The organism is Granulicella aggregans, assembly GCF_025685565.1.
Taxonomy (GTDB): domain Bacteria; phylum Acidobacteriota; class Terriglobia; order Terriglobales; family Acidobacteriaceae; genus Edaphobacter; species Edaphobacter aggregans_B.
Window position 1 is genome coordinate 692059 of record NZ_JAGSYE010000002.1, and the last position, 461373, is coordinate 1153431.

Sequence of the window (461373 nt, forward strand, 5' to 3'; positions counted from 1 at the left end):
GCGTCTTGGAGCGGTGATCGACGCTTCCGCGTCCGACCTGGAGACGATGGACGCCGCTCACACGGAAGGCGTCAGCACCGGCTACACGCTGGACGCGCAGATTCGCGAAGCGAACACGACCGCGAACCAGTCCGCCGTCGAGCTCGAACGCATCACCGCGCGTACCGCTTCGAACACCGACCGCATCGCCGAACTCACAAATCGCCTTGAGAATGGCAGTGCGGAGCTTGAGGCCGCGCGGCTTCAGCTTGCGCAGCTCGCCGGGGAGCAGGAGCAGCACCGCAGCTTCCTCGAGACCGCGACCGAAGAGTCCGCCGGATCGCGCGAGGCCGCACAGGCCCAGCAGGCGGCCGCGCAGAACGCCATCCGCGCGCTGGCGCAGGCCGAGCAGCAGGTCGAGAACAATCGCCGCAACGGCATGTCGCTCTTGCAGCGTGCCAGCCAGACGCGCAACGAAGAAGCCCAGGCCGCAGCCGCTCTTGCCAGCCTTGATCGCGAAGGCGAGCGGCTGAGGTCTGAGTCCGACGTCGCCCGCCAGGAGCTCACCCAGCTTGGCCTCGAACGCGGCCAGGTAAAGATGTCGTTCGAGTCCGTCACCGAGCGCCTGAAGCGACTGGAGGCCGAGATTGCGGCACTTCGGCTTGAGCTCGAACAAGCCCGCAACGCCGAGAACCAGTCCAAGCGGCGAGGCGACCAGCTGCGCGGCGAGCGGGCTACGCTGGAAGGGCGCCGCAACTCGCTTGAGTCGCTGATCCGCGAGCACAGCTACTCCACAGACACCGTGAAGAATCTCTTCCGTGCCAAGCCCTCCGCTGGCGCAGGTGAGCTGGCACCGATGGGAACGCTCGCCGACTTCCTCGACGTCGAAGGCAAGTACGAGGGCATCGTCGATGAGTTCTTGCGAGACGAGCTGAACTACGTCGTCGTCAAGAGCTGGGACTCAGCTGGCGAAGGCCTGCGTCTGCTGCAGAAGGACGTTGCCGGGCGCGCTACGTTCCTCGTCCACACTGAAAACCCCGACGGCTTCGCCCACGGCGTGAGTGCAGCGAACCCACCGCAGGGCGAAGGCATCGTTGCGCTGAAGGACTGCATCAAGGTCCGCAATGGCTTTGGCCGCTCGCTCGAAGTGGTCCTGCCTCGTCTGCGTGATGGCTACGTCGCACCCGACTCCGAGACCGCGCGCAACTTGGCGCTCGAGTACCCTCAGGCGTTCTTCCTTGCACCTTCGGGCGACACCTTCCACAACGTCACCGTGACCGGTGGCCGCACCCGCGCTCAGGGTCCACTTGCTCTCAAGCGCGAACTCAACGAGGTTCAGCAGAAGGTCGACGCCGCAGCCGCAGAGCTAGCTGCCACCGATACGAAGACGGCGGAACTACAGCACACGATCTCCGAGCTGAACCGCACCCTCGAGGGCAAGGGACACGAGCGCCGCGACGCCGAGCGCGAGGTTGCCAACTCCGGCGCTGCCCTTCGGCAGATGGACTCTGAGGCCCAGAGGATCGAGCGGCGCCTGCAGGACTGGCAGATCAACAGCGAGCGCAACCGCGACGCGCGCACGCAGAAGGCAGACCTCATCGCCCGTCTGCAAGACACCGCGGAGAAGCTGGACGCGGAACGCGCCGCGCTTGAGGCTGGCCTTGCCGACCTGCAACAGCAGCTTGGCAATCTTCGCGAACAGCGCGAGCTTTTGCAGCAGTCGGCGGCTGAAGCGTCCGCCGCCCTGGCGGGCTTGGAAGAGCGCCGTCGCAATGCTGCCGCGAACCTCGAACAGACGACACGCCTCTTCAACACGCAGAACGCCCGCATCCAGCAGCTTGAGCAGCAGCTTGCCCAGGCGAGCGCGGAGAAGCAGCGGCGTGAAGAGGAGACCTCGTCGCTGGCGATCCAGCATGAGCAGTTGAGCGAGGCCCGCGCCACGGCGGTCGCCAACGGTGCTCGCCTCACAGCTGAAGCCGCAGAGCTTCGCGCCCGCATGGCGGAGCTCGACCAGAAGCTGCGCACCCTGCGCCATGAGACCGAGGCTCTTCGTGAGCAGCGTGCTGGCCTGACGGCTCGTGCCGCCAAGCTGGCCTCGGACATCGAGCACATCGAGGCGACCTGCCTCAACGATCTCGGCGTCGTCGCTACGGTACTCCGCGAAGATGCCAGCATCGTCCGCATCGAAGGCGAGGCGCTCGTCAGCGAAGAGGAAGAGTCGCGCTCGCTTAAGCAGCGCCTCGAAGCCATGGGCCCGGTCAACATGATGGCGCTCGAAGAGTACACCGAGACCGCCGAGCGACACACCTTCATGGAGGGCCAGCGCAAGGACCTGCTCGAATCGATCGAGAACACGCAGGCGTCGATCAAGGAGATCGACGATGTCTCGCGGCTCAAGTTCGACGAGGCCTTCAAGGTCATCAACGACAACTTCTCGGTCACCTTCACCAAGCTCTTCGGCGGCGGCCAGGCCTTTATGAAGCTGACCGACGCGGAGAACTCGAACGAGTCCGGCATCGACATCGTCGCCTCGCCTCCGGGCAAGAAGCTGCAGAACATCCTTCTGCTCTCGGGTGGAGAGAAGGCGCTCACCGCTCTCTCGCTGCTGGTTGGCATCTTCCAGTTCCAGCCCGCGCCGTTCTGCGTGCTTGACGAAGTCGACGCCCCGCTCGACGAGACCAACGTGGGCCGCTTCGCCAAGCTCATCTCCGACATGAGCGCAACGACACAGTTCGTCGTCATCACCCACTCCAAGCGAACGATGTCGCAGGCGGACGTGATCTACGGCGTGACCATGCAGGAGCCGGGTGTCTCGAAGATCGTCTCGGTTGCGCTGGGCAAGGGCAATCGCAATGAGCAAGACCGTCGCGCCGTCGCGTAGCTCGGGCGAAGACAAGTTTGCGCAGCCGGGAGCGTAGTCACTACGCCCCGGCTTTTTTCTGCTTCCCAACGATCACGAATCAACTGCTATCTTTAGCGCAACAAGTATCCTTCCGACATTGGAGCAAATACCTGAGCATGCGACTGCAGTCTAGGTTGTTCGCAATAACTGCACTATGGCTAGCCGTCAATGCCACGTCTCTTGCGCAAGGGCCTGTCAAGAATCCCCGCACTGTTTGTGTGTCCTCTTACAAGGTCGATGAGGCAAAGATCAACGACTTCACCTTCAAGTCTTATGAAAAGGTGGACTCTGCTGAAGCTTGCCTTCAAGTCGTTCGCGATGGGCGAGTCCTCTATCAGCGAACCGCTCAAACTATCGCCGGATACACACTTGGACAACCCGCAAACAACAACGACGGTATTCATTCGATTGCAAATGGATCGGACCTCACGGGACGAGGCAATCCCGACATGATTGTGTCGCTTGATACCGGCGGTGCACACTGCTGCCATCTAACATATGTCTTCGAACTGCAGCCGAAGCTCAAGCTTTTAGCGACGATTGATGCAGAAGACAGCGATACTTCGCACTTCGAAGACCTCGATCGCGACCAGCACTTTTACTATTTGGCCGACGATTGGACCTTCGCTTATTGGCCATCCGACTTCGCCGAGTCGCCCGTCGCTCCAATCGTGTTGCGCTATGATGACGGCGCTAAGCAACACAACTATCGCTTAGCCTTGGACAAGATGCAAAGGCCCGTACCTACTCCAGTTGAGTGGCAAGAAGCTCTGGATCGGACTCGGGCAAACTTCAAAGAAGACACTTGGCAGCTGTCCTTCGGTGCGACGCTCTGGACCACCATTATCCGGCTGATTTACACCGGACACTCCGACCTCGCATGGAAGTTTCTCGACGAGGCGTGGCCGCCATCCATCACTGAAAAAGATAAGTGGACCGGCGAATTCTGCGGAATCCTGAAAACCAGCAGATATTGGCCAGATCTCAAGGACTCGATGCCGGGTGCGCCTCCTGATTGCATCAGGGCGGAGCCACGCCGACACTTCCCGTATAAGTAGTAAAAAGCTACTCCACTTGCCGCATCACCAGATCCCCAGCTTGCTCGACAGTTTCGTTTGGGGATTGCAGTTCGAACTTCGTCCGCTCATCATCCTCTTCCAAAGACACGCTCTTGAAGAGCAATGCACTCCCCACCAGGTGAACATGCAGCGCCGTAAGCTGCCATAGCGAGGGCGCGGTCTGCGATTGTTCGAGCGCGAACGAGCTTCCCTCCTTCAGCCTCCCGAGCAGGCCGCCGCCGAAGGTCACCTCGTGGACGAGATGGCCAGCCATGCTGCGGACGCGTAGCTGCTGGTTGTCGATGACGACGTCGCCCACCATGCCGCTGAAGACCTTGGCCTCGCGCGTTGGCGGATGGAACTTTGGATCAGGCTCGAAGTGCAACGTAGTGTTGACCGCGTCCGCACCAGTCTCCGTCCAGAGAAACGCGACCGGCAGCAACGTCAGAAAGTCGTCGATCTGCTTCGCGTCGTGGGCGTCTTCCTCCACCGACTTCTTCTGCGCGCGTGCGTCGTGCAGAAAATTCTGCACCTCGTCGCGCTGCTTCGCCTCCGGAACACGCTGCCCGTCGCGCTGATATACGCGATGCACATCGCCATGCTGCGTCGCGGCCACCCACTGCACCACGCCGCCCTTCGGCTTCTTTACCACTTCATGGTAAAGCCAGTTTGAATGATCGTTCTGGTTCGCCGCTCGCTCCGAGTTCACCGCCCGTTGAATCAACGACTGCGGAGTTTCCGCTCCAGCCGCTCCTACCGCAAACAACACGCCCGCCGCGAAGACCGCGACGCATCGCAAGCCCATCCCCGCCCCCTTGTGCCCTTTACACCTTCGGCGAAAAGTCAGTCATGGTCATAAAGGTTGAATCCACCTTTTCGACGATCTTTCCGCTGGCCTCGCTCTCCGTCTTCACCTTGATCCATTCAGGATCGTCCTGGAACGCCTTCCAGTTCTTCGTCGCCTCATCGCGGCTGGGATGCTTCAGGACGTAGATGAGCGTCTTGTCCTTCAGAGGGTCATCGGTCGGCACCCAGTAGGCCACGCTGACGATACCGTGCTTCGTGAAGAGGCTGACGGTATGGTCGCGAAAGCGTGCCAGCAGCGCGGGCAGCCGTCCTTCGACCGTGTGATAGACCCGTAGCTCGAAGACCGTCGAGCCGTCCTTTGATCCGTCCTGGGCCTCTGCCGAGAGACCGCCCATGGCAAACATCATCGCTCCCGCTCCCATCGCCTTCAGCACCGTGCGTCTTTGTTCTTGCATACCGCGAATTGTAGCGCGAGACTGTGAGTGAAGATCAAGTCCATTTGCCGCATGCACAGGGAGCGTTCCGATGAAGCTGTTCCGCGCAGGGATGTACGTGGTTCCCGCAGTCTTCCTGGCGGGCCTCAGCCTTTGGCGCACCGCGCCGGTGCAAGGATTTGCAGGACCTGCAGCACCCGGCGCGGGAGCATGGGACAAGGCTGCGGCGGCGAAGTATCTCGATGACCGCGAGGTCTGGTGGCAGGGATGGCCCAAGGCGCAGAAGGACCACGGCACGATCTGCATCTCCTGCCACACGACAGTGCCTTATGCGATGGCGCGCCCGGCGTTGCAGGCGGCGCTCCATGAGGCCTCTGCGGCTGCACCGGAGAGCGCATTAATTGCGAGCGTCGAGAAGCGCGTCGGCCAGTGGTCCGAGGTGGTTCCCTTCTACTCCGACGCGAACGACGGCCCGGGCAAGACGGCCGAATCGCACGCAACCGAAGCCGTGATGAACGCGGTCATTCTGCTCAGCTACGATGCCAGCCATGGCCATCCGCGTGCGATCACGCGCACCGCGCTCGACGAAGCCTGGGCGCTGCAGCTTCATGCAGGAGACGATGCAGGCGGATGGATCTGGCAGAACTTCCACCTCTCGCCATGGGAGTCTAACGAGTCGAGCTACCAGGGCGCGGCCATGCTGATGCTGGAGCTCGGCACCGCCCCGGCACGCGCAGGGCGCACTGCGGAAGATGCCCATCACGAAGCTCTGCTGCAAGGCTATCTACGCAAACACTACGCCGGACAGCCGCTGCTGAACCGGCTTTACGTCTACTGGGCGTCGGCAACGAGTCCGGGGTTGCTGAACGCGGCTCAACGTGTCGAGTTGCTCTCGCAGGTAAAGTCGCTCCAGCAGCCTGACGGGGGCTGGAAGCTTGCCTCGCTCGACTCCATCGATCGAGTGGACAAGACAGCACAGCCGACAGAGAGTGACGGCTACGCGACGGCGCTAGTCGCTCTCGCGCTCGAGGTGAATGTGCCCGATCGCAAAGACGCATCGCTGCGAAGCGCGCTGGCGTGGCTCAACACGCACCAGGGCAAGGACGGCCGCTGGCAGGCTGCTTCGCTGAACAAGCAGCGCGATCCCGAGAGCAACATTGGCAAGTTCATGAGCGATACCGCAACCGCGTACGCTGTGCTCGCTCTAGAACAGGCGCCCGCGAAGTCGACTCCGTAGGGCGCTAGCGGAGGAACAAGATCATGTGCTCTTCATCGACATACTCATCGCCTGCTCGCAGAGCGCGCGGCTCTATGCCGAAGGTCACAAATCCCAGGGCGGTGTAGACCTTCCGCGCTCCCGTGTTGAAGAGGCCGACCGCCAGCATCAACTGTTCGAGGCTCGGGTCCTGTCTTACCTCATCGATCAGCGAGTTGATCATCGCCTTTGCTGCGCCACGCCCACGGTGCGAGGCCGCGACATACACGCCACGAACATGGCCTTTGTGGCGCTCTTTCGCGTTCGGCTCGCGCTCGAATCGGGCGAACCCGATCATCGCTTCACCATCGAAGGCACCCATCACAAAGGAGTTCTTACCGCACAGAAACGTGGCGATCTCGTCGATTGTGACTTGCCGGTGCTCTTCGGGTGTCGGGCCAAAGGATCGCGGTTCGCGCTCTACCGCTTCGAGCCGCAGCGCCCAGTAGGCGGGCGCGTCCTCTTTCATCAACTTCCTATAGATCAAATGCGTTTCCTCGATTCAGCGCATAGTGTCTCACCCCGAGAAAAGCAGATTCCCTCCGGGAATGACAAACAAAGTTGGTTCTGCGAGATACTGGAAGTCCATGAACCCCGCATTGCTTACCACCTCTCTCGGCGACATCCCCCTCACCGCTCGCGGCAAGGTCCGCGACCTTTACGCGATGGGGGATGAGCTTTTATTTATTGCTACTGACCGCATCTCCGCCTTCGACCATGTCCTCGGCTCCGGCATTCCAGACAAGGGAAAGATCCTTACCCAGCTTTCGCACTTCTGGTTCGATTTTCTTGCGGACACGGTCCCAAACCACCTGCTTGCAGCGCCGTCGGCCGAGCTGCTCGCGAAGATCGCGCCCTACAAGTCCCAGACCGAGGGCCGGTCCATGCTCGTCCGCCGAGCAGAGATGTTCCCGGTCGAATGCGTCGTCCGCGGCTACCTCTCCGGCTCAGGCTGGAAGGACTATCTGGCCACCGGCTCGGTCTGCGGCATCGAACTGCCGAGCGGCCTGCGCGAGTCCGACAGGCTTCCCTGCCCCATCTTCACGCCCGCCGCGAAGATCAAGACCGGCGGCCACGACGAGAACATCTCCTTCGCGACCATGGTGGACACGGTTGGCGAACACTACGCGAACGAGCTGCGCCGCCTGACTTTCGCCATCTACGAAAAGGCTTCGGCTCACGCGGCGTCGAAGGGCCTGATCCTCGCCGATACGAAGTTTGAGTTCGGGCTGGTCGATGGAAAGATCGTCCTCGCTGACGAGGTCCTCACACCTGACTCGTCCCGTTACTGGCCGGCCGAAAGCTATTCTCCGGGCGGCGCGCAGCCGAGTTTCGACAAACAATACGTGCGCGATTACCTGGAATCGATCCACTGGAACAAGCAGGCGCCCGCGCCGTCGCTGCCGGTTGAGGTGATCTCGAAGACCCGTGAAAAGTATCTCGAGGCCTTCCGACTCATCACAGGCCAGTCCGACCTCGAAATGGTGAGATAGACATTACCCGCGAAGGTACCTGCACGCCATCTCTTGACCTCCATCCGTTTTACCGGCGTGAGAATAGGAGGAAGGTCCATGAACGTGCCGGATATAAGATCCTTCAACCTTTTCGATTGGTTTCTGATCGCGATCGTCGCTTATTCGACCATTGCGGCGATCCTGCGCGGCTTCTTCCGGGAGGTCTTTTCGCTCGTGGGGCTTATAGCCGGAATTCTCCTCGCCAGCTGGAACTACTCCCTCTTCAGCGTTTACCTCGAGCGTCTCCTGCCCTGGACGGTCGCCCAGATCGTGGCGTTTCTGTTGATCGTGATTACCACTATGGTGCTCTGCGGGTTGGCGGGAACGCTGCTGCAGAAGACTGCGAAGACCGTCGGTCTGGGCTTTATCGACCGGTTGCTGGGCGGGGCCTTTGGGCTCGTCCGCGGCTGCCTGATGGGCGTCGCTCTTTTGATGGTGGGTGCCGCTTTTCTTCCCCAATCCTTCTATCTGAGAAATTCTGCTCTCTCCGGGTATTTCCTTCAGGGAGCGCATGCGGTATCCTTCGTGGTGCCAACCAACCTTCAGCAACATATCCGCGAGGGCATCCAGCAACTCCATCACAAGAGTTGAACCACAGGACCTTCGATTGGATCAAGCGATCGATGTAGAGGCACAATGTAAAAGCTGGTTCCGCATAAAAAGGCGGGGCCACGGTGAGGGAACCCTTTGAAACGCGAGCTCGATATCCTGGTCACCCAGATGCACGCCAACGGTGTGGATTACACAGAGGCCGTGCGCCAGTTCAAGAAGCGTTACATCTTCGAAGTCCTCGCGCACCATAAGGGCAACCAGTGCAAGGCGGCTGAAGAGCTTGGCATGCATCGCAACACGCTCAGCCGGACTCTCGCCGAGCTTGATATGGATACTTCCAAGATCCGCAGCGGCATGCGCCGGCCACCCAGCAGTGACAGAATGGGAGACCGTTCCAGAATTACAAGCATCGCCAGCGCCAGATAGGCTCCGCCTCCGTCTAAACTGAAGTCGGATGAGACTTCCCGCGGACCTTTCGCCTAGACACGATGGCTTCAGCAAGCGGCGCTGCCGCCGATGCGTCCTCGCTGCGTTTGAGCTTGGCGCTTGTCTCTGCCTGGCCTGCGCATCCTCGTTCGCACAAGCTTCCGGTCAGAGCACCGATCCTGGCATTACGACATCCGTCACCGGTGCCGTCTCCCAGCAGCGCAATCCAAAGAACAACACCCACGCGAAGGAAAACGCCAAGGCCGAAGAGGCCTACATCGAGGGCGCAAGGCTGCTCGAGCGCAACGACCGCGAAGCAGCCGAACGCCAGTTCCAGCTTGCTTCCAGCCTGGCCCCCGACAACCGCGACTACGCCCTCGCCGTGACTTCCATCCGCGAAGGCCGGATTGTGGAACTGATTCACCGCGCGGGCAAGGCGCGCATCGAAGGCCATGCGATCGAAGCCGAAGCCCTTCTGGCGCAGGCCCGCAAGATCGATCCTGACAATCCGCTGCTGGCCCAGCACCCCAATCCCAACGAGCCCGTAAAGAGTTCAAAGGTCGACTCGTGGATACTCGATGGCCCGCGGCTCGCCGGTCCCATCGAGTTGAAGCCCGCGCAAGGTCTGAAGAGCTTCCATATTCACTCCTCCCTGCCCGAGGCCCTTCGCCAGCTGGCCGCTGCATACGGTCTGAAGGTTGTGGTCGACAGCACCGTGCCACAACAGCAGGTGAAGTTCGACCTCGAAGACGTCACCTACACGCAAGCCATACGCGTTCTGAGCCAGATGGGCACCGTCTTTACGGTTGCGCTTACTCCGGACAGCTTCTTCGTCGCCGTCGACAATCAGGAAAGCCGAAACAAGTACCAACACCAGGTGCAGGAGACGATCTACGCGGCGGGCATGACCAACGAGCAACTGGCAGAGCTTGGCAACATGATCCGGAGCGTCTTCGAGGTCAAGCAGGTCACGGTGCAGAACAGCTTTGGCACACTGGTCGTCCGTGCGCCGGCGGACACGCTGGAAGCTCTAAACCTGACGCTGCGCGACCTGTTGGAAGGCAACGCCGAGGTGATGATCGACCTAAAGCTTTACAGCGTCGACAAGACCTCCACGCGGAACATCGGAGTTTCGCTTCCCTCACAGGCGGGAGCCTTCAGCCTTGCCGGCGAGGCGCAGAGCCTCGTAGCATCCAATCAGTCCCTCATCAACCAGGCCATCGCGCAGGGTCTCGTTCCCGCAGGCACCAGCAATATCGAGATCGTCCTCGCCCTGATCAAGGCGGGCCTCATCACCAGCCCTCTGATCTCCGGGCTCCTTGCGACCGTTGGCGGAGGTATCACCACGGCGGGCATCTACTCGACAACGACGTCCTCGCTGAACTTCGCCTTGAACTCCAGCGACACCCGTGCGCTCGATGAGATTCAACTCCGGGTCGGAGACCGGCAGAGCGCGACCTTCCGCGCTGGCTCAAAGTATCCCATTACGCAGTCCACTTATTCGACAACCAGCGCCGCCACCACCTCGTCGCTCGCCGGGGCCACAGTCAATGGGGTCAGCGTGGCCAGCCTCCTGAATGCCGCGACCACTGCCACCACGCCCCAGATTCAGTACGAAGACCTCGGTCTCACGTTGAAAGCCACACCCACGATTCAGAAGTCGGGCCTGGTCAGCCTTCATCTCGACCTCAAGATCGAGTCTCTGGCTGGCGGCACCAACGACAACATCCCCATCCTGACAAACAGCTCCCTGACTTCGGACATCACGGTTGCTGATGGAACGACGGCGTTCCTCGTCAGCAATATGAACAAGAGCCAATCGGCAGCAGTGACGGGAGTTCCAGGGCTGAGCGATCTTCCCGGTTTTCAAAGCACCCCAGACCTGCTACGCACGACCGATGTAGGCGAACTGTTGATGGTGATCACACCGCACCTCGTCCGCAAGCGTTCCAACGACACCGCTGGCCCGATCATCCCGATCAATGTGCCCGCCTCTTCGACATCCGAATAAAGAGTCGCGAGGTTTCTAGACGAGGTCCGCCTCAACCTCGTTGTGTATCACCAGGTGTCCACTCGTAGCAGCTCCCGCATCCGCCGACAGCCCGAGGCTGTCGAAGACCGGAGCCAGCGTCAAAAGCGACATGCAGAGGATCGCCACATGAAAGTCGTTGAGATGCGGCGCGGCAGCTTCATGGCCGTGCGCGTGTGCGACCAGCCGTATCGTCACTGCGCCGACAGCGACACCCACGCCCATAGACAACTGCATCACCGCCGAAAGAAAACCGTTCGCCTGCCCCATTCGCTCCGACGGAATCTCCGTATAAGCAAGGGTGGTCATGCAGGTGAACTCCAGTGACCGGGCGGCCCCATGAAAGTACAGGATGGCAACGATCAACAAAGGTGGTGTGCCCGGAGAGATGACAGCACACAGCGCCACAGATCCCGCAGTAATCACTCCGTTCACAATCAATATTCGCCGGAAACCGAACCGCCGCAGCACCTGGATGACGAACCCTTTCATGCTGAGATCGCCGGCAAACAGCGCCAGTAGATACAGCCCCGACTGGAAGGCAGTCATGCCAAAGCTGATCTGGAACATCAGGGGCAGGAGAAACGGCAGAACCGCGACAGCAACCCGGAAGCCGCTGGCTCCATAGATGGAAAGCGCATACGATTTCAGCTTCATCGACTCCAGATCGATGAAGGGATAGCTTGATCGTCGCGCCATGAAGACCGCCAGCACTCCGCTTACGACGCTCAGCGCGAGAATCAACAGCGCGGACGAGGTAGCCATCGCCGCCCCGCCCAGACTCTCAAGCGCATAGACCAACCCTGTAGAAGCCAAACCGGCAAACAGGAACGTAAGCCAATCGAACGGATGACGCTCTTCCGAGCGCAGGTTCTCCACCCATAAAAGCGTCAGTGTCAGCGCCACCGCACCCAGCGGCAGGTTCAAGAAAAAGATCCAGTGCCAACTAAAGTAGGTCGTGATAAATCCGCCCAGCGGAGGTCCAACGACCAAGGCGGTGAGCGCCGGCCACGTCATATAGGCGATCGTTTCGGTGAGGTCTTCCTTCGGCGTATCGCGCAAGACGATCAACCGCCCAACGGGAAACATCATCGCCCCGCCAAGCCCCTGAACGACTCGCATGAGCGTGAACTCGGTCAGCGTATGCGCCAGACCGCAGAACAAAGACGCCACTGTGAAGACACCAATCGCAGCAGCAAAGACACTACGCGAACCGAACCTGTCTGCCACCCATCCGCTAATGGGGATGAACACCGCGAGCGCCAGCATGTACGCCGTCATCCCGATATTCAGATGGACAGCACCGACGTTGAAGCTCTTCGCCATCTGCGGCAACGCCGTCGCGATGATCGTGCCGTCCAGCATCTCCATGAAAAGAGCAGCAGCCACCAGCGTCGTAATGTAATACCGCGAACGGACCTTCGACATACTCCATCTATTTTACGAGCAACGAGCTACTTCTTTGTCCCCGACCACTCCAGGTACGACTTAAACACCGTAGCCCCCGGCGGCTCAATCTGGAACTTCCCAGTCATCACCGCCCCCTCAAGGTGATACATGAGCCGAAACTTTGGCCCCGGCGCGCTCGTGAGGAACACCACCGTCTTTGCGTCCGGAAAGCTGATGTCGTAGTGGAGAACGTGGCCTTCGTTGTCTGCATACAGAGCGTGCGGCGTCGCATCGCCCATGTCCTGATAGATCGTCAGGAGGTCATGATGCTGGCAGTCAAAGCTGGCCGGCCCCTTGCACGTGTCCGCGGAGCCCGTCCGCGTGATGACGGTGCCATTAAGATCGGCCTGAAACGTGTACGTCCCAAGCGAGGTAGCTCCCGCGCTTCCCTGCACATTCGTGGCAGCCGTCCACGTTCCGAGAAGGAAACCGAAGCCAGCGAACGAAGGCGGTGCCTGGGCGACCATGCGAACCGACATGAAGGCGAACAAAAAGAGAAGACGACGCATGGCCATTTATAGCACCACGCGCCGCCAGTGGAAAACTTCATTTCAATAATTCTGAAACTACGCCTTCACAACCGCTCCATCGACAACCTTGACCGGATCGAGGAACGGCATCGACTTGCGCAGCTCCGCGCCGACCTGCTCGATCTGGTGGGCTGCCTCAGCCTTGCGAATCCGCGCGAACTCATGCCGCCCAGTCTCGTTCTCTTCGATGAACTTCTTCGCGAACGTGCCGTCCTGAATGTCGTTCAGCAGGCCCTTCATCGCCTTCTTCACATCAGCCGTCACGATGCGCGGCCCGGCGACATAGTCGCCCCACTCCGCAGTGTCCGAGATCGAGTGCCGCATGTACTCCAGGCCACCGCGGTACATCAGGTCGACGATCAGCTTCAGCTCGTGCAGCACCTCGAAGTACGCCAGTTCCGGCTGATATCCGGCCTCGACCAGCGTCTCGAAGCCAGCCTTCACCAGCGCCGAAGTTCCGCCGCACAGCACCGCCTGCTCGCCGAAGAGGTCCGTCTCGGTCTCTTCCGTGAACGTCGTCTCGAGCACGCCAGCGCGCGTGCATCCGATCGCCTTCGCGTAGCTCAGTGCCAGTGCCAGAGCGTTGCCGCTCGCATCCTGCTCGACCGCGACGAGCGCCGGAACACCACCGCCCTCGGTATAAACCTCACGCACGCGATGGCCCGGCGACTTCGGCGCAACCAGCGAAACATCGACGCTTGCCGGCGGTTCGATCGTGCGGAAGCGGATGTTGAAGCCGTGCGCAAACATAAGGGTCGCATCGGACTTCATGTTCGGCGCGATCTCCGCGTGGTAGACCTTCGCAGCCGTCTGGTCGGGCGTCAGGTTCATGATGACGTCGGCCCACTTAGAGACCTCGGCGACGGTGTCGACAACCAGCCCTGCCTTCTCCGCGCGAGCCGCGTTGGCCGAGCCAGCACGAAGCCCAACCCGGACATCGACGCCCGAGTCCTTCAAGTTCAATGCATGGGCGTGGCCCTGCGATCCGTAACCGATAATTGCGACCTTCTTCGCCTGGATAAGAGAGAGGTCCGCGTCTGCGTCGTGATATGCCTTTGCCATGTCTGTCCGTTTCTTCCTTTTCTTCAGTTAGTAAATCTTTCTCGATAGCAACAATAGCGTCTTGTACATCAAATCCAGCCCGACGCCACGACTCCGTTCTTGTCGAACTTGTCTTGCTTGAGGGCACGCTTCAGCCCTGCCACAAAATTCCTCGCTTGCCACACGGCTTTAGCCGCTGAGGTACTTGTTTACTCCTCTTCCTCATGCACATCGTCAAACTCATTCGGAAGAATCTCCTGGGGCGAGAGCTTTACGCCGCCGGTGAACGAAGAACCATTCGCGCCACCGAGCGCCTTCACCACCTTGCTCGTATGATGCCCGCGCCGCATCGCCATACGTCCAGTCCGCGAGACCTCGAGAATGTTGTAGCCGCTCTCGGTAATCACCTGGATGAGCCCTTCAATCTTCGATGCAGCTCCAGTCATCTCCAGCATGATCGACTCTGGCGCAAGGTCGACGACCCTTGCGCGAAAGACGTTCGCCAACTCGAAGATCTGCGACCGTGAGTGCTGTCCCAGCGGATGCGACGGTCCAGCCTCGACCTTAATCAGGCAGAGTTCGCGAATCACCGCCTCGCTTCGCCCGACCTCATCCACATCGACCGTAATCTCAAGCTTGTACAGCGACGCCTTGATGCGGTGCGCCGCATGCTCCGGCGCTTCGCAGACGATCGTCATCCGCGAGACATCCGCGCGTTCCGACTCACCCACCGTCAGCGACACGATATTAATATTCAGCCGCCGAAACAGCGAGGCCACCCGAGTAAGAACTCCCGGCTTGTCACTTACCAAAGCTACAAACGTATGCAGCATATTCCCTTTCAGTTACACCAACCACTACCTAACCCTTGTCGTCCTTCGCAATTTCCGATCACAGCCTCATCGTGATCGAAAATCGCGGAGGATCTGCTTCTCGAGCTTGCCACGAACGCTCTTCTAACTCCCCTTCACATAAACCTTTTCCGAATCCCACAACTCCGTCTCTTTATCCCCATCGCGAATCACTCCTCGATCCAGCTCCTTATTCGCGTATCCGCCGTAGGTATAGTCCCCAGCTCCGTTATAGTGATTCCCGCACGGTAACGCCCCATCTGCATACTTCTCCGCCGCACACTTCGTCCCGCGATAGATATGAAACCAGACTAGCGGCTTGCGATCATCTACCAGCTTCTGACTCACCTTCAGGCTATCCAGCGTCCTTGCATGCGCCGCATCCCGCAACTGCCACAGAATCGCCTCGATCTCATCATCCGTGGCATCGGGCTTCGTCACCAGCGTGATGATGCTGTCATGCGTATGAAACACCTTGAACGCTGGGGGCTTCACGCTGGGCCGCGCGGGATATACAACCGCAGGCTCTGCGGCCTTCGACTGCGTGACCGGGGCAGCAGGGTGCGAACTCTTGCATCCGGCGGCAAGCATTGCCAGCACGCCCGAAGCAGCAAGGTTCGCGATCCATGGAGATCGAAGGTTCATGCGCGCTCCTTACTCATCCTCACTCGTCTCAAGCAAGGGATCCTTCGTCGGCCGCCTCACCATCTCATGCAGAGCCGCACCCGGAGCGATCATCGGATACACACCATCTTCTTTTTCTACCTGAAAGTTAATCAGAAACGCCTTTCCGCTCGTCCGTGCTTTTGTAACCGTGGGAGTTACATCCTTCCGTTTGCTCACGGTCGCGCCGTCGATGCCATGAGCTGCCGCCAGCATCACAAAGTCCGGTGAAAGAATGGGCGAAGCCGAGTAGTTCTTGTCATAGAACGCCTCCTGCCACTGCCGCACCATGCCCAGAAATCCATTGTTGATCACGGCGATATTGATCGCGTAGCCCTCCTGCACAATCGTCGAAAGCTCCGACGCCGTCATCTGGAATCCGCCATCGCCCGCGATCACCCAGACGTCCTTCTCCGGGCAAGCAGCTTTCGCTCCGATCGCCGCCGGTAACGCAAACCCCATCGTGCCGAGACCGCCGGATGTGATGAGACTCCGCGGCGCGTCGTGCTTGTAGTACTGCGCCTCCCACATCTGGTGCTGGCCTACATCGGTCACAATCACCGTCTGCGCCAGCCTTCCCGCAGTGAGCGCCTCGCGCCAAATGTCGTTGATCACGTGCGCCGCATACAGGTGTCCGTTGTCTGGCAGGTTGATGATGTCCCGCACCGACGCCGTCCCCTTCATCGCGTCGATCTCGCGCAGCCATTCCGTCGGCGGCTCGCCGTACGACTTTTCGCTCGCCCTGTCCCACGTCTCAGCCGCAACCGGAGAATCACCCAGCATCGGTAGCAGCGCATCGAGCACCTTCCGCAGGTCGCCGATCAGCGCCACATCCACCTTCACGTTCTTGTTTACTTCTGATGGGTCAATGTCGATATGGATCTTCTTCGCGTTCGGAGCGTAGTGCGCGAGGTTGCCGGTCACGCGGTCGTCGAAGCGCATGCCAAAGGCCAGCAGCAGATCACTCTGCTGGATCGCCTCGTTCACCCAGCTCTCGCCGTGCATGCCCATCATGCCGAGCGAGAGGGGATGATACGTCGGGAATGCCCCAAGGCCGAGCAACGTGCTGGCCACCGGAATCTGACGGCGCTCAGCGAAGTCGATCACCTGCTCGCGCGCGCCCGACTCCACGATGCCGTGGCCGGCAAGGATGAGCGGCCGCTTTGCCGCCTTGATCAACTCAATCGCGTCCGCGAAGGAGTTCGTCTCCGCCTTCAGCATCGGATGCGGTCGCGCCGGCTCGGGCGCTGCAGCCTCAAAGCTGAACGCCGCCATGGCCTGCTGCGCGTCTTTCGTAATGTCGACGAGCACCGGGCCCGGGCGACCCGACCGAGCCACCTGGAAGGCCTTGCGGACCGTACCAGCGATGTCTTCGGCACGCGTGACAAGGTAGTTGTGCTTCGTAATTGGCAGCGTGATGCCGGTGATGTCCACCTCTTGAAACGCGTCGCTGCCCAGCACCTTCGACGACACCTGCCCGGTGATGCAGACGATCGGAATCGAATCGAGCATCGCCGTCGCAATGCCGGTCACAAGGTTGGTCGCACCCGGCCCGGAGGTCGCCATGCACACGCCCACCTGCCCCGATGCCCGCGCATAACCATCGGCCATATGCGAAGCTCCCTGCTCATGCCGCACCAAGACGTGGTGGATAGGAAACTTGCGCAGCGCATCGTAAATAGGCAGAATCGCACCGCCGGGATAGCCGAAAACAGTAGTAACTCCCTCGCCGACAAGCGTGGCCCAGAGAATTTCGGCTCCTGTTAGTTGCGGGTATGTATTGCTGCTTTCCTGCGTCATAGAATCACCGTCCAAAGTTGTTGTAAGCAGCTCTAACACCGCCCTGAAGCACTTCGTGTGTCACAAAGAGCATGAAGATCAGAAGGACTGCGCCAAGGACACGAGCACCAACCTCTCGTTCGAACTTCGATTGCTGCGAGCGTCCCTGCCACATAATTGCCATCGATGTTTCTTTAGACCCAAACAGGGCCATCACGCCAACGTAGGTCATGGTCAACCATGTGAAGCTCGCAGCAATTAGAAGCAGTTCCTTACTCTTCCATAGAAAGAGAGGAAGAAAAGAAACGAAGCTTAACATAGCCAGGTAGCCAGCAATTGAAGCTGTCTTGATTCGTCTCGTCATCCCACCCTCCTGTCGTTATTGATTCATGAGACTTGAATGACTAGGTCGTTACCGCTCCCTCACTAGCACTACTCACACTCTTCGCATACTTCGCGAAGACTCCCCGCTTATACCTGGCCTCCGGAGCCTTCCACTCCTTCAGCCGTAAAGCAATCTCATCCGCCGAAACCTCCAGCCGCAGCTCGCGCTTGGGAATGTCGAAGGTAATCGTGTCGCCCTCGCGCACCGCGGCAATCGGGCCGCCAAGTTGCGCCTCAGGAGCGACGTGGCCCGCCATCAGCCCGCGCGTGGCTCCCGAGAAGCGCCCGTCGGTAAGAAGAGCGACCGTCTCAGATAGTTCAGGAATACCCTTGATCGCCGCCGTCACGGCCAGCATCTCGCGCATGCCCGGTCCCCCCTTGGGCCCTTCGTAGCGAATCACAAGCACGTCCGACGGATTGATCTTGCCTGCCTCAACCGCGGCATGGCAGTCGTCCTCGCAGTTGAAGATCCGCGCCGGGCCCTGGTGGAACAGGCGCTCGTGCCCGGCCACTTTGATCACGCAACCCTCCGGCGCGAGGTTGCCCTTCAGGATCACAAGTCCACCCGTAGCCTTCAGCGGCTTGTCGAGCGTATGGATCACGGGCTGCCCCGGCGTCTCGACCGCAAGCGCTGCCTCTTCTGAAATTGTTCGGCCAGAGACCGTCGGCTGCGATCCATCCATCAGACCCGCGTCGATCAGGCGCTTGGCTAGCACGCGCGATCCGCCCGCCTCCTGGTAGTCCGTGGCAGCATACTTGCCGCCGGGCGAAAGATCGCAGATAAACGGCGTCTTCTCGCTGATGCGGTCGAAGTCGTCCATGCTGAGCGGAATGCCAAGCTCGCTCGCAATCGCGATCAGGTGCAGCACCGCATTGGTCGAGCCGCCGCTGGCGCAGACCGCGACGATCGCGTTGTCGATCGCCTTGCGCGTAAGGATCTTGCTCGGCCGAACGTCATGCCGGCAGAGGTCCATGATCATGCGTCCCGCCTCGCGGCTCGCGCTCGCCTTCTCGGCCGACATCGCGGGAACGCCCGTCAGATTGAACGGCGAGATGCCAAGAAACTCGCCTGCCATCGCCATCGTGTTCGCCGTAAACTGGCCCCCACAGGCTCCCGGGCCGGGGCAGGCCGCTGCCTCGAGCGCCTCAAGCTGGTCGTCATTGATCTTGCCCGCGGCGTGCGAGCCCATGCCCTCGAAGACGTTCAGGATGGTGATGTCCTTATGCGTACCATCGGGCTGAGCAAGCTTACCCGGCGCAATGCTGCCGCCATAGAGCATAATTCCCGGAATATCCAGCCGCGCCATCGCCATAATGGTTCCGGGCATATTTTTATCGCAGCCGGCGATGCAGACAATTCCGTCAAATAAATTGCCGCGGGCTACCAACTCGATAGAGTCGGCGATCACCTCACGTGAGATCAAGCTGGCCTTCATGCCCTCGGTGCCCATGGTGATGCCGTCGGAGATAGTGACAGTATTGAACTCCATCGGCGTCCCGCCCGCATCGCGAATTCCCTGCTTCACCGCGGCGGCGACTTCGCGCAGGTGGAAGTTACAGGGGCCAATCTCCGTCCAGGTATTTGCCACGCCAATGATCGGCTTATGCAGGTCTTCCTTCGAGAAGCCTACGCCGCGCAGATAGCTCCGCGCCGCCGCGCGCGATGGGCCTTCAGTCAACGCCACCGAATTTCGTTTTCCTTCGATTCTGCTGCTCAACCCTTTGCCCTCTCGTTCTTTCGGTATTCCCGAATAATCCCGCCTATTTAGGCGCTGTAATAATCTTCAGATAGTCCATCAGCTTGTCGATGACATCAGGCTCGTTCTTGTGTACATGTGCGAACGAAAGCCCCTTCGGAGTACCTTCTCCGCTGACCGACCAAAGTACAACATGCGACTTAGGATCAACTACATTGAGAAACACCAAGCCTGGGCCAGTAAAGGCGTTTCCAAACCTAAATTCCAGAATGAGATCGCAGGAGGAAGGGTCTGTGACTATTGAAAAGCGGTTCATGTGCTGCACGGCTGAATAGACCTCGTCGTACATCCTGTCGCTATCCGCATAAGTCGCGCCAAAGTTGTTCGAGATAAAGACCGATTTAGCAGCCGCAAGTTGCGGCGGCTTCGGAGTACTCGGAATATACTGTGCCCGAGCAATTTCCATGGTCTCCATAAAACCTCCGCCAAGAAGCACCAAGAACAGCAAAACTCTTGCCGTCCGTGCGCCTCGCAGAGACTTATGTTGAACAATCGCCGAATTTTCTTCCCCAACCTGTTGACCGGTCAAACCGTCCTCCTGTTCTGTACCGCCGGCTTACAATTATCCGCGTCAAGCAGTTGCGCTTCGCGGCATCGTCCAGAACGCAGTGTCATGCTGCTTCTCAAACACATCCAACTCAGCCTCATGGCGCAGCGTCAGCCCAATATCGTCCAGCCCATTCAGCAGGCAATACTTCCGAAACGGATCGATCTCGAACTTCGCGGAGAAGCCTTCGTCATCCGTCACCGTCTGCTCTTCCAGGTTGATGGTGATTGAATGCCCCGGTCGAGCCGCGCTGCGATGCGTCAGCAGGTTTACGTCTTCCTCGGAGAGCCGGACGAGAATCATTCCGTTTTTGCCTGCATTTGAGAAGAAGATGTCCGCGAAGCTAGGCGCAATCACCGCAAGAAAGCCAAAGTCGGTGAGTGCCCATGCCGCGTGCTCGCGTGAACTTCCGCAGCCGAAGTTCTTGCCCGCAATCAGAATCTTCGCGCCAGCGTAGTCCGGATTGTTCAACACGAAAGAGGCGTCAGCCTCACCAGCGCTGGGCCCATCCTGAACTCGACGCCAATCGAAAAAAAGAAACTCTCCGTAACCAGTCCGCTCGATTTTCTTAAGAAATTGCTTTGGAATAATCTGGTCGGTATCGATATTCGAGATATCGAGCGGTGCCGCTGTAGAAGTAAGAATATTGATTGCCAGCATCAGTTCGCCTCCTTAAACTTCCAGTTGCGAATGTCGGTAAAATGCCCAGCAATTGCCGCAGCCGCAGCCATCGCCGGACTTACGAGGTGCGTTCTTCCACCGCGTCCCTGGCGGCCTTCGAAGTTGCGATTGCTGGTTGAAGCGCAGCGCTCGCCCGGCGAAAGAATATCGGGGTTCATACCCAGGCACATGCTGCATCCCGGTTCGCGCCAGTCGAAGCCTGCCTCGGTGAATACTTTGTCAAGACCTTCCTTCTCCGCCTGAGCCTTGACCGACTGTGATCCCGGAACGACCATCGCCCGCACCGTCGTCGCAACGTGATAGCCCCTCACCACGGAAGCGGCAGCCCGAAGGTCTTCGATCCTCGCATTCGTGCAGGAGCCGAGAAACACCGCGTCAATCCTGATCTCTTCGATCGGCGTGCCGGGCTTCAGGTCCATATACTCAAGCGCGCGCTCGAAGTTCTTCTGGTCGGCTTCGCTTGCGTTCTCGTCCAGGACAGGCACTGTTGAGGCAACGCCCGTGACCATGCCCGGCGAAGTTCCCCAGCTTACGGTCGGCGTAATCGAAGCCGCGTCGATCGTCAGTTCGCGGTCGAAGATTGCTCCTTCGTCGGTTACAAGCTTCGACCAATGCGCGACCGCCTCATCCCATGCTGCGTCTTTCGGCGAAAACCGGCGGCCCTTAAGATACGCGAAGGTCGTCGCATCGGGAGCGATCATGCCAGCGCGTGCACCGGCCTCGATGCTCATGTTGCAGACGGTCATGCGGCCTTCCATGCTCAAGGCGCGAATCGCTGAGCCGGCGTACTCAACCACATATCCGGTCGCGCCAGCCGTGCCAATCTCGCCGATGATGTGCAGCACAATGTCCTTCGCCGTCACGCCATAAGGCAGCTCGCCTTCGATGGAGATGCGGAAGGTCTTTGGTTTGTCCTGCGGCAGCGTCTGCGTCGCCATCACATGCTCGACCTCGCTGGTGCCAATGCCGAAGGCCAGCGCTCCAAACGCCCCGTGCGTGCTGGTATGCGAGTCGCCGCAGACGATGGTCATGCCCGGCTTGGTGAGGCCTAGCTCTGGCCCGATGATATGGACGATCCCCTGCTCCGGCGACTGCACGTCGTATAGCTCAACACCGAACTCCGCGCAGTTCTTGCGGAGCGCCTCGACTTGTTTCGATGCAATCTGGTCGATGATGTGCAGCCGGTCCTGCACTGAAGAAGTAGGCACATTGTGGTCGACGGTAGCGACGGTACGATCCGGTCTACGCAGCTTGCGGCCAGCGAGACGAAGCCCATCAAATGCCTGTGGACTGGTCACTTCATGTACGAGGTGAAGGTCGATGTAGACGATCGAAGGCTCGCCGGCGGGCGCGGCCACAACATGTTGCTGCCAGACTTTTTCGAACAGGGTGCGTGGTGTGCTCATTGTGCGTCCGTTTCGGGTTTGGGCTGCGGCAGCGTGATGCCAAGCGCTGCGATGGGTAACTGGTGCGGCGTTCCGTCGGGGTCGACGAGGATCACGTGCGTGATCTTTTCGACTATGCCGGTGCCGGGCATCGGTTCCTTCGTCCAACGCGAGATGCTCTGAACTAACGCAGCGGGAATGTGTTTTGTGGCGTCAGATGTCAATCCAAATGTCTGGTTCGAAAAGAGCCACAGCGTGTATTCGGCGTCCGGCTCACTTGTCGTCTTGCTGTCGCGAATCCAATCAACTGCCGCAAACGCGACCAGATTTGCGGCCTTGGGTGCAGCGTTCAAATCGACCCACAACATGCCTCGCGAAGGGCAGAAGTGGAAGACACAACCAGTGATCGTCAAGTAGCGATCTTCATCCGCGATTACCTTGCCCGGTACGGAGAGAAAGTCCATCGCCGTATCGGCAAGCGGCTTATACTTCGTGCCCTGCACACCCCAGAAGGATTGGGGAGCGGTCAGATTCTGCTTCAGAAATGGGTAGAACCGCGCGTCCTGGATCAACTGGTTCTCCCTTCCTTCGGCTGGTGGCGGGCTGTACTGCCACATCCACTCCGCGTCTGAATACTGCTTCTTGTCTTTCTTGTGCTTCGCGCCGTCAACCTGTGGCGAATGAAACTGCGCACACGCACTGCCAGCCGCCAGCGCAAACAGCGCTGTGCAGAGAGCCAGCTTCGGCGATTTACACCGCATGCATCGCCTGCCGTTGGTCGATGGACTGCGCCAGGGCTTCATGCACAAGCCTGCCCATCTCGTGCGTAGTCACCGGAGTCTGCCCCGCAGTTTGTCCGCGTGCAATGTCGCTCGTGCGGTAGCCAGCGTCAAGCACCTTCACCACTGCCGTTTCGACTGCTGCAGCGTCCTGCTCCAGGCCAGCGGAGTGGCGAAGTATCATCGCGGCCGTAAGAATTGCGCCCAGCGGATTTGCCTTGCCTTGCCCGGCGATATCGGGAGCCGAGCCATGCACAGGCTCATAAAGATTGACTGCTCCGCCAATCGTCGCCGAGGGCAACATGCCGAGCGAGCCGGTGATGACGCCAGCCTCATCCGAGAGGATGTCGCCGAAGAGATTCTCCGTCAGCACCACATCGAAGTTCCGCGGCGTATTCATGATGTGCATCGCCATCGAATCGACCAGTTGATGCTCGAGCGTGACTTCGGGATAGTCAGCGGCAACTTCGGTGACGGCGGCGCGCCAGAGCTGCGAGACCTCGAGCACATTGGCCTTATCAACACTTGTGACTTTCTTGCGACGCTTGGCTGCGAGCTCGAACGCAACCCGAGCCACACGCACTACTTCTGCCTTGGTGTAGCGCATTGTGTTGATCGCAACTTCTTTTTCGCGGTTCCACTCGCGAGGCGCTCCGAAGTACAGACCGCCCAGCAGTTCGCGCACGAAGAGCATGTCGACGCCTTCGGTCACCTCGGGCCGCAGCGGAGAACTCGCTGCCAGCGCCTTGTAGGCTACGGATGGCCGAAGATTCGCAAAGCCGCCCAGCGCCTGGCGAATCTGCAGCAGCCCAGCCTCGGGGCGCTTGTCCGGAGTGAGCGAGTTGAACTTGTTATCGCCTACCGCGCCCAGCAACACGGCATCACACTCGAGCGCCGCATCAAGCGTCGCCGTCGGCAGTGGCGAACCGGCTTCGGTGATCGCAACGCCGCCGATCAGCAGCGGCACAAAGCTGAAGTCGTGGCCGCCAAACTCCGCCACTGCGCGCAGAATGCTGGTCGCTTCGTTCGTCACCTCAGGGCCGATGCCGTCGCCGGCCAGTACTGCAATCTTCAGCTTCATATCTTTCCTCGACCTAATTAGTTGGCGGTTGTTACTTCGGCATGCGGTGCGCGCAGCAGACCGATCAGGTCCTCGTCGTAGATCGCCTTCTTCTTGTCCGCAAGCTCCGTGAACCGCATGTACACCCGCTCCAATTCGTTCTTGGTAAGCGTATGCCCCAGCTCGGCGAAGCGATGTTCAAGCGCTTTGCGTCCGGAGTGCTTGCCCAGCACGATCGTCGTTCCCGTCACGCCGACCGACGCAGGAGTCATGATCTCGTAGGTCAGTGGATTCGAGAGAACGCCATGCTGATGGATGCCGCTCTCGTGCGAGAAGGCATTCTTGCCCACAATCGCCTTATTTGGCGCGACCGGCAGATTCAGAATCTCCGAGAGCATTGCGCTCGTCGGATAGAGCTTTGTGTGCACGATGTTCGAGGTGTAAGGCAGCACGTCGCGCCGCACCATAAGAGCAGAGGCCACTTCTTCCAACGCCGCGTTGCCCGCGCGCTCTCCGATGCCGTTTACGGCCACTTCGACCTGCCGCGCGCCACCCTCGATTCCTGCAAGCGTGTTGGCGGTCGCAAGCCCAAGGTCATCGTGGCAGTGTGTCGAAAAGATCACCTTCTCCGCGCCAGGAAGTTGGCGCAACATGCGAAAGATCGCGGCGTATTCCGCCGGAGTGATGAAGCCAACCGTGTCGGGGATGTTGATGGTTGTGGCACCTGCCTCGATCGCCACCGCAACCATCGCGCCAAGGAAGGCGTGATCTGTGCGCGTCGCATCCATCGGCGAGAACTCGACGTCATCAACGAAGCTCCGCGCCTGCCGCACGGACTCGCCTGCCAGATCCAGCGCCTGGTTCCGTGACATCTTCATCTGGTGTTCGAGATGGATATCGGAAGACGAAAGAAAAGTGTGAATACGAGCGAGCTCCGCCGGAGCCACGGCTCGTGCTGCAATCTCGATATCGGCTGGCTTTGCGCGCGCGAGAGCAGCGATCTTCGCGCCTTCAACCTGTGACGCGATAGTGCGCACCGAGTCAAAGTCCCCTGAAGAGGCGATCGGGAAACCGGCCTCGATGATGTCGACGCCAAGCTCCGCAAGCTGATGGGCGAAGCGCAGCTTCTCCGCAGGATGCATGGTGCAGCCGGGCGACTGCTCGCCATCGCGCAGGGTGGTGTCGAAGAAGACGATCTGGTTCGATTCAGCCATAGTTCTAGGTTCCTTCTGTCTGGACTTGATCATAACGCAGGCTTATGATCGTCTGCACACACATCATAATTTCTAATTCAACTATTCATTCAGAATGATAACGAAAGCATAGTCCCTCCAGAGGAACCCGATGGACCTGTTTCAACTCGAAACCTTTCTCGCGGTCGCGGAGGAGCGCAGCTTCTCCCGCGCCGCCACCCGTCTCCACCGGACGCAACCAGCCGTCAGCCAGGCGATCTCCAAGCTCGAAGGCGAGCTGGGCGAGATTCTCTTTGAGCGCTCGTCGCGCGATGGCACGCTGACCGACGCCGGGGGCGTACTGCGCGAGTACGCCCTGAAGTTACTCAACCTCAGGACAGAAGCCTCCAGCGCGCTGGCCGAGTTGAGAGAGCTCCACAGCGGTAAGCTGCTTCTCGCAGCGAATGAGTACACCTGTCTCTACCTCCTGCCTCTGCTCGACGAGTTCCGCCGCCAGCACCCGCGCATCAAAGTTGCCGTCCAGCGATCTCTTGCCAGCCGGATTACCGATGAAGTCCTGATGCACTCAGTGGAGATTGGAATCCTGTCCTTCCGCCCCGACGACGTACAGGTCAAATCTACCGTCGTCTATCGGGACGAGCTGATGCTGGTCGTCAACCCGAAGCACCCCTTCGCCCGCGCTGGCGAAGTAGCAATCCGCCAACTCGGCACGCAAAACTTCGTCGCCCATAATATCGCGTCGCCGCAACGCCAGAAGGTGATCCAGACGTTCCGTAAGTACAAGACACCCCTGCAGATGGGCGTCGAACTGCCCACCATGGAGGCCATCAAGCGGTTCGTCGAGATGGGCAACGGCGTCGCTCTCATCCCCGGCCTCTCCGTCCGCAAAGAACTCACCAACGGCGAGCTGGTCCGCATCCGGGTCAAGGAGCTCCAAACCGAGCGCAAACTTCGCCTCGTCTACCGCCGCCAGGCCAGCCTCTCGCACGCGGCACTGGCATTCCTGCGGATCGTCGAGAAGTTTTCCGCCAGCCACGGCGATCCTTACAGCTTTCTTCCCGAGCGCGGCTAATCTATCGAACAAATTTCCACGCAGCGGAAACTTTTCTCTTCGGCCAGCGTTTGTACAGCCAGAACGACCAGCCCGGAGAACGCGTCCGGAATCGACGTTTCAAGAGGATGAACCGATGAAGATTATGATCTCCGCAACAAACGGGATGCGCTCCGCCGCACTCGCACTATGCGCCTTCGCCGTAGTCTCCGCTCCTGTCTGGGCCCAGGCCACGCAGGACGCTCCCCCGCCCCAATCCGATGGAAGCGCTCCGCCACCGCACGCGCGGGGCGAACACATGCAGGAACGTCATCTTGAGATGATGACGAAGCACCTCAATCTCACGGCGGACCAGGTCGCGCAGGTCAAGGCGATCGACCAGGACGGCAGAACGCAGATGATGGCGCTTCACAATGACACCACCACCGCTCCTGCCGACAAGCACGCCAAGATGAAGGCGATCCACGATGCGCAGACCGCCAAGATCCGCGCCATCCTTACCGATGAGCAGAAGCCTAAGTTCGACCAGATGCTTGCCCGTGAACAGGAACACCGGGGGCATGATCGTGGTCCCGGTGGCGACGGCAACCAGCCGCCTCCGCCGCCCGCAGCATAACCAGTAGCAGCTTGTATCATCCGGAGCTGGCCTAGTATCAAGCCGGCACGGTAACTTCAACCCCACTCTCCCAGAGACACCTTAGAGAGGAAGCGGGCTGGCGGTCACCTCGATCGCCAGCCCGCTTCTTCGGGTGCAGTCACCCCCAATCGCGCGGCTACGGGTACAATTGGGTGAGCGACTTTGCCGGCAGTCTATTCCGCGGCAAGAGCCATGCCGTGTTGCGCAAATGCTAAGGGGTTTGAAGAAGAATGAAGAAGACGATGTTGTTGTGTGCTCTGCTTTTGTCGGCGTTTGCCGCCCACGCCCAGGAGAGCCGTCAGGATGTAAGCATCAGCGCCACAGGCACCTTTACTCCCACCATTCACGGCGCCACCGGCACCTATACCACTACCGACACATCGCTGGGCGCCCTGGTCAGCTACCGCTATCTGCTTACGCCCCGCAGTGGTCTTGAAGCGAACTACAGCTTCACGCAGAACACCCCGAGGTACGTCGTTCCCGGAACCTCGGACAACAACGTTCACCTTCGCCAGCAGGAGTTCAGCGGAGCGTACGTCTACACCTTGACGTTCAAGCGCTACAACCCCTTCGCGGAAGCTGGTGTCGGGGCCATGTTCTTCTCTCCGATCAAGGACTTTCAAACCACCCAGCTGGACGTGAAGCGGACGACTGTTCTTGGTGGACTCTTCGGTGCCGGCGTCGCCTACGAGCTCAGCCCGAGCTTCGACATCCGTGCCGAGTATCGCGGCTTCCTCGGCAAGACACCCAACCTTGGCTACCAGCCCTTCACTACCAACCGTTACAGGGTGCTCTCCATGCCGACCCTCGGCATTGCTTACCACTTCTAAGACGTTCTCACAGATCACCAACGGCCCCGAAGCTTTCCGGGGCCGTTTTTGCGTTTGGCGAAACTCGCTTATCCTGAATGCATGACGCCAACGCTTGAAGGTCAAAACATCCGTCTGGAGCCGCTTACGCTTGCCCACCTGCCGGCGCTTGAGAAGATCGCTCTCGACCCCGTTGCGAAGCCGGTCATCTGGCGTTACATGGTGCATTGGCCACAGAGCGCAGAAGACCTTCGCGTCTGGGTACAGGTAGCCCTCGACGCCGAAGCCCAGGGCACCACGATGCCCTGGGTCACGGTTGTGAAGTCGACCGGACCCGGCGTGCCCGACCAGGTCATCGGCAGCACACGTTTCTTTACGCTGGACCGTGAGCATAAGACGGTAGAGCTGGGACATACCTGGATCGCTCCAGCCTTCCACGGAACCCGCGCGAATACTGAAGCGAAGTACCTTCAACTTTCGTACGCGTTTGAGGAACTTGGGCTGAACCGCGTCGGCCTTAAGACCCACCACGAAAACCGCCGTTCGCAAGCCGCCATCAAAGCTATCGGCGGAGTCTACGAAGGTACCTTCCGCAATCACCTCATCATGCCCGACGGCAGCCAACGCGACAGCTGCTGGTACAGTTTCATCAAGCAGGACTGGCCCGAGGTGAAAGACCTGCTCCGCCGCCGGCTCCAGGCTCCCATCTAGCGGGTAACACGATAGGCCGCTACTCCATCCGCTAAACTGGAGCAAGATATGGCCTTCTCAATCTTCGGCAAGCGCAATACCGATGCAGAACCGGAAAAACCCGCAGCCCCAGTATCAGCAGCCCAAGAACCGGCGGTAGAGCCAAAACGCGGCTTCTTCGACCGGATGAAGCAGGCGGTCACCCGCACCCGCGACAGCTTTACCGAGTCCATCAGCTCTGTCATCGCGCTCACTCGCGAGATTGACTTTGCCTCGCTGGACAAGCTCGAATCTGTTCTGCTTTCGGCAGATATCGGTTCAGCGACTGCGTCGCTCGTCATCGAAAACCTGAAGCAGCGCGCGCTCCGCCAGGGTATCGAAGGCGGTGCCGAACTCCGCCGACTCCTCAAGATCGAGCTGAAGGCGGTCCTCGACGGCGTCGCTGTCCCGGTCACCCATCCGTCGACCCCACCCGAGGTCATCATGATGGTCGGCGTTAACGGAACCGGCAAGACGACCACCTCCGGCAAGCTCGCTGCCCTTTTTTCCGCGCAGGGAAACTCCGTCCTGCTCTGCGCCGCCGACACCTTCCGCGCCGCGGCTATCGAGCAACTTGAAGTCTGGGCCAGCCGTTCCAACGTCCCCATCATCAAGACCAAGCAGGGTGGCGACCCCTCGGCCGCGCTCTACGACGCCTGCACCGCTGCAAAATCCCGGGGCACGCAGGTCCTGATCGTCGACACCGCCGGACGCCTGCACACCAAGACTGATCTGATGAAGGAGCTGGACAAGATGCGCCGGACGGCCGAGAAACTCGTTCCCGGAGCGCCCCACCAAACTTTGCTCGTCATGGACGCGACGACCGGCCAAAACGGTCTCCAGCAGGCACGCCTCTTCACCGAAGCCGCCCGGGTCACCGGTATCGTTCTCACCAAGCTCGACGGGACGGCTAAAGGCGGAATTGTCCTCGCCATTGCAACTGAATTGAGGCTTCCTGTCGTCTACGCAGGTGTCGGAGAAAAAATGGAAGACATCCTTCCCTTCGACAGTGATAGCTTTATTGATTCCCTTCTGGAGTAACCGGGCCAACCAGAATTCAAAGATTGCTATCCGTAGAGCGTGACAAGATGCCCGACGATCTCCACTTTATGCAGCGGGCCCTTGAGCTTGCCGCCAGCACTACCGCCTTGGCATCCCCCAATCCCCAGGTCGGCTGCGTCCTGGTGCAGAATGGCAGAATCATCGGCGAGGGCGTTCACCTCTATGAGGCCCACGATCACGCCGAGATCGCGGCTCTTAAGAACGCCGCAGCGCTGGGACATGCTGTAAAAGGCGCAACCGCCTACGTCATCCTCGAACCCTGCAGCCACACCGGTCGCACCGGTCCCTGTGCCGATGCCCTCATCGCCGCCGGCATCGGGCGTTGTGTCGTTGCGACAGGCGATCCCAACCCCTTCGTGCATGGCTCCGGGCTCCAACGTCTGCGTGATGCTGGAGTTGAAGTTACGCTCGGAGTTCTCGAACAGCCCGCCCGTGAGCTCAACGACGCCTTCGCCCACTTCATCCAGACCCGGACGCCTTTCGTCACGCTTAAGGCCGCGATCTCTGTCGATGGCAAACTGGCTCCGCCACCTACGGATCGCGCCCCCGGCAAGCCGCACTGGATTACGGGCCCTGAGGCCCGGGCCGAAGTTCAACGTCTTCGCCACGCCTCCGACGCCGTTCTGACAGGCATCAACACCGTCCTAGCGGACGACCCCGCCTACACCGACCGCACCGGTCTGCCCCGCCGCCGCCCCTTGCTTCGCGTCATCCTCGACACCCATCTCCGAATCCCGCTCGACTCGCAGCTCGTCCGCTCCGCCAGCACCGGCGGCACACCGAACGAAGACCTACTCATCTTTTGCGGCATCTCCGCCTCAGCATCAAAGATCGCCGCTCTTGAAGACGCCGGTGCTGAGGTCGAACCTATCGTCTCCCACAACGGCCGCCTCAGCCTGCCCGCCGTTCTCACCGACCTTCACGACCGGGCTATCGTCTCTCTCCTTCTCGAATGCGGATCGCATCTCAATGGCAGCTTCCTCGCCCAGCGACTGGTCGATAAGGTCGTCCTCTTCTGCTCCGAGACCGAGCTTGGCGAGGCCGCACTCCCCTTCGCATCCGGCTTTCCATCCCCATTCCTGCTTGAGCAAAGCCTCCGCCGCACCACCCACACGCTCTTCGGCCCGCCCGATCGTCCGGACAGTTGCCTGACCGGCTACCTCACCGATCCCTGGCCGCCCTCCGTTCTCTAGCCCTTCCCCCTTGAGTTGCTCCGTTGGCCCTTACACCCTATCCCCTAAACCCTGTACCCTGTTTTTATGTTCACCGGACTGATCGAATCCACCGGCACCATCCTCGCGCTCACCGAATCCGGTGGCGCGACACGCATCACCGTCGCCGCACCGGGACTGACATCTCGCCTGCATACCGGCGACAGCATCGCCGTGAGTGGCGTATGTCTCACCGCATTGCACATTGAGCCCAACGCCTTCCCCCCGCGTTTCTCTGCCGATCTCGCCGCCGAGACCATCTCCCGCACCACGCTCGCGCATCTCCGCGAAGGCTCCGTCGTGAACCTCGAACTTCCTACTCCCGCCGGATCGCCACTCGGTGGTCATGTCGTGCAGGGACACGTCGACGGCACGGCAACCCTAATCGGCCTTGATGCGATCACCCCGGACGCTCCCGAGACCGACTGGCGTCTCCGTCTCCGCATTCCAGAGGCGCTCACCCGCTACGTCGTTCCGCAGGGTTCGATCACCATCGAAGGCATCAGCCTGACGGTCGCCGCGCTGCATGGGCAGGATATAGAAATCGCGATCATCCCTCACACCTACGCAGCTACCAGCCTGTACACGCTCGCTCCCGGCAGCCTGCTGAATATCGAGGTCGATGTCCTCGGCAAATACGCCGAACGCCAAATGCAAACACCGACCAAGCACCTGCTTACTGAGGAGTATCTGCTGGCGAACGGCTACTGAATCTCCCGTCGGCTTTCTTCAACTCTCTGTGAACCGCTCGCGGCGATCTCTTCGAACGCTGAGTCCAGCCGCTCAAAGATGTCCCAACGCGATAATCCCAATCGCGCAGCCGTCTCATCGATGACGAGAAGTTCCAAGTCCGCCTCACGCTTGCCCTTCCAGAGCTTATCGGCCAAAGCGACGATTCGCTCTTCCAGTGTCACCTCCGCCAGATTCCACGCTGCGTGCGACCGGCAGCAGCGAGCAATCTCAGGCTGAACATGATGCGCAAGAAGCAGAGCCTCACCCGCTCCTTCATGGCACGAGCCTGGCTCGCCGAGTTCATGGGGATGTGCGATCTTACCTGCGTCGTGAAGCACAGCCCCCAACTGAACGGTAAGAACATCCACCGGAACGTCCAACATGCGGAAATCCAGGAGCAGCGAATCTGCCGCATCAGAGACAAAGTGTGCGTGCCGGATTAATCGATTCGAAGCGCCCAGCTGTTCGAGCAGCCCATATGCTTCGGTACGTGAGATCAACATCTTCTTCCCTAAACTCCAAAGGATGGATGCTACCGCTTAGCGCAATAGTATCCATCCTGAGTTGAGTGCTCGAGTGAAACTTGACTTTGAAGCTCGAACTAAATCGAGCTCATATTATGCAGGAACTCCTGGTTGTTCCTGGTCTTTGCCAGCTTGTCGGTCAGTAGCTCCATCGCCTCAACGGGCGACAGCGGATTCAGCACCTTGCGCAGAATCCAGGTCCGCTGCAGGTCTTCCTTCGGGATGAGCAGCTCTTCCTTACGCGTGCCCGAGCGCTGGATGTCGATCGCCGGGAAGACGCGCTTGTCGACCAGCTTGCGGTCGAGGATCACTTCCATGTTGCCCGTTCCCTTGAACTCTTCGAAGATGACTTCGTCCATGCGCGAGCCGGTATCGACAAGAGCCGTAGCGATGATGGTCAGCGAACCGCCTTCTTCGATATTGCGGGCAGCTCCGAAGAAACGCTTCGGCCTCTGCAGTGCGTTCGAGTCCACACCGCCCGAGAGCACCTTGCCCGAAGGCGGCACAATCGTGTTGTAAGCGCGCGCCAGACGCGTGATCGAATCGAGAAGGATGACGACGTCGCGCTTGTGCTCGACCAGACGCTTCGCCTTTTCGATCACCATCTCGGCAACCTGTACGTGGCGAGCTGCCGGCTCGTCGAAGGTTGAGGAGATGACCTCGCCCTTGACCGAACGCTGCATGTCGGTGACTTCTTCCGGGCGCTCATCGATGAGCAGAACGATGAGCACGACTTCGGGGTGGTTGGCAGTGATGCTGTTCGCGATGGACTGCAGTAGCATCGTCTTGCCGGTGCGCGGCGGAGCGACGATCAGACCACGCTGGCCCTTTCCTACGGGAGTGAGAAGGTCCATGACTCGGCCGCTGATGTGGTCGCGGACCGTCTCCATCTTGATGCGCTCCTGCGCGTAGAGAGGAGTGAGGTTGTCGAACAGAATCTTGTTGCGGGTCTCTTCGGGAGACTCGAAGTTGATCGCCTCGATCTTGACCAGAGCGAAGTATTTTTCGCCTTCATGTGGGGGACGGACGTTGCCGCTGATGGTGTCGCCGGTCTTCAGGTCGAACTTGCGGATCTGCGAGGGCGAGACGTAGATGTCGTCCGGGCCGGGCAGGTAGTTGTAGTCGGGCGAGCGCAGGAAGCCGTAGCCGTCAGGGAGGATCTCAAGCACTCCCTCGGCGAAGATATGCCCTTCCTTCTCGCTTTGAGCCTGGAGGATCTTGAAGATCAAGTCTTGTTTGCGGAGTCCGCTGGTGCCGGCGATATCGAGGCCGCGGGCAAGCTTGCCCAATTCGGCAATGTTGTGTTCTTTCAGTTCGGAAATTGTCATTTTTTACCTGGGTTCTTGCGTGGGGGATGTCTAAGAGTTCAGATGGAAGGAGGTTGATGCGGAGGCGGGATCTGCGAGACAGGGGCCGTCGGGCCGAGGGGGAAAAAACCGGTCGGTCAGACAGGGGGTCGTGCGGAAAGCCAAGTGCAGTAGTTTGAGTATAGCTCAGGAGTTCAGGATCAGGAGGCGATACAGGAAGGGTGAAATGGTTTTTGATTCAGTTGTCGTTTTACATCAGGAAAGAACTGCCGCGCGTTAAGCTGCGCGGCGTTCTTCGAGCGATACCTTCTCGACTACCGGTTCGACGGCTTCATCCATCGGGACGGTGTCTTTGAAGCGATCCAGCACCTCGTTGGTCGTGTCCTGAAGGCGGGTGTTGGGCTTATGCAGCTTCCGTGTCGCCTTGGAGGCGAGCTGGCAGAGCTGGTAACGGTTCGTGACGTGCGTGAGTGCTCCAAAGATCAGATCTGAGCGCATAGGTTCTTTCTCCTTCGGACCGCACAGGGGCGACAGGGACCCGGTGCAATCTTGGTTCTGGCAGTTAGAGGCGCCAATATTTGCCGCGCTCTGTCGTTCTTTTAGACGCTTGATTGCAGGACGGCGGTTCGAAAATTCACACTGCTGGAAGAATCTATATCGTTCCGGTCGTCGGCAAGGCGCATTGTGGTGTGGCGGTGTCTCTTTACTCTCTCGGCGTAACGGGTGTTTAGCCTACGGCGCAGCCGCATTCCATGCCCGATGATCCTATATGCATGACCGCCCAACTCCATCGCCAGACTCGGATGTATACGAGATAACGATTGGCAGGCCTGTAACCGATCAACTCATCGGCCCAAATGAAAAGTAACGCTTCGTCACGAGAAGGTCAATACTTTTTTTAGAAAGTTCGAGAATCCGTTATTCCATAAACAGGATTACCGCTCAGATTGTTCCTCGAGTTCTTCCCGGACGTGAAATTATCCTCCTAAAGAACAGATTCTATTGGAAATCGCAATTCCGCTGTCCCACGTTGTCCCATTTTGACAGCACCGCTAAGGCTCTGCAAAATCTGACTCGGTGATAGATCTCGCCTCCCCTTGCGCTCAGCCGAGTCGCCTTCGTGACGGAGGTCTCAATCCGGCCGCTAGCTCCAATAGCTTCTGTCGAGCGTCCTGTATTGGATCGCCTCGGCGATATGTTTGACTGCGATCTCATTCGACTCCTCCAGGTCCGCAATCGTCCGCGCTACCTTCAGAATCCGGTCATGGGCCCGGGCGCTCAACCCCTGCTGCTGCATCGCCCGCTCCAGCAGCCGCTCGGCGTCGGAGTTCAACTCGCAGTGCATCCGGATCTGCTGCGTCCCCATCTGGGAGTTCGCATAGACCTGCCGCGAGGCCCCAGTTGCCGTCCCGCGGGTCCGATCGCCAGCCTGTGCAAATCTATCCCGTTGCCGCTCCCTCGCCTTCAACACCCTGGCTCGAATCTCGGATGAACCTTCCGAGGCGCTCCCTCCGCGAAGCTCCTTATACTGCACTGCGGGAACCTCGATATGGATGTCGATCCGGTCAAGCAAAGGCCCCGACACCTTCGAGACGTACCTCTGGATCATCGGTGGCGTACACATGCACTCCCGGGACTTGTCGTTGAAGTAGCCGCACGGGCACGGATTCATCGCCGCCGCCAGCATGAACCGGGCCGGGAAGCTGAGACTCATCGCCGCCCGCGCAATCGTCACCATCCCGTCCTCCAGAGGCTGGCGCAAAACCTCCAGCACATTCCGGGGAAACTCCGGCAGCTCATCCAGAAACAGCAGGCCATTGTGTGCCAGCGAGACCTCGCCCGGCCGCGGCATCATCCCGCCGCCAATCAACCCTGCATCCGAGATCGTGTGATGTGGCGACCGGAACGGCCGGTGAGTCACCAGCCCCTGCTCCGCATCCAGAACCCCGGCGACGGAATGAATCTTCGTCGTCTCCAGAGCCTCCTCGAAGCTCAGTGGCGCGAGGATCGAAGGCAGCCGCTTGGCCAGCATCGTCTTACCCGACCCCGGCGGCCCAATCATCAGGATGTTGTGTCCTCCGGCCGCCGCGACCTCCAGCGCCCGCTTCGCTACATGCTGCCCGCGAACGTCTTTGAAATCGAACGGAAAGTGCTGCAGCTCATCCAACAGATCGCTCGTCGCAACCTTCAACGGAGCCGCCTGGATTACTCCCAGCGTTGCCCCGTTCAGCAACGCCCTCACCTCCAGCAGAGAGAGCACGGGGTAGACATTCACACCCTCTACCACCGCCGCCTCACGAGCATTGCTCGCCGGAATCAGCAAGTTGCGAATTCCCTTCTCCCGAGCCGCTATCGCAATCGGCAGCATACCCTGAACCGCTCGCAGGCTGCCATCGAGGCCCAGCTCCCCGACCAGCAGATAGTCCGAGAGGTCCTTTGACTGCAGCGCTCCGTACGCTCCCAGTATCCCGATCGCAATCGGCAGGTCGAACCCTGAGCCTTCCTTCTTCAGGTCAGCCGGGGCCAGATTGATTGTGATGCGTGTAGGAGGTATATCGAAGCCGGAGTTCTTGATCGCAGACCGCACCCGGTCCCGGCTCTCGCGGACTGCCGCGTCCGGCAGACCGACTGTGGCGAAGATCTCTTTGTCCAGCTTCGCGCCGGAGAAATCGACCTCAACGTCGATGATGTTCGCGTCAATGCCGTACACCGCAGCGCTACGTGCTTTGAAGAGCATATCTATTTGCCTGATAAATCCCTGAGGCCGAAAGTCTGGCGAGTATAGCATTTACAATCGCGATCATCCCCGCGACATCTAACCGGTAAACCCTACACGCATCGCCGGAGCCAACAAGTGAAATACTCGCTCGACAGATTCCATCCGAACCGCACAACCCGTAGCACTGTCTTCCTCTGCCTCCTCGCCGCGCTCACCTTCTCGCCGCAACTTCTCGTCGCACAGAACAACCCGCAGGCGGTCGCGGGCGATACCGACACGCCCCCGCCCTCCAACCGTCCCGCACAAGACTCACCTACTGTAGATATCGACACCGCCTGGTCCATGCTCACCTCGGCGGTGCTCGACACAAAACACACGGCGCTGCAGACGCAAGCGCTTGCCGCGCTTGGCACCATCGGCTCCAGCCCGCGCGCCGCGAAGATGATTATCGAGGCGATGCACGCGCCCGACCTCGATATCCGCACCGCCGCCGTCCTGGCTGCGGGTCAGTCTCCCGCGCAGACGGCCAAGCGCAACTTCTCGATGGAGCTTCGCACCCTGCTGGACGATAAGGAGCCGCAGGTCGCAGTGGCCGCCGCCTCGACGCTCTGGAAGATGGGCGACCACTCGGGCGAAGACATCCTCGTGGCTGTCGCCGCAGGCGAGCGCAAGGCCAGCGCGGGTCTGGTGGACTCCACGCGCCACACGATCACGACGGACCTCCATAATCCGTCCACCATCGCTCGTATCGGCGCGCTCCAGGGAGCATCCATGCTGCTGGGGCCCTTTGGCTTCGGTATCACCGCCTACGAGTACATCCACAAGAACGGCGCGGACACTTCACGCACGCTTGCCATTGAACTCCTCGCCCAATCGAAGACCAAGCCCATCCATGACGAGTTGATCAACGCTCTTACGGACAAGGATGTAGGCGTCCGCGCCGCCGCCGCCAAGGCCCTCGGCGAATATCACGACAAGGAGACGGCGGCCGCCATCGCCAACCTCTTCTACGACTCCAAGCCGCCGGTCCGCCTGACCGCCGCAGCCGCCTATCTCCGCGCCTCCGGAGCTGTAGTCACCCCCACCTCTCCACGCGCTGCAAAGAAATTAAGGTAAGAGACGCATGCCCGTTGCCCCGTCGATGCAGTTTTGATCGCATGTATGGGGGCAACGGTGTGACGACGCGCACCCGTCCTTGCCGTCGCCTGTGTCGAGGGTTAACCTGATCGCATGACCGCAGTCAGATTGGCGAGCCCACAGGATGCCAGCGCAATCGCGCACGTCCACGTCGCGAGCTGGCGAACGACCTATGCAGGCATCGTCCCTGACGAATACCTGAAAACCCTGAACGAAGCGGACCGCCTGCCCATGTGGCAGGACTGGCTGACTCGCGACCTTGAGATTTACGTTGCCGATCTGGACGGAGAGGTTGTGGGCTTTGCGACTGCCGGGCCGGTTCGCGAGCCTCTCGACAGGTGCGATGCCGAACTGTATGCCATTTACCTGCTGAAAGGCGCGCAACGCCGTGGCCTTGGAAAACCCTGCTACGTAAGCTCGCAACCTCACTCCATGCCAAGGGCTTCAAGGCAATGATGGTCTGGGTGCTCGAACAAAATCCCGCAAGGCACTTCTACGAGAACTCCGGGGCCGTTCTTACGAAGACGAAGCATATCGAGATCGGCGGCGCGCTTCTCGAAGAGGTTGCCCTCACCTGGGCCAATCTCGCAATGCTTGCTTCGCCCACCTAGCCGGGCTTCCAGACTGCCAGCTGTAGATGGACAACTATCCATAGCTCCCATCAGGAGACATCCATGGGCACTGCCAACGACTTTCGCAAACTCGCTCTCAGCCTCCCCAGCGTCATCGAGAGCTCGCACATGAACCATCCTGACTTCCGCGTGCGCTGCGCAGACAATAAGCTCCGCATCTTCGCCACGCTCTCCGGCGAGGCTATCGGTCGCGGAGTCGTCAATCTCACCCTCGATCAACAAGCCGCGTTCTGCGAAGAACTTCCCGACGTCTTCTCCCCCGTCCAGGGAGGATGGGGGAGAATGGGCATGACTTACGTTCATCTCGAAGCCGCGACAGAAGACACGCTGCTCGGCGCTCTCACCACCGCGCACCGCAACGTCGTGGCGAAGTCGATGGAGAAGAAGGCCGCCAAATCCACCGCAAGGAAAACCACGCGCACTCCAGCTAAGATCAAGAGGTGAACACCAGCCTCTTCGAGCTCTTCAAGATCGGGATCGGCCCCTCGAGCTCGCATACCGTCGGCCCCATGCGCGCCGCGCTCCGCTTCGTCCGCGACCTTGAAGCCAGCGGTGCCCTGGACCGCACGGCAAGCGTCGTCGTCCATCTCTACGGTTCGCTCGCGCTGACTGGCATCGGCCACGGCACCGACCGCGCCATTCTCCTCGGCTTGCTTGGCGAAGCTCCTGATACGCTCGAACCCACCACGGTCGAAACGAAGCTCGCGGAGATCCGCGACAGCTCCTCTCTCCCTCTGCTCGGTCGTCATCGCGTTCCCTTCTCCGAGCCCGCCAGCCTTCCCTTCCACCGCGACCAGATGTACCCCACAGCCAGCGTGACCACGCACCCCAATGGCATGCGTTTCACCGCATCCGACGCCTCTGGCGCGCTCATCGCAGAGGCGGTCTTCTACTCCGTTGGTGGCGGCTTCATCGTCACCGAAGCGGAGCTTGCTTCGCCACAGCAAACCTCATCTCGCACTGTCCCTTATCCCTTCCGCAGCGCAGCCGAACTCCTCGGGCTTGCCTCGCACCACGACCTCTCCATCGCGGACTTGTTACTCGCCAACGAGGTCGCTCTCCTCGGCGACATCTCCGTAAACATCACCCGTCCGGGCTCGCCTTCATCGCCTTCATCACCAGAAGAGACGATCAAAGGCAGCATTCTCGCCCTATGGCATGTCATGCAGGAGTGCACCACGCGCGGCATCGCCACCGAAGGCATTCTCCCCGGCGGGCTCAACGTCCGCCGCCGCGCCCATCGGCTCGCGGAACGCCTCAACACGCAAGGCTCACACGATCCGCTCGCGCCGATCGACTGGGTCACCGTTTGGGCCATGGCTGTGAACGAAGAGAACGCCGCCGGAGGCCGCGTCGTGACCGCGCCCACCAACGGAGCCGCAGGCATCATCCCGGCCATCGCGCATTACTACGTCCACTGCGTCGCTGGCCTGCCCGACGTCGCGCTTTCGCAGCAGGAGACCGAGGCTGGCCTCATTCGCTACTTCCTCACCGCCGCCGCCATCGGCATTCTCTACAAAGAGAACGCCAGCATCTCCGGTGCAGAGGTCGGCTGCCAGGGCGAGGTCGGCGTCGCCTGCAGCATGGCCGCCGGAGGTCTCGTCGCCGCGCTCGGAGGCACCAATGCGCAGATCGAACACGCCGCTGAGATCGCGATGGAACACAACCTCGGCATGACCTGCGACCCCATCGGCGGCCTCGTCCAGATCCCCTGCATCGAGCGCAATGGGATGGGCGCGGTCAAGGCGATCAATGCCAGCCGCATGGCCATGCACGAGACCGAAGGCCACAAGCTGTCGCTCGATCAGGTCATCGCGACCATGTATCAAACTGGTTTGGATATGCAGTCGCGGTATAAGGAGACATCGCTGGCCGGGTTAGCCTTGAACATTATCGAGTGCTGATTGCACCGTATCCGTCATTGGCTCCGAGTCGATTGGGAAGGCGGAGTCTACGAACTAAACACTCTTCACGCAATCGGCGCCCCGGCCGCTTTATAAATCCCTTCCATCGCTACCAGATCCTTCAGCCCTTCATCCCCGCTCGTCCACGGCTCCGTCTTGTTCCGAATGCAGTCCGCAAGATGGTCGGCCTCCAGCGTGAACTGGTATGGCATAACTCCTTTGCTCGTCTCGTCGATCGGGCCTGTCTTCGTCTCGCCGGTGAACCTCACGCCCTGATATCCATACGCCGGGCTAACGCGAAGGTGGCCCTCCGAGCCGTAGATGGTCAGATAGTTGTCGCCATCCACGCCATACGACGAGCCAGCCGAAGCCAGCACTCCCGACGGCATCTTCATACTCCACTCCACCGACTCCTCCACCGAGGCGAACCTCGGCCCGGAGATCTTCGTCGCAACCTGCGCCGCAAAGCTTGCCGGCTCCTCTTCCGCGATCCAACGAATTGCATTCAGCGGATAGATGCCCAGGTCCATCAAGGACCCACCACCCGAAAACTTCCGGTCCAGTCGCCACTGCCCTGCCTTGAAGTTGGCGCGGAAGCCGCCCTGGAACTCCTGGATCTCGCCGATCGCTCCCGACCGTGCGAGTTCCTTCACCTTCAGCCAGATCGGATCGTAGTGAACGCGGTACGCGATCATCAGCTTTACGTTCGCTTTCTTGCAGGCATCGATCATCGAGCGGCACTCCTCCGAGGAGATCGCCATCGGCTTCTCACACAGCACATGCTTGCCCGCCTTCGCCGCTCGGATCGTGTACTCGGCGTGCATGCTGTTCGGCAGCCCGATGTACACCGCATCGATGTTCGGGTCGTGCGCGATCTCATCGAAGGTCTCGTAGTTGTAGATGGACTTGTCCTGAACGCCATAGAGCGACTTGTACTTCGGCGCCTTCTCCGCAACGTGACCGCTCACCAGCCCCGTGACCTTGCACTTCGTCGATTGCGAGACGGACTTCATGAAGATGTCGGATATCTGCCCCAGTCCAACTACAGCGAAGCGCAACGGCTGCTGCGCCAGCGCGAACGAAGGCATCGCCGATAACGCGGCAGTCGATGCAGCGACCCTAACAAAGCTGCGGCGGTTCATGGACATGATCGGACTCCTGAAGGGATGTGGGTTGCGGCTCGCCTTGAGGCTTTCAAAATCGATTCAATACGAGCGATAGCCAGCATAGCAAAGCGATCCGTGATGGCGCTGATCGAGAGGCAATCTCGCTGCGCAGATCACGCACTCTTGTCGCAGTTCCACGGCAGCAACTTGACGACAAAAAAAGTGCGTCATCGCATCGATTTCTCTTGACACTCTTTTTCGCGAAATCTATACCTTCGTTAGCTGCAATGCACGTCGTGCAGCGCACACGCTTGATCACAGGGAGAACAGGCAAAATGGCAACGAAGAAGGCAGCCAAGAAGGTCGCAAAGAAGGCAGCGAAGAAGAAGTAAATCCAACAGGCAAACGCAACAAGGGGGACGCTCATCGCGTCCCCCTTGTTAGGTTAAGGCGCTTCGTTCGGCTGGGGCCATGCGCGAAAACCCGCATGAACAATGCCTCCGAAGCGCTCCCTCGTCTACTGCGGAGCGTCCGCTCCCTTGGGCGCGTTCTTCGGCGTCGACAGATAGCCCGATACCTTGTTCTTGTCCAACTGGTTCACCACCAATTCGTACAGCACCGGATTCTTGCCCGTGTAGAACTGCACCGGCTCGTCGAGCCCCTTGTCCTTCTTCTCGATGTTGCGGTCGTCCGCGCTCACGTTCATGGTGTAGCGCGAGTGCTTCTCGTCCACCTTCTTCAACTGAAGCTTGATCGTCGCCAGCAGCGTTGGCTTGGCACCCTTCTGCAGGGAGAACTCATAGTAGTTCCGGTCGCCCTTGTGCTTCAGTACTTCGAGCTCGTCGTGGTTCGTCGCGATCAAGCCGCTCATCACGCCCGCATCGCCGACCACGCGGTTCAATTGCGTCTTCGTCGCCTCAAGATCGCTCTTCGTCGTCGCGACTTCGGTCTTCACGCCGCCCACGTCCGTCTTCACGCTGGCCACGTCGTTCGATACCGCGCCAACCTGCTTCTCGGTCGCAGCCTGCTGCGCCTGCAGCTTTGCCGCGATATCGCGCTGCGTCGCCTGCGCCGCGAGAAGAGCTTGCGTCTTCAACTCGATCTGCTTCTGGGTCATGCCAACACTCTGGCCAAGCGTCTCAGTGGTCGCGCGCAGCCGCGCATTGGTCGTGTCCAGCTTCGCCGATAGCTCAGTGTTCTGCTGCTGTGCCTCGGCCAGCTTCTGCTGGTTCAGGTTCACGTTCTTCTGGAGAAAGTAGCACCAACCCAGCGCGCCAACCGCGCTCAGCAGCGCCACCGCTACGACCGCAAGGAACGCCCCGGAGACCGTCCGTTCCACTTCCACTTCCTTCACGTATTCCATCGCTTCACCTCGTGCCTTCGACTTGTACCTTCGAACTGATGGACGCGCACCTGCCATCCTGCAACTGAATCAAACGCTCTCTCATCCTACAGGCGGAGACCAGAGCTCTGAGGCGGTAAATTTTTCCGTGCCGCTCCGTGATGCGTTTTCGCCTTACTGCCTTAGACGCAACACTCCCATCTTTCGACGAATGCTTTTGACCGATCCCCGCGACCGCTGCCGCCTTAGACTTGAACGTATGACTCAAACGGACATCTGCATCGCCGGCGCTGGAATCATCGGCCTCTCGCTCGCGCTCGAGCTTCACGCCCGCGGACTCAGCGTCATCGTCCTCGACTCCGGCGCACCGATGCAGCAGGCCTCGACCGCCGCCGCTGGAATGCTCGCCGCAGATGATCCACACAATCCGCCCGAGATCTCTGACCTCTCGCACCTCAGCCTAACGCTCTATCCTGCGTTCCTCGACCGCGTTCACTCTCTTAGCGGCGTCGCGGTTCCCTTCCAGACGCAGCGCACCCTCCAGTCCCTCTCAGACAACCGCGCACCTACGCTACCACAGGAACTGCGAGCCAAACTGATGATTGAAGAGGACAGCACGGCGCTCGATCCGGACTCTGGCTTCATCTTCCTCGCCGAGCGTTCCATTGACCCACGCCAACTCGCGCCAGCACTGATAGCCGCCGTTGCCAACACACTGATCCAAGCGATCTACGATTCGCCTGTCATCTCAACCAGCTACGGCGCGGGCTCAGTCACCGTACAGACTCCCGCCGCGACGATCCAGGCCAGCCACTTCATCGACTGCACGGGAGCATGGGCTGGTTCTAGCGATAACGACGCCAACTTCCGCGCCATCCCAGTGAAGGGTCAGATGCTCTCCCTCGCTCTGCCCGCCGATCTGCCGCTCAGGACGACGCTCCGCACGGAAGACATCTACATCGTTCCGCGCACACTCGGGCCCGCCGCAGGCCGCGCCATCGTCGGGGCGACGGTTGAAGAAGCTGGGTTCGACAGGACAGTTGAACCGGCAGCCATCGAATCGCTGCGTCAGCGCGCCATCTCTCTCATCCCCGGTCTCGCTCACGCGACGATCGTCGATTCGTGGGCCGGTCTTCGCCCCGCGACCCCAGATCGACTTCCCATCCTGGGTCGGCATCCCACCCGACCCCATCACTGGCTCGCCGCGGGCCACTATCGCAATGGCATCCTGCTTGCGCCAGCTACGGCGAAGGTAATGTCGGACCTCATTCTGGATCGCACGCCAGCTATCTCCCTTGAAGCCTTCTCTGCGTCGCGACACACACTTTCCTTAGCGATCGGCGTCCTATAGAGAAGAGGACCGAAATCGCACAGCCGCGCCGATATTCGCGCACCTCTTAGACAACGCTTTCATCGCTGCGCTACCCTGAATTACTTTCATCTTCCGATTGGAGAGAGATCGAATGTCCACCACGCTTGCACCAAAGGGTCTCGAAGGCATCGTAGCCACGACCTCCTCGATCTGCTACATCGACGGCGACGCCGGCGTCCTCTCCTATCGCGGAATCGACATCCACGAACTCGCGAGCCATTCCACCTTCGAAGAGACCACCTATCTTCTCTGGTTCGGCAAGCTCCCCACAGCGGATGAACTTGCTTCTTTCTCCGCTGAGCTCGCCGCTGCCCGTGTGCTTCCCGAAAAGGTCATCGAGCTTCTCCATACCGTCCCGGCAGATGCCACCCCGATGCAGGTCCTCCGCACGGCTGTGTCTCTGCTCAGCATCTACGACGCCGACGAACCCAGCAGCACGCACGAGGCCAACGTTCGCAAGGCCTATCGCCTTACCTCGCAGATCGCCATGCTGGTCGCCACCTTCGACCGCGTTCGCAAAGGCAAGGCCATCGTCGAGGCTGATCCAACGTTCTCGCACGCCGCCAACTTCCTTTGGATGCTCAATGGCGAAAAGCCTTCCGAGACCGCGACGCGTGCCTTCGACATCGCCCTCATCCTGCACGCCGACCACGAGCTGAATGCCAGCACCTTCGCCGCCCGCGTCATCGCGGCAACCCTCGCGGACATTCACTCTGCCATTACGGGAGCCATCGGCGCGCTCAGCGGCCCGCTGCACGGCGGCGCGAACGAAGCCACCATGCGTCTGCTCTACGCCATTGAGAAGGCTGGAGCCGATCCTGTCGAATACGTCCGCGACATGCTTGCGGCGAAGAAGAAGATCTCCGGGTTCGGGCACCGCGTTTATCACACGGAGGATCCACGCGCGACCCACCTCCGCCGTATGTCCGAGGAGCTCGGCAAGGCCGCCGGCAACACCAAGTGGTTCGATATGTCCCGCAAGATCGAGGGCTATATCAAGTCAGAGAAGAAGTTGAACGCCAACGTTGACTTCTACTCGGCCTCCACCTACACGACCCTCGGCATCGATATCGACCTATTCACTCCGATCTTCGCTGTCAGCCGCATCTCCGGATGGGCCGCTCATGTGATCGAGCAGCACGACGACAACCGCCTCATCCGCCCCCGCGCCGACTACCAGGGTCCCGCCTACCCTGCGCCTTACATCGCGATTGCAGACAGGCCTTAAGCAGCATCCGGAAAAGCTTGTCATCCTTCCGCGCAGCGGGAGGATCTGCTGTACCCAGCCGCAGATCCCCTCGCGGGAAGAGTCTTACTTCGCGCTAGCCGGCGGCACAATTCCATTCATCCGCAGATACTCGCAAAGCTGCCCATAATGGTCGAAGCCATGCGCGATCACGCCGCCCGCCAGGCTGGCGCGCGTGCCGGTACCGCGAACACTCTCAAACGCATTTGCCGGCGTCAGAGTCCCAATCGCCTTATGCGCAAACGCGAAAGAGGCCTCCAGCGCCGCCACGATCTTCTCCTTACCCTTCAGGGTCTCGAGCGCCTTCGTATCGACGTCTGGCTTGGTTCCGCTGAGCGCGCTGCCGTAGTAATAGTTGGCCTCGGCAATATGCAGCACCATCGCGCCAAACGTCCGCACGCCGTCGTACTGGGTCTTTTCTGCTGGCACAAAGATCGCCGCGCTCGGGGCGAAGTCGTACTTCTCCGCGGGCATCGCATTCACTACGCCCATCAACTGCTTCTCGAAGCTGCTCAGCCCATCACCGAAGCTCTTTGACGGCTCAATAATCGTCCCAGCAGCCACCTTTGGTGCGGACGCCATCTGAGCATTCATCGCCATCACTGAACCGCTACAAGCCAATACCGCAACCATCATCTTCAACGCAATCCGCTGCTTCATCACTATCTCCTGGCGCATCTGAGAAACGAGACCAGCCTACCAGATACTTCCCTTCACACTTGTCATCCTTCTCGCTCGAGCAACTGAATCCAATGCGCCCCGCGGCGTATCCTAAGTACATGCGCCGGATCTACATGGACGCGAACGCCACCACGCCTCTGCTCCCCGAGGTCTTCGAGGCGATGCGCCCGTTCTGGATCGAGCACTTTGGCAATGCCAGCTCGATCCATCAACAGGGCCAACACGCCCGCGCAGCCGTCGACCACGCCCGCGACTCGGTTGCTCGCCTCCTTCACTGCCGCGCGTCGGAGGTCGTCTTCACCTCTGGTGGCACTGAGAGTGACAACCTCGCCCTCTTTGGGGTCATGCAGCCTTACCTGATCTCCCAAGAACCCGCTCACCTCATTACGACATCGATCGAGCACCACGCCGTTCTCCACGCCGCCGAGGCACTTCGCGATCGCGGCATCGAGGTGACCTTCCTCGAATGCACCCCGCAGGGTCTGATTACGCCTGAAGCGCTTCGCGCCGCGTTGCGGCCACACACGAAGCTTGTCAGCATCATGCTCGCGAACAACGAGACCGGCGTGATCCAGCCCATCGCGGAGCTAGCCGCCATCGCGCATGCGCACGGCGCGCTCTTCCATACTGATGCCGTCCAGGCGGCTGGCAAGATCCCTCTTGATCTGTCGAAGACCGGGCAGTTGAAGGACGTCGATCTCCTCTCCATCTCGGGCCACAAGATGTACGCGCCACAAGGCACCGGCATCCTCTTCACGCGGCGGAACGTTCGCCTCTCGCCCATGTTCTTCGGCGGCACGCACGAGCGCCAGCGCCGGCCCGGCACGGAAAATGTCGCTGGCATCGTAGCGCTCGGCAAAGCCGCAGAACTGGCTCAATTCTGGATGGCTGATGGCGGACCCGATCGTCTCGCGGAGCTGCGAGACCGCCTCGAGCGGGGCATCCTGTCGGCCATCGAAGAGTGCGGGGTCAACGGCGATGGTCTTCCTCGGGTCGCGAACACCTCGAACCTCTACTTCGACCATGTCGAAGCTGAAGCCCTGGTCATTGCGCTGGACCTGAAGGGATTGTCAGTCAGCGGAGGCTCCGCCTGCCAGTCCGGCGCGACCGAGCCCTCTCACGTCCTCACCGCCATGGGCCTCACGTCGGCCCGCGCCCGTGCCAGCGTTCGATTTTCCCTAAGCCGCCTCACCACGGCCGAAGAAGTCGACTACGCACTGGAGATTATCCCCGCCGCCGTAGACCGGCTGCGCAGCTTGTCGCCAACCTGGAAGAAACGTGTAGCGGCAGTTGCCTAAGTCTGTCTCCAGAACGAAAGATGAACCCGGGCGACCAGCGCGGATATCTTTCCCTCATCGATCCAATCAGGAAGCGCACTCGTAGCGGCGGCAACTTCAGCGTCGCCCCTCGCCTGTTCCGCCTCGGCAAGAAAGCGATCCAGCGTCCAACTCCCGCCTCGAAGATCGATCAATAATTCTCTCTCCGGACGGGGCAGAGTGATTGTTCCCTCCCGCATCAACTCGGTGCATTCAAATAGCAGCCGCAGAGTGTGCATCGCCGCCTTCGTGTCATAGCCGAACGCGCCTTCATACTCTGGCCGGGTACCCTTGGCTCCCTTTCCCTTTTCTCCCGTAATTCGCTTGAGCTGGTTCTCCGCGAACCCAAGAAACTGCACGGCAGATCGCTTCGAAAGAAAAAGCTCCTTCTGATCCTGGATCAGCGACCATACCGGCGCACTCGCGGCTGTCGCATCCGCGAATAGAAAATGGAGTGCAGTTGCATTTCCCTTGGCCGCCATCGCCGCCCACTTGCTCAACGAATAGAGCGTCAAGTCAACATCGTCCGGTCCGTTCCGTCGATCGTCGCTCGCGGTCGACCAGACAAAATGCTCCTGCGGATTTAAGCCCAGTACATCTTCGGGCGCTCCGATGAACACACCATAGAGGTCGAGATCGTCGGTCGCGCCAACCTTGGCACCATGCAACTCCGACCCACCCACGAAGAGGTGAACAACAGAAGTTACAGGAGAGAATCCCGAGCGCTCAACCTGCGAAAGATGAGGAGAGAACAGCATCCGGTCCTCACAGATACCAGGGGATGTTCACCACGACGACCCGCTGCTTCGCCTTCAGCAGCAGCAGCAGCTTCAGCAACTGCACTCTCTGCCCGTGCAGCGCGTTCTCCCACCAGTGCCGAACCACGAGTTCGGGCAGCAGCACAGCGATCTTGCGATCCGGATTGTCCTGTTCGAGCTTCAGGATGTACTCCATCAGCGGCGCAATGATGAACCTATAGGACGAAGCAATCCGCACCAACTCCGGCTCCTGCATATTGTGTGCCTTCAAGGGACCAAGCACCATCTCGTCCCAGCAGTCCGCAAGTTCGTCGGGATCGTCTTCGGAGTGCACATGCACCACCTTGATCTCCTTCGACAGCAGCAGCGCAAAGCGGAGCGCCTTCTCCGTAATCCGGTCCCAGTGCGCCATCGGAATGACGACGATGGGCTGAGTCAGGTTCTCCAGGTTGATGGGCGAACGGTCGATCATCTCGGCGTGGACACGGGTGTAGTGCTTCTTCACGCTGTACATGATGAGGATCAGCGTCGGTACCAGCAGTGCCGTCACCCAGGCTCCGGCCATGAACTTCGACGCCAGCACGACCAGCGTGGTCAGTCCCGTCGCCAATGCCCCGAGGCCGTTGACGAACATATGCCAGATTCGGCCGCCCTTGTGTTCGCCATGCTGGTTCTTCCAGTGGATGACCATGCCGGCCTGCGAGAGCGTAAACGCAAGAAACGCTCCAATCGCATACAGCGGGATCAGCCTGTCGGTTACACCGTCGAAGAGGATCAGGATGACCGCCGTAAAGCCCGTCAACGCATAGATGCCGTGCGAGAACAGCAGCCGCCGACCGCGCAGGATGAAGACATGGGGCAGATAGTCGTGAATCGCAATTGCCCGGGTCAGCCGCGGAAAGTCTGCGAAGGCGGTATTCGCGCTCAGCGCCAGTGCGAGGAAGACGCTGCCCATCGTGGAGTAGTAGAACCATCCCCGTCCGAAGACCGCCGCTACCAGCAGGCTGAGCAGGCTCTGAAACTGCGGATCGGTCGGCTCCATCGCCATGATGCCGTACATCTTCGCCAGCCACGCCGTACCGAACAGCAGCACGATCAGAATCATGATGATGACGGTCAGCGTGATCTGGGCCTTCTTGGCTCGCGGCTCGCCGAACGCCATCACGCCGTTCGACACAGCCTCGACGCCCGTCATCGCCGCGCAGCCGCTGGAGAAGGCCTTCATCAGCAGCCAGATCATTGCCAGCCCGACGATATGGCCGACAGCAGCCGTGGGTGGAGGCAATGCCCCCTTCGCCACTGGATGGAAGTCGCTTGTGACTGTCTTGAAGACACCCACGCCAATCGTTATCAGCAGCGTCGAGATGAACAGCAGGGTCGGCAACATAAACGCCGTGCCTGTATCCTTCACGCCGCGCATGTTCACCAGCGCCAGGACCGCGAGAATGAACAGGCAGAGCAGCAGCGTATGCGGGGCGAGCGCGGGAATTGCCGAAGTCACCGCGGTCACACCGGCAGAGATACCCACCGCAGCCGTCAGGATGTAGTCGATCATCAGCGCCGCTGCGGCAAGCAGCCCGGCTTTCTCGCCCAGGTTCTCGCTCGCTACCGTATAGCTGCCGCCGCCGTTCGGGTACGCCGCAATCGTCTGCCGGTAGCTGAAGAAGACGATCACCAGCAAGGTCAGGATGGCCGAGATGATCGGAACAATGAAATGTACACCCGCAAGCCCAAGCGGAATCAGCAGCGCCATCGCCGCTTCGGGACCGTATGCCGCGCTGGTCAGGGCATCTAGACCAAAGATTGGGATGCCGGCCGCGACGCCAATGTGTTCACCGCGCTCTTCGCTTGTTGCCAGGGGTTTGCCAAAAACTACGTCACTAATTGCCATATCGATTGTTATGGTATCCGGTCTGTCAACGATCTCAACCCGCCAGCCGCCGGAAACTTACGCAATCTTTACGACTTCTTTCATCCGGCGATATCTCGGCTGGGGTAGACGTTCACCGCGACACCTTCCCCCAACGCAGGTAATAATTGAAATATGGCAAATCTCTATGACATCCCAGTCAACCGGATCACCGGCGAAGGCACCTCGCTCGCCGAATATCGTGGCAAGGCACTCCTGATCGTCAATACCGCCTCGAAGTGCGGCCTCACCCCGCAATACGACGCCTTGGAAAAGCTGTACGCCCGCTACAAAGCCGACGGCCTCGAGATTCTCGGCTTCCCCGCCAACGACTTCGGAGCCCAGGAACCCGGCTCCAATGAAGAGATCGCCACCTTCTGCAAAGGTAGCTTCGGTGTCTCTTTCCCCATGTTCCAGAAGATCGTCGTCACGGGCCCCGAAACCCATCCCCTCTACCAGGACCTGATCGCGGAGAGACCCGAAGCGGCGGCGAAGGAGCCAGGGGCCTTCCGCACAAAGCTGGCAAACTACGCTCCGCCAAACCCCGCTCCCGGCATCCTCTGGAACTTCGAGAAGTTTGTCATCGACCGCCACGGCCGCGTCGTCGAACGCTTCTCGCCGGAGACTCTGCCGGATGATCCGATGGTGCTGGCCGCCATCGAGACGGCGCTGAAGAGCTAACTCTCCACCGATGTCAATTGGTCGAGTCCTATAGAAGCAGTCCCCTCTCGATGCCCATTCATCGCGTTCTTGCATTGGCGATGAATGGGCATCGTTTGAGACAGCAACCGACCTCTCATCAAAGGCGGTGATTTGCGTTGCGTCTTCCCGTCCTCCGATTCGTCCTACAATCAAGCGCAAAATCCAAGTATCGCCCGAGAGGATCTACTCTACCCTGATGCACGCCATCTTTAAGACCTCCGCATTACTGCTCGCCGCAGCCACCGCAACCTCCGCCCAGACCGCTCCCATTCGCATTACCGCCGATCTCTCAGAAGCACCTCGCAAGGTCTACCACGCCGAGATCGACATCCCGGTCAAGCCGGGCCCCATCACGCTTACCACCCCAAAGTGGATTCCCGGCACGCACCGTCCCACACCGCTGGTCGACTCCATCACCGGCGTCGTCTTCACGGCTTCCGGTCAGACCCTGACCTGGCGCCGCGACGATGTGAACATGTACGAGTACCATGTAACCGTGCCGAAGGGTGTCACCAGCTTGCACGCCCACCTCGACCTCATCAACCCCGGCCGCCAGACCACGCACCTCGCCTCCCTCGAGTGGGATGGCCTGCTCCTCTACCCCGCTGGCATCCCAGTCGCGAAGATCGCAGTCGAGCCCACCGTCATCGTTCCCAGGGGCTGGGGCGTCGGCACGGCCCTTACGCCCACAAGCCAGACGGACGACATGATCCATCACTTCGCCGTCACCACCGTCGAGCAGCTAGAAGACTCCCCCGTAGACACCGGCCTCTACTATCGCCAGTATGCCCTTGCTCCCGAAATCTCCCCGAAGCACTTCCTCGATGTAGTCGCCGACGAGCCCGACGACGTCAACATCCGCCCCTCCACAATCGCGGAAATCAACAACCTCATTCGCGAAGCCGACGCGATGTATAAGTCCCACCACTACAACGAGTACCACCTGCTGCTCACGCTCAGCGATGCCACTGGCGGCATGGGCCTTGAGCACGGGCAGTCCTCCGACAACGGCATCAACGAAAAAGGCTTCTCTTCCGACGAGCAGCAACTCGGGAACTCCGATCTGCTCGCGCACGAGTTCACCCACTCCTGGAACGGCAAGTACCGCCGCCCCGCGCGCCTCTATCAGCCTGACTTCGCCACCGCCCAGCAGGGTGATCTTCTCTGGGTCTACGAGGGCATGACGCAGTACCTCGGCAACGTCCTCGCTGCCCGTTCCGGCCTCAAGAGCCAGCAGCAGTATCGCGAGATGCTCGCGCTCTCCGCCGCCAACCTCGACTACAAGTCCGGTCGCCAGTGGCGCTCCACCGAAGACACCGCAATCGCCTCCAGCATCCTGCGCGGCGGCACCGCAAGCTGGTCCAACTGGAAGCGCGGGCAGGACTACTACCAGGAGGGCGAGCTCCTCTGGCTCGATGCAGACACGCTCATCCGCAAGCTCACTGACAACAAAAAATCCCTCAACGACTTTGAGGCGATCTTCCTCGCCAAGGGCGGTAACACCGGCCCGCTCATCGTCCCCTACGAGCGCCCCGAACTCATCGCCGACCTCAACCAGGTCGTCGCCTACGACTGGGCCACTTTCCTTCACGAGCGCATCGACAACATCAACCCCCACGCCGACCTCGCCGGCATCGAGCGGGGCGGCTATAAGCTCGTCTATAGCGACAAACCTTCCGACGCCCAGAAGACCATGGCCGCCGCACGCAGCAGGCGCGCCAGTGGAGTGAATGCCTGGTACTCACTCGGCATCACCGCCTCCGAGGACGGCACCCTCACCGATGTCCGCTGGGGCGGCCCCGCCGACCAGGCCAAGCTTGCACCCGGCCAGAAGATCTACGCCATCGATGGTCGCACTTTCTCAGCGGACAACCTCAAGGCAGCTTTGAAGAGAGCCAAAGGCATCAGCGAACCTATCCACCTCATCCTCGAACAGGACGGTTTCGTCACCCTGGCTGACATCAACTACCACGAAGGCGAACGCTACCCAACCATGATCCGCGTGGAAGGCACTCCCGCCTATCTCGACGACATCACCAAACCGCTCACCACGCCACCCGCAGCAAAATAAACGCGTCAACGTAATCCTTACCTATCCTTACCCTTGTCGTCCTTCGCATGGTCGAAATACAGTTTCATCGTATTTCGACCATGCGGAGGATCTGCTTTTCTAGCCATCCACCGATGCTCGCTTATCTCTTTGCGAACCATAGCCTGAAGTGAGTCAATCGCCACCAGCGCCACTTAAGTCTCTGTAACGCAACGAAAAACGGGCCGCCCTCATACAACAGCCTCCCAGGATTCTCCCTCTGCGCCTCATGCGAAAACCGCCGCATCAAGCGCAACGTGTAACCCGCCCTCTTCAGCCGTCGAATCGAACCATCCTTCGTTCGCAGCGCCCCTCGCACCAGATGATCGCTCCCAATCGTCCAGCGGTTATCGCGCTCAGCTTCTTCTATCGCATAGGCCAGCGCCAGCTTTCCCGCGCTTGATAGCGGGATATCTCGATCAGGCGCCGCTATGCCGGTCGCGCCTGGAAACTGTAGCAGCCTACGAATTCTCTCTGCATCGTCGTGCAGCTTCTGGAATGGGCATCCTGGTTGATGCGCATCGCAAGTCGCCCCCAAAATCAGGTCGCTGGGCCCTATCTCGCTCGCCCCACGAAGACTGGCTTGATGGCGAGCATGGAACACCAAGCGTCTGGCTCTTTCCGAATAGCGTTCAAACACGATGCTCTTCTCCACCTCGAAGAATGCCTGCCCTTCGAGCTTGATCTATCTCCGTCCCCAAACCCGTTCCATCACTAGCTCAAACCCCGCCACGCCCCCAGTCCCCTGAACAGACGAAGGGTCTTCCAACACCTCTGCCTCCTGTCCCGGTCGATACACCGTCACCCGCCGCGTCTTCGGCTCAATCAGCCACGCTAACTCAGACCCGTTCGCGATCCACTCGTCCACCATCTTTTTCTTCACGTCCTTAATCCGGTCGCTCAGCGAAGGAAGCTCGATCACAAACTCGGGACACAGCGGCGCATAGCCCTCCTGTTCGGCCTCCGTTAGCGCAGTCCATTTACGTTCGCTGACCCACGACGCGTCGGGAGAACGAACGGCACCGCTCGGCAGTTTGAATCCCGTGCTTGAATCGAATGCCAGTCCACGCTCGTCCTCGTTCGCCCAAACCAAGAGAGCTCCGAAGATCCGGCCATTGATCAATCCAGTCTTGCTACCCGCCGGCGTCATGATGAGTATCTCCCCACTCGGTTCCCGCTCCATGCGAAAGGGATCGTTCTCTCCGCTGAACCGCATAAACTCCAAGTCGCTCATCGGAGTCTCGGGCCTCAGGCGAATCGGCAGCTCCAGCGATGACAGATCCAGGTTCATGCCCGTAGTGTACCCCGGCCAACTCACGAACCCGCTATCATGAAAAGAGATGTCTATGCCGTCCCAAAACGAGACCATCGCCGTCGCCATGTCCGGAGGAGTCGACTCCTCTGCCGTCGCCGCGCTGCTCCGCGCCCAGGGCCATACCCTGATTGGCCTTACGTTGCAGCTCTGGAACCAGCGCCGCCTCGCCGGCCACGAGGGCATGCCTGAAGCCGTTCAAGGCCGCTGCTGCTCCATCGACGACGTCTACGATGCCCGCCGCGTCTCCGAACAGCTCGACATCCCTTACTACCTCGTCAATCAGCAGGACCGCTTCGAAGCTGAAGTCGTAAAGCCCTTCGTCAGCGAATACCTCGCCGGCCGCACGCCCATTCCCTGCACCCTCTGCAACAACCACCTCAAGTTCGACCAGCTCCTCATCACCGCCCGCCAGATCGGCGCCGACCGCATCGCCACCGGGCATTACGCGCGCAATCACTTCGACGCGTCGCGTGGCCGCTGGATTCTCTCCCGCCCCGAAGACAAGTCGAAGGACCAAACCTACTTTCTCTTCGGTCTGACGCAGGAGCAGCTCTCCCGCACACTCTTCCCTCTCGGCGAAATGCAGAAGCCCGCCGTCCGCGTGATGGCGTCAGAGGCCGGTCTCAACGTCGCCACGAAGCCCGACTCGCAGGAGATCTGCTTCATTCCCGGCGGCGATTATTCCACTTTCCTCAAAGCATATCTGGACGAGCAGGGCGAAAAACTGCCCGACAGCTCCGGAGAACTCGTCACTACAACCGGAGAAGTGATCGGTCGTCACAACGGCATCCACAGCTTCACCGTCGGCCAGCGCAAGGGCCTTGGCCTTACCTCGGCCAATCCGCTCTATGTCCTGAACATCCACCCGGACTCGAATCAGGTCACAGTCGGAGCCGACGAAGACCTCATGTCGCGCGACCTCCGCGCCGACCGTGTCAACTGGATCTCTGTCTCCGGTCTTGCCCCCGGCGAGACTCTGCGGGTCCAGATCAAAATCCGCCACCGCCACGAGCCAGCCTGGGCCACGCTCTCAAGCGACGGCGGCGATCAAGCCAGCGCCACCTTTGACACTCCACAGCGCGCCATCACTCCAGGCCAATCCGCTGTCTTTTATCAAGGCGACGAGGTAGTTGGCGGCGGCTGGATTTATTAAACAGCCATCAGAAGCATAAGAGACCGAGAGCCCCGGCCCTCGGTCCGTTAGTGCGCAGCAAACCCACTACTCTTCGTACTTCGTAATTGCCACAGACTTCGGCTTAGACTTGCTGAACAGGACATCGATCCCGGCCTTCAGTCCATTCACCAATCCCGATACCTCCACCAGAGGCGTCCGAATCCCCTTGTGAACCATCTCCGCAAGTGCGCCCGTGGCGGTGAGAGCCGAGGAAACCATCCCATCGACCCGCGCCACTTGCGCCCGAGTCTTCAGGTTCACATCAGTCAGCGTGACATCGAACTCTTTGGCCTTCGCCTTCACGATCTCGCTCGTCTCGACGAGGTTGTTGGAGATCGTCTGGATCTTGGGCAGAGTCACCTCAACTAGCGTCTCCGCCTTGTCGATGATCGGAATTGCCTTATCGATGAGCGGAGTCGCCCGCGCGCGCAACTCTTCCGCGATCAAGAGAACACGCTTCTGCGTCTTGGTTGCGCCAATCGCGGCAACAATAACCACAACTGCCTGCACAAACATCGAGAGCGCAACGATCCCGACGAAGATCATCAACAACCGCGTGTTCCCGGCGGAGATCGAGTCGTTCTGTAGTCCCTGCCACGCCGCCATCATCCACATGGTTCAAACTCCGTCTCTGCGCACGGCGCAGGTCTTCGAATGGAAAGAATAAGTCAACCACACGCCAAGCGGGGGTGGACTGCATCGCAGCCACCCCCGGCACGGCGGCCTAAAGGTCGGAACTTTGTTCGCACTACGTGAAATCAGCCGTGGGTAGTCGTGTTGACGTACGCGTCCTTGCCTGCTTCAACCGCAGCGGCAACCTTCTCCTGCTGCTCGTTGACCAGGCTCTTGCCCTTTTCAACATACTCAGTCCACTGCGAGCGACCCTTGTCATAGTACTCGCGGCCCTTGTCAACGTACTCGCCAGCAACCTGCTTGCCCTGCTCGACATACTGACCGACGGCCTGCTTACTCTGGTCGACATACTGGCCAACCACTTGCTTGCCCTGGTCTACGTATTGGCTGGCAGCTTCTGCTCCGCGTTGTGCCAGAACGGCAGCCCGCTCCTTCGCGTCCAGGGCTCCGGAGACGAGGTCCTCGCGTGTCTCCTTGCCAGACTTCGGCGCATACAGCACACCCACCAGAGCACCTAATCCCAGCCCTGCAAGAAACCAGCCGAATCCACTCGCTCCGCTATCGTTGTCTGCCATGATTGCCTCCGTTATCTCGTATCTTTCGTGTCTGATTTAGTGAATCTATGTGGCGATGAATCGAATACTTCGTAATCGGCGCCTGATCGAAAGTCTATATCGGATTACCTGCTTCTCACTCGCTCACATAAAATTCCACCTTCTGGCGAGCTTTGCGCTCTTTTGGAAGATGCCCTTAGCCAGCCTTTGGTTGCGCCTGACAACAGACTGCTGCGACGTTCTGGCCTCCACTTGAGTCTGATACAAGTATGCCGTGTCAAAACTGGCTAAGATCGGCTAGACGAAGCACAACGCATCGCAAATGCACCGGTTAGAACAAGAAGGAACGCACATGCACGCAAACGAGACTGTCCGTCCGGAAGCAAAGACTCCGACCGCCGCCAGTGAACGAAGCTACGGGTACATCACAGGCGTCGCCCTCGTCACCCTGCTAGCTTCGACCCTGTCCATCTCCGGATGCAAGCATATCGCGCAACCGGACGACGCGTCACTCACACAGGCCGTCCAGACTAAGATTGCGGGTGAGACCTCACTCGCCTCCGAGCCCATCCAGGCCTCCGTGCAACAGGGCGTCGCCACCCTTAACGGCACGACCAGTAACGACGCCGCACGCTCCCTCGCCGCCAACGACGCGGCCCAGATCCCGGGGATCAAGACGGTGGTGAATAATCTCACCGTGGTGAGCAGCCAACCTGCTCCAACGCCACAGACCGCCTCGGTCGCTCCGTTGCCCCCAGCTCCCGCTCATAAAGAACCGCGCCCCGAGCGCAAGCCGAGGCCCGTGCTGCCTGTGCAGCCGCCGCCGGCCCCCATGTCCGCGCTCCCTGAGCAGGCACAGGTTACCCCTCCACCACCTCCAGCTCCTATCGAGCGCTCCGCCCCATCCCAGCCCCCGGCTCCGCCGCGCGCCCGTTCGATCACCCTGCCTGCTGACACCATCATCCCGGTCCGTCTCAACCAGACCCTCGACAGCGCGACCACTCAGGAAGGCGATAGCTTTTCGGGCGTTCTCGCCTCCGACGTCCTCGTAGAAGGCAACATCGTCCTTCCCCAGGGCACCGCGGTCAGCGGACGCGTCGACACCGTTCAGGAGGCCGCGCACTTCAAGGGCAATTCCCTGCTCGTCATCCAGCTCACCAGCATCCATCCGCGCGGCGCGAATCTTCCCGTCTCCACCGACGCCTACAGCAAGGCCGGTGAGGGCCGCGGAAAGAACAGCACGGAGAAGATCGGTGGCGGAGCCGCCATCGGTGCTGTACTTGGCGGCATCTTCGGCGGAGGCAAGGGCGCGGCTATTGGAGCAGCCGCAGGCGGCGGAGCCGGTGCAGGAGCTCAGGCCATCACCCGGGGTCAGCAGGTCCAGATTCCGGCTGAATCACTCGTCCGCTTCCGGCTAACCAGCCCTCTGACGGTCAAGCTGTCCGGCCCAACAGAGCCCGCAAGCGACGCCGAACTGCAGCGGCATAACTAACGTCCACTGCTTCCCTCTTGGACCAGCTACCGTCACAACCCCCCTTCAACAGTCGTTCGGACGGGGGCGTGCGGACGTTGGTTTCTTCTCGCGCCATCAACACCAGATGCGCATCTATCGCCAACTCTCGCAGGTCAGCATCCATGACGGCGATAAAATTAGTCATCGTGGCGAATTCCACCCCACTTCACCCCGTCGAAGCGCTTCCCGCCGCAGGCATTCGGCCCAGACGCTCGCAAAACCTCGTCATCTACTGGCACCTCCTTTCGCTAGACGCTCCGTCCGTGGCCATGCTCTGGACCTGGTTCATCGCCAGGAGCAACGGGGTGAAGCTGCCTCATACCTCGATCATCGCCATGGGAGTCGCGGTCTGGCTGCTCTACGCGGCGGATCGTCTGCTAGACGCGAGATCGAACGAAGCCTCACACCTCGAACCCCGTCATCGCTTCCATCGCCGCCACCGGAGCGCCTTCCACGCAGGAATCGCGTTAGCCTCACTGGCGCTCGTCTTCCTGGTCTACCGCATTACGCCCGCGGCACTGCAGCTTTACGCAATCCTGGCAGCTCCCCTCATCGCATACTTCGTCCTAATTCATCTCCGGCGCAAGAGCGCAACTGCCCGGTCGACGCCGCGCCTGCCCAAGGAGATCGCCGTCGGTCTCTTCTTCTCCGCCGCAACCTTCATTCCCACCGTCGCGCGCAATCCTTCCCTCCGGGAATCTCTTCTCCCGGCGGCCTTGCTCTTCGGCCTCGTCTGCAGCTTGAACTGCCTCTTCATCTACGCCTGGGAGCATCCCGTCGTCGCCTCCGCCGGGTATCCCGAGGCGCACTCCGCCACGCAACTCGCGCTGCGATTCCTTCCCTGGCTGACAATTTCTGCTATCGCGGGCAGTCTGGGACTCGCGATCTACGGCAGCCTGCCAGACTCTTCCGGCCGTGCCCCGTGGCAACTCGCTCTGGCAATCTCCCTGGCCGGAGCGCTCCTGCTGCAATTGCACACACGACGGCATAGCCTGGATCCCACCGCCCTGCGTGCAGCCGCCGATCTCTGCCTCCTCACCCCGCTCCTGCTAATTCTCACCCTCCACTCTTGAGAACCGGGCCGCCACACTTCGACTTCATCGCCCGACCCTACCGCTGGTTGGAGTACCTCACCGTCGGCCTCGCTCTCGAGCGCTCCCGCCTTCACTTCCTTCCAGTCCTGCGTGGTCGCACCAGCGCCCTCGTACTCGGAGACGGCGACGGCCGATTCCTCGCCCGCCTCTTCGCGCTGAACCCCGCTCTTCAAGCCGACGCCGTCGACATAAGTCCTGTGATGTTGCGCCTCGTTCGACACCGCTGCCCCCCGGACGCCGCATTGCGCACCCACCCAGCCGACGCTCTGATATTTCTCGCTGAAGGACCGAGGGTTGAATACGATCTCGTCATCACCCACTTCTTCCTGGACTGCTTGACTCAAGCCCAAGTCGCGCGGCTGGCGAAGGCGATCGCGCCGCGCCTCGTCCCTGGAGCTCTCTGGGTCGTGACCGACTTCACCATCCCGTCCGGCGCCATGCGCCTTCCCGCAACGCTGCTGGTTCGCTTCCTCTACCTTGCATTTCGCATCCTGACCGGACTTCGCATCTCCCGTCTTCCCGACCACCATGCCGCGCTGCAGGCCGCCGGTTTCTGCCGCATCTCCGAGCATTCATCGCTGTTCGGTATCCTCGCGTCCGAGGTCTGGCAGTGGAACTGATCGCTTCTGAGCGCCGCCCGGCGAAATGAATTCCTCATTAGCCTCATCTATAATGTGAATAGACTATGAATTTGTTTATTCTTCGCCACGCCAGCGCCGGAACCAGCCGTCTCAACCCACTCGTCGACCGCAAGCGTCCTCTCGACAAGGAAGGGAAGAAGCACTGCCTGCAACTTGCCGCAATCCTGAACAACCAGAAGACCCAATTCGACCTGATCTTCTCCAGTCCGCTCAAGCGCAGCCTCCAGACCGCCCAGTTCATCGCCACCGAGACCGGCTATGAAGCCGAGATCATCCACTCCGACGCCCTGGCCCCGACCGCGGCCTTCAAGGACTTCCAGAAGCTCCTCCAGACTGTCTCCGTAGATTTCCCCGAAAAAGAGAACATTCTCGTCGTCGGTCACAATCCCAATCTGGCAGTCTTCCTGTCGGCGCTGCTCCTGCCTGCCCCCTCAGCGCAGGCGATCAAGATTCGCCTCCGCAAAGGATCGCTTGCGCACTTGACCTACACTCGGGGCCCTGCGGTATTGCAGAACCTAATCGACCCCCGCGTGGTTCGCGCCAGCTTCGCCACTTCCACCAGGCGGCCGAGACGCAAGCCCACATCGGGCAAGAAAATTTCGAAGAAGTAACCCGCGCACACGAAGGGCAGGCACGCCGCCGTGTGGCCAACAGCCACATACCGGAGCTAAATTCAAGCATCCTAATGCTTGCCGGCGTCGTCTGAATAGAATCGGAGGGACGGTTTCTCGCTTCTCTGATCGGCAAATAAGAGCGATGACGACCCAAACTGATTCAGTATCCGAATTTGCCATCCTCGAACCTGCCGCAAGGTCTCAGCCTGGCAGCTCGACCCCTTCTTCTCCCAGCCGTTCCACCGCAATCTTCGTATTGGCCGCCCTCTGGGCCATCGTCTTCTTCGCGTCGCTCTTCGCTCCCCCTCTGCTCGATGACGCCGACGCCACCCACTCCAACGCCGCCCGCCACATTCTCTCCAGCGGCGACTGGGTCACTCTTTACGTAAACGGCATCCGCTATCTTGAAAAAGCGCCGCTGCCCTACTGGCTCGACGCGATCAGCTTCAAACTCTTCGGCTTCAACGCCTTTGCCGCGCACCTGCCGCAGGCCACCGCGGTCTTTTTGCTGGCACTGCTCGGGTACATCTGGGCATCAAAGGCCTACAGTGCGCGAGCCGGACTCTATGCTGGAATCGCCGTCCTCACCTCGGCCGGAGTCTTCCTCTTCACTCGCATATTTATCCCTGAGATCTGGCTCTCGCTCTTCCTCGCCACCGCCCTTTATTGCTTCCTCCAGAGCCTTTCAGCACCTCCCGTAGAAGACGTCATCGCGACCGGAGCGAAGCAGAGTGGAGAGCCCCCCGCATTTGTAGTTCGGCCCACTTCGAATCTTTACCCCTACGGCCTCTGGGTATCCCTCGCCCTCGCCGTCCTCACCAAGGGCCTCGTAGCGCCGGTCTTCATCATTGGCACTGCAATCATTTACCTGGCCCTCACCGGCGAGTACCGCCAATGGCACCGCCTGAAGCCCTTCACCGGCATCCTGCTCTTCCTTGCTATCGCCGCTCCGTGGCACATCCTTGCCGGTCTCCGCAACACCGATGGAGCGCTCAACGGCCATCCCCACGGCTTCTTCTGGTTCTACTTTGTCAACGAGCACTTCCTCCGCTTCCTCGGCAAGCGCTACCCGGTCGATTACAACAAGCTCCCTGGCTACCTCTTCTGGAGCCTCCATCTCGTCTGGCTGTTCCCTTGGGCACTGTTCACGCCACTCCTCTTGACGGGAGTTCGCCGCAGGGTCTCCGCGATTCTCGCTCCCACCTACGCAGCGCGCACGACTCTCCTTCTGACTTTGTACTCCGCCCTGGTGCTGCTCTTCTTCTCGTTCTCGACCAACCAGGAGTACTACACGTTCCCGGCGTACCTTCCGCTGCTGATGCTCCTCGCCGCCGCCCTTACGCGCGCCGAAAGCACTTACACGTCCGACAGATCCTCGCGCCGTCGGGTCGTCTTCGCCCACGCTGCACTCACCGTCATCGGAGCGGCAGTTTCCATCGCGCTCTTCATCGGCCTCTGGCGCTCGCGCCATCTCCCCTTCGTGCCCGACATAGGAGAACTCCTCGCCCACCGCGGCGTTGGCGACTATACCCTCTCCATGTCGCACCTCTTCGACCTCACCGACTCGAGCTTCGCTGCTCTCCGGCTCCCAGCCACGATCGCCGCCATGGCCTTCGCCTTCGGGCCTGCCTTGGCGTGGTTTCTCCGGTCACAGCGCCGGCATCTCGCGGCTACCTCCGCCATCGCGGTTACCTCCGCCACGTTTCTCGTCGCCGCCCACATCGCGCTGATCCGCTTCGGCCCCATGCTGTCCTCACAGCCCCTCGCGGCCCGTATCGCTGACCTCCGCTCCACCCACGCGATCGCTCCCGATACGAGAGTCATGCTCTATGGCGACCAATCCTACGGTTCGTCGATCGCCTTCTACCTCGGCGAACAGTTACCCCTCGTCGAAGGCCGCAGTAGCTCCATGATCTTCGGCAGCAGCTTCCCCGACGCCCCACACATTTTCCTCACCAACGCAGACCTGATCGGCGGCTGGGGCACTGGCCCCCGCAAGCTCCTCTTCGTGCCTCTCGAGCGCCGCGACGCTCTCGATCGCGTTCTTCCCGTCTCCCTCCAGATCGTTCTCGCCGAGACATCCGGCAAGGCCCTGATCACCGATCGTCCGCTCGACGAAACTTCGTCATTCGTCATCCGGTAGAATCACGAGATAGAGAAACGCATCTGAACCGATCGCTTCACCCAGGTCTCGGCTAAGTGCGCAGCGTGATCCTCCGATGCCCAGCCTTGCTACCGTACAGCCAAAGACCGTCGCCCAGCGAACAATACTCCGAAGCTGGAGTCTCCGCTCGATCTCAATCATCGTTCTGGCGTGGCTCATCCTCCAGCTTGGCGGTATCTTCTCTCCCGGTCTGCTCGACGACGTAGACTCCATCTACATCCAGGTCGCGCGCGAGATGCTCCATCGCCATGACTTCGTCACGCCAACCATCGACGGCATCCGCTTCTTCGACAAGCCCCCGCTGATGTACTGGATGGCTGCCGCATCGATGAAGCTTTTCGGAGTTTCAGACTGGGCCGCGCGACTCCCGCTTGCCGTTGCCGTGCTGGCTCTTCTTCTCAGCACCTACGCGCTCGGCAACCGGCTCTTCGCCTCCGTCTCGCCCGAAGGCGCTCGAGATCGCGGCGGCTTCTACTCCGCGTTGGCCCTCGCGACGGCGATTGGCCCCTACCTCTACACGCGCTTCTTCATCCCCGACATCCTCATCGCCCTCTGGATGACCCTCGGCGTCCACCTCTTCCTCATCGCCCTGGAAAGAATCACCACAATTGCGGGTGCCCCACATCTCGCATCTGAGATGTGGGAAGTATCGCCACAACTATCCCCGCTCCTTCCCTGCCTCGCGTTCGCCGCCGTTATGGCACTCAACGTCCTTACCAAGGGACTCATCGGTGCCGTCTTCCCCATCGGCTTTGTCCTGCTCTACCTGTTCCTCACGCGGCGACTCAATCTCCTTCCGCGATTCCATCTCCTCTCGGGAACCGCCGTATTCCTTGCGATCGCCGCGCCCTGGCACATCCTTGCCGCGCTACGGAACCCTGCCATAGCGCTTCCCGCTGGCCTTGGCCTTCCCGCTCATGGTGGCTGGGCCTGGTTCTATCTCTACAACGAGCACATCGCCCGCTTCCTCTCGAAGCGTATCCCCCACGACTACGGCCAGACGCCCGTCTGGCTCTTCTGGGTCTACCTCGCCATCTGGGCCATGCCCTGGACGACATTTTTACCCACGGCAATCGCCCGCCACATGCGCACGCTTAGAGACCGCACCACGACCCGCGAATATGAGGCCGCCCTCGCTTTGCTCCTATGGTCGCTCCTGGTTCTCGGCTTCTTTACCCTCTCGGCCCGGCAGGAGTATTACTCGCTTCCCGCTATCCCCGCGCTTGCCCTCATGGCCGGCGGCGCCCTGACCCGCTCCGAACGCGACAAGACCGAACTACGATCCAGCGAAGTCTCGAGCAGCCTGCGCCGCTGGTCCACCTTCTTCCTTCTTCCCCTGACCACCGCCATATCCGTTCTCTGCGCGTACTTCGCCATCGCCGCTCCGCGCCCGGCTCCAGGGGCCACTCTCTCCACCCTGCTTGCGACCAACCCCGAGCTCTACAACCTCTCCCTCGGCCACCTCTTCGATCTCACCGGCCCTGCTCTCGGGCTCTTCCGTGGACCTCTCGCCGCCGTCGCCATCGGTCTGGCCGTCGTGGGCATCTTCAGCGCGATTCTGCGGCACAAAGGCCACCTCTACGCCGCGAACCTCGCTATTGCGGCCGGCATGACCATCACCCTGCTCGCCGCCCACACCGGTCTCAGCCGTTTCAACCCCACTCTCGGCTCAAAGGACCTGGCCCGGTCCATCAGCGCTGTCCTCCAGCCCGGGGACCTCATCGTCCTTGACGGCGAACTGACCACCGGCTCGACCATCCTCTTCTACACCGGCCACCAGGTCCACCTTGTCAACGGCCGCGTGAACGGGCTCTGGTACGGCAGCTTCTGGCCCGACGCTCCTCACGTCTTCGAGACCGAAGCTTCTCTCAAAACTTTGTGGCAGAGTTCACGGCACGTCTTCCTGCTTACCTCGAACGTAGCTTCCCGTCAGCAGTATCTAGCCCACGCCAACGTCCTTGGTGCATCCGGCGGCAAGGCCGTTCTCACCAACTTCATTCCACCCATTCAGTGAGAATCTGTCATCCCTTGCGCAGCGGAGAATTGACTTTTGCACTCTCTGCCGCCAGCCGCATCCGCCCCTCGGCGAGCAACTCATAGACCTCGCCACGCCAGATAATCCGGTTGCTCCCATAACTGGCTGCCCAGAAAAAGATCCCCATCAAATCTCTCACCGGAAACAACAGCGCCGCCCGCCACACCTTCCGCTCCTTCACCACATACTTCGCCACCACAAAGCCCTGCAGCACCCGTCCCAGAATGCTGTACGCAAGACAGCACCAGGCCAACCCCGGCATCCCCACCCAAAAAGCCCCGCCCAGCGCCAAAATCCCAAACGGCACCCCAAAGGTAAGGCTCGTCCCGAAGTGTCCTTTTGGACGTGAAAACCGCGTGCTCTTCATCCAACGAACCTGGTGCCGGATCGAGGCCATGAAGCTGACGTTCAGCACCACATGGTCGATCGCATGCCCGATCAGCTCGACCCGGTGCCCCTTCGCCGCAATCCAGTTCCCCAGGACAAAGTCATCCGCGCAGTAGTCGACCATGGCCTCAAACCCGCCAATCTCTGCAACACAATCGCGCCGAGCCACCATCGTCGGCCCCAGAGCGAACTGCATCGGCTCCATGAGGTTCGCCGCCATCACACCCGAGCTCATCTCGACGGTCATGCCAACCGCCTCGAGCTGCGTCCATATCCCGCCCACCGCCACGCCGCGATAGAGGCAAGTCGCACACCCCACCTTCTTCTCGCGAAACGGCAAGACCGCGTTCCGCAGATACTTCCGATCCACCTTTACATCGCTGTCGCTGATCACCCAGAGATCATGCGTGGCCGCCTGCGCCATCACCGTCATCGAGCACGCCTTCGCGTTCGCCGCCCACGGCTCCCCGCTCGCCAAAAACACACTGGTCACGCCGGGATACTCCGCCGCGACGCGTTGCGCGATCTGAATGCCCGCGTCCTCCAGCGTTCGCGCGCAGAATAGAACTTCCACCGGAGCCGCATAGTCCTGCTCAAAGAAGCTCCGCAGGTTCCCGTCAAGCCCCGGCTCCGCCCCGTGCAGCGGCTTGAACAGCGTCACCGATGGTAGAAACTCCGGCTCGTCTACAAGCGCCCGCTCCTGTCGCCGGACATCCCGAAGGAACGCCCGCACCCCAACCAGAACCATCCCGAGAAACACACTCGAAGTGAGCAGCCCGAACAGGCCGACTGCCAGAGGTACATATTTCAAAAACATGGAACCCAATCTCCGCAAGCGCCCAGCGACGTTGGCCATCTCCGGCCGCCGTTTACTCTTTCTTGTCGCCGCTTACTTTTTCTTGACGCCCTTCAGCGTAACCTTCGCCGCTGGCTTCACCGGCACAATCACCGCACGCCGCAGAGGCACCAAACCCGCGCCCGGATCCTGTTGCTGCTGCATCCGCGACAGCATCTCTGTCCGCACGTAGTCAACAAAACCCTGCATCTGACGGTTCATCTCCTCCATCCGCTCACGCATCTGCAGGACAATCGCTATCCCCGCGATATTCACGCCCAAGTCCCGCGCCAGATTAAGGATGAACTCCAGCCGCTCTAAATCTTCATCGGTGTAGAGCCGAGTGTTCCCGTCACTCCGCGACGGCCGCAATAGCCCCTCGCGCTCATACAGCCTCAACGTCTGCGGATGGATCTCGTACATCTCCGCCACCGCCGAGATCATGTACGCACCCTTGGTCTTCCTCTTCGTCGCCACGAAACCATCTCCGCCCGCGACGGCATCTCTTGTCTGATCAAGGTGCTTGTCCGGTCTTTCCGATCATACTCGATAGCAATTTCGCTGGAAACGGCCTCTTTACCCCGCCGCCGCGATCCTCCCCTTAAGCCGCAGTATCGGGTCTTCAAACCATCTCCGCGACGCCATCGCTGCTACCACCGCGACTCCATTCGCCACCAAAAACCGCACGATCAACAGTCCCCGGTCGTGCTCAAACCCCTTGCCGAAATTCCGGTCATAGATCTGCAGCAACAGCAGATGAATCAGGTACAGCCCATAGCTGATCTTCCCCAGGAAGACCATTCCCCGCAGCCATCCGGGCACTGCCCGCTTGCGAAACAGGCACAGCATCCCTACGACCGCGCTACTGCAGATCAGCAGAAAACAGCTCAGGCCCACGCTGTTTCGCAGCACGTCCTCAGCTCCCATCCTGCCCGCGCCAAACAAACAGACGAGACCCACAACGCCCACCGCAAGCTGCGTCCAACCCAGGGCGGCCACCTTCGCCACTGTGATCCCCGGCCACCGTAGAAAAATGGCCAGGAAGGCCCCGATCGCTAGATTGTCCCCAATCATCCAGGTCTTGCTCAGCGCATCCCCGGTGTGCAGCAAATGCCCAAACGACAGCGCACGCAGCACCGGGCAGATCACCAACTGCGCCAGGCTTGCCGCCAGCATCCCTCGCCGCCGCAGCTTGCGGTACATCATGGGCCACAGCAGATAGAACTGCTCCTCCACCGCCAGCGACCAGAACGGGCCATAGAACAGGTACCCGTGGCGCAGAAAAAGCCCTGGCATATTCGCCAGGAAGAGCATGCAGACCACCATGTAATTCGGCGTCACGAACCCCGTCGCCCACGCCAGCAGCAGCACCGCGACATATGCGGGAAGAATCCTGAGGGCCCGCCGCAGATAGAACCGCTCATAGAAGTTTTGTCTTCGCAGGGTGTCGTCCAGAATCCCGGTAATCAGAAAACCCGAGATCACAAAGAAGAGGTTGACCCCTAACCATCCCCATGCCGTCAGGCCATACAGAAAGTTCGGTAGCGCACCACCCCACTCCACAACTGGAGCCTTGTACGCCATGCCGTGAAATACCACCACCGCCAGCACAGCGGCACCCCGCAGCACGTCGATCCCGTCCATATGCGCCGAAAGCAAATCCGACGCCAGTACCGTCTCGTGCGGCGCAACCAAAGCAGTTCGCGGCTGCGGAAGGACCGCAGTCAGCTCAAGAACTTCAGTGTCCACATACACCCCTTGCTCTGTGTACTTCGGGGGTTAGGACTTGGGGAATTGAACCTATCGCGCGGGATGCCTCAGCTCCGTATCACTATGCTTCCTCGCGCCGGGAAATCTCCGGGTTGCACCCCAAAGTATTCCCATTCCAGGAAAAGTCAAGCGAATTAGGTGCTTCCCTTCCGCGAGCAGAGCTATTGGTGAAGGGACACAGCAACATTGCTTACCGAACTAGCGCCATGGTTCGCAGCCGAGATCACCCCGCTCAGCCGTCCCGCCGCCACCACCTCATACTGCCCATAGTCCACGGCCAGCGTAATCTCCCCACCGATTCGCAGATGGCTCACCGTATGATTCTTTGCCGGCAGCCAGAACTCCCCATTCCTCGAGTACGTGTAGTCGAAGTTCGAGCTGCCCATCAGCCAAGTAGGGTTCTTTGCCGGCGCGCCCACAATTCGCATGATCGCGAAGTCCGACTCACTCACCCAAACCTTGCCCTTGTAGCTGAAGCGGTTCTCGTCCTTCGGCGTAACCTGTAGGACCCAAGCCTTCTCGCCCGAGTAGCTCTCCTCGCCCAATAGCTCCAGCTTGTCATTCTCCGGCGACAGCATCGACCGCAGCCGATTCGCCTCCAGCGCTCCCTCGCGCTCGCCTTCCATCAGCCGCGAGATCACCTGGTGGCAGAAGACCGTCGATCCCGTCTCCGAAAGCACCGTGAACTTCTTGCTCTCCGGAGCCGAGTAGTCCATCCGCACCTGCATTCGCGCATGGCGCACCCCGATCGGCCCCTTGTAGTCCATCTCATAAGTCCGTTCGGACCCGTATCGGATCAGGGCCTGTCGCCGCGCCGCGTCGCGCTGAATGACCTGTCGAACAATCTCATCCGCACTGTTCGTCTGTGCCGACCCCACCCCGGAACCCAACCCCGCAGCCCCAAGCAATAGCACCACCCATGCCATTCGCTTCATCATCCACCCCCGACATAGACATCTCACCACGCCGCACAAATATCTGTGCAAACATCGCGTGTAAATTTCGAGATTTCTGTGGGAACGCGAACCTGTTTGGGAACACGATTTTTTACAGCGATGATAAAAGGGTGCCCCACATCTCGATTCTGAGATGTGGGACTTCGCCCACTACACCTGCCCGAAGATTCCGCTCCGGGGATCTTCAGGATTCAGCGCCGCCAACTCGCGCAGAATCTCCTTCGACCGCTCATCCTGCACCTTCGGCACCACGATCTTTACCTCGACGATCTGGTCGCCGCGCACGCCATCCCGCGTCGCGCTGGGAACGCCCTTCTCCCGCAGCCGCAGCTTCTGCCCGGTCTGCGTCCCCGGCGGAATCTTTAGCTGCGTCTTCGGTCCGCCATCATGCGAGTCGACCGTTGGCACCTCAATCTTCGCGCCCAGCGCCGCCTCGGTCACCGAAACCGGCACCGTCACGTAAATGTCGTCTCCCTGCCGCGTAAAGACGGGGTTCGAACCGCCCTTGATGATCAGGAACAAATCTCCCGCAGCGCCGCCGTCCGTCCCGGCATTTCCCTTGCCTGCCAGCCGAATTCTCTGGCCATCTCTCGTTCCAGGCTTGATGCGGAACTCCAGTGGCTCGCGCTTGGTGATGACACCGGCGCCGTTGCAGGTCGAGCACGCATTCTGCACCCTGCCCGACCCGCCGCAACGGGGGCACTGGATGTTGAACTTCATCCGGCCGCCCATCTGCGTGACCTGACCCGTGCCTTCGCACTCGGGACACTCCATGCTCCCGCCCGACGTCGACTTGCCCTTGCACGTCGGACACGTCTCCTGCCGTGTGATCTCCAGCTTCGTCACCCCGCCGCGAATCAGCGTCCAGAAGTCCACATTCACCTGGTACTCCAGGTCCGTGCCCGGCTGCGGCCCGCGCGAAGACCTCTGCCCACCGCTGAACATGCCGCTGAAGATGTCCTTGAAGCTGCCGCCAAACCCTCCGCCGCTGTCTGAGCTGCGCGGCTCGCGCCCGCCCTGGAAGCCCGAAAAATCAAATCCCCCAAAGTCGAACGGGACTTCTTGATGAGATCGTCCGCCCCCTGCGCCCGGAAACCCGCCACCTGCACCATATCCACCACGAGCAGCCGCCTCCGCCGCAGCGGGATCGATGTTGTCCGAGTAGAAACCGAACTGGTCGAAGACCTTCCGCTTCTTCTCGTCGCTCAGAACATCGTTCGCCTCCGAGATCTCCTTGAACTTCTCCTCGGCCTTCTTGTCGTTCGGGTTCACGTCCGGGTGATACTTCCGCGCCATCTTGCGGAACGCCTTGCGAATCTCATCCTGGGTCGCGGTCGGCTTTACACCGAGCGCGCCGTAATAGTCCTTCTTCTGTGTTGGAGCCATAGTCTTCTATCTTCTCTCAGCATCTCGCCGTCAGATGCTCATCCACTGATCTTGTCATCCTGTGCAAAGAACCTTGTCATCCTTCGCGAAGCGGAGGACCTGCTTTTGCCTTTGCTCGTTCTTCATCCACACCCACCAGCATAAATAATGGCGCCGACAAACTGCATCGGCGCCATCACTTCAGTTCGTTACGGAGACTCAATTCCAGATCTTGTACGCCTCTACCGCTTCAATCGAAAACTGCTGGTCCGGCTCCATCGGCTTCATCCGCTGCACAAACTGCTCTGCTTCAGCCTTCGTGTCGAACATCATCCGGTTGTACAGCTGACCGAACCGTAACTGGTCGCATATCCAAAGCGTCTCTGACATGGTCATCACCCTCGCGACTAGATTTGAGTTCCAGACTTGCAGTGCCTACCGCGTCTCATCTTCTGCCTGTTCAAACCCCGGTCCCGGGAATTTGTCTTGCTCTATGCCTGAACAGTTCCAACGCTCAAACATCCATCCGCAACCCGCGCCTAACCCTGCTCTTCTGCAGCGCGCCCTGCTTCTGGTCCACCGCAATAGCCTTACTCATCTTGGCTTGCAATTAGTTTGATTCACTTCACTACACATTGGACGCAGAAGCACGCCGATCGATACACCCGTACCAAAGCGATCAACTCTTCTTTCCTTCTTCGGCCTGGCACGTCGGACACCAGAAGAGATTCCGCGCCGCCATCTCCCGTTTCAACACGGTAGTCCCGCACACAAAGCAAGGCTTTCCGTTGCGCCGGTAGACGTAGTGCGCCTCTTCCTTATCCGGTCGAGCCGCTTTCTTCTTTCCCTTCGACGAAGGCCGATCCTCCGGCTTCGTCGTCACAATGCGCCGATCCACCATCCCCGCCCGCATCAGCGGCAGAGCCTCATCCCAGATCGCCTTAAGCGTCTTCTCCGGAACGTCCTTCCCTGGCAGAAACGGACTCAACCTCGCCCGAAACAGCAGCTCCGCCCGATAGATGTTCCCAATGCCCGCGATGACCGACTGGTCCATCAACAGCTCCCCAATCGACTTCCGGCTCTTCAGAATTTTCGCGAACGCCTTCGCAGGATCGTCGCCGCCCTTGCCATCGACGCCCAGCGGATCCGGCCCCAGCCGCTCCCGCAGCTTGTCCCACTTCGCATTGGTGTACACCGAGCAGTCCATCGGCCCGCGCAGCTCCACCCAAGCCACCCGCTTCGCATCGAAGTCGTTCGACCCGTCATCGTCGGCGTACCACGCATGACGCTTGCTCTCGCCCGGCGCAACCGGCTTCTTGACCGCCGCCTCATTCCACATCCGCAGCCGCAGCGCCCCACGCACCTCCGGCAGCGGCCCCGAGCCCTCGGTAAAGTCGCCCTGCAGCCCCAGGTGGATATGCAGAATCCGGTCCTTCCCAAACACATACCCCAGATGCTTGCCCACCGCCATCACCCGCAGCAGCTTCCGCCCATCGATCGCATCGACATCGGTAAACCGCCCCTGCGGCCCATCCGCGCGAACCACCTTGCCACCAAACGCGGCAAAATGCCGCTCCGCCCACCGATGGATCTCATTGCCTTCAGGCACACCTACCCCCAGACTTGAAAGCCACTTACCTTACCCCTTGTCATCCTTCGACGAAGTCGGAGGATCTGCTGTTGCTCTTGCTGTTGCCTGTTTCTGCCGTCATTCTGAGCGTAGCGAAGAATCCCGATGAAGCTCTCGCCACCCATACCATCCGAAGCTTTCTGCCAGGAACGCTAAGAGCCTCTTTTCATGCCTCCGCCAGCGTTCAAGCCACCGAAACTTCCCTCGGCATCACTTCCTTCTCAATCACACTCCGAGCATGCTTGTAAGCCACCGCCAACTCATAGTTGCTCTGCAGATTCATCCAAAACTGAGCTGGCATTCCAAAGTACCTCGCCAGCCGATAAGCCGTATCCGCGCTGATACTCCGCCGTTCGGCCACAATCTCACTAATCCGTGTCGAAGGAACCCGCAGCGCTATTGCCAGCGCATTCGCCGAGAGATTCAGCGGCACCAGAAACTCCTCCCGCAGCATCTCGCCCGGATGAACCGGAGCGCCCGGGTGATTCGGATTACGTGAAATCGCCATAGATCACCTCTCCCACTTTACTTGTCATCCTTCGACGAAGTCGGAGGGTCTGCTGTTGCATTTGCCGTTGCCTGTTCCTGGCGTCATTCTGAGCGGAGCGAAGAATCCCCGCCCACGCCCAGCTCGCACACCACCGAGCCATCCGGCGCATCATGACGAAACAAAGCCTCCGCCCCAAACGCAGCCTTATAAAACTCGATCGCCGCTGCACCATCTCTCACAGAGAGAAACGGCGCAACGGCGATCTTTCGAACTCGAGCTTCACTCATCCCTCACCTCGCTGCATTACTTCGCGAGGCGATTCTACCGCTAGGCCAATCTCTTAATTCCAGACATGCTGGATCGGCATCGGCTCAATCTTCAGCGTCAGATCCGGCGCAACCCCAGCCAACTTCTTCGCAAACGCCCGCGCCTGCTCCTCGCTCAGAAACATCTGCGTCTCCTGCATCTGCCCACCGAACCACTGCTCACACTTCCAGATCATGTTTGTCATCGCAGCCCCCTTTGGTCTATTCCCTATCGACCGATGTTCATCCTTTGTACAGAAGGGCGCCCCTCAAAGTTCCGGGGCGCCCTTCCTTTCTCAACCGGCAGTGATCGCCTGAAGGTTACTTCTCAGCGTCCACGTACTCGGCGTCGATTACGCCTTCGTCCTTCTTTGCCTCTTCGTGCGTGGTGCCCTCGGCTGCCGCAGCGCCATCAGTCGGAGCAGAAGCCGCGCCCGCCTTGTACACCGCCTCAGCCAGCTTGTGGCTCGCCGTCTGCAGCTTGTCCTTGACGGAGTTCAGTTCGCTTGCGGAAGACGTGCCCGCCAGCTTCTCCTTCGCCTCGGCAAGAGCCGACTCGACCTCGGACTTATCGCTCGCCTGCACCTTGTCTCCGCTCTCCTTCAACATCTTCTCGATGTTGTAGACCAGCGAATCCAGCTGATTGCGTGCCTCGATCTCGTCCTTCTTCTCCTTGTCCTCGGCCGCGTGAGCTTCGGCATCCTTCGCCATACGCTCCACTTCGTCCTTGCTGAGACCCGAAGAAGACGTGATGGTGATCTTCTGGTCCTTGCCAGTTCCACGATCTTTAGCGGTTACGTTGAGAATACCGTTCGCGTCGATATCGAAGGTAACCTCGATCTGCGGTACGCCGCGCTGCGCCGGAACAATGCCGCTGAGCTTGAACTTGCCCAGAGTACGGTTACCGTTCGCCAGCGGACGCTCGCCCTGCATCACGTGAACTTCAACCTCGGTCTGGTTATCCGCGAAGGTCGAGAACGTCTCCGACTTCTTCGTCGGGATCGTCGTGTTGCGCGTGATCATCGGTGTCGCCACGCCGCCAGCCGTCTCAATCGAGAGCGTCAGCGGAGTCACGTCGAGCAGCAGCAGGTCCTTCACTTCGCCGGCAAGTACGCCAGCCTGGACCGCTGCACCAATCGCGACGACCTCATCCGGGTTCACACCCTTATGCGGCTCCTTACCGAAGAGCTCCTTCACCAACTGCTGGATCTTCGGCATACGCGTCTGGCCACCAACGAGAACGACTTCGTCAATCTTGCTGGCATCGACGCCGGCATCCTTCATCGCCTGCTTCGAAGGCCCAATCGAGCGCTGCAACAGGTCGTCGACCAGCGACTCGAGCTTCGCACGAGTCAGGTTGCGCACCAGGTGCTTCGGTCCGCTCGCATCGGCCGTAATAAAGGGGAGATTGATCTCCGACTCCTGCGCCGTCGAAAGCTCAATCTTCGCCTTCTCCGCCGCGTCCTTCAGACGCTGAAGCGCCATCTCGTTGCCCTTCGCATGCAGGTCGAGACCGGTGTCGGACTTGAACTCCGAGATCAGCCAATCCACAATGCGCTGGTCGAGATTGTCGCCGCCAAGGTGGGTATCACCATTGGTCGACTTCACTTCGATGACGCCCTCGCCAACCTCAAGAATCGAGATATCGAAGGTACCGCCGCCGAAGTCGTAGACCGCGATCGTCTCGTCCTTCTTTTTGTCGAGGCCATAAGCGAGCGCAGCCGCCGTCGGCTCGTTCACAATGCGCTTCACATCGAGACCGGCAATCTTCCCGGCATCCTTGGTCGCCTGACGCTGAGCGTCATTGAAGTAAGCAGGAACCGTGATGACAGCTTCCGTCACCGACTGGCCAAGATAGTCCTCGGCGGCCTTCTTCAGCTTCTGCAGGATCATCGCCGAGACTTCAGGAGCGGTAAACTCCTTGCCCTGCGCCAGAACGCCGACGTTGTCGCCCTTGGCTACAACCTTGTACGGCACCATCTTCATCTCGTCGCCAACTTCGTTCAGCCGGCGGCCCATAAACCGCTTGATCGAGTAAACCGTGTTCTCCGGGTTCGTGATCGCCTGACGCTTCGCCACCTGACCCACCAGGCGCTCTCCGCTCTTCGTAAACGCAACGATCGACGGGGTCGTACGCCCGCCTTCTTCATTGGCGATCACCTTCGGCTCGCCGCCTTCCATCACGGCTACGCAGGAGTTCGTCGTCCCCAAATCGATACCAATAATCTTGCCCATCTGTATTGCCCCCTATTTTGTCTCTAAACTTCCGACTCACTCATCATCACATGTGAGTGACTTACTGTCAATGTATCTGATGCGGATTCTATGCAGCAAGATTCGTCGATCAAGCGGGCCATCTGAAACAATGGCACACCGTCATGCGCAACCTGCCAGACATCCTCTTTCTAGCCCAATTCGCCGCGACGCTCTTCATGACCGGCCTCATCTGGTTCGTCCAGATCGTCCACTACCCTCTCTTCGCTAGTGTCCACGCCCACACCTCGTCCGATGCCTTTCGCACCTACGAAAACAGCCACGCCAACCGCACCAGCTTCGTCGTCTTCCCACCCATGGCGGTTGAACTCCTCACCGCCCTCGCAGCCTTGTTCCCACGTCTCCGACCAGCGTTCCTCTCGCAGACAGCCGCCATCACCTCCGCTGTTCTCGTGCTGGCCATCTGGGCCAGCACCGGACTCCTCCAGGTTCCTCTCCACAACCGTCTCGCCGCAAATCCCACCGCAGCCACCATCCGCAGCCTCGTCCTCTCCAACTGGCTCCGAACCGCCCTTTGGACCGCCCGCGCCATCCTGCTCACCAACGTGTTCTTCCACGCCATCCACTAGCACGTATGCGCTATCCTCCACCCATGCGCCTCGTCACCCTTCTGCTCCTGATCGCCGCCACCACTGCCCACTCCAAGGCCCAGTGGGAGATCGAAGACTCCCACACCACCGCCAGCCTGCGCGGCATCCATAACGTCGGCGGCGGCATCGCCTGGGCTAGCGGCACGAACGGCACAGTCCTCCGCACCACGGACGACGGCAAGACATGGCAGACCTGCCCTGTCCCGCTCGCCGGAACCAAAGACACCGCCGAAAAGCTCGACTTCCGCGGTATCCAGGCTTTCGACGCCCAGACCGCCATCGTCATGTCCTCCGGCCCCGGCGACCTGTCCCGCCTCTACAAAACAACCGACGGCTGCCAGACCTGGAAGCTCCTCTTCACCAACCCGGACAAAGACGGTTTCTTCGATTCAATTCAAGTCACAATGAACCCACCAGAATGGAGAACTGACGGCAAAAAGGCGTACACCGGCAAAGTCATTGGCGACCCTGTGGATGGTAAATTCGCGGAGTTCGACTCAAGCGACGGCGAGCACTGGTCGAAAAATAGCGGCGGTGAGGCCGGGGCGCCAACGGCAATGCATGGCGAAGGCCTTTTCGCAGCAAGTAATTCCAACTTGCTCCTCTCGCCCGGGGGATCAATCTTCGTGACAGGCGGGACATCTGGAAGCAGAAGCAGGACGCTCTCTGAATTCGTCAAACACGATCCACACGTCTCTTGGAAATACATCGGAGGCGATATTCCTATGGCTCGCGGAGAATCAGCAGGGACATTCTCCATCGCAACATCTACCGATTTCAACCAACTTTCAGAGGTACCGGCAGAACAAGGTTTCACTGTTTATTACTTCCGTAGAGATGCGATCTGTGTAGCAGTCGGCGGCGACTATAAGAAGCCAGATGAAACGAAGGGAACAGCTGCCCTCACCCTAGATGGCGGCCAGCACTGGCTTCCCGCCCAAACCCCACCCCACGGCTACCGCTCCGCCGTAGCCTACGACCCCAATAAAAAAACTTGGATCACCGTAGGCCCCAACGGCACCGACGTCTCCACCGACGACGGCCGCAACTGGCGCGCGCTCACGCCCACCTCGCTCGACGAGAAAGACGCCGACAAAAACTGGAACGCCCTTTCGCTTCCCTTCGTGGTCGGCCCCAAAGGCCGCATCGGCAAACTCCGCCCCACTGCCATTCTTCCGATTGTTCTCCCAGCCACAACTGGCAGCAAAGTAGCGAAGCCTTGATGAAGCTCCTGCCCTTGCTTCTAGGTAAGCCAAGGCTTCAGCCTTGGCACTTTCCGATTCCACGAACGCGGGCTTCAGCCCCTGGGGTATGCCATCATCATCCGGTCAAACGGTGTCAATCAGTTGCGAAAACCTCATACAAAACCAACCGAAACTGCGTTCCCGGAACCGAAAGTTCAGGTTCCCGCACCCGCCACATCCCATTCAAGTCCACGCGATACGCGGTCGCTACCGCCGGCTCGAACGCCCAGACGTGTTCCACTCCCATCGCAAGCCAATCCTTAAAGACCGTCCGCAGACGATGCCAGGTGTCATGCGGCGAAATCACCTCGACAACCAACAGAGGCGGCCTACGCACAATCCTGTCGATCTTCGGGAATCGCGACACAACCTGCACGTCCGGGCACCGGTAGCGCCCGGGAGCGACCTCTGTCCGGCAAGCCGGAAGCACATACCACTCCCGTTCGTTTTCACACGCGGCGAGCAAACACATCACCGTGGTCATCACCCTGCTATGGTTCCACTCGCCGATATTGCGATCCGTCAGTCGGCCATCGACATAGTCGCACTCAGGCCTGTAGACGGTTCCGAGATACTCCTCTTCGGAGACAAAGACCGAGATGGGTCCTTCCTCTTGCGAGATCATTCCCTCCGGAACCCAATCGATCGGCATAAAACCTCACTCTACTGCGGATTCTGCACAGGAGCCGGATTCGGCGTGGGCGTCGGGTTATTCGGGTTATTCGGGTTATTCGGATCGCTCGGCGTAGTTGGACTCGTCGGCGTCGTCGGAGTTCCGATTCCACCACCCGTCGTGCTGCTCAGCCCGCTCGCCGATCCCAACCCTCCGCTCGACGTAGCGATCCCGCCCCCGAAGAGGCTCGACTTCGCATAAAGCTGCTCAATCCGTGGGTCGTAGATAAACTCCCACGTCGAGTAGTTCGTCTGCTCGTTCAACGTAATGATGGAGTTGCCGTCCTTCGACAGCCCTACGCCCATAAACGGCCCCACCGAGCCGCCATCGAGCGGCGAGTCCGATCCTGTCCCTGTCGATCCGGTCGAGCCAGTCTGTCCACTCTGTCCAAAGCTGCTCGACCCAAAGCTGCTGCTGCCGGAACTCGAACTACCCTGAGTTCCAGAATCGCCCGGCGCTCCTGCCGAATTCCCCGGCCCGAAAGCACTTCCACCGGTTGTGCCGCCTGTCGTCGCGCCACCGCCAACACCGCTCGACAGCCCCGCCGCCGACCCCAGCCCGGTCGTCGCCAGCCCTGCCAGCGGCTGCCCGAAGAACCCTTTTACCGTCGTCTTCGCCTGCCCCACGCCGATCAGCCGCCAGTCGTCCTTGCCCGTAAACGGATCGAGATAGTGCTGGCGCAGGTAGCGCTCGTTGTTGGTCTTCTCAAGTTGCTTCACCGATGCTGGATAAGCATTCGTCTTCAGATGGAAGAGCCGGATTGCATGGACGTATTGCTGCCCCCGGTGGACCGCCTCTAGTTCTTTCTCCCGCTGAAGGTCCTTGGCTACGATCGGGGCAGCGACGCTCAAAAAGATCAGCAACAGCGCGACCATCACGATTACGCCAAGCAGGAGAAATCCCTGTTCGTCGTCGCGAGCGTCACGCGGAGCCGGGTTCTCTCGAGGCATCGTCACGTTAGTTCTTCTGCAGGGGCAGATTCTGCTTGTTGTTGTTGGTTAGGTCTTCCACCTCGACCGAGTTGGCAGAGATCGTCCCGACCTTATACCGCCGCTGTACGATCGTTCCAGTCGCCGCAAGGAAGACATCGTCGCCATGAAGCAGGAACGCCTGACGGCTGCCATCCGCCTTGGTCGCCGTGCCGAAGAACTTCAGGTCGATGGGCGGCGGGGGAGGTGGACCCGGAGGCGGCGTATACATGGATGCCGCCGGAGCGGAGTTTCGCACACTCGCAATCGGCTTAATGATTGGAGCCAGCGCAGCCACGGGAGAGTCGGAGAAGATGTTCCTTCCCGAGCCCGAGTACTTCAACGACTCGGCGACCAGCATCGCTCCCATGTGGAGCGAAGGATCGTATTGCGAGGCCGTTGTTCCCACCTTGGTCGCATCCTTCACCCCTTTGGTGACCACACCCGACGGTGTCGCGGTCGCGGTCGCTCGATCCGAGCCCGTCGGGGTCGTCTTTACCGGCGGAAGGCTAATCGATGGCGAAACAACGGGCGGCGGTGCGTCCGGAGTTCGCAGTTGCAGATATCCGTAGACGACGACCACCAGCAGGGCTCCGCCAATGACGCCATAGCGGATGATCTTGTCTTTATCGCTCGCTCCCAGGCTCATTGTGCCGTACCTCCCGCAGGAGCGCCCGCATCTTCGTCGTCCGTCGACTCTTCCGGCAACGGGCCGGGCTTTTCATCGCCGCGTGGCGGCCTTACGTAGGTCGTCAACTTCATCCGCAGGCTTACGGTACCGCTCTGCTGGCCTGTCAGCGTCACGCCGGTGATCAGGAAGAACATGCGGTCGCGCTCCAGGTCATTCACCAGTTGGACGAGCGAGCGATACTCCCCGGTAAAGCTGGCGTCCATCCTGACCTCGGTCACCGAAGGCACGACATCGGGGCCAGGAGCGGTGCCGTCAAGATAGAGCGGAGAGTAGCCGTACTGCACCCTGGTCATCTTCGCATTCTGTTTCTTCGCGAGCGTGCCTGTCTCCATCACTACCTGCGAGACCGCATACGGCAGCCGGGACTGGTAGAACTCATTCGCGTCCGCGGTGGAGGTCTGCAGCTTTCCGTCAAGTCCATCTAGCGGAGCGGCCGCGATCTTCGCCGTCTGCAAACGCACCTTCTCCTGCGCCACCGCGTTCGCGTCCTGGCTGCTGGCCGTCTGCCAGAGAAACGCCATGTGAATCAGGAGATAGACGTTCAGCAGCACCAGCAAGGCTACGCCGGCAAAGTGAAGATTCAATGCCGTCAGCGCGCCGCGTGTCTTCTCGACGGCGACACCAAGGCCGGCGCGACGGCTGAACCCCGCTCCAAACCTCGGCCGCTTCACCACCACTCCCTCAGCGCGCGCGCTCATCGACGGCCTCCCGGAGATCCACGGTGCGGAGCGGTCGGCGTTCCCAACACTGCCGGCTTCTTAGCGCTCTTATGCCTCGCGACCTCGCCATCGCTCACCGATGACTTCTTCGCCTCCGAGGAGAGCGCTGCCGCCTCTTCGGTTGAGATAGGGTTGTAGCCGCTCAAGATATCGAATTGCACCCCGGCCGGATCCACTGTCTGCGCCCCAGAGGGTAATCGGCCGTATGATCCACCTGCGCCTGCCTGGCTTGCCTGCAGCGACTCATTGGATAGCCTCGGCGAGAGGAACCGTCTCGACTTCTCCAGGTTCCGTACCAGTTGGACGGCCTTTTCGCGATCGCCGTTCACCCTTAGCCGGATATTGACGTCGCCTTCTTTGCTGATCGACGGATCGATACTCATGACCTGCACTCCAGGAGGGAGTACGCGTTCGAGATCCATCATCACCGCCGTCCAACTGAAGCTTTTCTTCTCGAACAACTCGTTCAGGAAGTGCGCCCGCTCCAGCACCGCTCGATTCTGCGGCTGCTTCATGCGGGCCTCGTTCTTCAGCATCAGCTCCTGGTAGTCGGCCGTCTGCGCTTTCAGCGCATCCATCTGGGCGGTCGCCGCATCGGCACGCGCCTTCAACGCTCGCAGCCCGATGATCAGCCCGATCGCCAGCAGCGCCAGCGCGATCATCGCCAGCCGCAGCTTTGCGAGCAGCGGCCTTAGTTCGACGAATGGCCGGGTGGCCAGATTGATTGAGACAAGCATTAGCTTCTCAGCGCCCCCCGAACTCCCGACAACCACCCCTTGGGCACGACCGACGTCACCGCTTGGCCCACTAGAGAGTCTTCCCCGACGACCTCGCGAACCCGAATCCGACTCCCGGTCTCCATCATCTCTCCAAATCCCGCATCGGCCAGCATCGTTCCCAGAGATTGTGCGCTGACACTTCCAGCCGACAGCACTACACCCGGTGAGGTCTCCAGCGTGTCTTCGAAGTACGCCGCAGCCACGCTGACGGCCTGAGTCACCTCGCGGAGATATCCTTGCTCGGCGACCTGCGCCTGCGTCAGCCTCGGTGTTGCTGCCGCCGCTTCCTGGGCAGCGGCATAAGCCGCAGCCTCCAAAGTCGCCTCGGCCAGAGCCTGCGCCTCGATCTCAGCGACCAGCGCATCCTCGGACAGCCCCCCGGCGTAGAGCGAGCGGCGAGTTCCCTGCTGTATTGCTTCGTCGCGGCCGAACGGGTCCACGGCCTCCTGCATCGCCCACTCCTGTTGTGAGGCCTCGACGTCGATCAACGGCAACAATGGCACCGTGACCGTCTCCTGCTGAGCGTCCGTCATGCTTACCGTCGCCTCTGCCAAGATGCCGACCTGCAGATTGCCGGACATGTCGACCGAGCGATGGAGCAGGAGCATGCCCCCACTCACGATCGCGGTCGTGACCGCCTGTGGCCCAGCGTTCACCACAAGCGCGGCCTCGGCACCGCCCGTAGCGTCCTCGCCCAGCCCAGATAGAGCAGCCATGGTGCTCGGCAGCACAGCCCCAGGTTCGAAACCCGCCTCACGGACGACCGCTTCGTACTCCGCCAGGACTTCGCGTGGGATCGCTACCGCGACCACCCGCAGACCGCCCTTCGCGGTAGCGGACTTGCCTCCCATAATCTGATAGCTCACCGCCGCGTCATCCGCTTCGAACGGAAGCAGCTTCTTCAATCGGAATCGGACGACAGGAAGTGCTTCGACTGGCTTGCTCGGCAGCGAATCGAAGTCCAGCAACAACACCCGCACGGCGGAGTCGGGCACCACGAGCGTAACCTCCCGCCCAATTCCTTTCTCGGTCACCGCCTCCAGCGTCCTGCGAACAGCCGACACCACATCTGAGGGAACACGGAAGTTCCCAGCCCGCAGCCCTGGTTCGACCGCATCGATTGGAAGGTCGGCCTTCGCTACCGCCGTCAGCACGCCCGTCGATGCGTCGTCCGCCCGCGCCGCGACGACGCCGCCCCAGCGAATCTCTACCGCCAGCCGTGGCCGGGTCCCTAAAGCCTTTGGCAAAATCTCCATCGAGTCCTAGCTTACCCTTTCAGAAGGCAGGGTTTAGGGGGTAGGGGGTAGGGTTTAGCAAAAACTATGGTGTTATTCCCTAAAAGGCAGGGCTCAGGGAACAGGGAGTAGGGAAAAACTGTCCCTGCGCCCTCGGCCCTATCCGTTACCTTCCCGCCTCAATAAACGTAACCTTATTGATCTCTTTCAAGGTCGTCACGCCCTCCCGTACCCGGTCGATCGCCGAGTCGCGGAGGAACGCCATCCCCTTATCTTTCGCTTTTTTCCGGATCTCACTACCGGGCTTCTTTGCCAGCAGCATCTCGCGGATCTCGTCGTCCAACTCCAGCAGTTCGTGGATCGCCGAGCGGCCCCGGAAACCGGTTCCGCCGCACTCAATACACCCCGTACCCTCACGGAAGGTGAACCCCTGCCACTCAGCCGGGTCAAGCCCGTTCAGATCAAGCTCCGCATCGGTGTATTTAACCGCGCGAGCGCAGAAGTCGCAGACCGTCCGAACCAGCCGCTGTGCCAGAATGCAGTTCAGCGCCGAGACAAAGTTGTAAGGCTCTACGCCCATGTTCAGGAAGCGTCCCAGCACGTCGACCACGTTGTTTGCGTGGACGGTCGTGAAGACGAGGTGGCCGGTAAGCGCCGAGTTGATGGCGATCTGAGCCGTCTCGGCATCGCGGATTTCGCCTACGAGAATCTTGTCGGGATCATGGCGCAGAATAGAGCGGAGACCCCGGGCGAAGGTCAGCCCCTTCTTCTCGTTCACCGGAATCTGTGTGATGCCGCGGATCTGGTACTCGACGGGGTCTTCGATGGTGATGATCTTGTCTTCTTCCGACTTGATCTCGTTCAGCGCGGCGTAGAGCGTCGTCGTCTTGCCGGAACCGGTAGGCCCGGTGACCAGCACCATCCCGTAAGGTTCCTTAATGTAGCGCCGGAAGCGGGTCAGATCTTTCTCCGCGAAGCCGACGACGTCAAGCGAAAGTTTTTTGAACTTTTCACTCATCGACTCCTTGTCGAGCACGCGGAGCACGGCATTTTCGCCATGAACCGTCGGCATGATGCTCACGCGGAAGTCGATCAACCGTCCCTTGTAGCGCACGCGGAATCTTCCGTCCTGCGGAACACGCCGCTCGGCGATGTCGAGTTCGCTCATGACCTTGATACGGGAGAGGATGGTCTGATGGTGCTCGCGCGCAATTGGGGCCATCGCCTGCTGCAGCACGCCGTCGATGCGGTACTTCACCAGCAGGCAGTCGTCGAAGGTCTCGAGATGGATATCCGATGCGCGGCGTTCAAGGGCCGTGAAGATCGTTGTATCCACAAGCCGGATGATCGGCGAGATGTCGTCTTCACTGGTCAGCCGCTCGATGGAGATGTTTGAGTCGGAGTTCTCGTCGTTCGTCAGGACATCGAACGCCAACCCTTCGCTCGCTTCGTCCAGAACCCGCTGCGACTGCTCGGTCTTCTTCAGGAGGTCGGTGATCTGCGATAACGTCGCCACCCGCGTCACCAGCCGCTGACCCAGCAGTCCTGAGATCTCATCGAGAACCATCAGCTTCGACGGATCCGAGACGGCGATCGCCAGCCGCCCCTCGTGCTGCTCTAGAGGGACGAAGTTGTAGCGGAACATCATGTCCACCGGCACGCTTTTGAAAAGTTCGTGCTGGATCTTGAAGTTCTTCAGATCGACGAACTCCGCATGATAGCGGCGCGCGAGCACCTGCGCCCGGGCGGTCTCGTCGACCCCAGCCTCAGCCAGCGGAATTGCCATCGGTACGTTTCCCATAGCCTGTGAGACTCCTTTGAAGCTCTTCAGTTAGTCGGCAATCGAACTTGTAACGTGACGGAAGATATCCACAGGATTCCCCCGATGCGCTCCCGACGCCATCCTCCAACCGGGTCAGAGATCGTTTAAGTAAGCGACCTCCTGCCCTCCTGTAATGTACCCAATCATTGCCTCGCCTGCTCGGAAACGATACGATTTACGAATTGCCTGCAACTTTGCTTCCCATTCTGTGTTTTTGCCTGGAGCTTTTCCGTCCTACCGTTCGTCTCTAGCCTGTTGCAAAAAAATATTTTGCGGACATCAGGATCGACTCAACCGGGACAAACCCATCCACGCATGATCTGAATGGAAGGAAACGAGTTGCGGATTTTGCATATCATTGCGACGCTTGCCCCGCAGGCTGGTGGCCCTTCAAATAGCGTAAGCAGGATTGTCACCGCTTATCCGGCTATCGGCAGCGAAGGCGAGGTCGTTACTCTCGACGATCCTGACGACAAATTCCTTCGCAGCGTCAGCTTCCGTGTTCATGCGCTTGGCCCCGTTTCGACCCGTTTCGGATTCAGCACCCGCCTTATTCCCTGGCTTGCCGCTAATCGCGACCGCTTTGACGGTGTCGTTGTTCACGGCCTTTGGCAGTATCTGGGCTATGCTGTCCGCCGCGCCATCGATGGACGCAAGCCGTACCTTGTCTTTACCCACGGCATGCTCGATCCCTACTTCAAGCGCGCCCACCCACTCAAACACATCAAGAAGACGCCCTACTGGCTCCTGAACGAGTATTGGGTGCTTCGCAATGCTCAACGCGTCCTCTTTACCTCGGAGGCCGAAGCCAAGAACGCCGCGAAGAGCTTCTGGCCGCACCAGTGGCGCGCCTCCGTGGTTCCCTATGGCGCGACCGCTCCCTCGGGAGATCCCGCCGCCCTCGTCGAAAGCTTCCTGTCTCAGCATCGCGCTCTCCGGAAGCCGAATGGCCAGCCCCGGCCGTATCTTCTCTTCCTTGGCCGCATTCATGCCAAGAAAGGTTGCGATCAGCTATTGGAAGCCTTCGCAAAGATTGCTTCTCGTGTCCCCGATCTCCAGCTCGTCTTCGCCGGTCCGGACGGCGCGGCGGCCTCCGGGCTAAGCAAGGCCAGCGTATCGAACCTGGGTACGGCCGGCCTCAAGTCCGCTCTCGTCGCCGAAGCCAGACGCATGGGACTCGCGCATCGCGTCCATTGGACCGGGATGCTCGAAGGCGACCAGAAGTGGGGAGCCTTTTACGGCTGCGAGGCCTTTTGCCTGCCCTCGCACCAGGAGAACTTTGGCATCGCTGTGGCCGAGGCGCTGGCCTGTGGAAGACCCGTTCTTATCTCCGACAAGGTCGACATCTGGAAAGAGATTCTGCAAGACGGCGCGGCCTTCGTGGGTCACGATAACGTCCCAGGAGCCATCTCGGCACTGGAACGCTGGATTGCGCTCTCGACTTCTGAGAAAGCTGCCATGGGCGATCGCGCCCTGCGGTGCTTCCGCAGCCGCTACGATATGCAGGCGAACGCCAGCGGCATCGTCGAGGTCTTCAACCAGGCCATCGCAGTCAAATCCGGCAACCGCGCAGTTCATGCTGAGGCCAAGCTTCCGGCCACCCGGTGATCCTGGAAGATCGAAGTTAGCGAACTGCGGCTTATTGCCCGCTGCCCGCGCTCAAGCTGAAGATCGGTAGATACAGCGCGATCAGAATGGTCACCACCACCAATCCCATGAAGATGAGGATCAACGGCTCGATCAGGCTCATCGCCGCGGTGAGGTTCGTCTGCACGTCTTCTTCGAAGAACTCCGCTACCGAGTTCAGCATCTGCGGCAGAGCTCCGGTCGACTCGCCCACCTCGATCATCTCGATCGCCAACTCAGGAAAAACCTTCGTTGCCATCAGACTCTCCGAGAGACCCTTGCCCTCCTGCACCGTAGCAACGGAGCGCGTCACGGCGATCGCGATCTGCTTCGAGTCGATGGACCGAGCAGCCGTCTCGAGCGAAGGCACCAGCGGCAGCCCTCCGGTGAGCAGCGTCGACAGCGTCCGCGAGAAGAGGCCCACCTGGTACTTGAGCCACACGTTCCCGATCACTGGCAGCCCAATACGAATCTTGTCGACGGTCGTCGCCCCGGCTTCCGTCTGAATCCAGCGGTAGCCCAGAAAACCGACCGTCACCACCACGATTGCAATGTAGATTCCGTAGCTCTGGGCGTACCGTCCCATGTCGAGCAGTAAGACCGTCAACGCCGGCAGCTTCGTCCCTAACTGGTCATACAGCTGCGCAAAACGGGGAACGACAAAGGTGATCAAAAAGATAAACAGCCCGATCACCATGAAGACCAGCAGCGCCGGATAGATGAGACTTGCCTTCAACTTCTTGCGAAACGTCAGCGAGACACGCTGGAAGTCGAGATACCGCTGCAAAACCTCTTCCAGGTTTCCCGACCGCTCACCCGCCAGTAGGGTCGTCGTGTACACCAGCGAAAAGCCGCCCTGCGCGTCAAACGCCTCGGAGATCGACTGCCCGGTCTTCACCCTGGCGCCGACGTCCTCCAACTGAGCGCGGAATGAAGGAATCTTTTGCCTCCGGGCAAGAAGCTCCAACGACCCCAGAATGGGCAGACCCGCCTTGATCAACGTAAGAAACTGCTGGTTGAAGACGAGGAACGTGTCGAGATTGACCTTCTTCTTCGAGCTGCCGCCCAGCACGTTGCGCGACTTCACCGAGTAGACGTAGTAGCCAGCCTGGGTGAATCGCGACCGCAGCTCATCCGCCGTCGCAGCCGAGTGCGTCTGCTCCTGAATCTTCCCTCGTTCATCCGCGAGCCTGATTACAAATTCAGTCAAACTGGTCCCCGATCTCCAACATCCGGCTTCGTCTCCATATTAGACGGGACGATGTCGATCGCGGGCATCCGATCGCGAAGCCATTTGCTTGGAGTTCGAAATCGGAGATTTGGCGAAGGAGATTTGGCGGTGTCTCGACAATTGCCATCGCCCGCACCCATCTCATATTCTCTGTAGGTCCCTGATCATCACTCCCTATGAATCCGTTTCAGTTTCTAGCCCGCGTCTTTATCGATGTCTTTGGCATCACCCACCCAAGCGAACGGGAGGAGCGGCGCGCAGCGTGGTTTATCTGCTCGCTGCTGGGCCTCGTCGTTTTGGGCATCGCCCTGATTTTTTTGTTCGTCTTTACCTACGCGCACCACTAAAGCAGCATGTCGCCTGCGTACATCCGCCGGTTACACTCTCGTCGGAGGCCATCTGCGTCGCCTGGGCCCGAACAGTTAGCTGATTTTTGCGGAGAAGTTCATGCCTACCGGCACGCCGGCTGCATCACAACCCGACCACAGGCACTCAGCGAGACCTGTGGATGCGAATCGACTGCGATCCGCAGTGGCGGCAAGGTCGGCGGCAGGGACTTTATCCATCCTGTTGGTGCAGGCGCTCAGCGCACGTACCGCCCTGGCAGCTTCCCTCGCGACAAATAAGCTCTACGGAGTGCGGCATGAGTTAGTCTGGCCGACTCTCTGCGGAACGGCGGGCATCGCGGTGTTTCTTATTCTCCACGCAGGGGTTCGCCTAACCCGCGCAGCTTTTGCCCGCAACTCGAATCGCAAAGGAAATGGCGCTGCCTCCGCCCCGTCCGTAGAACAGTTCGTGGAGGACGCACGGAAGCTCCACATCGATCCAGAGATAGCCCGCGAGACGTTTCAAAAGCTCGCCAGCCTGCTTACCCCGGAGACCTCGTTCGGCGTCCATGATGAGCTGCGTGGAGCTCTGCGCCTGTCGGAGCAGCAGATCGATTCCCTGCTTTCGGCGCTCGGTAATCGCTCCAGGCTGCCGGTGAGCTCTGCCTCAGCTCTCAGCGTCTACGATCTACTGCAATACGTTCAGACTTCGCCGAAATCGACATCAGGGCAGTTCTACCTGCGAAGCGGCGCAGCCGTTCAACCATCGATAACGTCGCCGGCATCTCCGCTGTCCGACCTGCAAAATGCCTCACCCCGGGACTCGCGCTTTCGTACCCGCGCCCACTTCTCGGGGGTCAAGCGCCGCGCCAGCGACTACAGCGGGCCCTACCGGCGCGCCACCGACAGGCTCCCCGAAGGCACCTATTCCGGGCCCCTGCGCCGTGCGTCGGATCGTCAGGATGCTGGTACGGGTCACGACTCGAGGCAGGATTCCAGAGTGGGCGATCGCAGGAGCTCGGAACGCCGAGCGGTCGTCTTGGAGGGAAACTCGGAGCCGGCAAAGCAGCATAGGGCGGTATCGGCAGATACCAGCCTGCTAAACCAGTGCCTCAACGTACCTAACGCGCAAACCCGAAGCGAGACGGAACTCGCCATTGCGCCGGCTTCTTCCAGGAATCGCGAAGGCAGGGTGCAACCCATTGCCACCCTGCAACGAGGCTGAGTCAGGTCAGATCGTCCGGATCGAACCCCGGCACCTTCCGTCCTAGTGCTGTCATATCGTGGCGGCTGCCGATCAGGCTTTCCACCACGCCGTCGATCTCCGCGTCCGATTCCGCCTCAGCCGTCATCCGCTCAAGGCCGTCCGACACGACGATGCTCTCGAGCAACACGGTTGCGTGTGCCACCGCGACGTGGTCCTGATTCAATCCTTCAGGAGTCTTCGCCTTGATGCCTACTTCGCTCGGCTTCAGGTGCAACAACTCAGCGACACGTTCGCGCAGTTCGCCAGCGATCGGGCCAATCTTCGGAGCGGCGAGTACCAACACGGTATCGATGTTCACGATGCGATAGCCCGCCATGGCGATCTCTTCCAATGCCGTCTCGAGGAAGATCGCCGAGTCGGCGTTCTTCCAGCGCGGATCGCTGGGCGGGAAGAAGCTTCCGATGTCTCCCGCCGAAACTGCACCCAGCAGGGCGTCGGTGATGGCGTGCAGCAGCACATCACCATCCGAGTGCCCGGCGAGTCCTTCGTGATGCTTAATCTTCAACCCGCCGATCACCAGCGGAACTCCCGCCTTGAAGGCGTGCGAGTCGAATCCGTAACCGATTCTCATGCTCATTCGTGCCTCGTTCCTGAACCAGTTCCCAGATAAAACTCCGCAAGTTCCAGGTCGCCGGGTTGCGTTACTTTGAAGTTCCGCGCCGATCCGGCGACGACCACCACCGGCACTCCGGCGCGTTCGAGCAGACTTGCCTCGTCGGTCCCCTGAAACTCGTCCGCAGAGGCCTCATCAAACGCCCGCTGCATGGTTGCAAAGCGCGCGCCTTGAGGTGTCTGCGCGTAGACGACGCGCTCGCGCGGGATCGTTGAACTTACCAGAGCGCCGTCTGCGGTGCGCTCCACCTGCTTGATCGTGTCCACCGCCGGGAGGCCTACGATCGCCGCGCCGTGCTTCAAGACAGCATCAATGGTGCGGTCGATCGTCGCCGGCTCGATCAGCGGCCTTACCGCGTCATGCACTAGGACCACGTCGTCCGCCGCAGCCTTATATTTGCCGCCAACTTCGGCCAGCGCCTTCGCCACAGAGTCCTGACGGCTGTCGCCTCCTTCCACTACGAAAATCCGGTCGGACTTCGGCATCTCTGCGTTATGGATCTGTTGCCGAACCCGATCCATCTCCTGCGCCTTCACCGCCACGTAGATCGCGTCGACACGTCCGACCGCGAGAAAAGCCTCAAGCGTGTGGATCAGGATCGGCTTGCCACCGATCGAAAGAAACTGTTTCGGCGCGGGAGAGGGCATCACGGCCACAGATGCCGAAGCCGCTATCGCCGGCACCACGTTCAGGGCGTCAGAACCGCTCGAAGTACCCGCAGCGACATGGCCGCCATGGCCCGAAGCCATCCGCGTGCCGAGGCCCGCCGCTGGAAGAATTACATGGACTCGCATAACCACCTAACTATAACAAGTTGCGGTGTCGTAAACCGGACTAGCTCGCCGTCTTGTCTGAGGCGCTCACGGTCTTGTCGCCCTTGCGCGGGTTGAAGAGCAGCATCATCTCGTTCGTCTGCTTGAATCCATACTTCTCATAGATCGGCTTGCCGAACTTCGAGGCATGCAGCGTCACCACTTCACATCCGCGCACCCGGGCCTCCTCGACACATCTTGCCAGTAGCGTCTTCGCCAGACCGCGACCACGAAACTCCGCCGCCGTATAGAAGTTCAGCAGGTACGCACGCACCGGCGCGGGGTCGAGAAAGTGCGGCGGAAACTCCATCAGCCACAGCCCCGCCCCGCCGACGACCACGCCGTCCTCGCTGGCGAGCCAGCCGATGTAGCGGTCCTCGGCGATCTTGGTCCGCACCCAGGGCACGAACGCCTGCTCCATCGCCGCCATCACTTCGTCGTCGGGCTGCCCGGCATCCAGGAACATCTGCCGGCGCTGCTGCCCGATCAACTGCGCATCCCCCGGGGTTGCCAACCGTATCTCGAACATCGCTGGAGTATAGCTGTCGGTTCCCAGCTCGAACACCCCCACCGCGGCGTACAGATGCGTATAGTTACAGTTAGCACTGGATGCTGAACGGTGATAGGCGTGCGCCCGAAGGCCTCTTTGCGTTCGCAGATTGGCATGGCATTCAGCTTGTCCAGTGCGAATTCTCCGTAAGATTGGACGCCACAGGCCTCCCGCAGGGTCGAGACATCTGGACTCTGACTCCCCCACGTAAACTCGTACCAATGCTTCCCTTCTCCCGCGAACACCTCCGTCCCGGCGACCGCCTCTGCGCCGCTGTCTCCGGCGGAGCGGACTCCGTTGCCCTCCTGCTTGCTCTGCACGCCGCAAATCGTCAGCACAAAGACGCTCTCGGGGCCGTGCTCTCCGCCGTCCACGTCCACCACAACCTTCGTGGCGATGAAGCCGACGCCGACGCAACCTTCGTCGCCGATCTCTGCGCCCGCCTCGAAGTCCCGCTGCACCGCATCGAAGTCGACGTACCCGAGCATATCGCTAGCACTGGCGAGACGCTCGAAGAGGCCGCCCGAAACCTCCGCTACGCCGCCTTCCACGAGCTCCTGTCCACCGGGCAGGCTGACGCGATCCTCACCGCCCACACCCTCGACGATCAGGCCGAGACCGTTCTGATGAAGCTACTCCGCGGCGCGTGGACCGACGGCCTGAGCGCCATCCATCCTGTTCTTGTCCCAGATAAGCCCAAAACGGGACAGATTATCCGTCCCCTCCTCGCTACCCGCCGTTCGCAAATCGAAACCTATCTCCACGAGCACAACCAGCCCTGGCGTGAGGACTCCTCGAACGCCGACACCCACCACACCCGCAACCGCGTTCGCCACGAGTTAATGCCGCTCCTCCGCACCTTCAACCCTAATCTCGACCAGGCTCTTGCGAACATCGCCGAGCTAGCCCGCGAAGAGGAGTCGCGCTGGCAGACGGAACTCGCACGGCTGCTCCCGCAGCTTCTTCTTCCCGGCAAGCCCGTTCGCGGCGGAGGCCGCGCCGTCAGCACAAATCCTGCGGATTCTGCGCTTTCCATCGAGATCGAGCGCCTCCGCGCCTTCGATCCGGCCTTACGCCGCCGCGTTCTGCGCGCCGCCGCACGGCAGCTTGGCGTAAGGCTCTCCTTTGAGGAGACCGCCCGACTTCTGGCCCTATGCGGACTCCAGCCGCACCCAACGGTAACGTCACGAAGCGGTGCAGTGCTGCAACTTTCGAACCAGCTTAGGGCCGAGCGGTCGATCCGCGAAATTCGCCTCTCCCGCTACTTTGCCTAGTCTGGCAAGGGAAATCTCACGGAATGGCTCGAAACGTGTCAACTCTTCCTCGCAGCGCCGGAGTTCACCCCGAGGCCGCCCGGCAACTTCCGCAAAACCAGCCGCGCGAAACTAGCGTTCTCAAGAGTAGAATTGTGAGCAATTGGGATGCACGGCCTTGGTGGGACGAAACTCATCTCACCTGTTCCCTGAACCGTTGTGCATAAAGTGTCGTCTAATGGATAGCTGTCCAGACTTCCGCAACTCTATCGGCCTCCCCTGCAGGATAAGACACCGATAGACTTCGGCTACTGGGCTCCTAAAGAAGCCGGACATAATTCTTCCGGCCGGGATCAGCCGAAGCAGGAAAACGAGGAAATGCGCTTGAACTCAACCGTTAAACAAATTCTCATCTGGGTCTTCATGATCGCCTGCCTGATCTGCCTGTGGCAGTTCGTGGTCAAAGGCACGGGCATGGGACAGGATCACTCGATCAGCCTGTCGCAATTCTTGAATGATGCCAGCACCGGCAAGGTCAAGGACGTGGTCGTGAACGGCGCTGAGGTCACGGGCCATTATCAGGACGACCCCAAGAACCAGTTCCGCACCACCATCCCGGGCAACTATCCGGACATGTACAAGACCCTGCAGGAGCATGGCGTCTCGGTCACGATCAAGGACCAGAACTCCAATCAGTGGATCAGTCTGCTGATCTCGATTGCGCCGTTCGCGCTGCTGCTCGGCCTATGGTTCTTCCTGCTGCGCCAGATGCAGTCCGGCGGCAACAAGGCAATGAGCTTTGGCAAGAGCCGCGCCCGTCTGCTCTCCATGCAGCAGAAGAAGATCACCTTCAAGGATGTCGCTGGGGTTGATGAGGCCAAGGAAGAGCTGAAGGAGATCATCGAGTTCCTTCGCGAGGCCCAGAAGTTCCAGCGCCTCGGCGGCCGTATCCCCAAGGGCGTGCTGCTCGTCGGACCTCCCGGCACCGGGAAGACTTTGCTCGCACGCGCTGTCGCTGGCGAGGCCAATGTTCCCTTCTTCTCCATCTCCGGTTCGGACTTCGTAGAGATGTTTGTCGGCGTCGGCGCAAGCCGCGTTCGCGACCTCTTTGAACAGGGCAAGAAGAACGCTCCCTGCATCATCTTCATCGATGAGATCGACGCTGTTGGCCGTCATCGTGGCGCAGGCCTCGGCGGCGGACACGACGAGCGTGAGCAGACCCTGAACCAGCTTCTGGTCGAGATGGACGGCTTCGAAGCGAACGATGGTGTCATCCTCATCGCCGCGACCAACCGCCCTGACGTGCTCGATCCGGCGCTTCTCCGCCCCGGCCGTTTCGACCGACGCGTCGTCGTCGATCGCCCCGACATCCGTGGCCGCGAAGAGGTCCTTCGCGTTCATTCAAAGAAAGTCCCGATGGCCGAGGACGTCAACCTCAATCAGCTCGCTCGTGGGACACCGGGATTCTCCGGCGCCGACCTTGCGAACATGGTGAACGAGGCTGCCCTCACCGCCGCCCGCTTCAACCGCAAGGCTGTACACATGTACGACTTTGAAGTGGCCAAGGACAAGGTGCTGATGGGCGCGGAGCGCAAGTCCATGCTGCGCAGCCCTGAAGAGCTGAAGACCACCGCGTACCACGAGGCCGGTCACACCCTCGTCGCCGCGCTGCGCGATCACTCCGATCCTCTGCACAAGGTCACAATCATCCCTCGCGGAATGGCGTTGGGCGTCACCGTCTATCTGCCCGATGGCGACAATCACACCGTCTCCAAGGACTATCTCGAGACTCGCCTCGCCATGATGATGGGCGGACGCGTTGCGGAAGAGATCTTCCTGAAGCAGATGACCACCGGAGCTGGCAGCGATATCGAGCGCGCTACGTCGCTCGCTCGCGCCATGGTCTGCGAGTACGGCATGTCGGCTCTTGGGCCGATGACCTTCGGCAAGAAGGAACAGGAGGTCTTCCTGGGTCGCGAGATCGGCCAGTCCCGCGACTTCTCCGACGACACCGCCAAGCAGATCGACGTCGAGGTTCGCCGCTTCGTCGACGAGGCTTACGCGTCGGCCTACAGCATCCTCGACAACAACCACGACATCATGCACCGTATGTCGGCTGCCCTGCTCGAGCGCGAGACGCTCGACGCGGCGGAGATCAAGCTAATCATCGAAGGCAAGGAACTTCCCGAGGCGCGGTCCCCGCTCTCTCAGGTTGGCCCTGGCCCCGGTGGCGACGTCCAGAAGATCCTCAAGCCCGAAGGCGGTCGCAAGCCTGGCTTTGGCGACAGCCAGCCCAGCCCGGCGTAAACCGAGCACGCTTTCTAAGACGCACGCGAAAGAGGCAGCCACACGGGCTGCCTCTTTCGTTTGCACCGACATCATGTTGCTAACGTGTAACCAACTCTTCCACGCTCTCCTTATGATGAACCTTGCCATTGGAACCCTTCAGCTTTGAACTCAGTTTGCTAGGGCCTACTGACGTCGTTGCCTTTTGCGCATCATCCTGCTTGCCGCGCTCTTCGCCATCAATCTTTCCGTTTACGTCGCCTACAGAGAGCCCCTTGCCGCCAGCGATTTGCGACTCCACGACGTGAAGTCCATGCGCGGTCGTCCACGGCCCACGCATGTCCGTGTCACCTTCGCTACCGTCGCCCGTCGAGCCGTTGAAATACTCGTCCACAAGTCCTGGCGTCGGCTTCAGCATTCCGATTGAGAATGGGCTCTTCTCCAAGCTCTCAAGCGCCGCGGAGAACGCCTTCATATGCGTGATCTCGCGGGTCATCAGGAACTGCAGTGTGTCGATCGAACCCGGATCGTCAGTATGGTCGATCAACCGTTCATAGACGATTTTGGCGCGGGCCTCGGCTGCGATATTGCTTCGCAGGTCGACATCCAGCTCGCCGGTGATCTGTAGATAGTCAGAGGTCCACGCATTGCCCATCGAGTCGAAGATGCCGACTCCACCGCCGCCAGCAATCGTCACCAGCGGATCGGCCTCGGCCGCCTCGCGATCGGTCTTGAGAGGCGCAAGGTGCATCCGGATCAGAGCGCCAACTACTTCCAGGTGGCTCAGCTCCTCCGTACCGATGTCGAGCAGGAGGTCGCGCCGGCCGAGATCGTCGACGCAGTTCCAACCCTGCACGGTGTATTGCATCGCTGCGGCGAGTTCACCGTTCGCTCCGCCAAACTGCTCCAGCAGCATCTTGCCGAACCTCGGGTCCGGCGTTCCAATATTTACGGTGTACATGAGTTTCTTAATGTGGTGATACATAGGGAGGGCTCCATCGACTCTGGCAGAAGATCTTGCTGTTCAGGGATCGCAAGCATAGCGGGCGCACTCCCAGGGTTGGGGGCATCTTCACGCTATCCTCGCCGCTGACGCTTGCTGCGTACGCGCACACTCCCTAAGGATGCAGACAGCGCACATAGTGCCGCCTCTGTATCCCACGAATAAAGCAAGCTATTTTGTTCTTTCCCTGGCGTCGAAGGGGTGCGACTAATCTGCCTCGCTCAGCGACAGCTTGTGTCGCACATCCGACCCACGCACCCAGAAGATTACATCTTCCGCAATATTGGTCGCATGGTCTGCGGCCCGCTCCAGGTTCCGTGAAATCAGGATCGCGTTCAACGCTTGCTCGCTCACCAGCGCATGCTGCTGCATCACGCCGATCAGCTCCGTCTGCACCGAGCGGTTCATCTCGTCAACCTCATCATCCATGGCGAGCACAGACTCCGCCAGCTTCGCATCCGCTTCAAGCAGAGCCTGAATGGCAGTGCGGATCATGACGCCCACCTTCCCACCCATCTCCTGGATGTCTACCGGCAGAGAGATTTGCGGCGCGTCTCGCAACGACTTCGCACGCTGGGCTATATTCGCCGACTGATCGCCGATGCGCTCGAGATCGCTGTTGATCTTGATGACGGACAGGATGAAGCGAAGATCGATCGCCATCGGCTGTTCCTTCGCGAGCAGGTCGTAGGCCATGTCGTCCACCGACGTCTCAGCGGCGTTAATCGCCGCTTCGATCTCCAGCACATGATCGCAGAGAGCCATATCGCCGGCCAGGTAGGCCTCCACCGAGAACTCCAATGCCTGCTGAGACAACGCTGCCATAGCGAGCAGCTTGTCCTTCAGAGCAACCAACTGCTGTTGAAAATTGATCCGCGGCAAGCCAGCCTCCTCACTTCTTCGATTCAATGCAATTGCTTATTGTCACCTAAAATCCGAGAACTGCATATGAATCGGGGCGAAACAGGCGCTGCGTTACTTATAGATGAGGTACTTCTCGCGCTTCGCCTTGAACTCCGCGAGCCCCGCCGCCCATCCTGCCGCGATCTTGCGCGGATCAACTCCCTTTTCCAGGCCATCCATCGTCGCGTCATTCACAATCAATGCCGAGGTCTTCGCCATCTTGAACTGCTCTGGATAGAGCTTGTGTAGCGCCGCGATCAGCTCAACTCCAAGCTCCACCGCATCCAGCGCCTTGCGGTCCTCCGCCACCATCGCGACGCCTTCGATCTCCTGCCCGTGGAACGGGTAATGGTTCTCATCATCGGCCACCGCAAACTTCGTCGCCGTAAACCGCACCCCGGGAATCTTCCTCGCAGTCAGATACGCCGCCAGCTCGGGACCCTTGATCCACGCGGCCCCAATGTGCTCAAACGGAGCATCCGTCCCGCGGCCCACAGACACATTCGTCAAATCGAACAATCCCACTCCGGGATACAGAGCCGCTGCAGCAACCGACCGCAGATTCGGGCTCGGATTCACCCATTTCAGCATCGTCTCATCGAAGTACTCGCTGCGACGCCATCCCTCTATGGGAACCACCGTCACCTTCGCTCCAAGGTGGTCTTCTCCATTGAACATCTGCGCCAGTTCGCCCAGTGTCATCCCCAGTCGCACGGGCTCCGGCCGGTAGTTGATGTACGCCTCCTTGCCCGCATCGGAGACCGGCCCCTGCACCAGATCGCCACCCACGATGTCCGGCCGGTCGAGCACGAAGACCGGCGTCCCAGCCTTGCCTGCAGCCTCCAGGAAGTACCCCATGACAGATTCATACGTATAGAAGCGAACCCCGGCATCCTGCAGATCGATCACCACGGCATCCAGCTTGGCGAGGTCTTCAACTTTTGGCCGCTTGTCGGAGCTCTTCGGCCCATAGAGGCTGATGACCGGAACGCCGCTCGCTGCATCCACGCCGCTCTTGAGATCGAAAGAATCCTTTGCGCCAGCGATGCCATGCTCGGGCGAGAAGAGCATCGTCAACTCCACTCCAGGTGTGGCCTTCAATACATCGATGGTTCGCCGCCCGGCTGCATCGAGCCCCGTCTGATTCGTCAGCAAACCGAGCCGCAGATGCCCGTCCTTCGTTGCAGCCTTCAGTGCCGCGAAGTTTGTCTTCTCCAGTACATCGATGCCAGTGAGAACTTTCGCAGCACTACCCTTGCCGTCGTTCGCCGCAGACGGAGGAGCCGCTGGTGTCACCACCCCGAGTGCCCGCGCAGCCGCAGTGGCCACCTGGCCACGCAGCCCTGAGATCGGCGCTCCTCCGCGCGGATGAATCGCATTCGCCAGCAGAATCACATAGCTATCGCTCGCTGGATCCATCCAAAGGCTCGTCCCGGTAAAGCCCGTATGTCCGAAGCTGCCAATGGGGTAGATCTCACCCCGAGGTCGCGAGAACGCCGTGTTGATGTCCCATCCGAAACCGCGCACCGCGATGCCCTTGGTTGGCTTGCCGTCCGCAGTGAACACCGTCGCTCCAGACTCCGCAGTCGAAGGCTGCTCCGGCGAAGTCATCAGCTTCAACGTCGACTGTTTGAGCGGAAACGGCCCATGGTTGTGGAGCAATTTTTCGAGTAACGCCTGTGCAAAGAGACTCATATCCGCTGCGTCAGAAAATACCCCAGCCTGCCCCGCAACCCCGCCCATGCGTCGCGTCGTTGGATCATGCACAACGGATCGCAACAACTCGTCAAAGTCGGGATTCGTCTTTGCGTCGCCCTCATTGTCGTGCGCCGTTGGCGCAATCTCCGGCATCCATCCTGCGGGCGGCAAAAACCTTGTATGCGTCATCCCCAACGGCTGGAAGATATGCCTCGACGCATACCCATCCAGCGTTTCGCCGCTCAACTTCTCCACCAGCGCACCCAGCACGATGAAGTTGATATCCGAGTACTCAAAGTGCGTTCCCGGCAGAGCTACCAGCGGCGAAGCGAACGCGCGCTTATATCCTTCCGCCTTATCGGGAACAGCTAAGCCCCAGGCATCCTTCAAATCCACATCCGGCGGCAGCCCGGAGTAGTGCGTCAGCAACTCGCGAATCGTGACATGCTCTTTCCCATTCACCGCGAACTCCGGGAGGTACTTCGCGACCGAATCGTCGAACTCAAATTTGTGGTCCTCGTAGAGTTGCATCATCGCCGTAGCCGTCGCAAGACACTTCGTCAGCGATGCCATATCGAAGATGGTGTCTTCGGTCATGGGCTCCGCCGGCGAAGCCTTGCCGTCGAGCCCCGGTTCGCCCGCCAGTTTGCGATCGCCGTATGCCTGCTCGAAGACGACCTTGCCGTTCTGCCCAACGAGGACGACTGCTCCCGGCAGTTTCTTCGCGGCGATGGCATCGTCGATCAGGTTGCTGATTGGGGTGAAGTCGGGCGTAGTAGTGGAAAGGGCGTGAGCCGATGTGGCAGGGCGTTGAGCGTCGGGGTCCTTCGACTGCGCGCCGCAGGAGCGCGACGCTCCGCTCAGGATGACGGCAAGTACGAAGAGAGCGGCGACCGCTTTTTGATGGCGTGTCTGCTTGCGGAAGATGAGGCTTGCCAATGATCCGACGACAAACGTCACTACCGATCCAATGAGCACGTACCAGGTAAAGGCAATGTGAGGGACAACAATCGGAGGCACGATGTAGGTATCAAAATACGTTCCATCAGGTCTAGCACCGCGGGTACCAAGCGCACCCCGATAGAGAACACTCCCTGGAAACTGCCACAGCGCCACATTGAGCGCGAACCCAACCACCATGCCCACAATCGCTCCCCTTTGCGTCGCATACTCGGTCACCGTGCCCAGTAGAAAGACCCCCAGCAGCGCCCCATACGCGACCGAGGCAATCGACAGCCCCACCTCCACCACATGTCCCTTGCCACCCACCTGCACGCTGTAGACCGCAATCGCAAACAGCACCAGCGCCCACATCACTGTCGACGCGCGCGAGACCATCACGCGTTCGCCGTCTGCTGCATCGGGCCGCCAGCGCATATAAAAGTCGACGACAGTCGTTGAGGAAAGCGAGTTCAGCGCCGCGCTGAGATTCGACATCGCCGCCGCCAGGATCGCCGCCACCATCAGGCCTGCAAAGCCAATCGGCATCTCGCGGACGATGTACGTAGGGAAGATGCGATCCGCGCTTGCGAACGCAGCAGGATGCAAGCCGTAGAAGACGTACAACCCGGTCCCGATAAGCAGGAAGAGCGTGAACTGCATGAAGATCACGACACCCGAGCCGAGCAGAGCCAACCGCGACTCACGCAGGTTCTTCGCCGCAAGCATGCGCTGCACCATCAGCTGGTCGGTCCCATGCGAGGCCATCGTCAGGAAGGTCCCTCCGACCACGCCAGCCCAGAAGGTATACGCCGTCGTCAGATTGAACGCGAAGTTGAAGAGGTGGAATTTGCCAGCCGCCCCGGCCACGCGATGAATCTCCGTCCAGCCTCCGGGCACGTGCTGGCCGAGCGTCAGGATCGCGACGATCGTCCCACCGACGTAGATGCCCATCTGGACGACGTCGGTCCAGATCACGGCGGCCATGCCGCCCTCAAACGTATACAGCAGTGTCAGCGCGGAGATGATGGCGATGGAGAGGACATCCTTCGTCCCAATCGCGATCCCTACCACAATCGACACAGCGAAGACGCGGACGCCTTCGGCTGCCGCACGCGTCAGCAGAAAGAGCAGCGCTGTCACCTTGTGCAGGGTGTGGCCAAAGCGATTGTCGATCAGCTGATAGGCGGTCATCATCTGGCCCTGAAAGTACTTCGGCAGAAAGATCAACGCCACGACGATGCGCCCGATCATGTAGCCGAACACCACTTGCAGGAAGCCGAAGTTCCCCGCGAAGGCGACGCCCGGTATCGAGATGATCGTCAGTGTACTTGTCTCGGCAGAGACGATGGAAAGCCCTATTGCCCACCAGGGAATTGTGTTGCCCGCGAGGAAGTAGTTTTTCAGCGAGCGATCTTTACCGCCGCGGAAGCGCAGGCCAAAGATCGTGATACCCACCAGATACAGTGCGACCAGAGTCAGATCGAGATTCGAAAGCCTCGCCCTGAGGGTCGTGGCACCTAGAGCATTCGGCAGCAAGAGAGCGGTGAAGGCCAATCGAATCAATACATAGTCTCCAGAGGTCGATCGTGCGACCGGATCCGAGATCGCGAGCCGGCTTCGAAGCAAACCGAGAAAAACCGTTCTTTTCAGCGACAGGAACGCATTCCTTGTGCGATGATCGGTCTCTCCCCGGATTTCAAACCAGAGGTTTGCTCTATGACTTGCTCACAGTGCTTCGGCAATGAGCTGCGTAGCTCCCGTCCGCGTTGGTACGAGTATATTCTGCGCCCACTGCAAATCCGCCCCTTCCGTTGCACGAGCTGCCTGCACCGTGCGCTTCACTTCTCTCGCGGCAGAAATCTGCCTTCGCCTACTGGAAGCGTGCGATAACACCAGTCCCAACCATCTGCCAACCCCTGTATCAGCTCAGTTCCATGCACTGTATGGGCTTGACGCATCTTTGCTTCGCCGTTAACCTTAAGAGGATGGCTCCTTTCCTTGTCATGCGCGCGACGACTTGTAGCAACTGTTGTTGCTGCCTCGCGCGCTGCACGCTCTGTACCGTCTCGTAGACACCTTCCCCCTTCAGTCCGAGCCAGAACAAAGCCCCAGCAGCCCACAGACCCTGTGGGCTTTTCTATTTTCCGCATATCGATAGATGTTCAAAGGATCCGCATGTCCGATACAACCCCTGAAGCAATCGTGTCCTCTCACAAGCCGGTCAAAGAGACCAAGGCCCAGAAGTCTGAACGGCTGAAACTCGCCAAGAATCCCTGGGACGCGTGGGACGAAGTGCGCCAGTTCGCGAAGGAGGGCCGCGACTCTGTGTTGCCGGAGTGGACCGGCCTTTACTTCAAGTGGTGGGGCGTTTACACGCAGGGCGACGGTCTTGGCGTGACCGGAGGCACCGCGGGCGAGGGCAAAGCGAGCGAGTACTTCATGATGCGGATTGGCATGCCCAACGGCATGCTGACCAGCAATCAACTCCGCGTCATCGCAGAACTGACGAAGAAGTACGCACGAAACCTGGCTGACATCACCACGCGGCAGAACATTCAGCTCCACTGGCTCACCATCGAGGCGCTGCCGGAGGTCGTCGATGCTCTGACCGCCGTCGGCCTCTCGCCCAAGGGTGCATGCGGCGATGTGGTCCGCAACGTGACGGGATGCCCGCTCGCGGGTCTGCACCACCATGAGCTGGTGGACGCCAGCCCGCTTGCGCTGGAAATAGCTCATAAGCTCACCGCGAATCCGGAGTTTTACAACCTTCCGCGCAAGTTCAAGATCTCCGTCACTGGCTGCCCGGAGTGGTGCTCTTACCCTGAGATCAACGACGTTGCCCTGACCGCGATCCAGCGCGGCGATGAGATTGGCTACACCTTGCGCGTGGGCGGTGGGCTTTCGACGGAGCCCCACATGGCCGTCCGCATCCCCGCCTTCATCAAGCAGGCAGAGGCGTATAACGTCGTCGAGGCGGTGGTCCGCATCTTCCGCGAGCAGCAGGACCTGCGCGAGAACCGCACCCGCGCGCGCATCAAGTACCTCTTCATGCGGCATGGCTGGACGGCGGAGTCGATGCTTGAGGCGATTGAGGAGAAGCTTGGCTACAAGCTCGACGCCGCACCTGCGACCGATGAGCACCTGCTCGACGATATCTATCGCGACCACATCGGCATCACGTCGCAGCGCCAGCCTGGACTCAGCTCCGTCGGCGCAAGCGTCCTCAACGGCCGCCTTAGCGGCGACCAGCTTGCGAAGCTGGCGGAGCTGTCCGACAAGTACGGCAACGGGCAACTCCGCGCGACGATCATGCAGAACATCCTCCTGGTGAACGTGCCCGACCGTGAGACGGCGGCACTGGTCATCGAGCTCAACTCGCTCGGGCTGCACGTCGATGTCTCGGCTTTCTGGCGGGGCGCTATCGCCTGCACCGGAACCGAGTTCTGCAAGCTGGCCATCGCGGAGACAAAGGGCTTCAGCAAGTGGCTGGTGTCGGAGATGGAAGACCGCTTGCCGGGATTTGACCAGCAGATCAAGCTCCACGTGACGGGATGCACGAACTCCTGCGGCCAGCACTGGATCGCCGATATTGGACTCGAGGGCAAGAAGATCAAGAAGGACGGCCAGACTGTCGATGCCTTCTACTTTTGCGTGGGTGGAGCGGTGGGCAAGTATGCCCGGCCAGCTCGCGCACTGGGCTACCGCGCCGCAGCGGATGAGGTTCCGGCAGCGATCGAACGGATGCTGCGCGCATACCTGCTAGCACGCACTGAAGGCGAGGACCTACGCGCTTACTTCGCACGCACCGATGACGACAGCCTTCGCGCTCAGCTTGCAGGGACGGTGATCGATCCCGTCGAGCGCGACGCTCCGCCGGTCGGTGCGGGACGGCACGCTCCGGGGGAGTAACGAGTTCGCGATATCCTTATTCCGTGGCTGACCTCACCTTCGCGCAAGCTCCCCGCCGTAACTATGCTGTCCCTGTCCTGATCGCGGTCTTGATTCTGAGTGCGGTTGCGGCGATGGGGTATAACCACTTCTCCGGCCGCACGGTGAAGACCTCGATCGCTCACACCGAAGTGTTTCCGATCCGCGTGGTGATGAAGGAGCAGCAGCCACAAGGCTTCAAGGTGCTCTCGGATAAGCCGGTCTCGCATGACGAGGGCATCTACGTCTTAGCGACGGTCCATATTGAGAACCATCTGGCCGACCCACTGTTCCTTAAGGATTTTCACGCTGTTCTTGATACGGACAATGGACAGCTCAGCACCAGCGCGATCGAGCAAGCTGATCTTCCTGCCGTGACCGACGCATTCCCGGAGCTGAAGCCGAAGCTCGCGACTCCGCTGCTGCGCGAGAGCTCAGTTCCGGTGGGTAAGACGTCGGACGGTGTGGTGGTGCTGCAGTTCCCTATCACGCAGGCTATGTGGGACGCGCGCAAGTCTGCGGTACTGACCATCGATCTTTACCACCAGGATTCGATCACCGTGACGATCCCCAAGCCATAAACGTATGAGACGCCGATTTATCGCCGATACCTGGACCGACACAACCGCTGCGCTCACCGGCGACCAGGCGGTGCATCTTGCGCGCGTGCTGCGGGCCGAGCCGGGGCAGATCTACGACATTGTTGCGAACGGATTTCTCCATCGGGCCGAGATTGCCCGGGTTTCCCCTGACGAGGTCCTATTTACGCTGCACGAGGAGTTAGAGGCGAATGCGGCGCTCCCACTGCATCTGCTGCTGGCTATCTTCAAGTTCGACCACTTTGAGTGGGCGGTCGAAAAGGCGACAGAGTTGGGGGTAGGCAGCATTACGCCCGTGCTGGCCCGACGGACGGAGAAGCACCTTGCCCAGGCCGCCGCGAAGCGCGTGGAGCGGTGGCGGCGGATTGCGCTGGAGGCGGCGAAGCAGTCGCGGCGGACAGACATCCCTGCGATTGCCGATCCGATCCCGTTGAAGCTGGCGCTGGAGCAGGAGCCTGCGGCGACGCGGATTCTGCTGAGTGAGACGGAGCAGGAGGTGCCCCTGAGTGCCGCACTGCAGTCCTCTTCTGCGGGCGAACTGGCGCTGGCGATTGGCCCCGAAGGTGGCTGGACTCCGGAGGAGATGGCGCTTTTTACGACGCACGCGTGGCAGCATGTGACGCTTGGGCCGAGGATTCTTCGCGCCGAGACGGCGGCAATCGCGGCCATTGCAATTTCTTCGACGCACTTCTTGTAGTCGCGGTGAGCTAGCTTGCGACGTTCGGCCACGCGACTCGTTGGATAAGCGGCGAGAGGTCCGATCTCATAAAGCCTCCACCGCCACCCAAAGCTGTATTTCGCGCACGACGATCGTCAACACTTCAACGTCTTTATCTCGCCTGCACAAGCTCCGCAACAACCGCAGCGACTTTATCGAGTATCTGGATCCAGCCCTCCATTTGACCGCTATTCTTGGCGCTCTCCATGGGTTCATTTCCGATGAAGGTGAGCTTCGTCTGACCGTTCCCTAGATCCTCAAAAAGGGTCACGTCGTAGGCGCCGTCTACGGCCTCATGCTCGATTCCCAATTGCGCAGGGTCAATCTTGTTTCCCTTCGAGTCTGAGAAGTACATGGAGGAGACGATCTTCTCGTAGGGAACAATCTCGTGGTACTCCGCCGCATTCCAGAACTCCTGCCCGTCCGGCGCCCTCATGCAGCAGAGAAATTTTCCTCCAACACGAAAATCCATCTCGCAAACGGGCGCGGTAAAGCCCTTCGGCCCCCACCACTGCATCACGTACTTCGGGTCTGTCCACGCCTTCCAAACCAGCTCGCGTGGGGCATCAAAAATTCTTGTAACGACCATCCGCTCAACTTCGCTAACCGTGTTTTCCATCATTTCGAACCTCCTCTTTCTTCATTTGATTTACAACTACTTCCAGCTTGTCGAAGCTCTCTTCCCAGAACCGGCGATAGCTCATCGCCCAGTCGCTGACTGTCTTGATCGCCTCTGGCCTAAGCGTGCATACGCTCTCCCGTCCACGCTTCGTCTTGATCACAATCCGCGCCCGCACCAGATAGGCGATATGTTTTGAAATCATCTGCTGAGAAAGTGCAAACGGTTCCGTCAATCCATGAACAGAGGCAGGCCCATGCGAGAGTCGCTGAACCATCGCCCGCCGGGTTGGATCAGACAAAGCAGCAAATGTTGTACCCAAGTTATCCACAACCATATGGTTGTGGATTGTCGAATAGATGTCAAGTGCGAGATTTGCGATTCGTGATTTCTGTCCGAGCGTCTTACCCAAAACCTACGCGGTGAGTGGCAAATCGCCAATGCACCCAGCGAGCCTGCATAACGACTTTCACTTCCCGCGAAGTCAGAGTGATCGTAGGCAGTGCATCCTTGATGCGATCCGGAGCCCGAATTCTGGGACTATCTGGATACAGGAAACAAGAGCGAACTCATCCCACTCGCTGGCGAGTGGGAGCACAACGGAGCTGAAACTCGCTCGTCAATCAGGCCGAAGGGTTCGTACCATCGCGAGCGCTGTCACGTCCGCCCGCACCAGGTTCCCCCGAAACGGCAACCAGTTCCACCGGCGTTTCCGAAACGGATCAGCAGCCGTCAACACCGCGCTGCATATGCCACTGGCCGACTCAGCCTTCGCACGCTGTAGCACTTCCATGACTTTCTCTGGCCCAAACGGATTTCTACCTCCCATGCTCTCGGTGACCCCCTTCGTCACCACGAGGAGCGTCGCTCCCGGCTCGAATGCCTGAATCGAAGCGTCGTACGGCAGGTGAGTGAACAGTCCCAGCGGCACGGACACATTCGGCAGCGCGCGTGTGCCCTCTGAATCCTGAAAGACGGCCGTTTGGCCGCCGGCGTTGATGTAGGCCAGCACACCCAGCTGCACATCGTAGCAACCAACCATCGTCGGGGCGAAACGTACCCCCTTCGCCACCCCGATCAAGGCCTGGTTGATGGCAAGGATCAACGCCTCAGTGGCTTCCATCAAATTTACGTCTCGGCCGTTTAGCAGTCCCTCAGAACTCGTCCGAAAGACCCTTTGCATCTCTGCCAAGATGGGATCAACTTCGGGCCTTCTGCCCGCAATGTCGGTCAAAAGGAACGCCACCCGCGGCCCGACCTGCACCATGTCGAAGAGGTCGCCACCGGTCGGTTCGGAGGAATACTGACCATGAAGATCGATCCCGGTCACCCGGCCGAGGTCCGCACGAATCGGTAAAGGCGACCCTAACTCTGCCAACCCCATCGCAGCTCTCCCATAACACTTTGCGAGATTGTAGCGTGTGAAGGGTGCTGGCGCGGCCAAAGGCTGAAATCCCCTCTCGCGCAATAAAAAAGGCTGAAGGCACGCGCAGTAAACCGGCGAACCTCCAGCCCTTATCGAAGACATCCAAACTTTAGCTGAAGATGTCTTTCACTTTGCTGAAGACGCTTCGTGAGGCCGGAGTGTTTTCGACCGTCATGGTCTCCTCCAGTTGCTTCAGGAGTTCGCGTTGCGACTTCGACAGCTTTGTTGGCGTGGAGACACGGATCTCCACGATCAGATCGCCCTTGCCATGCTCGTTGAGGTGCGGGACGCCCTGGCCGCGCAGCTTGATCTCCTTGCCGCTCTGGGTGCCTTCGGGAACCTTGATCGTAGCGGGGCCTTCGAGGGTTTGGATCTCGAGTTCGGTCCCGAGAGCCGCCTGCGGGAACGAGATCGGCACCATGCAGTGGAGGTCGTCGCCATCGCGCTCGAAGAACTTGTGCGGCTTGACGTTGAGGACCACGTAGAGGTCGCCGGTGGGACCTCCGAACATGCCGGCTTCGCCCTCGCCCTGGTAGCGGATGCGGGTGTCCTGCTCGACACCGGCGGGAACCTTGACCAGGATGGTGTGCTCCTTCTGAACGCGGGTCTCGCCACGGCAGGACTGGCAGGGGTCGCTGATGATGGAGCCGGTTCCGCTGCACTTGGGGCAGGTGCGGGCGACCGAGAAGAAGCCCTGCTGGAAGCGCATCTGTCCCGCGCCCTTGCACTGCGGGCAGGTAACGGGAGCTTTGCCCTTGGCAGCTCCGGAGCCACGGCAGTCGAGGCAGGTCTCCATCCGCTTGATGGTGATCTCTTTTTCCTTGCCGAACACAGCCTCTTCGAACTCAAGGGTCATGTCGAAGCGGAGATCGCGGCCGCGTTGGACGCGGGAGGCCTTACGCTGGCCGCCCATATTGAACATCTCGCCGAAGAGGTCGCTGAAGACGTCGCCGACATCCTGTCCGCCAAAGGGACTGCCACCCTGGAAGGGATTGCCGCCACCCCCGCCGCCATTGAAGGCCGCGTGACCATAGCGATCGTAGGCCGCGCGCTTGTCCGGGTCACTGAGGACCTGATAGGCCTCGCTACAGGCCTTGAACTGCTCCTCGGCCTCCGGGTTGTCCGGATTGCGATCAGGATGATATTGCATCGCGAGCTTGCGGTACGCCGTCTTCAACTCCTGGTCGGAGGCGTCTCGGGATACGCTCAGCACTTCATAAAAGTCAGTCTTCGTCACGTTTGCCGTCGCACTCATCTCTTGGGGACTCTCGTACTTATCTCGTTCTATTCCAGGTTATCTGAAGCTAGGCCGTAACCTGCGCGGAGTTCGACGCAATGCGAACCAGCGCCGGGCGCAGAAGCTTCTCGCGGATCTTGTAGCCGCGCCGGATCTCCTCCAACACCTGGTGGTCGGGGAATTCACTGGTTTCGATGCTTCCGAGGGCCTCGTGGACTCGCGGGTCGAACTGCGCTCCGACGGTCTCGACGGGCAGGACCTGCAGCCCCTTCAAAGCATCTTCCATTTGCTTGAGGATGAGCTCAACGCCACCGCGAAGCTGCTCTGCCGATCCCTCGGCCTTCAGCGCCAACTGGAAGTTGTCCATCACGCCAAGGAAGGGCTCGACCGTGCTGCCGATGGTGTACTCGCGGGCATCGGCGCGTTCCTTCTGCTCGCGCTTGCGGGCGTTGTCGAACTCAGCCTGCAGACGGGCGAGGCGGTCGAGCAGCTGCTCCTTATCGCCGCGAAGCTGTTCGATCTCGACCTGGGCGGCGTTGGCGGTGGCGGTCTCCGAGCCGCTCTCTTCACCGGCCTGTTGCACCGTCCGCTTGCCTGCCTGGGTGTCGTTCATCTGCTGGTCGCTTGCTTCTTCAAAGACTTCATTCTGTGTGGTCATCTCTTCCCCAATTTCCTTGTTCTTATCAATTCCGGCCCATCTTGCGACCCGATCCCAACTTTTTTCCCGTTTCTCGGCCACAAATATCTCCTATCCCGAAGGATGCAGCATACGGTCGAAGACCTGAGAGATGTAGCTCACCGCATTCATAGTGTTCTCATAGTGCATCCGTTTCGGGCCAATTACCCCAACGGTACCGCGACTTTCGCCGCCCATTCTCGCCGGGGCGGCAATCAGCACCAGCCCGGCCATCTCCGGCGCGTGCTCTTCGAGGTCGAAGACCACGCGGACCGACTCCTGCCTCGCATCGATGTAGGCATTCAATAGATCGACCAGGCGCTGCTTCTCTTCAAGCGCCGCGAGGACTTCGCGCAGCCGGGAGGCGTCCTGCTGGCCTGAGATGAGATTGGCTACGCCCTCGACATAGACGGTCTGATGCGCCTGCGCGCTGGCTGGAACGGTGTGCGACCAAAGCTGCTGCACCTGCGTAATCAGTTTCTGATATTCGCTGCGCTCGTGTTCGACCATGCGGGCGATCTCTTCGCGGACGCGCTCGACGCTCCAGCCACGGAAGTGCTCGTTGAGGAAGTTGGCAGCGATTTCGAGCTCGCGCAGGGAGAGGTCGCGATCGAGGGCAAGGACGCGGTCGCGGACCATGCCGGACTTGGTGACGACGACGGCGAGGACGCGGGCTTCTGCGAGGCGCGAGAAGTGGACGTGCTCGAGCATATCGCCGTCAGAGGCGGCGGCGATGGCGACGCCGACTCCACTAGAAAGCGTGGCGAGAACATGCGAGGTGCGCTGAAGGACGGCCTGGGTCCCGGCGAGACCGACGAAGTTCGAATCGATCTGCGAGCGCGAACTGGCTGAGAGGCGGGCCGGCGCTACGCCGCTAAGTTGTTCTACGTAAAGGCGAAACGCGCGGGCGGTGGGTATTCGGCCGGCGGAGGTGTGCGGCTGTTCGAGCAAGCCGGAGTCAGCTAGCTCCGCCATCTCGTTGCGGATGGTGGCGGCCGACATGCCGATGGCCTGGCCGGAGCGGTCGATGACCTGCAGACGAGCTACGGTGGCCGAGCCGACGGGCTCGCCGGTGGCGATGTAGCTTTCGACGATGGCCGTAAGAATCGCCCGCTGACGCGGGGTGCAGTTCAAGCTATGGTTTGCCTCTGCCATCTCTCCTGGCCACCTTTCCTAAAATTTGCGGATCGCACGGCGTCCCACTCACATTTAAGAATACGCCAAGTGTCAAGAGGCGGGGTGAAGCAAAGGTTTAGGGGATAGGGTTCAGGGTGTAGGAGGCCGCTTGCTACACCCCATCCCCTTACACCCTGGTCTTTAGGTTATTTCGAGGACGTCATCCGTTCGGCTGGCGATCTCTACCGCCGCGCTCGCCACTTTCCGGGCAATCGCATAGAAATCCTTTGCAATCTCCGAATCAGGACCAGCTACAGCCACCGGCATTCCCGAATCTCCACCTTTGCGGATGGAGGGATCAAGCTCCAGCGAGCCGAGGAATTCTAGGCCGAACTGGGCCGCTGTGCGCTCGGCTCCGCCGGAGGAGAAGATGTCGATGACCTGCTGGCAGTGCGGGCAGGTGAAGTGGCTCATGTTTTCGACGATGCCAATGACTTCAACCTTGACCTGGTGGAACATCTCGAGGGCCTTGCGGGCGTCCTGGAGGCTGACGTCGCTGGGTGTCGAGACAACGACTGCACCGGTCAACGGGACGGTCTGGACGAGGGAGATGACGACATCGCCGGTGCCGGGGGGTAGGTCGACGATGAGGAAGTCGAGGGTGCCCCACTGCACCTGCTGCAGGAACTGGCGGATGATCTGGTGAAGCATGGGGCCGCGCATGACCATCGGCTTGTCGCCGGGGGAGATGAGGCCGACGGAGATGAACTTGACGCCGTGCGAGACGATGGGCTCGATCATGTTCTCGCCAACGATGTTGGGCTGGCGGGTGACGCCGAGCATCATGGGGACGTTGGGGCCGTAGATGTCGGCGTCGATGAGGCCGACCTTGTAGCCGAGCTTGCTTAGGGCTACGGCTAGGTTGACTGCTACCGTGGTCTTGCCGACTCCACCCTTACCGCTGCCGACGGCAATGACATGCGCTACGCCGGGAAGAGGTTGCGGTGCCTGCTGCGGTGCTCCCATGTGTCCCATAAAACTCCTTCAAGGCCTGATTCTAGTTTGCGCCCTCGTGTGGCGTGCAGAAAGCTGCCCTATCGGGGTAGCCCGGCTTTCCAGAAATCATCGCGAAAGTTCACGATGGATCTGGCTGCACTGTTAATCTCGTCGTCCGTGTACTCTTTGATCGTCGCCTCATAGTCGCCGTAGCGCGTGAACCGGACGCCAAGCGACATAAAACGCTGCTGCAACTCCGTCGATAACGCGCCGAATGCCGGCTGCTCTCGGATGTTGCACATGAGAGAGGACGATGAGACAAGCCGCTCGCGAATGGGGAGATCACTCGCGACCAAGACCATGAATGCCGCTTCTACCGCCTCTCCCATATCGAGGTAACTCCGTTGCTCGATACTCAGCATCGCGATCTCCTGATAAGCATTTTCTAACTCCTATACCTGCCAGCCTGGTGCTGTCTTCTCTCTCATCTCTTTCTTCCTGGCCACCTCACCTGAGCGCATCTCGCGGCGTCGACCGGCATCTTCGTAGCGGCGCTTCTGGTGTTCGGTCTCGGGGATGATCTGCGGGACTTCGAGCTTGTTGCCTGCCTGGTCGACGGCTACGAACGTCAAGTAGGCGGAGGAGACGTGGCGGAGCTTCTGCTGGCGAACGTCTTCGACCATGACGCGGACTCCCACCTCCATCGAGGTCCGGTAGGCGCGGTTGACACTTGCCTTGAGGATGAGCAGTTCGCCGATCTTGACGGGAGCGACGAAGTCGAGGTGGTCCATGCTGGCGGTGATGCAGATGGCGCGGGCGTGGCGCGAGGCGGCCATGGCGGCGACGAGGTCGATGTACTGCATGAGGCGACCGCCAAAGAGGTTGCCGATTCCGTTCGAGTCGTTCGGGAAGACGATCTCACTGCGCTCGGATTGGGACTCGGCGACGGTGCGGGCTGTCTGGGTTGGCTCAGGCATTCCTCTCCATCATACTTCGCCGCCTTCGCAACCTTTCCGCAGTAGGCACGCTAGAATTCAACTTGACTATGGATAGACTCGCCGCCTTCGCTGAAATTCTTGCCGCCGACCCCGCCAATTCCTTTGCCCGCTACGGCCTGGCGATGGAGCATCTGAGCCAGTCGGAGCCTGATGCGGCACTGGCGGAGTTTGCCCGGACGATTGAGCACAACCCGGACTACGTGCCGGCGTACCAGATGTCGGCGCAGACGCTGGTGAAGATGAACCGGTCGGAAGAGGCGGTGACGCTGCTGCAGCAGGGGCTTGCTGCCGCGGCACGGACGGGGAATGCTCATGCCGCGAGCGAGATGCAGGGGCTGCTGGACGAACTCGCCTGATTTCTCCACCTCACGCACACAGGCGAGCTGGGTGCATCTCTCCGCCGTTGTCGACATCTATACTTAGACATGGCGACTTCCCTACCCTCGACCTTAGGCGCTCTTCGCGCCAGTGAATACACCCCGGCCCGTCTTGCACGCTCTGTAAAGGATGAGCTTCGCGACAACCTGATCGCCCGGCTTCGAGCGCGTGCGGGCGCTGAGAGTGCGGTGCCCCTGTTTCCCGGCATCGTTGGGTACGAAGATACGGTGGTACCGCAGATTGTGAACGCGGTGCTGTCGAAGCACAACTTCATCCTGCTGGGGCTGCGCGGGCAGGCTAAGTCGCGCATTTTGCGCTCGCTGACGACGCTGCTCGATGCGCAGAGCCCGTATGTTGCGGGGTCGGAGCTGCGCGACAATCCGTATGCTCCGCTATCGAAGTTCTCGAAAGACCTGATTGCGAAGATGGGCGATGAGACGCCGATCGCGTGGATGACGCCGAACGATCGCTACGTGGAGAAGCTGGCGACGCCGGACGTGACAGTGGCCGATCTTGTCGGCGACATCGATCCGATCAAGGCGGCGCGGTCGAATCAGGACCTTGGCTCCGAGCTGACGATGCACTATGGGCTGCTGCCGCGGGCGAACCGCGGCATCTTCTGCATCAACGAGGTGCCAGACCTTGCGGGCAAGATCCAGGTGGCGCTCTTCAACATCATGCAGGAAGGCGACGTGCAGATTAAGGGCTACCCTGTGCGGCTGGCGCTGGATGTCGCGATCGTCTTCTCGGCCAACCCGGAGGACTACACGGCGCGCGGCAAGATTGTGACTCCGCTGAAAGACCGCATTGGGTCGGAGATTCGCACGCACTATCCGGATAGCATCAACGAAGGCATCGCGATCACGCAGCAGGAGGCGTGGACGAAGCGTGGCGGCGAGTTGAAGGTCGAGATTCCGACGTACATCCGGCAGGTGGTGGAGCAGATTGCCTTCTCCGCGCGTGAAGACAAGAAGGTCGATAAGCGGTCAGGCGTGTCGCAGCGGCTGCCGATCTCGACGATGGAGCTGGTGGTTTCGAATGCGGAACGGCGGGCCCTGATTCATGGTGAGAGCGTTGCCGTGCCTCGGATCGGCGATATCTACGCGGCGCTGCCGGGCATCTCGGGCAAGATCGAGCTGGAGTATGAGGGCGAGATGCGCGGGGCGGATGTCGTCATTCGCGAGATCATTCGCGGTGCTGTCGCTACTATCTTCGATGAGTACTTCACCGGGACGAACACACAGCAGATTGAGCAGTGGTTCAACCTGGGAGGGACGGTCGCGTTGACGGACGAGTTCTCTTCCGTCACCTCGCAGGACGAGTTGAAGCAGATTCAGGGGCTCTTCGAGAAGTTGTCGCCACTGCAGATCAATTCGAAGTCGAAGCCGGAGATTGCGGTGAGTGCGGCGGAGTTTCTGCTGGAAGGAATGTATGCGCACAAGCGTATCAGCCGCAGCGAGGAGCGGACGTTCACGGCCGCAGAGAAGAAGCAACGGAACAACGATGCGGCGAACTACGCGGAGAAGATGCGCGAGCGTGAGATCGAGCGGGACGACTATAAGAACCGGACGCGTAGAGGGTTCAACTAGGGGAGCGGCCAATATCCATGTGGGATAGGGAAGATCATCTCGCGCGGGGTATCCATGCCGTCTGCGCAATTCCGCTTCTTGCGTATATCGCTTTCGTTATCTACTCCCTTGTGAATGGCTATCCCTTCATGAGGTTTGGGCGAACGATGCTTTGGGAGTCATCAACCGGGACTGGTGCAGTGTACCTTGCTTATCGACTTCTTTGGTACGCAGCAACCGGTAGGAATTGCATCAACCGAGATGACCTTTAGGTTTCCAGGGACTGTATTGGCATAGGGGACGGGCTGCTATGAAACGCACACGATACACCAAGTTCACCGGCGATCTATCTTCCTCCTTCGGTCTTGAAGACCTTATGCAGGCGCTCTCCGAATTCCTTCTGGACTCGGGATTTCAGGACCCGTTCTCGCCTTATCAGGACTTCGACGGCGAGCAGACCATGGAGAACCTACGCGAGGCCATTCGGCAGGCACTTGAGTCTGGCGAGCTGTTCGATGAGGATTCGCAGGAGAAGTTCGATCAGCTTGACGCTAGCCAAGTCGAAGAGCTGATCGACCAGATCATCCAGAAGATGCAGGAGCAGAACTTCATCAACGCCGAGCAGCCTCAGCAAGGGCAGGGCGAGAACGGTGAAGGCGAGGCCAATGCGAAGTTCGAGGTGACCGATAAGGGCATGGACTTCCTCGGCTACAAGGCTCTGCGCGAGTTGCTGGGGCCGCTGGGACGGTCGAACCTGGGGCGACATGACACGCGGCATGAGGCTTCCGGCGTGGAGACGAATGGGAGCAGCAAGCTGTATGAGTTTGGCGACACGCTGAACCTCGACATCACGGCGACACTATCGAGTGTGTTTGCGCGTGAGGGGCTGGCGACGGCGATTGATGGCGAAGAGCGCAGCCCGCTGATGATTGAGTACTCGGACATTCATGTGCATCAGTCGGACTATCAGTCGTCGTGCGCAACGGTGGTGCTGCTGGATTGTTCGCACTCGATGATTCTGTATGGCGAAGACAGGTTTACTCCGGCGAAGCGGGTTGCGATGGCGCTGTCGCATTTGATTCGCACGCAGTTCCCTGGCGATACGCTGAACCTTGTGCTCTTCCATGACTATGCGGAAGAGGTGCCGATCTCGCAGCTATCGCGGGTGAAAGTGGGGCCGCACTATACGAATACGCGTGATGGACTGCGGCTGGCACAGCGCATCCTCGCGAAGCAGAACAAGGACATGAAGCAGATCGTGATGATCACGGACGGCAAACCTTCGGCGCTGACGCTGCCCGATGGGCGCATCTACAAGAATGCGTTTGGCCTCGATCCGCTGGTGATCGCGGAGACACTTGAAGAAGTGTCTCGGTGCAAGCGATCGAACATCATGATCAACACGTTCATGCTGGCGCAGGACTATGCACTGGTGCAGTTTGTGCAGAAGGTGAGCGCGATGTGCCGAGGCAAGGCTTACTTCACCAGCCCGGAGAAACTGGGAAGTTATCTGTTGATGGACTTCATGTCGCGGCGGATGAAGACCGTTCACTAGGACCTTGTGAAAGAGCTCGAATAGAACGAAAACCGTGCCTCAGCGGCTAAAGCCGCATAGTAGATGAGGCACTTACGGCACGGCTGAAGCCGTGCCCTTAAGCAGGACCGCAGATTTCGACAAGTTCCGAAAATGAAGAGGCCCGGCGAGATTCGCCGGGCCTCTTCGTTTGGGACAGGGGACTACCACTTATCGTCATGGTCCTTGCAGGCCTTGCCATCGGTGACTGAAGTCAGCTTCTGGTTTGCAGCAGTCAGCGAACGGCTGTAGCAAGCGCCATCGCTGTCCTTGCTGGTGTAGCTGGCCGATGAGTTGCCGACACCCGCCGCAGTCAAGCTGAATGACGAGCTGAACTGCAGAACGTCCGTCGAGTTCACTTCTTCGTCCGACTTCTTCTTGAAGAACTCGAAGCCGTTGATCGCCTTCGATTCGCGGACAATGTCCTTCTGGCTAGAGGTGACCGTCTGGGTATAGCTTCCGTCGGGGTTATAGACGAAGACATAGTTCAGATTCAGCGGATAGGAGAAGTGCTTGGTGGTCTGCTCCGTGAGGTAACCGCTGCGGGTTGTGGTCACAGAGTCGACCGTGGTGGTCTGTACAACATCCTGATCGTCTGGGCCGATGTTCGGGTTTACATCGACGGTCTGGGTGTTGAGGAAGTCGACCGCCTGCTCGACCGTGGTTTCAACTCGTCCGTGCGAGGTGTCGACGTAGCCCTTGATCTCGAACTTGCGCTTTGATCCAACCGCAACGGTTCCGGTGGTGGTGCCGTTGGCGTCGGTGACGAGGTTCTCGGTGACGACGGGCGTGGGGTTCAGCGTGAGCGTGTTGCTGATGAGGCCGCCGGAGGTGTGCTTGCGGCCCTTGTCCGTGTAGGCGAGCACGTTGCCGGTGACGAGAAAGTAGCTGTCCGCGTTGTAGACGCCGATGCCAACCGTGTGGGGCTCGCCGTCGGCGAGGATGCCCGCGAAGGGTGTCAGGTCGACGCGATAGGGCTTGAAGTTGAGGGTCTGGACGCCGGTGATGGGCTCCCACAGGTAGGGATCGATGCCGCCGGTGTAGATCCACGGATAGACCGGAGCGACGCCGGCGGGATTGCCGTCGATGGTGATCTCGGTCTCGCGGAAGGCGGTGCTGCCGCAGCTTTCGAGGTTGCCGGTCTGGTCGTTGGGGACGCAGAGGTACCAGAACTCGTCGTTGGACTGGCTCTGGGAGATGACGTCCAGGAAGACCTTTTCAGTGTTGGCGGGCAGGTTGAGGACCTGAGTGATCTGCTGGCCGGAGTTGACGGTGCCGGCATCACCGCCGGTGCCGTTCACGGGCACGACGACATCAGGAACGACGGGCGCGGGCGACTTCCAGGAGGCGGGGTAGAACTCGAGCGCGGCGTTCGCATAGATGATGCCGGTGTAGGTGGAGTCGACCTCGTTGCCGATGTTGGCCTCGCCGGTCTGGGCCGCCTTGAGGATGGCGGAGAGATCGGTGACGTCGCGCTCGACGTGCCAGGAGGGGCTGAGCGCGCTGCGGGGCTCGGCGGTGGTGCCGTAGTAGATGCTGGCGTGTCCGAGGTAGAAGGCGGCGGTGCGGTCGAACTGGCGGCCGGCGGTGACGGTGAAGTCGGCGGTAAAGACGACCTTCGCCCAGGGACCGGCGCACTTGGCCGGGGGAGCGTAGCTCATGACGACCGGGGTGAAGCCTTCGAACTGCTGTTCCTTGAGCAGAGGGACGACGCAGGGCTTGGTCTCGGGGCGGCTGACGAGGGGCTCCGCGCTGACCGGGTTCGACGATCCAACCTGAGGGGTAGATGGCGGAATGACCACCTGCGCGCCAAGCGACGCGGCAAAGAGGAGCGGAAGAAGGGTTGTTCCAGCGATAAGACGGGGACGGCGCAAGGAGGGATTGGGAGTTTTCGGGAAACGCACAGGAGATCCTTTCAGGCCTAGCAGGATGCTGCTCAAACTAACACAAAAGTTGCAGATTTGTGGAGAGCAAACGTTCAAGCTTCGATGAGGCGGCAAAGATCGTGCAGCGCTCTCCTTGACAGACTAGGAGAGCGTTGATACTTTCTCTCCTAGACGATCAAGGAGAGACGCGTGGGCAAACAGGTTGATCTGCTGCAAGGAACTTTGGATCTGCTGATCCTGAAGGCGGTGTCGCTCGGGCCGCTGCACGGATACGGCGTGTTGCTGCGGATTCAGCAGATATCTGGCCAGCAACTGGAGATTCAACAGGGATCGCTGTATCCCGCGCTCTACCGGCTGGAGCACCAGGGGTGGATCGCGAGTGCGTGGGGCGAGTCGGAGAACAATCGCAAGGCAAAGTTCTACTCGCTTACCGCGACAGGCGAAAAGCAGTTGCGTACCGAAGAAGACCGCTGGAATCGTATGGCAGCGGTGATGGCAACGATCCTAAAGACCACGAGCGAGGAGATATAGCCATGAGCCTGTCTGCGCGGTTGCGTTCGTTTGCAAGATCGTTGGTTCACCGCTCCACTCTTGAGAGCGAGATGCAGTTCGAAGTCCGGTTCCACGTGGAGAGTCGCGCCGCTGATCTTGAGGCCACAGGTCTCACGCCTTCGCAGGCGCTGCGACAGGCGAAGATGGAGTTCGGGCCGGTCGCGACACATACGGACGGAATGCGGCGGGCGCTCGGTTTGAGGTGGGTTGATGAACTGCGTGGAGACATCGTCTATGCGGCTCGCATGTTGCGCCGAAGTCCAGGCTTCGTCCTCGTCGCAGTCGGCTCACTTGCCCTCGGCATAGGAGCCAACACCGTCATCTTCTCCCTGACCAAGAGCGTCCTCCTCGACCGCCTCGCCGTTGCCAGACCGCAGGAGCTCCGCCTCTTCTCCTACATCACAAGCAGATCGGGCAACAGCCCCATCCATAGTCGCTGGGGCAGCAACGATGCCACCGACGATGGCGGCATCATCTCGCCCAACTTCAGCTACCCCATCTATCAACTTCTTCGCGATCAGAACCACGCCAATCCTGTCGTCGAGGAACTCTTCGCATTCAAAGATCTCGGCGAATATAGCCGCCTGACGGCAACCGTGGACGGGCACTCAGATGTCGTCACAGGCCAACTCGTCTCCGGAAATCTGTACGAACAACTCGACGTCCACGCCCAGCTTGGCCGGACCATCCAACCGTCCGACGACGCTACTCCGGGCGCTGGCGCGGTCGCAATGATCAGCGATGCCCTGTGGAGTCGCATGTTCGGCCGTTCGGCCAATGTAATCGGCAAAGTCATCGAGCTGAACCTCATCCCGGTCACTGTCATCGGCGTCAATCCGCCAAGCTTCACTGGAGCAGCCAGCGTTCAGCACTCGCCGGACGTTTTCTTTCCGCTCTCAATGCAGCCCATCCTAATCCCCTGGGATCGTGGCTCACTTCTCGCCAACAAAGGACTCTGGTGGGTCGACATTATGGCTCGCACCAAACCTGGTGTCTCGGATGCGCAAGCGAAAGCGGCTCTCAACGTCTGGTTGCAGCAAGACATTCGCGCGACCATGAAGGTTGCTAAGGACGACGTTATGCCGACCCTCGCGTTCCCGGATGGTAGCCAGGGAGAAGCCGATGTAAGAAGCACCTACGCCAAACCTGTCTACGTTCTGACCGCCCTCAGCGGCCTCGTCCTTTTGCTCGCTTGTATCAATCTTGCAAATCTTCTGCTCGCGCGCTCCGCATCGCGTCAGCGAGAACTAGCCGTCCGCATGGCTATGGGAGCCACGCGTCTCCGCATCATGCGGCAGGTCCTTACAGAGAGCCTGCTGCTCTCATCCCTTGGTGGCGTTGCCGGCTTCGCCATCGGCTATGCAGGCCGCGACATCATCCCGCACCTTCTTTCGGCCTCATGGCAACCGAACCATTTCAGTTCGCGCTTCGACGCCCGCATCTTCGCTTTTTCCGCAGCGATCTCCATACTCACCGCCGTTCTCTTCGGCTTTGCCCCCGCATGGCAGGCCACACGCATAGAGGTCAACACCAGCCTTAAGAAGTCTTCCAACTCTGCCACACGCCGCCGTGAAGGCTTCGCCGGTCGAGGCCTCGTGGCCTTCCAGATCTCGCTTTCCATGCTACTTGTCGTTGGTGCCGGCCTCTTCACCCGCACCCTGTCAAACCTCAGCCACACCCCACTTGGCTTCGACCCAAGCAACATCCTTCTCTTCTCCATCCAGGCACCCCAATCCCGCTATCCCGCGCCCAAGGACATCGCACTCCACGCAGAGATCGAATCGCGCATTGCCGCAATCCCCGGTGTCCGCTCCGTCACTCTCACCGAGGAACCCCTCGTCGCTGGCGCCATCTCCGACACCAGCTTCAATCCCGTCGGTCAAAAGCCCAGCGGACAAAAGAGCGTGAGCGTAGACGTAAACCAAGTGGGGCGCGATTTCTTCAATACCTATCGCATTCCTATTCGCCTCGGTCGCTCCTTCCTCTCCAGCGATACTGCAACCTCTTTCCCGGTTGCTATCGTCAACGAGGCGCTCGTGAAACGCATCTACGAATCAGAAGATCCTGTCGGCAAGACGTTCAAGAGTGACGACCGGACGTACCAGATCATCGGCGTCTCAACCGATGCAAAGTACGACTCTCTTCGCAACGAAGTTCAACCCACCTTCTACAGGCTCTACAACCAATCCAAAGACGACTCCGTTCTGAACTACGCAGTCAAGACCAGCGCTCCCATTGCCGACATACTGCCTCGCCTGCGTGAGACCCTCCGCGGCATCGATAAAGATCTGCCGCTTCGGGATATTCGCACGCAGCAGGAGCAGATTGACGCCACCTTCATGCAGGAGCGTCTCTTCGCGACCCTCACGGGTTCATTCGGTGTGCTTGCCCTCACATTGGCTTGTATCGGCATCTACGGCATCATGGCCTACAGCGTGGCGCGGCGGACGAACGAGATTGGCGTGCGGATGGCGCTCGGAGCGCGCGCTGGAATGGTGCTGCGCATGATTCTGCGCGAGAGCGTCTGGATGGCGGCGGTAGGGATCGCGCTGGGTGTGGCGGGGGCGTTTGGGCTGACGCGGTTTGTGACTACGATGCTGTATGGCTTGAAGGCGATGGACTCAGAGACGATGATCGGCGCGGGGGTTGTCTTGTTTGTCGTGGCGATTGCGGCTGGATATGGGCCTGCGCGGAGAGCTTCGCGGATCGATCCGATCGTGGCATTGCGGCACGAGTGATAGCCGAGGATGGTTGCTGAAGCGGCTTCAACACCGAGGCAAAAGGTTCCGAGAGCATGGGAAGGATCAGCGTCCTCGGGGTCTTTCGACTCAGGCTGGCGCAAGTTCGCGCCAAGCTGCGCTCAGGATGACGGAGTTTAGGAGAGGGTTGATTGCCGCGTGATGCTAGGGCTAGCCGACCAGGTGGCCCATCTTTTCGCGCTTGACCTGGAGGTACTTCTCGAAGGTGGGTTCGCTGGGGACGTCAGCGGTGATGCGTTCAACGACCTCTATCCCCGCTTCGACCAGGGCTTCGACCTTTTCGGGATTGTTGGTCATCAGGCGAACGGCTTTTACGCCTAGGAGTTTGAGCATCTCGGCAGGAAGTTCGAAGTGGCGGCAGTCGGCCTTGAAGCCGAGCTCGAGGTTGGCCTCGATGGTGTCGCGGCCGTGGTCCTGGAGCTCGTAGGCGCGAAGTTTGGCCATGAGGCCGATTCCCCGCCCTTCCTGCTGTTCGTAGAGGAGGATGCCTGCGCCTTTGTCGGCGATAGTGGCGAGGGCAAGCTCTAGCTGCTGGCGGCAGTCGCAGCGCAGGGAGTGGAAGACGTCTCCGGTGAGGCACTGGGAGTGGATGCGGACGATCGGTGGCTCGGAGAAGACATCGCCCATGACGAGAGCGACGGCGGATTCAACACGCTTCAGCGGCGCGGCGATCTCGGAGTTGCAGCTCTCGGGGTGATCGATGATGCCTTCGAAACCGTAGATCCGGAAGTGTCCCCAGCGGGTAGGAAAGTCGGCGTTGGCAACCTGGCGGACGGACTCAAACGGCATTCTGCGATTATACGTTTCTGTAGGCACACCCTTTGGATGGCCGGCACTGCCGGTTCGATGCAGCAACCGTTTCGGCACGGCAGGCGGGTTGGTTAGAGCGGCTTCACGTAGACAAACGCGTCGGTCGCAGCTTCACGATAGAAGTTCTTTTCGGTGCCGATCTGCTCATATCCCTGGCGCTGGTAGAAGGCGATGGCGGCGGCGTTGTCCACGGCTACGTGGAGGCCGATGCTGTGAAGGCCGGACGCTGCGGCCTGCTCTTCTGCTTGCTGCAGGAGCCTGGTTCCGATGCCCTGGTGGCGGAACGATGGGGCAACGTCGATGGTGACGATGTAGGCGTAGCGGTTGCGGCCCTGGCCCTGCATGTGGGCGATGACGAAGCCGAGCAAAGCATCGTCTTCATCAATCACAACGACGATGGCGTTAGTGGCCTCAGCGACCTCTTGCATCATCTCGCGATAAAACTGATAAGGCGCAGTGAAGCAGGCGATGTCGAGGAGATACATGGCCTCGACATCGCCTTTACGGTATCCACGAATCCGAATGGCGGGCCTGGACTAGACCGCGATCGTGAAGGAGTCTTCGCTGCGGGTGACGGCGCGGTAGAGGGTATCGCGCTCGAACGGGACACGACCGGCTTCGATGATGAGCCGCATGAGATCGGAGCGGCGCATGCCTTGCGGCGTGGTGGCACCGGCGTCATGGTAGATTCTTTCTTCGATGACGGTACCGTCGACGTCGTCTGCGCCAAAACGCAGGGCGAGTTGCGCGATCTGCGGAGTCATCATCTGCCAGTAAGCCTTGATGTGGCTGAAGTTGTCGAGCATTAGACGACCGACGGCGATCTGGCGGATGTCGAGCATGCCGGTGGTGCGGGGGATGTGGCCGAGGACGGTGTTGTCCGGGTGGAAGGCGAGTGGAATGAAGGTCTGGAAGCCGCCGGTGTCGTCCTGTACTTCGCGAAGGCGGATCATGTGGTCGACGCGGTCCTCGTCGTTTTCGACGTGGCCGTAGAGCATGGTCGCGTTCGAGCGGAGGCCCATCTTGTGAGCGGTGCGGGCAGTCTCGAGCCACTCACCGCCATCGATCTTGTGGTCACAGATGATGTGGCGGACGCGGTCGGCGAAGATCTCCGCGCCGCCGCCGGGCATGGAGTCGACGCCGGCGTCCTTCATCTGCTGGATAGCTTCGGGGATGGTCATCTTGCCGCGCTTGGCGAGGAAGGCGATCTCGACCATGGTGAAGGCCTTCACGTGGACCTGCGGGAAGCGGACCTTGAGGCCGCGGACGAGGTCCATGAAGTATTCGAAAGGGAGATCGGGATGCAGGCCGCCGACGATGTGGAACTCGGTGACAGCTTCAGTGAGGCCGGTGCCGGCTGTCTCCCAGGCCTCTTCGAGGGCCATGGTGTAGGTTCCGGCGTCACCCTTCTTCTTGCCAAAGGCGCAGAGGCGGCAGGAGGCGACGCAGACATTGGTCGGGTTGATGTGGCGATTGACGTTAAAGTAAGCGAGATCGCCGTGGAGCTTCTCGCGGACGGAGTTCGCCAGCCAACCCACGGCGAGGATGTCGCCGCTGCGATAGAGAGCGACGCCATCGTCGAAGTTCAGCCGTTCGCCTGCCTGTACCTTCTCCGCAATGGGCCAGAGGGCCTTGTCGGCGGTCTGAAAGGAGTGCCTCGCCTGCGATCTCGTTCCTGCGTAAGCCATACTTCTATTCTAGCGCCGCTGGCTTACTTCGACTGCACCATGACGGGCTGAAGTACCATGCCATCGAACATCGTTGCGCCGATGAGGTTCTCGCCGACGGGGCGGAGGAAGCGCATATTCCATCCTGTCTCCCAGTGTTTGACGGTTTTCTCGGGGAGGTGGATAGAGTATGCGATGGTCGAGGCTCCGTTACCGGTCAGGACGATTCGCGAGCCGCGGCTGTCGAAGAAGAGACTGTTCACATCGCTGGTGTGGATGCGATCGAAGGGGGCGAAGCTCGCTCCGTTGTCAGTGGAGAGGAAGAGACCTTCGCGACCGCCGACCCAGATCTCGCCCGTATCGTCGACGGCGATTGAGCCGATCTGGCTCAGGCCAGCGGGAGGCGCGATCGACTTCCAAGTGCGACCGGAGTCGATGGAGATGGCCATGGACTTGAGGCTCGAGAGGACGGCGATGGATTGGGCACTGGCAAGGTAGCGCCACGGTTCAGGCTGAACTCCTGCCATGCGCTGCCAGCCCTTGACGGGATCTGTCGTGGCGTAAATGCCATCGGGCGTGATGGCGCAAAGCTCATCTCCGATTCGCATCAGTGCCAGCACCGCGCCTTCGATGCGCTGACCAGTCGGACGAGGAGCAGTGGCCGGCCGCGCGGGAGCAGCCCGCTTTCCCGGCTTGCGAGGTGCCCCAGGTTCCTTTGCCGGCGCAGGGAGGGCTGCGCCGGTGACGATGCTGCCGACAGGCTGCCAGGCGAATTGCTTCGGGTCATAGGCGTAGAGGCCGCGCTCCGTCCCGGCGATAAAGGTGCCGTTGGCGGCTTCACCAAGGCTGAGGACGTCGTGGCCGTCAAGGCCTTCGGCGCGCTGCTGCCAGGTGAGGCCACCATTGGAGCTGTAGAAGGCTCCGCCCCAGACCTTGTCATTCACGACGCCGATGAAGATTTCGGCGGGGCGATGGATGTCGGAGATCATGGCCGTAACTTGACGCGAGGAGAAGCCTGCATTGGAGGGTGCGAAGCTGAGGCCGCCGTCATTGCTGGCGAGCACGCCCCCGCGGTCGATCGCCATCATGACGCGTTTGGAGTTGGTGGGGTCGACGTAGACATCGTTGACGATGTTGTCGGAGCTAGTCGCCTGCACCCAGTAGCTGCCTGCGTCGTCGGTGCGATAGAGGCCTTCGGTCGTCCCGGCAAAGACAGTAGCGAGGTTCTGCGGATCCTGCATCAGCACGCGGGTGCGGCGGGCGGTCGAGGGAATGCCTTGAATCTTGGCAAACTTTTCGCCGCCGTTCTCGCTCTTGTAGATACCTGAGCAGGCGCTGGCGTAGACGGTCTGTGGCTGTTTGGGGTCGACGATGATCGAGAAGACGTCCGAGTCTTCGATGATTCCCTGCTTGATGTTGTGCCAGTTCGCGCCAGCGTCGGTGGTCTTCCAGGGAAGATGCCAGGTTCCAGCGTAGATGATCTCAGGGTTGGTCGGATCGATGGCGATGGACTCAACCTCGTGAATCTCGGTGCTTCCGCGCGGGCTGATGAGGCTCCAGTGCTGGCCGCCGTCGATGGAGCGGAAGACGCCTTTGAGGGTTCCGGCGACGAAAATTTTGGGATCGGAGGGGGCGATGGCGAGCGCGAGGATGGACTGATGGTCCATGTCCTTATTTGTGACCCAGGTTGCGCCAGCGTCATAGCTAACAAAGAGGCCGCCATCCGTACTGCCGACCACCCATGTTCCCACGATGATGTGCTTTGGGTCGGAGGGGTCGACGGTGATGCTATCGAGAACGAGGTCATCGCGCTTACCGACGCGTGCCAGACGCTGCCAGCTTTGGCCTCCGTTGTGGGTATCGTAGATCCAGCCGTTCGCCGTGCCGAGGTAAAGATGATTGTGATCTCGGGGATCGGCACCGAAGGCGCGGGCGTCGCCGCCATCAGGGCCGAAGGGGAACCAGTTGATGGCGTAGCCCTTGAGGGGAAGAAGAATGAGGCAGAGAAGCAGAGAGAAGCGGAGGCGTTGAAGGATCAATTGGGAACCCATCTTTGAGTTTAGATTCTCGAAGTGCTGGAATCTACGCCGCAGGTGCAGCGTTCGTGCGCTCCGCGAGGATTGGAGCTTTCATGGTTAAAGGTGGAGCGAACCGTCTTCAGCACAAAGGCTGACTGGAGGTTCCCAGTCAGCCTTTGTACCGCGATGCGTTACGAAGTTACTTCTTGTGGACGATGTGCTTGACCTTCTTCTCAACCTTCTTGAAGAGGCTCTCGTCAACCGGCGTAGCGCCGGCCGAGTCGTAGGTCGCTCCAGCAGGGATGAGGGTGGTGGTTGCGGTCTTGGAGTCGGTGGTTCCCGTGTAGAGAGTTACACGCGATCCGTCGATGCCCTTCTCGGTGACAAGGTAGGCCTTCGCGTTGATGGCACGCTCAGCAGCACTCTTGTCGAGCTTCTTCGACTTCATCTCCTTGGCGTCTTCGTTACCAACGATCGCAACCTTCGCGTCGGTGGAACGCTGCAGGCTGAGAGCGATGGTATCCAAGCAGGCCTTGGCTTCGTTGTCGACACGGACCGGGCGGGCCTTGTCACGTTCGAAGCTGATCGAGCAGAGAGCTGAGGTGGTGGGAGCCGGCGGCGGCGCAGGAGCGGAGACCGACACCGAGGTGGTTGCCGATGCAGTCTGTCCCTTGTCGTCTACGACGTTGCAGGTGACGGTGATGGTCCCAGGAGCCGCGCCGGAGGTCGACAGGGTTGCCGTAGAGCTGCTGCCGCTGATCGAACCAGCCGTGGAGCTGTAGCTGTAGGTCAGGGGGCGGTTCTGCGGGCTCATGCCACTGGCGGTGATGGTCGAGGAGTCGCCGGGTGCGAGGGTGGTCGGGCTAGCCGAGCAGGAGATGGTCGGCGGCTCGAATGCCTTCACGGTGAAGCTGGCGGTGCAATCCGCGAACTCGCCGGGCTTCTTGCCTTCGGATACGTGACCCTTGACGTTGTAGGTTCCGGGCGCGAGCGACTTGGTGTCGATGTTACCTGTGCTCGAAGTGCCGGAGACCGTCACACCGGAGTCACCCGACCAGCTGTACTCGGCCGTCTTCTTCGGGGCGATGTTGGTGGCCGTTCCAGTGACCGTCACCGGGTCGCCGGGGAATACCGTTGCAGGCGAGACCGCGCAGGCGTAGGTGACGGGCGGAGGAGGAATCACGTGACCGAAGTGAGCCACAATACCGGTGTTCAGGTCAACCGCGTTGATGTTCGCACGGCCACCGCCAACACCCGGGGTAGGAGCTGCGTTGTAAGGACCGAAGTCTGCGTGAACGTAGCGGTAGTCAGCCTCAAAGAGACGCAGCGAGAAGCGGTTGTTGAAGTACGGAATGTCGTAGTCCATACCACCGCCAGCCGTCAGGCCAACGCCCCACTGGTAGGGGTTGTGCGAGAAGCCAGCCGCTGAATCGTCGTTCGGTCCGAGCAGGTCTGCGCCGCCGGCGAGGCCGTGAGCGAAGACGGTAAAGTTCTGCAAGGGAGCGCGGAAGATCGGACCGGCCGAGATGGTGTAGAGGCTGTCGTTGTTGCCGTCCGGATGGGCTACGAAGACCACTTCGCCGCCGACATACTTGTTGAAGTAGTAGGCAACGCTGCCGATGGCACCGTAGTTATCGGAGCTGTACTGCACTCCCGAGGGATTGAGCGGGCTGTGCGTGCCGAAGTACGAATACCCCGCGAACACATCCACACGCGAGGGATTGGGCCCCATCGGGGCTGCAGTCTGTGCATTGAGGCTTACAGCCCCGATGCTGACTGCGCAGGCAGCCAGTGCGAACCGACCGATATTACGAAACGAGCGATGAACCATTCGACTATCCTCCGCGGAATTCTTACCAGATTGCAGGCTCTGCTTATTGAAGCCTGTGCAATGTCATTGAAAATAAAGTGTACCGCAGGGAACCATCCTTTCGGATGGAATCTGCCGCAAGTTAACCATCTGTACTCTAACAACGATTCTCCGGACTACACCTCCAGAAAAATCGCCTCGTGCCTTTGCAGTAATCGCGTTACGCCTGGGAGCCAGAATTTGTTTCAGTAAAGCAAGCTTGCAATCCAGCAGCATTCCCTGCCATGAGCGCCCCAGCAACTCAGGCAAGATTCAAAGTCTTCTTCACGGTGCCCTTCTCGTGCTGTATCTTCTCCTGCAATAGAGTGATGGCGTAGAGCAGCTGTTCGGGCCGCGGCGGGCACCCTGGAACGTAAATATCGACCGGTATTACCTGGTTGACGCCCTGTAGCAGAGCGTAATTATTGAAGACACCACCCGATGTAGCGCAGGCGCCCATCGAGATCACCCACTTGGGCTCGGGCATCTGCTCATAAAGGCGGCGGATGACCGGTGCCATCTTCTGCGAGACGCGGCCAGCAATGATCATCAGGTCGCTTTGCCGGGGCGAAGGACGGAAGACTTCCGCGCCGAACCTCGCGATGTCGTAACGCGAGCCGCCCATGGACATCATCTCAATGGCGCAGCAGGCGAGTCCGAAGGTCATAGGCCAAATAGAGTTCTTGCGAACCCAGTTGATGGCCGCGTCCATTGACGCCAGGACGATGCCCTCGGGTTGGTCGTATCCCCAGCTCACCTCCTGCAGCTTCTGCTGGTTCTTGCCGAAACTGTCCAACGTGCCGAAAAGGTACCGGTCGTTCTTCTGAGAGGCTGCGGTAGACGGGCCGCCGGACGCGATCTGATCTGCTGGGTTGCTCATGCTTTTGAGTATAAAACCAGTGTCACCACAACGTTAGTTGAATCTTGGACTAATCGTATGGATGTCGTGAATGGTTGGAAAGTTGGCCCAAGGAAAATCTTTCCGTTGGGCCGCATTAACGGCTATCTGGAAGTCGTTCGCGCGGCGAGGGCATCCGCGTCACCACGCAGAGGCTACCGTCCACGATCTTCGATAGCACCGAAAAGGGCCTGGCGAAGCTGGTCCTGTTCCGTGGGCCCCAGTTTCGCCTGGTTCCGCGTGATGTAAAAGACGTCGATCGCGGTCTCTCCCTCGGTATCGACCAGCGCGACGTCGACATTACATTCGTGTGCCGCCAAGGTGAGGCTTAGAGCGCGCAAGAGACCGGGCGTGTCCTGTGCCACGACCTGGAGCAGCGTGCTGTGCGAAGAGGCATGGTCGTCGAAGTCAATTCGCGGGGCGACGACCATCATGGGCGGCTTGCGCTTGCCCCGGCGGCGACCGTGGAGCAGCGTCTCTACCGGCACCGCACCGGTCACGACGTCGTGAACACTCTGGACGAACCGTTCGCGCTCCGAGACGTTCATCTCAAGCGTGCGGAAGGCGTCGGTGAAGCGGAAGCTGTCGACGACAACGCCCTGCCTGTTTGAGAAGGCATCTGCGGTGATGATGTTCATGCCCCATGCGGCCAAAGCCCCGGCCATATTGGCGAAGAGCAGCGGCCGGTCGGGGGTGACCAGCGTGATCTCGTTGACGCTGGGCGAATAAGTGAAATCGAGCTGAACGGGATCCTCAGCGAAGCGGGCGGAGAGTTCAAAGTGGGCGCGGACCTGCTCCGGCGTTCTGGTGCTGAGATAGCGGGCGGGCAGACCCTCCAGAAACTGTTCCACCTCGTGTCTGCGTTTGGGGATCATCGCGGTGACGCGAAGGATCTGTTCCCGTTCGCGGCCGGTGCCTACCCGCTCTTCATCGAGATTGCGCTCGAGATAGTTGGAGGTGGCCAGGTAAAGCCGCCACAGATTTTCTGCCTTCCACGGCGTGAGGGCATCGGGATGGACCGCCTGGATGTCGGCGTAAGTGAAGAGAGTGAGCATGCGCAGCGCCTCGGGGGTCTGCACTTTGGCTGCAAATCCACGGACGGTGTCGGTGTCGAAGATGTCGCGGCGCAGGGCGGCAGACATCTCCAGATGTCCGCCGATCAGCCTCAGGACGAGGTTGCTCTCGTACCCATCGAGTTCGAGGCGAGAGAGGACGTTCTGCGCCATGCGGACGCTCTCCTGGGCGTGGTCGCCGTTACTGCGCCCCTTTCCCGTGTCGTGCAGCAAGGCCACGAGATAAAGCAGGCCGGGCTGCTGCAGGTCGCGAAGAAGCTGGCCGAAGCGGCTGGACCACTCCGACATCGGGTGATGGGCCGCGGAGGTGGGAGGAGACGGTTGCGTAGGAGCAGGCTGCGTCTCCAGTTCATGGAGCGAGTCAATGAGGACAAAGGTGTGCTCGTCGACGGTATAGCGGTGGTAGGCATCCCGGATCACGAGAGCATCGATGCCGTGGAACTCCGGAATGAGGAGTTCGAGAATGCCCAGAGCGTGCATGGAGCGCAGCGCGCCTCCAGCAAAGTGGCCGGTGAGGATGGTCTCCATGTGCCGCCACAGCGCGGGGCCCTCTTCGAGGTCGGCCGAGAGTAGAGGAAGCGCAAGCGAAAGCCGCTGCTCAGCTTCGATGCCAAGCCGGAAGCCAGACTCCGCCATGGCACCGAACATGCGAAGAACCGTGTCGGGATCGTTTGCGGGATCCGATCGGCCGGGCGTGGAATTGGCATCGGAGGCAGGTTCGTCGGCTTCAAAGATCAAAGAACCGCGCACCACGCGGAAACCCTCGCGGCCAGTCTTTTTGCGCTTGCCCGAGGAGACCTTGTTCTTCATCTCGACCAGCTTCAGGAGTCGGGAAGGTGGCTTCGGCGAAGGTGCCGCGTCGAGCATCTGGACTGTATTGCGTTCCACGACGCGAGCATTGCGGAAGTAGAGCCTCATCCAGTAAGCGGCGTCGGGGCTGGGCAGGCCTCTGCGATTCAGTCCGACCGCCGCAGCTGCCGCGGCATCCTGCGCCTGCCAGTCCAGGGTATTGTCGTCCCGTTCATGCCTCAAGTGAAGGAAGCAGCGCAGTAACTGAAGAAAAGCCACCGCCTCTTGAAACTCCTGACCATTGGTACCCGCTTCGAAGATCGACTCGGAGCTTGCGGCGATGCCGATGCCACCCTCCCGTGAACCCGAGAGCAGCCGGGCGATCCAGCCGCAAACATGTACGTCGCGCAGGCCGCCAGGACACTCCTTTACGTTGGGCTCGAGATGAAACAGCGTGTCGCCATACTTCGCGTGGCGCGCCAGAGTGAGTTCGACAAGACGTCGCAAAATCGCATCGCGGTCGCGGTCGAACATCTTCGCCAGGGCCTGGCTATGTAGCCTTTCGTGAAGTGCGGCATCGCCGCCGAGAGGACGTTGATCGAGCAGGGCAAGTGCAAACTCCGTATTCTCCGGGTCAAAACGCTCACACTCCGTAAGCTTCCGGGTCTGCGGCGACAACCTTAGTCCACAGTCCCAGAGAGACTGGCTCATGCGCCGGATAGCGGGCTTTACTGAAGCTTCGAAGACTTTGGCGGGGAGCTTCGGCTCGACAAGAAACATGAGATCTACGTCGGAGTAGGGAAAGAGCTCGCGGCGACCATATCCACCGATACCTACAAGCGCGATGTTGCAGACAAGCTGCGGCTCGGCGGCGCATGCCTCCGTCCAGAGCGAAGCGACCAGCGCATCGACTGCATCCGACCGCGCGCGGACGGTCGCAGCGCCCGAGGCTCCTGCCTCGAAGGCAGACGCAATCTCCAGCATCCTTCGCTGGTATGCTGCGCGCCTGTCGCCATCCTCTGAAACAGTACGGTCATTGGCCATAGGAGTCGTGGATGCCGGCTCGATCTCTTCGTTAAACGTTCACTTCTCGCCAGCGCCGAGCCGGATCCCGGGCGAGTAGGACGGTTGCAGATACACTACACCGGAGATCCGGTACCGCGAGTGTCTTTTGTGAATGCCTTCGCCTACAGCGCGATATCGCCGCGCTCATCGTTACGGATGCGGATGGCCTCGTCGATCTTCGAGACGAAGATCTTGCCGTCGCCGATCGTGCCGGTGCGCGCGGCCGTGATAATGGCCTGAATCGCGAGCTCAGCACGTTCGTCGCTGGTGACCAGCTCGAGCTTGACCTTCGGCAGCAGGTCGACCGAGTACTCGCGGCCGCGATAGAACTCGGTGTGGCCCTTTTGGCGACCGTGACCGCGGGCCTCGAAGATCGTCATCCCTTCGATCCCCATCTCTACCAGGGCGTCTTTCACAGCGTCCAGCTTCGATGGCTGGATGATTGCCTCAATCTTTGTCATTTGCTCTCCATCCTTAAAGTAGACGAAACATACGCCACGCGCCGAGCGCAGACAAGGTTTAACTCTGCTTCAGGGTAAATCTGGCCGGGACAACACTACTCTACGACAAACCGGCGGGTGAAGGTTAGCGAGGCGCTGTCGTCGTCGCTACCGGATTTACAGGAGCATCATTCGCCGAGGCGTATCCGCGCTCTCGCATCCACTTGATCAACAGCTCCGGCCAGACGCTGAGTTGCGGATTGCCTTCTGCCAGTCCTGAGCCGTGGTTTCCATGCTGAAACAGGTGCATCTCGGCTGGCACGCCCGCTTTCACCAGCGCGGTGTAGAAGGCAACGCTGTTCATGACGGGCACAATTCCATCGTCGGTGGTGGCGAAGAGGAAGGTCGGCGGCGTGTCTTTGTTGACCTGGGTCTCATCGGACAGGTTGGCGAGCAACGTCTGCGGGGCGTCATCGCCCAGCAAAAATTTGCGCGAGACGCCATGAGTATTGGGGATGAGCATCGTGATAACGGGATACGCGAGGATTAGAAAGTCGGGGCGGCAGGATGTCTTCTCGATCGCGTCCTGCGACTGCGGATTTCCTGCGTCGTAATGCGTTCCCGCCGTCGCGGCAAGATGTCCTCCGGCAGAGAACCCCCACATGCCGATGTGATCAGGCGTGATGCTGTAGTCCGCAGCGTTTTTTCGCACCAAGCGCAACGCCCGCTGGGCGTCGTTGAGCTCGATCGGATGGTGATAGACCGGACCAAGCCGGTACTTTAAGACGAACGCCGCAACACCGCGGGCGTTCAGCCAGTGCGCGACGTCCTCTCCTTCATGGTGCATGGAGAGGTAGGAATAGCCACCGCCAGGTGCGATGAGAACACCGGTCTTCGTCGTGTTGTGGGCGGGAAGATAGATAGTCAAAGTGGGGACATCGGCGGGCGTCTTGCCAACTGCCTTGGGAGCTCCCTGGGGCCATAACAAGACGGTCTTGCCCGTCAGCCCGGCATCGACTTTCGCCTGCACCGGCGTAGGTTTGGAGGCGGCGGGAACAGGTGGCTTCTCCGCAGCCTGGCCGGCAGCAAAGGTACTGCCGAGAGCGAGGTGGAACAGCATCGCAGATGTCGCCCGACTAAAAATCCGCCATGAGAGATGGCGATGGCAACCCGAGTTCAAACCCTTCATACCACCAATTCTATGTAAAACTTCAATCTGCGGGTGCGAGCATCTTGAGTCGCTGCCTGTGTTCGCAGGACGGAGATGGGAATGAAGTCGGTAGTACAGAGACAGATTGCGCAGTCTATCGCGACGCTCGAAGCGGTGCTGGCAGATGAACGGATCGCCGAGACGCTGGTACAACTAAGCGAGATGACCGCTGCGGCGATGAAGGCGGGCGGCAAGCTGCTGGTCGCTGGCAATGGAGGCTCAGCAGCCGATGCGCAGCACCTCGTTGCGGAGTTCGTGGGGCGATTGACCATCTCAAGGCCGGCTTTGCGGGCCATCGCGTTGACTGTGGATACGTCGATTCTGACCGCGGTCGGTAATGACTTTTCTTTCGACTACGTCTTCGAGCGGCAGGTAGAGGCTCTGGGCACACCCGGTGACATCTTCCTGGGGATCTCCACCTCCGGCAACTCGAAGAACATCGTAAAGGCCGTGAAGCTCGCGAACCAGATGGGGCTGACGACCGTCGGCTTCAGCGGCAACGGCGGTGGGGTCATGGCGGAGGTTTGTCAACTGAACATCGTCATTCCGTCCTCGACCACCATGAACATCCAGGAGTCTCATCTCGTGTTGGAGCACATCTATTGCATGCTGGTCGAACTCTGCTACTTCGGTCCGGAGTTCGGCAGCCGGCCTCAAGCGCTCGCCGAGTAACACTTCCGCCGAGCTTTCGCCGCCCGGGGAAGGTCACGTATCCTGAGTCGAGATGCCCGAGAGCCAACTTCACTTCGTAGAACTTGTTCTCGTCACCCTGGTCGCGTTCGTTGCGATTCTCGCCGCGCTGGCGCAGAGGCTGAAAGTCCCTTACCCGATCCTGATGGTGCTGGGCGGGCTTGTCCTCAGCTTCGTTCCCATCTTTCCGAACATCTCGCTCCGACCAGACTTCGTCTTCCTGGTCATCCTTCCGCCGCTGCTCTTCGCGGCAGCGCTACAGACGTCGTGGCGCGAGTTCAAGTACAACCTGGTAAGCATCTCGATGCTTGCCTTCGGGCTTGTTGCTTTCACCGTCGCTGGAGTCGCGGTGGCGGCCCACCTTTTCTTTCCGGGGTTCGACTGGCGGACAGGAGCCGTTCTCGGTGCTGTGGTGTGCACTACCGACGCCATCGCTGTGGGTGCCATCGCCAAGCGTATCGGCATGCCCCAATATCTCCTGGATATCGTCGAGGGCGAGAGCCTGCTGAACGATGCTACGGGTCTGCTCGCGCTGGAGTTCAGCGTTGCGCTTGTCGTGTCAGGGACGATTCCGTCGATCGGGCATGGTGTGCTTCAGCTTCTCTGGATGGTGCTGGGCGGCTGCGTGGCGGGGCTCTTCGTGGGATGGGTCGTGCGCACGATGCAGCGGCCCCTTCAGGGCTCTGCTCTGCAGACGATGATCTCGCTCGCAACTCCTTATTGCGCCTACCTGCTTGGCGAGGGCATCCATGCCTCGGGCGTTCTCGCGACTGTAGCTTGCGGGCTCTATCTCGGACGTCAGGCCTCGACGACTTATACCTCTGAGGCGCGACTCGACTCGCACGCCGTCTGGAATACGATCGACTTCATCCTGAACGGCCTTGTCTTCATTCTGATCGGCTTGCAGCTTCCAGCCGTTCTGCCGGGGATGCGGCCACTCGACTGGCCCCGCTTGCTGACGGCGGCGCTCTCGCTTTCGCTGCTGCTGATCGGCCTCCGGATGATGTGGATGCTGCCCGGCTCACGCTTTTCAGCGCTGATCCGACGGCGTGTGTTGGGTCAGAACATGGTCCCGCTGAGCGCCCGCCAGGCGATCGTAGTGGGTTGGAGCGGGCTGCGTGGAGTGTTGACCCTGGCCGCCGCCCTTTCGTTGCCGGAGACGACGGCAACGGGCGCGCCCTTCCCTCACCGGGACATGATCCTCTTCCTTGCCTTCTCCGTCATCCTGGTGACGCTGGTTGGTCAGGGCCTTACGCTGCCTTGGATCACACGCCGGCTAGGCGTCTGTGCCGCCACCAACACCGGGGCCGAGGAGCGGGATGCGCGACGCGCCATGACGCTTGCCGCACTTGCGGAAGTCGAAGCGCTGCGCGCCGCCAAACCCGAGCCGTCCTTCCAGAGAGCGCTTGAGCTGCTAGACCAGTCCTATAAGCGCCGCCTCGAGCTGATTCAACGCGAGGACGACCAGACGAAGGAGTCTACGCCTTCAAGGTCAGAGATGGAGACCTTCTCCGGGATCGCAACGCAGGTCCGGGAGGCCGAACGAAAGGAGCTATCGAGGCTGGAGGCCTCAGCGGAGATCGGCGATATGACCCTTCGCAAGCTGGAGCGGGAGCTGGATCTCATGGATGTCCGATCGCTGCATGGCTGAATCACTGCGCCGACTCGACGCGATGGACTCAACTTCCTAAGGCCTTCACGCATCCATCTATAAGACATCTACTTGAGGAGCGGTATGCCTTACACACTCTTGCCCGGCAAACCTTACCCGCTTGGGGCAAATGTGACTGCGAAGGGAACAAACTTCGCAATCTACTCCGAGCATGCCACATCGGTGCAACTGTGCCTGTTTGACGAGAACGGCAACCAGACCGAGTGTATCAACCTGCGCGAGCGTACGGCCTTTGTCTGGCACGGGCTCGTCCGCGGCATTACAGCGGGTCAGATGTACGGCTATCGCATCGATGGGCCATGGGAGCCTGAGCAGGGATATCGGTTCAACCCTTCGAAGCTGCTCGTCGACCCGTATGCGAAGGCCATCTCCGGACAGGTCGACTGGAAGGCGCCGATCTTCGCGCACCGGGTGGAAGACAATAACGACCTTGTCCGCTGCGACCGCGACGACGCCTATGGCATCCCCAAGTCGGTCGTCATCGACTCCGCGTTCAACTGGGGCAAAGACTGTGCGCCGCAAACTCCTCTCTCAGAGTCTGTCATCTACGAGATGCACGTAAAGGGTTTTTCCATCCGAAATCCCGAGGTGCCGAAGAGGCTGCGCGGAACGTACGCTGGCGTCAGTCATCCAGCCAGCATCAAGTATCTGAAGAAGCTCGGCGTCACGGCTGTAGAGTTGCTACCCATCCATCACTTCATCGATGATGGACGGCTGCTGGATCAGGGTCTGAGCAACTATTGGGGCTACAACACGCTCGGCTTCTTCGCGCCAATGCCGCGCTACTGTGCCTGCGGTGACACCGGGGGCCAGGTCGACGAGTTCAAGCAGATGGTGAAGAACCTGCACGCCGCGGGTATCGAGGTGATTCTGGACGTGGTGTACAACCATACCTGCGAAGGCAACCGGTTCGGCCCGATGCTCTCGTTCAAGGGAGTCTGCAATACGACTTACTACCGGGCCGTACAGGAACAACCGCGCTATTACATGGACTACACCGGCACGGGCAACACGCTGAACGTAAGGAATCCTCAGGTGTTGAAGCTGATCATGGACTCCCTGCGCTACTGGGTCACGGAGATGCACGTCGACGGCTTCCGCTTCGATCTTGCCTCGACGCTGGCCCGCGAGTTGCACGCAGTGAGCAAGCTTTCGAGTTTCTTCGATACGATCCACCAGGACCCGACACTCGCCGATGTGAAGCTGATCGCGGAGCCGTGGGACGTGGGCGAAGGCGGCTACCAGGTCGGCAACTTTCCTGTCCTTTGGGCGGAGTGGAACGGCAAGTATCGCGACACGGTGCGCCGGTTCTGGAAGGGCGATGCGGGCCAGCTATCGGATCTCGCGTTTCGCCTGACGGGATCGAGTGACCTCTATCAGTTCGATGGCCGCAAACCATACGCCAGCATCAACTTCGTCACAGCGCACGATGGATTTACGCTCTGCGATCTGGTGAGCTACAACGAGAAGCACAACGAAGCCAACGGCGAGAACAACCAGGATGGAGCGAACGACAACGATAGCTGGAACATGGGCGCGGAGGGCGTCACCGACGATCCCGCGATCAACATCCTGCGCGAACGGCAGATGCGCAACATGCTTACCACACTTCTCCTGAGCCAGGGAGTCCCGATGATCTCCGGCGGCGATGAGGTAGGGCGCTCGCAGCGCGGCAACAACAACGCGTACTGCCAGGACAACGAAGTCTCCTGGTACGACTGGAAGCTGGATGAACCGCGCAAGCGCCTGCTTGCCTTCACAACGAAGCTGATCCAATTGCGCCGCGATCATCCCAACCTGCATCGGCGCAAGTTCTTTCAGGACCGCGAGATTCGCAACACCGAAGGCACCAGCGCTGTGCATGATCTCGTATGGCTTGGCACCGATGGCAACTTCCTCTCCAACAAGGCATGGAACACAGAGTGGAACCGGTCACTGGCCTTCCTGTTGAATGGCAATACCCTGCAGGTCACCGACGATGATGGTGTCCCGGTAGTCGACGATAGCTTTCTCATCATGGTGAACGCTGCCCACGAAGGCGTAGAGTTCACTCTTCCAGCAACGCCCTTCGGAGGGCATTGGCACTGTCTCATCTCGACCGAAAACATCGAAGACCCATTTGCGACGACTGAGGTGGGCGAGAAGGTAATCCTCGGAGGCCGGTCGATGACGGTGCTCTGCGCGCCTCGCAGCAACACGCAGATCTTCTAGCGGGACAGGTTAGTCGAACTCGCCTTCGGGCTCGGGAAGAACGTCGTTCGGGCCCGCGATCCATACATAGAGCGTGGGCAACAGGAACAGGCTGATGATGAGGTCGGAGATGAGACCGCCGACGATCACCACAGCGAAGGGTCGCTGGGAGTCTGAACCGATACCATGCGAGGTCGCTGCCGGAAGCAGGCCGAGAGTGGCGACCAGCATGGTCATCATGATGGGACGCAGGCGAAGCACTGCGCCATCGACAGCGGAGTCTTCGATGGAGTGGCCGCGCACGCGCATCTGGTTAATGTACTCAAGCATGATGACACCGGTTTGCACGGACACGCCGAAGAGTGCAAGGAAGCCGACACCAGACGAAACACTGAAGTTGGTGTGCGTAACCAGGAGGGCAAGGGTGCCACCGATAGGGGCAATAACTACGTTTGCCATGATCAGCATCGACCACTTCAGCGAACCGAACATCATGTACAGGATGAAGAAGATCAGTCCGATGGTAATGGGGACGACGATGGCAAGGCGCTTGGCGGAGCGCTTCTGGCTAGCGTACTCTCCGGCCCAGTCGAGCGAGTAGCCGGGAGGCAGTTTGACCTCTTTAGTGACCTTGTCGATGGCCTCTTCGACCGCACCGCCAAGATCGCGGCCACGGACGCTGTACTTGATGGCAACGTAGCGCGAGTTGCTTTCGCGATAGATCTCGGAGGCCCCGTCGGCGAGAACAGGCTTGGTGAGCTGCGCCAGCGAGACGCGCTCGCCGCTGGGAGAGACCAGCCTTACATTTTCGATAGCCTCCGCGCTGTCACGATACTTCTGGGCGTAACGGGGCACGACGTCGTAGCGTGCCTCGCCGTCGAGGACCTGAGTGACGGCGTTACCGCCGACGGCGGTCTGGATCGCATCCTGCACGTCGGAGACGTTGATGCCGAAGCGAGCGGCCGCTGCGCGGTCCACGGTGAAGTTCAGGTTCGGCTGGCCGATGACTCGGAAGAGACCAAGGTCTTGAATGCCCTTGATCTTGCTCATCACGCCGACGATCTCGTCGCCCTTCTTTTCGAGCGTCTTCAGGTCGTCGCCATAGACCTTGACGGCGAGTTCGCCCTTGACGCCGCTGACCGCCTCTTCCATGTTGTCGGAGATGGGCTGCGAGAAGTTCCAGATGATGCCGGGCATCTTCTCGAGTTCTCGGTCCATCGCGGAGATCAGCTCTTCCTTGTTCTCGTGAAAGACCGGGCGCCAATCTTTCTTCTGCTTCAGGTCGACGAAGTATTCGGTGTCGAAGAAGCCGGTGGTATCCGTGCCGTCGTCCGGACGGCCGACCTGGCTGACAACGTCCTTCGCCTCGGGAAAGTTTGCCAGGACCTGCCGCGCCTGGGTCATCACTCGAATACCCTCGGTCGGGCCAGTGCTGGGGGCGAGAGTGCCGCGAACCCAGACTGCGCCTTCGTCGAGGTGCGGCAGAAACTCGGAACCGATGACGCCGCCTTCGGCGAGAAAGAGCGCGAGGCAGAGGCCTGCGAGCGTGGCTCCAACGACGATCCAGCGTGACTCGACCGCCCAGAGAGCCGCGCTGCGATAGTGCTTGGTCAGAAACTCCATGACCGGGTTGTGCCACTCCTTCGCTCCGTTCTTGAAAAGGAAAGTGGAGAGCACGGGGGCGAGAAACATGGAGAAGATGAGAGCGCCGAGCAGAGCGAAGGCGACCGTCCAGGCCATGGGGCGGAAGAGGCGGCCTTCCACCTGCTGCAGGGTGAAGATGGGAAGGTAGGCAGTGATGATGATGCCGATGGCGTAGAAGACGGGTCGCTGGACCTCATGCGCGGCCTCGCGCACGACGTCCATGGTGGAGCGCGGTTCGTCATGCTTGCGGTTCATGTGGCGGACGATGTTTTCGACCATTACGACCGCGCCATCGACGACCATACCGAAGTCCAGCGCACCAAGCGAGAGCAGGTTTGCGGGAATGTGATTCAGGTTGAGACAGATCGATGCGAAGAGCAGCGAGAACGGAATGGTGAGCGCGACGATAAGCGCGCCGCGAGCGTTGCCAAGGAAGAGAAAGAGGATGATCATCACGAGGATGATTCCCTCTGTCAGGTTGTGCAGCACGGTGTGGGTCGTGAGATGGACGAGATCATCTCGGTCGAGGAACGGGACGACCTTCACGCCGGGCGGCAATAACCCCTGCTTCGCGGCGACAGCGGGTTCTGACGAATGAAAGAAAGGAAACTCCCCGTCGAAGTGGGCGGGAACCGCGGGCTTCGCGTCGATGCCGTTCAACTCGGTCACCTTAGCGTGGATGTTATCCAGTACCTCGTCGGAATTGGCCCCCTTCTGTAGGAGCACAATGCCTTCGACCACATCGGGGTCGTCCACCACGACGCCATCGTTGCGGCGAATCGCTTTGCCGATCTGGCCTAGGCGGATCTTGGCTCCCTGCTCTACGGTAGCGATGTCGCGGATACGAAGCGCGGTGCCGCTCTGCGTCTTGATGACGGTGTTGGCGATGTCGTTGACGTTGGTGAACAGGCCCACCGCCTGGACGTTGATGGCCTGTTCGCCCTCTTCAATGAAGCTACCGCCAGCGTTGACGTTGTTGTTCGTCAACTGCTGCTCGACCTGACCGATAGTGAGGCCGTAGGAGATGAGCTTGTCGGGATCGATGCGAACCTGGTACTCGCGCGTGATGCCGCCAAAGCTGGAGACATCGACGACGCCCGGGACCGACTTGAACTGCTTCTCGAGCGTCCAGTCTTCGAGCGACTTCAACGCCATGTTGTCGTAGCTAGGGTTCTTACTGGTCAGGGTGTACCAGTAGATCTGTCCGACGGGGCTCCAGTCGGTTCCAATCTGGGGAGTCAGGCCCGTTGGTAGAGTGACCTGTGAGATGCGCTCCAGAACCTTCTCGCGGTTCCAGTCGTTGGTGGACTCATCGTCGAAGATCAGCATCACGCTCGAGAGGCCTGCGAGCGTGGTGGAACGGAGATGCGTCAGATGCGGGATGCCGTTCATCTGGATCTCGACCGGAACAGTGATCTGCTTTTCTACGTCTTCCGCCGAGCGACCGGGCCACTGCGTGATGATCTGGACGTAGTTGTTCGCGACGTCGGGATACGCCTCAACGGGAAGCGCGCGGAACGAGATGATGCCCCAGACGAAGAGAAGAATCGCCAAGATGAGGACAAGAAATCGGTTCTTGAGCGCGAAATCTACGAGCGATCCCATTATTGCGTCACCGTGCTCTGAAGTTCGAGGGCGTTGGTTGCGACCATCTTGCCTGCCGGCAGGCCTTGAACGACCTGGAGGTTACCTGGGAGAATCGCTCCAGCAGTCACCTTGGTCAGGGCGAACTGGGCCTGGCCGGTCGCAACGTAGACGAAGTCTTGATCGTGCAGGTGCGCGATGGCCGAGGCCGGAACAACGACATGGGGCTCCTGCTTCTGCGCCTGGAACGATGCGGTCACGAACATCCCGATCTTCATGAAGCCGGGGTTCTTGACCTGCACGCGGACCTTGGCGGTGCGGATGTTCGGATCGAGGATCGGGTCGATCTCACTAATGCGGCCGGTGACGACCTTGTCCGTGTAAGCGTTGAAGTGAATCGTGGCTTCCTGTCCGACGGCGAGGTTGGGGAGCTGATTCTCATAGACATCGCAAACGATCCATACGTCGTCAATGTTCGCGATGGTGAAGAGATTGGGGGCGTTGTCGAGTGTCTTGACGCCGGCGGACTGGACGATGTTTTGCTCGATGATGACACCGGTCGCGGGCGCGAAGACGTCAACGGCGCCAGTCGGCTGCTTGAGGTCCTTGGCTCCAAGAAGCCTAAGGTGCTCCGCCGAGGTCTCGACGTCGACGACTGCCTTGTCCTCGGTGTCCTGGGCGATTTCGAGGGCGCTCTGCGAGATCGCCCCCTTGCTGTAGAGGAGCTTGGAGCGATCGAACTGCACCTTGGCGAGCGCCTCATCGGCGACGGCCTTGCGGTAGTCCGAGTACGCCCCTTCGATATCGCTGCTCTGCACCGTGAATAGCTTCTGTCCCTTGTGGACGAAGTCGCCGATGTGAGCGTAGATTGCGACAACGCGGCCTGAGGCGAGCGAGATGACCGGGATGACATGGGTCACATCGGGCTGCACCTGCCCGGTAACGCTCATCGACGAAGCCATCATCTGTGTTGCCGCCGTGGCCAGCGGAAACTGCTCAGGATGGTCGACGTGGACAGTGTTAATGTCCTGCGCCTGCTCGACCTTCAGCGGCCCGGGTGCCTCATCCTTTATGTCGGCTTTTTTCTCGCAGCCGGCCGCTGAAAGAAGCATCAGGACCACGCCCGCGCTTGCGGCAGCCGAAGCAAACTTGTTTCTCATCACGGAAGCACCTCTTGTCCTACGGCTTCATTCATCTGTGCAGCGGCGGTGAGGTACGCTCCCAACAGGTTCACATATCCCAACTGGATGTTGCGATAGTCGGCCTGCGCCTGCAGGAAGTCCAGCAGAGACGCCCCGCCATGCTGGTAAGAGAACGAGATGGTATCGCGCACACTCAATGCCTGCTTCAAATACTTGTCTTTATAGGGGCGCAGCAGCTTCAATTGACTGTCGACCGTGGCATAAGCCGAGTCGACATCCGCGAAGACCTGCGCACGGGCGGCTTCAGCCTGCTGCTGCTGCAGGTCGATATCCAGCAGCGTGCGCTGCTTCTCGCCCTGATTGCGATCGAAGATTCGCAGCGGCACGTTGACGCTGAAGCCGATGTAACTGTTCAGCGGATTGGGTTGGTGCGCGGCATCGACGCCAAAAGTGGGATCGGTCGAGCCGTTCGCGATCGCGAGCCGGTGATCGATCTTCGCCTTCTCCACAGTCTGCAACGCGGCGAGCAGGTCCGGACGTTCCGAGATCGCCTGTTGGTGATATTGATCGAGCGGCTGCAGTGCGTCGGCAAACTCATAAGGGCCGGTCACATCGAACTGGTCGACCGGAGTGCGGTCGTTGATCAACTGGAGCAGTTGAATCTTGGCCGTGCGGACGTTGACGTCGGCGGTCTCGTTGTCCTGTTCGTATTGAACGCGGCCGAGCTCCAACCGGTCGAGATCCACCTGTGCGATATCGCCTGCGTGGAAGCGGTCCCGGCTGACATCGAGAACATGGTCGTAGTACGAAAGGTTTTCGCTCGTCAACGCGAGCACAGCCTTCGCCTGCAGCGTCTGCACAAAGGCCTGGCGCAGAGAGTACGTCAATGTCCGCTGAAGGTCGGTCTGGTTCGAGATGGCGATCTTCGTTCCCTGCTTGGCGCTGTCGGTGCGCAGTTCGCGCTTGTGGTCGCGCTCATGCAGGTAGTTGAAGGTGATGTTCGGATAGGCCTGCGAGAGCGGCTGGTAGGGATTGCTGTGAAAGAGGGTGAGTTGGTCGACCTGCGCGCCGAAGGTCGGGTTGGGCCGAAGGTGTGCGGTGATCTCCTGAGCTCGCGACTCATCGATGGCGATAGCGCCAGCGCGTAAAGTCGGGTTGGCGGCGCGGAAGCGATCCTGCACCTGCTGCCAGCTCAAGGCGAGAGGAGATGCAGGTGGCTGAAGCTGGGCTGGCGCTTGGGACGGCTGCTGCGCTGTCGCTACAGCGCCAACGAGCCAAAGGCAACCCGACACCGCGCCAATGCGGACGCTCGAACTAAACAATCTCTTTTCTCCGCAAGTACACGTATCGCCGTGAGTGTTGAATCTTCATAGGTTAGCCAAGATCAGGATTGCATAAAAACCGTCAATTTTTCGTAAAGCCGGTACTATCTTTCGGTCAGTCGGAGCTATCAATCTCTACCGACGCAATCGTCTGTCTGGAAGTCTCGGGCTGATACTCTGAAGCCGTGCGGGCATCCTTTCAATCCGCCGTTCGCTGGTTGCTTCTCAGCAGTAGCCGCCGTGCGTTGCTGGTGCGCGGGGCTGCGCTGATCGTTGCTATCTCGCTGGTCGATTGGAAGATCGCTGCGGAAGTTCCTCTGGGATTTCTTTACCTTTTCCCCATTCTACTGGTAAGCCGCGTGCTGAAACGTCGCGAGATTCTGCTCGTGGCCCTGCTCTGCATGGGTCTGACGGAGCTGTTCGATGACATTCAGTGGACGCTCTTGTCGGGCCTTCCCCGCGATATGCTGTACTTCGCGGCGTTCGCTGGCATCGGGTCGTATGTTTATGAGGTACATCAGAACCGACTCACGGCTGCTGCCCATACAGACCGGCTCGAGGCAGAAGTGCTGGTGCGCCGCGGACTCGAGGAACAGCTCGAACACCTGATCGAGACGAGTCCGGTGGCCATTGTGAGCGCGGACGGTGGCGGCTGCATTCTTCTGGCGAACGAGGCAGCGCATCGCCTCTTCACCATGACGGAAGATTGCCGGGGCACTCCTATCGCCAAGCTGTTGCCGGCCTTTAACGTCATTCCTGGTCGACGGGACGCGGCCCAGGGATTTCGGACCCTTATGCAGTGCAAGGGCCACCGCGGGGACGGAAGCATCTTCATTGCGGACGTGTGGTTTTCGACCTATACGACAAGCCTTGGTCCAAGAATCTCAGCGATGATCGTCGACTCCTCGGAAGACTTTCGCGACCGCGAAGAAGAAGGGTTGCACCAGCTGCTGTCGGGCTCGCGTATCGTCGCGGCTGCTCTTTCGCATGAGGTCCGCAACGTCTGCGGCGCGATTGCGATGGTCCACCAGAACCTCGTACGCTGCGACGATATGCAGCACAACCGCGACTTTGAAGCTCTGGGCACACTGGTGCTGGCACTTGAAAAGATTGCGTCGATCGAGTTGGGTGAGGCGCCGGAGGTCGCGGTAAGTGTCCGGCTCGACTCGTTCATCGAAGAGTTGCGGATCGTCGTGGAGCCAACGCTCAAGGAGGCCGAGATCGAACTGTGCTGGGAGATTCCGGAGTCGTTGCCCACGGTCTGGGCCGATCGCCACAGCCTCATGCAGGTCTTTCTGAACCTCGTTCGGAATAGCGTGAGAGCGTTAGCATCGAACGCCGACCCGAAGCTTGTCCTTCGCGTGAGCGAGACGCCGCAGTCGGTCAGGGTCGCGATCATCGACAACGGAGAAGGCGTGTCGCATCCGGAACTTCTATTTCGACCATTCCAACCCCATTCGAAAGGGACCGGTCTCGGACTTTGCGTTTCGCGCGCGCTGATGCGTACACTTCACGGCGATCTGACTTATCAACCTTGCGAAGCGGGAGCGACATTTGTGGTGACTCTCGCACGCTCCGCCACGGCCTAGGAAATTATGCAGAACCACGATAAGATTCGGCTGCTTCTGCTCGACGATCACTCTCTGTTCCGCGAGAGCCTTGGCCGCCTGCTCCGTTCCGAACCGGATCTCGAGGTGATCGCCGACTTCCACTCTGCCGACGAGGCAGTTGCCGCGCTCGAGAAGATCAAGGTCGATGTCATCCTGCTGGACCATGATCTTGGCGAGAAGGATGGTCTTGCCGTCCTTGACGCCATAAAGACATCGCGATTTACGGGAAGGATTCTCTTCGTTACCGCTGGGATGAGCGATGATGAGACACGGAGCGCGGCCCGCCGCGGCGCATCGGGAGTCTTTCTGAAACATAGTTCGCCTGCCGATCTGCTGAACGCTATTCGCCGGGTTGCGGCGGGCGAGCGGTGGTTCGACCGGAAGGCGCTTCAGGCGCTCTCGTTCGGAGATCGTGAAGCCGATCTTCAGCACGGCAAAACTGATGGAGTTCCGCCGTTCAACCCCCGAGAGCAGAGCGTGCTTGATGAGATATACAGCGGCCTTACGAACAAGGAGATTGCGGCGAAGCTCAATATCTCCGAAGGATACGTAAAGGCGGTGCTGCAACAGCTCTTTGCGAAGACGGGCGTGCGCACTCGCAGCCAACTGGTCCGTATCGCGCTCGAGGCGCAGTTCGCACGGCGAACTGCTTCGTAGCGGCTACTCTTCGCGCAACACTTCGAGAGGCTTCTGCCCCAGGATGCGGTGGCTTGCCGCCCATCCCGTAATCACGGTCAGGCCAGCGGTGCCGGCGAGGGCAGCAAACGTCCATAGCCATTGAACGTGATAGACGATGTCGAGACGATGAAGCAGTACGCGAGCAATGAGATTCGCGAAGAACACGCCAACCAACCCAGCGACCAGTCCAAGGACCGCGAACTCGATGGAGAAGACCGTGGCGATACGACTACGCGTCGCGCCAAGGGTCTTCATCACGACGACCTCGCGGATGCGGCGATAGCGTGTTCCAGCGATGGAACTGGCAAGGATGACAATGCCGGCGAAGATGGAGAACGCGGAGAGGAACTGGATCACGTAGGTGATTTGGATGACCACGTTGCGAACGGTTTCGAGGGCGGCAGCGACGTTGATGACGGTGACAGTGGGATAGGCCTTGTAGAGTGCTCTTTGCAGTAGCTCTACCTTTGTTGGATCGACGTGGACGCCGCCGTACCAGACGACCGGCAGGCCGGCGAGCACAGGTTGCGGGAGAACAAACTCCGCGCGGGAGAAGGCGTGCTGGCCGTCGGACTCGGTCAAGGCAGCGACGGTGGCGACGATCTGCTGGTCCTGCGCGGCGAAGGTGATGGTCGAGCCGACCTTCACGCCGAGGCGGTCGGCCTGGCGCTTCGCGACGGCAACTTGGGGAGCGATCGACTCGGGTGCCCACCACTTCCCTGCCGCCAGCTTGGTGCCCGGAGGCGGCGTGGCCGACCAGGTCAGGTTGATCGATTGCAGCATGCGGCGCGGAAAGTTGGTCAGCTTCACCTCGCTGGCAGGAACTCCGTTGATCGCGATGATGCGCGAGGTGACGACGGGAAGGAGTTCGGGGGCGAGGGTCACTCCGGGCTGAGCGATGAGTAGCTTGCGCACGCCATCGATCTCGTCGGTGGTGATGTCGATCAGGAAGACGTTGGGCAGGTCGGGCGCGGAGGCGAGATGGAGCTCCGAGACGACTGCCTGCTGGACAAGATAGACGGTCATGATCTGCATGACGCCCATGCCAACGGCAGCCAATAAAGCGGCGCTCGGATTGCCGGGGCGATAGAGATTCGCGAGACCGTGACGCAGGGAGGAAGGCAAGTGCAGGCGCGTGCGGGAGAGAAAAAAGCGAAGGCTAGCCAGGACTGCTGCGGAGGCTGCCAGAAGGACGGCGAGGACGGCGACGAGGCCAAGCGAAAAGACTTTGCCCACGGTGGCGGAGTCGCTGAGCGTCGTGGCAATAGCGGCTAGACCGATGAGGATGAGGGCACCGGCTGCAATCTGAGCTTGGCTCTTGATCCGCTTCCAAGGTATTACGGCGATCAATGCTGTGAATACCAAAACTCCGATCTCTTCGAGTACCTCTGCGAGCCCCATTTTCCTGAGCACTGCCGTCACCAACGCTATGCAAACTATCGCGATAGTGGCTTTCAGAAGGTTCTTGCGAAGTGAACGAAAATATTCGGACAAGAAAGAGTTATCTTCCTCGTCGACGGCGCGGCGAAAGATCAGGATGGGGCGCACGCCGCGGATATCGAGCAGCGGAGGCAGCGTGAAGAGCAGCGTCGTGAGCACGCCCGCGCCAAGGCCAGTGAGAATGGTTCGAAGTTGGAGATGGACCTCGGTGGGCACGTTGATGAACTTCGCCAGCAGATAGGGGAAGGCGAGCTGCACGCCGGTGCCAAGGGCGACGCCGAGCAGACCTCCGGCGACACCGAGCAAAAGCGTCTGCAGGACGTAGATCTTGATGATCTGGCCGGAGCGTGCGCCGAGCGACTTCATGATGGCGATGGTGTCGAGGCGCTGCTGCAGGTGGGCGCGCATGGCCATCGCTACTCCAATGGCACCAAGGACAAGTGCGACGAGGCTCATCAACGAGAGCAGGCTGGTAGCGCGGTCGAGACCCTGGGTGAGCGCGGGATTGGTCTCGCGATAGTCGGTTACCTGCGCCTCTGGCAGGAGCTTTTCAAGCCGCAGCTTTAGATCGGCAACCGCCTTCTCTGAGATGGGCGCACCGTTGCGCGGGGCCGGGACTTTGAAGAGGTATCGCTGGCCGGAGTGACTGCCGGGTGCGAGCAAACCGCTATCGGCAAGGCCCTTGCGCGAGATGAGAACGCGTGGGCCAGCCGCGAAGTTGCCGGAGAGCCGGTCGGGTTCGTTGGTCACAACCGAGGCGATGCGGAAGATCTTACTGCCCACCGTAAGCTGATCGCCGACCTTCAGATGCAGGCGGATGAGCAGATCATCCGCAACGACCACTGAATCATCTCCGAGCTGCGATTGAAGCCTATCGGCAGGTTCGAGATCGACCTTGCCGTAGAAGGGATACTTGTTGGGATCGACGGCCTTGAGCGAGACGAGCAGCGGGTCAAGCGTCTTTGGCGAACTGGCCATGGAGAGCAGTTCGGTGACGGGCGTGATCTCAACACCCTCGGCGGCGATCTGATCGAGGCCCTTCTGTTGCTCAGGCGTGACCTGCTGGAACATGCGAGCTGCAAGGTCGCCCGCCATGATGCTTCGCGCGCGAGTTAACAGCGCTCCGCGAAAGGAGGAGCTGAACCCGCGCACGCCGGTAAGCGCGGCGACGCCGATGGCGACCGACAGGATGACGAAGAAGAACTTGCCGCGCGAGGAGCGCATCTCGCGGGCAGCGATCTTGATTGCTGAAGCGTAAGAGAGGCTTGCCATCAGCTTGCCACGGTTGCCGTTTCGGCAAGTCCGGCCGGATTGGGATTCACTTCGTCAGCGACGACGAGGCCGTCGCGCAAAATGATCCTGCGATTGGCGTAGGTGGCGAGAACAGGATCGTGCGTGACCAGCACGAGCGTGGTGCCTTCGGTGCGATTGAGGTGCAGCAGAAGTTCGAGGACATGCGCACCGTTGGTGCTGTCGAGATTTCCGGTTGGCTCGTCAGCGAGCACTATGGGAGGACGCAGCACAAAGGCGCGGGCGAGCGCAACGCGCTGTTGTTCGCCACCGGAGAGCTGCACGGGGTAGTGGTCGAGGCGGTCGCCGAGGCCGACGCTGGTGAGGAGATCGCGGGAGCGCGCCATGCCGGCGGCTGCGTCCTTCGAGTCGCTGTTCAACTCATGTGGGAGCAGAACGTTCTCAAGCGCGGTTAGCGTCGGAATGAGTTGGTAGGACTGGAAGACGAATCCGATGGTCTTGCCGCGAACCTGCGCGAGCTTGTCTTCGGCGAGGTAGCTGATGGCAACGCCGTTCAGATGTACATTGCCTGCGGATGGCGTGTCGAGGCCAGCGAGGAGTCCAAGCAGCGTGGACTTGCCGGAGCCAGATGCACCCATGATGGCAACGAACTCGCCCTTCGGCACCGAGAAGTCGATGCCCTTCAGGATGTCCACCGTGCGTGGGCCGTTGCGGATGGACTTGCGAAGTCCTTCGACGACGATCATGGAGGGTGCTTCCTGAATCAAGGAGGATGCTTCGCTCAACTTTGCTGCTCCAGTGGTTCGCAAACTCGATGTCGGTTCGTTTGTGATGGGATGAGACTTTGATAGATTCGACGTATGCGCCGATCCTTATGTCTCATTATTCTAGCGTGTACCGCGCTGGCCGCAGCTGGTTGCAAATCAGAGTCGGCAACGAAACCGGCGGATCAAGCTGAACCGAACGCGAGTGGATCGACGGAGCAAAAAGCGGCTTCGGTGCCCGCCGCGCAGGATCCGCGCCCGCTACTGGTCTGTTTCGGGGATAGCCTGACGGCTGGCTACGGAGCCGACCCCGGCCAGAGCTATCCGGACTATCTGCAGGCCGACCTCGACGCGCGGGGCTACAAGTACCGCGTAGTGAACGAAGGCGTAAGCGGGAATACGACGAAGGATGGCATCGATCGATTGGCCGGCATCGTTGCCATGAAGCCTGCGGTGGTGATCGTAGAGTTTGGCGGCAACGATGGCCTGCGCGGCCTGCCGATTGAAGATTCGCGCTCGCACCTGGATACGATCGTTGGAACGTTGAAGGCCAGCGAAGCGAAGGTATTGATCGCAGGAATCACGCTGCCCCCCAACTATGGCCCTGCGTATATCAAGCAGTTCGACGCGACGTATCCGTTGCTCGCAAAGAAGTACGACGTTCCACTGATGCCCTTCCTGCTGAAGGACGTCTACGGCGTGCCAGGAATGATGCAGGCAGACGACACGCACGCGACGGCGGCGGGCAACAAAATCGTGGCGGGCGAGCTAGTTCCCTTCCTTACGCCGCTGCTGAAGAAGTAGCTTGCTGCTATTTCCTGCTCCCTGGTGGAAAAGCCCTACTCCGCCGCGCAGGCCGTCATTCTGAACGGAGTGAAGAATCCTCGTATTTTCTGCATGGGCCACAGGAGCTGCTTCGCAGCAAAGGCGAAATGCGGAGATTCTTCGGCTTCGCCTCAGAATGACGGTTTTGGGAATCTGTCGTACAGCGCTTAGCTCAGCACCACAATCGGCTGGGTCAACGTCCCGGCGATGCGCTTCGCGATTCCAAGAAGCTCTGTGGGACTGGTGAAGACCTTAATCAGCGGAGCGCTTGAAAACTCCGGCAGATTCACCTGCATCCCGTTGCGCAGCCTTCCAGCGGCCTGATCGTCGACCGTGACAGAAGGCATCTCGGTCAGCATGGCCCGGGGATGCGGCAGCAGAGCGAGGACTGCGGCCTCGTCTCCAGCGACCGCTTTCAATTGATCGACAGTGATGGAATCCGCAAGCGAGAACGCTCCGGCGCGGTTGCGGCGAAGAGACGAGAGATGAGCTCCGCAGCCCGCAAGCTGGCCAAGTTCATGCGCGACGGAGCGAACGTATCCACCGGCAGAGATCGTCATCTCGAAAGTGGCTGAGTCGCCTTCGAGTCCTGTAAGCGCGAAGTTGTGGATGAAGATAGTCGCCGGTTTTACGGGGACTTCGGCACCGGCGCGCGCCAGCTTGTGCGCGGGCACGCCGTTGATCTTCTTCGCGGAGAAGATCGGAGGAACCTGCTGCATGGCTCCACTGAAGTGCCGCGCGAGATCACGAAGCTCTTCGAGAGACTTCGTCAGCGGCTGTGCTTCGGAGGCGGGCTCGCCATCTGCGTCGAAGCTGTCCGTCGCAAAGCCGAAGCGAATGGTGCCGGTATAGCTCTTCTCCGCATGCCCGAAGAACTGTGCCAGCCGAGTGTACTTGCCCAGGAGCAGCGGCAAAACTCCGGTGGCCATGGGGTCCAGCGTGCCCAGGTGTCCGATGGAGCGTTCGCCGGTGGCACGGCGAACGATTGCGACAACATCATGCGAGGTCAGCCCCGCGGGTTTATCCAGTACAAGAAGACCGTTCATCTTCTTCTAGGATACGTGGTTCCAGTCAGCTGTTGCGGCGGACGAGCGAGAGAAACTCGTTGCGCGTGCTCTGCTGCTCTTTGAAGACGCCGCGCATGGCGGAGGTCGTGGTCTCCGAGCGCTGCTTCTCCACGCCACGCATCATCATGCACAGATGCTGCGCCTCAAGGATGACGGCGACTCCCTGCGGATTGATCGCCTGTTCGATCGCCTCCGCGATCTCTCGCGTCAGCCGCTCCTGCACCTGTAGACGGCGGGCGAACATATCGACGAGTCGAGGAATTTTGCTGAGGCCGATGACCTTGCCATTAGGCACATAAGCGACGTGTGCCCTGCCGAAGAACGGCAGCAGGTGGTGCTCGCACATGGAGTAGAACTCGATGTCCTTGACGATGACCATCTCGTCGTACTCGACGTCGAAGAGCGCGTTGTGAAGAACTTCGTTCGCGTCCATGGTGTAGCCGCGGGTCAGGAACGCCATCGACTTTGCCATGCGCTTAGGTGTATCAAGCAAGCCGTCGCGAGTGGGGTCTTCGCCGATCCGCGAGAGCAGTTCGCGGTAGAGGTTCTCGGTGGAGAGAGATGCGAGCGTTACTTCTTCAAGGGAATCAGGTGTGGTTGCCAATGGAGTTGACCTCTGTAGACTTCTATCGCCCAGCTTCAGGCGGCGTGCTTCCCTCGCCCGCGTAGTCGAAGGAGTTGTTGCTTGTCTCTTCCACGTGAACGTTCTCGAGCCGCGCGAAGGGGAAGCTATCGAAGATTTTGTGACATTCGATTGCTAGATTCTCTGTTGTAGATACCTTCTCCGCAAAGCACTTGAGCGTGTTCAGATTCGTGTGGTCAAAGCGATCTAGCAGATTCGTGCGTGCGAACGCATCGAGGTCGCCGAGGTTGCAGACCATGCCCGTTGTCGCATCCACAGGGCCTTTGAAGGTCACCTGCACGACGTAGTTATGGCCGTGGCCGTAAGGGTTGTTGCACTTGCCGAAGACCTCGCGATTTCGCTGCTCGTCATAAGTGTTGCTGTGTAAGCGATGGGACGCGCTGAAGTGATACCGCCGCGAGAGGCTGGCAACGGGCGTCTTCTTCACGATGGCGGACGATTCAGCCGGCATCTTGCTCTCCGTAGCAATCGGCGAAGAGGTCAGGCATCTCGTAGACACGGACGCGATGCAGCTTCGCATTGGGAATCTTGCCGTCCAGCCGGTGCCAGATAGAGATTGCGATGTTCTCCGTCGTCGGGATAAGCGTCTTGAACTCTGGAACCTCGAGGTTGAGGTGACGATGGTCGTAGACACTGACTACCTCGCGCTCCAGGATGTCTTTCAACTCTTTCAGGTCGACGACAAATCCGCTGACAGGATCGACCTGGCCCCCGACCGTAACCTCCAGCGTGTAATTGTGCCCGTGGCCGTTACGATTGGCGCACTTGCCGAAGACGCGCTCGTTCTCTTCCTGCGACCAGGCATCGTTCCAGTAAAAATGTGCCGAGGAGAACTCGGCCTTGCGGGTAAGAAAGATCATAGTTTTCCGTTTCGCTGCAACTTAGACGAATCTGCGGTGGAGCGCGATTCAACCCTGGCGGGCCGTAGGAATGCTGCGGCCCTTCCACTGCACGTTCTTTTTGATGCGGTGATGAATGTCGCTGCGAACCAACAAGTACACGAACAAAGGAATTCCGGCGATGGCCAGAGCGCAGTCGAGCGCGGGAAAGTTGGAGCGTGCGACGCGAGCGTAGAAGCGCCAAAGCGTACGCAGCCAGATCAGGAGAAGAAGTCCACGCTGCAGGCTGGTCATGAAGGGCCAACTGAGCGCGATAGCGGGAATGCCGAAGAAGAGCAGCACGTCGAGGATGCGCCAGAGCGCAAGGTAGATTGGGCTGGGAAAGAGGAGCGCGAGGTTCTTCGTCCAGCCTTCGATCATCTCCGGCAGCGTCCGATACATGCGCGCCGACAGCGCATCCGGAGCATAGCGGAAGCGGATCTTTCGGTTGCTGCGCTTGATCCTTCGTGCGATGGCCACGTCCTCAAGCACTTCGGGGCCGACACCGCGGTGGCCTCCGATCGCAAAGTAGGATTCGCTTTCGACCATAAGAAACTGCCCGTTGGCCGCGGCGATTCGTTTCGAGGGATCGTTGACCTGTTTGGGCGGATAGACGCTGGCGAGCTCCGAGAAGACCAGCGGCATGACCGCGCGCTGCCAGAAACCTGTGACGATCTGGTGCGGCGAGTAGGAGAGCAGATCAACCTGATTCCTGCGGGCCTCGTGCAGTGCACGCGAAAGATCGCCGGACTCGTGGATCGTATCGGCGTCGGTGAAGAGCAGCCACTTCCCTTTTGCCTGTTGCGCCGCCGCCCAGCAGGCGTTATTTTTGCCCGTAAATCCACCGCGGTCAGAGAGATCGAGCGGCGGTGCGGCGATCACATGGACACCGGGATTCCCTGCCGCCGCTGCGGCAACTATCTCGGCTGTGCGATCGGTCGATTCATCGTCGACAAGCAATATCTCCCAATGCTCGCCCAGGAGAAATCCGCGTTCGCTCTGCGCCAGCAAAGAGGCCAGGCACTCCGGCAGAGAGATCTGCTCGTTTCGGGCCGGAATGACCACGCTCAATTCAAACGGAGGAGCCTCGTCTTCGACAACATCTGTACTATTCGCCACTCGTTCGCCGGTTTCACTCACAGCTTCGTATTATAGGAAGAGGGAGCAAAACGTGCCGCGAAGCAGAATTTCAGCAACCATGATGGGGTTTGTCGTCTCCGCCGTTCTGTTTACCGGCTGCGAACGTGGCGACCATCCGGGCAACATCGGGAAACCAGCGCCGCAGTTCTCCGTCTCGGATGGCGTGCAATCCGCCGACCTGAGCAAACTGCGCGGCAAAGTCGTCGTGCTGAATCTGTGGGCCACGTGGTGCGCCCCTTGCGTGGAGGAGCTTCCCAGCTTGCTCGCCATGCAGAAGGAGCTTCCTGACGTTGCAGTCGTCGCCATCAGCATCGACCAGGACGACGCAACGTATCGCAACTTCCTGGTGCGCCACCATGTCGATCTAGTCACCATTCGCGACGAAAGCGCGCGCATCAACACACTCTACGGCACCGCTCAAATCCCAGAAACCTACGTAATCGACCGCGACGGCATTCTGCGGCGGAAGTTCGTCTCCGCCCAGAACTGGACCAGCCCGGAGATCATGGATTACCTGAAAAGACTTTAGCAATCGAAGTCGAACCCGCTGATAACATAAGCCTATGACGCAACTGGACGTTCTTTACCGCTACGGAGTTCCGCCCACCGAGCCGGCAGTCGCCGCCATCGCACGCCTGCGTGAGGTCTACGGCGTTCGCAAGCTCGAGTTCAACGAAGCTGAAAAGACGGTTCGCATCGAATACGACGCCACCCGGCTGACCGAGCCGGTCGTCCACCAGCTCCTTCGCCGCGCCGGACTGGACGTAGTCGAGACCATGCCGATGTTCGAGCCGCCTGCTCCTCCGCCACCCGCCAAAGTTCCTGCAAGCTAACTGTCGGATTTCCCACACGGGATGGTTGCCCTGAAAGGCCATCTCCGGTATGCTTAGAGAGTTGCAACCCTGCAATGTGCGCCCGTAGCTCAGTTGGATAGAGCAACTGGCTACGAACCAGTAGGTCGGAGGTTCGACTCCTTCCGGGCGCACCATCCAAGCCATCTCCCAGGCAAGCGGACCCAAAGTAAAACAGACCGGCAAGCCAGGAACGGGCGCATAACTCAGCGGTAGAGTGCCACCTTCACACGGTGGAAGTCGTAGGTTCGAATCCTGCTGTGCCCACCAACTACAAGTCGTTGAAAATGAAAGACTTGCAATCCAGGAGCGCTCGCAAAATATGTCGAAGACAAGGGCACTAAAAAGGCACTGAAGTTATAGTAGCGTCGACCGTGCTCATAGTCGATAAAAAAAGCCCACCGTTCTCCGGTGGGCTTTGTGGTTTAAGCGAGAGAGAGCTAACTTGCCTTTGGCACAACAAACAGACTGCCTACATGGGCCTGGGCCTGCCGCTTCGCATCTGCGCCCGCCTGCTGATACAGGTCCATCGTGATCGACGAATTCGCATGGCGCAGCAGTTCCTGAACTACCTTGACGTTCTCTCCCTTGTCCGCAAGTATGGAGGCCAGGCTCCGGCGGAAGGTGTGCCAGCCAATACACTTCATGACGCCCGCTTTCTTTGCGGCTGGCTTGATGTAGTTCTGCATAACGACATCGAGCCATACCGGGGACTTCCCTTCCTTCGCGGGCGAGGCGAACACCCAATCTTCATCGGTTGGGTAAGGAGTCAGCCGTCTCCATTCCAGAAGCGCGTCGGCTAAATCCTGGGTCACCGGCACCCCCTTCCTGCTTCCCTCGGTCTTTAGTCTCGTCTCCAACTGACGGACTATCCCGCGTTTGAGGGAGAGCCAGAGACGGTCGAAATCTACGTCGGACCAACGAAGCCCTCGAATCTCGGATCTGCGGATGCCGGTGACCGCCGCCACGAGGATCAGCGTGCGATGCATCGGTTCGGTCAGGCCAGCGAGGATAGCCTGCATCTCCGCAAGGGTCAGGATGTCAGGGATATGAACTCGCGCCGAACCTTGTCGCACACCTGCACCCTTGACGAGGCCTTTGATCGGATCTGTGTGGGCCAATTTGTGTCTAAGACCATGCGAGTATACGCAGGACATCTGATTCCTCAGTTTTGCCTTAGTCGCCGGGGCGAGATTACGCTTGTCACCCTCTCGCGTAGACTTCAAGGATCGGAGCCACTTCTCTACATCGATGGTCTCAATCTCATCCACGTATTTATCGCCCCACTTTGGCAGGATGTGGAGCTTGAAGTTGTCGAGGTAGCACTGGATGGTCGTGGGCGATCGTTTCGTCTCTCCGTCCTCGGGCTCTCCGTCCTTGAGGATGCTCAACTCTTCAGCCTGAAAATGCCCGATCAATTCCCTCATCGTTACTTTGCCCAGATGTTCCTGCTGAGCGTTGATCTCCGCACGCAGGTTCTCCACAGCGCGTTTGACGTCGTCCTTCGTCTTCAACCGCCTGACGTCGCCGATCGTCTTCTTCCGCTGGACGCGGGTTCCGTCCGCCTGAAGCTCGCGCCATCTATAGACCCACACATCTGGGCCTTTGGCGCGTTTGACGCGCTCAATCGTTCCTTCTTGGTATCTGTTGCTTCGAGTGTTGGTCATTGAAAGCTCCAATCACTCGCCGAGCTGGCATGACGACTTTACCCTAGACTCGGCCCAGGCGACAAGATCAGCGCGACGGAACCTCCAGTGCTTCCCCAGGCGGAGGGCTGGAAGCTGACCGAGGCGGGCCATCTTGACCACAGTTTTCGGGTGGACACCGAGGTAGATCCCTGCGTCGGCTGGAGTCCAGAGCGGTTCAAAGGTTGATTGCGAGGTAGTGCGCAGCGTGTCCATGAGGGCTAATACCCATGGGGGAGGGGTTTAACCGATTATGTCCGCAAAAAAATCCGACCGCCGTGGTGGGCGGTCGGGTCGGGGCCTCGAAGAGGCGGGGTCGGATCTTCACCTATGACATAGGGTGCGTCTTGTCGGACACTCGTTCGCAGTGTGTGGAGACTACTCATGCATGTAAGCTGCTGCGTCTCACCCGGTCCAATCGTATTAGCAGGCCGGAAGCTGTGAATTCAGAACGGGTAAACTTTCGAATCAGAGTGAGTTCCGGGACTCAGGTTCGATCATTCTTCCGGAAGCCAAAGTGGATCGGCGGCACTCTGTACCAATCGAGCATCCGGATGCGAACCATGGTTGGCTGTATCGGGCAGGAAGCCGCCCACTAGCGAAACCCGTTGAATCTCCTCAGTGAGTAGATTCAGCAGTATTCCGTGAGCTCCGGGATAGATATGCGAGTCTTGAACGCATCGCAGCCGTCTTTAGGAAGGGCGGGGGGGACAGATTGAAGACAAGACAGACAGCCAGGGAACGCAGGGCGGTATTGGATCGCGCCGCGTGGGCGATCATCGATTCGAGCCTCCCCGCCCTTTCGCGCGATGAGTGTCGCTTCCGCCGCCCTTCAAACTACGAGGAGATGTGGGAGGCAGTGGAAGCCTACGTTCCGCACTCGGACGACGCTCTACCCTTGCCTGGCACATGGCCAGCGTTCGAACACGCCTCTAGCGAATTCTTGCATGAATTCTACGGTTCGCGTCGCGCGTCTCATTTTCGGTTGCGCCACCCGACGGATTCGGGACCGAACGATGCGCGTTGTTGGCGGGCGTCGCCGACTACCTGTGTAGGCGATACGATCTGGATCTTCCTGGCTGGATCGGAGACCCAAGATACTGTCTGCAGGCACTCTGGGACCCCTTGGAAGACATCTGCCCTGATCTGCGCCCGACCAGATACCGGCGCTGCCAGATGACGGAGCCCGAGTTCCTTCGACGCAACGTCGTCTTCGAGACCCGCAACCTCATCACACTCTGAGAGCGCCCTCGCGGCAACTCCCGTTACTCGAACAGCGCAACATCTGAAGCGGCTTACCTGCTCGGGAGCGGCGTTCGTTCACGTTGGCGCTCCACACGAGCGGAGTGCCAACGTCAGCCGAACCTATCATTGGCGGCTCTGTACGTTCGGCACTGACCCAACAAAAGGCTTACGCTCTCTGCCGGGCAGCCTGATGCTCGTATCGGCGAACCGGTTCTAAAGCCATACCTCCGTTAGGTCACAACCCAGTAAGGGACGAAGTCTATTCGCTGCCACAGACTGGCGGTCGACAGATTTCGGATCACATACCTCCCAAAAAAATCTCTCTCCACTCCACAAATGGGCGCGGTCCGGTGAGGTTTCAGGTGTGAGGCAGCCGTGGTCTCCACGGAGCCTCAACACCAGGAGGTACGCACATGAAACCAATCCTTGTTGCAAAGTGGCGCATCGACGAAGATCCGATGGCCGATCAGCCGAGCAGTGTGAAGTGGAGCAATGGTGCTCCCGCCGAATACGAGGATTACCTCGAAAACGTGAATGGCACCCATTCGTGGCTCCCGGACGAGGATGGGATCGAGCTCATTATGTTTCCCGATGTAGTCGCGGACGTTAGCTTTGACTCGGACGCCCGGACCTGGGTCATTCGCGGAGTAGGTCCGCGCACGTTCGCACTGGATGTCACAGATCCGGTGGCCTCCGACGATCAGATCATTGCAGCCCTCCACTTACGCAGGATCGTCTACAAGGCCCGCATCCACCGTTGAGTAATTGGACCCTCCCGGCTTGCTCTTCGCGTGCGAAGCGAAGGGCCCACTAATCCGCTACAGAAGAACTGATTCGGCCAGCGCGGTGGCCACGCCACCGCCGCGCTGAGCCTCGCCTTCAAGAAAGCTGACCATGACAATTGAAGACTCGAAGCGCCACGAACGACTTCTCTATATAGATACAGAATCCACGTTCTGGGCCGGACCGCCGCCCCGAGGCCTCTCCCACGAGATCATCGAGATCGGCGTCGTGGAGATGGACACCGCAACTCTGAAGATCACAAGAGAGCGGTCCTACTTCGTGAGGCCGAAGCGATGGGAGATCAGCCCACGCTGCGCCAAGCTCACGGGGATCACTGCGGATGACATTCGCACCGCACGGACGTTCCCCGAAGTGATCGCGAAGGTGGTGAAGGAGTTCTCCCCCTCTACGGCGTTGTCCTGCACCTGGGGCGATGACGCCGCACTCATCGCGGCGGCCTGCCACCGGCATGGCCTGCCCATGCCGATCCGCAACGTGCTTGACCTCGCGCCATTGTTTCAAGGCCTGTTCCTCTTGAAGCAAATGGCTAGCCTTCACAATGCGGTCTTGATGCTGGGCCTCAACTTTGACGGTGTGCCTCATGGAGCTCTGCCTGACGCCCGCAACACGGCGCTTCTCCACGCGGAGGTTCTTCGACGGATGCGGCGTGAGCCCGATCCCGAAGCGTCGGTTCCAATGACTGATCTGCCTCCTGCGATGACAGCGTTCGGGGAGAAACTCCTCGCCGCCCTTGAGCGGCGTTGAACGATGGTTGCCCTCGACATGACGGCCTGCGCTTGTAGCACTTTTGTGTTATCCGGGCCGCTCCATTCTCGACGGTCACATGCCCGCAGCATCGTTTTATCAACCCATCACCCTCGTGGAGGACGCACGACATGGAGCAAGCGATGAAGCAACTATCCAAGGTCAAGCCCCGGAAAGGTTCATGCCGGATTGTGATGCCGACCGGGAAACCCGATGCCGAAGCTCTAAGGTCTTTCATGCTCGACTGCGTGGTCCCGCTCCTGGCCGATGAGTTCTTGAAGCACCGGTCTGCGATGTCCCCGGCGGCAATTCAAGTAAACGGAGACAATCCGACTTCCCAACTGCTGGGTAAGGAGGGCGGCCTATGAGGCCGTCGTACACCATGCTCAACGAAGTTCAGATCAATTCCGTTATCTCGGCAGCCAATGGACGCATCCGATGCGCCATCTATGCCCGCTACTCATCAGACAAACAGAAGGGAGCGTCCATCGACGTTCAAATCCGGAACTGTCGCGCAGCCGCTGCGCGGAAAGGTTGGGAAATCGTGGAAGAAGCCATCTTCTCTGACGAGGAGAAGTCGGGGACCACGCTCTTCCACCGTCCCGGCTTCGAACAACTCATGATCTGCGCCAAATCGAAGCCGAAGCTCTTTGAATATATCCTGTTCGACGACCCCTCACGAATGAGCCGAAACACTGCAGATGCTCTCAAGACAATCGAGATACTTAACCATCACAGGGTCTACGCACTCTTTGTGGAGGACGACCTTGACTCGAAGTCGCCTTGGTTTGACGAGGTTTTTCCCGCCATCGCCCAGCGCCATGCAAAGTTCTCAAAGACTCTTGGGTACAAAATCAAGGGTGCGAGAGTAGACCTCTTCGAAAAAGGATACAACCCCGGGGGCGATTGCTATGGCTATGAGAACGTCCGTGAGGAAGATCCGTCTCGACGAGGGTTATATGGCCACCCGGCCATTCTTGGCATGAGGCAGGTGGTACTTGCCGAGGAAGCCGCCATTGTCGTTCGCGTCTTCGAGATGTACGCGTCTGGCCGTTCCCTGCTACAGATCGCAACCATTCTTAACGATGAAAGAGTGCCGACTTCTCAGAACCCGCGTACTCGTCGCAATGCCGCCTGGTGCAAGACCGCGATCAGGGAGATCCTCCGCAATGAGCGTTACTGTGGACGGACGTATTGGGGACGTACAGTGGAGGATCGGGACCCGGAGACCGGAAATAAGACGAGGTCCGACGTTTCAGAAGACAAGTGGAAGCGCAAAGAGCTTCCCCACCTGAGAATCGTCTCAGACGAACTCTTTGCACAGGTGCAGGAGCAGTTTGTTCGAGCGACGCGCGGCTTCGGCGTCAAGCGACTGGGCGGGATGACTCGCACTGAAGCTTGCCGTAAGTACCTATTCAGCGGCCTCCTGAAGTGCGGTCTCTGCGGGGCAAACATGACGATCACCACAACGAATCCGGCCCGCTACGGATGCCGCAATCACCGAGAAAGTAAAACGTGTAGTAACAAAGCTACGATACTGCTGAAGATTCTTGAAGACACCTTCATTGCGGCTCTGAGCGACAATTTGAAACCAGGCTTACTTCAAGAAGATGTTGTTCAAGGCGTGATGCGCTGTCTGAAGGAGGCCATGGGCAGAAGTCGTCAACAGCGTTTGGACGCGGAACTACAACAAGATCAAATGGAGGCTACGCGACGGAAGCTCAGTAGCCAGATGGAAAACGTGGTCTCTGCCGTCCGTGAGTGTGGTCATTCTCGGAGCCTGTTAGCGGAGCTCAAGGAGATTGAAACCAAGATCGACCGCATCGACGAGACGCTAGCAAGCACATTGAAGCCACCAACAGCCGATATCACTGAACTAGAGGTGCGGTCGTTCATTGCAAACTCGGCGTCTTCGCTTGCGGAGATCCTTGCCGGATCGCCCGAGACCGTTCGCCACGAACTCCAAAAGCGAATGACCTCTATAACGCTGACACCGTCACAGGACGAACGCGGCCTTGTCTATCAGGTGAGCGGTGATGTCTCCCTTTTTTCTTCGCCAGAAGGTGTACTGCAGAGCAATCAAGTCCTGCTGTGCCCACCATATAATTCAATAACTTAGAGCAAGCGCCGGTGAGCTTCAGTGGGCCAGCTTACTGCGTCGTCACCTGGACCGAGTCGCCGACTGAATTGACCAGTGTCACTGTCACGTTCTGAATGGACGATGCATCATCGTTCAAAGTGAAGTCCTGCGTGTACACGAACGTGGATCCATAAGGTGCCGAGACAGACGAAGTAAAGTAGTCCGCAAAGATAGTAGTCGCGGGGAGCGTGATATCCGGGGTTGAGACGCTGTTTCCGGGAGCAGCCGTGAAATGGAACCTGGCAGTCGAAACCTCGCGCGTATTTGAGAATCCGTGCACCGCCACCACCAGCGTCGTGCCCGACCGCGTCAGAGCTGCGGTTGTGATCATTGGAACGGCTGGCGGAATCGTAATCTCTACGGGCACCACGTTCGCGGGCGTCACGTTGACTCCGTTCGATGTCACCACCAGAGTCACCGTTGCGACTCCGGCTACGGTGCCGCTCTGAATCTGCACGGTCGGCGTGACTTGCGATAGAGCTGGAATGGTGTAGAGCTGGGTCCGCCCCCCGGTCGAGAACTGTACCGCCGGATCATCGACTGCGTTGGTGACAGACGGTGTGAAGGCGAGATTCAGCGAGCCGGCGATCGGGAAGGGATATGGGTTGACCAGTTGGAAGGTCAAGGACGGCTGTGACGCGGGAGCCGCAGTGGGAGGCCCGGAGAAGTTAATATCCGGCGCAGCGAAGACAGAGAAACTCTGCGCAGCCGTGGTGGACTTGGTTACAGAATCGAATACCGTGATCTGCCCCGTTCCCGTCGCGGCCAGGAAGCTGGCAGGAACGATCGCCGTCAGCGTCGTGGAGCTGGCAAAATTTGTGGCTATTGCCGCGCCGTTGAGTTGTACCGTGTCTGTGGAGACGAAGTTAGCCCCGGTGAGCGTGATCGTTGTTGCCCCGCTGCCGATCACCCCACCCGCCGGAGTAATGCTGGCCAGTGTTGGAGCCGGCGGCGATACGGTGAAGGTCTGTGTCACCGAGGTCGCCGCGGCGTAAGTGGTATTCCCTGCCTGCGCCGCCTGGATAACCACCGTGCCCGCGCCCGTCAACGTCACCGTGCTGGCCGAGACGGTCGCCGGGCCTGAGATCACGGAGTATGTCACGGCCAAACCGGAAGAGGCCGTCGCAGATAGAGTGAACGGAGCGTCGCCCAGCGTGTGGTTCGGGATTGACGGAAAGGTGATGGTCTGCGACTGTAGCGATACCGTGAAACTCTGGTTGACCGGTGTCGCTGCCGCAAAGTTCGTGTTCCCGGCCTGCGTCGCCTGGATCTGCACCGTGCCCGCACCCGTCAGGGTGACCAAGTTGCCCGCAATCGTCGCCGGGCCGGAGTTGACAGCGTACGAGATCGCTAGCCCGGAGGAAGCCGTGGCGTTGAGTTGGAACGCCGGATCACCTGCTGTGTGGTTCGGGATTGGCGCGAAGCTAATCGTCTGCGTCGCCTTTGCGACTGTGAAGCTCTGCGTCACCGGCGTTGCCGCAGCAAAGGTGGTTGCATTTCCTGCCTGGGTCGCCTGAATCCCCACCGTACCAGCGCCGGTAATCGTCACGACGTTGCCCGACACCGTAGCCGGACCGCTGGTCACTGCATAACTGACAGGCAAGCCTGAACTCGCCGTAGCGTTCAACGTGAAGGGCGGGTCTCCGAACTGATGGTCCGGAATGGGGGCAAACGTGATCGTCTGCGCCTTGGTTGTTACTACCACGGTTTGGTTAGGCGACGTGCTGGCCTGGTAGTTGGCATCGCCACTGTAGCGCGCGTTTAGAACGTGCGTTCCCACGGTTAGATTGCTCACTGCCAGCACGGCAGAGCCTCCGGTGCTGGTCGACGTCACAGCTACAGTGCTCAAACTGGTGCTAGCGGTAGTGTCGAAGAAGTTCACTGTGCCGGTCATCGCGGGGCTGCCTGTTCCTCCGGCGATCGTCCCCGTCAACATCTCCGTCTGGCCCACCGCGAGAGTCGCAGCCGAAAGCGCCAGCGTCGAAGTCGTTGGATCCAGACTCACAGTGACCATCTGCGCTGGACTTGTGCTCGCGTCAACGTTTCCATCGCCGCCATAGCTCGCCGTGATGCTGTGCGTCCCCACTGTCAGCACCGTCGTCTGAAACTGCGCAGTCGCCGTCCCGCTCTGCTGCGACGCACTCAAAACCTGCGTCCCGACCAGGTTTGTCCCGTCAAAGAAGCTCACGTTACCGGTCGGCGTCGGTCCGCCCGTCGCGGCGGTGACGACGGCCTGGAAGGTCTCTGCCTGTCCCGCATTGAGCTGGGTTGGCGAAACGCTCAGCGCAGTCGTACTGGACGCCTTGGTAACCTGCCCGCCCGGAATGTAGACGGTTCCCATAGCGCCTGCGTTGCCGCCATCCGAGCTGCCGCCGGTGGCGGTGGCCAGCGTCAGATTGAAGTTGTTGGCAGAGGTGAAATAAAGGGCGACTCTGCCGCCACCGCCGCCCGCCTCGCCGCCTGAGCCGCCGTTGGCCGCAATGCTTCCCGAGCCCGCAAGGGTGGTTGTATGGATGTTTACCGATCCCCCCGAGCCGCCCCCGACCTGGAGACCGGTCCCGTCTCCGCCGTTCGCGGAGATCACCCCGTCATCGGTGAGCACTCCCGAGACGGTGAGGAGAAGGTCTCCGCCGCCCGCGCCGGGAATCGTTCCGCAACAGCGCGAGCCGCCCCCAGAGCCGAGATCGACGGGTAGCATCTTTGAGCCGTAGGTCGGGGATGGAGAAGCTCCATCGCCCACTCCACCGAGCCCACCGTAAGAGCCACCCGCGCTTGTACCAGCCGGAGAGCCGCCCGGTCCCGCGCCCGCGACATACCCCTGCGTATCGGCGTTCAGCGAACCGGCGCTATTGACGGTGATCGAGCCGGCGGTGATCGCCACGCCCGATCCCGCCCACACACCGTTGACCTGAGCCGTATTGTTTGCAGATTGCGCGACCACAGTGCCGCTCACCGCCAGTGCGTTGGTCACCGTCAAAGTTGTGCCACCGCCAATCGTCAGCAAGGCACCGGGCTGCAAATTCACGGTGTTGTACGTGGGAGAGCCCCCAGCTGGAATCGTGAAGTTCTGGTAGATCGCAAGATTGTTGTTCGTCGCCGAAGTATCGAAGAACGCCGACGTACCATTGCTGCCTGGAGAAGCTGTGGCGCTGGTGCATTGGGTGCCGCAACCGCCGCCCGAGGCCGTCGATGCGGAGAAGCCGGTGAAGTTGCTGGAGGGTGCGTCGTAGTAGACGGCCACACGACCACCACCACCGCCGGCCTCGCCGCCCAGACCACCATTGGCGGTAAAGGCCCCCGCCCCCGACAGCCCTGCGGTCTTAACGTAGACGGTTCCGCCGGAGCCGCCCCCAGCCTGGTACCCGACGATGGCCGCGCCATTGGCAGAGATCGTTCCGTTATTGGTGAGAGTTCCCGATACGTTGAAGAAGAGCGCACCGCCGCCCGCGCCCGCGGAGGTTGAGCAACAACGCAGACCGCCGCCCGAACCGAGGTCGACGGGAAGAGTCGCCGAACCATATGTGGCGGCCGAGGGACTTCCATCGCCTGCTCCTCCTGCTCCTCCGTAGGAGCCACCCGCGCTGGTACCGGGCGATGCACCGCCGGGACCGGCACTTGGGACATATCCCTGGCCATCGGCGTTGATCGAACCATTCGCGTTGACGACCACCTCTGCGGCGTTAAGGGTCACACCTGCGCCTTGCCACTTCCCGTTTACCAGGGCCGTATTGTTGATCGATTGCGCGACCACCGTACCGCTCACCGTCAAGGAACCGGCAACCGTAACCGTCGAGCCGCCGCCGATCGTCAGAACTGCATTCGGCTGCACCGTAATCGAGTTGTAGCTGACGGTTGTACCTGCCGGGATCGTGAGGTCCTGATCCACCATCAGATTGCTGTTGGTTGCCGAGGTGTCGAAAAACGCCGCAGTCCCCACTCCGCCCGCGGACGAAGTGCCGTTCGAGCACTGTGTCTGGCAGCTGCCTCCGTTGGACGTGGATGTGGAGAAGCCGGTAAAGGTGCTGGTCGGCGCGTTGTAGTAAACGGCGATCCGTCCGCCGCCGCCAGCTGCCTCGCCTCCTGTTCCGCCGTTGGCCGTAAAGACGCCCGAACCCGCCAAGCCTGCTGTCGTGACCCACACCGATCCGCCGGAACCACCGCCGCCCTGATAGCCAACTAAGTTCGCTCCGTTCGCGGAGATGACTCCATTGTCCGTGAGAGTTCCACTTATGATCAGGCGAACCAAGCCGCCGCCAGTTCCGGCAATCGCCCCACAGCAACGAGAGCCGCCGCCCGAGCCAAGATCGTCAGGCGTCGTGTTGGAACCATAGATCGGAGCCGGCGGAGTACCATCGCCCACTCCGCCCAGACCTCCATAGGAACCGCCGGCGCTCGAACCGGCCAGACCTCCGCCCGGGCCCGAACTAGCCAGATACCCCTGACCGTCCGCATTGATCGAACTGCCTGCATCCACCTGGACTGAGCCTGCGTCCACCGTCACGCCCGAGCCCTGCCAACTGCCACTCACCTGAGACGCATTGTTGATCGACTGCAACACCATCTGCGAATTGCCCGTGACCAGGATCGCGCCGCTGATGTTCAGCGTCGAGCCGCCCCCGATAGTGAAGTTGCCACCGCCGGTCACCGTGACACTGTTGGAAGCCAGGGTCGTGCCGCTGCCCACCGTGAGCTTCGCCCCATTGTTGACCGTGACACTGTTGAAGCTAAGGTTCGCATTCGGCGGGAGTGTCGTGTCGTTCGAGACGGTCAAGTTCGACCCGGAACCGAGTGTAAAGACCGTTCCGACCGCACCGGGATTGCCGTTGCTCGATGTGCCGCCGTTCGAAGTGACCAGCGCAATGTTGAAACCGCTGTTTGTGTTGTAGTAGATGGCAACCCTTCCGCCACCGCCGCCGGCCTCGCCGCCCAGGCCGCCGTCAACCGCAACGCTGCCTGAACCGGTCAGGGTCCCAATCTGCATGGATACGGTTCCGCCGGAACCCCCACCCACCTGCAGCCCGGTCCCATTTCCACCGTTCGCCGAGATGATTCCGTTATCGGTCAAAGTTCCCGAGACGGTGATCGTAAGCTCTCCACCACCCGCACCCGGAATCGTTCCGCAGCAGCGCGTGTTGCCTCCCGAACCGAGGTCGGTCGGCGCTGTCGTCGAGCCATAAATACCGCCCGGAGAGACGCCGTCGCCTACACCCCCAAGCCCGCCATAGGATCCACCCGCGCTTGAGCCGCCCGGTGCACCTCCTGGACCCGCGCCCGCAACGTATCCCTGGCCATCTGCGTTGATCGAGCCGCCGGTATTGACCACCATCGACGTCGCATGGAGAGTAACGCCACTTCCCTGCCACTTTCCGTTCATCAGAGCCGTGTTGTTGATCGACTGCGCAACCAGGGTGCCGCTGACAGTCAAAGTATTGGTCACTGTAACCGTTGAGCCACCGCCGATTGTCAGGATCGCGCCCGGCTGCACCGTAATTGAGTTGTACGTAACTGTAGTACCTGCGGGGATCGTAAGGTCCTGATCCACCATCAGATTGCCATTGGTTGCCGAGGTATCAAAAAACGCCACAGTGCCGGTGCTGCCTGCCGAAGCCGTGCCGTTCGAGCATTGCGTGCCGCAGCTCGCACCGTTGGACGTGGACGTTGAGAACCCTGTGAAGGTGCTTGTCGGCGCGTTGTAGTAAACAGCGATCCGTCCGCCGCCGCCGGCTGCCTCACCGCCCGTGCCGCCATTGGCTGTGAAGACGCCCGAGCCCACAAGTCCCGCCGTCGTGACCCACACCGACCCGCCGGAGCCACCCCCGCCCTGGTATCCGACCAGATTCGCTCCGTTCGCGGAGATAACCCCGTTGTCGGTTAGCGTTCCACTTACGATCAGACGGACCGCGCCGCCGCCAGTTCCGGCAATGGCTCCGCAACAGCGAGAACCGCCGCCCGAGCCAAGGTCGCTGGGCGTCGTGTTGGAACCATAAATCGGACCTGCGGAAGTAGCATTTTCCCCCAGTCCGCCCATCCCGCCGTAGGAGCCTCCGGCGCTCGAGCCGGCCGGAGCTCCGCCCGGACCTGCACTCGCCAGATACCCTTGGCCGTCTGCATTGATCGAGCTACCAGCATCTACCTGGACAGAGCCTGCGTTCACCGTAACGCCCACACCCTGCCAACTGCCGTTCACCTGCGCGGCATTGTTGATCGACTGCAGCACTACGTTGGAGTTCGCCGTCACAAGGACCGCGCCGCTGGCCGTTACAGTAGAGCCGCCACCAATCGTCAGCGTTGCGCCATTCTCAACCGTGAGGCTCGTCAGGCTATAAGTTCCAGTGGCCCAGGTTGCGTTGGTGGAAATTATCACGTTGCCCGTCTGCGCAACGAGAGTGGGCACGAGAGCCGAAATCGATGCGAACAAAAAGCAGAGGTTGAAAAGAACTGATTTCCAGGAGTTCCGAGTCTTGTTGTCGGTCGCCGGCTTCGCGAAGGTGGGGCGATTCATGAGTTGATCCCAGGCAAGCTGAATGTTCGAGTTGGGACTCGCTTGCGCGCTCGTGTCAACCTGCATTTGGGCCTCCACGATTCGATTCGGTGTACGGCGTGCAACCGTGACACGAGGACCAATCGCGGCGATGCGGTGTGCCGGACGCAGAACGCCGGAACACCGGAATCTTGACCGGGACAAATCACCAGTGGAGCATGGGGGCCGACGCGGGAATCTTACCACGGCGAATCCCGAACGAGCTGTTTTTTGCCAGAAATTGCAAAGCTCGTGAAATCGCTGACAAGGAGGCGTCATCCACACCATGGCTCTCCGGAGGAAAGCTCATGGTGCTACGACGCATCTGATTCGACAAATATGCGATGACCTAGAACGTGTAGTGGGCCGCAAGTTGCAAAGTTCGAGAGGCGACTCCGCCTGGCTGGAGTGTGCTCACCTTCCCGAATGTTGCGCTTCCAAACTGTGTGTTTGGATTCCCGAGACTCGCGTGGTTGAAGACGTTAGATGCCTCAAGACGAAACTCTATGGCATGGTTCTCGCGGATGTTCACCTTCTTCAGCAGCGAAGCATCCGACGTCACCAGCCGCGGTCCACGCCCAAAGGTGCGAGGAGCATTGCCAAAGGTAAACGCAGCGTTCTGAGTGAACGCACCCGTATTGAACCACTGCGCGATCTTTGCAGACCGCGCCCTTGAACTTGAGAGACTATTCGGATTGCCGTCGAGATTCGGGCGAACTCCATCCGAGTAGGTGCCGGTGTTGTTCGTCGCGTCGATCACGCTGAGCGCTGTGCCGGAGTGGATCTCTGTCAGCGCACCCACTGTCCACCCGCCCACCAGGCTATCCAGCCACCGAGACTGCAAGTTCACCAGCTTGCCGCGTCCGAAAGGAAGCTCATACAACGCATTGCCCATGAGGCGCTGGCGAACATCGTTGCCTGACAAACCATACCGTGTCTGCGGATGGTAGTAGTCGGTGTAAGTATCCGTGCCTGGATATCCGGCAAGCTCGTTGCGCGCCACTTCATTGTCGACGAACTTCGAGAAGGTATAGTTCACCTGATATTGAAGTCCGCGCGAGTAGCGCTTCTGCACACCGATGTTCACGCCGTTGTACTTGGACTGGCCGATGTCCGGATAGAGCACCTGGACGTTGCTGAACTGCGGGAAGGGCCGAAGCGTCTGCGTGTTGAAGCCGGCGGGCAAGGTAGACAGAGTCGCTTGGGCCGTCGGAGTGATCTGATTGATGCTCTCGGCGCTTACGCTGGCGAGATGATGGCCGTAAGTTCCGAGATAACCGACATCCAGCAGAAGACTTCCCTTGAACTCATGCTGCACGTCGAGATTCGCCTGGTACAGGTATCCGGTATGCCGCTTGGGCTGAATGAATTGTGGCGCGACGGTGGGCTTCTGCCCAACGGCAACTGCGCCAAAGCCCGGGGTCAGTTGATCGAGCGTCGGGAACACCGCCTTGCCCGTGCCATCTGTCGCGTTATTCTTCAACAGAAACGCGGGTGTTCCAACGCCAGGGTTCGCCGACTGTAGCGTGATCGCGTTCGAAAAGCCGGTGTAATCGACGATGGGAGTTGCCTGGTCGTACTCGCCGGGGAACAGGATCGCTCCACCACCACGCACTACAGAGTGTTCGACAGGTGTGTAAGCAAAGCCGACGCGCGGGCCGAAGTTGGTATAGTCGAAGTTGTTCGCGTACTTGCTCTGACCGTTGATGCCGGAGAAGGTGATGATGCCCGGCGTGTTGGAAATGGGGTTGATCGCGTTTACGTCGAAGGAGTTCTGCCGGTTGTTGGTGAGATAACGAGGCGAGTCGATGTCCCAACGAAGCCCATAGTTCAGGGTCAGCTTGGAGTTCACGTGCCAGTTGTCCTGCGCGTAGAGTCCCCAGCTCCAACCAACCGAGTAGAGCAGTTCCGTCTCCTGCCGCGTGGCGGAGGCGACGCGACCCAACACCAGGTTTGCCAGGCTTCCAGCCGCTGCGTTCGTGCTGATGCCCGTGTTGTTGAAGGTGAAGAAGCCGCCGGCTGACGGAGAGTAGAGGTCCCCATCGGCGGAGGTGCGATAGTCGACGCCGAACTTAAATTGATGATTGCCGCGCTGCCAGGAAAGATTATCGGTGTACTCGTTGCTGATGATGGGAGTCTGCAAACGCTGTTGCTGGGAGTTGTTTCCGATTGCAGCCAGGCCGCTCAATGAGACGCCAGGGAAGAATTGGGAATTGATTCCAGGCAACGCCAGCTGAGAGTTTACTGCTGCATCCACGCTGTGCGAGATGCTGAGCGACTGCCTGCGCGAGTAAGTGAATCTCGCTTCGTTGATCAGGCTTGGCGTGAAGATGTGGTTCCAGGTAGCGGACGGGTTGTAGTAGTAGTTGTGCGATAGCGCGCCGTAGACGTCTGTACCGGGAGTTGGAAACACATCGGAGGTGACAGTGTGATCCGGCTGGGCGAGGAAGCGGCCATAGACTGTGTCCTTCTCGCGGAAGACGTGATCGATGCGAACAACGTAGTCGTTGATGATTGCGGTCGCTGGATCGTTCGCGGTGAAGTTATTGCTGTTGATGGGAGCGCCGGCGATGTTCGGCAGCGGATAGTAGGAAGCCAGCTTGAGGCCGTAGGGATCAAGCTCCGCGCTGGGCAGCTTGTTGAGAGTCCCATCATCTCCAATAGCCTGCTTGCCGGTGCTGGGATCGATAACCGGGGTTGCGATGGCCGAAAAATCTCCCAGGCGCTCTGCAGCAGACGGAACGCTCAGCGTGAGAACGCTCGTCGTAGTCGCGCGCTTACCTTCATAAGTGAAGAAGAAGTGCGTCTTGTCCTTGATGATCGGGCCACCGATGCTTCCTCCAAACAGCTTGTACTGTAGCGGCGGGTTAACGGTGGCGAACAGTGGCTTGGCCTGCAGATTATTGCTGCGATAGTAGATGTATCCGCTGCCGTGGAACTGGTTTGTGCCGGATTTCGTGGTCATCTGGATAACGCCACCGCCAGAACGTCCAAGGTCCGCGGTGTAGTCACTGACCGTGAGATTAAACTCCTGCAACGCGTCGATGGGAAGATCGAACATCTGGGTCGGAACACCTTGCAGCAGGTTCTGCGTGGTTCCACCGTCGACTGTGTAATTCGCATTGTTGCCGCGGCCACCCGCGATGGCGAAAGTCGATCCCGATCCTGTGCCGGTGCCGATGACAAAACCGTTGAGGCGCTGTAGCTGCGTGGCCCTGCGATCCAGTAGCGGCAGATTCACGATCGTCTCGTTTTCGACGACATTCGAGATCGTGGAGGTCGTCGTTTGCAGCAATGGAATATCAGATTCGACATCGATGCTCTGCTGCACCTGGCCCGTCTGCAGAACGAGATCGACTGTCGATGTCTGACCGGTAAGCACCTGCACGCCGGTCTTCGTCTCGGAACCGAATCCATCTTTTTCGACGGTGAGGTCATAGTGTCCAGGGATAAGCACTGGGAAGATGAAGAAGCCATCGTCGTTGGATCTAGCTTCGCGATGTTCGCCGGACTCGGTTCGTGTGATGCTGATCTTCGCTCCGGAGATCTGGGCCTTCTGAGCGTCCTGAACGGAGCCTGAGATACTCGTCGTCTGGGCGAATGCTCGGGTTGAGGCGAAGCCAAAAGCGATGATCGCCAAGGCAAAGACAGATCGCAGTGCGTATGCTGCGGCTCGAAGATTTGAGAGTTTCATGACGGCCTCATAAGGGATGATGGAACGGAAGAATCTGAACGCTGCGCACGTGAAGAGGTTGCGGAGCTGAAGCTGTCGATAGCGGTGCGATCGCGCAACAACAGCGCATGGGCTTGTGCATCGATGGGGTGTAGATCGTCATGTCGATTCCTTTTCGTACTGGGTTATGTTGCGCAAGCTCTAGGCAAAGACCTGGTTATTGACGACCCCGGCAACGTTCGTCAACCGGAAGTCGCGGCCCTCGTAGCGATACGTCAGTTGCTCATGGTCGATGCCCATCAACGCAAGCAACGTCGCGTGCAAATCGTTGATGTGCATGCGGCCGTCGACTGCGGTCATGCCAAGCTCGTCGGTTGCCCCATAGCTGAAGCCCTTCTTCACGCCCGCGCCCGCAAGGAACATGGAGTAGCCCGTGATGTTGTGGTCGCGGCCATCGGCACCCTGTGACGTAGGCAGACGGCCAAATTCGGAACCGAAGAGCACGAGCGTGTCCTCGAGAAGTCCGCGCTGTTTAAGGTCGGTGAGCAATGCCGCAGTCGGCTGATCGACGCGGCGCGACTGCTCGATCAATCCCTGGTGCAGGTTGGTGTGATGGTCCCATCCAGCCTGGCGGATCTCGACGAATCGCACGCCAGCTTCACTCAGTCGACGCGCCATGAGGCACTGTCGCGCGAACGACCCCTCCGGCCCGGGCTTCACGCCGTAAGCATCCTGCACATGCTGCGGCTCGCCGGAGATATCTAGAAGTTGCGGAACTGTGTCCTGCATGCGGAAGCCAAGCTCGTAGGATTTGATCACACCATCGACGGCATCCGGTGCGCCCGGTCGTAGAGCCACGTCATGGTTGAACGATTGGATGAGGTCAATCTGTTCACGCTCTAGTCTCCTCTCAGTAGCGGCCTTGATGTTCGGCATGAAGCCCTGGTCGGTGATCGCCGTGCCCTGATAGTAAGCGGGCAGGAACGCGCTGCCGTAGTTCGCCGCGCCACCAAAGGCAATTGGTGGATTGATGGTGATGTAACCGGGGAGGTTCTGGTTCTCCGTACCTAGCCCATAGAGAAGCCATGATCCCCAACTCGGTCTCGTGAGTGCAGCATTCGCGCTGCCTGTATGCAGTTGCACGACTGCCTGCGGATGCGCTGGAGTATCGGTGTAGAGTCCACGCAAAAAGCTGAACTCGTCTGCATGCTCCGCGATGTTCGGAAGTAGTTCAGAGAAGTACGCTCCGGACTTGCCGTACTGCTTGAACTTAAATCGCGAGGGGGTGATGGTGCCGCCTCCGGGGCCGGACTTGCCGCCGCGCTTCTCCAGCTCTGGCTTGTACTCGAAGGTGTCCACGCTCGACATCGCGCCTTCCATGAAGAGGAAGATGACGCGCTTGGCCTTCACCGGTAGCGGAGGCTTCTTCGGAGCAAGAGGGTTGTTGACGTTCAACTCCTGCGCAGCGGCCTTCTTCGCGACCGAGCCGAGCAGTCCAGCGAGAGCGAGGTGCCCGAAGCCTGCACCAGCAGACCTCAACAGATTTCGACGAGAGACTTGAAAAGGATTGTTCGACATCTTCGTGATCTCCAATATTCCGTTGTTGGTTAGCGTGCGAATTGAAACTCGGCCGAGCCATAAAGCGACTGCACAAACGCTGCCCAGGCAGCCTGCTGTGAGGAGTCGGGAATGACGAGCGGTGGTGTCTCGTCCGCGAATTGTTTGCTCGTATCGTCGGGATCATCCTGGCCCAGGCTGTCGGAGCGAACGATGCCGGCCGTGACATCTTTCGAAGATTCCGAGGCAGTTGCAGAACCGATCGCTAGACTAGCTTCAATCAGTTGCGCCTTGGGAGGATGGCCACTCGCCCACGTCTGTGCGTACTTCGCGAGAAAGACTCTCACCCGTTCGGCCTCCCCCTTAGTCGGCTCGCGTCCCAGCACTCTTTCGAACGCTACGCGGATGCGTTGTGTATCGTTTCCACGCCTGTCGGCGAGAAGCCTTTGTGCGAGCAACAACGACTGCTCTCTTACAAATGGGGAGTTTAGAAGGAAAAGCGCCTGTGTTGGCACGGTCGTCTCTTCCCGTTGACCACTCACTAATGTCTGCGTCACGGGATCGAAGGCTGCCAACGCTCGAGGAGTCTCGCCGCGCAACTGCGGCAGGTAGATGCTGCGATAGGGACTGCGGTCGGCGGCTTTCAGGATCGAATGCACCACAGGGCCGTCGTCACGCATCTCGATCACTCGCAGCGCCATCGTCGGGGAGCCATGGGGAGGGCTCAAGTTCAGAGTGCCCGCCGACTGCAGAATCGTGTCGCGGATCTCTTCCGCTTCAAGCCGCCGCGGGGCATGTCGCCAGATCAGATGGTCCGCCGGATCGATGTCGCGATATCCCTCAGGCGTCTCTGAACCGAGCTGATACGCGCGCGTCAAAACGATCTCGCGCACCAGATGTTTCGTCGACCAGCCGTTGTGAATCAGGTCCTGCGCAAGATAGTCCAGCAGCGCTGCGTTCGCAGGAGTGTCGCCCGTCGAGCCAAAGTTGTCCACTGTACTGACTAACCCGGTACCGAACAAATGTTGCCAGACACGGTTTGCATAGACTCTCGCCGTCAGCGGATTCTCTGGATCTGTGATCCATTGAGCAAGCTCAAGACGTCCACTGTGATTCGCGGGAATCTTCGGTGTATTGCTCAGACTTACGAGCGAGAGAAATCCGCGCGGCGCGATCGGGCCGTGGCGTTCTTCCACCCCGCGAATCCGGACGGCTGTGTCAATGATCTCGCCATCGCGAGCGCCCTCGATGCCGTAACCAAGTTCACCGAGATCGTTGGTCAGCTTCAGCTCTTCGCTCAGGTGAACGAAGTTCCGTTGCAGGTCTGTGTGGGTCTTCTTGTACGCATCTGACTGAGCCGGGCGGTTGGGATTCGCTTTGAACTCAGCTGCATCCTTTTCGTTGAAGGCATCGAGCGCAAACTTGGCTGCGGCTACCTCTGCCTTCAGCTTGTCTACATCGGCTTGCGAAGCCTTCGGCGCCTGCGAGGACGAACTGAGGTAGTTCAGCAGCTTCGGTTCGTAGTACTGCAGGCTCGCTCCACCCATTCGGCTACCGAGTCCCGCAGCATCGACGGTGCTGGTAAAGATGCTCGCCAGAGCGTAGTAGTCGGTCGCGGGTATCGGGTCGAACTTGTGGTCGTGGCAGCGCGCGCAGGAGACAGTCAGCGCCATGGTCGAACGCGTCACCGTGTCGATCTGATCGTCTACGTTGTCCATCTTGAACCGCGCTTTGAAACGCTGGTTCACATCCTTCGGCCCGAGCGCGAGGAACCCAGTCGCGATCAGTAGACGATCATGCTCCGCCGGTGTGGCCGCCGGCAGAAGATCGCCGGCAATCTGCTCCTGCAGAAAGCGGTTATACGGAACATCGCGGTTGAACGCGTCGATGACATAGTCGCGATAGCGCCACGCGAAGGGATAGGGCATGTTGCGGGACGGTCCCGAAGACTCGGCATAGCGCGCCACATCGAGCCAGTGCCGTCCCCAGCGCTCGCCATAGCGCGGTGATGCAAGCAGGTGATCGACCAGCTTTGCGTAAGCCTGCGATGAATGGTCTTTCTCAAATGCCTTGACCTCTGCGGGTGTTGGCGGAAGTCCCGTCAGATCGTAGCTCAGGCGGCGAATCAACGTGCCGGCATCCGCGTCCTTCACGGGTGCAAGCTTCTTCGCTTCAAGGCCAGCCAACACAAACCTGTCGATGGGCTGGCTCGACCATGCCGCGTCCCTGACTTCAGGCACAACCGGGATCGTCATAGGCTGCCAGGCCCACCAATTCTTCTTCAACTTCGCGTAGTTCGCAGCGATGCGCGCTGGCGTCTGCGGCAGCTTCTCTGTCTCGTCAGGCCACGCCGCTCCATCTTTGATCCAGTGTTCGAGAATGGCGACCTGGTCAGCGGGCAACGCCTCCTTGCTCTCCTGCGGCATGCGCTTCTTATCGTCGCTGGACTTTACCCGCTCAATCAGCAAGCTTTTTTCGGGATGTCCCGGAATAATTGCCGGTCCGGAGTTGCCGCCGTTGAAGATCGCAATGCCGACATCGACCCGCAGCCCACCCGCTTCCTTGAAGGCTTCGGAGTGGCAGTTGTAGCAGTTATTCACCAGAATTGGACGGACGTTCTTCTCGAAGTATGCAAGCTGCTCTGCTGTTGCTGGTCGGGGATAGGCCACCTTCTGAACCTTCGCACCACCCTTGGCATTGGTCTGTGCGACAGCTTCGGTCGCGGGCTGATTCTCGGCGGCGACCGCTGCGACTACGGGCCAGAATGCCCCTTCTGCAATCCACTTCCTTACGTTAGCGACAGTCGCCGCAGGCAGCGGATCGTCCTCGCCCTTAGGCATCCGCTTCTTCGTATCCGTTGAAAGAATCCGCTGAAGGATCAGGCTCTCATCCGGCTTCTCCAGGTTGATCGCGGCACCGGACTTTCCGCCCGTCAATAACGCATCGCGATCATCGACGCGCAGACCTCCGGCAGAACGTGTGGAAGTTGAATGGCAGTCATAGCAGTGTTCCGTGAGCACAGGACGGACCTGCTTCTCAAAGAACTCAGCCTTTGCGGAATCGCCGCCGTTGCCGGACTGCGCCGGGCCCGATGCTGCGTTTACGACTGGAGAGTTCCAGCTCCAGATGACTGCCAGTGCCAACGCAATGACCGGTAGGGATGCAAATGCTACGCGCAGACGCGCGATCCTGAGCTTTACGATGGTGCTCATGAGGCGGAATTCCTATCGTGGGCACGCGAAGATGCACACTGCTGGGCCCATCAGACAGAGTCAAACGCAATCTGGCCGATACGAGCCAGATGACGCGACGACTCACGCGAGGGCAAGCGAAAGAGGACTACTGGAATTTAGGGGATTTTGTTACGCAGGAATCATCAACACGAGCAACAACAAAGTGTCAGCTCGAAAGCGGGAAAGAGGGTCACCGAAATGGATTCGCGCTTAGACATCTTGATGTATGAAACCATGACTCGGAACGAGCGTCAACCCTTAGCAACAATAAATCCGCCTTTGTGCTGAGCCAGGCACGTCGCCTCAAGGCCTCAGATCCAGAGCTCTCCACCTGCGGTTGGAGATCAGAATCACTACATGGATTGGCGACATTCGCAGAGAGCCTCTCTAGAGTTCCGATGTCTCGAAAAACCGAATTCCAGAGGTCGCAATGCAAGTCTCCTGGCGACATAAGTTGGCCACGCACGTCATCCTTCTCTTGTCCACATGTCTGGGGCTGTCGCAATTCATAAGCGCCCAGGCACCCACAGGCACCATCGAAGGCACGGTGTCGGACGCGCACGGTCTCATCATCACCAGTGCCCATATCACGCTTGAGGGGAAGACCTCCGGCATCCACCGCGAGTTACATGGAGAACAGGACGGGCGCTTTCAGTTCTCTGCCCTTCCAATCGACGCCTATTCGCTAACGATTCAAGCAGAAGGCTTTGCCAGGTTTATCGAAGACCCCATTCGCCTCTCCATTGGCGATGCCTATCGACTTGACGCCAAACTATCTCTCGCTAGCTTGCAGGAGACCGTCCTTGTTGAAGCTGGTGCAGCCAACATCGACCTTGCCACAAACAATCTCGGCAAGACAGTTACCCAGAGAGAGATCGTCGACCTTCCACTCAATGGAAGAAACTTCGCTCAGCTTGGCCTGCTCCAGACAGGCGTTGCGCCGCTTACTGCAGGCTTATTGACGGAGGGAGGATCGCTTCGCGCGGGCCAGTCCTTCGTGGTCAACGGACAAAGACCAGAGGCCAACAACTTCATCCTGGACGGAGCGCAGAACGTCGACCGGATGGATGGAGGCTTTGCGCTGCGAATCCCTATCGACGCGTTGCAGGAGTTCCGCATCCTCACGGCCACGGCTTCGCCGGAGTACGGCGGCAACATCGGCTCCGTGACCACTATCGTTACGCGAAGCGGCGGCCCTCACTTCCACGGCGGCGTCTACGACTTCTTTCGCAACGACATCTTCGACACACGTAACTACTTTTCGCAGCATGTCGAGCCGCTCAAGCAGGACCAGTTCGGCGTAACTATCGGTGGCCCGGTAGCTGCAGGGTCCCTCGCGGGGAAGCTCTTCTTCTTCAGCTACTACGAAGGTCTTCGCAATCGCGCTGGCATCACGACTTCCGCGACCGTCCCGACGGCGGCGCAACAAGCGGGCGACTTCTCCGGCGACAGCACACCGCTGCTCAACCTCGCTGCGGGAGGCGTGCCCTTCCCCGGCGGCAAACTGCCCACGGCAGCCATCAGTCCCGTTGGCTTGAACGTCGCCAAACTCTACTACATCGGGAACACTTCGCCATCGGTGTACACAAGCACCCTGGTGGGCACGAACAACTACGACCAGACCGGGCTACGCCTCGACCTGCATCGGACAGACGCCGACTCCTACTTCCTTCGCTACTCCTACTTCACCGGCCTGAACCTGAATCCGATCTCGGTCCGCGGCTCTGACCTTCCCGGCTTTCCCACGCGCGACGACTACACCGTTCACTCGGCCGTCATCGGCAACAGCCACCTCTTCGGAGCGCACGTCAGCAACAATATCCAGACCTCCTTCTTCCGCTATGGCTTCCTCTTCGATCAGCGTTTGAATCGCAATGGCCCGCGCACGCTAGGCTTCGACTACGATTCTGCTTCAGCAATAGGTGAGGGCCCACCGTTCTTCAACCTAAGCGGATACTCGCCGGTCGGCGGCGCGATCACCGGCCCGCGGACCTCGGTGCAAAATACGTATGAAGTATCGGATACCGTCTCGGTCTCGCGTGGAGCACACCTCTTCCGCTTCGGCGGCGACTTCGTGCGCAACCAGTTCAACCTCTTTCAATCGATCGCCCCCAACGGCTTCTTCGTCTTCGCCTCTTCGTTCCCGACGAACGATGCCTTTGCCAACCTGCTGCTCGGCACTCCTGTGCTGTTCTACCAGGGGCTAGGCTCATTCGATCGCGGAGTCCGCCACTGGGGAATGTCTTCGTTCTTCACCGACGAGTGGCGTTTGACCCGCCGCTTCACCTTGAACGCGGGCATTCGCTACGAGATCATCAACCCGAACACCGAGATCCACGACCGGCTGAACGCCTTCGTTCCAGGGCAGCAATCCACAGTGCGCCCGGATGCGCCCGCAGGGCTGCTCTATCCCGGTGACGCAGGGATTGGCAAAGGGATCGCGCACAGCTACTACAAGGGCTTTGGGCCGCGCGTTGGCTTCGCCTGGGACCCGTATGGGAACAATAAGACGTCTATCCGCGCCGCCTACGGCATCTTCTATGACCCGTTCTCCAATGGGTCGAACGTCACCGCGCAGACCCCCGTCTCGTCTCTACCCTATGCGCAGTTCGTAGAGATCTCCGGCAAGGTCAACTTTCAGGCTCCCTACACGGGTCGAACCGTTCCCACGCCGAACACCTTCACGCAGCCGGCCACAGCCTTCACGATGGACCCGAACTCCAAGCCATCGAACGCACAGGATTGGGACCTCGGAATACAACAGGAGCTGGGGAACGCCTTCGTGCTCGAAGCCCGCTACGTTGGGACCAAGGGTACTCACCTGCCGCGCAACATCGAGGCGAATCCCGCGGTCTTCGGCCCGGGAGCGACGTCTTCCAATGCGGATCGACGCCGCGAGTATGCGAACTGCCAGCCCAATAACGGGCCATGCGACTTCGCCACGGTGGGCGAGTTGACCTACGGGCAGAACTCAACCTATCACGCAGCGCAGTTCTCGGTCTCTCGCAACTTCCAGCATGGCTTCGGCGTGAACGTCTCGTACTGGTGGTCGAAGACGATGGACTATCTCTCGTCGATGAATCTTCAGGGCGCTTCGGCCAAGCCACTCAGCGGAGAGAACGACCTCGCGCAAAACCCCTTCGATCTCAAGGCGGAGCACGGCCCATCGCTCTTCGACGCACGCAACCGTTTCGTGGCCAGCGCGATATGGCAGGTCCCGTTTGCTGCGCACATGAGTGGCACATCGAAGCTGCTGCTCGACGGATGGCAGTTGAACACCATCGCCATTGCGAACGCGGCGACACCCTTCACCGTCTACGACAGCACCAACGTGTCGCTCCAGGCGAGCTCTCCGCCCATCTCCGGCTACTTCGCCAGCCGGCCTAACCTCTTGCACAATCCGAACCATGGCCCGCACACCGTGAACCAGTGGATCAGCCCGTCGGACTTCCAGCGTCTGAACCCCGTGACCCAGGCAGGACAGTTCGGCAACTCGGGCCGCAACGTCGCACGAGCACCGGCCTTCACCAACGTGGATGCATCGGCAGTGAAGAACTTCCCGCTGCGCGAAGCGACCTACGCTCAGTTTCGCGCGGAGATGTTCAATATCGCGAACCACGCGAACTTCGGTGTTCCTATCGCCGACCTCGCCTCGCCCAACTTCGGCCGCGTGCTTCAATCAGGCTCCCCTCGTCTGGTTCAGTTCGCCGTAAAGATCGTGTTCTAAGGAGCCTTATGTCATCGACCGTAATGCCCACTCTTGAACCAATGTTCCTGCCGGGAGTTGAAGCGAACCCCCAGCCCAGCAGCTATCTCAATCTCATCGAACGCGCCCGCGCCAACGGCCAGGAGAACTGGCAGATCTGGAATCTATTTGCCTTCGCGCCGGAGATGACGATCCACATGGGCCGCTTCACCCATGCCGTCATGCATGAGCCCGGGCCTATCTCGCCCGCTCTGCGCGAGCTCATCGCGACCTATACCTCTTCACTCAACCACTGCGAGTTCTGCATGCGCTCGCACGCCGCAGTCACCTCGCATCTGACGGATGAAGCGACCGTCGCGGCGGTCGTTCGCGATCTCGACACCGCACCGATCACTGACGCTGAAAAGTCGCTCCTCCGGTTTACGCGCAAGGTCACGATGGACTCCGCCAACATCACTGGCGAGGATACCGCGTCGCTCCGCGCACAAGGTTGGGACGATGCCGCGATCTACTACGCCATCACTGTCACGGCTCTCTTTAACTTCTACAATCGTTGGGTCTCGTCGAGCGGCGTGCACGCGGTCTCGCACGAGGGACACAAGATACACGGTGCCATGATTGCCGAACGAGGATATGTCCGTGTCTGAGACCATCGCCGAAGAGAACTCTCTTTCGTACGCCGGGTGGCGAGTGACGCTTGCCGCATTTGTCGGAGTCATGGTCAGCTTCGCGGCCATGGTTCCCTACACCTTCAGCCTCTTCCTTGGGCCATTGCACGATGCCTTCGGCTGGAAACGCGAGGCCATCTCGAACGCGTTCGCCATCACCGCACTTACCGTCGCGGCATGTTCGCCGACCATCGGCTCGCTGCTCGATCGTCTGCCACCGCGACGAATCATCCTGCCCTGCATCGTCGTCTTCGCGTGCGGCATGGCCTCGCTCTCTCTGCTTCGCGGGCATATCGCGCAGTTCTACGCGAGCTACCTGCTGCTCGGAATCGTAGGCAACGGCACCGCGCAGCTCGCCTATTCACGGGCTGTGCTCACATGGTTCGAGCAACGTCGCGGACTTGCCCTCGCCATCGTTCTTACAGGCAGCGGCACCGGTTCCATCCTGCTGCCAATCATCGCGCAACACGTCATCACCACGAATGGCTGGAGAGCTTCGTACCTTACCCTCGGCTCAATCGCTCTCGTCGGCTTCCCTCTTACTGCATTGCTCGTCCGCAATCGCAAGATCGTCGAGACTGAGTCCACGCATAGTGCGGTCGCAACGAAGATCGGAGCCGTCCTGAAGACGCGTATCTTCTGGCTGATCGCCCTTCCGGTCACACTCTCTGCCTTCAGCCTCAACGCGGCCATCGCACACCTCGCGGCTCTGCTCACCGGCCGCTCCATCACGCCGGCCAGCGCGGCCCTCGCACTCTCGATGCTCGGAGTCTCCGGCATCCTCGGACGTCTCATCACCGGGCACCTTCTCGACCGGCTCTTTGCACCCTTCGTATCGGTGGGAGTCTTGTTGATCGCTGGCCTCGGCGTCCTCACCATCGCCTACGCCACGACCGCGTCTCTCGGTATCGCGGGAGCGTTCCTCATGGGCTTTGGCGCTGGCAGCGAGGCGGATGTCGTGCCTTACCTCATCGCGAAGTACTTCGGCCGCTCGCGCTTTTCAACGCTCTACGGCCTTAGCTGGACCGCCTACGCGGTCGGCGGCGCGATCGGTCCCGTCCTCATGGGTCACGCGTTCGACAAGGCCGGCACCTATCTTCCCTCAACCGTGCTCTCATTCGCGTTGCCGCTCTTCATCGCGGCGGTCCTGCAATTCTTTCTACCGAAGTATCCACGCACTTCCTCCTCAAACTTCATCTCATCGGCCAACCTTCAGGCTGCGGTCGACACGGCCCTCTAACCCGTCACTTCATCTCAAGGAGATCACCATGCCCCACATCGCACTTCCAAACCTGCCCGGAATCCGCGGCCCTATGGCCTTTCGTCCCGAGACCTCAAAGCCGCTCAACGAACTTGTCGAGGTCCTGCTTCGTCATCCCAACTCTCTCACGCAAGGCGAGCGCGAACTGATCGCCACCTACGTCTCCTCGCAGAACAACTGCCACTACTGCCAATCGATACATGGTGCTATCGCGGCCGCACATCTCGACGGCAACGAAGATCTGGTTCAGTGCGTCAAGCGTGACTTTCACTCGGCCGATGTATCGCCAAAGCTGAAGGCGTTACTGAACATCGCAGGCAAAGTTCAGCAGGATGGCAAGAAGGTCACCTCCGAGGATGTCGAACTTGCTCGCAACGAGGGTGCGACCGACATCGAGATCCACGATACGGTCCTCATCGCCGCGGCGTTTTGCATGTACAACCGCTACGTCGATGGCCTGGCCACAGTCCAGCCGCAGGATCCCGATCTTTATCGTCAGCGCGGTAAGATGGTCGCACGCGACGGCTATGTCGCCGCCAACCTGACGAACGTAGCGACCCCGATCGTTTCAACAACTGAACCAGAACTGATCGCGAGGTAACATGCCACACATCCATCTTCCCGCAGATATTCCCGGAATAGGCGCAGCTTTCGCCTTCCGCCCGGAGACCGCGAAGCCCATGCGAGAGCTGGCGCATATTCTCCTCTTCGAGCCCGGCAGCGAGGCCAGCCTCAGCTCACGCGATCGCGAGTTGATCGCAAGCTTCGTCTCTTCGCGCAACACCTGCTACTTCTGCCAGACCAGCCACGGAGCTGCTGCCGCAAACCACGTCGGCGGCAGTCCGGAACTGGTCGCTGCCGTATGCAGCGACCCCTCTACTGCAGAAATATCTGAGAAACTCAAGGCGCTCCTGGTGATCGCAGCCCATGTTCAAGGAGACGCAAAGTCCGTCACCCCCGGCATGGTTGAAGCCGCGCGAGAACATGGCGCTTCAGACGTTGAGATACATGACACCGTTCTCATCGCCGCAGCCTTTTGCATGTACAACCGCTATGTTGATGGGCTCGCAACATGGCAGCCGCGCAATGAGGAGATGTATCAGACAATGGGAGCGCGGCTCGCGGAAAGTGGCTATGCACAGCCCAGAAGCTGAAATGGCCGAGCCGACACTTGGCCCAATCTTTCCGGAGCATGTGAAGGACTTTAGGGCTGAGAGTCCCTGGACCCTCGGCCCGCACGGCCTTGCGCAAACTCCCCATCACAATGCGGTTGGATTTTTAGGACCCAGGTAGTCGACTTTGACGTAGAGGCGCGCGGGTAGGGCGGCTGCGTTCGTGAGCTTCGCGGTCAGGATGTGACGGCCCTCGAGGCCAACCTCGAAACTGGCCACGAGTGGATGGTCCGGCCCGGCGGTGCCAGTGAAGCCAGGTATTGCTGCTGCTCCCTTTGGAGGCAGGATCAGCAACTCTACCTGCTGGGGCGCGTCGGCATAGACGAAGAGGTTGACCTTTGAACCGGTGGCCGGCCAGACGGCTCCCGCGGTGCGGTGGACGGCGGGGATAGCGAAGCCCCCGTATCGCGGGCTGTTCGGATTGCTGTCACCAAGGTCGTCGGCCATCTCAAACTGCTGGAGGGTACGGCGTGGAGTGGGTGCAAAGCCGCCAGTGATGCCTGCGGGCCCCCAGACGGAGTAGGAACAGGGCGGGACGGCGATGTGCGCCCAGCCGTCCTGGTTGGTCCAGATGTCGTCCTTCATGGAGCCGCTGTAGTCGTGGAGTTGGGTGTTGGGGAAGAACGCGGTCGAGATCCACTGCGACTGCCAGTTAGCGCCGTCGTTATTGATGGCGACGATGGCCCGGGCGCCGCGCTCGAGGATGAGGAGTTGCTCCGAGCCTTGATAGCGGACGAAGTACTCTCCCGATTTGAAGGCGAGCTTCTGATGACACCAGAGCAGGTTGACCAGCCACGGGCGCGTAGTATGCCGGTCGGCGGGGAGATTGAAGAGCGTGTTGAAGAGATCGAGTATGAAGAGCTGGGGGCTGCCGTCGACGGTCATGGCGACAGCGTAAGCGAGTTGCGCGCGCCGGTCGTCAGGATTGATATACGGCCCGAGGGTACCATCCTGGGTATCGTGATTGTTGAGGAACGGTACGGTCTTGAAGCGATTCTGCTGCTGGAGAGAGGGGAGATTCCCGACGTTATAGAAGCCCTGGCTACTAGCAAGGTCGCTGAGAGCGTAGCGGAAGCTGTAGTCGAAGGTTCCGGAGCGGTTAAGGGTTGCGTTGCACCAGTTGTCCAGATCCGCAGAGGAATAGTCCGGAAGGTACTCGCCTACGCAGAAGTATTCGAGGCCTGGACCCATGGCGTTGTAGAGGACGTCTTCGACGACCTCCGGCGGAAAGCCTTTGACGTCGTCGAAGCGGAAGCCGTCGACCCCGGACTGCCTGACGAACCAGACAAACCAGGCGCGGGCGTTAGCGCGGACGGGGCAGTTGGACGGAGCGTCGCCGGTGTCGCTGCATCGTCCCTGGTAGCAGAAATCAAAGCCGAAGTCATTCTCTGGGTTGGGCGGCGGCGTCCAGTCGCTCGGGTTGTGCCAGTGCTGCGGGTTGTAATGGAAGTCGAGCCAGTTGCGCGGCCAGCGTCCGGTGCCAGGACCGGCAAAGCCTACGCCGTGAAAGCTGCTGTAGTTGTGTTCCGGGTCTTTGAAGGGCGAGTCCGGGTCGGCATCTGCGGGGGAGCAATGGTCGAGTACGATGTCGGGATAGACTTCGAGCCCATTGGCATGGCAGACGGCGACCATGCGCAGGAATTCATCCTGAGAGCCGAACCAGGTAGCGACGCCGCCCTGTTGATTCTTTTGGCCCAGATCGTAGTAATCGTAAGGCTCGTAGGCCATATTCTGAGCAATGCCATTGCCCTTACAAGGAGGCGGCGTCCAGATCCCATCGAACCCCATGTTTGCGAGGGTAGGAGCCAGTCCGGCCAGGTAGTTATAAAAACTGGAATAAGCAGTGTTGGAGCAGTTCCACCAGAAGACCTGGAGAACAGCTTTTCCGTTCCATGGATTCGTCATAGGCTCCTGTCACAAAGTGGATGGGCCCGAGTGCAAACAGTATGCCGCCTGAGTTGTGAGGACGCAAGAAAGATTTACAGGAGCGATAAGATAAGAAATCCACCGTCCAGATCGAGTCCGGATAGTGTCGGCGACACTTATCGCATCAGACGAGAGATCCATTGCGCAAGAGATTTCGCAGATGATGACTGTAGGTTCGGCTCACGCGGAGTAAGTTGCCGTTCGCCAGGGTTACAACGCAATCGCGGTTTGGACGCGACTCCACGCGCACGATGCGATTGACCCGAACGATCGCCGAACGGTGGATGCGGAGAAAGCTCCCTGTATCTAGGCGGCTCTCCAGATAAGTAAGTGACTCCCTAAGAAGATACTCTTTGCTTCCAACGTGCAGTTGAGCGTAGTCGCCCTGTGCCTCGATCCAATCGATATCTTCGACGGAGACGAACGTGACGCGCCTGCCCGTGCGGACGGAGAACTCTCTTAGCGGCGCAGGCACCGGGATGTTCGCGTCCTGCGTGAGTAACTCGCGCAATCGCTCCTGGTAGGTAGCGGCCTGCGTGCCACCGAGCACTCTGCGAGCATGTTGCAGTGCCGCGTTGAAGCGCGAGTCGTCGATGGGCTTTAGCAGATAGTCGATCGCATGGACCTCGAACGCCTGCATGACATATTCGTCGAAAGCGGTGAGAAAGATGGTGTACGGGGTCTGATCGGGAGGAAGTGTACGCATCACTTCAATGCCGCTGAGCAGCGGCATCTGGATATCGAGAAAGACCAGATCAGGCTTGCGCTCAAGGATTGCGTCCCGGGCCTCCTGGCCGTTTGAGCATTCGCCAATTACGGCCATGTCTTCATGAGGCTGCAGGCGCAGCGATACTCCCTGCCGCGCGAGCGGTTCGTCATCAACGATAAGGACGCTAAATTTCATAGACTTCGATAGGGCTCGAGGTGCTATCCGAGCTGTCCGCCTCGATGCCCGGCAGCAGCAACGACACCTCATAGTTCCCGCGCGCGTTGGCGGAGGCGTGCATGCTTCCAGCCTCACCATACATCTCCTTCAGGCGAAGTCTTACATTCTCGAGCCCAAGACCGCCGGGACGCACGACCCGATCGAGCAATACGGAAGCCTTCTCTTCCGGAAGCTGGTTTTCGATATGGACCGCGAGACTCGTCCCGACACGGCGCGCCGAGATAAGAATGAAACCGCCATAGGGCCTTCTTGCCACGCCATGCCGCACCGCGTTTTCCACCAGCGGCTGAAGCAGGAGGCGCGGAACCAGAACATTGCGAACGACGGGGTCGACGTCCCAGCGGACCTCAAGACGGTCGCCGAAACGCACCCGTTCAATGTCGAGATACTCCTCGGTGACGGCGAGTTCATCGGAAAAAGGAAGCCGGTGCAGGTCGGGCGAATCGAGCGTGCTGCGCAGCATGTGTGCGAGCTTGCCGATCATCTCGGTAGCAGGTTTGATCTGCTCGCTCAGCACCAGGGTCGAGATCGCGTTCAACGTGTTGAAGAGGAAGTGCGGCTGCAACTGGTATCGCAGCGCCCGAATCTGCGCCTCGCGAGCCAAACGCTCGATGGCCAGCAACTGCCGGTGCTTTTCCTTCAGCTCCAGATAATGCTTGATGCCGAAGTAAAAAGACGACCACGCGATAAGCGCAAACCAACCGCTTGGCGCTGCGGTAATGACGTCAGCCCACGTAAAGGGCGGACGGTGAGTGCTGAAGACGATCCCTGCCTCGAAGGCTGCCGCGGCACAAAGAAGGCCCAGTGGATAAGACGCAATGATGCAGAAAGCCGCGATAACGCGTATCCGCGGACGCTGCTTCCATAGGGCGTGGCAGAGCCAATACATCGGGAAGCTGGCAAGGAAGCTACTGGCAAGGAATGCACCGCGAAACGCAATATAGTCTGCCCTGTGTCGATAAGGAATCGACGAAAGGACATTCATCAACAAGTAAGTGCCCCACCCCGCAACCTGTAGTGGCCAGAAGGCAAGGTATTGCGGATTTTGCTTAATGCGTTCCAATAACTTCATTTTAGGTGCAACCGTATCTCGAAGCCATGTACAGCTGAACTTCAGTGCGACCTCTTTCCGGCAAAGCGGGAACAGGTGCTGTTCCCGCTTTGCCGGATGGACTCTTAGACCTACTGCACTGTGACATTGACGGTTGTAGTCTGTGCTGTGCCAGCGCTACCGGTAGGCGTCGCCGTTACAGTAATGGTGAAGGACGTCTTGCCAACAGATGCGACGGTCGGTCCGCCCCCGCTGCAGCTTGATGCTCCCATAACCGCTACTGCGAGCAACGCCGCGAACAGCACGCCCCTCAGCCTCTTCCGCGGCCTGATGAAGCACATCAGGATCAGCGACGCGACGCTCACCACCGACGCCTTACCCTGCCACGGCGCAGAGGGCGGCATCTGCATGGAGGTCTTGGTTCCGGTAGTTCCGATCACCAGAGCCGCAGTGGCCGAGCTTCCAGCCGTAAGGACGACACTATTGCTACTGAAGCCGCAGGATGCGTTGTTCGGCGCGCCGGTGCAGGTTAGATTGACGGGCCCACTGAACGTAGCGTTGGCGGTCAGCGTCAACGGCACAATTCCATTAGCACCCTGTGCGAGCGTAAGCGCACTGGAACCGCTCGACAGCGCGAACGCAGGCGCAAGCGATGTGACCGCAACCGCCACAGTGCCGCTGGTGTTGCGGTTGAAGTTCGAATCGCCAGAGTAAACTGCGGAGACGGTATGCGTCCCCAGAGCCAGCGCAGCCGTGCTGAAGCTCGCGCTGCCCCCGCTCACAGGAGCACTCCCCAGAAGGGTAGTGCCGTCGTAGAACGAGACCGTACCCGTCAAGGCGGGACGACCGGACATGGATGCGGCGACCTTCGCTGTAAACGTCTCCGAGCTTCCGTAGACCACGGACGGCACCGATGTTCCGAGCGTGAGAGTCGTGCCTCCCTGCCCCAGGAAGAGATCGACGCCATAGAAAGTTGTCGTAACGACGTCCGGAGCGTTGTCATCGTAGAAGTTCCCTACCAGTGGCAAGACGCCATTCAACGGGATGAGTTGATTGAACGGTGCGCTGAAGCCCCCATCACCAAGCCCCAGCAGAGTCGAGAACCCGTAGTAGGTATTTGGTTGCGCCCCATTGGTATAGAGCGACACTTCGATATCCGGAATTGAGTCGCCGTTCATGTCCGCGACCTGTGTCTGGAGGAAGACATTCCCGCCCGCGATCAGGCTGTGGTTACCGAACGTCCCATCGCCATTGCCGTTGATTAGAACCAGTCCCGCTGTAGTGACGTCGCTGCCATAGACCTCTTCGGCCGCGAGCAGCACGTCCGGATTGCCGTCCAGGTTCATATCCGCAACCTTCACGTCGGTGACCACGTAGTTCGTAAGCAGCGTCGACTCCGCGCCGAACGTACCGTCTCCGTTGCCCGGCTGTAGCGTCAACAGGAAAGTACCCGAGGTTGCGGTAGGAACATCATCGAGAATCAGGTCGAGGTTTCCGTCGAGGTTCATATCCGCAAGCGTCGCCGAGTAGAGCTGCGTGCCGCTGGGAAAGAAAACCGGTGTCTGAAAGGTGCCGTCACCCTTGCCTGCGATGACAAAGTACCCGGACACAGTTGTTGTTCCCCCACAGACAGAATCGCCACCATAGGCCACCACGATGTCCTGCTTGCCATCGCCGTTCAGATCGCCAGCCGCGCCGTAGGACAAGGGGCAAGTCAGCGTCGGCAGATTGATTGCAAGCGGTGTCGCGAAGGTGCCGTCGCCGTTGGACAGCGATACCCAGAGTTCGCCCGCCGCCCCCGCCATCAGAAGGTCCTGTTGCCCATCTCCATTGAAGTCTGCCTGCACCGGCTCGACGAAGTCGAAGTCAACAGGCAGTCCCGCCGTAAGCGAAGGCACGTAGCTGAAGTTCCCTTTGCCATCGCTCAGGCCCGTCTGCAGCGAAGGCGCAGTGCCACCGAGGTTAAGCACAACCAGGTCGCTGTAGGGCCTGGCCGTCGCCTTCAGTACATTCTCCAGCTCGGTATCGAAGCTTGCACTATCGGTCGGCAGGCTGAGTTGTAACGCCCCATGCAGCGTGCCGTCTCCGTTGCCGAAGAACATCGAAACTTCTTTATAGTCCGAGCCGAGTTCCGCGATGTCCAGCATGCCATCGCCGTCGAAGTCGGCGGCGACAACGCCCTGAGGCGTTGCAATGTCGATCGCATACTGCCCATTGATCGCTGGTGCAGCAAAGGTCCCGTCGCCCTTACCGAGATAGACCTGGAGACCAGCAGAGCCGCAGACTGCATCAGGATAACCGTCGCCGTTGAGATCGGCGAAGGCCACCGCATATCCGCCCTGAAAGTCCGAGCTTACCTGCGCGCTGAACGAGTTGTCTCCCTGTCCCAGAGCAACATACAACAACCCGTTCATGTCGACCTCGAGATCCAGCTTGCCGTCTTTGTTCAAATCAAGAATCTGTACACCCGCGCTATTGAACGACAGGTCGAAGACTCCTGACACGTTCGCCGAGATCGGGCTGTTCACATTCAGCGCCGCGAACGTTCCATCGCCAGTGCCCAGCGCAGTCGTTACCACGAATACGCCTGCTGAACGCGAGTTCTGCTCCTGCAGCAGTGCGGCGATATCGAGCTTGCCATCACCGTTCAGGTCTCCCAAAGCCACCGGAGCCAGGCCCGACAGCGTGAGTGACGTCGGCACAGAGATGGTCGCCGCGGTCATCGCGGTGAAGGTCCCATCCCCCTTGCCGATGAGCGACTGGATCGACATCTGCGAGCTGGTCCGCGACAGCACGTTATAGTAGGCGACCACCACGTCGGCCCTGCCATCGCCGTTCACATCGCCCACCGTGATGCCGGCGGGGTTGCCGTAGTCTGTGCTCAGGGTGATCGTCTGTGCCGTGCTGAAGGTGCCGTTACCGTCATTCAAGAATGTCAACAGAACGAGATTCGCCGCATCGAAGGCGACGATATCCGGATACCCATCACCGTTCAGGTCCGCCGCAAAGGACTGCGCCACATTCTCCGATCCAACATTGGGGTTTGGATTGATATAGCCAGCAGGCGCTGCAAGCACCCCGCCACCGGTATTGCGCAGGATGTTGAGTGTGCCATCGAATTGGATCACCGCGACATCCGTAAGCCCGTCCTTATCGAAGTCCGCCGCAATCGCCGTCTGCACGCCGTTATTCAGTGGATCGTAAGCGATGGAGTTCGACGCGCGCGCCGGATACGCTGGAGCGGAAAGGTAGCCACCAAAGTTAGGCAAGGTCACGCCAGACGCATTCGGCGAGGCGCCGCGAGTGTTCTCAGCACGGCTCGAAGCCGGAAATTTGAGCTTGCCGAGAAGCGGGCTCATCGTTCGCTCAAACGGTGTCGCTGGCGTGGTCCTGGTAATCGTTCGCGGCTTCACCGTGCTCTGCGCACTTGCGGCGCCAAGAATAGAAGAGAGGATAACTATGGCCGCGATCCATGTACGTGTTGATGTCAATACCATGCTGATCTACCTCACGTGAATTTAGGAGATACGTGATCCGGATGACACCGCGCGCTGACGACCAATTCTGCCGGCGCGCGGTGAAGAAGTGCTGGAGTGACAGATCAGTTCACGGTGACGCTCACTGTCGTTGTCGCAGGAGGTACGCTCGACGCCGTGCCGAAGATCGTCACCACGTACGCTCCCGCAGTGGTGCCCGGGTTGGCCGTTGTAGTCGTTCCGCTGGAGGAAGCGCTGCAGCCCGTCATCATGCCCAGCCCCGCGAGTAGGGCCATGCAGAACAGCGGGGCGAACCCGCGTCGCCGCAGCGGCAGAATAATAAGCATCAAACCCAGCGCGATACCACCTCCGCCAAATCGCTTCTCCAACGAGGCCGTGGTTGCCGCGGTAGAACCGATCGTTACCGTAGCGGTTGCAGCCGCGGTTCCCGTGATCGTCACCGTCGGATTCGAGAGTGAGCAGGTCAATGGCTCGACTGCTCCAGCGGGAGACGAGGTCACCGCGCAAGAGAGCGCCACCGCTCCGGTAAATCCGCCAGCAGGGCTTATCGAGATCACCGACGTGTTGCCTGTCGAAGCCCCGGGTGCGATCGTGATGCCTCCAGCGCTGCTCAAGGTGAAGGCCGGTGTCAGGGTCGCACCCGTCACCGTCACGCTGGATGTAGCCGTAGCCGAGAGCTTGCCCGTCAGCGCATCCACCCCGGTGATCGTCACCACGTAGCTGCCGCCGGTTGTCTCGGAGGTCGTATTGACCGTAAGTGTTCCTGCCACCGCACCCAGACCCGAAACATCCACCGTGGCGGGGACGGCACAGGTCACAGGGCTGGTTGCTCCCGCTGGAGCGCTGGTTACGGCGCACGTCAGATTGATGACGCCGGTAAAGTCATTGAGCGGCGTCACCCGCACGGTTGTGGTGTCGCCGGTCGTGCTTCCAGCCGTCAGGCTGATGGGGCTCGCCGAGAGTGAGAAGGTGGCCTTGCTGTTTGTGAGCACTACGCTCGCCGTGCCGCTGACGTAGTTGCCGTCGCCCGTGTACGTCGCCGTCAGTGTGTTTGCGCCCTGCTGCAGCTGACTACCCGCGATGGTGATGGTGGCGAATCCAAGAACCAGTCCATTGCTCTGTGACCCTTGCACAATCGTGCTCGTCGATCCCAGCGTCACACCATTCGCCTGCAGCGTCACCGTTCCGGTTGGGAGAGCTCCCAGGCCCGTCGTGGCGAGGTTCACCGTGATGATGTCGTTCGTCACGGTGTTGGTGGCAAGCGACGCCGGTACCACCGACATCTGTGTAACTCCCTTCAGTACGGTAAAGCTGACCGGGGCACTCACGTTCGCCTGGTAACTCGCGTCACCCGCGTAACTCGCGGTCAAGACATGTGTGCCAGCGGTAAACGGATAGACTCCCTTCGAAAGTCCGGGAAAGGACGCATTGTCCAGGCTCGTGATGTCCGACGTTCCGATTGCGCTCCCATTGTCGAGGAAGGTCACCGTGCCGGTTGCCTGCCCCTGGGTGGCCGTCTGCCCTTCCGCAGTGCCGAAGATAATGGCATCTGAGAAGATGTACGACCCATACGGGATGGCGTTGTTCGTCGTGATTGTGGATGCGGTAAGCGCGGTGTAGGCGTTCACCGTGAGGTTTGTGGTGCTTGGCTCGGACGCGATGTTGAGGCTGATCGGCGTGGAAGAGCTCGCCGCATCGGTGGCATCCCCGGTGTATCGCGCATACAACGTATAAGTTCCGCCCGGCAGGCCGTTGTAGTGGGTTTCGCCAGCGCCGTTCGTCAAGGGGATTGCAAGCTGCCCCCCGATAAGACTCGTGTTGGCTACCAGCCCCGCGCTGCCGCTTGCCGTCGTAGGCGACACCGCCACGCTGATATCGAGAGACGTGCCATGCGCCACGCTCACAGGAGTGGTTGCTCCGTTGATTGTCAGCGTGGTCCCGGTAGAATTGCCGGGTGCCGAGCCCCAGTTCGACACCAGCGCCGCAACATCCACGCTGCCAAGGCCGCTTGCCAGGTCATAGCCGGGCACCGCGTCATAGCCGGTCGTGAAGCCGTTGCTGCCGCAACCCGAACTCCCAGCCTGGCAGACAACCGCATTGTCGCCGGTCACAACATCGTGAAATACAGTCGAGTACTTGTTAGCGGCAAGCCGATACAGCACGTCATTCGCCTGCCCCAACCGCGATCCCGTCGACTGCTCCACCAGCGCCAGCATTCCCGCAAACGCCGGGGTCGAAGCCGATGTCCCACCCGCACCACTGAAAGTCGATGCGTCCGTGAACTGCCCATTCGTCTGCAGGCAGTCATACCCGAGGATGCCGCCCTCGCAGAGCACCCAGGTCGCTCCATAAAGACCGTTGGCCGCGAGAAACGAGACATCGGGCATATCGCGCGCGCCATCGGGCGGGGTCAACGCAGTCTGAAAGTCGGGCTTGGCGTAGACCGAACTCACACCGCTTCCCGCTGCGATGATATTTGTCGAGCCATTGATGAGAAGCGGCACATTCGCGGCAGTGGATGTGTTCACACGAGTCGAGTCATTCCATGGCCGCTCCGGAATGTACTGAAGCGCTGTACGGAAGTAAGGAGAAACCCCGCTTGTGGTCGTGTCGACGTAAGTGCTGAAGTCCGAAGCGAGCACATCGAAGTCCGTGCCTCCCACCGAGATGTTGTAAGGAGTCGAGCCCAGCGCATTGACCACCAGGCCGTTCGCAGCCACATGTTCGGCATTCGGAGAGTCGCAGTTCGCCGGACCGCTGTCTCCACTCGAGACCGTGATCGTAATTCCCTGCGCGTCCGCCTGTTGATAGAGCTCTGCGAAGAAAGCATTGCCCGCTGCTCCCTGGTTCGCCTCGCAACTGCTGTAGCTGATGCTCAGGATGCTGACGACATTGTCTTCAATCGCGCGCCCAATCGCATTCACCAGTCCGGAGCTCAGATCGCTGCTGTCGGATGTGTAGTAGTACAGCTTCGCCTTCGGCGCGATCCCACCCAGCACCTCAAGGTCGAGAAAGCTCTCGACCTCATCGCCGTTGATGCCAGGATCGCTGCCGTCGATGACGATCGTCGGAAGATTGACGTTGTTCGCAGTCTCGTTCAGGAAGGCCTGGCGATAGTTGCTGACCGAGGTGAGATCGACGTTCGAATCCCCCACGATGCCCACATTCACGCCGGTGCCATCGTAGGTAGTGCCAGAGAAGTTCGCGTTCAATAAGGCGTTCGGGGTGTCGTAAACGGTCGCAGCATCGGCCGGATCCATATACAGAATCGGATCTGTCCCACTACTGTTGAATAGCGTAAGGTCCGGCTTGATCCTGTGGGTCGTCGAGTCGTAAGTAGCGCGCGCCGCCTGTGTCACCGAAGCGTGAGGCTTGGCGCTATCGAGATTCACCAACCCTTTGATGACCGGAGCAAGAGCGCGCGGCACCTGCACTGGCGTCACACTCGTCATCGTCGATGTGCCATCTGCGGACAGACGATGGATCTGCGTGTTGAAGGCCTGCTGCACCTGCCCCAGGTTGCCTGAGAACTCGATCACGTTCCGGGCCTTCGCGACCTTGGTCACCGTGAAGCCCTGCGACTGCAGCCAGCTCGTCACGCTCTGCACATCGTCGGCATTTACACCAAAGGCCTCGCCAAACTGCGCGGGCGTAAGCCAGTGGTGATACCGGGGCGATGCCGGGTTTTGCAGATCGCTCAACATCTCCGAGAGAGCCTGCTGCTGTGCGGAGCTGCGACTCAAGAGCAACAGCATCTTCGGCGCAGCCGTCGATGCCGGCGCCGCACCGAGGTCCTTGGCATGGGCGACCCACGGTCTCACCGGTGCGTTCAGCGACACACGGTCACTGGCATCGACCGCCTGGAGCACACGCCGTGGGGATACCCCGGAGACAGCGCTCTGGGCCATCGCCGCTGCCGATAACAGCACTGTTGCAACCACGCCAAGAGCCGGACGAAACATCTTTCGAGTTCTTTTCAACTTCATAGTCATTCCTGGTGAGACCTGGGATTTCTCCGCAGCCGCCGAAGCCTGCTCGTGTCGTTGCGATCTCACCGAACGACCCTCGTGTAGGAGATCGCAGGCCGCCGGGGCGACATGAAAGACCGCAAAGTTCTCGGCCTTAGCTGGATATGGAGTGCGTTGAACCAAAGCGTAACCCGACGTTCATCAACTTTTCTTGATGACAGCCGCATTTGCGCCAGACCGTGCACTTCCTGCGACGGACGGGTGGATCGGCACTCGGAGATTGATCCCTTTGACCAAAAGAAGATGCAGGGCATGCCTCGGAATCCGAAGCCTCGACTGCCTCGAGCGTGGACGCGCCTCATCAATTGCCGCTTAGGACACGGCCAGCAAGATGGGACCCTCATTGTGGATGGGCTAACAGGACCTAACAGTCGACGCTGGATTTGAGAATGACCCGAGCTTGTCCACTGTAGGCTTGAGGCATCTTCGCTTGGATCTTGATATCTGACGCAACAGCAGTCGAAGCCCATTCCGTCTATCGACTCAATCTAAAGCCCGTTTACGAGGCGCACTACCTCATCGATCTCAGCGGCGTGATGAACCGTGCGGATGCGCTCGACTCTCGGGAGTTGGAAGATCGATATGCCTTCGTCTCCGCGCCGCCGACCAGAGAGTTGAGACTAGCCACAACGCTGCGGATCGATTCAGACTGGGCTGCAAGTTCTTCTGAGGAGGCGGCACACTCTTCCGCGCTGGCTGCGCTCTCCTGCGTGATCTTCTCGATCTGTTGGATGGAACTGGCAACCTGGTCTATACCGCGTAGTTGCTCTTGACTGCCGTGATAGATGTCGTCAACAAGGTGTTTGATCTTGCCGGAGTCACCTGTAATGGTTCTGATCACAGTTGCGACTTGCTCCACCTTCTCTTTTCCAGCCGCCGACTTGACGATGGAGTCCTCGATAAACATGGCTGTGTCCTTGGCGGCCTGTGCGCTGCGCTGCGCGAGACTGCGAACTTCGTCCGCGACCACCGCAAATCCTGCGCCTGCCTCTCCCGCACGCGCCGCTTCGACTGCCGCATTGAGCGCAAGAATGTTGGTCTGGAATGCAATCTGCTCGATCACCTTGATGATCCGCGAGATCTGCTCGGTGGAGGCATTGATGCCGTTCATCGCAGTCTCCATCTCAACCAGGCACCGGTCAGCCTCGTTGAAGCGAATCTGCGAAGCGGCGAACATGGATGCGGTCGACTGCGAGGCGTCCGTACTGCGTCTGCTCATGGAGCTGATCTCAACCGTTGCAGCAGAGGTCTCTTCGATGAAGGCCGCTTGCTCGTTCGCGCCTTGCGCGAGATTAGTGCTGAGAGCTGCAACCTGCCCCGAGGCTGATGCAATCTCTTCCGCGCCTTCATTCAACGAAGTGGCTGCATATCGCAGTTCCTGATTTACCTGTCGCACAATGAACAGAACGAGACCGCCGATTGAAAGCGAGATGCAGCCTGCGACGAGCGAATACCACCCTGCCCTGACCATTGCCGCACCTGACTCAGCCGCGGCCGCCTCAAGTGAGCGATGCTGCTCTTCGACAATCTCTGTGGCACCGGCGTGCATCGCAGCCGAAATCAGCTTGTTTTGACTGCGCAACGCGTAAGCACTCGTGATGTCGCCAGACTCGCAGGTCCGAACCAGGTTGGCGAATCGCGGCTTCCAGCTCTCTCGATTCGTGCTTACGGTTTCAAGAGCGTTGCGTTCTGCTTCACTCGTGGCAAGAGTCTCCATCTCATGGAGAAGACTGTCGATCTTCTTGCCTGATTCCTCATAAAGGCTCACGTACTGGGGTGCAGAGGCCGCATCTTTCGCCTCGTACGAGAGCATCAGTCCTCGCTGCGCTCCCTGCATCTCCGTCGTCGCGAGTTCGATCGAAGAGCCTATCGCCAGCTTTCTGTTGTAGACCTCAATAATCTTCTTCAGTTGCTTGTTGCTCTGCTGGGTCTGGTAGACAAAGAGCATCAACAGCGCGACGATCAGTCCAAAGGTTACTGCGAAAGCACCCAATACCCGCTTACTTACGGTCCATCCGCTCATGGCATCTCCCGCGAGTCTTCACCGTGATCCTGCTCCGGCATCTGCCGAAGGGTGAAGCGATCGTTTCTGATAACTCTTCTGGCTCTCATCGTTTCCTGTTTTATCTTTCCGGCGCGGCACAAAGCCAACTCGTTAGAAGCGCTTATCAAGACCCGCTGAAACCCCTTTTAGATGGCCACCCGCCCAGCAATGAGGATCGGAGGACTCACCTCCAGTCGCATCGCTTGCATCGTGGCAATCCGTTGTGACGCCGCGACCACCAGCGCCCAGATCGTAGTGCGCGTAGGGCCCGTTGAAGGTAGCGGCCCAATCGACATAAGCGGTCAATCCCCCGGCGAGACGGTGGCGATACGCGACCGTATACATGTTTGCGGAGTTGTCCTGGGCTCGTCCGCCTGTCGCGTCTCCTGGGGAGCCTAACGGCGGCAGTTCAAGCGAAGTGTTGTGCTGTCCCGGATCGCCCGGCGTCCTGTAAGCGCGGCCCCAACCCATTGAGATGCTGTCGTCGGCGGAGATTACCTGGGTCAAGGCCAGCCAGCTTCCAGACCGTTGACGTTCATTTTGAAACTCAAGGAAGTCTGGAACGTAGCGGTGCAGCATCTCATAGATCGCACTCACCGTTGTCTTCCCTGCGAAGGTGTACTGCGCTCCTAGCTTGGCGGCATCTTCATCCGCGACGTCGGCGTTGTAATACGCCGTAGGGACGTTCGCATAGAGGCCCGTAAGATCGCTCTGACGGTTGACCTTCATGTGCCGTTCATAGGCCGCCACCAAGTAAAGTGGCTCCTTCGTATAAGAGACGCTCGCGCTGACCGCATCGCTGAACGCTCCGTCATTGCAGGCATAAGGTAGGCTTCCACCGCTACCCGGAATGTCTATGCCGGTGCAATCGGACTCCCCTGCAGCGAGGTTATCGCTCGTGCTGGAACGGTTCTGCCCAGGAGAGAAGAGCACATTCGCCTCAAAGCCGTTGAGCCTCTTAGACGTGTACCAGATGGAGTGATCGAGCCTCGTGCCGAACTCGACACGATTGTCTCCGCCGCTGTTTCCCATAATTACCTGGTAGTCGCCGATCATTGCGAAGAAAGGGTTCAGCCTCGCCGTCGACTGCTTGTAGGGAGCGTCTGTCTTGCCAAAGACAAGGGCACCGAACTTGGTCGAACCCAGACCGATGTAGCTGTTCCTCGACGTCAGTCCACCCTTTACCTGGTTGCTCTCGGAGCTGTTGCTTTCAGACGTGCCCGAGGTCGATGAGATATCGATCTGTGTCTCGAGCTGATACACGAAGTCCAGGCCCTTCAGGCCGGTGGCCTGCGTACCCCGTATGCCGACGTAGGAAAGATTGGTGGAAAGATCAGGCAGCCAGCCGTTGTTGCCTACCGGAGGAAGTCCGTTTGCATCTCTCAGGTCACGGATGCCCTTTGTCATCACATCAAAGGAGACGTCGAGGTTGCCATAGGTCGTGAGTTCGCCGGCATGCGTGTAGAAGGTAAGGTCCTTGCCCGGCTTCCGCTCGAAGAAGCGGTGAGTTTTATTGATATCGGTGGGCAGAGTCTCACCTCTGGTCAGATTGGCGACGGCCTCCGGATCGACTGCCTTCACTGAAGGGGTAGTCAGACCGGGAGCACTCCCGGGTGCAGCATGTTGAGGTGCCGCACTCGCGGCCGTCTGCTGTCCTGGAGCAGGGTTAGCAGGTGCGCCGAGTGAACTCTTGATCGCGTCGAGTTGAGCCTGCACTGCGGCAAGCGTCTCTTCAAGTTGCCGGACCCGCGCAGCAAGGGCAACCTTATCAGAATCAATGGTTGAAGTCTGCGCCGAAATGGGCAGGGCCATTCCTATCAGTAGAGCCACAACCGCAGAGATCGCCCATCGCGACATCACCGCCGTCGCTTCTTTGCCTCTAGCTGCCAAAACTTTCTTACCCATCGAATCAACTGCCTCTCAACCACAGAATGAGCCACCGCCTCGCTATCGCCATCTTTGGTTGACTTGATCAGGTCTACAAAGGCAATCTGTCTCCGAAGTTGTACGTCTCCAGTGCGTAAACGCACGCAGAGGTTGGAGATGTACTGGCGGGCAAGACAGTCCGAACGTGACCGCTCCAGGCATCACGTTCACCTCGCCGTCCAGCACTAAGCAGACCGCTTGATTGCCTGCGCGCCCTTCGAGACCAGCTTCACGATAGCCGCTGGAATTCCCGGCAACGGCAGCACCTGTTCCACCGCCTTGAGCCTCTCGGCCTCTCTCGGCATTCCGTAGACGACACAAGTCTGCTCGTTCTGCGAGATCGTTCTTGCGCCGGCATTCCGCATACTTAGCAGACCCTGCGCTCCATCAGCACCCATCCCTGTAAGCAACACGCCGACCGCGCGTGACTTCGCCGTATTGGCGACCGATGCGAACATAACGTCGACTGCAGGCCGCTGATAACAGATCTTGGGGCCGTCTTGAACCTGGACGAAATAACCTCCGGCCCTTGCGCGCAACACCATGTGGAAGTCGCCGGGAGCCACGAGCGCGCGTCCCGGACGAACTTCGTCTCCGTCCTCGGCCTCCTTGACTTCAAACGGGCATGAAGCGTCCAACCGTCGGGCGAACGAGGTCGAGAACTGTTTGGGAATATGTTGGGTGATGACAATCCCCGGTATGTTCGCGGGCAACTGCATCAGAACATCGCGAATGGCCTCGGTGCCTCCGGTCGACGCACCGATAGCGATGACCATGTCATTCTGCATCAGGCTCGGCGCTTGGGGCGGTGGCGGCGGTACCACAAATTGCTTCGATGCGGGCGCTGAAACCCTGGCACCAGCGGCCGCGCGTAGCTTCTGCGCCAGTCCTTCCCTCAACTCCCCAATGGAGTAGGGGCCGCCGGGCTTTTCCATCACTTCAACCGCGCCACTTGCTAGCGCCTCAAGAGAGATCTCGCAGGAAGCCTTCGTCAGCGAACTTATAATAATCACGGGTAGAGGATGAAACTTCATCAGCTTCTTCAGGAAGGTCAAACCGTCCATGCGCGGCATCTCGATGTCGAGCGTGATAACGTCCGGCTTCAGCGCCAGGATCTTGTCACGTGCGACATAGGGATCCGGAGCCGTAGCGACAACTTCCATGTCCGACTCCATGGCGATCGTGTCCGAAAGTATCTTGCGGACGATCGCCGAGTCATCCACCACCATTACCTTGATCTTGCCGTTCGGTGCGCTCATGCGGTGGCCTGAAGTTCCAGCCACGTGTAGATGAGGCCTTCGTCGGTTGCGTACGTACCTTCAATTCGACCGTTCTTCACGGGCGATTCCGTGCCGGGCAGAACATGCCTCGGAGTGGACAGCGTGAACGCCTGCCTGGAATCAATCTGCGCCAGCAGGGTGCCGCACACCATATTCGTGAGCTCACAGACAACCTCGACCGTCTGCTTATCGTTGAGGTCTATCTCGTCTTCTCCAAGGAAGTTGGCAGCCATCACAGCAGCTGTTGAAGGGGGGACCGCTATGCCAAAGGTGCCTCCCGGGAGACCGACAAATCCTAGCTCGCCGCGGATCCAGTCCGAGCGATCGCTGTCGCTCGCATCCGCCGCCTCGCCCTCGGAGGAGATGAAGCACATCGATTCGAGGACCTCAGCAACCGCACTTTCCATGAACGGCTTCAATTCAATCGCTTGCATCTTAAGCACACCTCGCCGTCATCTTTGTTAGTGCATACCCAAGCGTCCTCGGTACAAACGGCTTGGTCACATAACCCTTCGCTCCCAGGGCCATCATCCTTTGCATTCTTTCCTCGCTGCGATCGGTCGAGACAACAAGCACGAGAAGATGCTGGTAGTCCGGAGTGACTGAAATCCGCTCCATCAGCTCCTCACCATTCATGTTGGGCATATTGATGTCCGTGAATACGATATCCACGCGCTCCTTCTCAAGGACCGTCAGAGCCTCCAATCCATCGCCGGCTTCCAGGCACTGTTCCGTGACGAAGCCAGACTGCCCCAGCATCTTCTTAATAACCTTCCGCATCCCCGGTGAGTCATCGACGATCAGTACGTTATAGGCCATATACTTCTCTCCGCTCCGTGTGTCCCTGATGAATCTCGTGCTGCCCTCGACCGAATGAGACGACAATCTTTCCGGTCGCGATCTCGAGGCGGGCCGTCCTCGGGGCCGTCCCGCCTACCTCTTCGTGATGAAGCATGACTCCAGCCTTCCATAAGATCTTTCGCATCGACGTCAGGTTTCGCTTGCCAATGCTAAAGGAGTCATTCGTCCCTAAAATCTGTGCTCCGCCCAACGCGGTTACTTGGATACGTTCTTTCTTAGCGCCCGCCCTATAGGCGGTGTGAAAGAGAAGCGGAATTCCCGTGTCTGCGAACATAAATGGCTTTTGCTGGGCTCGCTCCTTGTCCATGGTGGAGTCCGGCAACATGTAATGCAGCAACCCTCCAACGTGCGATACAGGATCATAAATAATCAATCCAACACAGGAACCAAGAGCGTGTGTCGCGATCACAGCGTTAGGATCTCCGGATACGGCACAGTCGCTGATGCCTACAGTAAGAACATTGCTCATCGCGTTCCTGTCGATACTCTGCGTGGAACACCCGCCTTCCCGATTCTCGATCCACCTGGCTTGCGGTACGTCGCCGTGCAGACGTACTCCAGTGAATGGGTAATTCCGTTCAAGCTCTCAGCATGCCCAATGAACAAATACCCTCCTGGGAGTAGCCGCGATACAAGATTGTCGACAACGAGCTGCTGCGTCTGTTGGTCGAAATAGATCATTACGTTTCGGCAAAAGATCACCTGAAAGGGTCCAATCGATGGACATTGCTCCAACAGGTTCCACTGACGGAACGTGATGAGCTTCTTCGTCTCCGCCTTCACCATGCACTGGCTGGCATATTGGCCGGTGCCTTTCATAAGGCACTCGCGGCGCATCTCGGGGGACACTGCTTCCACTGACGTGAGGGGATACAACCCCTTCTTGGCCTTCTCAAGAACGCGGGTCGAAATATCGGTAGCGGTTATCGCGAGTCTGGAGTAAGCCTTTTGCCCCAGAGCTTCGATCACCGTGAAGGCGATCGTGTAAGGCTCCTCGCCCGTAGAACATGCCGCGCTCCAGATAGCGACCTCGCCCTGCTCAGGCAACTCCGGAAGAACAACCTCGCGGATGAAGTCGAAGTGGCGGGACTCACGATAGAAGCTTGTATGGTTCGTCGTCAGGGCGTCGATCATCTCGGTGAACATGGCTCCCGAGGAATCTGCCTCCACCTGATCGCAGTATTGCGTGAAAGAGGACAGTTGCAACAACCGGATCTTCTTCCCAAGACGCGAAGAGACAAGAATGTGCTTGCCCTTAAGGTCGACGCCACAAAACTCGTAGGCCATCCGCCTTATCCGCTCAAACTCGTTGGGGCGCATCTCGACAGCGCTTGAAGGTACGGGAGAGGCTTCAGCAATCATCGTCTTCTCCCCCTGTAGATTCCGTCTGTATCGAGGATGAGTCCCACTCTCCCGTCACCAAGGACGGCACAGCCTGAGAATCCTGACGCATCCTGGAACGTCTCGCCGAGGCTCTTGATGACGACCTCCTGCTTACCCAACAGATCGTCGACGAGCATGCAGTAAAGCTTGCTTTCAGACTCAACGACCACCAGCAAACCTTCGCTTGGAGTGTCGATCTTTGACTTCACCCCTAGCCTCTGATTAAGCCTGACAATGGGGAGAAGCTGTTCGCGCACGAGGACCATCTCTTCCTTACCCTCAACGCTGAACAGCGTGCTGGCCAGGGGCTGGAAGATCTCGCGTACAACCGAAAGCGGAACAATATAGTGATTGTTGCCGACCGCGACCACGAGGCCGTCGATGATGGCCAGCGTCAGCGGAAGCTTCAACAGGAAGGTTGTGCCTTTACCAAGCTCGGACTGGGTCTCGATACGTCCACGCAACTTTTCGACGTTCCGGCGCACGACATCCATGCCAACGCCTCGTCCCGAGACGTCGGTGATCTTCTCGGCCGTCGAGAAGCCCGGCGCGAAGATGAGTTGGTAGACCTCGAGCTCGGTCAGTTGGGCGTTGGCCGAGATGATCTCTTTTTCTTCAGCCTTTGCGCGGATCTTTCCTGCGTTGAGTCCGCGTCCGTCATCAGATATCTCGATGACAATCTGTCCACCCTGGTGATAGGCAGCCAGCTTGATAATTGCCACCGGAGCCTTCCCGGCGGCGACGCGCTCTTCGGGCGACTCGATGCCGTGGTCGACCGAGTTACGAACCATGTGCAAAAGCGGGTCGGAGAGCTCTTCCGCAACCGTCTTGTCGACTTCTGTGTCGGTTCCCGAGGTCTGCAGCACAACCTGCTTCCCAGCCTTGCGCGATAGGTCACGAATAACCCGCTCAATCTTCTGGAACAGATTCGCGACAGGCACCATCCGCATGCTCATCGTCGCGCGCTGTACCTCAGCGGTGACACGGGCCAGATGCGACAGGTCGCCGATCAGACGGGAGTCTGTGGAACTCAACAGAACGTGGCTATGGCGGATCAGCGACTGAGCAATCACCATCTCGCCGACCATGTCCATCAGGTAGTCGAGCTTGGCCGTCTCGACACGCACAGATCCGGAGTCAGGGGTCTTCGTGGGTTCGGGCGGCCGAGCGGCCTCGACTGGCTTCGCAGGAACGACAGCGCGAGACTCTACGGGGGCTGGCTGGGTTGGTTTCGCCGGGGCAACTGCGACTACTTCTACCGGTGCGACCTTCGGAGCCGACGCAGGAGGCGCAGGGGTAACGGCAACTGGCTCACGCTTTGGGGCCTCAGGCGCTGCAACAACAGAAGGTGCCGCTGGGAAGAAGTCGTCTTCCTCCTCGTCAGCCTGTTGAACTGGCTCAGGAATAGCTGCCGCTGGTTGCGCTGACTGCGTGCTCGCTGAGCCTGTTGCCTTCTTCGTTGTCTTCCCTTTGGCTGCAGCTTTCTTTGTCTCTTTGACCGCGGCTTTGGCGACGGAAGCTGCGGGTTCTACTGGTGCTACGGCTGCAGCTGGTTCGACCGGAGCGGCCTTTGCGACGGGCTGAGCCGGCTCCGGAGGAGCAGTTTCCTGTTGAAGCCCTTGGCTTGTCAAGGCAACCAACCGGATCCTCGCGACCAGGTCGCTGCTATCCGCCGGGTCAGCAGATTCCGCTCCGCCCAGTACGCGATCGATCGATGCCATCTCGACCAGAAGAAAGTCCGCGCTTGCCAGGACAACATCGACAATGGGTGTATCGATTCGGATCTTTTCATTACGCGCCAGATCGAGCAAAGTCTCCACTTCATGCGCTACCGACTGCATGACGGAGAAGCCGAGAAAGCCGGCTAGCCCTTTGATCGTGTGGAAGGCGCGAAAGACCGCATGGATAATCTCCATCGCCCCTGGATCGCGCTCCAGCGTAAGAAGCTGTCCCTCGATCAGCGAAAGGTGCTCGCGCGCTTCGACCAGGAAGTCCGCGATCAGCTCTGCATCGTCACCAAGAGAGGCGTAAGGAGGTGCCGCGTTAGCTGGAAGGCCTGCTTTTTCATTGCTGATCATAAGGCGTAGCTCATCGATCCCAGTCTTAAGAATTCCTTCGATATCTTTCCCGGTTCCGTTGGTAAGAGAATCCACCAAATCAACCGTCCGGTCTGCGAGCTTGTCGCAATCTCCCTGTCGCGCTTGTTCACCGAGCTGCCGAAGATCTGCAAGAACTGTGGCACCGATTCCCTCCACCATGATGCGGACCGACACCTGATTGAGGGACTCCTCCAACGCCGCAGCGGCGGTAGCCCTCGATTGATCCTTTGCAGACGCCGGCATATTCTTCTCTCTCGATACCGCTTGGTGACGCTCGCAACTACGACACTGACCGCCTCATCTATCTCTTTGAGGTCAGATGGCCCGGCTAAAACGACTGGAAGCTCTCTTCCATCGGAAACGGATCTGCTTCAGTGGCCGCCGACGTTGCCGGCGAAGGGGACTTGATGCTCGGACTCGTCGTTCGCAGACGATCGCTGGCAAAGCTCTTCGTAGAGGTCTTGACGGGAGGACGGTAGAGTTTCACAGCAGGTTTCGGACGACGTGTGCTGCGAAGGGAGACGCTCGGCGCATTCGCATTGCCACCCACCATTTCGTGGAGGCGGGCGATGACGTCCTTCAACGTCTCGGACTGCGCGCTGAGCTCCTCGGCTGCCGCCGCGCTCTCTTCCGCGCTTGCCGCATTGGTCTGCGTGACCTGCTCCATCTGAACGATGGCCCGGCCGATCTGGTCGATTCCGCGAGACTGTTCTTCGCTGCCGAGGCTGACCTCATCGACCATCACCTTGACTTTGGCAGAGTCCTCGGTCACTGCGCGAATCGCGAGTGCCACCTGGTCGACCTTTACCTTGCCTTCGCCCGAGCGCGTGATGGAGTCTTCAATCAGGGAGGCTGTGTCTTTGGCCGCCTGCGCGCTGCGTTGTGCCAGACTACGAACCTCATCGGCTACGACTGCAAAGCCCATGCCAGCCTCACCCGCCCGTGCCGCTTCAACTGCAGCGTTCAGCGCAAGGATGTTGGTCTGGAAGGCAATCTCGTCGATCACCTTGATGATCTTCGATATCTTGCCGCTCGAATCTGTGATCAAGTCCATTGAGATGACCATATCCTCCAGATACCGGTTCGCCTGGTTGACCTTTTCCTGAGAGCGAGCGAGCAGCTCTGCTGTAGAACGCGAGTTGTCTGTGTTCTTGCGGGCCATGGAGTTGATCTCCTCGGAGGACGCGGAGGTCTCTTCGAGAGATGCAGCCTGCTGTGACGCGCCCTGGGCAAGCGACTGGCTGGACGACGAGACCTGGCCAGCGGCTGTCGCCACTTGCTCCGCACCGTCGTTCAGTTCCGCAATGCTGCCCTGAAGGACAGTATTGATGCTCCGAACGACCCAGATCACCCCGCAGCCGACTGCAATGGCAAGCAGCATCATGGTGATGTTCAGGTAGCGTGCTGGCGAAATGCCGCTTACGGCTTCAGTGCCGTACGCAGCAACTACCTTATTCTCTTCCTGCGCTATCTCATCGCCCGCGTCGCTGATCGGTGTCGCTACTGGTGAAACCTTGTCCCGGAATAGAGCATCTGCCGCTGGGAGATTGCCCTTTTCAATTGAATCGTAGTCTTCAGATATTCCCTGAGAGAGCGTTGGTATCTTATCTACGATATTCGACTGCAGCTTCTGGCGGAGATCAGCGCTGGATGTCAGTGTCTCGAACTCTTCGGCTTCCCTTTTCATCCGGTCTAGCTCGGTCACGGCAACCTGATGAAGCCGGTTGACCTCCGCAGTCTGGTTCGTGTGCGCATTCAGGTTCATCCCTCGCGCGGAACCAAGGATATCGGAGCTCAGATTATTGATGTCTCCCGAAAGGTAGAGGCAGCGCGCACTCACCACGGAAAGGTGCGTTACGTTTTCTCCCAGATTTCCCAGATTGCGGAGAGAGACGACACCCATCAGCAGGCTAATAAAGAGTGCAGCTCCAAATCCAGTGTAGAGTTTCTTGGCGATTGTCATCTCTTTCCTCACGCTCCTATGACTATTTCGAATCTATTTCTAAGTACCTGCCTAGTTGCGCATCCCGAGACGTTCGAGTTGATTGCCATGGAGCACCTGGTCAATATCGAGCACGATCTTGACGCGGCCCTTGACCTTCGCCATGCCGCTCACATAAGGCATTACGCCATCGAGCCCAAAGTCCGGGCTATCTTCGATATCTTCAGGGTTGAAGGTGAGCACCTCCACTACGCCGTCGACCACGATGCCTACCGGCTGCTCGCCTCCGTCCACCTGCATGCGAACCACAACGATGCACGTGAGCTCCGTATCTTCGCGGTCCTCGATCCCAAACTTGCGACGCAGATTGATCACCGGAATGATCTTTCCGCGAAGATTGATGACGCCCTGGACGAAGGATGGAGTCTGCGGCACGGTGGTGATTGCCTGCATCTTCATAATCTCCTTCACGTTCATCACGTTGATGGCGAATTCCTCGTTGCCGAGCTGAAAGATGAGGTGCTTTCCGCCAATCTGCTTGACGGGTAGCGGAGCGATCTTGATGGATGGGGTGTTGATTGCGGTTGCCATAGTGTCCTCGGGCCTTATCTATCGGTAATTTTCTGCTGTTCCCTCAGCGCTGGTAATGGTACTTCCGGGTGATTTCGCGGGCCAAAAGGGTGTAGCTTATCGAGACTTGACGCTTTTTGTGAGTGCGCAGCGCCCTGCTAGCGTCGACTGACATGGGCCAACCGGGGGAAGAATCCGTCATGGCGGATCGAGTAACCGACGGTGATGAGCGTGTGATAGCCGTCCGAGTCTTTGAGATATCCGGTGCGAAGATCGAACTGCATGAGGTTCTTGTGGATGAGCGCAAAGCCGCCATCGACAACATACTCCAGGCTTCCGTTCTGCAATACCGTGGGAGCATACTCGGCGAACGCTGTAACAGTGCTAGTCAAGCTGCGTCCCCCCGCCACGCTGGGGGCCCAGCTCGGTCGACGCGCACCGGCGAGACTGGTCAGCGTGGCCCCGGCGACTTCATTGACGAAGTATTTCTTGCCGATGGTCTGCGTCCATATCGCGGTCGCAGCGGGATCATAGCTGCCGGATGTCCATTTCGGGCCTCCAAAGGGGAGGCTCAGTGCAACGATCGCGGACCTTGGAACCACCTGGTTTGCCTTGCCCAGGCCCAGTTTCACGCTGAAGGCGGGGTCCATGATTTGAAAAGATGCGCTATGCGGCGTGGGCGACTTCTGATACATTTCATCGCTCCACATATAGCGGATCTCGAAACGTTCGGACAATCCAAGACGCACAAGGGTTTCGGGTAGGTCACCAGTAAATTGCGTTCTCTGGAAGCTGACACCGGCACCGTTCTCGAACTGGAGGCTCCCAGGGGGAATCAGGTCGGGGGAATCTCCGACGGTTGGCCGTTCGGTAGAGATTGCGGGCGATTCGATCTCTTGCGCATTTCCCGCGAGGGTGGAGATAAGGATCAGACCTAAGAGGCAAATTGCGCTGACGTTCGCGCTGAATAGGTTCATAGAGGGCATCTTGAGCTCGATTCAGGTGTTGAGCTTTATAAAATCTTTACAAGTTAGAGCCCCTCCCTATCGGCACCTGCGATTGCTGATTCATATCACTATCGTGTTATGGGAACCGCCTTTCCACCCCCGATCAGCAATCCTCGCCTGAAATTTCTAAATGCAGATGCCGATAGAAGTCATGCTTACGGCGCCGTCGATTTTCGAAGACGTTGGCAAATCAAGGAGTAATTGGATGGACATTCTACTGGTGGACGACAGCAAGACGATGCGTATGCTTGTGCAGCGGGCCATTCGTCAGGCAGGTTACAGGGGCCTCTCATTTGGCGAGGCGGAGAACGGCGTCCAAGCGCTTGAATCGATGCATCAGGAGAAACCGAAGCTCGTCCTTTCAGACTGGAATATGCCTGAGATGTCAGGCATCGAGCTCTTACAGTCACTGCGCAAAGAGGGAAACAAGACTCCCTTTGGATTCATCACGTCGGAGAGCTCCGCTGAGATCAGGGATATGGCCATCAGCAACGGAGCAAGCTTCCTGTTAACCAAGCCCTTCAATCCGGACGATGTGCAGGCTGCCCTCGATCCCTTTCTGGAAGGCTGCTGATCATGGCCGAACCGAAGCCGTTCACTATCGCGAAGCTGTTCACTGATCTCACTGGACAGAACGTCAATTTCACGCAGATATTGAAAGCCCCCTTGACAAAGGCCGCTCAAGCCTACGGGGTGTACCTGATCAAGCCCATGGATTCGATCCGGGTGGTTCAAGTTGACCTTCCCTTGCTCGGCTCGTTCGGCGGCGCTCTGTTAGGTCTTCCCTCACAGACGGTGAAGGAAAGTCTGGCAGCTCCCTCGCTCGATGAGCCATTACGTGATGCAATCCACGAAGTGCTCAACGTGGCTTCTACGATTGTCTCCATCGACGACAGGGCGGTATTCCAGACGATGCACTTTGGTGCCGATTCACTCCCAACGGGCGTCGCAGATTCCTTGAAGAACCCGGCATTCCGCTCCTACTTCACCGTGACGATGAACGGCTATGAAGGTGGCGCGTTTTCGATCTTTGCTCCAATCTAGATGTTCGCGTACGAGAGAGCTCCGATCAATCGCCTTAAACCGATCGGAGCCAACCTATTAAGGCGGTTAGGTGAAAGATGCTGACAGTCTATGACGTCGAGGTGTTTCTAAGCGCAACCGCAAACATAGCCGATGTGAACAAGCTGAAGGATCACTTCAAAGCCTTGTCGATCAACTCAATCGGCCTGGATTGCGATGGCTCCCGATCCAGGTCCGAGAACTTGTCCTTCTCGATTTATGGGGATATTGGTCCCTTCATGATGAAGAGAATGGCGTTGGAGTGTACGGAAAACGTCTTTCCCGGCTGCATCGTCGATCTATCGGAGCGCCGATAGCTGTCGGTCGCGTCCCAGCGAGTTCATCCGGATTTCGATGCAGGCCTGCGGAGCAGGGTTTGCATAACCTTCCTTCTTGGGCCGTGGGGCACCAAGAGCTTCCCTTCACAAGCTGCTTCTGTCGGCGTTCCTGGTATCGCGCAAACCAGCGCGCAGCTACGTCAGCGGTCGTCCGACTCTCCGCCTCAATCTCCCACGGCCATGGCTGCGCTCTCGCGGCGCAGACGTTGCCTTAATTTCATCGGCCACTGATGATCCATGCACGGCTTCTCCACCAGCAGGAAGAAGATCGTGCAGCAGACCGAGATCAGTCCCAGGCTCACCGCCCATATCATTGCGGCGCTGTGCAGCTTCATCGCCACGACGCCAATGATCTGCTGGTGGATCAGATAGATCGAGTAGCACATCCCGCCGATTGTCGCGGTAAACCTCGACCGGAACAGAACGTTGATCAGCTTCCCGGCAAACGCCGACCAGTACACGGCGACCAGCCCCAATGGCATCATCAGATTCCACCACCGCTTGTCCGTCGCCAGCACCAGATACCAGCCCACCACTGCTGCAACGTCCCAAAGATACGTGCGCCGCTTAGGCGCATCGAGCAGATAGAGATCCGCCAGCAGGAACCCCGCGACAAAGAACTGTAGCGTCCCCACGATGCTGTGGTCCGATCGATAGTGCCCGTTCAGAGACAGCCCAAACGCAGACAACGCCAGTGTAGCCACCACCAGCACAGTCCTCCGCACCCGGGTATTGCGAATCGCGAAGACATAGACCAGCAGCGGCACCAGCAGATAAAACTGAATCTCCACCTCAAGCGACCACGCCACCGGATTGATTGTGCTCAGCGCCGCGTAGATCAAGGAGTGCATATAAAACAGCGTCGCCAGGAAGTGCGGCAGCAGCAAACCCACCGGTTGATGCTTCACCACAATCAGCACCGCCAGGCATAACAGCACGCTGACCAGATAAGGTGGCTCAATGCGCGTCAATCGCCGCAAAAAGTAGGTCTTCAGCTCGACCTTCTTGCCCTGCAGCAGCCAGAACTTCGCGAACGGCAGCGCCAGCACGAATCCGCTTACAGTAAAAAAGAGTTGAACCCCACGGTTTAGCCGGCTCGTCAGAAACGAGGGGTCTTCCAGCAGATAGAGGTGCGTCTTTTGGAGCATGTGATAGAGAATAACGAAGATGATCGCAACGAACCGGAAGGAGTCAATCTCCGGTATATACGCTCTGCCCCCGGTATCGCGCCGCAACAGGCCCAACAACTTTCGCATGCTACCCCATTCGCAGCGCTCTCAGTCGGCCACGCGTTTATCCACACATAAAGTATAGCGGGGCGAAATCGAGCTGACCTCAACTTATGCAACTGGAGTCCTGCAACTATAGTCCAACGTACATTAGAGCCAAGGTAATCTCCGAGGGACTTCATGTGGATCGTAAGACTGGCGCTGCGGCGCCCTTACACGTTTGTCGTTGTGTCGATGCTCATCCTCGCCCTGGGCATCGGTTCCGCCATTGAAGCACCCAAGGACATCTTCCCCTACATCGACATTCCCGTCGTCACCATCGTCTGGGCGTATCCAGGCCTGACGCCCACCGAGATGGAAGGCCGCATCGTCACCGTCTGTGAGCGCGCCCTCACCACCACGGTCAACGACATCGAGCACTCCGAGTCCGAGTCCTACCAGGGCGTCTCGGTCATCAAGGTCTTCTTCCAGCCCACGGTAAAGGTCGACCTCGCCGTCGCGCAGGTCACCGCCATCGTCCAGACCATCCTCCGCGGCCTTCCCCCCGGCAGCTTCCCGCCGAACGTCATCAAGTATGACGCCTCCAGCGTTCCCATCGTGCAATTAGGCCTCTCCGGCGATGGCCTCTCCGAAACCGATCTCTACGACCTCGGCCTCAGCTTCATCCGTCCCCGCCTTGCCACCGTCCAGGGAGCCGCCGTCCCCCTCCCGTACGGCGGCAAGGCCCGCCAGGTCATGGTCGACGCCGACCCCGACCTGATGTACGCCAAACATATCTCCGCCGCCGATGTCTCTACCGCCATCGGCCAACAGAATCTCATTCTCCCCGCCGGCACGGCCCGTCTCGGCGGCCGCGAGTACGTCGTCAAGGTCAACAGCAGCCCCACCATCGTCTCCGCTCTCAATGACCTCCCGGTTCGCGCCGCCAACGGTGCTGTCGTCTACATCAAAGACGTAGCTCAAGTGGAACTCGGCTTCGCCGTCCAGACCAACGTCGTTCGCGAAAACGGCAAGCGAGCTGCCCTGCTCACCGTCCTCAAAAACGGCAAGACCTCCACGATTGACATCGTCAATGGCGTCAAGAACACCATCCCCCGCATCACCGCCGACCTGCCCAAGACCCTCAAGGTCACGCCGCTCTTCGACCAATCGGTCTTCGTCAAAAGCTCCATCAGCGAGGTCGTACGCGAGGCCACCATCGCCGCCGTGCTCACCGGCTTGATGATCCTCCTGTTTCTGGGAAGCTGGCGGAGCACCATCATCGTCTGCGTCTCCATCCCGCTCTCCATCGCGACATCGCTCATCATCCTGACCGCACTTGGAGAGACCATCAACGTGATGACCCTCGGCGGTCTCGCACTCGCGGTCGGGATCCTCGTCGACGACGCCACCGTCGAGATCGAGAACACTCACCGCAACATGGGCGAACAAAAATCTCTCGTCCGCGCCATCCTCGACTCGGCAGAACAGGTCGCCGCCCCGGCCTTCGTCTCCACGCTCTCCATCTGCATCGTCTTCATCCCAGTCGTCTTGCTCACCGGCGCTGCCAAGTTCCTCTTCACGCCATTGGCCGAGGCCGTCGCCTTCGCCATGATGGCCTCTTACTTCCTCTCGCGAACACTCGTGCCAACGATGATGCACTTCCTCCTTCCCGCCGAGCTCGTCCTTTACCAGGACGAGGCCGCCGCCATCGAGGAAGAAAAGCACAACTGGATCTGGCGCTGGCACAAGAAGTTCGATCACCAGTTCGAGAAGCTCCGCCACAAATACAAAGGCGTCCTCGCCTGGTGCCTCGACAACCCCGCCATTACGCTGACTATGTTTGCCACGTTCATCCTGCTCTCGCTGCCGCTCGTCTTCGTCATTGGGCGCGACTTCTTCCCCTACGTCGACTCCGGCCAGATGCGCCTCCACGTCACCCCGCCCGAAGGCATGCGTATCGAAGACTCCGAGCAGTACTTCGCCGCAGTCGAAAAGGAGATTCGCAAAGTCATCCCGCCCGACGAGATCAAGCTCATCCTCGACAACATCGGCCTCCCCAACGGAGGCATCAACCTCGCCTTTGGCAGCACCGGCACCATCAGCAACTCCGATGGCGAAGTCCTCATCGCCCTGAACCCTGGCAAGCGCGACACTGAGCGCTATATGCGTGAACTTCGAGCCGACCTTGCCCAGAAGTTCCCCGATGGGGACTTCTTCTTCGCCCCCGCTAACATCACCAACCAGATCCTCGACTTCGGCCTGCCAGCTCCGATCGATCTCCAGATCGTGGGCCGCGCCAAGAATAACTACCAGATCGCCCAGGACCTCCAGAAGAAGATCGCCGCCATTCCTGGCGCCGTCGACGTCCACATCCACCAGCAAGTCTCCTACCCCACCATGCAGGTCAACGTCGACCGCAGCCGCGCCCGTCAGCTTGGCCTCACCCAGCAGGACGTTGCCCAGGGGATGCTGATCTCGCTGACCGGTACCGCGCAAACCGCGCCCAACCAATGGCTGAACCCTCTGAACGGAGTTAACTACCAGGTCGTCGTGCAGACGCCCATCTATCGCAACAGCAACTTGCAAGAGCTGGCCCGTACCCCCATCAGTTCGCCCAATGGAGACTCCAGCCAACTCCTCGGCAACCTGGCCACCTTCCGCCGTGACGCCTCGCCCATCGTCATTGACCACTACAACATCCAGCCCACCTTCGACATCTACGCCGACGTAGACCAGCGTGACCTGGGCGGCGTCGCCAGCGAGATACAGAAGATCATGGACGACACCAAGAAGACGCTCCCGGCCGGCACTGTTCTCACCCTGCGCGGAGAGGTCAAGACCATGCAGGACTCCTTCATCCGCCTCGGCATCGGCATCGTCTTCGCCATTGCCCTCGTTTACCTGCTGATGGCCGTCAACTTCCAGAGCTGGCTCGACCCGCTCATCATCCTCATGGCCATCCCCGGGGCCTTCTGCGGAATCCTCTGGATGCTCTTCGCTACTCAAACTACCTTTAGCGTCCCTTCGCTCATGGGCGCGATCATGACCATCGGCGTTGCCACCGCCAATTCGATCCTGATGGTCGTCTTCGCGAATGACGAACGCGTCGCCGGTAAAGACCGCTACGAAGCCGCGCTCAACGCGGGCTTCACTCGCCTTCGTCCCGTCTGCATGACTGCCCTCGCCATGATTATCGGAATGTTGCCGATGGCGTTGGCCTTCGGTGAAGGCGGCGAACAGAACGCTCCGCTTGGCCGCGCCGTTATCGGAGGTCTACTCCTCGCTACGGTTGGCACGCTATTCATCGTCCCTGTCATCTACTCTCTGCTCAAGAAAAACCCGCCCATTGACTTCTCGAAAGAGATCGACGAAGAGTACGCCGAAGGCGACCCCAACGAGACACCTATGAAGGAGCAGCACGCCTGATGCCCCCCTATCCTTCCAATCAAGACAATCAGAAAATAGGCGACTCCTTCGCCGACCCCAACTCGCTCGACGATCAGAAGCTTGGCAACGCCTTCGTCGAAACGAACTCCAGCAAGAAGAAGAAACACCACGACGCCCCACAGCCCAACAAGAAGCCGGTCAATGGCCGCATCCTCTTCTTCTTTATCCTCGCCGTGGTGGTCGTCTTCCTGCTCATCTTCCTGCTCGGCTTCCTGCCTCGCCACTCGCGCAACAAAGAGATCGAAGCTCGCGCGAAAGACCAGAAAGACTCGGTGCCCGTCGTCCAGGTGCAAAAGATCAAACGCGCGCAGGACACCGCAGGCCTCACCGTTCCCGGCACCACAACGCCGCTCATCGAGGCCTACGTCTACGCCCGCTCCAACGGCTATATCTCCCGCCGCCTCGTAGACATTGGCGACCATGTCCGCAAGGGCCAGTTACTCGCCGTCATCGACTCGCCCGACCTCGACCAGCAGGTTGACCAGGCGCGTGAGCAGGTCTCGCAGGCGGAGTCGCAAGTAGCCCAGCAGAAGGCCCAGCTCGATCTCGCCACGGTAACCGTGAAGCGTTACAGAGTCCTCGTCGCCAAGGGTGTCTTCTCGAAACAGGATGGCGACCAGCGCGAGACCGACTACCAGGGACAGATCGCCAACGTCGCCGCCGCCGAGCGCAACGTTGAAGCCTTCAAGGCCAACCTTCGCCGCACCATTGCACTGCAATCCTACGAACGAGTGACGGCTCCTTTTGACGGTGTCATCACCGCGCGCAACGTCGATGTCGGCGCTCTCGTCTCCGCCTCAGGCTCGGCCAACGGCTCCGGCGCGGGCGCACCGCAAGGCCAGCAGACCGGGTCAGCCGCCGGAGCCTCGAACAGCTCCGGCACCTCTGGCTCCTCATCTACCGCCGCGAGCCCAAGCACCGGCGGCGGCCAGGGCGGAGCGCTCTTCTCCATCGCCCAGGTCCAGCGCCTCCGCATCCTCGTCTCCGTACCTGAGGGCTACGCTCCCCAGGTCTTCGTCGGCCAACACGCAACCGTCAACTTGCAGGGCGCGCCCGACACCAGCTTCTATGGCGACGTCACCCGCACCGCCGCCGCCATCGACCAGAACACCCGCACCCTCCTCACCGAAATCCAGATCGACAACAAGTCGGGCAAGCTCCTCTCAGGCATGTATGCCGTCGTCACCTTTGACGCCATCAAGGGCACCGGCTCCATCCTCGTCCCCAGTGACGCCATCGCCATCCGCAAGGACAAGTCCGTCATCGCCATCCTGACCAGCGACAACAAAGTCCACATGCAGCCCGTGCAGATCGGCCGCGACTACGGTCCATCCACCGAGATCACCTCCGGCCTGAAGGACGGCGACACCATCATCACCGAGATCACTGACGACATCACCGAAGGGGCGACCGTCAAGCCGAAAACCGTCGGCGGCCCGGGCGAAAACCCCGATGCCCAAAACAGCGCCAAGCCCAACATCAACCAGCCAGCCCCTCCCGGCGGCCCCAGCCAGTATGGCAATCAGTCGATCACCGACCAGAATATGCAGGGCGCGAACGCGAAATCCCAGCAACAGGGCAGCGGCAGTAAGCAGAAAGACAAGTCCTCCAATGGGAGCAAGCCCTAATGCGCCTATTGCTCTCATCCCCAGCCCCAAAGATGCGTCATCCCGACCGTCCCCTGAGCTTGTCGGAGGGGAAGTGGAGAAACACCTGCATTTCGCTCCTGCCCTTAGCCCTGCTCGCCACCGGCCTCGCACCCGCGCAGACGACGATCGCTCCGGCGTCCGGCGCCGTAACCTCGCCGGTCACAAATCAGCAGACGGCCCCCGACGCCCCACGCATAAACCTGCCCCCCATCACTCCATTTACCGTCCCTCCAGCAGCGCCCGCTCCGCAACTTACCCGCGACGAAGCGGTAGACGCCTCACCGACGCGTTCCGTCCCTAAGGGTCTGCGCCCGGACCTCCTCGGATTCCTCGGCCCCTACCGCCGTCCCACTGTCCCACCGCTCTTCCCCGGTGCCGGCACCCGCCTCACCAGCCTCGTAAGAGACGGCAAGCTCTACCTCACTCTCCACGACGCCCTCGCCCTGGCCATCGAGAACAATCTCGATGTCGAAGTCGAGCGCTACAACATCGTCCTCGCCGACACCGACCTCGTCCGCGCCAAGGGCGGCGGCAGCACCCGCGGCATCGACTTTACCATCCAGGAGCCCGAGAACGGCGTCGGTGGGCCGGGCAGTCCCCTGCTCAACACCGCCGCCGTCAGCACCAATCCTGTAACTCCCACGGTTACAGATCTCACCTCGCTCAACTCGATGGTGCAGGCCCAGCAGAACCTGTCCGAAGCCGGTACCGGCTCGGCCTACTCTCAGGGCCCCAACATCCCGCTCTACGATCCCAGCCTCTTCGCCGAATCCGGCTATCTCCAGCGCTCGAACACCACCACGCTGACCTCGACGACCGGCTCGGACGCAGGGACCACCACCACCCAGACCGGGAGCCTGAAATATGTAACCGCCAACGTTGCGTATCTGCAAGGTTTCAGCACTGGCGCTCAAATTGAAGCCACCGTCAACAACGACTCATCCGTCGTCTACGGCTCCGCTTCACAGTACGATCCCTTCGCCACCATCAGCACCTCCAGCACCCTCACCCAGCCGCTGCTCCGCGGTCGAGGCCGCGACGTCAACCTTCGCTATCTCCACATCGCAAACAACAATCGCAAGGCCTCCCGCCTCCTCTTCGAGCAACAGGTCCTCGAAACCGTCTACGGCACCTCGCGCCTCTACTTCGACCTCGTATCGCTAGGAGAGAATGTGGTCGTCAAGCAGGAGTCCCTACGCGCCTCGCAAAAGCTGGTCGAAGACGACGAATCCCAGGTTGATCAAGGCACCCTCGCCCCCATTGAACTCACTCGCGCCCGCGCCCTGCTCGGCAGCAGCCAATTCGATCTGATCCAGGCCCAGGGCCTCTATCGCCAGCAGGAGGTCATCCTCCGCGATGAACTCATCCGCACCGGATCGCCTGTCTTCGCCGCACAGTTTACAGAGATTGTCCCCACGGACCGCATCCTCGTCCCCGACCAGCCCGATCCCATGAACGTCCCGGACCTTATCCAGCAGGGTCTCGCCCGTCGTCCCGACCTCGCCCAGGCCGCTCTCCAGATCAAGAACGGCGAGATCAGCGTCAAAGCGTCACGCAACCAGGCCCTGCCGCAGCTCAACCTTTACGGCAACGTCGAAACCCGCGGCAGCTCCGAACAGGCCTACGAGCAGCTAGGCAGCACCGGCACTGGCCTGCCTACCATCCCGCAGAACTTCGCTCTCGGCGGGCTCCGCACCTCCACCATCTACCAGGGCGGAATCCAACTGACTCTTCCCCTGCGCAATCGCGTCGCACAGTCCGACGCTGCGCGAGACGCCGTTCAACTCCGCCAGGCACAGGCCCGCACTGAAAAGCTCGCCAACCAGATCCGAGAGTCCATCGAAAACGCCACCATCGCCGTGGACACCGCTTACGCCGCCTATCGTGCCGCCACCACCAGTCGCGACTACCAAGAGCAACTCCTGCAGTCCGAGCGCGACAAGCTCTCCGTCGGTGAGTCCACGAACCTTCTCGTCGTCCAAAACGAGACGTATCTCGCCCAGGCACGCTCCACCGAGATCGCAGCGCGGAGCAACTGGAAGAAGGCCCAGATCGACCTCGACCACGCCATCGGCAATCTCCTCGACCGCAACAACATCAAGCTCGATGATGCTATCTCCGGCACCATCGACGACACACGCCGCTGACGAACCCGTTTCGCCCGCGCTCACAGATTCATTCGGCATTTACAGTATTAGAGATGGCAAAAACTGCAAAGGTCGATCTCGTCGGCGTCGGGCTCAATGCCACGGACACGGTAATCCCCCTCTCGAAGTACCCCACCCGAGGCTCCAAGGTCGAATACAGCCAGGCCTCAGTTCTGCCCGGTGGCCAGGTCGCCTCCACGGTCGTCGCCTGCCAGCGCTGGGGCATGAAGACCCGCTATGTTGGCAAGCTCGGCGACGATGTAGCCGCCACGCTCCACCGCGAGGCCTTCGCCCACGCCGGCGTCGAGACGCGCCTACTCACCGTCAACGGCGGCGCAAGCTCGCAGTCGCTCATCCTCGTCGACGACGGGGGAGAGCGCACCGTCCTCTGCCGTCGCGATGAGCGCATGAACCTGCGGCCGGAAGAGTTGCATCGCGATTGGATCGTCAACGCCCGCGCCCTCCACGTCGATGGCTACGACACCGCCGCCGCGACCCTCGCCGCGCAGTGGGCCCGTGAGGCCGGAGTTCCGGTTATTGCCGATCTCGATGAGATCTACACCGGGATCGAAGGCCTGCTCGAAAACACCGACTTCATCGTTGCCAGCCGAGACTTTCCCTGCCGTCTTATGCGCGAACCCAACCTCGAGTTCGCCCTCAAGATGATGCAACACCGCTTCGGCTGCCGCATCGCCGCTGCCACGCTTGGCGAAGACGGTGTCCTCGCCTGGGACGGCGAACAGTTCCATCACGCCCCCGCATTCCGTGTCCCCGTCGTCGACACCACCGGTGCCGGCGACATCTTCCACGCTGGCTTCATCTACGGCATGCTGCAGGGCTGGCCGCTGCAACACCAGCTAGACTTCGCCTGCGCCGCCGCCGCCCTCAACTGCACCCAGGTCGGCGCGCGCGGGGGCATCATGCCCGTGGACATCATCGAGGAACTGATGGCAACCGGTCCCCGCTACGATAGTGCGTTCTGCATTCAGCTCGCCGACTAGAATTTGCGCGAATTCGTGCAAATCAAGATCAGAGATTGCGCAAATTGCTGCGATATGATCATCTCAATCTCGATCCAGCACTGAATGCAGTTCCGTAAGAAGGAGACTCCTCTGTTGATCGCCTCTTCCCTGCCTTTACGCCTCTCCGCTGTCGCCGCGCTCTCCGCCTCTCTCTTCTGCATCTCACTTCACGCCCAGACTCCACTCCAGATCATGCCGCTTCCCGCCCACGCCACCGTCGCGTCCGGCAGCTTTGCCATCAACGGGACGCTGCGCATCGTCTTCACTGGCTATCAGGAACCCCGCCTCGAACGCGCCCGCCAGCGCTTCCTCGCCAACGTCGCAAGCCGCACCGGCATCCCACAATGGGCCTCTGCGCCGGCCACCGCCCCTGGCATCACCATCCACACCGGCGGTCCCAGCGCCACCGTCCAGCAGGTGGCCGACGACGAATCCTACAAGCTCCAGGTAGCACCCGCCGACATCTCCATCGACGCCCCCACGCCCCTCGGCGCGATGCACGCCCTCCAGACTCTTCTTCAGCTGATCGAGCTAACCCCCAGCGGCTTCACTATCCCAGCCGTCACCATCGACGACGCCCCCCGCTTCCCCTGGCGCGGTCTCATGGTCGACTCTGGCCGCCACTTCATCTCGCTCGACGTGCTCTATCGCACCCTCGACGGCATGGAAGCCACCAAGCTCAACGTCTTCCACTGGCACCTCTCGGAAGACCAGGGCTTCCGCCTCGAGAGCAAGACCTTCCCGCTCCTGCAGGAGAAGGGCTCCGACGGCCTTTTCTACACGCAGCAGCAGGCCAAAGAAGTGATCGCCTACGCCCGCGATCGCGGCATCCGCGTTATCCCCGAGTTCGACATGCCGGGCCACGCAACAGCTATGTTCGTCGGCTATCCCGATCTAGCCAGCGGCCCCGGCCCTTACCAGATCGAGCGCCAGTGGGGGATCTTCGATCCCGCCATGGACCCCACCCGTGAGTCCACCTATAAGTTCCTCGACAAGTTCTTCGCTGAGATGACCGCTCTCTTCCCCGATGCCTACTTCCACATCGGCGGCGACGAGTGCAACGGCAAGGAGTGGGACCGCAACCCTCGCATCCAGGAGTACATGCGCGCCCACAACCTCAAGAACAACGAGGCCCTGCAGGCCTACTTCACCACCCGCGTGCAGGAGCTCGTGACTAAACACGGCAAGATCCCCATCGGATGGGATGAAGTCCTCCAGCCCAACACCCCCAAGCAGGTCATGATCCAGTCCTGGCGCGGCCAGGAGTCTGTAGCGGCTGCGGCCAAGAATGGCCACAACGTCATCCTCTCGAATGGCTATTACATCGACCTGAGCGAACCCGCGTCGCAGCACTACGCTGTCGACCCGCTCGGCAAGGCCGCGGATCTCACCCCCCAAGAGAAGAGCCACATCCTCGGCGGTGAAGCCACCATGTGGAGCGAGATGGTCACCTCCGAGACCATCGAGGGTCGCATCTGGCCCCGCACCGCGGCCATAGCGGAGCGCCTCTGGTCGCCGCAGGACATCACCGACCAGGCCTCCATGTACAAGCGCCTCGCGATCGCCGCGCAGACCCTCACTTGGCAGGGCATCCCTTACCTCGCCACAAGTAGCAACATGATTGACCGCATCGCCGGCGGCAACGACTCTGCCTCGCTGCGCGTCGTGGCCAGCGTCGTCGAGCCACCCAAGGAGTACGCACGCCCGGATCTGAAGCCCTACGACAGTGGGTCGCCCATGAACCTGCTCGTCGACGCCGTCTCGCCTGAGAGCGACACCGCCCGCAACTTCCGCGATCTCGCTGCCCGCATCGCCAGCGGCACCGCGACCTCGGCCGATCGCGCCCAGGCCCGCCAATGGCTCACTCTCTGGCGCGACAACGACGCGGCACTCCAACCCACCATCTCTTCCTCGGCGTTGGCCGCGGAGCTCGCGCCTATCTCGCGTAACCTGCGCGACAGCTCCGCCATTGGTCTCATTGCGCTCGACGCCATCGAGCAGAAGAAGCCTCTTGCGGCTGCCGATCAATCGCAGCAACTGGCGACGCTCAAGACCCTGGAAGCACCACAAGCCGTGCTGCTCAACATGACCGTCCCTGGTGTCGAAGCTCTCGTCACCGCAGCCAGCCGCTAATCCTACCCGAAGCGTCATCCAAAGTCCGTCATCGCCAGTAAAGCCGGTTGCCCCTTCTTCGCGACAGTCTCATCGTCGCTAAGGTGGGACAGTCGCGCTACGCGCGAACCAGCCTCCCTCCACCAAAGCTCCAGCCATGGACTTGCAAGCCCGTGGCATACCCACCCACACCCATCCGGAAACCCACGCCGTCGCGATTTCAATTGACATCGCAGCTTCTTTACTTCTACTAATATTCACATATTCAAACGTTGCAATAACCGGATACGCGATCTCCATCGTAGCGAAATCCTTCTGCAACGCTCTACCTCTCAATCTCCATAGGACGGTTCGCAGATGATGCTCCCGCGCAAAGCTCCCGTTTCCAGCATGGCCCTCTCGCGGCTCTGCGTTCTCGCACTCGCCGCTGTAACGCCCGCTCTTCATGCAGCCACCGCCACGCCACTTAAGCTCGGCTGGACCGTGCAGTCTGATTGCAAGATCCACGGCGACGGTGCGACCCTCTCGCGCCCGGGGGCCTCGACGCAAGGCTGGTACAGCGCGACCATCCCCTCCACCGTGCTCGCCGTACAGGTAGCCGCAGGCGAGTTCAAAGATCCCTACGTGGGCACCAATCTCCGTTCGATCCCCGGCACGTCCTACCCCATCGGCCAGAACTTCTCGAACCTCGACATGCCTCCCGACAGCCCATACCGCTGCGGCTGGTGGTATCGCAAGTCCTTCGAGGTTCCCGCCAGCGACGCTGGTAAGACCTCCTGGCTCCACTTCAACGGAATCAACTACCGCGCCGACGTCTGGCTCAACGGCATCAAGATCGCCAGCTCCAGCGACGTCCAGGGAGCCTACCGCACCTACGACTTCAACGTCAGCAAAGCTCTCAAGCCCGGCCACGAAAACGTCCTCGCCGTCGAAACCTTCGCTCCCACGCCCACCGATCTTGGCATCAACTGGGTCGACTGGAACCCCTGCCCTCCGGACAAGGACATGGGCCTGTGGGGCGCGGTCAGCCTGCGATCAAGCGGCCCTGTCGTCGTCCGTTCCCCCATGGTGACGACCCACTTCACCGACGCCTCTCTAAAGACCGCCGAACTCACCGTCCGCGCTGCGGTCGATAACGCAACCGACCATCCCATCGAAGGTCGACTCGAAGGCAGCGTCGCTGGAGTCGTCATCTCCCAACCCGTAACACTTGCGGCAAACGAGTCAAAGTCCATCGCCTTCACTCCCTCTGACTATCCTCAGCTCACCATCTCGAATCCCCACGTCTGGTGGCCCGCTGATGTAGGCGCTCACCCGCTCGAAACCGCCTCTCTCAAGTTCGTCATCGCTGGCGCGGTGTCAGACGAAAAGTCCATCCGCTTCGGCATTCGCGAGGTCGTCTCCGAGTTCACTCCCAAGGGGGCTCGTCTCTTCAAGGTCAACCAGCGGCCTATCCTTATCCGCGGCGCCGGCTGGTCGCCCGACATGATGCTGCGCGAGCAGCCGGAAAAGCTCGCCGCCGAGTTCGCCCTCGTCCACGACATGCACCTCAACACCATCCGCCTCGAAGGCAAGCTCGAGACCGAGGAGTTCTTCCGGCTCGCCGACGAGCAGGGCGTCATGGTCATCGCCGGCTGGTGCTGCTGCGATCACTGGGAGCACTGGGACAAGTGGGACGCCAACACCCTAAAGGTTGCCACCGCATCGCTCGACGCGCAGGTCATGCGCATCCGCAGCCATCCCAGCCTCATCGCCTGGCTCAACGGCAGCGACAACCCGCCGCCAGCAAACGTCGAGACCGCTTACCTCAACGTCCTCAAGCAGGACTTCTGGCCCAACGCCATCGCCTCCTCTGCCACCGGCCAGCCGACCACGGTCACCGGCGAGAGCGGCGTCAAGATGACCGGCCCGTACGATTACGTCGCCCCCTCTTACTGGCTCACCGACACCAATAAATACGGCGGAGCCTATGGCTTCAACACCGAAACCGGCCCCGGCCCTGCAATCCCATCGCTCACCAGCCTCAAGAAGATGCTCGGCCCAGGCCACGACTGGCCGCGGGATGATGTCTGGTCCTACCACGCCGGCGGCGGAGGCTTCAAGGACATCCACGTCTTCAACGACGCCATGAAAGCCACCTATGGCATGCCCGACTCCGCAGCCCGCTATAACCTTATCGCGCAATCGATGGCCTTCGACGGCGAGCGCGCCATGTTCGAGGCCTACGGCCGCAACAAGTACACGTCCACCGGAGTCATCCAGTGGATGCTCACCAATGCTTGGCCCTCCAGCATCTGGCACCTCTACGACTACTACCTCGACGCGGGCGGCGGGTTCTACGGCGCGAAGAAGGCCTGCGAGCTCCTCCACGTCCAGTACAGCTACGACGACCACAGCGTCTACGTCGTCAACAGCGTCTACGAAGCCACACCCGGCCTCACCGCTTCAGCCCGCGTTTACGACCTCAACCTCAAGGAACTTTTCTCTAAGTCAGCGCCGCTCGACTCCGCCTCCGACAGCTCCACCAAAGCCATCGACATCCCGCAGGATGTCTTCTCCAACACCTCCGCCACCTACATCGTCCACCTCGAACTCAAGGACGTGAAGGGCCGCATCGTCAGCACCAACTCCTACTGGGTGCCCGGCAAACTGACCGAGTTCGACTGGGCGAAGACCAACTATACCCACACGCCCGCCAAGACTCCCGAAGACATGACCGCCCTCGCATCTCTTCCCTCCGCAAAGGTGAAAGTAACCGCGCAGAACGCAGGCGATCGAATCCACGTCCATCTCTCGAATCCTTCGGACAAGCTTGCCTTTCAACTCGCCGTAGAGCTCGAAGACGAGCACGGCGCAAAGCTCCCACGCATCACGTGGAGCGACAACTACCTCGAGTTGCTTCCCGGCGGACAGCGGGAACTCACAGCCCTGCTCCCCGCCGAGACACTCACCGCCCTCGGCATCAAAGACGCGTCCACTCTCAAGGTCAAGCTCGAAGGCTGGAACGTAGCCCCCGTCACCATCAACCCCATCCACAACACAAAATGAGAACAGGTAAGTAAGAACGGGTGCACCATCCATCGCGTCTTTGCGATGGGTGGGATGTACGAATCTCACCCAGCAGCTCTTCGTTATACCCTGAACCAATCACTCCGTTACACAAGGACCCCCATGCCAGAAGTTCAGTCCGCCGCAGTCACCCTCAAACGGAGCCTGCGCTACCGCGACCTGATCCTCTACGGCATCATCCTGATTCAGCCCACGGCCCCCATGCCGGTCTTCGGCGTCATCTACCAGGAGTCGCGCGGGCACGTCGTCCTCGCCATCCTGCTCGCGCTCGTCGCCATGCTCTTCACCGCCTACAGCTACGGCCGGATGGCGCGCGCCTATCCGACCGGCGGCTCCGCCTTCACCTACGTCGGCCAGGAGCTCCACCCCGGCCTCGGCTACATCACCGGTTGGTGCATGGCGATGGACTACATCCTGAACCCGCTCATCTGCACCATCTGGTGCAGCAAAGCCGCGATGAACTTCGTCCCCGGCATCCCCTACGTCGCGTGGGTTCTCCTCTTCGCTCTCCTCTTCACCGGCCTCAACCTTCGCGGCGTCGAAACCTCCGCCCGCATCAACGCCGCCGTAGCCGCTGGCCTTGGCGTCGTCATCGTCCTCTTTGTCGCCGCCGCCGTCCGCTATCTCATCCACAACGCCATCGGTTCGCCCGCCTTCTTCCTCGACCCCCTCTACAACAAGGCCACCTTCTCCGCTCCCGCCGTCTATCGCGGAACCTCGATCGCGGTGCTCACCTATATCGGTTTCGACGGCATCTCTACCCTCAGTGACGAAGCGCACGATCCGAAGCGCACCATCCCACGCGCCATCATCCTCACCTGCCTCATCACCGGCGTCCTGGCCAGCATCGAGGTCTATCTCGCCCAGCTGGTCTGGCCCCGTGGCATGGCCTTCCCCGACCTCGACACCGCGTACGTCGCTGTCGCCCGCCGCGTCGGCGGTGTCGTTCTTTTCGCCATCATGAACGGGGCCCTATTAATCGCCACCGTCGGATCGGGTATGGCCTCGCAGCTTGGTGCCGCGCGACTGCTCTTTGCCATGGGACAGGATGGCGCTCTGCCTCGCAGTTTCTTCGGCACGCTCAACCCAGTCCGACGCATCCCTCAGAACAATGTCCTCCTCATCGGAGCGATTGTATTGGTCGGATCACTCGCCATGAGTTATCAATTGGGGACGGAGCTTCTCAACTACGGAGCGCTGCTTGCTTTCATGGGAGTCAACCTCTCATCTGCTGTCCTTGCATGGCGCTCCCGGGAGTCTGGCTTCTGGGTAGCAATCGTTTTCTCGCTCGCTGGATTCATCGTCTGCCTCTTTCTCTGGCGCAACCTCGGCCATACTGCGCTCAAGGCAGGAACCATCTGGGCAGCGCTTGGGATCCTGTTGTGGCTCGTCCGCCGCAAGCAGATGAACTCGCCGTTAGAGAAGGAATTGCAGTAACGGGGATGCGGCAGATCGCCTGATCAATCGATACGAAAACCTCTGATACTTAGACCAAACGAACAAGTAGCTCTGGTTTATCTTCCACAATAAATTCCGGCCTCGCTTCCCTCCAAATTCTCCCTCCTCAAGTAATCGTTTTCCGAATCTTTTCAAAATACGTTTTTATTAGCGAATATTGTTTCGGAGCACAGAAGATCTCTATCTTCCGTCGTTCGTAAACACATTCTGGAGCCCCTTGCCCAAAAGTGGTCCGTCCGCATGTTCTCCAAAAAAATCTCTTCAAACAACCCATTGACACGTTTGTGCAAATGCGTATAGATTTTGCAGCCGAATCAACTGAATCGTTTTTGTAGCGGCCAAACCAAGACCCGCGTGTCGGAGGAAACCTCTTCGGCACGGCACAGGCACCACGGCAGACCGGGGCTGAAGATCGGGCAGAAGAATAAGCCTCGGCACCCGCAAGACGCAAGACCCTTTAGGAGGAGTGAACCGTGAATCGAAAGATAAGGCGTTACCTTTCCTTGCCAGTAGTTCTTTTGCTGGCCTTTGTAGTTTCCCTAACATGTTCCGCTCAACAGAACTCCGAGATCAACGGAACCGTATCGGATAAGCAAGGCGCAGTCGTTCCCAACGCGCATCTCGTTCTCACCCAACCCAGCACCGGTCTCACCAGAGAGACCGATAGCACCGCCGCCGGATACTTCAGCTTCGCCGGTCTCAACATAGGCACCTACACGCTGAAGATCACCGCTCCTGGCTTCCAGACAGCGGTGCAATCCGGGCTCGAAGTCAACGTCTCACAGACCCTGCGCACCGACGTCTCGATGACCGTAGGCTCTGTCGACACCACGGTGTCCGTCGAAGCCAGCGCCCTCCAGGTCCAGGCAGACTCGAACGTGGTCAGCACGCTCATCAACGCCGACCAGATCACCGAACTCGCCACCGAAAACCGCAACTTCGTCGCCCTGGTCGCCCTCGGTCTCGGTGTAAGCTCTACTGTTCCCGACAGCAACACTCCAACATCCGTCGCTTCGAACTTCAACATCAGCGTCAACGGACTTCGCGAAAGCCACAACATCTGGCTCATCGACGGTGGTGAAGCCGACGATCGCGGCGGCGGAGGTGGAGCAAGCATCATGCCCTCACAGGACGCGATCGCTCAGTTCGAGACGCTCGCCAGCAACTATCCCCCCGACTACGGTATCTCTTCGGGCGCAACTATCTCGATGGGTCTTAAGAGCGGCACGCGCAAGTTTCACGGCTCTCTATGGGAGTTCAACCGCAACGCCGACTACAACGCCAACACCTACTTCAACAATCAGGGTGGACAGCCGCGCTCCAAATTGGACTACAACATCTACGGCTTCAACGTGGGCGGCCCCATCTTCGTCCCGAAGGTCTACAACAACAATCGCGAGAGGACGTTCTTCTTCTGGAACGAAGAATGGCGCAAGATCGTTCAGGGTAGCAGCCCGACCAACGTGAATACTCTTCCAACGGCAGACTTTCCTGTTGCCGGGCAAAATCTCACGTACGTCGCTCCAGCGTTCGCACCCACAACCACAATCAAGGTTCCCACCGTCGGCGATCCGGCCTACAACACGAAGCTCGCTGCGCTAGGTCTTACTCCCGGCAGCCCCTTTCCCGGCAACGTGATCCCCGCGGCCTTGCTTGACCCCAACGCCATTCTTTACCTCGGCAGCGGCGTTGTTCCCAAGGCCAACCTATCCAACGGTCAGAATGTGTCTTCCGCCAATCAACCCATCAATGTCCGCGATGATGTGGTCCGTATCGACCACAAGATCAACGACAAGCTGCAACTGCTCGGCCACTACCTCGCCGATCAGGTGACCCAGGTGTATTCCTCGCCCATGCTTGGCTGGTCCGGAGCAAGCTATCCCACCATCACCAGCACGCTCGCGAATCCTTCCAACAGCGCTGTCGTCAAACTGACCGACACCATTAGCCCAAATCTGCTTCTCGAAGCAAGCTTCAACTACGACGGAAACGTCATCCACATCACAAACAGCGCCAATTCACAGACCCCCGCTGGCTGGAGCGTCAATCCCTTCTTTGCAAACGGATCCAAGAATCTTCCGAATATAAGCTGGGCGGCTCCCTACGGCACCGACGAAAACCCTGGATCGGCGCCATGGCACAACGCTGCTCGCGACTACTCACCGAACGGCAGCATTTACTATGCGATAGGCGCGCACCAGATGAAATTCGGCGGCGGTTACAACCGATACACCAAGAACCAACAGCTCTTCGGAGATCCAGGCGGTCAGTTCAAATTCGGTGATCTTAGCGGCGACTCTTTCGTCGACATGATCCTCGGTTTGGCTCAGACCTACGACCAGGCACAACTGCTCCCAACCAACCACTACGTAAACCAGACCACATCGGCCTACGTGATGGATAACTGGCACGCCACCCCTCGCATCAGCCTGCAGTTGGGGCTTCGCTACGACGCCCTGCCGCATGCCTATGAACGCGCGGACCGGATTGCCAACTTCGATCCTAACCTGTATCTATCGAGCTCCGCTGCCGTCTTCAACGCTGACGGTACGCTTGATACCACCGGCCCCGGCTTCCAGACAATCGGAGGAACTCCCTTCTATCAGAATGGAATCTACAACGCCGGCACGAATGGATACCCCAAGGGCGTCGTCACCAATGATTACTCAACGCTCCAGCCGAGGGTCGGCTTCTCGGCTGATCTCTTCGGCCACGGAAAGACGATTCTCCGCGGCGGCATTGGATCTTTCTATGAGAGAGTCCAGGGTAACGATATCTACAACACAGCTGCCAACGAGCCCTACTACAACGACCCGCAAGCCAGCAGTGTCTACCTATCCAATCCCCACACCACCTTCACTACCGGCAACACCGCCAGCCTGCCGAACTTTGCTCAAGGGCTGACGACTCTCGCAAGAACGTATAAGGCTCCCGGCGTCGTTCAATACAGCCTTGGTATCCAACACGAGCTTGAGCCTTCGCTTATCTGGGTTGTGCAGTATGTCGGCAACCTTGCGTGGCACCAGCAGATCGAACGCAACATCAACAACTACTCCTTGAACACTCCTCTAACTGCAACGCAGGCTGCGCTCGGTTCCGTCCACACCCCGGGCAAGGCCGATAACTCCCTCTACAACCGCGCCAATGCTGGAGACCCCAGCAACAACTCGGGGACCAACCCTAGCGCAGCCTCTATTCCTGTTCCCGACCAGCTTCGTACCTACGTCGGCTACACCGGCATCGTGCAGCAGGAGGACACCACCAACGGAAACTACAACGGCTTCCAGACAGGCCTGCGAGCGCAGAACAAGCATGGCCTTACCGGTGAGATCGACTACACGTGGTCTCACGAGATCGACCTCACCAGCTTCGATGAAGACACCGTCAGCAACCCCTACAACCTCAAGTACGACAAGGGCTCGGGAGCGATTGATCGGCGCAACATCCTCAGCATCAACTACATCTACAAACTGCCTATCTTCACTCAGTCAACCGGCCTGGTCCACAGCCTCGCCGGAGGTTGGGAGCTGGCTGGAACCTTTATCGGGGAATCTGGAACCATCATCGCGAACCAGGGCGTAGGACTCTCGGTTGGCTATGACCCGGTCGGTCTGGGCGGCGGTTACACCAATCGTCCCGACATCAACGGCAAAGTCCACTACACGAAAGTTCACGGAGGTCAGTGGTTTGACCCAGCTGTCTTCTCGGCTCCAATTCCGGCCTGGGCTGGTGGTATCAACCAGGGCTTTGGGAGCGCTCGAAAGGATGCTGTCATCGGTCCCGGTCGTGCCAACTTTACAACCTCGCTCTATAAGAGCTTCGTAATCCGGGAGGGAATTGACTTCAAGTTCCGCCTGGAAACCTTCAACACCTTCAACCACACGCAGTTCAATGGAGTTAACTCCACCTACGGCGCTGGCGGCTTCGGTTCCGTCTCCAGTGTCTACGATCCTCGTGTCATTCAACTCGGCGGGCAGCTCCGGTTCTAAACAATCCTGCTAACCTAAACGGACGCGCCGGACTTCAGTCCGGCGCGTCTCATTAATGTCACTCCTGATCTTGCCGCCTGAAGAATCTTCTCCATGACTCGAGCTTCTAAAATCTCCTTGCAACTGATCCAGAGATGCAAGAGAAATCTTCCAACCTCATTCCTGCTTGTCGCTCTCCTGGCGTTGACCATCTCGTCGCCAACCATCCTCGCCCAAGCGGGCGACCGCGCCACAGCCATCGCCCTCGAGCAACAGGGCCGCACCACAGAAGCAGAACAAGCATGGCACTCTATCGCCATCTCCGATCCTTCCAACGCCGAAGCCTTCGCTCACCTCGGGCTGCTCGCCTCGCGTCAGCAACACTTCGACGAAGCCATTGCAAGCTACAACAAGGCTCTCAACCTTGCTCCCGGCATGCCCGGCCTGCAGATGAATCTTGGTCTCGTTCTCTTCAAGGCCGCCCAGTTCCCCGCCGCGATCAAGAACTTCTCCGCGCTGCTAAAGCTTCATCCCGACGCCGCCACCGCCAACCATTTGACCGTGCTTCTCGGCATGGCCCACTACGGCATGGGCGACTACCTCGTCGCCATCCCGTACCTTGAGCGCGCCACCGCGAATGATCCGCAAAGCCTCACTCTCCGCCTGACTCTCGCTCATAGTTGCCTCTGGAGCAAGCAATACGACTGCGTCCTCAGCGTGTACAAGCAGATCCTCGCCCTCAACGCGGACTCTGCTGAAGCCGACATGATCGCCGGCGAAGCCCTCGACGAGAAGGGCGATGACGCCGGTGCCATCGAACAGTTCCGCGCCGCCATCCGCGTCAATGCAGACGAGCCCAACGCCCACTTCGGTCTCGGCTACCTGCTCTGGAAGCAGCAGCACTTCGACGAGGCTGCCAAAGAGTTTCAGGCCGAACTCAACATCAATCCCACCCAGAGCCAGGCCCGCGCCTACCTCGCCGACTCGCTGGTAGAGATAAGCCAGTTCGAGAAGGCCCGCCCTGATCTCGAACAACTTGCGGCCAGCCCCAACGCAGCCGCAATGGTCCACCGCGACCTCGGTATCGTCTACGGCGAGACCGGCCACCCCGAAGATGCGACGAAGCAGTTACAGCAAGCGATCCTGCTCGACCCCAGCTACGTCTCGGCGCACTGGCGGCTGGCGAAGATCTACCAGGCCACCGGCAACAAAGCGCTTGCGAAGTCGGAGTTCGCAATCGTCAGCGCCATAAAGCAGCAGAGCAGCCGCCCTCTCTCCCAGCAGCTCGATGCCAGCCCATCCCCGCACCAACCTTGATTAGGGCAGCTTGCTCATCTCCGCCTTTACCGTCGCAGCCAGCTTCTGAAGCTCCTCGACCTTCTTCACCGTCGCCAGCGACAGCGTATCCGGCCCGCTCTTCGCCATCGCCGCCTGCACCTCGCGGCTCAGCGCCAGCATCCTCTGCGTGTCTGCGATCAGCTTCGCCCGCCTCGGGTCACGAATCTCCGCCTTCGCAACCACATCAGCCTTTGCAGTATCGCCCGATGGCTTCGCCGGTGCACTCTGAGCCCGCGCAGCCAATCCTCCAAACATGACACACAGCGCCACAAATCCAGAGTAGGCTTTCATTCGCCATTTCAACGCGGTCATCATCACTGGGCCTTCATCGCCACGGCCAGATTCTTGGCCAGTGCTTCAATCTTGTTGACGTTCGCCGCAAGCTCCGCCTTCGAAGTATCACCAGCGGGCCCCGACGCCGCTTTCTCCGCACGCTCCGACAGCACCACCAGCTCATTCGTCGCCCACAGAATCAATTGGCGACGCTTCTCATTCTGCGCGGCAACCGCCTTCCGCATCGCGGCAGCCGTCGCCGGGTCCACGTCGCGATAACGAAGATCCGGATCGATTTCGCGCGGCGTCGGATCAGGCAGTTTCAGCGTCTGCGGGGTTTGCGCCCGCGCGCTACACATCAGCACAAGACTCACTCCCGCGCCGAGCAGCACACCCTTCAACCTGCGCTCGCTTCGCATGGCCACCTCCAGCGTCGCGGACCCAGCGGAGGATACCTACAGTCGCACACCAACCGTCGGGCCGTCACTGCCGAAATTATAGTCCCGCGGATGCTCCCTTATTCGCCATCGGATAGACCTTTATCCAGTGGTTTCGCATCCGGGCGCGCACCGTCTGCCCCGCCGTCTCGGAGGCGATCACTCTGGTCTCTTCAACCGGCATATGGCACTCAATGCACCTCGTCTTAATGGACGGTCCTATCCTCTTGGACTCGCCGCAGCTCTGCCACTGATGACACGTCAAGCACCTGTCCGAGTAGCTTGCCGCTACCTTCTCCGGCTCATGCACGTTATGGCACGTCGAGCACGACATCGTCGCCGATCCCTGATAACACTTGCTCCGCTGCAGCAGCCCCACCTGGTTCCCGTGAACATCCGGGTGCTCCGCCGCCTCACCCGGCATCGCTTCAAAGTAATCCTTCAGCGGTCTCCCCGGCACAAACGAGTACGCCGGCAACAAAGCCCTCCGCTGTATCCCACTATGACAAACCGCGCAGGCATCGACCTGGAGATCGCGCGTGAACTTCGCCGGATTCAGAATCGCTGTATCGCTAGAGTGTTCCGGGCCCGCAGCGTACTTCGCGACATGCGCTGCCCCACCGCCATGGCAGCTCTCACAGGTAATTCCCGCCACCAGGCTGCCTTTTACATACGTGTTCGTCATCGTGTCACTAGAGGTCGCCGCGATGTAGCTCGCATGGCACTCCATGCACCCCGGGTTCACAGGCCGCGTAAAGTCGGCCGTGCCATCCGTGTACCCGGGGCTGTTGACCCACCGCTTGCCATCGGCCCAGTAGCTCACCGGAAGCTCGAACAGCTTGTCGCCCTGCCAATAGAGATAAGTCTGACCGCGTGTACCGGAACCCGTCACCACATCGATGCTCTCGCGCCGCTTGTGCGTCTCCCTCCCCCAACCCGTCACCGCGGTCTCGAAGAACCCCGAGTCGCTCTTCTCCATCATGAAAAAAAGAGACGGGAACTCCGGATTCTTTGCCTCGTCGGAGATCGTCAAAACATTCCCGCCGCTGCCAAATCTCCCCAGCACACTCCGCTCATTCGGTAGGGCGGACGCCGCTCGATGCGCAGTGTGAGCATAGGAATTGCTCTCCTTCACGTGACAGCGCACGCATGCCGCATCGCCAACGTATCCCGGTCTCGGATCATGTTCAACGCGCTGCCCAGCCAGAAGCGCGCACCCCAACCACATGCACAGCAGCGCAACGACAACGGCCCGCACGGCAACCAGCTTACGCAACGGCTTCCGCTCTCTGCTGCCGCGCTCCCCGCAGACGGCGACTAGATTCTCTCTGCTTGGCAATCCCAGTTCTGGCTCCCGCTCGACCGAGATGACTATACCTCTCGAAAACTCGCCGAACAAGCCCGCGCCGCGCGGACCACCTTATCGTATGGCACAGTGGAGATAACCTCGCTTCGCCTTTGTTCTTGCTTCTATAGCGCTCCCACGCATCAATCCCCGGCATCACTGCGCCGCCCAGGCCAACCCGTCAGGACCACCGCCCACATCCACATGCCCGGTCACCTCAAGCGTCTTCAGATCCACGACGGCCACGTAGTTATCCGGCCCGCACGACACAAAGACGCGGTTCCCCACCGGGTCCATCAGTATCCCCGACGCTCCGTGTCCAATCTTCACCCGCTTGAATTCTTTCCGCGACGCAACGTCGTAGACCACCAGATCGGCGCCTCCGAGGTTCGAGATTATCGCCAACTTCCCGTCCGGCGTAAACTTCAACCGGTTCGCTCCCATCACCTTTGCATCGATCGTCGCAACTACCTTCTTTCCCGCCAGGTCGATCACGGACAGCGTCCCGTCCTGTGCGTTCGCTGTCCAAAGCTCCCTCCCATCCGGAGTCACGTCGAACCCCTCATCGCCCCTGCCCACCGGAATCACTGTCTCCTTCCAGTCCATCCGCAGCGCACCACCTCCCGGCGGCGGCCCGCCTTGTGGCATGCCGGGCGGCGGCTTCATCCCCGGCGGAGGGCCCATGGGCGGCAGAGATACCAGTTCCAGCACCGTCACCGTCGCCGAACTCACGTTCGTCGTGTAGATGTGCTTCTCATCCTTCGCGACGTAGATCATGTGGGTCCGGTCCTGCCCTGTCCCCATGATCCAGTCCACCTTCACTGCGAGCGGATCGTAGGTCGCAATCGCCTTCGCCCCCTCCGCCGTGAACCAAACCTTACCGCCAACGAACGTCAGCCCATGCGGGCCATTCAAAGCACCCGTATCGATATCCGGAAGCGCCTTCTGCCCCACCAGATCTATGACTGAAAGCGAGTGATACCGGCCTCCGCCATAGATCGACACATACGCCGTCTTGCCATCGTCCGATGCGATGACCTCATGCGGATCGGGCCCGACCGGTGCCTTCGCAATCACCTGCAAAATATCCGGATCCACGATCGACAGCGTATGGTCCCGCTTCGAGAGCGCCAGCAGCGACCGCTTCGGCGTGTCCTGCGCGAATGCCCCAAGCGCTGCGGCAAACAACGTCACTAAGGCCGCAGCGGCCAGAAGTACGCGGTTGTCCTCAAGCCGCATCAATCCCTCCAGAGAATAAGGAAACCAGAATACAGATTCCAGGTACAGATTTCTTAGACTGGCACGGCCCCGCAACGCTACCTTCGCCGCCCGAGCCTCACTCCACCACGCTAAAGCTGTCGTGCAGCGTCGCCGCCGAGCTATCGCCGACCCACACGTCGAACTCCGATGGCTCGACCACCCATCCATTCTTCGCCGCGCTCCAGTAGTTCCGCTCATCATGCCCAATCGTGAACGTCACCTCGCGCTTCTCTCCCGGCTTCAGCGTCACCCGCTCAAAACCCTTCAGCTCCCGCACCGGTCGCGACGCCGCCCCGTACTTCTGGTGGATATAGAGCTGCACCACCTCGTCCGCCGCTACCGCCCCCGTATTTGTAACCGTAGCGGTTGCTTTTATCGCACCGTTCAGCGGCGAGCTCTTCGCGCTCAGCTTCAGATCGGCGATCGCAAACGTCGAATAACTCAGCCCATACCCGAACGGATATAACGGCGTCGTCTCCACATCCCAGTAACGCGAAGTGAACTCCTTCGAGTCATAAGGCTTATGCGACGCCGTATGGGCGTAGTACACCGGAATCTGCCCCGTCGTCCTCGGCCACGTCACAGGCAGCTTCCCGCCCGGAACCGCATCGCCCACCAGCAGGTCCGCAACCGCATTGCCCGTCTCCGTCCCGCCAAAGTAGCAATCCATGATCGCGGGGACATGCTCTGAAGCCCACCGGAGATCGAGCGGTCGCGTGCTGAACAGCAGCAGCACCACAGGCTTACCCAGCGCCTGAATCTTCTCGAGCAGCTCCTGCTGCTTGCCCGGAAGCGTGAGCGACGATCGCGAAGAATACTCGAAGTCCATCCCCGCCAGCTCGCCGAGTGTCATCACCACAACATCCGAGCTCCCCGCCAGATCGAGCGCCTTCTTCATCTCGGTCGCAGCCTCGTCCGCGCTCCAGGGCGTCTCCAGCTTCGCCCCGAACAGTCCATCGAAAGACGACGGAAACGCCTTCGCGATCTGCACGCCCTCGGCAAACTCCACCTCCGCGCCCGGAAGCTTCGCCTTGATCCCCGCATACACCGAGACCGAGTCTTCGCCCTTCGCCGTCAAACTCCACGGTCCATTCATGTCGGCACCGGAGTTCCCAAGAGGCCCAATCACCGCAACCTTCTTCACCGACTTCGACAGCGGCAGCACCCCGCCCTCGTTCCGCAGCAGAACAGCTGTCCGTGCCGCCGCCACCCGTTCCGCAGCACGATGCTTCGCCAGCATCTCGGCATGGGTGCCGTCTGTCGCGTCCGCATAGGGATGCTCGAACAATCCAAGGTGATACTTCGCCGCGAGAATCGGGCGCACCAGGTCATCCAGTTGCGCGCCTGACACCTTTCCCGCATCCACCAGCTTCTTCAGGTTCTCGAGATACGTCGCAGAGCCCATATCCATGTTCACGCCCGCCGCCGCACCCCGCCCCGCAGCATCCAGCCGATCCTTTGCGAACCCCTGCGTCACCAGGCTGCCCACGGCGAACGCATCGCTCACCACGAACCCCTTGAACCCCATCTGCTCGCGCAACACGTCCCGCAGCAGATGAACGTTACCCGCCGCCGGCACATCGTTCAAATCCATGTACGCGCTCATCACGGTCCCCGCGCCTGCCTCCACGCCCGCGCGAAACGGAGGCAGATACACATTCTGCAGTTGCTCTTCGGAGATGTACGCCGCGTCATAGTCGCGTCCACCATCCGCCGCCCCGTAGCCGGCGAAGTGCTTCACCGTCGCCATAAACGGCCGCGGGCTTCCCGGCCGTCCCTGGAATCCATACACCTGAGCCCGTGCCATCGCAGCGCCCAAATAAGGATCCTCTCCCGCACCTTCAGAGATCCGTCCCCACCGCGGATCGCGCGCAATGTCCAGCATCGGCGCAAAGCTCCACCGCAGCCCCGCGTGTCCAGCCTCTTCCGCCGCCATCGCCTGCCCTGCCTCGGCCTGCGCGGGATCCCAGGAGGCAGCCGTCGCGATCGGCACCGGCCACTCCGTATCGAAGCCATGGATCACATCGAACCCAAACAAGATCGGGATATGTAGCCGCGTCTCCGTAAGCGCAATCTTCTGCAGCCGATTGATCTCCTTCGGATCAGTCAGAAACAGAAACGATCCGATCTCGCTCCGCCGCACGTGGTCCTCAAAAGAAACCGAATCGCTCTTCACCCCCGGAACAGGCACCTTGAAGTAAAACGGTTGGTTCAACTGTCCGATCTTCTCCTCGGTCGTCATCTGCTTCAACAGCGCGTTCGCGCGCTCATTGTCGCGGGCGGTCGTAGGAGCCTCGGCCTGGACCGCTCCCCCAAGCAGAACTCCCGTCATCGTGGCAACCAAACAGATGAACAACCTGCGCATAAAAATCCTCTCGTACTTCCTTCAAATGTGTCGGCTAGACGACGCTCGCCGCAAGAAGGCTAATATAGACCTTTCGCACGTCCACGGTCTCTCCCTTTCCGCTAATCCTGCGCCTCTGACCTTAGAAACTCCTGAAAGTCCCCTCTTCCAGCCCCCATCCAAACGCAAAAGGCCCGCATCCATCTCCGGATGCGGGCCTCTTCAATTTGTATCGATAAGGGTTACAGTTCTACAGGAGCGCTGCTTCCGCGCTTCGGACGCCGATTCGCCTGCAGCACCTTCTTACGCATGCGCAGCGACTTCGGAGTCACCTCCACCAGCTCATCGTCCGCAATGAACTCGATACACTGCTCGAGCGTCAGCGCCTTGAACGGCACCAGGCGGACAGCGTCATCCGAGCCCGAAGCGCGCATGTTCGAAAGCTTCTTCTCGCGAACGCAGTTCACGTCGAGATCGTTGTCGCGCGAGTGCTCGCCAACGATCATGCCCTCATAGACCTCGACGCCATCGGCCACAAAAAGAATGCCGCGGTCCTGAAGCCCATCGAGCGCATAAGCCGTTGTCGTTCCCTGGCGGTCCGAGATCAGAGCGCCCGAAAGCCGCTGCGGAATCTCGCCCTGGTAAGCAATATATCCGTCGAGAATCGAGTTCATGATGATCGTTCCGCGCGTCTCGGTCAGCATCTCCGAGCGCAATCCGATCAGACCGCGCGAGGGAATGCGGAACTCCATGCGGACGCGGCCCGAACCGTGGTTCGTCATCTTCGTCATCTCGCCCTTTCTCGGCCCAAGACGCTCGATGACGGTTCCCACAAAGCTCTCCGGCACGTCGATCGAAAGATGCTCAACCGGCTCCATCAGAGCGCCATCGATCCGCTTGGTCACGATCTCGGGACGGCTCGCCATCAGCTCGAAGCCTTCGCGGCGCATCATTTCAATCAGAATTCCGAGCTGCAACTCACCGCGTCCCAGAACCTTGAAGGCGTCGGGCGATCCGGTGTCCTGCATCTTGATCGACACGTTCGTCAGCAGTTCCTTCTCAAGACGGTCCTTCAAATTGCGCGACGTCACAAACTTGCCTTCGCGTCCCGCGAATGGCCCGTTGTTTACGTTGAACTGGATTGCGATCGTCGGCTCATCGATGATGATCGGAGGCAGCGGCTTCGGGTTCTCGATGTCGCAGAAGCTCTCGCCAATGAAGATCCCCGGAATACCCGCGATCGCGACGATGTCCCCGATCTGCGTCTCTTCGATGTCCGTGCGCTTAAGCCCGGAGAAACTGAACAGCTTGGTCACCTTGTGCTTGGTGAACGTGCCATCGATCTTGGCAACGCTGTACTCCTGGCCCGTCCGCATCGTTCCGTTGAAGACACGTCCGATCGCGAGACGTCCGAGATAGTCGGAGTAATCAAGATTCGTCACCAGGATCTGCAGCGAACCTTCGGGATCGCCCTTCGAGACCGGAATCGTCTTGATGATCTGCTCGAAGAGCGGCTGCAGGTCGACGCCCGGGACGTTCAGGTCGTGCGTCGCCGTTCCCGCCTTGCCGTTCGTGTACATCACCGGGAAGTCGAGCACGGACTCATCCGCATCGAGGTCGATGAACAGGTCATACACCTCATTCAGCACCTCCTGCGGACGCGCGTCCGGACGGTCGATCTTGTTCACGACCACCATCGGCGTCAGTCCCGCCTCAAGCGCCTTCGACAGAACGTACCGAGTCTGCGGCAGCGGGCCTTCCGAAGCATCGACCAGCAGAACAACGCCATCGACCATCTTCAATGCGCGTTCCACCTCGCCACCAAAGTCCGCGTGGCCCGGGGTGTCTACGATGTTGATCTTGTTGTCGTGGTAGTAAAGAGCGGTGTTCTTCGCCAGAATCGTAATTCCGCGCTCTTTTTCAAGGTCGTTCGAGTCCATCACGCGGTCGGTCAGCGCTTCGTTCGAGCGGAAGGTTCCGCTCTGACGCAACATCGCGTCCACAAGGGTGGTCTTGCCATGGTCGACGTGCGCGATGATGGCAATATTGAAGATCGGTTTAAGGGCGACTGCGGTCGGGCTGCTCACTGCGAAGGTATCCTGTCTTGTTTGCGATTTGGGCGCTTTTCGGGCGGTTCGAGTTACTGCTTAATATGAAAATGCGCGGCCCTATTAGTTTACCGCAGTTGGTGCGACAGACGACGTCGAATCCACAGCCGTAATCTCACTCCCCGTCCCACCCGCATCGAACACCTTCAGATCCGCCTGTAGCTTCTGCCAATCCTTCGGCTTTTTCGTGTACCACTCCGGCTCAGTCCGCGCGCTGTAAAAGTCGACGAAACTCTGGCGAACGTCGGCCTTCATGGGCGTCTTCGGATCATGTAGCAGCATATCCAACAGACCGCCGTAAGACTCATCAGCAAGCTGATACTCCCCAAACCGCGCTGGCTGCCCGGTATCAAGATCAATCTCCTTCAGATCCGGCACCGTCACCACTGTCGTCACCGATGCCGTCTGCAACCGCATTGTGGCCAGATACTGCTCATACTGGTCAACGGTGTGGTTGACGCTCTTAAGATAGAGGTCCTGCTGCGCTGCGTCCGGCATCTTCACCTGCAACGACCTCAGCGGCCCCACCTTCGGCAGAATCGCAATGAAAAACGCCAGCACCCGCGTCCCAAACCCTGGCCTCTGATAGCCCTTGCCGTAGATCTGCTCAAACTCCGTCCGCTTGAACCGGTAAACAAACTTCTTATGGTCAAACCCCGGGTTTTCTTTCTCGATCTGGCCGCTGTAACTCACCAGCGCGACCTTCGTCATCTTCGGAATAAGGCTGCTCACCGCCCAGCGATACGACCCAATCGCCAGATCTTCATTCTTCATAATCGAGTCGACCGGAATCCCGTATGTCTCTAAAAATGCCCGCTCCAGCAGCGGCTTTGCCACCTGGAAACCGATAAAGTCTCTGTAATTCTCCTGGGCATAGCGGCCGTGCGCCACCTCGACAACATCGAACCCGAACTCTGTCCGCACATGGGCAACGGGGTTCTCGTCATAGGTCACAATCTGCCCAAACTTCTTCCTCAGCTTAGGATTCTGCTGCGAGACCACCAGATTGACTGTCGGATGCCCCTCCACATCCCCGCAATAGTGCGCAAGCGCTCCCAGCGCAAACGCAAATTCATTGGCGTCGCTCGATTCCCGGATCATAGTCGCCACAAAATCCCCGCTCCGCACGTAGTGCACGATGTCGGAGAACTGCTGGCTGCCAAACGGGTAATACCCCATGTCCTGAATGATTGACCCGCCATACGCATAGGCATGAGCCATGCGAAGCTGCTCGTCCGTAAGGTTCGGGTTTCGCGCCTTCAACAGCGGCACAATCTGTGGCAGCCACGCCAGATCCACAACCTCTTCATGAGACAGCACCGAATAGGCGTCGGCTTGCCGCGCCGTGAGCAAAAGCAGTGCCACAATTGCTACCAGTCGTGCGACGGCGCAATGCCCCATCGACCTTCGAGATGCTTGCATTCGCTTTGAAACCTCTTCCGGGATCGACCCGGTATCCGCCCGATTCTACTGATTCGGATGCCGTTTCTCATGCCACTTCAAGCGCGTTGATTAAAGATTGGTGATAATCGATGCAGGAGACTCCGCCATGCCCCTGATGCCAGCCAACCAGACCCCGGCCCAGACCCACCCCCTCCACACCTCCATCGGGGACCAGGCCTCAAGGAGCTAGAGCGAGACCTCATCACCAAGGACCGCATCGCCCAGTACATGGCAGCCATGCCGCTGCGCGCCGAAGCGCTCAAGAACTACGTCTGGTGGCGCGATAGCTTCTACACTCGCAACCTCATCTACCGCGACGACCTCTTCGAAGTCATGACCATCTGCTGGTCGCCCGGCCAGAAGACCGCCATCCACACCCACAACGGCCAACTCGGCTGGATGACCGTCCCCAGGGCGAGGTCGTCACCCACGAGTACAAGCACGGAAGTTGCAACGCCCCAGAGAACCAGAACGTCGTCAACATCGACTGCCTCGGCGGCGCCACCGAGCTCCAGCTCGACCGCATCGCCTCTCTCTCCTGCGCCGAAGGCACCGGCATGGTCACCGTCGACAAGCTCCAGACCATCCACCAGATCGAAAACGCGGGCTCAACCGGCTGCGTCAGCCTCCACGTCTACTCAAAGCCCTTCGACTCCTGCATCGCCTTCGACCTCGACAAGCAGCGCTGCTACCGCCGCAATTTGAGCTACTTCAGCAAGGACGGCCAGCAGATACAGTCTTGATTATGAATCGGCGCCATGCGGCATCCCCAAGAGGTTTGCTCGCATGGGCTGGTTTTTGGGGTTAATTCTGAAGTCGCCGTAGCAAAGCATTCGAAGAATCGACAATGGACGCAGATACCAACTGGCCCAACTGAGTGGAGTATCCCCATTAGCATCCGCAGCGTCGATCTTCGCTCCTGCGTCTAGTAACAGCTTGATCGTCGACTCGTCGCCGAACGCAGCCGCACGGTGAAGAGGCGCTTCGCCCCTGGTTCTGCAGTCGCGCATAAAACCGCCTGTCCCAGCTCCACTCTTCGTGACAAGGTTCGGGTTAGCTCCGTGAAACAAGAGCACCTTGAGCACCCGGTCGTAGGCGATACGGTCTGTCCCGCATAAGGCGCTGTGGAGAGGCGTTTCCCCACTGTCCGCATCTTGTTCGTTCACGTCTGCCCCTAGTTCAAGCAGGAACTTGCATAGCCGCCAGTGTCCGTGGAAGGACGCCGCAAGGAGTCCAAGATTCTGACCAAGAGAGTCCAAAGTCGCTCCTTGAGACAGCAGAAACTTCAAAGCGCTCACGTCACCGTAGTAGGCGCACCAACGCAACAGCGACACTCCGTTTGCATCTGCGGCGTCCGCGGAGCAGCCATTCGCGAGAAGTTGAAAGACAAGGTCGGTGCGACCGTCCACGAATTCGCCCATCAGTGAATCACCACTTTGCTGCGACATGCGCCAAACCCTCCACGATCGGACTATCTTCTCAAATCATAGGAAAACCTTGGTGAACAGAAGGACTCTGTGCCCCACTCATCGCAGCCTCATCGCGATGAGTGGGACAGCCACAGCATTCACTCCCCAACCATTCCAATCGTTTTTAACCAGGTATCCACCAAATCCGGCCACCCCGTCGCCGGATACTTCGTCCTTCGCAGACCGAACGCATGCCCACCCTCCGCATACGAGTGAAACTCCACTTTCACCCCAGCCCTCTGCAGCGCCGCGTAGTACGTCAACGAGTCCCATACGGTATCCACATGGTCGTCTTCGTTCTGCAATAAGAAGGTCGGCGGCGTCTGCTTCGTAATGTGGCTCGCAATATCCGGGTTCAGCCCCAGCGTCCCTTCCCTCACCGATAGATGTCCCGGATACAGAGCTACGGCAAAGTCCGGGCGGCAGCTCTCCTTGTCTGCCGCATCCACCGCCAGATAGAGGCGCCTCCCAAAGTGAACGCTGGTAGCCGCTACAAGATGTCCACCCGCCGAAAACCCGAGCACCCCAATCTTGTGCGGATCGATATGCCACTCGGCCGCGCGGAACCGAACCAGCGATATCGTCCGTTGCGCATCGTCGAGCGCGATCTTCGACTGCGGATACGCTCCCCAATAGGGCGCGGACCTCGGCGCAGGCACATGGTACTTCAGCAGCACGCAGGTAATGCCCTTTGACACCAGCCAGTCGCACGCCTCCGTCCCTTCCAGATCGATCGCGAGAATCTCGTACCCGCCGCCCGGAAAAACGATCACGGCAGCCCCCGTATTCTTCCCTACTGGCGAATACACCGTCATCGTAGGCCGCGCGACGTTACTGATATAGAGCCACGGCCGCCCTGCAACCAGCTCCTTAGTCTCCGTCTTCGTCGTCTCCGGGCCCTTAGCAGGCCGAGCATCGGGTGCCGCACCCGGCCAGATCGGCATCTGGACATGCCCCGCTGAAGGCTGCCAATCAGCCTCCTGCGCATTCGCCGTCCCCAACCCCAGAACAGCAAGCAGCACAAAGACACCAGCAACGCGCAACCCGCGCGGCACCGTCGTCCTCAGCTTCAACTGGTAATCGATTAACTCCCGGCGTTCTGCCATTGGCATCGCGCGGAGTCGCACAGGGCATCTCCAGAATGCACGCAATCCAGCTCGCTCCAAGTTAATGAGATTGATTCCGGTCTTCCGCCTCCACTCCGCCGCAGCCAGCTCCCAAAAACTCGCTCGTCCCCGCCCGATTCATGCTCTATACTCAAAACTTCCATGACCCCATCCGAAACGAACCAGTTCGCGCATCCTGCACTGAAGAATTACCTGCTGGACCACGCCTACGACGAGATGTTCGCGGGTGAAAACGAACTCCACCCTCACTACGAGCCTCTGCTCGAACTCTTCAACACGCTCTCAAAGGACGATCTCCGCCGGCGCAAGCAGTCCGCCGACGTCAGCTTCCTCAACCAGGGCATCACCTTCACCGTCTACGGCCGCGATGAAGGCACCGAGCGCATCTTCCCCTACGACCTGCTCCCCCGCATCATCACCAGCGCCGAATGGGCGACAGTCGAGCGCGGCCTCACCCAGCGCATCACCGCACTTAATCTCTTCCTCAAAGACATCTACAACGAGGGCCGCATCCTCGAAGACGGCATCGTCCCCCGCGACGTTGTCTACAGCTGCAAGCACTTCCGTCGCCAGATGATCGGCCTACAGGTCCCGCGCAACGTCTACGTCGCCATCTGCGGCACGGACCTCATCCGCATGCAGAATGGCGACTTTGTCGTCCTCGAAGACAATCTTCGGGTGCCTTCCGGCGTCAGCTACATGCTGACCAACCGCCGCGTTATGAAGAGGATCTTCCCCCAGCTCTTCCGCAGCTACAACGTCAGACCGATCGAGCAGTACACGCAGCTTCTGCTGGGAACGCTACGTTCTCTGGCTCCCGAAGGCCGACCAGAGCCCAACATCGTTCTGCTCTCACCCGGCGTCTTCAACTCCGCTTACTTCGAGCACGCCTACCTCGCCCGCCAGATGGGCATCGAGCTCGTCGAAGGCCGCGACCTCGTCACCCACGACAACATCATCTACATGCGCACCACCAGCGGCCTCCGCCGCGTCGATGTCATCTACCGCCGCGTTGACGACGATTTCATTGACCCCCTCGCCTTCCGCGGCGACTCCATCCTCGGCGTCGCTGGCCTCTTCAACGCCTACCGCGCCGGAAACGTCACCCTCGCCAACGCCTTTGGCACCGGCGTCGCCGACGACAAGGCCCTCTACGCATACGTCCCCGACATCATCAAGTACTACCTCTCCGAAGAGCCTGTACTGCAGAACGTCAAAACCTACCTGCTTACCGACAAGAAGTCCCGCCAGCACGTCCTGCAAAATCTCGACAAACTCGTCGTCAAGGCCGTCGGCGAGAGCGGCGGCTACGGCATGCTCATCGGCCCGCAATCTACCAAGGCCGAACAAGCGGAGTTTGCCGCCAAAATCGAGGCCGACCCGCGCAACTACATTGCGCAACCGACCATCTCTTTCTCCCGCGCCCCGTGCCTCATCGGCGACGAGCTTCAGCCCCGCCACGTCGACCTCCGACCCTACGTCCTCTATGGCGACAAGGTCACCATCGTCCCCGGCGGACTGACCCGCGTAGCTCTCAAGCAAGGCTCTCTGGTAGTCAACTCCTCGCAGGGCGGAGGCAGCAAAGACACCTGGGTTCTAAGTCAATAGTCTTTGGCGCGAAGCGCGTCCAGCGTACGCAGTACCGCCCGCCCGGCGTTAGGGCGCACTTGTTCTTGTATCGGAGGGTTGCACATTGCTTTCACGCGTCGCCGATTCCCTCTACTGGATGTCCCGCTACCTCGAGCGCGCCGAGCACACCACGCGCCTTATAGAGGTAAACCTCAACCTCATGCTCGATGAGTCCGCCGACTCCGCCGACCGCCGCTGGCAGCGCGTTCTCCTCGCCCTCGGCAACCCCAAAGACATCGAGTGGACCGGCGACCCCTACGCTCTCACCTACGAGCTTACCTTCGACACCGCGCACAAGGGCTCCATCCTCTCCTGCATCATCAACGCGCGCGAAAACTCCCGCCACGTCCGCGAACAGATCTCGACCGAGATGTGGCACCGTCTCAACAGCCTCTATCTCGAAGTCACCCGCCCCGGCATGCAGAACGAGATGCTCGCCGACGCCAAGATCTCCAACACCGAGCGCCAGACCGAGTTCCTCCAGCGCGTCATGGAGGCAGTCCACCAGTTCCAGGGCGTCACCGACTCCACCATGAGCCACGGCGAAGGGTGGCAGTTCATCCAGGTCGGCCGCTACATCGAACGCGCCTCCGCCACCGCCAAACTCCTTGAGGCCTATCACGAAGATCTCTGGAGGCTCCCCGAACAGCTTCCGGGCGGCAACGAGTACCTCGACTGGATGGGGCTTTTGCGTTCCGCGACGGCGTTCGAGGCCTACTGCAAGGTCTACACCGCCGACCTCACCCCCGATCGCATCCTCGAGTTCCTCCTTCTCGACGAAGAGTTCCCGCACTCCCTGCGCTTCGCCATCGACAGTCTCCAGCACGCTCTTGAAGCCATCCACGCCGAAAGCGGAAAACAACGCACGCTTCAGCTCAGCCGCCTCGCCGGCCGTCTGCAGGCAGGTCTCAGCTTTAGCCGCGTCGAAGACATTCTCGAACAGGACGTGATCGCCTATCTTCGCACCATCCAGGCCCAGTGCAGCGAGATCCACGAGACCATCTTCGAAATCTACGTCGACTACTCGATCCAGGCAGCTCTGGCCGGCTAGAACTAGTCGGCTGGAACCGGCTGGATAACCTTCAAACTCGTTGGCTTCTTCTTCCCGTGACGCAAGAGATTCCAACCAAGCAGCCAGTTCATGGCAGACGGCCGAAAAATGAACTCTGGACTCCTCTTCTCGCTCGACGAAGTGAGGCTACCCATGTACTACTCGATCCGCCATCTCACCAAGTTCCTCTATAGCAACTCGGTCAGCGAGAGCATGATGGAGACCCGCATGCACCCGCGCAGCGATCACAACCAGCGCTGCCTCACCTTTCACCTCTCGGTCAGCCCCCGCTGCCGCGTCTTCAGCTACCGCGACCACCTCGCCAACCACGTCCACCACTTCGACATTCCCGGCCAGCATGGCCAGCTCGTCATCGTCGCCGAGAGCCTCGTCGAGGTCCAGCCGTGCTCGCCGGTGCCCAGCTTCCTCGCGCCCGGCGCCTGGGAGGAACTCGACGAGATCGTCCAGAACGGTGACTACTGGGAGATGCTCCTCCCCAGCGAGTTCTGCGAACCCACTCCCCTGCTCGACAAACTCGCCACCGACCTCAACGTCTGCCGCCGCGACGATCCGCTCATGGTCCTCCACGAGCTTAATGAGCGCCTCTTTCGCTACTTCGACTACGTGCCCAAATCGACAAAAGTCGACTCCCCCATCGACGTCGCCCTCACCTCGCGCAAAGGCGTCTGCCAGGACTTCGCCCACATCATGATCGCTCTGGTCCGGTCGAAGCTCCGCATCCCCTGCCGCTACGTCAGCGGCTACCTCTACCACGGCCAGCTCGACACCGACCGCTCCGCCACCTCTGCCACCCACGCCTGGATCGAGGCCCTCATCCCGCAGCTTGGCTGGGTCGGCTTCGATCCCACCAACCTGCTCGTCGCCGGCGACCGCCACATCCGCACCGCCATCGGCCGCGACTACGCCGACGTCCCCCCGACCCACGGCATGTTCCGTGGTCGCGCCGGCAGCGAGCTCACCGTAGCCGTCCGCGTCACGCCCAGCGAAGGCACGCCATCGCTCGACCAGGAGCTCCCCGTCCCCGAAGACTGGTCCACGCTAGTCGAAAAGGCCACCGCCCTTCCCGACCAACCCCCACCTCTAACCCGCCACCAGCAGATGGCCCAGCAACAGCAATAACCAGCTAAGCCCGGCCTGATCTCCCCAGTCAAAATCTGAAAACTTGTACATCGGCCACGCGATATCATGGTTCTCAGCTTCCACGGGATAGGGCAAGATGCTCAAACAGGTGCTGATCTTCGGACTCGTGGGCGGCGTTCTCGTCACACTACTCCAGTGGACCGAGTTCCACTTCCTTGTGCTCGAGCACTCCGTGGCGATCTACGGCGTCCTGATCGCCATCCTCTTTGCCGGTGCCGGCATCTGGCTCGGCACCCGTCTGCTCGCTCCCCGCGAACGGATCGTAGACCGCATCGTGGAGATTGAAGTTCCTTCTCCATCCCCTGCGCCCGACGAGAGCGTCCGCGAGCGCCTGGGCATCACCCGTCGCGAGCTCGAAATCCTTGAGCTCGTCGCCCGCGGCCTGAGCAACCGCGAGATCGGCGAGGCCCTCTTCGTCAGCGAGAACACGGTGAAGACGCATTGCAGCCGGGCCTTTGACAAACTCGGCGCCCGCCGCCGGACCCAGGCCGTCCAACGCAGCAAGGAACTCGGCCTCCTCGCATAAATACCTCATCCTTCGGCATGAACTCCACGAATTTCGGCAGAATCATGCGAAAGGATGACGCGCGGCCACCGGAAGATCGTGCAGTGTGGGTACATCCACGGCGCTCCAGAGCGCCCGGAACACAGGAGAAAGAAGATGAAGAAGAATGTCTGGAAGTTCGGTCTGCTCAGCGGTCTCGCCCTCGCAATTCCCATGGGGTTCGCAGTTCCCCTCGAGCATCACATCGGCGCCCGCTGGAGCATGGTCTTCGGCTACACCATCATGGTTCTCAGCTTCCTGATCATCTTTGTCGGCGTCAAACACTACCGCGACACCGAGTGCGGCGGTTCCATCACCTTCGGCCGCGCGCTCGCTACCGGAACGCTCATGATGCTGATCTCCTGCGCCTGCTACGTCGCCATGTGGGAGGTGCTGGTAGCCACAGTGGAGAAGAACTTCGCCCACGACTACGCAATCGGCATGGTGAGACACGCACAGAAATCTGGTCTACAGGGCGCAGCCTTGGACGCCAAGATCTCGGAAGCCCACAACTTCGAAGTCATGTACTCGAACCCGCTCTACCGCATGTCGATGACCCTGCTGGAACCATTGCCCGTCGATATCGTGATGGCCCTGGTCACCGCAGGCATCCTCCGCCGCAAGCCCACAACCGGCCTGCAAAGCACCGCGAGTCCCGAACCTCTAACAAACTAAACAACTTCGATAGTCTCGTTTTAAGGGCACGGCTTCAGCCGCGCCATGAGCCACTCGCTCAAGCAATTGGCTTTAGCCTCTGAGGTACGTTTCTTTCGAATTCCCCTCGCCGCACTTATTCCACTTTGCCCAAAATCAAAACGGCGGTGGGCCAGACGGGAACCCGCCAACTCACCGCCATTCTCACTCACTAAAAACAGAATCCTACGTATTCGTCTTCTTGAAAATCTTCTCCGGAATATGCGTCAGCACGAACATAATCAGGGCCCACTTCGAAGGTACATACAGCGTATCCTTCTTCGCATCGACCGCGGCCACGATGCTCTTCGCCACCGCGTTCACATCCGCGAACTTCTCGCTTCCAGGCATAGCCGAAGTCATCGCCGTCTTCGTCGGCCCAGGCTTGATCGTCAGCACGGTTACGCCCTCGCGGTCCACGCGATTCCGCAGACCACCCAGGAACGCCGAAAGCCCCGCCTTAGAAGATCCATAAACGTAGTTCGACTTCCGCCCGCGATCGCCCGCCACGGACGAGATGACCGCTAGCACGCCCGCATGCCGCTGCACGCAGAAGTTCGCCAGCCACGTCAGCAGCGACACCGGTGCCGTAAAGTTCGTGTGCAGAATCTGCTCCGCCGTTGCAAAGTCAGCCTCCGCCTGCGCCTGGTCCCCCAACACGCCGTGCGCGAGATAAGCCACATCGAGACCCGTCAGCGAGTTCACCGCGTGGGCCAACAGTTCCGGGTGCCTAGACGTGTCATCAAGGTCCGCGACCGCCGTGTCGACATAGTGGGCCCCACGCGACTTCAAATCGGCGGCCACAGCAGCCAGCTTGTCCGCGTTCCGAGCGATCAGAAATAAGCTCGCGCCCTTCGCCGCCCATATCCGGCAGGTGGCCTCAGCAATGCCGGAGGTAGCCCCCAGCACCAGAATCTTCTTCGAAGCGTAGATCGTCTTTGCAGGCACCGCATGCAAAGCAAGTTCAGGAGTTGTCGTCTGTGTGCTCATAGTGTGGTTCGGTCTCCGGTAACGCGCTCCCAGAAGCTGGAGGTAAGCAAAGGATCGCGGAAGCGTTCGAGCTTCTCCCACTGAGGATAAAAGGCCTGGAACTGCGGAGCGGTCATCGCGGCATCCTTCGCCGGATAAAGCCGTCCGCCGTAATCGCGCGTCATGTCGGCCAACCGCTCAAACAGCGGAAAGCTCAGATTCGGCTTGATCGGGAAGTCCAGCGCCAGCGTGATTCCCGGCTGCGGAAAGCTCATCAATCCCGGCGAAGGCACATCGCCAAACGCTTTCAGCACCGCCAGAAACGAAGCCAGTCCCGACTTTGCCACTGCGCCAAGGATCGCAATCGTCCCCTCGCGCGCGTTCTCCCACGGAATCGCATACTGGAACTGCAGCAGACCACTCTTTCCATACAGCCGGTTCCAGTGCAGCACCTTGTCCAGCGGATAGAAGAACGGTTCGTAATCCTGCAGCGCCGTAACGCGCGGCTTCAGTTGCTTGTGGAAGAACACTGTGTTGAACGCCGCCACCGTGTACTGGTTCAGCGCAAATCCCGGAGCGTCCAATGGAAACACCAGCTTCGGCTCTGGCGAAGGCTTCAGTTCGTCCGGCACCTTCGAGTGGTCGCCCAGCATGAACACGCCCCGCGCAAAGTTCTTTCCCGTCGAGACGCAATCGACCCAGCTCACGGTGTACTCGATATGCTTGTACTGCTCGGTCAGCGCAAGAAACTCGTCGATCCCGTGGAACTGAATCCCCTCGTAATCGATCGCCCGCGACACAATCGGCTTCATCTTGAGCGTCGCCCACGGAATTACGCCCGTCAGCCCCAACCCGCCAATGGTCGCCGAGTACCAGTCGGGATTCTCCGTCGGCGAGCAGAGCTTGTAGCTCCCGTCCGACCGCATCAGCCCAAACCGCGTCACATGCGATCCGAACGTTCCCGCCACGTGGTGGTTCTTGCCATGAATATCGTTCGCAATCGCCCCGCCCAGGGTCACGTACTTCGTCCCCGGCGTTACCGGCAGAAAGAATCCCCGCGGCACCGCGAAGTCCAGAATCTGTGCCAGCGTCATCCCTGCCTCGGCCGTCAACAGGCCTGTCGTCGGATCGAAGTCCAGTATCCGGTCCATGCCCGTCGTCACCAGCAGGTTGCCGTCCTTGAGAAGGCAGCTATCGCCGTAGCTACGGCCCATGCCTACGGCCAGCGCCCCGCCGTGCAGGCCCTTCATGGCTCCCGGTATATCGCCCTGCCAGTTCAGCGGGACGATCTTTGCGTCATAAACCGGATACCGTCCCCACGGCTCAAAGGGTGGCTTGAAACCAGGCTGGGGTGGTGCCTGGTACGGCGGCCTCGCCGACGTTCCCGTTTCCTGTGCAGGTTCCTGGACGATCGCAGATTGTGCCATGTCCCCAGAATAGCTGATCCCGATCGATTTCCAATGAAAAACCTGCCCGTCCCGTGATCCTCACGTGACTCTTTCGCAGCACTGCAATCCCGCTATTTACCCTGAACCTAATTCTCCACTTGGGTAAGCAGCACAAACAGCTCCGACCGCAGCTTCCACCCCGCTGCCGTCCGTCGCCACATCGCCGAATAGGTCCCGCTGAATAAAGTCCGCCCATCCTGCAGCCGCCCCGTCCAGTGTCCGTGCTCCGCCGCCAGCGGGAGCGCGCTTGAAAGCTGGATTGCATCCACAATCCGCTCGTAGCTCAAAGGCGAAGGCTGCTCAAACCCCTGCGCAAAAGCCGCAACATACTCCTTACGGCTAAGAAAAGTGCCGTCCCCAATGACCACAACAAAGTCGTCCGCAAGACTGGCCGAAACACCCGCAACATCCTGCGCGGCGATTGCCCGGTTCGACTCCGCACGAATCGCCCGGATCTCTGTCTCCTCTGAAGATCTTTGCGAATCGCCCGCAAGCGAAGACGACTTGAACAGGACCGCAGCCCTTCTGACTCTTTTCATGTCACCAGCATAGCGCGACGCTGCTCAGAACCTTATGCTTACCATGTTTCCAGCGGGCGGCCTGCATATCGGCCATTCCATCGATATGGAGAACGCGATGCCCGTATTTGAGGCAGGAGCCAGCGGGGCGATCGGCGAGCCATTGATCGGCGATTTGCTAAAGCAAGGACGCCAAGGCAAGGCTATTTGTGGTGAGAATGAGGACCAGTGAGGCGCGGGCCGGCACCCAAGAAAAAGGCCATGGCCTTAGCTATGCCCTATCCGAAGAGTGCCGCTTCGGCTGACCTATCCCTGCGCCCGCTGCCCCGCAAACTCCTCAAGCATCGTGACCAGTCTCTTCCGTTCCTTTCGTGCGCGATCAACATCATCGACAATCTGCAGGCCAACCGAGACCTTGTTCTTCTTCTTTTTGCCCGGCGCTTCCAATCGCGATCGGATCTCGTCGGACGTTGCGAAGTCCTGAAAGATGTGGTCCTGGATCTTTGCGGCGATCGGGTAGATCTCTGTAGGACGACCTTCCCGCAAGGGGCCAGTGTCGGGAAACAGTTCCACGGCTTCCTCGGGCCGGCTTTCATGGATGCGTATCGCCCGCTCCTTCCCTTCATCGATGATGATGGCAACCGGCACGGCATTGAGCAAAGCCCGCATCTTCAACTCTGTCTTGCGTGCCGCCGCGTCGGCGCACTTCTTTTCGTGGATGTCTTCAACGCTTCCGTACCACCGTTTGATCTCGCCGTTCGGGCCCAGCCGGGGTAGACCGCGCGACCGCATCCATCTCCACTCGCCCTCGGTGTCTTGCACCCGGTACTCCATATCGATTCGTTCGCCGGTGCGAAGGGCCTTCTTCATCTTGCGGATCGTAGGCTTCAGGTCGTCGATATGCAGCGCTTCCAGCCAGCCGAGGTTGCGGGTCTGTTCCTTGATGGCGGAGTCCGTCCTCACCCACTTCGAACTCATCTGCAGGTTGTTGCCTTCAGGGTCCATCACCCACGGAACCTGCCGGTTCAACTCGATCAGGTGGCGTTGTACAAACTCGCTCTCCTGCAACTCGTCCTTGGCCCTCTTTTGTTCCGAGATGTCCATCACCGAGACGGATACGCCAATCACCTCGTCTGCCTCATCAAAGGCTGGCTGGTACGAAACCATGATCCATCCCATCTCCTCGGAGCCTTTCTTCGGCCTGGGAATCTCGACCCCTGAGATTGCTTCGCCCTCCAGGCTGCGCACTAGATACTGCTCAATATACGGATAAAGCTCTGGCACCATCTCCTGAATCGTCCGTCCAAGATGAGCGGCCACGCCGGCACCGTTCATCTCCGCTAGCCGCTGATTCATGCTGACGTAGCGCAGACTGCAATCGACAAAGCACAGACCTACCGGAGCGCCATCATAGATCGCCTGGAGTTGGGCGAGTCGCTGTGTCGGCAAAGCCTCCAGGCTGGACGCCGCCCAATCTTCTCCCGGGCACGGCAGTCCAGCCGCCGCTGGCCGAAACGGCTCCGCCACCATCTCGCGGATGGAGTCGAACGACGATGCTCTGCCATAGTGCCACCCTTGTCCAAGTTCACTCCCAAGCCACAGAAGCATGTCCGCCTGTTCCTGGGTCTCGATTCCTTCGGCGACCGTGCTCAAACTCAGGCTGTGACCCAGTCCAATGATCGCCGCGACAATCTTGCGGCTCTCCCGCTTCTTCGTCATCTGGCTGACGAAGGCGCGGTCGATCTTCAGTTCGTCGAACGGAAGCGCGTGCAGGTGCGCGAGGCTTGAGTAGCCAGTCCCGAAGTCGTCCAGCGAAAGGCGGCAGCCGAGCTCCTTGAGCTCATGGGCGAGCCCTTGTGATCGGGCGAGATCACTGAGAAGCGCGCTCTCCGTAATCTCGATCGTCAGACGATCCAGACGAAAACCGGCGGAGGAGGCCATACTCTCGATCTGCCGAGCCAGATCGGGGTAGGCAAGCTGTATGGGGGAGAGATTGACCGAGAGCTTCAGCGGCTCTGCCACCGCGGCGATAAGCGAAAAAGCCTTCGTGAACACTTGGTGCGTGAGCTCACCGATCAATCCGCTCGACTCCGCCAGCTCAATCAGATTCGAGGGGAGATAAGCACCACGGACCGGGTGCTCCCACCGCGTGAGCACTTCAAAACCGGAGAGCTGCCCGGTACGCAACTCCACGATCGGTTGAAAGTGGGGAACAAGTTCATCGTCCGCGATTGCTCTATTTAGTTCAGGGAGGCTGATGAGCATGGCGTAACAGTAGCCCCCTGAATGGAGCCCGTCTGTAGTCTTGAACACATAGGCAGCAGACAGACGTTGTAAATCAAAATCTTAAGGGCCAGCAACTGGAAAGAGATGGTGACCTATTTGGCCTTTCGCAACCGAAAGTGCAACGTCAGAAGAACCGCAGACAAGACTTGCCGTGCCTCGCCCTTATCGCCAAACCAAACCCACAAAGCAAGAGGGCACCGCCGAAGCGATGCCCTCTTGGATACTTAAATCTTGGGAACGAGTCAAACTAAGCAGCAGCCTTCTCGCGTGCCGACTTGGCTTCTGCGAGCGCAGCCTTAGCCTGCACCGCAAGCGCGGCGAAACCAGCAGCGTCATTCGCTCCGATGTCCGCAAGAATCTTGCGATCGAGAGGATTGCCAGCCAGCTTCAGGCCATTGATGAAGGTCGAGTAGCTCATACCGTTCAGGCGGCAAGCTGCGTTGATACGCGCGATCCACAGAGAGCGATACTGCCGCTTCTTCTGCTTACGGCCGGTATAGGCGAACATGAGTCCGCGCTCGACGGCCTCCTGCGCTGCCTGGTAGAGCTTGGATTTGGTGAGGAAGTAGCCACTCGCGCGCTTGAGAATCTTTTTGCGGCGGTCGCTACGTTTTGTACTCCGTTTTACACGGGGCATGGTGCATCTCCTTTGGCGTACTGCGGTTAAGCGGCTGGAGGGAGGTGGCCCTCTTCACGCGCTATGCAACTTCAGATCTCGGTGGAACTGCCATAGGCAATTCCAGGGGCCGATAACGCATTTCCTGGCCCTTTTCCCTTGCAGGAGGCTCGATCTGAAAAACTCGCTTACCTTATGCCTGAAAGATCAGGCGTAAGGAAGCATGCGGGCGACGTTGTACTGATCCGCCTCGGAGATAAGCGCCGACCCGCCCAGCTTGCGCTTGGTCTTGGTGGCCTTCGAGGTCAGAATGTGGCGCATCTTGGAGTGCCCGCGCTTGAACTTGCCGCTGGCAGTCTTGGTGAAGCGCTTCGACGCGCCCGAGTGTGTCTTCAACTTTGGCATGGGTTTCCTGGTGACTCTGGATGAAACTGGACAACCCTCTTAGTCTATACGAGAACTCGGCAAAACGGTGGCGTTTTATCCGCGTCTTGCCGCACGCGCAAACTTTTTTAGACACAGCGGTGCCGGAATTTGCTTTAAAGTTAGACGTTACGTATAAATTTTCCATGGTCTCCGATACGGATTTCAAAAACACTCTCGAAAAAGCTAAGAGTGAACTGATAAGCAATCAAGAGCGTCTTGGCAAAATTCTTCAAGAGCAGGAAAGCATCGAAACTCGCAACGCCAAGCTGCGCGAAATCGTCGCGGTCCTTTCGCGAGCCGTTGGAGAGCAGTTCGTCGAAGAGGATGCAATTGGACTGACCGACGCTATCAGAGGTGCGTTTCGAGGTGCCGGTGGCCCATTGCAGCCTACAGAAGTTAGAGACAGGCTCAAGTCCACCGGTGTTGACATCACCAAATATGGCAATGTGATGGCCTCTGTTCACAGCGTTATTAGCCGCCTGCACGCACGAGGCGATATCCAGCCCGTAACCGTCGGAGGGAAACCAGCGTTTACGTGGAATCACTCGCGGGGCATTGGCGCACCTCCAAGCAAGGGCACAAAGACCCTCTAATTTTGGATCCAAATAGAAACCGCTCTCACGTTTCACGGACGCAAGAGCGGTTAGAGAAAGGATGAATCCCGACATGCGATTGACTCTTGTAATCCGACGCATCCGTTTCGGTCTGATGGTGAGTCTCACCATCGAGCCCCCGTAGGGGAATCCCTCCCCATTATATTCAACCATCTCGTCCCATTCATCGCGAAACACTGCGATGAATGGGACGAGCCCTACAAACGTCACCCAAAGAAAACTGCCGGCGACACCCCAAACCTCCGGCTCAACCTCGCAATGTGATCCCGGTTCAACTGCCGCTTCCCTGCCAGAACCAGAGAAACGATGCTCTCCCCACCCATCTCTTCTGCAACGTCCCGCTGCGAAAGCCCATTCTGATCGAGCAGAAACCGCAAAACCTCCGCCGGTTTCGCCTCCGGCATCGGATACCGCTCCGACTCGTACCGGTCGATCAGCGCAGTCAAAAGCTCGATCGCCTCTTCATCCCCCAGCGACCGCTCCGCCTTCCCTGTCAGCGAAAACAGCGCCTCGGTGTACTCCGCAAGTTCCTCGTCCGTATGAATCAGCCGCGGAGCGCCTGCCCGGATCATCTCTGCCGGATTTGCCAGTTTCGTCGTCATCGCTTGCGCCCTTATCGCGGTTCGCCAACATGGGGCGTTAAGCCATTCTATCGGCCCCAAGGGAGGCATCGGGGACGGTGCTTTGCACCACCAAAAACCATCCTCCCCCGTGCTACACTATAGATACAGAATTTACCCGTTCAATCAGCCCTAAACCACTGAATTGACGCGGGAATCATCGCAATTTCGAGCGGCCCCCGACGGCCCCTCCTTCCGCACCAAAAATACGGTCTCACGGAGCTCCTTTGGCATCGACAGCAACCCCCACCGGCACCGCCCTTCTCGACCTCGAAACCCCGGCCACCCCAGCCGTAAAAGAAGGCGGCGGCTACTCCGCTGAAAACATCACCGTACTCGAAGGCCTCGCCGCCGTCCGCCTGCGCCCCGCCATGTACATCGGCAGCACCGGCGAGCAGGGCCTGCACCACCTCGTCTACGAAGTCGTCGACAACTCCGTCGACGAGGCCCTCGGCGGCCACGCCACCCGCATCGACGTCACCATCCACGTCGACAACTCCATCACCGTCGTCGACGACGGCCGCGGCATCCCGGTTGACGACAAGGTCATCAACGGCGAAAAGATGCCCGCCGTCCAGGTCGTCCTCACCATGCTCCACGCCGGCGGAAAGTTCGACGCCTCCAACTATAAGGTCTCCGGCGGCCTCCACGGCGTCGGCGTAAGCTGCGTCAACGCCCTATCCGAAGAGTTCGACGTCGAGATCTGGCGCGACGGCCACGCCTGGGAGCAGGACTACTCCAAGGGCGCGCCCATCAGCACCCTCCGCAAGATGGGCCCCAGCAAGCGCAAGGGCACCAAGGTCCACTTCCTCCCTGACAAGTCCATCTTCACCGTCCACGAGTTCTCCTACGACACCCTCGCCCAGCGCCTCCGCGAGCTCGCCTTCCTCAACAAGGGCCTCGAGATCCACCTCACCGACGAGCGCACCACCGACGCGAAGACCGGCGAGAGCAAGCACCAGGAGTTCAAGTACATCGGCGGCATCGCGGAGTTCATCAAGCACCTCAACAAGGGCAAGCAAGTCCTCCACGAGAAGCCGATCTACATGGAGGCCGAGCGCGACAACGTCGCGATGGAGATCGCCCTCCAGTACAACGATGCCTACTCCGAGACCGTCTTCACCTTCGCCAATAACATCAACACCATCGACGGCGGAACCCACCTCTCGGGATTCAAGACGGCCCTTACGCGGACGATCAACGCCGCCGGTCAGTCCCTCGGCCTCTTCAAGGACGTCAAGGAGAACCTCTCCGGCGATGACGTCCGCGAAGGCCTCGTCGTCGTCATCTCGGTCAAGCTCTCGCAGCCGCAGTTCGAAGGCCAGACCAAGGGCAAGCTCAACTCCGACATCGCCGGCACCGTCCAGGCCTTCGTCAACGAGCGCCTCGGCGCCTTCCTCGAGCAGAACCCCCAGGTTGCCAAGAAGATCATCAACAAGGCCATCGATGCAGCCCGCGCCCGCGAAGCCGCGCGCAAGGCCCGCGACCTCACCCGCCGCAAGGGCGCTCTCGACGGCGGCGGCCTTCCCGGCAAGCTGGCCGACTGTTCCGAACGCCAGCCCGACCGCTGCGAGCTCTATTTGGTCGAGGGTGAATCGGCCGGCGGGACCGCCAAGCAGGGGCGCGATCGCCGCTTCCAGGCAATCCTTCCGCTCAAGGGTAAGATCCTCAACGTCGAGAAGGCCCGCTACGACAAGATGCTCGGCCACGAGGAAATCCGCGCCATGATCACCGCCCTCGGCTGTGGCATCGGGAAGGACGACTTCGACGCCTCCAAGCTCCGCTACGGCAAGCTCATCCTGATGACCGATGCCGACGTCGACGGCTCCCACATCCGCACCCTCCTGCTCACCTTCTTCTTCCGCCACATGACGGAGCTGATCAAACGCGGCCACGTCTATATCGCCCAGCCGCCGCTGTTCAAGATCAAGAAGGGCAAGTTCGAGCAGTACATCAAGGACGAGCGCGAGTACGTTGCCGTCATGCTCAAGCGCGCGTCTGACGGAATGCTTTTGACCTACGGCGAGAAGAAGCTGCAGCTCCAGGGCGATGACTTCACCGCCTTCATGGGTCAGCTCTCGGAGTACCTCGGCCTCTGGGACAAGTTCCAGAAGCGTCTCCGCAACGAGACCGTCTCGCTCGACTTCATCAAGCTCTTCTCGCACGAAGGAGCGACGCCTGCAAAGAAGGAAGACTTCCAGGCCGATCCCGCAAACCCAGGCGTGGCACCCGCCAAGCTCGTCGAGATGCAGGCGAAGGTCCAGGCCGCTGTCAAGGAGTTCCAGTTCCGCGCCGTCGGCGAGCCCACCCTCGACGAAGAGCACCAGACCTGGTCGGTCAGCTTCACCGACTCCCAGGGCGCAGTCCGCACCATCGACTGGGCCCTCGCCAACGCCGCCGAGAGCCGCCAGCTCCTCGCCAAGTACGCGATCCTCAAAGACCGCCTCGAAGGCCCCTTCCACATCTCCTACGCTCCCAAGACCGCAGCCGCAGTCATCCAGGAAGCCGCCGATGAAGCCGAAGAGATCGCCTCGGAAGAAGGTGTAGCCGCCGACGCTCAGGCCCCTGGCACGATAGCCGAGACCAAGCCCGCAGCCAAGCGCTCCAGCAAGGTTAACCAGGACCCCGTCGAGAAGAAGACACCTCGCGAGGTCTTCGAGTACGTCATCGAGCAGGGCCGCAAGGAATACCAAGTCCAGCGCTACAAGGGTCTCGGCGAGATGACCGCCCCCCAGCTCTGGGAGACAACCATGGATCCCGAACGCCGCACTCTCATGCAGGTCAAGCTCGAAGACATCGCCGCCTGCGAGGAGATCTTCACCACCCTGATGGGCGAAGACGTCGAGAGCCGCCGCAAGTTCATCGAAGAGAATGCCCTCGACGTCAAGAACCTCGACATCTAACTCCACTTCAGTTCAAACAAAAGGGCACGATCCAACGCCGGATCGTGCCCCTTCGCCACTACCCTCCATCCTTGTCATCCTTCGCCGAAGGCGGAGGATCTGTTTTGCTTTCGTACATCGACTCCCACCGATCACATCCCCGATTGGCACTGTCCATCGATTCGGCCAGAATCGACCCACATTACCCAGAGTCACGGAGCCAATCCCTCAATGAAGTCCTCTATCGCTGTTCTCTTTGGCCTTGCCCTCGCCATCCCTACATCACTCTCCGCCGAAAAGAAACCCGAGAACCTGGACCCGGTCGTCTGGGGGACGATGTCCCACAACTCCGGCTGCATCATCTTCGCCGAAGGCAAGCACACCAGTGGACGCTTCTACGGGGTCGCCGTCACGACCAAGACTGTCGGCAAACTTACCCTTATCGAAACGCAGGACTACACGTTTGATCAGAAGGTCACCGACGAGACTCAGGAGAACATGGACAACCTGATGCGCCTCGCCCAGAAAGACCACGTCAAGTTCGTCAAGATCCCCGAGAAGTACTCGCCCGACTTGCTTGAAAAAGCCCGAGCCTCCTGCAAATAGGAGGCTCAGTTACTTGTGTCGTGCGCCGTTCGATCGGCTTGCTCTCCCGGAAGAACGATAAAGCGCACTGGCTATGACCCAAACGTCGCATGGCCCAGGCTCATAGACCGTTTTACCGTTAGACTCCCGGTGATCCGCTTGAACCTTTTAGCAACCCACGAGCCAAAGCAAAACACGCCCGCACGGATCGTACTCCAACGGAGCGCCACCCGCTTTAACGCCGCAATGACGCTGCTCGTAGCGGCCCTGTTTTTCTTTGATCTTCTGCTCACCCGCAAAGTCCAGCTTGACGGGCTCTCCCAGCTCTCCAGCGGCTGGCCCACCTTCCTGTTCGTCGTGGCAGGGCTCTGCCTCTGCCACTGGCGTCCCCTTCCGCGTCTCATCCACTCCTGCGAAAATGCGATCTGGGCGGTTCTGCTCACCCACCTGCTCTCAGTCGTCATTCAGATCGCCGCACGGAGCCCCTTCCCGCTCGTCGATGCACAACTCACCTACATCGATCGATGCCTTCACCTGAACACCGCCCGCATAGCGGGCCTCTCGGCCCACATCCCGATGCTGCGCTCCATCTTCGCCGCAACCTACAACCTCGTCTCGCTGCTGATTATGTTGGCGCTGATCCTGCCACCCTTCACCGGTCGCCCTGAAGCATCGCAGCGTTACATCGTCGCTCTCGTCATTGGCACCCTGATCACAGCGACGCTCTTCGCCCTATGGCCCGCAGCCGGCCCGTGGATGACCGAAGGTTTCGCGCCCAGCCCTATCCAGCTACAGGTGACAAAGTACCTCCTCCTGCTGAAGTCGCCCGCAAGAGTCACGCTCAACTTCAACTCCGCCGCCATCGTCTCCTTCCCGTCGTTCCACGTCGTGCTCGCGCTCCTATCAGCGATGTCCCTCGGCGCAATCCCCCGCGTCCGTCCACTCGTCTGGTCCTTCGCCGGCATAACCTGCCTGTCGACCCTCACCACCGGCTGGCACTACGGCATCGATCTCCTCGGCGGTCTTGCGGTCGCGGTCACCGCGCAGCTCGGCGCGGCATGGGTCTGCCCTTACCTCGAAGAATCCGGCAAGGATTCCCTCTCTGCCCGCGAATCGAAGATCCTCGCCAACACACCAAAGCGATTCAAACGCGCCGCCTGATCCCTCCCATACACCGCGTTCAAAGCGGAACCAGTTACGGCTCAATCTTCCCCCCAAACGTAGCGCAGCTTTCGATCGTGCCCCCAATCAGCCCGGTCTTGAACCACTTCGTGCGCGAGGCGCTCGATCCGTGAGTCCACTTCTCCGGACTCACCGCCTTGCCAGCCATCTGCTGTAGATGATCATCCCCCACCGCCGCTGCCGACTTCAGCGCCCCCGCCACATCGTCCTCATGCACGATGTTCCGTTGTTCGGTCGAGTGCGCCCACACCCCCGCAAAACAATCCGCCTGCAACTCCAGATCCACCGATAACGGATTCTTCTCGCCGGGCTCCTGCTGAACCAGCCGCTGCATCCGGTTCTCGATCCCTAGCAAGTTCTGCACATGATGCCCCAGCTCATGCGTAATCACGTACGCCTGCGCAAAGTCCGCTGTGCTGCCACCAAGCTGCTTCAGTTCGTCCCAGAACCCCAGGTCGATGTAGATCTTCTCATCCTCAGGGCAATAGAATGGCCCCGTCGTCGCCTGCGCCGTCCCGCATCCCGAGTACGTCTGGTCCCGATACAGCACCAGCTTCGCATGATGATATTTCTTGCCCTCATCCGCAAAGATCTGCGTCCACGTCTTCTGCGCATCATCCAGCACAAAGCTGATCAACTGCACATCACGATCCTCGCCCGCCGGATGCGCCTTCGCCTCGCCCGCTACTCGAGGCCCACTCTGCACCGCGCCCTGCCCACCTCCACCACCAAAAAACCCGCCCAGGAAGTTGTGCCCAAACACCAGGCTCAGCAGCAGCAGAATCACGAATCCACCAATCCCCAGCCCACCTCCGCCCATCCCGCCGAAGCCACCAAATCCTCCACCGCCGTCGTCAAAACCACCGCCCGAATCATCCCGACGATCCTCAATATCGTTACTCTCACCACCCGGCGTCCAATCCATATCACTTTCCTCTCAGCTCTCAGGCCCGTCTAGTTTCATAGATACGTCATCTCGACCGAAGTCCGCGCTTTTGCGGACTTAGCGGAGAGACCGCCGCATTTCGCTCTTGTCGTGTAGGTCTCCCAACAGATCTTGAGATGCACTCTTGGACTTCGCTCCAGAGAAAAATCCCATGCAGGGAAACTTCGTCGCGCCAAACTATCACCCGTGCGCACCACTACACTCAAATCATTATGAGCACCACCCCACACATCGGCAAAGCCAACGGCCTCTACCCTCCTGGCCCGAAGTTCCTCCCCCGCCTGCTCACCGGTCGCGTCTTCCGCGGCAACGCCGTCACCTACATGCAGGAGTGCGCCCAGACCTACGGCGACCTCGTCCACTACACCGCCGTGGGCCGCCACATCTACCAGATCACCCACCCTTCCCTCATCGAAGACTTCTTCCTCAAAGACGCCGCCAAACATCACCGCGGCATCGTCATGCAGCGCGCGAAAGCTGTACTCGGCGAAGGCCTCCTCACCAGCGAAGAGCCGCTTCACATGCGCCAGCGCCGCCTCGCCCAGCCCGCCTTCCACCGCAACCGCATCGCGTCCTATGCCGAGACCATCGGCCAACAAGCGATCGCCATGACCTCCCGCTGGCAGCCCAACTCCACCCTTGACCTCCGTGAAGAGATGCTCGCCATCGCCCTCCGCATCGTCGGCAAGTGCCTCTTCGACCTCAACGTGCAATCGGACGCCGAAGTAAAGAAGATCTCTGAGGCAGTCGATGCCTTCATGGGCTTCCTTCCGCTCGCCTTCCTTCCCTTCTCCGACCAGATCATGAAGCTGCCCATCCCCACCATGCAGCGCATCCGCAAGGGCAGCGCCGAACTCGACGCCATCATCTACGGCATGATCGAAGACCGCCGCCGCGATCCCCCCTCCGGCCTTTCAGGCCGCGGCGATCTCTTGTCTATGTTGATGGACGCGGTCGACCCGGAAGCCACCGGCAACGAGTCGGCGACCATGTCCGATCAGCAGCTCCACGACGAGTGCCTCACCATCATGCTCGCGGGCCACGAGACCACCGCTAACGCCCTCAGCTTCGCTCTAGCGCTGCTCGCCCGACATCCCGAGATCCAGGCCGCCGTCTCCACCGAAGCCCGCGAAGTCCTCGGCACCGGCGACTCCGCCCGCGCCCCCGCGGCCGAAGACTACTCGAAGTTGAAATACACCACGCAGGTCTTCGCCGAGGCCCTCCGTCTCTACCCTCCCGTCTGGGTCACCGCCCGCACTTGCCACGAACCCTACGAGATCGCCGGCTACAAGATCGCCCCCGGCTCCATCCTCGTCGCCCCGCAGTTCGTCGTCCACCGCGACCCACGCTTCTTCCCCGACCCTCTTCGTTTCGACCCCACCCGCTTTTCCGACGAAAGCAAATCCTCCCGCCCCCGCTACGCTTTTTATCCCTTCGCAGGCGGGAGCCGCCAGTGCATCGGCGAGGGCCTCGCCTGGATGGAGGGCGTCTTCGTCCTCGCCGTCATAGCCCGCGACTGGAAGCTCACCCTCCCGCCCAACCCTCCCGCAGAGATTGCTTACAACCCCGCCATCAGCCTCCGCCCCAAACATTCCGTCGATCTGACTCTCACCCGCCGCTAGTGACCCCACGCCAACCCTCCGCTCTGTGCCCCATTCATCGCGGCTTTATCGCGATGAATGGGTCGGCCACCAACTCACGCTTGTCATCCTTCGCCGTGGGCGGAGGATCTGCTGTCCAATCGGTCACCCAACCCCCAATGCAATAATCCCAACATGCCCGAATCCTCCCGTCGCCACTTTCTGTCCATCTGCTCTGCTCTCGGCCTCGGTAACACCCTCCTTCCCGGCACCCTTTTCACCCTCGCCGCTCAGGCCCAATCAAGCGCCCCAGCGCAAGACCAGAAGGCCGCCGACTTCCCCAAGATCACCCCGGAGATGATCGACGCCGCAGCCGCCATCGCCGGCATCACCCTGACCGCTGATCAGAAGAAGATGATGCTCACCGGCCTCACTGAGCACCGCGACTCCCTCACCGCCATCCGTGACCTGCACCTCCCCAACTCGGTCGCTCCTGCATTCGTCTTCGATCCTGTCCCGGGCGGAACCGTCCTCGAAACCGTTCGCAAGCCCGCGATCCTCGGTCCGGCCCCCGACGTCTCCATCAACCCCAGCAATTCGGAAGCCCTCGCCTTCGCCACAGTCCGCGAACTCGGCGAACTCCTCCGCACCCGCAAGATCACCTCCCTCGCCCTTACGAAGCTTTACTTAGCACGCCTGCGCAATTACGATCCCACCCTCCACTTCGTCATCACCTACACCGAAGACCGCGCTCTCAAACAAGCCGCCACCGCGGACGCCGAGATCGCCGCTGGCAAATATCGAGGCCCGCTCCACGGCATCCCCTGGGGCGCAAAAGACCTTCTCGCCGTCAAAGGCTACCCCACTACCTGGGGAGCTGCGGGCTTCGAGACGCAATCCTTCGACTACGACGCCACCGTCGTCCAACGCCTCGATGCCGCCGGTGCCGTCCTCATCGCCAAAACCACCCTCGGCGCTCTAGCCCAGGGAGACCTCTGGTTCGGCGCACGCACCCGCAACCCGTGGAACCCAAAGCAAGGCTCTAGCGGCTCTTCTGCCGGAAGCGCCAGCGCAACCGCCGCCGGCTGCCTCGGCTTCTCCATCGGCACCGAGACCCTCGGCTCCATCGCCTCGCCCTCCACACGCTGCGGAACCTCCGGCCTTCGCCCCAGCTTCGGCCTCGTCCCCCGCACCGGGGCCATGGCGCTCAGTTGGACGATGGATAAGATTGGCCCCATCTGCCGCTCCGTCGAAGACTGCGCTCTCGTGCTCTCCGCCATCTACGGCCCCGACCAGCATGATCTCGCGACCCAGAACGCCGCTTTCAACTGGGACGCCACCTTCGAGTGGAAGTCCCTCCGCGTCGGCTACATCAAGGCCGCCTTCGAGATCACCCCTCCCAAACCCGACGCCAAAGACAGCGAAAAGCAGTCCTACGCCCGCCGCCTCTACGACGCCAAATTCGCCAACGCAGCTCTGGACGTCCTCCGCAGCATGGATATCACCCTCACACCCGTCGAGGTGCCCAAGTTCCCCTTTGACGAGATCGTCCCCGTCCTGGAGGCCGAGGGCGCAGCCGCGTTCGACGATCTCACCCGCTCCGGTCGCGACACGCTCCTCACCGGTCAGAAGGATTATGACTGGCCAAATACCTTCCGCGTCGCTCGCTTCTACTCCGCCGTCGACTACATCCAGGCCATGCGCGCCCGCACTCTTGCCATCGCGAAGATGAACGAGTTCTTCGCCAACTTCGACGTCATCGTCACCACCTCCGGAGGTACCCAGCTCGCTGCCACAAACCTCACCGGCCAGCCCGCCATTATCGTCCCGAACGGCATCCGTGGCAACGACGCCCCACCCGCAACCCACAACGTCGAAGATGACGACGACAACGCCGGCGGCCCCGGCACTCCAACCTCCATTACCTTCTTAGGCCCGCTCTACTCTGAAGCCCGTCTAGCCGCCTTCGCCCGCGCCTATCAGGAAAAAACCGGCTTCCATAAACTCCACCCCAAGCTCAGTTGACCACGTTGCCTCTGTTTGTTCTTGCCGTCATCCTGAGCGCAGCGAAGGACCCCTACGAAGCCAAACTGACCCAAGCCGCCCAAACCTTTCCGCCACGATTCCTCAACTCCGTGCCCCATTCATCGCGCCTTTGTCTCTCGATATGAGTGGGTCCGCCACCACCCCACCCTTGTCATCCTTCGACGCAGTCGGAGGACCTGCTCCTACCACCTCCCCACAAATTCCGCATCTCCCCGTATCCCTCCGCCTAAACTTCGTATCTCATAGAGACATGATCGCTGAAATCATCGCCGCCGGCTCCGAGATGCTCACCCCGTTCCGGCAGGACACCAACTCCCTCTATCTCACCTCCGAACTCAACGACCTCGGCGTCGCCGTCGCCTTCAAAACCATCGTCGGCGACAACCTCCAGCACCTCACTGCCGCAGCGTCCGTCGCGCTGATGCGCGCTAACATCGTCATCTTTTCCGGCGGCCTTGGCCCCACCGAAGACGACCTCACCCGTGAGGCCGTCGCCGCCGCTCTCGACATCTCCCTCGTTCGCGACGAAAAACTCCTCGCCGACCTCGCAGAGCGCTTCGCCAAGCGCGGTTTCGTCATGACCGCCAACAACTCCAAGCAGGCCGACGTCCTTGAAGGTGCCGAGATCCTCCCCAACATCAACGGCAGCGCGGTCGGCCAGTTCCTCGTCACAAACGTCACCGATCCGCTCGGCGAATCTCACCGCCGCATCGTCATCCTTCTCCCTGGCCCACCCCGCGAGCTCAAGCCCCTCTTCGCCGCCGAGGTCAAGCACCGCCTCATCTTCCTCGTCCCCGAGCGGCACATTGCCAAGCGCGTCCTCCGCATGGCCCTCCTTCCCGAGTCCCAGGTCGACGCCCGCACCGCACCCATCTATAAACAATTCCCCGACGTTGAAACCACCATCCTTGCCCACGCTGGAGAGATCCAGCTTCACTTCCAGGCATCTGCGAAGACCGTCTCCGAAGCCCAATCTCAGGTCGACAACCTCGCCACCCTCATCAAGCTCGAGATGGGTGAGGCTATCTTCTCCGACGACAACAGCTCCCTCGAAGAGGTCGCCCTCGATCTCCTGGCCGCAAAGAACTACACCCTCGCCACCGCCGAGTCCTGCACCGGCGGCCTTCTCGCCCAACGCATCACCGCCATCCCCGGCAGCTCAAAGCAGTTCCTGGGCGGGGCAGTCGTCTACAGCAACGACCTCAAGACCGCCTTCGCCGACGTCCCCGCCGACATCATCGCCGCCCACGGTGCAGTCAGCGAACCGGTAGCCCGCGCCCTCGCTCAGGGCATTCGCAAGCGCACAAATGCCTCAGTCGGCATAGGCATCACCGGCATCGCCGGCCCAGGTGGAGGCGATGCCAACAAACCCGTAGGACTCGTCTACATCAGCCTCGCTACTCCCACCGCCACCACCGTCACCCAGCTCAACCTGATGGGCGACCGCGACCGCATCCGCTGGTGGTCCAGTCAACACGCCCTTGAACTTCTCCGCCAGGCGTTGCTCTAGCCGCGCAAAACTCAGGCTGCACTAAAGCACCTGGCGCCCGGCGACGACCGGCTTCGTTACCTGGACGACGATCCATAGGAAGACCAGGCACCCCAGCAAAGGGAAAGCATAGAAGCTCAGACTCGTAACCACGTCGAGTCTCGCTACAGCATTACGCCCAGCAGGCCGTAGGGCAACGACAGCCTGCCCAATGACGTTGATGCCCAGGAACCATAAATACAGAATGAAGCTAACCCCAAACAGATAAACCTTGCGATTCCGGGAAGCCACCTTCCGAGCCGTCCGCTCCTCGCGGGCTGTGACGATCTTCCGCGCATCCGCCATCATCGTTTCACCTCACAAGGGTCGACTGAGACAAGCCTACCGCCCGCACCCCACCGAATTCGCCTTTCCTCGACTGCCCTCAAAACTGAAGTACTATGTTTCCCTGTAACGATTGTGGCAACCTCGCTCACCATAGATCGGCTGGCCCGGTAGCCTCCGAGGCCCCATCTTCCGTCGCGGGCCGAGTTTCAGAAAATCGCCAACGGCTATGCGTGATTCGCTTTGGCAATCCCCTTTCTTAGGAGGAATTCAATGGCACTCGATCGCACTCTGCCAGGAATTCAAAATCTCAAACATGTCGTCGTCCTCATGATGGAGAACCGCTCCTTCGACCACATGCTCGGGGCACTGAAAGCCACCCACCCCAACATCGACGGCCTCACCGGCACCGAGTCCAATCCCGACATCACCGGCGCAACCGTCACCGTCCAGCCGCTCGCTGAGTATCAAAGCCAGCTCGACCCCGACCCCAACCATCACTTCGCCGCCGTCAATCTACAGATTTTCAACAGCACCCAGCATGGGCCGCCGCTCGCGACCGCCAACATGCAGGGCTTCGTCACCAGCTACTTCAATCAGCAGCAGAACACCCAGCAATCCCACAAGATCCTCTACTACTTCACGCCGGATAAACTCCCCGTCCTGACCACGCTTGCGACCCAGTACGCCGTCTTCAATCGCTGGTTCGCATCGATCCCCGGCCCCACCATCTGCAATCGCGCCTTCGCCCACTACGGCACCTCCTTCGGCCAGGTCAGCATGGACATCTTCTACGAGGGCAAAGATATCCCCGCCATCTACACCCGCCTGCTCGCTTCCAACCACACCACCAAGCTCTTTTACTTCGACGAAGCCAGCTCCACCATGGAGGTCGTCAACCTCCTCCAGAACGAGCCCGCCATCTTCGGCACCTTCACCGACTTCCTTAGCGCCTGCCAGCAGAATGCTCTGCCCGACTACTGCTTTCTCGAGCCCAACTACACCGACCACCCCGCTCCCGACGGCAGCGGCGAAGCCATCGCCTGCGACCAGCACCCCGACCACGACGTCCGCGCCGGCGAGCAGTTCATCGCCCAGGTCTACAACGCCATCCGCGGCAATTCCGATCTCTGGCCGCACACCGCACTCCTAGTCGTCTACGACGAACACGGCGGCATCTACGATCACGTCCCCCCGCCATCCTGTCCTGCGGACGCGCCCTATATCGCCCAGCCCGCTGACACCGGCACCCTCGACCCCTTCGTCTTCGACCGCCTCGGCGTCCGCGTCCCTGCCATCCTCATCTCGCCCTGGGTCGCCGCCGGCACCGTCATCCCCGACACCTTTGACCACGCCAGCATCCCCGCTACGGTCAGCGACTTCCTTCAACTCCCACCCGGCAAGACCTCAATCCGCGAGCAGACCGCCAACACCTTCCTAGGCAATCTCAAGCTCGCTACCATGCGCACCGACGACGAGTGCCCCACCTTCGTCCTTCAACCCCCAAACTAGCAAGGAGGCCATCCGTGGAACCGATCAAAGTCCCCGCGCCACCGCGGTCCGCCTACAACCACAATCGCCGCATCTCCGACCTGCTCCTTCACCAACTCAAGCACTTTCAGCATGTCGAGATGAAGAGCGGCGATCTCGGCATCGATCCCGAGATCGCGCGCAACATCTACACCGAAGCCGGAGCGGCGAAGTACATCGCCGCTATCACCACAACACTCCGCGCGAAAGGCCTTGCCGGGACCGCAACAAAGCCGGTACTCAGCATGCCGCCAGCGAAAAAATCGGCGAAGAAGTCTCCGAAAGCCGCTCCTCTCGCCATCGCCGCAGCCGCAACAAATACATCAGCGCCAAAGAAAAGCTCCTCGAAGAAACTCGCGGAGAGGAAGAAATGAAGCCGCGACTTTCACTCTTCGCCGCCGCCCTTCTCAGCGCCCAGCTCTCGATGACGCACGCCACGGCCGCAGCCCAGGGCGGCAACGAGAGCCGCATCCACTCCGACTTCCGCCGCGAGTGGCTCGAGCTCCACCCTTGCCAGGAGCAACTCGTCAAGCCCTGTTCCACATTCACCTTCGGCCATCTCGTCGACATCGGCCAGACCCTCGTCACCGGTCAGCCCTTACACATCGCGGTCGGCAGTCTCGCCCCGCAGAACGGCTTCGCCCCCGGCCTCGCCTTCGTCGAGCACAAAGACTTCTCCAGCGAACGCCGCCTCACCTTCAACGTAGACGCCGTCGCCAGCACCAACCTCTCCTGGCGAGCAGGCACCTACCTTACCACCTACAAACTCCCGCAATCCAACCAGACTATCGGCGTAGTCATGGGCACGCCCACGGCGAAGCAGAAGGCTCCCTCCGTACTTGTCTCCCCCGTCTACAACCTATACGCCGAGACAACCTCCCTCAATCGCCTCTACTTCTACGGCCTCGGCCCCAACACGCTCCCCTCCGGCAAATCCTCCTTCGGCCTCACCCAGACCATCGCCGGAGCCAGCGCCATCATCCCGCTCAATCGCGCCGGCATCTCCTTCACAGGAGAGTTCAACGGCCGCGTCCCCCAACTCCGACCCGGCAACGACCCCACCATCCCCACCGTCGCCGCGCTCTACACCGAAGCCTCCGCCCCGGGCCTCGCGCAGTCCGCAACCTTCCTCCAACCCGGAGTCGGCATACAAGTCCAGCCCAGCCTCTTCAACAATCGCCTGCGCCTGCACTACCTCGCCAACTTCCAGTACTTCGGCGCTGTCGACGCCCCCTACACCTTCCGCCGTTGGACCGCCGACATCGGCCACGAGTTCGCCCTCAACCGCAAAGTCACGCTCATCGCCGCCAATCCCCACAACGGCCCGGACTCCTGCGCCTCCGTAGGCTCGGCCTGCCCGCACATCTCCACCACCACCAACAACGAGGGCTCCATCAGCCTCCGTCTGCTGCTCAGCGGCTCAGCCGCCAACGCCAAAAACGCAGTGCCCTTCTACTTCGACCCCACCACTGGCGGCTCCAACATCGACGGCGACCCCATCCTCGCCAGCTATCCCGACTACCGCTTCCGTTCTCCCAACATCGTCCTCCTTCGCGGCACCGCCGAGCACTCTCTGCCCAAGGTTCCCCTCGGCGTCTACTTCTCCGCCGACGCCGCCAAGTCGCCCTTCACGCGCAGTGATCTTGACTTCACGAATCTCCGCACCAGCTACTCCGTGGGCCTCACAGTCCACGCCGGCGGCCTTCCGCTGGTCTATCTCCTCTATGCCTGGGGCGGCAACGAAGGCACCCACACCACCTTCTCCATCAGCAACACACTGCTAGGCGGATCACCCCGCCCTTCGCTCTTCTAACATCCAATGCCATTGTATTGGCCGTCATCCTGAGCGAAGCGAAGGACCTGCCACACCGCGCACATCACCCCCACATCTCGAACCTTTCGCCCACAGACTTTTAGGATCATCGAATCATCCACTCAGTGATATATCTTTCCCGTATCCACTCGCGAGACTTCGCTCATGCTCTACAACCGCTCCGTCCCACCCTGCCCCGTCATCCCAGTCCTCTACTACCCATCTCCACAAGAAGCAGCAACATGGCTACAAAACGCATTCGGCTTCACCGTGCGCTTAATCATCGCCAACCACCGCATCCAGATGCGTGCCGGGGAAGGATGCTTCACCATCGCCGAGGGCGACGCCACTCCCAACCACTCCTGCACCGTCCAGGTCCGCATCACCGAAGCCATCGCGCACTGCGAACGAGCCCGCGCCACTGGAGCCATCATTCTCAGCGAACTCCGCGACGAAGTCTACGGCGAGCGCCAATACACCGCGCAGGACTTCCACGGCCACCGATGGAACTTCACCGAGACCTGCGCCGACATCGAACCAGAAAGCTGGGGCGGCACCTCGGTCAATCTTTGATGGTCACTTACTGTTTATAAATCCGCGACTCCCAGGGCCCAAGGTTCAGCGTCGAAACACCCGCCTCATGCGACGAAGGAATATCCGACAGCAACAGCGTCCCAGCCTTCAATCCATCCGGCAACGTATACGTCTGAGCGCTCGAGCCGAAGTTCTCGACCACCAGATACCGCTCTCCACCCAGCGTCCGCGTATACGCATAGACCTTCTCATTCTTGGGATCGAGGTCCTTGTAGTCCCCATAGACGAAAGCAAGCGTGCCGGCCCGTAGCTTGAGCAGCGCGCGCACATAGTTGAGCACCGAAGCTGGATCGGCCTCTTCGGCAGCTGCATTGATCTCCGTGTAGTTCGGATTCACCGCAAGCCAGGGATGATCCCCGGTCGTGAAGCCAGCCTCAGGAGAACTGTCCCACTGCATCGGCGTACGCGCGTTATCGCGAGTTACCTTGGCCTGCCCCGCAAGGAAAGCCTCAGCCGATACTTTTCCTGATTCCACCTGGTCCTTGTACGCATTCTTGATGGCAATGTCGTTGTAGTCCGAAAGCTTCTTGAACGGATAGTCTGTCATGCCAAGCTCGTCGCCCTGGTAAAGAAACGGCGTCCCGCGCAAGGTCAGGATCATCGTCTCAAAGAGCTTCGCCGACGGCACACGCATGGCAGGCGAATCATCTCCGAAAGTCGACACAATCCGCGGATTGTCGTGGTTCGAAAGAAAGACTGTATCCCAATCGTGCTTCGTCAGAACGGTAGCATGGGCATCGTAAATCGACTTAAGCTGTGATAGCGACCACGGTCCAAGCACGCTCGGTCCAAAGTCAGGTCGTCCCAGCTTGATCGCGTCGAAGTTGAAGATCATATTCAACTCATGCCGACGATCGTCAACCAGCGAGTTCGTCTGCGCCAACGTCGTGCCGGTCGCTTCACCCACCGTCATCACGTCGTACTTCGACAGCACCTCTCGATTCATCTCGTGGAGATACTCGGGCAGCCGTGGCCCATTGGCATAGGCGTTCGGAGGATTCTGCAACTGTTCCGGCGTAAGGTCCGGCATCCCGGCAGGCTTTGAGATCAACGGAATGACATCCATGCGAAATCCATCCACGCCCTTGTCCAGCCAGAACCGCATCAGGCTGTAGACCTCCTGGCGAACCTTCGGCTCATCCCAGTTCAGATCAGGCTGCTTCACCGCAAAGTAATGGAGATAGTACTCATTCGTTCTAGGGTCCAACGTCCACGCAGATCCAGAAAAATAAGACGGGTAGTTATTCGGCGGCGTGCGAGTCCCGTCCGCCGCCGTGTGACCCGGACGCCAGATATAGAAGTCGCGATACGGATTCGTCTTGCTGCTCCGCGATTCAACGAACCACTTGTTCTCGTCCGATGTGTGATTGACGACCAGGTCAATGATGAGCCGCATATGCCGCTGTTTGATCCCGGCGAGGAGACTGTCGAAGTCTCCCATGTTGCCGAAATCTTTCATCACCTTGCGGTAGTCGCGGATGTCGTAACCGCCATCGACATTGGGCGAGTCATAGTGCGGACTCAACCAGATCACATTCACCCCAAGCTTCTGCAGGTAATCCAGCTTCGAGATAATGCCGGGGATGTCGCCGATCCCGTCGCCATTCGAATCCTTGAAGGATCGAGGATAAATCTGATAGACGACGGCTTCCTTCCACCACTTCGGCTCATAGCCGTTGACAAGCTGTTGGGCGGGGATCGCGATCGCAAACGATAAGAGAGCAGCGGCTACGAAGGCGCGCAAAATACGAGTCCGGAACATGCGAGGAATTGTACCGCCAGACTGCAAAGACTGGCGCAGTTCAACATGGCCTTTCCATTCAACCTGAAAACCCAGCCAAAACAGAACGCGAGAGCCTGAGCTCTCGCGTTCTGTAATTCCACTCTAACGACCTACATAGTGGGTGGAGGCGTTGGATTCGGGTTCGAAGGCGTCACCGGAGGCTGGCCCGTTGGAGCGCCCCCCGGAGCGGGCGCCGTTACCGGCGGTAGTTGATCCGTAGCCGGAGCCTTCGTAGCCGGAGTCGCGGTCGCCGGATGATATGGCGTCGGATACACCCCGTTCTCATCTGGCTTCGGCGCGTTCGGGTCCTTCGGCTTCGGCGTCAAACGCTCCTTCGCCTCGCCCTTCTTGCGCTTCTGCTTCTTCTTGGTCGCCGTGTCGCCGTTCAACCCCAGCGGAGCCGCCTGCGTCTGCTTCGTCGCCTTCTCGTCGGTCGTCATGGCCACCGGAGTCGCAATCGCCTTCTCCTTCGCCTTGGTCGTCTTCACCTTCTCCTTGCGCAGCTTCACCTCAGGGGCCTTCGCGCTGAAGCGCGTCTTCTTCTCCGGTCCCAGCTTCGGAGCCAACGGATCGGCGTCGGAATCGCTCAGCGTCGAAGTGCTCGCACCCTCAAGCGGAGCCACGGGTGCAATCGCTGTTCCCGGCGCGGGCAACGTCGAGCTGCCCCCCGGTCCGGAGTTGTCCGCCCGCCCGATTCCCGTATCCACCAGGGCTCCATTTCCCTTGGTCACCGGTCCTGCTGGGAGAGCCTGTTCCGGAGACTGACCATACCGGATCTTCTCGCGCTTCACCTTCTTCGGCTTGCCATGCTTGTCGAGCTTGATCACCGCAGGCTTCGCGACCGCTGCCGGCGCATTGGCCGCGACATTCGTCGCTCCGCCGCCACGATCGAACCGTTTCTTGCTCGCCTTCTTCTGCTTCTTCGAGACCGGCGCCGCATAGGCACTGAAGACCGGCTTAGTCTGCCTGGTGCTTGCACCCGCATCGACAAAGCCGCTCTTGATGTCGATGAACGCGTTCTCGCGCAGCTTCGTCAGGTAGGCACGCAGCGCTGGCTGCATCTGCTCGGAGTACATCGCCTCCTGAACCTGCTGCTCCACGTCCTTCAGAGGAGGCGTGCCCTCAGCCTGGTGCGCCGTCACCTTCAGGATCACAAACCCCTGCCGCGTCCGGATCGGATCCGTGTTCTGCCCGGCCTGCAAGGAGAACGTCTGGTCCTCCAGCACCTTCGCCAGAGCCCCGCGCTTGAACAAACCGAGATCGCCGCCCTGCGCCGCCGTCTGCCCGCCCGAAACCAGCTTCGCGATGCTCTCAAAGGAATCGCCGGCCTTGATCTGCTTGGCAATTCCGTCCGCCTTGGCCTTCGCCTGGTCGATCTGCTCCTGCGTTGCGTTCTCCGGTGTCGGCACCAGGATCTCGCTTAGCCGCACCTGCTCCGGCTGCGAAAACTCCGCCTTGTGCTTCTCGTAGTAAGCCTCTTCCGCCGCCTGCGTCAGTTGCAGTCTGCGCCCCACTTCATCGCGCACCACCTGCTGCGAGATGATGCTGTTCTTGATGTTCGCCTTGAAGTCCTCGAAGCTGACACCCTGCTGACGTGCCGCCTTCTCCAGGTCCTCCATCGAGTCCAGCTTGTTCTGCTTGCGGATGTCGTCCAGCCGGCGAATCACTTCGGCATCGGCGTTGATACCAAGCTCCTTCCCCCGCGACAGCAACAACTGCTGGTCGATCAGGTCGCGCAGCAGGGTCTTCTGCCGGTCCGCAATCTCCTCAGGAGTGGCATGGGCCGTCTGAGCATCCTGCTCTAACTGCTGCTCCGCGCGCTCAAGATCGCTGCGGTTGATGATCTGATCGTTCACCTGGACGATCACGTCCTCGACCACCGTTCCGTTGGGTGTAATCGGCGCCGGAAGCGGCAGCGATATTTGGGGCACCGGCGCGTTCACCTGCCCCTGTGAAACCGGGCTCTGATAGTGAGGTGTCTGCGCCACTCCGCCCGGCGCGAAGGCCATCTGTGCTGCCAGCACCGCGATCCCGCCCCATGCCAGACCGCTACGCCGTCCGCTGCTCACTCCGCCCAATACCGTCACCTGCACATCGCTAAGAATCATCTTTACCCGCAAACTCTTCCCGGCCGGAACTTGAAACTCCGCCACTGCCTCTGCGCCCGCCTGTATCTCTATAAGACCGGCAGCGCGCACCGATTGGACGCAGTCTCTCTCGCGCCTGTCATCGGTGCCTCCCATTCTAAATGCCGCCACCCCAACACGCGAATCTCCTCCCTCACGCCCAGCGAAAAACCGGGTGCCCCGGCCATCGCGCCTTGTCTTTCGCGATCGGCGGGACATTCGTGCGGAGCACCAAGCCGCTCTCCTTTCCCCGTCCACAAGCCTCCCGGCTCACCCCCAGGTGTATACTTCGTCCAACGCAAGGTCTGCGCTTTTAACCTGTTCCCGGCCACGCGCCGCCTTTTTTCGAGGTACACCAAGCATGGCCCCACGCACCCGCCGCGCCCTCTTCTCCGTCACGCTATTTCTCGCGACCTGCGCCGTTCTCGGCTCCGCCATCAGCCGTAAAGTCGCCGCCCAATCGGCATCCGACGAGTCCACCCTCCGCGACTCTCTGCACTCGTTCACCGACGTCTACGCCAAGGTCGAGCAAAACTACGCCGAAAAACTCGACACCGACAAGATCGACAAGGCGATCTACGACGGCGCGATCCCGGGCATGCTCCACACCCTCGATCCCCACTCCAACTTCTTCGATCCCAAGGCCTTCGCTCAGATGCGCGAAGACCAGCACGGCAAGTACTACGGCGTCGGCATGTCCATCCAGCCGCAACCCGACAAGACGAACAACGGCATCAAGATCGTCGTCCTCGCTCCCTTCGAAGGCACACCCTCCTATAAAGCCGGCATCCGCCCCGGCGACGTCATCCGCACCATCGACGGCAAGCCCACCACCGGTATGGACTCCGCCGCCGTCGCCTCCCAGCTCAAAGGACCCAAGGGCACCCACGTCGCCGTGGGCATGGAGCGCGAAGGTGCTGCCAAGCTCCTCACCTTCGATCTCGTCCGCGACGACATCACCCGTCCGTCGGTAGATCTCGCCTTCAACGTCCGCCCCGGCATCGGCTACATCCGCGTGACCAGCTTCATCGAGACGACCAGCCGCGAAGTCGGCGACGCCATCGATACCCTGAACAAAGACAACGATATGAAGGGCCTGATCCTCGACCTCCGCGGCAACCCCGGCGGTCTGATGATCGAAGCCGTCAATATGTCAGATAAGTTCCTGTCGAAAGGGCAGATCGTCGTCTCGCAACGCGGTCGCGCGTTCCCCGACCAGGTCTACCGCGCATCCCACGGCGAACAGGGCACGAAGTACCCCATCGTCGTCCTGGTAAACCGCGGAACGGCTTCAGCGGCGGAGATTGTCTCCGGCGCATTACAGGATCACGACCGCGCCCTCATCGCCGGCGAAACCACCTTCGGCAAGGGCCTCGTCCAGACCGTCTTCCAGATCTCCGAGAACACTGGTCTCGCCCTGACGACCTACCACTACTACACCCCGTCCGGCCGCCTCATCCAGCGCAACTACGACAATGTCTCTCTCTACGACTACTACTACGTCCGCGATCAGGGCAACACGCCCAAGGACAAGTCGAACTTAGAGGTCAAACTCACCGACTCCGGCCGCACCGTCTACGGTGGCGGTGGCATCACCCCCGACGAAAAGATCGAGCCCACCAAGGCCAACCACTTCCAGAACACCCTCTACCAGCACTACGCCTTCTTTGACTTCAGCAAGCACTACCTCGCCAACCACACGATCGCCCGGGACTTCGTCGTCGACGACGCGGTCATGCAGCAGTTCAAAGACTTCCTCAAGTCACAGGACGTTGAATACACCGACGCTGACATCGCCGGCGTAAACGACTGGCTGAAGGCCAGCATCAAGAGCGAACTCTTCAAAAGCCAGTTCGGCCAAACCGAAGGCCTCAAAGTCACCGCCGCCTGGGACCCCGAGGTAGCGAAGGCGATCACCTTCCTGCCCGAAGCCCAGACCCTCGCCGACCGCACGAAGACAGGCACCAAGGTAGCAAGCCTGAACCACTAACCTGCAGCATACCGTTCCGTAGATAGAGCCCGCCAATAGGCGGGCTTTGTTTATGCTCCAATGGCGTTGCCCCATTTTGTCTGCTCCGGATCAAAGAGAGAGTAGCCTCCCCTCACATAGAAACGTCATCTCGACCGGAGCCATGCAGTCTCATCGCGTGGCGCAGTGGAAAGCCCCCCGCATTGGCCTTCGCTTTTGTCCTTGCTCGTGTTTTTGCCTTGTCATCCTTCGCGAAGCGGAGGATCTGCTCTTGCCGTTGCTTTTGTCCGTTCTTGCCTTTGTTTGTTCCTGCCGTCATCCGGAGCGTAGCGAAGGACCCGGCACACCGTTCACCAACCCATACCGCCCAGCCCTTTCAGCCACAAAACCCACCGCGCAACCTCGTACAATCGACCCATGGCCCCCGCAACCGACCAGCTTCGCGCATACGTCGAATACCTCCGCGACCTGGGCATCCACGACCTCTACCGCCAGTCCGATCCCCTCCCCGCAGCCGACCTGGCCACCCTCCTGGCCGAATTCGCACCACCACCACCGAAGTCCCTACCCGCCCAGAGTCCATCCGCGAGGACCTCACCCGCCCCGCCAATGCCGGTTTCCCCAGCCGCAAAGCCGGGTGCCCCATCCATGCAGTCTCATCGCATGGGTGGGATCCCAGCCACCGAAGCATCCCCCTTCGCCCCACCGAAAGCCGCACCCACACCCCTGAACCTCAAACCCGCCGAAGCCCCAGCCCCACCGAAGCCCAGCTTCCTGGAGGTCCCCATCCCCAAGCCAAAATCCCTTGACGAGCTGATGCCCCTCCCGCAGGACCGCATCGCCCCCGACCAGCGCCCCGCCGCCCTCCAGGCCATCCGCGACGTCATCGGCGACTGCACCCGCTGCCCGCTCGCCTACGCCGGCCGCCGCACCATCGTCTTCGGCGACGGCGACCCCAACGCCCGCCTCATGTTCGTCGGCGAAGGCCCCGGCGCCGACGAGGACGCCTCCGGCATCCCCTTCGTCGGCAAGGCCGGCCAGCTTCTCAACAACATGATCGCCGCCATGGGCCTCAAACGCGAGCAGGTCTACATCGCCAACATCGTCAAATGCCGCCCCCCGGCCAACCGCACCCCCGAGCCCGTCGAAGCCAACACCTGCAGCCCCTTCCTGCTCGAACAGATCGACGTCATCCGCCCCGAAGTCATCGTCGCGTTAGGCGGCACCGCCGCGACCTACCTCCTCGGAGTCAAACAGTCCCTAGGCTCCCTCCGCGGCACCTGGCACTCCTGCCGAGGCGCAAAGGTAGCCGTCACCTACCATCCCGCCTTCCTCCTCCGCGACCCCACCCAAAAAGGCGAAGCCTGGAAAGACCTCCAGCGCGTCATGGCCGAACTAGGACTGAAGCCACCCACGAAGTCTGTGTAGACTTGGCCGAGCGCGAATTCAGCGAGAACGCAGCCGATCCCAAACTGCTAGACCTCTCTCTGGATGTGGCCAACTAACGTCCAAAATTCCATTTTTCTTCGGATAGTTACGGTCGATTTGGATGACTCGCTCGATGCCTTTATCATCTTCAACTACAAGAGCTCGCGCCCATTTTCCCTGCACTTTCTTGAACTCTACCCGTTCAATCCAACCGGTATAGTTGAAGGCCGAGATAGTCATATTGGCCTCCCACGAATCACCACCAGGGAGAGGATAGAAGAAGCCAAGCCCCTTTCGCGGTCTTGCAAAATCCGGAACGTGAAACGTGTTTGTTGACCCCGCTGTGGCGCGCTGCATTGATGCATCCATAGCCTTTCCCCATTGCTCTTGATCTATGTAATCCGAACTTTTGGGTAACGGAGACATCAGTTGCTTGTACTTTGAAGCATCAGAAAACCGGATCTCTAGGTTACGAACAGGATATTTTCCTCGCCTCACCGCAACAAACTCCACGAGAGTAGGGTCGTCGGCTAACTCAAAGTCAAGGTAGGCGTAAACATCTCCACTGGTGACGCTTTCGAGAGCGTCCTTTGTTAGATTCGACACTTGTCTTGTTGTTTCTAAGACACCATCAACATGAGTGATCGTTGAATTGTACTGATCCTTGCTCTCTTTGGTAGATATCTTTAGCTTCTCAACTATGTCGTTGAACGTAGCGTTTTGAGCGTCCCTGATATCTTTGTTTTCCTTATCACTGCGCTTGATAGCGTAGATCTCTAAGGTGGCAAAACAGATAAGAAGCAACACCCACGCCGATTTCTCGGGGAAGGGCATGCTAGGTCGTACGCTCATTACGCCTGCAGCGAGCGCGAGAAGACCAATTGATACGCCAGGCGACCTCGGGCAAAAAAAAGCCCACAATGCCAGTGCGAGGAAAACGAGAACTAGAGACCACGCAAACCAGATGTTTGAATTCCAGAAGGTTTCCGCCCGCGATATCCAATGATATTGGAAGTGATTTCTGACCGTAATTGCCATCACCCTAATGGAAGCCATAATCGTAATACTCTCATCGGATCAAAGAAATCGCCACAAAACCATTACACAGTCAGCCCAACCGCCGCAGTCCGTCTAACAGACAAGCGCGCTTTCGCCGGGTGGCTCACCCCTTCCCACTCATCCCCCAAATCCCGTATCCTCCTCGCACTCACTTATGCGAATCCTTCCGCTCCTCCTGTTAGCCTCCACCACCCTCCTCTCCGCCTCTGCCTCCGAGCTTCCGCGCGTCGAGAAAACGTCTACCGGCTCCTACCGCATGATGGTCGACGGCCACCCCTACCTAATCCTCGGCGCGCAGGTCCGCAACTCCTCCGCGTGGCCCGAGCAGCTCGACCACGCCTGGCCGCTCTACAAGCAGCTCCACGCCAACACCGCCGAGATCCCCGTCTACTGGGAGGTCATCGAGCCCCAGCCCGGCCACTTCGACTTCACCTCCGTCGACCGCATCCTCGACGGCGCGCGCAAGAATAACCTCCGCCTCGTCCTCCTCTGGTTCGCCACCTGGAAGAACGGCGAGATGGACTACGCCCCGCAGTGGGTGAAGCAGGACACCGCCAAATTCCCCCGCATGCGCGACCGCGCCGGCGACCAGATCCGCGTCCTCTCACCCATCTCCACCACCACCCGCACCGCCGACGCCACCGCCTTCGCCGCCCTCATGCGCCACCTCAAAGAGGTCGACTCCGAACAGCACACCGTCATCATGATGCAGGTCGAAAACGAACCCGGCTCCCTTGAAAGCGACCGCGACTACTCCCCCGAAGCCAACCGGCTATTTGCTGAAAAAGCGCCAACAGATCTAACCAAAGCCCTCAACAAAAAGTCCGGCACGTGGCTCGAAGCCTTCGGCCCCGAAGAGGCAAACGAAGCCTTCGCCGCCTACTATATTTCCACCTACATCAACACCGTCGCCAAGGCCGGCAAAGCCGAGTACCCCCTGCCCATGTACGTCAACGTCTGGCTCCGCGAGCGCAAGTCCTTCGAGCGCCCCGGCGACGCCTACCCCAGCGGAGGCGCGACCTCCAACGTCCTCGACCTCTGGAAGGCCAACACCCCGTCGATCGACGCTATCGCCCCTGACAACTACGTCCTCGACTACGCCGGCTACCGCGACATCCTGCACAAGTACGGTCGCCCCGACAACCCGCTCTTCGTCCCCGAAACCATCCTCGGCGGCCTCGGCGCGCGCTACATGTTCTACGCCATCGGCGAGTATCACTCGCTCTCCTTCGCTCCCTTCGGCCTCGACGCCCAGGTTCCGCCCGACTACCCCATCAAGCAGGAAGACCTCTTCGCCGGCCTCGCCCAGAACTTCAAGCTGCTCGCCCCCGCCGTCGCCCAGATCTCCGACCTCCAGCAAAAGAACGCCATACAGGTAGCCGTCGAGGAAGACCAGATCACCGACCTCCGCCAGCAATGGCAGAAGTTCGACTCCGTAGTCACCTTTGGCACACCCAAGCCCGGCTACGGCGGCCTCTTCGGCAGCGGCACAAAGAACAAAACCGGCCGAGCCATGATCGCCGAGCTGGCCTCACCAGAATCCGACGAATTCCTCCTCTGCGGCTTTGACTCCCTCGTCCGGTTCATGCCCCGCCGCGGCTCCGAACTCCGCAAAGCCCAGTTCCTCTCCGCCGAAGAAGGTAACTTCGTCGACGGCAAATGGCAGACCTCCCGCCTGCTCAACGGCGACGAAGTCTTCTTCGGCATCTCCTTCCCCGCCGAAGGAAAGTGGGTCAAGGTAAAGCTGCAGGCCTACTAATCTGATCCTAAGCGACCCACGCGATTGACGGTTTGACAAAGAACCTGGCTCCACTCGCATTAGCTCCCTGCCGCCAACACCGCCCGAGACACCCGTCCGTCCGCCAGGCCTTCGTAAGCTTCCACCCGGTTTCGGCCACCCGCCTTCGCCAGGTAAAGCGCCTTGTCGGCCCCATCCACCAGAGTCTCGGAGACTCCAACCCGCTGCGGCACCATGCTGTGGCAGCCAACCGAGACCGTCACCACCCGATGCGGGTTGCGCTCATGTTGCAGCCCCATCATCTCCACAGCCCTCCGTATTCGCTCCCCTACCAATAACGCCCCCGCAAGGTCCGTCCCCGGCATCAGGACAAAGAACTCCTCGCCCCCGTACCGTCCCGCCAGATCGGTCGCCCGGTGCGCCTCGCCAGCGAGCGCCGCCGCAATGCTCTGCAGACACCGGTCTCCCGCAGGATGGCCATAGCAGTCGTTGAACATCTTGAAGCAGTCCACGTCGATCATCAACAGGCCAAGCTCCCGCTTGTCCCGCGCGGCCCGGCTCCACTCCACCGACAGGGTCCGGTCAAATCGCCGCCGATTTGCCACTCCCGTAAGCCCATCCTTGGTCGCCAGTTGCTCCATGCTGTCGCAGGCCTCGCGCAGCTCCCGCTCGAATGTGTCGCGCTCCATCATCATGATGCTCACCGGAAAACAGCTCAGCATGCACATCGCGAGGTACACCTGTAAGACGATGATCCGATACTCCCCATCTATAAACGCGAACGGCCCTCGTCCATGCAGCGTCGCAATCGCTCCCAGGATTGCCAGCAGGTTCACCGCCAGCACCGACGCGCTGAACCCAAGCCGCACCGCCACCAGCAGCAGTGCCGGCAGCACCACAAACGACACCGGCAGAGGCCGACTCCCGAAGACCATAGCACCTACACCCACAGCCAGCCCGGCCACACCCAGGGTCTTCGGCAAAGCCGGCCAACGGAAGAGCGCATAGGTCTCCGGACTCAACACCACCAGCGCCAGCGGCAGCCACAGCACGATGCCCAAAGCGTCCGCGGAGAACCAGTTCTTCGCCTCCGTCCAGAAACTCACATGCAGCTCTCGAGAGAAGACAACGCCAACCGGAATCGACGTAAAGACTGGCCCAAGCAACACCGGAAACGCAATGAAGCGCAACAGCAGGTTGCGCTGCCCCATCCACTCTGAAAGGTTGGCAAACGGCGGCAGCGCGTACGCCGTAATCATCACTTCAGCAACGTCAGAGACCGTATCGACCACCATCTCGTCGAGCAAATAAGCCTGCTCAATATAGATATGTCCGAAGACGATCCCCAGCATCACCCACAGCCACCGCCGCCTCGGCAGCTTCAGCATCACCGCCGTGACCAGTCCCACCATCGGCCAGCAGACAGCGATCCCATTGCCGAACAGAAGCACCAGGCTCAGCTTCATCAAGACGGTGAAGCTGACTGCGCTGACGCAGGTCGTCGCTAAAGCCTGCAGCCACTTCTTCCGATCGAAATACTCGATAGCTCGCAGGACGATGCCATACATGGGCGATCGGGTTGTGGCCGACGAGCCCATGGGTCAAGCCTCCACTAGTCCACATCGGCTGCCTCCCGCGTCGCATTACCCGGTTCGCCGCCTTGGCTCTCTTGAAATCCGCCCTTCAGCTCTTCGTCTTTCCTGCTCCCTGTCCTCGGTTCCCTGTACCCTTAAGGGGTGCCTGTTTTCTGCGATGTAGCCCTGCCCGTCCCGCTCGACCAGAACTTCACCTACGCAATTGACGGTGTCGTCCCGGTGGTCGGCGCGCGCGTCCTCGTCCCCTTCAGCGGACAGCGGCTCATGGGCGTGGTCATCCGTCTCCACGACGACCGACTCCCCGAAGGCGTGGAAACCAAGCCCGTCCAGCAGGTCCTCGACTCCACCGCCATCCTCAACGACGAGCTCATGCGCCTCGCCGCCTGGATCGCGCAATATTACGTCGCTCCGTTGGGCGAAGTCCTCCGCGGCATGCTCCCCCTCGCCGCCGAGGTCAAGCGCCACTTCGTCTACCGCATCGCCGAACCCGGCCGCAAGGTCCTCTACCAAGGAGCCGAAAAAGGTTCTTCCCGCCGGTCGAAGCTCTCGCCCGAAGACCAGAACCGCGAGTACGCCGTCCTCAATTACCTGGAAGACGGGGCGACAGCCAAGGCCTCGGCCCTGCGATCCGCCACCCAGGCCAACAAGGCGCTCCTCGACGGCATGGTCAAGAAGAAGTGGCTCATCCGCGAGGCCGTCGCCGAGGAGCGCGACGCCCGCCGCCTGGAGCGAATCACCGTTCTGGTTCCGGAAACACGCCTCCCCAAGCTCAACGCCAACCAGACCACCCTGCTCGCCGAACTAGCCGCCGTCGGTGGCCGGATGAAGGTCGCCGACATCCGCTCGCTCGGTGTCCCTGACTCCACCCTCGGCACCCTGGTCAAACGCAACCTCGTCACCATCGAAGAGGTTCCCGAAGACTTCTACCGGTCTTCCACACACCCTGTGGGAAAAAAGCACACCCACGAGCACCCGCTCAACGAATCTCAACTTGAAGCATTAAGTTCTATTGCTATCTCTATCAATAAAAAGGAATTTAAGCCACATCTACTCTACGGAATCACCGGCTCCGGAAAGACCGCCGTCTACTTCGCCGCCATGCAGCGCGTCCTCGACGCTGGTCGGGCCTCGCTTCTCCTGGTTCCGGAGATCGGCCTCACCCCGGCCATGTCCGGCCAGATGTACGCCGCCTTTGGCGACTCAGTCGCACTCCTCCACTCCCAACTCACCCCCGACGAGCGAGCCGAGCAGTGGCACCGCATCCGTCGCGGCGAGGCCCGCATCGTCGTCGGCACACGCTCCGCCGTCTTCGCCCCCATCCAGAACCTCGGTTTGATCATCGTCGACGAAGAACACGACAGCAGCTACAAGCAGGAGGAGACCCCTCGATACCACGGTCGCGACGTCGCCGTGATGCGCGCCAAGTTCCTCGAAGTCCCTATTATTCTTGGATCTGCAACTCCATCCCTCGAGTCTTGGTCGAATGCTGAGAAAGGCCGTTACGGCCTCATCGAGATGCGCCAGCGAGTCGCCAACCGCCCTATGCCGGCGGTCGAACTCGTCGACATGCGCACCGAATTCCAACAGACCGGCCAGGAAAACCTCTTCTCCCGCCAACTCCTGCTCGAGACCCAGGCCACCCTCGATCGTGGCGAACAGGCCATCATCCTCCTCAACCGGCGTGGCTACTCCTTCGTCGTCATGTGCCGCTCCTGTGGCGATAAGATACAGTGTGAAAACTGTGCAATATCAATGACTTTCCATAAACAGTTAAATGACGACACGAGCATTGCCCAACCCGGCGAACGCCTGCAATGTCACTACTGTGGATTTCGCCGGAACGTCCCAAAGACCTGCCCCACCTGCCAGAGCGAACACCTCTACTACCTGGGCGCGGGCTCTCAGCAGGGCGAAGAACGCCTACAGGAACTCTTCCCCAACGCCCGCATCGGACGCATGGACCGCGACACCGTCCGCGGCAGAATGGACATGGAGCGCCTCCTAGCCCGCCTCCACGCCGGCGAGATCAACCTCCTCGTCGGCACCCAGATGATCGCCAAAGGCCACGACATCCACGGCGTCACCCTGGTCGGCGTCGTTGGAGCCGACTTCGCCCTCGGCCTGCCCGACTTCCGCGCCGCCGAGCGCACCTTCCAGCTCCTCACCCAGGTCTCCGGCCGCGCTGGTCGCGGCGATCTCCCCGGCAAGGTCCTGGTCCAGACCTACCACCCCGACCATTACGCCATCCAGTTCGCCGCCGCCCACGACTACCCCGGCTTCGTCGCCAAGGAGCTACAGTATCGCCGCTGGATGCACTACCCGCCCTTCGCCGTCCTCGCCAACATCATCATCCAAAGCCCCAAGCTCGAAGAGGCCACAGCCTGGTCCGCGACTCTTGGCAAATGGTTCGAGCGCACCCGCCTCGACAAGATTCGCATCCTCGGTCCCGCGGCTGCTCCTATCTCCCGAATAAAACGCATCTATCGCTTTCATTTTGTACTGAAAGCCGAACAACGTAATGCACTTAGCCAAACATTGCGTGCCATGCTCGCCTTCGCCGACGCCCATGAGATCCCCCGCCGCAACCTCGTCGTCGACGTAGACGCCGTCCACCTCATGTAACTTCTACCTTTGTCATCCTTCCGCGAAGCGGAGGATCTGCTTCTCTCTGACATCGACGCCCGGGTGCCCCATCCATCGCGGTCTCATCGCGATGGGTGGGAAAGTAAACCGTCCACCAGCCAGCGGAACTCCGCTACTATGAACCTCAAGATGAGCCTGCTCCGCCACTTCGCAACGACCGCCGTTCTCCTGCTAGCCTCCGCCGCCCAAGCCGCCACCTGGCACCAGGCCACCGAGACCGAACTGAAGACCGTCATTCCGGCCCGCGCCCCCGTCATCGCCGAGCGCATTGAGACCGAGTTCCGCACCGCCTCCGGCATCGCCGACAGCAAAGGTCACATAGTCGCCGGCGTCCTCCTCATCACAGCCGGATACTCGGCGAACGGGAAGTACTCCTACTTCCTGCTCACCCAGGTGCCCATGAAGATCGCCGATAAGACGCTCGCCCCCGGTAACTACCTCATCGGCTGGACCCGCAGCGACACCGAACTCTTCGTCACCCTCTCCGACGCCGCCACCGGCAACCCCGCCGTCGAGGTCACCGCCACCCGTAACCCGGAGATCCACCGTGTAGAGAGCTTCCACATCGCCCCGCCCTCGGGGATGTCGGTCATCCAGCTGGGCCGTTTCACCTTTCCCTACACCCTGCCTGAATCCACACGTTAAAAAGTGACGCCCCCTACGAGGGGGCGCTGGGGAGTGCTACTTGACTTCCTTAGAGTAGGTCACTCCCAGTCGTCTTCCATCAACCCTGCGGTTGGAGTTCACTCCACCTATCGGTCGATTACCTGCACTCTGCGCACTTAGCCATGATCGCCTTGTGCATCCGGTCGCGCGTCTCGGTAGAGAGTTCGTAGATCTCGTGGTCTTTGTAGATCTCGATGGTCTGGCGGGTCGTGTTCACGACGACCTCGCAGTGGCTGCACTCGCATAGGTGAGCGCGTACCTCTTCAATGAACTCGGGCTGTACCTGCCCGTCGAAGTAGTCGGTCATCTTGCTGAGAAAGTCTGTGCAAGTCACTACGCTGTACTCTCTTTCTTCTGCCGGAAGTAGCGGCTCAACCGCTCCCGCAGTTGCAGTCTGGCCCGAAGCAGTCTCGATTTGACTGCCGGTACGCTCAATCCAAGCGCCTCGGCCGTCTCTTCCGTCGACAGGTTTTCGATGTCGCGCAGAGTAAAAACGGTTCTAAATCCTGGCGGCAGGCCATTAATTGTCTTGCGGAGTATATCGCCAAGTTCGCCCTGGTTGTACAGCTGCTCCGGATTCGGGCTCCAATCGGCAAAGTCGCGCGGGATCGAGCCCTCTTCCGTATGGACATCCTCGTCCATAGAGACGGTCTTGCTCGTCTTTCGTTTGCGCAACCGCATCAGGCTCTCGTTGACCGCGATCCGCACCAGCCAGGTGGAGAACTTCGAGTTCCCCTGAAACTGGTCAAGCTTCTGGTAGGCCTTCAGGAAAGCGTCCTGGGTAATGTCTTCAGCATCTTCGCGGTTCTGGGTGATGTGCTGCGCCACGCGGAAGATCTGCCGGTCGTACTGCTTCACCAGCGTCTCAAACGCGGAGACATCGCCAGCCTTGGCGCGCTCAACCAGCGCCACATCGGGGTGAATCTCTACTTCTTCCGTAACTGGTATGGGAGTCGTTGCCATAGGGGCGTTCATGCTCGGTGCGTACGACTGTTGGAGCTGGGCGGGACGCACTCCGCAAAGACGAGTGTAAATGCAGCAGGCGGCATGGGCAATGTTCGGGGCAGTGTGCCCGAACAAGTCAAGACACTGTCAACTCCCAAAACCGTACCCGGCAAGGTTCGTTTACAGGCCCGCCACGGTAACTCCGCCGCGCAGAGCTTACAGTTATAAGGTGGGCTCGATGGAAACAGTAAAGTCTTTGAACCTCCGGCCAAAGCAGAGTCCGGTCACACGCCGCGCCCTTGCCTTCACCCTGGCTATAGCTACCGCCTTCTCCGCCTTCGCGCCGATGTCTCTGTTCTCCCAGACCAGCGCGGGAAGCACCAAAACAGCTACCAAGTCAAAGAAAAAGGCTGGTGCGACCGCGAGTTCGAGCAAGAAGAAACCGGCATCAAAGTCGACTAAGGCCGCAGCGGCAAAGAAGCGCAAGTACGCCTCGAAGCCTACCCCACAAAGCATCCGTCTCTCGAGCGCCTTCGTCGCCTCGGCCAATCTTCGTCCCATGGCGCAGCAGCTCGCCGCCACGCGTTCCGCAGCCGCCTACGCTGGGGTGCAGAACTACGCCGCCGCCCACCCAGGCGAGGGCGCAGCCGCAGCCTACCTCGCTCTCGGCCACGCCTACGCGCAGGACCACCGCGCCACCGACGCTGCTGCGATGTTCCGGCGCGCCGACGCCGCAGGCAAGGCACTCGACGACTACGCCGACTACCTCGGCGCTCAGGCATCACTCCAGGCCAACCGCCCCGCCGACGCATACACTCTGCTCGACCACTTCGCCGACCGCCATCCCGACAGCATCTTCGTTGCCACCGCACCTATTCTGCTCGCCAACGCCTATCTGCAAAGCGGCGATCCGCAGGGCGCTCTTCGAACGCTGCAACCGCTCGCCCAGACGCCCGTCGGGACGAAGGCAGACTTCCGCTACGTCCTCGCCCGTGCTTACCAGCTCTCCGGCAACGCCGCCGTCGCCTCCGACATCTACCGCAAGCTCTACAGCCAGCTCCCGCTCAGCTCGGAGGCTCAGCAATCGCGCAGCCAGCTCCAGTCGATGGGACAACCTCTAACAGCGGGCGAGCGCAAGTCTCATGCCGACCAGCTCTTCAACGCCAAGCGATATACCGAGGCGGGCGACGAGTATCACGAGATCGCCAAGAACTCCTCCAGCCTCAGCACCGCCGACCTCAACGCCCTCAAGATCTACGAGGCCGTCTGCGACCTGAAGCTCAAACATCTCTCCCGCCGAGACGTCGAACATCTACCCGACACCGGCGACGACACGGCCGCCCTCAAGCTCTACATGCTCGCCGAGATCTCGCGCAATGAGAACGACGCCACCGGTCACGACGCCATCATCAACGACATGGTGAAGCGCTTCCCCGCCAGCCGCTGGCTTGAAGAAGCGCTCTACTCTGGCGGCAACATGTACCTGCTCAAGCACAACTCCCAACAGGCGATCTTCCACTACACAACCTTAGTCACGCTCTTCCCGCGCAGCACCTATGCTCCCTCCGCGCACTGGCGCGCCGCATGGATGAACTACCGCATCCGGAACTACTCCGAGGCTGCCCGCCTCATGGATGAGCAGATTCAGCAGTACGGCGGCGGCATCGAGATCCCCAGCGCGCTCTACTGGCGTGGCCGAATCTACGAAGACGAAGAGCACAACTTCGGCCAGGCGGCCAACTACTATCGCGCGCTCAACGCCACCTACACCAACTACTACTACGCGATCCTCGCCCGGCAACGGCTCGCGGTCATCGGCAATAAGGACAAAGTCGAACCCTCACCGGTGCTCGCCTCGGTCCACCCCACCGACGTGCCCGACCTTAGCCCCGAGCTTCCCGAGGACGACATTCACCTCATCAAGGCGCGGCTGCTCGCCAACGCTTCGCTGAATGAGTTCATCGGGCCGGAGATCGCAGCCAGCCCCGACTCGCCCGAATGGGGAGCGCTCGCCCAGGCAGAGATCTACACCTCGTTCGGCGAGGTCACCCGCGCCCTGCAGTCCATGAAGCACAGCGGCCTGCCCTACTTCGCCTTGCCCATCGACCAAGTCCCGGTGATCTACTGGCAGCTTCTCTTCCCCAAGCCGTACTGGGCCGATCTCGTCACCGACTCACAGCGCAACGGCGTCGATCCTTACCTCGTCGCCTCGCTGATCCGCCAGGAATCAGAGTTCAACGCCGGTGCCGTCAGCCGAGCTAACGCCTACGGCCTCATGCAGTTGCTGCCCTCGGTCGGGAAGGCTGCTGCAAAGAAGAACGGCATCAAGCGCTTCAGCACCAACGATCTTCTAAACCCGGCCACCAACCTTCTGCTCGGCACGACCAACCTGAAGCAGGTGCTCGACCGCTTCGGCGGCCAGGCCGAGTACGCTCTCGCCGCCTACAACGCCGGCGACACTCCCGTCAGGCTCTGGCTCTCCAGCAACGACTACAAGGACGTTCCCGAGTTCGTCGAGTCCATCCCCTACACCGAGACCCGTGAGTACGTGCAGGCCATTCTCCGCAACCGCGAGATGTACCGCGCCCTCTACCCCATTCGCTGAATGATTCCCACAATTGTGTAACATTCGCCCGCCTGAATCTGCGATATGATCTGCACCAGAAGTAGTGCACTCCGCGCCCGGAGGTCCCATCTCTTAGCTCCATCACTCGCATCCCGTTGTCGGCGAACAGGCATTCAACCTTGCAAAGTTTGAGCGGAAGAGGGCGCACATGGTGGCAGATCTCAGCTTCATCGAAGAGTGGATTCCCGATCAGATGGACCCCGGAACGGTCTTCGTTCTGGAGAATGCAGGAACCCTTGGCGAGGCGCAGAACCCCTATTGGGCAGTTCTCTCCTGCCCGGATTGCGGTTCGCTTGGCCTGATTACCCGAACCCAGTATCACGGCCTGGAATCGATGATCTGCGGTGCGGATGACTGCTCCGCGCAGTACTTTCTGCGCGACGGCAACCTCCGTTACCGCCTGCCAAGCTGAGCCGGACGAATCTCAGTCGATTCGTATGATTCCCTGCTCGATCGCGACCCGCGCCGCCTCGGTGCGGTCGCAGACATCCAGCTTGCTCGAGATGCTGCTCAACTGGTTCCGCACCGTGAACTGGCTTACCCCCGAGGCTCCGGCAATCTCCTTGTTGGTCAGCCCCTTCGCGACCATCTCCAGCACGCTCAACTCCCGTGCCGTCAGGTTCTTCCGCTGCCGCCGCTGCTCGATCCGCTCCATCATCTGGCTCGAAAAGATCAGTTTCCCCGCGTGCGCCAGTTCAATGCTCTTCGAGATGTGGTCCGGCAGCGCATCCTTGCTCAGATAGCCGCGAGCACCAGCCTCGAACGCTTGAAAGATCTCCTCATCCAGCTCGTAGGTTGACAGGATCAGGCCTCTGCACGCTGGCGCCTTCTGCTTCAGCCTCTTCAGCACCTCCACCCCGCCCATCGGCGACATCCGTAGATCGATCAACATGACGTCGACCGGCTGACGGCAGGCAACACGAAGCGCTTCTTCGCCGGAAGCACACACCATCACCAATTGAATCTGCGCAAAGTTCGAGATCATGCTGCGCAGCCCCTCGCGCACGACCGGGTGGTCGTCGACGATCAGCAGCCGGATCTTCGCAGCATCAGCCATGGCGGACTCCCATCCTCATCGACTCCTTCAGGTACAGCCACAGCCCATGCACGCCGGAACCGTTGAGCAGATGCGGCAGCCGCATAAGCTCTGTCTCCAGCCGAACGCTTGTGCCGTGGCCATCGCTGGTTATCTCCAGATGGCCACCAATCATCTCCGCTCGCTTGCTCATCCCGAAGAGACCGTTGCCGGTCGATTCCTTCTTCTCGCTTAGGCCCCGCCCATTATCGACGATCAACAACGTCAGATGCCGCGCCTCATAGCGCAGCCGAATCGAGAGCGATGAAGCCTCCGCATGAAGCACGGCATTCGAGATCGACTCCTGCCCGATCCGAAAGAAACAGTCCGCGACGCGCAACGGCAGCCGCCTTGGCTCGCCCTCCGAGACGCACTCGATGGACAAACTTCCGCCCTCCACCAGCCGCTCCGCGCAAGCCTTCAGTGCGGCGGCAAGATTGCTCAAACTCGCCACCTCCGACCGCAGCGTAGTGATGCTGCGACGCAACTCTTCATGGCTCTCGCGCACCATGCTCTGCGCCCGTACCAGTTCCTTATCAGGCGATCGTCCCGCTCCGAGCGTATCTTCGACCGCCCGCAGCTGGAACCCGATCCCGGCGAAGCTCTGCGAGACCGTATCGTGCAGGTCATGCGCCAACAGCTCGCGCTCTTCGAGAACATGCAGCAGATAACGATGCTTGATTTCGTTGTAGATCATCACGCCCCCAACGGCGAGCACCAGCACGAGAACAGTCACATACACAATGTGCCGCGAGTCCACCACGGAGCTTCATGTGTAACCCGCAAAGCGCCCTGAGAGGGCGAAAGCAGGAGCGCGAAGGCGCTGTCTCCCGCAAACCCAGGGTCGGACCGAATGACGCCGGTCAGTTGTAACTCGCTGCCGGGTCTCAGCTTCGACAGCTCACGTTCGTAGTTGTTCGCGTCCACGATCACTCGAAAGACTTCGCCCCTGGCCTCCAGTTCAAGCACACCCTGCCGCCCCGACGCTTCAAGCGTTCTCATCAGCGTGCCCTGAAGCACCACCAGGCGTCCATCCTCATCCCCCGTAGCCGCCTCGTCCGCGGCAATCATAGGCGGCGAAGCAGGATTGTTCGACCACAGGATCTTGACGTGCCCCTGCCGCATGACCGGCATCCCCGCCGACCGCGAGATGGAGCCGGTAATCTGCACCTCGTCTCCAATGGCCAGCGCTGGAGCATCATGCGACTCCACCGCAATGCCGCCCGTCGCATCCTCCACGTAAACCATCGGCAAGAGCAGACGCACCACCCCGCGGATGGAGGCCTGCGAAGCGGTCGTCGGCGAAAGTAGCCGCAGCTCCGCGATCGGCACGGTCGAACCTTCCAGCCTGTGATTCAGTGCCTCCTGCTGAATCGGTCCAATGTCGTTGACGCCCTTCGCCGCTCCATGCAGCGTACCCGCATTGTGCGAGCCCAGCGCAACGCCGTCCATCAGCGCTCTTAGGTCGGCGATCGTCGCCGGCTGCACGCGAAAGTTCTTCCACATCGCCGGTGTCTGGTAGGACTTGATCCCAACCTGTCCCGCGCGATTACACTTCGTCAGCTCGACGCCTTCGCGCACCGCCCCTTCATCCGGCAGGTTTACCATTACGCCGATCGAACACCCCACCACAACGACCTTCAAGTGATAGAAGCGGCGAACCTCGATGTTGCCGGGGATCGGAGTCGCCTTGTACTCCTCCCATCCGAAGTCCGAACGGCCAAGCAGCAGCGTATTATCCAACGTGCGCAGCCCGGCGAAGAACCCTGAGTACGAGTCCACACCCTGCTCAGGATCACGCGCCCTGACGATCAATCCGGTATCGCCGTAACTTCCCAACAGAGCAATATCGGCCTCGACGCTGTAGTCCTTCCAGTACTTCGATCCGCCCAGCAGCTTCGCCCCGCGCTCGTCGGAGTTGTTGCGCATCACGCCGTCGCTCAACTGCCACGCACCTCCATAGGGAGTCCACGCGTCAGCCGGGTTGTTGAAACCCTCGATACGCGGCCGCATGAGGCTGCGATATCCCAGCCATGCCACAGCCATCGCCGTCAGCAAGAGAACCGGCACTGCGATCTGCAGACTTCGCTTCACGCTCACTCCTACTGGTCGTTCCACCAGGCACGCTCGAGCAGTTGCCCGCCACCTCCTGGCTCTCAATGTTCGCCGCGGTCACAAGGAGCGGACGCACCACGGTCCCTCCACGCATCGGTTCACCACGAACTCCAGCGCAGATCGCCTCCGCAGCCATCCTTCCGAGGTCGTGAGTCTGCATCGCGACAACACCATCGATCTCTCCCGTACTGATAGAGGTGATGAGGTCCTGATCGAAGCCGACGATGTGCAGGGTTCGCTGCACAGCCTGATTCAACTTCGCAAAGTACGCCCCACGCGTGGAAGCCGCGCTCAGAGCCACCAGCGCATCGACTTTATGCGGGAGCGAGAGCAACTCCTGCCCAATCTGCTGCTCCTGCGCCAGATTGACCGACCCACTGCGACGGCCCACCACATGAATTGCCGGAAAGTTCTTCGAGAGCTCCGCCTCAAAGCCCTGATCTCGTTCAAGACTGCTGACACGGTTCAGATCAAGGCCCATGATGGCGACCGCCCCCTTGCCATGAAGCAGGGCTCCGATCTCGTCGGCGGCCATCTGACCACCTGCTCGCTCGTCGTTCAGCAGGTATGCAACGTTCGATCGGCGAATGCCCAGGTCCTCACCAATCACGACGATTGGCAGCCCCGCCGAAGCCGCACGCTGCACGGGATTACGCAGCGCCTGCGCCTGAATCGGCGCGAGAATAATTCCCGCATATTCGCCTTGACGCGAGTGGTCGAACAACGCGAGTTGCCCTTGCAGGTCGTCTTCGCGCGCGGGACCGTTATAGTGAATCTCCAGGCCGCAACTCGCCGCTCCGGTGACCGCACCCGCATGGGCCGCATCCCACAGCGGAACTCCGATGGTGATCGGGATCAGCGCGATCTGCTTCGGCGCGCGCTTGCATCCCTGCAACGCGCCCGCAAGCATGAGGCATGACATCAGCGAAAGGCGAAATGCTGACGCTGATGACATCCTCCTCTTCGTTCTGGTCCTGACCAATTTACGTCGACTGATAAAGCCGGTACGCCTCCGTCGTGATCGCCGGATACGGACGCATCAACACCTTACCACCGTCCGTATGCACCTCCCAGTCACCGGAGTTGGCCGAGACCCGCTGCGCCGCAAGCATCTGCGACTTCGTCAGCTTCGCGCCTCCCTGTTCGATGGCAAACAGCGCCACCGGCCCGCGCACCAGAGCCACGATATCGGGATGCTGCGGGTCGATGGGCGCCAGCCGCAGCGGCATGTCAAACGTCAACTCGATGCGGTCATCGTTCTTCCACGTCCGGTCGAGTTCAGCCCAGGTGCCGGGTTCAAGCGTCTGCCCGGTCGTCTTGCCGTTTACCCGCACAACGGACTTTGGGCCCGCCCATGACGGCACACGAAGCGCCACAACGAATCTCGCGGACTTATCCATCTTCAAGTGCAGGGTCGAGTCATCCAGTCGTGGATACTCTGTCGTCTGCGTCATCGCGACGAGGGCGCCATTCTGCCTGAATGTAACCTTCGAAGGCACATATAGGTTGACGTACACCCCTTTCGGGCTCCGCAGGTACGAGCTGATACCGTAGTCCGCGGTCAACTGCGGAAATGTTCCCGAACAGCACGGCCATTTCTGTTCGTAGTCCACCTTCTTCGCATCGTTGTTATAGTCCGCATAGTAGAAGCTCACGCCATCCGGACGAATCGGCCGCGCCCCGAGAATCGTGTTGTGCAGCACCGCCTCCATACTGTCGCCATAGGTACTGCTGCCGGTAACGCGCATCAGGTTGCGAGCGATCTTGAAGTGCCCATAGGCCCCGCACGGCGTCTCAAAGCTGTTGTGGGACGTGGTCAGCGTATGCGCCAACTCATCCGTGCCCGGCTTGCGGAAGCTCTCGTCCGGCCCCCATCCACCGGTGGCGAAGCTCTGCTCCAGCACAAACTGAAAGCCATTCTTCGCCGCCGCAAGATGCATCTCGCTGCCATCGGTGATGTAGGACTGCATCGCGGAGTTCAACGCATTCACGTGGCTATATGCATGTTGCCCTGGAAGCACGTTGCGGTTCTCCGAGAGCGGCCCAAAGTATGTGTCGTCCTGCAGAAAACGCCGCGCTAACAGACGGTAGCGATCGCCCGCGCCACGCTGATAGCCGATATAAAAGTTCTCCGGCAGCGTATAGCTCTCGTCCCATGTATAAGCGACGTTGGGGTGCGGGCGCGCGGCCATCTCGGTGCGATCGAGCGCCTTCGGTGGAAGCCACGGCAGTACAGCGTCGGTAGACTTATCCAACACCGCAAACGCATCCGGATCATGAGCGAACTCATGCGCATCGATCAAGCCGCAGTTCGTCTTCTCAAAGGTATAAGCGGGCAGGCAGTAGCCATCGTAGAACTTTGTGTTGACAGTCGCCGCATAGCCCTTCACCAGCCGATGCACCTTGGCCTGCGTGGCCTTGTCGCCGGTCACCGCATAGGCGCGCGACAACCCCGACAGATACTGCCCGAAGCTATGCCCCGGAATGTAGCCGGTCATGTCCTTGGGCGGATCGAACTTGTTCGACGGCGAGTACCACCCGCCCATATCTTCGCCCGGAGCGGGCATGCCGGTGAGCTGGCGAAACGGCTTCAGCATGCTGTCTTCATCGAGGTTCAGGAAGAGCTCGTGATTGTGCTTGAACTGTTCCTGCATCGGGCCATCGAGCAACTGCACATCGGCATAGTCGAACTGCATCAGTCGCGTTGGCTTCAGCGATGTCGCAGCATTTGTCGTGGCACCAAAGGCCACGCCGTGCATCACCGCACTTCCAGCAGCAAGCGCTGCACCTCTCTTTAGAAAACTCCGCCGGCTCTTACAGGACATTCGTTGTTCCTCTCTTCGCATATTCACTTTAACCCGCTAAACAAGAATCGCCATCTCGACCGAAGCGCAGCGGAGTCGAGAGCCCCCCGCATTTTGCCTTTCAACTCAAGGCTCGTTCGCGCCAGCCCCATCGCTCAACACAAACTTCGTCACCGTCACCTGGTTGTGGCTCTTTGCCGCCTGCAACCTCGCCACAAGATCGGGCAGCTTGTCCGTCTCCTTCAACCGCCGCTCCGCCTGCAGCTCCTGATAGAGCGCCGCCTCGTCATAGGGATCGCGTTTGAGCGCTTCATCCGCCTGCTCCACAACCTCCTTAAGATCACCGTGCCGCAGCAGCAACACGCAGAGCAGATCACGCGCCGACTGGTACGAAGGCTCAAGCTCCACAGAGCGTTTCGCCGCCGCGATTGCCTCAGCCAAACTCTTGCTATCTTCCGCAGCACCCTCCGACAGCGACTCCGCATAGAGATACTGCAGCAGAGCATCGTTCGGCTGCCCCTTCAGCTTCTCGCGAAAGACAGCCCGCGCGGCGGACATGTCGTGCTTCTGGCTGAAGAGCACACCCATCGCATCCTCCGCCAGCGAGAGCTTCGGATCGAGCCGATGCGCGGCCTCAAAGTCAGTAAGAGCAGCATCCATGTGATCAAGCTGCGCTCGCAGCACACCACGCGCAAGCAGCAGGCGAGGATTGTTCGGCAACTGTTGCAATCCCGTATTCAAAAGGTCGATGCCGACCTGATACGATCCATGCGCGAACGAAATCTCCGCGAAGTACAGGTAGTTCTCAGCACTCTTCGGCGCAAACTGGATCGCCTGCCGCAGCCAGTTCACGGCCTCGGGTGTCTTGTTGTCCGCCTCCGCAATGCGCGCCCGCAGGAGCAACGCCGCGTCGTCAGGCGGGCCGGCGTGTAGCAAAGGATCAAGCGTGGCGATAGCAGTCTCAAGGTCTCCCGAGTCACTCTCTGCCCGTGCCAGCGTCCGGCGATTGACGCCGCTCTCCTGCAGTGCGAGCAACTGAGTGAGCGGTTCAACAGCTTCCTTCATTCTGCCCAGCGTGACCAGGCATCCCGCATACTGACGAAGCGCTGGGACACTGCGGCTGATCTGCTCGCTTGCCATCAAGTAGTTCGTCACCGACGCCTCACAATCACCTTCCCGCGCCTCCACTGCACCCAACATTGCGTGCGCCGCCGAGTTCTCTGGCTGCAACTCAACCACACGTCTCAACAAACCGTCAGCCTCGGGCATGTGTCGGCTGTAGGCAATCTCCGGAGCTCCTTCAAGGCTTGCTAGGTTCCGCGGACACAACTGATTTGCACTTTGAAAACTTTGAAACGCATCGTCAAGCTTCGACTGGCCACGCTCCGCCAGACCAAGCAGGGTCAGGATGGAGCAGTCGTTCGGCTTCGTTGCAAGCGCTTCCCGCGCCGCACTCTCAGCCTCGGCGAACTTGTGCTGCTGCAGCATGGAATAGATGGCGGAACCCGATTGCGCGGGTGCGCTCACAGCCCCTGTCGTCATCAGCAGAGTCAGTAGAGCCAGAGCCCGCATGAAAAGCTGTCGCATGAAGAACTTCAACCTCGGGAGAAAAAGAAGAGCTGCGGCCATTGGAGCACAGGACCGCAGCCCGGAGAGCGCGATTAGAAGGTCAGGTTGCCTCCCAATTGAAAGAACCGCGGTGGCCCCTGTGATGTCGCCTTGCCGAAGTTGCCGTTCGACAGATCTGTCACCACGCCGCCGAGGTTCGGATGGTTGAAGATATTGAAGAACTCGAAGCGAAGCTGGAAGTTCACCGACTCCGCAATCGCCGTAGTCTTCAGGAAAGACGCATCCCACTGCTGGAAGGCCGGAGTGCGGAAGGCGTTGTACTTCTCGTTGCCATCCGTGCCCAACGTCGGCGCGGTAAAGTTCGAACCCACCAGCGATCCGGTATTCAGGAAAGCTTTGCGGCTGGTGTCCTGCTTATAACTCGTCACGTTCGGGAAGTCGCAGTTATCGCCGTCTGCGTTGTAGTCGCCGCCGTTGGCGAAAGATGCCGACGTATACACGTTGAGCGGATTTCCGCTCTGCGCGATTAGCGTTCCGTTGACCGACCAGCCGCTTAAGGCGCGTCCTGTCAGCCCTAGACCATTGTTGTACTTCGGCACCTCGTAGTTGACCACCGCCGACACACGGTCCGGAGCGTCCCAGTTCGACGGCCCGTACCAACGGTGCGGATTGGTGTAGGTGGGAAGAACCTGCGTGTCGTCCTTCGAGGCCGAGTGCGTGTAGTACACCGTAAAGAAGGTTCGCGGGAACCGGCCGCGAATTCCAGCGATGAAGGCGTTATACCCCGATTCACGATCGTTTTGCGTGTAGTAGATCGAACCGAAGCTCGTGTTCAATCTCGTCGGCGAAGTAGACCCGCTTTGTATCAGGTCGCCCTCGAAGACGTTGATGTCCTGCCCATAGCTGACGTTATAGACTTGGCCGCCGCCCGAGAGTAGATCTGTACCCCGCGTACCGGAGTACGCCAGGCTGGCGACGATGTTGTGAGCCACCTCGCGCTCTACACCAGCGGAGTAGATATACGCGATGGGCGACTTCAGATTCGCGTCGATACCGCCAATCGAGAACTGCAGTCCTTCGATACCCCCCTTCGCAGTAAGCGGACGCGCAGGCAGATCAGGAGCAGCGTAGCCATAAGGCTTGACGTTCGTCGTTCCCAGGCCAAAGATCGGCACCGGATCCTGTCCGCCGTAAAAGACCGGGAAGATGTTGCCCGGAGGGTTGCCGCGATACTCCTCCTGCAGATTTGGCAAGGGTTGGCCAGTTGTGGAAGATGCCAGCGCCGCCCTTGATGAGCCACTTACTCGCTGAGTCCGGGCTGTAGGCGATACCCGCGCGCGGGCTGAAGACATCGGTGATCGAACGGTTCAGAGCGTGGTGGTGCGGAACGACGGCTCCGTTCGCGATCTGTTCCTGGAACGTAGTGCCTGCGCCAGGGATGAAGTTACCGAAGACCGTGCTGGGCGTGCGCGAGTAAGGATTCCCGTAGTCATCCCAGCGGAGACCATAGTTTAGGGTAAGGTTGCGCTTCAGCTTCCAGGTGTCTTCCGCGAAGAAGCCGTGCGTCACGCCGGCTGCGTTCCAGCTATAAGCCGTGCGCTGACCGGTGGTCGGATTGTAAGAGAGTCCCGTCTCCGTATAAACATTGTCCTTCGCCAGATCGAGCAGGCTGTTGAAGTTGAACGTCGGCTGGTCATAAGGGCCATCGAAGACCTCAACGTCATCCGAGAAAAGGCCTTCGTAACCAACCCGAATGTCGTGTGACTTGAAGGTGTGATTGAGAACATCACGCCAGTGATAGTTGTGCTGGATGAAGTCGCCCTGAGCGAAGCCCGCGCCAAAGCCCTGGCCAAGGCCAGTTACATTGACGACCGGCACCGTGAACAGGCCAGTGCTGGGCGCGATACCCTCCACACGCATCGCGGCGAACGAGGCCTCGTTCAGGGTCGTGGAGTTGAAGGTGTGTGTCTCGTTGACCTGGGTCGCGTACTGCGCGTAGTTGCTGGTGGTACCAAAGGCCAGGCGGGGATTGGTGCCGTTACTGTCCAGCGTCGTGCGATAGTACGCACCGTAGAGCCGCTCAGCCTTGAAGTTCTTATCGAGACGGATGCTGTACTGATTGCCGTTTCGGAACGCGGTATCGGTGTAGTTGCCGTTATCAAGGATAGGAGTGCCGCAGGGCAGGAAGTTGCTGGCCGCCGTACCGCACGGCGTCGCGCTCGTCGCCGGAAAGACGCCGGAGGCAGTCGAGGCCACGGTTACGTTATTGACCTTCGTGACCGGATACTTGGTCAGCAGAAGAGTTCCAATCGTGTTCGGGAAGTTGGTCTGTGCGAAGGCTGTGAAGGCCGGATCTTCAAAGGTGATGTTCGAGCTCACAGCCGTGGAAGAACGAAGCGGCTCGATCGCGAAGAAGAAGAAACCATCCTTATGCGGAATGATCGGCCCACCGATGGTCGCCGAGATGTTGTTGCTATGGAACGGCGTGTAGGTCTTCGAAAACTCTGTCCCAGCGAAGAAGCCCTGGTAGTTGAAGTAGTCGCTTGCATTGCCGTGATACCGGCTGCCACCAGACTTCGTGGTCATGGTCATCTGGATGGAGCTCGAACGGCCGTAGTCCACGTTGTAGGTGTTGGTCTGGATCGTCGTCTCCTGGATCGAGTCCGGATTGGGCGTCATGTTCAGAACGCCGGGCCGAATGGAGCTGCTCACGTCAAGCCCGTCGACGATGTACATGTTGCCGACCGCGCCCATGCCGTTCGCGCTGGCGTCGACCTGCGTCTCGGTCGAAAAATTATCGCGGCCCGAACCCGGGCTGCCGTTACTCGTCACGCCGGGTGCGAGGGTCACCAGCGAGATCATATTGCGGCCCGCGAGCGGCAGCGTCGACAGCGTCTCCGTAGAAAGCGTTTCCTGCTGCCGCGTCTCGCCGATATCCAGCACCGCGGCCTCGGTGTTTACATTCACCTGCTGCGTCTCGCCGCCTACGACCAGGGTTACCGGCAGATTGAGGTTCTGGTTGGTCCCCAGAGTCAGGCTGATGTGCGAAGGAGTAAATCCGCTCAGCGTGCTGTCCAGTTCATACGCCGCGGGTGCAAGGCTGACGAACTGGTAGACGCCGTCGCTGCCGCTCGCCGCAGTGCGCCTCTCGCCCGTCGACTTGTTGGTCAGCACCAGCGACGCGTTGGCCACGACAGCGCCGGTCGGGTCAGTCACGACCCCCGAGATGTTTCCGCTGAATTGCGCTAGACCCGTCTCCGAAAGCCCAAACAGGAGAAACGCGAATGAGCAAAGGACCAAAGATAGAAGACGCCTCGACATGAACTGACCTCGTAGAAGTGGATGGCTACAGAGTCCGGAATCGCATACTTCAAGCCGCCGCGAGGCTGTCGCGGTGATTGGTTTTGAGTAAACGATTTCTCAGACCTGAGAACTCTAGGCATCGCCCTCTATCACAGTCAAGACGGATAGTACATCCGTACCATCTCCTATTTTGCAGTCCAACACCGGCCTAAACTCACGTTCCGCGAGTTTCCGTATGGATCATCAAGGCCGATTCGTTATCCAATACGATATGCACCCAACTGCCGATGCCCCGGCCTCTCTCGACACCTCAAACGATAGCCACAACTCCATCGCGATCGACTTCGCGAATACCTACGCCAAGCTGCCCGAACGCTTCTACTCGCGGACGACTGCAATGCCTGTCGCCGCGCCTCGCCTGATCAAGATCAACGAGCGACTAGTGCTGCAGCTTGGCCTGGACCCGCTTGCGCTCGCCACTCCGGAGGGAATCGCGATTCTTGCAGGCAACCGCGTCGCAGCGGGATCGGAACCGATCGCGCTTGCATACGCCGGACACCAGTTCGGGCACTTCGTCCCGCAGCTTGGCGATGGCCGCGCGCTTCTTCTGGGAGAGGTGATCGCGCAGGGCGGCCAACGCTACGACATCCAGCTCAAAGGCTCCGGCCCGACCGCGTTCTCGCGCCGTGGCGATGGACGCGCGGCGCTCGGGCCGGTCCTGCGCGAGTACATCCTCAGCGAGGCCATGGCAGCACTCGGCGTACCCACCACGCGAGCCCTTGCCGCCGTGACCACCGGCCAGAAAGTAGTTCGCGAGACTGTATTGCCAGGAGCGATCTTCACGCGGGTCGCCGCAAGCCACCTCCGCGTCGGCACGTTTCAATACTTCGCCGCGCGGTCGGACATCGAAGGCACAAAGCTTCTGGCGGACTATGCCATCGCTCGCCACTACCCCGAAGCGGCTTTGACTACACATCCCTACCGGGCATTCCTCGATGGCGTTATCTCCCGTCAGGCGCGGCTGGTTGCGCAATGGATGTTGATCGGATTCATTCATGGCGTGATGAACACCGACAACACCTCGATCTCCGGCGAGACCATCGACTACGGCCCCTGCGCCCTGCTCGAGGCCTACGACCCGGCCAAGGTCTACAGCTCCATCGACCAGCAGGGCCGCTACGCCTATGGCAATCAACCCGCCATGATGCTGTGGAACCTCACGCGCCTTGCCGAATCGCTGCTGCCTCTTATCGCGAAGGAGTCTGGCGGAGACGAAGCCGGGCTTGCCACGGCCCGGGAGTCGCTGGCGTCCTTCGAAGGAATCTTCAACACGGCACTGCACGCGGGCCTCCGAAGCAAGCTGGGCATGGCAACTCACCGCGAAGATGACGAAGCGCTCGCGGTTGATCTGCTCTCCCGGATGGCGGCGAATCGAGCCGACTTCACACTGACCTTCCGCACGCTCTGCGATGCCGCAGCCAGCACAGACGCGGACGTCCGTGTCCGCACTCTCTTCGCAGATCCAGCTTCCTACGACGAATGGGCGGGGGCATGGCGACGACGGCTCGAGAGCGAGTCCGCTTCAGCGCAGGATCGCGCGGCCGCGATGCGCGCGGCCAACCCGTCCATCATCCCGCGCAATCATCTCGTGCAGGCCGTGATCGACTCGGCTATCGAGCGCGAGGACTTCCGGCCGTTCGAAGAGATGCTCGACGCGATATCCCGCCCCTATGACGATCGTCCCGAGCTGGAGCGCTACACCAGACCGGCTCGCCCCGAAGAATCCGTGATTGCCACCTTCTGCGGAACTTAAATCCCAGATAACTTGATCTAAGTCGCTGAATTTACGCGATAATCGCAAGCAGGAGACCGGCCCCGAATGACGCTGCATTCTTCCTCTACCGCCGTGATGGATTCGCCTGCCGCAATCGAGCGGCCTCGCCGACTGCTTTCGATCGACCTGCTGCGAGGGCTGACTCTCGCCTTCATGATCCTGGTCAACGATAACGGCGACGGCAACGGTGCTTACTGGGCCCTGAAACACGCTGACTGGAACGGCTTCACGCCGACCGATCTCGTCTTCCCCACCTTCCTCTTCCTCGTCGGCATCTCGACGGTACTTTCGACCGCTGGCAGGCTCGCCCGCGGCGAGAGCAAGCAGGGCCTCTTCCTGCATGTCCTGCGCCGGTCGGCGATCCTGTTTCTCCTGGGAATGGTGGTCAACAACTTTCCCTTCTTTCACTTTGCGACCATGCGGTTCTATGGCGTGTTGCCGCGCATTGCGCTCTGCTATCTGATCGTTGCGACTTTCTATATCTACTTTCCCGGCTGGCGAAGCAAGGCCGCTGCTCTGGTCGCCGCCCTCGTCGGCTATTGGATCCTGATGCGCTTCGTGGCCGTGCCTGGCCTCGGCACTCCCACCCACGAGATCCCTCTGCTTAGTCGCGACGCAAATCTTACGGCATGGTTGGATCGGCAGATCTTCTCGCCCGGTCACCTGTACGAACGCACCCGCGACCCTGAAGGGCTGCTCAGCACGCTGCCTGCCCTGGGAACGATCCTTATGGGCCTGCTCACCGGCCTGTGGCTGCAGACAAAGCACACGCTCAGGACAAAGGCGAACTACATCCTGCTTGCGGGCTTCACCGCACTCTCTCTAGGGCTGATGTGGAACGTCGACTTCCCCATCAACAAGAAGCTTTGGACCAGCTCCTACACGCTCTTCGCGGGCGGCTTGAGCATGATCCTGCTGGCGCTGTTTCTGTGGATCGCAGACCTGCGCAAGCCTTCGCAGGAGTCAGGTAACTCCTTCGCCAGCACGGCGCTGCTGGTCTTCGGCACCAACGCCATCTTCTCCTACGTCCTGTCGGAGGTACTGGCCACGATCTTCGGCATCGTTCATCTCGGCAACGGCCAGAACCTTCAGCAGACGCTCTATGGACTCTGCCATCGCGTCATTCCGGACGTCGCCTTCGCATCGCTCATCTACAGCCTGGGATACGTCGCCCTGTGCTGGCTTGTGGTCTACGTCTTCCTCTATCGCAGACGCATCTTCCTCAAGATCTGAGTGGATTACTCATCCCGTCCGGGACGCGTCATCAGCTCGCGGATCGCATCCTTGGGGTCCTTGTCGTGATTCAGAATCGCGTCCACCTGCTCAGTGATCGGCATATCGACGCCGTAGCGGGCAGCCAGTCCCAACGCGGCGGTAGTGCTGCGAATCCCTTCGGCCACCTTGCCGTTGAGCTCGGCAAGGATCGCGTTGAGCTTGCGCCCCTTGCCGAGTTCGACACCGACGGTGCGATTGCGGGAGAGGCCTCCTGTGCATGTAAGGACAAGATCACCTACGCCAGAGAGTCCGGCAAGTGTCTGCCTGCGGCCTCCGCAGGCGACGGACAGGCGAGTGATCTCGGCGATGCCCCGAGTAATCAGCGCCGCGGCAGAGTTACTGCCCAGATCGAGGCCCACCACCACACCGGCCGCCAACGCGATGACGTTCTTCAACGCGCCGCCAAGTTCCACCCCGGATACGTCGTCGTTCGTGTAGACACGCAGCGACGGACTGGTGAACTCCTGCTGGATAAGCTGCGCCAGGACACCGTCGCTGGCAGCCGCAACGATCGCCGTCGGCTGGCCGGTAGCGACCTCCTGAGCAAAAGACGGGCCGCTCAACACTCCAATCGGGTTGTTGGTCACCGAGGCCATCACCTGCGACATGCGCAGGAAGCTTCCGTCCTCGATTCCTTTACTGGCGCTGATCAGGATCTGGTTGCGCGTCAGCAGCGGCGCGATATGCGAGACGATGCCGCGCATGTGCTGCGACGGAGGCACGCACAGCAAAATGTCTGCCTCGAAGATCGCGCCCGGCAGATCGGCAGTAATCTGGACATCCGCCGGAACCATCGCGTTCGGCAGATAGGTCACGTTCCGGCCGGTCTCGGTCATCGTCTCGGCGAGAGACTCCGAATGCGACCACAGTACGAGTTCATGCCCCCCACGCCGGGCCAAAGAGATCGTCAGTGCGGTGCCCCAGGCACCAGCTCCAAGAATTGCAATGCGGCTCAATCGCCCGCCTTTCTGGAGCCGAAACGGCTCTCAGTTCCTGCCAGAAGACGGCGGATATTTTGATGGTGCTTGCCAATAATCAACACGCTAAGAAAGAGAAACCCCGAAATCACGATAGGACTGCGCTCCGGAACAAAATAGTAAGCAAAGAATGGCAGTGTGGCCGCCGCAATGATCGAAGCCAGGGAGACAAAACGCGTGAGCATCACCACCACGATGAAGACGCTGAGGATGCACAGAGCACTCGGCCAGGTAAGCGCAAGAAAGACACCGAGAGCGCTGGCGACTCCCTTTCCGCCGCGAAAGCCGAGCCATACCGGAAAAACGTGCCCAACCACCGCCGCCACGCCGCTCGCAACCGCCAGGTCATAGTTCCCCGGCGCGATCAGCATAGCGATCCACACCGCTCCGCACGCCTTACCGAGATCGAGCAGCAACGTCGCGATGCCCAGGCCTTTCGCTCCCGAACGCAACACGTTCGTCGCTCCGATGTTGCCGCTGCCTGTCTTGCGGATGTCCTCGTGCTTGAAAGTCCGCACCAGCAGATATCCAAAAGGGATAGAGCCCAGCAGATAGGCAGTCGTCAGCGAGATGATCCAGCTATTCATTCCTCGTCTTTGTTACCAGTTTCGAGGTACGTCTAGCAAGCCGCATCGCTGTTTTCAGGCAGATCGGGCCCTGTGCAGAATCCCCCCGCGACCTCATTCACGGGAGCTCCATCGCGAATTGTGAAAACGCAGGTGGAAGCTAAAGCGCGGGCTCAGGAACTACAGCCGCCGTCGTGCCTATCCTGCGGCGGTCGCTCTTCGCCTCATACAGAGCCTTATCACATGCGCCGATCAAGTCTCCCCAGGTGGATGCAGCCGAGCTTGCCTCCGCGCAGCCGAAGCTGGCAGAGATGCGCACCTCTTTGCCCCCGAAGGGAATGACCACGGAACGCAACGCGTGGTCGAGTGCGCGAGCCATCTCGCGCGCGACCTCGACCGGTGTACGCGGCAGCAGCGCAATGAACTCGTCGCCGCCCATCCTGCCGATAAAATCGCTGTGCCGCAGCCCGAGTTCAAGGCAGCGCGCGACAGCGATCAGCGTCACATCGCCGCAGGCATGGCCATGAGAATCGTTGATCTGCTTGAAGTCATTCAAATCAACTGCAATCGCTGAGGCAGGCGCGTCCAGGGTCACCGCTCCAAGGACCTTCTCAGCCGCGCGGTCCATGGCCCGCCGGTTCAAGAGCCCCGTAAGCGGATCGGTCAACGCCTGCACCGCGAGATTGCCCCGCAGCAGCGACGCCGTCATCCAAACGTACGATACGATCGCCCCACACTGCAGAGCAGTATTGATCAGCACCATCCAGACCAGGCCACCACGCACCTTCAGATAGTCCTGCGGGACCGCCTGCGTGGCTACCGCCGCGATCCGCCATAGGTTCATCAGCCCAAGTCCTCCCAGCATAAATACCATCGAGGCGGCCGCATGCGTGTCGCGGCGCTCCTTACGCGCCACGAAGAGGGCGACATGCGCCTGCTGCAGACAGAGAACAACGCTGTAAGCCAGGAGCCGCTTGTCGGTATCGGGATGGATCAGTCCGTATTGCACCATCGTGACCACGCCAACCGCGGCCAGAACCCCCTGAATGCGGAGCTCGGTCAGCTTCGCTCCGAAGAATCGCGCCAGGCAGATAAAAAGCGCAATGTAGCCTGCCACGACAAACAGGTTGCCGCCCACAATCGAGATCGAGTTGGGGATGTGTCCCCGCAGCGCAACGAGCAGGGCGCCCACAAAAAGCAGGGCGTTATAAATCGAAAACCAGTGGATGCCCTGAATTCCCTTGTGCATACGGGCGTTCACAACTGTGAGCAGCGTATACACGGCCAGCAAAACAGTGTGTTCGACATGTAGGGAGTGAATGTCCATGGGGCCTGACCGCAATCGAGTCGATTATATTGACCAACACCGGCCATGGCCCCTACAAAGGCGCATCCCACGTGCGCAGGACTACAACTTTGAGGTAACAAACACGCTGTTCGTCAACCGGCGCACCACGGAATCATCACAACTCCCCAGACTTGGGCGCTAAGGGTTAACGCGGATCATCACGACTCCGTGGCTCGGCACTTGCGCCGTGTAGTTCGCAGCGAACTTACCCATGTCCTTCTTCGCCCACAGGTCGCGAACCGTCGCCATAACCGTCGGGGGGTAGCCGATGTCGGCCCAGTCTGCGGAGATTGACGCTGTCGCCGCTCCGCGGTTCAGCAGGATCACCGCACGCCCACCATCCGCGAGCTGTTTCGACCACACCTCGAGATCGCCGCTCTTCCTCACCCGATGTCCCTGGATACCCAGGGGATCCTGGTCCACCGCGATCACTTCCTTGTTCAGCAGGATCTGCTTCGTATCGGCGGACATGTTTGCGATGTCGTTGCCCGCCAGCAGCGGAGCGGCCAGCAGCGCCCACAGGCTGAAGTGTGACCGATTCTCCTCTGTGGTCATACCGCCGTTGCCAACCTCCAGCATATCCGGGTCGTTCCAGTGGCCCGGCCCTGCGTAGGAGTAGATAGGATCGAGCTGGTCGATGATCTGAACGACGCCATTGCCGCCCCAGTCTTTCTTGCAGTTCCAGCAATCCTGAATGTCGCCGGTCGAACGCCACATATTGCCCACCGGGCCAGCCCAGAGCCAGGGCTTGTTCGAGCCCCACTCGCACAACGAAAAGAGGATCGGGTGGCCCGTCTTCTTTGCCGCATCAGCGAGCGCGTCGCGCATCAGCGTGTAGGAGGACTCGGCGCTTTGACCGGGCAGGGTGCTGCACCAGTCTTCCTTCAGGTAGTCGACGCCCCACTTCGCATACTGCAGCGCATCCTGATACTCGTGACCGATACTACCCGGCCGCTTCGCGCAGGTCAGGGTGCCCGCGTCGCTGTAGAGCCCGAACTTCAGGCCCTTCGAGTGAACATAGTCCGCAAGCGCCTTGATGCCCGAGGGAAAGTGGACCGCATCAACGACGATGTTGCCGTCAGCATCGCGCGAACTCTGCCAGCAGTCGTCGAGGTTCACATACTGGTAGCCGGCGTCCTTCATGCCGTTGCTCACCATCGTGTCCGCCGTCTCGCGGACGACCTTCTCATTCAGACCGTCGCAGGCGAACTTGTTCCAGCTATTCCAGCCCATCGGCGGCGTCCTCGCCAGGCCGTTATCCAGGGCCCGCGTGGGCGAGGGCATGAAAAGGATTACAAACGCGGCAACAAAAAGAACGACTTTCGAGAAGAGGCGGAACGCTTGCATAATGACCCCGGATGAAAGATTGGCAGCTCATTTCTGATCGGGCGGAGTTCGGTTCACGAAACTCTACTCTCGAACAGAGGTCACCATACTAAGTTGTCTGGCCCCCATTCGACAATCAGGTGGTTCTACCACTCCTCTATGTCGTTCTTCTGGACGATCTTGGGCTGCCTGCCCTGTCGGCCGCCCAGCAGCCAGTCCAACCGTGTCCGAACATCTTTATCTCGCGCCTCGCCCTCAATCCGCCCGATCACGACTCCGTGATCGTCCAGAATCAACGTCGCCGGCACTAGGACACCCAGATCAAGCTGCTTCAACGTCTCCGCAGTCGCGCCCTTCCAGACGGGGATACTGAACGAGCGCTGGGCTACCACGCCAGGAATCTTCGCTTGTGTGTCCGCGTCGTCCAGCGCGATCGCGACGAACGTGACGCCCTTGGTCGCATACCCATCCGCTAGATTCTGTAGTCGCAGCATCTCCTCGCGACAGGGGCCACACCATGTCGCCCAGAAGTTCAGCACCGCGACGTGACCGTCCAATTCAGCAAGGCTATGCGTCGAGCCATCGAGCGCAACATATTTCGCCTCAAGTTGTCCACTTCCTTCGGCCAGCGCGACTTCTGAGCCTGCAAGGAACAAGATCGACGACAAGACAACGGCAGCAAGGATCTTCATAAGGCAATCTATCTCTTTCAGGTGGTGCAACGAAACTCTACCTGTGGCGGCGTGCTCCTGGCATCCACACAAGGGTGGATACGAGTATCTGCCTTCATACCGATGCCCCTCTTCCGCCCACTCGCCTACGATCTGGGATCATGAAAAATAGAGTTTTCCCCTTACTTCGAGGCCTTCCGCGCACCACACGCTTCTGCTGACCATCCTCTGCGCCGGAGCGTCGACCAGCTTCGCACACGCACAGGGATGCCTGGCTGCACATACCAGCCAGCCCGTTATCTCCGCCCTTACCGACGACGGCCACGGCGGCTTCAACCGTAGCGGACTGCACGGCCTTACTGTGAAGTGGACTGGCGTTCCTTCAGTTCCTTCCGCCACTTCACCGGCGAAGTAGAGGAGACGCAGCGCGCAATCCTCAACACCCAGATTAAAACCCACCAGAATATCTACGAGATCAGCGCCTCCTATCAATTGACTCCTCGGTGCTCGGTCAGCGCCTTTGTCCCGGTTCTAGAGTCCACGCGGAACCAGAAGTATCCGCCGACCGGCGTCTACGACATCGCCGGCATCGGCGACATGATCGTGGGCGCACAAGCCTGGGTTCTGCGGCCACCGGCCGAGAACGGCGGCAACATCGCTCTCAGCGTCGGGTTGAAGCTGCCCACCGGCCTCTCAAACGGCATGGGCACGGGCACGCTCAAGGGAGTCACGCAGAAGTACGTCGCCGACCAGTCCATCCAGCCCGGCGACGGAACCTGGGGCTTCACCCTCTGCACGCAGGCCTACAAGACGACCTACTTCCGGACCACGGCCTACTTCCAGGGCTCGTGGCTCTTCAACCCCGCAGACACCAGCGGTGTGCCTACCTTCCGCTCGCAGCCTGGGGAAGGAATCATGTCCGCGACCGACCAGTACCTGTTCCGAGGCGGTCTCTCGCGCCACGTCCCCGAGGTTCGTGGCCTTGCCGCCAGCTTCGGCGGACGCATGGAAGGCATCCCGGTCCGCGACGCCTTCGGCAAGAGCGACGGCTTCCGCCGACCCGGCTACATCATCTCCATCGACCCCGGCATCCAGTACGCCTACCGCCATTCGATCCTCTCCGTGAACGGGCCGTGGGCGATTCAACGCAACCGCCGAGCTTCCGTCACCGATCTCGCCAACGGGACACATGGCGACGCCGCCTTCGCGGACTACGCGGTCATCGTCGGACTCACGCACTCGTTCTAAACCAGCCCAAAACGAAACAAAAACTCCCCGTAAAGCTCCGGCTTTGCGGGGAGTTTTACATAAAGATTACGTTCGAAGTACACACGACTTAATGTTCCACGTGGAACATTCGCTATGTTCCACGGCCAAATTCACGTAGTGGCACATCCTTGGAGTCGCGAAAAGTGCCATATCTCCAGGGTTTAAGCCCTTTGTGACGAGTTGGCCCCAACCGCAAGCAACTTCTCGTAGCAGAAAAATCGCAATCCTGGCCGAAACTCCAACCCGATCTCGCCGGAGAGATCGTACCCCAACTTTGGCATCAATCGCTGCATCACCTGGTTGTGTGTATTCGTGTCCGCGCGGACCCGGTCGATCCCCTTCCCTTCGGCGACAATCTCGGCCTGCTGCATCAAGGCAATCGCCACCCCACGTCCCTGGAACGCCGGATCTACCGCCAGTCGGTGCACCACAATCGCCGGAACCTCAATGTCCCATCCGGCCTGTACGTACTCTGGCGACTGCTCGGTGGTCAGAGCAATGACACCCGCTAGGCTGCCATCAATATCCGCGACCCATAGCTGCGATAGCGCAATGTCCGCGTCAAACACCGCTGGATTCGGATAGATATCGTCCCATTGCAGATTGCCGGAGGCGCGCATCAACGGCACCACGGCACGGACAATCTGCATGATCGCGGGAACGTCGCCGGGCTGGGCAAGCCGAATCTTCATCGCTCGTCCTTCTCGCTCGCCTCAAGCGTCATCGTCATAAAGACATCGGCGCGCGAATAGTGCATATCTGGAAGGCTATCAGGCGGCACGTGCTGAAAACCGAGCGATTCGTAGAGGTGCACTGCATTCTTCAGCCTGCTGCTGCTGCCGAGGAAGAGCGACGTCGCCCCCCGCTGACGCGCCTGCGCAATCGTATATTCGAGCAGCTTCCGCCCTATGCCAAGACCACGCATCTTCGGTGCTACCGCCATCTTCGATAGCTCATAGACACCATCGTTCATAGGAATCAGCGCTACGCAGCCAACCACCTCGTCCTCCGCCCGGACGAAGTAGATCTGGCCGCCCTTCGCCAGGATCATGTTCTCCGGATCGCCCAGCGTGGCCTTATCTTTGGCTTCAAGAACAAAGAATCGCGTGATCCACTCCTCGTTCAGGGTACGAAAAGGGGTTGCATCCTCGCCAGTCTTCAGCGGTCGTATGTTGATCTGCGGCGTTGCCGTCTGCACTGCTTCGAACTCGCCTACCGTCTGCATGGTGCTTACCTCGTAGACAAATCTTCTCCGATCCAAAACCTAACGTCCAATATCTTGTTCAGCACGATTATGATCTTTCAGATATGGATCAGAACATCGAGCTTCGCCACCTCCGCTACTTCGTAGCCGTCGCCGAAGAGCTTCACTTCGGGCGCGCAGCCGAGCGGCTCCATCTTTCGCAGCCGCCGCTCTCGCAACAGATCCGAAACCTCGAAGAGAGCCTGGGATATCCCCTCTTCAAGCGCACATCGCGTTCCGTCGCGCTGACGACGGCAGGTGACGCCTTTCTATTGCGGGCCCGGCGGACGCTCCGCAATCTCGAGCGCGACATCGAGGACACCCGCAGCATCGGCCGCGGAGAGGTCGGTGCGCTCAACGTGGGCTTCGTCGGATCAGGCATGCTGGTCATGCTGCCCTCCATCTTCAAGACCTATCGCGAGGCCTACCCGAAGGTCCACCTGCGACTGCACGAATCGTTCACCTCCCGCGTCGTGGAAGGCCTTGAAAACGGTTCGCTCGATGTAGGGATACTTCGCGACAGCGACCCAACGGAAGGTCTGCAGATCAAGACGATCCTCACCGAGCCCTATGTCGCTGTGCTTCCTCGCAACCACCGCTGCGCCGCGCAGAAGAGCATCTCGCCAGCGATGCTGCGCGATGAGCCCTTCGTCCACTATCCACGCAGCGCCGGAGCGCGCGCCTTCGACAAGCCGCTGAAGATCTTCGAGAGCTATGGATTTCAGCCGCGCATCGCGCAGGAGGCCTCGCACTGGCTTACGATCCTGCGCCTGATTGGCGCAGGCTTCGGCGTCTCGGTCGCTCCCGCGTGCGTCCGCCAGATCGCATCGCCGGAGGTCGTCTGCCTGCCGTTGCGGGGCGTGAAGGAGACGAGCCAGATAGAACTAACGTGGCTCGTCGGAGAGTCACGACCAATCGTTGAAGCCTTCGCCCAAATTGCGGCTGGCCAGACCGGTTGATTACAACCGCTGAGGTTACATAATCCGGAAGCGCTCTCGCATCAGCCGCTGAAACCGTGGCTTCCAGATCAGCTCATAGGCGAGCTCCTTGCCCGGGAACATGGCGAGGGCTGCCTTTTTGGTGTCGGCGATCATCTGCGAGGCATCATCGATGGTGAGTGATGCGTCCTGCGCAATGACCTGCATCACCATGCTCATCATCATCTGCATACGGCGGATGAGCTTCTGCTCTTCCTGCTGCTCCGCTATCTGCTCCGGGGTAGGCAAGGCTGCGCTCGCCACAATCGCTGCTTCAGGGCTTCTCGTCTCGTATGCCATGTCTATGTCTATCCCCCGGTCGTCATTTTGTGATGCCTGCGGTTAGATGGAGCTGTTCGCAATTCGATTCATGCTGCCCTGCAGCCCTTACGGCCCTGACTCAATCTCGCGAATTCCGCCGTCGCTCGTCAAGAGAAATTGCGTAAGGCCGAACCTATCTGTGCGATAGACGCGAGTGTGCGCCTGCGCCAATCTTTCGATTACTTCCGGCCGGGGATGGCCAAACGTGTTGCCCTTCCCCACGGAGATCACCGCAATCTGCGGATGGGCGGCGGCAAAGAACTCCGGTGTGGTGGAGGTCCTGCTGCCATGGTGCCCCACCTTGAGAAGGGTCACGGGATGCACCTCGCCAGCCACCAACATCGCGCGCTCGCTCGGAGCTTCGGCGTCGCCCTCCAGCAGAACCGAGGCCTGACCGTAGTCCGCACGCAGGACCAGCGAGTCATCGTTCACCGGTGCGCCTGGATTGCGATAGGCGGGCGCAGGCGCCAGCACGCTGAACCCTATGCCTCCAAACATCCTTGTATCTCCTGCGTGCAGATGGACGATCGCGATGCCCAGGTCACGAGCTTCGTTCAGCAGCGAAGCGTACGCTCCTGAATCGGGATCGACGCCAACCCAAAGCTCATGCGGACGGAAGTTACGCAGCACGGCGGCCATACCGCCCATGTGGTCGCTGTGCGCATGCGTCAGAGCGACTACATCGAGACGGCGCATCCTCCGTGACCACAGGTAAGACGAGACGACGTCCTCTCCCACATCGAACTTGGTGTTGAGCGCAGCGTTCTCTCCGCGCCCGACGGGGCCTCCCGCATCGACCAACATCGTTCGGCCTTCGGGGCTGACGAGCAGCAGCGAGTCGCCCTGTCCCACATCGATCGCTGTGACCTCGAGGTCATGCGGCGTGAAGATGACAGGCTCGGGCCATAGCACCACAACCGCAATCAAGGGCAGCAGGGCGCCAGTCAGTGTCGCCAACGTCTGCGATCGTCGTACCAGCCAGCAGAGCGTGAGCCAGCACGGTACAGCAAGAGCGAAGACCCACGGCGAAGGGCCAGGGATACGCCAATCCGAGGCGTGCAGCCGACTGATGTGGCCGATCACTCCAGTGATGGAATGCAGCAGCAAGGCGGTCATCGAGGCGGGAATCGCGGCTAGCCAAGGGTTTATAAGCGAAGCAAGGAACGTCATAACGCCCATCGGCGCAAGTACGGCTACGAGCGGAATGCTGAGGACATTTGCGGGGAGCGCGAAGATGGTAGCGCGATGGAAGTAGGTGGCCATGGGCAGGACCATCACCATCTCCGCGACCACGCCGATCAAGAGCAGTTCGAGCAGCCATAGCGAGCACCGGACCAGCGCGGCCGACGCGCACAGGCCCACACCACCCAGCAGAGGCTCAAGGTGCTCTCCCCAGATGCGCAGGCGGATGCGGAACTCGGCTAATCGCGGATGCATGCCGAGGTCGAGCCATAGATGATCGAGATTCCGCGCGGCCCGCGCATAGGGGAGGAAGCTCCACTCGCCCAATGGGATCGCTATACCGCCAATCGCGACGATGACAAGAAACGTCATCTGGAAGCTTGCTTCGAAGAGAGCCGATGGTGACAAGACCAACACTGCCAAAGCCGCTGCTCCGAGCGAGTTCATCACGTTGCGGTCGCGGTTCAGCAGACGCGCGATGAGGAAGATGGAAGACATCAGCAGTGCTCGCTGTACCGGAGCTCCGAAGCCCGTCAGTAAGGCGTACAGCGCCGTGATCACGATGGTGCTGGAAGTGGCCGCTACCTGCGGAACGCGGAGCCTTCGGCAGAGATAGAACAAGGCTCCGGCCAACAAGGCCACATGCATCCCTGAGACGACGAAGAGATGGAACGAGCCGGTGCGCTCGAAGCCGAGACGCAGCGTGTGGCTAAGCCGGTCGCGGTCTCCGAAGAGCATTGCATTGAGCATGCCGGCGTCGTCGGCGCTCAGGCGAAGCGTTTTGGGCAAGTGCGCGTTGGCGTGGGAGTCGACGTAGGCCATGAGCCTGACAGATGCCCATCGCTGTGCGGCGTAGAGTCTGCAGCGGATCGTGCCTGCGTGGTGATCGTGAGTGGTCGTCAGAAGGCGCGCGGCAGGCAGCGTCGATGTCGCGCCAATGCCCTGCGCAGCGAGGTAATCGACATACTGCCACGCGCCCGGATCTCGGTAGCGCTCTGGCGTGCGAAGACGAAGAGTCGCCTCAACGGCATCGCCGCAGCGAAGAGTTATCGGGGTGGAATCACCGGCAAGATTGATACGGATACCGCCGTTCACGGGCACCATTCGCGAGAGGTCTGGGGTGATCTCTTCCACTTCATCGACTGCAAGATCGATCGCGAGGTGACTGCCAGGCTCCTTTTCGTCATCGGCAACCTGCACGGGAAGTTCGCGGACACGGACGATATGCCCTCGAACCATGCGCTGCAGACCATCGGCATAGTGCACAAGCTCTGCCTGGGGCGAGGGCGCGGGCTGTATCTCCGCAGACCAGAAGCCGACGGTCAGCCAGAGCGACAAGGCGGGAAGCACCGCGATCCTTGTCTCCGTTCGAGCCGCATATAGCGCGAGCGCCGTCAGGATCAGCGTCCACGCCAACAACATCACGACAGGCCGCCACGCTCCTGCGTGATGAGCCATCCCATCGCCCCCGCCAAATGCCAAAGCGGCTGCCATCAGCGGCGCTCTGCGAAAGCGGAGAGGCTCAACGACAGGGCCAGCGCCCGGCCAGTGCGAAGGATCAGTGCTGCCCTTCAGAAAACTCTTCAGAAAAGCTCCGTAGGAAAGCTGAAGATTTTGCCCGATGGCCCAGTTGGTACTCGTGCTGGCGATCAATGTAACAGCTTTTGCCGTGCGCTAGCGGCGGAGGACGGAGACGGTCTCCATGTGGAAGGTCTGGGGAAACATATCGACCAGATTGAGCTCGACGAGTTTGTAGCCGTCGCCGGTGAGTTGCTTCAGGTCGCGCGCGAGGGTGACCGGATCGCATGACACGTAGACGATCTCCGGGCAGCGCACCCGTGCCAACAGAGCGCAGACCTCGGCACCGACGCCGGCGCGAGGGGGGTCCATCACGATTAGGTCTGGGCGTTCGCGTTGGATCACAGCGGCCTGGAGGAATTCGAGGGTCGTCATCGCTACGGCGCGATGCTTCTTGCCCTTCAGAGCCGCCGCTAGATCAGTCGCCGCGGGTTGGCCTGCCTCGACCGCGACTACAGTTTCAAACGTTGATGCCAAAGCCCGAGAGAAGAGGCCCACGCCCGCGTATAGGTCCCAAGCAAGCGCGCCTTTGCGTTCGCCGACAGCGAGGCGCAATAGCTGCGCAACCACGTGACGATTCACCTGGAAGAAAGCGCCACGACTTACCCAGTGACGGTCGTTACCAACCCTATAGAGGATGCCCGGCGTGCCCCACTGTGGCCCCGATTTTGCATGTTCCGCTCTACGGCCTTGCGGTGAAGGATTCTTGGGTAGCAGCGCTACGCCCGCCCCTTCAAGTTGCGGAATAGACTTTTGCAGCGCCTTGCAGAAAGCTCCAAATCCAGCCGCAGGCGGTCTTCGCGTAAACAAGACAAGCTGGAGCGCGCTTTCGTCGTCGTTGGTGAAAAACTCGAGTTCCACCGCCGCAGCAAGCCATCCCCGGACCGCGGCGTCTGTCTTTGCGAGTGCGACCACAGCTTCGGCGGCCCGCCACAAAATCGGCGATGCAATCGAGCACATCGTCACCGGGAGCATCGCCTCTCCGCCCGACGATCCGGCGCGGTTATAGCCTACGCGCAACTCGCCATCTACCTCTCCTACGCGAAGCCGTATGCGATTTCGATAGTGCCAAGGATCGCCGGAATGCACTTCGATCTTCGGCAACTCCGTGATTCCAGCTGCAGCGAAGGTCTCCAGAAGGATCGCCCGCTTAATCTCTAATTGGGCGGGATAATTTGCGTGCTGATAGTGACAGCCACCGCAGGCACCAAAGTGAACGCACTCTGGAGCGACACGATCTGGCGATGCCTCGATCACGTTCGGGAACGCGCCTGCTTCAGGCTGCCCTAACTCTTCGGGCAACACGAAGGGCAGCGTCTCTCCGCTCTCCGCGACGCCGTTGCCACCGTAGATCATCTTCTCGATGCGCAGGGTTTTCATTATTCGTGGCTCATGTAGAAGAGGCTCAGTCGCGGCAGTTTGTAGTGCTCCAACAGCCGCTTCTGCAGGAACTGCTGCTGCACCTGCTTGATCTGCACAGCCTGCATCTTGCCCTTGTAGGGAGCAAGCTCGCGGGCGGCCTGTTCGCGCAGGGCGACGAGTTGCTCTTCGGAGGCAGCCGTCATCAAGGCTGCGAAGAGTTTCTCTTCAAGGACGCTCAGGGTGCGGTCAAGCTCTTCAAGCGATTGCGGTTCGCCGGGCGCAGCACTCAACTCGCGTAGCCGCGACGCCACATCGCGCGCGGTCGTATCGGCAGGCGCGGGCAGCGTTACAGCCTCAATCTTCACGGCATTTGAGTTCAGATATCGCGCCACACGTTCTCCCTCGAAGCCGCTCTCCTGCTCGTCGTTCCTGGCTGCGACGGAAGACCCGATCGCCGCCTCCTTCGCCTGCTCGACGGCCTCCATCACTGCCTGCGCGCACCATGCCAGGCCGTTCACCTTGCGTGTCCGTGCTCCAGCACGTGCTGTCTTCGCATCGTGCTTGTCGAAGGCGTTATCGATGCCGCGCAGCACCGCTTCCAGCGGAACGCCTGCTTCGCGCCACGTCTCAATCAGCGCCCAATCCAGCGTCGATAGCATCAGTAAGGAGCCGCGCCTTTGCTGGAAACGCTCCTCGATCTCGGTGAAGTAGTTAAAGTAGTTCTGCATGAAGGCCCAAGCTACAGTCTACCGGGCATGGCCGAAGTTAGCGCTTCGCCTTCAGGTTCCGCTGATACACAATCCGTAGCCCGGTCAGCGTGAGCATGTCGTCCACCGTAGTAATGTGCTTCGAGCCGCTCGCGATGAGCTTCGCCAGACCGCCCGTCGCGACGACCTTGGTCTCTGCGCCAAGCTCGGCGATCATCCGCTCGAGGATGCCGTCGACCAGGCCGATGTAGCCGTAGTAGAGGCCGATCTGCATGTTGTCGACCGTGTTCGTCCCGATCACCTTGGCCGGACGTTTGATGTCCACCCTCGGCAGCCGCGCGGCCCTTGCAAAGAGAGCATCGGCCGAAATGCGAAGCCCCGGCGCGATGGCGCCGCCGAGAAACTCGCCCTTCTTCGAGATGACATCGAAGGTGGTCGCGGTACCCATATCCACTACGATCGTCGGGCCGCCGAATTTGTCGAAGGCGGCCACGCAGTTCACGATCCTGTCCGCGCCAACCTCTGACGGATTGTCTGTCAGGATGGGCAGGCCGGTCTTGATGCCCGGTTCGATGAAGATCGCCTTCACGTGGAAGTAGACTGTGCAAACCTCCTTCAGGATGGGGTCGAGCGGAGGCACCACGCTCGAGACCACGATGCCATCGACGACCGACATCTCGAGCTTGGCCAGCGCAAACAAGTTTGCGAGGATTACGCCGCATTCGGAGGCAGTCTGGTTCACCGGCGTGGTGATGCGCCAGTCAGCGACCAGCTTCGCTGGTTCGGCCGTGAGGTCGTAGAGGCCGATCACCGTGTTCGAATTGCCAGCGTCGATTGCGAGCAGCATAGCTCTTACTCCGGTCGCACGCCGCCCGAAAGGACGGTGTGGCGCTTTCCATCGTCGCCCTCGACCAGCAAAAATCCCTTGCGGTCGAGCCCGACGGTCTCGCCAGTATAGCCGCCGTCCTCATCTACCCGAACCCGCATTCCCTGCACCCACGAGGACGCCCCCGCGAACCGATCCAGCAGCGGCGTTCCGCGTGGAGCGTCGTGCAGCTCCGCTTCAAGCAGTGTGATCTCAGCATCGAGCGCCAGCAGCAGATTCACCAGCAACATCTCGCGTGAAGCCGGCGCGCCACTCTCGATTCGCAGCGAAGTCGCCAGCGGCGCAAGCTCGGGCGGAAACGCATCGTGGTTCACGTTGATGCCGATGCCGATGACCGCATAGCGCAGCCGCGCTGGGGTTCCCGGATGCGTGCCCGTCTCCACCAGGATGCCGCCGCACTTCTTCTGCCCAATCAATAGATCGTTGGGCCAGCGGATGTCCGCGTGAACGCTGGTCGTTTCGTGGATGGCCCGTTGCGCTGCAAGGCCCGTCGCCAGCGACAGCCATAGCGCCTCCTTAAGCCCCATCTCTGGTCTCACGATGGCGCTTAAGTACAGCCCGTTTCCGGCAGCGGAGTGCCAGGAATGCCCACCTCGCCCTCGTCCCGCCGTCTGCTCGTCGGCGACATAGACGGCGCCGTCCTCAGCGCCTGCATTCGCCGCTTCGACCGCGCGAATGTTGGTCGAGTCGATGGTGGCGAAGTGTGTGAGTTTGTTGCTGAATCGCGTATTTGCAACCGCTTGGGTTACATGATTGAGATCGAAGGAATTCATGGGTGGTTTGTGATTACACAGTTAGAGCAGGGTTTCGTTTTCCCACCCATGCGATAAGACCGCATGGATGGGGCACCCTGAGAGGCGTGGTTGAGTTAGAAGGTGGATTGATCGACGGTGATCCGCATGCTCAGGTCGACGGCTACTGCGGAGTGCGTCAGCGCGCCCACGGAGATGAAGTCAACCCCTGCCGCCGCATACGCGGGTACCGTCTTCAGGTTCATGTTGCCGGAGGCCTCAATCGGGATCGCTGGCAGCGACGCACGAATCTGCTTGACTGCCTTCTTCACCGCGGCGGGCGTCATGTTGTCGAGCAGGATCGACTCTGCGCCGCCTGCAATCGCCTCATCAAGTTCCTGCTGCGATCGCACCTCCACCTGCACCATCTGCCCGGTCTTGCGGCCCTTCAGCGCTGCAGCCAGCGCTGCGGGTAGCCCGCCGCCCAGGGAGATGTGATTGTTCTTGATCAGAATGCCGTCCTGCAGATTGAGGCGGTGATTCACGCCGCCGCCGCAGACGACCGCGTACTTGTCGAGAACGCGCAGGCCGGGAATGGTCTTGCGGGTGTCGAGGATCCGCGTCTTCGCTTTCGTCTTGGCGATCGCCTTCACGTACTCATCCGTGATGGTGGCAATACCGCTCATCCGCTGCATCAGGTTCAGGATGACGCGCTCGCAGGACAGGATCGCCGCAGCATTGTGGCGAATCACAGCCAACTGCTGCCCTTTCTTCACGCGTACGCCATCGAAGATCTCTGGATGCGAGATGATCTCGAACCGTCCGGGGGGGGTGGCGGACATCTTCGCGAACGCCTCGAAGAAGATCGGGATGCAGCCCAGTCCGGAAACGATGCAAGCCTGTTTTGCGATGATGGTACCGGTCGCCCGGAGCCGGGGTGGAACCGTCAGCGCGGTGGTTACGTCGTTTGCTGCCTTGTCTTCCGCGAGCGCGCTATCGATGATGGCGCGGACTCGCTTGCTCTTCCAGTCCATACCCTCAATCCTAAACCCGTCGACGGGGTTGGGCGCATCTCAGTGTATGTGAACCGCTTCCATAAGGACAAAGCATGACTCTCTCCCACCAGTTCGCGTACCTGATCCTTCTTGCCCTGCCCATTGCCTGTGTGTCCTGGACGGTAACCCACGAGGAGGTCTTCCGTGAGCCGCGCGAATTTTGTAAGAACCGCAGCCAAGCCTGCCGGAAGCTGGTCGAGAGAAAATTCTTCTATCTCTTTACCTGCGAGTACTGCTTCAGCCACTACGTCACAGCCCTGGTGCTGCTCATCACGCGGTTCACTCTGCTCTATGACGGCTGGCGCGGCTACGTGCTCGCGGAGTTCGCGCTCGTCTGGCTTGCGAATGTGTATATGAGCTTCTTCAACCGGCTTCGGCTTGATATCAAGCACGAGAATGTTTCCATTGCCGTGGAACAGGCCGAAGTGCAGCAGAGTTCCCTGCTGGTGAAGTGATTGCCGGAACCGTATAGGCTTGTGGCAGGCCTATGAAACAAATGCCAGCAAGGATGGTGCTCGACGGAGGCTCTGCCACCGAGCTCGAGCGCAAGGGATACGACGTCAGCGGAACGCTCTGGTCAGCGCGAGCGTTGATCGATGCTCCGGATCTGGTGCGCGCCGTCCACCTGGACTATCTCGCGGCAGGGGCGGATTGCATCTCCACCGCAAGCTATCAGCTCTCGTTCGCAGGGATGCAGGAGGCTGGGTTCTCGGCCACGGAGCCGGTCGCTGCACTGAGGCAGTCGGTGCTGCTGGCTCGGGAGGCTTGCGCTATCTCTGCGCAGACGACTGGCCGCCATGCGGTGGTCGCAGCATCGCTTGGAGCCTACGGCGCAAGCCTGCACAACGGTTCGGAGTACCACGGCAACTATGCCTGCACGTTTCAGGAGTTGGTCGACTTCCATCGTTCGCGGATCGAAGTGCTCGCGGCCATGGGAGACGGCGGAGCGGACATCCTCGCCTTTGAGACCATCCCGTCGCTTGAGGAGGCGCGGGCGATTCTTGTTGCGTTGGAAGGCAATCCGTCGCTGCCTGGCTGGATCGCCTTTACCTGCCGCAATGGCAGCGAGGTTGCCCACGGCGAACCGATCGCCGAATGCGCTGCGCTCCTGGATACGCATCCGCAGATAGCAGCCATGGGTCTGAACTGCACCTCGCCATCGCTGGTGATCTCCCTGCTCGATGAACTTCGCAGCCAGACCGCGAAGCCGCTGGTGGTCTATCCCAACTCGGGCCAGGTCTGGGACGCGGAGGAACGATGCTGGCTCGGCGACGGCGATCTCAGCTTCAGCGAGATGATCGGCTCGTGGCTCGACCACGGGGCTGGCTGGGTGGGAGGCTGCTGTGGCACCGGACCCGCGCATATTGCGGAGATCCGGCGCGTCATGGATGCGGGTTGAGATTGCCTACGCGGGTGGCAGAGCTTCGAGCGCGGCCTTTGTCTTGTCGTACAGCATCCGCGTCTCGGCAGACTGCTTCCGCAGGCCTTCCACGATATGAGCGGGTGCCTTGGCCATGAAGGCATCGTTGGTCAACTGACGGTCGGCAGCGGCGATTCCCTTCTCGTACTTGGCTAGATCTTTGGTGAGGCGTTCGCGTTCTGCGGGTACGTCGATCTGTCGCTCGTAGACGACGGCCACATCGAAGTTGCCCGTTGAGCGAGTGCCGTCGCCGGTAAGCGCGGCTTCGGCCAGTTCGACGCCACTGACACGAGCCAACTTGGCCAGCATGTCGGCGTTCGATTGCGCGAGAGCGCCCACTTCGGCGGTCGCGTGGACGCGGATTGTGGTCGCTTCCTTTTCGGGAACTCCCATCTCCTTGCGCAGACCACGCACAGCGACGATCAGCTCCTGAACGATCTCCATGGAGCGGACTGCGGCAGCATCTTCCGGATAGCTCTCTGCCTGGGGGAACCGCGTCAATGCGATGGATTTCGCTGGCGGTGCATCGTTGTACAGGGCATGCCAGATCTCTTCCGTGATGAACGGCATGAACGGTGAAAGCAGGCGCAGCGCGGACTCGAAGACAGAGGTGAAGGCTTGCAGCGACGTGAGCGCCTCGGTATTGTCCGCGCCTGCTTCGAAGTTCAGGCGGAGCTTGATGATCTCGAGATACCAGTCGCAAAGTTCGCCCCAGAAGAACTGGTAGACCGCGCTGGCGGCCTCGTCGAAGCGGTAGTCGGCTAGCGACTTGTTGACTTCGGCGGCGGTGGTGCCCAGGCGCGAGAGAATCCAGCGGGTTTCGAGAGGGAGCTTTGTCGATCCAGCCCACATCTCAGAGTCGAGATGCGGGGCACCCGGATTTGTGGCCAGGCCAGCTTCCTTCGCCCGCTCGATGTTCATGAAGAGGAAGCGGGCGGCGTTCCAGATCTTGTTGGCGAAGGCGCGGTTGCCTTCGGTGCGAGCCTCGGAGAAGGCGATGTCCGTGCCGGGCGAGGCCATGCTTGCGAGCGTGAAACGCACCGCGTCCGTGCCGAACTTCGTGATGACCTCGATGGGGTCGACCACGTTGCCCTTGGTCTTCGACATCTTCTGGCGGTCGGCGTCGCGTACCAAAGCGTGGATGTAGACCTCGCGGAACGGGACCGCATCGGCAAGTGTGCGTTGCGATCCATCGGGCATGGGCACATCGAGCATGAAGTGACTGCCGAGCATGATCATGCGCGCCACCCAGAAGAAGAGGATGTCGAAGCCGGTGACGAGGAGTTGCGTGGGGTAGAACGCGGCGAGGTCAGGGGTTAGGGTGGGTGCACCCGTCGCCGCATGGGCGTTCGGCCAGCCGAAGACGGTGAACGGCAGCAGGCCCGACGAGAACCAGGTGTCGAGAACGTCGGTCTCCTGTGTGATCTCGCTCGAGCCGCAGTGTTCGCACATGGTCGGCGTGTCGCGGGCTACCGTGATCTTCGCGCAGATGGCGCAGTGCCACGCCGGGATGCGATGTCCCCACCAGAGCTGGCGCGAGATGCACCAGTCGTAGATGTTCTTCATCCACTCGTCGTAGGTCTTGCGGTACTGGTCGGGGGTGAACTTAATGTGTCCCTGCTCGACCGCGGCGATGGCCTTGGCGGCAATGCTCTCGCCGCCTGCAGCGGGAGTCTTGTTCACCGCGACAAACCATTGCAGCGAAAGGCGCGGCTCGATCACGTCCTTGGTGCGGTCGCAGAGACCAATGGAGTTGTTGTGGTCCTTCACGCCGACGAGCAGGCCGAACTCTTCGAGATCAGCGACGATCTTCTTTCGTGCCTCGTAGCGGTCGAGGCCGTGGTACGGCGATCCGGGCAGGTCGATGTGCGCGGTCGTGTCCATTATGTTGATGTTCGGCAGTGAATGCCTCTGACCGATGGCGAAGTCGTTGGGATCGTGCGCAGGGGTCACCTTCACGGCACCGGTGCCGAACTCCGGCTTCGCCCAGTCGTCGGCGAGCACAGGAATCTCGCGGCCCACCAGCGGAAGCTTCAGCATCTTGCCAATCAACGCGGTGTAACGCTCGTCGGTCGGGTTGACGGCGACGGCAACGTCACCCAGCATCGTCTCGGGACGGGTCGTCGCAATGACAATAGATCCGCTGCCATCGGCCAGCGGATAGCGAATCTCGTACAGCCTACCCAACTGCTCTTCGTGAACCACTTCGAGGTCGGAAATCGCCGTCTGGCATCCCGGGCACCAGTTCACGATGTAGGCTCCGCGATAGATCAGGCCCTGCTCATAGAGTCGGACGAAGGCCTCCTTCACCGCGACCGAGAGCCGGTCGTCCATGGTGAAGTACTCGCGGCTCCAGTCGACGGTTGAGCCGAGGCGCTTCATCTGGTCGAGAATCGCGCCGCCGTAAAGTTGCTTCCATTGCCAGACGCGGGCCTCAAAGCCCTCGCGGCCCAGCGCCTGCCGCGTTGTGCCTTCGGCCTTCAACTGACGCTCCACCATCATTTGCGTGGCGATGCCAGCGTGGTCGGTGCCTGGCACCCACAGCGCGGTATCGCCCAGCATGCGGTGCCAGCGGGTCAGGATGTCCATCTCCGTCTGGTTCAGCATGTGGCCGATGTGCAGACGACCGGTGACGTTGGGCGGCGGCAGAAGCTGTGTGAACTTCCTTCCCTGTTCTTCCGTACCTGCTTCAGGCGTGGCTACGTCGAACAGGCGCTCGTTCACCCAGTAGTCGGCCCAGCGCTGTTCGATGACGGAGGGGTCGTAGGCTTTCGGTAACGCTTCTTTTACTTCACTCTGCGGTGTGTCGGTCTTATCGGTACTCATGAGATTTAAGGGTAGCAGGTCAACCCAGGCAGCGCGGAGATCGTCCTTTATCTGAGACAGAGGCCTCCTTCGCCGGCTTCATCTCCACTCACCCGATGTAGACTTCTGCCTTAGAGAGGGTTTCGGCCATGCACATCTTCATTCGGACCGCGCTGCTTGGACTACTCGCCGCCGCGCTCGGCACCCAGAGCGCAGCGGCCTCCAACGACCGGATCTCCTTCGGCAAAAACATTACCGTCACCGAGGGCGATCCCGCCAACGACATCGTCTGTATTGCATGCAGCGTCACCTTACAAGGGGACGTCCACGGCGACATCGTTACCGTCTTTGGCGGCATCAAGGCCGAAGGCTCGCGGGAGATATCCGGCGACGTGGTCGCGCTCGGCGGAGACCTCATCCTTCCCGGCAGCTCGACCTTGCAAGGCGATCTCGTTGTCGTCGGCGGCGACCTCGATCTCGGTCCTGAGGCAACCGTTCATGGCGACCGATCAGTCTTCCCCGGTCGCGCGTGGATACTTCTTCCCTTTGCTCCCTTGGTAATTCTTGCCGGGATCGTCTGGCTGGCCATCTGGCTGCTTCGGCGCAACCGCTATCGCTTCCCGATGTATCCCTATGGCCGCGGTCTCTAAGAGGAGGGCCCATGAGTAAGACAGAATCGACGATGGTGAAACTGGGCACGGTCGCGCCCCCATTTGAACTGCCTGACGTAATCAGCGGAAGCGGCATGAGCCGTGACGACATCTTCGCCAGCGCCGGAGACGAGGCACGCGGGTTGCTGGTGATGTTCATCTGCGTCCACTGCCCCTATGTAATGCACGTGGAGGCGGAGTTGGCGAAGATCAGCGAGGACTACGAAGGCCTGATCGCCATGGTTGCGATCCAGAGCAACGACACAGTCGAGTACCCCGATGACGGCCCCGCAGGCATGGCCGAGCAGGCTGCACGGGTCGGCTTCCGCTTCCCTTACCTTCTGGATGAGTCACAGGAAGTAGCCCGCGAGTACGACGCGGCCTGCACTCCCGACTTCTTCCTCTTCGATGCGCGGATGCGTCTTGCGTACCGGGGCCAGTTAGACGATAGCCGTCCTCGCCGTGGCGATTTTGGCAATGATATACCGGTTACCGGCAAAGACCTTCGCGCCGCCATGGACGCCGTCATCGCAGGTAAAGCGCCCAGCCCTGAGCAAAGAACCAGCCTGGGATGCAATATCAAGTGGAAGAGTTAGAAAGCACTGGACCGCGAACTTGAAGTCCGCGGCCCGACTTCTCGCATGAAGACTAAAGACTCTTATTGATGGCTGCGTCTGACCCATGCTGCTTCACCATCTTGTTGTAAAGCCCAAGAATGAGAAACGGCGCGGCCCACTGGCCGATAAACAAGGCCATGTCGGTCTTCTTTTGCGCCTTGTACGCTACTGAAACGCCCATCGACGCAAGCGCCGCGGCCAGGTAGACGCTAGACGGGATCTGCGATGTGAACTTCTCAATGGCTGCGGTAACTTGATCTTCCTGCGCTTCGCCGGGTGCTACACGATAGTCGGTCATTTGCCTCAATCTCCTAAGACGGATGTTCCGCCTGTAGGAAGAATGATGCCGATTTCGCGTTGCGCGAGAGTCTGGCTTCGTGAAATCTATGCGACTTTCATACTGCGAAAGAAACGGGATCAATACGTGGTGTGGAGCGCCTGACCGGCACCTTTCTGTTCTCGAACCAATTGCCCATCCCGCATGGTCAGGATGCGGTCGGCGATTTGGGCCGCCTCTGGGTTGTGCGTGATCATCAATACGGTCTGGTTGAGCTCCCGGCTCGCATCCCGCAACATCTCGAGGACCGCATCGGAGTTTTTTGTGTCCAGGTTGCCTGTCGGCTCATCGGCCAGAACGATCGATGGCCGGGTGACCAGAGCCCTTGCGATCGCGACCCGTTGCTGTTCGCCACCAGAGAGTTCGTTCGGACGATGGTCGAGTCGGCCAGCGATTCCGAGCTTCTCAGAGAGGTGCGCTAGAAGCTTGTGGTCGAGCGGCTTCTTCGTCTCCGCGCCCAGGTTCGCGATGTCATGCGCGATCTCAATGTTGCCAAGCGCCGAGAGTGTTGGCAGGAGATTGAACCGCTGGAAGATAAACCCGATGCGCGCGCGGCGCATCTTCGTCCGCTCCGCGTCCGACAGCTTGGCAAAGTCCGTTCCGGCGATGGTTACGGAGCCAGAAGTCGCATTGGTCAGTCCGCCCAGCACATAAAACAAGGTCGACTTGCCAGATCCGGACGGCCCGACGATGGCGACGAACTCGCCCTGTTCGATTGCGAAGTTGACGCCGTGGAGAGCATTTACTTCCAGCTTGCCGGAGCGATAGGTTTTACCGAGGTTCTGAGCGACGATGATAGGAGTCATTAGCACTATCAAGTTTATCTGCTTGAGGGGCCTGACGCGAACGGGGTTCGATGAAGATTGCAGTGTGGCTGTTTTATGGCGTGGCTGGCTGGTGCGCTATCGGGCTTGTGGGATCCATCCTCTCGATTGCGAGAGGCAAGCGCGCCGAGGCGCTTCGAAACTCCGCGTGGGTGGCAGTGGTGGGCGGTGCCTACCTGTTGACGCTGCTGGCTGTCTCCACGCTTCAGAGGCAGCGCGTGGTCGCCATCGGACAGGACCAATGCTTCGGTGCCATGTGCTTCCGGGTCACGGCCGTGGATGAGGTACCGGGCCTGGTAGCGGGATCGACCGACCGCGTCGTCCGAGTCCATATCGCAGTCGCAAACCACGGCAACTCTGCGGCGGAAGAAGGTGCTATCCGGGCGTATCTGCTGGACTCCAGGGGACGGCAGTGGTTCGCTCTCCCAGGGCTTTCAGGAAACCGGCTGACAAGCCGGGTTTCGGGCAGATCGGAGATCATCAGCCAGCCCATGTTCGGTGTGGCCAACGATGCCACTGGCCTGGGCCTCGTCCTGACCCATGGCAGCTGGCAGCCGCGGCAGTTTATCGTTGGCGACTCCGACAGCCTGGCCCATCGGCCCACCATCGTAGCGCTAGGCAGGTAGCAACGCCGCCGCCCCTAATTGGGGGTGAGTTCGGAGGTTGCGAGCGCCTGCGTGATCGCGGCCAGCAGGACTTCGGTCTCGACCGGCTTCTGCAGGAAGAGAGCTGCGCCTGCCTCAACCGAACGCTCCGCGTGGCTTGCACGGTCACGTGCGGAGAGCACAATCACCGGGATCTGTGCCTCGGATGGCTCGCCCTGCAGCATGTTCAGCACGGTGTAGCCATCGCCGCTGGGCATACCCAGGTCGAGCAGGATCAGGTCGGGCCGGTGTTTGCGCGCCTCGGCCACGACCGAAAGCCCATCTCCCGCACAGCACACCTCGTAGTTATTTGCACGCAAGCGGATCAACAGCGCCAGCCGCATCCCAGGGTCATCGTCCCCAATCAGGATTCTCTTCTTCGAGGAGTTCACCGCTGCCATGCACACCATCCACAGTCAGCCCCGCCCAGTCCTTGGGCGCAGGCCGTGATCTTCGACACCTACCCTCTACTTCGGCGAAAAGTCGCATCTACTGCTGAGGATCGTGAAGAAATGAACCGACTGGTAACGTGACCTCTTGTGTCAATCAGTCAGCCTGCGCGGTCGTCAGGGATGCCGCGCGCTCCGAGTGGCCTGAGTTCTCGGACGCTCGAGCCTCGGCATATGCGGCCGCGCCCAGAAGCGCGCAGGTATCGTCCAGGATGACCCGCACCGGGATCGCCTCCAGAATCGAAGACATGCGACCCTTGTCGGTAAACGCCTCGATAAAGGCACCTGCCTTCAGCGTCTTGAGGATCTTCGGGGCGATTCCGCCACCCAGATAGATTCCACCCAGAGCGAGCACCTTCAAGGCGACATTCCCGGCTTCCGCGCCATACGCCGACGCAAAGATGCGCAGTGTCTGGAAGCAGATGTCGCTTGTCCCGTTCTCCGCGCACTCCCCGATTACGGCGTTGGGGTCTTCCGTCGCAAGGCGCTGGGCGAGCCACACCGGCTCTTCCAACTTGAGAACGTCCTTGCAAAATCCGTAGACGTTTTTTATGCCGAGGCCGGAGACCACGCGCTCGAAGCTGACGCGGCCATGAAGCGTCCGGCGAAGATGATTCAGGAGCGCGATCTCGGTCTCGTTCCGCGCGGCAAAGTCGCAGTGTCCGCCCTCGGAAGGAATTGGGGTGTGGCTCTTCTTGCCGTCCCAGATGAGCATCGCCTGGCCCAGGCCAGTTCCGGCTGCAATCAGGCCGCGATGTCCGACCGCCGTTGGATCGCCTTCGTGGAGGGTGAAGATCTTGTCCGGCGCAAGCTCGGAGATTCCGTAGCCGTTCGCTTCGAGGTCGTTGATCAGGAAGATGTGCTCGATCGAGAGCGACTTCGACAGCTCCCGAACGTCGAGTTCCCACGGCAGGTTGGTCAGCTTCAGCCTTCCGTCGCGCACCGGGCCGGGCAGACCAAAGCACGCCGCCTTCACCTCGCTGCGGTCCAACTCCGCGCCGTGTGCGTCCGAGGAGAGAAAGTTGTTTACGATGTCATCCAGGCACGCAAACTCGTGCGCAGAGTACTTCTTATCGCGGAGAGCCTTCAGCCGCCCGTCTTCAAAATCGTAGAGTGCCAGGTGGACCTTGGTTCCACCCACGTCGCCAGCAAGAATCATCTAGGAAAGCTCCAGTGTGCCGACGAGCATTGAATTTGGACCCGCAATCGTCGGTGCAGGCAGCTTAGACGCTGCAGCAGCATCGAGCAAGAGAGAAAGCTTGCCGGAGGCCGGGCGGATCAGTTGGGAGGGGGTGGTATCGGGCTGGTAAGGCCCAAGCATGACCTGCGCGAGGATCTCTGCCTTGGCAGCTCCCTCGATCAGAAACGCGACCTCGCGGCCGTGGTTGATCACCGGTTTGGTCAGCGTGATGCGCCAGGTGTCCTTTTGAGGGACATGGTTCGGAGTGACGATTAGGCTGATTTCTTCGAGCGCAGCTGTGTGCGGAAAGAGCGATGCTGTGTGCCCGTCGTCGCCCATGCCCAGAAGGATCAGGTCGAAGGTCGGGGTCTCCGCGCCTTCGAGCTTGAAGGTGTTGCGAATCTCGGACTCGTAACGTGCGGCGGCCTCGGTCGGGTCGAGCTCGCCTTCCATACGGTGAATGCGCTCGGCGGGTAGCGGGACATGGTCCAGCAGCGCCTGCTTGGTCATCAGAAAGTTCGAATCCTTGTCGGTCGGCGGAACGCAGCGCTCATCCACCCAGAAGAGCTCTAGTTTGTCCCACGGAGTCTCGGCGGCAAAGGGCTTCGCCGGATCGGCAAGGAACGTGAACATCCGCTTGGGCGTGGATCCGCCAGATATCGCAATCCGTGCTACGCCACGCGCGGCGACAGCGGACTTGGCATGCGCGGTAAACAACGCGGCGGCAGCCTCTGCGACGGCATCGGCGGTGGGAGAGACGTAGTAGGTTACGGTTGCTGCGGGAGGCATCGCGGAGTCCTTTGAGATCTCTGATTGTTCTTCGAAACTGCGTGCTTTGAAACCATGCGCCGCCGGAGAACATCCCCCGGCGGCCACAGCGATCATCGATACATCTTTTACCGAAACAAAACTAGAGCTTGCGCCAGCTCCGGCCATCGGCTTCGATCAGCTTGTCCGAAGCTTCCGGACCCCAGCTTCCTGCCGCGTAGTTCGGGAAGTCGACGTTACCGTCCTTCTCCCACGCTTCAAGAATTGGTGTGAACAGTGCCCAGGTTGCTTCGACACCGTCGCGGTGCGCGAACAGAGTTCCGTCGCCGAGCATCGCGTCGAGCAGCAGACGCTCGTAGCCGTTGGCGGATGACTTGCCGAACGCCTCTGCGTAGCTGAAGTGCATGTCCACCTGAGCGACGTTGGTCGTCGGACCGGGGACTTTGGCTCCGAAGCGGAGCGAGATGCCCTCGTCGGGCTGAATGCGCATGGTGATGACATTCTGCTCGATCTTGTCGTCGCTCGAGTTGGTCTTGAAGAGATGGGTTGGCGGCTGCTTGAAGACGATGCTGACCTCGGTCACGCGCTTGCCGAGCCGCTTGCCTGCGCGAAGGTAGAACGGAACTCCAGCCCAGCGCCAGTTTTCTATCTCGAGCTTGATCGCACCGAAGGTCTCGGTGTGCGACTCTGGATTGACGCGGTCTTCCTGGCGATAGCCGATCACATCCTGCCCATCGACCTTGCCCGGTCCATACTGGCCGCGCACCGTGTTCTCGACCGGAATGCCTTCGATCGAGCGCCAGACCTTCAGCTTCTCGGTGCGAACGGCGTTTGCCTGGAACGAGTCCGGTGGCTCCATCGCTACGAACGAGAGAACTTCCATCACGTGGTTCTGCAATACGTCGCGAACCAGGCCAGCCTTCTCGTAGAACGGGCCACGACCTTCGATACCGATGCTCTCTGCCGCCGTGATCTCGACGTGGTCGATGTAGTTGCGGTTCCAGATCGGCTCGAAGATACCATTGCCGAAGCGGAAGACGAGGATGTTCTGCACCGTCTCCTTGCCGAGGTAGTGGTCGATGCGGAAGATCTGGTCTTCGGAGAGGACCGCGTTCACGTCGTCGTTCAACTTGCGCGCCGATTCGAGATCGGTACCGAAGGGCTTCTCGATGATGACGCGAACCCAGTTCGACGCTCCCTCCGCGGGGCAGGCCATGCCGCGCTTGCCCAGGCGCTGAATGATGTCCGCGAAGAACTCCGGCGCAACGGCGAGATAGAACAGGCGGTTGCCTTTGGTCTTGAACTTCTCGTCCAAACCGGCAAGATAGGTCTTCAGCTTCTCGAAGCCCTCGTCATCATCGAAGTTGGTGGCAAAGTACTGGACGCGATCGAGGAACGGCTGCAGCTTGGCCTCATCAGCGTCCACGCCGCCGCCCTTCATGATGCCGTCCTTCATGTCCGGCCCAAAGGTGGCTGACAGATCGCGGCGCGCGACGCCTACGACCGCGAAGTCCTCAGGCAGGAGGCCCGCCTGGTCAAGGTGATACAGCGCAGGCAGCAGTTTGCGCTTGGTCAGGTCGCCGGAGGCGCCAAAGATGACGACGATGCACGGCTCGGGGGTGCGTTCGCCCTTCTTATGGGCATCCAGTTGGGCAGGTGTAGTGGTCATGCTGTTGCTCCCTTGCTCTTTCTACTTTTCCGAATGGCGAGCCATCCGTTGAAACACCGTGGATTCGGCTGGGAAGTCACGCCCCAGCCGCTAAGTCACAACTATGCCTTTTTTACCGCGTGGCCGCCAAACGCATTGCGCTGAATCGAGATCATGCGGTCGGTGAAATTGTTGTCCTCGCGGCTGCGGAGACGGCGAATCAGCGACTCCGTAATCACCGGTGCTGAGACGTTCAGATCAATCGCTTCGAAGACCGTCCAACGGCCCTCGCCGGAGTCAGGAACAAACGCTGTGAGGCCGTCCAACGTTGGATTCTTCTCAAGCGCGTCTGCCGTCAGATCTAGCAACCATGAGCGAACCACCGAGCCCTTCTGCCAGATCTTGGAGATCTGTACCAGATCGAGGTTGAGCGGCGTCTTCGCCTTCATGATCGAGAAGCCTTCCGCGTAGCCCTGCATCATGGCGTACTCGATGCCGTTGTGGACCATCTTGACGAAGTGTCCAGCGCCCGACGGTCCAACGTGCCCCCAGCCCTCTGCCTTGCCGGGAGCGAGGGTCTCGAAGATCGGGTAGAGCGGCTTGACGGCCTCTTCGTCTCCGCCGACCATCATGCTGTAGCCTTCCTTGAGTCCCCAGATACCGCCTGAGGTTCCGCAGTCAACGAAGTGAAAGCCTTGCGGCTTCAGGGCTACGTGCCGGCGCTGCGTGTCCTTGTAGTTCGAGTTGCCACCATCGATGATAGTGTCGCCCTGCTGCATCAGCGGCAGAAGCCTGGCGATGGTCTGGTCGACCGGGTCGCCTTCGGGAACCATGATCCATACTGCGCGCGGAGCACTCAGATTCTTGACCAGATCTTCGAGCGAGTCCACGCCAACCGAACCGAGCGATGTCAGCCTGGCGGTCGCTTCCTTATTGAAGTCGAAGCCGACGACCTTGTGACCGCCGAGACGGAGGCGCTCCGCCATATTGAATCCCATCTTGCCAAGTCCGATAAGTCCGATTTCCATAGTCTTCAAAGTCCTTTCAATAACCGTACTTCCAAGGTCGAATTGCTAGATATTAACTCCCAGCTCCGCCAGAGAAGCGCGGACCTGGGCTGGGGATTCGAACCGGATTCCCTTCATGCCGTGATACTCAGCGGCGTCGATGTTTGCCTGCTTGTCGTCGATGAAGACGGCGGTCGGGGCGGGTTGGCCCGATATGCGGATCGCGGCCCGGAAGATGTCGGGATGCGGCTTCATCTCGTTCACATAGCCGGAGCAGATGAAGTAGTCGAACTGCTCGCGAAGCCCGAAGGTGTCGAGGCGGTACTCGTTCAGTTCCGCGCTCTCGTTGTTCAGCGTTGCAAGTTTGTATTGCCCGGATGACTTCAGCGCAACGAGGATATCAAAGGATTCAGGATACTGGAATGAACTTTGCCCGCATACTTTGGGCCAGATGTCCGCAAAGGTGAAGTCATAGTCCGGTCGTGGGCCGAGTTCTGGCTTGAACAATGTTCGATCGAAGTACTCCTCCGCGCTGATCCGGCCCCGCTCCCATACGAAGCTCTCGTAAGGATGCCGCCGTTCAAACGCTGGAAGATCGACGCCCAGGGAAGACAACACATTAACCCGTTGATACCGGTCCCAGCCGTTCGACAGAAGGACACCGCCGATGTCCCAGAAGATCGTCCGGATATCGTTCATTCCGCCTTCAATACCTTTCGCCGTGGCAAGTCATCGTTTCGGGTTGGATGCTGGCGGCTGATGCTTCGATCTACTCAAACCGTCTGTGACCTGACACATTGCAAAGAAAAGGGCGGAGCCTAAGCCCCGCCCATCTCATTACTTCTTCAACAGCTTCTTGGCCAGAGCAACGGTTGCCTCGACCGTAACGCCGTAGTGCTGCATCACGGTTGGTCCGGGTGCCGACGCTCCGAACTTATCGACTCCGATGATGCCGCCGTTGTGGCCGACATACTTCCACCAGCCCATCGTCGATCCCGCTTCCACGGCGATCTTCGGTGTGGATTCGGGGAAGACGGACGCCTTGTAGGCCTCGTCCTGCTCCTCGAAGATCTTGAAGCTGGGCATCGAGACGACGGTCGCGCCGATTCCCTCAGCCTTCAGAACTTCAGCCGCCTTCAGAACAAGCTCCACCTCGGAGCCGGTGCCGATCAGGATGATGTCCTTGCCGGAGTCGTCGAGCACATACGCACCGTGCTTCACGCCCTCGTGAATCTTGTACTTTTCGGCATCGAGGACCGGAAGGTCCTGACGGGAGAGCGCCATGAAGCTTGCGCTCTTGCGCTCGAGCGCGAGCCGCCAGCAGGCAGCCGTCTCGTTCGCATCCGCAGGACGGAAGTCCGTCAACTGCGGAATGGCGCGCATGCTCATCAGGTGCTCGACCGGCTGGTGGGTCGGGCCGTCAGCGCCGAGGCCGATCGAATCGTGCGTGAAGACATACAGCGAGTGGACCGACATGATGCCGCCCATGCGCAGCGCCGAACGGCAGTAGTCCGAGAAGGTGTAGAAGGTCGAGCCGAACGGGATCAGGCCGCCGTGCGCCGCGATGCCATTGACCGCAGCCATCATGCCGAACTCACGCACACCGAAGAATACGTTCCGGCCAACGGGATCGACGTGGAAGCTGGGCGAGTTGGCGAAGATCGTCTTGGTGGAGCTGGTGAGGTCGGCCGCGCCGCCAAACAGCTCGGGAACCACGCCCGCGATCGCGTTCATGACGACCTGGCCTGCGTTGCGTGTGGCTATTGGCTTGCCCACCGGGAATACCGGCAGCTTCGCCTCCCAGCCCTTGGCGAGTTCCTGCGCGAAGGCGCGATCGTACTCGGCTGCCTTCTCGGGATACGCGGTGGCATAGGCCTTGAACTTCTCGTTCCACTCGTCGTGCAGCTTCTTGCCCTTGGGGACGATCTCGCCCCACTGCTTCGCAGCTTCTTCAGGGATGTAGAAGTCCTTGTCCTCCGGGAAGCCGAGGTTGCGCTTGGTGGCCTTAACGTTCTCCACTCCGAGCGCCTCGCCGTGGACTGCCTTGGTGCCAGCCTTCGGGCTGCCGTAGCCGATGACCGTGCGGACCTTGATCAGCGTGGGCTTCTTGGTCTCGCGCTGTGCTTCTTCAATGGCCTTCGAAAGCGCAACCAGATCGTTGCCGTCGGTCACCGTGATGACCTGCCAGTGATACGCCTCGAACCGCTTCACCACATCTTCGGTGTAGGAGAGTTCTGTCGGGCCGTCGAGCGAGATCAGGTTGTCATCGTAGAGCACGATAAGCTTGCCGAGTTCCAGCGTTCCGGCCAGCGAGGCTGATTCGTGCGAGATGCCTTCCATGAGGTCGCCATCGCCGCAGAGGACGTAGGTGTGGTGGTCGACCGGCGTGTGGTTCTCGTGGTTGTAGACCGCCGCGAGATGCTTTTCGGCGATCGCGAGGCCAACGGCCATTGCAAATCCCTGCCCGAGAGGACCGGTGGTGACTTCAACGCCCGGGGTCTCTCCGATCTCCGGGTGCCCGGGGGTATGCGATCCCCACTCGCGGAACTGCTTCAACTGCTCCATGGGCAGGTCGTAGCCCGCGAGATGCAGCATGCCGTAGAGCAGCGCCGAAGCGTGTCCGTTCGAGAGCACGAAGCGGTCGCGGTCGCTCCACTTGGGGTCCTTCGGGTCGTGCTTCATGTACTTGTGGTACAGAAGGTACGCGATCGGAGCGCATCCGAGCGGAGCACCGGGGTGGCCGTTCTTGGCCTTCTCCACGGCGTCGACAGCCAGAAAACGTAGCGTATTGATCGAAAGTTGGTCGATGTCTTGGGTCTGCAGGTCGCTCATTCGATTTCCTTTTCCAGTTAAGCGGGGCGGTGAAACAGCTCCCGGTGGTGGTTTCCAACATCAGCGATATCAGTGTACAGGTCGATCCTGCGAACAAAAATGAGTGGCCCTTCAATCAGCTCATCACCGGCCTATCGTGCCGCTTCGAGTTCAGCCCGGAATGAGTGTTACTTCGTGATTGCGTCCCAGCCAGCGGTCCTCCGCCGGCCAATACAGGGTGAAGATGATCTTGCCAGAGTGCTGAGGCGTTGTACCGATGTCCGCATACGACCCCGGATATCCAACCGTGCGCGATTCGACCGTCGCTTGAGTGGCCCAGTCGTCGAAGGTGTAGGTCACCCGAAAACGTTTCGCGTCCATGATGCGAAGCATCAGACCCGCAACCATCTGCGTGACCTGGCGCGTTGTCTGGAAGACCTCGATCAGCGAGGTGAAGGTCCTTTCCTCGGCTGGCTTGGCATAGCGATCTTCCACAGCGGAGATCGTGTCAAAGACGCGACCGTCGCTCTTGGAGCGGAGCAGCTTCACATACTCGGAGTGCGCCCAAACCAGCGGCTGTGCCGCTCCGGCCGATCGGCCCAGGAACAGGCCTTCGGACGGCAGATCGGCGTGGTCCCAGATCTGCTCGGGCAACATACCTCCGACTGACGAAAACTTTTCGAACGCCGTAATGAAGCTGTCCACATCGTTACCGGCGGCAAGCTCATAGTGGGCGCGCTCCCCCCCGAGCAGAGGCCATGCGCGGCCCTGTCCCCAGTGCTCGAATGGGCCGCCGTCTTTCCGCTGGCCGTAGCCATCATGGTTGTAGCGTCGCCAGGAGTCGCCATAGGGCGTCTCGATCTTCAGGCACTTGTCGACCACCTTCAGCGAATCGATGATCAGCGGATCGTCGGCGCGGCGAATGCCGTAACGCACCAGTTCTAGGAAGCCCGCGTCGATCACCTCGCGGGCCTCGAAGTCGTACTTTTCGTCCGGAGCGCGGTTCGCGATATGGATGTAGCCGTCCTGCACCCAGTCGTTGTGGAACGGCTCGCCCTTTGCCGGCGGACGAATCCGCATGTAGTGATACTTCACGTCGGGATGCAGACATCCCTCGGTCGTAGTCGTCCAGCGGTCGAGGTTGCCTTCGATCCAGTCCGCGTAGGTCTCGAGGAAGCTGGCGAGCTCCGGAGCCGCATACGCCCTCGCGATGTCCGCCGCGCAAATCAGCCCGGCAATCACTGCCGCGAGCGTCGATGGCGAGTATCCCGGATTCTCCTCCCAGCGCTCCTGCTGCGTCACAGGGGCGAAGCGGACGAGAAACGCTGCGGCATTTTCGACGAAGGGAAATACATCGAAGTTGCCGAGCCCGTTCAGCTTCCAGAGACGCCACGCGAGGATGATCGGGAACGCCACTTCGTCCAGCTGAATGCCCGTCCAGTAAGGCGTTCCATCGATCCAGAAGTTCTGCGCGAAGCTGCCATCAGGCCGCTGCGTACAGGCCAGGTAGACGAGCGCCCTGCGCGCTGTGTCCGTGCGTCCAATGGCCAGGCACGCCGTCGCCGACTGCACCATATCGCGCGTCCACACCAGGTGGTATCCGCCCAGGTCGTCGTCGCTCTTCGACGCTCCCCAGGGAATCGAGGCGGATGCGATGAAGGCTCCCGGATAGGTCTTGTCCTCGTGCGAGAGGATCACGTTCTGGCTAATCCGCATCAAGCGGCCACCGTCGGTCGCCACCGCAGAAAGCTTCTCGGGAACGCTTGAGCGGTGCCACTGCTCGATAAACCGCTTGGCGTGGATGGCGTAGGGGGTCGAAAGGGTCTGCATCATGCCGGCCAGGGCCGCGTGATGGCCGTCGCCGAGCGCAATCGCCACAGTGAACTCGCGATGCCGGGCCACGTCGATCTCGCCCATGACGGCGAGATTGCCGTTGAGCGCTTGACCGAACTCCCAGTCCATGGTCATGTCGGTCGAGAGGTCCTGGAAGCCGTCGCTTGACCCCACATAGCCGCAGGAAGAGCGCGTAAAGCCGCAATCCACGCCCAAAGCCAGCGAGGTCCCGCCCTTCCAGCATAAGAGAGCGCGTTGCCCGGCGACCTCGATCGAACGTGCCGAGTTTCCTGCCCCCCCGCCGTTCAGGTGCGGGGCCAGTAGCGCGTAGCACTTCAGCCGCGACAGCACGGCCTCGTCGCCGGCGATCTTCACATTCATCAGCACGACAGGGTGATGGGGGTCGGAGATGAACTCCTTGGTGACCGTATACCGGCCATTCAGATCGCTCGCCTTAACACGCACGGCGGGCGCTTCCGGGTCAATGTAGCTGAAGTCGTACTCGAAGTCGCGCTTCTCTTCATGGAGAAAGGTTGCTCCATCGGTGAAGAGCAGCTCCATGTCGCGCGTCTGCGGACGATCGATCGTAGGGTAGTAGATCTCGTTTAGCGTGCCGTGCGAGATGGTGAACCACACGCGGCTGGAGGCCGCATACGCAGTTGCCACGGCATCTTTACGCGAAGAGGTCCAGCGTGGTTCAAGCCCTGGCGCTCCAAAGGCAGCACCATCATCGTCAAGCCAGCGGTACGAAGCAGATAGGTCGCTCATGTGTCTTGCTATTAGACCTCAAAACTGTTGGTTGGGGGCCTGTGGAGGATGAATGCGGCGTAAACTTCCCGAATTGAGAGGACATCGATCCTCTTGCGCTATGATGCGAATGCCGGACCTCAAGCTCGTTTCTGTCCACATGCGCGGGTCTCACTGCATCGTGGCATCCGGAACGTGCATCGAAGACAGCAACAGCCTTCTCTCTGCTCGGCTACCGCGGAGAATATTATCGCAAATGTTGCGGGGCGCAATTTATTTCACGAAAACTAGCATTACCAGAGGAGATTGACCGTGGCTTACGAACTTCCACCACTCACCTACGACTACGCGGCGCTTGAACCCTACATCGACGAAGCGACCATGAAGCTCCACCACGACAAGCACCATCAGACCTACGTGACCAACCTGAACGGCGCGATCGAAAAGCACCCAGAACTTGGCAAGCATACCCCCGAAGAGCTGATCAAAGACCTCGCCGCGATTCCTGAGGATGTTCGTCCGGTCGTCCGTAACAATGGCGGCGGACACGTTAATCACACCATGTTCTGGGAGATCATGAAGCCGGGTGGCGGCGGCGAGCCCACGGGCGCTATCGCGGACCAGATCAAAGCCGACTTCGGCGACTTCGAGACGCTCAAGAAGACCTTCAACGAGACCACCGCCAAGCAGTTCGGCTCCGGTTGGGGCTTCATTATCTTCGTCGGCGGCAAGCTGCAAATCGTCACCAAGCCGAACCAGGACAACCCGATCTCTGACGGCCACTACCCGATTCTGGGCAATGACGTCTGGGAGCACGCCTACTACCTCAAGTACCAGAACAAGCGTCCGGACTACCTGGCAGCATGGTGGAACACCGTGAACTGGGACGAGATCAACAAGCGCTTCGCGACGGCAAAGAAGTAGCTCGATCGCTCGATCTGAAACTGAAATCATCCGGCGGCCTCTCCTCGAGAGCCGCCGGATTTTCTTTTGCTTCGATTCTTATTCGGCGTTTTCTGCGCTTCCGAAGATGGTTTCGAATGCCTGCTCGAAGTCGGCGATCAGGTCGCGTGGAGCTTCCAGGCCGACCGAGAGACGGATCAGGCGGTCGGAGACACCGAGGCGCTCCCGCAACTCTGGCGTGAGGTCGCAGTGCGAGGCCGTCGCGGGATTGGTGATGAGAGTCTCCACGCTGCCAAGGCTCTCGGCACAGGTGCAGAGCTTCAGCGCCTTCATGAAAAGGAGCGACTCCGCGGTGGTCGCGTTGAGTTCGAACGACAGCATCCCGCCGAAGGCTGACTGCTGCTTCACCGCGAGCGCCTTCTGCGGGAAGGAGTCGAGGCCGGGATAGTTCACATGAGCGACGCGCGGGTGCTGTTCGAGCCAGAGGGCGATCTCGCCAGCGTGGGCGCAGTGCATGGCGAGGCGGGCGGGCAAAGTCTTGACGCCCTGGATGGTGAGCCACGCATCGAAAGGCGCTTGAATCGTTCCGATGGACTTGCGGACCAGGCGAAGCCGTTCTACCAGCTTCTCGTCGTGTGTGGCCAACGAGCCGCCAATGGTGGCATTGTGGCCATCGATGTACTTGGTCGTCGAGAGCATGGAGACGTCCGCGCCGAGGGCGAGGCAGTTCTGGATCAGGGGCGTGAGGAAGGTGTTGTCGACGGCGAGCTTCAGGTTCTCGTGACTGTGGGCAAGATCGGCGAGGCCCTTTACATCGGATAGCCGCAGCGTGGGATTGGCTGGTGTCTCGGCAAAGATGAGGCGCGTCTGCGGTCGGATCGCCGCGGCAACGGCGGGAAGATCCGCGGTGTCGACGAAGGTGTAGTCGATGCCGAAGTTTCCCAGCACCTGCTCGAAGAGACGCGTCGTGCCGCCGTAGATCACCTCGGAGAGCAGGACGTGGTCGCCGGCGCGCAACATGGCGAGGCAGAGGGTGCTGATCGCGGCCATGCCGGAGCGAAAACAGAGCGCGGAGTTGGAGCCTTCGATGGCGGCTATGGATTGCTCGAGCGCGTTGACGGTCGGATTGGCTCCGCGCGAGTAGCCGTAGCCCTTGGTCACACCGACGCTCTCGTGGATATAGGTCGCGGTCTGGTGGATGGGGAAGAGGATCGAGTTGGACTGGCTCTCGTAGACGCGATTGGAGTGGATGACGAGAGTGGATGGCTGAAAGTCAGGGCGGTCGGACACAGGGTTCTCCTTCTTATGGCTGGTCGAAAAAAGCGCACGTCCCAAATGGTTTCGGACGGCTTCGGACGGTTGCGGATAGCCCCAGACGGCCGCTCAGAGAAGGAGACGTTTCGCCAGCCTTACTCCGGCTTGGTGCCGCCCGGGGCGCGCATGGCCATAAGGATTCCTTTGCCACCGAGGAGACTCATAAAGGTTAAACGGGCTTGCGTTTGCTGTCGCATCGATCCTGATTTTACTACCGCATATCAGAAAGCACTCCCTATCTCGGGAGTGCCGCATCGCCTCTCGGACAAGCGTCGTAGATCACCTTGTCTGCAGGAGTTAGCTGAAACTCCTTCAGGCTTGCGCACAACCTCGGCATGGCCGCAGGTTCTACCGCATAGAGCGTCAGAAAGTAGCTCCAATACGCCACATTGCGCGGAAGCTGCCAGGTCTGCACCACTGTCCATTCCTTCGGGATCAGTCTGGCCGTCGTGGCTTCTCCAGAGCTCAACAAAGCAATGGGAGCGTTCTTCGATTTCGCCCACGCCGCCACATCCTCCGGGCCGAAACTGCGGCCCTCTCGCGCTCTGGGAAGGAGAGGTTCCACGCTCGCCAGTCCCAGAACGTCGAGGAAATGCGCATGGGTAAACAGGGCGAGTGCTCCAATATCGTTCACCACTACGGTGTCGTGGTCATAGTAGGTCCTGATAAACCGAACCATCTGAATGTGCTCATGGTAACGGTCCACCGCCGCCTGCACGGGGTTGAGCAACCCAGCCTGAACACGGTGCCCAAACACCGGTACCGATAACAGAAGCCCCGCAAAGGTAATGCCCGCGAGAATCTTCCTTTGCACCGGCAACTCAGCTATCGATTCTCTGCGAGTCCCGTATTGCCAGACCTCCGCCGCAAACGCGGTAAAGAGCGCAAACAACCTGAGTGAAAAAAGATAGCTGTCGTACCGCATCAATCCATGCAATACCGGCCCCAACAGAATGTGAATGACGCTGATCAGGAGGGTCAGAAACAACAAAACCTGCGACCCTTCCCAGAAGCCGCGGGCTTTTAACCTGAGTAGCCAAAGCGGAAGCAGGGTGAAGAGAATCGGAAGCCCAACTTTCCAGGACACGATGTTCGTTACCTGCATCCGAAAGCTACCCAAGACACCTCCGGCCTGTTGCGACTTCGCAATCACTGAGTACGGCATCCAGAAGCCCGAGACATGATGGAAGTACAGCCCGAAGCCTACCGGCCCCATCGCAGCGCAAGCCCCAACCGCGAGTGCCAGCCAGCCCCGTCTTCTCGCCAGAAGCAACAGAATGACTGGCAGCACGGCAAACGCTGCTTCGTAGCGCAGCGCTCCTGCCAAGGCCGCGACCGCGCAGAGAAGAATGGGTTGCCCGGCGGCTCCATCGTCGGCTTTCAGTACTTCGGTCGCAAGGATTACCAGGGCCAGGATGCTGAATGTCTGCGCTACATGCTCCATGCCAAGCATGATCAGGTTCGACATGGGCGCGATCAGAATCATTGTGAGATTCAGCAAGTATCGCGCCCAGAGAGGTGTATCAGGAGCGATCCGTCTGAGCCCATACTCGACCACCAGGAAGATGCCGAGGATGAAGACCAGGTTCAACACGATCGGCGTGCCGAGATGGAATCCCACAACTCGCTCAATGGCCGCCAACAGGATCGTCCATATCGGCGAGGAGGAGGCACTCGCGAACTCGCCCGGCCGCACACCCCATATATGGTCCACTGCGAGGGTGTGCGCCTCGGCCAAATGGATGTAGCTATCGTCAAGGGGATACACAAACATGCCGCCCGTCTGTCGCATTATCAGCACACTGAAGGCGGCTGTGATGCAGCAGCATAATAGCGTCGCAGCGAAGGCAGGGCTCCGCAGAGCAGATGAAAGGGAATTTACGCCTGTCGGCATGGCTGTACTCTACTACAGTCACATCGTGCCACAGGGCTGTGATTGAGCAATTATGACCTCTCTCTGCGGGCGAAAGTCACGCGCCGTCAATTGCCTACTATCTGCCCGATCAACGCCTCCTCTCCGGATCTCTGCTGTAGTCATGGAGGAGCTTCGGGTGACCCTCAGTATCCGTACAGAAACATTTGCTCTATTGGTCTTGATATGGAATGATGGTCACGTTTCAACCGATGAGGACAAGATGTCGATCACAAAGGCAAGCCTGAAGTTTCTTGAAGACAAGTGGGACGAAACGACCGCTGCAACGCTCGACGGCGCGGAACTTCTACGCTACCGCAGCAACCTGCTCGGCTCCGACCTGCGGATTACCAACTTCGGCGGGGGAAACACAAGTTCGAAGCTGGACGAGATCGATCCGGTCACGGGAGCGACGGTCAAGGTGCTGTGGGTGAAAGGCTCGGGTGGCGACCTGGGCAGCATCAAGCGTAGCGGTTTGGCAACGCTGTATCTCAATCGCCTGCTCGCGCTTGAGAAGCAGTACAAGGGCGTTGCGGAAGAAGATGCGATGGTGGCACTGTATCCGCTGGTCACCTTCAATAACAATCCGACGGCTGCCTCGATCGATACGCCGCTGCATGGCTTTCTTCCCTTCGCCCACGTCGACCACCTGCATCCGGACTGGGGTATCGCGCTCGCGGCTTCGGCCAACGGTAGGCAGAAGATGGAAGAGTTCAACGCGGAGTTCGGGCACAAGCTCGCCTGGCTGCCATGGCAGCGCCCGGGGTTCGAGCTCGGAATGATGCTGCGGCAGATCGTTGCCGACACACCGGGATGCGACGGCGTCGTACTTGGCGGCCACGGTCTGTTTACGTGGGGCGATACGCAGCGCGAGAGCTACCTGAGCACCATCACCATCATCGACCAGATCGGCCAGTTCATTGAGCGGCATTCCTTGACCGCCGGGCACAAGCACTTCGGCGGCGCGAAGTTCGAATCGCACAGCGAGCGCGAGAAGGTTGCCGCAAAGGTGATGCCGTATCTACGTGGTGCCGTATCGCGCAAGCAGCGCTGGATCGGCAGCTTTACCGACGCACAGAGCGTGCTTGATTTTGTGAACTCGCACAGCGCGGAGCAACTGGCCCATCTCGGCACAAGCTGCCCCGACCACTTCATCCGCACCAAGATTCGCCCAATGTTTCTGAAGTGGGACCCGTCGACGGATACGAAGGCGATTCCTGAGATCATCGAGAGTTCGCTTGAGACCTATCGCTCGGAGTACTCGGCATACTATGCGAAGCATGCTCTGCCCGACAGTCCAAAACTTCGCGATGCCAGCCCCACTGTTGTTCTACTTCCCGGTGTAGGCATGTTCACCTTTGGCAGAAATAAAACCGATGCGCGTCTGACAGGGGAGTTCTACATCAACGCCATTGGCGTGATGCAAGGAGCAGGCGCACTGGGTGCAGCCGTGACTTGTACGGACATTCCGCAGGCTGGCCCGGCGGCTTCAGCAGACCAGTTCTCTGTCTATCAAAATTATGTCGCGCTACCACCCAGTGAGGCATTCCGGATCGAGTATTGGGCGCTGGAAGAAGCGAAGATACGCCGTCAGCCACCGGAGAAGCAGCTAAGCCGTCAAGTCGCGCTGATCGTCGGCGGAGGCAGCGGCATCGGCGCGCAGGTCGCGCTAATCGCAGCCGAACGCGGAGCCCATGTGATGATCGCCGACCGCGACGCGGAAGGCGCGAAGCGTGTAGCCGAAGAGTGCAAGGCGATCGCAGGCAAGGAAGTCATCGGCCATACCTCGATCGACATTCGCGACCGTGCGGCGATCAAGGCTGCGCTTGCAGCGACGATCAAGCAGTTCGGAGGCCTTGACATCCTCATCAATACGGCGGCGCTCTTCCCTTCCTCGCCGGATGGCGTCATCAGCGACGCGCAGTGGGGCCTGACGCTTGAGGTCAATGTCACGGCGAACTACCTCCTTGTCGATGAGGCGAAGAAGTTCTTCGACGCGGAGGGTCTCGATGGCAGCATCGTGCTCACCAGCTCTGCCAACGCCGTTGTCGCGAAACGAGGCTCGGAGGCCTATGACGTCTCGAAGGCGGCACTGAGCCATCTTGTTCGCGAGCTTGCGGTGAGCATGAGCCCGAAGGTGCGAGTCAATGGCATCAGCCCCGCAACTGTGGTGAAGGGGTCGACAATGTTCCCGCGCGACCGTGTGAAAGCATCCTTGGCGAAGTACAACATCCCCTTTGAAGAGTCAGGCACAGATGATGAGCTTCGAAATGCGCTTGCCCTCTTCTATGCGAAGCGCACGCTGACGCACACGCCCATCGATCCGAAGGATTGCGCGGAGGCCATTATGTATCTCGCTGGGCCACTGGCGCGATGCACGACGGGCCATCTCATTCCAGTCGATGGCGGCCTGGTCGAGGCCTATCTGCGATGAGCCTCGCGCCAGCAGACAGGCGCTCGCTTGTAGCGGTCGATCTTGGCGCGGAGAGCTGCCGCGTCAGCCTGCTTCGCTGGTCTGACGGCAAGGCAGAGATTCAGCTTGTGCACCGCTTCCTGAACGGGCCTGTCGAACGCGATACCGGGTTGCACTGGCCGCTCGCGAAGATTATCGAAGGCGTCGAAGAAGGGCTGCGAAAGTGCGCGCCGCTCGCGCCGGAGGGCGTGCGTTCCATTGCCATCGATGGCTGGGCAGTCGACTATGTACGTCTCGATGCGAACGGGCAGGCGCTTGCCGAGCCCTTCTGCTATCGCGATGAACGTAACGTGCATGCCGAGGTAGAGCTGCACAAGCGCATTCCTGCGCTGTGGATGCGAGAGATCACCGGCATCGAGCAGCTGCCGCTCAACACGCTCTATCAGCTTTATGCAGACCGGTTGAGCGGCACGCCGGAGGCTCGCTGGTTGAACCTGCCCGAGTATCTCTTGGCGCGATGGGGAGCGGAGCCCGTCGCTGAGTTTACCAACGCGACTCATACGCAATTGGTAGACATGGACTCTCGCGGCTGGAGCCGCGAGATCTTTCGCGAGGCCGGACTGAAGATCGAGTTCGCGCCGAAGATCGTTCCCCCCGGAACTATGCTTGGCAAGCTGCAGGGCCCACTTGCGCGGTTGCCCGTCTTCGCTGACGCAGAGCTGATCGCGCCCGCCTGCCACGATACTGCTTCTGCTATCGCCGGTATCCCCGCGGCTGGCGATGACTGGGCTTACATCAGTTCAGGAACTTGGTCGCTGGTGGGCGCGGTCACCGATCTTCCCGTCGATGGCCCAAGCGTTCGCGAAGACTCGTTCAGCAACCTTGGCGGCGTGGGCAACATGAACTGCTTCCACAAGAATGTGAACGGCATGTGGCTTCTGAAGCAGTGCCAGAATGCTTGGGCAGCGATGGGACATGAGCCTTCCATCTCCGATCTACTTCGCGATGCCGAGCGCGAACCTGTGCCGCCGATGCTGCTCGACGTGGACGACCCTGACTTGCTTCGGGTTGGCGAGATGCCGCAACGGATCAATCGCCAGCTAGTTACGAAGGGCACGCAGCCGCTCGACGAATCGCCTGCAAATGCGCCCGCCTTCACTGCACTAATCATGCATAGCCTGGCGCGCCGCTATGCCGAGACGTTGACACGTATCCAGCAGCACACCGGCAAGGTGATAAGGCGCATCTACATCGTCGGTGGAGGCTCGCAGAACACGTTTCTCAATCGGCTCACGGCAGAGGCTACGGGCTTCGCCGTGCATCGCGGCTCGCCGGAGAGTTCAACTATCGGCAACTTCGCGGTGCAGCTTGCCACACTTGAGAGCGAACTTCCAGCATCGTCGATGGAGTTCGCGCGCGCTGTCCGCGAGTGGAGCCTGCATCTCAATCCGCCCGCGTGACCTGTTATTGCGTCGACGCGGTATCGATCTGCTGCCTGGTTACGTCACGCGCGGAGGCTTGCTGTTGCGCGAGCGTTCTGCCGCGCAGGGCCTGAAAGTGGGCAAGCGCATCCTTTGCCTCCGCAGTGTGCCCAAGCGCGCGCTGCACCTGAGAAAGGCGATACCACGTTGCTTGGTCCTCGGGATCGTGCTGGCTTGCGCTGACTAGATAGGGGAGCGCTTCGGCTGGCCGCTGCAACGTAGCGAGCACGGTGCCGAGCCCGAGCTCTGCCTCGGGAAAATCCGGATAGATCTTGAGCGCTGCGGCGAAGAAGGCGCGCGCGGGTTCCACTTCACCGGCGATGCGATGAAGCTCTCCAACTTCGTAGAGGGCGCTGGCGTTCTCGGGATCGATCTTCAGCTCCGCCTGAAACTCTTCCATCGCTTGGCCGAGATCGCCGTCGCGATGCGAGTCGCGCGCGTTGGCGCGATAGGCCCGGCCAATGCGGTAGTGAATACCCGCGCGGTTCGGATCGATGGAGAGGATCGCACGATACTCCGCAATCGCCGCATCATGCGAGCCTGCTGCCTCTTGCGCTTCGGCCTGCGCCTGGTGACGCCACGTAGAGTTAGGCGCAACCTCAACCAGCTTCTGCACCGTCAGGTACGCGAAGCTGCCGAAGATTCTTTCGTTGTGATAGAGGATCTCGGGGTCGTTCGGGAACTGCTTCTGCAGTGCTAGCGCTACTTCAACCGCATCTGCTTCGCGATGCACGCCCATGTAGGCCCGCTCGAGTTCGAGGCCGCTGATGCGCTTGACCGGGGGAGTATCCGCTTCTTTATACGTAGCCTCCAACGCAGGCAACGCCTCTTCGAAGTGGCCGAGTTCGGTGAGCGACATGGCGATAAGGCCATCGAGGCCTGGCAGCGATGGCTTCAGTCGCCGCGCCTCGTTCAACTCGCGAAGAGCTTCGGCAAAGAGCTTCTGCTGAAAATCGATCGCGCCGAGCGAAGCATGAACTTCAGCGATAGAAGGAGCAAGCTTCGCGAGCTTCTCATAGCCCGTGCGCGCCTCATCCATGTGGCCCGCAAGCATTGCCTTTTGCGCCGCCGCGTACAGGCGCTCGACCTCCGTCTGAGGCGCTCCCTGCGGGGATGCGAATCGCATACACAAGGCGACAACGATGACCAGCGATACCAGACGACGCGCGATACTCACCTTCACCATTCTTTCCATCAGGAAGCGCCGCCCGGCTCCTTCCGCAGGATCTGGACCGGCCCGATCAATCCGGACGGAACCAGTTTAGTGGACGCCTTATAGGGGTTGTGCGTGGTGAAGGTGTACTTTGTGGTCGCATCGGGTTGGGCGTCCCCGATGAGGCGATTCACCCATAAATCCGCGACGCGAATCTCGATGGTATTCTTCCCGGGCTTCAGCGCTTTCGACACCTCTACACGGTACGGAGCCTTCCACACGATGCCGAGCGGTTGGCCGTTCACCTTCACTTCGGCGAGGTTCGCGACGTCGCCTAAATCCAGCCATAGGGCTTCATCCCTGTGGAACCAAGCGACCGGCGCATCGAGCGTTTTTGTGTAGGTAGCGTGGCCGGAGAAGTAACGGATGCCCTTGTCGGCGTTTTCGCTTAGCGATGCCAACTCAGGGAGCTCAGCTTGTGCGGGCGCACCACGTCCGGCTTCGAACTGTACGTTCCAAGCGCCACTGACAGGAGCGAGCACTGCATCGTGCATCGGTGGCAACTGGACGGATGTTTGTTGCGACGGCTTGCGGAAGACGACGAAGGCCGCCTCGTAGGGGTCAAGCTGCAGCGGCACGGATGTGGTGCCGTTCGCAATCGTATAGGAGGCGGATTCGGACTTGCCGGTGTCCGGGTGCCAGATCTCCGCGGCGCGGTCGGTGACGCGGAAGTTCGCGGTCAGGCTCTGCTTGCGGTCTCTTCGATTGTCGACGTAGTAGAGGTCTATATGGCCCACTTTGCGATGGACGAATAAGACTTCGGAATCGGCATCAGCCTCCGGCTGCGTGTAACTGAAGTCCTGCGACACGGACGCGGCTCTGAGTGCACCGGCCACAGACATGCCATGGATCACGCGGCCTTCGCCGTATGCGCCGTTCGCGCCCCACATCTCGGATACGATGGAGTGGAACTGCGCAGCATCGTCCGCAAGGCTTGGCGTGCCGACTGGCTGCTCTCCGATGACCACTGCGCCATCCTTCACCAGCTGCTGGATCGAACGAAGCACAGGCAGGGACATGTGGCTGCTATAAGGATCGAGAACGAGCACTCGGTAGCGCATGCCGCTCTTCGTCGTGAGCGAGCCATCCCGGACCTTCAACTCGTGGATAAGCGCATCCGCGTTGATGTAGTCGAAGGCGTATCCCTTCGGCACATCGGGCGATTTCGCCCCAAAGATAGCGGTAAGGTTCGAGTCCTCGCCGTAGAAGTAGATGATGTCCGCAACGAAGTGTCCCTGCTGCAGCATCCATGAACTGCGAGAGAGATAGGTCATCCACGGCGCCGCCTGCTCCGCCCAGATCTCGTTGCGGTTGAACCATTGGCCGAAGGGCCCAAGCGTTAGGCCTGGGGCTTTGCCGACGAGCGGCTGATGGGCGGATTCATGAATGACGAAGCGGTTGAGACCGTTCGCAAGCTCCTTGTCCGCCGTCGGCTTGAGCGTTGCGGGAGACCATCCCCAGGGATTGCTTGATGCCGTAAGTGACTCCGCTGCGACAAGATTCTGGCCATAGATATGCGCAACAGATGCCGACTCGCGCACATCGGCGTTGTAGCCATACTGTTCCGCGTTCACGCCCGGCTGCTGCGTCCACGTAGCCGACATGGGAACATCGTCCGCTTTCTTCATCTCCATGCCGTCGCCGATGGTGGCGCGGCCTTCTTCGTGTGACTCTCCGTACTGGCCCATACCGCGCTCGTGCAGGATCGCAGCGATGGTGCCGTAGTGGTTCTCCGCAAGCAGGTCGGCGATGGTCTTGCGCACGTCCCACAGGAAGCGGTCGCTCTCCTCTGCGCTTCCGATGATTCGGCCAGCCATTACAGGCAGCCACGGTGTGGGGTCGTAGCCGCGACGGCGCGTGAACTCCGCGATCATCTGATCGGTCCAGTTCTGCGTGCCCGCCTCCCAGCTGTCGGTGATGACATACTTCAGGCCGCGTTTGCCCATCAGTCCGGCGGTCGCGTCTTTATAGTTGTCGAGATAGTGGTTGAAGTAGTCCGACACATCTTGCTTACTCAGCTTGTCGACCTCCGGCCCGGTGGCCTCAGGCGGAGCCGGATGGTTCGTAATGCCGGTAAGCGAGTAGCCCATGCGCAGGACGGTCCAGCGGCCGGCAGGCGGCGTCCAATCCAGGGTTCCGTCGGGCTTCATCTTCGAGGTAAGGTCGATCACGTCAGACTTCGCGATCGCGGACGTAGCATCCAGCGACTTCGTTGCGAAGGCATAGAGATCCGGCGTAGCGGCAAAGGCCGCCTTCTCTTCGAAGCGGTTCACGCGAGCATCGGTGTGGAGTTCCAGCTCTGCGATCTCATGCGTCGTGGGAGGGGGGCCCATCGCCATTCCCAATTCGCCCATATCGATAGGTAGCGCGGAGACTGCGGGCTTCTCTGTGAATGACAGCCGGAAGTAGCGAGCTGTCTTCATGGGGAAGGACATCGTATGCTGCACCGCGCCGAAGGTCGGAAGGCGGACGACTGGGGTGAAGGTCGTGCCATCATCGCTGGACTCAAGCACCGGGCCATCATTCGTCTCGGTGCCAAAGAGGGCGAGCGGGTCGCGCGGGCCACCCGCTGCGTAGGTGACCGCTCGAATCGCAGTGGGCCTGCCGAAATCGAACTGTATCCAGGAACGCTGACCCGGGGCCGCGATGGGAATGCCGATGGAGTGATTGAGATCGCCATCCCATAGAAGCTCCGCGTTCGCCACGCTTCCGCCATTGCCGGTTACTATGGGCTTCAGTTCGCTCATCGGACGGGCATCCGCGGGTTCACGGAACGCGATGACAGCAACGTCTGAGGAGAAGTCGACCGCTTTGGGCGAGTCGGCACCGCCCATCATGCCCATCAGGTCCTGCTGTGCGAGATTGCCGAAGGGGCCGGTCTCCGATGGGACGGGCGGCAGCACTCCGTGAAACGCTGTGCCGCCTTCAACGTGCGTCTCGCTCCACACCAGCTTCTTCATCGCCTGCGCGGGCTTTACCCATGGGCCGCCACTCTCGCTCCAACCGGGTGAACCCGCGACAGCCATCTCGAAACCAAGCGAGTCGCCCTTCTTGATCGCATGTAGGAAGGCCGCCTTCCACTCCGGCGTCATGTAGACGAGGCGCTTGTCCACAACCTGCGGCGTAAACAGCGCGGCATCGAAGTTCTGAAAGCCCGCGATGCCGACGCGGTGCATCCACTCGAGATCAAGATCGATGCCTTCGTTCGTAATGTTGCCGTTCATCCAGTGCCACCAAACGCGCGGACGGGCTGTCGCGGGTGGCGTCTGAAAGCCCTGCTCGAGCGATGGCGTCGTTGCAGCCTGCTGCCCAAAGCTCTTCGTAACGACCCCATTTGCGAGAACCGCTGCGAGTGCAAGTGCCGTTGTAACCCAATGGATATTGGTCGATGTCGTCATGGCCTCTCGGTCTTCCGTTATTTCGCTGCGGCTGAGGATGTGGATGCCTGCGCGAGCTTCGCCTTAAAGCTATAAGTTCCTGCGGCAAGTTCGTAGATGTCGCCACCTGCGGCATGTACCTTGCGCGACTGGCCAATCGCTATACCGTCGAGCGTGAAGTCCGTCGCGTTTGTGCTGGCGATCGGCAGTCGCGCTGCAGTGTTCGGAGGAATCGTGATCTCCCATGCAACTTGATCTCCTATGGTCTTCCACGATGACTTCACCGGTCCGTACGGCGATTGATACGTGAAGTCGAGATGACCGAGACGCGCGTCAAAGTTGGGATGAAGAGCGATGGTGTGGAAGCCCGCATCATTGCTCACCGTATCGATGCCAGCCGCATAGCGATACATCCATTCAGCGACCGCACCATAGGCATAGTGATTGTAGGAGTTCATGCTGGGGTCGTTGCGCATGGCATCGCCATTCCAGCGCTCCCATGTTGTGGTCGCACCGTGATCGATCAGATAGCCCCAGGATGGGTACTGCCTGTTCAAGAGCAGACGGTATGCAACATCGCTGTGGCCGATATCTGAGAGCACTTCCAACAGATAGGGTGTGCCAAGAAATCCAGTGCCCAGGAGCCAGTGGTTCTCTTCGATCTTCTTGACCAGCTTTGTGGCAGCCGCTGAACGAAGCTCTTCCGGCATCAACCCCATATGCAACGCAAGCACGTAGCCAGTTTGCGTTTCAATCACACGGTTCTTGTCGGTCGAGACATCCGTCCCCGCCATTGTCGGCGGAGGGATGCTGGGATAGACATCATTTGCACCGACGAAACCATCGCTGCGAATGTAGGCCTTCTGAAACGCTGCCTTGATCTTTTCGAACATCGCGGCGTATTGCTCGGCCTCGGCCGTGCGTTTCGTAGCCAATGCCATATCACGCATCATCGACACGTCGTAGGCCCAATAGGCTGTGGCGACGAGATCCTCAGGCGTGGTGATCGTCGGAGTGAGCCAGTCGCCGAACGCCGCGCCAAACCCGTTGCGCCACAGAAAATCAGGGTTTCCCTTTTCGATAGCGGCGAGGTAACTCACCATGCCGTCCCAGTTTTCATCGATGATCTTCGGATTGCCGCTTTGCACCCATCCCGTCCATGGAACGATCACGCCCGCATCGCTCCAGGCCGCGCCATATCCAGGGTTCGGCGTGCTCGTGCCCGGCGCAAAGATGCCATACATGGGCGAGCTTGCCTGCGTGCCATGGAGGTCCGAGGCGTACTTTTGGCTAAAGGTCGTCAGGTCCATATTGAAAGCAGCCGTGCGCCAAAAGACCTGCGCGTCCGCACTCCAGCCGAGGCGCTCATCGCGCTGCGGGCAGTCGGTGGGCACACCGACGAAGTTCGATCGCTGCCCCCAAAGCACGTTGCTCCATAGCTTGTTGATCATCGTGTCGCCGGTAGCGAACTCCGTCGTAAACGGCGCGGCAGTGTGGAGGACGGCGACCTCCACGGTATCGAGCGTCGGCTTCGCGTCAACGCCCGTGATCTCGAGATAACGGAAGCCGTGGTAGGTGAACTGCGGCTGCCACGTCTCGGGCTTTCCGGTGCCGGCGAGGATGAAGTGATCGGTGGCCTTCGCTGTGCGAAGGTTCTCGGTGTATATCGTGCCGTCGGCATTCAACGCCTCGGCAAAGCGCAGCTGAATATCCTGCCCGCGTTTCCCTCCAATCATGAGTTTCGGAACGGCGCTCATGTTCTGGCCGAAGTCGTAGATGTAGACGCCGGGCAAGGGATTTGTGATCGCCTTCGCCGTCATCACGCGCTCTTCGCGAATCGGCTGGAAGTATTGCGAGACGATCTTCGGCTCATTCGGGGTGACCAGCGTTACCGGCTTCCAGGCTGAGTCGACGAAGCTGGCGGTATCCCAACCCGGCTTGACGAGGCGTGCGTCGTAGGTCTCGCCATCGTAGATCTCGGCAAAGGTGGTCGGCGAGGTGTCGGCCTTCCATGTCTCATCCGTGGCTATCCATTCGACCGAGCCATCGGTGTGCTCGACACGCAGCTGGGCCTTAAGTGCTGGCTGCGTTGCACCATAATTATTTCCCTGCCGGAACCACATCAGCGGCGTGCTGTACCAGCCTGGAGCGAGATAGGCAGCGATCGCGTTCTTGCCCGGCTTCACTTGCTTTGTCACGTCATAGACCTGATACGGAACGTGCTCGCGAAAGTCCATCCATCCCGGAGCGAGCACCTGGTCGCCGACGATCTCGCCGTTCAAGTGAAACTTGTAGGCGCCAAGCGCCGTTGCATAGAGGCGTGCGGAGACTATGGGCTTGCTCTCATCGAATGTGCGACGCAACGCGGACACCGGTCCCGCAGGCCAAGGCAGGCCTTGGGTCGTTGCACCAAACTGGTCTGAATGCGGCGCGTAGGGCTCTGCCGCAGCCCACGCTGCATCGCTAAATTCAGCGGCATACCAGTTCCCAGTCTGGTCAAGACTCGCCTTCCAGCCGGGGCTTGCCGATGAGAGCAACTCTTTCGTGCCGTCCTTATAAACGAGATAGAGGCACATGCTCATGGGCGTCTGTGTGTCCGCCGCGCCCATCGCTCGCGATGAGACGCTGAAGTGTGTCACCTCAACCGCGATGACATTCTTCCCGTCGCGTAGGTCCGCGGTCACTTCCTGCATCTCATACGTTCCCCATGGAGTCTGCTTCCACTTGGGAAGCGCCCCTGCGACGCGCACCTGTTTGCCGTTCACCCAGGCTGAGGTAGAGTCCTCCCCGGTTGTGTATAGGTCTGCTCGCGCAACGGCCTTTGCGGATGAGAACTGGAAACGGAAGTCATGGTGCGTATCACCGTTTGCGGAGTAGTCCTGCACCTTGGCATTGGTGATCCACAGAGCGCCTGAATTTCGCAGGGCATGAAGCTCGTCGGGCTCATGGCCGATCCAATTCGCCTTCCAGTTCGCAGCGTCCATCAAGCCGGTCTCCCACCAGCTTGCATCGCTGATCGGATAGGGCTTGCCGTCCTTGTCCCACACCTGCACGCGCCAGAAGTAGCGATGCGAAGGCTGCAGCGCAGGCCCACCGTAGGGCACGCCCGCTGACTGCGAGGACGCCACCTTACCCGAGTCCCACACATCTGCCTTACCACTGGGCGAGGCAGACACCGTGACCTCATACGCCGTCTGCATCGCCCCCTGACGGCTATCAATCAGCCGCCATGACAGCACGGGTGCGACCGTATCAATTCCAAGCGGTTCGGCAAGTGAGTCGCAACGCAGACCTATGGGCTTTGCAACATTCACTGCTGCTAGCGCCGCGCTTGCCATTCCCCAGACGGAAGTAATGCAAAGGACAGTTCCCGCCAACCGGCTTGCTCTTACTGCAAAGATCATGTGTTCCTCTTGGACTTGCTTTCGTTCTGCGGCTTCAGCGGTAGGTTACGACAGCGACCTCGAAAGGCTGCATCCTCAAGGTGTGTCCTGCGATCTTCTCCGTTGCCACTGGACCGTCGCCCGTCGAAGGAGCGACAAGCGTGACCGATGCTCCATCGACATCGGCCGGAAGTGATGCTTCCACTTCGCGGTTCTTTCTATTCAAGATGAACAGCTTCTTTCCTCTCGCGGTCGAGAACGCCTGTACAGCATAGTCTCCGCTTGAGCTCGTCGTCTCGACCAGCTTGTCTCCGGGGCCGAAGTTGTCTTTGATCAGCTTCAACACCCAATAGCGGGCATTCGGCTCGCCGGTCTCGTAATTTATCTCGCTCACGCTCGGGAATTGCGAGCGATACCCAACTAGCTGCGACTCGCCAAGAACATCGATGCCCATCAGCGCACTCTGCATGTAGAGGTAGGCGTACATGGAACCCGCAAGATTCCAATAGCCTGCTGGCTCCGGTTTGGCAACGTATCCCGGCGTGCTGATCTCTTTGCCGTCCTCGGACAAGATCACTCCGAGCTCGTTCAGGTCCGTCTTCACCGAAGGGTTATAGCGTTTGCGAATCGTCTCGATATAGCGCGTGGTTGCGAGGAAGCCGTTGGCCTGGTCGAAGAAGGTGTACTGCCAATTGTCGATGGTCTGGTCTGGTCCCGGAGTCGCATAGAAGTGATAGGTGATGAAGTCGATCGGTGTGCCGGGCTTGTGGTTCGCCGGGTTCAGGAAGTACTCGACCATCTCCGGACCGGAACCGACGCTGGGCTGAGCGAGTGCCATCGCCATGAACTTGATGTCCGGATCTACCCGGCGCATGGCCGCCGTCACCGAGTCGTAGAAACGCGTGTACATCTCCGGCGACCAGTGGTGCTCGAACTCGATCTCGTTCAGCACCTCCCAGTAGGCGACTTTATAGTGGTGGCCGGACTCATGGCGCTTGCCGAACTCATCGGTGAATCCGCCCTTCGTGTACCACGCGAGCAGCCGTGCAAAGTAATCCGAGACTTCCTTCATGGAAGGGTCGCGCAACTCCGTGCCTTGCGTGTAGTTCCAGAAGACCTGGTTGGGGTCGTCTGGGAATGTGACAGGCTTCTCCGTCTTCCACATCCACGCGGGAATGGTGCTGAAGTTCAGCACTACGCTATGGCCTTCGGTCGCCTTCATGAAGTCATCAAGGGTCGGGTCGATGTGCGAAAAGTCCCACGAAGTCTTTCCATCCGCCGGCGCATCGAGCTCCGCCACCGCCTGCCGTGGGTAGGGCAGCCACGGAACATAACGCACATAGTCCGCGCCGAGATCGTGTAGTGCCTTGAAGGCGCCATCGTGCAGCCTGGAGCCACGAAGCAACATCGGATTCACCACTACTTGCAGTGTGGGTGTGGACTTCGACGTAATGACCGTCTTCGTCCAATCCACCTTTACTTCGTCAGGGGTGGCCTGTGCACTCGCGTCAACAAGGCCCCACAACACGACTGCCGCGACGCTCGCGGCAAGAATCTGCACTTTCTTTCGGGTCATCTTGTACCTTTGCTCCTCGTTAAGAAGAATCCAGGGGGAGCTAAGCTATCTCTCCCCCTGAGATGGGAAACACTTCATCATCAGAAGGTAAGCTTCGCTCCAAGTTGCAGCACCCTGCCTGGTCGTGCCGAGACTACCTGTCCGAAGTTGGCATTCGTAGCACTCCCCACATCGTTCACGTTGCGGTCCACTGCGCCAGTCCCCGGCCCAGAAGCTGCGGCGGTAGGTGAAGTCGGATCGACGCCGTATTGCGCGTGGTTGAAGGTGTTGAACGTCTCCGCCCTGATCTGTAAGTTGATCCGGTCGTACACTGCGAAGTTCTTCAGCAGACCGATATCGAAGTTGTTGATGCCGGGGTCGCGAAGAATGTTTCTTCCGCTTGATCCGAAGACACCTGCCAACGGCTGCGAGAACGAACCGGTGTTGAACCACTTGCTCAGGCTCTTGTCGAACCCGCTGTTCGCCGGCCCGTTGATGTTTGCCCGCTGGTTATAGGCGGACAGAAGGCCATAGGTATCGTTACCGAGCACCGAGAAGGGGAAGCCCTTCTGGAATGTCGCGATACTCGTCAACTCCCATCCGCCGATGGCCGCATCTGCCGCTTTATTGACCTTGTTAGCAAACCTCTTCCCCTGTCCGAAGGGCAGGTCATATACGAAGCTGGCAACGAACCGCTGGCCTACGTCGAAGTCCGACCGCGCGTAGTCGCGGGAAGGATTGCGGTCGTCAAGGTGGCCCGCAAATCCATTCGTCGCTCCGATGCCCGCCGCGGCGGATTTATCATCCATGCTCTTCGAGTAGGTGTACACCAGCACGGCAGCGAGATCGCTCGAGCGCCGCTCGAACTTCACATTGCCCGCGTTATAGTTCGAGTACCCGCTCCACCGGCTATCCAGAGTTCCTGTGGTATTCGTGAAGTTCGGCAGAGGCCGCCGAACTGCCGGATTGCAACTCGGATCGTTGCCCTGGCTCGAGTTGCAGAGCGCGACGTTCGGCACCGGCAGCGGCTCGTTGATGTTTACGCGGTCCAGCAGGTGGGTTCCCTTGTTCCCGATGTAGTTCACCTCAAGCGTCGTGTTCGGAGCAAGCTCGTGCTGTACCGAGAGGGTGTACTGCTGCACGTAAGGGTTGATCGGATTCTCCGAGATGATGACCGCTACAAACTGGCCTCCATCCGTCGCAACGCTAACAGCATGTAGGGCCGCAGTCGCCGGAAAGAGATTGTCCGTCACCTTGGGCACATTCGGCGCGGTCACTGGATTGATGTCCGTGCGAACGACATAGGGATAGAGGTCACCCGAGTCGTCGATCTCACGCGTCTCCGTTGAGTCGAAGTACAGACCGTAACCGCCGCGGACTACCGTCTTGTTGTCGCCGAACGGACGATAGGCAAATCCAATGCGCGGAGCGAAGGGCAACTTCGCGGCATCGCGTGGATTGTTTCGTCCACAGTAGCGGTAGAAACCGTTACCCGCCGGTGCAACGCCGTCGGTCAGCAGCTTCGGGTTCGCAAAGCACAGACCGCCCAGGGCATTTGCCTTGTCGATCCAGAACAGCTTGTTATCCGTCTCGTACGGAATCGTGCGGAAGTCATAGCGGAGACCAAGATTCACGGTCAGGTCGCTCGTCACCTTCCAGTCATCCTGCACGTAGGGCGCGAAGTATTTGAAGTGGTATTGATTTAGATTTCCCGGTGTCGCTCCGGTACTGAACGGTCCCGGCTGGAAGGTGCTGGCACCAGAATAGTAGCCGAGCAGGAAGTCAGCCGTTGCATTGCCCGTTCCGCAGTAAGCCGTTGCGCACGGGTTAGTTGCATTCTGCGTCGTTCCGTCCGAAGTCCCGCCATTCGTCAGGATTGTTGCGCTGGCGTAGTTATAGGAACCGAGAAAGTTCGACGAAAGATCGCGCTTCTGTATCCAGTTCCTGAAGTCGAAGCCGATGCTCAGTGTGTGCCGACCATGGATCGAGGTAAAGGAGTCCGCAATCTCGTACTGCGGAATATCGCTGGTGGTCGGATCGTTGCCCGGGCTGCCCACAGAGGCTGGACCGCCGCCGATAGAGATGTTCGGATATCCTCGCGCATAGTCTGGAAGGTTGGTAAAGATACCGCTGAGCCCGAGCGCAGCAACTGCAGAAGCCGGTGCTGGGCTTACTCCTTGGATCGACTTCGCTGAGAGGTTTCCGTACCGGAAATTGTTGACGTTGTTCGGACCGAGGCTGATCGTATGGTTGATCTGCCAGCTTATCGAGTTTTCGGTGAAGACGTTCAAGCCGAACGGGACCGAAACCGTTCCCGCACTGTTGTTCAGATACTGCGCCCGTGTGTACCGCCCAAAGACCGAACCATATTTCTTGAGATTCTGGTCCAGGCGATAGGTCTGCTGGTCCGTGCTGTTGGCTAACACGGTACGAAGCACGTATCCGTTGTTCACGCCCGGCTCATTCGGAGCAGGAAACAAGTTGGCGGCGAGCGCCACCTTCGCGATGTTGGAAAACCGGGTGGCTGGGATCGCGTCGTTCAAGAAGGGCAATCCCGTTGTCGGATCGATCGGCTGGCATGCGTTCCCGGCCTTCAGTGCCGCGGTGCACGCGTCCGACCCGAAGGCGGGCAGACCTGACCCCGCGAAATTACCGCTCAGCTGCGCTGGGTCGGGGACAAACTGGTTGGTTGGGCTGGTGCCCGCCTTGATCCGAGCTCCCTCATAGTTCGCCAAGAAGAATGTCTTGTCGTGCCCGTTGAAGACCTTCGGGATCAACACCGGGCCGGACAGCACGAACCCAAACTGATTCTGGCGGAGCACCGGCTTAATTGCCTGAAAGTGTGTGCTGGCGTCGAACGCATCGTTGCGATTGAACTCAAAGAGCGATCCATGAAACTGGTTCGTCCCGCTCTTGCTGACGATGTTCACCTGGTTCGCGCTGAATCCAAACTCCGCCGAGTATGTCTCGCTCTGGACTTTGAACTCCTGGATCGCATCCTGCGAGAGGATCACCGCAGGCGTGCTGAGCGCCGTGTCCGTGTTGACGATTCCATCGAGCGTGTAGTTGTTCGACTCCGGCCGTGCTCCGCTGATGCTGATCGCGTTGCCCTCGCCGCCGCGCATCTGGCCCTGTTCGCCGACCGTCTGCACCGCGCCCGCGCCGATAAAGAGCAGGTTGAGGAAGTTGCGGCCGTTCAACGGAAGCTGGTTGACCTGCTTCTCGCTCACAAGCTGCGAGATGGCAGCGCTGTCTGTATCGAGCTGCGCGCCACCCGAGGCTTCGACCGTGACCGTCTCGACTGCTCCGCCCAGCTTCAACGCTGCGTCGACGCGTTCCTGCTGCGCGACCACCAGGCCGACCGAGCTGACCTTCGAACCGAACCCCGGAGCTTCGATCGTCACTTTGTACGAGCCAGGCTGCAGGCCCGGCGCGGTGTATTCGCCATCCTGGTTGGTGATCACGACGTGGTCGATGCCGGTGGCCGTGTTCAGGATCGTCACCTTCGCGCCTGCGATCGAGGCACCCCCGGAGTCCTCCACGTGGCCGAGGATCGTTCCCGTGGATGCCGCTTGGCCGAGTGCGAACATCGAACTCGCGATCAGGACAGCGAGTATAAGGAAATTGCGAAGCTTCATAAAACCTCCGAATAATTCGTACTTGAAACTGTTTCTCTTTGCAGGAGAGAACAGCGGGCTCCCATAGACCTGTGGTCGTTTGGCGCATGCAAACTGGCTCTTGAGTTTCGCCGGAAACAATACACAGGGCATACAGCACTGTCAACAAAGAGAAATTTATTGCGTATTGGAACGCAACTAAAACGAAACAACTCGCAAGAAATGAAGACGCCCCCCGCGGCACGACGCGAAAGATTCAGAGCTGGGCATTCCGCCTGAACGCAAAAGGGCGAGGCCCGAAGCCCCGCCCTTTCCTTCAAATTCGGCCGCGCCCACAGGTATCGCGGCGGCGTCTCTCACTATGAACGCTGACTCATTGACTCGTTAGGCCGGCGGCAGATTGTCCCTTGTTACAAGCCGATGCGAGACGTAGTTGTACGGCGCAGCGGTCTGACCACGCAATAACGACAGGCCAAGGTGGATCAACCGTTCGCCATAGGAGCCCGCCTCGTGCGAGACCGAGCCGATGAACGGCGAACTCGGCTTGCGAATCTCGTCCTCAGCCTCCGGAATGCAGTCCTGTCCGACGATCGCCACATGGCGCTCCCGCTTCAGTTCGCGAACAGCGTCCAACGCTCCCAACGCGCTTGTGTCTGTAGCCGCGCCGATCAGGATATGTTTATCTTTTGAATGGCGCTGCAGGAACCCTGCCACCAGCTTGCGGCTGTGTTCGCGCATGCCGCGGCCGTCCATTCGGACGAAACACTCGACGGGAAGTTCCGGGAAGCTCTCTCGCACGCCCTCGAAGACTCCGGTGATTCTGCTCTGGACCAACTGCCCTGCTTCCGCCAGGTCGAGGCCCAGCACCCAATCCGCGCGACCGGACCACTTGTGGGCGGCATGCGCCGCCAGCGCCTCGCCAGCTTCGACGCCGGCTCGGTAGTTGTCCACGCCGAAGTAAGTGGCGTGCGGGTGAGGGATATCCACGGCAATCAAGGGGATATTCGCCGCTGCGATCTTATCCGCGATAATGGGAGCGACGCTCTGTTCCACCTGGAACTCGATGATCAGGTCGACGCCCTTCTCGACGAACTGCTCGGCGTTCTTGATCGCCGTCGGTCCGTGGTAGCTGTTGTCCAGGATCACCAGATCGACGCCGCTGGCCGCCGCAGCGAGCTTCAGACTCGCCGTCACCGCGTTTGAAAAGGGCATCTCCGTGCTTTGGCTGCCGAAGCCGAAGCGCACCTTCCGTGGACGCGAGACGTGCCGGTATAGGCCGTCCTGCGACTGCGAGACGTATCCACGATGCACAAAGGTCTTAAGGATGCGATAGACGGTCGTCTTTGAGATCTTCGTCTTGCGATAGATTGCCTCCAGCGATATCTGCTGGTTTTCAAGCTGTAGCAGTTCAAGTATGTCGAGGGCTTTAGAGAGTACCGGAATCAGGTAAAGCCGCTTCGTTGTCTTTCGCATGTCCGCTCCCGTGCGTTTCAATACAGACATAGGCTACACGGAGTGAGCGAAATCGACATTCTGACCACCTAAGTACACTTACGCATAGCTGCTAATGCTCGCCGAGTTGCGAGCCCCACGTTGCTCCGTAATCCGCTCGATGTAGCCGCTCTCCGCGAGCGCGAGGAGAGGATTTGCCGGAAGCTTTCGCGCTTCGCGCCACTCCTGCACGATGGGACGGACGTCCTGCCAGAAGGCGTCGCGGAAGCACTCTTCCGCCTCGACTAGTCGGCAGGCATCCTGCAGTTCCGCAAGCTTTTCGTGATCTACGAGGGCGGCCTTGGCATACAGTTCCTGCGCCGCGCAGACTGTTTGCACCATGGCCTCGACCTTGCCTTTCAGATTGTGGCTCTGGTCGATCATAAAGGCGATCGCACTTCGATCCTCAACGGGAACACTGAGTATCTCGTGAAAGATTCGGAAGACCTGATAAGGATCGATCGAACCAATAGTGAGGTCATCATCGGCATACTTGCGATCGTTGAAGTGGAAGCCACCGAGTGCGTTCAGGTGCAGCAGCCACGCCACAATCTGCTCGATGTTCGTGCCTTGCAGATGATGGCCGGTATCGACCAGCACCTTGGCCTTGGGTCCGGCGCGACGCGCGAGTTCAAGCGCCATGCCCCAATCCGCGATGTCGGTGTGATAAAAGGCGGGCTCGAAGGGCTTGTACTCGACCAGCATTCTCTGGTCTGGGCCAAGCGCCTCATGCGTACTGCCCAAAACCTCCTCCATCCACTCTATGCGGCGGCGGATACTCTGCGTGCCCGGATAGTTCGAGCCATCGGAGATCCAAAGCGAGACGTCGCGGGTGGCAAGAGCGCGGCCAATTTCGACCGAAGCCAGTAGATGAGAGAGAGCCTTTCCTCGGATCTCCACGCTTGGATTGCAGATCGAGCCGAACTTGTACTCCTGGTCTTGAAAGACGTTGGGATTGATCGATCCCGACCGAATACCGGTCTTCTGTTCCAGTTGCTGGATCTTCGGCACATCAGCGACCCCGTTCGGCAGGTCCCAGAGAACATGCAGTGCAAGGTTCGAAATCACGCCGGTGAGGGCATTCACTTCGGCAGCGTCGGCGAACTTCTCTTCAATCGAAGTCGCCGCGGCAGGCTGAGAGAATTTGCCGAAGCGAGTTCCCGTGTTGGCGAATCCCCATGACGGGATTTCGATACGGAATTCGTCCAGCGCCTTCCAGATCTTTTGCCGATGCTTTTCTGTCCGGCTTCCTTCCTCTAACGCCATCGCCCAACCTCCGAATTCCTAAAGAAGAAGAACCTACCTATTGGAATTTCATCTAGCCTCGTCTGTGCGACTCCTTTTGTCAAGGATTTGCACACGTCCGGTCAAACGATATCCCTTTGAAGCATTATTCCAGCAGCAGAACGACGTCGAGGAACCGTGGCCCGTGGACGCCTTTGATCCTCGTCATCTCGATGTCCGCGGTCGCCGAAGGGCCGGAGATGAACGTCGTTGCAAGATTCGCCGTTGGTTGCAAGCGTTCGAACGCCTCGGGCACGGTGGCGATTATCTTTGCGGCATCGACGATGCAGAGGTGATAGTCCGGCACGAGGGTCGCGGCGCGACGCCCCTGCCCAGGAACATTCTGTAGCACGATGGTGCCCGTCTCCGCGATGGCCAGGGTGCACTCCGTTAGGATTCCCTCACACTGGTTCAACTCTGCATGAGAGAGACCGGTGTCTTCTATAAAGTCGAAGTCCGGCGGCAGCAACGCAGGTTGCAGTCCAGGCGGAACGACGATGCGCGAGACCCCGCGCGCCTTCAGCATCGCGGCCACTGCCGTCGACGCATCCGTAGAGGAGGCTTCGACCACTTGCGCGTCGTAGTCGCGCAACCGATGTGTCAGCAAGGAAATCAGTTCCCTGTCAGAAGCCGTGGAGGATCGCCGATAGTCCCGGGGTATCTCTTCCCATGAGCTGGAAGAGCCCGCCGAGGTGGCGCGGGCGATTCTTGCGAGCATATCGCTGCGAGCGTCATACATCGCTGCCTCCCTTGTGCTCCGCGCGCTTCTCCCACCACTCGCGGAAGCTCTCCTTCGGCATGGACTGCAGATCGCGCACTTGTGTCCATCCCCCTAGCAGACCGGGAAGCCAACTGATCCAGCCCTCTCCCTGACCATCCTTGCGGACCAGCGGGAGTTCTGCGATACGTCCGAGCCGTTGTGCTGCTCGGAACCGGCGTTCGCTGAGGAAGATCGATGCGACGGTCTTCAGCGCGATCGCCTCCGGGTCGGCCCAGCTCTTTTCTTCCACGACCTTATTACGGAGATGAATCAATACCTCCGGAATGTTGATCTTTACCGGGCACACCTCATAGCACGCGCCGCACAACGACGACGCATACGGCAGCGACTGTGCGTGCTCCATCTGCATCAACTGCGGAGTAAGGATTGCACCGATCGGCCCCGCATAGACCGAACCATAGGCATGCCCGCCCGTCTGGCGGTAGACCGGGCAGGCGTTCTGGCAGGCTCCGCAGCGAATGCAGTTGAGGGTCTGCCGGCCTTCAGCATCAGCAAGAATGCTGGTCCGAGCGTTGTCCATCAGGACGACGTGAAAGGCCTTTGGTCCGTCGCCCGGATGCACTCCCGTCCATATGCTGTTGTAGGGATTCATGCGCTCGCCCGTGGCAGAACGTGGCAGCAACTGAAGCAGCACCCCGAGATCCTCATATCGCGGAATGACCTTATCGATGCCCGCGATGGTGATGAGCGTGTCTGGCAGCGTGAGGCACATGCGGCCGTTGCCCTCGCTCTCTACGACGCAGACTCCGCCGGTCTCAGCGATGAGAAAGTTCGCTCCGCTAACGGCTGTTGGCACGGTGAGGAACTTCTCCCTCAGGAAGAGGCGCGCCGCGTCCGCGAGGTCCTGCGGGCTCGTCCCGAGCTCAGGGAGTTTCATCTCGCGGCGAAAGATCTCTCGTATCTGCTGGCGGTTTTTATGCAGCGCGGGAACAACGATGTGCGATGGCTGGTCGTGCCCGAGCTGAATGATCAACTCGGCAAGGTCGGTCTCGTACGGACGAATGCCAGCCTCTGCCAGAGCAGGGTTGAGTTGAATCTCTTCCGTGGTCATCGACTTGATCTTGATGACCTCTTTCGCTCCCGCTGCCTTGGCAAGCGAGACAACGATCTGGCGGGCCTCCGCCGCGTCGCGCGCCCAGTGAACTACGCCGCCGGCAGCGTTGCAGTTGCGCTCGAACTGTTCGAGATACTCGCCCAGGTGCTGCATCGTGTGCTCGCGCAGGCGCTTGCCGGACTCGCGAAGCTCCTGCCAGTCAGGCATCTCGTTGACCACAATGCGGCGCTTGTTCTGGATGACATCCGTGGCGTGACGGACGTTCTTGCGTAGTTGCGAGTCTCCCAGAAGATGGCGAGCGGCCATCGGGAAGACGTCCGCCGTGCGCGGGTCGAGAGGCTGCAGGCTCATGCGCGGCCCTCTTCCGTGCTCGCGAGAATCTCCGCGAGATGAATCGTGCGCACGCCTGTGCGTTGGCGATGCAGCGCGCCCTGGATGTGCATCAGGCAGCTGTTATCGCAGGCCGTGCATGCTTCGGCACCAGTGTTCAGTACGGCGGTCGTCTTCTCTGCGAGCATAGCGCTTGAGACCTCTGCATTCTTGACGGCAAAGGTGCCGCCGAAGCCGCAACACTGTTCTACGTTCGCAATGGGAACCAGGTCGATGCCGCGCACCGCCTTCAATAACCGCAGTGGGCCATCGCCAAGGTTCAGGTTGCGGAGACCATGACAGCTTGCGTGGTACGTCACGCGATGGGGGTAGTACGCTCCGACATCTTCCAGCCCAAGCCGGCGCGTCAGCAGCTCGGAGAACTCGAAGATCTTAGGCAGCAGTTCAGCCACGTCGCGGATCAGATCGGACTTGCCGAGTTCCTCGGCCATCTTCGGATAGTGATCCTTCATCATCGCCACACAAGAGGAAGATGGGACGACGACCGCGTCAGCATCGCGAAACTGCGCGACGAAGCGTTCCAGCAGGGGCATGGCCTCTTTCTGGTAACCGGTGTTGTAGTGCATCTGGCCGCAGCAGGTCTGGCCGGCGGGAAAGACCACCGTATGCCCCAGCCGCTCCAGAACGCGCACCACTGCTTTGCCGGTATCCGGGAACAACGTGTCGTTATAACAAGTGATGAACAGCGAGATACGCAATCAGCCTCCGCTTGGTGTACGGCAGTTTTCGGCACACGATTCAATAGAGAGTATATTTCCCTTTCGCATTTCCAATCATGTAGGATGAGTGCGCTTCGCGGCATTCACTCTCTTTTGAGGCCATCATGGGTTCGAACCCGTTTCTCGGAGTCATCTATCACTGGATCGGCGGCTTCGCCTCTGCCACCAACTTTATTCCATTCCGCGGCATCAAGCGCTGGTCCTGGGAGATCTACTGGCTGATCCAGGGAATCGCCGCTTGGTTAATCGCGCCGATCTTCCTCGCTGGGCTGCTCGTCCCGGACCTCTTCCACATCCTGCACACTGCCTACGTCACGAAGCCGGAGTCGATCTGGGTCGCGATTCTGTTTGGAATGCTTTGGGGAGTGGGCGGCCTTACCTTCGGCCTCGCCATTCGGTATCTGGGCATCGCTCTCGGCTACGCGATCGCGCTGGGGCTCTGCACGGCGTTCGGAACGCTGGTACCGCCCATCTTTCACGGACAACTCGTGACAATCGCCGGCGAACGCTCCGGCCAGATCATTCTGCTTGGCATCTTCATCTGCCTCGTCGCGGTTGCTGTCAACGGTGCGGCGGGTCTTTCGAAGGAGCGCGAGATTACGCCGGAGGAGAAAGCGGAGTCCGGCGAGCGCGACTTCTCTTTCGTAAAGGGTGTGCTGATCGCTGTTGGCGCGGGCTTTATGAGCTCCTTCTTCGCCTTCGGCCTGGATGCCGGAGCGCCTATCGGAGCCATCGCGAAAGCTCACTTGATCGAAACCGGAAGGCCCGAAGTCTTTCAAAATCTTCCTGTCCTTGTCGTCGTGCTTTGGGGAGGGTTCGCTACCAACTTTGTCTGGTCAATAATCCTGATCTTCCGCAACCGTTCCTTCGCGCAGTTCACGGGAACGCCCGGCAGCAACCCCATGCGCGCGGTCGCAACTTCGGGGGACACGCTGATGGATTTCGACGCCAGTGACATCGCAGCGCTTTCGAGACTCTCGAACGCTACTCTTGTTCGCAACTACCTCTTCGCCGCGCTCGCCGGGGTCATCTGGTACTTCCAGTTCTTCTTCTACTCCATGGGCCAGACGAAGATGGGCCGGTACGACTTCTCCAGTTGGACTCTTCACATGGCGAGCATCATCATCTTCGCGACGCTTTGGGGTCTCGCCTTGAAGGAGTGGAAGGGCACCAGCCGTCGCACCAAGACGCTCGTGACCTGCGGCCTGATGCTGCTGATCGGATCGACGCTTGTCGTCGGCTACGGCAACTACCTTAAGGCGATGGAGACGACCGTTCAAGCTACTCGCTAATTCCGAGCTCTCGTGTTCTTTCATTCACCAGGCCCTTCACAAAGGAGTTGGATACGATGCAACTTAAGACATCAAAAGCAAAGCCCCGCAGACTATCTCAGTCGCGCGTTGCGACCATCCTTGGCATCTCTTTCGTCCTGTCGCTGAATGCCCTGGCCCAGACCGACAAGAACGCACTGATGAAGGGGTTCGAGGATCCACCATCCTCGGCGCAGCCTCGCGTGTGGTGGCATTGGATGAACGGCAATATCACCAAGGAAGGCATCAAGCTCGATCTGGAATGGATGCATCGCTCCGGCATCGCGGGCTTCCAGAACTTCGATGCTGCGCTCTCGACGCCGCAGGTCGTCGAGAAGCGCCTTGTCTACATGACGCCGGAGTGGAAGGACGCTTTCAAGTACGCAACCACGCTTGCGGACAGCCTGGGCATGGAAGAGGCTATCGCTGGATCACCGGGTTGGAGCGAGACCGGAGGCCCGTGGGTACCACCGTCCGAAGGCATGAAGAAGTATGTCTGGAGCGAAACGGAGGTTGAGGGCGGCAAACCATTCGCAGGCAAGCTTACGCATCCGCCATCGATAACCGGTCCTTTCCAGAACATAGCAGGCGGCGATTCCATGGGCCCCGGCACGACTCTCCCGCAGTTCTATGCCGACGCCGCAGTGGTCGCCTACCGCAAGCCGAAGGCTGAGCTCGCAGCGGATTCGCTGAATGCTAAGATCACCGTCAGTTCAGGGTCGCCCGACCTCACGATGCTGAGCGACGGCGATCTTCAGACGATGATGAAGCTGCCCATACCTCCCGTCGGACAGGATGCATGGATACAGTGGGAGTTCCCCACGCCGCAACACATCCGTTCGCTGACCATCGTCACTGCTTCAATCAACGAGATCGTCGGCGCTCTCACCGGTGTCGGTAATCCCGAAAAGTCCCTGGAAGTCAGTGACGACGGCACCACCTTCCGCGACGTCGTCCCGCTGCCCGATGGCGGAGCTCCGCGGCACACTGTCTCGCTTCCTGATGTGGACGCGAAGTTTGTACGCGTGGTCTTCAAACGTGGCGCCGCTCCGAAGATGCCTTTCTGGGCCGTTGGCATGGACCCTTCTTCCTTTGGTCTTTCCACCACTCCGAAGACGCCCGAGTATGAGATCGCGGAGCTGACGCTGCAGACAGGCGCGCGTGTAAACCGCTTCGAAGAGAAGGCAGCATTTGTAACGATGCAAGACCTCTACCCGTTCGCAACTCCCACGGTCGATGCGGACGCCGTCATTGCGAAGTCCGACGTCATCGACCTGACCAGCAAGATGCAGCCCGATGGAACCCTGGACTGGACGCCACCTGCAGGCGGTTGGGTCGTCGTCCGCTTTGGCTACTCGCTCCTTGGAATCACGAATCATCCTGCGACCAAAGAGGCCACCGGCCTTGAAGTCGACAAGCTGAACCACGCCTACGTGAAGAAGTACATGGACGGCTATCTCGATAGCTATAAGGACACGGTCGGCGCGGACTGGATGGGCAAGCGCGGCATTCGCTACGTCATCACCGATAGCTGGGAGGCCGGCTCGCAGAACTGGACCGATGACATGATCGCGCAGTTCAAGAAGTATCGCGGCTATGATCCGCTGCCGTGGATGCCCGTGCTCACCGGCCGGGTCGTCGAGAGCGCGACGGCAAGCGATCAGTTCCTGTGGGACTTCCGCAAGACCATCGCCGATCTCATCTCCGACGAACACTACGGACAGGTGCAGGCATCGCTCAAGGAGCGCGGTATCGGACACTATGGCGAGTCTCACGAAGCCGGCCGCGCCTTTGTCGCCGACGGCATGGAGGTCAAAAAGCTCGACGACATCCCGATGGCCGCTATGTGGACGCAGTCACCAGGCGTCAACCATGAACAGTTCGGATTCAACGCGGATGACCGAGAGTCCGCGTCGGTCGCGCACATCTACGGCCAGAATCTCGTCGCTGCGGAGTCGATGACTGCAGCAGCTGCGCCCTGGGCGTGGTCGCCCGCAACGCTCAAGCCCACGGCCGATCAGGAGTTTCTCAACGGCGTCAACCGCTTCGTCATTCACGAGTCCGCTCACCAGCCGCTCGTCGGCAAGGCACCTGGGCTGACGCTTGGGCCCTTCGGACAGTGGTTCAATCGCAACGAGACATGGGCCGAGCAGGCACGTCCGTGGATCGACTATCTTGCCCGCACCAGCTACCTGCTGCAGCAGGGACACTTCGGCGCGGACATCGTTTACTTCTATGGCGAGGACTCGAACCTCACCGCCATCTTCCGCGACAAGGCACCCAACATTCCCGCCGGCTACGGCTTCGACTACATCAACGCCGACGGTCTCATCCACAAGTTGAAGACGGCTAACGGCAAGATCACAACCGCCAGTGGCATGAGCTACAGCCTGCTGGCACTTGATCCCTACAGCACCCACATGTCCCTGCCCGTGCTCCGCGCCATTCACAAGCTCGTTGCGGACGGTGCAACGCTTGCAGGTCCGATGCCCGCGGACGATCCCAGCCTTGGCGACGACCACACCGAGTTTGCGAAGCTCAACAGAGAGCTGTTCGGTGATGGCTCCGGAGTGCACAAGGTTGGGAAAGGTACGGTCTACACGGGCCAGAGCCTTGACGATGTCTTCCATACAATCAACCTCAAGCCCGACTTCGACTACACCAAGCCCGCTGCAGATAATCGTCTCCTATTTGTTCATCGCAAGCTGGAGGATGGCGATGTCTACTTCGTCGACAACCGCAGCGACAGCCCTGCAAGCGTCGACGCCACCTTTCGCGTGGCAGGAAAGACACCTCACCTCTGGTATGCCGAGACAGGCAAAGGAGAGGCTGCGTCGTTCACCAGGGCTGACGGCCATACTACGGTTCCTCTCAAGCTCGAGCCCTGGGGGACAGTATTCGTCGTCTTCTACGGAAGTACGAAGACTAAATCCTATGTGGCTCCCGCGCCTAAGGAAGCGGAGATCGCATCGCTCGATCACGGCTGGGAGATCGGCTTTCAGCCTGATAGAGGTGCTCCTCCCACTGCAAACTTCGATAAGCTGATGTCCTGGGCCGACAGCTCAGACGCGGGGATCAAGTACTTCTCTGGAACCGGGACGTACACGAAGACCTTTGACGCGTCCGTGGAATGGGCGAAGAAGGGGACGCAAGTTTGGCTGGATCTAGGTGACGTGAAGAACCTCGCCGAGGTGACAGTGAATGGCAAGTCACTGGGCGTCGTCTGGCACGCACCGTACCGCGTCAACATCACCAGCGCCTTGAAGAGCGGAAAGAATGAGCTCTCCGTCAAGGTGACAAATGCATGGGTCAATCGCCTGATCGGCGATGAGCAGCCGGACGCAAAGGTGAAGTACACCTTCGCGGACGTCAAACCCTACAAGGCCAGCTCGCCCCTTCTGCCTTCAGGTCTGCTCGGACCGGTGAAGCTCTACTCGTTGTCTCGCGAATAGATCTACGCTGGAACAGCAATCTGCGGCGCATGGAGTCCGGTCCATGCGCCGCAGCCGTTTACCTTTACTCTCAACCGGACGAGGAAAAATACACATGACATCGCCGGACGCGACGGCCACGAAGATCCATCGCCGAGATCTACTCAAGTCCGTTGCATACATCGCGGGGGCTCTGGCCACGGGAGAGGTCTGCGCCTCATCTGCCGTGTCTATCCCGATAATCGACACACATATTCATCTCTTCGATCCCACGCGCCCCGGTGGTGTTCCGTGGCCCGAGCCATCCGACACCATACTCTATAAGCCCGCTTTGCCCGATCGCTATCAGAAACTTGCAAACAGCTTTGGAGTTGTCGGTGCCATTGCGGTTGAAGCCAGTCCCCTGCCGAAAGACAACGACTGGCTGCTCGCCACCGCGAAAAAGAGTCCACTCATGGTGGGCATTGTCGGGGACCTCATCCCTGGCTCGCCGGAGTTCGCGAACGAACTTGAGCGGCTGCATAAAGATCCTCTCTTCCTTGGATTGCGCTACGGAAACCTTTGGAGCCGCAACCTCGTCGAAGATGTGAACCGCCCGGGATTCCGTGATGGCCTGAAGCTCGTCTCGAAGGCGGAGCTCGTCTTCGAGAGCGCCAATCCGAATCCAGCGCTCGTCGCCACACTTGCGGATATTGCGAATCGCATCCCGGACCTCACGATCGTCGTCGACCATCTCCCCCACGCCGTGTTCCCTGTCGATCGAGCGGCGAAGGCGGCCTACCTTGAATCGCTCCGCAGACTTGGCGGTGCACAACGCGTCTACATAAAACTCTCGGAGATCCCGCTCGAGCAGGACGGGAAGGTGTCGAAAGCCTTAGCGTCCTACAATGACACCCTTGACGAGTTGTGGAATATCTTTGGCGAAGACAAGGTGCTCTTCGGCAGTGACTGGCCTAACAGCGACCACGTTCTGCCTTACCTTGAGACGGTCAGCATCCTTAAAAACTATGCCGCAGGCAAGAGCCGCATCGCGCAGGAAAAACTCTTCTGGAGGAATTCGATCCATGCGTATCGATGGCACCCGCGCCTTCCAAATCAGCCGCGCTAATCTGGTCAACGGCACCCTCGCGATTGCTGCATGCTGCGCGACTGCGCTCTGTTGCTCAGCGCAACAGGCTAGGCCCACCCTTACGCAGATCCAGCTACAGTTCCTCTCACCGCCGGAGAACAGCAAGCCGATGGTGCGATGGTGGTGGTTTGGTCCCGCTGTCGAGAAGGCCGAGATCCTCCGCGAACTCCAACAGATGAAGGCTGACAACTTTGGTGGCGTCGAACTTGCCTTCGTCTATCCGGAGGTGATCGATGACCCAACTCACGGCCTCAAGAACCTGCCATTCCTGTCTCCTGCGATGCTCGATGCCGTCTCCTACGCGCAGTCCGAGGGACGCAGGCTTGGGCTTCGTGTCGATGTCACGCTCTGCAGCGGCTGGCCCTACGGCGGCCCGGCTACGACACTGGCTGAGGCCGCAGGGCGCCTTCGCGTCATCGCTCTCGCACTTCCACCTGAAGCCACTTCCCTTCCCAAACTCAAGCTGAGCGAGGGCGAGAGCATCCTTTCTACATTTGTTGCAAAGGGCACGCCTACCAATTGGGACGCGTCCAGCCCTCAAGGAGTGACTTGTGGCACGCCTCTTCCATCAGCCACCCAGCCTCGTGTGGCTTTGTTTTTCGTAGCAAGCCACACGCTGCAGCAGGTGAAACGAGCGGCAGTAGGTGCCGAAGGCTACGTGCTCGATCCGTTCAGTAAACAAGCGGTTGCAACTCACCTGAAGGCTATCGGAGAGCCGTTGCTACGTGCCTTCGGAAACACGCCGCCTTACGCCATCTTCTCGGACTCACTTGAAGCGTACGGTGCCGATTGGACACCTTCGCTGCCCGAGGAGTTCCGCAAGCGGCGCGGTTACGATCTCTTGCCTCATCTACCCGAACTCGCATCTGGCGGCTCTCCCGCAGCCAATCAGGTTCGACACGACTATGGCCGCACCCTCACTGAACTAGTCGATGAAAACTATCTGCTCCAAATCAACACGTGGGCTCACGACCACCGTACGAAGTTCCGTTCGCAGACCTATGGCGAGCCCGCCGTCTCGCTCTCAAGCCAGCGTTTCGTAGATTTGCCCGAAGGCGAACATCCGCAGTGGCGCGCGTTCTCTACCCTGCGCTGGGCAACTTCGGCCAATCACCTCTTCGGCAATAAAGTGACATCTGGTGAGAGCTTCACATGGCTGCACTCGCCCGTCTTCCGCGCCACGCCGCTCGACATGAAAGCCGAGGCTGACATCGATTTCATCATGGGCGAGAACCAGCTCATCTATCACGGTTGGCCTTACTCCCCACCCCAGGTGGGAGAGCCTGGCTGGTCGCTCTACGCCGCTGCCGTCTTCAACGATCACAATCCGTGGCACCCGGTCATGCCCGAGATCAACCTTTACGTCCAGCGCCTCAGCTTCCTCCTGCGCCAGGGCGAGCCAGCCAACCAGGTCGCCGTCCTTCTGCCTACTGACGACGCGTGGGCGGGTTTCTCGCCGGGACAGGTCACGGTCTCAGGGGCCATGAACCAACTCGTCTCACCAGCATTGCTCTCGGCTATTCTCTCCGCTGGGTATAACGTCGACTTCACCGACGCCGACACAATCAACCGGCTCGGCATCCATCACTCCGTCCTCGTGCTTCCTCCCAGCGATCGCATTCCGATCGAGACTCTTCGCAAGATTGACGCATGGGTGAAAGCCGGCGGCCATGTGATCGCGGTCGGACACGCTCCCTCCATCGACGCCGATGGCACGACACCGCAGCAGTTCATCAAACTGTCGAAGCGACTCTTCTCGGGCGATCCGCTTGTCGCCGACCCCGCTACTCTTGAAGCCGCTTTGCATCGCGCCGCGGTACCTGACCTTCAACTCGCGAACGCAGCCGATTCCGTAAAGAACGGGCTCGGCTTCATCCGCCGAAGCCTTTCCGATAGCGATATCTACTTCGTCGCGAACACCTCGAATCAGTTCGTCCAAGCCCGCGCCATTCTTGCCAGCCGATTCAAGAACATCGCTCGGTGGGACGTCGATACTGGCTCCGCCAGCCGCGAAGATGTTCAGGCCGACGGCTCAATCGATCTTAGGCTTGCGCCCTACGAGTCTGTGCTTTATGTAATCAGCGACCAGACTTCGCAGCATCAGCCAAAGTCGCACGCACTCAAAGAATCGCTGGATCTAAGCCGAGACTGGCAGGTGACGTTCACCGCATCGGGTCAGACAGGAAATGAAGCTGAACTCTCCGACTGGATCACCGATCCCGCGACCCTGCACTACTCTGGCGAAGCCGTCTACAGCCGCGACTTCAATCTCGCCTCCGTCCCAGCTGGTCCGGTTTTTCTCCAGATCGACGGCGGCTCTGCGCTCTCCGGGCCATCTGCCGACAGCCACGGGCCGCCACCCCTCGGACCCGAAGGGCTTCCAAATCCGAAGATCACTCTTCCCGGCCCCGGCATGCACGCAACGTACGATCCGCCCGTCCGCGAGGCGGCCCTTGTAACCCTCAACGGTCATGATGCCGGCGCTCTCTGGCATCCGCCTTACCGCCTCGAAGCATCAGCTTTGCTACGCTCCGGAGCGAACCACATCGAAATCCACGTCTACAACACCGCTTTGAACGCCTGGGCCGCACAGCCTCCCCACGACTACGGCCCGCTCATCAAGCGGTACGGCGACCGCTTCCAGATGCAGGACCTTGATCAGGTCAGGCCCATTCCCTCGGGCCTGCTCGGCACCATCCGACTCGTCTTCGGAGGCGTTGCCGGTCCCAGCGAATAATTAACTGTTCGCCGGTTGACATCGCGGGACAAGGTTGATATCAACTTGAGTGCTTAAGCAAACGCCGCATCCTGCTGGCCAAAGGAGATATCGCTATGTTCACCCCAAGAGGAAAGTTTGGCTGGTATGAACTGATGACCAGCGACACCAAGGCCGCCGGCAAGTTCTACTCCGACGTCGTTGGCTGGACGGTCAACGAGATGGCCGGTCCGGATGGCAGCATCCAGTACACCACCTTCAATATCGGGGAGGTCGGCATCGCGGGCATGATCAACATCCCCGGGCACACTGGGTGGGTAGGCTATATCTCCGTGGACGACGTGGACGCCCACATCGAGAGAATCCTTGAGGCTGGCGGCAAACTCTGGAAGCCCGCAACTGACGTTCCAGGCATGCTGCGCTTCGCGGTAATGTCGGACCCGCAGGGTGCGGCCATTGTCGTATTCACGCCGAACCCGGCCATGCCAGCAACACAACGTCCTGAGCCTCCCGCGGTAGGAACGATCGGCTGGCACGAACTTTACACAACCGATCTGGACGCTGGCTTCGACTTCTACAACAAGCTCTTCGGATGGACCAAGTTGAGCGACATGGATATGGGCCCCATGGGCCTCTACCGCCTGTTCGACGAAGGCGACCACAAGGAGATGGGCGACGGCGGCATGATGGCGAAGCCTCCGTTCATTCCTGTCTCCTGCTGGGGCTTTTACTTCTGTGTCGACTCCGTCGCCGCGGCCGTGAAGCGGGTCGAAGCTGGTGGCGGCAAGATCAGCAACGGTCCCATACAGGTGCCGGGCGGCGGTTGGATCATCCAGGGCTCGGACCCGCAGGGCGGCATGTTCTCTTTGGTGAGCAGCGGCGAATAGAGAAGGCCCGAACCAGCGCTTCGCAGGTACTGAAGTAAGTCTCTGACCGATGAGCCCGTGGTTATGGGCTTTATCAGCCAACGTATCGTTTATACTTTTCGCATCTCACTCGTTTCCAAGGCTCTCCCGTGCTTGTGAAACAGTTTCCGGGTAAACCTCCGGCGGGTTGCGAAGCGCGATATGGATGATGCTTTTTCGGGGAACGACAAGTCACGGGTTCCGGAAGAATCAGCGTCGCGCGATGCGAACGTAGCTGTCGATTCAAAATCACCGGACAGTTCTCTGCCTCCCAATCGTCGCGATCTAGCTGCGATGCTTCAGGATGCCGGGGAGACGGTTGTGTCTGCGGTGCCGTCTGGGGTCGGTTCTGGTTCGCCGGCGGTCACCGTTCCACCGCGAATGGAAACGGGTGCCGCAACCCTGGTATCGAGCGCGGAGACTGTCGTCTCCGTCTCCCCCATTCGCCAGGGTGAAACTCCGAAGGGCGCGAACGCTCCCTTCCTCGGCGGAATTCTGCTCGAGATCGGCACCGTTCTGGGCGGCCGCTATGAGATTCTCCAACTTCTCGGGCAGGGCGGCATGGGCGCCGTGTACAAGGCCGCCGACCGCGAAGTGGAGCGGATCGTGGCGGTGAAGGTCATCCGTCCCGAGATGGCCTCGAACCCTGAGATCCTGGCCCGTTTCAAACAGGAGCTTCTACTCTCCTCCAAAGTCACAGACCGCAATGTGATCCGAATCTACGACCTGGGCGAGGCCCAGGGCGTGAAGTTCATCACGATGGAGTACATGGAGGGCGAGAACCTCCATAGTCTTCTGAAGGCACGCGGGAAGCTGGAGGTTGCGGAAGCTGTCGAGATCGTGGAGCAGGTGGCCAGCGGTCTGGCCGCCGCCCATCGGGAAGGCATCATCCATCGCGACCTGAAGCCAGCCAACATCATGCGCGACAAGAGCGGTCGCGTGGTGGTGATGGACTTTGGTCTGGCCCGCACCTTCTCCGGCGATGGCATGACCCAGACCGGCATGATGCTGGGGACGATGGAGTACATGTCTCCTGAGCAGGCGCAGGGGATGGACGTGAAGGCCAGCTCCGACATCTTTACAGTCGGCCTGATCCTGTATGAGCTGCTGACCGGAATCACCCCCTTCCAAGCGGAGACGGCGATCGCTAGCCTCCTCATGCGTACGCAGAAACGCGCCGCGCCACTGGTGGACGTCGACAGGAACATTCCGGGCACGCTCAGCAACATCGTCGCCAAGTGTCTTGAGAAGGAGCCGGCGAAGCGCTACCAAAACGCAGAAGAACTCGATGCGGATCTTCGTGTGTGGCAGGGCAGGAGCGCCGGCAAGACAATCACTGCTCCCGCAGCGCGCCGCGACAGACGCGTCGGATCGGTTCCGTGGCTGCGTGTCGGTGTGGCGGGCGTTCTGGTTGCGGCGATCGCAGGTGGAAGCAGCTGGTACTTCCTCGGAAAGCATAAGGCAGCCGGCACTTCAACGGCGCATGGCCCGGTCTCCGTTTTGATTGGCGATTTCGAGAACCATACCGGGGATTCGGTGCTGGATAGCACGCTCGAACCGATGCTTGGCGTGGCCATGGAAGATGCGAGCTTCATCAACGTCTACAGCCGGGGCGATGCGCGTAAGATCGCAAAAAAACTACCTAACCCAACGGACGTGCTGGACGAGCAGACCTCGCGACTTGTGGCGATCAATCAGGACATCAATGCCGTCATCACAGGCGATATCAGCCATCGCGGCGAACAGTACGATATCTCCGCAATCGCACTGGACACACACACGGGCAACGTGCTCGCCAAGGCGGAAGTCACCGTCGCCGACAAGCAGCAGATCCTCAGCGAACTTCCGAAGCTTGCGATCCCCATTCGCCAGGCGCTGGGCGATACGACAACAGACTCAGTCAAGTTCGACAAGGTCAGCGGAGGCTTCACCGCCAAATCGCTCGAAGCCGTCCACTACGATTCACTCGGTGTGGATCAGCAGTTCGCTGGCAAGTTCCAGGAAGCCTTCAACTCCTTCAAGAAGTCCGCCGAGGAAGATCCGCAGTTCGCCCGAGCTTACACCGGGATGGCGGCCATGTCACAGAATCTCGGCAGAACGGCCGACGCGGTGAAGTACATGAAGCTGGCCATGCAGAACAAAGACCGCATGACCGAGCGCGAGCTCTATCGCAACCAGGGCCTCTACTACCTCACCACGGGCGAATCGAAAGAATGCGTGGATCAATACACGCAGTTGGTGACACGTTATCCCGCAGACCGCGTGGGCTGGAACAACCTTGCGAACTGCTACACGCAACTCCGCAACGCTCCGAAAGCACTGGAAGCGGCGAGGCACGCTGTTGAGATCGTCCCCAAAGGCGTGGGACAACGCTTGAACCTCGCCTTCATCGCTGCGTTCGCTGGCGACTTTTCGACCAGTGAAAAGGAGGCGCGCACCGCGCTCGAGATCAGTCCTACCTCCGCACAGGGACAACTGGTGCTCGCCGAAGCGAAGACCGGACAGGGGCAGATCGACGCGGCGGCGAATAGCTACCGGCAGCTTGAGAAGACTGGAGCGCCCGGCTCTTCGACCGCAGCCGATGGGCTGGCGGATCTCGCCGCTTATCAAGGCAACTACGCAGAGGCAGCTCGAATTCTTACCCAGGGCGCCGCGACCGATGCAGCCGCGAAAGACACGGACAACGCCGCGAGGAAGTACGCGGCGCTGGCGAACATCGAGGAGTTACAGGGACATCAGCCTGCTGCCCTTACCGACATGGCGAAGGCGCTGGCCGCCAGCCAGTCTCTCCAGATTCAGATGTTGGCCGGAATGCTCTATGTGGAAGCTGGTGACCTGGCCAAAGCACAGAAGGCTGCGACCGGCCTTGCTGCCCAGAAATCGACTGAGCCGCAGGCTTACAGCAAAATCATCCAGGGTTTGATCGCACTAAAGAAAAAAGATGCGAAGGCGGCAGTGACGCAGATCACGGCGGCGAATAGCGTGTTGGACACCTGGATCGGCCACTTCGAGCTGGGACGGGCGTACCTGGAGGCGGCCGCATTTCAAGAGGCCAGCGCCGAGTTCGATCTATGCCTGAAGCGGCGAGGTGAAGCGATTGAACTCTTCGACGATAACGTGCCGACCTACGCCTACTTCCCGCTGGTCTACTACTATCAGGGACGCGCGAGACAGGACATGAAGATGGCAACCTTCTCGGACTCTTACAAGAACTATCTCAGCACTCGCGGACAGTCTTCGGATGATCCGCTGGCGTTCGAAGTTCGGCGTATGGTCGGCCAGTAGACGAACACGGTTCTTCTACGCGCCAGTCCATCTCGCAACTGGAGAGTGAAGCGATGGTACGCACGGAGTTGTTCCGATTAAATGGTGTCTTGGAGCGGGACCCCGCTATCGATGCGTGGATGAACGACCATGACGGCGAATTGGGAGCGATCGCCCGCCGCTGGTTCGAGGCGATGAGAGAGTGCGGAGACGAGGTCCGCGAGCTTCTGCATGACGGTTGCCCGAATGCCTGCTTCGGAGACGCTGCCTTTGGCTATGTGAATGTATTTACCTCACACGTGAACGTAGGGTTCTTTCAAGGTTCGGCTCTGCCGGACCCGGCCCGCCTGTTACAGGGTAACGGCAAGTTCATGCGCCATGTGAAGTTGAGACCAGGCGAAGAGTTAGACTCCGCTGCCCTGAGTCAGCTCATCGCTGTAGCTTATTCGGATATCAAGTCACGCGTCGAACGTGGCTAGCTTTGAACCTTGCCGTGTCAGGCTGGATACCTGCCACGGCAAGGTCTCCTAATTCCCCTTACCCGAAAGCGACACCGTCTGCGTTCCCCCTCCGGCCTGAGCATTATCAACAACGACCAGGCTGGCGTTGAATGTGCCAGTCGCCGCAGGCGTAAACTTCACCGCAACCGTACAGTTCGCCCCGGCGGCCAGTGAGCTGCCACAGTTGTTAGTTTGCGCGAAGTAGCCCGCGTTCGTACCGGTCACGCTGATGCCGGTCAGGCTCAGAGGCGTCCCTCCCGGATTGCCGAGGGTCACGCTCAGCGTGCTGCTGGTGGCGTGTTTGATCGTCCCAAAGTTCAGGCTCGATGGATTGAGGTTCGCCACAGGATAGATCACCTGGGCACTCAGCGTGACCGGCTGCGGGCTGCCCGGAGCATTGCTCATGATCTGCAGCGTCGCGGTCTGAGGCGTGTAGAAGGGGCCGGCGAGAAAGGCGATGGTGACATAGCAACTCTTGCCTGCCGCCAACGGCTTCGGGCAGAGACTGAGCGCTATGAACTCGTTCGAGTTTCCTCCCTTCACGATCGAAAGAATGGGATCGTTGATCGTTACCGGCGCAGTTCCGATATTGCTCACCGTGATGGTCTGAGTTGAAATAGCACCCAGGTACATCGTCCCGAAGTTGATCGAAGTGGTCGAGAGCGAGAGCAGCGGCCCGGTCGCTGTTACCGTCTTCGTCACCGTCACTGCGGGCGCGTAGTTCGAGTTGCCCGCTTGGTTGGCGATCACTGAGCAAGTTCCCGTGCTGTTGGTCATATTGTAGGTCGCGCCGGTATTGCTGCAGACCCCTGCGCTGGTGAAGATGACGGGGTTACCGCTCGCACCGCCCGTGGCTGCCACCGTGAAGGTGCTGTTGTAGGATGCGCTAGCCGGAGGATTGGTGGTGAACGCAATTGTCTGGCTCACCGGAGCCAGCACCACTGTGACTGTGGAGCTGGTGACCGGATTATAGTTGGCGTTGCCGGCCATGGTTGCCGTTACCAGACAGGTGCCGGTTCCGCTATTGGCCGTCAGTCGCGCGCCAGAGACGGTGCAAGCTCCGCCCGGGGCAACAGCGTAGGTCACGGCTCCGTTCGTCGTTCCGCCTGTGACACTCAACGTCTCGCTCTGATTGAACGTCAGCGGAGACGCCGCATTCAGCGTCAGAGCTGCCTGGGCAGCTGGCTGAATCGTCAGCGTACCGTTCACGTAGAGGAACGAGTAGTTTGCTGTAGCCAGCGTACCGGTCGATACCGTGATCGGATAGCTGCCCACGTTGCTCGTTGTCGTAGCTGTCGTCGAGAGCCCCGGTGCGCCATTTACTACTGAGGCGCTGTCGTTCTTGACGAAGCCGCTATAGCTGGACGTCAGCGTTGGCAGTGGCTGTCCGTACGTGCCCGTGAGATTCGTCGCCGTTACCTTCAGAACCGCCGGATAGACGGTGAACGACTGGGTCAGCGAAGCCGCACTATACGTGCTGTTGCCCGCTGCCGACGCCGTGATCGAGCACACGCCGACTCCGCTGATGCTACCGTCCGTCTTGCATGGGCCGGAGGCCATGAAGGTGACCGGCAGCCCCGAAGACGAGGACGCGCTCAACGAGAACGAGTTGCCGTACTGTGCGTTCGGCAGGGTGGCGAAGTTGATCGTCTGCGACTGCAGGCTGGAGCCCGTGGGCAGGACCATGAACGTTCCGGACACCGAGTTCGCCGCATTGAACGTAGTCGAACCCGGCTGCGAAGCGGTGACCGTGCAGCTTCCCGTACCGCTAAGAGCAAGGGTCGCGGAAGACACGTTGGCTGCGAATGCCTGGCTTGCGATCGTGCATGATCCCGTGGTGCTGAAGACCACCTGCAGCCCGTTCGGGACGCCGCTCGACATCGCAGTCGCGGTGACCGCCGGAGAGCTTGTGATCGGGACGGAACTGGGCAACGGGCCAAGCGTAATCGTCTGATCATTCTTCAGCACCGCCGGTGCCGACAGCGGACTGGAGCGTTGTGTGCCGCCGGTGGTGTCTGGAACCAGCGTCGTCGTCACGGTGTAGACCACCGTCTTTGCAGTCAGGTCCGGGTTGGTGTCGGTGAACTCGGTCGCGGGCGGATTTCCATTCACGCCGCTGACGCTGCCAATCACGATCGGAGTCGCTCCATCCGAGCTGCGATAGATCGTGTACGTGGCGACCACTCCGAACGCGGGAGCCTTCCAGGTAATCCTGACGCCGGCGGGCGTCACCGTCTCGACAGGTACGGTGGGTACGCGAACGACCGAGTTCGCCGTCTCATAGGTCAACTCGTTCGTCATCGGGCCACCACTGCCAGACGTGTTGCTGGGCACACTGGCAAGCGGAGTGCTCGAAGAGCCGATGCCGAGGTTGACGCTGCCACCGTTGCCTAGAGTGACCACGCCACCGCTGCCGAGTGTGACGTTGCCGCCACTGCCCAGCGTGATCGTACCGCCGCTGCCAAGGGTGATGTTGCCGCCGCTGCCAAGAGTGACGTTTCCGCCGCTACCGAGAGTCACGTTGCCGCCGCTGCCAAGGGCGATGGTTCCACCACTGCCCAGAGTAACGTTGCCGCCACTGCCGAGCGTCACATTGCCGCCGCTACCAAGAGTGACCGTTCCACCGCTGCTTCCGAAGGTGTAACTGCCACCAGCGCCAATGGTGATTGGAGCTCCGCCGCTGCCAAGGGTGATGGTTCCACCGCTGCCGAGGGTGACGTTGCCGCCGCTGCCAAGCGTCACATTGCCACCGCTGCCCAGAGTGATGGTTCCGCCGCTGCCAAGCGTCACATTGCCACCGCTGCCAAGCGTCACGTTGCCACCGCTGCCAAGCGTGATCGTACCGCCGCTGCCCAGAGTGACATTGCCGCCACTGCCGAGCGTCACATTGCCGCCGCTGCCGAGAGTAATCGTACCGCCAGCACCCAGCGTCGCCGTGCCGCCGCTACCCAGAGTGACATTGCCGCCACTGCCGAGTGCAACGTTGCCGCCGCTGCCGAGGGTCACGGTCCCACCGCTGCCGAGCGTGACGTTGCCACCGCTGCCAAGGGTGACGTTGCCGCCGCTGCCAAGGGTGATCGTGCCACCGCTGCCAAGGGTCACGTTGCCACCGCTACCCAGCGTGACATTGCCGCCACTGCCAAGCGTGATCGTGCCGCCGCTGCCTAGAGTGACGTTGCCACCACTGCCAAGGGTGACGTTGCCGCCGCTGCCCAGAGTGATGGTCCCGCCGCTGCCCAGAGTCACATTGCCACCACTGCCCAGCGTCACGTTGCCGCCGCTGCCAAGGGTGATCGTCCCGCCGCTGCTGTCGATGGTGTAGCTGCCGCCCGTCGAGGGTATGGTTACGGTGCCGCCGCTACCGAGAGCGATGGTGCCACCACTGCCTAGTGTGACGTTGCCGCCGCTGCCCAGCGTTACGTTGCCGCCACTACCCAGCGTAATCGTCCCACCGCTGCCCAATGTGACATTGCCGCCACTGCCGAGAGTGACGTTGCCGCCACTGCCCAGGGTGATCGTCCCACCGCTACCCAATGTCACATTGCCGCCACTGCCGAGCGTGACGTTGCCACCGCTGCCAAGAGTGATGGTTCCGCCGCTGCCCAGCGTCACATTGCCGCCACTTCCAAGCGTCACGTTGCCGCCGCTGCCAAGTGCTATGGTACCCCCACTGCCCAGCGTCACATTGCCGCCCGCGCTGATGTTCAACGGAGCTACCGAAGAGCCGAACGAAAGCTGCGTGGCCAGCGCCGCGAACTCGCCGCCCGTCGCACCCACCTGGCGCAGATCCAAGGCACCAAGGTCGTTGAAGCCTCGCTCCTGCGTTTGCAGAGTTCCGATCCCGTTGAGATCCTGCCCGCTCGACCACGCCGGAGCGATGGGTGAGACGGACGAATTCACGCGATAGATCGATTCGCCTGCCAGCGGAGTGCCATCGCAATGCAGCGTCGCAGGGCTGGCCAGCGTGCCTGTGGTGAATGGAACGTACCAGGACGATGTCGGGAACGTCGCTGCATCTCCCAATGCGTCTGTCAGTTGGGTCACCGAACCCGCCGTGCTCTCGTTCAACGTGTTCAGCGCCTGGTTTGAGAATGCGATCGTTCCATTCGACCCCACCCCATCCAACTGGAACAGGTAGTTCATGATGCTCTGATAGTTCGGCTTGCAATTCGCTTCAAACGTCGGAACGTAGCTGTTGGTCGTATCGTAGTAGAGGCCGCCGTGGCTCAGGCCGAGCGTGTGGCCAATCTCATGGAAGAGCGTGCCAGCTACTACAGTGGCCTTCTTGCTCATGTCCTGGCCCGGAGCCGTCAGCCAGAGACCGAGGGTCACTGCGGAGTCCGCGCCGCCAAGGTCGGAGTAACCGGAGATACTGGTAATTGTCCCGGATGTGAGGCCAATCACCGGCTCCGGCAGAGTGTTGTTGGGATAGCTCCAGTTCGTAACGCCCGGAGTTGCCACGGTGATCGTCTTGGTGTCCGCGCAGCTCGTCGTGTTGTAGATCCCGTTGAGGCTTGGATTTCCAAGCACGCCGCCAAGCGTGATGCGGCTCGGGCAGGCGCTGATGCCGGTGCCGCGATCGGCGGTGACAATCGTCGTCACACCGTTTACCACATTGATTGACGTGAGCGTTCCGAAGCGCGTGTTGTAAGCAGGGATCGCCAGCGAGTGGCCGAAGAGAACGTAGTGATAGCTGTCCTTCTGCCCGTAGGGGAAGCGCGTGGTGCAGTCTCCGCCCGAGAGGCAGGAAGCAAGATTGCGGGGATAAAGCTTCGAGAACTCGAGGCTGTTCTTCCATCCGATGACTCCCGGCTGGCCTGGGAACTGGCAGAGCGTCGCGGGAGTGGTGGCCAGGTCGTCGGTGCAGGTCGTCTCCGGCACGGCGTTTCCAACCTGGAGATGCAGCACCACTCCGGACTGGGCAAACGCCTGCTGCACCATCACCAGAGGATCATTGCCGCTAGCGTCCGGCGAGGGAAAGAGATTCTCCTGGGTGGGATCGCACGAGCCGCTAGCGAGAACGGCACCGCACATGTAATCCATCTGCACGAACAGGTCTTTCTGGCCGTGCTTCGCTCCCGGCAATCCTACCCAGGTGCTGGTCTTCACGTCGTAGTAGCCTGGCTGGCCTGCGTGGAAGTCGCCCGCTGCCGGGCCAGACTTCCAGGCGTCCAGGATTCCATCGTTGTCGCTGTTATTGACCAGCGTGCTGAGAATCACTGCGGCGTAAGCGCCTGGAGCATTCAGCGTCGCGCTGTATTGGTTCGATTGCCCCAGCGTTACGGTGTTCACGCCGTTGTTCCAGACTCCGCCGGAGGCGAAGAGGTTGGTGTTCTTGCCGGTGCCATTGGCTCCGCCTACTGCGTCGTAGAAGCCCTGAACCACCTGGGTCGCAGAGCTCGCGGGCTGTGCCGCGCCGTCGTAGATGATGACCGACTTCAGGGGGAAGTTCGGAGACAGGACACGATAGACGAGCACCAGGCTCGCACCCTCGGTGAGTGGGTAGGTGCTTCCGCCGCTGTCAGGCAGAGAAACGGTGTACGGTCCCGAGACGATGCGAATCCCATTTGCGCCGACCGGAAGGTAGATATTGACGCTGGCACGATAGGAGCGGAGCGTACCGGTAACGGCACCGTCGGTGTAGTTCGGAATGTCACTGCCGATCTGCTGGCCGACGATGGAATAGCCGTTGAAGGTGCCATTCGTGGATGAGGCCGATGCGGTGTTTTCCAGCGACTCCCAATAAAGGAAGGCGTCGACGACGTCAGCACCGTCAGGAATACCCTGGGCGCTTTGCGTCGCGCTGGGAATGGTGATGGTTCCGGTGGCAATGCCGTTCTTGCCGGTCCCGCGCAGCGTCACTCCCGCCGAGACGTAATCGCCCGTCAGGAAGTAGTTGTTTTCGAGCAACAGCGGGTTGGGTGAAGGCTGTTGCGGAAGGCCGCTCGATACGAGCAGGTTGACCACCGACCCGACCGCGACCTGCGTTCCGGCTACTGGGTTTTCGCTGATGATGGTGCCTGCGGGAACGGTCTGGCTGGATGCGGTCGACACGTTTCCCAGCCCCAGACCTACCGTGGAGAGTGGTGTAGCCGCGGCCGTTTGTGCCTGCCCAACCACGTTGGGGACGGCGACGGTACCGGCCACTCCATTGGTCGCTCCGATCCCGAAGATCGGGACCGTCTGTGTACCAGGAGTGACGCTGGTCAGACTGTTGTCGGTAAAGATCGCAGAGCCTGAGAAGAAGGTCGCGCTCTGCGGCGTGAAGCTAAAGCTCTCTCCGCAGCTTCCGCCTGGAGCCAACGGAAGGCTTGTGGAGCAATCGGGGGTTGAGTTCTCTGTAAAGCTTGTACCTAGGTTGAACGCGACCGAGCCCGTCAGCGGCTGGTTGCCGACGTTCTGAACCGTGAACGCAACCGGACTGTCCGAGCTTGTGCTGCCGACGTTCGTCGTGGCAAAGCTGATCGCAGGCGGCTGCGAGCGGTTGACGACCACCAGGCTCGACAGCGCATTGTCCGCGATGAGAACAGAGCCCGCCGCATCCACCTTGATGCCGGCAGGAATAGACAGGCCACTCGTCGGCACCGTCGTCTGCACACCGCTTGGAGTAATCTCCAGAATCACGTTGGCGGACTGATCCGAAACGTAGACATCGCCAGCCGCATCCACAGCCACGCCATTGCCTGCTACCAATCCAGTAAACGGAACGGAGGTCTGCACTCCAGCAGGTGTCACCTTATACACCGTCTCGTTTCCTGCACTGAGAAAGAAGAGGTTCCCTGCAGCATCTACGGCTGGATAGTAGGGATTGCTCACTCCCGTCGAAGCTACCGTGGTCTGCACGCCATTGGGCGTAACCTTGATGACCTGGTTATCTTGCTGGTCGGTGATGAACAGATTGCCAGCTCCGTCCACCGCAACACCGGTCGTTCGGCCCAAACCGGTTGTGGGCACGATGCTTTGAGCGCCACCGGGCGTGATCTTCACGATGTCATGGTTGTTCGTGTCCGCAAGGTAGACGTTCCCTGCTCCATCCAAGGCCACATCGTAGAAACCGGCTGAGCCCATACCGGACACTGGAATCACCGTCTGGACGCCCGAGGGGCTTATCTTCGTCGCCCCGCCGCCGCCCGCCATGTAGATATTGCCTGCCGCATCCTTGGCTACGCCGGCTGCACCCGTAGGCACCAACGCGCTGGTCTGCGCGCCGGGGCTAAACGCGATCGCGGAATCCTGACCCACACCGTATATCGGGGTCGTCGCCAACAGGTTGCCGGCATTGTCGAATAGCTGCACCGCCCCCATACGCAAGCCAGGGGCGAGCGGGGCAAAGTTGACATTCACCGTGCAGGAATTGCCTCCGGCCACAGTCCCGGTGCAAGTACTTCCGCTGCCAAGTGAAAAGTCGAGGCCGGTAAGACCCTGTGTCACCACCTTGATCGCGCCAACCGCCGTGGTCGTTGCAAGGTTGTAGGTCACGGGCATCGTGGCGGCGCAACCCTGCTGAGTGCTCCCGGCGGGGCAGACATTGATGTTGCCGAAGTTTGGATTGACGAAGCTCGCGGTAACATTTGCAACCTGAGTAACGAGTACGAAGCAAGTGGGACTGACTCCCGAACTCGCGCATGCACCACCCCAGCCCAGAAACTCCGAGCTTCCTGTCGCGCTTGCTGTCAGCGTCACCAGGGCGCTTGAAGGTAGGCTCGCGGTACAGGTCCCGGACGGTGTTCCGTTTGCTTCGCTACAGTTGATGGCACCGCTTAGATCGGTCACCGTTCCCGAGCCCGAACCAATCTCCGCCACGGTAAATTGGAAGAAGCTCTGGACTGGCTTTGCCCCAAAACCGAGGAGGGAGACAGACTGTGCCGCATTCGCGGAGTTCAGAGCGTTGTCGTAGAAGATGGCCGTTCCGGCCTGCGGCTGGGTATAACTCTGGGGTGCAAACTGGATCGTCGTGTTACAGGCCTGGCCTGGTGTCAGCGCGAAGCTTGCCATGCAGTCTGCGGGCGAGCCTTGCCCGGCTACCTGCGAGTAAGCGGTTCCGGAGACGACCAGACCTGAACCGGCGGCATCGAGAGGCTGGTTGCCGATGTTCTGCAGCTTGACCGATTGACTGGTCATATTTCCCAAGACAACGGTGCCAAAGTTTAGCGATGGGGACTGTGATTGGTTGATCTCAAGGACCTGTCCGGCGTTCGTCTCCGGGATAAAGAGGTCCCCTTGTGCATCCACCGCGACAGCAACGGTAAAGATTCCGCTAAGAACGGAGGTCTGGCAAGTGCTAACTGTGCATCCTGCCGGAACTTCGACCACATTCTGGGTGCCTTCGTCCGCGACAAAGACATCGCCAGCCGCATCCACCGCCACGCCCACCGGCTGATTCCACCCCTGACCTACTTTTATCTGGCAGCTACTGTTAGCGCAGCCAGCCGGCACCTCGACAACTTGCTTAAGCCCAAAATCAGCGACGAAGAGGTCGCCAGCCGCATCGACCGCAACACCGACGGGATTCGCACCGGCTGGGTTATACACGACCGTCTGGCAGGCAGCCGTCGTGCAGCCAACTGGGACCTCCACAACCTGGTTCCCGGTAAAGTCGCTGATGAACACGTTGCCCGGCCCATCCACCGCGACACCTAACTGAGCGGCTAGACCAACACCGACCGTCGTCTGGCACGAAGCGGTGGTGCAACCCGCCGGAACCTCGACCACCTCGTTCAAATTGTTGTCCGCGATGTAGACGTTCCCTGCTCCGTCGACGGCCATGCCCTGCGGATAGTTCAGGCCCACGCCCACGGAACTCACCGTGCCATTCGCCGCGACCTTAACGACCTGGTGGGTCGCCGTATCCGAGATGAACACGTTGCCTGCCGCGTCCACTGCCACCCCTTCAGGCTTGGTCAGGGGATAGCTCGCCGTTGTGTTCACGAGGCTTTGCGTCCCTGGCGCAATCGCGGCTGCCGGTCCCTGCCCGACGCCATACACAGGAATGTTCAGAGCGACCCCGACCTGACCGGGAAAGAGGAGTTGTATCGCGCCCGTCCGCAGACCGGGAGCTGTTGGAGTGAATGTGGCGTTGACGACGCAACTTCCCGTGCTACCCACACCCTGGCAGGTACTCCCGCTGGCGAGCGTGAAGTCGAGACCTGAGGTGCCCTGAGTCAGGACCTGGGGCGTCCCAAGGTTCTGGAGAGTCGTGACGTTCACCGTGAACGAGATGGTCTTGTTGCACGGTGCGGGAGTCGTTGCTCCTGTTGGGCAGACGTTGACGTTGCCGAAGTTCCCCGAAGGCGCAAACACCCATGTGTCGCCGAGCGTATTCATGTTCGCCGCGAAGTTCGCCCCTCCGAACAGCACCACCTGGTTCTGCGCCGCGTCGTAGACCATGTTCTCGGTCAACTCGCGCGCCGACGGACTCGCTGCAAGCGTGTCTTGCGTCCAGGTGCTTCCGTTCCACAGCCACGTGTCATTCACATCGGTGCCGTTCGCGTTTCCGCCGAATAGAACGACCTGGTTGAGCGATGTATCAAAGACGATGCCGCTGGATTCGCGCGCCGAAGGGCTGGACGCTGGCGAGAGCTGGGTCCAACTCGTTCCGTTCCAACTCCAGGTGTCGCCAAGAGCATTGCTGTACTGGCCACCGAACAAAAGCACATTGTTGGTTGCCGTGTCGTAGACCATATTGGCTGCGAAGCGAGCGGAGGGAGCCGTTGAAACGTTCGCCTGCGTCCATGTCGTTCCGTTCCACAACCATGTGTCGTTCAATGGGCTACCGCCAGCATTGATGCCCCCAAACAGGACTACCTGGCCGTGCACAGGGTCGTAGACCATCGAGAACCCGTCGCGGGCCGGCGGGCTTACGGATGGGCTCGCCTGCGTCCACGTCGTGCCGTTCCACAGCCAGGTATCGCCGAGGCGGTTGATGGATGGATCGAGTCCCCCAAAGAGCACTACCTGTCCATGCGCAGAATCATAAGCCATAGCAGCATCCGAACGCGGCGTTGGGCTGGTGGCAGGGTTTGCCTGTGTCCAGTTCGTGCCGTTCCAAAGCCAGGTATCGGCGGCAATACCAAGCCCGACTGCGTTTCCGCCGAACAAAACAACCTGGTTATGCGCCGAATCGTAAGCCATTGCCGGAGCGTTGCGCGAGGACGGGCTGTTCGCTGGTGATTGCTGAGACCAGGTTGGCGCGAGCGTGTACTGCGCCTGCGCCACACCAAGAGTCATCGCCAGGAACGCACAAAGGACCACGACCCGATGGGTCAACGACGAAAAAAATGTCGCACGGGAAACGCGGACAGCCATCGACTGCTTGGTCACTTTGAATCTCCTGAGGACTGCTGGCTGCTGGGGATGCTTTTTACTGGGCCCGATGCGTATCACCCGCGTCTATGTGCGAAGGAAGCGTTTTTGCGAAGAGACGGAGGGCGGAGATCCCGGGCAGGATGTGTTCCACCCTCTCGAACAGGCGCATGCCTGTGTGGCCGTCTCGCTGGGTCTAAGACTCGCGATAAGGTCGGGGAGAGTGAACAAAGACCTTCCGGAACACGTACTTCGCATTGGCGAAGCGCGGATGCTCGGCGTTCAAGGCATAAGCTTTCAGGGTTGATACGGCTCTAAGCTATTGATGACACATGTCCATGTCAAGCTCGTTAGCCCGTTTACATCCAAAATATAACCGCCGGTAACAGGATGTCGCCAACCGATCGTAACTAGCCTTGCCCTGACGCCCCTTGGAGGCACTTGCCGAAGTGGCACCCAAACCCGCACACTGCAAGAGTCCCGAAGCACACCCTATGCCTGAATCGAGCCCCGCTCCTATCGCCTTCCTTGACGTCGCCTTTCCCGACCGTGCTGCACTGAATGTTCCCATTACGGAGCTCCCATTCTTTGTGGGACGAGGCCAGGAGAACGGTAACCACCTATCCATCGACGACATGCGCGTCTCACGCAAGAGCCTGGTCATCGCCACGGGCCCGTCCGGGCTTGTCGTTGAAGACTATGGCCAGCGCGAAGGCATCTTCGTCAACGGAGAACCTATCAGGGTCCAGGCGCTCGCCCACGGTGACCGGATACGTTTTGGCACAGACGACGCATGCCAGATTATCTTCCGTCTTCCGCCGGAAGCTATAGCCCAGGAGGAAGCTGAGTCCAAGCTGCGAAACATTCTCGGTTCTATGGGAGATAACTCTGCCGACGAGCTTAACGGGCTGAAGCTCCTGCTTGAGGCGACATCCCTGATGCACTCGCAGCTTCCGTTGGAGTCGGTTCTCTCCGCGATGATCGATCATGCCATCGTCATCACCAACGCCGACAGGGGAATGTTGCTGGAGCCCGATGCCGCAGGCGACCTGCAGGTCAAGATAGCTCGCGGCCGGGATGGCGAGGCCCTCATACCCGAGGAGATGAATCCCAGCCGCTCCGTGCTGGGCAGCGCCATTGACCTTGAAGCAGCCGTAGTCAACGAAGACCTGAACCTCGCAGAGATGAACCTGCAGAGCGCACAAAGCGTCGTCATGCAGTTGCTGCGGTCTTCCGTCGTGATTCCCCTGTACGGCACACCTCGCCGGCAGGCCGACCATTCCATGGCCTTTACGCGACGAGACCTGCTCGGCGCTGTCTATCTCGATTCCAAGCGCACCGCTACCTTCTCCGCGCTCGACCGCCAGATTCTGGACGCTCTCGGCGCACAGGCCGGAAGCATCCTCGAAAACGCGCGGCTTATCGAGCGGGAACGTGAGCGCCAACGGCTCGAACAGGAGCTGAGTATAGCCCGTGAGATTCAACAGGGCCTCGTTCCGCAAGGACTGCGGGACTATCCGCACTTCTCGATCGCTGGACTCCATCAGCCCTGTAACGAAGTAGGGGGCGACTACTACGACGTCTTTCCCCTGCCCGACGGTCGGCTTGCCGTCCTGATTGCCGACGTCGCCGGTAAGGGCCTTGGCGCGGCATTGGTTACGACCATGCTGGCGGGAGCGCTTTCAGGAATGACCCTCGGTGCAGACCCGGTGAAGGTCTTCAACCACTTGAACCAGTTTCTCTGCGACCGCGCCGCCGTGGCCCGCTGCGTAACGATGTTCTTTGGACTGTTCGACTCCAACGGCGCTCTTGAGTTTGTGAGCGCCGGTCATCCTTCGCCGTTGATGATGCGCGGAGGAAGGGTGAGCGAACTCTACTCGACCGGTTCCCTTCCCCTGGGATTGCTTGAAGGAGAGTCTTATCTTTCCACCAGCATTCAGCTTGCCCCCGGAGATACTCTCCTGCTTTACACGGACGGCATTACCGAGGCCGAGGATAAAGACAGGCAACTATTTCAGGACGAACGGCTCAAGCAGGTCTTCAGCCAATACCGGGACGCCTCTTTGCAAGACCTTCAGAACGGCATCGTGCGTGCCATCGAGAAGTTCACCGGCGGCACGAGCCAGTCAGACGATGTCACGCTTCTGGTGGTTCGCTTCAGCGATGCGCGCGGACGCGGAAGCCAAATCGCTTGAACAAATGAGGTTGCACTGGTTTGTCCCTTACAGCCCCGCGACATGGACTCGTCCTGACTGGTGGCATCAGTGACAGTGCTTTCCTTCTCCTGCCGTTCAACGCAAATTGATTTGACATCCCTGACCAATGTTCGGAATATGTTGGCCGCCCGCCATAGTCACACTTCTCGCTCGTGAGACTTGCGCGTGGATGGGGCCCTGGTCTGAACGATTTCGCGCCGTGATGGTGCGCCTACTGCCTGGTTCGGCCCCTTCAAAATCCTTAGGTTGCTGTTATCCGAAGACGCCTTGGCGTCGACGGACCTCTCAATGGCGCGGCGGGAGGCCTTTGCCGAGACGTCTGGGCGTGAGGAATCTGTAACGCCACCATTGGGCCGCGCACCACTGTTTCGCAGGAGGTGCGACCGTGGCAAATGTCGTTCTGGGTTTGCAGGCAGGGATAGCCAGTGGTGCTGAGGTCACCTTCGACGGACAGCCGATGCAGCGCGGCACGCATCTTCGCTGGGGCTTCAGCCCCGAGCTCGGATTCCCTGCGGGCGGCTTCTGGCTCTGCCGAAAGGTGATCAAGGGCGAGACGCAGCAGTCTCCGACGTCCACTCACGGGAAACGGAAGCAGCTTGTCCGGTGCGATCGTCCACATCATGGACGAACCCTCGACGATGCTAAGCCGCGTCGCCGATTCACTCGATCCCGCTGGCACATCGGAGCCGAGCAACGTATGCAGCCAGCAACCTGCCGCTGTCTCTGCGATGGGAACCAATCAGTGGGTTGCTACACCCCCGCGCGCATGCGAGAGCGTCACCGTCGCCGGCTGTGCCGCGAAGGGTTGCGAGGAAGTCATCATCGAGACGTTTTGCAAAGATGCGAACAGAGAACTGCAAGTCTCGAAGAGACAGATTGTTCGGGTTGAGAGCGGGGGCTTTCGTGTCCGCATCGCCGCTCGCGAGATATCCTGCATCCGCGTAGTTGGAGCGGGCAGTTTGGATGAGTGCGCCTGCGAGGTGTTGCCTTCAAGCTGCTGCGGAGATGGGGGCAAAGGCGGCGGTGGAAATGGAGGCGGCCAGGCCCCGCCTTGTAATGGGGGCGATCCCGGCTGGGGCGATCCCGGTCGCGATGGATGGCAATGCTGGCGCGTTCCCTTTACATTGCCGGTCACTCTGGAGCAGTGGCCGCCCGTTATCACGGTGCGCCCGATCCAACCACAACGCCGCCGAGCGTGGTTGCAAAGGCCGATCTCAAGGAGGCGCTCCGCCGCCTTGGAACGTTGCAACTCGCGGAGGGCCGTTCGGCAACTGAACAACGCAAAGAACTGGGGATTCTTCGCGGGGAGTTGATAAGGCTCGTGCAGGGTTATCCCGCCGCACTCCAAGCGGACGTGCCGCTGAGTAGCTCCCCCGCGGCGACAAACGCTCCGAACCTCAACCTGAGCCTGATTCAGCAATTGCTTCTGCTCGCGCTCGATCCCTACTTCGCCCGGGTGCTCGGCCTTTACTTCGTCGACGAAGAGACCACGCCGGGAGTCCTCTATGAGTACCGCATCACAGGCTATTGGGGCCTTACGAGCGCCCAGTCGGATGTCGTCTATCCGGGGTTGGCACAGGCGGCACCGCTGGCGCGCGGCACGGCGAACTTCGATGACATGTCGATCCAGGCGCTCAACAGCTCTTCGCTCTGGCGCTGGACACGTGACGATGAAAACGGAAACTATCGCCCACTCACCGATCCTGCCGCGCCGTCTGCGGTGAAATCCACGGTTGACTCGGCGCTTGTGGGATTTTCCCCGATCCAGCAGCCGCAGGCGCTGCTCGCAGTGGTGTCCAAGCCGGTATTCTTTGGCTTTCCTGTGCCTCCTCCGGAGGTCTCCATCAAGCTGCCCCAGGTGTATCCGCAAGTCGATCAACGGCGTCTATCGCTTGACGAAGGACGACGCGAAGGTCGATCCGCTGGCGCAGAAGGCGTTCAACTACTGGACGCCGCCCGCCAATGGAGGCGTCGCGCAACTCATCATCGACACCTTGACGCAATCTCGCCTCACCGGCCTTCGCATCGGCCTCGGCCGCAGGGTTCCGGTAGGCGTCGTCGCGACGTTCGCCGGCAATGTGAAGGTCTTCGGACAGGTGCCGATACGCCGCGCTGCGTTTGTCGACGGCCTCACAAGCGGTGGCGCCCCAGTCGATGCGAACGCGATTCCCGGCGCTCCACCGCTCAACCTCACCGGCCCTAACTTCTACTGCATCGTTGCCGTGGATATCTTCGGCAATCTCTCCACACCTTCGAAGGCCTTCTCCACGCAATTGCTTGCGATGGCCTCCGGCTCATAAACCGATCACTCTTCAACAGAAGACAGGAAGAGAAACAGGAAGGAAGATGTCATGCCGACAGATCCAATTGCTCCGTAATCAGCGTGCTAGGCGTGCTCGTCACTCCCAATCCCGCGGCAGCGATGGGTGCACCTTCGCAATGGGAGCCTCCCAATAACGCTTCGGACGCATCGCTCTTCTCTCCCATTCAGACGTTGCTCACGCTCATCTTTGGGGCCTCGGCCGATATCAAGACCACAGGCCAGGCGATCAACAAGTCCCTGACTGACGTCGCGGCGTGGTGCAAAGCATCGCCGACGGCCTTGCCAAACTGCCCAGCGCGACCGATGCCATGAACGCGATGAACGCCTTGCAGCAAGGCCTTGCGCTGGCCCAGACGCTCGCTCCCGGCGGTGCCAGTACCGTGCTCAGCTCGGGCAGCGCGCTCTTCATGCAGGTGCAGAACCTGCTCTCTGCCACCAACGACATCGGAGTCGCAGCCGCTGAACTGGCCCAGCTCTCGCAGCAGCTTCGCGAGCTGGCGAACCTCTTCCCCGCCTAGGACGGAGGAGATGCAGACGTAACGAGAACGCTCCGAGAGCAAACTCACTGGAAGAAGGTCACAGGCATGTCGACTCTATCGCTACTACCGCTATCGCTGCTTGAGTCTGAAGGCGCAGCGATCCTGCAACAGGCAGCGGACGCCGCGCTCGGGCCGTGCGTCCTCACCGTCACCAGCGACAGCAACGGCATCTCGACGGGACTGAAGCTCTCGAGCGGCCAGACCGTCAACATCGACGGTGTGACCATCGGCTCCGGCGGTCTCTCGGGCAGGATCTTCGTCGATGGCCTCGATGCGAATCCGCTCTCGGCGACGCTCTTCGATGGCTTCACCATCGCGCTGACCGCGTTCGACGTAACGCTGGCCAATGGCAGCCGCGCTCAGGAAGCCGGATTGCAACAGCGTTCCGCAATCGCCCTGGATGCAGTCAAGGCAAAGCTGCAGCCTGACCCGTTGCCTGACTCGGCGCGGCAGATCAGTCCGGCAGTTGCGGCAGCAAACGCAGTCATCAACGCTCGCGGCGGCGACTCCGCAATCGCCACGATCAATCCGATCATCGCCGGAGAACTTCTGCATCTTGCCGAGGAGCAAGCTGCCGCAGCCGCCGCGACGCAACTCTGGTTCCGTCCGCTTTACCCGAAGACGCGCTACACACTTGACGTGGTCGCTGGGCCGTTGCGCCGAGGCCAAGGTCGAGACTTGGCCTTGGCGCAGACCGGGAGCGCAGGCTCGCTCGCAGCGGTGCTCTCGGCGACCGATGCCATCGGCCTGCTCGCGGCGCTCAAGGCATACTTCGCCTACGAAGACGCGTTGACCACGCTGGAGCGCGTGCAGTTCACCACCTCGCGCTACAAGACCTTCACCGATCAGATGGCGAACGCGACGGGACAACTGACCAGTGTGGCCACTGCGACTCCGCTGCGTCACTATGCAACCGCCATCAGCGCGCAGGACTGGGTCAACACATCGGCTGGCCTCTCCACTTATCAGACTGCGAAAGAGAACTACCTGATCGCCGTCCGCGCCTTGAATGACCTCGTCGCCATCTTCAACCCACTGGCCGACAACCTGCTTGCTAGCCCCGGTCTCTCGGGCTCCGGGGCAGGCGACCTGGTCGTCGATCGCGCCGCAACCACCCAGACATGGAGCTCCTTCCAACAGGCTTCGAGCGCGATCTTCGATGGCCTCATAGCCGCGCTCGGCCTGCCGCAACTCGCGAGCTGCCAGAAGCCTTTGGCAGTTCCCGATACCGAGATCAGCCTCATCACAAATACCAGCGGCAACACGATTGAGGCACTCCTGATCGAAAGCCCCGAACCGTTACCGTGGCTGCGCATTTGGCAGTGGATCCAGATGACTCCCGCCTGGTCGGCTGCCGGTGGTCTGACAGATCTCTTTGTCGCATGGAACTCTGACGGAACCCGCGGTCTGATCGTCCCCACAGGCCAGCCTCATGGCCTCTACTCGCTCGGCATCGACTTCCAGGGCAACGTCGGCGCGCAGGCACCCTGCATCACGCTCGACGGTGTGGCAGTCGCCGAGACCGTGACGCTTGGTCCAGTTTCACTCGGCCCGTTACGCCGCAGATTTCCCATTCGGGAGTTTGTCTAATCACCCGAACAGCGATCTACCCTAATCGACTGCGAATTCAAGCAGGAGTCGGTTCTGAGGACGAAAGAACTACCGATGCCTCGCTCGTCAGGACACGGAACGTAAACGTCTCCTGCAGATACAGCCGCACGGTCGTATCGGTGTGACTGAGGTAGCCGATAGAGACGTCCTGTCCGATGTCAAGCTCGAAGTCTCCCCCACGCGTGCTCAGAACGAACGCCCCTTCAATCGCGGGTGCCCAAATGATATTGCCGTCGACGATCCGTTTGATGTGCTCAAGAACCGGATGTCCATAATCGCGGGTCTCGGTCAGCTCGGTGTACGCCTTAGCGCCAAGGAGCACAGAGTAGGGGCCATTCACTCCCACGAGACGCAGTTGATTCAGAGCCTGCGCAATGGCGTCCGGATAGTCACGCACATCGGTCGGAAGGTTCATGATGGGGTTGCTAGTTTCTTCACGGATTCCCTGAATCTTCGCGGCAGCATAGCCATCGAAGATCGACCGGTCTTCAGCAAAGGCGATCGTCTTTGCTGCATCTTTCGCAGGCTGCCAATCGGAGTCGTCAGAGCCACGCTCTACATCGTCGATATCCTGACGGTTGAGTTCGAAAGGAACGCGCAACTCGACAAAAGCCTTCACCTCGCGCTGGCGGGCGATGATGCCCTCAGCGGGAGCGTCGATCCCGAGAAGGTGGCCCGTAGTGACAGCAGACGTGCCAACGCCGCTGGACGCCGGCATATCGACGACACGGCGGCCAGCCAGATATCGCTTGATCGTGCGCGTGGTCTCTTCTTCAATCTGTTCCCATGCAGCGTCCGAGATGGGTGCCAACTCCCGATGAAGGTTATTCATTTCGTTCTCCTCTAAGCGAACCTATTCCGAGAGATGTATCCCGCACAGGTGATGGTGTTTGGATGGATGATAGAGATGAAGCGGGGCTCGTCGACGCCGCCGGTTCGCTTCCAAACTCCTCAAGGAATGTTGCGGAAGGCGCGAAGAAGAGTCCGCCCGTGATGGCTCGGCTGAAGTCGAGCAGACGATCGTAGTTGCCGGGTGGCCGGCCGATAAACATGTTTTCCAGCATCAACTCCGTGATGCGCGGCGTCCGGCAGTAACCAATAAAGTACGTGCCGAACTCACCGCGGCCAGGCTGGCCGAAGGGCATGTTGTCGCGCAGGATTTTAAGCTCTTTCCCGTCTTCCTCGATGACCGTCAACGCGCTGTGAGCATTGCTCGGTTTCACCGACTCGTCTAGCTCTATGTCGGACAACTTCTTTCGTCCGATGATTCGCTCCTGCGCTTCCGTGGAGAGCCCGTTCCAGGCCTTCATATCGTGAAGATACTTCTGAATCAAGACATAGCTGCCGCCCGCGAATGCAGCGTCCTCGTCGCCAACGAGCGCGGCCCCGAGCGCGACCGCGCCGCGCGGGTTTTCGGTGCCATCGACAAAGCCGATGAGATCGCGATCTTCAAAGTAGCGAAAGCCCTGGGTCTCATCGGCGACGGAAACTGCATCTCCGATGCGTTCCATGATCTGCGTCGCCAGCTCGAAGCAGATATCCATTCGTCCGGCGCGAATATGAAACAGCACATCGCCGGGCGTCGCGGGCGCATACCGGTTGCCACCGCGAAACTCCCGAAAAGGGTGAAGTTCCGCCGGCCGGGGATTGCCGAAGAGTTTGCCCCAAACGTCTGAACCAAATGCCGCGATGCAGGTGAGACCGGCATCGATGTCGCGAAACTCTACCGCCCGAATCAGTCCTGCGAGGTCGTTGCAGAAGGAGCGAATCGCAGCGTAGCTCTCCGTGTCTTGCTTCACTGTAACAACGAGGAAGATCGCCGCGCGCGTCAGCGGCCCAAGCACCGGTTGCGGGAGAGGAGCTTGATCTACCTCGTTAACAACTGTCGTCGATCTTTCTTCGGTCTTGCTCAACGTGGTCGTATCCTTTGGTCTTCGGCGAGTATATCGTCTCAGCCAACATGCGGGAACCGATGCGGTAGCTTCCTGTGATCAAGGTATTTGATACGGGCTGTGGCTTATTGTGAAAACAGGCTGGATCTCGCCTTGCGCCGCTTTTGCCAATCGGATTGGTCTTTCGAGGACTGCTTGTGAATCCTGGCATCCCCGAATGAACAACTTCACAGCCTCTGCGGGCTCTACCTTCGTTGTCGGCGAATAGAGTCTGGAAGATCAAGGAGACCCCCTAGTTCTACAAATTGCTCACCGAGGGCCGACTAATTCATTCTGAGGCGCTCCGCGGCACGAGTAAGTTTCTACTCCTCCGCTGAAGTAAGCGCGGCCGCCCGGAGTTGGATTTCGGTGTTACTCCGCATCGGCTTACTTCGACAGTGAAGACAGATCGGAGCGAATAATGGCAATGCTTCAGTCCCGCCAGAGTAGAAACGAGGATGCAAACTTGTTGCGTATACCTGCAAGTGCCCATGGAGACTCTTTCTTGAACTGATAGGCACCCAGTTGGAATGAAATTATGCGGCCGCCCACTTTCTAGTGGCGTAAAAACTCGCCCGTGCGCTAGACTACGCTGGTTCGATACCCTCTCGGAATTTGATGTTTTTGTTACCAATGACTGGGACCACAGTGTCCCAGAGAGGAGGATCCCGTGCCAGACCGCGTACCCCGCGTGCGACTGTTCGTCGGCGGCCCGAGCGACGTCTCCGAAGAGCGAAATGCGGTCGTTTCTCTGATTAAGGAGGAACTTAGCCGGGAATTTAAAGACCTCAAGTTGGAGCCATTCACCTGGGACGATCCTGATCAGCCGATCGGGTTCTCGACGAAGTCAAATCCTCAGCAAATGGTGAACCAGGCCTGCCATCCCAGCAGCTGCGACATCGTTGTCATGCTTTTCAAGTGGCGGTTCGGCTCGCCCATGAATCTCGACGGCAAAGACTATCTATCGGCCTCGCAGTACGAGCTCGAATGTGCGCTGGAGAATCCAGAGAGGCCGGTAATCATATTTCGCTACCATAAGGACTTCGGCGACCCGGTGCCACAGGGGCGCAACGACGAGGAATACAAGAGGAACCGGCGGGAGATTGAAGAGGGCAAGCGGCAATTTCATCTGTTACACGAATTCTTTACTGATCTCGAAGGCCGCCACGGCAAGAGACTTAAAATCAACTACTATCGCGACGTCCGATTTGTCGTAAGTCAGGCTCACGGTGCTCTGCAACCCGAACTGAAACGAATCGAAGCCTGGCAGGAACACAAAGAGGCAAGCAAAGTTGAAGCTCCCAGGTTCGACGGTTATCCGTTTCGCGGACTGTTTGACTTTGAATACTCACACCGCGAGGTTTTCTTCGGTCGTTCCGGGGAGATCGACGAACTTGTCAAGCGTCTTGTGAGTGAGGACAGCCCCCACCTGCTGATCATCCACGGTGACTCTGGAGTGGGTAAATCGTCACTCATGAAAGCCGGCTTGCTGCCCCGGCTGATCGAAGGCTCGGTGCCAGCGGGCGGGGGAGAATGGCGGCAGGTGACTTTCGAGCCACTCGAACTCGAAGGCAATCCATTTTTGTCCTTCGCTTCTGCGGTCAAGACCATCGACTCGAATAAGTACGGGCTTATTTCCAATCCCGCCCACCACTTATCTCAAACACTGCACGATCTATCGGTAAGTTCCGAGGATGCCGGCACCATACGTCTCAAGATGGAGGCATTGGTGATCAGCCCCTTGCTTGCCGGTTCCCCTGCCGGATCTCAGCTGATTGTAGCGATCAATCAGGCGGAGGATTTACTGAATGTGAGTGATCAGTTCAAACTCGCCTTTGTCAAATTCATCGCGATCATGGCAGAGTCGTCCAACGTCCGCTTTATTTGCACGTTGCGCACCGATACCCGGAACGAATTCGAGAACCTGGCCCCGCTGAAAAAAGTGCTTCAAAGCGCGGCTAGTGAGTGGTTTCCGCTATACCCGCCCGATCGCAACCAACTGGAAGATATGATCGAAAAACCGGCCAAGGCAGCGGGCGTCGAAATCGAAAAAAAACTCATCACGCGGTTGCTGGACGATGCCATGGGAGCCAAAGAAGGAGCGCTTCCTCTGGTCGGCTACACGCTGCAGACCCTCCGGCTGGAACAAGGCAGCAACCCACTCACCTTCAATGCTTACGAGACCCTCGGTGGCCTCACCGGAGCGGTCAGCAAACTCGCCGGCGAAGCTTCCGGTCAGACCACGCGAGAGAGCCTCGAGGCACTCTTCGAGCATTTGGCCGAGATACGCAACGGTATGCTGTCCCGCAGAATCGCGCAGCGCTCTGAGATCGAGGCCGCTCGAATCGATCTCGGTCTGATTAACGTCCTGGCCCGCAAGCGCCTGCTCCGATCCACCGAAATCGATCGTGAACCGGCAGTGCAACTGGCTCATGCCGCTCTCTTCCAGGCGTGGCCCGACCTCAAATCCTGGGTGGAAAAATCAGAGGCCAAATTGAAGCTGCGCGACGAGGTAGAGCGCGATGCCCTCGTGTGGGTGGAGACCGGGAGGCGATTGCGCTTTATCAAGCTGCGCGGCGAGCGACTGGATGAGATTCGGGCGATTGCGGCGGCCGACCCCACATTTGTCGCGGGAAACGCTCATGTAAGGGAGTATCTCACCGCAGCCGAAGCCCAAAGGCAAAGCGAAAAGCTGATCGCTTCGATCAACGGCGGCCATCTCACCGGCATTGTGGACGCAATCAAGGCCGGCGGACACCTCGAGATCGAGGACCGCAATGGCGAACCCGGCGGCGTTCGTCCGCAATTCTGGGCCGCGATTACAGGGGATGACCGCCAGGAGATTTCCCCACGAGAAGATTTGACTTCCGATGGGGATGGTCCTCTTCAAAGCAAATCGATCTTCGAAGATCCCAGGATTATCCGATCCACAGTGGGCCGAGGCATGAGCGTGCCCCATCTGGCTGCCCTCTGCGGGCGCCTTGAGCTGCTCAAAAAGTTGGCTGACAAAGACCCGGCGGCGATGCATCTCATTTCAGAAGGAGGGAACACTGTATTGTCAGCAGCGGCGTTTGGCGGTCACCTTCCAATCGTAAAGTATCTGCTGGAAGTGCAGAAGGCCGATCCCAATATCCTAGACGAGTTTGGCTATTCCTCCGCCTTTTGGGCTTATCAGCAGAATCACCCGGATGTGGTGGCGTATTTGAAGCAACACGGTGCGTCTTTGGAGATTTCGTCGGAAGAGGGATGGAACCTGCTGACGGAAGCTGCCCGCAGTGGCGATGTAGCCGAAGTACGCGATCTGCTCAGCAAGGGTGTTCCCGTCGACTACGCTACGAAATCTGGCATAACGCCGCTTATCGTGGCATGCGGACGCGGACATATTGACATCGTCAAACAACTTATCGAGGCGGGAGCTGCGCCCAACCGCCAGAATGAGCAAGGCTACTCTCCTTTACTTGCTGCACTCGGACAAACTGATCCTCGGCTTATTGACGTCTTGATCGAATGTGGAGCTTCCATTGACATCACTGATGAGAATGGGAGCACTGCCCTCTTGCATGCTGCGTCTCAGGGCAAGGTAGATTTTGTCGATCGGCTCCTGCTCCGCAACGCGAAATGGGACATTGCCAACCGCGATTCCATTCACCCGCTCGCGTCAGCCGCCGCGAACGGCTACGGGCGGATCGTCCAGATGCTCCTGTCTGCAGGCGAAGACGTGAACCGTCCGGCAGTAAATCATTGGACCGCACTTCACTACACATGCGATGACGGAGATGTCGATACCGCTCGTATCTTGCTCAAGCATCCGCGGGTTTTAGTCAACGCTCGAGAGAAGGCCGGGTGGACTCCGCTCATGTGCGCGGTGAAAAAGGGACATTCAGAGGTAGTGGAGTTAATGGTAGAGGCCGGTGCGAATCGCAAGCTACTCAATCCGGCTGGAATGGACGCACTTGCCTTGGCGATTCAGTACAACTCTCTCCCCGCAGTAAAGAGTCTGTTATCTAGCGAACTGTCTCTGGACCGTGACTATCGTCTCGTTTCAACTGCCATGTTAGGAGGCTCCAGCCGTCGAGTCTCGGTGACTCCGTTGGCCGGCTATCCCAACGCCGACCACTTGAGCCTTGCGGTATCTGAAGGCAATCTGGAGATCGTCCGCACTCTCCTCGCCGCGGGTGCCGACCCGAAGCTGCGGGACAATTTTGGCGATACCGCGTTACACCATGCCGCTCGCTTCGGCTATTTGGAAATCGCTACCCTTCTTCTCAGCAAAGAGGCTCCGGTCTCTGTGCAAGACCGGGAAGGCCGGAGTGCCATCGACAATGCTTATGAAGCCGGAAACACGGCTCTGGCTGTTGCGCTCATTGAGCATGGTGCCGTGGAGCCGGCAACATGGCACCGTCTCAAGGTCAGTGATGAGGCGTCCTTCCTGACCTTTGAGGACATGCCTGAGGACAGGTGGGCCAGACTCCACTATCAGTTCAGCGCTCAGAGCACCTTTGTCGTGCGCTTGGAGCACATGCGCCTGCGCGCCGCGCCGCTGCCGTTTTACCGCAACGTCTACCTTGTCGCAGCCGAGGATACGGGGCGTCACGGGCCACGGGAGCAGTTTGCCCTTCTCGGGCCGGACGATGACTTCATCATGCTCGATTGGACGAATGAACCGATCTATGAAGCCAATGAGCGCTGGGGCATCCATTTAGAAGATGATCGGTCGGTAGTTCAATATTGTTATTTTTTCTTTCACTTCGTGCGTGGTAAGTTGGGGCGATTCCTGGTGACTGAGAATGCCGATCGAATTAGGTGGACTTCTGAGGCGACGGATGAGGTCCGTGACGCATTCAGAGCAAATCTTGAGACGATTGGCGAAATAACTCGTCCAGGAAATGATCAGATCCACTTCAAGACGACGGTCGTCTTCAAGAATGCCCTGTTTCGAACGGGCGTCCTGGTGGCCGCCAGCCCCATCCGCATCAGGGATAGCGATGGCAACGAGGAGAAATTCAGTTTTGGGCAGCTCAAGCTATACGACGAGGAGCTACTCATGGAGGAGCTGCCCATCGAAATCGACGGGCAACCCAGTGTCTTCGGCTAGATTCAGCAAAATCAAAGGCACCTAAAAATCCCTCCGAGGAGAGGCGCATATGCCTGATTCCGATTCCAATGCCGAGAAGTCGTTACCCATGTTCTACCGCTCACCGCGCCCGCTGGATCGGAGCCAGGATGCTGACCTCAAGATCTCTCGACCAACACATTTCCGATTTGCGGCGGAGACAAACGCCATTCCTATACTCATTGAAGAGTTCCCATTGGCTTCAGCTCATTATCCCATCGTATTCGCTGATGGACCGGTCCCCATACCTGCTGCCGTCGTGGGACTGCGAAACAGTGAAAATCTTTTCGTGGATAATAACGGGCAATGGGCGGACGACACTTACCTGCCCGCGTACCTCCGGCGTTATCCGTTCATCTTGATGGACGATGCGGACAACAAGCAGTTTGTCTTATGCATCGACTCCGATAGCGACATGCTGGGGCCACAAGGCGAGTATCCCCTCTTCGAGGGCAACGAACCTAGTGACTTCACAAAAAATGCTATGGAGTTTTGCGCAGCCCTCCGTCAACAAGGCGACCTGACCGACGCGTTTGTCAGCGAATTGCGGGCCCAAGATTTGCTCGTGCCTAACGATGCGAAAATTGAGACGGGTGAAGGCGAGCAAATTCAATTGAGTGGCTTTTTGACGATAGACCCCAAGAGATTCGACGCTGTCTCGGACAACCTCTTCACCGAGTGGCGCGCCAAAGGTTGGCTCGGGTTGATCTATGCTCAACTTCTCTCTTCGCATCGATGGCAAAATCTAGTCACATTGGCAAAACTGCCAGGGCGTCCAACCATCGTTTTGCCCCAGCGAGAGACCTCCGCACAACTCAATGTGCCTAGGCCGGACGTTGCGGAGGAATTTCGCCTCAAGCGCAGGCCTCTTCCCGGCCTCAGATCAAGAACAGCGTGACGATTGATTTTACGGTCCGCTGCATGATCCCAGGCAGTCTGTTCCGGAGGGGATTTCACACAGCACGGCGGGCCGGGGATTGAATTGTCTGCGGCTTTGGATCTTTCGGCCTTACGCTGCCGCCCCAATGCAGTCGATCGACGGGGAAGCCCGAAGCCGGTTGATCGACGCAAGTTGTCACAGAGCGGGCAAACCACCAACCAAGGTACGCACGGTGCCGGGTGCTACCAGAGATAGGTCGCCACAACACGTGGTGGACCGGGTTTGCCGTCGATGATCTGCGTCTCAACGACTGCCTCGAAGTTCTGCTCTGGGAGCGGCAGCCGTCTCTCGCGCTTCAACTCAGAAAGATAGCGCTCGTCGGTCAGGAATCTACTGGCTGCAATGGTTCCGTTCTCTCCAATACCCGCCGCTACGACGACAATCTGCTCGGTCGTTGGATCGTGAAACCTCGCGACTATGCCAAAATCGCGATCCATCTTAACAAAGGGGCCCGCAGTGTTAATGCCCCATACCTGCTTCGGGTTTGTCCTGTCCTGAATGGTGTAGTCGTCGGTCGAGGTGCGAACGAAGTAAAAGCGCAGCGGATTGGTTATCCGCATCGTCCACTGATTGTTGAAGCCAGAGATCAGGACGACTGGGCCTTTCTGAAGATCCGCGAAGGAAGTGCCCGTGGAAGACTCGAGCGTGCTCGTCTTCTCCCGCACCGACAGCACCTGCTGGATGCTCGAGAGGGCGGTTGCATCAGAGATCGCAATCGGATCGAGCGCGAGGGGGTGACCACTTACGCTCGAAGGATTTGGAGCAACGGCATTGCTGTTCACCATGGCAACGACCGAGGCCACTGAGATGAGGACCGGACCATTCGCTTCCACGACCGGTCGCCAGAAAGTGTCGGTCGCGGAGGGGCGGTGCAGAAGAGGCAGGACTGCGCCTCCTGTCGCGAATAAGAGGGCGACCCCAAAACAGGCGGCAACCCGTCTCCACTTCCGCGCTTGAGGACTAAGCGCCGTATCCGGGACTGCCAGGGAAGGCAGGGGTTGAATCGTGACACTGGTCGACGGCGGTGAATCGACCCGTCCCGCGTCCTCCACAACTGAGGTCTCGACAGGATCAAGTGCCGCCTCCGTCGCGAAACCGGGCGTCTCCCCGACGAGACGAAACTCCGGCACGTAGGAGCCTGGACGAAGCTCGATCCGCAGTTCGTGTTGATGATCGGGCTCGTAGTAATACTGCGCCAGCCGCTTGCGCACCTCGCCCGCAGTGACCCGCACTACCGGATCGGCGTTAAGGTCATAGCTCGACGGTCGGCCGAATGCTTCGACACCTACTGTTCGCTCCTTTAATTGGTCGCCATGCCCATCCAGCGTCTTGCGCACCACATAGTCGAGGAAGATCGGATATCGGCGGCTATGGCTGAATAAGGGGCTGTTGCGCAGGCGGCTTAGCTGCCGTTCCACGCTCTCAGCCGAGACTCCTTTTACTTCATTTTTCATCTTTGCGTTGTCGATATGCTGCCGGACAGTATCATACTCCCCGCCAAAACACCCGCGCAATCTATAACTGGTTCATAACAATAGGCAAAGCCCCATCGCCGCGAGTGCGATGCAGTACAACACCTATCAAGTGCCTGTTACGGGAACATACCGTTGGGATCGCTTCCAATGGGACACATTTTGACTACCTGTAAAGAGAACATCAAACCGGGCCGACCCGGTGTCCTGGCAATCGTTTGTCTAGGCGCATCCCTTTTTTCGATCCATTCCGACGCCCCGGCTCAGCAGACCTCTGGCTGGAAGCTTGTGTGGAGCGATGAGTTCGATGGGCCGGTTGGCTCCGCCCCCGATCCCGCGAAGTGGAAGTTCCAGTCCGGAGCAGGAGCAGCTCTCGCCGGCAATGAGGAAGCAGAGTTTTACTGCGCACGCACTTCCACAACCCCACCCTGCAAGCCTGATCAACCGAACGCCTATCTTGATGGCAAGGGTCACCTCGTCATCGTTGCCATCAAGACGGATGCCACGGTCACGGTCGGCGCGAAGAAGATGGCAGCTCCGGTATACACCTCCGCCCGCCTGACCAGCGTGCCTGAATTTCGTTATGGACGACTGGAGGCCAGCATCCGCATCCCGGCTGCGGGTCACGGAGTCTGGCCGGCCTTTTGGGCTATGGGAATGGAGGACGCGAGCACCCACTGGCCCGCTACCGGCGAGATAGACGTCATGGAGCAGTGGAATCCGCAACCGGGCGCTCCCGAAAAGCTCGATGGGCTAACGATCCACGGGGCAGTCCACGGGCCGGTCGCCCCCGAATCCGGCCAGGGATTCTTGGATCAGGCGGCTGATTATGTCTTTCCGGGCCAGCCCTCGAACGGCCTGCATCAGTTCGCTGTCGAATGGTCACCGGGGCAGGTGAACTTCTTCGTCGATGGATCGTTATACGAGCGAACGTCAGTCGGGAGCATGACCGGCAAAGAGGTCTGGGAGCAGGACCGCGGGCCGTTCTCCCTGCTCCTGAACCTTGCCATGGGCGGAGGGTTCTTCGGATATCCGGATGCCTCTACCAGTCCTACGCCGACCATGGTCGTCGACTATGTGCGTGTCTACCAGCCGGACGAAAAGGCGCTCGCCGCCGGTTGGTCGAGTTGTGACGTCGGTGGCCCCTCCGAGCCCGGCAGCTCCACCTTTCACGATGGCGTGCATACCGTGGCGGGCGGTGGCTTCGGCATCTCGGGCCGGTTCGACCAATTCCAGTTCGCCTACAAGCCCATGGCGGCAGATGGCGAAGTCAGCGCGCATGTCCTCGACCAGACCAGCAAGGTGGCCCAGGCTAAGGCCGGCGTGATGCTTCGCGAGGGGCGCGGCGCGGCGGCGGCATTTGCCATGGCGTTTCTCTCGCCCGATGGCAGTGTCCACTTCCGCTTCCGCAACAAGCGTGGCGACATCCCCGGTGAGGTTCTCTATAAAGGTTCAGCGACGTGGGTCAAGGTTGCGCGAAATGGCGATGTCTTTACTGCATCCGCTTCAGCGGACGGGAAGAGCTGGACCGCGATCGGCGATGCAAAGCTTGCCATGCGCCACGACCTTTTGGCAGGCCTCATCGCTACCGCTCGTGACAATAAGACGCCCAACTCCGCCCGCTTCGACTACGTCTCGGTCACCCCAACCGACGCGGCCTTCGAGGGTGAGGCCGCCCCGATTCCCGGGGTCGTCCAGGCAGAGCAGTTCGACACCGGTGGCCGTGGCTACTCCTACAGCTCTGAGTTTGGCGACGCAGGCCCAACCACGCAGCGCATCGGCGACCCCGGCAGCACAGCCCCGAGCGGATACTTCCTGTCAGGCCTCAAGGCGGGACGCTACATCAACTACTCCGTGAACATCGCCAACGACGGCGACTACACACTCTCCGTCCGGGCGGCATCGGCCGGCGCGGGAGGCACCCTCCACTTCAATCTCGACCAGAAGCCGCTCTCAAAGCCCTTCGCGATTCCGGATACGGGCGGCGCGACACAGTGGCGAGAGATCAAGTCGCCCATCGTGCATCTCGCTGCCGGTGCGCACACCCTGGCACTGGTCACTGACTCCGCCGGGGTCTCCGGAGCAATCGCGAATCTGGATCTCTTTGCGGTAAGGCCACAATAAGCCGCTCGTACAAACAAGATTCTGTCGCGGGTCGCTCTCGTGCTCGAAGAACAAGCTTCATCCTTTCTGGAGGCAACACATGCAGTTCCTCAACTCAGGACCGAACTCCTCCGCAAACGCACAGTGGAGCCTCGAGTCTCTCTTTCTTAGACTTCCGCTTGTCCTGGCACTCCTGCTCGCCGGTGTCATGGCCATCGCGCCACGACCCGCTGCCGCGCAGACAACGACAGCCACGCTCAGCGGCAACGTTGTAGACGACACCGGCGCCACCATTCCCGGCGCGGATGTGACGTTGACCAACCAGGGCACGGGCAGCGTCCGCACCACCAAGGCAAACTCCGGCGGCACCTTCGTCTTCGCCGCTGTCCCTACGGGGGACTATACGGTCGAAGTGAAGTATGCCGGATTCAAAAGCAATCTCATCAAGGGCATTCACCTGAATCCGCAGGACAGCCAGAACCTCTCAAAGGTCACGCTGCAGATCGGTGAGGTCACGCAGGTGGTCAACGTCTCCGCCAGCGATGTCGGCCTCATCAACTCCGGCGAGCGCAGCACGCTCATCACCAGCAACGATATTCAGAAGCTCTCGATCGAAGGCCGCGATGTCGGCGAACTGGTCAAGATGCTGCCAGGCTTCGCTATCGCACAGACCTCCGGAAGCATCGATAACCAGGCCTACGATCCTTCGCAGGTAAATGTGACCGGCGCGCTGCGTTCCTATTCCGCCAACGGAAACGCGGCGAATGGCGTCACGCTGCTCAGCGATGGGGCAAACGTCTCCGACCCCGGCAACTATGGCGACTCAGTGCAGAACGTCAACTCCGACATGGTCGAAGAGGTAAAGGTACAGACCTCCAACTTCACGGCAGAGACTTCGAATGGTCCGGTGGTTGTGAATGCCGTCGGCAAGTCGGGCACGCAGAACTTTCACGGCGGCCTTTACGCGTATGCGCGCACTTACCAGTTGAATGCCCAGGACTGGCTCTCGAAGTACGAAGGGCAGCTCAAGCCAACCGATCGCTACGTCTATCCGGGCGGCAATCTTAGCGGACCCGTGATCATTCCCGGCACAAAGTTCAACCGTTTGAAGAAGCTGACCTTCTTTGTTGGCGCAGAGGATTACGCACAGCGCAACATCTACGCGTATGGCAGTGCGTCGCAGGCAATCTCTCACGCGCTTGTGCCCACTGCGGCCATGCGCACGGGCGACTTCAGTTGCCCAACCCTGCAGGCCTATCTCGGCACCAGCATTATCAGCGGTTGCAACGCCAACGGGTCTTCCATCATTGCCAACGCCTCGTACAACAACATCGCCGCGGTGCCCACCCAGACGCGCGACGCGCACACCATCGGCAACGGCCAGATCGCTTCGAGCTACTTCGATCCTGGCACCTTAGCGTTACTCAACACGCTGCCTTTGCCTAATAGCACCCCACTCAACGGCTTCAACTACTTTCATACCAACCTGATCAATAACAACCTTTGGCAGGGTCGTGTCCGCACAGACTATTCCATCTCCGACAAGGTGAAGCTGTTCGGCACCTACAACGTGGAGCGGGGCAACCAGGGGGTTCCCGAGGTTCCCTACTACTCTCCTTCGCAAACCGCGCCGATGGGCGGCATCGATACACCCGGTGGCGGCCTGTTGAGCACCATCGACTCACAGACCGGCGGATTGAACCTTACGGTGATCCTCTCGCCTCGGTTGACGAATGAACTTCAAGGCAACATGACGTGGCTGCACCAGGCGTTCGTGCCAAAGACTCCGAGTGCGTTGCTGAAGTCGACGATCGGATATCCGGATACTTACTACGGGCTCTCCAATCCGACGACCGGAGCTCCGATCAGCAAGAGCACGCAGTTCCCGCAGTTCAGCGACTATGGCAACGATGGTCTGCCGCTCGACCTTGCTCCGGACTTCTCTGTTGGAGAGCCTTACGCGAAGAAGGCGCTGCCTTCGGTTACAGATAATGTGACCTTCCAGCTGAAGACACACACGTTGAAGGCGGGAATTTATATACAGAAAGTAATCAACAATCAGAGGCTCTCCTCGGCGGTGTCGAGCACGAGCGGTCGCATCGCGAACTACTACTTCGGTTCGACTTTCACCGACCCGGACGGAACGATTGTTACGAGCAGTGGCAACTACGTTGCCAACTTCCTGCAAGGCATGATCGAACAGTTCAACCAGCAAAATATAGAGCCGCAACAGAACCTCTACTTCTGGAACATCAATTGGTACGTAACGGATTCGTGGAAGGTCACGCCGCGCTTGACGGTGGACTATGGACTCCGCTTCGAGCACCTTGGCCCATGGCAGGATGCGCACGGCCAGGGCATCTCGGTCTTCGATCCCACGACTGCCGGTGATCCGACCAGCGCGCATCAGGGTTATACGTACCATGGGATCAATCCCAACATCCCGAATGCGGGAGTACCAGCGCGCTTCGCGTTCTATGAGCCGCGCGTAGGTATGGCCTTCGATGCGTTCGGCGACGGTAAGACCATGCTTCGTGGAGGTTGGGGAATGTACCGCAACCACGATAACTGGAATGTGATTCAACTCGCCGCCGCACAGGCTCAGGGCGTGACGGTGACTTCGGTCTCCGGTGGTGCCGGAATCGACCTGAAACAGATCGGCGCATCGAACGTTGCAGGAACAGTGGGTACGGGCAACTTCAGCTCGGGATCCGCGTCTGCGAATAACTATGCTCTCGATCGCACCGATGACGAGCAGCCGCTCACCTACACGTACAGCTTCACAGTCGATCAGCAGCTTCCGAAGGGATCGCAGTTCGAGATCGCGTACGTGGGCAACCAGGGACGGAATCTCTCAGCGGAGAACGCAAACAACCTCACCCTCTCGCTGCAGAACATCAACCCTGTTCCTCTGGGAGCTTTCTTTCATCCCGACCCCGTCACTGGCGCGGTCGTGCCGCTAGGCGCGATCGACAGCCTGAGCACCGCACAGGTCAATGACTATCGGCCCTACAACAAGCTGGGAAATGTCTATGTTCCGCGGCATGTCCTGTACTCGTACTACAACGGTCTACAGACCAGCTGGAACAAGCAGAGCGGACACCTGACTTACGGAGTGAACTACACCTGGAGCAAGGCGCTCGGCATCAAGGACGGTTTCTATAACGGCAATGCGGTCGATGCGACCAACCTGCGCAACAACTACGGCGTGCTGTCATTCGATCGCACGCACATCTTCAACGCGAGCTACAGCTATGACGAAGGCGCGCCCTTCAGAGGTGCCCGAGCGCTGAGGGCCGTGTTGAACAACTGGGCCATCTCCGGCATCACCGGCGTACAGAGCGGGCCTGATCTGCAGGCTACGTATTATGCAAACTTCAACCTCACGGGCAAGCTCGGGCCCAGCGGAGGCACGCAGTTGAACGTGGACAACCGGACGTTCCTGGGTACGCCGGACGTTCAATTGCAGCCGATTCTTACGTGCAATCCCGGGGTACATACGGCAGCGAATCAGTTCGTAAATCCAAACTGCTTCAAGCTTCCGCAGATTGGGCAGAATGGGCCATTCAACGCGCCCTACATTCACGGGCCCGCCTTCTTCAACAGCGATCTCACGCTGGTGCGCAATTTGGCGCTTCCAGACAACCGGAACCTGCAGTTCCGATTTGCCGCGTTCAACTTCCTAAACCATCCGCTTACGAGCTTCTCCACTTCGTTCCCACAGCAGATCCAGTTGAACCTCAGCAACCTCGCCGCCGACGGATACACTTCGAACCCAGCGTCCGCGACACCGGCAGCCGGCTTCGGCACTTCGACGATCAAAGAAGGTCGTCGAGTGGTTGAAGTCGCGGCCAAGTTCACCTTCTAAGCCAACCCACGAAAGGATTTGAGGACTCGATCATGCCTACCTCTTATGGAACGAAATTCTCTGCCCTCGTGCTTGGCCTCGGAGCCTGCATAGGCACCATCGCCGCGGCGCAGACGTTCACTCCACCCGCTGCGGCCACGTCGTCGCGCACAACGCCCTATAGCGATCTCTCCGCGAGCCAGGCGCTTGCCGTCGATTCGAGCGGAGATATCTTCTTCTCTCGGCCAGGATCAGGCATCCTCGCCGAGAAGCCCGCCAATGGCGGAGCGGAGATCACCCTTTACACCGCGCCATCTGGAGGCGGCGGCTATCCCAAAGGCGTCGCCGCAAATGATACGTATGCGTATCTCACGGACTACGCCGGGCACCTCTGGCAGGTTGCCATCGCGGGCGGTGCCGCGACCGATCTGCTGCCAGCCTGCAACTCGATCGATGGGTACTACCTGGGCACGCAGGTCGTAGCGACGGACGGACTGGGCAACGTCTATACCGCTGGAAATAACGAGACGGCCCTCTTCAAGATCACCTCTGCCGATGTCTGTTCCGTGGTGAGCGGCGCGACGCTTGATGCAAACTCGCACATCGCCGCAGACGCAGTGGGCGACCTTGCCTACTCGACGGGCGGTACACTCTACAGTCTGCCCGCCGGAGCGACCTCTCCGATTGCGGTTACGGCCACTTTCAACAGCATCATTGGATTGCGCTCGGACGCTGCGGGCAACGTCTTCGTCACAACGTACAGCGGCATTGTCGAAGTGCCTTTCATCCATGGCGCCCTCGATGGCGCGGCTGCCTTCACCGTCCTAGCAGGGAGCTCGCAGAGCGATGTCGCCGTCGCGCAAGACGGCACGATTTACACGACCGATGGGACCAACCTCTTCAAGAACCTCATTGGCAATCTGCGGTTTGCTGCGACTACGGTGGGTACCGCTTCGACAGCACAGACGGTCAACGTGATCTTTAGCAGCACGCAGACGCTCTCCGGTCTTCGCTACACCTCGGGAGTGGAGACTTCGGCCGAGATCGCAAACGCGGGTTCCGGAAGCTGCGCTGTTGGGCAGTCCTACGCGGAAGGTGCGGCCTGCACCATCAACCTGACCTTCACTCCAGCTAGCATCGGAGCGCGCAACGGTGCTGTCGTGCTGTCCTCAACCGCTGGAACGATCGGTACAGTTGCAATCGTAGGCCAGGGTTCTGGACCAGGATTGACCGCCGACCCCGGAACCCAAACCGCGCTGGGCAGTGGATGGCAGCTTCCTTCGGGCATCGCCGTCGACCCGAACGGTGCAGTCTTCGTGACAGACAAGACCGCCGGTACGCTCTCCTTGATTGAGGCCGGCAGCACGACACCGCAGGTGATCGCTACCGGCCTCTCGCAGCCTGTGGCCGCTGCGGTTGCGGCAGATGGTACCGCCTATGTTGCGACCTCGGCTGGCAATCTCGTGAAGGTTCCCTACTCAGGCACAGCCTACGGAACGCCGATCACGGTCTCAACAGGATTTACATCCCCATCGGCGATGACTGTTGGACCGGACGGCAGCCTGTATGTGGCGAACACAGGAGCAGGAACCGTAGTACGCATTCCCAATCAGGGTGGCGCACTCAATTTCTCTGATCAGACTGCCGTTGGCAGCGGCTTCACGTCGCCTGCGGGGCTGGCCTTCGATTCCACCGGGAATCTCTTTGTCGCTGACTCCGGCGCGGGAAGCATCTTCGAGGTTCGCACAGGCACTACTAACATGGTAGTAACAGGCCTGACCTCACCGACCGCTATCGCGGTTGACGATTCAGAGAGCCTCTATGTCCTCGAAAGCGGCGTCCCGACTGTACTCCGCATCGCCTACACCAACGGAAGCTACAACACGAACGCCACAACCGCATTGGGCAACGGGTTCACCACTCCTGTGGCCCTGGCTGCCGACAGTGCTGGCAACTTGTACCTTGTGGACTCCGGCGGCCCTGCGGTCGCGAGCATTCAGCGCACTGCGGGGTCACTGAACCTTGGCCGGATCAACACGGGTTCGTCCAGCACGGCGCAGAGCCTCAGCCTGAGCAACGACGGCGACACCGCACTCACCTTCGGCTCGCCCCTCTACGTAGCCTCTGGGAACACCAGTGACTTCACCGTCACGACACCAACGTCAAGCGGATGCGCGTCGGGTACATCGCTTGCCGCCGGTGGAACATGCGCCATCGCTGGCGTCTTCGCGCCGACGGCTACCGGCCCACTGACCGAGACCCTTACCTTGGCTTCAAATGCCGCTAACGCCTCGTCCATCACCGGAGCCTTCACCGGGACCGGCATCAATCTTCCAAAGACCAATTTGACGCTCGTAACGAATCCTGTCGGCAGAGTCACCTACGGCACTTCAGTGACTGCGACCGCCACGGTCGCGGCACCTGCGGGTTCGACCGGTGCTCCAACCGGCACGGTCACATTCCTCGTAAACGGTACGCCCTATCAGACTGTGAGTCTGGCAAGCGGAGGCGCGTCAGCAGTGATCACCGGCCTTCCGGCAGGCAGTAACAGGATTGATGCGACGTATAGCGGTGATACGAACTTCGCCGCGAGCGCAGGTAACTCGCAGACCATCGTGGTTACACTTGCTCCCACTGCAACCAGCTTTACAAGCAGCATCAGCAGCGCGGCGGCGGTACCACCGGGGACCAGTGTCGTGCTCACAGCCACAGTCACCTCGGCGGTCACGTCGAGCAAGCCGACAGGGGCTGTCAACTTCATAAGCAATGGAACCGTCGTGGCGTCAGCCGTGGTGAACACCTCCACCGGGATAGCTTCGGTGTCGACATCCACATTGCCCTTGGGCACTTACAGTATCTTGGCGATCTATAACGGTGACTCTGGCTTCGCTTCGTCGTCATCGGCCGCAATCGCCGTCTCGATCCGAAGCCAGCAGTACGACGTGGTGAATCCTCCCGGCACGTTGTCTGTCACCGCGCCCGGTTCGGTCAGCGGCACCTTCGCGATCGCTCCCATCAGCGGCTACGTCGGGGGCGTCGATATGGCTTGCTCCGGCCTGCCCGCCAATACGCGATGCACGTTCCTCCCGGCCACGGTCGCATTTTCAGCCGCGAGCTCTAGCCCGCAGAACGTAACCTTGACTGTCACTACGGGAACTCCACCGCCAACCACTGTGGCCGCGTGGATCTTTCCCCTCACCGGCATCCTGCTCCTCGGTGTCTGGCGCAAACGGAGAAGCCTGGCCGTGAAACACGTCCGTCTTTTCAGGATCGCAGCGATCCTTCTTTCGGGAGTCGCGCTGTTCTCCGCAACTGGCTGTGGCTCCAGCGGCGTCAGCACACCCGCAGGAAGCTCTACCGTAACGGTAACGCTAACGGGGACACCGAACGGGACCACAACCATCCCGGCAAATGGGGCAGGTGAAATTACCAAGTCGTTCACCTTCATGCTCGACGTTCAATAGAGATGAGAGATGGTGCGCTTCATAGTCCGTTGGATCGCGCCATCCGCTAATCCTCCCGATCGTGAACGCCAGCCCCTTCTGCAGGGGCTGTGGCGCGGAGAAGTAGGTACTGGATAACAACTTCTCTGAATGAATGCCAAATCGCCAATGCACTCGCCGAGCGTCCATGAGTGAACTCGACGCACCTTACTCGCCGAGAAACCACTCCGTCGGATCTGCAAGAGAGTAGCTTTTGGCCGGCGAGAGAGCGGTTCTTGCCGCTCGATCGATCTCCAGCGCAAAAGTTGCCCCAGCGTTCGATTGCAATTTACATGACATTGATCTCACTGGAGAAGACTTGCCTGGTCAGCGCCTGGTCTGGATCGGTGACCAGGCATCTCCCCAGCCGGCCAGAGAGTGCATTGCGCAATGAAGAAGATGATTTGGTTTCCCGTGGCACTTTTGTCCCTAGTCCCTTTGTGCCAACCCTTGAATGCGCAATCGCTGGACAAGAGTCCTTGCCCGCGGCCTCAAGCAGGAAGTACCGTCGAAGAGCCAGAAGACCTGCGAAGCATCAACGGTGTCCTCGAGGTTCAACTCACCGCCTTCGACTCCGTGGAGCCGGGTGGCGCGACGCGATATTGCTACGCCGATTCGGCGGGTCGGGAGTCGCCTAACCTGAGAGTGATTCCCGGCGACCTCGTCGTGCTGCGTCTGAAGAATTTGCTGAAGGAACCTGCAAAAAACGCCGCGGCAAACCCTCACGCCCATGCGCATCATCCCGCTTCAGAAGATCCCTGTTCCAGTGGCATTATGAGTGCAGTCTCGACGAACCTCCACTTTCACGGACTTACTATTCCGCCCGTCTGTCACCAGGACGACGTGATGAAGACCTCTGTACAGCCAGGAGATGCACCCTTCGAGTATCGATTTCGCATACCCGACAATGAACCGCCAGGGCTCTACTGGTATCACCCCCACATTCATGGGTTCAGCAAGGATCAACTCCTTGGTGGTGCATCCGGGGCTCTCATTGTCGAAGGAATTGAGCGCGCAAGGAGATCTGTGGCTGGGCTGCCAGAACGAGTCTTCATCATTCGCGATCAGGACCTGGTGAACCCGAATGCATCGCCGGCAAAGTCCGAGCCCGTCGTTCCAAAGTTCATGATCGACCGCGATGGAGATGCGGCGAACAACGGTACGGGCTTTGGTAAACCGGCCAAGGACTTGTCCATCAACTATGTCCCGGTGCCCTATCCTGACTATCCGCCGGCAACAATCAAGATGAGGCCGAACGAGAAGCAGCTTTGGCGCGTCCTGAATGCTTCTGCGATCACTTACTTGAATCTCGAAGTGCTGTTTGGCAGATCCGCCCAGCCATTGCAACTGGTGGCGATGGATGGCGTTCCCATCGACCACAACGATTCTCGGATAGAGACCCAGAATGTCCAGACGCATATCGGTCTGCCTCCGGGTGCGCGCGCGGAGTTCATTCTTACCGGGCCAGCGGAAGGGGAGCGCGGGTTGTTCGTGACAAGAACGGTCGATACCGGCCCTGGTGGGGAGAACGACACAAACCGGATGCTGGCTAAGATCGTGGCCCTGCCCAACGCACCGGAACCACGGTCGAAGCTGCAGGGTTCGCCCGATCCTCTTCCTCCTCCCACGCAGGCGTGGATCGGAAGCGTTAGGCCAGTGCGTGTGCGGCACCTGTATTTCTCGGAAAAACTGACCGACCCAAATGATCCGACCAGCGCCATAGAGTTTTATCTCACTGTCGATGGGCAGGAGCCAAAGATGTTCGACATGAGCTCCGAGGCGCCGAATGTCACGGCGGAACAAGGGACGGTCGAGGACTGGATCATAGAGAATCGGTCCAGCGAGCTGCATGCCTTTCACATTCATCAGCTCCATTTCCTGTTACTGGACTACGCTGGCACACCGGTAAACGAAGACTTCGTCCGTGATACCGTCAATGTTCCTTACTTCAATGGGCATACGCTTGGGTATCCCAGCATCCGTGTTCGCATGGACTTCCGCGATCCAAACACGGTGGGCATGTTCCCTTACCACTGCCATCTTCTGGAGCATGAGGATAAAGGGATGATGGGGTCGATACGGGTTATACCAAGCACGGACTCGGTGAAAAAGAACAACACCGCCGCATACGCTTCCTCGCAATCTAATTCGCGCCCCTAGAAAAGCGGAGTAGTCAGCGCTCATGATGGCTATCGCACACAGCCGTCTCTCCAACCTTTGTGCCATTGAAAATAATTCACTCTTTGTTCAAGCAATGAAGACCGGTCCTTAATTTGGAAGGGCTCTGATGACTGGGTTGGGTGAAAGCCCGACCAAGGAGAAATCTATGTCTTCCACGCAGCTTGCATTGAGTGCCACGCAACTTGTGCGCACTGGAATGGTATCCGCGATGATACTTCAGCTCTCGCTCGGCAGCGCGTTCGCAGCTGGTCCGGCCGTGAGCAGCAAGCACTCTCGCGACAACGAAACAAGCACGCCCATCAAGCACGTCATCGTAATCATTGGCGAAAATCGCAGCTTCGATCACGTCTTCGCTACGTACGTTCCGAAGAAGGGCGAGAAGGTGTTCAACCTTCTCTCTGAAGGCATTGTGAAGGCGGACGGCACCCCTGGTCCGAACTTCAAGAAGGCCGAGCAAAAGGCCGCCACCGACAGTCAGCCGGATGCATTCCTCCTGAGCCCGGCCACGGTACCGTTTCCGGGCGCTGTGCTCCCCGCTCCTCTCGTCGGCGGTCCGACCGACTCCTACATCACCGACGACAGCCTCACTCTCGCAAAGCAGTCAGAAAATGGTCTTCCGGCCGACTACTACGGCTACCTCGTCACTGGCGGCACGGGCCAGAAGAGCCACACCCCCGACGCCCGCATCGCGAACGTCTCTGCTCTGCCTCCGGGTCCGTTCCAGCTGACCAACGGCGATACCTTCACCTACAACTCCTACGCTGCAAGCCCGGTTCACCGCTTCTACCAGATGTGGCAACAGCTGAACTGCAACGCCGATCAGGCCACCTACAAGAACCCCTCCGGCTGCGACGCCAAGCTGTTCCCCTGGGTTGAGACGACCGAAGGTGCAGGCGCAAACGGCATCGCGCAGCCTGCCAACTTCAGCACCGAGTACTCCTCGACCGCGGTGACCACGGGCGAAGGGTCGACCGCGATGGGCTTCTACAACGTACAGAATGGCGATGCTCCGTACTTCAAGAAGCTCGCTGACGACTATTCCATGAGCGACAACTTCCACCAGTCCGTAAACGGCGGTACCGGTGCGAACCACATCATGTTCGGTCATGGCGATGCCATCTACTTCGAAGATGCAAACGGCAACGCTGCGGTCCCTCCTCACAATGTTGAAGTAGCCACAGGGACGGCCAACGCCGGAATCGTGGATGAAGTCGAGAATCCCAACCCGGCGGTCAACACCAACAACTGGTACACCGAAGACGGCTACGGCGGCGGTTCCTATGGCTCCGCATCCTACGGTGGCGGTTCCTACTCGGACTGCTCCGATAAGACGCAACCGGGTGTGGCTCCCATCGTCACGTACCTGAAGTCGCTTCCGACTCCCATCTCCCCGCGTTGCGAGAAGGGTCACTACTACCTCCTCAACAACTACAATCCCGGCTACTTTGGCAACGGCAACAACGCCTTCACCGACACAAACGCCAACAACACTGTCTTCACGATTCCGCCCTCAACCACCCCCAGCATCGGCGACGATCTGTTGAAGAACGACGTCTCCTGGAAGTACTACGGAGACCAGTGGAACAACTACGTCAACGATCCCTACCAGCTGAACTACGGCGCAGTGGGCAAGAACACGGACGAATACTGCAACATCTGCAATCCTTTCCAGTACGACAAATCCATTATGAGCAATGCCGCAATTCGCACCGCTCACATCCAGGACACTGAGAATCTCTACGAAGACATCAAGAACGGGACCCTCCCCGCGGTCTCGGTCGTCAAGCCCAGCGGCCTGGTCGATGGTCACCCGTCATCCTCCAAGCTCGACCTCTTCGAGGGCTTCACCAAGAAGATCGTCGACGCGGTGAAGGCCAACCCGGAACTCTGGAAGGACACCGCGATCTTCATCACCTTCGATGAAGGCGGCGGTTACTACGACTCTGGCTACGTGCAGCCAGTCGACTACTTCGGAGACGGTACACGTATTCCGCTGCTCGTCGTGTCTCCCTACAGCAAGGGCGGTCACATCTCCCACGAGTACTCGGACCATGTGTCGATCCTGAAGTTCATCGAAGCGAACTGGGGCCTGGAAACGGTTACGCGCCGCAGCCGCGATAACTTCCCCAACCCAATTGCCGTAGAAGACAATCCGTATGTTCCGGTCAATAGCCCGGCCATCGGTGATTTGATGAGCCTGTTCAACTTTGATCTCCGCTAAACCTGCCGCATTCGTAGCTGCTGGGGTTGGTTACGCCAACCCCCAGCAGCTACCTATGCATAACCCTTCTATGCCTCTTCGCAACGTTTAGCTGTAGATGGCTGCACTCCTTTGCACCACTAGCGACTCACCACCCAATCCGCAACTGTGAGAACCTGGCCGAGCTTTGGTGGATTTAGGCATTCCGGCAAATGCGCGTTTCGAGTCTCGATCTGAACTGGAAACGCACATCGGCTGTTATCGTATTCGAAAAACCATCCGTTGCGAGAGCCGATGATCCTCCCCAGAAAGACTCTTTGCGCTCACTGTCGATTCTATGAGGTCGGGTTTTTGCCCAGCAGCCTTTCAGTCATTGATTCTATGGCTCCGGCGGCATGACTCGAACCTGCAACCCTTCGTCTAGCAGGCGGGCCACGCTCTATCCAGTCTTTTATCACTCACCCTGGTACAAATTCAGATTGCAAGACCAATACTGCTGCTGGCTTCGATAATCGTCACGGTGATACTGCCCGAAGTGCTGGTCGCGTAGCTGCTGTCCCCGACGTACGTAGCCTTCATCGAATTCGTGCCAACAGGGAGCGTCGTTGTCGTAAATGTTGCGACTCCGTCCGACAATGTACTGGTGCCCAGGATGGTAGTGCCATCGTAAAAGGTCACATTGCCTGTAGCGGAAGTGGAAGAGACGGTTGCCGTAAGCGTCAGCGAAGTACCGAATGTCCCACTCGATACGGAAGCTGAGAGCGTTGTGGAAGTTGCCGTGAGATCGGAATCGATTACGATGCTCAACGCCACCGAGGTGCTTCCGCCGTACGTGCTGTCTCCGCCATAGACCCCAGTGACAGAGTGCGTGCCGATTGCTAAAGCAGCGGTCGTAAGCGTCGCGACTCCTGAACTGACTGTCCCCGTTCCCAGGCTGGTCGTTCCATCGTAGAAGGTGACTGTTCCTGTAGCGAGCGTGGTCGAGAGGGTTGCGGTGAAGGTGATCGATGTCTCATAGGTCGCGGAGGTAGCAGAGCTTGTAAGCGTCGTAGTCGTCGTGTCATCCGGAAAGAAGTTTGCACATCCGGTAAGAGCCATGAGACACAACCATAAAGCCACCGCAATGATGGCAGTCTTCAGCATTGGGTATCTATCCAAATCCATCTGTTCCCTCTCACTGCGTCGGCATACGCGTCATCGCAAATCGCACACTACTTGGCACTGACGATCAGGGTGTAACTCGCAGTGCGAGTGAGGGTCCCATCAGTAGCAGTGAATATATAGGTATAGGTCCCGGGATATGTTGGCGTGGTGTTCTTGTCGGGGAGGCGGCCAGAACATCCCATGCTGGCGAGGCAGATCGCTCCGAAGGCGAGCAGCGCCACGACTACGCGGAGTTGTCTGCGTCCACGACGCGCCGCCCAGAGGATTGCAGCAGTACTCAGCAGCCCAAGAAGAATAGTCCAGGAGTTTGAGCCGAAACCGCCATAGCCTATAACCGTGTACTGCGAGGTTGTGGTGATGGTCGCCGGGATGGTGGAGGCCGAACTCAAGGTGAGGCTGCTCGTAGACGGCACACAGGTTGAACCACTCGTCGTATGGGTGCAGGAAAGATTTACCTGTGCGGAGAAGCCGCCGACCGGAGTGAGAATGATGTCTGGAGTGACAGCATCGCCGGCAATTACGGACCCCGAGGTTGGGTTGATGGCGATGGTGAAGTCGACACCATTGCCCGTGAGAGCGACCGTGATAACAGAGACTCCAGAGGTGATGGTAAGGGTACCGGTCCGGACGCCTGTGGTGGTTGGAGTAAAAACGACCGAGATCGTGCAGCTTCCAAGCGCGGCAAGGGATGAGCCGCAGGTTGTTGTGTCGGCGTAGTCGCCGCTTATGGCAATGGAAGCGAGAGCGATCGAAGCGTTGGTGGCATTCGTCAGAGTGACGGTCTGGGCTGCTGAAGATGAGCCTATGTCGATGTTCCCAAAGCTCAGAGATGTGGGCGAAACGCTAAGCTGAGTAACCCCGGTGCCGGTGAGGGTCGATGTCAGTGTGGGGTTTGAGGTGGAATCCGTCGTGACAGTGAGCAGGCCACTGCGAGCGCCGACCGCGGCTGGAGTGAAGGTCAGCGTAATGGTGCACGTGGCGCTCTCGACGAGAGCGGAGCAGTTGTTTGTCTGGGTGAAGTCTGAGGCATTCGCTCCCGAAATAGCTACGCCGGTCACATTCACGGTAGACGTAAAGGTTGTGGTGTTGGTGAGAGTGACGGTCCGGGTGGCGCTTGAACCGATATAGACGGAACCGAAGTCGATAGCCGAGGAAGATATGGACGCTGTCGTGGGAACAGGCGGGATGGTGAACGCGACGACGAAGCCGTCGTGCGGTGTAAGGCCGGCCGGGGTAGTAGAGTCGTTGGCATCGACTTCGTGGAAGTCGGTGGTGAAGTGCGGCTGTGTTACCTCAGAGACGTAGGAGGCTAGCGACGCCGAGGCGGTTGACGTGTCTGGCACAGTAGCCGATGCCATGATGTGCTCAAGCACTTCGGCATTGCCCCGTTCGATATAGTTGTAGCGGCTTGTGGCGGTAACCTGGGTGGCGAAATCGGTAAGGGGAGAGGTCGTGCTCGTAGGTTCGTAGAGGGTGACAGCGGTTGTGGCAGCAGGCGATCCGTCGAGGATGCCAGTCACGTCCACATATCCATCGGAAAACTCGAACGAGTTGAGATTTCCAGCGAGAATGACGTTCTGACCATCGTCCTGGTAGGTTTGGATGAGTGCCGACAGATCCGTCGCCTGGGCGGCACGATGTGCTCGGATGTCGGGGCCAAGCGTGGCATCGCCGATGTTGTCTCGCGAGGTCAAGTGGGCATCGATGACCGTGACAGGATAGTTCTTCCCCACGCGTACAAACTCTGCCTTGAGCACCAGCGGCGGTCGCTCCCAGAGGGTCGCCGAGCCTCCGCTGGCCGTGGTGTATGTAGAGGTCTTCTCCACCTGTGTCACGGAATCCGTGAGCACCGTCGCCGACTTCACCAGGAAGCCGAGGTTCAGACTGTCTGAATCATTGCCCTGAATCAACGAAGGAGTATAGGTTGTGCTTCCAAGCGAGTTGACGGCGGTGGCAAGGTCGTTCAGCGTGTTGAGATCCTGAACCTCCTGCAGCGAGAGGATATCCGGCGAACCCAGGGCGTCTACGATGGCGAGAGCGGCTTTCGTGAGACGGCGGGTGTAGGCGGCGGAAGTGACGGCCACGGAGCCGGTGGTAGCTGCCGTGGTGGAGTAGAAATGATCCAGGTCGAGTGTGCCGACGTGGAAGTGGCTGGAATCGGCGGTGGCTGAGGTGCTGGTCGCGACAGTGCCTCCAATCGTGCAGACACTGGTGGGGAAGATAAGCAGGCGCGCGTATCCGAGCGTGTAATCGATCAGACCGATGCCCTTGGTCGCACCCACCGTGATGTTGGAACCGGTGGTGCAGCTGATACTTTGACCCACTGTGACATTGATCGCGGCGCCGCCGAATGTTGTCGTGTCAATGAGCACTCGTTGCGGATTGCCACCCCAAATTGCTACGGTTGAAGGAGCGGTCGCGGGAATGAATTCATCGCCCGCTATCCCCGCCGAGCGGAAGATATGGTTGTTAGTCGACGCGTTTGACGCGAGCGTGGCCCAGAATTGTCCCGTTGAAGTTTCCGTCTCGGTGGACTCAGTCAGTGTCCCCGTCGTCGGTGCGACAGCGTAAAAGGTCGCGGTGGTGGTCATGCCGGTGTACTTGAGGGCGTCACCAAACTCCGTGAGGACGGAACCCACCGAGATACTTTGCGTCATGGTGCCGCCCGTCGAAGTGACAGTACAGGAGGTCGGGGTAACGCCGGTTCCAACGGTGTCGACCGCGACTGTCTGGGTTGTCTTTGTTACTGTTCCAACGACGGTCACGACATTTCCTACGATCCCGCAGGTATCCGTGACTCCGCTGACCGGGAAGACCGGCATGCCTTCGGCAGTGAGAACCAACGAATCCCAGTCGCCAGAGGGCTCTGAGATATAGATCGTCCCGTTGGTCATGACACCCACGACGATGCCGGAGACGGATACGGACTGCCCGAAGTAAGGCGAATAGGGAAGAGTTTCGGTCGCAGCCGTACCGACGGTGGGATTCGACCCCGCAACCATAATGTCGTGGATCTGCACCGATGTCTGGGCGCGTGCCGGTAGGTTCACCATCGAAAGACAGACCGTAGCAATGGCTAGAGCGCAAGTGAGGTGAAGCTTGGGAAACAAGGAACGATCCAACGGCATGCAGGGTCTCCGACTATGACTGAACGGAAGGCGCAAATCTGTCGCTGCGAACGTGAATCGCCTCGGCTTGGCCACCGATTTCAAGAACTCAATGTGGGAGACGCGCTATTCAAAATCGCGGGTTACGCGCTTGTCAGACATTTGCTGACCACAGCCAGAATTTCTCGCAACTCCGCGTAACCTGCCGCGCAAGAGTTAGCGTCTTCTTCCGTGAGCCCTACAAAGTGGATGTCTTGTCTGGGTTCGCCATGGTACAGACTGCGCGGAAAGTCTCAGATGGGCTGATCGATCCGCCTCAGAGAGTGCGAAGAACCGGCACCACTGTAACCCGCCAACGCCTTATCCTCGTCCCACAAGGAAGCCTATGCAAGTTGCCAACCAAGCATCTATGATCTACGAGGGCAGCACCCAGGTGAGCTTCATCTCTGAACTGGATGACATCGATTCCCTCGTCCGCCTCTATCGCCCGAGGGTGTTGCGTTATGTCGCCTTCTCGATTGGAGACCAGGACATCGCGGAGACCATCACTCAGGATTGTTTCCTCAAGGCGTATAACGGACGCGCATCATTTCGTGGCGACTCCGCAGTCAGCACATGGTTGTTCAGCATCGCAAACAACCTGATTCGGGATCAGCTTCGCACCAAGAAGTTTCAATTCTGGCGAAAGGCTGCCGCAACCTCGTTAGATGTGACGGAGATGGCATCCTTTCTGCCCAGCGAAGGATCTTCCGCAGAAGCTAGAATATTGGCTCAGGAGAAGGCGAAGCAGGTAGCTTCCGTTGTCGAGAAACTTTCAACGAACCAACGCAGAGTTTTTATCCTAAGATTCTCCGAGGAGCTTGATGTGGCTGAGATCGCCGAGGTGACAGGTATGCCCGTAAATACGGTGAAGACGCACCTGCGCCGGGCCATCACCACGGTTCGAGCAAAGGTAGGAGGTCGAGTATGAGCACACTCCAATCCGCGCACCTGACCGAAGAGCAGATCGCGGAGTGCCTCCTTCAGTCTGATCCTCCGGCTGAGTTCGAGACCCACCTCGCCGAATGCCAGTCCTGCCGTGAAGAGATCAGCGGTTTCATGACTTCGGTCGACCACTTTAGCCGGGCGTCCCTCGCGTGGAGTGAGAGCCAGCCCGCGGTCAGCCTGCGGGCCCGGGTTCGCGAGAGCTCGCACCCCGTCTTTACCGTTCCTTTACGATGGGCCCTTGCGATGGCCATGCTGCTGGTCATTGCATTGCCTTTGCTGCGGCATAAGCTCACCGCCAAGCCGGACTTGCAAACAGTAAATTTGGTTGAAGGCGACTCTGAGGCCCAGATCGCTCAGGATAATGTTCTTATGCAGTCCGTGGATTCTGCGCTTGCTGCGGATGAAGCCTCTCCTCTCGCGGAGTATGACATCGTCGATCAATCGCAGCTGCACAATCCAACAAGACGAACCGTGAGAAGTCGATGAAGATCTTCAGAATTGGTCCATTTCGACGCACTATTCTGCTTATCGGCTGCGCATGTGCTCTGGCGGTCGGAGCCCGAGCGCAGGGGAAGCCGCCAGGCGGCCCTCCGCCTCCCGGGGGGCCGGGAGGCCCTGGTGGGCCAGGTGGACTAAACGGTGGAGGGCCAGGTGGCTCTCCGATGCCAGGTGCAAACGGTAAAGTCGCTGGCTCCGGAAAAGCAGACAATGGGACGCGATCGGCTTTACAGTTCGGTCCTCCAGGCCGTTGGTGGGACGACAAGGCAACCGTAAGGGCAGTCGGTCTGAGCAACGATCAGCAGAAGAGGATGGATTCGATCTTCGATTCGCATAAGGCCGCGATTGTCGACAGCTACAAAGCTCTCCTAAATGAGCGCGCGAAGCTTGAGGCAGTCAGCAAGGGGCCGCAAGTGGATCAGTCTCGGGTGTTCGCGCAGATCGACGCTGTCAACCAGGCCCGATCTGTGCTCCAGAAGGCGAACTCGCAGATGCTGCTTGAGATCCGCCAACAGATGGACCCTCAACAGCTTGAAAAGCTAGGCAAAGTTGCGGCGAACGAACCGTGACGGCATTCTCCTAAGCCAAGGCTTCGGTCATGGCTCCAGGCCCTCAGCTTCCCGGATTGCCCGGTCGATGAGGGATCTCCGATGAGGAATCGGCGTCCCTTTAAGGACATACGTAAATCCAAAATAGCCAGTATCGATCCGAAATCGAAGGCTGCGATTGTAGTAGCTCTGAAAGATCCAGTGTTCGGTGAGAGGAATACTCATCGAACTCGTGAATCCGTTATCCTCGCTGATCTTACGACCCGTCACCACTTCCATAGACGGATGCCCGGGCTGTCCAGGCTGTGAGAGGCTCGAATATATCTTCTGATCGCCGAGCGGGAGCTGCTCGTACGCGAGCGATCGGAAGTACATTCTGCGGGGAAGGATGATGCCGAAGCCAGCTTGAAAGTGAGCGATCGGCCCCAGGGAACTGTAGTCCTTGGTGACCAACTGATTGAAGAGCGTCGATGAATCCCCTCCCCCGGCATCGACGATAAGACCGGTTCGCCGCAGATACTTCTCGACGTGTTCGCTCAAATCGAACGTGACCCTGCCAGTGCTCAGACCACTCGCCTTATCCCCCGTTGGCGCCGTCAGCGAAGCGGTCGAAGTAGTCAGAAGGCCGCGGGGATTGAATCTCCCATGGAATCCAAACAATGTGTCACCGATCACCCCGTTGCTTGATACAAGCGGTTCCGAGGTAGAGGTCATTGGGTTCTGATTGGACGCCAGCCGGTAAGGATAAAACGTGAAACTTGCGTCGGTCGACCAGCGATGCGAAAACTCATAACTCAAGCCCGGCGTTATGGCCTGGTACCACCCAATCGACGAATCGTGGATGCCAGCGAAAGCGACACCGCCATTCATGCCTTTCAGCCATACGGCCGAAGTTGGCACCTGATTCACCTGCTGTATCGGCTCCTGCTGGTTCGCTGCGGTAGCGCTGCCCGGTGACTGCGCATCCGCTCTCAACCAGAAGAGTCCAAGCGCGATGGACCAGGCAAATCGAGTGAAAACTAACCGCAATGCCATTCCCCCTTACTCATTCTAACGGTTGAGGGAGGCAGTCAGACATTGCACCATCGTGCCTTCAGAGCGCCTTCAAATCGCCAATCCATTCATTTTGGCTCCATGTCTATGCGCCGAGGCTATGCACATGAGTTCCCACTACCGCTGCTACCCGGCGATTGCTGCGCGGCATTTATGCGTTCTGCGAGCGAAGGCACCTGTAATCCCCCGTTGTGCGATTCCCGTCAACTGAAGTGCTGCGACGCGTGTGGCAGCGATCTCGAAGCCGTTTAGGAATGCCCCATGCTGGTTCCACATGCCGAAGAAAATGCCCCGTTTGCGAGCTGCTGCAGCATGCCGATGAGCGCTGTGTCGCATCGCTGTAAGTCTCCTTTTAGTCAATCTGGCGTCAGGCCTGCGCAAGCAGCAACCTACTATGTAAAACCGAATCCCGTGGACAGTCATATCTCGTTGCGTCGTCGCATGGTGGCCGCGGTCTTTTGCATCGTCGCAACTGCGAGCCTCGTCGTCTTGGCTCGGCTACACTTCAGCCCCATTGGGTGGGATCTGGATGTATATACCAACGCACTCCGTTCGGTCACTGGAGGTCATGACCCATACGCTGATGGCATCGCTATCCAGCGTGCCTTCCATGATTCAGGCAAGTCGAACGCCCCCGATGCAATGCCGCCATACACGTATGTGTACTCGCCGTTGACACTCCCACTCCTGCGGGGAGCTGGGCACTTCCCTCTCTGGCTAAGCGGAAGCGTTTATTGGATGCTTTACGAACTTGGTTTTCTCGCAGCCGTGTGGACTGGCTTGCAACTGACGACAACTCAAGAGCGCAGAGTCTTCCTGCTCTTGGCTCCCTTCGCAGCCTTTTTCCCGGGACTGCTGCAGACCAACGTGATCTTCAGCGGAAATTTGGCTTACGTCCTCTATGGACTTGTCCTTGCATCAGCCGTGCTGGGTTGGAGAAACCAGGAATGGCTCCCGTTTTACGCCACGGTCCTCTTTGCCTCCTGCTTCAAAGCGCCCATGCTGAGCTTGGTACTGATTGCACCACTCTCCGCCCGGCGGCAATGGCTCTCTTCCGGTAGTACGATGGCTGCGGGGCTGCTGCTGTTCGCGGTGCAGGCTCTTCTTTGGCCGACGGAGTTTCACAGCTACTTGCAGGCGGTCGAGTTGCAGTTCAGCTACAACCACGATTTCGGGATCAGCCCGTCAGGCCTGTTAGGAAGCGCGCTCTTCTACTTTCATCTCCCGTACGCAACAGCCTCACTCATCTTGTACGGGGTATACGCGGTACCCCTTCTGGCAACTCTTTTCTGGCTATCGCGCCAGTTTCTCGCGGGCAGCTTGACCCTAGCTCACTGGGCTCCGGTGATGTTGATTGGGGTAGTTCTTCTAAACCCACGAATCAAGGAGTATGACACCGCCCCACTCAGCTTGCCGATAGCGCTCGTGGTGTGGCGATTATTTGCGCGCAAGAACAGCTTCGGCCGGACCGTTTTAGAAGCATCACTGTTCTTTCTCACGATCAACGCATTTGTCACGAATGTCGACGGGCTATGGAAGCCGGTCGCGGGCCTGCTTCTCTTGGCGTCATTCATTGGGGGCGTATGGCAGTTGGCCGTGGATCGAGCCGGGGCCCCCAGAACTCTGCGGCGTCACCGCGGGGCGGCCTCCGCCTGGGCTTAACAGCGCACTCGAAATGCTGATTCAATTGTGCGCCGCCCGCTCCTCTTTCTACCAAATGACAAACATTTGCCCATGTTTGGATGCAGTCGGCCGGAAAGCCGCGACTTCCAGATGATGAGCAGACTGGAGAATCCATGGATTTTGCGGTAGTAGTGCCAACTTATAACGAGCGCGAGAACATCCCACTCTTGATCTCCCGCCTGAATCAAGCTCTCAAAGGGCTCCGCTGGGAAGCCATCTTTGTAGATGACGACTCTCCAGATGGAACGGCGGAGGTCATCGCCAACCAGGCTTGCCTTCAGTCGAATATCCGCCTCGTACATCGCATTGGTAGACGAGGCTTGGCATCAGCTTGCATCGAAGGGATGCTGGCAACACAGGCCGAGTTCATTGCGGTAATGGATGGGGACCTGCAACACGATGAAACCATCTTGCCCGCGCTCTTTGGACGCTTGCGAAGCGAGTCGTTAGATGTTGTGATCGCGACTCGTAACGCGGAGAGCGGAAGCATGGGTGAATTCAAACCCCTGCGCGTGCTACTGAGCCAGTTAGGCCAGAAGATCAGCAGGCTGGTGTGCAGGGTGCAGCTAACGGACTCGATGAGTGGCTTCTTCGCGTTGCGCCGCAACTTTCTCCTGGAAGTAGTACATGACCTGCAAGGCTCCGGATTCAAGATCCTTGTAGATTTACTCTCCTCTTCGCGGCGCCCGGTTCAGATTGCAGAAGTGGGCTACATCTTTGCCGAGCGTAAACATGGACAAAGCAAGCTCAATTGCACTGTGGGCATCGAGTACCTCGCGATGGTTCTCAATCAGATCTTGGGGCGCATGATTCCTGTCGAGCTCACCCTCTACTGCGTCGTGGGCTGCATCGGACTTATCACTTACTTCGCCACTTCCCTCCTCTTCATACACGTGACTCACCTCAAGCTGCTTGAGGCAGAAACGATTTCAACCATCGCGGCAATGACCGGGAATTTTGCATTGACCAACCGGCTCATCTTTCAAGACCGGCGGCTCCGGGGTCGGCGAGCGGTCTCGGGCGCGATCACTTTCCTTCTGGCCTGCTCCTTTGGCGGATGGGCAAACGTTGTCCTTACATCGACGCTCATCCGCGGCGGGAGATCCTGGGGGCTCGCAGGCTTATGCGGCATCATGCTCGGTTCGGTCTGGAATCTTTCCATCGGGAGCCAGCTTACGTGGCGCGGACGAGAGCATCCCGCATCGATGCGCGAAGCTGGCGAACCGAAGAGAATGACCCAGATATACCGCAGGTGGGGGCAGAGGTTACAGACCCTGAGATCCATGCGGCTACTCTTGCTGCTGTGGGTCGCTGCCGCACTTGCGATCACGGTTTGGGTGTCCATAGCGGAAGTCGGCTGGGATTCCGCGATCTATCAGAGTGCTATCCATACCTTGAGGGGCGGGCACGATCCGTACGCTACAGCAATCGCTCTGCAGATCAAAGCTCATCAAAACGGAGGCGCGAACGACAGCAATCATCCGCTCTACAGTTATGTCTATCCGCCTGCCACACTGCCTCTGCTGCGACTGATCGGGTCACTTCCGTCGGCCCCAGTCAAAGCAGCCTACTGGCTGCTCTATGCAATTGCTATACTCGTACAATTTTGGGTAGCTATGCAGGCAGTGCAATGGCAGGAGCGCCGATGGCTTCTGTTCCTCCTTCCGATCGCGCCATTCTTTCCCGGACTACTCGCCGACGGTACCTTATTGAGCGGCAATATAGCTTTCCTGTTGTATGCGGCAGTGCTATCGGCCGCAGTGTTGGGATGGCGAGGCAAGAGTTGGCTCCTTTTCTACGCGGTCGTACTTCTGGCCTCTTTCTTCAAAGCGCCGTTGTTGAGCCTGGTGGCAATCGCACCTCTTTCAGCACACAGGCAGCGAGCTTGGACCATCATCACCGTTGCAGCCGGCATCGCCCTATTTGCCGTCCAACCGTTGCTTTGGCCGAGCTTGTTTAAAAACTATCTTAAAGCCGTCGACCTCCAGTTCAGATTCAATGGTGACTTTGGCTGCAGTCCTGCAGGACTCTTAAGCAGTCTTCTATTTAGTTATCATCTCTCATACTCCCCCTGGGCTTTCCTCTTCTATCTCGGCTATAGCATTCCTGTCCTCGTCATACTCGTGTACTTATCCCGCTGCTACTTTGCGGGCGTCTTCTCGTTGGAGCAATGGATCCCGATGGTCATTGTGGGGGTCGTTCTTCTCAATCCTCGCCTCATCGAATACGACGTTGCGCCGCTGACGTTGCCGCTCGCATTGATCTCCTCACGGTCCTTGTCTCACTTCCAGGATCGGGCGCGACTCACCTGGATCTTCGCCGGAGTGCTGGTCTCCATGAACTCTTTCGGCCTGTACAACTGGTCGACGCGCAAGGCCCTCGACGGGGCACTTCTCGTCGCGATCTTCGCAGCAGGCAGTTGGAGCCTTTTTCATTTGAAAGAGGCTTCAGTAGCGATCAGAAGCGATTCCAAACGTATCTCGCGCAAGGAACAACCTATCCCTGCTTAGTAGTAAGTGTCGGGTTGGAACCTTCAAAGACGCGGACTTTCATGTGGCGCCGTAGTAAGTAGCCTTTCGTCAAGGTCAGTCAAGGAGATGATGTGCTCAAGTCGCTCGTACTACTCATTTGTGCAGGAGTTACTACAGCTCCATATGTGTATTCTCAGGCTTCACCGACAGCGTCCCGGGTTGCCGACCTGCAAGCAGGAGGAACCTTCAACTTTGCGAGTCCTGACTATACACAAAAGACGTTCAAGGGCTTCGGCTTCTATTCCACACTTGATTTCAGAAACCATCTAGGCATTGAGGCGGAGTTTCACCAGGTGAATGACCCCACTTCTTCAGAGGGCATTTATGAAAGAACTTATGAGATCGGTCCGCGCTATGTGATGCACTTTGGCCGCTTTTCCCCTTATGCCAAAGTTATGGTCGGGCGCGGATTATTCAGCTTCCCCCCGGCACCAAGTAATCCTACGGGCGGGGCAGAAGCGAATCTCGCTTACAACATGTGGGCCGGCGGCTTTGGCACAGACTACCGATTGCGGCGCTCCATCAATCTACGTGCGGACTATGAGTTCCAGCAATGGGGTAGCTTCCCGCCCCACGGCTTGACGCCGCGCGTACTGTCTATTGGCATTGCTTATTATTTCCACTAACCGCGACCTTTACGAGCGCGACATCATATTCATAAGGCCAGATCGCGGTTACTGCGATCTGGCCTTAACTCAACCCCACTGAAACGGACTGTCAACGTGGCACAGGTTCTCCGGCCGCTTCAACCGGACGGAGAACCTGTGGGCTTGTTGCAAAAATCGGCTCTGTACATCTGCTTTACCCGAATCAACTGGCGTTACAAAATATCTAGCGCTGCGGAGGAGGTCCCCCGGGGCCGCCAAAGCCTCCGCCAGGCCCGTGGGTCATGATCTGAGCAAATTTCGTCTGTTGATCGGAGGTCAGAATTGCATAGAACTGTGCGTCAGCGAGCGAGCGTGCAAGCGTGCTCTGCCCACTAAGCTCGCCGAGCGATGCTGAGAGTTGAGTGATGGTGGCAGTGTTATCGGCTTTGACGGCGGTCTCGAGTGATTGTTGTGCGGTCAGTTCCGATGTATGTAGAGCAGCTTCGGCCGTCTCTTCGGTGGTAAATATCGTGACCGCCTGCTCTTGCTGTGTTGAAGACAGGCCGAGTAGGATCGCGTAGCGTTGGACCAATCTCTCGGCAATTTGCGCCGGAGTTGGGGAGTTCTGCGCATGAAGGATCGGTGCGACCGCCAGCGTTGCTGCGATCAATAGAGTCGTGCGTTTCATAAGAATCTCCTTGGGGCTTGAATACAGGTTTCGCTCGCTGAAGTTGCGACAAACGCAACCTGTCTATCTAGACGTGGGGCCGGAGAGATCGGAGTACAAGCGAAAGATACGCTGAATCTGAGGTGTGCTTTACTCCACGCTCATGAAACTCAAAGAACATGGCAATCAAATTGCTACAGAAATTCCTGGAGATTCTTTGGCGCGCTTTATGTGCGTTACATTAGCTCCCGCCGCTCGTCTTGCGCGCTTCCCGCGCGTGAGAAGCGCTTTGCAGAACCTGCTGTTTACGTTCGCTTCAGCGTTCGCGCTGGGTCGCCCGACTAAATCCCAAGGAGCAAAGCATGAGCATTTCAGGCATTTCGAACACCTACCTCTCGTCCTTGAGCGCCGAGCTACTCTCGTCCTCTACGTCTTCCTCTAGCACCGGCACTTCCACCAGCTCAACGAAAGATACCTTCACCAGCACACTCTCAGAACTCGAGTCGGCGATCAGCTCCGGGAACCTGAGTTCGGCAAAGGAGTATCTGACGCAGCTGGAGGCGGCCAATCCCCGCAGCTCCAACGGCACCGACCCAATCGGTACCTTCCTGACAAGTGTGGAGAGCGCATTGTCTTCGGGAGATATATCGTCTGCCCAGACAGCACTCAAGACCCTCCAGTCCGCACCTGCGCCGGGATCCTCTTCTCAGTCTGGAGGAAGCTTTGATTCGACTCTTTCCAGTCTGGAGTCTGCCATCGCTTCGGGGGACCTCACTTCCGCCGCAAAGTATCTTACGGCCCTTGAGAGCGACAGCCCACAGGGTACAAAGGATAGTTCTTCGACGAGTCAGACCACGAGCACGAGCATCACCGCAAACGGCACGAACGATCCCATCGGAACATTCCTCAAGAACGTGGAGTCGGCCATCTCAACCGGAAGTCTCAGCGCTGCACAGTCGGCTCTGACCGCCTTCCAGGCGCAGCCCGCATTGGGATTGTTCTCTGGCGCGAGCACCACGGGAAGCACTCTTAGCCTCGTGGCCTGAGTACGGGGGCTAGCGATTGCTTAAGTTCGCGAATCAATGCTGACTCCGTGATCACTGGCCTATCCAATGTTTCGCCGCCCCCGGCAGCCTGTCCGTAGAAGCGGATGACATGATCATCCCGCAACTAAGTTCCAGGCTGCCGAGCGCGTTTCTTGTGACGAGAAGTAGGTTCTCAAGGATTACAACCGGAAACATTTTTTTTGATGCTCAACGATATCTGTTCTCAATAGGCTGGTCGACTCGACTCGGCGACGCGATGGCCCCTTAATCGCCGCACGTCCCGGTAGACCGAAGACGCGATGGCTCCGCTCAATCTCCAGATACGCAACCGAACTAATCCGCTCTTGGATCGTCTTTCGTCTCCGGCCTATGGTGCATTCGACCGGATGCTCATCAAGGCGAGGCGTAGCAGAAAGAGGAAGTGCGGGCAGTTGTCTGCCCGCACTTCTCCATTGGAGAAGCTAGCTGAGAGGCAGATAGACACTGAAGGATGCCGTGTATCCAGCGCTCGCTGACCCGCTCAAACTCAGGAGTGTTGTGCCGCCCTCCGCGGTGTATATGGAATCACCGGCATTTGTCACGGAGTTCCTACCTTCGCTGGAATATGGAGACACAGTGGTATCCAGCGTATCGACAAATGTCTGATCGAAGAACAGCTGGGCAGTGTTCGTGCTCCCGTCCGCTGACGAGTCATAGGTTGAACGAAAGCGGATATGGATGTGTGTGGTGCGGCCTGTGTACCAGCCTGGAAGGATCGTTGTGAAGGAAACCTTTCCAGTCGAATCGGTCAACTGATAACCTCGCAGCCAGCTCTGGCTGGTGTAGTCAGTGCCGTTGCCGTTGGTGGAACTCTGGATGCCAGAGTAGACCCCGGCAGCGTTGCAGTGCCAGATATCTACTTGGACATTCTGTAGCGCGGCGCAACTGTTCTTTGCGTCGTAGACGTAAAGTGTCAGAGAGAACGGCACTCCCGATTGTGTGTTGGTTCCAGCGATGTCAGAGAGGATGTCAGAGCGATCGTAGCCGGATGCACTATCGGTGACCCAATACGGTCCTTCCGTTACGGCAGCAATCGAGGTCCCGCATGAGGAGCTCGTGCTGCTGGTGACCGCAATTGAGACGGCGCTGGAAGTGCTGCCCGCATACGTACTGTCGCCCGCGTATACAGCCGTAATCGACTCCGTTCCTGCCGCGTTGAAGCTGGTGGTCAGTGTGGCATTCCCGGAACTGAGCGTCCCGGTGCCGATTGAGGTGGCCCCGTCGTAAAACGTCACTGTACCCGTAGCCGCTATAGGTGTCACCCGAGCCGTGAGCGTCACGGAGGTTCCGACCGTGGTGGCTGTTGTCGATGTGCTCAAAGCGATCGTCGTCACCGTCGTGCCGGCCGTTGTGGCCGCAACGGTGATCGTCAATGCACTCGACGTGCTGCTCGAATAGCTGCTGTCGCCCGTGTATTCAGCCGTTATCGTTGCCGTCTGCGCACTGCTGAAGCTGGTCGTCAATGTGGCGGTGCCGGAGCTCAGCGATACGCTGCCGAGCGATGTCGAACCATTGTAGAAAGTGACCGAACCGGTCGCGGCTGATGGAGCCACCATTGCCGTAAGAGTAATGCTGGTGCCTACTGTTGCGGAGGTTGTCGATGTCCCGAGCGATGTTGTCGTCGAGGCTTTCGTCGTGCCTATCGCGGTAGTGTTGCTTCCATTCCCGCAACCCGCAACAGTCGTCAATGCTCCGACTCCAAGAAATTTGAGTGCGGCTCGACGATCAAGAGGAGGGCACCAATCCTTCTCATCAGGCAGCCCGTCTGTCCGGTCAGCGACCAGCTTTAGTAAAAATTTATTTTTCATCGGGGAATCTCCTCGTAATAAATTCAACACTTTCCTCCTTCTGGTCTGATCTAAATTCTTCCTATGGGAACAGAGGCAAACCTTGGAAGCGATACCGCCAATTTGACGGCTATCTTCGAGGCCGAGGTTACATCTGAAAATCGATTTTGCGTCTTCAGTAAAGGCAGCCCATCGATAGAGGTCCGCTCGCCGCAACAAAGACCAACCCTCTGTAGAAAGCGAGTGGGAGCTCCTCGCTGCGTTCACGCTTCAAAGCGCAATGGACCCGATACAAAAGGCCATGGAGCCACATCGATTGCAGGCAGGGGTCGGGAGATGTCAGATCGTAGATTCAACTCTGGGAGTATTTGGTTCATGGACGCAAAAATGGAGGTGCGTGGGACAGAAAGCGACTTTCGCCTTCCGTCTCACACACCTCCGCTGAAAGCCACTCAAGACTTCGCTTAGAACGACAGGCGTACGCCCAACTGGAGCGTGCGCGGGCCGACGCTCTTGGTGCCAGTGACCACGCCGAACGACGAATCATTCCTATTGGTATCCGGTGCGGCGTAAACCGGAGTGTTGGAGACGTTATAGCCCTCGGCACGGAACTGGAGGTTCGACTCGCGGTAGAGCGGAAAGGTCTTCTCGAGAGCCATATCCGCGTCGCGGGTAATGACATAGCGCTCGTTTGAGAGATAGCGCGGTGCGTTTCCGATGGTCGGGAAGATGTCCGCTACCGTGCCGTCAGCGTTATAGGTGCGCGAACTGGAATCGGTCACTGCATCCGTGTTGAACCACCTGTTGACCGAGCGCTTGCCCTGCTTTAGCGCCGCCATCGAAGTGATATTGGGCCGGGTCACGGCGTAGTTGTAGCCCACATTATTTTGCGTCAGGTTCAGCGGCAAGCCATCGTTCAGACGAACGATAGTTTCCAACTTCCATCCTCCAAGGAACGCATCCGTCAGCGTCCCCATGTTGCTGGCGTACTTCTTGCCGTGACCGAAGGGAAGGTCCCAGCCGATGGTGCCAACAAACGCCTGAGGGATGTCATGCGCACTGATGGAGCGATCCAGCTTGAGGTTGTAAACGTCACGGATGGCATCGCCAACTTCCCAATAGTTGTTCTCCGACGTATTGTCGAGCGCCTTCGACCACTGGTAGGTGATGAGTGCGTTCAATCCGAATGAGAAGTGCTGGTTGTACTTGACTGCGAGAGCGTTGAAGGTTGAGCTGGCACCCGGGGTATCAGCGAGCCGCTGCACGCTGGTGAACTGTGGATACTTGACCAGCGTCCTCCAGTACGGGATGGTTGCTCCCGAAAGATCACCACTGGTGATAACGCCGGCGAAAGGATTCGCGACCGGGGTATTGAGCGCGTTCTCGCCCAGCGCCAGATAGTTCGAAGGAAGCTGGTTGAGGTCAGAGAACGAGCCGAGAAGCAGTTGCCGTCCCTGACTGCCGGAGTATCCAACTTCAATCACACCATTGGGACCGACCTGGTACTGCAAGTCCGCACTGTAAACCTGTGCGTACGGTGTCGGGTGTCTGCGCAGACCAGCATGTACCTGCTGGCCGAGCAACGTTGAGAGGCCGAGGGTGTTGCCGGTCGGAGCGACAAGGCCATCGGGGAATGGATTGCTCACCACGTTGAGAGGCGTGATTCCAGCGCCGCCGACGGTGGAATTCCAGGAGGTGTCGCTGGAGAAGCCATCGGAGCTTCTCGGTGCGTCACCGCTCTCGGCGTAGACGCTGGGGTTGAAGATACCGTATCCGGCACGCGCTACCAGCTTGTCCGTCAACTTATAGGCGAACGAGATGCGGGGATCGAAGTTCGTGTGTTGCGCGTCCCAGAGACCGCGGTTGCCGGAGGTAGCGAAGACCAGACCGCCGGTGAGCGGAAGTCCGGTGACCCCAGCGATCGGGCTTACGGCCGTAGGGTCGAAGTTATTAATACGGTTGAAGCGCTCAGTGCGGGCGTTCTGGATATCGTGACGGATACCGGCAGTAACAGTCAGGCGGTTTGTGGCGCGCCAGGTGTCCTGAACATACCAGCCAAAGTTCAACTGCTGCAGATCGAGCTTCGTCGTGTACGCGACGTCTCCGCTGTAGCCGGTACCAAGCAGCAGCGACGCGATCGAGTTACCGCTGTCCTGACCCTGGGTGACAGGCGTCGGACCGGCGGTCAATCCGCTGCCGAAGTTGAAGTTCGGTGAAGAGAGGCTAGCAGGATAGAGACGCTGAATCTCTCCCAGGAAGCCGAACTTCAAGCTGTGGCGCGAAAGCTCATGCGAGATGTTGAACTGCAGCCCGTCCGTCTCATGCGGTGTAACGTTGTCCGAGCTCAAACCGATCTGCTGATAGTTGTCGATGTTGAACTCGGGATAGGCATTCGCCTGGAACATCGCTACGGTAGCTGCAGGCAAACCAAGCTCCGTCGCCGAGTGCCCGAAGCTGGACGAGTAGTCATTCTCCGTCCACTTGCCATAGCTGACGATCGAGTTGACCACCCACGAAGCTGAAGGCGTCCAGGTTTCGCCGAGGATGATCTCGTAACGGAAGTCGTTCTCACCGCCACCGCCCCAGCTATCACCCGGATTCTTGAAGAACGCGGCGGCGGAGTTCAACTGCCAGGCCTTGGTGATACGACCGAACATCGTGTTCTTCTGGTTAATGATGTAGTCGCCGCGGATGTCGAACTTGTCGTAGTTGGAGACGACCTTGGCCGTCGCCGCAAAGTTGTTGCCTCCGCCCACCTGGCCTGTGACGTTGGGCAGCGGATACAGTGCCGCAGCCGCGAGTCCAACCTTATCCAGCATTGAGGTCGGGATGATGTTATTCGCAAACTGCTGCCGCTCGCCGTTCACGACATTGAAGGGGTTGTAGATCTTGACCGGAGTTCCGTCCGCGTAGACGCTTTGCGAGAAGTCGCCAGTACGCTCAAGCGCCGTCGGAACGGTGTAGACCGCAGTTCCCGGCTGCCCCTGGCGAAGTCCCTCATACGCCCCGAAGATGAAGAGCTTGTTCTTCAGGATTGGTCCGCCGATGCTGCCGCCAAACTGGTTCCGCTGAAAGAGCGGGCGAGCGATGCCTTGGTTGTTGTTGTCCCAACTATTGGCGTCAAGGTGGTCGTTGCGAAAGTATTCAAAGGCAGAGCCATGAAGCTCGTTGGTTCCGCTCTTGGTCACGAGGCTGACCACGCCACCATCGGTGTGTGTGAACTCCGCGTCGTACGCTGTGCGCTGAATCTGGACTTCGAGGGTAGCGTCCTGGTTCGGGGTAGCAATCGCGCCGCCGAGGTCAGGCGCGACGATCGACGCACCGTCGACGAGGATCGACGAAGACTCGTCGCGGCCGCCGTTCATTGCGAAGCGGTTCTGGTTCTGGTCGGTCGTGTATGCACCCAGACCGGTACGTACGGCAACCACACCAGCCGTGCTGTGAACCAGATAAAGCGGATTGCGGTAGCTCGTAGGCAGATCTTCAATCTTCTGCGCGTCGAGCGTGACCTCGCGATTCGCCGTCTGCGTATCCAGCGAGACGTCGGAGGCGTTTACCTGGACGCTGGTCGAAGACGCTCCAAGCTCCATCTTAGCGTTGAACTCAGCGCGCTGGCTTCCCTCGAGAGTGATGTTGCTCGTCACGAACGCCTTAAAGCCCTCTGCGGTGACGGACAGGCTGTACTGGCCGGGTGCCAATTGGCTTGCGGTGAATAGCCCGCTTGCATCAGACGTCAGAGTCCGAACTTCGCTGGTCCCCAGGTTCCGAATCTCGACCTTAGCGCCGGGGATCGCCGCGCCAGTCTGGTCGACCACAGTTCCGGTGATGGCGGCGGCAAACGTCTGCGCCTCCGCACGCTGAGTCATCAGCGGCGTGACAACCGGCAGACAGACGATCGGGGTAAGCGCGACGAGGATGGGCCACACCCGCCTTATATTTGTCCGCAGGAAGCTTTGCGAGGCAGACACGCTGAAAGCCGGTAGAGGGGAGCGTGAGTTGTTCTGATCCATGGGTATCTCCTGCTTTCTTAGAAATTGATCGGTAGGCCTATCCACCCGCGAGATGGCTAACAGAGGGTGAAGGTATCGCTGGATGAAAAAGCGTGGACGTGGCTTCACAGTAAGCGGGTTTGTACAGCTGGACGTTCGGGGCTTCCGTTACTTGTCTGGCCGATCCAGTGCCTCAAGCACCGCCTGAAAGCTCAACCGATCCGCCTGTTCCAGGCATTGGCCTGAGGCCGCCCGGAGCCAAGCGAATGTTTGCGGCAGATTCCTTCGTGAGCGAAGAGTCGTAGTGAGTGAGGCGTGCCTGGATGAGCGGACATGGATCAACCAGAAACTTGGATTGGCGGGCGTTGAACAGAGTCTTACCGAGCATTTGGAGGCTGCCAACGTCTTTCACTGTCTTTTCACCGTGCGAGTTGCGACAGGATAGGGATCACCTGGACGTCGCACGCTTCCTCTCCGTAGGTCACCGTTCTAGATCTGAAACCCCATTGTTTTCGGTCGGGTGAACTGTGAAAAACATTGATTTGGCCGGGTCGCCCCAGCCAGAATCTGACGGTGACCCCCTCAAGTTCGTATAAACTTACGGAGAGTTCGCCCGCTCAATCCATAGGCACTCCGAGGCCGATCGGCTCCCGCCTGACGTCGCTCGACGTGCTGCGTGGCCTAACCGTAGCCTTCATGATCCTCGTCAACACTGCGGGAGACGGAGCGGTCTCGTATCCTCAGCTTCGGCACTCCGCATGGAACGGCTACACGCTGACTGATCTAGTCTTCCCTGGCTTCCTCTTCATCATGGGCGTCTCCATGGCGCTGTCCTTCCAGGGCCGGTTGGCAAAGGGCACGCCCCCGGGAAGAATTGCCCTTCAGGTGCTGAAACGCTCAGCGATGATGATCAGCTTCGGTCTGCTCTTGAACGCGCTTCCGGAGCTTCACCTGAGCACGCTGCGCTACATGGGAGTTCTCCAGCGGATTGGACTCTGCTATCTGATCTGCGGCTTGCCGCTTCTGTATCTCCGGAACTGGATGATCGTGGCACTCACGTTTGCCGCCACAATCGGATACTGGCTCCTGATGACCCAGGTGGCCGTGCCAGGCTTTGGACTCCCAGGGATTGATATTCCGTTCCTCGACCCGCAAGGTAATCTGGCAAGCTTCCTTGACCGGCTACTGATTCCGCAGGGCCACTTCTATCATCGGGGTTTCTACGATCCAGAGGGAGTGCTCAGCACCCTCTCAGCGACCGCGACCGTCCTGTTGGGCTCACTTACTGGGATGTGGATACGGCGAACGGATCTCCCGGCGACGCGGCGGTTGTTCTCGCTAGCGCTTGCGGCTGCGGGAATGATCGGGCTTGGCCTAATTTGGGACCACAGCTTCCCAATCAATAAACGTCTCTGGACAAGTTCCTACGTGTTGTTTGCAGCAGGGATCTCGATGCTCCTGCTGGCGACCCTCATCTGGATGATCGACGAGCGGGGGTGGCTGAAGAAGGGTCTGACACCCTGGCTGGTCTTCGGAACGAATGCCCTTACTGCCTACGTATTCTCGGAGCTTCTGGCGATCGCTATTGAAAACATCCCCATGGCGGGGGCCGGAACGCTGCAACGCTATCTCTATCTGTGCCTTCCGTTGTGGCTTGGATCAGCACCCCTACGTTCGTTGATCTGGTCGATCCTGTTTGTTGGAATCTGTTTCCTGCCGGTCTGGTTCTTGTATCGTCGCAGGATCTTTATCAAGTTGTAGAACGCGATGGATAGCAAACGAAAGAGGCCATCCGGCAGGATGGCCTCTTTCATTGCGACGAGCAACTCGGCCTACTCTGGCACCTGCCACGGATCGCTAAGCGGGGACATCTGCCCAGTCGACAGCAGATGCTCATAGCGGCGGCGGTACTCAGCCTCATAGGACGCCACGGTCCGGTCGAAGCTCATGGTCGAGTTCGAGCGATGCTTCCAGGCCAAACTCACATCCCGGGCGGTGGAAGGCAAATGGACCGTTCCGCCGCTGGCGGCTACCGGCTTGCCGTCAGCAGTCACCGTGATGCCTTCAAGGAACCACGGAAGATGGAGCACCAGGTCGGTCGGCGGATGATCGAAGCTGCTCCGGATATGCATGACTGCTGTGTTCTCTGAAGAGGACTCAAGCTCGAATGCGATGTCGCCAAAGTAGGTCGGAGCCTTGCTGACGCGTATCGTCTTGCCCTTGGCAATCCACCCCGGCGAGACAGCGGAGAGCAGATGCAGGCTGCCGCCTTCTTCACGCACCATCATGTTGCGGAGCAGGTTGCGATAGTCTGCGGCGAACCAGCCGTGAGGGGCGATGTTGCCCTCAAAATCACGCGATCCCCATGGGCGAATCGCGTACTCGAATCCGCCGTGGGTGGAGCTCGTATGTAGCAGCTCGGCATAGAACTCGCGAATCGCCTGGTCCTGCTCGCCGCGCACAAGCTCAGTAAGAGTGTTCTTGATCGTCAGGTAGTGATGAAGAAAGATGCCGTCGTCGGGCTCGGCGTAGGTGGTAATTCCCTCTTGATAGCGGGCCTGCGTGCTCTTCAGCGTAGCGGTGACGCGAGGATCAAAGGGATCCAGCAGCGGCTCCGGAGTAACTCCCAGGAGATTGCCCCAGTCCGTTCCCTTCCAGCTACCCGCATCGAGGCTCGGAGGCAAAACTCCACCCTGCTCCTTCGATGCCTTGTCCAGCAACGAGAAGAATGTCCCGGAATAGTCGGCATACTCCTTCTCAAAGCGAGCTGCATCTTCCGTGTGACCGAGTACGCTAGCAAGCTCGATCGCACAACGCAACCCATTGAGAGCGAGAAAGTTATAGCCGGTGAGATGGCCAGAGACATACTCATTGTCCCGCACGTCGCTCGCCGGCATGACGTGGAGTGGATCGTTCGCGCGGGCTTGGATTAGCCAATCCACCGCACGGACGATCCGCGGATAGATCTCGTTGGCTGCTGCGAGGTCATGCGTCCGTCGGAAGTGTTCGCCGAAGCTCCAGAGAGCTTCGCCCCAGCCATCGTACTGGCCGGGTTGCGACATGAAGTTGCCGTCCGGCAGTTGACGCGTCTCAAAGAAGCCAATCACCTGCGATCCGATGTCTTTGTAGCCGGTCGCGTCGTACATCCGGACGTAGTCGGCGGAGTCGCGCAGATAAAACCGGTGGTATTGAAACTGGCTCGCCGTCTGGATGAACTTGCCGTCGACGATATTGCGCGATAACAGGTCGTAGACCAAACTCGCGTAGAACGTCTGGACGGGCTTGGACTCGGGCAACTCGATCTGCATGCCGCGACTGAGGATCGAGTGCCAGAACTTCACCACTTCGTCATGCGAACGGTCGAAATCCGCCGAGACGAGCTGTGCATTCTCCCTCGAACCCTCCTTCGTGGGCGTCAGCGGCATACGCAGATCGATCGTTCTGCTCTCTCCCGCCGCAAGCGGGATCGAATAGCTCGCGCTGCACACCGGCGTGATTGGCGTGAGATTGGGCTTGGGGTTCGACACCGTCTCGATGCGGTTGTAGTGCGAATTCAGTGTCATCGAGAGGCGCGGGGCAGGTTGCTGCGGATAGACGAACATCGTGCGGTCTTCGCGCAGACAGCTTCCATCGCCGATCCGATACTTCCAGTCGCCGCGAAAGGGTTCGCCGGGCTGCTGGTAATCGCCCGCGCGCTCTGCTGTAACTGGCCGACGGAAACGGTTGTCCGCCAAAGGATCCTGCGTGGTCTGCTCCGCCTGGTAGCGAAGTGCTGTCGTCAAAAAGGCGGCACCGGGCTTTGTCCCAGGGTTATGCATCGTAATGCGGATGAAGTTGACGATCTGCCCAGTTGCTTCCGTATCGGAGGCGGGACTCTTTGGCACCTGTGCGGCAAAGGCGGTGAACCGGTACTCGATGCCCAGGTGCGTGACGGTGTAGCTGATCACAGGAAGATATCCCTCTTCGAGCGTCCTCACGCGCGCCGAAAGAGGCTGCTTCTCGGGCCCGACGAAGAACATCAGCTCGCCAAATCCGGTATAGAGATACCCCTCCGGAGAGATCTCCGTTGCCGCAGGCGCATTCATGACGCCAATGACGTCCGTCGGCTTGCTGAAGTAGGAGAAAGGCTGATCCGCTCGGTCGATCTCCGGCGTGACCATCTGGGCACCGGCAGCCACCGGCATCATGAGAGCGGGAAGGATAGCGAATGAGAGCAGCCAGAACTTCAGAGAAGCCGGTCCAGCGGAAAGGGGCATGGAACTCCTGTGAGCAGAATCGTCAGATCATACATGAAAGCGGTGTGCGGAGAGGGGCTAGAGTAGCCTCGCACTCGGTGTGGAACGCCGCAACGTTTTTCACGGTTTCTCCTTTCGCATCGAACCAGACGCCCATCCCGGAACCTGTATTTCACAGTGAAGCACCTACACCAGGGGCAGCCACTTGCCCGCGCAGGGTCGGGCTGGTAGTTTGAAGGTACGCCTTCTAATCTTCTGGATCAGGAAACACGAGAAAGCTCCCGGCATTTCAGGAGTCCTCGGTCAACAGCCTCTACCCGGATCCGGGTCCTTGGAATGAGCGCTCCCCTAATGACCGTTCCCGTCGACACAAACGACCCGCGATGGCAGTTGATGGAGAGGGTCTCGAGCTCTCCTATCCTCGAAAAATCAGCCAGGCTTCGCGCCTTCCTCAAATTCGTCTGCGAGATGGAACTGACAGGTCGCCGGCTAGAGATCAACGAGCAGCAGATCGGCATCGGAGTCTTCGGCCGTCCCCCCGCCTATAGTCCGGGCGAGGACAGCATCGTCCGTTCGCAGGCCCGACTGCTCCGCCAACGGCTGGAAGAGTACTTCCGCACCACGGGAAAGTTTGAGCCGGTACGGATCACGATCCCGAAGGGCAGCTATGTTCCGCTCTTCGAGCCAAATCCTGAACTCGCCGTACAAAAGCCCGCAGCGGATGGCGACGGGATCCCTGTCATCTCGCCGATCGCAGAGACAGGAGCCAGCCAGGCCCCATGGCGATTGCTCGCGGCACTGGGTGCAGGGGTTCTGATATTGATCTGTAGCTGGACCCTTCTGCGTCGCGGCCACGCATCAGCCGAAGATCCCTACGCCCGCTTCTGGAACACCATCTTCGATCCGCAACGCGGCCAGGTGATCGTTCCTGCAGACAGCACCCTGATTCTGATTGAAGAGATTACCGGGGAACAGGTCACACTCGAGAATTATCTGAATCGGGACTATCTCGCTAAGCCCTCCCAGACTACCGGCCTCAGCACGTCCGATCTCGCCGGCTCGAACTACACCAGCATGGCGGATCTGAACCTCGTCGCCCGCCTCGTGCGCATACCGGACGTCAAGCAGATGAAGGCCGAGATCCGCTATGCGCGTGACTTGAGCATCAGCGAAGCCAAGGAAAAGAACCTCGTCCTGATCGGTGGCCCGCGAGCGAACCCTTGGGTGGAGCTCTTCGCCAGCCGGATGAACTTCTATGTCGACTTCGACTGGAAGCGGCACAAGAATTCGGTGGTCAATAAACACCCGCAGGCAGGCGAAGAGACGCTCTTTGTCGAAGACGCTACCGCTCAAAATAACGAGGTCTACGGACTGATCGCCTTCCAGCCCAGCCTGGATGGAGAAGGCAATGCCCTCCTCGTAGCAGGCACCAGCAGCCCGGCAACGCAGACCGCTGCTGACTTTCTGCTGAGCGACCGGGGCTTCAAGGACTATCTTTCAAAGATCAAACGGCCTGACGGCAGCATTCCGCACTTCGAGTTGTTGCTGCAGGCTAAAAACCTTCGCGGAAACGCGCCTCAATCCAACATCATTGCCTCGCGAATCGATCCGTAGCTCATTCCGGGCTCAAACTGATTCTGGAGCTGCCATCACGAGCTGAAACGAGAAACGACACCCCTCTTCTTGCCCAGCTGAGTAATCCGCCTCTCGATCGCCGGGGCCGGCCGCTTCCCGATCTAGTCATCCCCTAGAAAGAATTTGCGGAGGTGGGCATCGGCTTCATCTCGCGAGCCGCTGGGATTCGTTCTGGGCGATGCACAGCTATTGCCGTTCTTAGATCGGATACGGTGCCCTGACGGAACGCTGCCCTACTTCGAGGGCTCCTCGAAACGCGCAATATTAGCGCGAGCGCCGGTCAGAGCGAAATCATCGCCTGGCGCACAAGAATCGCACGCCTCGTTCGTTCCTTGTCTGTAAGGCTCACTGCAGTGCCCACTGAAGCCTGTAAAGAAATGCGCGCAGCTGATGAGCGCTCCGTTTGCGGGACTTACCTGGATACGGGATCGGTAAGTGCGATCCGTTTGCAGGGCGGTCACTGCGTAACTTGTGGGTGGTCACCCTGGCTGTCCGGGGTTGCGCTGCTCGGCCTCTGCTCAGGCGGGTTTCATCATGTACTTGCTTAGGACGTCAACGAGGCCCTGGTTGGGAAGGCATTGTTTGGCGGAGAAGGAGGCGAGGGTATGGTCTAGGTCGTTCTCGGACATTCCTTTGAACAGGCTTGCGTAGAGCGGCTGCATCAGCGATCCGGTGTAGAAGCAGAGCATGGTCTGCTTGACGCAACGGATGTTGAGGCGGGAGTCGAGCCCTGGGTCGGCGACGACCTGGAGGATCTGGTCGGCGAGCTGCCCGGTGGCGTCCTTGACCGGGGTTGAGGGGAGCCACGACATCCAGTCGTCGGTACCGAGTGCGGTTTTCTTACGCACAAGGTCGCTTATGCGCTGCATGTAGGGCGAGGCAGGGTCGAGGGTGAGCATACCCATCACGCCAACGTCTTTGTAGTTCCATGTGGTCCAGTGTGCATTGTGTTGTTCGAAGATGCCGATCTGGTCGTCAAGGGCGCGGAGGCGGTCTGGGGCTTCGTCGGGCGGGCCGTTGAAGACGGAGCCAAACTCGCCGACCCAGAGGGGAACGTTGTGCTGCCGGGTGAAGAGGGTGCCTTCGGCTTCGAGGAAGGCCCGCTCCTGTTTGGGGAGGTCCCAGTGTTCGCCGGCGTTATTGGCGGAGGCGGAGCGAGGATGAATCGTACCGGGGTACTGGCCGGGTCCGAAGCCAGGGACAGTGTAGTTGTGCGATGTGTAGGCGATGTTGTCGTCGTGGGGCTTATCAAGGCCTGCGAAGAGTTTGGCATAGCTATCGCCTTCAAGAAAGAGGATATGCTTTGTGTCGATCTTGCGGATGGCGTCAACGACGCGGCGGTAGAGGGAGTTCATGCGGTCGTAGGCGGGCTTGTAGTTGGCGTAGATGTTCCAGGGGTAATCGCCCCATTCGTTGTTGGAGCAGGGCTCGTTGAGGAGATCGTAGCCGGCTACAACGGAGCGGCTCTTATAGCGGTGTGAGAACTCCTGCCAGAGGGCAATGTAGCGATCCTGGTAGTGAGGATTGGTCCAGAAGAGGCTGATGCGGGATGCGTTGTCGGAGTGCCAGTGAACGTTCTGCCAACCCTGGGCGGAGTGCAGGTCGAGGATGACGTAGAGGCCATGTTTCTCGCACCGAGCCAGGAGGTGGTCGAGGCGCTGAAAGCCGGCCTCCTTGTATTTGAAGGGAGTGGCGTCGTCCTCGAAATGGCGGTAGTTCAGGGGGATGCGGACGACGTTGGCGCCGGCTTTGCGAAGGAAGAGGACGTCGTCTTCATTGAAGAAGTGGTCGAGGAGGCGATCGAAGAAGAACTGTGCCTTGGCGGCGCCGAGGACCTCCGCCATCTGCGAGCGAAGAGTATGTTCAGCACCGGGGTGACCATTAATGAAGTCTTCCATGTTCATCCATCCGCCGGCGCAGGTGCCGCGAAGGCGGAACTTGTTGCCTTTGGTATCGACGATGTGAGGACCACTAACGTGGAGGAACTCCATGGCGGTGTCCACGTGATAGCTTTCGGCTGATGCCGGGGTGTTGGGTTCTTGAGCGGCGGCAGGGGCTACTTTGCCGGTGAGAGCTGCTGCACTGGGTAAGCCAGCCAGCTTGAGGAAGTCGCGGCGTGGCTGTGTGTCGGTAGATCTCTTCAAAGTGGTCACCCTGCGAGAAAGCTTGGATCAGGAAAGATTCCATCCGCAGCCATAGTACTGGCCCCTTTGCTGACCCGTCGAGCAGAGCGCGTTGCTGGAGTTGGGCGGTGTTTTACGCTGGAGAGAGGAGCGTTTGTGGTGCTGGCGTGCAATCGTTGTCCACAATCTCCCGCTATCCGATGTGTGAGCGCGAGCGCTTGCTGCAGATCTGAGATTGCAGCCTGAGGCTGCCCTTGAAGCAACTCGGCGAATCCAAGCGAACCGTGCACATTCATCAAGACTTCGGGCTCATCCGAGCCTTCCATTAATTTGAAGACCTCCCGGTACAGAGCGGTCGGCGCTTCCAATCCTGCGCTCACCGATACAGTATCTGGATTCATCGATGGCGACACCGCTTCCGCGGTCAGCGGCACAGCCGCCCTGACGACAACCGCCACCACAGCATCGCCAGAGGGAAAGTATCCAATTACCTTCTCTAGCGAAGTCCTGGCAGCGGCCAACTACAGTTTCAACTATGTGACCGGCATCCTCACGGTCACTCCAGCATCTTGCGAGACCTTCAACTATTCGAGCGGGTTCATAGCATCGGGGCTGTCGCTGAATGGCGGAGCCACGATAGCCGGTAACGCTCTCGAACTCACTGACGGAAGGCTCTTCGAAGCGCGCAGCGCATTCTTCTCGACGGCCCTGCCAACCGTCGGCTTCACCACGGACTTCACCTTCCAGATAAACGACCCAGTGGCTGATGGAATGGCCTTTGTCATCCAGTCCAATAGTTCCCAGGAACGTCGGTCATGAATGCCCCCAACTACCGGATCTCGAAGAATGGTGGCGAGCGTTCGACCGTGAAGAGATCCCGGCATTCGACGTCCTTATGCGTCGAGCCCTTCGACCCGTTTCGCTAATAACGCATCGACGGAGAAGAGGCCGGCGCCGAAGATGAGAACCATTACGGACGCAAAGAGGAACGTGTAGGGATCCGCCACATAGAACTTGCCCGGATCGGAGAAGATGGAGACCAGCGCGTCGTGATCGGCGGTCCAGTAAGCGACCAGCATATTTGTAGCGAGCAGAAGCGCCACGAGCCGGGTACCAAGGCCGAAGATCAGGAGGATGCCGCCGACGAACTCCAGGCCGGACACAAAGTGAGCGTTGAAGGCAGCGAAGGGGATATTGAGAGTGGTGAAGAAAGCCGTTATCTTTTCGATGCTGTGCAGCTTTCCCCAACCGGTCTGCACGAACTGCCAACCCCAGTAGAGTCTAACCGCGAGGAGCATGGGTGACTGAAGATAGGAAGCGGCCGTCGAAAAGCGGCTATAGATGCGGAGCATGGCTGTCATATTTCCTCTATTCTCATCTGTCCAGGACAGTCGCAGGACAAGAGTTTTCCCCTGCGACTTGACGCACTCGGAAGTTAGAAACACCGGGAGTGCAAAGGTTACAGAGCCTTTAAGTCTTGCGGGCACTTCGAGATTCACGCATCGCAGCAGAAGAAGTGTATGCGAACATATTCGTGTAGTGCGCTCGGCGCAGACGTCAAGCCACTGTAGCAATAGATGGAAGCGGTGAAGGATGGGACCCAGGCTGCGGCATGCTGTCTTCGTATTCGTCTCGGTTCTTGGTTCCAGCGCCTTGAGTCAGGAGAACGCAGACGCCCGCAAATCGGCGGCGACTTACACGATCCAGACCGGCGGAGCTGCGCTGCAGATCGACTTTGCGGCAGGCGAGCTCGACTTACCACAGAGCGCGGTTGTCAACCGCATCCAGAGGGCGGCGCTTGCTGTTGCGGCGTACTATGGGCGCTTCCCTCTTCGCCGAGCGCGAATCCTTGTCATCCCAACGGCAGACGAAGGTGGCGACGGCGTGCTGCAAGGAACGACATGGGGCGGAAGATCCGGCTGGCCAGGCTTCACACGGATACGTATCGGGCGGCACACGACCAGGGACGAGTTGGCGGCGGATTGGATCATCACCCATGAACTCGTGCACATGGCGCTCTCTTCACTGCCGGATGACGAGCACTGGCTGGAGGAAGGAATCGCGACCTATGTCGAACCGATCGCTCGGGCGCAGACTGGCGAGTTGACTGCTGAACGGGTGTGGGGCGACATGGTAGCCGGGATGCCTAACGGAGAGCCAGCCGCGAACGACCGCGGAATGGACAACACTCATACCTGGGGAAGGACCTACTGGGGCGGAGCGATCTTCTGTTTGGTGGCCGACATCGAGATTCGCAAGCAGACGAAGAACCGGAAGGGTTTGCAGGATGCACTGCGAGGCATCGTTGCGTCGGGCGGAACAATCGACACGGAACGGCCTGTAAAGGAGCTGCTCCGCGTGGGGGACGAAGCGACGGAGACTCACGTGCTTGAGGAGATGTATGCGGAGTGGAGTCAGAAGCCGGTTAAGGTGGACCTCGACCAGCTCTGGAGTGAACTGGGGATTAATCGCACAAAGGAAGGCATTCGTTTAGATCTGACTTCTCCTTTGTCGCGTATCAGAGTAATGTTGACGACACTGCGTGCGACTGTCGTTCCGCCTTTGGCTAAAAGTGGGGCCGCGGTCTCCGATAGTGCATCTCGGCTCTGAAAAAAATCTAATGGAAACCCTGTAACCTTCTGCGTGCCAGAAGCTCAAACGGGGAGCACGGAAGCAACGCTGTTCGTGCCTCCACTTTCCTGAGGATGTCGTAGTTCAAGATCAACGTCCGGCGCGTCCTACGCGTGGCCAAACCGAATAGAAAGGTCTATCTCACATGAAGAACACTACTCAATCGCTCGCCCTCGCGGCCGCATTCGCAGGTCTGCTCGGTGGGACCGCCGTTCGTCTCAATGCACAGCCCACCTCCCCGGCTGGAGATCCTTCGGCTTCGGCAGGCGTTCTCTTCGCACAGGACACTCCGGCGCCAGCCAAGCACTCCTGCAAGGGCAAGAATGACTGTAAGGGTCAGGGCGGCGGCGATGCCAAGCACGCAGGCAAGAACAGCTGCAAGGGCAAGGGTGCCTGCGCAACTGACGGCTCCACTCCCCCTAAGAAGTAGTTACCGAAGGAGGCCCGAAGAGCTCTTTAGGCCTCCTTCGCGCTGATTTCTTTGTTTCTTAATAAACGCTTCAGGAGTGCGAATGCCGGCCAATCGTTTCAATGGATTTACTGATTATGGCGTGGGGATTGGCCTGCGCGTTCCGCACTACGATCACATCTTTGCCGAAAAGCCGGTCGTCGACTGGTTCGAGATTATCTCGGAAAACTACATGGTGGATGGAGGGCGCCCGCTCAAGGTGCTCGACCAGATACTTGAGCAATACCGCGTCATACAGCATGGCGTTTCGATGTACTTTGGATCGGCGCAGCCGCTCGACCGCGAGCACTTGAAGCGCTTGAAAGAGCTTACGAAACGCACGAAAACGCCATGGCTCTCCGACCATCTTTGCTGGGGGAGCGTCGATGGGCGTTACACGCACGATCTTCTCCCGCTGCCGTACACGTTCGAAGCCGTGCGCACCACAGCCGCGCGTATCCGGGAGGTACAGGACTTCCTTGAGATTCCCATTGCGGTCGAAAATGTAAGCAGCTATGCCGAGTTCCATGAGTCCGAGATGACTGAGTGGGAGTTCCTCAACGAGGTTGTCCACGCCGCGGACTGCGGCATCCTGCTGGACGTCAATAACATCTATGTCTCCTCGCAGAATCACGGCTTCGATCCGCTGGAATATGTAAACGCCGTCTCCGCCGATCGCGTCGCGCAGATACACATCGCAGGCCACTCAAAGTTCGAGAAGTACACGCTCGACACGCATGACCACCCAGTGCTGGACCCAGTGTGGGCGATGTATGCGAGAGCCATCGAGCGTGTCGGCGTCACAGCAACGCTGCTCGAATGGGACGACAATATTCCTTCGTTCGATGAGGTTCACGGCGAGGCGCTGAAGGCGAATCGCTACCTGCAGGACGCAGAGGGATCTGCCTTCCCAGCCACAGCGCTCGAGCATGAAGAGGCGCGGGTATGAACTTGCTCGAACTTCAGCGACGGATGTCGGACGATGTCCGCCGCCCCCTGACGGCCAGCTTTAGCATGCAGCAGGAAGACCAGGATGGGCGTCTGCTGAGTGAGATCGCGGCCACCTATATCAAGCCGAACACAATGCTCTCTTCCTTTGAGCGTCTGGAGATCTATAACCGGCAGTACTGGTTCCGCGTCATCGGTGCCGTGTCGGAAGACTTTCCCGCGCTTGCCGCAGTGCTCGGCCCAAAGCGCTTCGATGCGCTTGTCCTCGCCTACCTCAAAGAGAATCCTTCGACCTCCTTCAGCCTGCGCAACCTTGGCGCAAATCTTCCGTTCTGGCTTGAAGGTCATCCGGAGTTCTCACCGAAGCGCCACGCGCTTATGGTCGATATCGCCCGGCTCGAATGGGCCTATGTGGAAAGCTTTGACCGCGCTGCCGTCGTTCCACTCGCTGAATCCGACTTCGCCGGTCTTAGCGGTGATTCCCGCCTCTCTTTGCAACCGCATCTGCAGTTGCTGGACCTGCGTTATCCAGTCGATGAACTCGTCCTCGCCGTCCACAAGGCGACGCCGGAGTCGGACATCATGAGCAACGCTGTTGTGGAGCGTGAAACAACGCAGCGCATACACCTCCCGGCAATACGCCGGTCAAAGATCTACCTGGCCGTACATCGCTACGACTACTCCATCTACTATCGGCGTATTGATCGTGAGGCTTACCTCCTGCTCTCCGCGTTGCAGCGCCGGCAGACACTGAGCAGCGCGATCGAAGCTGCATTCGCTGACAGCAAAGGGACACCCGAAGAGCAGGCCGCCAAGGTCCAGGAGTACTTCGCGCACGCCGCTGAGCTTGGATGGTTTTGCCACCAGCCACTGGATTTCATTGGTGTCCAGTGAAGCTTCGTCGGCTTCTTCTGTTGTCGCTGCTGACGATTTACGTCAGCAGCATTAAGGCGCAGACCAAGTCGGAGCCAATCGTCTGGCATCCCTGGTCGGATCAGATCTTCGCGCAGGCCGCCCGCGAGCACAAGTTCGTCCTGCTCGATCTGGAAGCGGTATGGTGCCACTGGTGTCATGTCATGGATCAGCAAACGTACAGTGATCTCGCCGTGCGCCGCCTGATGCAGAAGAAGTACATTGCAGTGAAGGTGGATCAGGACTCCCGCCCCGATCTCTCCAACCGTTATGAGGACTACGGTTGGCCCGCAACCGTCATCTTCAATTCCGACGGCAGCGAGATCGTAAAGCGCCAGGGCTATCTTCCACCGAAGCTGATGGCGTCTATCCTGCAAGCCGTGATCGACGATCCATCGCCCGGTCCCTCCATCGAAAAGGAAATTCCGATCACCTATGCGGTAACTCCATTTCTCGCACCGGCATTACTCGCGGATGTGAAGAAGGAGTACGAGAAGCAATACGATGTCGCCGGCAAAGGTTGGGCCTTCGGGCATAAGTATCTTGATGCAGACTCCGTAGAGTACGCAACCGTGCTGGCCACCCATGGGGACAAGCTGCAGGAGCAGCGTGTGCGCGATACCCTGCAGGCAGCACAGGCGCTGCTGGATCCTGTCTGGGGCGGGGCGTACCAGTATTCGACCGGAGGAAACTGGAACGAGCCGCACTTCGAGAAGCTTCTCTTGATTCAATCGCAGGTAATGCGAACCTACGCGCAGGCATACGGCCGCTTCGGGTCACCCGAATATCTGGCCGCGGCCCAAAACGTGCATCGCTTCGTCCGAACTTTTCTCACGAGTCCTGATGGCGCGTTCTATGTCAGCCAGGACGCCGACGTGATCGAGGGAAAGCACAGCGCGGACTTCTTCTCTCTCAGAGACGCGAAGCGCCGGGCCATCGGTATCCCTCGCATCGACAAGCATCTCTACGCTCGCGAAAACGGTTGGATGATCAATGCGCTATGTGCGCTCTACGCCGCAACCGGCGACCCGGCAACACTCCAGGAGGCCGAGCGTGCCGCGAACTGGGTGGTCGCGCACAGGTCGCTGTCAAACGGCGGATTCGCGCATGGTGAACAGGATGTGGTCGGCCCTTTCCTTGGCGACACGCTCGCGATGGGGCAGGCTTTCGTGGCTCTCTACGAAAGTACCGGCGATAGACAGTGGCTACAGCGCGCCGAAGCCGCTCGCCGCTTCATCGCAGCAAATTTTGCCTCTGATACGGCAGGATTCACCGCTTCAAGGTTCTCCACGGATCACGCCTACACGCCTCATCCGGAGCGCGATGAGAATGCGCAGGTCGCCCGTTTTGCCAACTTACTGGCTCAATACACGGGCGAGAAGGGTGATCAGGAGACTGCTACCGTCGCCATGCGCTACCTGGCGGCGCCTCAGGTAGCGACCGCATGGCTCTCAGCTCCCGTGCTGCTGGCGGAGTCGCAATTCACTACTCCGCCCACTCACATCACCGTCGTTGGATCGAAGAGTGATCCAGCCGCCAAAGCACTCTTCCAGACGGCACTTGTGGCGGCTCCAACGTACAGCCGAGTTGAGTTATGGGACAGGAGTGAGGGTCCTTTGCCAAGGCCAGACGTTGCCTACCCAAAACTAGCTCGGCCTGCGGCGTTTCTTTGCACGGCCACGGCGTGCTCGTCGCCAATCTTCGACGCACAGAGCCTCGCAACGAAGCTCCGGAAGCCGAAGGAATAACTGTGAAGTTGTAAGGCACAGCTGGCCCACATTGAATACGTTGCTAGCTCCTTCGCTCGTCCGCGATCGCCGAAGTGATCCAAACTTTGAAGCCGCGTGAGTTCTCAATTTCGGGTAAGTACATACCAATAGGTTCCGGACAGCAATGCTTACATATGGAGCGCGTTTCAAGGGATTCGTCTCCTTAGTGTTTCGATGAGCGCATCGGCCAGATATCGCGAGGTGAGAATGCCTATGCTGGTTTCTTGGGATAGGCCAACTTTCCAATCATGTGCATAGATTGGAGCGGATTTTGAGACAATGACGGCCTGGAGAAGTAATGCACGAAGTCCGTCAATATCGGAACCCTCTCCTCGGGGTCGAAGCGGTAAGCCTCAGATCTGTCCGCCAGTTTCCTCGTCATTCCCATGATCAGTTTGGAATAGGCGTTATCAATTCAGGAGGCCATCGCTCCTGGAGCTGTCTCGGTTGGGTGGAAGCCGTGCGCGGGGACATCATTATGGTCAATCCGGGAGAGATGCACGACGGAAGTTCTCTTGATGGAAAGCCTCGCGGCTGGAATATGCTTTACTTCGAGCCGCAGATCGCCTCTCAGATCTTAGCTGAAGATCAATCCACCGCAGTCCATACTCTTCTCCCAAACGCGCGTGACCGTTATCAAGCTGTACGCGTCCGACGGTTGTTCGACGCCGTTGCTGATCCACAACCGGATGGCTTGCACATCGACGAAGAGCTGGTCATAGCCGTTAGTTACGCGTTCCGCCATCACGGCGGTCATCGTCCCTCTCCCTTCCCGGGTCTGCCTTGCGTCCGCCGAATCGTAACCCTTATAGATCGCGAACCTGAGAGACCGTTTTCACTGCAAGCAATGGCGGACATCGCGGGAGTCAGCCGCTTTCATCTTCTTAGGGGATTTTCTCGTGTGACCGGGGTAAACCCCCACGCCTACATCCTGCAGCGGCGTGTTCGACTTGCACGCCGTCTTGTCGCTGCGGGATGGGAGCTGGGCGAAGCCAGCATCGAGGCAGGCTTCGCCGATCAAAGTCACATGACACGCGCCTTCGTGCGACAACTTGGGATAACACCAGCGCGGTATCGACAGGCTGTCGCAGGGACGAAAAGCAGAACAATTTCGTTCAAGACGGCATGCCCAAAGCCTTCGACAATCAGCACATGATTCGACCGTGCGGTGAAGACGATTTCGATGAAATCTGGACCATCATCAATGATGGGGCGTCGGCGTACCGAGGCATTATCCCCGCCGACCGCTGGAATGAGCCGTACATGACTCGTGAGAAGCTCCGTCAGGAGATACACGACGGTGTGGACTTCTGGGGCGCGGACGAGGATGGTACGATGGCGGCTGTGATGGGAGTTCAGGACGTGCTCGACGTCACTCTAATCAGACATGCTTACGTGCGCACGAGCAAACGTCGGCACGGCTTGGGCGGTGAACTGCTTCGACATCTTCAGGCGCTCACCACGCGGACGGTTCTTATCGGCACCTGGGCGGACGCGGATTGGGCTATCCGTTTTTACGAGAAACACGGCTTTCGACTCGTTCCAGCCGGAGAGAAGGAGCAGCTTCTCCGGAGGTATTGGAAGATACCCACTCGTCAGATAGAAACGTCGGTGGTGCTTTCCTCGGGTACGCTTCCACCCTAGAAAACAGCGGGATAAGTCCTGAAAAACGCACTTCCATCAGTGATGGTGCTGGATTCGTGCATAATCGCCAATGCGCTCTTCCAACCGAATGACGTAAGCCCTCTTGGCAGGCGCGTAGAGTGTTGGGCATCTCTGCGGCAGAGCAGGCCGCCAGTATGCCCAAGAAGACCAGAAAGCGTGTCGTCCGGAAGATCGTGTTTCGCCTGCCAGACCTCGATCATGCAAAAACCTGAGTATTGAACGGCTTGAGTTCTCCGCGTTCGCGGCGCAACTCCGACAGGGCCATTGGGCTACCGTTGACTTCGTCGGCAAGGGCAACCACGTCCGGACCGTACCCATGCCCCACTCGGTGAAGAGTCCCATGGAAAGATGGCTGACAGCTGCATCAGTCACGACGGGACGAGTGTTCCGGGCAGTTAGTCGTCAAGGAACCGCTTGGGGAGCCGGCATACCCGAAAACGTCGTTTGGTATGTAAGGATTTCGCGGAATGGTCTTCTTGAAGGAGAGTAACGAAGCAAAATGAGAGGCATGAAACCCCTACCTTTTGTGATCCTTCTGCTCGGTGATACCGCAGCTTCCCAGACACAGACCACGGATTTCCAGAACGGTGCCGCCTGGTCCACAATCACACGGCCACCCGGAAGCATCATCGCGGCTTCTTCCAAAACCGACTATGACGAGGTCGCGGTTCCTCTCAGCGCCTCCGTGGGCGCAAGGTTTGACAAGTCGCTTCCCTTTCAAAGGAGCGGTCGATGACCTTGCTTACTCCGGCCCGGCGAGCCGTTCCACTTTACAGAACATGGATATCGTCGCCAAGCAGCTGGAGGACGAAGGATTCAAGCCGATCTTCAACCGCGTGCGCGCTGCTTGCTGCGGCTTCGAATGCCGCTCTCTTGCATGCCCAGGCCGATCCAAACACCTCTGCTGCGAACGCTACGGCGAAGCAGCGCATCCGTTCGAGGCTGGGCTCGCTTCTGAAACCTGTCTAGCACCCGACACTTCCACACATTACATCCTGCTGCACAGTGTTCCTATGGATGTATCTCGCTGGCTGCGAAGGCTGACGGGCATGCAATTCTGATTCACCGGAGAACTCACATGAAGAACAATTGGCCCCTGCTTGTATTCGCCGCATCACTCACCATCCTGGCCACTTCAGCCATCGCGATCGCCCAGCCCGAAGGTTCGCCCTGGACCGAATAGCGGATGACACGGCGTGTCATCGCTCGCATCGAAGCTCGTCTGAACACCACGTCAGATCAGCGAGCCCAGTTCAAATCGATCCTGAAGGCTGAAGAGCCCACCATCGTCGCGCTTGCGGCGTAGGCGAAGGAAGAACGGCAGGCCATGACCGCGCTCCCCGCCTACGATGAGGCCGCTTTGCGCGAGGTCGCGCAGAAGTACGCGGCCACCAACACAAACATCATCGTCGAGCGCGCCAAGATTCGGCTCGAGCTAAGGGCCGTTCTGACCAAGCAGCAGCTTCAGCAACTCGAAGAGCTGAAGTCCAAAGCAGATGGCCAGGTTAGCGAACGGCTCGACACTGTCATTGGAGAGCTCTAGGCTTTACGGCGATTTACCATGACAGCATCTGCGGTCAAAACGGTCGCCGGTGCTGCCTGTTCCAGAAAGGACAACGGCAATCTCTCTGACGCATGTACTGATGATCGACGATGACGTCGCGCTGGCCGAAGGTTTGAAGCGTCTGCTTGCGATGGATGGCTTTTGTCTCGAGACGGTCCATCGCGCGGAGGAAGGTCTGTCGAGCGCGCTCGAAGGCCGCCACGCAATCGTGATTCTCGACATTATGCTTCCGGATGGGGATGGACGCCAGGTGCTTCGGCGGATCCGCGGCGCGTCCGAGGTTCCGGTAATCATGTTGACCGCACGTGGCGACGACAAGGACCGTATTCACGGGCTTGAGGCGGGAGCGGATGACTATCTGCCGAAGCCGTTCAATCCCCGTGAGCTTGTGGCCCGGATAAGGGCCATTCTGAAGCGTCGACGGCCTGCTGCAATGCCTGCGACGGCGCTTCGAATCGACGATCTCACGGTGAAGAGTCATGCACGGAAGGTCCTGCTTGGCAGCGAAGCAGTCGAGGTGACCGGCGCGGAGTTCGATGTCCTTCTGCTGCCGGTTCAGTCCGCCGTCAGATCATCTCGCGCGACAAACTCGCTAAGGTTGCACTTGGGCGCGAGCTGGGAACGTTTGATCGGAGCATCGACAACCACGTCAGCAACCTGCGCAAAAAGCTCGGGCCGTTACCGGATGGCAGCGAGCGCATCCGTAGCGTTCGCGGATCGGGCTACCTCTACGCTGGTGAACTGAGCGTGGAGACGGCGTGAGACAGAGCCTTTACGCGAAGATCTTCCTGTGGTTCTGCGCGACGATTGTTTTGACCCTCCTGGTCACATTGGCGAGCGCGGCGTTGCTCGGATCGCAGCCCTTCGGCAAGCGATGGATGGCGATGACCCAGGACCTTTACGCGCACTCCGCCGTGGACTTCTACGTGACCGGAGGTCCAGCAAGTCTGCAGCGTTACCTCGAGACTCTGGAGCAAACCTCCACCGTACAAGGGCAGTTGCTGGATGATGAAGACCGCGATGTGCTGGGGCGCGCGCTTTCGCCCGACGGCATCGCGGTATTCGCGCAGTCGAAGCGCACGGGACAGTCGACCATGCGCCTGGGAAGGGTCTGGAGCGCCGCTTCACCCGTGAACTCCGCAGGCAAGCGCTATACGTTTGTCATGGTGGTCTAGGCGAGGAAGCGGAACTCTCATTGAGGTAAGCCATCTTCAGGCCATTCATACCCCATTGAAGGAGAGGCGTCGGTCGGAAAGCACAGTATCCGCCGTTGGAGGTTAGATCAAACCGAATGCGATCTTTGTCCGGCTCCATTGATGGAGTGCAAATGGCACCAATTGTCGAGGCAGCGGATGCTGGCCTCAAGAGCCAACTCGAGTTGCTCGTCGGTAAGCATCTTCAGGCTGCTTTCGATCATTGCTGCATCTCTAGCCTTAACGATACGATCCATATTGTCACCTTTCATTCGGTACCTCCAATGAGAAACAGCGGCGACGCATGAGCCGCTTTGCTCTCTTAGCGATGAAATTTTATAGAGAACTGACAGCGATGCTGTCTACTGCAAGCTGAAGAGACTTTGATCTTCTCTCAGCGCAAGTCGTGGTCTCGCTGGGTTGTTCAAAACCGACGCTGGCTTCCTTTCAGCCTCAAAGTCTCTGATCACCTGGAAGATATAGTCGACGGTTCCGGAAAGCATGAGGTCTGTATACGCAGCGATATGAGGTGTGACGAGAGCTTGAGGAACCCGGAGAAGCGGGTTTGCCTGATCGAGTGGCTCGTTCCGTACGACATCGAGACCGATGGCGGAGATGTGACCGTCTTTCAGGGCTGAAAGAAGTGCTCCTTCATCGACCAGCGACCCACGCGCAACGTTGATCAGAACCGCCCCATGCTTCATCGAGCGCAAAACCGATGCACTCACTAGCCCCTCGTTTTCTTTGCTGGCCCGGACACAGAGCACTACATAGTCAGCGTCAGCTACAGCGACTTCCAGTTTTTCGGCTGGAAATGCCGTGACGTCAGACGGCGCATCTTCAGGGTGCTCATCCGTCGCTAGTATCAGGACTCCAAATGGACGGAGACGCTCCACGATCTGTCTCCCGATGCTGCCGAGACCTACGATGCATACCGTCTTTCCATTCAATGCAGAAGAAAGGTATGGGGCATACGCTTGACCACCATGAACCGAGGTGACTATCTGGCTAAGATGCCGTGATGATGCGAGGATGAGCAGAATCGCAAATTCGGCCACTGATGTTGCATTCCCAGTCAGGCCCGAAGGTGCGTATGAGACCCAGATACCCAACTCGGTCGCTGAAGCGATATCGATGCTTTCATACCCTGTATTGGTTGTTTGGATGAGTTTCAGGTTTGGCTGTCCCTCCATCTGATTACTGCCCAAATCGCCATTCACGAGGAGCACATCAAAATCCTTCGACGGCGCTTTTTCATCCGCGAGCCACGAGAGGACAGTGTGCCCTCTGAGACAGCCATTCAGGCGTCCCAGTAGCAAATTATTGAATTCACTTTCGCCGCTGTGCAGGAAACCAATATTCATAAATTTCTCCTGTGTCCGGAATGCCCGTTTGATTCGTGGCGTCTTGTTGCAACTCGCTGGGCATTGCGACATCCCGTTCCGGAATTCAATCTTCGAAAGACTTGTTCCCACCGACTATCGAACATTCTCCAATTGATAGCTGAGCCTAGTGGCTCACGCGAACTCGGGATCGCTACGCAGGCACGTTCAACGGTGCTCACAGCTGGATGATCTTTGCATCAGCTTGACACTTAGTAGCGGACTTCAGCCGATGGTGCCGCGCAGTAGCGACCACCCTCATCGCCGTGCGCCTCTTCGTGCAACAAGGGGGTTGACTCGCTTTAGACGTTCCGATCTTCCTTAATTGAGTTGGAAAACCTCTGCTCATTCGACCCGAGACCATGACCAGGCCAAGATCAATCCGTCCCGTGGTGTGCTCGAGTGCTCAGACTGTGATCATCGAAGGTGCGAGTGTGGAGACGGAGACATCACATTCGCCTACGCGGCGGTGAGGCTCCGGGCCGCACGAGTGTGGGCCGAAAGGCGGTTCAATTGAGATCGAACGGTTCGGTTCCAGCTTTGATCTTCATCGTTATTCTCGCTGTCGGCGGAATCTTCGCCTTTGCGCTGCATGCAGCTGGTCAAGACTACGCAGCCTTCCTGATCTTCGGTCTAACTCTGTTTGTCGCTGTGGTCGCTTCTTCCGCAACCCGAGTGGCGGACCAATGGAGCAAAGCCGTCGTCTTGCGTTTGGGTAAGTTCCGCGCTCTGCGGGGACCCGGCCTCTTCTTCATCATTCCGCTGATCGACACAATTCCCTACTGGATCGATACCCGTGTCCTCACCAGTTCCTTCAAAGCGGAGAAGACCCTCACCAAAGATACCGTTCCGGTGGACGTTGACGCGGTGCTGTTCTGGAAGATCTTCGACCCCCAGAAGGCGGCCCTTGCCGTGGCAGACTACCAGAGCGCAATCGGCTGGGCCTCGCAGACTGCGCTGCGCGACGTTATTGGCAAGACGATGCTCTCGGACATGCTGGAAGGGCGAGACAAGATCAGCGCCGTACTCCAGACCATCATCGATGCGCGGACGCAGCCCTGGGGAATCAGCGTTCAGTCAGTCGAAGTAAAGGACGTCCTGATTCCCGCATCGCTTGAAGATGCAATGTCGATGCAGGCACAGGCGGAGCGGGAGCGTCAGGCGCGAGTCATACTCGGCGAGTCGGAGTTGCAAGTCGCGTTGAGCTTTGGAGAGGCGGCAAAAACCTACGCGAATAATCCTGTCGCACTCCACTTGCGCGCGATGAACATGCTCTACGAAGGACTCAAACAGAACTCGACGATCGTCATTGTTCCAAGCTCTGCTATCGAAACGATGCAACTTGGCGGCCTCACTGGGCTTACCGCCCTTACGATGGGAATCGGTCAGGACAAGGCGCTTGCGGCTACTAATAATCAGCCGCAGATGAATACCCCGCTTCCAGTCACGCTCCCAAACGGTGCCGCCCCCGATGGCCACATTTGATCCGGTGTCTTAGTCTGAACCGCTTTGCACTTCAACCTCTTTTGCATTGAATTCAGGAGTTCCCATTGTCGAATACGCAAAAAGCGGCCTTCTCAGCCAGTAGGATTCTGTTGCCGATAGACTTCGGCCCCTCTTCAGAGGCGTCTCTGGAAGCGGCAACCGGCCTCGCTCAACAGTTCCACGCCAGCATCCATCTAGTCCACATCATCCCCGAAATCCCAGACTTCAATGGCTCCGACTTTTTCCCGGAGACTTCAGTGCTTCAGGAACGGAAAGAGACGATCGAAGAAAAGCTCGAGGCACGTAAAGCTGCACTCTTGTTCAAAGGCGTACCTGCGTCCTTCAGCATCGAGACGGGCAACGATATCGTAGGAAACTTGATACGTGTGATCAAGCGTGAGAAGGCAGACATGGTTGTCATCTCGACTCATGGCCTATCAGGCTGGCGTCCGTTGATTCTTGGGTCTATTGCGGAGCAGGTAATCAAGCAAGTCAACTGCACTCTGCTTCTGCTTCAGTCCACTAAACAGGAAGCCGTGGCCGAAGAACCCGCAATCGATGTCTGGGAGGACTCGTTTGTCACGCATAGCGAGGAAACGGGCCAACTCGGGTCAAAGGCGCTTGAACCAGAGACGCCGGCGCAGAAACGGCTGGATCGAGTCGCAAATGATCTGGCGAGGCAAGGCGGTAGGACCGAACAACGATACGACAAAGCTCACCCCATCTTCTCAAAGTAGTGATGGCCGATCGCAAACCATTGAGAAAGACACTGCCCATCACGACCTTATTTATTGATGTTGGTGGAGTCTTGCTCACCAACGGCTGGGATCATCTTGCGCGCAAAAGGGCAGCGAGACACTTCAAGCTGGATTGGGCAGAGATGGACCAGCGTCATCGTCTGGTATTCGAGACTCACGAAGAGGGCAAGCTCTCTTTCGAAGAGTACCTGGGTTGGGTAGTTTTCTATGAAAAGCGAACCTTCACTCGGAATCAGTTTCGCGATTTCATGTTCGCTCAGTCGAAGCCATTTTCCAGGATGCTGGATCTGGTTGCACAGCTCAAAGCTGAGCACCGTCTCAAGATCGTCGTCATCAGTAACGAGTCGCGTGCGGTGAATGCGTATCGCGTTAGAACGTTCGAGCTCGACCGACTCGTGGATACCTTCATCTCTTCGTGCTTCGTGCAGATGAGGAAGCCTGATATCGAAATCTTCCGACTCGCTCTCGATCTTGCCCAGACCGCGCCCGCGCAAGCGTTGTTTATCGACAACACGCCCATGTTCGTTCAGATTGCAGTGGGTCTGGGAATGCGAAGCATTCATCACGCCGATTTCGAATCGACCCGTAGTGAACTCGCTGCAGTTGGACTGCATACGAGCGACGCAACCTAGCCTTCTCACCAGTTGGAAAAGGAGATTCATATATGCCGACCGCCCTGCTCACGACCGAAGACCTGCTCCATGAGACGCCAGCTGCAATCGCCAAAGAGGAGACTTTGCAAGGTGCCTCGACGCTGACACCGGACCTGCTTCGCCGCATGAACGCTTATTGGCGCGCGGCGAACTATGTGTCGGTCGGTCAGATTTATCTCTATGAGAATCCTCTGCTGAAGGAGCCGCTCAAGCTCGAGCATGTTAAGCCCCTCGTAGTCTCACATTGGGGGACGACGCCGGGCCAGAACTTTATTTATGTACACCTGAACCGCGCCATCAAGAAGTACGACCTGAATATGTTCTACGTTGCGGGTCCCGGGCACGGAGGCCCAGCGATTGTCGGCAATGTATACCTTGAAGGCACATGGAGCGAGGTCTACCCCAATGTCACTCAGGATGAAGCGGGATTGAAGAAGCTATTCAAGCAGTTCTCGTTTCCTGGTGGCATCTCAAGTCACGTTGCGCCGACGACCCCGGGATCGATTCACGAAGGCGGCGAGTTGGGCTACTCACTCAGCCATGCGTTTGGCGCAGCGTTCGACAATCCAGACTTGATCGTCGCCTGCGTGATTGGCGATGGCGAGGCAGAAACGGCCTCGCTGGCAACCTCGTGGCAATCGAACAAGTTTCTCGACCCAAAGACCGACGGCGCAGTCTTACCGATCCTGCACCTCAACGGTTACAAGATCAGCAACCCGACCCTGCTGGCACGCGTTGAACATGAGGAACTTGATCAGTTCCTGCGAGGCTGCGGCTGGACCCCCTACTTCGTGGAAGGCGATGAGCCCGAGAAGATGCACGAACTGATGGCCGCTACCATCGACAGAGCCATCGAGGATATCCAACGCTTTCAAAAGAACGCGCGCGCGGGTAACGATACAACTCGGCCGCGCTGGCCAGTAATTGTCTTCAAATCGCCTAAAGGCTGGACAGGGCCAAAGGTTGTTGATGGCTTGCAGATTGAGGGGACATTTCGTGCGCATCAGGTCCCACTCTTGGTCGATCCCGCACATCCCGATCACGTGCAACTTCTAGAAGCATGGATGAAGAGCTATAAGCCCGAAGAACTCTTCGACGAAAATGGCCGCCTGCTGGCAGAACTGCAAGAGTTGGCGCCAAGGGGCGACCGCCGCATGGGAGCGAACCCACACGCCAACGGCGGGATTCTCCTGCGTGATCTTGTGATGCCCGACTTCCATGCTCACGCCGTAACCGTGAGCTCTCCCGGCGCAGTAGAGATCGAGGATACGCTTGTGCTGGGTTCCTTCCTGCGGGATGTGGCCAAGCTGAATCAGGATCAGCGAAACTTTCGTATCTTCGGTCCCGATGAGACGGTGTCGAACATGCTTCAGGCGGTCTTCGAGGTCACCAACCGCCAATGGGACGCGCGTGAGTACGGTAACGACGAGTTCCTCGCACCGGAAGGTCGCGTGCTGGACTCGATGCTGAGTGAGAACCAGTGCGAAGGTTGGCTGGAGGGCTATCTGCTCACTGGACGACATGGCCTCTTCAACAGCTATGAGGCTTTCATTCGCATCATCGACTCGATGTTCAGCCAACATGCGAAGTGGTTGAAGGTCTGTAATGAACTCCCCTGGAGACGCGATATATCCTCTCTGAACTATCTGTTGGCCTCTCATGTCTGGCAGCAGGATCATAACGGCTTCACCCACCAGGACCCCGGCTTTCTCGATCACGTCATCAATAAGAAGGCATCGATCGTACGCTGCTACCTTCCTGCCGACGCTAACTGTCTCTTGTCTGTTTTCGATCACTGCCTGCGCAGTCGGAACTATGTCAACGTGGTGGTCGCCGGCAAACACGCCCTGCCGCAATGGCTGACGATGGACCAGGCGGTCGTGCATTGCACAGAGGGCGTCGGCATCTGGCAATGGGCCAGCAATGACCAGGATTGCGAGCCGGACGTTGTGATGGCGTGCTGTGGCGACACCCCCACGCTGGAGATTCTCGCCGCAGTTTCCATACTCCGCGAACATCTGCCTGCATTGAAGGTGCGTGTCGTGAATGTCGTCGATCTACTGAAGCTGGAACCTAGCACCGAGCATCCTCATGGTTTGACCGAACGGAACTACGATTCCCTGTTCACGAAAGATAAGCACATCATCTTCGGGTTCCACGGATACCCGTGGTTGATCCATCGGTTGACCTACGCCCGGACGAATCGCAACCTGCACGTGCGGGGGTACAAAGAAGAAGGCACGATTACAACACCGTTCGACATACGCGTGCAAAACGATCTTGACCGCTTTCACCTAGTCATGGACGTGGTGGATCGCGTCCCTCATCTGGGTTCCAAAGGCGACTATCTCAAACAGCAGATGCAGGACAAACTCATTGAGCACAAACACTACATCGACGCTCATGGCGAAGACATGCCCGAGATCCGTAACTGGAAATGGAGCGTCGCAAAGTGAACACTCAGACTCTTGAAGAGACAGCGAGGATGATGGTCGCCGATGGCAAGGGCCTTCTTGCGATCGATGAGAGCACTACAACCTGCAACAAACGGTTTGCTAAGTTTGACATTCCACAGACCGCGGAGGCGCACCGCCAATATCGGCAACTGATTGTCGACACGCCGGGACTCAACGAGTCCATCAGCGGCGCGATTCTCTTCGACGAGACGATTCGGCAGAAGAAAGATTGCGAGACTCCCTTCGCCGCGGGTCTCGCTGCCATCGGAATTCTTCCTGGAATCAAGGTGGATCTAGGGGCGAAGCCGATGGCTTGCTTCCCCGGCGAGAAGGTCACCGACGGTCTGGATGGGCTGCGGCCTCGTCTGGCAGAGTATGTGCAGATGGGCGCACGCTTTGCCAAGTGGCGAGCTGTCATCGCGATCGGCTCGCGTATGCCAAGTATGGGATGTATCAAGGCGAATGCACACGCTCTTGCCCGATATGCAGCACTATGTCAGGAGGTGGGTCTCGTCCCGGTCGTCGAACCGGAGGTCCTCATGGAGGGATCTCACACTTTAGAAGTCTGCTCAGAAGTCACCGAAAGAGTCTTGCGCGCGGTCTTCAGAGAGCTTTACTCGCAGCGCGTAAAGCTTGAGGGCATGATACTCAAGCCAAACATGGTTCTGCCCGGATTGTCTTGCGCACACCAGGAGTCAGTTGAGGAGATAGCCGATGCGACTGTAGCCTGCCTGCTGCGATCAGTTCCAGCAGCAGTTCCAGGAATCGCCTTCCTTTCTGGCGGTCAAACCGGAGAGCTCGCTTGCGCCCGGCTTAGTGCGATCAACATCCGATACAAGTCGCGACTTCCCTGGCAAGTATCGTTCTCGTTCGGCAGGGCGATTCAAGAACCGGCTCTTAGTATCTGGAATGGCAAACCCAGAAACGTCTTGGATGCACAGGAATCTCTCTACCATCGCGCAAAGTGTGCACGGGCCGCTCACCTCGGAAGCTACAGCCTGACAGTGGAAGCGAATCATGAACAGAGCGATGCGCTGCACGCGACAGGCATCTACGCGAGCGCAAAATGAATACTCCCACTCGTCAGAAATTCGTCGTCGGAAATTGGAAGATGCACTCGACAACGTTAGAGGCGGAACAGTTAGTAAATGGAGTGATCCATGGCCTTAGCGTCAACAACTACGTCACAGTCATCCTTTGCCCGCCATTCCCTTATCTCGCGCTGGTCAGAGACCTGCTGAAGGGCACCCAGATCGCGCTAGGAGCACAAAACATGTATCCCGAGGCCGAGGGGGCGTTCACTGGCGAGGTCAGCCCGACGATGCTGCTCGATCTCGGCCGCGAATACGTCATCCTCGGACACAGTGAGCGCCGGCACAAACTGGGCGAATCCGATTCGTTCATCAATCAGAAGGTAGAGTGTGCGTTGGCTGCCGGACTGAATGCGATCCTCTGTGTGGGTGAGACGCTGGAGCAGCGTAAAGCGAATCAGACCGAAGCGATCCTCGACCGTCAACTGACGCAGGGGTTGGCGAACGTTCCACCGGAGTTTCTATCGCAACTGAGCATCGCCTACGAACCGGTGTGGGCAATAGGCAATGCCTTGCACCATGAGAGTCCACAACAGGCGCACGATGCGCTCTCGCTGACTCGCAAGAAGTTAAGTCGGATATGCGGAGAGATTCGCGCCCAGCAGATGACTCTCCAATACGGTGGCAGCGTCAAACCGCACAATGCGGCTGCTTTTCTAGGCCAGCCAGGCCTCGACGGCGTGCTCATCGGCGGTGCCAGCCTGAAGGCCGATCAGTTTGTCGCCATCGCAAAAGCCGCTATGGGCGCAATGAAAGCAGAGGTACAACCTTCTTAGAAGAAGCGTGAACTCTTCCCGAAGAGGATGCATCGCACCAGTTCTGCGAAGCGGCAACGTTCACCGAGTCCTGGCATCCCGAGTCAGTTTGGTGCGCCGTTCCTCATATTCTTCACTGGTGATCTCTCCCGCAGCGTATCTCTGCTGAAGTAGCTGGAGCGGCGACTGCAACTGTCTGTAAGCGACCCGCCGCATCGGCGTAAAAAAGGAGAAGTACGAGATCCAGATCAGAATCCAGAAAAACCACCAGTACGCGTGCATTCCACCGTAGTAGTACAAATAGACCTCCTGGTCGTGCGTCAAAGGCTTGAGATGAAAATTGGAACAGCCTGTCTGCGACAAGTGTCTTATACCGAAAGGACGGCGTCTGTTCCCTATTGATCGCTCAACCTGCCAGATTTCGAACTAGGGGCGACTAATCAATCCCGAACTTCGATAAGATCGGAATTTTGATCGCATCCAGGATCAGCCCAAAGAGCGCAGCCGCGACAAACTCGCAGCCCAAGATCGACGGAGATAGAGGAGCCATTAGAATTCCTCGTTGCGCCAGCAAGGTTATGATCGCGAGATCGGCGACAGAGGACAAGACTAGCCATCTTGTTGGGCGCAGCCCCCACATATGGCGACGCGCACGCAAAGCATAGATTGTCACCTGGCTCCCATAGACGACTGCGACAACC

The 461373-nt window shown here is 59.7% G+C and carries 350 protein-coding genes, 2 tRNA genes and 3 pseudogenes (2 of these 355 cut by a window edge); 161 read left to right on the forward strand and 194 right to left on the reverse strand.

Going from position 1 to position 461373, the window contains the following annotated elements; genetic code table 11:
• Both smc and OHL18_RS12515 read left to right on the forward strand, forming a co-directional pair.
• A protein-coding gene (gene smc, locus OHL18_RS12510) for a chromosome segregation protein SMC (RefSeq protein WP_263375182.1) crosses the window boundary here: on the forward strand, positions 1-2860 show its 3' portion. It extends 1001 nt beyond the left edge of the window; the window shows 2860 of its 3861 coding nt (coding positions 1002-3861); the start codon falls outside the window, past its left edge; it ends in the stop codon at positions 2858-2860.
• A 239-nt stretch (positions 2861-3099) separates the two neighbouring features.
• Positions 3100-3939, forward strand: a complete 840-nt coding sequence (locus OHL18_RS12515; RefSeq protein ID WP_263375183.1) for a hypothetical protein — start codon at positions 3100-3102, stop codon at positions 3937-3939.
• Positions 3940-3946: 7 nt separating this feature from the next.
• On the opposite strand, the gene OHL18_RS12520 is transcribed toward OHL18_RS12515, so the two are convergent.
• Positions 3947-4744, reverse strand: a complete 798-nt coding sequence (locus OHL18_RS12520; RefSeq protein ID WP_263375184.1) for a hypothetical protein — start codon at positions 4742-4744, stop codon at positions 3947-3949.
• Between the two features lie 19 nt (positions 4745-4763).
• Entirely contained in the window at positions 4764-5201 is a 438-nt protein-coding gene (locus OHL18_RS12525) for an NIPSNAP family protein (protein ID WP_263375185.1), read from the reverse strand.
• A 70-nt stretch (positions 5202-5271) separates the two neighbouring features.
• On the opposite strand from OHL18_RS12525, the gene OHL18_RS12530 reads away from it, so the two are divergent.
• Entirely contained in the window at positions 5272-6417 is a 1146-nt protein-coding gene (locus OHL18_RS12530; RefSeq protein WP_263375186.1) for a hypothetical protein, read from the forward strand.
• A 4-nt stretch (positions 6418-6421) separates the two neighbouring features.
• Here OHL18_RS12530 and OHL18_RS12535 read toward each other — a convergent pair whose 3' ends face one another.
• The gene (locus OHL18_RS12535; RefSeq protein WP_263375187.1) at positions 6422-6922 is read right to left on the reverse strand and encodes a GNAT family N-acetyltransferase; all 501 of its coding nucleotides are present in this window, start codon (positions 6920-6922) and stop codon (positions 6422-6424) included.
• Between the two features lie 100 nt (positions 6923-7022).
• Here OHL18_RS12535 and OHL18_RS12540 point away from each other — a divergent pair, with 100 nt between their 5' ends.
• The 4 genes from OHL18_RS12540 (at position 7023) to OHL18_RS12555 (ending at position 10938) form a co-directional block, all read left to right on the forward strand.
• On the forward strand, positions 7023-7928 hold the full coding sequence (locus OHL18_RS12540; RefSeq protein WP_263375188.1) for a phosphoribosylaminoimidazolesuccinocarboxamide synthase: 906 nt from the start codon (positions 7023-7025) through the stop codon (positions 7926-7928).
• A 78-nt stretch (positions 7929-8006) separates the two neighbouring features.
• Positions 8007-8540, forward strand: coding sequence for a CvpA family protein (locus tag OHL18_RS12545; protein WP_263375189.1), 534 nt, complete (start codon positions 8007-8009; stop codon positions 8538-8540).
• Positions 8541-8636: 96 nt separating this feature from the next.
• Positions 8637-8927 carry a helix-turn-helix domain-containing protein gene (locus tag OHL18_RS12550; protein WP_263375190.1) on the forward strand — a complete coding sequence of 97 codons (291 nt, stop codon included), beginning with the start codon at positions 8637-8639 and terminating at the stop codon, positions 8925-8927.
• Positions 8928-8955: 28 nt separating this feature from the next.
• Positions 8956-10938 (forward strand): type II and III secretion system protein, encoded by a 1983-nt coding sequence (locus OHL18_RS12555; protein WP_263375191.1) that lies wholly within the window; start codon positions 8956-8958, stop codon positions 10936-10938.
• A 15-nt stretch (positions 10939-10953) separates the two neighbouring features.
• Here OHL18_RS12555 and OHL18_RS12560 read toward each other — a convergent pair whose 3' ends face one another.
• The 14 genes from OHL18_RS12560 to OHL18_RS12625 all read right to left on the reverse strand — a co-directional run bounded on the left by OHL18_RS12560 (position 10954) and on the right by OHL18_RS12625 (position 25076).
• Complete coding sequence (locus tag OHL18_RS12560; protein ID WP_263375192.1) at positions 10954-12384, reverse strand: MFS transporter; 1431 nt, start codon at positions 12382-12384, stop codon at positions 10954-10956.
• Between the two features lie 26 nt (positions 12385-12410).
• Positions 12411-12914, reverse strand: coding sequence for a hypothetical protein (locus tag OHL18_RS12565; protein WP_263375193.1), 504 nt, complete (start codon positions 12912-12914; stop codon positions 12411-12413).
• Between the two features lie 57 nt (positions 12915-12971).
• Positions 12972-13997 (reverse strand): ketol-acid reductoisomerase, encoded by a 1026-nt coding sequence (ilvC, locus tag OHL18_RS12570; RefSeq protein WP_263375194.1) that lies wholly within the window; start codon positions 13995-13997, stop codon positions 12972-12974.
• Between the two features lie 188 nt (positions 13998-14185).
• Positions 14186-14809, reverse strand: coding sequence for an acetolactate synthase small subunit (gene ilvN / locus OHL18_RS12575; RefSeq protein WP_263375195.1), 624 nt, complete (start codon positions 14807-14809; stop codon positions 14186-14188).
• Positions 14810-14932: 123 nt separating this feature from the next.
• A complete protein-coding gene (locus OHL18_RS12580) occupies positions 14933-15472 on the reverse strand; it encodes a hypothetical protein (protein WP_263375196.1) in 540 nt (179 codons plus the stop codon).
• Positions 15473-15481: 9 nt separating this feature from the next.
• Positions 15482-17290 carry a biosynthetic-type acetolactate synthase large subunit gene (gene ilvB / locus OHL18_RS12585; protein ID WP_263375197.1) on the reverse strand — a complete coding sequence of 603 codons (1809 nt, stop codon included), beginning with the start codon at positions 17288-17290 and terminating at the stop codon, positions 15482-15484.
• Between the two features lie 4 nt (positions 17291-17294).
• A complete protein-coding gene (locus OHL18_RS12590; RefSeq protein ID WP_263375198.1) occupies positions 17295-17633 on the reverse strand; it encodes a hypothetical protein in 339 nt (112 codons plus the stop codon).
• 40 nt (positions 17634-17673) lie between these two features.
• Positions 17674-19338 (reverse strand): dihydroxy-acid dehydratase, encoded by a 1665-nt coding sequence (gene ilvD / locus OHL18_RS12595; RefSeq protein ID WP_396274451.1) that lies wholly within the window; start codon positions 19336-19338, stop codon positions 17674-17676.
• Positions 19339-19414: 76 nt separating this feature from the next.
• Positions 19415-19939, reverse strand: a complete 525-nt coding sequence (locus tag OHL18_RS12600; RefSeq protein WP_263375200.1) for a hypothetical protein — start codon at positions 19937-19939, stop codon at positions 19415-19417.
• Between the two features lie 42 nt (positions 19940-19981).
• The gene (gene leuD / locus OHL18_RS12605) at positions 19982-20617 is read right to left on the reverse strand and encodes a 3-isopropylmalate dehydratase small subunit (protein ID WP_263375201.1); all 636 of its coding nucleotides are present in this window, start codon (positions 20615-20617) and stop codon (positions 19982-19984) included.
• Complete coding sequence (leuC, locus tag OHL18_RS12610) at positions 20617-22044, reverse strand: 3-isopropylmalate dehydratase large subunit (protein WP_263375202.1); 1428 nt, start codon at positions 22042-22044, stop codon at positions 20617-20619. Before leuC ends, leuD begins: the two co-directional genes overlap by 1 nt.
• Positions 22041-22784: a hypothetical protein gene (locus OHL18_RS12615; protein ID WP_263375203.1), complete on the reverse strand. Its 744-nt coding sequence runs from the start codon at positions 22782-22784 to the stop codon at positions 22041-22043. Before OHL18_RS12615 ends, leuC begins: the two co-directional genes overlap by 4 nt.
• Positions 22774-23883 carry a 3-isopropylmalate dehydrogenase gene (leuB, locus tag OHL18_RS12620; RefSeq protein ID WP_263375204.1) on the reverse strand — a complete coding sequence of 370 codons (1110 nt, stop codon included), beginning with the start codon at positions 23881-23883 and terminating at the stop codon, positions 22774-22776. Before leuB ends, OHL18_RS12615 begins: the two co-directional genes overlap by 11 nt.
• Positions 23884-23900: 17 nt before the next feature.
• Positions 23901-25076, reverse strand: coding sequence for a 2-isopropylmalate synthase (locus tag OHL18_RS12625; protein WP_263375205.1), 1176 nt, complete (start codon positions 25074-25076; stop codon positions 23901-23903).
• Positions 25077-25206: 130 nt separating this feature from the next.
• On the opposite strand from OHL18_RS12625, the gene OHL18_RS12630 reads away from it, so the two are divergent.
• The 7 genes from OHL18_RS12630 to OHL18_RS12660 all read left to right on the forward strand — a co-directional run bounded on the left by OHL18_RS12630 (position 25207) and on the right by OHL18_RS12660 (position 31265).
• On the forward strand, positions 25207-26127 hold the full coding sequence (locus OHL18_RS12630) for a LysR family transcriptional regulator (protein ID WP_263375206.1): 921 nt from the start codon (positions 25207-25209) through the stop codon (positions 26125-26127).
• 115 nt (positions 26128-26242) lie between these two features.
• Complete coding sequence (locus OHL18_RS12635) at positions 26243-26722, forward strand: Spy/CpxP family protein refolding chaperone (protein WP_263375207.1); 480 nt, start codon at positions 26243-26245, stop codon at positions 26720-26722.
• 251 nt (positions 26723-26973) lie between these two features.
• The gene (locus OHL18_RS12640) at positions 26974-27573 is read left to right on the forward strand and encodes a porin family protein (RefSeq protein ID WP_263375208.1); all 600 of its coding nucleotides are present in this window, start codon (positions 26974-26976) and stop codon (positions 27571-27573) included.
• Positions 27574-27654: 81 nt separating this feature from the next.
• Complete coding sequence (locus OHL18_RS12645; RefSeq protein WP_263375209.1) at positions 27655-28263, forward strand: GNAT family N-acetyltransferase; 609 nt, start codon at positions 27655-27657, stop codon at positions 28261-28263.
• Between the two features lie 48 nt (positions 28264-28311).
• On the forward strand, positions 28312-29322 hold the full coding sequence (gene ftsY, locus OHL18_RS12650) for a signal recognition particle-docking protein FtsY (protein ID WP_263375210.1): 1011 nt from the start codon (positions 28312-28314) through the stop codon (positions 29320-29322).
• 47 nt (positions 29323-29369) lie between these two features.
• Positions 29370-30536: a bifunctional diaminohydroxyphosphoribosylaminopyrimidine deaminase/5-amino-6-(5-phosphoribosylamino)uracil reductase RibD gene (ribD, locus tag OHL18_RS12655; protein WP_263375211.1), complete on the forward strand. Its 1167-nt coding sequence runs from the start codon at positions 29370-29372 to the stop codon at positions 30534-30536.
• Between the two features lie 66 nt (positions 30537-30602).
• Positions 30603-31265, forward strand: a complete 663-nt coding sequence (locus tag OHL18_RS12660; RefSeq protein ID WP_263375212.1) for a riboflavin synthase — start codon at positions 30603-30605, stop codon at positions 31263-31265.
• Here OHL18_RS12660 and OHL18_RS12665 read toward each other — a convergent pair.
• The 4 genes from OHL18_RS12665 to OHL18_RS12680 form a co-directional block, all read right to left on the reverse strand.
• Complete coding sequence (locus OHL18_RS12665; protein ID WP_263375213.1) at positions 31259-31789, reverse strand: HD domain-containing protein; 531 nt, start codon at positions 31787-31789, stop codon at positions 31259-31261. The two genes, OHL18_RS12660 and OHL18_RS12665, sit on opposite strands and share 7 nt — an antisense overlap.
• A 98-nt stretch (positions 31790-31887) precedes the next feature.
• Positions 31888-33138 (reverse strand): transcription termination factor Rho, encoded by a 1251-nt coding sequence (gene rho / locus OHL18_RS12670; RefSeq protein ID WP_184219669.1) that lies wholly within the window; start codon positions 33136-33138, stop codon positions 31888-31890.
• 255 nt (positions 33139-33393) lie between these two features.
• Positions 33394-33615, reverse strand: coding sequence for a DNA-directed RNA polymerase subunit omega (locus tag OHL18_RS12675; protein WP_263375214.1), 222 nt, complete (start codon positions 33613-33615; stop codon positions 33394-33396).
• A gap of 646 nt (positions 33616-34261) precedes the next feature.
• On the reverse strand, positions 34262-35854 hold the full coding sequence (locus OHL18_RS12680; protein WP_263375215.1) for a YifB family Mg chelatase-like AAA ATPase: 1593 nt from the start codon (positions 35852-35854) through the stop codon (positions 34262-34264).
• A gap of 117 nt (positions 35855-35971) precedes the next feature.
• Here OHL18_RS12680 and OHL18_RS12685 point away from each other — a divergent pair, with 117 nt between their 5' ends.
• The 5 genes from OHL18_RS12685 (at position 35972) to OHL18_RS12705 (ending at position 39509) form a co-directional block, all read left to right on the forward strand.
• A complete protein-coding gene (locus tag OHL18_RS12685) occupies positions 35972-36952 on the forward strand; it encodes a HEAT repeat domain-containing protein (protein ID WP_263375216.1) in 981 nt (326 codons plus the stop codon).
• A 114-nt stretch (positions 36953-37066) separates the two neighbouring features.
• Entirely contained in the window at positions 37067-37429 is a 363-nt protein-coding gene (locus OHL18_RS12690) for a GNAT family N-acetyltransferase (protein WP_263375217.1), read from the forward strand.
• An 8-nt stretch (positions 37430-37437) separates the two neighbouring features.
• Entirely contained in the window at positions 37438-37584 is a 147-nt protein-coding gene (locus OHL18_RS12695; protein WP_263375218.1) for a hypothetical protein, read from the forward strand.
• A 63-nt stretch (positions 37585-37647) separates the two neighbouring features.
• Positions 37648-38049 carry an MmcQ/YjbR family DNA-binding protein gene (locus OHL18_RS12700; RefSeq protein WP_263375219.1) on the forward strand — a complete coding sequence of 134 codons (402 nt, stop codon included), beginning with the start codon at positions 37648-37650 and terminating at the stop codon, positions 38047-38049.
• Positions 38046-39509 carry an L-serine ammonia-lyase gene (locus OHL18_RS12705; protein WP_263375220.1) on the forward strand — a complete coding sequence of 488 codons (1464 nt, stop codon included), beginning with the start codon at positions 38046-38048 and terminating at the stop codon, positions 39507-39509. The genes OHL18_RS12700 and OHL18_RS12705 overlap by 4 nt, the downstream gene beginning before the upstream one ends.
• A gap of 65 nt (positions 39510-39574) precedes the next feature.
• On the opposite strand, the gene OHL18_RS12710 is transcribed toward OHL18_RS12705, so the two are convergent.
• Positions 39575-40657 (reverse strand): Gfo/Idh/MocA family protein, encoded by a 1083-nt coding sequence (locus tag OHL18_RS12710; RefSeq protein WP_263375221.1) that lies wholly within the window; start codon positions 40655-40657, stop codon positions 39575-39577.
• Between the two features lie 475 nt (positions 40658-41132).
• On the reverse strand, positions 41133-41978 hold the full coding sequence (locus OHL18_RS12715) for a hypothetical protein (RefSeq protein ID WP_263375222.1): 846 nt from the start codon (positions 41976-41978) through the stop codon (positions 41133-41135).
• Between the two features lie 238 nt (positions 41979-42216).
• Here OHL18_RS12715 and OHL18_RS12720 point away from each other — a divergent pair, with 238 nt between their 5' ends.
• Together OHL18_RS12720 and OHL18_RS12725 are read left to right on the forward strand one after the other, a co-directional pair.
• The gene (locus OHL18_RS12720; protein WP_263375223.1) at positions 42217-43308 is read left to right on the forward strand and encodes an NAD(P)/FAD-dependent oxidoreductase; all 1092 of its coding nucleotides are present in this window, start codon (positions 42217-42219) and stop codon (positions 43306-43308) included.
• Positions 43309-43420: 112 nt separating this feature from the next.
• On the forward strand, positions 43421-44557 hold the full coding sequence (locus OHL18_RS12725; RefSeq protein ID WP_263375224.1) for a citrate synthase: 1137 nt from the start codon (positions 43421-43423) through the stop codon (positions 44555-44557).
• An 84-nt stretch (positions 44558-44641) separates the two neighbouring features.
• Here OHL18_RS12725 and OHL18_RS12730 read toward each other — a convergent pair whose 3' ends face one another.
• On the reverse strand, positions 44642-45235 hold the full coding sequence (locus OHL18_RS12730) for a DinB family protein (RefSeq protein ID WP_263375225.1): 594 nt from the start codon (positions 45233-45235) through the stop codon (positions 44642-44644).
• 119 nt (positions 45236-45354) lie between these two features.
• On the opposite strand from OHL18_RS12730, the gene OHL18_RS12735 reads away from it, so the two are divergent.
• Positions 45355-46554: a cysteine desulfurase family protein gene (locus OHL18_RS12735; RefSeq protein WP_263375754.1), complete on the forward strand. Its 1200-nt coding sequence runs from the start codon at positions 45355-45357 to the stop codon at positions 46552-46554.
• On the opposite strand, the gene OHL18_RS12740 is transcribed toward OHL18_RS12735, so the two are convergent.
• The gene (locus OHL18_RS12740; protein ID WP_263375226.1) at positions 46551-47330 is read right to left on the reverse strand and encodes a nucleotidyltransferase domain-containing protein; all 780 of its coding nucleotides are present in this window, start codon (positions 47328-47330) and stop codon (positions 46551-46553) included. The two genes, OHL18_RS12735 and OHL18_RS12740, sit on opposite strands and share 4 nt — an antisense overlap.
• Positions 47331-47337: 7 nt before the next feature.
• Complete coding sequence (locus OHL18_RS12745; protein ID WP_263375227.1) at positions 47338-49221, reverse strand: APC family permease; 1884 nt, start codon at positions 49219-49221, stop codon at positions 47338-47340.
• A 153-nt stretch (positions 49222-49374) separates the two neighbouring features.
• Between OHL18_RS12745 and OHL18_RS12750 the strand changes: the two genes are divergently transcribed.
• Positions 49375-49920 (forward strand): glutathione peroxidase, encoded by a 546-nt coding sequence (locus tag OHL18_RS12750; RefSeq protein ID WP_263375228.1) that lies wholly within the window; start codon positions 49375-49377, stop codon positions 49918-49920.
• A 217-nt stretch (positions 49921-50137) separates the two neighbouring features.
• Complete coding sequence (locus OHL18_RS12755) at positions 50138-52012, forward strand: M61 family metallopeptidase (protein WP_263375229.1); 1875 nt, start codon at positions 50138-50140, stop codon at positions 52010-52012.
• 703 nt (positions 52013-52715) lie between these two features.
• On the opposite strand, the gene OHL18_RS12760 is transcribed toward OHL18_RS12755, so the two are convergent.
• A complete protein-coding gene (locus OHL18_RS12760) occupies positions 52716-53264 on the reverse strand; it encodes a Uma2 family endonuclease (RefSeq protein WP_263375230.1) in 549 nt (182 codons plus the stop codon).
• Between the two features lie 112 nt (positions 53265-53376).
• Between OHL18_RS12760 and mnmA the strand changes: the two genes are divergently transcribed.
• A complete protein-coding gene (gene mnmA / locus OHL18_RS12765; protein WP_263375231.1) occupies positions 53377-54498 on the forward strand; it encodes a tRNA 2-thiouridine(34) synthase MnmA in 1122 nt (373 codons plus the stop codon).
• A gap of 66 nt (positions 54499-54564) precedes the next feature.
• On the opposite strand, the gene OHL18_RS12770 is transcribed toward mnmA, so the two are convergent.
• Entirely contained in the window at positions 54565-55134 is a 570-nt protein-coding gene (locus OHL18_RS12770; protein WP_263375232.1) for a hypothetical protein, read from the reverse strand.
• A gap of 143 nt (positions 55135-55277) precedes the next feature.
• Positions 55278-55727: a YtxH domain-containing protein gene (locus OHL18_RS12775; RefSeq protein ID WP_263375233.1), complete on the reverse strand. Its 450-nt coding sequence runs from the start codon at positions 55725-55727 to the stop codon at positions 55278-55280.
• Positions 55728-56058: 331 nt separating this feature from the next.
• On the opposite strand from OHL18_RS12775, the gene OHL18_RS12780 reads away from it, so the two are divergent.
• The 6 genes from OHL18_RS12780 (at position 56059) to OHL18_RS12805 (ending at position 63746) form a co-directional block, all read left to right on the forward strand.
• Positions 56059-57198, forward strand: coding sequence for a BON domain-containing protein (locus OHL18_RS12780; protein ID WP_263375234.1), 1140 nt, complete (start codon positions 56059-56061; stop codon positions 57196-57198).
• A 143-nt stretch (positions 57199-57341) separates the two neighbouring features.
• Positions 57342-58292 (forward strand): hypothetical protein, encoded by a 951-nt coding sequence (locus tag OHL18_RS12785; RefSeq protein ID WP_263375235.1) that lies wholly within the window; start codon positions 57342-57344, stop codon positions 58290-58292.
• Complete coding sequence (locus OHL18_RS12790; RefSeq protein ID WP_263375236.1) at positions 58289-58933, forward strand: class I SAM-dependent methyltransferase; 645 nt, start codon at positions 58289-58291, stop codon at positions 58931-58933. Before OHL18_RS12785 ends, OHL18_RS12790 begins: the two co-directional genes overlap by 4 nt.
• Before the next feature lie 65 nt (positions 58934-58998).
• Entirely contained in the window at positions 58999-59565 is a 567-nt protein-coding gene (locus tag OHL18_RS12795; protein ID WP_263375237.1) for a SixA phosphatase family protein, read from the forward strand.
• A 145-nt stretch (positions 59566-59710) separates the two neighbouring features.
• Positions 59711-61711, forward strand: a complete 2001-nt coding sequence (locus OHL18_RS12800) for an ArnT family glycosyltransferase (protein WP_263375238.1) — start codon at positions 59711-59713, stop codon at positions 61709-61711.
• Between the two features lie 76 nt (positions 61712-61787).
• Positions 61788-63746: an ArnT family glycosyltransferase gene (locus OHL18_RS12805; RefSeq protein ID WP_263375239.1), complete on the forward strand. Its 1959-nt coding sequence runs from the start codon at positions 61788-61790 to the stop codon at positions 63744-63746.
• 7 nt (positions 63747-63753) lie between these two features.
• Here the strand turns inward: OHL18_RS12805 and OHL18_RS12810 are convergent, their stop codons facing one another.
• From OHL18_RS12810 to dnaK, 11 genes are all read right to left on the reverse strand, one after another.
• Positions 63754-64971 (reverse strand): glycosyltransferase, encoded by a 1218-nt coding sequence (locus OHL18_RS12810; RefSeq protein WP_263375240.1) that lies wholly within the window; start codon positions 64969-64971, stop codon positions 63754-63756.
• Between the two features lie 72 nt (positions 64972-65043).
• Positions 65044-65466, reverse strand: a complete 423-nt coding sequence (locus tag OHL18_RS12815; RefSeq protein ID WP_263375241.1) for a MerR family transcriptional regulator — start codon at positions 65464-65466, stop codon at positions 65044-65046.
• 99 nt (positions 65467-65565) lie between these two features.
• A complete protein-coding gene (locus OHL18_RS12820; RefSeq protein ID WP_263375242.1) occupies positions 65566-66738 on the reverse strand; it encodes an acyltransferase family protein in 1173 nt (390 codons plus the stop codon).
• Between the two features lie 182 nt (positions 66739-66920).
• Positions 66921-67685, reverse strand: coding sequence for a LolA-like protein (locus OHL18_RS12825; RefSeq protein WP_263375243.1), 765 nt, complete (start codon positions 67683-67685; stop codon positions 66921-66923).
• A gap of 180 nt (positions 67686-67865) precedes the next feature.
• Positions 67866-69101, reverse strand: a complete 1236-nt coding sequence (locus tag OHL18_RS12830) for a J domain-containing protein (RefSeq protein WP_263375244.1) — start codon at positions 69099-69101, stop codon at positions 67866-67868.
• Between the two features lie 198 nt (positions 69102-69299).
• Entirely contained in the window at positions 69300-69470 is a 171-nt protein-coding gene (locus tag OHL18_RS12835) for a hypothetical protein (RefSeq protein WP_263375245.1), read from the reverse strand.
• 289 nt (positions 69471-69759) lie between these two features.
• Entirely contained in the window at positions 69760-70689 is a 930-nt protein-coding gene (locus tag OHL18_RS12840; protein WP_263375246.1) for an Fpg/Nei family DNA glycosylase, read from the reverse strand.
• Between the two features lie 205 nt (positions 70690-70894).
• The gene (locus OHL18_RS12845) at positions 70895-71218 is read right to left on the reverse strand and encodes a HigA family addiction module antitoxin (protein WP_263375247.1); all 324 of its coding nucleotides are present in this window, start codon (positions 71216-71218) and stop codon (positions 70895-70897) included.
• Positions 71219-71301: 83 nt separating this feature from the next.
• The gene (locus OHL18_RS12850) at positions 71302-71487 is read right to left on the reverse strand and encodes a VOC family protein (protein ID WP_263375248.1); all 186 of its coding nucleotides are present in this window, start codon (positions 71485-71487) and stop codon (positions 71302-71304) included.
• 53 nt (positions 71488-71540) lie between these two features.
• Positions 71541-71711, reverse strand: a complete 171-nt coding sequence (locus tag OHL18_RS12855) for a hypothetical protein (RefSeq protein WP_263375249.1) — start codon at positions 71709-71711, stop codon at positions 71541-71543.
• 115 nt (positions 71712-71826) lie between these two features.
• Positions 71827-73740, reverse strand: a complete 1914-nt coding sequence (gene dnaK, locus OHL18_RS12860) for a molecular chaperone DnaK (protein WP_263375250.1) — start codon at positions 73738-73740, stop codon at positions 71827-71829.
• 143 nt (positions 73741-73883) lie between these two features.
• Here dnaK and OHL18_RS12865 point away from each other — a divergent pair, with 143 nt between their 5' ends.
• The gene (locus tag OHL18_RS12865; protein ID WP_263375251.1) at positions 73884-74348 is read left to right on the forward strand and encodes a hypothetical protein; all 465 of its coding nucleotides are present in this window, start codon (positions 73884-73886) and stop codon (positions 74346-74348) included.
• A 5-nt stretch (positions 74349-74353) separates the two neighbouring features.
• Complete coding sequence (locus tag OHL18_RS12870) at positions 74354-75592, forward strand: beta propeller repeat protein (RefSeq protein ID WP_263375252.1); 1239 nt, start codon at positions 74354-74356, stop codon at positions 75590-75592.
• A gap of 115 nt (positions 75593-75707) precedes the next feature.
• Here OHL18_RS12870 and OHL18_RS12875 read toward each other — a convergent pair whose 3' ends face one another.
• The 7 genes from OHL18_RS12875 to OHL18_RS12905 form a co-directional block, all read right to left on the reverse strand.
• Positions 75708-76265, reverse strand: coding sequence for a Uma2 family endonuclease (locus OHL18_RS12875; RefSeq protein ID WP_263375253.1), 558 nt, complete (start codon positions 76263-76265; stop codon positions 75708-75710).
• A gap of 11 nt (positions 76266-76276) precedes the next feature.
• Complete coding sequence (locus OHL18_RS12880; protein ID WP_263375755.1) at positions 76277-77236, reverse strand: type II secretion system protein; 960 nt, start codon at positions 77234-77236, stop codon at positions 76277-76279.
• A gap of 7 nt (positions 77237-77243) precedes the next feature.
• Positions 77244-77903, reverse strand: coding sequence for a hypothetical protein (locus OHL18_RS12885; RefSeq protein WP_263375254.1), 660 nt, complete (start codon positions 77901-77903; stop codon positions 77244-77246).
• On the reverse strand, positions 77900-78643 hold the full coding sequence (locus OHL18_RS12890) for a hypothetical protein (protein ID WP_263375255.1): 744 nt from the start codon (positions 78641-78643) through the stop codon (positions 77900-77902). Before OHL18_RS12890 ends, OHL18_RS12885 begins: the two co-directional genes overlap by 4 nt.
• The gene (locus tag OHL18_RS12895; protein ID WP_263375256.1) at positions 78640-79401 is read right to left on the reverse strand and encodes a PilN domain-containing protein; all 762 of its coding nucleotides are present in this window, start codon (positions 79399-79401) and stop codon (positions 78640-78642) included. The genes OHL18_RS12890 and OHL18_RS12895 overlap by 4 nt, the downstream gene beginning before the upstream one ends.
• On the reverse strand, positions 79401-80699 hold the full coding sequence (locus OHL18_RS12900; RefSeq protein WP_263375257.1) for a type IV pilus biogenesis protein PilM: 1299 nt from the start codon (positions 80697-80699) through the stop codon (positions 79401-79403). The genes OHL18_RS12895 and OHL18_RS12900 overlap by 1 nt, the downstream gene beginning before the upstream one ends.
• A 145-nt stretch (positions 80700-80844) precedes the next feature.
• Positions 80845-82479, reverse strand: a complete 1635-nt coding sequence (locus OHL18_RS12905; protein WP_263375258.1) for a GspE/PulE family protein — start codon at positions 82477-82479, stop codon at positions 80845-80847.
• A gap of 360 nt (positions 82480-82839) precedes the next feature.
• Between OHL18_RS12905 and OHL18_RS12910 the strand changes: the two genes are divergently transcribed.
• Positions 82840-84108 carry a glycosyltransferase gene (locus tag OHL18_RS12910; protein ID WP_263375259.1) on the forward strand — a complete coding sequence of 423 codons (1269 nt, stop codon included), beginning with the start codon at positions 82840-82842 and terminating at the stop codon, positions 84106-84108.
• Between the two features lie 31 nt (positions 84109-84139).
• Here the strand turns inward: OHL18_RS12910 and OHL18_RS12915 are convergent, their stop codons facing one another.
• Positions 84140-85336 (reverse strand): type II secretion system F family protein, encoded by a 1197-nt coding sequence (locus tag OHL18_RS12915; RefSeq protein ID WP_263375260.1) that lies wholly within the window; start codon positions 85334-85336, stop codon positions 84140-84142.
• Positions 85337-85533: 197 nt separating this feature from the next.
• On the opposite strand from OHL18_RS12915, the gene OHL18_RS12920 reads away from it, so the two are divergent.
• A complete protein-coding gene (locus tag OHL18_RS12920; RefSeq protein WP_263375261.1) occupies positions 85534-85704 on the forward strand; it encodes a hypothetical protein in 171 nt (56 codons plus the stop codon).
• A 100-nt stretch (positions 85705-85804) separates the two neighbouring features.
• Positions 85805-86908, forward strand: coding sequence for a hypothetical protein (locus tag OHL18_RS12925; protein ID WP_263375262.1), 1104 nt, complete (start codon positions 85805-85807; stop codon positions 86906-86908).
• Position 86909: 1 nt separating this feature from the next.
• Here OHL18_RS12925 and ispF read toward each other — a convergent pair whose 3' ends face one another.
• The 3 genes from ispF to OHL18_RS12940 are packed head-to-tail and all read right to left on the reverse strand — an operon-like array spanning position 86910 to position 88940.
• A complete protein-coding gene (gene ispF, locus OHL18_RS12930; protein WP_263375263.1) occupies positions 86910-87527 on the reverse strand; it encodes a 2-C-methyl-D-erythritol 2,4-cyclodiphosphate synthase in 618 nt (205 codons plus the stop codon).
• Positions 87524-88357, reverse strand: a complete 834-nt coding sequence (ispD, locus tag OHL18_RS12935; RefSeq protein ID WP_263375264.1) for a 2-C-methyl-D-erythritol 4-phosphate cytidylyltransferase — start codon at positions 88355-88357, stop codon at positions 87524-87526. Before ispD ends, ispF begins: the two co-directional genes overlap by 4 nt.
• Before the next feature lie 40 nt (positions 88358-88397).
• On the reverse strand, positions 88398-88940 hold the full coding sequence (locus OHL18_RS12940) for a GNAT family N-acetyltransferase (protein ID WP_263375265.1): 543 nt from the start codon (positions 88938-88940) through the stop codon (positions 88398-88400).
• A gap of 206 nt (positions 88941-89146) precedes the next feature.
• Between OHL18_RS12940 and tilS the strand changes: the two genes are divergently transcribed.
• Complete coding sequence (gene tilS, locus OHL18_RS12945; RefSeq protein ID WP_263375266.1) at positions 89147-90199, forward strand: tRNA lysidine(34) synthetase TilS; 1053 nt, start codon at positions 89147-89149, stop codon at positions 90197-90199.
• A gap of 363 nt (positions 90200-90562) precedes the next feature.
• Entirely contained in the window at positions 90563-92485 is a 1923-nt protein-coding gene (gene ftsH / locus OHL18_RS12950; protein ID WP_263375267.1) for an ATP-dependent zinc metalloprotease FtsH, read from the forward strand.
• Positions 92486-92564: 79 nt separating this feature from the next.
• Here the strand turns inward: ftsH and OHL18_RS12955 are convergent, their stop codons facing one another.
• The 3 genes from OHL18_RS12955 to OHL18_RS12965 form a co-directional block, all read right to left on the reverse strand.
• On the reverse strand, positions 92565-93449 hold the full coding sequence (locus tag OHL18_RS12955) for a manganese catalase family protein (RefSeq protein WP_263375268.1): 885 nt from the start codon (positions 93447-93449) through the stop codon (positions 92565-92567).
• Positions 93450-93674: 225 nt separating this feature from the next.
• Complete coding sequence (gene phoU / locus OHL18_RS12960) at positions 93675-94349, reverse strand: phosphate signaling complex protein PhoU (protein WP_263375269.1); 675 nt, start codon at positions 94347-94349, stop codon at positions 93675-93677.
• Positions 94350-94442: 93 nt separating this feature from the next.
• Complete coding sequence (locus OHL18_RS12965; RefSeq protein ID WP_317890491.1) at positions 94443-98573, reverse strand: sodium:solute symporter family transporter; 4131 nt, start codon at positions 98571-98573, stop codon at positions 94443-94445.
• A 612-nt stretch (positions 98574-99185) separates the two neighbouring features.
• On the opposite strand from OHL18_RS12965, the gene OHL18_RS12970 reads away from it, so the two are divergent.
• From OHL18_RS12970 to OHL18_RS12980, 3 genes are read left to right on the forward strand one after another with little or no spacing between them, the layout of a single operon-like run.
• On the forward strand, positions 99186-100919 hold the full coding sequence (locus OHL18_RS12970) for a nitrite/sulfite reductase (protein WP_263375270.1): 1734 nt from the start codon (positions 99186-99188) through the stop codon (positions 100917-100919).
• A 23-nt stretch (positions 100920-100942) separates the two neighbouring features.
• Entirely contained in the window at positions 100943-101518 is a 576-nt protein-coding gene (locus OHL18_RS12975; RefSeq protein WP_263375271.1) for a hypothetical protein, read from the forward strand.
• Between the two features lie 4 nt (positions 101519-101522).
• Positions 101523-102233, forward strand: a complete 711-nt coding sequence (locus tag OHL18_RS12980) for an RsmE family RNA methyltransferase (RefSeq protein WP_263375272.1) — start codon at positions 101523-101525, stop codon at positions 102231-102233.
• A gap of 133 nt (positions 102234-102366) precedes the next feature.
• Here OHL18_RS12980 and OHL18_RS12985 read toward each other — a convergent pair whose 3' ends face one another.
• From OHL18_RS12985 to OHL18_RS13025, 9 genes are all read right to left on the reverse strand, one after another.
• On the reverse strand, positions 102367-102876 hold the full coding sequence (locus OHL18_RS12985; protein ID WP_263375273.1) for an SRPBCC family protein: 510 nt from the start codon (positions 102874-102876) through the stop codon (positions 102367-102369).
• On the reverse strand, positions 102857-103285 hold the full coding sequence (locus OHL18_RS12990; protein WP_263375274.1) for an ArsR/SmtB family transcription factor: 429 nt from the start codon (positions 103283-103285) through the stop codon (positions 102857-102859). Before OHL18_RS12990 ends, OHL18_RS12985 begins: the two co-directional genes overlap by 20 nt.
• Before the next feature lie 207 nt (positions 103286-103492).
• Positions 103493-104251, reverse strand: coding sequence for a PP2C family protein-serine/threonine phosphatase (locus OHL18_RS12995; RefSeq protein ID WP_263375275.1), 759 nt, complete (start codon positions 104249-104251; stop codon positions 103493-103495).
• 157 nt (positions 104252-104408) lie between these two features.
• A complete protein-coding gene (dnaJ, locus tag OHL18_RS13000; protein WP_263375276.1) occupies positions 104409-105554 on the reverse strand; it encodes a molecular chaperone DnaJ in 1146 nt (381 codons plus the stop codon).
• 49 nt (positions 105555-105603) lie between these two features.
• Entirely contained in the window at positions 105604-106194 is a 591-nt protein-coding gene (locus OHL18_RS13005; protein ID WP_263375277.1) for a nucleotide exchange factor GrpE, read from the reverse strand.
• Between the two features lie 90 nt (positions 106195-106284).
• Entirely contained in the window at positions 106285-107367 is a 1083-nt protein-coding gene (hrcA, locus tag OHL18_RS13010) for a heat-inducible transcriptional repressor HrcA (RefSeq protein WP_263375278.1), read from the reverse strand.
• A gap of 162 nt (positions 107368-107529) precedes the next feature.
• Positions 107530-108363 (reverse strand): Mrp/NBP35 family ATP-binding protein, encoded by an 834-nt coding sequence (locus OHL18_RS13015; protein WP_263375279.1) that lies wholly within the window; start codon positions 108361-108363, stop codon positions 107530-107532.
• Positions 108364-108422: 59 nt separating this feature from the next.
• On the reverse strand, positions 108423-108746 hold the full coding sequence (locus OHL18_RS13020; RefSeq protein WP_263375280.1) for a hypothetical protein: 324 nt from the start codon (positions 108744-108746) through the stop codon (positions 108423-108425).
• A 30-nt stretch (positions 108747-108776) separates the two neighbouring features.
• The gene (locus tag OHL18_RS13025; protein ID WP_263375281.1) at positions 108777-109301 is read right to left on the reverse strand and encodes an acyl-CoA thioesterase; all 525 of its coding nucleotides are present in this window, start codon (positions 109299-109301) and stop codon (positions 108777-108779) included.
• 68 nt (positions 109302-109369) lie between these two features.
• Between OHL18_RS13025 and OHL18_RS13030 the strand changes: the two genes are divergently transcribed.
• The 3 genes from OHL18_RS13030 to OHL18_RS13040 all read left to right on the forward strand — a co-directional run bounded on the left by OHL18_RS13030 (position 109370) and on the right by OHL18_RS13040 (position 112823).
• Positions 109370-109678, forward strand: coding sequence for a tetratricopeptide repeat protein (locus OHL18_RS13030; protein WP_263375282.1), 309 nt, complete (start codon positions 109370-109372; stop codon positions 109676-109678).
• A 69-nt stretch (positions 109679-109747) separates the two neighbouring features.
• A complete protein-coding gene (locus OHL18_RS13035; RefSeq protein WP_263375283.1) occupies positions 109748-111289 on the forward strand; it encodes a sigma 54-interacting transcriptional regulator in 1542 nt (513 codons plus the stop codon).
• Positions 111290-111578: 289 nt separating this feature from the next.
• Complete coding sequence (locus OHL18_RS13040) at positions 111579-112823, forward strand: vWA domain-containing protein (RefSeq protein WP_263375284.1); 1245 nt, start codon at positions 111579-111581, stop codon at positions 112821-112823.
• 182 nt (positions 112824-113005) lie between these two features.
• On the opposite strand, the gene OHL18_RS13045 is transcribed toward OHL18_RS13040, so the two are convergent.
• A complete protein-coding gene (locus OHL18_RS13045; RefSeq protein WP_263375285.1) occupies positions 113006-114745 on the reverse strand; it encodes a peptide-N4-asparagine amidase in 1740 nt (579 codons plus the stop codon).
• 171 nt (positions 114746-114916) lie between these two features.
• Here OHL18_RS13045 and OHL18_RS13050 point away from each other — a divergent pair, with 171 nt between their 5' ends.
• Positions 114917-115258, forward strand: coding sequence for a PadR family transcriptional regulator (locus tag OHL18_RS13050; protein WP_263375286.1), 342 nt, complete (start codon positions 114917-114919; stop codon positions 115256-115258).
• Positions 115259-115260: 2 nt separating this feature from the next.
• Complete coding sequence (locus tag OHL18_RS13055) at positions 115261-118017, forward strand: ABC transporter permease (RefSeq protein ID WP_263375287.1); 2757 nt, start codon at positions 115261-115263, stop codon at positions 118015-118017.
• A gap of 171 nt (positions 118018-118188) precedes the next feature.
• Here the strand turns inward: OHL18_RS13055 and ribA are convergent, their stop codons facing one another.
• From ribA to OHL18_RS13100, 9 genes are all read right to left on the reverse strand, one after another.
• Positions 118189-118827 (reverse strand): GTP cyclohydrolase II, encoded by a 639-nt coding sequence (gene ribA / locus OHL18_RS13060; RefSeq protein WP_263375288.1) that lies wholly within the window; start codon positions 118825-118827, stop codon positions 118189-118191.
• Positions 118828-118919: 92 nt separating this feature from the next.
• Complete coding sequence (locus OHL18_RS13065; protein WP_317890503.1) at positions 118920-119372, reverse strand: GNAT family N-acetyltransferase; 453 nt, start codon at positions 119370-119372, stop codon at positions 118920-118922.
• Between the two features lie 12 nt (positions 119373-119384).
• Positions 119385-120536 (reverse strand): aminofutalosine synthase MqnE, encoded by a 1152-nt coding sequence (gene mqnE / locus OHL18_RS13070; RefSeq protein WP_263375289.1) that lies wholly within the window; start codon positions 120534-120536, stop codon positions 119385-119387.
• Positions 120537-120559: 23 nt separating this feature from the next.
• Positions 120560-122566: a WD40/YVTN/BNR-like repeat-containing protein gene (locus OHL18_RS13075; protein ID WP_263375290.1), complete on the reverse strand. Its 2007-nt coding sequence runs from the start codon at positions 122564-122566 to the stop codon at positions 120560-120562.
• A 166-nt stretch (positions 122567-122732) separates the two neighbouring features.
• The gene (locus OHL18_RS13080) at positions 122733-124364 is read right to left on the reverse strand and encodes an OmpA family protein (RefSeq protein ID WP_263375291.1); all 1632 of its coding nucleotides are present in this window, start codon (positions 124362-124364) and stop codon (positions 122733-122735) included.
• Positions 124365-124644: 280 nt separating this feature from the next.
• Entirely contained in the window at positions 124645-125262 is a 618-nt protein-coding gene (locus OHL18_RS13085; protein WP_263375292.1) for an NADH-quinone oxidoreductase subunit B, read from the reverse strand.
• Positions 125263-125435: 173 nt separating this feature from the next.
• Positions 125436-128126, reverse strand: coding sequence for a [protein-PII] uridylyltransferase family protein (locus tag OHL18_RS13090; RefSeq protein WP_263375293.1), 2691 nt, complete (start codon positions 128124-128126; stop codon positions 125436-125438).
• 203 nt (positions 128127-128329) lie between these two features.
• Positions 128330-128668 carry a P-II family nitrogen regulator gene (locus OHL18_RS13095; protein WP_184219897.1) on the reverse strand — a complete coding sequence of 113 codons (339 nt, stop codon included), beginning with the start codon at positions 128666-128668 and terminating at the stop codon, positions 128330-128332.
• A 124-nt stretch (positions 128669-128792) separates the two neighbouring features.
• Positions 128793-129767, reverse strand: a complete 975-nt coding sequence (locus OHL18_RS13100) for an alpha/beta hydrolase (protein WP_263375294.1) — start codon at positions 129765-129767, stop codon at positions 128793-128795.
• A gap of 150 nt (positions 129768-129917) precedes the next feature.
• On the opposite strand from OHL18_RS13100, the gene OHL18_RS13105 reads away from it, so the two are divergent.
• The 3 genes from OHL18_RS13105 to glgX all read left to right on the forward strand — a co-directional run bounded on the left by OHL18_RS13105 (position 129918) and on the right by glgX (position 134430).
• The gene (locus OHL18_RS13105) at positions 129918-130529 is read left to right on the forward strand and encodes a D-sedoheptulose-7-phosphate isomerase (RefSeq protein ID WP_263375295.1); all 612 of its coding nucleotides are present in this window, start codon (positions 129918-129920) and stop codon (positions 130527-130529) included.
• 52 nt (positions 130530-130581) lie between these two features.
• Positions 130582-132198, forward strand: a complete 1617-nt coding sequence (locus OHL18_RS13110) for a Na+/H+ antiporter (RefSeq protein ID WP_263375296.1) — start codon at positions 130582-130584, stop codon at positions 132196-132198.
• 84 nt (positions 132199-132282) lie between these two features.
• The gene (glgX, locus tag OHL18_RS13115; protein ID WP_263375297.1) at positions 132283-134430 is read left to right on the forward strand and encodes a glycogen debranching protein GlgX; all 2148 of its coding nucleotides are present in this window, start codon (positions 132283-132285) and stop codon (positions 134428-134430) included.
• A gap of 9 nt (positions 134431-134439) precedes the next feature.
• Here glgX and OHL18_RS13120 read toward each other — a convergent pair whose 3' ends face one another.
• From OHL18_RS13120 to OHL18_RS13130, 3 genes are read right to left on the reverse strand one after another with little or no spacing between them, the layout of a single operon-like run.
• A complete protein-coding gene (locus tag OHL18_RS13120) occupies positions 134440-137661 on the reverse strand; it encodes an efflux RND transporter permease subunit (protein WP_263375758.1) in 3222 nt (1073 codons plus the stop codon).
• Positions 137658-138797: an efflux RND transporter periplasmic adaptor subunit gene (locus tag OHL18_RS13125; protein WP_263375298.1), complete on the reverse strand. Its 1140-nt coding sequence runs from the start codon at positions 138795-138797 to the stop codon at positions 137658-137660. The genes OHL18_RS13120 and OHL18_RS13125 overlap by 4 nt, the downstream gene beginning before the upstream one ends.
• A complete protein-coding gene (locus OHL18_RS13130) occupies positions 138797-140101 on the reverse strand; it encodes a TolC family protein (RefSeq protein ID WP_263375299.1) in 1305 nt (434 codons plus the stop codon). The genes OHL18_RS13125 and OHL18_RS13130 overlap by 1 nt, the downstream gene beginning before the upstream one ends.
• 185 nt (positions 140102-140286) lie before the next feature.
• On the opposite strand from OHL18_RS13130, the gene OHL18_RS13135 reads away from it, so the two are divergent.
• Together OHL18_RS13135 and OHL18_RS13140 are read left to right on the forward strand one after the other, a co-directional pair.
• Positions 140287-141690, forward strand: a complete 1404-nt coding sequence (locus OHL18_RS13135; RefSeq protein ID WP_263375300.1) for an ATP-binding protein — start codon at positions 140287-140289, stop codon at positions 141688-141690.
• Positions 141691-141696: 6 nt separating this feature from the next.
• Entirely contained in the window at positions 141697-142368 is a 672-nt protein-coding gene (locus OHL18_RS13140) for a response regulator (RefSeq protein WP_263375301.1), read from the forward strand.
• 3 nt (positions 142369-142371) lie between these two features.
• Here OHL18_RS13140 and OHL18_RS13145 read toward each other — a convergent pair whose 3' ends face one another.
• Together OHL18_RS13145 and OHL18_RS13150 are read right to left on the reverse strand one after the other, a co-directional pair.
• On the reverse strand, positions 142372-145101 hold the full coding sequence (locus tag OHL18_RS13145) for an ABC transporter permease (protein ID WP_263375302.1): 2730 nt from the start codon (positions 145099-145101) through the stop codon (positions 142372-142374).
• Entirely contained in the window at positions 145101-145826 is a 726-nt protein-coding gene (locus OHL18_RS13150; protein WP_263375759.1) for an ABC transporter ATP-binding protein, read from the reverse strand. Before OHL18_RS13150 ends, OHL18_RS13145 begins: the two co-directional genes overlap by 1 nt.
• A gap of 252 nt (positions 145827-146078) precedes the next feature.
• On the opposite strand from OHL18_RS13150, the gene OHL18_RS13155 reads away from it, so the two are divergent.
• Complete coding sequence (locus OHL18_RS13155) at positions 146079-146648, forward strand: arylesterase (RefSeq protein WP_263375303.1); 570 nt, start codon at positions 146079-146081, stop codon at positions 146646-146648.
• Positions 146649-146836: 188 nt separating this feature from the next.
• Here OHL18_RS13155 and truB read toward each other — a convergent pair whose 3' ends face one another.
• The 5 genes from truB to OHL18_RS13180 are packed head-to-tail and all read right to left on the reverse strand — an operon-like array spanning position 146837 to position 150376.
• Positions 146837-147715, reverse strand: a complete 879-nt coding sequence (gene truB, locus OHL18_RS13160) for a tRNA pseudouridine(55) synthase TruB (RefSeq protein ID WP_263375304.1) — start codon at positions 147713-147715, stop codon at positions 146837-146839.
• 25 nt (positions 147716-147740) lie between these two features.
• Positions 147741-148340, reverse strand: coding sequence for a GTP cyclohydrolase I FolE (folE, locus tag OHL18_RS13165; RefSeq protein ID WP_263375305.1), 600 nt, complete (start codon positions 148338-148340; stop codon positions 147741-147743).
• A gap of 22 nt (positions 148341-148362) precedes the next feature.
• Positions 148363-148830, reverse strand: a complete 468-nt coding sequence (locus OHL18_RS13170; protein WP_263375306.1) for a 6-carboxytetrahydropterin synthase — start codon at positions 148828-148830, stop codon at positions 148363-148365.
• Positions 148820-149239, reverse strand: coding sequence for a 6-pyruvoyl trahydropterin synthase family protein (locus tag OHL18_RS13175; protein WP_263375307.1), 420 nt, complete (start codon positions 149237-149239; stop codon positions 148820-148822). Before OHL18_RS13175 ends, OHL18_RS13170 begins: the two co-directional genes overlap by 11 nt.
• A 48-nt stretch (positions 149240-149287) precedes the next feature.
• On the reverse strand, positions 149288-150376 hold the full coding sequence (locus tag OHL18_RS13180; protein WP_263375308.1) for a glycosyltransferase: 1089 nt from the start codon (positions 150374-150376) through the stop codon (positions 149288-149290).
• A 52-nt stretch (positions 150377-150428) separates the two neighbouring features.
• On the opposite strand from OHL18_RS13180, the gene OHL18_RS13185 reads away from it, so the two are divergent.
• The 4 genes from OHL18_RS13185 (at position 150429) to OHL18_RS13200 (ending at position 151518) form a co-directional block, all read left to right on the forward strand.
• Complete coding sequence (locus OHL18_RS13185; RefSeq protein ID WP_263375309.1) at positions 150429-150926, forward strand: TlpA family protein disulfide reductase; 498 nt, start codon at positions 150429-150431, stop codon at positions 150924-150926.
• 34 nt (positions 150927-150960) lie between these two features.
• Positions 150961-151230, forward strand: coding sequence for a hypothetical protein (locus tag OHL18_RS13190; RefSeq protein ID WP_263375310.1), 270 nt, complete (start codon positions 150961-150963; stop codon positions 151228-151230).
• A gap of 78 nt (positions 151231-151308) precedes the next feature.
• Positions 151309-151385: transfer RNA gene (locus OHL18_RS13195), tRNA-Arg, on the forward strand.
• A gap of 58 nt (positions 151386-151443) precedes the next feature.
• Positions 151444-151518 (forward strand) — tRNA-Val (locus tag OHL18_RS13200).
• Positions 151519-151688: 170 nt separating this feature from the next.
• Here the strand turns inward: OHL18_RS13200 and OHL18_RS13205 are convergent.
• Both OHL18_RS13205 and OHL18_RS23315 read right to left on the reverse strand, forming a co-directional pair.
• A complete protein-coding gene (locus OHL18_RS13205) occupies positions 151689-152915 on the reverse strand; it encodes a tyrosine-type recombinase/integrase (protein WP_263375311.1) in 1227 nt (408 codons plus the stop codon).
• 12 nt (positions 152916-152927) lie between these two features.
• On the reverse strand, positions 152928-153149 hold the full coding sequence (locus OHL18_RS23315) for a helix-turn-helix domain-containing protein (protein ID WP_396274489.1): 222 nt from the start codon (positions 153147-153149) through the stop codon (positions 152928-152930).
• A 1442-nt stretch (positions 153150-154591) separates the two neighbouring features.
• On the opposite strand from OHL18_RS23315, the gene OHL18_RS13210 reads away from it, so the two are divergent.
• From OHL18_RS13210 to OHL18_RS13220, 3 genes are all read left to right on the forward strand, one after another.
• A complete protein-coding gene (locus OHL18_RS13210) occupies positions 154592-154939 on the forward strand; it encodes a hypothetical protein (protein ID WP_263375312.1) in 348 nt (115 codons plus the stop codon).
• Positions 154940-155072: 133 nt separating this feature from the next.
• Positions 155073-155726: a 3'-5' exonuclease gene (locus tag OHL18_RS13215; protein WP_263375313.1), complete on the forward strand. Its 654-nt coding sequence runs from the start codon at positions 155073-155075 to the stop codon at positions 155724-155726.
• Positions 155727-156108: 382 nt separating this feature from the next.
• Positions 156109-157845 carry a recombinase family protein gene (locus OHL18_RS13220; RefSeq protein ID WP_263375314.1) on the forward strand — a complete coding sequence of 579 codons (1737 nt, stop codon included), beginning with the start codon at positions 156109-156111 and terminating at the stop codon, positions 157843-157845.
• A gap of 31 nt (positions 157846-157876) precedes the next feature.
• Here the strand turns inward: OHL18_RS13220 and OHL18_RS13225 are convergent, their stop codons facing one another.
• The 4 genes from OHL18_RS13225 to OHL18_RS13240 all read right to left on the reverse strand — a co-directional run bounded on the left by OHL18_RS13225 (position 157877) and on the right by OHL18_RS13240 (position 172828).
• A complete protein-coding gene (locus OHL18_RS13225) occupies positions 157877-164434 on the reverse strand; it encodes a beta strand repeat-containing protein (RefSeq protein ID WP_263375315.1) in 6558 nt (2185 codons plus the stop codon).
• 301 nt (positions 164435-164735) lie between these two features.
• Positions 164736-168080, reverse strand: coding sequence for a TonB-dependent receptor domain-containing protein (locus OHL18_RS13230; RefSeq protein WP_263375316.1), 3345 nt, complete (start codon positions 168078-168080; stop codon positions 164736-164738).
• 180 nt (positions 168081-168260) lie between these two features.
• On the reverse strand, positions 168261-169637 hold the full coding sequence (locus OHL18_RS13235) for a DUF1501 domain-containing protein (RefSeq protein ID WP_263375317.1): 1377 nt from the start codon (positions 169635-169637) through the stop codon (positions 168261-168263).
• A gap of 29 nt (positions 169638-169666) precedes the next feature.
• Entirely contained in the window at positions 169667-172828 is a 3162-nt protein-coding gene (locus OHL18_RS13240) for a PSD1 and planctomycete cytochrome C domain-containing protein (protein ID WP_263375318.1), read from the reverse strand.
• 475 nt (positions 172829-173303) lie between these two features.
• Here OHL18_RS13240 and OHL18_RS13245 point away from each other — a divergent pair, with 475 nt between their 5' ends.
• From OHL18_RS13245 to OHL18_RS13265, 5 genes are read left to right on the forward strand one after another with little or no spacing between them, the layout of a single operon-like run.
• Entirely contained in the window at positions 173304-176576 is a 3273-nt protein-coding gene (locus tag OHL18_RS13245) for a TonB-dependent receptor (RefSeq protein WP_263375319.1), read from the forward strand.
• Positions 176577-176584: 8 nt separating this feature from the next.
• The gene (locus OHL18_RS13250; protein ID WP_263375320.1) at positions 176585-177202 is read left to right on the forward strand and encodes a carboxymuconolactone decarboxylase family protein; all 618 of its coding nucleotides are present in this window, start codon (positions 176585-176587) and stop codon (positions 177200-177202) included.
• Complete coding sequence (locus OHL18_RS13255) at positions 177195-178463, forward strand: MFS transporter (protein ID WP_263375321.1); 1269 nt, start codon at positions 177195-177197, stop codon at positions 178461-178463. Before OHL18_RS13250 ends, OHL18_RS13255 begins: the two co-directional genes overlap by 8 nt.
• A 28-nt stretch (positions 178464-178491) precedes the next feature.
• A complete protein-coding gene (locus OHL18_RS13260; RefSeq protein WP_263375322.1) occupies positions 178492-179085 on the forward strand; it encodes a carboxymuconolactone decarboxylase family protein in 594 nt (197 codons plus the stop codon).
• Between the two features lies 1 nt (position 179086).
• Complete coding sequence (locus OHL18_RS13265; protein WP_263375323.1) at positions 179087-179638, forward strand: carboxymuconolactone decarboxylase family protein; 552 nt, start codon at positions 179087-179089, stop codon at positions 179636-179638.
• A gap of 105 nt (positions 179639-179743) precedes the next feature.
• Here OHL18_RS13265 and OHL18_RS13270 read toward each other — a convergent pair whose 3' ends face one another.
• From OHL18_RS13270 to OHL18_RS13345, 16 genes and pseudogenes are all read right to left on the reverse strand, one after another.
• Complete coding sequence (locus OHL18_RS13270) at positions 179744-181561, reverse strand: alpha-amylase domain-containing protein (protein WP_263375324.1); 1818 nt, start codon at positions 181559-181561, stop codon at positions 179744-179746.
• A 145-nt stretch (positions 181562-181706) separates the two neighbouring features.
• Positions 181707-182486, reverse strand: coding sequence for a LytR/AlgR family response regulator transcription factor (locus OHL18_RS13275; RefSeq protein WP_263375325.1), 780 nt, complete (start codon positions 182484-182486; stop codon positions 181707-181709).
• The gene (locus tag OHL18_RS13280; protein WP_263375326.1) at positions 182476-183591 is read right to left on the reverse strand and encodes a sensor histidine kinase; all 1116 of its coding nucleotides are present in this window, start codon (positions 183589-183591) and stop codon (positions 182476-182478) included. Before OHL18_RS13280 ends, OHL18_RS13275 begins: the two co-directional genes overlap by 11 nt.
• A 119-nt stretch (positions 183592-183710) precedes the next feature.
• The gene (locus OHL18_RS13285) at positions 183711-186938 is read right to left on the reverse strand and encodes an FG-GAP-like repeat-containing protein (RefSeq protein WP_263375327.1); all 3228 of its coding nucleotides are present in this window, start codon (positions 186936-186938) and stop codon (positions 183711-183713) included.
• A 242-nt stretch (positions 186939-187180) separates the two neighbouring features.
• A complete protein-coding gene (locus tag OHL18_RS13290) occupies positions 187181-191062 on the reverse strand; it encodes a protease pro-enzyme activation domain-containing protein (protein ID WP_263375328.1) in 3882 nt (1293 codons plus the stop codon).
• Between the two features lie 553 nt (positions 191063-191615).
• Positions 191616-193106 (reverse strand): annotated as a pseudogene (locus tag OHL18_RS13295) (methyl-accepting chemotaxis protein); the annotation flags it as partial.
• Between the two features lie 153 nt (positions 193107-193259).
• Positions 193260-195053, reverse strand: a complete 1794-nt coding sequence (locus OHL18_RS13300; protein WP_263375330.1) for a porin — start codon at positions 195051-195053, stop codon at positions 193260-193262.
• Between the two features lie 206 nt (positions 195054-195259).
• Positions 195260-196333: a protein-glutamate methylesterase/protein-glutamine glutaminase gene (locus OHL18_RS13305; protein WP_263375331.1), complete on the reverse strand. Its 1074-nt coding sequence runs from the start codon at positions 196331-196333 to the stop codon at positions 195260-195262.
• Entirely contained in the window at positions 196330-196761 is a 432-nt protein-coding gene (locus OHL18_RS13310) for a chemotaxis protein CheX (protein WP_263375332.1), read from the reverse strand. Before OHL18_RS13310 ends, OHL18_RS13305 begins: the two co-directional genes overlap by 4 nt.
• A gap of 28 nt (positions 196762-196789) precedes the next feature.
• Positions 196790-197173 (reverse strand): response regulator, encoded by a 384-nt coding sequence (locus OHL18_RS13315; RefSeq protein WP_263375333.1) that lies wholly within the window; start codon positions 197171-197173, stop codon positions 196790-196792.
• Positions 197163-197684, reverse strand: a complete 522-nt coding sequence (locus tag OHL18_RS13320) for a chemotaxis protein CheD (protein ID WP_263375334.1) — start codon at positions 197682-197684, stop codon at positions 197163-197165. Before OHL18_RS13320 ends, OHL18_RS13315 begins: the two co-directional genes overlap by 11 nt.
• On the reverse strand, positions 197681-198577 hold the full coding sequence (locus tag OHL18_RS13325) for a CheR family methyltransferase (protein ID WP_263375335.1): 897 nt from the start codon (positions 198575-198577) through the stop codon (positions 197681-197683). The genes OHL18_RS13320 and OHL18_RS13325 overlap by 4 nt, the downstream gene beginning before the upstream one ends.
• Complete coding sequence (locus OHL18_RS13330) at positions 198574-200940, reverse strand: chemotaxis protein CheA (protein WP_263375336.1); 2367 nt, start codon at positions 200938-200940, stop codon at positions 198574-198576. The genes OHL18_RS13325 and OHL18_RS13330 overlap by 4 nt, the downstream gene beginning before the upstream one ends.
• Before the next feature lie 85 nt (positions 200941-201025).
• Positions 201026-202660 (reverse strand): HAMP domain-containing methyl-accepting chemotaxis protein, encoded by a 1635-nt coding sequence (locus OHL18_RS13335; RefSeq protein WP_263375337.1) that lies wholly within the window; start codon positions 202658-202660, stop codon positions 201026-201028.
• A 51-nt stretch (positions 202661-202711) separates the two neighbouring features.
• On the reverse strand, positions 202712-203230 hold the full coding sequence (locus OHL18_RS13340) for a chemotaxis protein CheW (protein WP_263375338.1): 519 nt from the start codon (positions 203228-203230) through the stop codon (positions 202712-202714).
• A gap of 137 nt (positions 203231-203367) precedes the next feature.
• Positions 203368-204186 carry a hypothetical protein gene (locus OHL18_RS13345; RefSeq protein WP_263375339.1) on the reverse strand — a complete coding sequence of 273 codons (819 nt, stop codon included), beginning with the start codon at positions 204184-204186 and terminating at the stop codon, positions 203368-203370.
• A 160-nt stretch (positions 204187-204346) separates the two neighbouring features.
• Here OHL18_RS13345 and OHL18_RS13350 point away from each other — a divergent pair, with 160 nt between their 5' ends.
• From OHL18_RS13350 to OHL18_RS13360, 3 genes are all read left to right on the forward strand, one after another.
• On the forward strand, positions 204347-204790 hold the full coding sequence (locus OHL18_RS13350; protein ID WP_263375340.1) for a response regulator: 444 nt from the start codon (positions 204347-204349) through the stop codon (positions 204788-204790).
• A 2-nt stretch (positions 204791-204792) separates the two neighbouring features.
• Complete coding sequence (locus tag OHL18_RS13355) at positions 204793-205260, forward strand: hypothetical protein (RefSeq protein WP_263375341.1); 468 nt, start codon at positions 204793-204795, stop codon at positions 205258-205260.
• Positions 205261-205337: 77 nt separating this feature from the next.
• Positions 205338-205595, forward strand: coding sequence for a hypothetical protein (locus OHL18_RS13360; RefSeq protein ID WP_263375342.1), 258 nt, complete (start codon positions 205338-205340; stop codon positions 205593-205595).
• A gap of 185 nt (positions 205596-205780) precedes the next feature.
• Here the strand turns inward: OHL18_RS13360 and OHL18_RS13365 are convergent, their stop codons facing one another.
• Positions 205781-206872 (reverse strand): acyltransferase family protein, encoded by a 1092-nt coding sequence (locus tag OHL18_RS13365; RefSeq protein WP_263375343.1) that lies wholly within the window; start codon positions 206870-206872, stop codon positions 205781-205783.
• A gap of 153 nt (positions 206873-207025) precedes the next feature.
• On the opposite strand from OHL18_RS13365, the gene OHL18_RS13370 reads away from it, so the two are divergent.
• From OHL18_RS13370 to OHL18_RS13410, 9 genes are all read left to right on the forward strand, one after another.
• On the forward strand, positions 207026-210253 hold the full coding sequence (locus OHL18_RS13370; protein WP_263375344.1) for an efflux RND transporter permease subunit: 3228 nt from the start codon (positions 207026-207028) through the stop codon (positions 210251-210253).
• Positions 210253-211902, forward strand: coding sequence for an efflux RND transporter periplasmic adaptor subunit (locus tag OHL18_RS13375; protein WP_263375345.1), 1650 nt, complete (start codon positions 210253-210255; stop codon positions 211900-211902). The genes OHL18_RS13370 and OHL18_RS13375 overlap by 1 nt, the downstream gene beginning before the upstream one ends.
• Positions 211902-214070, forward strand: coding sequence for a TolC family protein (locus tag OHL18_RS13380; protein ID WP_263375346.1), 2169 nt, complete (start codon positions 211902-211904; stop codon positions 214068-214070). The genes OHL18_RS13375 and OHL18_RS13380 overlap by 1 nt, the downstream gene beginning before the upstream one ends.
• Positions 214071-214123: 53 nt before the next feature.
• On the forward strand, positions 214124-215071 hold the full coding sequence (locus OHL18_RS13385; RefSeq protein ID WP_263375347.1) for a carbohydrate kinase family protein: 948 nt from the start codon (positions 214124-214126) through the stop codon (positions 215069-215071).
• A gap of 114 nt (positions 215072-215185) precedes the next feature.
• Positions 215186-217225, forward strand: a complete 2040-nt coding sequence (locus OHL18_RS13390; RefSeq protein ID WP_263375348.1) for a beta-N-acetylhexosaminidase — start codon at positions 215186-215188, stop codon at positions 217223-217225.
• A 336-nt stretch (positions 217226-217561) separates the two neighbouring features.
• Positions 217562-220252, forward strand: coding sequence for a glycosyl hydrolase 2 galactose-binding domain-containing protein (locus OHL18_RS13395; protein WP_263375349.1), 2691 nt, complete (start codon positions 217562-217564; stop codon positions 220250-220252).
• Positions 220253-220375: 123 nt separating this feature from the next.
• Positions 220376-221710: an APC family permease gene (locus OHL18_RS13400; protein ID WP_263375350.1), complete on the forward strand. Its 1335-nt coding sequence runs from the start codon at positions 220376-220378 to the stop codon at positions 221708-221710.
• 524 nt (positions 221711-222234) lie between these two features.
• A complete protein-coding gene (locus OHL18_RS13405; RefSeq protein ID WP_263375351.1) occupies positions 222235-225720 on the forward strand; it encodes a carboxypeptidase-like regulatory domain-containing protein in 3486 nt (1161 codons plus the stop codon).
• A gap of 93 nt (positions 225721-225813) precedes the next feature.
• Positions 225814-227016, forward strand: a complete 1203-nt coding sequence (locus tag OHL18_RS13410; RefSeq protein WP_263375352.1) for a tetratricopeptide repeat protein — start codon at positions 225814-225816, stop codon at positions 227014-227016.
• Here OHL18_RS13410 and OHL18_RS13415 read toward each other — a convergent pair whose 3' ends face one another.
• From OHL18_RS13415 to OHL18_RS13425, 3 genes are all read right to left on the reverse strand, one after another.
• Positions 227017-227328, reverse strand: coding sequence for a hypothetical protein (locus OHL18_RS13415; protein ID WP_263375353.1), 312 nt, complete (start codon positions 227326-227328; stop codon positions 227017-227019). It abuts the gene before it with no gap.
• A 23-nt stretch (positions 227329-227351) separates the two neighbouring features.
• Positions 227352-227729 carry a hypothetical protein gene (locus tag OHL18_RS13420; protein ID WP_263375354.1) on the reverse strand — a complete coding sequence of 126 codons (378 nt, stop codon included), beginning with the start codon at positions 227727-227729 and terminating at the stop codon, positions 227352-227354.
• A gap of 76 nt (positions 227730-227805) precedes the next feature.
• Entirely contained in the window at positions 227806-228813 is a 1008-nt protein-coding gene (locus OHL18_RS13425) for a multiheme c-type cytochrome (protein ID WP_263375355.1), read from the reverse strand.
• Between the two features lie 42 nt (positions 228814-228855).
• On the opposite strand from OHL18_RS13425, the gene OHL18_RS13430 reads away from it, so the two are divergent.
• Positions 228856-229068: a hypothetical protein gene (locus tag OHL18_RS13430; protein WP_263375356.1), complete on the forward strand. Its 213-nt coding sequence runs from the start codon at positions 228856-228858 to the stop codon at positions 229066-229068.
• A gap of 180 nt (positions 229069-229248) precedes the next feature.
• Here OHL18_RS13430 and OHL18_RS13435 read toward each other — a convergent pair whose 3' ends face one another.
• From OHL18_RS13435 to OHL18_RS13450, 4 genes are all read right to left on the reverse strand, one after another.
• Entirely contained in the window at positions 229249-230331 is a 1083-nt protein-coding gene (locus OHL18_RS13435; RefSeq protein ID WP_263375357.1) for a beta-propeller fold lactonase family protein, read from the reverse strand.
• A gap of 97 nt (positions 230332-230428) precedes the next feature.
• Positions 230429-232717, reverse strand: a complete 2289-nt coding sequence (gene bglX / locus OHL18_RS13440; protein ID WP_263375358.1) for a beta-glucosidase BglX — start codon at positions 232715-232717, stop codon at positions 230429-230431.
• Positions 232718-232938: 221 nt separating this feature from the next.
• Entirely contained in the window at positions 232939-234783 is a 1845-nt protein-coding gene (gene typA, locus OHL18_RS13445; RefSeq protein WP_263375359.1) for a translational GTPase TypA, read from the reverse strand.
• Positions 234784-234867: 84 nt separating this feature from the next.
• Complete coding sequence (locus OHL18_RS13450) at positions 234868-236169, reverse strand: zinc dependent phospholipase C family protein (RefSeq protein WP_263375360.1); 1302 nt, start codon at positions 236167-236169, stop codon at positions 234868-234870.
• A gap of 315 nt (positions 236170-236484) precedes the next feature.
• On the opposite strand from OHL18_RS13450, the pseudogene OHL18_RS23320 reads away from it, so the two are divergent.
• Positions 236485-236592, forward strand: a pseudogene (locus OHL18_RS23320) (hypothetical protein); the annotation flags it as partial.
• Here OHL18_RS23320 and OHL18_RS13455 read toward each other — a convergent pair.
• The gene (locus OHL18_RS13455; RefSeq protein ID WP_263375361.1) at positions 236556-236837 is read right to left on the reverse strand and encodes a hypothetical protein; all 282 of its coding nucleotides are present in this window, start codon (positions 236835-236837) and stop codon (positions 236556-236558) included. The pseudogene OHL18_RS23320 and the gene OHL18_RS13455 sit on opposite strands and share 37 nt — an antisense overlap.
• Here OHL18_RS13455 and OHL18_RS13460 point away from each other — a divergent pair.
• Positions 236805-236990 carry a cupin domain-containing protein gene (locus tag OHL18_RS13460; protein WP_263375362.1) on the forward strand — a complete coding sequence of 62 codons (186 nt, stop codon included), beginning with the start codon at positions 236805-236807 and terminating at the stop codon, positions 236988-236990. The genes OHL18_RS13455 and OHL18_RS13460 overlap by 33 nt on opposite strands.
• On the opposite strand, the gene OHL18_RS13465 is transcribed toward OHL18_RS13460, so the two are convergent.
• Together OHL18_RS13465 and OHL18_RS13470 are read right to left on the reverse strand one after the other, a co-directional pair.
• On the reverse strand, positions 236991-237695 hold the full coding sequence (locus OHL18_RS13465; RefSeq protein ID WP_263375363.1) for an ankyrin repeat domain-containing protein: 705 nt from the start codon (positions 237693-237695) through the stop codon (positions 236991-236993).
• A 119-nt stretch (positions 237696-237814) separates the two neighbouring features.
• The gene (locus OHL18_RS13470; protein WP_263375364.1) at positions 237815-238822 is read right to left on the reverse strand and encodes an alpha/beta hydrolase; all 1008 of its coding nucleotides are present in this window, start codon (positions 238820-238822) and stop codon (positions 237815-237817) included.
• 162 nt (positions 238823-238984) lie between these two features.
• Here OHL18_RS13470 and OHL18_RS13475 point away from each other — a divergent pair, with 162 nt between their 5' ends.
• From OHL18_RS13475 to OHL18_RS13495, 5 genes are all read left to right on the forward strand, one after another.
• The gene (locus OHL18_RS13475; protein WP_263375365.1) at positions 238985-240451 is read left to right on the forward strand and encodes a circularly permuted type 2 ATP-grasp protein; all 1467 of its coding nucleotides are present in this window, start codon (positions 238985-238987) and stop codon (positions 240449-240451) included.
• Positions 240452-240536: 85 nt separating this feature from the next.
• Positions 240537-241523, forward strand: coding sequence for an alpha-E domain-containing protein (locus OHL18_RS13480; RefSeq protein WP_263375366.1), 987 nt, complete (start codon positions 240537-240539; stop codon positions 241521-241523).
• A 153-nt stretch (positions 241524-241676) separates the two neighbouring features.
• The gene (locus tag OHL18_RS13485) at positions 241677-242663 is read left to right on the forward strand and encodes a transglutaminase family protein (RefSeq protein WP_263375760.1); all 987 of its coding nucleotides are present in this window, start codon (positions 241677-241679) and stop codon (positions 242661-242663) included.
• Between the two features lie 97 nt (positions 242664-242760).
• Positions 242761-243210 (forward strand): helix-turn-helix domain-containing protein, encoded by a 450-nt coding sequence (locus tag OHL18_RS23170; protein ID WP_317890493.1) that lies wholly within the window; start codon positions 242761-242763, stop codon positions 243208-243210.
• A 135-nt stretch (positions 243211-243345) separates the two neighbouring features.
• On the forward strand, positions 243346-243903 hold the full coding sequence (locus tag OHL18_RS13495) for a DUF4199 domain-containing protein (RefSeq protein WP_263375367.1): 558 nt from the start codon (positions 243346-243348) through the stop codon (positions 243901-243903).
• Positions 243904-244107: 204 nt separating this feature from the next.
• Here the strand turns inward: OHL18_RS13495 and OHL18_RS13500 are convergent, their stop codons facing one another.
• From OHL18_RS13500 to OHL18_RS13510, 3 genes are all read right to left on the reverse strand, one after another.
• Complete coding sequence (locus OHL18_RS13500) at positions 244108-244911, reverse strand: SDR family oxidoreductase (protein WP_263375368.1); 804 nt, start codon at positions 244909-244911, stop codon at positions 244108-244110.
• Positions 244908-246317 (reverse strand): FAD-binding oxidoreductase, encoded by a 1410-nt coding sequence (locus OHL18_RS13505; protein WP_263375369.1) that lies wholly within the window; start codon positions 246315-246317, stop codon positions 244908-244910. Before OHL18_RS13505 ends, OHL18_RS13500 begins: the two co-directional genes overlap by 4 nt.
• Positions 246318-246424: 107 nt before the next feature.
• Positions 246425-246877 carry a nuclear transport factor 2 family protein gene (locus OHL18_RS13510; protein WP_263375370.1) on the reverse strand — a complete coding sequence of 151 codons (453 nt, stop codon included), beginning with the start codon at positions 246875-246877 and terminating at the stop codon, positions 246425-246427.
• 34 nt (positions 246878-246911) lie between these two features.
• Between OHL18_RS13510 and OHL18_RS13515 the strand changes: the two genes are divergently transcribed.
• Positions 246912-247088 carry a hypothetical protein gene (locus tag OHL18_RS13515; protein WP_263375371.1) on the forward strand — a complete coding sequence of 59 codons (177 nt, stop codon included), beginning with the start codon at positions 246912-246914 and terminating at the stop codon, positions 247086-247088.
• 74 nt (positions 247089-247162) lie between these two features.
• On the opposite strand, the gene OHL18_RS13520 is transcribed toward OHL18_RS13515, so the two are convergent.
• The 3 genes from OHL18_RS13520 to rpmI form a co-directional block, all read right to left on the reverse strand.
• Positions 247163-249121, reverse strand: coding sequence for a sensor domain-containing phosphodiesterase (locus tag OHL18_RS13520; RefSeq protein ID WP_263375372.1), 1959 nt, complete (start codon positions 249119-249121; stop codon positions 247163-247165).
• A 268-nt stretch (positions 249122-249389) separates the two neighbouring features.
• On the reverse strand, positions 249390-249779 hold the full coding sequence (rplT, locus tag OHL18_RS13525) for a 50S ribosomal protein L20 (protein ID WP_263375373.1): 390 nt from the start codon (positions 249777-249779) through the stop codon (positions 249390-249392).
• A gap of 186 nt (positions 249780-249965) precedes the next feature.
• Positions 249966-250163, reverse strand: a complete 198-nt coding sequence (gene rpmI / locus OHL18_RS13530) for a 50S ribosomal protein L35 (RefSeq protein ID WP_263375374.1) — start codon at positions 250161-250163, stop codon at positions 249966-249968.
• Between the two features lie 20 nt (positions 250164-250183).
• Here rpmI and OHL18_RS13535 point away from each other — a divergent pair, with 20 nt between their 5' ends.
• Positions 250184-250777: a hypothetical protein gene (locus OHL18_RS13535; protein WP_263375375.1), complete on the forward strand. Its 594-nt coding sequence runs from the start codon at positions 250184-250186 to the stop codon at positions 250775-250777.
• A gap of 227 nt (positions 250778-251004) precedes the next feature.
• Here the strand turns inward: OHL18_RS13535 and OHL18_RS13540 are convergent, their stop codons facing one another.
• Positions 251005-251400 (reverse strand): helix-turn-helix domain-containing protein, encoded by a 396-nt coding sequence (locus OHL18_RS13540; protein ID WP_263375376.1) that lies wholly within the window; start codon positions 251398-251400, stop codon positions 251005-251007.
• Positions 251401-251645: 245 nt separating this feature from the next.
• Between OHL18_RS13540 and gyrB the strand changes: the two genes are divergently transcribed.
• The 3 genes from gyrB to OHL18_RS13555 all read left to right on the forward strand — a co-directional run bounded on the left by gyrB (position 251646) and on the right by OHL18_RS13555 (position 256046).
• Positions 251646-254321, forward strand: coding sequence for a DNA topoisomerase (ATP-hydrolyzing) subunit B (gyrB, locus tag OHL18_RS13545; protein ID WP_317890494.1), 2676 nt, complete (start codon positions 251646-251648; stop codon positions 254319-254321).
• A gap of 210 nt (positions 254322-254531) precedes the next feature.
• Positions 254532-254906 (forward strand): hypothetical protein, encoded by a 375-nt coding sequence (locus OHL18_RS13550; protein WP_263375377.1) that lies wholly within the window; start codon positions 254532-254534, stop codon positions 254904-254906.
• Positions 254907-255044: 138 nt separating this feature from the next.
• Positions 255045-256046 (forward strand): phosphatase PAP2 family protein, encoded by a 1002-nt coding sequence (locus OHL18_RS13555; RefSeq protein WP_263375378.1) that lies wholly within the window; start codon positions 255045-255047, stop codon positions 256044-256046.
• A 34-nt stretch (positions 256047-256080) separates the two neighbouring features.
• Here the strand turns inward: OHL18_RS13555 and ypfJ are convergent, their stop codons facing one another.
• On the reverse strand, positions 256081-256992 hold the full coding sequence (ypfJ, locus tag OHL18_RS13560; RefSeq protein WP_263375379.1) for a KPN_02809 family neutral zinc metallopeptidase: 912 nt from the start codon (positions 256990-256992) through the stop codon (positions 256081-256083).
• Positions 256993-257225: 233 nt separating this feature from the next.
• Here ypfJ and OHL18_RS13565 point away from each other — a divergent pair, with 233 nt between their 5' ends.
• From OHL18_RS13565 to OHL18_RS13575, 3 genes are all read left to right on the forward strand, one after another.
• Positions 257226-258635, forward strand: a complete 1410-nt coding sequence (locus tag OHL18_RS13565) for a cytochrome P450 (RefSeq protein ID WP_263375380.1) — start codon at positions 257226-257228, stop codon at positions 258633-258635.
• Between the two features lie 153 nt (positions 258636-258788).
• Positions 258789-260618 carry an amidase gene (locus OHL18_RS13570; RefSeq protein WP_263375381.1) on the forward strand — a complete coding sequence of 610 codons (1830 nt, stop codon included), beginning with the start codon at positions 258789-258791 and terminating at the stop codon, positions 260616-260618.
• A 271-nt stretch (positions 260619-260889) separates the two neighbouring features.
• Entirely contained in the window at positions 260890-262149 is a 1260-nt protein-coding gene (locus tag OHL18_RS13575) for a competence/damage-inducible protein A (protein ID WP_263375382.1), read from the forward strand.
• Positions 262150-262170: 21 nt separating this feature from the next.
• On the opposite strand, the gene OHL18_RS13580 is transcribed toward OHL18_RS13575, so the two are convergent.
• Positions 262171-262476: a hypothetical protein gene (locus OHL18_RS13580; RefSeq protein ID WP_263375383.1), complete on the reverse strand. Its 306-nt coding sequence runs from the start codon at positions 262474-262476 to the stop codon at positions 262171-262173.
• Positions 262477-262725: 249 nt separating this feature from the next.
• Here OHL18_RS13580 and OHL18_RS13585 point away from each other — a divergent pair, with 249 nt between their 5' ends.
• The 4 genes from OHL18_RS13585 (at position 262726) to OHL18_RS13600 (ending at position 266368) form a co-directional block, all read left to right on the forward strand.
• Entirely contained in the window at positions 262726-263964 is a 1239-nt protein-coding gene (locus OHL18_RS13585) for an alkaline phosphatase family protein (protein ID WP_263375384.1), read from the forward strand.
• Positions 263965-263978: 14 nt separating this feature from the next.
• Complete coding sequence (locus OHL18_RS13590; RefSeq protein ID WP_263375385.1) at positions 263979-264356, forward strand: hypothetical protein; 378 nt, start codon at positions 263979-263981, stop codon at positions 264354-264356.
• Entirely contained in the window at positions 264353-265795 is a 1443-nt protein-coding gene (locus OHL18_RS13595; RefSeq protein ID WP_263375386.1) for a hypothetical protein, read from the forward strand. The genes OHL18_RS13590 and OHL18_RS13595 overlap by 4 nt, the downstream gene beginning before the upstream one ends.
• A gap of 165 nt (positions 265796-265960) precedes the next feature.
• Positions 265961-266368 (forward strand): VOC family protein, encoded by a 408-nt coding sequence (locus tag OHL18_RS13600; RefSeq protein ID WP_263375387.1) that lies wholly within the window; start codon positions 265961-265963, stop codon positions 266366-266368.
• A gap of 7 nt (positions 266369-266375) precedes the next feature.
• Here the strand turns inward: OHL18_RS13600 and OHL18_RS13605 are convergent, their stop codons facing one another.
• The gene (locus OHL18_RS13605; RefSeq protein WP_263375388.1) at positions 266376-268151 is read right to left on the reverse strand and encodes a glycoside hydrolase family 13 protein; all 1776 of its coding nucleotides are present in this window, start codon (positions 268149-268151) and stop codon (positions 266376-266378) included.
• Between the two features lie 131 nt (positions 268152-268282).
• Positions 268283-270430: a peptidylprolyl isomerase gene (locus OHL18_RS13610; RefSeq protein WP_263375389.1), complete on the reverse strand. Its 2148-nt coding sequence runs from the start codon at positions 270428-270430 to the stop codon at positions 268283-268285.
• Between the two features lie 229 nt (positions 270431-270659).
• On the opposite strand from OHL18_RS13610, the gene OHL18_RS13615 reads away from it, so the two are divergent.
• Positions 270660-272288 (forward strand): S41 family peptidase, encoded by a 1629-nt coding sequence (locus OHL18_RS13615; protein WP_263375390.1) that lies wholly within the window; start codon positions 270660-270662, stop codon positions 272286-272288.
• A gap of 396 nt (positions 272289-272684) precedes the next feature.
• Entirely contained in the window at positions 272685-273695 is a 1011-nt protein-coding gene (locus OHL18_RS13620) for a uracil-DNA glycosylase (RefSeq protein ID WP_263375391.1), read from the forward strand.
• Between the two features lie 18 nt (positions 273696-273713).
• Here the strand turns inward: OHL18_RS13620 and OHL18_RS13625 are convergent, their stop codons facing one another.
• Complete coding sequence (locus tag OHL18_RS13625; protein ID WP_263375392.1) at positions 273714-274529, reverse strand: hypothetical protein; 816 nt, start codon at positions 274527-274529, stop codon at positions 273714-273716.
• Positions 274530-274908: 379 nt separating this feature from the next.
• Between OHL18_RS13625 and OHL18_RS13630 the strand changes: the two genes are divergently transcribed.
• Positions 274909-276513, forward strand: a complete 1605-nt coding sequence (locus OHL18_RS13630) for a DUF5597 domain-containing protein (protein WP_263375393.1) — start codon at positions 274909-274911, stop codon at positions 276511-276513.
• A 59-nt stretch (positions 276514-276572) separates the two neighbouring features.
• On the opposite strand, the gene OHL18_RS13635 is transcribed toward OHL18_RS13630, so the two are convergent.
• Positions 276573-278090 carry a sensor domain-containing diguanylate cyclase gene (locus tag OHL18_RS13635; protein ID WP_263375394.1) on the reverse strand — a complete coding sequence of 506 codons (1518 nt, stop codon included), beginning with the start codon at positions 278088-278090 and terminating at the stop codon, positions 276573-276575.
• A 138-nt stretch (positions 278091-278228) separates the two neighbouring features.
• Between OHL18_RS13635 and priA the strand changes: the two genes are divergently transcribed.
• On the forward strand, positions 278229-280709 hold the full coding sequence (priA, locus tag OHL18_RS13640; RefSeq protein WP_263375395.1) for a replication restart helicase PriA: 2481 nt from the start codon (positions 278229-278231) through the stop codon (positions 280707-280709).
• Between the two features lie 138 nt (positions 280710-280847).
• Positions 280848-281375 (forward strand): hypothetical protein, encoded by a 528-nt coding sequence (locus tag OHL18_RS13645; protein WP_263375396.1) that lies wholly within the window; start codon positions 280848-280850, stop codon positions 281373-281375.
• Positions 281376-281493: 118 nt separating this feature from the next.
• Here the strand turns inward: OHL18_RS13645 and OHL18_RS13650 are convergent, their stop codons facing one another.
• Both OHL18_RS13650 and OHL18_RS13655 read right to left on the reverse strand, forming a co-directional pair.
• A complete protein-coding gene (locus OHL18_RS13650) occupies positions 281494-281730 on the reverse strand; it encodes an anti-sigma factor family protein (RefSeq protein ID WP_184220258.1) in 237 nt (78 codons plus the stop codon).
• Positions 281730-282359, reverse strand: coding sequence for a sigma-70 family RNA polymerase sigma factor (locus OHL18_RS13655; RefSeq protein WP_263375397.1), 630 nt, complete (start codon positions 282357-282359; stop codon positions 281730-281732). The genes OHL18_RS13650 and OHL18_RS13655 overlap by 1 nt, the downstream gene beginning before the upstream one ends.
• 220 nt (positions 282360-282579) lie before the next feature.
• On the opposite strand from OHL18_RS13655, the gene OHL18_RS13660 reads away from it, so the two are divergent.
• Together OHL18_RS13660 and OHL18_RS13665 are read left to right on the forward strand one after the other, a co-directional pair.
• Positions 282580-284946 (forward strand): lytic transglycosylase domain-containing protein, encoded by a 2367-nt coding sequence (locus tag OHL18_RS13660; protein WP_263375398.1) that lies wholly within the window; start codon positions 282580-282582, stop codon positions 284944-284946.
• A 169-nt stretch (positions 284947-285115) separates the two neighbouring features.
• Positions 285116-285379, forward strand: coding sequence for a hypothetical protein (locus tag OHL18_RS13665; RefSeq protein WP_263375399.1), 264 nt, complete (start codon positions 285116-285118; stop codon positions 285377-285379).
• A gap of 12 nt (positions 285380-285391) precedes the next feature.
• Here the strand turns inward: OHL18_RS13665 and OHL18_RS13670 are convergent, their stop codons facing one another.
• From OHL18_RS13670 to OHL18_RS13705, 8 genes are all read right to left on the reverse strand, one after another.
• The gene (locus tag OHL18_RS13670; protein ID WP_263375400.1) at positions 285392-286024 is read right to left on the reverse strand and encodes a response regulator transcription factor; all 633 of its coding nucleotides are present in this window, start codon (positions 286022-286024) and stop codon (positions 285392-285394) included.
• Positions 286017-286802: a sensor histidine kinase gene (locus tag OHL18_RS13675; RefSeq protein WP_263375401.1), complete on the reverse strand. Its 786-nt coding sequence runs from the start codon at positions 286800-286802 to the stop codon at positions 286017-286019. Before OHL18_RS13675 ends, OHL18_RS13670 begins: the two co-directional genes overlap by 8 nt.
• Positions 286775-288136, reverse strand: a complete 1362-nt coding sequence (locus tag OHL18_RS13680) for a hypothetical protein (protein WP_263375402.1) — start codon at positions 288134-288136, stop codon at positions 286775-286777. Before OHL18_RS13680 ends, OHL18_RS13675 begins: the two co-directional genes overlap by 28 nt.
• On the reverse strand, positions 288018-289112 hold the full coding sequence (locus OHL18_RS13685) for a substrate-binding domain-containing protein (RefSeq protein ID WP_263375403.1): 1095 nt from the start codon (positions 289110-289112) through the stop codon (positions 288018-288020). Before OHL18_RS13685 ends, OHL18_RS13680 begins: the two co-directional genes overlap by 119 nt.
• Before the next feature lie 28 nt (positions 289113-289140).
• Positions 289141-290982, reverse strand: a complete 1842-nt coding sequence (locus tag OHL18_RS13690; RefSeq protein ID WP_263375404.1) for a glycoside hydrolase family 127 protein — start codon at positions 290980-290982, stop codon at positions 289141-289143.
• A 105-nt stretch (positions 290983-291087) separates the two neighbouring features.
• Positions 291088-292548, reverse strand: coding sequence for a tetratricopeptide repeat protein (locus OHL18_RS13695; protein WP_263375405.1), 1461 nt, complete (start codon positions 292546-292548; stop codon positions 291088-291090).
• A 74-nt stretch (positions 292549-292622) separates the two neighbouring features.
• Complete coding sequence (locus OHL18_RS13700) at positions 292623-293705, reverse strand: hypothetical protein (protein ID WP_263375406.1); 1083 nt, start codon at positions 293703-293705, stop codon at positions 292623-292625.
• Complete coding sequence (locus OHL18_RS13705) at positions 293647-295746, reverse strand: TonB-dependent receptor (RefSeq protein ID WP_263375407.1); 2100 nt, start codon at positions 295744-295746, stop codon at positions 293647-293649. The genes OHL18_RS13700 and OHL18_RS13705 overlap by 59 nt, the downstream gene beginning before the upstream one ends.
• A gap of 358 nt (positions 295747-296104) precedes the next feature.
• Here OHL18_RS13705 and OHL18_RS13710 point away from each other — a divergent pair, with 358 nt between their 5' ends.
• Together OHL18_RS13710 and OHL18_RS13715 are read left to right on the forward strand one after the other, a co-directional pair.
• On the forward strand, positions 296105-297646 hold the full coding sequence (locus tag OHL18_RS13710) for a protein adenylyltransferase SelO (RefSeq protein WP_263375408.1): 1542 nt from the start codon (positions 296105-296107) through the stop codon (positions 297644-297646).
• A 66-nt stretch (positions 297647-297712) separates the two neighbouring features.
• The gene (locus tag OHL18_RS13715; protein ID WP_263375409.1) at positions 297713-298900 is read left to right on the forward strand and encodes an acyltransferase family protein; all 1188 of its coding nucleotides are present in this window, start codon (positions 297713-297715) and stop codon (positions 298898-298900) included.
• Positions 298901-298905: 5 nt separating this feature from the next.
• Here the strand turns inward: OHL18_RS13715 and OHL18_RS13720 are convergent, their stop codons facing one another.
• The 5 genes from OHL18_RS13720 to OHL18_RS13740 form a co-directional block, all read right to left on the reverse strand.
• Positions 298906-299898, reverse strand: coding sequence for an NAD(P)H-dependent glycerol-3-phosphate dehydrogenase (locus OHL18_RS13720; RefSeq protein WP_263375410.1), 993 nt, complete (start codon positions 299896-299898; stop codon positions 298906-298908).
• A complete protein-coding gene (gene plsY / locus OHL18_RS13725; RefSeq protein ID WP_263375411.1) occupies positions 299895-300506 on the reverse strand; it encodes a glycerol-3-phosphate 1-O-acyltransferase PlsY in 612 nt (203 codons plus the stop codon). Before plsY ends, OHL18_RS13720 begins: the two co-directional genes overlap by 4 nt.
• A gap of 139 nt (positions 300507-300645) precedes the next feature.
• Complete coding sequence (locus OHL18_RS13730) at positions 300646-301812, reverse strand: GGDEF domain-containing protein (RefSeq protein WP_263375412.1); 1167 nt, start codon at positions 301810-301812, stop codon at positions 300646-300648.
• A gap of 159 nt (positions 301813-301971) precedes the next feature.
• A complete protein-coding gene (locus OHL18_RS13735) occupies positions 301972-303117 on the reverse strand; it encodes an alpha-galactosidase (RefSeq protein WP_263375413.1) in 1146 nt (381 codons plus the stop codon).
• Positions 303118-303305: 188 nt separating this feature from the next.
• A complete protein-coding gene (locus OHL18_RS13740) occupies positions 303306-303851 on the reverse strand; it encodes a TlpA family protein disulfide reductase (RefSeq protein ID WP_263375414.1) in 546 nt (181 codons plus the stop codon).
• 345 nt (positions 303852-304196) lie between these two features.
• Here OHL18_RS13740 and OHL18_RS13745 point away from each other — a divergent pair, with 345 nt between their 5' ends.
• On the forward strand, positions 304197-305078 hold the full coding sequence (locus OHL18_RS13745; RefSeq protein ID WP_263375415.1) for a hypothetical protein: 882 nt from the start codon (positions 304197-304199) through the stop codon (positions 305076-305078).
• 182 nt (positions 305079-305260) lie between these two features.
• On the opposite strand, the gene OHL18_RS13750 is transcribed toward OHL18_RS13745, so the two are convergent.
• Positions 305261-305791, reverse strand: a complete 531-nt coding sequence (locus OHL18_RS13750; RefSeq protein ID WP_263375416.1) for a GNAT family N-acetyltransferase — start codon at positions 305789-305791, stop codon at positions 305261-305263.
• Positions 305788-306324: a GNAT family N-acetyltransferase gene (locus OHL18_RS13755; RefSeq protein ID WP_263375417.1), complete on the reverse strand. Its 537-nt coding sequence runs from the start codon at positions 306322-306324 to the stop codon at positions 305788-305790. The genes OHL18_RS13750 and OHL18_RS13755 overlap by 4 nt, the downstream gene beginning before the upstream one ends.
• Positions 306325-306407: 83 nt before the next feature.
• On the opposite strand from OHL18_RS13755, the gene OHL18_RS13760 reads away from it, so the two are divergent.
• On the forward strand, positions 306408-307301 hold the full coding sequence (locus OHL18_RS13760) for a LysR substrate-binding domain-containing protein (RefSeq protein ID WP_263375418.1): 894 nt from the start codon (positions 306408-306410) through the stop codon (positions 307299-307301).
• A 15-nt stretch (positions 307302-307316) separates the two neighbouring features.
• On the opposite strand, the gene OHL18_RS13765 is transcribed toward OHL18_RS13760, so the two are convergent.
• From OHL18_RS13765 to nadC, 7 genes are all read right to left on the reverse strand, one after another.
• A complete protein-coding gene (locus OHL18_RS13765; protein ID WP_263375419.1) occupies positions 307317-307619 on the reverse strand; it encodes a hypothetical protein in 303 nt (100 codons plus the stop codon).
• 87 nt (positions 307620-307706) lie between these two features.
• The gene (locus OHL18_RS13770; RefSeq protein WP_263375420.1) at positions 307707-310316 is read right to left on the reverse strand and encodes a ComEC/Rec2 family competence protein; all 2610 of its coding nucleotides are present in this window, start codon (positions 310314-310316) and stop codon (positions 307707-307709) included.
• Positions 310317-310496: 180 nt separating this feature from the next.
• Positions 310497-311780 (reverse strand): class I SAM-dependent RNA methyltransferase, encoded by a 1284-nt coding sequence (locus OHL18_RS13775; protein ID WP_263375421.1) that lies wholly within the window; start codon positions 311778-311780, stop codon positions 310497-310499.
• Positions 311780-312490: a hypothetical protein gene (locus tag OHL18_RS13780; RefSeq protein WP_263375422.1), complete on the reverse strand. Its 711-nt coding sequence runs from the start codon at positions 312488-312490 to the stop codon at positions 311780-311782. The genes OHL18_RS13775 and OHL18_RS13780 overlap by 1 nt, the downstream gene beginning before the upstream one ends.
• Positions 312491-312527: 37 nt before the next feature.
• The gene (locus OHL18_RS13785) at positions 312528-313316 is read right to left on the reverse strand and encodes a type III pantothenate kinase (protein WP_263375423.1); all 789 of its coding nucleotides are present in this window, start codon (positions 313314-313316) and stop codon (positions 312528-312530) included.
• A gap of 5 nt (positions 313317-313321) precedes the next feature.
• Positions 313322-314128 (reverse strand): biotin--[acetyl-CoA-carboxylase] ligase, encoded by an 807-nt coding sequence (locus OHL18_RS13790; RefSeq protein ID WP_263375424.1) that lies wholly within the window; start codon positions 314126-314128, stop codon positions 313322-313324.
• A gap of 95 nt (positions 314129-314223) precedes the next feature.
• Positions 314224-315120: a carboxylating nicotinate-nucleotide diphosphorylase gene (gene nadC / locus OHL18_RS13795; protein WP_263375425.1), complete on the reverse strand. Its 897-nt coding sequence runs from the start codon at positions 315118-315120 to the stop codon at positions 314224-314226.
• Between the two features lie 74 nt (positions 315121-315194).
• Between nadC and OHL18_RS13800 the strand changes: the two genes are divergently transcribed.
• Together OHL18_RS13800 and mmuM are read left to right on the forward strand one after the other, a co-directional pair.
• Positions 315195-315596, forward strand: coding sequence for a hypothetical protein (locus tag OHL18_RS13800; RefSeq protein ID WP_263375426.1), 402 nt, complete (start codon positions 315195-315197; stop codon positions 315594-315596).
• Positions 315597-315637: 41 nt separating this feature from the next.
• Complete coding sequence (mmuM, locus tag OHL18_RS13805; protein ID WP_263375427.1) at positions 315638-316540, forward strand: homocysteine S-methyltransferase; 903 nt, start codon at positions 315638-315640, stop codon at positions 316538-316540.
• A 6-nt stretch (positions 316541-316546) separates the two neighbouring features.
• Here mmuM and OHL18_RS13810 read toward each other — a convergent pair whose 3' ends face one another.
• Entirely contained in the window at positions 316547-319387 is a 2841-nt protein-coding gene (locus OHL18_RS13810) for a valine--tRNA ligase (RefSeq protein WP_263375428.1), read from the reverse strand.
• Positions 319388-319515: 128 nt separating this feature from the next.
• Here OHL18_RS13810 and OHL18_RS13815 point away from each other — a divergent pair, with 128 nt between their 5' ends.
• Together OHL18_RS13815 and OHL18_RS13820 are read left to right on the forward strand one after the other, a co-directional pair.
• The gene (locus OHL18_RS13815; RefSeq protein ID WP_263375429.1) at positions 319516-320016 is read left to right on the forward strand and encodes a hypothetical protein; all 501 of its coding nucleotides are present in this window, start codon (positions 319516-319518) and stop codon (positions 320014-320016) included.
• An 11-nt stretch (positions 320017-320027) separates the two neighbouring features.
• Positions 320028-320612, forward strand: a complete 585-nt coding sequence (locus tag OHL18_RS13820; RefSeq protein WP_263375430.1) for a thioredoxin family protein — start codon at positions 320028-320030, stop codon at positions 320610-320612.
• A gap of 52 nt (positions 320613-320664) precedes the next feature.
• Here OHL18_RS13820 and OHL18_RS13825 read toward each other — a convergent pair whose 3' ends face one another.
• Together OHL18_RS13825 and OHL18_RS13830 are read right to left on the reverse strand one after the other, a co-directional pair.
• A complete protein-coding gene (locus OHL18_RS13825) occupies positions 320665-320931 on the reverse strand; it encodes a hypothetical protein (protein ID WP_263375431.1) in 267 nt (88 codons plus the stop codon).
• A gap of 119 nt (positions 320932-321050) precedes the next feature.
• Positions 321051-321776 (reverse strand): ABC transporter ATP-binding protein, encoded by a 726-nt coding sequence (locus OHL18_RS13830; protein WP_263375432.1) that lies wholly within the window; start codon positions 321774-321776, stop codon positions 321051-321053.
• 50 nt (positions 321777-321826) lie between these two features.
• On the opposite strand from OHL18_RS13830, the gene OHL18_RS13835 reads away from it, so the two are divergent.
• Entirely contained in the window at positions 321827-322420 is a 594-nt protein-coding gene (locus OHL18_RS13835) for a hypothetical protein (RefSeq protein ID WP_263375433.1), read from the forward strand.
• Positions 322421-322434: 14 nt separating this feature from the next.
• On the opposite strand, the gene OHL18_RS13840 is transcribed toward OHL18_RS13835, so the two are convergent.
• The 8 genes from OHL18_RS13840 to OHL18_RS13875 form a co-directional block, all read right to left on the reverse strand.
• Positions 322435-322839 (reverse strand): response regulator, encoded by a 405-nt coding sequence (locus OHL18_RS13840; protein WP_263375434.1) that lies wholly within the window; start codon positions 322837-322839, stop codon positions 322435-322437.
• Positions 322840-322984: 145 nt separating this feature from the next.
• Positions 322985-324046 carry a glucokinase gene (glk, locus tag OHL18_RS13845; RefSeq protein ID WP_263375435.1) on the reverse strand — a complete coding sequence of 354 codons (1062 nt, stop codon included), beginning with the start codon at positions 324044-324046 and terminating at the stop codon, positions 322985-322987.
• Positions 324047-324856, reverse strand: coding sequence for a 6-phosphogluconolactonase (gene pgl / locus OHL18_RS13850; RefSeq protein ID WP_263375436.1), 810 nt, complete (start codon positions 324854-324856; stop codon positions 324047-324049).
• A gap of 121 nt (positions 324857-324977) precedes the next feature.
• Complete coding sequence (gene zwf, locus OHL18_RS13855) at positions 324978-326504, reverse strand: glucose-6-phosphate dehydrogenase (RefSeq protein ID WP_263375437.1); 1527 nt, start codon at positions 326502-326504, stop codon at positions 324978-324980.
• A 101-nt stretch (positions 326505-326605) separates the two neighbouring features.
• Positions 326606-327511 carry a phosphogluconate dehydrogenase (NAD(+)-dependent, decarboxylating) gene (gene gnd / locus OHL18_RS13860; RefSeq protein WP_263375438.1) on the reverse strand — a complete coding sequence of 302 codons (906 nt, stop codon included), beginning with the start codon at positions 327509-327511 and terminating at the stop codon, positions 326606-326608.
• A gap of 45 nt (positions 327512-327556) precedes the next feature.
• Complete coding sequence (locus OHL18_RS13865; protein WP_263375439.1) at positions 327557-328189, reverse strand: HAD-IA family hydrolase; 633 nt, start codon at positions 328187-328189, stop codon at positions 327557-327559.
• A gap of 138 nt (positions 328190-328327) precedes the next feature.
• Positions 328328-330322 carry a transketolase gene (gene tkt, locus OHL18_RS13870; protein WP_263375440.1) on the reverse strand — a complete coding sequence of 665 codons (1995 nt, stop codon included), beginning with the start codon at positions 330320-330322 and terminating at the stop codon, positions 328328-328330.
• A 150-nt stretch (positions 330323-330472) separates the two neighbouring features.
• A complete protein-coding gene (locus tag OHL18_RS13875; RefSeq protein WP_263375441.1) occupies positions 330473-332902 on the reverse strand; it encodes a glycoside hydrolase family 15 protein in 2430 nt (809 codons plus the stop codon).
• 291 nt (positions 332903-333193) lie between these two features.
• On the opposite strand from OHL18_RS13875, the gene OHL18_RS13880 reads away from it, so the two are divergent.
• Complete coding sequence (locus tag OHL18_RS13880; protein WP_263375442.1) at positions 333194-333805, forward strand: superoxide dismutase; 612 nt, start codon at positions 333194-333196, stop codon at positions 333803-333805.
• Positions 333806-333883: 78 nt separating this feature from the next.
• Here the strand turns inward: OHL18_RS13880 and OHL18_RS13885 are convergent, their stop codons facing one another.
• Together OHL18_RS13885 and OHL18_RS13890 are read right to left on the reverse strand one after the other, a co-directional pair.
• A complete protein-coding gene (locus tag OHL18_RS13885) occupies positions 333884-335074 on the reverse strand; it encodes a trans-sulfuration enzyme family protein (RefSeq protein ID WP_263375443.1) in 1191 nt (396 codons plus the stop codon).
• Between the two features lie 259 nt (positions 335075-335333).
• Positions 335334-336872: a hypothetical protein gene (locus OHL18_RS13890; RefSeq protein WP_263375444.1), complete on the reverse strand. Its 1539-nt coding sequence runs from the start codon at positions 336870-336872 to the stop codon at positions 335334-335336.
• Between the two features lie 361 nt (positions 336873-337233).
• Between OHL18_RS13890 and OHL18_RS13895 the strand changes: the two genes are divergently transcribed.
• Positions 337234-339444: a bifunctional rhamnulose-1-phosphate aldolase/short-chain dehydrogenase gene (locus tag OHL18_RS13895; protein ID WP_263375445.1), complete on the forward strand. Its 2211-nt coding sequence runs from the start codon at positions 337234-337236 to the stop codon at positions 339442-339444.
• Positions 339441-340883, forward strand: a complete 1443-nt coding sequence (locus OHL18_RS13900) for a rhamnulokinase (protein ID WP_263375446.1) — start codon at positions 339441-339443, stop codon at positions 340881-340883. The genes OHL18_RS13895 and OHL18_RS13900 overlap by 4 nt, the downstream gene beginning before the upstream one ends.
• A 4-nt stretch (positions 340884-340887) precedes the next feature.
• Here the strand turns inward: OHL18_RS13900 and OHL18_RS13905 are convergent, their stop codons facing one another.
• The 10 genes from OHL18_RS13905 to OHL18_RS13950 form a co-directional block, all read right to left on the reverse strand.
• Positions 340888-342099 (reverse strand): tetratricopeptide repeat protein, encoded by a 1212-nt coding sequence (locus OHL18_RS13905; RefSeq protein ID WP_263375447.1) that lies wholly within the window; start codon positions 342097-342099, stop codon positions 340888-340890.
• Positions 342099-345515 carry a glycosyl hydrolase gene (locus OHL18_RS13910; RefSeq protein ID WP_263375448.1) on the reverse strand — a complete coding sequence of 1139 codons (3417 nt, stop codon included), beginning with the start codon at positions 345513-345515 and terminating at the stop codon, positions 342099-342101. Before OHL18_RS13910 ends, OHL18_RS13905 begins: the two co-directional genes overlap by 1 nt.
• A 17-nt stretch (positions 345516-345532) precedes the next feature.
• The gene (locus tag OHL18_RS13915) at positions 345533-348898 is read right to left on the reverse strand and encodes an alpha-L-rhamnosidase (RefSeq protein ID WP_263375449.1); all 3366 of its coding nucleotides are present in this window, start codon (positions 348896-348898) and stop codon (positions 345533-345535) included.
• Positions 348899-348932: 34 nt separating this feature from the next.
• The gene (locus tag OHL18_RS13920; protein ID WP_263375450.1) at positions 348933-350453 is read right to left on the reverse strand and encodes a glycoside hydrolase family protein; all 1521 of its coding nucleotides are present in this window, start codon (positions 350451-350453) and stop codon (positions 348933-348935) included.
• Between the two features lie 80 nt (positions 350454-350533).
• Positions 350534-354070: a TonB-dependent receptor gene (locus OHL18_RS13925; RefSeq protein ID WP_263375451.1), complete on the reverse strand. Its 3537-nt coding sequence runs from the start codon at positions 354068-354070 to the stop codon at positions 350534-350536.
• Between the two features lie 363 nt (positions 354071-354433).
• Positions 354434-355522: a substrate-binding domain-containing protein gene (locus OHL18_RS13930; RefSeq protein WP_263375452.1), complete on the reverse strand. Its 1089-nt coding sequence runs from the start codon at positions 355520-355522 to the stop codon at positions 354434-354436.
• Positions 355523-355600: 78 nt separating this feature from the next.
• On the reverse strand, positions 355601-356806 hold the full coding sequence (locus tag OHL18_RS13935) for a TIM barrel protein (protein WP_263375453.1): 1206 nt from the start codon (positions 356804-356806) through the stop codon (positions 355601-355603).
• A 124-nt stretch (positions 356807-356930) separates the two neighbouring features.
• Entirely contained in the window at positions 356931-357431 is a 501-nt protein-coding gene (locus OHL18_RS13940) for a LutC/YkgG family protein (protein ID WP_263375454.1), read from the reverse strand.
• Positions 357432-357555: 124 nt separating this feature from the next.
• Entirely contained in the window at positions 357556-359010 is a 1455-nt protein-coding gene (locus tag OHL18_RS13945) for a LutB/LldF family L-lactate oxidation iron-sulfur protein (RefSeq protein ID WP_263375455.1), read from the reverse strand.
• A complete protein-coding gene (locus OHL18_RS13950; RefSeq protein WP_263375456.1) occupies positions 359007-359747 on the reverse strand; it encodes a (Fe-S)-binding protein in 741 nt (246 codons plus the stop codon). Before OHL18_RS13950 ends, OHL18_RS13945 begins: the two co-directional genes overlap by 4 nt.
• 125 nt (positions 359748-359872) lie before the next feature.
• Here OHL18_RS13950 and OHL18_RS13955 point away from each other — a divergent pair, with 125 nt between their 5' ends.
• The 7 genes from OHL18_RS13955 to OHL18_RS13985 all read left to right on the forward strand — a co-directional run bounded on the left by OHL18_RS13955 (position 359873) and on the right by OHL18_RS13985 (position 373002).
• Entirely contained in the window at positions 359873-361060 is a 1188-nt protein-coding gene (locus tag OHL18_RS13955; protein WP_263375457.1) for an L-rhamnose/proton symporter RhaT, read from the forward strand.
• Positions 361061-361116: 56 nt separating this feature from the next.
• On the forward strand, positions 361117-364530 hold the full coding sequence (locus OHL18_RS13960; protein ID WP_263375458.1) for a glycosyl hydrolase: 3414 nt from the start codon (positions 361117-361119) through the stop codon (positions 364528-364530).
• A 94-nt stretch (positions 364531-364624) separates the two neighbouring features.
• On the forward strand, positions 364625-365617 hold the full coding sequence (locus OHL18_RS13965; RefSeq protein WP_263375459.1) for an amidohydrolase family protein: 993 nt from the start codon (positions 364625-364627) through the stop codon (positions 365615-365617).
• Entirely contained in the window at positions 365574-368375 is a 2802-nt protein-coding gene (locus OHL18_RS13970) for a glycosyl hydrolase (RefSeq protein ID WP_263375460.1), read from the forward strand. The genes OHL18_RS13965 and OHL18_RS13970 overlap by 44 nt, the downstream gene beginning before the upstream one ends.
• 95 nt (positions 368376-368470) lie before the next feature.
• Positions 368471-369241 (forward strand): VOC family protein, encoded by a 771-nt coding sequence (locus tag OHL18_RS13975; RefSeq protein ID WP_263375461.1) that lies wholly within the window; start codon positions 368471-368473, stop codon positions 369239-369241.
• A gap of 180 nt (positions 369242-369421) precedes the next feature.
• Positions 369422-372544 (forward strand): serine/threonine-protein kinase, encoded by a 3123-nt coding sequence (locus tag OHL18_RS13980; RefSeq protein ID WP_263375462.1) that lies wholly within the window; start codon positions 369422-369424, stop codon positions 372542-372544.
• Positions 372545-372663: 119 nt separating this feature from the next.
• Positions 372664-373002: a DUF1801 domain-containing protein gene (locus OHL18_RS13985; RefSeq protein WP_263375463.1), complete on the forward strand. Its 339-nt coding sequence runs from the start codon at positions 372664-372666 to the stop codon at positions 373000-373002.
• Between the two features lie 48 nt (positions 373003-373050).
• On the opposite strand, the gene OHL18_RS13990 is transcribed toward OHL18_RS13985, so the two are convergent.
• Positions 373051-383343 (reverse strand): choice-of-anchor D domain-containing protein, encoded by a 10293-nt coding sequence (locus OHL18_RS13990; protein ID WP_263375464.1) that lies wholly within the window; start codon positions 383341-383343, stop codon positions 373051-373053.
• Positions 383344-383819: 476 nt separating this feature from the next.
• On the opposite strand from OHL18_RS13990, the gene OHL18_RS13995 reads away from it, so the two are divergent.
• A complete protein-coding gene (locus OHL18_RS13995) occupies positions 383820-385520 on the forward strand; it encodes a SpoIIE family protein phosphatase (RefSeq protein WP_263375465.1) in 1701 nt (566 codons plus the stop codon).
• A 262-nt stretch (positions 385521-385782) separates the two neighbouring features.
• Here OHL18_RS13995 and OHL18_RS14000 read toward each other — a convergent pair whose 3' ends face one another.
• The gene (locus OHL18_RS14000; protein WP_263375466.1) at positions 385783-386280 is read right to left on the reverse strand and encodes a hypothetical protein; all 498 of its coding nucleotides are present in this window, start codon (positions 386278-386280) and stop codon (positions 385783-385785) included.
• Positions 386281-387433: 1153 nt separating this feature from the next.
• On the opposite strand from OHL18_RS14000, the gene OHL18_RS14005 reads away from it, so the two are divergent.
• From OHL18_RS14005 to OHL18_RS14015, 3 genes are all read left to right on the forward strand, one after another.
• Positions 387434-387841: a hypothetical protein gene (locus tag OHL18_RS14005; protein ID WP_263375467.1), complete on the forward strand. Its 408-nt coding sequence runs from the start codon at positions 387434-387436 to the stop codon at positions 387839-387841.
• A gap of 277 nt (positions 387842-388118) precedes the next feature.
• Positions 388119-388382 (forward strand): hypothetical protein, encoded by a 264-nt coding sequence (locus tag OHL18_RS14010; RefSeq protein WP_263375468.1) that lies wholly within the window; start codon positions 388119-388121, stop codon positions 388380-388382.
• A gap of 66 nt (positions 388383-388448) precedes the next feature.
• Entirely contained in the window at positions 388449-389993 is a 1545-nt protein-coding gene (locus OHL18_RS14015) for a hypothetical protein (RefSeq protein ID WP_263375469.1), read from the forward strand.
• 37 nt (positions 389994-390030) lie between these two features.
• On the opposite strand, the gene OHL18_RS14020 is transcribed toward OHL18_RS14015, so the two are convergent.
• Positions 390031-390846, reverse strand: a complete 816-nt coding sequence (locus OHL18_RS14020) for a family 1 encapsulin nanocompartment shell protein (protein ID WP_263375470.1) — start codon at positions 390844-390846, stop codon at positions 390031-390033.
• Positions 390839-391927 (reverse strand): Dyp-type peroxidase, encoded by a 1089-nt coding sequence (locus tag OHL18_RS14025; protein WP_263375471.1) that lies wholly within the window; start codon positions 391925-391927, stop codon positions 390839-390841. Before OHL18_RS14025 ends, OHL18_RS14020 begins: the two co-directional genes overlap by 8 nt.
• A 688-nt stretch (positions 391928-392615) precedes the next feature.
• Between OHL18_RS14025 and OHL18_RS14030 the strand changes: the two genes are divergently transcribed.
• Both OHL18_RS14030 and OHL18_RS14035 read left to right on the forward strand, forming a co-directional pair.
• Entirely contained in the window at positions 392616-397040 is a 4425-nt protein-coding gene (locus OHL18_RS14030; RefSeq protein ID WP_263375472.1) for an ankyrin repeat domain-containing protein, read from the forward strand.
• Between the two features lie 49 nt (positions 397041-397089).
• Positions 397090-397956, forward strand: coding sequence for a SapC family protein (locus OHL18_RS14035; protein ID WP_263375473.1), 867 nt, complete (start codon positions 397090-397092; stop codon positions 397954-397956).
• Between the two features lie 224 nt (positions 397957-398180).
• Here OHL18_RS14035 and OHL18_RS14040 read toward each other — a convergent pair whose 3' ends face one another.
• The gene (locus OHL18_RS14040) at positions 398181-399452 is read right to left on the reverse strand and encodes a hypothetical protein (protein ID WP_263375474.1); all 1272 of its coding nucleotides are present in this window, start codon (positions 399450-399452) and stop codon (positions 398181-398183) included.
• Between the two features lie 306 nt (positions 399453-399758).
• Here OHL18_RS14040 and OHL18_RS14045 point away from each other — a divergent pair, with 306 nt between their 5' ends.
• From OHL18_RS14045 to OHL18_RS14065, 5 genes are all read left to right on the forward strand, one after another.
• A complete protein-coding gene (locus OHL18_RS14045) occupies positions 399759-401594 on the forward strand; it encodes a family 16 glycosylhydrolase (RefSeq protein ID WP_263375475.1) in 1836 nt (611 codons plus the stop codon).
• A gap of 79 nt (positions 401595-401673) precedes the next feature.
• A complete protein-coding gene (locus tag OHL18_RS14050; RefSeq protein ID WP_263375476.1) occupies positions 401674-405441 on the forward strand; it encodes a TonB-dependent receptor in 3768 nt (1255 codons plus the stop codon).
• A gap of 32 nt (positions 405442-405473) precedes the next feature.
• On the forward strand, positions 405474-408884 hold the full coding sequence (locus OHL18_RS14055) for an Ig-like domain repeat protein (RefSeq protein ID WP_263375477.1): 3411 nt from the start codon (positions 405474-405476) through the stop codon (positions 408882-408884).
• A 468-nt stretch (positions 408885-409352) separates the two neighbouring features.
• Positions 409353-411062: a multicopper oxidase family protein gene (locus OHL18_RS14060; protein WP_263375478.1), complete on the forward strand. Its 1710-nt coding sequence runs from the start codon at positions 409353-409355 to the stop codon at positions 411060-411062.
• Positions 411063-411228: 166 nt separating this feature from the next.
• Positions 411229-413304, forward strand: a complete 2076-nt coding sequence (locus OHL18_RS14065; protein ID WP_263375479.1) for an alkaline phosphatase family protein — start codon at positions 411229-411231, stop codon at positions 413302-413304.
• 453 nt (positions 413305-413757) lie between these two features.
• Here OHL18_RS14065 and OHL18_RS14070 read toward each other — a convergent pair whose 3' ends face one another.
• Both OHL18_RS14070 and OHL18_RS14075 read right to left on the reverse strand, forming a co-directional pair.
• On the reverse strand, positions 413758-414426 hold the full coding sequence (locus OHL18_RS14070) for an Ig-like domain-containing protein (protein ID WP_263375480.1): 669 nt from the start codon (positions 414424-414426) through the stop codon (positions 413758-413760).
• Positions 414427-414494: 68 nt separating this feature from the next.
• A complete protein-coding gene (locus OHL18_RS14075; RefSeq protein WP_263375481.1) occupies positions 414495-417575 on the reverse strand; it encodes a choice-of-anchor D domain-containing protein in 3081 nt (1026 codons plus the stop codon).
• 364 nt (positions 417576-417939) lie between these two features.
• Between OHL18_RS14075 and OHL18_RS14080 the strand changes: the two genes are divergently transcribed.
• From OHL18_RS14080 to OHL18_RS14090, 3 genes are all read left to right on the forward strand, one after another.
• On the forward strand, positions 417940-418524 hold the full coding sequence (locus tag OHL18_RS14080; protein ID WP_263375482.1) for an RNA polymerase sigma factor: 585 nt from the start codon (positions 417940-417942) through the stop codon (positions 418522-418524).
• Positions 418521-419027: a hypothetical protein gene (locus tag OHL18_RS14085; protein ID WP_263375483.1), complete on the forward strand. Its 507-nt coding sequence runs from the start codon at positions 418521-418523 to the stop codon at positions 419025-419027. Before OHL18_RS14080 ends, OHL18_RS14085 begins: the two co-directional genes overlap by 4 nt.
• A gap of 176 nt (positions 419028-419203) precedes the next feature.
• Positions 419204-419608, forward strand: a complete 405-nt coding sequence (locus OHL18_RS14090; protein ID WP_263375484.1) for a periplasmic heavy metal sensor — start codon at positions 419204-419206, stop codon at positions 419606-419608.
• 27 nt (positions 419609-419635) lie between these two features.
• Here the strand turns inward: OHL18_RS14090 and OHL18_RS14095 are convergent, their stop codons facing one another.
• Positions 419636-420622, reverse strand: a complete 987-nt coding sequence (locus OHL18_RS14095; protein ID WP_263375485.1) for a hypothetical protein — start codon at positions 420620-420622, stop codon at positions 419636-419638.
• A gap of 459 nt (positions 420623-421081) precedes the next feature.
• Here OHL18_RS14095 and OHL18_RS14100 point away from each other — a divergent pair, with 459 nt between their 5' ends.
• The 3 genes from OHL18_RS14100 (at position 421082) to OHL18_RS14110 (ending at position 425480) form a co-directional block, all read left to right on the forward strand.
• The gene (locus OHL18_RS14100) at positions 421082-422302 is read left to right on the forward strand and encodes a hypothetical protein (protein WP_263375486.1); all 1221 of its coding nucleotides are present in this window, start codon (positions 421082-421084) and stop codon (positions 422300-422302) included.
• Positions 422303-422436: 134 nt separating this feature from the next.
• Positions 422437-424833, forward strand: coding sequence for a glycosyltransferase (locus OHL18_RS14105; protein WP_263375487.1), 2397 nt, complete (start codon positions 422437-422439; stop codon positions 424831-424833).
• Between the two features lie 92 nt (positions 424834-424925).
• Positions 424926-425480 carry a porin family protein gene (locus tag OHL18_RS14110; RefSeq protein ID WP_263375488.1) on the forward strand — a complete coding sequence of 185 codons (555 nt, stop codon included), beginning with the start codon at positions 424926-424928 and terminating at the stop codon, positions 425478-425480.
• A 205-nt stretch (positions 425481-425685) separates the two neighbouring features.
• Here the strand turns inward: OHL18_RS14110 and OHL18_RS14115 are convergent, their stop codons facing one another.
• Positions 425686-426129, reverse strand: coding sequence for a Spy/CpxP family protein refolding chaperone (locus OHL18_RS14115; protein WP_263375489.1), 444 nt, complete (start codon positions 426127-426129; stop codon positions 425686-425688).
• Positions 426130-426470: 341 nt separating this feature from the next.
• Here OHL18_RS14115 and OHL18_RS14120 point away from each other — a divergent pair, with 341 nt between their 5' ends.
• The gene (locus tag OHL18_RS14120) at positions 426471-427154 is read left to right on the forward strand and encodes a hypothetical protein (RefSeq protein ID WP_263375490.1); all 684 of its coding nucleotides are present in this window, start codon (positions 426471-426473) and stop codon (positions 427152-427154) included.
• A gap of 461 nt (positions 427155-427615) precedes the next feature.
• On the opposite strand, the gene OHL18_RS14125 is transcribed toward OHL18_RS14120, so the two are convergent.
• Together OHL18_RS14125 and OHL18_RS14130 are read right to left on the reverse strand one after the other, a co-directional pair.
• On the reverse strand, positions 427616-429001 hold the full coding sequence (locus tag OHL18_RS14125) for an Ig-like domain repeat protein (protein WP_263375491.1): 1386 nt from the start codon (positions 428999-429001) through the stop codon (positions 427616-427618).
• 443 nt (positions 429002-429444) lie between these two features.
• Positions 429445-432990 (reverse strand): TonB-dependent receptor, encoded by a 3546-nt coding sequence (locus OHL18_RS14130; protein ID WP_263375492.1) that lies wholly within the window; start codon positions 432988-432990, stop codon positions 429445-429447.
• 552 nt (positions 432991-433542) lie between these two features.
• On the opposite strand from OHL18_RS14130, the gene OHL18_RS14135 reads away from it, so the two are divergent.
• A complete protein-coding gene (locus OHL18_RS14135) occupies positions 433543-434730 on the forward strand; it encodes an acyltransferase family protein (RefSeq protein ID WP_263375493.1) in 1188 nt (395 codons plus the stop codon).
• A 71-nt stretch (positions 434731-434801) separates the two neighbouring features.
• Here the strand turns inward: OHL18_RS14135 and OHL18_RS14140 are convergent, their stop codons facing one another.
• A complete protein-coding gene (locus OHL18_RS14140; protein WP_263375494.1) occupies positions 434802-437225 on the reverse strand; it encodes a hypothetical protein in 2424 nt (807 codons plus the stop codon).
• A 315-nt stretch (positions 437226-437540) separates the two neighbouring features.
• On the opposite strand from OHL18_RS14140, the gene OHL18_RS14145 reads away from it, so the two are divergent.
• A complete protein-coding gene (locus OHL18_RS14145) occupies positions 437541-438818 on the forward strand; it encodes a hypothetical protein (protein WP_263375495.1) in 1278 nt (425 codons plus the stop codon).
• A 539-nt stretch (positions 438819-439357) separates the two neighbouring features.
• Here OHL18_RS14145 and OHL18_RS14150 read toward each other — a convergent pair.
• A complete protein-coding gene (locus OHL18_RS14150; protein WP_263375496.1) occupies positions 439358-440983 on the reverse strand; it encodes a glycoside hydrolase family 5 protein in 1626 nt (541 codons plus the stop codon).
• A gap of 309 nt (positions 440984-441292) precedes the next feature.
• On the opposite strand from OHL18_RS14150, the gene OHL18_RS14155 reads away from it, so the two are divergent.
• Positions 441293-441781, forward strand: a complete 489-nt coding sequence (locus OHL18_RS14155; RefSeq protein WP_263375497.1) for an MBG domain-containing protein — start codon at positions 441293-441295, stop codon at positions 441779-441781.
• A 74-nt stretch (positions 441782-441855) separates the two neighbouring features.
• On the opposite strand, the gene OHL18_RS14160 is transcribed toward OHL18_RS14155, so the two are convergent.
• The gene (locus OHL18_RS14160) at positions 441856-442323 is read right to left on the reverse strand and encodes a DoxX family protein (protein WP_263375498.1); all 468 of its coding nucleotides are present in this window, start codon (positions 442321-442323) and stop codon (positions 441856-441858) included.
• Positions 442324-442555: 232 nt separating this feature from the next.
• Between OHL18_RS14160 and OHL18_RS14165 the strand changes: the two genes are divergently transcribed.
• From OHL18_RS14165 to OHL18_RS14225, 12 genes and pseudogenes are all read left to right on the forward strand, one after another.
• The gene (locus tag OHL18_RS14165) at positions 442556-443572 is read left to right on the forward strand and encodes a gluzincin family metallopeptidase (protein ID WP_263375499.1); all 1017 of its coding nucleotides are present in this window, start codon (positions 442556-442558) and stop codon (positions 443570-443572) included.
• A gap of 166 nt (positions 443573-443738) precedes the next feature.
• Positions 443739-444023 (forward strand): hypothetical protein, encoded by a 285-nt coding sequence (locus OHL18_RS14170; RefSeq protein ID WP_263375500.1) that lies wholly within the window; start codon positions 443739-443741, stop codon positions 444021-444023.
• An 82-nt stretch (positions 444024-444105) separates the two neighbouring features.
• The gene (gene bufB / locus OHL18_RS14175) at positions 444106-444990 is read left to right on the forward strand and encodes an MNIO family bufferin maturase (RefSeq protein WP_263375501.1); all 885 of its coding nucleotides are present in this window, start codon (positions 444106-444108) and stop codon (positions 444988-444990) included.
• Positions 444987-445883: an HvfC/BufC N-terminal domain-containing protein gene (locus OHL18_RS14180; protein WP_263375502.1), complete on the forward strand. Its 897-nt coding sequence runs from the start codon at positions 444987-444989 to the stop codon at positions 445881-445883. The genes bufB and OHL18_RS14180 overlap by 4 nt, the downstream gene beginning before the upstream one ends.
• Positions 445880-447649, forward strand: coding sequence for a thioredoxin domain-containing protein (locus tag OHL18_RS14185; protein WP_263375503.1), 1770 nt, complete (start codon positions 445880-445882; stop codon positions 447647-447649). Before OHL18_RS14180 ends, OHL18_RS14185 begins: the two co-directional genes overlap by 4 nt.
• 319 nt (positions 447650-447968) lie before the next feature.
• A complete protein-coding gene (locus OHL18_RS23325; RefSeq protein ID WP_396274546.1) occupies positions 447969-448826 on the forward strand; it encodes an AraC family transcriptional regulator in 858 nt (285 codons plus the stop codon).
• Positions 448796-449314 carry a GNAT family N-acetyltransferase gene (locus OHL18_RS14200; protein WP_263375506.1) on the forward strand — a complete coding sequence of 173 codons (519 nt, stop codon included), beginning with the start codon at positions 448796-448798 and terminating at the stop codon, positions 449312-449314. The genes OHL18_RS23325 and OHL18_RS14200 overlap by 31 nt, the downstream gene beginning before the upstream one ends.
• 719 nt (positions 449315-450033) lie before the next feature.
• On the forward strand, positions 450034-450396 hold the full coding sequence (locus OHL18_RS14205; RefSeq protein WP_263375507.1) for a hypothetical protein: 363 nt from the start codon (positions 450034-450036) through the stop codon (positions 450394-450396).
• A 266-nt stretch (positions 450397-450662) separates the two neighbouring features.
• Complete coding sequence (locus tag OHL18_RS14210) at positions 450663-450878, forward strand: hypothetical protein (RefSeq protein ID WP_263375508.1); 216 nt, start codon at positions 450663-450665, stop codon at positions 450876-450878.
• Between the two features lie 151 nt (positions 450879-451029).
• Positions 451030-451242: pseudogene (locus tag OHL18_RS14215) on the forward strand (response regulator); the annotation flags it as partial.
• Positions 451243-451514: 272 nt separating this feature from the next.
• Positions 451515-451661, forward strand: a complete 147-nt coding sequence (locus OHL18_RS14220) for a winged helix-turn-helix domain-containing protein (protein WP_263375761.1) — start codon at positions 451515-451517, stop codon at positions 451659-451661.
• Positions 451658-452074, forward strand: coding sequence for a hypothetical protein (locus OHL18_RS14225; protein WP_263375509.1), 417 nt, complete (start codon positions 451658-451660; stop codon positions 452072-452074). Before OHL18_RS14220 ends, OHL18_RS14225 begins: the two co-directional genes overlap by 4 nt.
• 107 nt (positions 452075-452181) lie before the next feature.
• Here OHL18_RS14225 and OHL18_RS14230 read toward each other — a convergent pair whose 3' ends face one another.
• Both OHL18_RS14230 and OHL18_RS14235 read right to left on the reverse strand, forming a co-directional pair.
• Positions 452182-452364, reverse strand: a complete 183-nt coding sequence (locus tag OHL18_RS14230) for a hypothetical protein (protein WP_263375510.1) — start codon at positions 452362-452364, stop codon at positions 452182-452184.
• A gap of 90 nt (positions 452365-452454) precedes the next feature.
• Entirely contained in the window at positions 452455-453456 is a 1002-nt protein-coding gene (locus OHL18_RS14235) for an NAD(P)-dependent oxidoreductase (RefSeq protein ID WP_263375511.1), read from the reverse strand.
• A 531-nt stretch (positions 453457-453987) separates the two neighbouring features.
• Here OHL18_RS14235 and OHL18_RS14240 point away from each other — a divergent pair.
• From OHL18_RS14240 to tpiA, 6 genes are all read left to right on the forward strand, one after another.
• A complete protein-coding gene (locus OHL18_RS14240; protein WP_263375512.1) occupies positions 453988-454959 on the forward strand; it encodes a slipin family protein in 972 nt (323 codons plus the stop codon).
• Between the two features lie 110 nt (positions 454960-455069).
• Positions 455070-455696, forward strand: a complete 627-nt coding sequence (locus OHL18_RS14245; protein WP_263375513.1) for a universal stress protein — start codon at positions 455070-455072, stop codon at positions 455694-455696.
• Positions 455697-455698: 2 nt separating this feature from the next.
• Positions 455699-456349 (forward strand): HAD-IA family hydrolase, encoded by a 651-nt coding sequence (locus OHL18_RS14250; RefSeq protein WP_263375514.1) that lies wholly within the window; start codon positions 455699-455701, stop codon positions 456347-456349.
• A gap of 32 nt (positions 456350-456381) precedes the next feature.
• Positions 456382-458826, forward strand: a complete 2445-nt coding sequence (locus OHL18_RS14255) for a phosphoketolase family protein (protein WP_263375515.1) — start codon at positions 456382-456384, stop codon at positions 458824-458826.
• Complete coding sequence (locus tag OHL18_RS14260; protein WP_263375516.1) at positions 458823-459896, forward strand: class I fructose-bisphosphate aldolase; 1074 nt, start codon at positions 458823-458825, stop codon at positions 459894-459896. The genes OHL18_RS14255 and OHL18_RS14260 overlap by 4 nt, the downstream gene beginning before the upstream one ends.
• Positions 459893-460693 (forward strand): triose-phosphate isomerase, encoded by an 801-nt coding sequence (gene tpiA, locus OHL18_RS14265; RefSeq protein ID WP_263375517.1) that lies wholly within the window; start codon positions 459893-459895, stop codon positions 460691-460693. Before OHL18_RS14260 ends, tpiA begins: the two co-directional genes overlap by 4 nt.
• Before the next feature lie 60 nt (positions 460694-460753).
• Here the strand turns inward: tpiA and OHL18_RS23330 are convergent, their stop codons facing one another.
• Both OHL18_RS23330 and OHL18_RS14270 read right to left on the reverse strand, forming a co-directional pair.
• Positions 460754-460954, reverse strand: a complete 201-nt coding sequence (locus OHL18_RS23330) for an SHOCT domain-containing protein (protein ID WP_396274630.1) — start codon at positions 460952-460954, stop codon at positions 460754-460756.
• A gap of 154 nt (positions 460955-461108) precedes the next feature.
• Positions 461109-461373 carry the final stretch of an HAD-IC family P-type ATPase gene (locus OHL18_RS14270; RefSeq protein WP_317890495.1) on the reverse strand. 2108 nt of this gene lie beyond the right edge of the window, so only the last 265 of its 2373 coding nucleotides appear in the window; its start codon lies beyond the right edge, outside the window; it ends in the stop codon at positions 461109-461111.

What these genes read in the sequence shown, in the direction of transcription:
- OHL18_RS12520 (WP_263375184.1), bottom strand. Translation starts at nt 4,744, where the DNA reads ATGGGCTTGCGATGCGTCGCGGTCTTCGCGGCGGGCGTGTTGTTTGCG.
- OHL18_RS12525 (WP_263375185.1), bottom strand. Translation starts at nt 5,201, where the DNA reads ATGCAAGAACAAAGACGCACGGTGCTGAAGGCGATGGGAGCGGGAGCG.
- OHL18_RS12530 (WP_263375186.1), top strand. Translation starts at nt 5,272, where the DNA reads ATGAAGCTGTTCCGCGCAGGGATGTACGTGGTTCCCGCAGTCTTCCTG.
- OHL18_RS12540 (WP_263375188.1), top strand. Translation starts at nt 7,023, where the DNA reads ATGAACCCCGCATTGCTTACCACCTCTCTCGGCGACATCCCCCTCACC.
- OHL18_RS12545 (WP_263375189.1), top strand. Translation starts at nt 8,007, where the DNA reads ATGAACGTGCCGGATATAAGATCCTTCAACCTTTTCGATTGGTTTCTG.
- OHL18_RS12555 (WP_263375191.1), top strand. Translation starts at nt 8,956, where the DNA reads ATGAGACTTCCCGCGGACCTTTCGCCTAGACACGATGGCTTCAGCAAG.
- OHL18_RS12560 (WP_263375192.1), bottom strand. Translation starts at nt 12,384, where the DNA reads ATGTCGAAGGTCCGTTCGCGGTATTACATTACGACGCTGGTGGCTGCT.
- OHL18_RS12565 (WP_263375193.1), bottom strand. Translation starts at nt 12,914, where the DNA reads ATGCGTCGTCTTCTCTTTTTGTTCGCCTTCATGTCGGTTCGCATGGTC.
- ilvC (WP_263375194.1), bottom strand. Translation starts at nt 13,997, where the DNA reads ATGGCAAAGGCATATCACGACGCAGACGCGGACCTCTCTCTTATCCAG.
- ilvN (WP_263375195.1), bottom strand. Translation starts at nt 14,809, where the DNA reads ATGCTGCATACGTTTGTAGCTTTGGTAAGTGACAAGCCGGGAGTTCTT.
- OHL18_RS12580 (WP_263375196.1), bottom strand. Translation starts at nt 15,472, where the DNA reads ATGAACCTTCGATCTCCATGGATCGCGAACCTTGCTGCTTCGGGCGTG.
- ilvB (WP_263375197.1), bottom strand. Translation starts at nt 17,290, where the DNA reads ATGACGCAGGAAAGCAGCAATACATACCCGCAACTAACAGGAGCCGAA.
- OHL18_RS12590 (WP_263375198.1), bottom strand. Translation starts at nt 17,633, where the DNA reads ATGACGAGACGAATCAAGACAGCTTCAATTGCTGGCTACCTGGCTATG.
- leuD (WP_263375201.1), bottom strand. Translation starts at nt 20,617, where the DNA reads ATGCTGGCAATCAATATTCTTACTTCTACAGCGGCACCGCTCGATATC.
- leuC (WP_263375202.1), bottom strand. Translation starts at nt 22,044, where the DNA reads ATGAGCACACCACGCACCCTGTTCGAAAAAGTCTGGCAGCAACATGTT.
- OHL18_RS12615 (WP_263375203.1), bottom strand. Translation starts at nt 22,784, where the DNA reads ATGCGGTGTAAATCGCCGAAGCTGGCTCTCTGCACAGCGCTGTTTGCG.
- leuB (WP_263375204.1), bottom strand. Translation starts at nt 23,883, where the DNA reads ATGAAGCTGAAGATTGCAGTACTGGCCGGCGACGGCATCGGCCCTGAG.
- OHL18_RS12625 (WP_263375205.1), bottom strand. Translation starts at nt 25,076, where the DNA reads ATGGCTGAATCGAACCAGATCGTCTTCTTCGACACCACCCTGCGCGAT.
- OHL18_RS12630 (WP_263375206.1), top strand. Translation starts at nt 25,207, where the DNA reads ATGGACCTGTTTCAACTCGAAACCTTTCTCGCGGTCGCGGAGGAGCGC.
- OHL18_RS12635 (WP_263375207.1), top strand. Translation starts at nt 26,243, where the DNA reads ATGAAGATTATGATCTCCGCAACAAACGGGATGCGCTCCGCCGCACTC.
- OHL18_RS12640 (WP_263375208.1), top strand. Translation starts at nt 26,974, where the DNA reads ATGAAGAAGACGATGTTGTTGTGTGCTCTGCTTTTGTCGGCGTTTGCC.
- OHL18_RS12645 (WP_263375209.1), top strand. Translation starts at nt 27,655, where the DNA reads ATGACGCCAACGCTTGAAGGTCAAAACATCCGTCTGGAGCCGCTTACG.
- ftsY (WP_263375210.1), top strand. Translation starts at nt 28,312, where the DNA reads ATGGCCTTCTCAATCTTCGGCAAGCGCAATACCGATGCAGAACCGGAA.
- ribD (WP_263375211.1), top strand. Translation starts at nt 29,370, where the DNA reads ATGCCCGACGATCTCCACTTTATGCAGCGGGCCCTTGAGCTTGCCGCC.
- OHL18_RS12660 (WP_263375212.1), top strand. Translation starts at nt 30,603, where the DNA reads ATGTTCACCGGACTGATCGAATCCACCGGCACCATCCTCGCGCTCACC.
- OHL18_RS12665 (WP_263375213.1), bottom strand. Translation starts at nt 31,789, where the DNA reads ATGTTGATCTCACGTACCGAAGCATATGGGCTGCTCGAACAGCTGGGC.
- rho (WP_184219669.1), bottom strand. Translation starts at nt 33,138, where the DNA reads ATGACAATTTCCGAACTGAAAGAACACAACATTGCCGAATTGGGCAAG.
- OHL18_RS12675 (WP_263375214.1), bottom strand. Translation starts at nt 33,615, where the DNA reads ATGCGCTCAGATCTGATCTTTGGAGCACTCACGCACGTCACGAACCGT.
- OHL18_RS12680 (WP_263375215.1), bottom strand. Translation starts at nt 35,854, where the DNA reads ATGCTCTTCAAAGCACGTAGCGCTGCGGTGTACGGCATTGACGCGAAC.
- OHL18_RS12690 (WP_263375217.1), top strand. Translation starts at nt 37,067, where the DNA reads ATGACCGCAGTCAGATTGGCGAGCCCACAGGATGCCAGCGCAATCGCG.
- OHL18_RS12700 (WP_263375219.1), top strand. Translation starts at nt 37,648, where the DNA reads ATGGGCACTGCCAACGACTTTCGCAAACTCGCTCTCAGCCTCCCCAGC.
- OHL18_RS12710 (WP_263375221.1), bottom strand. Translation starts at nt 40,657, where the DNA reads ATGTCCATGAACCGCCGCAGCTTTGTTAGGGTCGCTGCATCGACTGCC.
- OHL18_RS12715 (WP_263375222.1), bottom strand. Translation starts at nt 41,978, where the DNA reads ATGGAATACGTGAAGGAAGTGGAAGTGGAACGGACGGTCTCCGGGGCG.
- OHL18_RS12720 (WP_263375223.1), top strand. Translation starts at nt 42,217, where the DNA reads ATGACTCAAACGGACATCTGCATCGCCGGCGCTGGAATCATCGGCCTC.
- OHL18_RS12725 (WP_263375224.1), top strand. Translation starts at nt 43,421, where the DNA reads ATGTCCACCACGCTTGCACCAAAGGGTCTCGAAGGCATCGTAGCCACG.
- OHL18_RS12730 (WP_263375225.1), bottom strand. Translation starts at nt 45,235, where the DNA reads ATGAAGCAGCGGATTGCGTTGAAGATGATGGTTGCGGTATTGGCTTGT.
- OHL18_RS12735 (WP_263375754.1), top strand. Translation starts at nt 45,355, where the DNA reads ATGCGCCGGATCTACATGGACGCGAACGCCACCACGCCTCTGCTCCCC.
- OHL18_RS12740 (WP_263375226.1), bottom strand. Translation starts at nt 47,330, where the DNA reads ATGCTGTTCTCTCCTCATCTTTCGCAGGTTGAGCGCTCGGGATTCTCT.
- OHL18_RS12745 (WP_263375227.1), bottom strand. Translation starts at nt 49,221, where the DNA reads ATGGCAATTAGTGACGTAGTTTTTGGCAAACCCCTGGCAACAAGCGAA.
- OHL18_RS12750 (WP_263375228.1), top strand. Translation starts at nt 49,375, where the DNA reads ATGGCAAATCTCTATGACATCCCAGTCAACCGGATCACCGGCGAAGGC.
- OHL18_RS12755 (WP_263375229.1), top strand. Translation starts at nt 50,138, where the DNA reads ATGCACGCCATCTTTAAGACCTCCGCATTACTGCTCGCCGCAGCCACC.
- OHL18_RS12760 (WP_263375230.1), bottom strand. Translation starts at nt 53,264, where the DNA reads ATGAGCGACTTGGAGTTTATGCGGTTCAGCGGAGAGAACGATCCCTTT.
- mnmA (WP_263375231.1), top strand. Translation starts at nt 53,377, where the DNA reads ATGCCGTCCCAAAACGAGACCATCGCCGTCGCCATGTCCGGAGGAGTC.
- OHL18_RS12770 (WP_263375232.1), bottom strand. Translation starts at nt 55,134, where the DNA reads ATGTGGATGATGGCGGCGTGGCAGGGACTACAGAACGACTCGATCTCC.
- OHL18_RS12775 (WP_263375233.1), bottom strand. Translation starts at nt 55,727, where the DNA reads ATGGCAGACAACGATAGCGGAGCGAGTGGATTCGGCTGGTTTCTTGCA.
- OHL18_RS12780 (WP_263375234.1), top strand. Translation starts at nt 56,059, where the DNA reads ATGCACGCAAACGAGACTGTCCGTCCGGAAGCAAAGACTCCGACCGCC.
- OHL18_RS12785 (WP_263375235.1), top strand. Translation starts at nt 57,342, where the DNA reads ATGACGGCGATAAAATTAGTCATCGTGGCGAATTCCACCCCACTTCAC.
- OHL18_RS12795 (WP_263375237.1), top strand. Translation starts at nt 58,999, where the DNA reads ATGAATTTGTTTATTCTTCGCCACGCCAGCGCCGGAACCAGCCGTCTC.
- OHL18_RS12800 (WP_263375238.1), top strand. Translation starts at nt 59,711, where the DNA reads ATGACGACCCAAACTGATTCAGTATCCGAATTTGCCATCCTCGAACCT.
- OHL18_RS12805 (WP_263375239.1), top strand. Translation starts at nt 61,788, where the DNA reads ATGCCCAGCCTTGCTACCGTACAGCCAAAGACCGTCGCCCAGCGAACA.
- OHL18_RS12810 (WP_263375240.1), bottom strand. Translation starts at nt 64,971, where the DNA reads ATGTTTTTGAAATATGTACCTCTGGCAGTCGGCCTGTTCGGGCTGCTC.
- OHL18_RS12825 (WP_263375243.1), bottom strand. Translation starts at nt 67,685, where the DNA reads ATGGCATGGGTGGTGCTATTGCTTGGGGCTGCGGGGTTGGGTTCCGGG.
- OHL18_RS12830 (WP_263375244.1), bottom strand. Translation starts at nt 69,101, where the DNA reads ATGGCTCCAACACAGAAGAAGGACTATTACGGCGCGCTCGGTGTAAAG.
- OHL18_RS12835 (WP_263375245.1), bottom strand. Translation starts at nt 69,470, where the DNA reads ATGTCAGAGACGCTTTGGATATGCGACCAGTTACGGTTCGGTCAGCTG.
- OHL18_RS12845 (WP_263375247.1), bottom strand. Translation starts at nt 71,218, where the DNA reads ATGGCGATTTCACGTAATCCGAATCACCCGGGCGCTCCGGTTCATCCG.
- OHL18_RS12850 (WP_263375248.1), bottom strand. Translation starts at nt 71,487, where the DNA reads ATGAGTGAAGCTCGAGTTCGAAAGATCGCCGTTGCGCCGTTTCTCTCT.
- OHL18_RS12855 (WP_263375249.1), bottom strand. Translation starts at nt 71,711, where the DNA reads ATGACAAACATGATCTGGAAGTGTGAGCAGTGGTTCGGTGGGCAGATG.
- dnaK (WP_263375250.1), bottom strand. Translation starts at nt 73,740, where the DNA reads ATGGGCAAGATTATTGGTATCGATTTGGGGACGACGAACTCCTGCGTA.
- OHL18_RS12865 (WP_263375251.1), top strand. Translation starts at nt 73,884, where the DNA reads ATGCGCAACCTGCCAGACATCCTCTTTCTAGCCCAATTCGCCGCGACG.
- OHL18_RS12870 (WP_263375252.1), top strand. Translation starts at nt 74,354, where the DNA reads ATGCGCTATCCTCCACCCATGCGCCTCGTCACCCTTCTGCTCCTGATC.
- OHL18_RS12875 (WP_263375253.1), bottom strand. Translation starts at nt 76,265, where the DNA reads ATGCCGATCGATTGGGTTCCGGAGGGAATGATCTCGCAAGAGGAAGGA.
- OHL18_RS12880 (WP_263375755.1), bottom strand. Translation starts at nt 77,236, where the DNA reads ATGCCTCGAGAGAACCCGGCTCCGCGTGACGCTCGCGACGACGAACAG.
- OHL18_RS12885 (WP_263375254.1), bottom strand. Translation starts at nt 77,903, where the DNA reads ATGAGCCTGGGAGCGAGCGATAAAGACAAGATCATCCGCTATGGCGTC.
- OHL18_RS12890 (WP_263375255.1), bottom strand. Translation starts at nt 78,643, where the DNA reads ATGAGCGCGCGCGCTGAGGGAGTGGTGGTGAAGCGGCCGAGGTTTGGA.
- OHL18_RS12895 (WP_263375256.1), bottom strand. Translation starts at nt 79,401, where the DNA reads ATGCTTGTCTCAATCAATCTGGCCACCCGGCCATTCGTCGAACTAAGG.
- OHL18_RS12900 (WP_263375257.1), bottom strand. Translation starts at nt 80,699, where the DNA reads ATGGAGATTTTGCCAAAGGCTTTAGGGACCCGGCCACGGCTGGCGGTA.
- OHL18_RS12905 (WP_263375258.1), bottom strand. Translation starts at nt 82,479, where the DNA reads ATGGGAAACGTACCGATGGCAATTCCGCTGGCTGAGGCTGGGGTCGAC.
- OHL18_RS12920 (WP_263375261.1), top strand. Translation starts at nt 85,534, where the DNA reads ATGAATCCGTTTCAGTTTCTAGCCCGCGTCTTTATCGATGTCTTTGGC.
- OHL18_RS12925 (WP_263375262.1), top strand. Translation starts at nt 85,805, where the DNA reads ATGCCTACCGGCACGCCGGCTGCATCACAACCCGACCACAGGCACTCA.
- ispF (WP_263375263.1), bottom strand. Translation starts at nt 87,527, where the DNA reads ATGAGCATGAGAATCGGTTACGGATTCGACTCGCACGCCTTCAAGGCG.
- ispD (WP_263375264.1), bottom strand. Translation starts at nt 88,357, where the DNA reads ATGCGAGTCCATGTAATTCTTCCAGCGGCGGGCCTCGGCACGCGGATG.
- tilS (WP_263375266.1), top strand. Translation starts at nt 89,147, where the DNA reads ATGCTTCCCTTCTCCCGCGAACACCTCCGTCCCGGCGACCGCCTCTGC.
- OHL18_RS12955 (WP_263375268.1), bottom strand. Translation starts at nt 93,449, where the DNA reads ATGTATCACCACATTAAGAAACTCATGTACACCGTAAATATTGGAACG.
- OHL18_RS12970 (WP_263375270.1), top strand. Translation starts at nt 99,186, where the DNA reads ATGTCCGATACAACCCCTGAAGCAATCGTGTCCTCTCACAAGCCGGTC.
- OHL18_RS12980 (WP_263375272.1), top strand. Translation starts at nt 101,523, where the DNA reads ATGAGACGCCGATTTATCGCCGATACCTGGACCGACACAACCGCTGCG.
- OHL18_RS12985 (WP_263375273.1), bottom strand. Translation starts at nt 102,876, where the DNA reads ATGATGGAAAACACGGTTAGCGAAGTTGAGCGGATGGTCGTTACAAGA.
- dnaJ (WP_263375276.1), bottom strand. Translation starts at nt 105,554, where the DNA reads ATGAGTGCGACGGCAAACGTGACGAAGACTGACTTTTATGAAGTGCTG.
- OHL18_RS13005 (WP_263375277.1), bottom strand. Translation starts at nt 106,194, where the DNA reads ATGACCACACAGAATGAAGTCTTTGAAGAAGCAAGCGACCAGCAGATG.
- hrcA (WP_263375278.1), bottom strand. Translation starts at nt 107,367, where the DNA reads ATGGCAGAGGCAAACCATAGCTTGAACTGCACCCCGCGTCAGCGGGCG.
- OHL18_RS13015 (WP_263375279.1), bottom strand. Translation starts at nt 108,363, where the DNA reads ATGGGACACATGGGAGCACCGCAGCAGGCACCGCAACCTCTTCCCGGC.
- OHL18_RS13020 (WP_263375280.1), bottom strand. Translation starts at nt 108,746, where the DNA reads ATGCTGAGTATCGAGCAACGGAGTTACCTCGATATGGGAGAGGCGGTA.
- OHL18_RS13025 (WP_263375281.1), bottom strand. Translation starts at nt 109,301, where the DNA reads ATGCCTGAGCCAACCCAGACAGCCCGCACCGTCGCCGAGTCCCAATCC.
- OHL18_RS13030 (WP_263375282.1), top strand. Translation starts at nt 109,370, where the DNA reads ATGGATAGACTCGCCGCCTTCGCTGAAATTCTTGCCGCCGACCCCGCC.
- OHL18_RS13035 (WP_263375283.1), top strand. Translation starts at nt 109,748, where the DNA reads ATGGCGACTTCCCTACCCTCGACCTTAGGCGCTCTTCGCGCCAGTGAA.
- OHL18_RS13040 (WP_263375284.1), top strand. Translation starts at nt 111,579, where the DNA reads ATGAAACGCACACGATACACCAAGTTCACCGGCGATCTATCTTCCTCC.
- OHL18_RS13055 (WP_263375287.1), top strand. Translation starts at nt 115,261, where the DNA reads ATGAGCCTGTCTGCGCGGTTGCGTTCGTTTGCAAGATCGTTGGTTCAC.
- ribA (WP_263375288.1), bottom strand. Translation starts at nt 118,827, where the DNA reads ATGCCGTTTGAGTCCGTCCGCCAGGTTGCCAACGCCGACTTTCCTACC.
- mqnE (WP_263375289.1), bottom strand. Translation starts at nt 120,536, where the DNA reads ATGGCTTACGCAGGAACGAGATCGCAGGCGAGGCACTCCTTTCAGACC.
- OHL18_RS13075 (WP_263375290.1), bottom strand. Translation starts at nt 122,566, where the DNA reads ATGGGTTCCCAATTGATCCTTCAACGCCTCCGCTTCTCTCTGCTTCTC.
- OHL18_RS13080 (WP_263375291.1), bottom strand. Translation starts at nt 124,364, where the DNA reads ATGGTTCATCGCTCGTTTCGTAATATCGGTCGGTTCGCACTGGCTGCC.
- OHL18_RS13085 (WP_263375292.1), bottom strand. Translation starts at nt 125,262, where the DNA reads ATGAGCAACCCAGCAGATCAGATCGCGTCCGGCGGCCCGTCTACCGCA.
- OHL18_RS13090 (WP_263375293.1), bottom strand. Translation starts at nt 128,126, where the DNA reads ATGCTGGAGATTGCGTCTGCCTTCGAGGCAGGAGCCTCGGGCGCTGCG.
- OHL18_RS13095 (WP_184219897.1), bottom strand. Translation starts at nt 128,668, where the DNA reads ATGACAAAGATTGAGGCAATCATCCAGCCATCGAAGCTGGACGCTGTG.
- OHL18_RS13100 (WP_263375294.1), bottom strand. Translation starts at nt 129,767, where the DNA reads ATGCTGTTCCACCTCGCTCTCGGCAGTACCTTTGCTGCCGGCCAGGCT.
- OHL18_RS13105 (WP_263375295.1), top strand. Translation starts at nt 129,918, where the DNA reads ATGAAGTCGGTAGTACAGAGACAGATTGCGCAGTCTATCGCGACGCTC.
- OHL18_RS13110 (WP_263375296.1), top strand. Translation starts at nt 130,582, where the DNA reads ATGCCCGAGAGCCAACTTCACTTCGTAGAACTTGTTCTCGTCACCCTG.
- glgX (WP_263375297.1), top strand. Translation starts at nt 132,283, where the DNA reads ATGCCTTACACACTCTTGCCCGGCAAACCTTACCCGCTTGGGGCAAAT.
- OHL18_RS13125 (WP_263375298.1), bottom strand. Translation starts at nt 138,797, where the DNA reads ATGAGAAACAAGTTTGCTTCGGCTGCCGCAAGCGCGGGCGTGGTCCTG.
- OHL18_RS13140 (WP_263375301.1), top strand. Translation starts at nt 141,697, where the DNA reads ATGCAGAACCACGATAAGATTCGGCTGCTTCTGCTCGACGATCACTCT.
- OHL18_RS13145 (WP_263375302.1), bottom strand. Translation starts at nt 145,101, where the DNA reads ATGGCAAGCCTCTCTTACGCTTCAGCAATCAAGATCGCTGCCCGCGAG.
- OHL18_RS13150 (WP_263375759.1), bottom strand. Translation starts at nt 145,826, where the DNA reads ATGATCGTCGTCGAAGGACTTCGCAAGTCCATCCGCAACGGCCCACGC.
- truB (WP_263375304.1), bottom strand. Translation starts at nt 147,715, where the DNA reads ATGAACGGTCTTCTTGTACTGGATAAACCCGCGGGGCTGACCTCGCAT.
- OHL18_RS13170 (WP_263375306.1), bottom strand. Translation starts at nt 148,830, where the DNA reads ATGCCGGCTGAATCGTCCGCCATCGTGAAGAAGACGCCCGTTGCCAGC.
- OHL18_RS13175 (WP_263375307.1), bottom strand. Translation starts at nt 149,239, where the DNA reads ATGATCTTTCTTACCCGCAAGGCCGAGTTCTCCTCGGCACATTTTTAC.
- OHL18_RS13190 (WP_263375310.1), top strand. Translation starts at nt 150,961, where the DNA reads ATGACGCAACTGGACGTTCTTTACCGCTACGGAGTTCCGCCCACCGAG.
- OHL18_RS13205 (WP_263375311.1), bottom strand. Translation starts at nt 152,915, where the DNA reads ATGACCAACACTCGAAGCAACAGATACCAAGAAGGAACGATTGAGCGC.
- OHL18_RS23315 (WP_396274489.1), bottom strand. Translation starts at nt 153,149, where the DNA reads ATGGACACGCTGCGCACTACCTCGCAATCAACCTTTGAACCGCTCTGG.
- OHL18_RS13210 (WP_263375312.1), top strand. Translation starts at nt 154,592, where the DNA reads ATGAAACCAATCCTTGTTGCAAAGTGGCGCATCGACGAAGATCCGATG.
- OHL18_RS13215 (WP_263375313.1), top strand. Translation starts at nt 155,073, where the DNA reads ATGACAATTGAAGACTCGAAGCGCCACGAACGACTTCTCTATATAGAT.
- OHL18_RS13220 (WP_263375314.1), top strand. Translation starts at nt 156,109, where the DNA reads ATGCTCAACGAAGTTCAGATCAATTCCGTTATCTCGGCAGCCAATGGA.
- OHL18_RS13225 (WP_263375315.1), bottom strand. Translation starts at nt 164,434, where the DNA reads ATGCAGGTTGACACGAGCGCGCAAGCGAGTCCCAACTCGAACATTCAG.
- OHL18_RS13230 (WP_263375316.1), bottom strand. Translation starts at nt 168,080, where the DNA reads ATGAAACTCTCAAATCTTCGAGCCGCAGCATACGCACTGCGATCTGTC.
- OHL18_RS13235 (WP_263375317.1), bottom strand. Translation starts at nt 169,637, where the DNA reads ATGTCGAACAATCCTTTTCAAGTCTCTCGTCGAAATCTGTTGAGGTCT.
- OHL18_RS13240 (WP_263375318.1), bottom strand. Translation starts at nt 172,828, where the DNA reads ATGAGCACCATCGTAAAGCTCAGGATCGCGCGTCTGCGCGTAGCATTT.
- OHL18_RS13250 (WP_263375320.1), top strand. Translation starts at nt 176,585, where the DNA reads ATGTCATCGACCGTAATGCCCACTCTTGAACCAATGTTCCTGCCGGGA.
- OHL18_RS13260 (WP_263375322.1), top strand. Translation starts at nt 178,492, where the DNA reads ATGCCCCACATCGCACTTCCAAACCTGCCCGGAATCCGCGGCCCTATG.
- OHL18_RS13265 (WP_263375323.1), top strand. Translation starts at nt 179,087, where the DNA reads ATGCCACACATCCATCTTCCCGCAGATATTCCCGGAATAGGCGCAGCT.
- OHL18_RS13270 (WP_263375324.1), bottom strand. Translation starts at nt 181,561, where the DNA reads ATGACGAATCCATGGAACGGAAAAGCTGTTCTCCAGGTCTTCTGGTGG.
- OHL18_RS13275 (WP_263375325.1), bottom strand. Translation starts at nt 182,486, where the DNA reads ATGAAATTTAGCGTCCTTATCGTTGATGACGAACCGCTCGCGCGGCAG.
- OHL18_RS13285 (WP_263375327.1), bottom strand. Translation starts at nt 186,938, where the DNA reads ATGAGCCCGCTTCTCGGCAAGCTCAAATTTCCGGCTTCGAGCCGTGCT.
- OHL18_RS13290 (WP_263375328.1), bottom strand. Translation starts at nt 191,062, where the DNA reads ATGAAGTTGAAAAGAACTCGAAAGATGTTTCGTCCGGCTCTTGGCGTG.
- OHL18_RS13300 (WP_263375330.1), bottom strand. Translation starts at nt 195,053, where the DNA reads ATGGGTAAGAAAGTTTTGGCAGCTAGAGGCAAAGAAGCGACGGCGGTG.
- OHL18_RS13305 (WP_263375331.1), bottom strand. Translation starts at nt 196,333, where the DNA reads ATGAGCGCACCGAACGGCAAGATCAAGGTAATGGTGGTGGATGACTCG.
- OHL18_RS13310 (WP_263375332.1), bottom strand. Translation starts at nt 196,761, where the DNA reads ATGGAAAGTGCGGTTGCTGAGGTCCTCGAATCGATGTGCTTCATCTCC.
- OHL18_RS13315 (WP_263375333.1), bottom strand. Translation starts at nt 197,173, where the DNA reads ATGGCCTATAACGTACTGATCGTCGATGACTCACCGGGGATGCGGAAG.
- OHL18_RS13320 (WP_263375334.1), bottom strand. Translation starts at nt 197,684, where the DNA reads ATGAGCAATGTTCTTACTGTAGGCATCAGCGACTGTGCCGTATCCGGA.
- OHL18_RS13325 (WP_263375335.1), bottom strand. Translation starts at nt 198,577, where the DNA reads ATGATTGCTGAAGCCTCTCCCGTACCTTCAAGCGCTGTCGAGATGCGC.
- OHL18_RS13330 (WP_263375336.1), bottom strand. Translation starts at nt 200,940, where the DNA reads ATGCCGGCGTCTGCAAAGGATCAATCGAGGGCTACCGCCGCTGCGGCG.
- OHL18_RS13335 (WP_263375337.1), bottom strand. Translation starts at nt 202,660, where the DNA reads ATGACAATCGCCAAGAAACTCTACACTGGATTTGGAGCTGCACTCTTT.
- OHL18_RS13340 (WP_263375338.1), bottom strand. Translation starts at nt 203,230, where the DNA reads ATGGCAACCGCAATCAACACCCCATCCATCAAGATCGCTCCGCTACCC.
- OHL18_RS13345 (WP_263375339.1), bottom strand. Translation starts at nt 204,186, where the DNA reads ATGAACCTATTCAGCGCGAACGTCAGCGCAATTTGCCTCTTAGGTCTG.
- OHL18_RS13350 (WP_263375340.1), top strand. Translation starts at nt 204,347, where the DNA reads ATGCAGATGCCGATAGAAGTCATGCTTACGGCGCCGTCGATTTTCGAA.
- OHL18_RS13355 (WP_263375341.1), top strand. Translation starts at nt 204,793, where the DNA reads ATGGCCGAACCGAAGCCGTTCACTATCGCGAAGCTGTTCACTGATCTC.
- OHL18_RS13360 (WP_263375342.1), top strand. Translation starts at nt 205,338, where the DNA reads ATGCTGACAGTCTATGACGTCGAGGTGTTTCTAAGCGCAACCGCAAAC.
- OHL18_RS13365 (WP_263375343.1), bottom strand. Translation starts at nt 206,872, where the DNA reads ATGCGAAAGTTGTTGGGCCTGTTGCGGCGCGATACCGGGGGCAGAGCG.
- OHL18_RS13370 (WP_263375344.1), top strand. Translation starts at nt 207,026, where the DNA reads ATGTGGATCGTAAGACTGGCGCTGCGGCGCCCTTACACGTTTGTCGTT.
- OHL18_RS13375 (WP_263375345.1), top strand. Translation starts at nt 210,253, where the DNA reads ATGCCCCCCTATCCTTCCAATCAAGACAATCAGAAAATAGGCGACTCC.
- OHL18_RS13380 (WP_263375346.1), top strand. Translation starts at nt 211,902, where the DNA reads ATGCGCCTATTGCTCTCATCCCCAGCCCCAAAGATGCGTCATCCCGAC.
- OHL18_RS13385 (WP_263375347.1), top strand. Translation starts at nt 214,124, where the DNA reads ATGGCAAAAACTGCAAAGGTCGATCTCGTCGGCGTCGGGCTCAATGCC.
- OHL18_RS13395 (WP_263375349.1), top strand. Translation starts at nt 217,562, where the DNA reads ATGATGCTCCCGCGCAAAGCTCCCGTTTCCAGCATGGCCCTCTCGCGG.
- OHL18_RS13400 (WP_263375350.1), top strand. Translation starts at nt 220,376, where the DNA reads ATGCCAGAAGTTCAGTCCGCCGCAGTCACCCTCAAACGGAGCCTGCGC.
- OHL18_RS13410 (WP_263375352.1), top strand. Translation starts at nt 225,814, where the DNA reads ATGACTCGAGCTTCTAAAATCTCCTTGCAACTGATCCAGAGATGCAAG.
- OHL18_RS13415 (WP_263375353.1), bottom strand. Translation starts at nt 227,328, where the DNA reads ATGAAAGCCTACTCTGGATTTGTGGCGCTGTGTGTCATGTTTGGAGGA.
- OHL18_RS13420 (WP_263375354.1), bottom strand. Translation starts at nt 227,729, where the DNA reads ATGCGAAGCGAGCGCAGGTTGAAGGGTGTGCTGCTCGGCGCGGGAGTG.
- OHL18_RS13435 (WP_263375357.1), bottom strand. Translation starts at nt 230,331, where the DNA reads ATGCGGCTTGAGGACAACCGCGTACTTCTGGCCGCTGCGGCCTTAGTG.
- bglX (WP_263375358.1), bottom strand. Translation starts at nt 232,717, where the DNA reads ATGCGCAGGTTGTTCATCTGTTTGGTTGCCACGATGACGGGAGTTCTG.
- OHL18_RS13460 (WP_263375362.1), top strand. Translation starts at nt 236,805, where the DNA reads ATGGTCACCGTCGACAAGCTCCAGACCATCCACCAGATCGAAAACGCG.
- OHL18_RS13465 (WP_263375363.1), bottom strand. Translation starts at nt 237,695, where the DNA reads ATGTCGCAGCAAAGTGGTGATTCACTGATGGGCGAATTCGTGGACGGT.
- OHL18_RS13470 (WP_263375364.1), bottom strand. Translation starts at nt 238,822, where the DNA reads ATGGCAGAACGCCGGGAGTTAATCGATTACCAGTTGAAGCTGAGGACG.
- OHL18_RS13475 (WP_263375365.1), top strand. Translation starts at nt 238,985, where the DNA reads ATGACCCCATCCGAAACGAACCAGTTCGCGCATCCTGCACTGAAGAAT.
- OHL18_RS13485 (WP_263375760.1), top strand. Translation starts at nt 241,677, where the DNA reads ATGTACTACTCGATCCGCCATCTCACCAAGTTCCTCTATAGCAACTCG.
- OHL18_RS23170 (WP_317890493.1), top strand. Translation starts at nt 242,761, where the DNA reads ATGCTCAAACAGGTGCTGATCTTCGGACTCGTGGGCGGCGTTCTCGTC.
- OHL18_RS13495 (WP_263375367.1), top strand. Translation starts at nt 243,346, where the DNA reads ATGAAGAAGAATGTCTGGAAGTTCGGTCTGCTCAGCGGTCTCGCCCTC.
- OHL18_RS13500 (WP_263375368.1), bottom strand. Translation starts at nt 244,911, where the DNA reads ATGAGCACACAGACGACAACTCCTGAACTTGCTTTGCATGCGGTGCCT.
- OHL18_RS13505 (WP_263375369.1), bottom strand. Translation starts at nt 246,317, where the DNA reads ATGGCACAATCTGCGATCGTCCAGGAACCTGCACAGGAAACGGGAACG.
- OHL18_RS13510 (WP_263375370.1), bottom strand. Translation starts at nt 246,877, where the DNA reads ATGAAAAGAGTCAGAAGGGCTGCGGTCCTGTTCAAGTCGTCTTCGCTT.
- OHL18_RS13515 (WP_263375371.1), top strand. Translation starts at nt 246,912, where the DNA reads ATGCTTACCATGTTTCCAGCGGGCGGCCTGCATATCGGCCATTCCATC.
- OHL18_RS13520 (WP_263375372.1), bottom strand. Translation starts at nt 249,121, where the DNA reads ATGCTCATCAGCCTCCCTGAACTAAATAGAGCAATCGCGGACGATGAA.
- rplT (WP_263375373.1), bottom strand. Translation starts at nt 249,779, where the DNA reads ATGCCCCGTGTAAAACGGAGTACAAAACGTAGCGACCGCCGCAAAAAG.
- rpmI (WP_263375374.1), bottom strand. Translation starts at nt 250,163, where the DNA reads ATGCCAAAGTTGAAGACACACTCGGGCGCGTCGAAGCGCTTCACCAAG.
- OHL18_RS13535 (WP_263375375.1), top strand. Translation starts at nt 250,184, where the DNA reads ATGAAACTGGACAACCCTCTTAGTCTATACGAGAACTCGGCAAAACGG.
- OHL18_RS13540 (WP_263375376.1), bottom strand. Translation starts at nt 251,400, where the DNA reads ATGACGACGAAACTGGCAAATCCGGCAGAGATGATCCGGGCAGGCGCT.
- OHL18_RS13550 (WP_263375377.1), top strand. Translation starts at nt 254,532, where the DNA reads ATGAAGTCCTCTATCGCTGTTCTCTTTGGCCTTGCCCTCGCCATCCCT.
- ypfJ (WP_263375379.1), bottom strand. Translation starts at nt 256,992, where the DNA reads ATGGATTGGACGCCGGGTGGTGAGAGTAACGATATTGAGGATCGTCGG.
- OHL18_RS13565 (WP_263375380.1), top strand. Translation starts at nt 257,226, where the DNA reads ATGAGCACCACCCCACACATCGGCAAAGCCAACGGCCTCTACCCTCCT.
- OHL18_RS13570 (WP_263375381.1), top strand. Translation starts at nt 258,789, where the DNA reads ATGCCCGAATCCTCCCGTCGCCACTTTCTGTCCATCTGCTCTGCTCTC.
- OHL18_RS13575 (WP_263375382.1), top strand. Translation starts at nt 260,890, where the DNA reads ATGATCGCTGAAATCATCGCCGCCGGCTCCGAGATGCTCACCCCGTTC.
- OHL18_RS13580 (WP_263375383.1), bottom strand. Translation starts at nt 262,476, where the DNA reads ATGATGGCGGATGCGCGGAAGATCGTCACAGCCCGCGAGGAGCGGACG.
- OHL18_RS13585 (WP_263375384.1), top strand. Translation starts at nt 262,726, where the DNA reads ATGGCACTCGATCGCACTCTGCCAGGAATTCAAAATCTCAAACATGTC.
- OHL18_RS13595 (WP_263375386.1), top strand. Translation starts at nt 264,353, where the DNA reads ATGAAGCCGCGACTTTCACTCTTCGCCGCCGCCCTTCTCAGCGCCCAG.
- OHL18_RS13600 (WP_263375387.1), top strand. Translation starts at nt 265,961, where the DNA reads ATGCTCTACAACCGCTCCGTCCCACCCTGCCCCGTCATCCCAGTCCTC.
- OHL18_RS13605 (WP_263375388.1), bottom strand. Translation starts at nt 268,151, where the DNA reads ATGTTCCGGACTCGTATTTTGCGCGCCTTCGTAGCCGCTGCTCTCTTA.
- OHL18_RS13615 (WP_263375390.1), top strand. Translation starts at nt 270,660, where the DNA reads ATGGCCCCACGCACCCGCCGCGCCCTCTTCTCCGTCACGCTATTTCTC.
- OHL18_RS13620 (WP_263375391.1), top strand. Translation starts at nt 272,685, where the DNA reads ATGGCCCCCGCAACCGACCAGCTTCGCGCATACGTCGAATACCTCCGC.
- OHL18_RS13625 (WP_263375392.1), bottom strand. Translation starts at nt 274,529, where the DNA reads ATGCCCTTCCCCGAGAAATCGGCGTGGGTGTTGCTTCTTATCTGTTTT.
- OHL18_RS13630 (WP_263375393.1), top strand. Translation starts at nt 274,909, where the DNA reads ATGCGAATCCTTCCGCTCCTCCTGTTAGCCTCCACCACCCTCCTCTCC.
- OHL18_RS13635 (WP_263375394.1), bottom strand. Translation starts at nt 278,090, where the DNA reads ATGGGCTCGTCGGCCACAACCCGATCGCCCATGTATGGCATCGTCCTG.
- OHL18_RS13645 (WP_263375396.1), top strand. Translation starts at nt 280,848, where the DNA reads ATGAACCTCAAGATGAGCCTGCTCCGCCACTTCGCAACGACCGCCGTT.
- OHL18_RS13655 (WP_263375397.1), bottom strand. Translation starts at nt 282,359, where the DNA reads ATGGCAACGACTCCCATACCAGTTACGGAAGAAGTAGAGATTCACCCC.
- OHL18_RS13660 (WP_263375398.1), top strand. Translation starts at nt 282,580, where the DNA reads ATGGAAACAGTAAAGTCTTTGAACCTCCGGCCAAAGCAGAGTCCGGTC.
- OHL18_RS13665 (WP_263375399.1), top strand. Translation starts at nt 285,116, where the DNA reads ATGGTGGCAGATCTCAGCTTCATCGAAGAGTGGATTCCCGATCAGATG.
- OHL18_RS13670 (WP_263375400.1), bottom strand. Translation starts at nt 286,024, where the DNA reads ATGGCTGATGCTGCGAAGATCCGGCTGCTGATCGTCGACGACCACCCG.
- OHL18_RS13685 (WP_263375403.1), bottom strand. Translation starts at nt 289,112, where the DNA reads ATGTCATCAGCGTCAGCATTTCGCCTTTCGCTGATGTCATGCCTCATG.
- OHL18_RS13690 (WP_263375404.1), bottom strand. Translation starts at nt 290,982, where the DNA reads ATGTCCTGTAAGAGCCGGCGGAGTTTTCTAAAGAGAGGTGCAGCGCTT.
- OHL18_RS13695 (WP_263375405.1), bottom strand. Translation starts at nt 292,548, where the DNA reads ATGCGACAGCTTTTCATGCGGGCTCTGGCTCTACTGACTCTGCTGATG.
- OHL18_RS13710 (WP_263375408.1), top strand. Translation starts at nt 296,105, where the DNA reads ATGCACCCAACTGCCGATGCCCCGGCCTCTCTCGACACCTCAAACGAT.
- OHL18_RS13715 (WP_263375409.1), top strand. Translation starts at nt 297,713, where the DNA reads ATGACGCTGCATTCTTCCTCTACCGCCGTGATGGATTCGCCTGCCGCA.
- plsY (WP_263375411.1), bottom strand. Translation starts at nt 300,506, where the DNA reads ATGAATAGCTGGATCATCTCGCTGACGACTGCCTATCTGCTGGGCTCT.
- OHL18_RS13730 (WP_263375412.1), bottom strand. Translation starts at nt 301,812, where the DNA reads ATGGACATTCACTCCCTACATGTCGAACACACTGTTTTGCTGGCCGTG.
- OHL18_RS13735 (WP_263375413.1), bottom strand. Translation starts at nt 303,117, where the DNA reads ATGCCCTCGCCCACGCGGGCCCTGGATAACGGCCTGGCGAGGACGCCG.
- OHL18_RS13740 (WP_263375414.1), bottom strand. Translation starts at nt 303,851, where the DNA reads ATGAAGATCCTTGCTGCCGTTGTCTTGTCGTCGATCTTGTTCCTTGCA.
- OHL18_RS13750 (WP_263375416.1), bottom strand. Translation starts at nt 305,791, where the DNA reads ATGAAGATTCGGCTTGCCCAGCCCGGCGACGTTCCCGCGATCATGCAG.
- OHL18_RS13755 (WP_263375417.1), bottom strand. Translation starts at nt 306,324, where the DNA reads ATGCAGACGGTAGGCGAGTTCGAAGCAGTGCAGACGGCAACGCCGCAG.
- OHL18_RS13760 (WP_263375418.1), top strand. Translation starts at nt 306,408, where the DNA reads ATGGATCAGAACATCGAGCTTCGCCACCTCCGCTACTTCGTAGCCGTC.
- OHL18_RS13765 (WP_263375419.1), bottom strand. Translation starts at nt 307,619, where the DNA reads ATGGCATACGAGACGAGAAGCCCTGAAGCAGCGATTGTGGCGAGCGCA.
- OHL18_RS13770 (WP_263375420.1), bottom strand. Translation starts at nt 310,316, where the DNA reads ATGGCAGCCGCTTTGGCATTTGGCGGGGGCGATGGGATGGCTCATCAC.
- OHL18_RS13775 (WP_263375421.1), bottom strand. Translation starts at nt 311,780, where the DNA reads ATGAAAACCCTGCGCATCGAGAAGATGATCTACGGTGGCAACGGCGTC.
- OHL18_RS13780 (WP_263375422.1), bottom strand. Translation starts at nt 312,490, where the DNA reads ATGCAGAACTACTTTAACTACTTCACCGAGATCGAGGAGCGTTTCCAG.
- OHL18_RS13785 (WP_263375423.1), bottom strand. Translation starts at nt 313,316, where the DNA reads ATGCTGCTCGCAATCGACGCTGGCAATTCGAACACGGTGATCGGCCTC.
- OHL18_RS13790 (WP_263375424.1), bottom strand. Translation starts at nt 314,128, where the DNA reads ATGAATTCCTTCGATCTCAATCATGTAACCCAAGCGGTTGCAAATACG.
- nadC (WP_263375425.1), bottom strand. Translation starts at nt 315,120, where the DNA reads ATGGACTGGAAGAGCAAGCGAGTCCGCGCCATCATCGATAGCGCGCTC.
- OHL18_RS13800 (WP_263375426.1), top strand. Translation starts at nt 315,195, where the DNA reads ATGACTCTCTCCCACCAGTTCGCGTACCTGATCCTTCTTGCCCTGCCC.
- mmuM (WP_263375427.1), top strand. Translation starts at nt 315,638, where the DNA reads ATGCCAGCAAGGATGGTGCTCGACGGAGGCTCTGCCACCGAGCTCGAG.
- OHL18_RS13810 (WP_263375428.1), bottom strand. Translation starts at nt 319,387, where the DNA reads ATGAGTACCGATAAGACCGACACACCGCAGAGTGAAGTAAAAGAAGCG.
- OHL18_RS13815 (WP_263375429.1), top strand. Translation starts at nt 319,516, where the DNA reads ATGCACATCTTCATTCGGACCGCGCTGCTTGGACTACTCGCCGCCGCG.
- OHL18_RS13820 (WP_263375430.1), top strand. Translation starts at nt 320,028, where the DNA reads ATGAGTAAGACAGAATCGACGATGGTGAAACTGGGCACGGTCGCGCCC.
- OHL18_RS13825 (WP_263375431.1), bottom strand. Translation starts at nt 320,931, where the DNA reads ATGACCGACTATCGTGTAGCACCCGGCGAAGCGCAGGAAGATCAAGTT.
- OHL18_RS13830 (WP_263375432.1), bottom strand. Translation starts at nt 321,776, where the DNA reads ATGACTCCTATCATCGTCGCTCAGAACCTCGGTAAAACCTATCGCTCC.
- OHL18_RS13835 (WP_263375433.1), top strand. Translation starts at nt 321,827, where the DNA reads ATGAAGATTGCAGTGTGGCTGTTTTATGGCGTGGCTGGCTGGTGCGCT.
- OHL18_RS13840 (WP_263375434.1), bottom strand. Translation starts at nt 322,839, where the DNA reads ATGGCAGCGGTGAACTCCTCGAAGAAGAGAATCCTGATTGGGGACGAT.
- glk (WP_263375435.1), bottom strand. Translation starts at nt 324,046, where the DNA reads ATGATTCTTGCTGGCGACGTGGGTGGAACCAAGGTCCACCTGGCACTC.
- pgl (WP_263375436.1), bottom strand. Translation starts at nt 324,856, where the DNA reads ATGCCTCCCGCAGCAACCGTAACCTACTACGTCTCTCCCACCGCCGAT.
- zwf (WP_263375437.1), bottom strand. Translation starts at nt 326,504, where the DNA reads ATGACCACTACACCTGCCCAACTGGATGCCCATAAGAAGGGCGAACGC.
- gnd (WP_263375438.1), bottom strand. Translation starts at nt 327,511, where the DNA reads ATGGAAATCGGACTTATCGGACTTGGCAAGATGGGATTCAATATGGCG.
- OHL18_RS13865 (WP_263375439.1), bottom strand. Translation starts at nt 328,189, where the DNA reads ATGAACGATATCCGGACGATCTTCTGGGACATCGGCGGTGTCCTTCTG.
- tkt (WP_263375440.1), bottom strand. Translation starts at nt 330,322, where the DNA reads ATGAGCGACCTGCAGACCCAAGACATCGACCAACTTTCGATCAATACG.
- OHL18_RS13875 (WP_263375441.1), bottom strand. Translation starts at nt 332,902, where the DNA reads ATGAGCGACCTATCTGCTTCGTACCGCTGGCTTGACGATGATGGTGCT.
- OHL18_RS13890 (WP_263375444.1), bottom strand. Translation starts at nt 336,872, where the DNA reads ATGTTTGTGTATCCCCTTGACGATAGCTACATCCATTTGGCCGAGGCG.
- OHL18_RS13895 (WP_263375445.1), top strand. Translation starts at nt 337,234, where the DNA reads ATGTCGATCACAAAGGCAAGCCTGAAGTTTCTTGAAGACAAGTGGGAC.
- OHL18_RS13900 (WP_263375446.1), top strand. Translation starts at nt 339,441, where the DNA reads ATGAGCCTCGCGCCAGCAGACAGGCGCTCGCTTGTAGCGGTCGATCTT.
- OHL18_RS13905 (WP_263375447.1), bottom strand. Translation starts at nt 342,099, where the DNA reads ATGGAAAGAATGGTGAAGGTGAGTATCGCGCGTCGTCTGGTATCGCTG.
- OHL18_RS13910 (WP_263375448.1), bottom strand. Translation starts at nt 345,515, where the DNA reads ATGACGACATCGACCAATATCCATTGGGTTACAACGGCACTTGCACTC.
- OHL18_RS13915 (WP_263375449.1), bottom strand. Translation starts at nt 348,898, where the DNA reads ATGATCTTTGCAGTAAGAGCAAGCCGGTTGGCGGGAACTGTCCTTTGC.
- OHL18_RS13920 (WP_263375450.1), bottom strand. Translation starts at nt 350,453, where the DNA reads ATGACCCGAAAGAAAGTGCAGATTCTTGCCGCGAGCGTCGCGGCAGTC.
- OHL18_RS13925 (WP_263375451.1), bottom strand. Translation starts at nt 354,070, where the DNA reads ATGAAGCTTCGCAATTTCCTTATACTCGCTGTCCTGATCGCGAGTTCG.
- OHL18_RS13930 (WP_263375452.1), bottom strand. Translation starts at nt 355,522, where the DNA reads ATGCGAAAGACAACGAAGCGGCTTTACCTGATTCCGGTACTCTCTAAA.
- OHL18_RS13935 (WP_263375453.1), bottom strand. Translation starts at nt 356,806, where the DNA reads ATGGCGTTAGAGGAAGGAAGCCGGACAGAAAAGCATCGGCAAAAGATC.
- OHL18_RS13945 (WP_263375455.1), bottom strand. Translation starts at nt 359,010, where the DNA reads ATGAGCCTGCAGCCTCTCGACCCGCGCACGGCGGACGTCTTCCCGATG.
- OHL18_RS13955 (WP_263375457.1), top strand. Translation starts at nt 359,873, where the DNA reads ATGGGTTCGAACCCGTTTCTCGGAGTCATCTATCACTGGATCGGCGGC.
- OHL18_RS13960 (WP_263375458.1), top strand. Translation starts at nt 361,117, where the DNA reads ATGCAACTTAAGACATCAAAAGCAAAGCCCCGCAGACTATCTCAGTCG.
- OHL18_RS13965 (WP_263375459.1), top strand. Translation starts at nt 364,625, where the DNA reads ATGACATCGCCGGACGCGACGGCCACGAAGATCCATCGCCGAGATCTA.
- OHL18_RS13970 (WP_263375460.1), top strand. Translation starts at nt 365,574, where the DNA reads ATGCGTATCGATGGCACCCGCGCCTTCCAAATCAGCCGCGCTAATCTG.
- OHL18_RS13975 (WP_263375461.1), top strand. Translation starts at nt 368,471, where the DNA reads ATGTTCACCCCAAGAGGAAAGTTTGGCTGGTATGAACTGATGACCAGC.
- OHL18_RS13980 (WP_263375462.1), top strand. Translation starts at nt 369,422, where the DNA reads ATGGATGATGCTTTTTCGGGGAACGACAAGTCACGGGTTCCGGAAGAA.
- OHL18_RS13985 (WP_263375463.1), top strand. Translation starts at nt 372,664, where the DNA reads ATGAACGACCATGACGGCGAATTGGGAGCGATCGCCCGCCGCTGGTTC.
- OHL18_RS13995 (WP_263375465.1), top strand. Translation starts at nt 383,820, where the DNA reads ATGCCTGAATCGAGCCCCGCTCCTATCGCCTTCCTTGACGTCGCCTTT.
- OHL18_RS14015 (WP_263375469.1), top strand. Translation starts at nt 388,449, where the DNA reads ATGTCGACTCTATCGCTACTACCGCTATCGCTGCTTGAGTCTGAAGGC.
- OHL18_RS14020 (WP_263375470.1), bottom strand. Translation starts at nt 390,846, where the DNA reads ATGAATAACCTTCATCGGGAGTTGGCACCCATCTCGGACGCTGCATGG.
- OHL18_RS14035 (WP_263375473.1), top strand. Translation starts at nt 397,090, where the DNA reads ATGCCTGATTCCGATTCCAATGCCGAGAAGTCGTTACCCATGTTCTAC.
- OHL18_RS14040 (WP_263375474.1), bottom strand. Translation starts at nt 399,452, where the DNA reads ATGAAAAATGAAGTAAAAGGAGTCTCGGCTGAGAGCGTGGAACGGCAG.
- OHL18_RS14050 (WP_263375476.1), top strand. Translation starts at nt 401,674, where the DNA reads ATGCAGTTCCTCAACTCAGGACCGAACTCCTCCGCAAACGCACAGTGG.
- OHL18_RS14055 (WP_263375477.1), top strand. Translation starts at nt 405,474, where the DNA reads ATGCCTACCTCTTATGGAACGAAATTCTCTGCCCTCGTGCTTGGCCTC.
- OHL18_RS14065 (WP_263375479.1), top strand. Translation starts at nt 411,229, where the DNA reads ATGTCTTCCACGCAGCTTGCATTGAGTGCCACGCAACTTGTGCGCACT.
- OHL18_RS14070 (WP_263375480.1), bottom strand. Translation starts at nt 414,426, where the DNA reads ATGCTGAAGACTGCCATCATTGCGGTGGCTTTATGGTTGTGTCTCATG.
- OHL18_RS14075 (WP_263375481.1), bottom strand. Translation starts at nt 417,575, where the DNA reads ATGCCGTTGGATCGTTCCTTGTTTCCCAAGCTTCACCTCACTTGCGCT.
- OHL18_RS14080 (WP_263375482.1), top strand. Translation starts at nt 417,940, where the DNA reads ATGCAAGTTGCCAACCAAGCATCTATGATCTACGAGGGCAGCACCCAG.
- OHL18_RS14085 (WP_263375483.1), top strand. Translation starts at nt 418,521, where the DNA reads ATGAGCACACTCCAATCCGCGCACCTGACCGAAGAGCAGATCGCGGAG.
- OHL18_RS14090 (WP_263375484.1), top strand. Translation starts at nt 419,204, where the DNA reads ATGCCAGGTGCAAACGGTAAAGTCGCTGGCTCCGGAAAAGCAGACAAT.
- OHL18_RS14095 (WP_263375485.1), bottom strand. Translation starts at nt 420,622, where the DNA reads ATGGCATTGCGGTTAGTTTTCACTCGATTTGCCTGGTCCATCGCGCTT.
- OHL18_RS14100 (WP_263375486.1), top strand. Translation starts at nt 421,082, where the DNA reads ATGGTGGCCGCGGTCTTTTGCATCGTCGCAACTGCGAGCCTCGTCGTC.
- OHL18_RS14105 (WP_263375487.1), top strand. Translation starts at nt 422,437, where the DNA reads ATGGATTTTGCGGTAGTAGTGCCAACTTATAACGAGCGCGAGAACATC.
- OHL18_RS14115 (WP_263375489.1), bottom strand. Translation starts at nt 426,129, where the DNA reads ATGAAACGCACGACTCTATTGATCGCAGCAACGCTGGCGGTCGCACCG.
- OHL18_RS14120 (WP_263375490.1), top strand. Translation starts at nt 426,471, where the DNA reads ATGAGCATTTCAGGCATTTCGAACACCTACCTCTCGTCCTTGAGCGCC.
- OHL18_RS14125 (WP_263375491.1), bottom strand. Translation starts at nt 429,001, where the DNA reads ATGAAAAATAAATTTTTACTAAAGCTGGTCGCTGACCGGACAGACGGG.
- OHL18_RS14130 (WP_263375492.1), bottom strand. Translation starts at nt 432,990, where the DNA reads ATGGATCAGAACAACTCACGCTCCCCTCTACCGGCTTTCAGCGTGTCT.
- OHL18_RS14140 (WP_263375494.1), bottom strand. Translation starts at nt 437,225, where the DNA reads ATGCCCCTTTCCGCTGGACCGGCTTCTCTGAAGTTCTGGCTGCTCTCA.
- OHL18_RS14145 (WP_263375495.1), top strand. Translation starts at nt 437,541, where the DNA reads ATGAGCGCTCCCCTAATGACCGTTCCCGTCGACACAAACGACCCGCGA.
- OHL18_RS14160 (WP_263375498.1), bottom strand. Translation starts at nt 442,323, where the DNA reads ATGACAGCCATGCTCCGCATCTATAGCCGCTTTTCGACGGCCGCTTCC.
- OHL18_RS14165 (WP_263375499.1), top strand. Translation starts at nt 442,556, where the DNA reads ATGGGACCCAGGCTGCGGCATGCTGTCTTCGTATTCGTCTCGGTTCTT.
- OHL18_RS14170 (WP_263375500.1), top strand. Translation starts at nt 443,739, where the DNA reads ATGAAGAACACTACTCAATCGCTCGCCCTCGCGGCCGCATTCGCAGGT.
- bufB (WP_263375501.1), top strand. Translation starts at nt 444,106, where the DNA reads ATGCCGGCCAATCGTTTCAATGGATTTACTGATTATGGCGTGGGGATT.
- OHL18_RS14180 (WP_263375502.1), top strand. Translation starts at nt 444,987, where the DNA reads ATGAACTTGCTCGAACTTCAGCGACGGATGTCGGACGATGTCCGCCGC.
- OHL18_RS23325 (WP_396274546.1), top strand. Translation starts at nt 447,969, where the DNA reads ATGCACGAAGTCCGTCAATATCGGAACCCTCTCCTCGGGGTCGAAGCG.
- OHL18_RS14200 (WP_263375506.1), top strand. Translation starts at nt 448,796, where the DNA reads ATGCCCAAAGCCTTCGACAATCAGCACATGATTCGACCGTGCGGTGAA.
- OHL18_RS14210 (WP_263375508.1), top strand. Translation starts at nt 450,663, where the DNA reads ATGACCGCGCTCCCCGCCTACGATGAGGCCGCTTTGCGCGAGGTCGCG.
- OHL18_RS14230 (WP_263375510.1), bottom strand. Translation starts at nt 452,364, where the DNA reads ATGAAAGGTGACAATATGGATCGTATCGTTAAGGCTAGAGATGCAGCA.
- OHL18_RS14235 (WP_263375511.1), bottom strand. Translation starts at nt 453,456, where the DNA reads ATGAATATTGGTTTCCTGCACAGCGGCGAAAGTGAATTCAATAATTTG.
- OHL18_RS14250 (WP_263375514.1), top strand. Translation starts at nt 455,699, where the DNA reads ATGGCCGATCGCAAACCATTGAGAAAGACACTGCCCATCACGACCTTA.
- OHL18_RS14255 (WP_263375515.1), top strand. Translation starts at nt 456,382, where the DNA reads ATGCCGACCGCCCTGCTCACGACCGAAGACCTGCTCCATGAGACGCCA.
- tpiA (WP_263375517.1), top strand. Translation starts at nt 459,893, where the DNA reads ATGAATACTCCCACTCGTCAGAAATTCGTCGTCGGAAATTGGAAGATG.
- OHL18_RS23330 (WP_396274630.1), bottom strand. Translation starts at nt 460,954, where the DNA reads ATGCACGCGTACTGGTGGTTTTTCTGGATTCTGATCTGGATCTCGTAC.